General features: G+C 72.5%; 440 protein-coding genes, 2 tRNA genes and 2 riboswitches (1 of these 444 cut by a window edge). Of the genes, 195 read left to right on the top strand and 247 right to left on the bottom strand.

Going from position 1 to position 445,714, the window contains the following annotated elements; all coding sequences use genetic code 11:
• Positions 1-122: 122 nt before the first annotated feature.
• Positions 123-1,724 carry a class I adenylate-forming enzyme family protein gene (locus tag ACA511_RS10790; protein WP_375023966.1) on the top strand — a complete coding sequence of 534 codons (1,602 nt, stop codon included), beginning with the start codon at positions 123-125 and terminating at the stop codon, positions 1,722-1,724.
• A gap of 113 nt (positions 1,725-1,837) precedes the next feature.
• On the top strand, positions 1,838-2,338 hold the full coding sequence (locus ACA511_RS10785; RefSeq protein ID WP_375023965.1) for a DUF6624 domain-containing protein: 501 nt from the start codon (positions 1,838-1,840) through the stop codon (positions 2,336-2,338).
• Here ACA511_RS10785 and ACA511_RS10780 read toward each other — a convergent pair.
• On the bottom strand, positions 2,327-3,250 hold the full coding sequence (locus ACA511_RS10780) for a LysR family transcriptional regulator (RefSeq protein ID WP_375023964.1): 924 nt from the start codon (positions 3,248-3,250) through the stop codon (positions 2,327-2,329). The two genes, ACA511_RS10785 and ACA511_RS10780, sit on opposite strands and share 12 nt — an antisense overlap.
• 71 nt (positions 3,251-3,321) lie before the next feature.
• Between ACA511_RS10780 and ACA511_RS10775 the strand changes: the two genes are divergently transcribed.
• On the top strand, positions 3,322-4,341 hold the full coding sequence (locus ACA511_RS10775; RefSeq protein WP_375023963.1) for a YeiH family protein: 1,020 nt from the start codon (positions 3,322-3,324) through the stop codon (positions 4,339-4,341).
• A 122-nt stretch (positions 4,342-4,463) separates the two neighbouring features.
• On the opposite strand, the gene ACA511_RS10770 is transcribed toward ACA511_RS10775, so the two are convergent.
• Positions 4,464-5,414, bottom strand: a complete 951-nt coding sequence (locus ACA511_RS10770; protein WP_375023962.1) for an ArsR/SmtB family transcription factor — start codon at positions 5,412-5,414, stop codon at positions 4,464-4,466.
• A gap of 79 nt (positions 5,415-5,493) precedes the next feature.
• Here ACA511_RS10770 and ACA511_RS10765 point away from each other — a divergent pair, with 79 nt between their 5' ends.
• Both ACA511_RS10765 and ACA511_RS10760 read left to right on the top strand, forming a co-directional pair.
• Complete coding sequence (locus ACA511_RS10765; RefSeq protein ID WP_375023960.1) at positions 5,494-6,240, top strand: class I SAM-dependent DNA methyltransferase; 747 nt, start codon at positions 5,494-5,496, stop codon at positions 6,238-6,240.
• A gap of 29 nt (positions 6,241-6,269) precedes the next feature.
• On the top strand, positions 6,270-7,010 hold the full coding sequence (locus ACA511_RS10760; RefSeq protein WP_375023959.1) for a TioE family transcriptional regulator: 741 nt from the start codon (positions 6,270-6,272) through the stop codon (positions 7,008-7,010).
• 179 nt (positions 7,011-7,189) lie between these two features.
• Here the strand turns inward: ACA511_RS10760 and ACA511_RS10755 are convergent, their stop codons facing one another.
• On the bottom strand, positions 7,190-7,378 hold the full coding sequence (locus ACA511_RS10755) for a DUF397 domain-containing protein (protein WP_375023958.1): 189 nt from the start codon (positions 7,376-7,378) through the stop codon (positions 7,190-7,192).
• Positions 7,375-8,184, bottom strand: coding sequence for a Scr1 family TA system antitoxin-like transcriptional regulator (locus ACA511_RS10750; RefSeq protein WP_375023957.1), 810 nt, complete (start codon positions 8,182-8,184; stop codon positions 7,375-7,377). Before ACA511_RS10750 ends, ACA511_RS10755 begins: the two co-directional genes overlap by 4 nt.
• A gap of 182 nt (positions 8,185-8,366) precedes the next feature.
• Between ACA511_RS10750 and ACA511_RS10745 the strand changes: the two genes are divergently transcribed.
• Both ACA511_RS10745 and ACA511_RS10740 read left to right on the top strand, forming a co-directional pair.
• Positions 8,367-8,732 (top strand): ATP-binding protein, encoded by a 366-nt coding sequence (locus tag ACA511_RS10745; protein WP_375023955.1) that lies wholly within the window; start codon positions 8,367-8,369, stop codon positions 8,730-8,732.
• Positions 8,733-8,836: 104 nt separating this feature from the next.
• A complete protein-coding gene (locus ACA511_RS10740) occupies positions 8,837-9,079 on the top strand; it encodes a hypothetical protein (RefSeq protein WP_375023954.1) in 243 nt (80 codons plus the stop codon).
• 65 nt (positions 9,080-9,144) lie between these two features.
• Here the strand turns inward: ACA511_RS10740 and ACA511_RS10735 are convergent, their stop codons facing one another.
• From ACA511_RS10735 to ACA511_RS10720, 4 genes are read right to left on the bottom strand one after another with little or no spacing between them, the layout of a single operon-like run.
• Positions 9,145-9,756: a PaaI family thioesterase gene (locus ACA511_RS10735; protein WP_375023953.1), complete on the bottom strand. Its 612-nt coding sequence runs from the start codon at positions 9,754-9,756 to the stop codon at positions 9,145-9,147.
• Positions 9,756-11,918, bottom strand: coding sequence for an acyl-CoA dehydrogenase (locus tag ACA511_RS10730; RefSeq protein ID WP_375023952.1), 2,163 nt, complete (start codon positions 11,916-11,918; stop codon positions 9,756-9,758). Before ACA511_RS10730 ends, ACA511_RS10735 begins: the two co-directional genes overlap by 1 nt.
• 2 nt (positions 11,919-11,920) lie before the next feature.
• Positions 11,921-13,081, bottom strand: coding sequence for a steroid 3-ketoacyl-CoA thiolase (locus ACA511_RS10725; protein WP_375023951.1), 1,161 nt, complete (start codon positions 13,079-13,081; stop codon positions 11,921-11,923).
• 11 nt (positions 13,082-13,092) lie between these two features.
• On the bottom strand, positions 13,093-14,694 hold the full coding sequence (locus ACA511_RS10720; RefSeq protein ID WP_375023949.1) for an acyl-CoA synthetase: 1,602 nt from the start codon (positions 14,692-14,694) through the stop codon (positions 13,093-13,095).
• A gap of 171 nt (positions 14,695-14,865) precedes the next feature.
• Between ACA511_RS10720 and ACA511_RS10715 the strand changes: the two genes are divergently transcribed.
• On the top strand, positions 14,866-15,786 hold the full coding sequence (locus ACA511_RS10715) for an SDR family NAD(P)-dependent oxidoreductase (RefSeq protein ID WP_375023948.1): 921 nt from the start codon (positions 14,866-14,868) through the stop codon (positions 15,784-15,786).
• A gap of 54 nt (positions 15,787-15,840) precedes the next feature.
• Here ACA511_RS10715 and ACA511_RS10710 read toward each other — a convergent pair whose 3' ends face one another.
• From ACA511_RS10710 to ACA511_RS10700, 3 genes are read right to left on the bottom strand one after another with little or no spacing between them, the layout of a single operon-like run.
• Positions 15,841-16,617: an SDR family oxidoreductase gene (locus ACA511_RS10710; RefSeq protein ID WP_375023947.1), complete on the bottom strand. Its 777-nt coding sequence runs from the start codon at positions 16,615-16,617 to the stop codon at positions 15,841-15,843.
• A 12-nt stretch (positions 16,618-16,629) separates the two neighbouring features.
• Positions 16,630-17,379, bottom strand: a complete 750-nt coding sequence (locus tag ACA511_RS10705) for an SDR family NAD(P)-dependent oxidoreductase (RefSeq protein ID WP_375023946.1) — start codon at positions 17,377-17,379, stop codon at positions 16,630-16,632.
• A gap of 48 nt (positions 17,380-17,427) precedes the next feature.
• A complete protein-coding gene (locus tag ACA511_RS10700) occupies positions 17,428-18,051 on the bottom strand; it encodes a TetR family transcriptional regulator (RefSeq protein ID WP_375023945.1) in 624 nt (207 codons plus the stop codon).
• Positions 18,052-18,210: 159 nt separating this feature from the next.
• On the opposite strand from ACA511_RS10700, the gene ACA511_RS10695 reads away from it, so the two are divergent.
• The gene (locus ACA511_RS10695) at positions 18,211-19,719 is read left to right on the top strand and encodes an FAD-dependent oxidoreductase (protein ID WP_375023944.1); all 1,509 of its coding nucleotides are present in this window, start codon (positions 18,211-18,213) and stop codon (positions 19,717-19,719) included.
• A gap of 5 nt (positions 19,720-19,724) precedes the next feature.
• Complete coding sequence (locus ACA511_RS10690) at positions 19,725-20,891, top strand: alpha/beta hydrolase family protein (RefSeq protein WP_375024726.1); 1,167 nt, start codon at positions 19,725-19,727, stop codon at positions 20,889-20,891.
• 19 nt (positions 20,892-20,910) lie between these two features.
• Here the strand turns inward: ACA511_RS10690 and ACA511_RS10685 are convergent, their stop codons facing one another.
• Positions 20,911-21,783, bottom strand: a complete 873-nt coding sequence (locus ACA511_RS10685; protein WP_375023943.1) for a helix-turn-helix transcriptional regulator — start codon at positions 21,781-21,783, stop codon at positions 20,911-20,913.
• Between the two features lie 149 nt (positions 21,784-21,932).
• Between ACA511_RS10685 and ACA511_RS10680 the strand changes: the two genes are divergently transcribed.
• Complete coding sequence (locus tag ACA511_RS10680) at positions 21,933-22,694, top strand: SDR family oxidoreductase (protein ID WP_375023942.1); 762 nt, start codon at positions 21,933-21,935, stop codon at positions 22,692-22,694.
• 13 nt (positions 22,695-22,707) lie between these two features.
• On the opposite strand, the gene hsaA is transcribed toward ACA511_RS10680, so the two are convergent.
• Positions 22,708-23,874, bottom strand: coding sequence for a 3-hydroxy-9,10-secoandrosta-1,3,5(10)-triene-9,17-dione monooxygenase oxygenase subunit (gene hsaA / locus ACA511_RS10675; RefSeq protein WP_375023941.1), 1,167 nt, complete (start codon positions 23,872-23,874; stop codon positions 22,708-22,710).
• A 148-nt stretch (positions 23,875-24,022) separates the two neighbouring features.
• Between hsaA and ACA511_RS10670 the strand changes: the two genes are divergently transcribed.
• The 5 genes from ACA511_RS10670 to ACA511_RS10650 all read left to right on the top strand — a co-directional run bounded on the left by ACA511_RS10670 (position 24,023) and on the right by ACA511_RS10650 (position 28,012).
• The gene (locus ACA511_RS10670) at positions 24,023-25,192 is read left to right on the top strand and encodes a Rieske 2Fe-2S domain-containing protein (RefSeq protein WP_375023940.1); all 1,170 of its coding nucleotides are present in this window, start codon (positions 24,023-24,025) and stop codon (positions 25,190-25,192) included.
• Complete coding sequence (locus tag ACA511_RS10665; RefSeq protein ID WP_375023938.1) at positions 25,189-25,425, top strand: ferredoxin; 237 nt, start codon at positions 25,189-25,191, stop codon at positions 25,423-25,425. Before ACA511_RS10670 ends, ACA511_RS10665 begins: the two co-directional genes overlap by 4 nt.
• Complete coding sequence (locus tag ACA511_RS10660; protein WP_375023937.1) at positions 25,422-26,210, top strand: SDR family NAD(P)-dependent oxidoreductase; 789 nt, start codon at positions 25,422-25,424, stop codon at positions 26,208-26,210. The genes ACA511_RS10665 and ACA511_RS10660 overlap by 4 nt, the downstream gene beginning before the upstream one ends.
• Complete coding sequence (locus ACA511_RS10655; RefSeq protein WP_375023936.1) at positions 26,207-26,995, top strand: SDR family NAD(P)-dependent oxidoreductase; 789 nt, start codon at positions 26,207-26,209, stop codon at positions 26,993-26,995. The genes ACA511_RS10660 and ACA511_RS10655 overlap by 4 nt, the downstream gene beginning before the upstream one ends.
• 108 nt (positions 26,996-27,103) lie before the next feature.
• Entirely contained in the window at positions 27,104-28,012 is a 909-nt protein-coding gene (locus ACA511_RS10650; protein ID WP_375023935.1) for an NADP-dependent oxidoreductase, read from the top strand.
• A gap of 10 nt (positions 28,013-28,022) precedes the next feature.
• Here ACA511_RS10650 and ACA511_RS10645 read toward each other — a convergent pair whose 3' ends face one another.
• Complete coding sequence (locus ACA511_RS10645) at positions 28,023-29,615, bottom strand: serine/threonine-protein kinase (protein WP_375023933.1); 1,593 nt, start codon at positions 29,613-29,615, stop codon at positions 28,023-28,025.
• A gap of 203 nt (positions 29,616-29,818) precedes the next feature.
• On the opposite strand from ACA511_RS10645, the gene ACA511_RS10640 reads away from it, so the two are divergent.
• Both ACA511_RS10640 and ACA511_RS10635 read left to right on the top strand, forming a co-directional pair.
• Positions 29,819-30,361, top strand: a complete 543-nt coding sequence (locus tag ACA511_RS10640) for a DUF4365 domain-containing protein (RefSeq protein ID WP_375023932.1) — start codon at positions 29,819-29,821, stop codon at positions 30,359-30,361.
• Positions 30,358-31,557: a hypothetical protein gene (locus ACA511_RS10635; RefSeq protein ID WP_375023931.1), complete on the top strand. Its 1,200-nt coding sequence runs from the start codon at positions 30,358-30,360 to the stop codon at positions 31,555-31,557. The genes ACA511_RS10640 and ACA511_RS10635 overlap by 4 nt, the downstream gene beginning before the upstream one ends.
• Positions 31,558-31,591: 34 nt before the next feature.
• Here ACA511_RS10635 and ACA511_RS10630 read toward each other — a convergent pair whose 3' ends face one another.
• On the bottom strand, positions 31,592-33,181 hold the full coding sequence (locus ACA511_RS10630) for an AMP-binding protein (RefSeq protein WP_375023930.1): 1,590 nt from the start codon (positions 33,179-33,181) through the stop codon (positions 31,592-31,594).
• A gap of 251 nt (positions 33,182-33,432) precedes the next feature.
• On the opposite strand from ACA511_RS10630, the gene ACA511_RS10625 reads away from it, so the two are divergent.
• Positions 33,433-33,603, top strand: a complete 171-nt coding sequence (locus ACA511_RS10625; RefSeq protein WP_375023929.1) for a hypothetical protein — start codon at positions 33,433-33,435, stop codon at positions 33,601-33,603.
• A gap of 9 nt (positions 33,604-33,612) precedes the next feature.
• On the opposite strand, the gene ACA511_RS10620 is transcribed toward ACA511_RS10625, so the two are convergent.
• From ACA511_RS10620 to ACA511_RS10600, 5 genes are read right to left on the bottom strand one after another with little or no spacing between them, the layout of a single operon-like run.
• A complete protein-coding gene (locus ACA511_RS10620) occupies positions 33,613-34,419 on the bottom strand; it encodes an SDR family NAD(P)-dependent oxidoreductase (RefSeq protein ID WP_375023928.1) in 807 nt (268 codons plus the stop codon).
• The gene (locus tag ACA511_RS10615) at positions 34,412-34,876 is read right to left on the bottom strand and encodes a nuclear transport factor 2 family protein (protein WP_375023927.1); all 465 of its coding nucleotides are present in this window, start codon (positions 34,874-34,876) and stop codon (positions 34,412-34,414) included. Before ACA511_RS10615 ends, ACA511_RS10620 begins: the two co-directional genes overlap by 8 nt.
• A complete protein-coding gene (locus ACA511_RS10610) occupies positions 34,873-35,754 on the bottom strand; it encodes an LLM class F420-dependent oxidoreductase (protein ID WP_375023926.1) in 882 nt (293 codons plus the stop codon). The genes ACA511_RS10615 and ACA511_RS10610 overlap by 4 nt, the downstream gene beginning before the upstream one ends.
• Before the next feature lie 11 nt (positions 35,755-35,765).
• The gene (locus ACA511_RS10605; protein ID WP_375023925.1) at positions 35,766-37,238 is read right to left on the bottom strand and encodes an FAD-dependent oxidoreductase; all 1,473 of its coding nucleotides are present in this window, start codon (positions 37,236-37,238) and stop codon (positions 35,766-35,768) included.
• Between the two features lie 5 nt (positions 37,239-37,243).
• Entirely contained in the window at positions 37,244-38,155 is a 912-nt protein-coding gene (locus tag ACA511_RS10600) for a VOC family protein (protein WP_375023923.1), read from the bottom strand.
• 142 nt (positions 38,156-38,297) lie between these two features.
• On the opposite strand from ACA511_RS10600, the gene ACA511_RS10595 reads away from it, so the two are divergent.
• Entirely contained in the window at positions 38,298-39,134 is an 837-nt protein-coding gene (locus ACA511_RS10595) for an SDR family NAD(P)-dependent oxidoreductase (RefSeq protein ID WP_375023922.1), read from the top strand.
• Between the two features lie 69 nt (positions 39,135-39,203).
• Here ACA511_RS10595 and ACA511_RS10590 read toward each other — a convergent pair whose 3' ends face one another.
• Genes ACA511_RS10590 through ACA511_RS10575 form a run of 4 tightly spaced genes read right to left on the bottom strand, consistent with a single transcriptional unit; the run spans position 39,204 to position 43,960 of the window.
• Positions 39,204-40,388 (bottom strand): acyl-CoA dehydrogenase family protein, encoded by a 1,185-nt coding sequence (locus ACA511_RS10590; protein ID WP_375023921.1) that lies wholly within the window; start codon positions 40,386-40,388, stop codon positions 39,204-39,206.
• A gap of 22 nt (positions 40,389-40,410) precedes the next feature.
• On the bottom strand, positions 40,411-41,421 hold the full coding sequence (locus ACA511_RS10585) for a 2Fe-2S iron-sulfur cluster-binding protein (RefSeq protein WP_375023920.1): 1,011 nt from the start codon (positions 41,419-41,421) through the stop codon (positions 40,411-40,413).
• Positions 41,418-43,094: an FAD-binding protein gene (locus ACA511_RS10580; RefSeq protein ID WP_375023919.1), complete on the bottom strand. Its 1,677-nt coding sequence runs from the start codon at positions 43,092-43,094 to the stop codon at positions 41,418-41,420. Before ACA511_RS10580 ends, ACA511_RS10585 begins: the two co-directional genes overlap by 4 nt.
• Positions 43,091-43,960: an alpha/beta fold hydrolase gene (locus ACA511_RS10575; protein WP_375023918.1), complete on the bottom strand. Its 870-nt coding sequence runs from the start codon at positions 43,958-43,960 to the stop codon at positions 43,091-43,093. The genes ACA511_RS10580 and ACA511_RS10575 overlap by 4 nt, the downstream gene beginning before the upstream one ends.
• Before the next feature lie 325 nt (positions 43,961-44,285).
• Here ACA511_RS10575 and ACA511_RS10570 point away from each other — a divergent pair, with 325 nt between their 5' ends.
• A complete protein-coding gene (locus tag ACA511_RS10570; protein ID WP_375023917.1) occupies positions 44,286-44,882 on the top strand; it encodes a flavin reductase family protein in 597 nt (198 codons plus the stop codon).
• A gap of 26 nt (positions 44,883-44,908) precedes the next feature.
• Here ACA511_RS10570 and ACA511_RS10565 read toward each other — a convergent pair whose 3' ends face one another.
• Positions 44,909-45,829, bottom strand: coding sequence for an IclR family transcriptional regulator (locus tag ACA511_RS10565; RefSeq protein WP_375023916.1), 921 nt, complete (start codon positions 45,827-45,829; stop codon positions 44,909-44,911).
• A gap of 179 nt (positions 45,830-46,008) precedes the next feature.
• Between ACA511_RS10565 and ACA511_RS10560 the strand changes: the two genes are divergently transcribed.
• Complete coding sequence (locus ACA511_RS10560; RefSeq protein ID WP_375023915.1) at positions 46,009-46,884, top strand: TIGR03619 family F420-dependent LLM class oxidoreductase; 876 nt, start codon at positions 46,009-46,011, stop codon at positions 46,882-46,884.
• Complete coding sequence (locus ACA511_RS10555; RefSeq protein WP_375023914.1) at positions 46,881-47,369, top strand: nuclear transport factor 2 family protein; 489 nt, start codon at positions 46,881-46,883, stop codon at positions 47,367-47,369. The genes ACA511_RS10560 and ACA511_RS10555 overlap by 4 nt, the downstream gene beginning before the upstream one ends.
• Positions 47,370-47,465: 96 nt before the next feature.
• Here ACA511_RS10555 and ACA511_RS10550 read toward each other — a convergent pair whose 3' ends face one another.
• The 3 genes from ACA511_RS10550 to ACA511_RS10540 form a co-directional block, all read right to left on the bottom strand.
• Complete coding sequence (locus ACA511_RS10550) at positions 47,466-48,335, bottom strand: MHYT domain-containing protein (RefSeq protein ID WP_375023912.1); 870 nt, start codon at positions 48,333-48,335, stop codon at positions 47,466-47,468.
• A gap of 136 nt (positions 48,336-48,471) precedes the next feature.
• Entirely contained in the window at positions 48,472-49,269 is a 798-nt protein-coding gene (locus ACA511_RS10545; RefSeq protein ID WP_375023911.1) for a maleylpyruvate isomerase family mycothiol-dependent enzyme, read from the bottom strand.
• Positions 49,270-49,279: 10 nt separating this feature from the next.
• Positions 49,280-50,140 (bottom strand): SGNH/GDSL hydrolase family protein, encoded by an 861-nt coding sequence (locus ACA511_RS10540; protein ID WP_375023910.1) that lies wholly within the window; start codon positions 50,138-50,140, stop codon positions 49,280-49,282.
• 234 nt (positions 50,141-50,374) lie between these two features.
• Between ACA511_RS10540 and ACA511_RS10535 the strand changes: the two genes are divergently transcribed.
• Entirely contained in the window at positions 50,375-51,526 is a 1,152-nt protein-coding gene (locus tag ACA511_RS10535) for a PucR family transcriptional regulator (protein WP_375023909.1), read from the top strand.
• A 2-nt stretch (positions 51,527-51,528) separates the two neighbouring features.
• Here the strand turns inward: ACA511_RS10535 and ACA511_RS10530 are convergent, their stop codons facing one another.
• From ACA511_RS10530 to ACA511_RS10515, 4 genes are all read right to left on the bottom strand, one after another.
• Complete coding sequence (locus ACA511_RS10530) at positions 51,529-53,226, bottom strand: FAD-dependent oxidoreductase (protein WP_375023908.1); 1,698 nt, start codon at positions 53,224-53,226, stop codon at positions 51,529-51,531.
• A 284-nt stretch (positions 53,227-53,510) separates the two neighbouring features.
• Positions 53,511-53,711, bottom strand: coding sequence for a hypothetical protein (locus ACA511_RS10525; protein ID WP_375023907.1), 201 nt, complete (start codon positions 53,709-53,711; stop codon positions 53,511-53,513).
• A 79-nt stretch (positions 53,712-53,790) separates the two neighbouring features.
• A complete protein-coding gene (locus tag ACA511_RS10520) occupies positions 53,791-54,582 on the bottom strand; it encodes an acetate uptake transporter family protein (protein WP_375023906.1) in 792 nt (263 codons plus the stop codon).
• A 239-nt stretch (positions 54,583-54,821) separates the two neighbouring features.
• A complete protein-coding gene (locus ACA511_RS10515) occupies positions 54,822-55,235 on the bottom strand; it encodes an STAS domain-containing protein (protein ID WP_375023905.1) in 414 nt (137 codons plus the stop codon).
• A gap of 105 nt (positions 55,236-55,340) precedes the next feature.
• Here ACA511_RS10515 and ACA511_RS10510 point away from each other — a divergent pair, with 105 nt between their 5' ends.
• Positions 55,341-55,586 carry a DUF2630 family protein gene (locus tag ACA511_RS10510; RefSeq protein ID WP_375023904.1) on the top strand — a complete coding sequence of 82 codons (246 nt, stop codon included), beginning with the start codon at positions 55,341-55,343 and terminating at the stop codon, positions 55,584-55,586.
• Positions 55,587-55,613: 27 nt separating this feature from the next.
• On the opposite strand, the gene ACA511_RS10505 is transcribed toward ACA511_RS10510, so the two are convergent.
• The 6 genes from ACA511_RS10505 to ACA511_RS10480 all read right to left on the bottom strand — a co-directional run bounded on the left by ACA511_RS10505 (position 55,614) and on the right by ACA511_RS10480 (position 62,311).
• The gene (locus tag ACA511_RS10505; protein ID WP_375023903.1) at positions 55,614-57,260 is read right to left on the bottom strand and encodes an L-lactate permease; all 1,647 of its coding nucleotides are present in this window, start codon (positions 57,258-57,260) and stop codon (positions 55,614-55,616) included.
• Between the two features lie 103 nt (positions 57,261-57,363).
• Positions 57,364-59,469 (bottom strand): xanthine dehydrogenase family protein molybdopterin-binding subunit, encoded by a 2,106-nt coding sequence (locus ACA511_RS10500; protein WP_375023902.1) that lies wholly within the window; start codon positions 59,467-59,469, stop codon positions 57,364-57,366.
• Positions 59,466-60,446 carry an FAD binding domain-containing protein gene (locus ACA511_RS10495; protein ID WP_375023901.1) on the bottom strand — a complete coding sequence of 327 codons (981 nt, stop codon included), beginning with the start codon at positions 60,444-60,446 and terminating at the stop codon, positions 59,466-59,468. The genes ACA511_RS10500 and ACA511_RS10495 overlap by 4 nt, the downstream gene beginning before the upstream one ends.
• Positions 60,443-60,979, bottom strand: a complete 537-nt coding sequence (locus ACA511_RS10490; protein WP_375023900.1) for a 2Fe-2S iron-sulfur cluster-binding protein — start codon at positions 60,977-60,979, stop codon at positions 60,443-60,445. Before ACA511_RS10490 ends, ACA511_RS10495 begins: the two co-directional genes overlap by 4 nt.
• A 47-nt stretch (positions 60,980-61,026) precedes the next feature.
• Positions 61,027-61,902, bottom strand: coding sequence for an aldolase (locus tag ACA511_RS10485; RefSeq protein ID WP_375023899.1), 876 nt, complete (start codon positions 61,900-61,902; stop codon positions 61,027-61,029).
• Positions 61,903-61,939: 37 nt separating this feature from the next.
• Positions 61,940-62,311, bottom strand: a complete 372-nt coding sequence (locus tag ACA511_RS10480) for a phage holin family protein (RefSeq protein WP_375023898.1) — start codon at positions 62,309-62,311, stop codon at positions 61,940-61,942.
• Between the two features lie 129 nt (positions 62,312-62,440).
• On the opposite strand from ACA511_RS10480, the gene ACA511_RS10475 reads away from it, so the two are divergent.
• Positions 62,441-64,600 carry a germacradienol/geosmin synthase gene (locus ACA511_RS10475; RefSeq protein ID WP_375023897.1) on the top strand — a complete coding sequence of 720 codons (2,160 nt, stop codon included), beginning with the start codon at positions 62,441-62,443 and terminating at the stop codon, positions 64,598-64,600.
• Between the two features lie 57 nt (positions 64,601-64,657).
• Here ACA511_RS10475 and ACA511_RS10470 read toward each other — a convergent pair whose 3' ends face one another.
• Positions 64,658-68,191 carry an AAA family ATPase gene (locus ACA511_RS10470; protein ID WP_375023896.1) on the bottom strand — a complete coding sequence of 1,178 codons (3,534 nt, stop codon included), beginning with the start codon at positions 68,189-68,191 and terminating at the stop codon, positions 64,658-64,660.
• A gap of 173 nt (positions 68,192-68,364) precedes the next feature.
• On the opposite strand from ACA511_RS10470, the gene ACA511_RS10465 reads away from it, so the two are divergent.
• Both ACA511_RS10465 and ACA511_RS10460 read left to right on the top strand, forming a co-directional pair.
• Positions 68,365-68,928 (top strand): RNA polymerase sigma factor, encoded by a 564-nt coding sequence (locus tag ACA511_RS10465; protein WP_375023895.1) that lies wholly within the window; start codon positions 68,365-68,367, stop codon positions 68,926-68,928.
• A complete protein-coding gene (locus ACA511_RS10460; protein WP_375023894.1) occupies positions 68,925-69,869 on the top strand; it encodes a hypothetical protein in 945 nt (314 codons plus the stop codon). The genes ACA511_RS10465 and ACA511_RS10460 overlap by 4 nt, the downstream gene beginning before the upstream one ends.
• A gap of 36 nt (positions 69,870-69,905) precedes the next feature.
• On the opposite strand, the gene ACA511_RS10455 is transcribed toward ACA511_RS10460, so the two are convergent.
• Positions 69,906-70,268, bottom strand: coding sequence for a hypothetical protein (locus ACA511_RS10455; protein WP_375023893.1), 363 nt, complete (start codon positions 70,266-70,268; stop codon positions 69,906-69,908).
• A gap of 56 nt (positions 70,269-70,324) precedes the next feature.
• Entirely contained in the window at positions 70,325-70,852 is a 528-nt protein-coding gene (locus tag ACA511_RS10450) for an NADAR family protein (RefSeq protein WP_375023892.1), read from the bottom strand.
• 200 nt (positions 70,853-71,052) lie between these two features.
• On the opposite strand from ACA511_RS10450, the gene ACA511_RS10445 reads away from it, so the two are divergent.
• Positions 71,053-71,178 (top strand): hypothetical protein, encoded by a 126-nt coding sequence (locus tag ACA511_RS10445; protein WP_375023891.1) that lies wholly within the window; start codon positions 71,053-71,055, stop codon positions 71,176-71,178.
• 55 nt (positions 71,179-71,233) lie between these two features.
• On the opposite strand, the gene ACA511_RS10440 is transcribed toward ACA511_RS10445, so the two are convergent.
• The gene (locus ACA511_RS10440; protein WP_375023890.1) at positions 71,234-72,292 is read right to left on the bottom strand and encodes a LacI family DNA-binding transcriptional regulator; all 1,059 of its coding nucleotides are present in this window, start codon (positions 72,290-72,292) and stop codon (positions 71,234-71,236) included.
• 143 nt (positions 72,293-72,435) lie between these two features.
• Here ACA511_RS10440 and ACA511_RS10435 point away from each other — a divergent pair, with 143 nt between their 5' ends.
• The 9 genes from ACA511_RS10435 (at position 72,436) to ACA511_RS10395 (ending at position 82,882) form a co-directional block, all read left to right on the top strand.
• Entirely contained in the window at positions 72,436-73,305 is an 870-nt protein-coding gene (locus ACA511_RS10435; RefSeq protein WP_375023888.1) for an ABC transporter permease, read from the top strand.
• Between the two features lie 85 nt (positions 73,306-73,390).
• On the top strand, positions 73,391-74,413 hold the full coding sequence (locus ACA511_RS10430) for an ABC transporter substrate-binding protein (RefSeq protein WP_375023887.1): 1,023 nt from the start codon (positions 73,391-73,393) through the stop codon (positions 74,411-74,413).
• Between the two features lie 20 nt (positions 74,414-74,433).
• Complete coding sequence (locus ACA511_RS10425; RefSeq protein ID WP_375023886.1) at positions 74,434-75,240, top strand: ABC transporter ATP-binding protein; 807 nt, start codon at positions 74,434-74,436, stop codon at positions 75,238-75,240.
• 30 nt (positions 75,241-75,270) lie between these two features.
• A complete protein-coding gene (locus tag ACA511_RS10420) occupies positions 75,271-76,416 on the top strand; it encodes a Gfo/Idh/MocA family protein (RefSeq protein WP_375023885.1) in 1,146 nt (381 codons plus the stop codon).
• Between the two features lie 35 nt (positions 76,417-76,451).
• Positions 76,452-77,537 (top strand): dihydrodipicolinate synthase family protein, encoded by a 1,086-nt coding sequence (locus ACA511_RS10415; RefSeq protein ID WP_375024725.1) that lies wholly within the window; start codon positions 76,452-76,454, stop codon positions 77,535-77,537.
• Positions 77,534-78,337 carry a sugar phosphate isomerase/epimerase family protein gene (locus tag ACA511_RS10410; protein WP_375023884.1) on the top strand — a complete coding sequence of 268 codons (804 nt, stop codon included), beginning with the start codon at positions 77,534-77,536 and terminating at the stop codon, positions 78,335-78,337. Before ACA511_RS10415 ends, ACA511_RS10410 begins: the two co-directional genes overlap by 4 nt.
• Positions 78,334-79,668: a hypothetical protein gene (locus ACA511_RS10405; RefSeq protein ID WP_375023882.1), complete on the top strand. Its 1,335-nt coding sequence runs from the start codon at positions 78,334-78,336 to the stop codon at positions 79,666-79,668. Before ACA511_RS10410 ends, ACA511_RS10405 begins: the two co-directional genes overlap by 4 nt.
• Before the next feature lie 125 nt (positions 79,669-79,793).
• Positions 79,794-81,887 carry a PQQ-dependent sugar dehydrogenase gene (locus ACA511_RS10400; protein ID WP_375023881.1) on the top strand — a complete coding sequence of 698 codons (2,094 nt, stop codon included), beginning with the start codon at positions 79,794-79,796 and terminating at the stop codon, positions 81,885-81,887.
• Positions 81,888-81,949: 62 nt separating this feature from the next.
• Positions 81,950-82,882, top strand: a complete 933-nt coding sequence (locus tag ACA511_RS10395; RefSeq protein WP_375023880.1) for a LamG-like jellyroll fold domain-containing protein — start codon at positions 81,950-81,952, stop codon at positions 82,880-82,882.
• An 85-nt stretch (positions 82,883-82,967) separates the two neighbouring features.
• Here the strand turns inward: ACA511_RS10395 and ACA511_RS10390 are convergent, their stop codons facing one another.
• Positions 82,968-83,867: a helix-turn-helix transcriptional regulator gene (locus ACA511_RS10390; RefSeq protein ID WP_375023879.1), complete on the bottom strand. Its 900-nt coding sequence runs from the start codon at positions 83,865-83,867 to the stop codon at positions 82,968-82,970.
• A gap of 103 nt (positions 83,868-83,970) precedes the next feature.
• Here ACA511_RS10390 and ACA511_RS10385 point away from each other — a divergent pair, with 103 nt between their 5' ends.
• On the top strand, positions 83,971-84,867 hold the full coding sequence (locus ACA511_RS10385; protein WP_375023878.1) for an aldo/keto reductase: 897 nt from the start codon (positions 83,971-83,973) through the stop codon (positions 84,865-84,867).
• Between the two features lie 31 nt (positions 84,868-84,898).
• On the opposite strand, the gene ACA511_RS10380 is transcribed toward ACA511_RS10385, so the two are convergent.
• The 5 genes from ACA511_RS10380 to ACA511_RS10360 form a co-directional block, all read right to left on the bottom strand.
• Positions 84,899-85,807: a hypothetical protein gene (locus tag ACA511_RS10380; RefSeq protein WP_375023877.1), complete on the bottom strand. Its 909-nt coding sequence runs from the start codon at positions 85,805-85,807 to the stop codon at positions 84,899-84,901.
• A gap of 97 nt (positions 85,808-85,904) precedes the next feature.
• A complete protein-coding gene (gene galT / locus ACA511_RS10375) occupies positions 85,905-86,945 on the bottom strand; it encodes a galactose-1-phosphate uridylyltransferase (RefSeq protein ID WP_375023876.1) in 1,041 nt (346 codons plus the stop codon).
• 28 nt (positions 86,946-86,973) lie between these two features.
• Positions 86,974-87,615 carry an ATP/GTP-binding protein gene (locus ACA511_RS10370; protein WP_375023875.1) on the bottom strand — a complete coding sequence of 214 codons (642 nt, stop codon included), beginning with the start codon at positions 87,613-87,615 and terminating at the stop codon, positions 86,974-86,976.
• Positions 87,596-87,973 carry a DUF742 domain-containing protein gene (locus tag ACA511_RS10365; protein ID WP_371947923.1) on the bottom strand — a complete coding sequence of 126 codons (378 nt, stop codon included), beginning with the start codon at positions 87,971-87,973 and terminating at the stop codon, positions 87,596-87,598. Before ACA511_RS10365 ends, ACA511_RS10370 begins: the two co-directional genes overlap by 20 nt.
• Positions 87,974-87,979: 6 nt before the next feature.
• Complete coding sequence (locus ACA511_RS10360) at positions 87,980-90,508, bottom strand: nitrate- and nitrite sensing domain-containing protein (RefSeq protein ID WP_375023874.1); 2,529 nt, start codon at positions 90,506-90,508, stop codon at positions 87,980-87,982.
• Between the two features lie 280 nt (positions 90,509-90,788).
• Here ACA511_RS10360 and ACA511_RS10355 point away from each other — a divergent pair, with 280 nt between their 5' ends.
• Positions 90,789-92,015 carry an ABC transporter substrate-binding protein gene (locus tag ACA511_RS10355; RefSeq protein WP_375024724.1) on the top strand — a complete coding sequence of 409 codons (1,227 nt, stop codon included), beginning with the start codon at positions 90,789-90,791 and terminating at the stop codon, positions 92,013-92,015.
• 24 nt (positions 92,016-92,039) lie between these two features.
• On the opposite strand, the gene ACA511_RS10350 is transcribed toward ACA511_RS10355, so the two are convergent.
• The 4 genes from ACA511_RS10350 to ACA511_RS10335 are packed head-to-tail and all read right to left on the bottom strand — an operon-like array spanning position 92,040 to position 97,747.
• Entirely contained in the window at positions 92,040-93,812 is a 1,773-nt protein-coding gene (locus ACA511_RS10350) for a serine/threonine-protein kinase (protein WP_375023873.1), read from the bottom strand.
• A gap of 18 nt (positions 93,813-93,830) precedes the next feature.
• Complete coding sequence (locus ACA511_RS10345; protein ID WP_375023872.1) at positions 93,831-94,898, bottom strand: family 2 encapsulin nanocompartment cargo protein polyprenyl transferase; 1,068 nt, start codon at positions 94,896-94,898, stop codon at positions 93,831-93,833.
• Positions 94,899-94,925: 27 nt separating this feature from the next.
• Entirely contained in the window at positions 94,926-96,308 is a 1,383-nt protein-coding gene (locus tag ACA511_RS10340) for a family 2B encapsulin nanocompartment shell protein (RefSeq protein ID WP_375023871.1), read from the bottom strand.
• Complete coding sequence (locus ACA511_RS10335) at positions 96,305-97,747, bottom strand: family 2B encapsulin nanocompartment shell protein (RefSeq protein ID WP_375023869.1); 1,443 nt, start codon at positions 97,745-97,747, stop codon at positions 96,305-96,307. Before ACA511_RS10335 ends, ACA511_RS10340 begins: the two co-directional genes overlap by 4 nt.
• 352 nt (positions 97,748-98,099) lie before the next feature.
• On the opposite strand from ACA511_RS10335, the gene ACA511_RS10330 reads away from it, so the two are divergent.
• Entirely contained in the window at positions 98,100-98,303 is a 204-nt protein-coding gene (locus ACA511_RS10330; protein ID WP_375023868.1) for a hypothetical protein, read from the top strand.
• 10 nt (positions 98,304-98,313) lie between these two features.
• On the opposite strand, the gene ACA511_RS10325 is transcribed toward ACA511_RS10330, so the two are convergent.
• Both ACA511_RS10325 and ACA511_RS10320 read right to left on the bottom strand, forming a co-directional pair.
• Positions 98,314-99,690 (bottom strand): MFS transporter, encoded by a 1,377-nt coding sequence (locus tag ACA511_RS10325; RefSeq protein WP_375023867.1) that lies wholly within the window; start codon positions 99,688-99,690, stop codon positions 98,314-98,316.
• Between the two features lie 73 nt (positions 99,691-99,763).
• Positions 99,764-100,381 (bottom strand): hypothetical protein, encoded by a 618-nt coding sequence (locus tag ACA511_RS10320; protein WP_375023866.1) that lies wholly within the window; start codon positions 100,379-100,381, stop codon positions 99,764-99,766.
• Positions 100,382-100,671: 290 nt separating this feature from the next.
• On the opposite strand from ACA511_RS10320, the gene lpdA reads away from it, so the two are divergent.
• Positions 100,672-102,075 (top strand): dihydrolipoyl dehydrogenase, encoded by a 1,404-nt coding sequence (lpdA, locus tag ACA511_RS10315; RefSeq protein WP_375023865.1) that lies wholly within the window; start codon positions 100,672-100,674, stop codon positions 102,073-102,075.
• Positions 102,076-102,093: 18 nt separating this feature from the next.
• On the opposite strand, the gene ACA511_RS10310 is transcribed toward lpdA, so the two are convergent.
• Positions 102,094-102,702 (bottom strand): hemerythrin domain-containing protein, encoded by a 609-nt coding sequence (locus tag ACA511_RS10310; RefSeq protein ID WP_375023864.1) that lies wholly within the window; start codon positions 102,700-102,702, stop codon positions 102,094-102,096.
• A gap of 84 nt (positions 102,703-102,786) precedes the next feature.
• A complete protein-coding gene (locus ACA511_RS10305) occupies positions 102,787-104,118 on the bottom strand; it encodes an NAD(P)/FAD-dependent oxidoreductase (RefSeq protein WP_375023863.1) in 1,332 nt (443 codons plus the stop codon).
• 39 nt (positions 104,119-104,157) lie between these two features.
• On the opposite strand from ACA511_RS10305, the gene ACA511_RS10300 reads away from it, so the two are divergent.
• Complete coding sequence (locus ACA511_RS10300) at positions 104,158-105,666, top strand: helix-turn-helix domain-containing protein (RefSeq protein ID WP_375023862.1); 1,509 nt, start codon at positions 104,158-104,160, stop codon at positions 105,664-105,666.
• A 7-nt stretch (positions 105,667-105,673) separates the two neighbouring features.
• On the opposite strand, the gene ACA511_RS10295 is transcribed toward ACA511_RS10300, so the two are convergent.
• Positions 105,674-106,120 carry a VOC family protein gene (locus ACA511_RS10295; RefSeq protein WP_375023861.1) on the bottom strand — a complete coding sequence of 149 codons (447 nt, stop codon included), beginning with the start codon at positions 106,118-106,120 and terminating at the stop codon, positions 105,674-105,676.
• Between the two features lie 92 nt (positions 106,121-106,212).
• Here ACA511_RS10295 and ACA511_RS10290 point away from each other — a divergent pair, with 92 nt between their 5' ends.
• The gene (locus tag ACA511_RS10290; protein WP_375023860.1) at positions 106,213-106,806 is read left to right on the top strand and encodes a TetR/AcrR family transcriptional regulator; all 594 of its coding nucleotides are present in this window, start codon (positions 106,213-106,215) and stop codon (positions 106,804-106,806) included.
• A 135-nt stretch (positions 106,807-106,941) separates the two neighbouring features.
• Here ACA511_RS10290 and ACA511_RS10285 read toward each other — a convergent pair whose 3' ends face one another.
• From ACA511_RS10285 to ACA511_RS10275, 3 genes are all read right to left on the bottom strand, one after another.
• Positions 106,942-107,601, bottom strand: coding sequence for a DedA family protein (locus ACA511_RS10285; RefSeq protein WP_375023859.1), 660 nt, complete (start codon positions 107,599-107,601; stop codon positions 106,942-106,944).
• Positions 107,602-107,869: 268 nt separating this feature from the next.
• Complete coding sequence (locus ACA511_RS10280) at positions 107,870-108,571, bottom strand: hypothetical protein (protein ID WP_375023858.1); 702 nt, start codon at positions 108,569-108,571, stop codon at positions 107,870-107,872.
• Positions 108,572-108,809: 238 nt separating this feature from the next.
• Positions 108,810-109,532, bottom strand: a complete 723-nt coding sequence (locus tag ACA511_RS10275; protein ID WP_375023857.1) for a hypothetical protein — start codon at positions 109,530-109,532, stop codon at positions 108,810-108,812.
• A gap of 329 nt (positions 109,533-109,861) precedes the next feature.
• On the opposite strand from ACA511_RS10275, the gene ddaH reads away from it, so the two are divergent.
• Entirely contained in the window at positions 109,862-110,701 is an 840-nt protein-coding gene (ddaH, locus tag ACA511_RS10270; RefSeq protein WP_375023855.1) for a dimethylargininase, read from the top strand.
• A 10-nt stretch (positions 110,702-110,711) separates the two neighbouring features.
• Here ddaH and ACA511_RS10265 read toward each other — a convergent pair whose 3' ends face one another.
• Together ACA511_RS10265 and ACA511_RS10260 are read right to left on the bottom strand one after the other, a co-directional pair.
• Positions 110,712-111,950 (bottom strand): nitrate/nitrite transporter, encoded by a 1,239-nt coding sequence (locus tag ACA511_RS10265; protein WP_375023854.1) that lies wholly within the window; start codon positions 111,948-111,950, stop codon positions 110,712-110,714.
• 70 nt (positions 111,951-112,020) lie between these two features.
• Positions 112,021-112,593 (bottom strand): helix-turn-helix domain-containing protein, encoded by a 573-nt coding sequence (locus ACA511_RS10260; RefSeq protein WP_375023853.1) that lies wholly within the window; start codon positions 112,591-112,593, stop codon positions 112,021-112,023.
• Between the two features lie 64 nt (positions 112,594-112,657).
• Here ACA511_RS10260 and ACA511_RS10255 point away from each other — a divergent pair, with 64 nt between their 5' ends.
• On the top strand, positions 112,658-113,578 hold the full coding sequence (locus ACA511_RS10255; protein WP_375023852.1) for an NAD(P)/FAD-dependent oxidoreductase: 921 nt from the start codon (positions 112,658-112,660) through the stop codon (positions 113,576-113,578).
• Between the two features lie 84 nt (positions 113,579-113,662).
• Positions 113,663-114,652 carry a hypothetical protein gene (locus ACA511_RS10250; protein ID WP_375023851.1) on the top strand — a complete coding sequence of 330 codons (990 nt, stop codon included), beginning with the start codon at positions 113,663-113,665 and terminating at the stop codon, positions 114,650-114,652.
• On the opposite strand, the gene ACA511_RS10245 is transcribed toward ACA511_RS10250, so the two are convergent.
• Complete coding sequence (locus ACA511_RS10245; RefSeq protein WP_375023850.1) at positions 114,639-116,084, bottom strand: wax ester/triacylglycerol synthase family O-acyltransferase; 1,446 nt, start codon at positions 116,082-116,084, stop codon at positions 114,639-114,641. The two genes, ACA511_RS10250 and ACA511_RS10245, sit on opposite strands and share 14 nt — an antisense overlap.
• Before the next feature lie 290 nt (positions 116,085-116,374).
• Here ACA511_RS10245 and ACA511_RS10240 point away from each other — a divergent pair, with 290 nt between their 5' ends.
• Positions 116,375-117,052 (top strand): uracil-DNA glycosylase, encoded by a 678-nt coding sequence (locus ACA511_RS10240; RefSeq protein WP_375023849.1) that lies wholly within the window; start codon positions 116,375-116,377, stop codon positions 117,050-117,052.
• Here the strand turns inward: ACA511_RS10240 and ACA511_RS10235 are convergent.
• Positions 117,049-117,909 carry a hypothetical protein gene (locus ACA511_RS10235; protein WP_375023848.1) on the bottom strand — a complete coding sequence of 287 codons (861 nt, stop codon included), beginning with the start codon at positions 117,907-117,909 and terminating at the stop codon, positions 117,049-117,051. The two genes, ACA511_RS10240 and ACA511_RS10235, sit on opposite strands and share 4 nt — an antisense overlap.
• 135 nt (positions 117,910-118,044) lie before the next feature.
• Between ACA511_RS10235 and ACA511_RS10230 the strand changes: the two genes are divergently transcribed.
• On the top strand, positions 118,045-118,833 hold the full coding sequence (locus ACA511_RS10230; protein WP_375023847.1) for a lysophospholipid acyltransferase family protein: 789 nt from the start codon (positions 118,045-118,047) through the stop codon (positions 118,831-118,833).
• A gap of 75 nt (positions 118,834-118,908) precedes the next feature.
• Positions 118,909-120,072, top strand: coding sequence for a DUF5925 domain-containing protein (locus ACA511_RS10225; protein ID WP_375023846.1), 1,164 nt, complete (start codon positions 118,909-118,911; stop codon positions 120,070-120,072).
• Between the two features lie 93 nt (positions 120,073-120,165).
• Here the strand turns inward: ACA511_RS10225 and ACA511_RS10220 are convergent, their stop codons facing one another.
• Both ACA511_RS10220 and ACA511_RS10215 read right to left on the bottom strand, forming a co-directional pair.
• The gene (locus ACA511_RS10220) at positions 120,166-121,347 is read right to left on the bottom strand and encodes a trans-sulfuration enzyme family protein (RefSeq protein WP_375023845.1); all 1,182 of its coding nucleotides are present in this window, start codon (positions 121,345-121,347) and stop codon (positions 120,166-120,168) included.
• 328 nt (positions 121,348-121,675) lie between these two features.
• Positions 121,676-122,446, bottom strand: a complete 771-nt coding sequence (locus ACA511_RS10215) for a DUF2470 domain-containing protein (protein WP_375023844.1) — start codon at positions 122,444-122,446, stop codon at positions 121,676-121,678.
• Between the two features lie 66 nt (positions 122,447-122,512).
• On the opposite strand from ACA511_RS10215, the gene rpsD reads away from it, so the two are divergent.
• Positions 122,513-123,118, top strand: a complete 606-nt coding sequence (rpsD, locus tag ACA511_RS10210; RefSeq protein ID WP_375023843.1) for a 30S ribosomal protein S4 — start codon at positions 122,513-122,515, stop codon at positions 123,116-123,118.
• 157 nt (positions 123,119-123,275) lie between these two features.
• Here the strand turns inward: rpsD and ACA511_RS10205 are convergent, their stop codons facing one another.
• The 9 genes from ACA511_RS10205 to ACA511_RS10165 form a co-directional block, all read right to left on the bottom strand.
• A complete protein-coding gene (locus ACA511_RS10205) occupies positions 123,276-124,289 on the bottom strand; it encodes a hypothetical protein (protein ID WP_375023842.1) in 1,014 nt (337 codons plus the stop codon).
• Positions 124,290-124,363: 74 nt separating this feature from the next.
• On the bottom strand, positions 124,364-125,659 hold the full coding sequence (locus ACA511_RS10200; protein WP_375023841.1) for an MCE family protein: 1,296 nt from the start codon (positions 125,657-125,659) through the stop codon (positions 124,364-124,366).
• Complete coding sequence (locus tag ACA511_RS10195; RefSeq protein ID WP_375023840.1) at positions 125,656-126,714, bottom strand: MCE family protein; 1,059 nt, start codon at positions 126,712-126,714, stop codon at positions 125,656-125,658. Before ACA511_RS10195 ends, ACA511_RS10200 begins: the two co-directional genes overlap by 4 nt.
• Positions 126,714-127,799 carry an MCE family protein gene (locus ACA511_RS10190; protein WP_375023839.1) on the bottom strand — a complete coding sequence of 362 codons (1,086 nt, stop codon included), beginning with the start codon at positions 127,797-127,799 and terminating at the stop codon, positions 126,714-126,716. Before ACA511_RS10190 ends, ACA511_RS10195 begins: the two co-directional genes overlap by 1 nt.
• The gene (locus ACA511_RS10185) at positions 127,799-128,821 is read right to left on the bottom strand and encodes an MCE family protein (RefSeq protein ID WP_375023838.1); all 1,023 of its coding nucleotides are present in this window, start codon (positions 128,819-128,821) and stop codon (positions 127,799-127,801) included. The genes ACA511_RS10190 and ACA511_RS10185 overlap by 1 nt, the downstream gene beginning before the upstream one ends.
• Complete coding sequence (locus ACA511_RS10180) at positions 128,821-129,900, bottom strand: MlaD family protein (RefSeq protein WP_375023837.1); 1,080 nt, start codon at positions 129,898-129,900, stop codon at positions 128,821-128,823. Before ACA511_RS10180 ends, ACA511_RS10185 begins: the two co-directional genes overlap by 1 nt.
• Positions 129,897-130,973, bottom strand: a complete 1,077-nt coding sequence (locus ACA511_RS10175) for an MlaD family protein (RefSeq protein ID WP_375023836.1) — start codon at positions 130,971-130,973, stop codon at positions 129,897-129,899. The genes ACA511_RS10180 and ACA511_RS10175 overlap by 4 nt, the downstream gene beginning before the upstream one ends.
• On the bottom strand, positions 130,970-131,824 hold the full coding sequence (locus ACA511_RS10170) for an ABC transporter permease (protein WP_375023835.1): 855 nt from the start codon (positions 131,822-131,824) through the stop codon (positions 130,970-130,972). Before ACA511_RS10170 ends, ACA511_RS10175 begins: the two co-directional genes overlap by 4 nt.
• Entirely contained in the window at positions 131,824-132,627 is an 804-nt protein-coding gene (locus ACA511_RS10165; RefSeq protein WP_375023834.1) for an MlaE family ABC transporter permease, read from the bottom strand. The genes ACA511_RS10170 and ACA511_RS10165 overlap by 1 nt, the downstream gene beginning before the upstream one ends.
• A gap of 305 nt (positions 132,628-132,932) precedes the next feature.
• On the opposite strand from ACA511_RS10165, the gene ACA511_RS10160 reads away from it, so the two are divergent.
• The 3 genes from ACA511_RS10160 to ACA511_RS10150 all read left to right on the top strand — a co-directional run bounded on the left by ACA511_RS10160 (position 132,933) and on the right by ACA511_RS10150 (position 135,179).
• A complete protein-coding gene (locus tag ACA511_RS10160) occupies positions 132,933-133,487 on the top strand; it encodes a MarR family winged helix-turn-helix transcriptional regulator (RefSeq protein ID WP_375023832.1) in 555 nt (184 codons plus the stop codon).
• A gap of 108 nt (positions 133,488-133,595) precedes the next feature.
• The gene (locus tag ACA511_RS10155) at positions 133,596-134,423 is read left to right on the top strand and encodes a lytic transglycosylase domain-containing protein (RefSeq protein WP_375023831.1); all 828 of its coding nucleotides are present in this window, start codon (positions 133,596-133,598) and stop codon (positions 134,421-134,423) included.
• A 60-nt stretch (positions 134,424-134,483) separates the two neighbouring features.
• Complete coding sequence (locus tag ACA511_RS10150; protein WP_375023830.1) at positions 134,484-135,179, top strand: TetR/AcrR family transcriptional regulator; 696 nt, start codon at positions 134,484-134,486, stop codon at positions 135,177-135,179.
• Here ACA511_RS10150 and ACA511_RS10145 read toward each other — a convergent pair.
• The 4 genes from ACA511_RS10145 to ACA511_RS10130 form a co-directional block, all read right to left on the bottom strand.
• On the bottom strand, positions 135,136-136,032 hold the full coding sequence (locus ACA511_RS10145) for a hypothetical protein (RefSeq protein ID WP_375023829.1): 897 nt from the start codon (positions 136,030-136,032) through the stop codon (positions 135,136-135,138). The two genes, ACA511_RS10150 and ACA511_RS10145, sit on opposite strands and share 44 nt — an antisense overlap.
• Before the next feature lie 180 nt (positions 136,033-136,212).
• Positions 136,213-137,391, bottom strand: a complete 1,179-nt coding sequence (locus ACA511_RS10140) for a hypothetical protein (RefSeq protein WP_375023828.1) — start codon at positions 137,389-137,391, stop codon at positions 136,213-136,215.
• Between the two features lie 95 nt (positions 137,392-137,486).
• The gene (locus ACA511_RS10135; RefSeq protein ID WP_375023827.1) at positions 137,487-138,788 is read right to left on the bottom strand and encodes a helix-turn-helix domain-containing protein; all 1,302 of its coding nucleotides are present in this window, start codon (positions 138,786-138,788) and stop codon (positions 137,487-137,489) included.
• 248 nt (positions 138,789-139,036) lie between these two features.
• Positions 139,037-140,236, bottom strand: coding sequence for a helix-turn-helix domain-containing protein (locus ACA511_RS10130; RefSeq protein ID WP_375023826.1), 1,200 nt, complete (start codon positions 140,234-140,236; stop codon positions 139,037-139,039).
• A 586-nt stretch (positions 140,237-140,822) separates the two neighbouring features.
• Here ACA511_RS10130 and ACA511_RS10125 point away from each other — a divergent pair.
• From ACA511_RS10125 to ACA511_RS10115, 3 genes are all read left to right on the top strand, one after another.
• Complete coding sequence (locus tag ACA511_RS10125) at positions 140,823-141,143, top strand: hypothetical protein (protein WP_375023825.1); 321 nt, start codon at positions 140,823-140,825, stop codon at positions 141,141-141,143.
• A 432-nt stretch (positions 141,144-141,575) separates the two neighbouring features.
• Positions 141,576-141,767 carry a hypothetical protein gene (locus ACA511_RS10120; protein WP_375023824.1) on the top strand — a complete coding sequence of 64 codons (192 nt, stop codon included), beginning with the start codon at positions 141,576-141,578 and terminating at the stop codon, positions 141,765-141,767.
• 678 nt (positions 141,768-142,445) lie between these two features.
• The gene (locus tag ACA511_RS10115) at positions 142,446-143,273 is read left to right on the top strand and encodes a hypothetical protein (RefSeq protein ID WP_375023822.1); all 828 of its coding nucleotides are present in this window, start codon (positions 142,446-142,448) and stop codon (positions 143,271-143,273) included.
• 82 nt (positions 143,274-143,355) lie between these two features.
• Here the strand turns inward: ACA511_RS10115 and ACA511_RS10110 are convergent, their stop codons facing one another.
• From ACA511_RS10110 to ACA511_RS10090, 5 genes are all read right to left on the bottom strand, one after another.
• Positions 143,356-143,634 carry a DUF397 domain-containing protein gene (locus ACA511_RS10110; protein ID WP_375023821.1) on the bottom strand — a complete coding sequence of 93 codons (279 nt, stop codon included), beginning with the start codon at positions 143,632-143,634 and terminating at the stop codon, positions 143,356-143,358.
• 131 nt (positions 143,635-143,765) lie between these two features.
• Positions 143,766-145,007: a hypothetical protein gene (locus ACA511_RS10105; protein ID WP_375023820.1), complete on the bottom strand. Its 1,242-nt coding sequence runs from the start codon at positions 145,005-145,007 to the stop codon at positions 143,766-143,768.
• A 1,498-nt stretch (positions 145,008-146,505) separates the two neighbouring features.
• A complete protein-coding gene (locus ACA511_RS10100) occupies positions 146,506-146,619 on the bottom strand; it encodes a DUF397 domain-containing protein (protein WP_375023819.1) in 114 nt (37 codons plus the stop codon).
• 104 nt (positions 146,620-146,723) lie between these two features.
• Positions 146,724-147,080, bottom strand: a complete 357-nt coding sequence (locus tag ACA511_RS10095) for a DUF397 domain-containing protein (RefSeq protein WP_375023818.1) — start codon at positions 147,078-147,080, stop codon at positions 146,724-146,726.
• A 26-nt stretch (positions 147,081-147,106) separates the two neighbouring features.
• Positions 147,107-147,964 carry a helix-turn-helix domain-containing protein gene (locus ACA511_RS10090; protein ID WP_375023817.1) on the bottom strand — a complete coding sequence of 286 codons (858 nt, stop codon included), beginning with the start codon at positions 147,962-147,964 and terminating at the stop codon, positions 147,107-147,109.
• A gap of 288 nt (positions 147,965-148,252) precedes the next feature.
• Here ACA511_RS10090 and ACA511_RS10085 point away from each other — a divergent pair, with 288 nt between their 5' ends.
• Together ACA511_RS10085 and ACA511_RS10080 are read left to right on the top strand one after the other, a co-directional pair.
• Entirely contained in the window at positions 148,253-148,444 is a 192-nt protein-coding gene (locus ACA511_RS10085; protein WP_375023816.1) for a hypothetical protein, read from the top strand.
• Positions 148,441-148,947: an ATP-binding protein gene (locus ACA511_RS10080; protein ID WP_375023815.1), complete on the top strand. Its 507-nt coding sequence runs from the start codon at positions 148,441-148,443 to the stop codon at positions 148,945-148,947. The genes ACA511_RS10085 and ACA511_RS10080 overlap by 4 nt, the downstream gene beginning before the upstream one ends.
• Here ACA511_RS10080 and ACA511_RS10075 read toward each other — a convergent pair.
• The 21 genes from ACA511_RS10075 to ACA511_RS09975 form a co-directional block, all read right to left on the bottom strand.
• Positions 148,933-150,321, bottom strand: coding sequence for a hypothetical protein (locus ACA511_RS10075; RefSeq protein WP_375023814.1), 1,389 nt, complete (start codon positions 150,319-150,321; stop codon positions 148,933-148,935). The two genes, ACA511_RS10080 and ACA511_RS10075, sit on opposite strands and share 15 nt — an antisense overlap.
• 61 nt (positions 150,322-150,382) lie before the next feature.
• On the bottom strand, positions 150,383-150,883 hold the full coding sequence (locus ACA511_RS10070) for a hypothetical protein (RefSeq protein WP_375023813.1): 501 nt from the start codon (positions 150,881-150,883) through the stop codon (positions 150,383-150,385).
• A gap of 515 nt (positions 150,884-151,398) precedes the next feature.
• A complete protein-coding gene (locus tag ACA511_RS10065) occupies positions 151,399-152,151 on the bottom strand; it encodes a hypothetical protein (protein WP_375023812.1) in 753 nt (250 codons plus the stop codon).
• A 161-nt stretch (positions 152,152-152,312) separates the two neighbouring features.
• Positions 152,313-153,116 (bottom strand): hypothetical protein, encoded by an 804-nt coding sequence (locus ACA511_RS10060; protein ID WP_375023811.1) that lies wholly within the window; start codon positions 153,114-153,116, stop codon positions 152,313-152,315.
• A 478-nt stretch (positions 153,117-153,594) separates the two neighbouring features.
• Positions 153,595-155,739, bottom strand: a complete 2,145-nt coding sequence (locus ACA511_RS10055; RefSeq protein ID WP_375023810.1) for a hypothetical protein — start codon at positions 155,737-155,739, stop codon at positions 153,595-153,597.
• Positions 155,740-155,828: 89 nt separating this feature from the next.
• Positions 155,829-156,530: a hypothetical protein gene (locus ACA511_RS10050; protein ID WP_375023809.1), complete on the bottom strand. Its 702-nt coding sequence runs from the start codon at positions 156,528-156,530 to the stop codon at positions 155,829-155,831.
• 354 nt (positions 156,531-156,884) lie between these two features.
• Complete coding sequence (locus tag ACA511_RS10045) at positions 156,885-157,436, bottom strand: hypothetical protein (RefSeq protein WP_375023807.1); 552 nt, start codon at positions 157,434-157,436, stop codon at positions 156,885-156,887.
• 31 nt (positions 157,437-157,467) lie between these two features.
• Complete coding sequence (locus ACA511_RS10040) at positions 157,468-158,241, bottom strand: hypothetical protein (protein ID WP_375023805.1); 774 nt, start codon at positions 158,239-158,241, stop codon at positions 157,468-157,470.
• Between the two features lie 28 nt (positions 158,242-158,269).
• Positions 158,270-158,821, bottom strand: coding sequence for a hypothetical protein (locus ACA511_RS10035; RefSeq protein WP_375023804.1), 552 nt, complete (start codon positions 158,819-158,821; stop codon positions 158,270-158,272).
• Positions 158,822-158,841: 20 nt separating this feature from the next.
• A complete protein-coding gene (locus ACA511_RS10030; RefSeq protein WP_375023803.1) occupies positions 158,842-159,600 on the bottom strand; it encodes a hypothetical protein in 759 nt (252 codons plus the stop codon).
• A gap of 20 nt (positions 159,601-159,620) precedes the next feature.
• On the bottom strand, positions 159,621-160,220 hold the full coding sequence (locus tag ACA511_RS10025; RefSeq protein WP_375023802.1) for a hypothetical protein: 600 nt from the start codon (positions 160,218-160,220) through the stop codon (positions 159,621-159,623).
• A complete protein-coding gene (locus ACA511_RS10020) occupies positions 160,217-160,774 on the bottom strand; it encodes a hypothetical protein (RefSeq protein ID WP_375023801.1) in 558 nt (185 codons plus the stop codon). The genes ACA511_RS10025 and ACA511_RS10020 overlap by 4 nt, the downstream gene beginning before the upstream one ends.
• Positions 160,771-162,021 (bottom strand): MCE family protein, encoded by a 1,251-nt coding sequence (locus ACA511_RS10015; RefSeq protein WP_375023800.1) that lies wholly within the window; start codon positions 162,019-162,021, stop codon positions 160,771-160,773. Before ACA511_RS10015 ends, ACA511_RS10020 begins: the two co-directional genes overlap by 4 nt.
• Before the next feature lies 1 nt (position 162,022).
• Positions 162,023-163,324, bottom strand: coding sequence for an MCE family protein (locus tag ACA511_RS10010; RefSeq protein ID WP_375023799.1), 1,302 nt, complete (start codon positions 163,322-163,324; stop codon positions 162,023-162,025).
• A 5-nt stretch (positions 163,325-163,329) separates the two neighbouring features.
• Positions 163,330-164,568, bottom strand: a complete 1,239-nt coding sequence (locus tag ACA511_RS10005; RefSeq protein ID WP_375023798.1) for an MCE family protein — start codon at positions 164,566-164,568, stop codon at positions 163,330-163,332.
• Position 164,569: 1 nt separating this feature from the next.
• Positions 164,570-165,733, bottom strand: a complete 1,164-nt coding sequence (locus ACA511_RS10000; RefSeq protein ID WP_375023797.1) for an MCE family protein — start codon at positions 165,731-165,733, stop codon at positions 164,570-164,572.
• Positions 165,730-166,788, bottom strand: coding sequence for an MCE family protein (locus tag ACA511_RS09995; RefSeq protein ID WP_375023796.1), 1,059 nt, complete (start codon positions 166,786-166,788; stop codon positions 165,730-165,732). Before ACA511_RS09995 ends, ACA511_RS10000 begins: the two co-directional genes overlap by 4 nt.
• Positions 166,785-168,062, bottom strand: a complete 1,278-nt coding sequence (locus ACA511_RS09990) for an MCE family protein (RefSeq protein ID WP_375023795.1) — start codon at positions 168,060-168,062, stop codon at positions 166,785-166,787. Before ACA511_RS09990 ends, ACA511_RS09995 begins: the two co-directional genes overlap by 4 nt.
• A gap of 1 nt (position 168,063) precedes the next feature.
• Positions 168,064-168,900: an MlaE family ABC transporter permease gene (locus tag ACA511_RS09985; protein ID WP_375023794.1), complete on the bottom strand. Its 837-nt coding sequence runs from the start codon at positions 168,898-168,900 to the stop codon at positions 168,064-168,066.
• A 1-nt stretch (position 168,901) separates the two neighbouring features.
• The gene (locus ACA511_RS09980) at positions 168,902-169,690 is read right to left on the bottom strand and encodes an MlaE family ABC transporter permease (protein WP_375023793.1); all 789 of its coding nucleotides are present in this window, start codon (positions 169,688-169,690) and stop codon (positions 168,902-168,904) included.
• A 119-nt stretch (positions 169,691-169,809) separates the two neighbouring features.
• A complete protein-coding gene (locus ACA511_RS09975; protein ID WP_375023792.1) occupies positions 169,810-170,799 on the bottom strand; it encodes an ABC transporter ATP-binding protein in 990 nt (329 codons plus the stop codon).
• Between the two features lie 460 nt (positions 170,800-171,259).
• Between ACA511_RS09975 and ACA511_RS09970 the strand changes: the two genes are divergently transcribed.
• Positions 171,260-172,489 (top strand): helix-turn-helix domain-containing protein, encoded by a 1,230-nt coding sequence (locus ACA511_RS09970; RefSeq protein WP_375023791.1) that lies wholly within the window; start codon positions 171,260-171,262, stop codon positions 172,487-172,489.
• 107 nt (positions 172,490-172,596) lie between these two features.
• Positions 172,597-173,244 carry a TetR/AcrR family transcriptional regulator gene (locus tag ACA511_RS09965; RefSeq protein ID WP_375023790.1) on the top strand — a complete coding sequence of 216 codons (648 nt, stop codon included), beginning with the start codon at positions 172,597-172,599 and terminating at the stop codon, positions 173,242-173,244.
• Between the two features lie 11 nt (positions 173,245-173,255).
• Here the strand turns inward: ACA511_RS09965 and ACA511_RS09960 are convergent, their stop codons facing one another.
• Both ACA511_RS09960 and ACA511_RS09955 read right to left on the bottom strand, forming a co-directional pair.
• On the bottom strand, positions 173,256-173,636 hold the full coding sequence (locus ACA511_RS09960) for a nitroreductase family deazaflavin-dependent oxidoreductase (protein WP_375023789.1): 381 nt from the start codon (positions 173,634-173,636) through the stop codon (positions 173,256-173,258).
• A gap of 63 nt (positions 173,637-173,699) precedes the next feature.
• A complete protein-coding gene (locus tag ACA511_RS09955; RefSeq protein ID WP_375023788.1) occupies positions 173,700-175,163 on the bottom strand; it encodes a flavin-containing monooxygenase in 1,464 nt (487 codons plus the stop codon).
• A gap of 83 nt (positions 175,164-175,246) precedes the next feature.
• Here ACA511_RS09955 and ACA511_RS09950 point away from each other — a divergent pair, with 83 nt between their 5' ends.
• Positions 175,247-175,918: a TetR/AcrR family transcriptional regulator gene (locus ACA511_RS09950; RefSeq protein ID WP_375023787.1), complete on the top strand. Its 672-nt coding sequence runs from the start codon at positions 175,247-175,249 to the stop codon at positions 175,916-175,918.
• On the opposite strand, the gene ACA511_RS09945 is transcribed toward ACA511_RS09950, so the two are convergent.
• Positions 175,845-176,531: a TetR/AcrR family transcriptional regulator gene (locus ACA511_RS09945; RefSeq protein ID WP_375023785.1), complete on the bottom strand. Its 687-nt coding sequence runs from the start codon at positions 176,529-176,531 to the stop codon at positions 175,845-175,847. The two genes, ACA511_RS09950 and ACA511_RS09945, sit on opposite strands and share 74 nt — an antisense overlap.
• A 105-nt stretch (positions 176,532-176,636) precedes the next feature.
• Between ACA511_RS09945 and ACA511_RS09940 the strand changes: the two genes are divergently transcribed.
• From ACA511_RS09940 to ACA511_RS09930, 3 genes are read left to right on the top strand one after another with little or no spacing between them, the layout of a single operon-like run.
• Positions 176,637-177,743: a ferritin-like domain-containing protein gene (locus ACA511_RS09940; protein WP_375023784.1), complete on the top strand. Its 1,107-nt coding sequence runs from the start codon at positions 176,637-176,639 to the stop codon at positions 177,741-177,743.
• A 41-nt stretch (positions 177,744-177,784) separates the two neighbouring features.
• Complete coding sequence (locus ACA511_RS09935; RefSeq protein WP_375023783.1) at positions 177,785-178,648, top strand: SDR family NAD(P)-dependent oxidoreductase; 864 nt, start codon at positions 177,785-177,787, stop codon at positions 178,646-178,648.
• 52 nt (positions 178,649-178,700) lie between these two features.
• Complete coding sequence (locus ACA511_RS09930) at positions 178,701-179,672, top strand: diiron oxygenase (RefSeq protein ID WP_375023782.1); 972 nt, start codon at positions 178,701-178,703, stop codon at positions 179,670-179,672.
• 338 nt (positions 179,673-180,010) lie between these two features.
• Here the strand turns inward: ACA511_RS09930 and ACA511_RS09925 are convergent, their stop codons facing one another.
• Complete coding sequence (locus ACA511_RS09925) at positions 180,011-180,799, bottom strand: hypothetical protein (protein WP_375023781.1); 789 nt, start codon at positions 180,797-180,799, stop codon at positions 180,011-180,013.
• Between the two features lie 92 nt (positions 180,800-180,891).
• Between ACA511_RS09925 and ACA511_RS09920 the strand changes: the two genes are divergently transcribed.
• The gene (locus ACA511_RS09920) at positions 180,892-182,454 is read left to right on the top strand and encodes an ATP-dependent DNA ligase (protein WP_375023780.1); all 1,563 of its coding nucleotides are present in this window, start codon (positions 180,892-180,894) and stop codon (positions 182,452-182,454) included.
• 3 nt (positions 182,455-182,457) lie between these two features.
• Here ACA511_RS09920 and ACA511_RS09915 read toward each other — a convergent pair whose 3' ends face one another.
• A complete protein-coding gene (locus ACA511_RS09915) occupies positions 182,458-183,609 on the bottom strand; it encodes a hypothetical protein (protein WP_375023779.1) in 1,152 nt (383 codons plus the stop codon).
• Positions 183,610-183,693: 84 nt separating this feature from the next.
• Here ACA511_RS09915 and ACA511_RS09910 point away from each other — a divergent pair, with 84 nt between their 5' ends.
• The gene (locus ACA511_RS09910) at positions 183,694-184,791 is read left to right on the top strand and encodes a PLP-dependent cysteine synthase family protein (RefSeq protein ID WP_375023777.1); all 1,098 of its coding nucleotides are present in this window, start codon (positions 183,694-183,696) and stop codon (positions 184,789-184,791) included.
• Here the strand turns inward: ACA511_RS09910 and ACA511_RS09905 are convergent.
• Complete coding sequence (locus tag ACA511_RS09905; protein WP_375023776.1) at positions 184,781-186,079, bottom strand: RIP metalloprotease; 1,299 nt, start codon at positions 186,077-186,079, stop codon at positions 184,781-184,783. The two genes, ACA511_RS09910 and ACA511_RS09905, sit on opposite strands and share 11 nt — an antisense overlap.
• Positions 186,080-186,327: 248 nt before the next feature.
• Between ACA511_RS09905 and ACA511_RS09900 the strand changes: the two genes are divergently transcribed.
• The 5 genes from ACA511_RS09900 (at position 186,328) to ACA511_RS09880 (ending at position 191,219) form a co-directional block, all read left to right on the top strand.
• Positions 186,328-186,654 (top strand): hypothetical protein, encoded by a 327-nt coding sequence (locus tag ACA511_RS09900; protein WP_375023775.1) that lies wholly within the window; start codon positions 186,328-186,330, stop codon positions 186,652-186,654.
• Positions 186,655-186,704: 50 nt separating this feature from the next.
• A riboswitch (glycine riboswitch) is annotated at positions 186,705-186,800 on the top strand.
• Positions 186,801-186,964: 164 nt separating this feature from the next.
• The gene (gene gcvT, locus ACA511_RS09895; RefSeq protein ID WP_375023774.1) at positions 186,965-188,053 is read left to right on the top strand and encodes a glycine cleavage system aminomethyltransferase GcvT; all 1,089 of its coding nucleotides are present in this window, start codon (positions 186,965-186,967) and stop codon (positions 188,051-188,053) included.
• A gap of 97 nt (positions 188,054-188,150) precedes the next feature.
• Positions 188,151-188,540: a glycine cleavage system protein GcvH gene (gene gcvH, locus ACA511_RS09890; RefSeq protein ID WP_375023773.1), complete on the top strand. Its 390-nt coding sequence runs from the start codon at positions 188,151-188,153 to the stop codon at positions 188,538-188,540.
• Entirely contained in the window at positions 188,537-189,793 is a 1,257-nt protein-coding gene (gene glyA, locus ACA511_RS09885) for a serine hydroxymethyltransferase (protein ID WP_375023772.1), read from the top strand. Before gcvH ends, glyA begins: the two co-directional genes overlap by 4 nt.
• A gap of 55 nt (positions 189,794-189,848) precedes the next feature.
• Positions 189,849-191,219, top strand: coding sequence for an L-serine ammonia-lyase (locus tag ACA511_RS09880; RefSeq protein ID WP_375023771.1), 1,371 nt, complete (start codon positions 189,849-189,851; stop codon positions 191,217-191,219).
• A 7-nt stretch (positions 191,220-191,226) separates the two neighbouring features.
• Here the strand turns inward: ACA511_RS09880 and ACA511_RS09875 are convergent, their stop codons facing one another.
• Positions 191,227-192,186 carry a helix-turn-helix transcriptional regulator gene (locus ACA511_RS09875; RefSeq protein ID WP_375023770.1) on the bottom strand — a complete coding sequence of 320 codons (960 nt, stop codon included), beginning with the start codon at positions 192,184-192,186 and terminating at the stop codon, positions 191,227-191,229.
• Between the two features lie 62 nt (positions 192,187-192,248).
• Between ACA511_RS09875 and ACA511_RS09870 the strand changes: the two genes are divergently transcribed.
• Both ACA511_RS09870 and ACA511_RS09865 read left to right on the top strand, forming a co-directional pair.
• A complete protein-coding gene (locus ACA511_RS09870) occupies positions 192,249-192,812 on the top strand; it encodes a DinB family protein (protein ID WP_375023769.1) in 564 nt (187 codons plus the stop codon).
• Position 192,813: 1 nt separating this feature from the next.
• Positions 192,814-193,251 carry a VOC family protein gene (locus ACA511_RS09865; protein WP_375023768.1) on the top strand — a complete coding sequence of 146 codons (438 nt, stop codon included), beginning with the start codon at positions 192,814-192,816 and terminating at the stop codon, positions 193,249-193,251.
• Positions 193,252-193,272: 21 nt separating this feature from the next.
• Here the strand turns inward: ACA511_RS09865 and ACA511_RS09860 are convergent, their stop codons facing one another.
• Positions 193,273-193,734, bottom strand: a complete 462-nt coding sequence (locus ACA511_RS09860; RefSeq protein WP_375023767.1) for a nuclear transport factor 2 family protein — start codon at positions 193,732-193,734, stop codon at positions 193,273-193,275.
• An 88-nt stretch (positions 193,735-193,822) separates the two neighbouring features.
• Here ACA511_RS09860 and ACA511_RS09855 point away from each other — a divergent pair, with 88 nt between their 5' ends.
• On the top strand, positions 193,823-194,416 hold the full coding sequence (locus tag ACA511_RS09855; protein ID WP_375023765.1) for a TetR/AcrR family transcriptional regulator: 594 nt from the start codon (positions 193,823-193,825) through the stop codon (positions 194,414-194,416).
• Here ACA511_RS09855 and ACA511_RS09850 read toward each other — a convergent pair.
• The 8 genes from ACA511_RS09850 to purU form a co-directional block, all read right to left on the bottom strand.
• Complete coding sequence (locus ACA511_RS09850) at positions 194,384-194,830, bottom strand: winged helix-turn-helix transcriptional regulator (RefSeq protein ID WP_375023764.1); 447 nt, start codon at positions 194,828-194,830, stop codon at positions 194,384-194,386. The genes ACA511_RS09855 and ACA511_RS09850 overlap by 33 nt on opposite strands.
• Positions 194,831-194,851: 21 nt before the next feature.
• A complete protein-coding gene (locus ACA511_RS09845) occupies positions 194,852-196,015 on the bottom strand; it encodes a thiolase family protein (protein WP_375024723.1) in 1,164 nt (387 codons plus the stop codon).
• A gap of 409 nt (positions 196,016-196,424) precedes the next feature.
• Complete coding sequence (locus ACA511_RS09840; RefSeq protein WP_375023763.1) at positions 196,425-196,589, bottom strand: hypothetical protein; 165 nt, start codon at positions 196,587-196,589, stop codon at positions 196,425-196,427.
• Between the two features lie 47 nt (positions 196,590-196,636).
• On the bottom strand, positions 196,637-197,308 hold the full coding sequence (locus ACA511_RS09835) for a response regulator (RefSeq protein WP_375023762.1): 672 nt from the start codon (positions 197,306-197,308) through the stop codon (positions 196,637-196,639).
• On the bottom strand, positions 197,305-198,909 hold the full coding sequence (locus ACA511_RS09830; protein WP_375023761.1) for an ATP-binding protein: 1,605 nt from the start codon (positions 198,907-198,909) through the stop codon (positions 197,305-197,307). The genes ACA511_RS09835 and ACA511_RS09830 overlap by 4 nt, the downstream gene beginning before the upstream one ends.
• 324 nt (positions 198,910-199,233) lie before the next feature.
• Entirely contained in the window at positions 199,234-199,797 is a 564-nt protein-coding gene (locus ACA511_RS09825; protein ID WP_375023760.1) for a hypothetical protein, read from the bottom strand.
• Positions 199,798-199,799: 2 nt separating this feature from the next.
• The gene (locus ACA511_RS09820; protein WP_375023759.1) at positions 199,800-200,414 is read right to left on the bottom strand and encodes a DUF6286 domain-containing protein; all 615 of its coding nucleotides are present in this window, start codon (positions 200,412-200,414) and stop codon (positions 199,800-199,802) included.
• Positions 200,415-200,549: 135 nt separating this feature from the next.
• Entirely contained in the window at positions 200,550-201,398 is an 849-nt protein-coding gene (purU, locus tag ACA511_RS09815; RefSeq protein ID WP_375023758.1) for a formyltetrahydrofolate deformylase, read from the bottom strand.
• A gap of 161 nt (positions 201,399-201,559) precedes the next feature.
• Here purU and ACA511_RS09810 point away from each other — a divergent pair, with 161 nt between their 5' ends.
• From ACA511_RS09810 to ACA511_RS09790, 5 genes are read left to right on the top strand one after another with little or no spacing between them, the layout of a single operon-like run.
• On the top strand, positions 201,560-202,492 hold the full coding sequence (locus ACA511_RS09810) for an alpha/beta hydrolase family esterase (protein WP_375023757.1): 933 nt from the start codon (positions 201,560-201,562) through the stop codon (positions 202,490-202,492).
• Between the two features lie 41 nt (positions 202,493-202,533).
• Positions 202,534-203,718: an amino acid deaminase/aldolase gene (locus tag ACA511_RS09805; protein ID WP_375024722.1), complete on the top strand. Its 1,185-nt coding sequence runs from the start codon at positions 202,534-202,536 to the stop codon at positions 203,716-203,718.
• 17 nt (positions 203,719-203,735) lie between these two features.
• Positions 203,736-204,404, top strand: coding sequence for an SIMPL domain-containing protein (locus ACA511_RS09800; protein ID WP_375023756.1), 669 nt, complete (start codon positions 203,736-203,738; stop codon positions 204,402-204,404).
• Positions 204,401-205,672, top strand: a complete 1,272-nt coding sequence (locus ACA511_RS09795) for a glycoside hydrolase family 4 (RefSeq protein ID WP_375023755.1) — start codon at positions 204,401-204,403, stop codon at positions 205,670-205,672. The genes ACA511_RS09800 and ACA511_RS09795 overlap by 4 nt, the downstream gene beginning before the upstream one ends.
• A gap of 32 nt (positions 205,673-205,704) precedes the next feature.
• Entirely contained in the window at positions 205,705-205,980 is a 276-nt protein-coding gene (locus ACA511_RS09790) for an anti-sigma factor family protein (protein WP_375023754.1), read from the top strand.
• Here the strand turns inward: ACA511_RS09790 and ACA511_RS09785 are convergent.
• Positions 205,931-206,242, bottom strand: a complete 312-nt coding sequence (locus ACA511_RS09785) for a DUF3618 domain-containing protein (protein WP_375023753.1) — start codon at positions 206,240-206,242, stop codon at positions 205,931-205,933. The genes ACA511_RS09790 and ACA511_RS09785 overlap by 50 nt on opposite strands.
• A gap of 154 nt (positions 206,243-206,396) precedes the next feature.
• On the opposite strand from ACA511_RS09785, the gene bcp reads away from it, so the two are divergent.
• Positions 206,397-206,864: a thioredoxin-dependent thiol peroxidase gene (gene bcp, locus ACA511_RS09780; protein WP_375023751.1), complete on the top strand. Its 468-nt coding sequence runs from the start codon at positions 206,397-206,399 to the stop codon at positions 206,862-206,864.
• 44 nt (positions 206,865-206,908) lie between these two features.
• On the opposite strand, the gene ACA511_RS09775 is transcribed toward bcp, so the two are convergent.
• A tRNA-Leu gene (locus ACA511_RS09775) sits at positions 206,909-206,993 on the bottom strand.
• On the bottom strand, positions 206,956-208,548 hold the full coding sequence (locus ACA511_RS09770; protein WP_375023750.1) for an MFS transporter: 1,593 nt from the start codon (positions 208,546-208,548) through the stop codon (positions 206,956-206,958). The genes ACA511_RS09775 and ACA511_RS09770 overlap by 38 nt, the downstream gene beginning before the upstream one ends.
• Positions 208,549-208,586: 38 nt before the next feature.
• On the opposite strand from ACA511_RS09770, the gene ACA511_RS09765 reads away from it, so the two are divergent.
• From ACA511_RS09765 to ACA511_RS09750, 4 genes are all read left to right on the top strand, one after another.
• Complete coding sequence (locus tag ACA511_RS09765; RefSeq protein ID WP_375023749.1) at positions 208,587-209,228, top strand: TetR family transcriptional regulator; 642 nt, start codon at positions 208,587-208,589, stop codon at positions 209,226-209,228.
• A 182-nt stretch (positions 209,229-209,410) separates the two neighbouring features.
• Positions 209,411-210,382 carry an anti-sigma factor RsbA family regulatory protein gene (locus ACA511_RS09760; protein WP_375023748.1) on the top strand — a complete coding sequence of 324 codons (972 nt, stop codon included), beginning with the start codon at positions 209,411-209,413 and terminating at the stop codon, positions 210,380-210,382.
• An 80-nt stretch (positions 210,383-210,462) separates the two neighbouring features.
• Positions 210,463-211,368, top strand: coding sequence for an MEDS domain-containing protein (locus ACA511_RS09755; RefSeq protein ID WP_375023747.1), 906 nt, complete (start codon positions 210,463-210,465; stop codon positions 211,366-211,368).
• Positions 211,368-212,279 carry an anti-sigma factor RsbA family regulatory protein gene (locus ACA511_RS09750; RefSeq protein ID WP_375023746.1) on the top strand — a complete coding sequence of 304 codons (912 nt, stop codon included), beginning with the start codon at positions 211,368-211,370 and terminating at the stop codon, positions 212,277-212,279. Before ACA511_RS09755 ends, ACA511_RS09750 begins: the two co-directional genes overlap by 1 nt.
• Before the next feature lie 206 nt (positions 212,280-212,485).
• On the opposite strand, the gene rdgB is transcribed toward ACA511_RS09750, so the two are convergent.
• Together rdgB and rph are read right to left on the bottom strand one after the other, a co-directional pair.
• A complete protein-coding gene (rdgB, locus tag ACA511_RS09745; RefSeq protein WP_375023745.1) occupies positions 212,486-213,106 on the bottom strand; it encodes an RdgB/HAM1 family non-canonical purine NTP pyrophosphatase in 621 nt (206 codons plus the stop codon).
• A complete protein-coding gene (rph, locus tag ACA511_RS09740; RefSeq protein ID WP_375023744.1) occupies positions 213,103-213,822 on the bottom strand; it encodes a ribonuclease PH in 720 nt (239 codons plus the stop codon). Before rph ends, rdgB begins: the two co-directional genes overlap by 4 nt.
• Before the next feature lie 116 nt (positions 213,823-213,938).
• Here rph and ACA511_RS09735 point away from each other — a divergent pair, with 116 nt between their 5' ends.
• The gene (locus ACA511_RS09735; RefSeq protein WP_375023743.1) at positions 213,939-214,427 is read left to right on the top strand and encodes a hypothetical protein; all 489 of its coding nucleotides are present in this window, start codon (positions 213,939-213,941) and stop codon (positions 214,425-214,427) included.
• Between the two features lie 29 nt (positions 214,428-214,456).
• Positions 214,457-215,173, top strand: coding sequence for a hypothetical protein (locus tag ACA511_RS09730; protein ID WP_375023742.1), 717 nt, complete (start codon positions 214,457-214,459; stop codon positions 215,171-215,173).
• A gap of 9 nt (positions 215,174-215,182) precedes the next feature.
• On the opposite strand, the gene ACA511_RS09725 is transcribed toward ACA511_RS09730, so the two are convergent.
• The 10 genes from ACA511_RS09725 to clpS form a co-directional block, all read right to left on the bottom strand.
• Positions 215,183-216,010: an inositol monophosphatase family protein gene (locus tag ACA511_RS09725; RefSeq protein WP_375023741.1), complete on the bottom strand. Its 828-nt coding sequence runs from the start codon at positions 216,008-216,010 to the stop codon at positions 215,183-215,185.
• Between the two features lie 2 nt (positions 216,011-216,012).
• A complete protein-coding gene (locus ACA511_RS09720) occupies positions 216,013-217,794 on the bottom strand; it encodes a prenyltransferase/squalene oxidase repeat-containing protein (protein ID WP_375023740.1) in 1,782 nt (593 codons plus the stop codon).
• 117 nt (positions 217,795-217,911) lie between these two features.
• Positions 217,912-218,661 (bottom strand): MBL fold metallo-hydrolase, encoded by a 750-nt coding sequence (locus ACA511_RS09715; protein WP_375023739.1) that lies wholly within the window; start codon positions 218,659-218,661, stop codon positions 217,912-217,914.
• 31 nt (positions 218,662-218,692) lie between these two features.
• A complete protein-coding gene (gene murI, locus ACA511_RS09710; protein ID WP_375023738.1) occupies positions 218,693-219,547 on the bottom strand; it encodes a glutamate racemase in 855 nt (284 codons plus the stop codon).
• A gap of 333 nt (positions 219,548-219,880) precedes the next feature.
• Positions 219,881-220,675, bottom strand: coding sequence for a thioesterase family protein (locus ACA511_RS09705; RefSeq protein ID WP_375023737.1), 795 nt, complete (start codon positions 220,673-220,675; stop codon positions 219,881-219,883).
• 180 nt (positions 220,676-220,855) lie between these two features.
• The gene (locus ACA511_RS09700; protein ID WP_375023736.1) at positions 220,856-221,803 is read right to left on the bottom strand and encodes a PLP-dependent cysteine synthase family protein; all 948 of its coding nucleotides are present in this window, start codon (positions 221,801-221,803) and stop codon (positions 220,856-220,858) included.
• Between the two features lie 21 nt (positions 221,804-221,824).
• The gene (locus tag ACA511_RS09695) at positions 221,825-222,097 is read right to left on the bottom strand and encodes a MoaD/ThiS family protein (RefSeq protein ID WP_375023735.1); all 273 of its coding nucleotides are present in this window, start codon (positions 222,095-222,097) and stop codon (positions 221,825-221,827) included.
• 259 nt (positions 222,098-222,356) lie between these two features.
• Positions 222,357-222,776: a Mov34/MPN/PAD-1 family protein gene (locus ACA511_RS09690; protein WP_375023734.1), complete on the bottom strand. Its 420-nt coding sequence runs from the start codon at positions 222,774-222,776 to the stop codon at positions 222,357-222,359.
• Between the two features lie 47 nt (positions 222,777-222,823).
• The gene (locus ACA511_RS09685; RefSeq protein WP_375023733.1) at positions 222,824-223,351 is read right to left on the bottom strand and encodes a DUF2017 domain-containing protein; all 528 of its coding nucleotides are present in this window, start codon (positions 223,349-223,351) and stop codon (positions 222,824-222,826) included.
• A 4-nt stretch (positions 223,352-223,355) separates the two neighbouring features.
• Entirely contained in the window at positions 223,356-223,652 is a 297-nt protein-coding gene (gene clpS, locus ACA511_RS09680; RefSeq protein ID WP_375023732.1) for an ATP-dependent Clp protease adapter ClpS, read from the bottom strand.
• A gap of 109 nt (positions 223,653-223,761) precedes the next feature.
• Between clpS and ACA511_RS09675 the strand changes: the two genes are divergently transcribed.
• The 4 genes from ACA511_RS09675 to ACA511_RS09660 all read left to right on the top strand — a co-directional run bounded on the left by ACA511_RS09675 (position 223,762) and on the right by ACA511_RS09660 (position 227,060).
• A complete protein-coding gene (locus tag ACA511_RS09675) occupies positions 223,762-225,114 on the top strand; it encodes a nicotinate phosphoribosyltransferase (protein ID WP_375023731.1) in 1,353 nt (450 codons plus the stop codon).
• A gap of 70 nt (positions 225,115-225,184) precedes the next feature.
• Positions 225,185-225,766 carry an isochorismatase family protein gene (locus tag ACA511_RS09670; RefSeq protein WP_375023730.1) on the top strand — a complete coding sequence of 194 codons (582 nt, stop codon included), beginning with the start codon at positions 225,185-225,187 and terminating at the stop codon, positions 225,764-225,766.
• 2 nt (positions 225,767-225,768) lie between these two features.
• Positions 225,769-226,293, top strand: a complete 525-nt coding sequence (locus ACA511_RS09665) for a gluconokinase (RefSeq protein ID WP_375023729.1) — start codon at positions 225,769-225,771, stop codon at positions 226,291-226,293.
• 194 nt (positions 226,294-226,487) lie between these two features.
• A complete protein-coding gene (locus tag ACA511_RS09660) occupies positions 226,488-227,060 on the top strand; it encodes a DUF1707 domain-containing protein (RefSeq protein ID WP_375023728.1) in 573 nt (190 codons plus the stop codon).
• On the opposite strand, the gene ACA511_RS09655 is transcribed toward ACA511_RS09660, so the two are convergent.
• Positions 227,023-227,796 carry a hypothetical protein gene (locus tag ACA511_RS09655; protein ID WP_375023727.1) on the bottom strand — a complete coding sequence of 258 codons (774 nt, stop codon included), beginning with the start codon at positions 227,794-227,796 and terminating at the stop codon, positions 227,023-227,025. The genes ACA511_RS09660 and ACA511_RS09655 overlap by 38 nt on opposite strands.
• A 456-nt stretch (positions 227,797-228,252) precedes the next feature.
• Here ACA511_RS09655 and ACA511_RS09650 point away from each other — a divergent pair, with 456 nt between their 5' ends.
• The gene (locus tag ACA511_RS09650) at positions 228,253-229,251 is read left to right on the top strand and encodes a hypothetical protein (protein WP_375023726.1); all 999 of its coding nucleotides are present in this window, start codon (positions 228,253-228,255) and stop codon (positions 229,249-229,251) included.
• A gap of 4 nt (positions 229,252-229,255) precedes the next feature.
• On the opposite strand, the gene ACA511_RS09645 is transcribed toward ACA511_RS09650, so the two are convergent.
• Both ACA511_RS09645 and ACA511_RS09640 read right to left on the bottom strand, forming a co-directional pair.
• Complete coding sequence (locus ACA511_RS09645) at positions 229,256-229,618, bottom strand: SEC-C metal-binding domain-containing protein (protein WP_375024721.1); 363 nt, start codon at positions 229,616-229,618, stop codon at positions 229,256-229,258.
• Positions 229,619-230,003: 385 nt separating this feature from the next.
• Positions 230,004-230,969, bottom strand: a complete 966-nt coding sequence (locus tag ACA511_RS09640; protein ID WP_375023725.1) for a helix-turn-helix transcriptional regulator — start codon at positions 230,967-230,969, stop codon at positions 230,004-230,006.
• A gap of 52 nt (positions 230,970-231,021) precedes the next feature.
• On the opposite strand from ACA511_RS09640, the gene ACA511_RS09635 reads away from it, so the two are divergent.
• Positions 231,022-232,170, top strand: a complete 1,149-nt coding sequence (locus ACA511_RS09635) for an epoxide hydrolase family protein (protein ID WP_375023724.1) — start codon at positions 231,022-231,024, stop codon at positions 232,168-232,170.
• A gap of 157 nt (positions 232,171-232,327) precedes the next feature.
• Here ACA511_RS09635 and ACA511_RS09630 read toward each other — a convergent pair whose 3' ends face one another.
• Together ACA511_RS09630 and ACA511_RS09625 are read right to left on the bottom strand one after the other, a co-directional pair.
• Entirely contained in the window at positions 232,328-232,513 is a 186-nt protein-coding gene (locus tag ACA511_RS09630; protein ID WP_375023723.1) for a DUF397 domain-containing protein, read from the bottom strand.
• Positions 232,504-233,316, bottom strand: a complete 813-nt coding sequence (locus ACA511_RS09625) for a helix-turn-helix domain-containing protein (RefSeq protein WP_375023722.1) — start codon at positions 233,314-233,316, stop codon at positions 232,504-232,506. The genes ACA511_RS09630 and ACA511_RS09625 overlap by 10 nt, the downstream gene beginning before the upstream one ends.
• A gap of 174 nt (positions 233,317-233,490) precedes the next feature.
• Between ACA511_RS09625 and ACA511_RS09620 the strand changes: the two genes are divergently transcribed.
• Both ACA511_RS09620 and ACA511_RS09615 read left to right on the top strand, forming a co-directional pair.
• The gene (locus ACA511_RS09620) at positions 233,491-233,883 is read left to right on the top strand and encodes an ATP-binding protein (RefSeq protein ID WP_375023721.1); all 393 of its coding nucleotides are present in this window, start codon (positions 233,491-233,493) and stop codon (positions 233,881-233,883) included.
• A gap of 32 nt (positions 233,884-233,915) precedes the next feature.
• On the top strand, positions 233,916-234,221 hold the full coding sequence (locus ACA511_RS09615) for a hypothetical protein (protein WP_375023720.1): 306 nt from the start codon (positions 233,916-233,918) through the stop codon (positions 234,219-234,221).
• Positions 234,222-234,230: 9 nt separating this feature from the next.
• On the opposite strand, the gene ACA511_RS09610 is transcribed toward ACA511_RS09615, so the two are convergent.
• Positions 234,231-235,973, bottom strand: a complete 1,743-nt coding sequence (locus ACA511_RS09610) for a DEAD/DEAH box helicase (RefSeq protein ID WP_375024720.1) — start codon at positions 235,971-235,973, stop codon at positions 234,231-234,233.
• A gap of 176 nt (positions 235,974-236,149) precedes the next feature.
• On the opposite strand from ACA511_RS09610, the gene ACA511_RS09605 reads away from it, so the two are divergent.
• Positions 236,150-237,334: an RNA-guided endonuclease InsQ/TnpB family protein gene (locus ACA511_RS09605; protein ID WP_375023719.1), complete on the top strand. Its 1,185-nt coding sequence runs from the start codon at positions 236,150-236,152 to the stop codon at positions 237,332-237,334.
• Between the two features lie 41 nt (positions 237,335-237,375).
• Here ACA511_RS09605 and ACA511_RS09600 read toward each other — a convergent pair whose 3' ends face one another.
• The 3 genes from ACA511_RS09600 to ACA511_RS09590 all read right to left on the bottom strand — a co-directional run bounded on the left by ACA511_RS09600 (position 237,376) and on the right by ACA511_RS09590 (position 239,407).
• A complete protein-coding gene (locus ACA511_RS09600; RefSeq protein WP_375023718.1) occupies positions 237,376-238,317 on the bottom strand; it encodes a zinc metalloprotease in 942 nt (313 codons plus the stop codon).
• A 237-nt stretch (positions 238,318-238,554) separates the two neighbouring features.
• On the bottom strand, positions 238,555-238,821 hold the full coding sequence (locus ACA511_RS09595; protein WP_375023717.1) for a DUF3039 domain-containing protein: 267 nt from the start codon (positions 238,819-238,821) through the stop codon (positions 238,555-238,557).
• A 10-nt stretch (positions 238,822-238,831) separates the two neighbouring features.
• Positions 238,832-239,407, bottom strand: a complete 576-nt coding sequence (locus tag ACA511_RS09590) for a YqgE/AlgH family protein (protein ID WP_375023715.1) — start codon at positions 239,405-239,407, stop codon at positions 238,832-238,834.
• A 160-nt stretch (positions 239,408-239,567) separates the two neighbouring features.
• Here ACA511_RS09590 and ACA511_RS09585 point away from each other — a divergent pair, with 160 nt between their 5' ends.
• On the top strand, positions 239,568-240,203 hold the full coding sequence (locus ACA511_RS09585) for a hypothetical protein (protein WP_375023713.1): 636 nt from the start codon (positions 239,568-239,570) through the stop codon (positions 240,201-240,203).
• Between the two features lie 54 nt (positions 240,204-240,257).
• Here ACA511_RS09585 and ACA511_RS09580 read toward each other — a convergent pair whose 3' ends face one another.
• The 3 genes from ACA511_RS09580 to ACA511_RS09570 are packed head-to-tail and all read right to left on the bottom strand — an operon-like array spanning position 240,258 to position 242,834.
• Entirely contained in the window at positions 240,258-241,661 is a 1,404-nt protein-coding gene (locus ACA511_RS09580) for an NAD-dependent malic enzyme (protein ID WP_375023712.1), read from the bottom strand.
• A gap of 13 nt (positions 241,662-241,674) precedes the next feature.
• Complete coding sequence (locus ACA511_RS09575; RefSeq protein WP_375023711.1) at positions 241,675-241,839, bottom strand: hypothetical protein; 165 nt, start codon at positions 241,837-241,839, stop codon at positions 241,675-241,677.
• 59 nt (positions 241,840-241,898) lie between these two features.
• Positions 241,899-242,834 (bottom strand): tetratricopeptide repeat protein, encoded by a 936-nt coding sequence (locus tag ACA511_RS09570; protein ID WP_375023710.1) that lies wholly within the window; start codon positions 242,832-242,834, stop codon positions 241,899-241,901.
• Positions 242,835-243,282: 448 nt separating this feature from the next.
• On the opposite strand from ACA511_RS09570, the gene ACA511_RS09565 reads away from it, so the two are divergent.
• Together ACA511_RS09565 and ACA511_RS09560 are read left to right on the top strand one after the other, a co-directional pair.
• Positions 243,283-244,212 carry an ATP-binding cassette domain-containing protein gene (locus ACA511_RS09565; RefSeq protein ID WP_375023708.1) on the top strand — a complete coding sequence of 310 codons (930 nt, stop codon included), beginning with the start codon at positions 243,283-243,285 and terminating at the stop codon, positions 244,210-244,212.
• Positions 244,205-245,578, top strand: coding sequence for a hypothetical protein (locus tag ACA511_RS09560; RefSeq protein ID WP_375023707.1), 1,374 nt, complete (start codon positions 244,205-244,207; stop codon positions 245,576-245,578). Before ACA511_RS09565 ends, ACA511_RS09560 begins: the two co-directional genes overlap by 8 nt.
• 4 nt (positions 245,579-245,582) lie before the next feature.
• Here ACA511_RS09560 and ACA511_RS09555 read toward each other — a convergent pair whose 3' ends face one another.
• Positions 245,583-245,897 (bottom strand): DUF3817 domain-containing protein, encoded by a 315-nt coding sequence (locus ACA511_RS09555; protein ID WP_375023706.1) that lies wholly within the window; start codon positions 245,895-245,897, stop codon positions 245,583-245,585.
• Between the two features lie 130 nt (positions 245,898-246,027).
• Here ACA511_RS09555 and ACA511_RS09550 point away from each other — a divergent pair, with 130 nt between their 5' ends.
• On the top strand, positions 246,028-246,723 hold the full coding sequence (locus tag ACA511_RS09550; RefSeq protein ID WP_375023705.1) for a DUF4230 domain-containing protein: 696 nt from the start codon (positions 246,028-246,030) through the stop codon (positions 246,721-246,723).
• 158 nt (positions 246,724-246,881) lie between these two features.
• Here the strand turns inward: ACA511_RS09550 and ACA511_RS09545 are convergent, their stop codons facing one another.
• Complete coding sequence (locus tag ACA511_RS09545; protein ID WP_375023704.1) at positions 246,882-248,081, bottom strand: acetyl-CoA C-acetyltransferase; 1,200 nt, start codon at positions 248,079-248,081, stop codon at positions 246,882-246,884.
• Between the two features lie 108 nt (positions 248,082-248,189).
• Between ACA511_RS09545 and mce the strand changes: the two genes are divergently transcribed.
• From mce to ACA511_RS09530, 3 genes are all read left to right on the top strand, one after another.
• Positions 248,190-248,624 (top strand): methylmalonyl-CoA epimerase, encoded by a 435-nt coding sequence (mce, locus tag ACA511_RS09540; RefSeq protein WP_375023703.1) that lies wholly within the window; start codon positions 248,190-248,192, stop codon positions 248,622-248,624.
• 329 nt (positions 248,625-248,953) lie between these two features.
• Positions 248,954-250,276, top strand: a complete 1,323-nt coding sequence (locus tag ACA511_RS09535) for a DivIVA domain-containing protein (RefSeq protein ID WP_375023702.1) — start codon at positions 248,954-248,956, stop codon at positions 250,274-250,276.
• Between the two features lie 92 nt (positions 250,277-250,368).
• Positions 250,369-251,790, top strand: a complete 1,422-nt coding sequence (locus ACA511_RS09530; RefSeq protein ID WP_375023701.1) for an AI-2E family transporter — start codon at positions 250,369-250,371, stop codon at positions 251,788-251,790.
• A gap of 40 nt (positions 251,791-251,830) precedes the next feature.
• On the opposite strand, the gene ACA511_RS09525 is transcribed toward ACA511_RS09530, so the two are convergent.
• The 4 genes from ACA511_RS09525 to ACA511_RS09510 form a co-directional block, all read right to left on the bottom strand.
• Complete coding sequence (locus ACA511_RS09525; RefSeq protein ID WP_375023700.1) at positions 251,831-252,622, bottom strand: alpha/beta fold hydrolase; 792 nt, start codon at positions 252,620-252,622, stop codon at positions 251,831-251,833.
• 64 nt (positions 252,623-252,686) lie between these two features.
• Complete coding sequence (locus tag ACA511_RS09520) at positions 252,687-253,409, bottom strand: alpha/beta hydrolase (RefSeq protein WP_375023699.1); 723 nt, start codon at positions 253,407-253,409, stop codon at positions 252,687-252,689.
• A gap of 8 nt (positions 253,410-253,417) precedes the next feature.
• A complete protein-coding gene (locus ACA511_RS09515; RefSeq protein WP_375023698.1) occupies positions 253,418-253,729 on the bottom strand; it encodes an ATP/GTP-binding protein in 312 nt (103 codons plus the stop codon).
• Positions 253,730-253,786: 57 nt separating this feature from the next.
• Entirely contained in the window at positions 253,787-255,361 is a 1,575-nt protein-coding gene (locus ACA511_RS09510; protein ID WP_375023697.1) for a 3-hydroxybutyryl-CoA dehydrogenase, read from the bottom strand.
• A gap of 55 nt (positions 255,362-255,416) precedes the next feature.
• Between ACA511_RS09510 and ACA511_RS09505 the strand changes: the two genes are divergently transcribed.
• On the top strand, positions 255,417-256,400 hold the full coding sequence (locus tag ACA511_RS09505) for an LLM class flavin-dependent oxidoreductase (RefSeq protein WP_375023696.1): 984 nt from the start codon (positions 255,417-255,419) through the stop codon (positions 256,398-256,400).
• Between the two features lie 61 nt (positions 256,401-256,461).
• Here ACA511_RS09505 and ACA511_RS09500 read toward each other — a convergent pair whose 3' ends face one another.
• Both ACA511_RS09500 and ACA511_RS09495 read right to left on the bottom strand, forming a co-directional pair.
• Positions 256,462-256,848: an SCO5389 family protein gene (locus ACA511_RS09500; RefSeq protein ID WP_375023695.1), complete on the bottom strand. Its 387-nt coding sequence runs from the start codon at positions 256,846-256,848 to the stop codon at positions 256,462-256,464.
• Between the two features lie 133 nt (positions 256,849-256,981).
• Complete coding sequence (locus ACA511_RS09495) at positions 256,982-257,173, bottom strand: hypothetical protein (RefSeq protein WP_375023694.1); 192 nt, start codon at positions 257,171-257,173, stop codon at positions 256,982-256,984.
• Between the two features lie 153 nt (positions 257,174-257,326).
• Between ACA511_RS09495 and ACA511_RS09490 the strand changes: the two genes are divergently transcribed.
• Genes ACA511_RS09490 through ACA511_RS09470 form a run of 5 tightly spaced genes read left to right on the top strand, consistent with a single transcriptional unit; the run spans position 257,327 to position 261,198 of the window.
• Entirely contained in the window at positions 257,327-258,529 is a 1,203-nt protein-coding gene (locus tag ACA511_RS09490) for a HEAT repeat domain-containing protein (RefSeq protein ID WP_375023693.1), read from the top strand.
• Positions 258,530-258,562: 33 nt separating this feature from the next.
• Entirely contained in the window at positions 258,563-259,243 is a 681-nt protein-coding gene (gene nucS / locus ACA511_RS09485; protein WP_375023692.1) for an endonuclease NucS, read from the top strand.
• Between the two features lie 54 nt (positions 259,244-259,297).
• A complete protein-coding gene (locus ACA511_RS09480; RefSeq protein WP_375023691.1) occupies positions 259,298-259,705 on the top strand; it encodes a DUF3224 domain-containing protein in 408 nt (135 codons plus the stop codon).
• 30 nt (positions 259,706-259,735) lie between these two features.
• On the top strand, positions 259,736-260,320 hold the full coding sequence (locus ACA511_RS09475; protein WP_375023690.1) for a TetR/AcrR family transcriptional regulator: 585 nt from the start codon (positions 259,736-259,738) through the stop codon (positions 260,318-260,320).
• Between the two features lie 56 nt (positions 260,321-260,376).
• Positions 260,377-261,198, top strand: coding sequence for a site-2 protease family protein (locus ACA511_RS09470; RefSeq protein WP_375023689.1), 822 nt, complete (start codon positions 260,377-260,379; stop codon positions 261,196-261,198).
• 3 nt (positions 261,199-261,201) lie between these two features.
• Here ACA511_RS09470 and ACA511_RS09465 read toward each other — a convergent pair whose 3' ends face one another.
• Entirely contained in the window at positions 261,202-261,771 is a 570-nt protein-coding gene (locus ACA511_RS09465; protein ID WP_375023688.1) for a PadR family transcriptional regulator, read from the bottom strand.
• Positions 261,772-261,868: 97 nt separating this feature from the next.
• Between ACA511_RS09465 and ACA511_RS09460 the strand changes: the two genes are divergently transcribed.
• From ACA511_RS09460 to ACA511_RS09445, 4 genes are all read left to right on the top strand, one after another.
• The gene (locus tag ACA511_RS09460; protein ID WP_375023687.1) at positions 261,869-262,513 is read left to right on the top strand and encodes a hypothetical protein; all 645 of its coding nucleotides are present in this window, start codon (positions 261,869-261,871) and stop codon (positions 262,511-262,513) included.
• Between the two features lie 38 nt (positions 262,514-262,551).
• The gene (locus ACA511_RS09455) at positions 262,552-263,907 is read left to right on the top strand and encodes a carotenoid oxygenase family protein (RefSeq protein WP_375023686.1); all 1,356 of its coding nucleotides are present in this window, start codon (positions 262,552-262,554) and stop codon (positions 263,905-263,907) included.
• A gap of 65 nt (positions 263,908-263,972) precedes the next feature.
• Complete coding sequence (locus ACA511_RS09450) at positions 263,973-265,472, top strand: aldehyde dehydrogenase family protein (protein WP_375023685.1); 1,500 nt, start codon at positions 263,973-263,975, stop codon at positions 265,470-265,472.
• A 54-nt stretch (positions 265,473-265,526) separates the two neighbouring features.
• Entirely contained in the window at positions 265,527-266,021 is a 495-nt protein-coding gene (locus tag ACA511_RS09445) for a GNAT family N-acetyltransferase (RefSeq protein WP_375023684.1), read from the top strand.
• Positions 266,022-266,028: 7 nt separating this feature from the next.
• On the opposite strand, the gene ACA511_RS09440 is transcribed toward ACA511_RS09445, so the two are convergent.
• The 4 genes from ACA511_RS09440 to ACA511_RS09425 form a co-directional block, all read right to left on the bottom strand.
• Entirely contained in the window at positions 266,029-266,490 is a 462-nt protein-coding gene (locus ACA511_RS09440) for a hemerythrin domain-containing protein (protein WP_375023683.1), read from the bottom strand.
• Positions 266,491-266,594: 104 nt separating this feature from the next.
• On the bottom strand, positions 266,595-267,038 hold the full coding sequence (locus tag ACA511_RS09435) for a hypothetical protein (RefSeq protein WP_375023682.1): 444 nt from the start codon (positions 267,036-267,038) through the stop codon (positions 266,595-266,597).
• Positions 267,039-267,049: 11 nt separating this feature from the next.
• Positions 267,050-268,129 carry a DUF6745 domain-containing protein gene (locus ACA511_RS09430; RefSeq protein ID WP_375023681.1) on the bottom strand — a complete coding sequence of 360 codons (1,080 nt, stop codon included), beginning with the start codon at positions 268,127-268,129 and terminating at the stop codon, positions 267,050-267,052.
• Between the two features lie 401 nt (positions 268,130-268,530).
• Positions 268,531-270,123: a GMC family oxidoreductase gene (locus ACA511_RS09425; RefSeq protein ID WP_375023680.1), complete on the bottom strand. Its 1,593-nt coding sequence runs from the start codon at positions 270,121-270,123 to the stop codon at positions 268,531-268,533.
• A gap of 70 nt (positions 270,124-270,193) precedes the next feature.
• On the opposite strand from ACA511_RS09425, the gene ACA511_RS09420 reads away from it, so the two are divergent.
• A complete protein-coding gene (locus ACA511_RS09420; protein WP_375023679.1) occupies positions 270,194-270,808 on the top strand; it encodes a cob(I)yrinic acid a,c-diamide adenosyltransferase in 615 nt (204 codons plus the stop codon).
• 119 nt (positions 270,809-270,927) lie between these two features.
• On the top strand, positions 270,928-271,857 hold the full coding sequence (locus ACA511_RS09415; protein ID WP_375023678.1) for a DUF4097 family beta strand repeat-containing protein: 930 nt from the start codon (positions 270,928-270,930) through the stop codon (positions 271,855-271,857).
• On the opposite strand, the gene ACA511_RS09410 is transcribed toward ACA511_RS09415, so the two are convergent.
• From ACA511_RS09410 to ACA511_RS09345, 14 genes are all read right to left on the bottom strand, one after another.
• Positions 271,854-273,410: a M28 family peptidase gene (locus ACA511_RS09410; protein ID WP_375023677.1), complete on the bottom strand. Its 1,557-nt coding sequence runs from the start codon at positions 273,408-273,410 to the stop codon at positions 271,854-271,856. The two genes, ACA511_RS09415 and ACA511_RS09410, sit on opposite strands and share 4 nt — an antisense overlap.
• 143 nt (positions 273,411-273,553) lie before the next feature.
• Entirely contained in the window at positions 273,554-274,018 is a 465-nt protein-coding gene (locus tag ACA511_RS09405) for a DUF2550 domain-containing protein (RefSeq protein ID WP_375023676.1), read from the bottom strand.
• Positions 274,019-274,053: 35 nt separating this feature from the next.
• A complete protein-coding gene (locus ACA511_RS09400; protein WP_375023675.1) occupies positions 274,054-274,440 on the bottom strand; it encodes a F0F1 ATP synthase subunit epsilon in 387 nt (128 codons plus the stop codon).
• 79 nt (positions 274,441-274,519) lie between these two features.
• The gene (atpD, locus tag ACA511_RS09395; protein WP_375023674.1) at positions 274,520-275,950 is read right to left on the bottom strand and encodes a F0F1 ATP synthase subunit beta; all 1,431 of its coding nucleotides are present in this window, start codon (positions 275,948-275,950) and stop codon (positions 274,520-274,522) included.
• A gap of 2 nt (positions 275,951-275,952) precedes the next feature.
• Positions 275,953-276,849: a F0F1 ATP synthase subunit gamma gene (locus ACA511_RS09390; RefSeq protein WP_375023673.1), complete on the bottom strand. Its 897-nt coding sequence runs from the start codon at positions 276,847-276,849 to the stop codon at positions 275,953-275,955.
• A 5-nt stretch (positions 276,850-276,854) separates the two neighbouring features.
• Complete coding sequence (gene atpA / locus ACA511_RS09385) at positions 276,855-278,489, bottom strand: F0F1 ATP synthase subunit alpha (protein WP_375023672.1); 1,635 nt, start codon at positions 278,487-278,489, stop codon at positions 276,855-276,857.
• 52 nt (positions 278,490-278,541) lie between these two features.
• Complete coding sequence (locus tag ACA511_RS09380) at positions 278,542-279,363, bottom strand: F0F1 ATP synthase subunit delta (protein WP_375023671.1); 822 nt, start codon at positions 279,361-279,363, stop codon at positions 278,542-278,544.
• Positions 279,360-279,917 carry a F0F1 ATP synthase subunit B gene (locus ACA511_RS09375; RefSeq protein ID WP_375023670.1) on the bottom strand — a complete coding sequence of 186 codons (558 nt, stop codon included), beginning with the start codon at positions 279,915-279,917 and terminating at the stop codon, positions 279,360-279,362. The genes ACA511_RS09380 and ACA511_RS09375 overlap by 4 nt, the downstream gene beginning before the upstream one ends.
• 32 nt (positions 279,918-279,949) lie before the next feature.
• Entirely contained in the window at positions 279,950-280,189 is a 240-nt protein-coding gene (gene atpE, locus ACA511_RS09370) for an ATP synthase F0 subunit C (RefSeq protein ID WP_371949887.1), read from the bottom strand.
• A 100-nt stretch (positions 280,190-280,289) separates the two neighbouring features.
• Entirely contained in the window at positions 280,290-281,084 is a 795-nt protein-coding gene (gene atpB, locus ACA511_RS09365; RefSeq protein ID WP_375023669.1) for a F0F1 ATP synthase subunit A, read from the bottom strand.
• A 61-nt stretch (positions 281,085-281,145) separates the two neighbouring features.
• On the bottom strand, positions 281,146-281,370 hold the full coding sequence (locus tag ACA511_RS09360; protein ID WP_375023668.1) for a hypothetical protein: 225 nt from the start codon (positions 281,368-281,370) through the stop codon (positions 281,146-281,148).
• 84 nt (positions 281,371-281,454) lie between these two features.
• Positions 281,455-281,871 carry a hypothetical protein gene (locus ACA511_RS09355; RefSeq protein WP_375023667.1) on the bottom strand — a complete coding sequence of 139 codons (417 nt, stop codon included), beginning with the start codon at positions 281,869-281,871 and terminating at the stop codon, positions 281,455-281,457.
• A 229-nt stretch (positions 281,872-282,100) separates the two neighbouring features.
• The gene (locus tag ACA511_RS09350) at positions 282,101-283,255 is read right to left on the bottom strand and encodes an MraY family glycosyltransferase (protein WP_375023666.1); all 1,155 of its coding nucleotides are present in this window, start codon (positions 283,253-283,255) and stop codon (positions 282,101-282,103) included.
• 199 nt (positions 283,256-283,454) lie between these two features.
• A complete protein-coding gene (locus tag ACA511_RS09345) occupies positions 283,455-284,525 on the bottom strand; it encodes a DUF2207 domain-containing protein (RefSeq protein ID WP_375023665.1) in 1,071 nt (356 codons plus the stop codon).
• A gap of 227 nt (positions 284,526-284,752) precedes the next feature.
• Here ACA511_RS09345 and ACA511_RS09340 point away from each other — a divergent pair, with 227 nt between their 5' ends.
• Entirely contained in the window at positions 284,753-285,178 is a 426-nt protein-coding gene (locus tag ACA511_RS09340; RefSeq protein WP_375023664.1) for a hypothetical protein, read from the top strand.
• An 84-nt stretch (positions 285,179-285,262) separates the two neighbouring features.
• On the opposite strand, the gene ACA511_RS09335 is transcribed toward ACA511_RS09340, so the two are convergent.
• The 3 genes from ACA511_RS09335 to ACA511_RS09325 form a co-directional block, all read right to left on the bottom strand.
• Positions 285,263-286,459 carry a hypothetical protein gene (locus ACA511_RS09335; protein WP_375023663.1) on the bottom strand — a complete coding sequence of 399 codons (1,197 nt, stop codon included), beginning with the start codon at positions 286,457-286,459 and terminating at the stop codon, positions 285,263-285,265.
• Complete coding sequence (locus ACA511_RS09330; protein ID WP_375023662.1) at positions 286,456-286,956, bottom strand: RNA polymerase sigma factor; 501 nt, start codon at positions 286,954-286,956, stop codon at positions 286,456-286,458. The genes ACA511_RS09335 and ACA511_RS09330 overlap by 4 nt, the downstream gene beginning before the upstream one ends.
• Before the next feature lie 90 nt (positions 286,957-287,046).
• A complete protein-coding gene (locus ACA511_RS09325; RefSeq protein ID WP_375023661.1) occupies positions 287,047-287,679 on the bottom strand; it encodes a BTAD domain-containing putative transcriptional regulator in 633 nt (210 codons plus the stop codon).
• Positions 287,680-288,021: 342 nt separating this feature from the next.
• On the opposite strand from ACA511_RS09325, the gene ACA511_RS09320 reads away from it, so the two are divergent.
• A complete protein-coding gene (locus ACA511_RS09320) occupies positions 288,022-288,486 on the top strand; it encodes a hypothetical protein (RefSeq protein ID WP_375023660.1) in 465 nt (154 codons plus the stop codon).
• A gap of 59 nt (positions 288,487-288,545) precedes the next feature.
• Here ACA511_RS09320 and ACA511_RS09315 read toward each other — a convergent pair whose 3' ends face one another.
• The 13 genes from ACA511_RS09315 to ACA511_RS09255 form a co-directional block, all read right to left on the bottom strand.
• Positions 288,546-289,460: an L-threonylcarbamoyladenylate synthase gene (locus tag ACA511_RS09315; RefSeq protein WP_375023659.1), complete on the bottom strand. Its 915-nt coding sequence runs from the start codon at positions 289,458-289,460 to the stop codon at positions 288,546-288,548.
• Between the two features lie 25 nt (positions 289,461-289,485).
• The gene (prmC, locus tag ACA511_RS09310; protein WP_375023658.1) at positions 289,486-290,346 is read right to left on the bottom strand and encodes a peptide chain release factor N(5)-glutamine methyltransferase; all 861 of its coding nucleotides are present in this window, start codon (positions 290,344-290,346) and stop codon (positions 289,486-289,488) included.
• Between the two features lie 166 nt (positions 290,347-290,512).
• On the bottom strand, positions 290,513-291,577 hold the full coding sequence (prfA, locus tag ACA511_RS09305; protein ID WP_375023657.1) for a peptide chain release factor 1: 1,065 nt from the start codon (positions 291,575-291,577) through the stop codon (positions 290,513-290,515).
• A gap of 112 nt (positions 291,578-291,689) precedes the next feature.
• Positions 291,690-291,908, bottom strand: a complete 219-nt coding sequence (gene rpmE / locus ACA511_RS09300) for a 50S ribosomal protein L31 (protein ID WP_375023656.1) — start codon at positions 291,906-291,908, stop codon at positions 291,690-291,692.
• 172 nt (positions 291,909-292,080) lie between these two features.
• A complete protein-coding gene (locus ACA511_RS09295; protein ID WP_375023655.1) occupies positions 292,081-292,734 on the bottom strand; it encodes a response regulator in 654 nt (217 codons plus the stop codon).
• An 80-nt stretch (positions 292,735-292,814) separates the two neighbouring features.
• On the bottom strand, positions 292,815-294,197 hold the full coding sequence (locus tag ACA511_RS09290; protein ID WP_375023654.1) for a sensor histidine kinase: 1,383 nt from the start codon (positions 294,195-294,197) through the stop codon (positions 292,815-292,817).
• Between the two features lie 224 nt (positions 294,198-294,421).
• Positions 294,422-296,539: a transcription termination factor Rho gene (gene rho / locus ACA511_RS09285; RefSeq protein ID WP_375023653.1), complete on the bottom strand. Its 2,118-nt coding sequence runs from the start codon at positions 296,537-296,539 to the stop codon at positions 294,422-294,424.
• Between the two features lie 456 nt (positions 296,540-296,995).
• The gene (thrB, locus tag ACA511_RS09280) at positions 296,996-297,949 is read right to left on the bottom strand and encodes a homoserine kinase (RefSeq protein ID WP_375023652.1); all 954 of its coding nucleotides are present in this window, start codon (positions 297,947-297,949) and stop codon (positions 296,996-296,998) included.
• Between the two features lie 2 nt (positions 297,950-297,951).
• Positions 297,952-299,019 carry a threonine synthase gene (thrC, locus tag ACA511_RS09275; protein ID WP_375023651.1) on the bottom strand — a complete coding sequence of 356 codons (1,068 nt, stop codon included), beginning with the start codon at positions 299,017-299,019 and terminating at the stop codon, positions 297,952-297,954.
• 89 nt (positions 299,020-299,108) lie between these two features.
• Positions 299,109-300,413 (bottom strand): homoserine dehydrogenase, encoded by a 1,305-nt coding sequence (locus tag ACA511_RS09270; protein ID WP_375023650.1) that lies wholly within the window; start codon positions 300,411-300,413, stop codon positions 299,109-299,111.
• The gene (gene lysA / locus ACA511_RS09265) at positions 300,410-301,801 is read right to left on the bottom strand and encodes a diaminopimelate decarboxylase (protein WP_375023649.1); all 1,392 of its coding nucleotides are present in this window, start codon (positions 301,799-301,801) and stop codon (positions 300,410-300,412) included. Before lysA ends, ACA511_RS09270 begins: the two co-directional genes overlap by 4 nt.
• Positions 301,798-302,466: a DALR anticodon-binding domain-containing protein gene (locus tag ACA511_RS09260; protein ID WP_375023648.1), complete on the bottom strand. Its 669-nt coding sequence runs from the start codon at positions 302,464-302,466 to the stop codon at positions 301,798-301,800. Before ACA511_RS09260 ends, lysA begins: the two co-directional genes overlap by 4 nt.
• Positions 302,467-302,502: 36 nt before the next feature.
• Positions 302,503-302,865: a response regulator transcription factor gene (locus ACA511_RS09255; RefSeq protein ID WP_375024719.1), complete on the bottom strand. Its 363-nt coding sequence runs from the start codon at positions 302,863-302,865 to the stop codon at positions 302,503-302,505.
• A gap of 128 nt (positions 302,866-302,993) precedes the next feature.
• Here ACA511_RS09255 and ACA511_RS09250 point away from each other — a divergent pair.
• A tRNA-Arg gene (locus tag ACA511_RS09250) sits at positions 302,994-303,065 on the top strand.
• 406 nt (positions 303,066-303,471) lie between these two features.
• Here ACA511_RS09250 and ACA511_RS09245 read toward each other — a convergent pair.
• A complete protein-coding gene (locus ACA511_RS09245; RefSeq protein WP_375023647.1) occupies positions 303,472-303,771 on the bottom strand; it encodes a hypothetical protein in 300 nt (99 codons plus the stop codon).
• Positions 303,772-304,710: 939 nt separating this feature from the next.
• Between ACA511_RS09245 and ACA511_RS09240 the strand changes: the two genes are divergently transcribed.
• The 11 genes from ACA511_RS09240 to urtE all read left to right on the top strand — a co-directional run bounded on the left by ACA511_RS09240 (position 304,711) and on the right by urtE (position 314,049).
• Positions 304,711-305,013 carry an urease subunit gamma gene (locus ACA511_RS09240; RefSeq protein ID WP_375023646.1) on the top strand — a complete coding sequence of 101 codons (303 nt, stop codon included), beginning with the start codon at positions 304,711-304,713 and terminating at the stop codon, positions 305,011-305,013.
• 11 nt (positions 305,014-305,024) lie between these two features.
• The gene (locus tag ACA511_RS09235; RefSeq protein ID WP_375024718.1) at positions 305,025-305,339 is read left to right on the top strand and encodes an urease subunit beta; all 315 of its coding nucleotides are present in this window, start codon (positions 305,025-305,027) and stop codon (positions 305,337-305,339) included.
• Entirely contained in the window at positions 305,332-307,050 is a 1,719-nt protein-coding gene (locus ACA511_RS09230) for an urease subunit alpha (RefSeq protein ID WP_375023645.1), read from the top strand. Before ACA511_RS09235 ends, ACA511_RS09230 begins: the two co-directional genes overlap by 8 nt.
• Positions 307,050-307,730, top strand: coding sequence for an urease accessory protein UreF (locus tag ACA511_RS09225; RefSeq protein WP_375023644.1), 681 nt, complete (start codon positions 307,050-307,052; stop codon positions 307,728-307,730). Before ACA511_RS09230 ends, ACA511_RS09225 begins: the two co-directional genes overlap by 1 nt.
• 15 nt (positions 307,731-307,745) lie before the next feature.
• Complete coding sequence (gene ureG, locus ACA511_RS09220) at positions 307,746-308,438, top strand: urease accessory protein UreG (protein WP_375023643.1); 693 nt, start codon at positions 307,746-307,748, stop codon at positions 308,436-308,438.
• Positions 308,435-309,154 carry an urease accessory protein UreD gene (locus ACA511_RS09215; protein ID WP_375023642.1) on the top strand — a complete coding sequence of 240 codons (720 nt, stop codon included), beginning with the start codon at positions 308,435-308,437 and terminating at the stop codon, positions 309,152-309,154. Before ureG ends, ACA511_RS09215 begins: the two co-directional genes overlap by 4 nt.
• A 202-nt stretch (positions 309,155-309,356) precedes the next feature.
• Entirely contained in the window at positions 309,357-310,550 is a 1,194-nt protein-coding gene (gene urtA / locus ACA511_RS09210; RefSeq protein ID WP_375024717.1) for an urea ABC transporter substrate-binding protein, read from the top strand.
• 79 nt (positions 310,551-310,629) lie between these two features.
• The gene (urtB, locus tag ACA511_RS09205; protein WP_375023641.1) at positions 310,630-311,508 is read left to right on the top strand and encodes an urea ABC transporter permease subunit UrtB; all 879 of its coding nucleotides are present in this window, start codon (positions 310,630-310,632) and stop codon (positions 311,506-311,508) included.
• The gene (gene urtC, locus ACA511_RS09200; RefSeq protein WP_375023640.1) at positions 311,505-312,605 is read left to right on the top strand and encodes an urea ABC transporter permease subunit UrtC; all 1,101 of its coding nucleotides are present in this window, start codon (positions 311,505-311,507) and stop codon (positions 312,603-312,605) included. The genes urtB and urtC overlap by 4 nt, the downstream gene beginning before the upstream one ends.
• Entirely contained in the window at positions 312,602-313,351 is a 750-nt protein-coding gene (gene urtD / locus ACA511_RS09195; RefSeq protein ID WP_375023639.1) for an urea ABC transporter ATP-binding protein UrtD, read from the top strand. Before urtC ends, urtD begins: the two co-directional genes overlap by 4 nt.
• A 2-nt stretch (positions 313,352-313,353) precedes the next feature.
• The gene (gene urtE / locus ACA511_RS09190; protein ID WP_375024716.1) at positions 313,354-314,049 is read left to right on the top strand and encodes an urea ABC transporter ATP-binding subunit UrtE; all 696 of its coding nucleotides are present in this window, start codon (positions 313,354-313,356) and stop codon (positions 314,047-314,049) included.
• 42 nt (positions 314,050-314,091) lie between these two features.
• Here the strand turns inward: urtE and ACA511_RS09185 are convergent, their stop codons facing one another.
• Both ACA511_RS09185 and ACA511_RS09180 read right to left on the bottom strand, forming a co-directional pair.
• Positions 314,092-314,739 carry a response regulator gene (locus ACA511_RS09185; RefSeq protein WP_375023638.1) on the bottom strand — a complete coding sequence of 216 codons (648 nt, stop codon included), beginning with the start codon at positions 314,737-314,739 and terminating at the stop codon, positions 314,092-314,094.
• A complete protein-coding gene (locus tag ACA511_RS09180; protein ID WP_375023637.1) occupies positions 314,736-316,856 on the bottom strand; it encodes a sensor histidine kinase in 2,121 nt (706 codons plus the stop codon). Before ACA511_RS09180 ends, ACA511_RS09185 begins: the two co-directional genes overlap by 4 nt.
• Before the next feature lie 192 nt (positions 316,857-317,048).
• Between ACA511_RS09180 and ACA511_RS09175 the strand changes: the two genes are divergently transcribed.
• Positions 317,049-317,681, top strand: coding sequence for a hypothetical protein (locus ACA511_RS09175; RefSeq protein ID WP_375023636.1), 633 nt, complete (start codon positions 317,049-317,051; stop codon positions 317,679-317,681).
• 37 nt (positions 317,682-317,718) lie between these two features.
• On the opposite strand, the gene ACA511_RS09170 is transcribed toward ACA511_RS09175, so the two are convergent.
• Positions 317,719-318,828 (bottom strand): hypothetical protein, encoded by a 1,110-nt coding sequence (locus ACA511_RS09170; RefSeq protein ID WP_375023635.1) that lies wholly within the window; start codon positions 318,826-318,828, stop codon positions 317,719-317,721.
• A 97-nt stretch (positions 318,829-318,925) separates the two neighbouring features.
• On the opposite strand from ACA511_RS09170, the gene ACA511_RS09165 reads away from it, so the two are divergent.
• The 3 genes from ACA511_RS09165 (at position 318,926) to ACA511_RS09155 (ending at position 321,991) form a co-directional block, all read left to right on the top strand.
• On the top strand, positions 318,926-320,248 hold the full coding sequence (locus ACA511_RS09165; protein ID WP_375023634.1) for a sensor histidine kinase: 1,323 nt from the start codon (positions 318,926-318,928) through the stop codon (positions 320,246-320,248).
• Positions 320,245-320,916, top strand: a complete 672-nt coding sequence (locus ACA511_RS09160) for a response regulator (protein WP_375023633.1) — start codon at positions 320,245-320,247, stop codon at positions 320,914-320,916. The genes ACA511_RS09165 and ACA511_RS09160 overlap by 4 nt, the downstream gene beginning before the upstream one ends.
• A 157-nt stretch (positions 320,917-321,073) precedes the next feature.
• The gene (locus tag ACA511_RS09155) at positions 321,074-321,991 is read left to right on the top strand and encodes a glycoside hydrolase family 16 protein (protein WP_375023632.1); all 918 of its coding nucleotides are present in this window, start codon (positions 321,074-321,076) and stop codon (positions 321,989-321,991) included.
• 105 nt (positions 321,992-322,096) lie between these two features.
• On the opposite strand, the gene ACA511_RS09150 is transcribed toward ACA511_RS09155, so the two are convergent.
• Positions 322,097-322,627 carry a hypothetical protein gene (locus tag ACA511_RS09150; protein WP_375023631.1) on the bottom strand — a complete coding sequence of 177 codons (531 nt, stop codon included), beginning with the start codon at positions 322,625-322,627 and terminating at the stop codon, positions 322,097-322,099.
• Positions 322,628-323,249: 622 nt separating this feature from the next.
• Positions 323,250-323,395: riboswitch (cyclic di-AMP (ydaO/yuaA leader) on the top strand.
• Between the two features lie 7 nt (positions 323,396-323,402).
• Between ACA511_RS09150 and ACA511_RS09145 the strand changes: the two genes are divergently transcribed.
• Positions 323,403-324,044, top strand: a complete 642-nt coding sequence (locus tag ACA511_RS09145) for a hypothetical protein (protein ID WP_375023629.1) — start codon at positions 323,403-323,405, stop codon at positions 324,042-324,044.
• A 49-nt stretch (positions 324,045-324,093) separates the two neighbouring features.
• Here the strand turns inward: ACA511_RS09145 and hpnH are convergent, their stop codons facing one another.
• The 10 genes from hpnH to ACA511_RS09095 all read right to left on the bottom strand — a co-directional run bounded on the left by hpnH (position 324,094) and on the right by ACA511_RS09095 (position 335,363).
• Positions 324,094-325,098, bottom strand: coding sequence for an adenosyl-hopene transferase HpnH (gene hpnH, locus ACA511_RS09140; protein ID WP_375023628.1), 1,005 nt, complete (start codon positions 325,096-325,098; stop codon positions 324,094-324,096).
• A complete protein-coding gene (locus ACA511_RS09135; RefSeq protein WP_375023627.1) occupies positions 325,095-325,421 on the bottom strand; it encodes a hypothetical protein in 327 nt (108 codons plus the stop codon). Before ACA511_RS09135 ends, hpnH begins: the two co-directional genes overlap by 4 nt.
• Positions 325,418-327,283: a squalene--hopene cyclase gene (gene shc / locus ACA511_RS09130; protein WP_375023626.1), complete on the bottom strand. Its 1,866-nt coding sequence runs from the start codon at positions 327,281-327,283 to the stop codon at positions 325,418-325,420. The genes ACA511_RS09135 and shc overlap by 4 nt, the downstream gene beginning before the upstream one ends.
• A 34-nt stretch (positions 327,284-327,317) precedes the next feature.
• On the bottom strand, positions 327,318-328,328 hold the full coding sequence (locus tag ACA511_RS09125; protein WP_375023625.1) for a polyprenyl synthetase family protein: 1,011 nt from the start codon (positions 328,326-328,328) through the stop codon (positions 327,318-327,320).
• The gene (gene hpnE, locus ACA511_RS09120) at positions 328,325-329,701 is read right to left on the bottom strand and encodes a hydroxysqualene dehydroxylase HpnE (protein WP_375023624.1); all 1,377 of its coding nucleotides are present in this window, start codon (positions 329,699-329,701) and stop codon (positions 328,325-328,327) included. The genes ACA511_RS09125 and hpnE overlap by 4 nt, the downstream gene beginning before the upstream one ends.
• A complete protein-coding gene (gene hpnD, locus ACA511_RS09115) occupies positions 329,698-330,558 on the bottom strand; it encodes a presqualene diphosphate synthase HpnD (RefSeq protein ID WP_375023623.1) in 861 nt (286 codons plus the stop codon). Before hpnD ends, hpnE begins: the two co-directional genes overlap by 4 nt.
• Positions 330,559-330,561: 3 nt before the next feature.
• On the bottom strand, positions 330,562-331,419 hold the full coding sequence (hpnC, locus tag ACA511_RS09110) for a squalene synthase HpnC (RefSeq protein WP_375023622.1): 858 nt from the start codon (positions 331,417-331,419) through the stop codon (positions 330,562-330,564).
• Positions 331,420-331,794: 375 nt separating this feature from the next.
• Positions 331,795-332,694: a helix-turn-helix domain-containing protein gene (locus ACA511_RS09105; RefSeq protein WP_375023621.1), complete on the bottom strand. Its 900-nt coding sequence runs from the start codon at positions 332,692-332,694 to the stop codon at positions 331,795-331,797.
• Between the two features lie 99 nt (positions 332,695-332,793).
• Complete coding sequence (locus tag ACA511_RS09100) at positions 332,794-333,609, bottom strand: SAM-dependent methyltransferase (protein ID WP_375023620.1); 816 nt, start codon at positions 333,607-333,609, stop codon at positions 332,794-332,796.
• A gap of 710 nt (positions 333,610-334,319) precedes the next feature.
• Positions 334,320-335,363, bottom strand: a complete 1,044-nt coding sequence (locus tag ACA511_RS09095) for a PucR family transcriptional regulator (protein WP_375023619.1) — start codon at positions 335,361-335,363, stop codon at positions 334,320-334,322.
• Between the two features lie 191 nt (positions 335,364-335,554).
• On the opposite strand from ACA511_RS09095, the gene ACA511_RS09090 reads away from it, so the two are divergent.
• Both ACA511_RS09090 and ACA511_RS09085 read left to right on the top strand, forming a co-directional pair.
• Complete coding sequence (locus ACA511_RS09090) at positions 335,555-336,250, top strand: SDR family NAD(P)-dependent oxidoreductase (protein WP_375023618.1); 696 nt, start codon at positions 335,555-335,557, stop codon at positions 336,248-336,250.
• Entirely contained in the window at positions 336,250-336,996 is a 747-nt protein-coding gene (locus ACA511_RS09085) for an SDR family NAD(P)-dependent oxidoreductase (protein ID WP_375023617.1), read from the top strand. The genes ACA511_RS09090 and ACA511_RS09085 overlap by 1 nt, the downstream gene beginning before the upstream one ends.
• Before the next feature lie 2 nt (positions 336,997-336,998).
• Here the strand turns inward: ACA511_RS09085 and ACA511_RS09080 are convergent, their stop codons facing one another.
• On the bottom strand, positions 336,999-339,440 hold the full coding sequence (locus ACA511_RS09080; protein WP_375023616.1) for an ABC transporter permease: 2,442 nt from the start codon (positions 339,438-339,440) through the stop codon (positions 336,999-337,001).
• Positions 339,440-340,186 carry an ABC transporter ATP-binding protein gene (locus tag ACA511_RS09075; protein ID WP_375023615.1) on the bottom strand — a complete coding sequence of 249 codons (747 nt, stop codon included), beginning with the start codon at positions 340,184-340,186 and terminating at the stop codon, positions 339,440-339,442. Before ACA511_RS09075 ends, ACA511_RS09080 begins: the two co-directional genes overlap by 1 nt.
• A gap of 108 nt (positions 340,187-340,294) precedes the next feature.
• On the opposite strand from ACA511_RS09075, the gene ACA511_RS09070 reads away from it, so the two are divergent.
• Complete coding sequence (locus ACA511_RS09070; protein ID WP_375023614.1) at positions 340,295-340,900, top strand: response regulator; 606 nt, start codon at positions 340,295-340,297, stop codon at positions 340,898-340,900.
• Here ACA511_RS09070 and ACA511_RS09065 read toward each other — a convergent pair.
• Genes ACA511_RS09065 through ACA511_RS09055 form a run of 3 tightly spaced genes read right to left on the bottom strand, consistent with a single transcriptional unit; the run spans position 340,897 to position 344,440 of the window.
• The gene (locus ACA511_RS09065) at positions 340,897-343,008 is read right to left on the bottom strand and encodes a sensor histidine kinase (protein WP_375023613.1); all 2,112 of its coding nucleotides are present in this window, start codon (positions 343,006-343,008) and stop codon (positions 340,897-340,899) included. The genes ACA511_RS09070 and ACA511_RS09065 overlap by 4 nt on opposite strands.
• Before the next feature lie 38 nt (positions 343,009-343,046).
• Complete coding sequence (locus ACA511_RS09060; protein WP_375023612.1) at positions 343,047-343,823, bottom strand: VTC domain-containing protein; 777 nt, start codon at positions 343,821-343,823, stop codon at positions 343,047-343,049.
• Positions 343,820-344,440: a DUF4956 domain-containing protein gene (locus tag ACA511_RS09055; RefSeq protein WP_375023611.1), complete on the bottom strand. Its 621-nt coding sequence runs from the start codon at positions 344,438-344,440 to the stop codon at positions 343,820-343,822. Before ACA511_RS09055 ends, ACA511_RS09060 begins: the two co-directional genes overlap by 4 nt.
• A gap of 147 nt (positions 344,441-344,587) precedes the next feature.
• On the opposite strand from ACA511_RS09055, the gene ACA511_RS09050 reads away from it, so the two are divergent.
• The 3 genes from ACA511_RS09050 to ACA511_RS09040 are packed head-to-tail and all read left to right on the top strand — an operon-like array spanning position 344,588 to position 347,038.
• Positions 344,588-344,884, top strand: coding sequence for a hypothetical protein (locus tag ACA511_RS09050; RefSeq protein WP_375023610.1), 297 nt, complete (start codon positions 344,588-344,590; stop codon positions 344,882-344,884).
• Entirely contained in the window at positions 344,865-346,382 is a 1,518-nt protein-coding gene (locus tag ACA511_RS09045; protein ID WP_375023609.1) for a sensor histidine kinase, read from the top strand. The genes ACA511_RS09050 and ACA511_RS09045 overlap by 20 nt, the downstream gene beginning before the upstream one ends.
• Positions 346,379-347,038 (top strand): response regulator transcription factor, encoded by a 660-nt coding sequence (locus ACA511_RS09040; RefSeq protein WP_375023608.1) that lies wholly within the window; start codon positions 346,379-346,381, stop codon positions 347,036-347,038. Before ACA511_RS09045 ends, ACA511_RS09040 begins: the two co-directional genes overlap by 4 nt.
• Positions 347,039-347,051: 13 nt before the next feature.
• Here the strand turns inward: ACA511_RS09040 and ACA511_RS09035 are convergent, their stop codons facing one another.
• Both ACA511_RS09035 and ACA511_RS09030 read right to left on the bottom strand, forming a co-directional pair.
• Complete coding sequence (locus ACA511_RS09035; protein WP_375023607.1) at positions 347,052-348,737, bottom strand: bis-aminopropyl spermidine synthase family protein; 1,686 nt, start codon at positions 348,735-348,737, stop codon at positions 347,052-347,054.
• A gap of 89 nt (positions 348,738-348,826) precedes the next feature.
• On the bottom strand, positions 348,827-350,263 hold the full coding sequence (locus ACA511_RS09030; protein ID WP_375023606.1) for an FAD-dependent monooxygenase: 1,437 nt from the start codon (positions 350,261-350,263) through the stop codon (positions 348,827-348,829).
• A gap of 300 nt (positions 350,264-350,563) precedes the next feature.
• On the opposite strand from ACA511_RS09030, the gene ACA511_RS09025 reads away from it, so the two are divergent.
• A complete protein-coding gene (locus ACA511_RS09025) occupies positions 350,564-351,433 on the top strand; it encodes an alpha/beta hydrolase family protein (RefSeq protein WP_375024715.1) in 870 nt (289 codons plus the stop codon).
• 10 nt (positions 351,434-351,443) lie between these two features.
• Here the strand turns inward: ACA511_RS09025 and ACA511_RS09020 are convergent, their stop codons facing one another.
• Entirely contained in the window at positions 351,444-352,763 is a 1,320-nt protein-coding gene (locus tag ACA511_RS09020) for a PucR family transcriptional regulator (protein WP_375023605.1), read from the bottom strand.
• Positions 352,764-353,025: 262 nt separating this feature from the next.
• Between ACA511_RS09020 and ACA511_RS09015 the strand changes: the two genes are divergently transcribed.
• Positions 353,026-355,929: an AAA family ATPase gene (locus ACA511_RS09015; protein WP_375023604.1), complete on the top strand. Its 2,904-nt coding sequence runs from the start codon at positions 353,026-353,028 to the stop codon at positions 355,927-355,929.
• A gap of 18 nt (positions 355,930-355,947) precedes the next feature.
• Here ACA511_RS09015 and ACA511_RS09010 read toward each other — a convergent pair whose 3' ends face one another.
• Both ACA511_RS09010 and ACA511_RS09005 read right to left on the bottom strand, forming a co-directional pair.
• Entirely contained in the window at positions 355,948-357,027 is a 1,080-nt protein-coding gene (locus ACA511_RS09010; protein ID WP_375023603.1) for an SRPBCC family protein, read from the bottom strand.
• 30 nt (positions 357,028-357,057) lie between these two features.
• On the bottom strand, positions 357,058-357,861 hold the full coding sequence (locus ACA511_RS09005; protein ID WP_375023602.1) for an SRPBCC family protein: 804 nt from the start codon (positions 357,859-357,861) through the stop codon (positions 357,058-357,060).
• A gap of 367 nt (positions 357,862-358,228) precedes the next feature.
• Between ACA511_RS09005 and ACA511_RS09000 the strand changes: the two genes are divergently transcribed.
• From ACA511_RS09000 to ACA511_RS08985, 4 genes are read left to right on the top strand one after another with little or no spacing between them, the layout of a single operon-like run.
• Positions 358,229-359,476, top strand: coding sequence for an extracellular solute-binding protein (locus ACA511_RS09000; RefSeq protein ID WP_375023601.1), 1,248 nt, complete (start codon positions 358,229-358,231; stop codon positions 359,474-359,476).
• Positions 359,477-360,421: a carbohydrate ABC transporter permease gene (locus ACA511_RS08995; RefSeq protein WP_375023600.1), complete on the top strand. Its 945-nt coding sequence runs from the start codon at positions 359,477-359,479 to the stop codon at positions 360,419-360,421.
• Positions 360,418-361,233: a carbohydrate ABC transporter permease gene (locus ACA511_RS08990; RefSeq protein ID WP_375023599.1), complete on the top strand. Its 816-nt coding sequence runs from the start codon at positions 360,418-360,420 to the stop codon at positions 361,231-361,233. Before ACA511_RS08995 ends, ACA511_RS08990 begins: the two co-directional genes overlap by 4 nt.
• Positions 361,230-362,108: an ROK family protein gene (locus ACA511_RS08985; RefSeq protein ID WP_375023598.1), complete on the top strand. Its 879-nt coding sequence runs from the start codon at positions 361,230-361,232 to the stop codon at positions 362,106-362,108. The genes ACA511_RS08990 and ACA511_RS08985 overlap by 4 nt, the downstream gene beginning before the upstream one ends.
• Here the strand turns inward: ACA511_RS08985 and ACA511_RS08980 are convergent.
• Positions 362,105-362,323, bottom strand: coding sequence for a hypothetical protein (locus ACA511_RS08980; protein WP_375023597.1), 219 nt, complete (start codon positions 362,321-362,323; stop codon positions 362,105-362,107). The two genes, ACA511_RS08985 and ACA511_RS08980, sit on opposite strands and share 4 nt — an antisense overlap.
• Positions 362,320-362,706, bottom strand: coding sequence for an ATP-binding protein (locus ACA511_RS08975; protein ID WP_375023596.1), 387 nt, complete (start codon positions 362,704-362,706; stop codon positions 362,320-362,322). The genes ACA511_RS08980 and ACA511_RS08975 overlap by 4 nt, the downstream gene beginning before the upstream one ends.
• A gap of 134 nt (positions 362,707-362,840) precedes the next feature.
• Here ACA511_RS08975 and ACA511_RS08970 point away from each other — a divergent pair, with 134 nt between their 5' ends.
• Positions 362,841-363,620 carry a helix-turn-helix domain-containing protein gene (locus ACA511_RS08970; RefSeq protein WP_375023595.1) on the top strand — a complete coding sequence of 260 codons (780 nt, stop codon included), beginning with the start codon at positions 362,841-362,843 and terminating at the stop codon, positions 363,618-363,620.
• Positions 363,617-363,787, top strand: a complete 171-nt coding sequence (locus tag ACA511_RS08965; protein ID WP_375024714.1) for a DUF397 domain-containing protein — start codon at positions 363,617-363,619, stop codon at positions 363,785-363,787. Before ACA511_RS08970 ends, ACA511_RS08965 begins: the two co-directional genes overlap by 4 nt.
• A gap of 183 nt (positions 363,788-363,970) precedes the next feature.
• On the opposite strand, the gene ACA511_RS08960 is transcribed toward ACA511_RS08965, so the two are convergent.
• The 5 genes from ACA511_RS08960 to ACA511_RS08940 form a co-directional block, all read right to left on the bottom strand.
• Positions 363,971-364,306: a cupin domain-containing protein gene (locus ACA511_RS08960; RefSeq protein ID WP_375023594.1), complete on the bottom strand. Its 336-nt coding sequence runs from the start codon at positions 364,304-364,306 to the stop codon at positions 363,971-363,973.
• A gap of 186 nt (positions 364,307-364,492) precedes the next feature.
• Entirely contained in the window at positions 364,493-364,795 is a 303-nt protein-coding gene (locus ACA511_RS08955) for a cytochrome C oxidase subunit IV family protein (RefSeq protein ID WP_375023592.1), read from the bottom strand.
• Positions 364,796-364,797: 2 nt separating this feature from the next.
• Positions 364,798-365,400 carry a heme-copper oxidase subunit III gene (locus tag ACA511_RS08950; RefSeq protein ID WP_375023591.1) on the bottom strand — a complete coding sequence of 201 codons (603 nt, stop codon included), beginning with the start codon at positions 365,398-365,400 and terminating at the stop codon, positions 364,798-364,800.
• On the bottom strand, positions 365,397-366,161 hold the full coding sequence (locus ACA511_RS08945; RefSeq protein WP_375023589.1) for a hypothetical protein: 765 nt from the start codon (positions 366,159-366,161) through the stop codon (positions 365,397-365,399). Before ACA511_RS08945 ends, ACA511_RS08950 begins: the two co-directional genes overlap by 4 nt.
• Positions 366,158-366,898 carry a hypothetical protein gene (locus ACA511_RS08940; RefSeq protein ID WP_375023588.1) on the bottom strand — a complete coding sequence of 247 codons (741 nt, stop codon included), beginning with the start codon at positions 366,896-366,898 and terminating at the stop codon, positions 366,158-366,160. The genes ACA511_RS08945 and ACA511_RS08940 overlap by 4 nt, the downstream gene beginning before the upstream one ends.
• A 122-nt stretch (positions 366,899-367,020) precedes the next feature.
• Here ACA511_RS08940 and ACA511_RS08935 point away from each other — a divergent pair, with 122 nt between their 5' ends.
• From ACA511_RS08935 to ACA511_RS08835, 21 genes are all read left to right on the top strand, one after another.
• Positions 367,021-367,665, top strand: coding sequence for a TetR/AcrR family transcriptional regulator (locus tag ACA511_RS08935; RefSeq protein WP_375023587.1), 645 nt, complete (start codon positions 367,021-367,023; stop codon positions 367,663-367,665).
• Between the two features lie 209 nt (positions 367,666-367,874).
• Entirely contained in the window at positions 367,875-368,651 is a 777-nt protein-coding gene (locus ACA511_RS08930) for a hypothetical protein (RefSeq protein WP_375023586.1), read from the top strand.
• A gap of 24 nt (positions 368,652-368,675) precedes the next feature.
• On the top strand, positions 368,676-369,698 hold the full coding sequence (locus tag ACA511_RS08925; protein WP_375023585.1) for a hypothetical protein: 1,023 nt from the start codon (positions 368,676-368,678) through the stop codon (positions 369,696-369,698).
• 122 nt (positions 369,699-369,820) lie between these two features.
• Positions 369,821-372,502, top strand: coding sequence for an AAA family ATPase (locus ACA511_RS08920; RefSeq protein WP_375024713.1), 2,682 nt, complete (start codon positions 369,821-369,823; stop codon positions 372,500-372,502).
• Between the two features lie 163 nt (positions 372,503-372,665).
• A complete protein-coding gene (locus ACA511_RS08915) occupies positions 372,666-373,445 on the top strand; it encodes an SDR family NAD(P)-dependent oxidoreductase (protein ID WP_375023584.1) in 780 nt (259 codons plus the stop codon).
• A 308-nt stretch (positions 373,446-373,753) separates the two neighbouring features.
• On the top strand, positions 373,754-374,620 hold the full coding sequence (locus ACA511_RS08910; protein WP_375023583.1) for a Gfo/Idh/MocA family protein: 867 nt from the start codon (positions 373,754-373,756) through the stop codon (positions 374,618-374,620).
• Positions 374,617-375,306, top strand: a complete 690-nt coding sequence (locus ACA511_RS08905; protein ID WP_375023582.1) for a hypothetical protein — start codon at positions 374,617-374,619, stop codon at positions 375,304-375,306. Before ACA511_RS08910 ends, ACA511_RS08905 begins: the two co-directional genes overlap by 4 nt.
• On the top strand, positions 375,297-376,139 hold the full coding sequence (locus tag ACA511_RS08900; protein ID WP_375023581.1) for a sugar phosphate isomerase/epimerase family protein: 843 nt from the start codon (positions 375,297-375,299) through the stop codon (positions 376,137-376,139). Before ACA511_RS08905 ends, ACA511_RS08900 begins: the two co-directional genes overlap by 10 nt.
• Positions 376,136-376,915 (top strand): sulfotransferase, encoded by a 780-nt coding sequence (locus tag ACA511_RS08895; protein ID WP_375023580.1) that lies wholly within the window; start codon positions 376,136-376,138, stop codon positions 376,913-376,915. Before ACA511_RS08900 ends, ACA511_RS08895 begins: the two co-directional genes overlap by 4 nt.
• Positions 376,912-377,343 (top strand): VOC family protein, encoded by a 432-nt coding sequence (locus tag ACA511_RS08890; RefSeq protein ID WP_375023579.1) that lies wholly within the window; start codon positions 376,912-376,914, stop codon positions 377,341-377,343. Before ACA511_RS08895 ends, ACA511_RS08890 begins: the two co-directional genes overlap by 4 nt.
• 2 nt (positions 377,344-377,345) lie before the next feature.
• Positions 377,346-378,635: an MFS transporter gene (locus ACA511_RS08885; protein WP_375023578.1), complete on the top strand. Its 1,290-nt coding sequence runs from the start codon at positions 377,346-377,348 to the stop codon at positions 378,633-378,635.
• On the top strand, positions 378,632-379,879 hold the full coding sequence (locus ACA511_RS08880; RefSeq protein ID WP_375023577.1) for a condensation domain-containing protein: 1,248 nt from the start codon (positions 378,632-378,634) through the stop codon (positions 379,877-379,879). Before ACA511_RS08885 ends, ACA511_RS08880 begins: the two co-directional genes overlap by 4 nt.
• Positions 379,873-381,300: an Ldh family oxidoreductase gene (locus ACA511_RS08875; protein WP_375023576.1), complete on the top strand. Its 1,428-nt coding sequence runs from the start codon at positions 379,873-379,875 to the stop codon at positions 381,298-381,300. The genes ACA511_RS08880 and ACA511_RS08875 overlap by 7 nt, the downstream gene beginning before the upstream one ends.
• A 2-nt stretch (positions 381,301-381,302) precedes the next feature.
• Complete coding sequence (locus tag ACA511_RS08870) at positions 381,303-382,055, top strand: polysaccharide deacetylase family protein (RefSeq protein WP_375023575.1); 753 nt, start codon at positions 381,303-381,305, stop codon at positions 382,053-382,055.
• Positions 382,034-382,837 (top strand): glycosyltransferase family 2 protein, encoded by an 804-nt coding sequence (locus ACA511_RS08865; RefSeq protein WP_375023574.1) that lies wholly within the window; start codon positions 382,034-382,036, stop codon positions 382,835-382,837. The genes ACA511_RS08870 and ACA511_RS08865 overlap by 22 nt, the downstream gene beginning before the upstream one ends.
• 32 nt (positions 382,838-382,869) lie before the next feature.
• On the top strand, positions 382,870-383,103 hold the full coding sequence (locus ACA511_RS08860; protein ID WP_375023573.1) for a phosphopantetheine-binding protein: 234 nt from the start codon (positions 382,870-382,872) through the stop codon (positions 383,101-383,103).
• Positions 383,104-383,105: 2 nt separating this feature from the next.
• Positions 383,106-386,045, top strand: a complete 2,940-nt coding sequence (locus ACA511_RS08855; protein WP_375023572.1) for an AMP-binding protein — start codon at positions 383,106-383,108, stop codon at positions 386,043-386,045.
• Positions 386,042-388,804 (top strand): amino acid adenylation domain-containing protein, encoded by a 2,763-nt coding sequence (locus tag ACA511_RS08850; RefSeq protein ID WP_375023571.1) that lies wholly within the window; start codon positions 386,042-386,044, stop codon positions 388,802-388,804. The genes ACA511_RS08855 and ACA511_RS08850 overlap by 4 nt, the downstream gene beginning before the upstream one ends.
• Before the next feature lie 11 nt (positions 388,805-388,815).
• Entirely contained in the window at positions 388,816-389,829 is a 1,014-nt protein-coding gene (gene gntD, locus ACA511_RS08845) for a guanitoxin biosynthesis L-enduracididine beta-hydroxylase GntD (RefSeq protein ID WP_375023570.1), read from the top strand.
• Positions 389,830-389,843: 14 nt separating this feature from the next.
• Complete coding sequence (locus tag ACA511_RS08840) at positions 389,844-391,103, top strand: nucleotide sugar dehydrogenase (RefSeq protein ID WP_375023569.1); 1,260 nt, start codon at positions 389,844-389,846, stop codon at positions 391,101-391,103.
• Entirely contained in the window at positions 391,100-393,226 is a 2,127-nt protein-coding gene (locus ACA511_RS08835; protein WP_375023568.1) for an iron-containing redox enzyme family protein, read from the top strand. Before ACA511_RS08840 ends, ACA511_RS08835 begins: the two co-directional genes overlap by 4 nt.
• Here ACA511_RS08835 and ACA511_RS08830 read toward each other — a convergent pair.
• From ACA511_RS08830 to ACA511_RS08820, 3 genes are all read right to left on the bottom strand, one after another.
• A complete protein-coding gene (locus tag ACA511_RS08830; protein WP_375023567.1) occupies positions 393,223-393,942 on the bottom strand; it encodes a response regulator in 720 nt (239 codons plus the stop codon). The genes ACA511_RS08835 and ACA511_RS08830 overlap by 4 nt on opposite strands.
• Before the next feature lie 343 nt (positions 393,943-394,285).
• Positions 394,286-394,408, bottom strand: a complete 123-nt coding sequence (locus ACA511_RS08825; RefSeq protein WP_375023566.1) for a hypothetical protein — start codon at positions 394,406-394,408, stop codon at positions 394,286-394,288.
• 200 nt (positions 394,409-394,608) lie between these two features.
• Positions 394,609-395,529 carry an NADP-dependent oxidoreductase gene (locus ACA511_RS08820; protein WP_375023565.1) on the bottom strand — a complete coding sequence of 307 codons (921 nt, stop codon included), beginning with the start codon at positions 395,527-395,529 and terminating at the stop codon, positions 394,609-394,611.
• A gap of 98 nt (positions 395,530-395,627) precedes the next feature.
• Here ACA511_RS08820 and ACA511_RS08815 point away from each other — a divergent pair, with 98 nt between their 5' ends.
• From ACA511_RS08815 to ACA511_RS08805, 3 genes are all read left to right on the top strand, one after another.
• Positions 395,628-395,990, top strand: a complete 363-nt coding sequence (locus ACA511_RS08815) for a VOC family protein (RefSeq protein ID WP_375023564.1) — start codon at positions 395,628-395,630, stop codon at positions 395,988-395,990.
• A complete protein-coding gene (locus tag ACA511_RS08810; RefSeq protein WP_375023563.1) occupies positions 395,987-396,298 on the top strand; it encodes an ArsR/SmtB family transcription factor in 312 nt (103 codons plus the stop codon). Before ACA511_RS08815 ends, ACA511_RS08810 begins: the two co-directional genes overlap by 4 nt.
• 136 nt (positions 396,299-396,434) lie before the next feature.
• A complete protein-coding gene (locus tag ACA511_RS08805) occupies positions 396,435-396,869 on the top strand; it encodes an SRPBCC domain-containing protein (RefSeq protein ID WP_375023562.1) in 435 nt (144 codons plus the stop codon).
• 118 nt (positions 396,870-396,987) lie between these two features.
• Here ACA511_RS08805 and ACA511_RS08800 read toward each other — a convergent pair whose 3' ends face one another.
• Positions 396,988-397,446, bottom strand: coding sequence for a VOC family protein (locus ACA511_RS08800; RefSeq protein ID WP_375023561.1), 459 nt, complete (start codon positions 397,444-397,446; stop codon positions 396,988-396,990).
• Positions 397,447-397,651: 205 nt separating this feature from the next.
• Complete coding sequence (locus ACA511_RS08795) at positions 397,652-399,532, bottom strand: ABC transporter ATP-binding protein (RefSeq protein ID WP_375023560.1); 1,881 nt, start codon at positions 399,530-399,532, stop codon at positions 397,652-397,654.
• Positions 399,533-399,656: 124 nt separating this feature from the next.
• Between ACA511_RS08795 and ACA511_RS08790 the strand changes: the two genes are divergently transcribed.
• On the top strand, positions 399,657-400,820 hold the full coding sequence (locus ACA511_RS08790) for an aminotransferase class V-fold PLP-dependent enzyme (RefSeq protein ID WP_375023559.1): 1,164 nt from the start codon (positions 399,657-399,659) through the stop codon (positions 400,818-400,820).
• Positions 400,821-400,910: 90 nt separating this feature from the next.
• Here the strand turns inward: ACA511_RS08790 and ACA511_RS08785 are convergent, their stop codons facing one another.
• Together ACA511_RS08785 and ACA511_RS08780 are read right to left on the bottom strand one after the other, a co-directional pair.
• A complete protein-coding gene (locus ACA511_RS08785) occupies positions 400,911-401,330 on the bottom strand; it encodes a CBS domain-containing protein (RefSeq protein ID WP_375023558.1) in 420 nt (139 codons plus the stop codon).
• A gap of 178 nt (positions 401,331-401,508) precedes the next feature.
• Positions 401,509-401,700, bottom strand: coding sequence for a hypothetical protein (locus tag ACA511_RS08780; protein WP_375023556.1), 192 nt, complete (start codon positions 401,698-401,700; stop codon positions 401,509-401,511).
• A 1,565-nt stretch (positions 401,701-403,265) separates the two neighbouring features.
• On the opposite strand from ACA511_RS08780, the gene ACA511_RS08775 reads away from it, so the two are divergent.
• The gene (locus ACA511_RS08775) at positions 403,266-404,540 is read left to right on the top strand and encodes a D-alanyl-D-alanine carboxypeptidase family protein (protein WP_375023555.1); all 1,275 of its coding nucleotides are present in this window, start codon (positions 403,266-403,268) and stop codon (positions 404,538-404,540) included.
• Here the strand turns inward: ACA511_RS08775 and ACA511_RS08770 are convergent.
• From ACA511_RS08770 to ACA511_RS08750, 5 genes are all read right to left on the bottom strand, one after another.
• Positions 404,537-405,961: a pyridoxal phosphate-dependent decarboxylase family protein gene (locus ACA511_RS08770; protein WP_375023554.1), complete on the bottom strand. Its 1,425-nt coding sequence runs from the start codon at positions 405,959-405,961 to the stop codon at positions 404,537-404,539. The genes ACA511_RS08775 and ACA511_RS08770 overlap by 4 nt on opposite strands.
• Positions 405,951-407,291 carry an MFS transporter gene (locus ACA511_RS08765; RefSeq protein WP_375023553.1) on the bottom strand — a complete coding sequence of 447 codons (1,341 nt, stop codon included), beginning with the start codon at positions 407,289-407,291 and terminating at the stop codon, positions 405,951-405,953. Before ACA511_RS08765 ends, ACA511_RS08770 begins: the two co-directional genes overlap by 11 nt.
• Positions 407,288-407,899, bottom strand: coding sequence for a TetR/AcrR family transcriptional regulator (locus ACA511_RS08760; RefSeq protein WP_375023552.1), 612 nt, complete (start codon positions 407,897-407,899; stop codon positions 407,288-407,290). The genes ACA511_RS08765 and ACA511_RS08760 overlap by 4 nt, the downstream gene beginning before the upstream one ends.
• A 32-nt stretch (positions 407,900-407,931) precedes the next feature.
• Entirely contained in the window at positions 407,932-409,155 is a 1,224-nt protein-coding gene (locus ACA511_RS08755) for a PucR family transcriptional regulator (RefSeq protein WP_375023551.1), read from the bottom strand.
• A 291-nt stretch (positions 409,156-409,446) separates the two neighbouring features.
• On the bottom strand, positions 409,447-410,058 hold the full coding sequence (locus tag ACA511_RS08750) for a TetR/AcrR family transcriptional regulator (RefSeq protein ID WP_375023550.1): 612 nt from the start codon (positions 410,056-410,058) through the stop codon (positions 409,447-409,449).
• A 212-nt stretch (positions 410,059-410,270) separates the two neighbouring features.
• Here ACA511_RS08750 and ACA511_RS08745 point away from each other — a divergent pair, with 212 nt between their 5' ends.
• Complete coding sequence (locus tag ACA511_RS08745) at positions 410,271-411,434, top strand: cytochrome P450 (RefSeq protein ID WP_375023549.1); 1,164 nt, start codon at positions 410,271-410,273, stop codon at positions 411,432-411,434.
• A 15-nt stretch (positions 411,435-411,449) separates the two neighbouring features.
• Here the strand turns inward: ACA511_RS08745 and ACA511_RS08740 are convergent, their stop codons facing one another.
• On the bottom strand, positions 411,450-411,923 hold the full coding sequence (locus ACA511_RS08740; RefSeq protein WP_375023548.1) for a carboxymuconolactone decarboxylase family protein: 474 nt from the start codon (positions 411,921-411,923) through the stop codon (positions 411,450-411,452).
• Between the two features lie 165 nt (positions 411,924-412,088).
• Between ACA511_RS08740 and ACA511_RS08735 the strand changes: the two genes are divergently transcribed.
• Positions 412,089-413,033: an NAD-dependent epimerase/dehydratase family protein gene (locus tag ACA511_RS08735; RefSeq protein WP_375023547.1), complete on the top strand. Its 945-nt coding sequence runs from the start codon at positions 412,089-412,091 to the stop codon at positions 413,031-413,033.
• Here ACA511_RS08735 and ACA511_RS08730 read toward each other — a convergent pair.
• The 3 genes from ACA511_RS08730 to ACA511_RS08720 form a co-directional block, all read right to left on the bottom strand.
• Positions 413,026-413,604: a dienelactone hydrolase family protein gene (locus tag ACA511_RS08730; protein ID WP_375023546.1), complete on the bottom strand. Its 579-nt coding sequence runs from the start codon at positions 413,602-413,604 to the stop codon at positions 413,026-413,028. The genes ACA511_RS08735 and ACA511_RS08730 overlap by 8 nt on opposite strands.
• Before the next feature lie 144 nt (positions 413,605-413,748).
• Positions 413,749-414,009: a hypothetical protein gene (locus ACA511_RS08725; protein WP_375023545.1), complete on the bottom strand. Its 261-nt coding sequence runs from the start codon at positions 414,007-414,009 to the stop codon at positions 413,749-413,751.
• A 14-nt stretch (positions 414,010-414,023) separates the two neighbouring features.
• Positions 414,024-415,508: a flavin-containing monooxygenase gene (locus ACA511_RS08720; RefSeq protein ID WP_375023544.1), complete on the bottom strand. Its 1,485-nt coding sequence runs from the start codon at positions 415,506-415,508 to the stop codon at positions 414,024-414,026.
• A 134-nt stretch (positions 415,509-415,642) separates the two neighbouring features.
• Here ACA511_RS08720 and ACA511_RS08715 point away from each other — a divergent pair, with 134 nt between their 5' ends.
• On the top strand, positions 415,643-416,239 hold the full coding sequence (locus ACA511_RS08715; RefSeq protein ID WP_375023543.1) for a TetR/AcrR family transcriptional regulator: 597 nt from the start codon (positions 415,643-415,645) through the stop codon (positions 416,237-416,239).
• Between the two features lie 31 nt (positions 416,240-416,270).
• On the opposite strand, the gene ACA511_RS08710 is transcribed toward ACA511_RS08715, so the two are convergent.
• Positions 416,271-416,840: a TetR/AcrR family transcriptional regulator gene (locus ACA511_RS08710; RefSeq protein WP_375023542.1), complete on the bottom strand. Its 570-nt coding sequence runs from the start codon at positions 416,838-416,840 to the stop codon at positions 416,271-416,273.
• Between the two features lie 102 nt (positions 416,841-416,942).
• On the opposite strand from ACA511_RS08710, the gene ACA511_RS08705 reads away from it, so the two are divergent.
• Positions 416,943-417,557, top strand: a complete 615-nt coding sequence (locus tag ACA511_RS08705) for a dihydrofolate reductase family protein (protein WP_375023541.1) — start codon at positions 416,943-416,945, stop codon at positions 417,555-417,557.
• Between the two features lie 187 nt (positions 417,558-417,744).
• Here ACA511_RS08705 and ACA511_RS08700 read toward each other — a convergent pair whose 3' ends face one another.
• On the bottom strand, positions 417,745-418,746 hold the full coding sequence (locus ACA511_RS08700; protein WP_375023540.1) for a hypothetical protein: 1,002 nt from the start codon (positions 418,744-418,746) through the stop codon (positions 417,745-417,747).
• A gap of 1,453 nt (positions 418,747-420,199) precedes the next feature.
• Positions 420,200-421,204, bottom strand: a complete 1,005-nt coding sequence (galE, locus tag ACA511_RS08695; RefSeq protein WP_375023539.1) for a UDP-glucose 4-epimerase GalE — start codon at positions 421,202-421,204, stop codon at positions 420,200-420,202.
• 245 nt (positions 421,205-421,449) lie between these two features.
• Here galE and ACA511_RS08690 point away from each other — a divergent pair, with 245 nt between their 5' ends.
• The 9 genes from ACA511_RS08690 to ACA511_RS08650 all read left to right on the top strand — a co-directional run bounded on the left by ACA511_RS08690 (position 421,450) and on the right by ACA511_RS08650 (position 431,458).
• Positions 421,450-422,109, top strand: a complete 660-nt coding sequence (locus ACA511_RS08690) for a response regulator (protein WP_375023538.1) — start codon at positions 421,450-421,452, stop codon at positions 422,107-422,109.
• A gap of 97 nt (positions 422,110-422,206) precedes the next feature.
• Positions 422,207-423,622 (top strand): hypothetical protein, encoded by a 1,416-nt coding sequence (locus ACA511_RS08685; RefSeq protein ID WP_375023537.1) that lies wholly within the window; start codon positions 422,207-422,209, stop codon positions 423,620-423,622.
• Between the two features lie 4 nt (positions 423,623-423,626).
• The gene (locus ACA511_RS08680) at positions 423,627-424,772 is read left to right on the top strand and encodes a DegT/DnrJ/EryC1/StrS family aminotransferase (RefSeq protein WP_375023536.1); all 1,146 of its coding nucleotides are present in this window, start codon (positions 423,627-423,629) and stop codon (positions 424,770-424,772) included.
• A gap of 2 nt (positions 424,773-424,774) precedes the next feature.
• Complete coding sequence (locus ACA511_RS08675) at positions 424,775-425,956, top strand: SDR family NAD(P)-dependent oxidoreductase (protein ID WP_375023535.1); 1,182 nt, start codon at positions 424,775-424,777, stop codon at positions 425,954-425,956.
• A gap of 7 nt (positions 425,957-425,963) precedes the next feature.
• Complete coding sequence (locus tag ACA511_RS08670) at positions 425,964-427,184, top strand: glycosyltransferase (protein WP_375023534.1); 1,221 nt, start codon at positions 425,964-425,966, stop codon at positions 427,182-427,184.
• Positions 427,181-428,476 carry an O-antigen ligase family protein gene (locus ACA511_RS08665; protein WP_375023533.1) on the top strand — a complete coding sequence of 432 codons (1,296 nt, stop codon included), beginning with the start codon at positions 427,181-427,183 and terminating at the stop codon, positions 428,474-428,476. Before ACA511_RS08670 ends, ACA511_RS08665 begins: the two co-directional genes overlap by 4 nt.
• Positions 428,473-429,801, top strand: a complete 1,329-nt coding sequence (locus ACA511_RS08660) for a lipopolysaccharide biosynthesis protein (protein WP_375023532.1) — start codon at positions 428,473-428,475, stop codon at positions 429,799-429,801. Before ACA511_RS08665 ends, ACA511_RS08660 begins: the two co-directional genes overlap by 4 nt.
• Before the next feature lie 2 nt (positions 429,802-429,803).
• Complete coding sequence (locus ACA511_RS08655; protein ID WP_375023531.1) at positions 429,804-430,523, top strand: sugar transferase; 720 nt, start codon at positions 429,804-429,806, stop codon at positions 430,521-430,523.
• A gap of 14 nt (positions 430,524-430,537) precedes the next feature.
• Positions 430,538-431,458 carry a hypothetical protein gene (locus tag ACA511_RS08650; RefSeq protein WP_375023529.1) on the top strand — a complete coding sequence of 307 codons (921 nt, stop codon included), beginning with the start codon at positions 430,538-430,540 and terminating at the stop codon, positions 431,456-431,458.
• Here ACA511_RS08650 and ACA511_RS08645 read toward each other — a convergent pair.
• Together ACA511_RS08645 and ACA511_RS08640 are read right to left on the bottom strand one after the other, a co-directional pair.
• Positions 431,455-431,607: a hypothetical protein gene (locus ACA511_RS08645; protein WP_375023528.1), complete on the bottom strand. Its 153-nt coding sequence runs from the start codon at positions 431,605-431,607 to the stop codon at positions 431,455-431,457. The two genes, ACA511_RS08650 and ACA511_RS08645, sit on opposite strands and share 4 nt — an antisense overlap.
• A gap of 171 nt (positions 431,608-431,778) precedes the next feature.
• Entirely contained in the window at positions 431,779-433,344 is a 1,566-nt protein-coding gene (locus ACA511_RS08640) for a Rieske 2Fe-2S domain-containing protein (protein WP_375023527.1), read from the bottom strand.
• 303 nt (positions 433,345-433,647) lie between these two features.
• Between ACA511_RS08640 and ACA511_RS08635 the strand changes: the two genes are divergently transcribed.
• From ACA511_RS08635 to ACA511_RS08600, 8 genes are all read left to right on the top strand, one after another.
• Complete coding sequence (locus tag ACA511_RS08635; protein ID WP_375023526.1) at positions 433,648-434,451, top strand: sensor histidine kinase; 804 nt, start codon at positions 433,648-433,650, stop codon at positions 434,449-434,451.
• The gene (locus tag ACA511_RS08630) at positions 434,448-435,095 is read left to right on the top strand and encodes a response regulator (RefSeq protein ID WP_375023525.1); all 648 of its coding nucleotides are present in this window, start codon (positions 434,448-434,450) and stop codon (positions 435,093-435,095) included. The genes ACA511_RS08635 and ACA511_RS08630 overlap by 4 nt, the downstream gene beginning before the upstream one ends.
• A gap of 130 nt (positions 435,096-435,225) precedes the next feature.
• Entirely contained in the window at positions 435,226-436,113 is an 888-nt protein-coding gene (locus tag ACA511_RS08625; RefSeq protein WP_375023524.1) for a cytochrome P450, read from the top strand.
• Positions 436,114-436,212: 99 nt separating this feature from the next.
• Entirely contained in the window at positions 436,213-437,544 is a 1,332-nt protein-coding gene (locus ACA511_RS08620; RefSeq protein ID WP_375023523.1) for a sensor histidine kinase, read from the top strand.
• A complete protein-coding gene (locus ACA511_RS08615) occupies positions 437,541-438,206 on the top strand; it encodes a response regulator (protein WP_375023522.1) in 666 nt (221 codons plus the stop codon). The genes ACA511_RS08620 and ACA511_RS08615 overlap by 4 nt, the downstream gene beginning before the upstream one ends.
• A gap of 86 nt (positions 438,207-438,292) precedes the next feature.
• On the top strand, positions 438,293-438,901 hold the full coding sequence (locus tag ACA511_RS08610) for a two-component system response regulator (RefSeq protein WP_375023521.1): 609 nt from the start codon (positions 438,293-438,295) through the stop codon (positions 438,899-438,901).
• A gap of 389 nt (positions 438,902-439,290) precedes the next feature.
• Complete coding sequence (locus ACA511_RS08605; RefSeq protein ID WP_375023520.1) at positions 439,291-439,881, top strand: DUF6230 family protein; 591 nt, start codon at positions 439,291-439,293, stop codon at positions 439,879-439,881.
• Positions 439,882-439,885: 4 nt separating this feature from the next.
• Positions 439,886-441,064: a DUF6114 domain-containing protein gene (locus tag ACA511_RS08600; protein ID WP_375023519.1), complete on the top strand. Its 1,179-nt coding sequence runs from the start codon at positions 439,886-439,888 to the stop codon at positions 441,062-441,064.
• Here the strand turns inward: ACA511_RS08600 and ACA511_RS08595 are convergent.
• The 3 genes in view from ACA511_RS08595 to ACA511_RS08585 are tightly spaced (at most 22 nt apart) and all read right to left on the bottom strand, a layout consistent with a single transcriptional unit that may run on beyond the window.
• Complete coding sequence (locus ACA511_RS08595) at positions 440,974-442,443, bottom strand: serine/threonine-protein kinase (RefSeq protein ID WP_375023518.1); 1,470 nt, start codon at positions 442,441-442,443, stop codon at positions 440,974-440,976. The genes ACA511_RS08600 and ACA511_RS08595 overlap by 91 nt on opposite strands.
• Before the next feature lie 22 nt (positions 442,444-442,465).
• Positions 442,466-444,151: a serine/threonine-protein kinase gene (locus ACA511_RS08590; RefSeq protein WP_375023517.1), complete on the bottom strand. Its 1,686-nt coding sequence runs from the start codon at positions 444,149-444,151 to the stop codon at positions 442,466-442,468.
• Positions 444,151-445,714 carry the 3' portion of a protein kinase gene (locus ACA511_RS08585; RefSeq protein WP_375023516.1) on the bottom strand. 425 nt of this gene lie beyond the right edge of the window, so 1,564 of the gene's 1,989 nt are visible here — the last part of the coding sequence; its start codon lies off the right edge, out of view; its stop codon occupies positions 444,151-444,153. The genes ACA511_RS08590 and ACA511_RS08585 overlap by 1 nt, the downstream gene beginning before the upstream one ends.

Here is a 445,714-nt window from a genome sequence, read left to right as displayed (position 1 = left end):
TCCCACTCAGCGGGAACGACTTCGGTGAGCGGCGGCCGTTCCCGTCCCGCTGAGCGGAATGCCCTGGTGGAGCCCGGGTGGCGCGGCCGAGAATGGGCCTCCCGGCGAGGAGAAGGGGTCCGATGGAGATCATCGCGAAGCTGACCGGTCCCGGCGGCGAGTTCGAGCTGCGCGAGGAGGACGTGCTCGGGGCACGCGTGCCCGTGTTCGCCAACCGCGCCCGCAGTCTCGGGCAGGTGCTCGCCGATTCGGCGCGTTACGGCGACCGCGACTACCTCGTCACCGCGTCCCGCCGGATCACGTTCGCCGAGCACGCCGCCGCCGTCGCGTCGATGGCGAAGGCGCTGCGCGACGACCTCGGCGTCCGGCCCGGCGACCGCATCGCGATCAACGCGGCGAACTCCCCCGAGTGGATCGTGTCGTTCTGGGCGGCGATCGCCGCCGGCGCGGTCGCGGTCGGCTACAACGCCTGGTGGGCGCCGGGAGAGGTCGAGTACGCGCTCGGCCACACCGACCCGAAGATCGTGATCGCGGACGAGAAGCGGGCCGCGCTGATCTCCGAGGACGTGCTGACGATCGAGAAGGACGTCCCGTCGCTGATGGCGCGCTACCCCGGCGCCGAGCTGGACATCCCGGACGTCGCCGAGGACGACCCGGCGGTCATCCTCTACACGAGCGGGACGTCGGGCCGCCCGAAGGGCGCCGTCCACTCGCACCGCAACCTGACCTCGGTGATCGAGTACCACCGGTACAACGACGCCATGATGGGCGCGTTCGGCATCGACGCCTCGTCCCGCCGCTACCTGCTGGTGCTGCCGCTGTTCCACATCGCGTCGCTGCACAACCTGGCCGTCCCGCGGCTCGCCACCGGCACCGCCGTGGTCCTGCACACGGGCGGCTTCGACGTGGACAAGGTGCTGACCCTGGTCGAGAAGGAGAAGATCACCAACTGGGGCGCCGTCCCCACGATGGCGCACCGCCTGATGGAGCACGGCGACCTGTCGAAGTACGACCTGTCGTCGCTCACCGCGTTCGCGCTGGCCTCCGCGCCGTCCTCGCCCGCGTTCAAGGAGCGGCTCCAGTCGGTGTTCCCGCCTGCGCGCGGCGCCCTGGTCGACAGCTACGGGCTCACCGAGTCGTGCACCGCGATCTCCCTCGCCACGCCCATGGACCTCGCCGAGGCGCCGGGGACGCTCGGCGCACCGAACCTCGGCGTCCAGATGGAGATCCGCGACGCCGAGGGCGAGCGGGTCCCGGACGGCGCGGAGGGCGAGGTGTGCGCCCGCAGCGCCTACAACATGATCGGCTACTGGCGGGACCCGGCGGCCACCGCCGCCGCCGTCGACGCCGACCGCTGGCTGCACACCGGTGACTTCGGCAGGATCGAGGACGGCCGGCTGCGGCTCACCACCCGCCGCTCCGACCTGATCATCCGCGGCGGCGAGAACGTCTACCCGACCGAGATCGAGAACGTCCTCGCCGAGTACCCGGGCGTGTCCGAGTGCATCGTCATCGGCGTCCCGCACCCGGACCTCGGGCAGGAGGTCACGGCGGTCGTCGTCTTCGCCGGCGACCCGCCCACGGCGGAGGAGCTGACCGCGTTCACGAAGGAGCGCGTCGCCTACTTCAAGGTCCCGTCGCGCTGGCACCTCACGTCCGACCCGCTGCCCCGCAACGCGACCGGGAAGGTCCTGCGCAAGCAGGTCGAGGACACGGTGTCCTGACTCCCGCGGCGGTCCGGGTGTTCGCCCGGTACCGGGCGACGAGGCGGGAGCCAGCCGTGGACGAAGAGCGTAGGAGTCTTTCTCGAACCCCGCCGGCTGGAGAGACTGATGGGGTGCCGAGAGACGAGTTACTGAGGCGGGCCGAGCGGGACCAGCGGGTCAGGGAGGCCGCTCCGGCGACGGGACGGGTCACGATCTGGCAGGGGCTGCGCGGTCTCTGGACCGACCGGCGCAACACGATGTGGCTCGCGCGCCTCGTCCGGCGGGACGGATGGCCCGGCATCGCGGCGGCCGGCGCGGACGGCGCGCACGCGGCATGGCTGCTCGCCCAGCACGCCGACCGGAAGCCGGGCGTCCAGCGCATGTTCCTTGAGGCGATGCGGGACGCGGTCGGGCGCGGAGACGCCGCGCGCAAGGACCTCGCCTACCTGGAGGATCGTGTGCGCGTCAACGACGGGCGCCCGCAGATCTACGGCACCCAGTACGGGATGACCGGGACGGTCTTCGGCCCACTGCCCATCGAGGCCCCTGAGAGCCTCGATGAACGCCGCGCCGCCGCGGGCCTCCAGCCGATGGCCGAGTACGACGCCGAGATGCGCCGCCTAGCCACCTGACCCGGCGGCCGCCGGGGACGGGCGGCGGGCGTGGGCGAGGAGGGCGGCGGCCGGGCCCGACGGGGTGGTGCCGGTCCGCCAGACGGCGCGCAGGGAGCGCTCCAGCGTCACGCCCTCGATCGGCACCGCGGCGAGGGCGCCGGAGGCCAGGTCGGCGGCCACGACGAGGTCGCTGATCAGCGCGGGCCCCGCCCCGGCGACGACCGCGTTCCGCACGGCCGTGCTGGAGCCGAGCTCCAGCAGCGGCGGGACGAGGTCCACGCCGTGGGCGGCCATCGCGTGCCGGGCCGCCTGCCGGGTGCCCGAGCCCTCCTCCCGGCTGATCAGGGGCGTGCCGGCGACCTCGGCGGGCGGGACGGGGCGGCCCCGGCGCGCCCAGCGGTGGCCGGGCGGCGCGACGAGGACGAGCCGGTCCCGCGCGACGGTCCGGGACCGCAGCCCCGCCGGGCGGCCCGGCGACTCGATGAAGCCGATGTCGACCTCGCCCTGCCGCGCCAGCTCGCACACGTGCGCCGAGTTCGTCACCTGCATGCCCACGTGCAGGTCGGGGTCGGCGCGGCGCAGCTCCCCGATCCAGGCGGGCAGCAGGTGCTCGGCGATGGTGAGGCTGGCGGCGACGGTGAGGTTGCCGGTGTGCTCGCGGCGCAGCGCCTCGACGCCGTCCGCGAGCGCGGCCAGGGCGTCCAGGACGCGCTGCGCCCAGCCGGTCACCAGCGTCCCGGCGGGGGTGAGGGACGAGCCGCGGCGGGTCCGGTCGACGAGGCGGACCCCGAGCCGGCGTTCCAGCCGGGACAGCCGCTTGCTCGCGGACGGCTGGCTGATCCGCAGCTCCCCGGCGGCGGCCGTCAGGCTGCCCCGCTCGGCGACCAGGACCAGCAGCCGCAGCGACTCGACGTCGGGCTCGGCTGTCATGCCCTCAGGCTATGACGTGAGGCCGGAATGCCCGGTACCGGGACCGCGGGGCGGACGGCAGTCTCGCAGGCATGAGCACTCTGGAGGCCGTCCGCCGGGACCGGGCGAGGCCGCGGTGGGCGCGGACGGCTCCCGGCGCCGCGGTGGCGGCGGGCGGCGCGGGCGTGGCGCTGGCCGTCAACCTGCTCGTCCCGGCGCTGAGCGCGCTGACCGTCGCGGTGCTCGCCGGCGTGCTGATCGGCGGCGCGCTGCCCGCGGTGCTGTCGGACGGCCTGCGCTGGGCGACCCGCGCCTTCCTGCGGGCCGGCGTGGTCGTCCTCGGGCTCCAGCTCAGCCTGACCGAGGTGCTGCGGCTCGGACCCGGCATGCTCGCGGTGGTCGTGGTCACCGTCGCGCTCGCGTTCACCGGGACGCTCGCGCTGGCACGGCTGACCGGCGTGCCCGGCGGCCTCGGGCTGATGGTCGCCACCGGGTTCTCGATCTGCGGGGCCTCGGCGATCGTGGCCATGGACAGCGTCGCCCGCAGCCGGAAGGAGGACGTCGCCACGGCGGTCACGCTGGTGACGGTCTACGGGAGCGCCGCCATCGCCGTCGTCCCGTTCCTCGGCACCCGCGTGCTGGGGCTGGAGCCGGAGACGGTCGGCATGTGGGCGGGGCTGAGCGTCCACGAGGTCGCGCAGGTGGTGGCGGCCGCGTCCCCCGCGGGCGCGGCGGCCGTCGGCACCGCCGTGGTCGTGAAGCTGACCCGCGTGGTGCTGCTGGCGCCCATGGTGGCCGGGATGGGCGTCCTCGAACGCAGGGCCGGCGGGGACGCCGGCGGGAAGCGCCCGCCGGTCGTCCCGCTGTTCGTCGCCGGCTTCCTGGTGATGCTGCTGCTGCGCAGCGCGGGCGTCGTGCCCGGCCCGGTGGTGGACGGCGCGAAGCAGCTCTCGACGGTGCTGCTGGCGGCGGCGATGTTCGGGCTGGGCACGTCCGTCCGGGTGGGGGCGCTGCTGCGGACGGGACGGCGCGGACTCCTCCTCGGCCTCCTGTCGACCGTGCTGGTCGGCGCCGTCTCCCTCGCCGCCCTCAGCGTGCTGGGGCACCGGTGACGAGTTCCCCGGCCCGTCCGGGCAGCCGGTCCAGGAACTCCTCCCAGGTGCGGGTGCCCCGGCCTGCGCCGTCGAGGGTCGGGTTGTCGCCGGCGGACGGTGCGGGGCTCGGCGTTCCGTCCTCAGCCCCGGAGGAGCCGGTCGCCGAGGGGGCTGCGGCGGTACAGGACGTGCCGTCCGTCGCGCGCCCGGGTGAGCAGGCCCGCCGCGTGCAGCACCCGCAGGTGCTGGGAGACGGCGCTGGGCGTCACGTTCAGGCGGCGGGCGAGTTCCACCGTCGGCAGCGGTTCGCCGAGGACGTCGATCAGCGCGGCGCGGCGCGCGCCGAGCAGCGACGTCAGGGCGGTGGTGTCCGGGGCCGGCGGCGGCGTCCACAGGGTGGCCACGCCGCGGCTGGGATAGGACAGGCTGGGCGGCTCGTCCGGGTGGACGGGCGGCGCGGGCTTGTGCGCGAACACCGCCGGCATGAGCAGCAGCCCGCGCCCGGACGCGGGCACGTGGTGGTGCCCGATCATCTTGTCGATGTAGAGCACGCCGTCCCGCCACCTCAGGTTCGGGTGCATGTCGGCGAACAGCAGCCGCGCGCCGCCCACGGCCAGCTGCCGCGCCCGGTAGGTCATGTCGGCCTCCAGCACCAGCCGCATCTGCGGCCAGACCGGTTCGAGCGCCGTCCGCCAGTAGCGTCGCAGCACGTCGCACGCCTCATCGCGGAGCCGGGCGGCAGCGTCGTCGTCCGGCGGAGCGTTCCGCACGAGGGCGGCGTCCATGTCCCGGCGGACGCGTCCCGGAGGCGTCCGCCGGACGAGTGACAGCTGCTCCTCGAACACCGGCGCGAACACCTCGGGCCGCGGCGCGAGGAAGTCCGGGACGGCCAGCCGCGTCCCGACCAGCGACGTCAGCAGCCGCACGTCGCGCGGGTCGAGCCGGGCGAGCGCGGACCTGCGCCACGGCAGATGCAGCGTCTGCAGCCCGGGTTCGCGCAGGACGCGCAGGCTCAGCACCGTCTCGTCCAGCGGCGACAGGGCGAACCGCGTGTCCGCGAGGTCCTCGACGCCGAGCCCGAAGCTGATCATTAAGCGCCAGGCTACATCTCTTGGCCTCGGCGCCCGCCCGGCGTGGACTTGCCTGCACCACCTACGGAAGGACGGGCGCATGAAGGGCTTCGACCCGCGGACCAGCTTCGGCAAGGAGGTGTCCGAGCGCTACGACGCCGAGGACACCCGGGGCGACGAGGAGCAGACGGTCGCGTTCCTCGCCGGCCTCGCGGACGGCCGCCCCGCACTGGAGTTCGCGATCGGCACCGGCCGCGTCGCCCTGCCCCTGGCGAGGACCGGCGTGCGGGTGGACGGCATCGAGCAGTCGCCCGACATGGTCGCCCGGATGCGCGAGAAGCCGGACGGCGACAGGATCGACGTGACCATGGGCGACATGTCCCGCGTCTCCGCCGGACGCGTTTACGGGCTCGTGTACCTGGTGTTCAACACGATCGGCAACCTCCTCACCCAGGACGACCAGGTCCGCTGCTTCGAGAACGCCGCGCGGCACCTGGCCGGCGACGGGGTGTTCGTCCTCGAATGCCGCGTCCCCGACGCCCCGTCCCGTCCCGGCCACCGGTTCGTCGACCCCGAGCGGATCGACGCCGACGCCGTCGGCCTGGACATCTGCCGCTACGACCCGGTGACGCAGATCCTCGACAAGAACCACGTCCGGATCGGCGCGGACGGCATCGCCTTCGACCCCATCAGGCTCCGCCTGGCGCACCCGCCGGAGTTCGACCTGATGGCCCGCGTCGCGGGGCTCCGCCTGCGCGACCGGTGGGGCGGCTGGGAGGGCGAGCCGTTCACGGCCGCGAGCGGGCGCCACGTCAGCGTCTACGAACCGCGGCGGCCGGTCGGCTGAGGCGGGCGACGGCAGTAGAGTCTCCGATGGTGACGACCCTGCGACCCGCTGATCTCGCGCGCGAGCACGGCATCTCGACGCAGGCCGTCCGCAACTACGAGCGGGACGGGTTCCTCCCGGCCGCGGAACGCGCGCCCAGCGGCTACCGGATCTACACCGAGGCGCACGCGGCGGCGCTCCGCGCCTACCTCGCGCTGATCCCCGCGTACGGGCACGCGACCGCCGGCCAGATCATGAACGCGCTCCACCGCGGCGAGATCGACGAGGTCCTCGTGGCCGTCGACCGCGGCCACGGGCGGCTGGCCCGCGACCGGGACACCCTCGCCTCGGTGCGGAGTGCGGTGGACCACCTGACGGCGGAGACCGGCGACGCCCGCTCGGCGGACGCCGCCGCCCGCACCATCGGCGAACTCGCGCACCATCTCGACGTCACCCCGGCGACCCTGCGCAACTGGGAGGGCGCCGGGATCCTCGCCCCCGCGCGCGACCCGGCCACCGGCTACCGCGTCTTCCGCGCGGCCGACGTCCGGGACGCCGAACTCGCCCACCTGCTCAGGCGCGGCGGCTACCCGCTCGACCACATCTCCACCGTCGTCCAGCAGGTCCGGACGGCCGGCGGCACCGGCGAACTGGCCCGCGCCCTGGACGACTGGCAGCGGAAGCTGACCGCCCAGGGCCTGGCCATGTTCCACGCGGCCGCCCAGGTCGACCACTACCTGACCCTGCTCGATCAAGCAGGTCCCGGGTCCGCGGACCGGCCGCGAAGGTAGGCCAGGACGGCGAGGACCCTGCACCCCTGACCGCCCTGGCCGCGACCCGGCCGTCCCCGGCAGCCCTCATCGCCGCCCGCGAGTGACCTCCCGGCCCGACCGCCGACATCGCGCTGCGGCCGGACATGCGGATGAGCCCCGGCGCAACCGGGGCTCATCGGCGAAATCGATCGGCCGAATCAGGGGGTCGGCTCGTCCCGCTTCACGTGGGCGAGCAGCGCGGCGAACGCTTCGGGGACCATCGTGAGGTGACCGGCCTCGGGAGCCTTGCTGTCTCGAAGACCGACGCGGCCCTCCAGAAGGGCCACCTCAACGCACTCATCGCCCTGGGTGTTACTCCGGCTCGACTTGCGCCATACCAGGCTCACGTCATTGCCTCCATAATCCGCTCAATGAGAGCCCTGCTGTCAGTCCGAGACATCGCATCTGCCCCGATTCGGTCGAACCGTACCGCAAACTTGGCCACATCTGCGGACTCCTGCGCCAGCCTGCCGCCGCCCAACGCTTCCAAGTAAGCAACGTTCTCACCCTTGGTTGAGATGACCGTGAATGAGCCGTCCAGTCCCATATGCGCCCCTACCCGCCGAGGGACGGCCCGCAACACGACGTTAGGCAGGCGGCTCGCCTCCAGGAGGTGAGCCAGTTGGCGGCGCATCACCTCCGGCCCTCCGACCGGCTGGTCAAGAGCGCTCTCGTTGATGAGAGCCCACACGTCGGGCGGCTGCGGGCGCGCCAGGACTTCTTGGCGCGACATACGAGCCGCAAAAGCGGCGTCAACGTCGTCCACATACCCGGCGACGAGCAGAGCTCTGGCGTATTCCGGTGTCTGCAGCAACCCGTGGATGACCGATGAGGTGTAGGTCCTGATGCTGCGCGCCCGCGCCTCATAAAGGACAAACGCCCTGAACCAGTTCAGGTCGTGCCCCTCCTCTGCGTACTTGCGCAGCCGCGAGAAGTGGCCGCCAGTCCCCCAGGCAGCGTCCAAAGTTCTGGTCTGCGTCTTACTCGGCTTTCGGATGCCACTTTCGAGGTTGTGTACCTGCTGCTTCGTTACTCCGATGATCTTGCCGACCTCGGCTTGCGTCAACCCTCGCGCTTCGCGATAGAAGCGTAGATCGAACGCCAGCCACGACCACAGGGACTCGTCCGGATTAATGCCCGGCAGCGGCGTCATCTGCGATCCCCCAAGTACACAGCGTCAACGAATACTCCACACCCTAGACACGGCCAGGCCACTCTTGCCCTGAAACGAGACAAGAAAGGGCGGTCAGCATGGGAACCAAAGCCGTGAAGTCGGGCGAGTTGGACATAACGTTTCGGGCTTCACGAACTGGGCCCGGGACCGTGCGGGGTCTGGTGGAGTTGCGGCTTCTGGAATGGGGGCTCGCACCGATTTCCGGGGACGTTCTTCTGGTCGTCGGGGAATTGGTCACGAATGCCGTGAAGAACGCGCCGGATGGCGTGGTGCAGGTCAGGTTCGTTCGGGAGTCGGGGGGTGTGCTGTTCGAGGTGTGGGACGCCTCGGACGAGATGCCGGTGGTGCGGCCGATCATCGAGATGACGTTGGACGACATCGTCCCCGATCCGCTGGCACTGGAGGACGGGCACGAAGACGGGACCGGTGGACGCGGGCTGCCCGTTGTGCGGGCCCTCTCGTCCGAGTGCGGGGTGCGTCCGACCGAACCCTGCGGCAAGTGGGTATGGGCGAGGGTCGCGTTCTGATGGACCGATGGTCTCTACAGCGGCGTACTCGCCGGGGGCGTCGGACGGCCATTCGGCTGCTGGAGGTGCTCGCCGTCGCGGCCGAAGCACGCGGGTGGCGGTGCGTGAAGCTGTACGAGCCCGAGCAGTTCCCCCTGCCGGTGCCGCTGCTCTGGGTCTACGCGAGCGGGGTCGCCGAGGACGTCGGGGTGCTGGTGAGCGTGCGGGCCGTCCCCGGAGGACGCTGGGCCTACCACCGCGCGCAGCGGGGGCGGTTCGGCTACCTGTGCCCCTGCGGGGACGTCAAGGCCGCCGCCGAGCAGGTCGATCTGCTGCTCAAGCACATGATGTTCCCGTCCACCTGGTGATCACGGGCGCCGGGTGAGAAGCCCCGAACTACGCAGACGGCGTCTACCCGGTTCGGGGCGTCCGGTCAGCGGGGGCGGGGCGGGTGCTTCGCGATGAAGAGGCCCTCCGCCGATACGCAGGTCTCGCCGTTCGCCGCGATCTCGCCCGTCGTGCGGATCTTGCGGCCGTCCACCGACACCTGGCGGGCGGTCACGGTGAGGGGCTCGAAGAGCGGGGTCGTGCGGTGGTAGCGGAGGGTCAGCTCCGCCGTCATTCCCGACACGCCCGCCCAGCCGTTCGCCACGCCCAGCGTGTGGTCGAGGAGGAGTGCCGACACGCCGCCGTGGACGCACGACGGCGGCCCCTGGTACGGCAGGCCCAGCGTCGTCACCGCCTCGATGGTGCGGGAGTCCACGGCCGAGTACGCGAGCGGCGGCGCGAGCGGGTTCTCCGGGCCCGCGACGGGATCGTGGCGGGTGATGCCGTCGCCGCGCCACATGTCGACCAGCCGGTCCGGCACGGGCGGCGCGGTCGCTTCGAGGTCGTCGGCGACGGCGTTGAGGCGGTCGGCGATCGCGGACATGTCGGCGTCGGTCATGCCGCCGGACCGGACGAGGGCGTCGATCACCCGGCGGGCGGCGTCGGCGGCCTCGTCCACGGCGGGGGTCTGGAACTCGGAGCTCAGGTCGATGCTCATCACGCCACCGGGTCCCGGGGCAGGCCGAGGATGCGCTCCCCGATGATGTTCAGCTGCACATCCGTCGTGCCGCCCGCGATCGACATGTTCCGCGAGTTCAGGAACATCCAGGTCGGGTCCTTCATGCCGCCTTCGCCCCGTCCGGAGAGCGCGTCGGAACCGATCCAGTCCATGGCCGTCTCCCAGACCTGCTGGATGTGCTCGACGCCGATCAGCTTGCCGATGCTCGACTCGGCGCCCGGCTGGCCGCCCGCGAGCGTCCGCAGCGTGGTGCGCAGGCCGAACAGGCTGCTCGACTGGGCGTCGCACAGGATCCCGCCGAGGGTGGTGAGCCGCTCGTCGTCGGCGTCCGAGGCCAGCTTGAGCAGGGCCTCGCCGCCGCTGCCGAGGGACGAGTCGTTCGACAGCGAGACGCGTTCGTTGGCGAGCGTCGTCCGGGCGAGCCTCCAGCCGTCGCCGGGGGCGGAGACGAGGAGCTCGTCCGGGACGAACACGCCGTCCAGGAACACCTCGTTGAACAGGGTGTCGCCGGTCAGCTCGCGCAGGGGGCGGATGTCGATGCCCTCGGACCCCATGTCCAGCAGGAAGTACGACAGGCCCTTGTGCTTCGGGACGGACGGGTCGGTGCGCGCCAGCAGGATGCCCCAGCCGGCCTCGCGGGCCATGGACGTCCACACCTTCTGGCCGGTGATCTTCCAGCCGCCCTCGACCTTCTCCGCGCGGGTGGACAGCGCGGCGAGGTCGGAGCCCGCGCCCGGCTCGGAGAACAGCTGGCACCAGCGGATGTCGCCGCGCAGGGAGCCCGGCAGGAACCGCTCGTGCTGGGCGGGCGAGCCGTGCGCGATCAGCGTCGGCACCACCCAGTTGCCGATGATCATGTCGTGCGCGCGCAGCCCGGCGGCGCGCATCTCCTCGGCGATGACGAGCTGCGCGACGGCGTCCGCGCCCTTGCCCCAGGGTTCGGGGAGGTGCGGGGACGTGTAGCCGCGGTCCGCGAGGTAGCCGGCGCGCTCCTTGCCGGTCAGGGCCTTGGCCGGCTCCAGCTCGGCGCGGACCTCGGCGCGGACCTCCTCGGCCTCCGGCGGCAGCTCGACGCTCAGCTCGCGGCGGACGCCGTCCAGGGTGAGGCGCGCGACCCGGCGGCGCCACGACGCGGTGGAGCCGAGCAGGATGCGCAGGGTCTGCGTGCGGCGCAGGTAGAGGCTCGCGTCGTGCTCCCAGGTGAAGCCGATGCCGCCGAGCGTCTGGATGCAGTCCTTGGCGGTCTGGAACGCGGCCTGGACGCTGGTCGCCCCGGCGACGGCGGCGGCGAGGGACGCCTCGTCCGAGCCGGGCTCGTCCTGGGCGCGGGCGGCGTCCCAGGCGCAGGCGCGGGCCTGCTCGGCGTGCGCGAGCATCCGGGCGCAGCGGTGCTTGACGCCCTGGAACTGCCCGATCGGGCGGCCGAACTGCTCGCGGACCTTGGCGTACTCGGCGGCGGTCGCCGTCGCCCAGTCGGCCAGGCCGGACGCCTCGGCGGCGAACAGCACCGCCGCGAGGTCGCGGACGGTCCGCGTCCCGACGTCCAGGACGGCGGCGGGCGCGGCCGCGGCCTCGGCCGTGGCCAGGCGGCGGGTCAGGTCGTGGCTCGGCAGCTCGTCGATGACGGCGGCGTCGCGGGGCAGGACGACCCAGGCCGTCCCGTCGCCGTCCTTCGCGGGGACGACGAGGACGTCCGCGAGCGGCGCGCCCAGGACGGGGCCGGACGTGCCGGTCACCGTGACCCCGCCGCTGGAACGGTCCAGCGTGAGGGTGCCCGCGTCCAGGCCCACGGCGCCGACCGCGCTGCCGTCCGCGAGGGACGGCAGGTGCTCGGCGTGCCCGGCGCGGTGCAGCACGGCGCTCGCCAGGACGGTCGGCAGGAACGGCCCCGGTGTGATGGCGCGCCCCAGCTCCTCCAGGACGACGGCCAGTTCGACGAGCCCGTAGCCCGCGCCGCCCGCGTCCTCCGGGAGGTGCAGGCCGAGCAGTCCCTGCGCGGCCAGCTCGTCCCAGAACGCGGGGGCCTTCTCCCGGCCCGCGTCCACGGCGGATCGCACCGCCGCCGCCGTCACCTGCCGGGACGTGAAGGCCCGCACGGCGTCGCGCAGGTCGCGGTGCTCCTCGGTCAGCCCGATGGTCATGCTCAGATCCGTTCGATGATGGTGGCCGTGGAGTGCGCGCCGCCCGCGCACATCGTGACGAGCGCGGTCGACTGGTCGGCGCGCTCCAGCTCGTTCACGGCCTGCGTGATGAGGCGGGCGCCGGTCGAGCCGACCGCGTGGCCGAGCGCGATGGCGCCGCCGTTGACGTTGACCTTGTCCATGTCCGCGTCCAGCACGGACGCCCACGACAGGACGACCGACGCGAACGCCTCGTTGATCTCGACGAGGTCGATGTCGGACAGCTTCATGCCCGCCCGCCCCAGGACGTGCCGCGTCGACTCGATCGGCCCGTCCAGGTGGTAGTACGGGTCGGAGCCGACCATCCCGGACGCGACGATCCGGGCGCGGGGGCGGAGCCCCAGCTCGGCGGCCCGCTCGGCGGACATGAGCAGCACCGCGGCGGCCCCGTCGCTGATCTGCGACGAGTTCCCGGCGGTGTGGACGCCGTCCGGGATGACCGGCTTGAGCCCGGCGAGCGCCTCGGCGGTCGTGTCGCGCAGCCCCTGGTCGCGGGTGACGACGGCGGTCTCGCCGGTCGGCCCCTCCTTGGTCATGACGGGCGCCTCGACCGGCAGGACCTGCCCGGCGAACCGGTCGTCCGCCCACGCCGCCTTGGCCTTCACCTGCGACGACAGCCCGAACGCGTCGGCGGCGGCGCGGGTGACGCCGCGCTTCTTCGCGATGCGCTCGGCGGCGGTGAACTGGTCGGGGTAGTCGATCTCCCAGCCCTCGGGGGCGGGGCTGCCGGTCTCCGGGGTGAGCGCCTGGCCGAGGAACACCCGGCTCATCGCCTCGACGCCGCAGCCGATGCCGGTGTCGATCGCCCCGGCCGCGATCAGCCCGGCGACCATGTGCACGGCCTGCTGCGACGACCCGCAGGCGCAGTCGATCGTGGTGCAGGCCGTCGTGTAGGGCAGGCCCGCGTACAGCCAGGCGTTGCGGGTCACGTTGTTGGACTGCTCCCCCGCCTGCGTGACGCAGCCGCCGACGACCTGCCCGACCGTCGCCGCGTCGACGCCGGCGCGGTCGAGCAGCCCGCGCTGCGCGAGTCCGAGCAGCTGCGCGGGGTGCAGTCCCGACAGGGCGCCGTAGCGCTTGCCGACCGGGGTCCGGACGGCGTCGACGATGACGGCCTCAGGCATGGAATGTCTCCTTAGTTCTTCTCGGTGAGGACGCGCTTGGCCCAGCGGTAGTCGGCCTTGCCCGACGGCGAGCGGACGACCTCGTCCGCGAAGGCGACCGCGGCGGGGACCTTGTATCCGGCGAGGTGCTCGCGGCAGTGCGCCCGCAGCTCCTCGACCGTCGCGGACGCGCCGGGCCGCAGCTCGACGACGGCGGCGACGCGCTCGCCGAACCGCTCGTCCGGGACGCCGGCGACGAGCACGTCCATGACGGCCGGGTGCGACTTGAGGGCCTGCTCGACCTCCTCGGGGAAGACCTTCTCCCCGCCGGTGTTGACGCAGCCGGAGCCGCGGCCGAGGACGACGACCGTGCCGTCCGCCTCGACCCGCGCCATGTCGCCGAGGACCGACCAGCGCGTCCCGTCCACGACGGGGAACGTCCGCGCCGTCTTCTCCGGGTCGTTGTGGTAGCCGAGCGGGACGTGCCCGGACCGCGCGACGTACCCGACCTCGTCCGAGCCGGGCGCGACCGGCTTCATGTCCGCGTCGACGACGGTGACGCGCGGGTCGGCGGCGAGCCGCATCAGCCCGTCGTCGCCGACGCTGATGTCGCCGTCGACGCCCGACTCGGACGCGCCGAACCCGTTGTTGATGTGGATGTCCGGGATCAGCTCGGCGAACTCGTCCTGCACGCTGCGGGACAGGATCGCGCCGCCCGACCCGAGCACCTTGAACGACGACAGGTCGTACCCGGCGCCGTGCGCGCGGATCGCGTCGGCGAGCGGGCGCGCGATCGCGTCCCCGACCACCGCGACGATCATCGGCTTCTCGCGGTCGATGGTGCGGAGCGCGTCCAGCGCGTCGAAGCGCCGCATGAGGATCGTCTTGGACCCGGTGAACAGCGCCATGAGCAGCGTGTAGGACGCGGCGCCGTGCATCAGCGGCATCGTCAGCAGGAAGCTGAGCTCGAACCCGTTCTCGGCCGCGTCCGCCAGCTCTTCCGCGCTGAGGCGCGGGTCGCCGTAGGGGTTGCCGCCCTTCACGGCGGCCATGTAGAAGTCCTCGTGCCGCCAGACGACGCCCTTGGGCAGCCCGGTGGTGCCGCCCGTGTAGAGCACGTAGTGGTCGTCGGCGCTGCGGCCCTCGCGGAGGGACGGGCCGGCCTCGCCCGGCTCCGAGGTGTAGTCCGCGACGCTGACGCGGGACGGCCAGGACGGCTCCTCGGCTGTCGCCTCCCCCGTCCGCAGGACGACGGCGTGCCGCAGCGCGGGGCAGTCGGCCGCGACCCGCGCGGCGGCGGGGGCGAACTCCTCGTCCACGACGAGGGCCGCGAGCCCGGCGTCGGTGTAGAGGTGGAGCAGCTCCCGGTCGGTGTACCGGTAGTTGATGTTGACCGGGACGGCGCGCGCCTTCAGGCAGCCGAGCAGCGTCTCGGCGTACTCGAGGCCGTTCAGCATGTGGAGGCCCACGTGCTCGCCGGGCGCGACGCCCGCCGACCGCAGCCGGTGCGCGACCGCGTCCGCCCGGACGTCGAGGCCGGCGAAGGTCAGCGCGCGGTCGCCGCAGACGAGGGCGGTGCGGTCCGGAACGGCCGCCGCCACCGCCTCGTAGAGCGTCGCCAGATTCAACGTCATGGCGGCAAGACTAGAATTCGTTCTGATGCTGGGGCAACGGCCGTCCCACTGAGCGGTCTACGCCGCTCGCTCCCAGTACCGGGACCCGCTCAGCGGGACAGAACCACGGGCAGAAGTAGAATTCGTACTAGTCTCCGAGCCGCAACCGAACACACCGACCCGGAGGTTCCGATGAACGCCGACCTCTCCCTGGCGGGCCGCACCGCCATCGTCACCGGCGCGGGCGCCGGGCTCGGCCGCGCCGAGGCCCTCGCGCTGGCCGCGCAGGGCGCCAACGTCGTCGTGAACGACATGGGCCCGGCCGCCGACGACGTCGTCGCCGAGATCAAGAAGGCCGGCGGCGGGGCCGTCGCCGTGAAGGGCGACGTCGGCGACTGGTCGCTGGGCGACACGCTCGTGTCGGCGGCCGTCGACACGTTCGGCTCGCTGGACGTCCTCGTGAACAACGCGGGCGTGCTGCGCGACAAGATGCTGTTCAACCTGTCCGAATCGGACTGGGACGACGTCATCCACGTCCACCTGAAGGGGCACGCGTCGGTGTCCCGCGCCGCCGCCGTGCACTGGCGCGCCGCGAGCAAGGCCGCCGGCGGACCCGTCTACGGACGCGTGATCAACACCTCGTCGGAGGCGTTCCTGTTCGGGTCGGCGGGCCAGCCGAACTACTCCGCCGCCAAGGCCGGCATCGTGGCGCTGACGCTGTCGACGTCCGCCGGGCTCGGCCGCTACGGGGTGCGCGCCAACGCGATCTGCCCCCGCGCCCGCACCGCGATGACCGAGGCGACGTTCAACGAGGGCACCGCCCCCGGCGGGCTCGACGTCATGGCGCCCGAGCGGGTCGGGACGTTCGTCGGCTACCTGGCCGCCCCCGCCGCCGAGAAGATCTCCGGGCAGGTGTTCGTCGTCTACGGCGACATGGTCGCGCTGATGGCCGCGCCGACCGTCGAGCAGAAGTTCACCGCGGCCGAGGGCGTGTTCTCCGTCGAGGAGTTCGGCGCGCAGGTCACCCCGTACTTCGCGGACCGCGACGCCCACAAGACCTACGCCGCCTACAGCGTCGCCGCGCTCGACGACACCGGCACCAGCAAGTACTGACCCGAGACCCGCCGATGGCCGCCCGCGGCGCGAGGGGCGGCCATCGGCGTTCCATCAGAAGTCGGCCGGGCCGCGCAGGGTGGCCTCGGCGCCGCCGTCGAGGTAGATGACCTGGCCGGTCATGTGGGTGTTGGCCGGGGAGACCAGCCAGCGCAGCGCGTCCGCGATCACCTCGGGGCCGGCGAAGCCGTTCAGCGGCATCGGGACGGCCTCCTTCATGATCTGCAGCATCCCCTCGTCCTCGAACAGCGGGGCGCTCATCGGGGTCTTGACGACGCCCGGCGCGATCGCGTTCAGCGGGATGCCGGCGCCCGCCCACTCGGGGGTGACGCAGACGCGGCGCATCCACTGGGCGAGCGCCGACTTCGAGGACGGGTACAGCCGGCCGCCGGCGCCGCTCTCCTCCACCTTCGTCGCCGCCGCGATCGCCGCGGGCTCGTCGCCGTCCAGGCAGGCGCGGACGGTGTCGTCGTCCACCGGGTGGGTGCCGGAGATCGAGCCGACCACGGCGGCGCGCGGCGCCTCGGCCGCGGCGAGGGCGGGACGCAGGCCCTCCAGCAGGCCGACGACGCCGAAGAAGTTCACCTTGACCGGCATGATCGTGAAGTCGGAGACGCCGGCGCAGGCCACGACGGCGTCCAGCCGGCCGCCCGCCTCCTCCAGCGTCGCCGCGACCGCGCTCGCCCGGCCCTCGGGGACGCTGAGGTCGGCGCGGACGTCGGCGTCGCGCAGGTCGATCCCGATGACCCGGTCGCCCTGCTCGCGGAGCTGCCCGGCGAGGGCCGCGCCGATGCCGGACGCGCTGCCGGTGACGGCGATGGTGCGTGCCATGTGCTCTCTCTCCTAGGTGTGGGCGCCGCCGTCGACGCGGAGGTCGGCGCCGGTGAAGTAGGCGCCGTCGGACGACGCGGCGAACGCGATCGCCGCGGCGATCATCTCCGGATCGGCCGCGCCGTAGTACGACCGGATCTTGGAGAAGTAGTTCAGGTCGAGGCCGGCCGGGAACATGTCGGCCTTCCTGGTCAGCGGGGTGTCGACGGCGCCCGGCGAGATCGGCACGACGCGGATGCGGCGGGCCGCCAGCTCGGCGGCGAGGCTGAGCGAGAACGCCAGGACCGCGCCCTTGGACGCCGAGTACGCCGTCATGTACGGGTTGCCCTGCGTCGCCGACAGCGAGGCCGTGTTGACGATCACGCCGGTGCGGTCGGGCAGGTGCTTGAGCGACTCGCGGCAGAACAGGGCGGTCCCGACGAGGTTGACGGAGAACAGCCGGTTCAGGTCGTCCACGGTCAGGGTCTCGATCGGGGTGGTCTTGTGGACGCCCGCCACGTTCACCAGGACGTCGATGCCGCCGAGCGTGTCGGCCGCGTCCGCCGTGGCGGCGATCACGGCGGCCTCGTCGGTCACGTCGACCGGCCGGGTCGCGACGGTGCCGGGCCCGGTGACCGCCGCGGCCGTCTCGGCGAGGCCCTGCTCGGAGATGTCCACCGCGTAGACCGCGGCGCCCTCGGTGGCCAGGCGGATCGCGGTGGCCCGCCCGATACCGGACGCCGCCCCCGTGAGCAGCACCTTCACGCCGTCAAAGCGATTCATGGGCGCACGCTAGCCGCGGCCCCGGGTCGTCCGCCGAGGCCGTCCCGATCACTGGGAGGCCCGCTCCGCGTTCGAGCGGGGCGCCAGCAGGAGGCGGCAGGCCAGCCGGATGTCGCTCTCCACGTCCGCCATGGACGCGCGGCCGTTCAGGCTCGACTGGAGCACCCCGTACCAGCACTGCATCAGCAGCCGGACGAGCGTCACGTCCTGCGCGGTCGGGACGTCGATGCCCACGGCGCGCAGCAGGATCTCGCGGAAGGTGTTGTCGATGTGGACCGTGTCGGCGACCGTCGCGACGTGCGCGGTGTTGGACGCGTGCAGCATGGACGCCGACAGGACGGGCTGCGACATCAGGTTGCGGCTGGCCCGCACCAGCAGGTCGGCGACGGCGTCCTCCGGCTCGATGCCGGGCGCGGGCTCGCTGACCTGCTCGCGGAGCCGGTCGACCTGCGCCGCCATGACCGCGGTGAACAGGTGCACCTTCGACGGGAAGTACCGGTACAGGGTGCCGATCGCGACCCCGGCCGCCTTCGCCACCTCGTGCATCTGGACGCGTTCGAGGGACTTCTCCGTGCCGATGCGCGCCGCGGCCCGGAGAATGCGCTGCCGCCGGTCGTGCTGCTCGGGTGAGCTGGGCTCGGCGGACATCCTCGCCGCTGCGATCCTCGCCACGGTCCTCCCTCCGGGTGCGCCGGTGTGCTGACTAGGAACAATATCCGGGGTCGCGGCCGTGCCCGCGATCGGCGATACCGGTCAGTGGGACGGGGGGTCCCGCCGCCGCCCGGCCCGCGCTTACGGTGTGCGCGCGCTGAGATCGGGAGGGGATGTCACGTGGGAAATGCCCGGTGGGACGACGAATACGACGTGATCGTGGCCGGCTCGGGGGCCGGCGCCATGGCGGGCGCGCTCGCCGCGGCGGCGGACGGGCTGCGGACCGTCGTCCTGGAGAAGACGCCGGTGCTCGGCGGGACGTCGGCCTACTCGGGGTCGGCGATCTGGCTGCCGGGCACGCGGGTGCAGGAGCGGGCCGGGCTCGGCGACTCGGCCGAGGCGGCGCGCACCTACCTGCGGGCGCTGCTCGGCGACGAGAACGAGGCGCACCGGGAGGCGTTCCTGGCGACCGCGCCCGAACTGGTGGACTTCCTGGAGAACGACCCGGCGCTCGACTTCACGTTCCAGGCGTTCCCCGACTACTTCGACGCCCCCGGCCGCATGGACATGGGGCGTTCGTTCGTCCCGCTGGAGCTGCCGGTCGAGCAGCTCGGGGACCTGGCCGGGCTGGTGCGCCCGCCGGTCGACCGCGACCGGGCGGGGCGCGGGCACTCGGCGTCCAAGCCGATGGCGCAGGGGCGGGCGCTGATCGGGCGGCTGCTGCTGGCGTTCACCGCGACCGGCCGCGGCTCCGTCCGCACCGAGACCCCGCTGACCGGCCTGATCGTCGAGGACGGCCGGGTCGTGGGCGTCGAGGCCGGCGGGCTGCGGCTGCGGGCGCGGCGCGGTGTGCTGCTGGCCGCCGGCGGGTTCGAGGCGTCGGCCGAGCTGCGCGCCGCGCGCGGCGTGCCGGGCGGCGCGGACTGGACGATGGCCCCGGACGGCGCGAACACCGGCGACGCGATCGAGGCGGCCGTGAAGATCGGCGCGTCCACCGGCCTGCTCGACCAGGCGTGGTTCTGCCCCGGCCTGCGCACCGCCGACGGGCGCCCCGCGTTCACGCTCGGCTTCCGGGGCGGCCTCATCGTGGACGGCTCCGGGCGCCGCTTCGCCAACGAGTCGCTCCCCTACGACCAGATGGGCCGGAAGATGGCCGCGGCCGAGGGCCCCTTCCACCTGGTCTTCGACGCCCGCTCCGGCGGGCTCCCGGCGATCTCCGTCCCGCCGCTGGCGCCGGACGAGCAGCTGGCGTCCGGCCAGTGGGTCCAGGCCGGAACGCTGGAGGAACTGGCCGGGAGGATCGGCCTCCCCTCCGACGTCCTGACCGAGACGGTCGAACGCTTCAACGGGTTCGCCGAGAAGGGCGCGGACGGCGACTTCCACCGCGGCGAGGACCCCTACGACCGGTACTTCTCCGGCGGCAGGGCGTGCGTCGTCGCGCTCGACCGGGCCCCGTACTTCGCGGCGGAGGTCGTCCTCAGCGACCTCGGGACGAAGGGCGGGCTGCGCACCGACCCCGACGGCCGCGTCCTCGACGGCTCCGGCGGCCCCATCCCCGGCCTCTACGCCGCGGGCAACACCAGTGCCTCGTTCACCGGGCCCGTCTACCCGGGTCCGGGCGTTCCGATCGGGTCGGCGATGGCGTTCGCCTACCGCGCCGTCCAGGACATCAAGAGGAGCAGCACGTGAGATCGATGGGAAGGGTCGCCGTCGCGGCCGTCACCTGCGCGGCGGCGGCCGGGCTCGCCGCCGTCCCGGCGCAGGCCGCCCCGGCGCACCCCGGCGAGGCGCAGCGCGGCAGGCTGATCGACAGCCGTCCGCTGACGAACCTGGCGGCGCTGCCGAGCGCGTCCGCCAACAGGTTCGTCACCTACGCGTCCGAGGGCGTCGGCGGAAAGCCGATCACCGTGACCGGGACCGTCGCCGTCCCGGAGGGCAAGGCCCCGCGCGGCGGCTGGCCCGTGCTGAGCTGGGCGCACGGGACGACCGGGACCGCCGACAGGTGCGCCCCGTCCGCCGACGCCGCCGGAGGCCCGGTCCGCGACTACCTGTCGATCACCGAGGCGTACCTGGACAAGTGGGTGTCGAACGGCTTCGCCGTCGTCCAGACCGACTACGAGGGCCTCGGCACGCCCGGCGGGCATCCGTACATGAACGGGGCCAGCGAGGCGAACACCCTCGTCGACATCGTCCGCGCCGCCCGCAAGGCCGACCACCGCATCGGGCGCGACTGGTTCGTCGCGGGCCACAGCCAGGGCGGCCAGGCGACGCTGTACACGGCGGCGGCGAACCAGAAGCCCCGCGACCTCCGCCTGAAGGGCGCCGTGGCGATCGCGCCCGGCTCGAACATGAGCCAGACCGCGCAGTACGTCAAGGCGCAGTACCCGGGTGCCGAGATCGCGCTGCCGTTCCTGTTCGTCCTGCTCAACGGCGCGCACGCCGCCGACCCGACGTTCCTGCCCGAGGACCTCCTGACCGACGACGCCGCCGCAGTCGCCAAGGCCGGCCGGACGGACGCCTGCCTCCTCCAGCTCAAGCGGCTCAGCGCGAACCTGCCGCTGACCAACGTGTTCCGCCCCGGCGCCGACCTGACCCGCTTCGAGAACTACTACGACTCGCAGGAGGCGCTCGGCCTGGACATCAAGGTCCCGACGCTGGTCGCCCAGGGCACCGCCGACCGCGAGGTCTCCCCCGCCGCGACGCAGAACATCGTGAACGACCTCTGCAAGCGCTACGGCGCCATCGCCTACCGCACGTTCGACGGCGCCGACCACCGAGGCAGCATCAACGCCTCCTTCGAGGCCGGCCTGCAATTCGCCCAGTCCCTCCGCGACAACGAGACCCCGCCCACCACCTGCTGATCCGCCGGAACCGCGTTCGTCAGGGGGTCTTCGGATGCGGGACGTCCGCCGGCCTGTCGGGTGCCGTACCAGCGGGTTCGGTGTGTGAGAGTGCGGCGAGGAGTTGCAGCTTCTCGTCGGTGTCGCTGCCCTTGTCGGGGTAGTAGACGACGAGGATGACGTCGTCGATGGGGAGTTTGTCGCGGTGGAGCCGTAGTTCACCGACGACGGGGTGGTCGACGGCGCTGGTACCCCCGTCGAGGTCGCGGACGTCGTGCCGGGCCCACAGTGTGCGGAACCGCTGACTGGACAGCGCGAGTTCTCCGACCAGTTCGACGAACCGGGGGTTGTCGACGTCGTCCCCGATGGTGGTGCGGAGAGCGGCGACGAAGTCGGCGGCGGAGTTCGCCCAGTCCTGTTGGAAGGCTTGTTCCTCGGGGTCGAGGAAGAAGGAACGGAGCCGGTTCTGGCCGGGCCGCAGGCGCGGGGAGAACGCGACGGCCATCGGGTTGGAGGCCAGGACGTCGAAGGCGCGGCCTTCGACGAACGCGGGGATCGGAAGGTGGGCGAGGAGCTGGTGCGCCCGTGCCGGTACGCGCTCGGGGCGCTTGCGGCGCGGCGCCCTCGCGCGGACCGCCGCGAGGCCGAGCAGATACGTCCGTTCGACGTCGTCGAGCCGCAGGACGCGCGCGAGTGATTCGAGCACCTGGAGTGAGGGGTTCCGGTCGCGGCCCCGTTCCAGGCGCAGGTAGTAGTCGGGGCTGATCCCCGCGAGCAGCGCGACCTCCTCACGGCGCAGGCCGGGGACGCGGCGGTGGCCGCCGGGCGGGAGCCCCGCCTGCGCCGGGGAGATCAGCTCGCGTCGCGCGCGCAGGTAGCCGCCGAGCCGGTTGCCGGATTCCTCGTCCTTCATGACAACACCGTAAGCCGGTGCGCGCGCCTCAGCGGGGGCCCTGGCAGGACCAGGGAACAGGAGGGCTCTGCCACCCGCGGCGAACGCCGTCAAGACTTGCGGCAGCACTGTTCGAGAAGGACAGCGAGCCCCGCAGAAGGGAAGACGTCATGGATCTCTCCAACCGCACCGTCCTCGTCGTCGGCGGAACCTCCGGCATCGGACGGGAGCTGGCCCGCCGGTTCGCCGCGGCGGGCAGCACCGTGGCCGTCGGCGGCCGCAGCGCGGAGGCACTCGCGGAACTCGCCGGAGAAGGCTTCGGCACCTTCGGCATCGACGTCACCGACGGCGCCTCCGTCGCACGTGCCCGCGACGCCGTCCTCGCCCGGTATCCCGAGCTGGACACCGTGGTGACGATGCCGGGCGTCATGCTCCTGGAGGACCTGCGCGATCCCGCGCACTTCGAGGCGGCGGAGACGACGATCGACACCAACCTGGTCGGCACCATCCGCGTCATCGACGCCTTCACCCCGCACCTGGTCCGGCGCGGCGCCGGCACCTTCATCACCGTCACCTCCGGCATCGCCTTCCTGCCGTTCCCGCCCATGCCCGCCTACGCCGCCTCGAAGGCCGCGGTGCACGCCTACTCCGAGGCCCTGCGCGCACAACTCGACGGGACCGGCGTCGGCGTCGCCGAACTCGTCCCCCCGGCCGTCGCCACGGCGGGCCAGGAGAAGGTGAACCCGCACGCGCTGCCGCTCGACGACTTCGCCACCGAGGTCATGCGGCTGCTGTCAGCGGACCCCACTCCCCGCGAGATCCTCGTGAAGGGGGTCCTCATGCACCGCTGGGCCGAGCGCGACGGCACCTACGACGACCTCGTCGCACAGCGCACCAAGGCCCTGACCATGCTCCCCGGCCGCGAAGGCTGACCCGCGCGGCGGGTCAGACGAGGTTGTCCTCGACCTTGAGGCCGAAGATGCCGCGTCCCCACATGGACAGGGCGTGTTCGACGTCGTTGGCCACGTGGACGCTGCCGGCGTGGGCGTCGCGCCAGGCGCGCTCGATGACGTTGCCGCGGTGGAGGGAGTTGCCGCCCGCGGTCTTGAAGAGGATGTCGATCGCCTCGATGGCGCGCTCGGTGCCGCGGACCTGGTCGCGGCGGGCGCGCAGGCGCAGCTCCATCGGGATCTTCTCGTTGCGGGCCGCGAACTCGTGGATCTCCCGGACGTTCCGATCCGTCTGCAGGATCGCGGCGTCGATCTCGGACGCGGCGCGGGCGACGGCGACCTGGGCGTGCGGGTCCTCGACGAAGCGGCCGCCGCCGAGGCTGAGGCGGATGCGGTCGCGCATCCTCGTCACGTACCGCTCGTGGCAGCCGGCGGCCATGCCGATGACGCTGGCCGTGACGGTGCCCGTGAAGATCGTGCCGAACGGCATGCGGTAGAGGGGGCCGGTGTTGACCTTGCGGCCCGGGTTGCGGAGCTGGGCCTGCTCGAAGTTGCGCATGGCCCGGTGGGACGGGACGAACGCCCCGTCCACGACGATGTCGTCGCTGGCGGTGCCGCGCAGGCCCATCGAGTCCCAGACCCGGCGGATCTCGTAGTCCTCGGCGGGGACGAGCACCGTCATGAAGTCGACCGGGCGGCCCTCCGCGCCGACGACCAGCGCGCCCAGCAGGGCCCACGACGCGAACTCGACGCCGGACGAGAACGACCAGTGGCCGCTGAGCTCGTAGCCGCCCTCGACCGGGGTGAGCCGGCCGATGGGCGAGTAGGACGAGGAGATCAGCGTGTCGGGGCCGGCGCCCCACACCTCCTGCTGCGCCTCGTCCGCGAACAGGCCGAGGTGCCAGGAGTGGACGCCGAGGATCGCGGCGACCCAGCCGGTCGAGCCGCAGGCGCCGGAGACCGCCCGGACGACCTCGTAGAAGGCGACCGGGTCGTCCTCGGCGCCGCCGTACCGGGCGGGCTGCAGCATCCGGAACACGCCGGCGGCGGTCAGCTCGCGGATCGTCTCCGCGGGGATGGCCCCCTTCTCGTCGACGGACCGGGCCCGCTCGGCGATGCCCGGCAGCAGCCCGCGCACGGCTTCCAGGACCTCGTTGCTCATCCCTGCTCCCGTCTTCCCTGATACGGCACTTGCAGGAGACCATGCTGCCGTGTCGCCGCGGGACCGCGCGTCCCGGCCACCGGGACTCGCCGGTCGGGACGGTGACCTGCGACCTAACGTTTGAATCACGCCATCCGTCTCCGAAGGGATGATCTACGTGACCGCAACCGAGTCGGACGCCGTCCGCGCCATCGAGGCGGAGGCGATCGCCCGCCGTTTCGCCCGGGGATGGCACTGCCTCGGCCTGGCCGAGAAGTACCGGGACGGCAAGCCCCACACGATCCACGCGTTCGGGCAGAAGCTCGTGGTCTTCACCGGTGCGGACGGGAAGACGAACGTCCTGGACGGCTACTGCCGGCACATGGGCGGCGACCTCTCCCAGGGCACCGTCAAGGGCAACGAGATCGCCTGCCCGTTCCACGACTGGCGCTGGGGCGGCGACGGGCGCTGCAAGCAGATCCCGTACTCGCGCCGCGTCCCGCTGCGCGCCCGGACCGCCTCGTGGCCGACGATGGAGCAGGACAAGCTGCTGTTCGTCTGGAACGACCCGGAGGGCAAGCAGCCCCCCGCGGACGTGACGATCCCGGTGATCGAGGGCGCGACCCGCGACGACTGGACCGACTGGCGCTGGACGGAGCAGGTGGTCCACACCAACGCCCGCGAGGTCATCGACAACGTCGTCGACATGGCGCACTTCTTCTACATCCACCAGTCGTTCCCGACGTTCTTCAAGAACATCTTCGAGAAGCAGACCGCCACGCAGATCATGAAGGGCGTGACCCGCGAGGACTCCCGCCGGCAGCGCGAGGGGAGCGGCGGCGGGGGCGGGCCGCGGATGCTGGGCAACACCTCCGTCGCGTCCTACCACGGCCCCTCGTTCATGATCGACGAGCTGACGTACCACTACGACGGGTACGACCTGAACTCGGTGCTGATCAACTGCCACTACCCGATCGACGAGAACTCGTTCTCGCTGCACTCGGGGATCATCGTGCAGCACAGCGACAAGCTGCCGGCGGAGGCGGCCGAGGCGACGGCGCAGAAGCTGTCGCAGTTCATCCTGCTCGGCTTCCAGCAGGACGTCGAGATCTGGAAGAACAAGACCCGCATCGACAACCCGCTGCTGTGCGAGGAGGACGGGCCCGTCTACCAGCTGCGCCGCTGGTACCAGCAGTTCTACGTGGACGTCGCCGACGTGCAGCCGGAGATGACCGACCGGTTCGAGTTCGAGATCGACACGACGCGTCCGGTGGAGTCGTGGAAGAAGGAGGTCGAGGAGAACCTCGCCCGCCTGGACGCCGCGGAGACCCCGGCGTGACGTCCCGTCAGGACGAACGCCTCCTGGACGGCCCGCTGCTCCCGGTCGCCTGCCGCCGCTGCGCCGCCCGGGTGCTGGTGCGCAAGTCGAGCTGGGAGCAGACGAGCATCCAGTGGAACGCCGAGGCCAGGGCCGCGTGCGTGGGCATCGAGCACCCGCACGACACCTGCCCGGCGCTGCGCTCGGCGATCCAGGAGGCGGCGCTGACCGGCGCCATCAAGGTGGTCGAGTGAGCGGGCGGCTGGCGGGGCGGGTCGCGGTCGTGACCGGCGCGGGCGACGGCATCGGACGCGGCGTCGCCCGCCGCTTCGCCGCCGAGGGCGCCCGCGTCCTGGTGGCGGAGCTGAACGAGGAGACCGGCGCGAAGACCGCCGCCGAGATCGGGGAGAGCGCCCGGTTCGTCCAGGTGGACGTGACGGACCGGGCCCAGGTCCGCGCCATGGTCGCGACGGCCGTGGAGACGTGGGGCTCGGTGGACGTCCTGGTCAACAACGCCTGGGGCGCCGGGACGGTCGGCCGCGTCGAGACGAAGACCGACGAGCAGCTCGCCCGCGGGTTCGCCATGGGCTACTACGGCCCGCTGTGGGCGATGCAGGCGGCGTTCCCCCACATGAAGGCGGCGGGGTGGGGGCGCGTCATCAACATGTGCTCGCTGAACGGGGTCAACGCCCACATGGGGACCCTGGAGTACAACTCGGCCAAGGAGGCGCTGCGGACGCTGACCCGCACGGCCGCCCGCGAATGGGCGCCGACCGGGGTCGTCGTCAACGCGATCTGCCCCGGCGCCAAGAGCGCGGCGTTCCGGCGGATGGCGGCGGAGCATCCGGAGATCGAGGCCGCCGCCGACCGCGCCAACCCGATGGGCCGCCTCGGCGACCCGGAGACCGACATCGCGCCGGTGGCGGTGTTCCTCGCTTCCGAGGACGCCCGCTACCTGACCGGCAACACCCTGTTCGCGGACGGCGGCTCGCACATCAACGGCGTCGCCTGGACCCCGGACCTGGACGGAGAACAATGATCGACGAGTACGGCCCGTGGGCCGTCATCGCGGGCGGCTCGGAAGGGGTCGGCGCCGCGTTCGCGCACCGCCTCGCCGACGCGGGCCTCAACCTGGTGCTGATCGCCCGCAAGCCCGGCCCGCTGGCGGAGACGGCGGAGGCCGTCCGGGCGAAGGGCGTGGAGGTCCGGACGGTGGAGCTGGACCTCATCTCCCCCGACCCGCTGAAGAAGGTCCGCGAGGTCACCGACGGCCTGGACGTCGGGCTGCTGATCTTCAACGCGGGCGCGAACAGCTACGGCCACGAGTTCGTCTCCGGCGACCTGGACCGCTTCCAGGGCGTCATCGACCTCAACATCACCGCGCAGCTCGCGTTCACGCACCACTTCGGCGCGCTGATGAAGGAGCGCGGCCGGGGCGGCCTGCTGCTGGTCGGGTCGCTCGCCGGGTACATGGGGCAGGCGCAGATCAGCATCTACTCGGCGGTGAAGGCGTTCGGCCGCGTGTTCGCCGAGGGCCTGTGGCTGGAGATGCGCGAGCACGGGGTGGACGTCCTCGAACTCGTCCTCGGCGTGACGCGGACCCCGGCGATGGAACGTGCCGGCCTCAACATGGACATGCCTGGCCTGAACGTCGCCGAACCGGACGACATCGCCCGCGAGGGGCTGGAGCATCTGAAGGACGGCCCGGTCTGGGTCGCGGGCGGCAACTACGAGGCGGCGCAGAAGCGGGCCGGCTTCCCCCGCGACCGGAAGGTCCTGGGCGCCCATCAGGCCATGAAGCGGATGCTCCCGGACCCGTCCTGACCCCGCCCGCGTGCCCGGCTCGGCTCCGTCCTCCTCCCGCGCGGCTTGACCTCAAGCAAAGTCGAGGTCTTAGCGTCTCCCTTGATCGACGATGAAGGGGGAACCACCATGCGTGTTGCGGGATTCACTGAGCCGGGCGGGCCCGAGGTGCTGCGGATCCTGGACGTCCCGAAGCCGGAGACCGGCCCCGGCGACGTCAGGGTCCGGGTCGTGGCGGCCGGGGTGCAGCCGTTCGACCTGGCCGTCCGGGAGGGATGGTCGCCGCCGGGGACGCCGGAGGGCTTTCCGCGCGTCCCCGGCAACGAGTTCGCGGGCGTCGTGGACGAGGTGGGCGCGGGCGTCACCGCCGTCCGGCCGGGAGACGAGGTGCTGGGCAACTGCCGCCTCAACGCCTACGCCGAGTACGTCGTCGTCCCGGCGGAGGCGCTCGCCGCCAAGCCCGCGGGCATGCCGTGGGACGTGGCGGGCGGCTTCCCGGCCGCCGTCATGACCCCGCACATCGCCCTGGCGGAGATGGGCGTCGGGCCGGGCGACACGCTGCTCGTCCACGCCGCGGCGGGCGCGGTCGGGACGGTGGCCGTGCAGCTCGCCCGCATCGCCGGCGCGGCGGTCATCGGCACCGCGAGCGAGGCCAACCACGACTACCTGCGCTCGATCGGCGCGGAGCCCGTCGCCTACGGGGACGGCCTGGAGGACCGCGTGCGGGCCCTCGCCCCGGACGGCGTCGACGCCGCGCTCGACGGCGCCGGCGGCCACGCCCTGGACGTGTCGCTCGCCCTCGTCAAGGACCGCGACCGCGTCATCACACTGGTCGACCACCACCGCGCCGCCGCGCTCGGCGTCCGCACCACCCCGGACAAGCGCTCGGCGTCCAGGGTCGCCGAGGCCGCCCGCTTCTACGGCGAGGGCCGCCTGCGCGTCCACGTCCGTGCCGCGTTCCCGCTGGAACGCGCGGCCGACGCCCACCGCGAGGTCGCCACCGGCCACGGCCGGGGCAAGGTGGTCCTCCTGACCTGAGCGGGACGGGTCAGACGATGCGGGTGCAGAGGGTGCGGCTGCCGAGGTCCCAGGAGACCCTCCGGCCGCCGGACGGGCAGGCGCCGCTGGTGTACGCGGTGACCCGGAGGACGACGTCGTGGCCGCCCGGAGCGGCGTCCCCGCACGGCCACGAGGTCATCAGGTCGCCGTTGCTGACGGAGACCGTGTTCTCCTCCTCGTCCTCCGTGGCCAGGAAGCACTCGCCCGGACGGAACTGCCTGCGCACGCAGAGGACGATCTCGTTCCCCTCCTCGCCATGGCTCCACCACAGTTCCCCGTCCAGGTCGCCGGGGCTCCCGTTCCTGCAGTCGGCGGTGTCGTCGGCCACCTTGTAGACCTTCAGGTAGGCGTCCGAGCGCCCGCAGCCGACCGCGCGCGGCTTGCCCCTGCTCCAGTCGCCGGACTCGTCCTGGTGGGCGTCCAGGCAGTCGCCGGCGGAGATCCTCTGGAACGCCTTGCGCGTGGGGTCGGGGGTGGGAGTGGGGCTGGCGGTGTCGGACTCCTGCGGCACGGGCGTCGGGGTGGGGGGCGTCGTCCGGGGAGTGGTGACCTGGGCTGCGGCGTCGGGGGCGGACGGCGGCTCCCCGCCGTTCCCGATGGCCCAGACGGCGAAGGCGACCAGCAGGACGCCCGCCACCGCGGCGGCGGCCGCGATCATCGGGGCCTTCGGCCGTCCCGGCGGGGCGCCCCGCGGGGCCAGCACCTCGGTCTCCGCCACCCGGGTGGCGATCATCGTGGTGACGGAGTCCGGCAGCGGGGCGCCCTCGACCAGCGCGGAGCAGCGTTCGAGGAACACCTCGGGGCCCGGACGGTCGTCCGGGTCCTTCGCCAGGCCGGACTCGATCAGCGGGAGCAGCGACTCCGGCACGCCGGTCAGGTCGGGCTCCTCGTTGACGACGCGGTAGCCGAGGGCCTCGATCGGGCCCTCCCCGAACGGCCGCCGGCCCGTCGCGGCGAAGGCCAGCACGGCGGCCAGGCAGAACACGTCGCTCGCCGGCCCGACCTCGCGGCCCCGGAGCTGCTCGGGCGACATGAACCCGGGCGTGCCGACCACGGTGGCGCGGGTGGTCTGCGAGGTGGCGTCGAGCGCGCGGGCGATGCCGAAGTCGATGATGCGGGGCCCGTCCTGCGCGAGCAGCACGTTGCCCGGCTTGAGGTCGCGGTGGACGACGCCCCGCTCGTGGATCGCCATCAGCCCCTCGGCCAGCCCGGCGCCGAGCCCCGCGACCGCCTCCTCGGAGAACGCGCCGTGCTCGGCGACGGCCTCGTGCAGCGACGGCCCCGCGATGTACTCGGTCACGAGCCAGGGCGGATCGGCGTCGGCGCGGGCGTCCACCACCTGCACGGTGTGGATGCCCCCGACGCGCCGCACCGCCGCGACCTCCAGCTCGAACCGCCGCCGGAACTGCGCGTCCTCGGCGAGGTACGGGTGGATCACCTTGACCGCGACGGGCCGTCCGCCCTTCGAGCGCCCCAGGTAGACGCGCCCCATCCCGCCCGCCCCGAGCCGCGCCAGCAGCCGGTACCCGCCGACCCGCCTCGGATCGCCCGCCTGCAGCGGCCTCAGTTTCTCCCTGGACACCCGCACGCCCTCCCTTGATCAGAAACGACCTTTCCACAGGAACGGGCCAGGTGTCTGCGGCACCAGACGCCTGCCCGCGCCCCAGGAACGTCCGCCGAGCAACCACCCGGCCCGGCCGCGTGCGTCCCCGGCGAGATCTGCGGCCACGAGCAGAGTGCCCGAACCGCCACACTCCGTTACAGGATGCGGCACAATCAACACCCGTGCGGGACCGAGACCAGAACACTCTGCAAGGCGACTTCGGCGAAGCCTGGCTGGAAGCGGTCGCCGCCGGGTGCGGTCTCCTCCATGGCCGGCCGACCACGGTCGACCTCCAGAAGGCGGATGTGCAACTCGTGTATCCGGGGACTGATCTGGGGACCTACTATCCGACGGTGAACGTGCAGGTCAAGACCACTATCGGACTGAGACAGCTGACGTCCGGCGACTTCGGTCACGATCTAGATCTTGAAACGTACGATGCGCTCCGGCGTACCGACCATGCCGTTGGTAGGGTCCTTGCCGTAATCGGCGTTCCCGGGGAAGGTGAGAACGTGCGCCTTCACGGCGAAGGAACGCTCCTATGCGGTCGCGGAGCATGGATCTCACTTGAGGGCATGGCCCCCTCAAAGAATACGACAAGTCAGGCGATTCGCCTTCCCGCCGCGAATACCCTGGATCGACCAGGGTTGCACAGAATGCTCAAAACACACGGAATTCGGCGCTCGACTCCCGTTCCTTCCATCAATGTCTGGGAGCAGCCGTGAGCCGTTCGAACCCTGCCGCCGGACGAGGGGTCGCCAGAATTCCGGACCTTGCGGCGCTCACGTCCTACCTTACGAACTCCGGTTGGACTGTGGAAGATACCGACGGTCGGACCACCATGTGGCGGCCGCGACGCACAGGTTCACATGACCCGGGTGCACATGACCCGATCCGCGTCGTACTGCCGACAAGCCAGCATGTCCAGGGCTACGACGATCGCATATCCGAAGCCCTTGACGCGCTCTCCTTCGTCGAGCAGCGGCTCCCGAAAGAGATAGCCGATGACATCAGCTTCGGCGGCGCGGACAACGTCGCCGTGCGGCTGACTCCGGATGCTCCTGCGGGCGAGGCACCACTGCTGCTGGCCTATTCCGCGATTTCCGCGCTCAAGAACTTCGTCGTCGCCTCTGCGGCCGCCCTGGACTCCCCCTCACTGGTCCTCCCTCCGAGACGGCCGCAGCGTGCTGAGGCGTATTCCTCCCAGGCGAGGCTGTCCACCCAGTCCGGGAGCTTCATACTGTCGCTGGCCCTGCCTCTGGCGGACATATATTCGGACGAGTCAGGTGACTCGACGCCGCCCGGGCAGGACGCACTGGTCGAGGTTCCGCCACAACCTTTCGGACGGAAGGTGACGAACCGGATGCTGACGGCCACCCGTAAGGCCCGGCAGTTGGCGGAGGAAGTCGGCGAGGGAATCCGGCCGCTCTCCTCCTTCGGCGATTTCACCCCGGACGCCCCCAACGCCACGGAACTCGCGGCATTGAGCTCCTTGGGCGGCCCGGAACATGACATCTATCAGATACGTTTCGCTAAGACTCCATTGTCCGGCGGAGCCGCAGAGCCCGCGCTCCTACGGGTCACCCCCGGGCAGCAGCGAATTCTCGGCGAGGCCGCGGATTATCTACGGACCAGGCAGCCCAGGGCCGGAGTCACGGTCACCGGCCTGATCGTCCGGCTGTTCCGCGAAGGCGGCTTCGGGCAGGGAGAGGCGGTCATCCAGGGCGTGGCCGACGATTCTGGTGAAGCCCGTAGATACCGGGTCGAGCTTGGTGAAATCGACTACAACGAAGCCGTAAGGGCGCACGCACACGGGCTCCATGCCACCGCCACAGGAGACCTGGACATCAGAGGCACTAGGCGGTCTCTTCGAAGGTTGACGTCCTTCGCCGTCATCCCGGGTCTTGACGACGAATCCTGACGTTCGCGCCGTGATCCGGGCGACGCGGGGGTGCTCAGGTGGGTTCGTAGGTGCCGTTGCGGTGTTCGTAGACGGGGTCGGCGGTGTCGCGGGCCGTTTCGCGGAGGGCGCGTTTGACGACCTTGTTGGTGGGGGTGCGGGGCAGGGCGTCCACTATGCGGACGTAGCGGGGCGTCCACTTCGTGCCCAGGTCGGGCTGGGCCTTCAGGAACGCCGCGAAGGACGCCGGGTCGAACGTGCCGCCCTCGGCCAGGGTCACGGCCGCCATCACCTGGTCGCCCACGTGTTCGTCGGGGACGGCGTAGACGGCGACGTCCGTGAAGGGCTCGTAGCGGGACAGGAGGCGTTCCACCGGGGCGGTGGCGAAGTTCTCGCCGTCCACGCGCAGCCAGTCGTCGTCGCGGCCGGCGAAGTACCAGAAGCCGTCGGCGTCGCGGTAGGCGAGGTCGCCCGACCACGTCCAGCCGTTGCGGACGCGTTTCGCCGTCGCCTCGGGGTTGTTGTAGTAGCCCTCGAACTTTCCGGCGCCCTTCGTGTCCACGATCTCGCCGATGGCCTCCTCCGCGTTGAGGAGCGTGCCGTTCTCGTCGAACTCGGCGCGGGGGCATTCCTTGAGCGTGTCCGGGTCGATGACCAGGGTGCCCGCTTCGGCGACGCCGAGGGAACCCGACGGCGTTCCGGGGACGCGGTTCAGCCGGATCTCGCCCTCGCTGGAGCCGTAGGAGTCGATGACCGTGCAGCCGAAGCGGCGGGCGAACTCGGCGATGTCGCGCTCGTTCGCCTCGTTGCCGAAGGCGATGCGGAGGGTGTTGTCGGCGTCGTCCCGCTCCTCCGGGGTGGCGAGGATGTAGTTGAGGGGCTTGCCGACGTAGTTGAAGAACGTGACGCCGTGGCGGCGGACGTCGGGCAGGAAGCCCGAGGCCGAGAACTTCCGGCGGAGGACGATGCGGCCGCCCGTCGCGACGGCGGGTGCGATCCCCGCCATCAGGGCGTTCGAGTGGAACATCGGCATGACGACGTAGAACACGTCGTCGCGGGTGAGGCCGCGCCGGTCGCGCTGCTGGACGGCGATGCGCCCCAGCCTGCCCTGCGTGCAGACGACCGCCTTCGGGGCCGAGGTCGTGCCCGAGGTGAAGACCAGGGAGAAGACCGTGTCCGGGCCGACGGGGGCGGCGGGCGGGGCCGCGGCGGCGGCCAGCCGGTCGCGGTACCCGGGGGTGTCGGCGGTCAGGACCGGGACGTCCGCCAGCCCGTCGAGCAGCGGGGCGCGGGACGTCTCGGTGACCAGCAGCGCGCAGTCGGTGTGGGCGATGTCGCGGGCGAGTTCGGCGCCCCGGCGGGTCGGGTTCAGCTCGACGGCGGGGATCCCGGCGAGCGCGAGGCCCAGCAGCCAGAACAGGTGCTCGGGGCCGTTCTCCAGGAACAGGCCGACGTGGCCGCGCGGGTCGCCGGCGAGCCCGGCGCGGCGCCGGGACTCCGCGACCACCTGGCGCCAGGTCCAGGACGCGTCCTCGAAGTTCAGGCCCGTGCGGTCGTCGTCGGCGCGGGCCGCGACCAGCTCCGCGAAGGCGGCCTCATGGGCCGGACGGTCGTCGCCCAGCACGGCGGTCCTCTCCTGTTCCACGGTCACCACGGTGGTCACCGCGAGCCCGGACCATGATCCACAATCCCACTGAGCGGGACCGGTGACCTCGGATCCGGACCGCACTGTTTACCTCATTCCGGCCCGACATAAAGGCGGAGGGGGATCGTGAGGACGTTTGCGAAGAGCCGCCGTGCCGCCGGGCTCCTCACCGTCGCGGTGCTGGCGACGGCGTGCGCGTGGCCGGGCGACGGCGGCCGGGAGAGGCGCGGGCCTGGCGGTCGCTTGCGGAGATGGAGGACGCGCGGTCCCGGGTCTGGGCGCGGCAGGGGCGAGTGCGGGACGCGGGCCTGTCCGCCGGACGGGCGCAGGCGTACCGGGCGGCGGCCGGCCTGCTTGAGGACGTGCTGATCGACTCGCTCGGCCCGTGGGACGAGTACGAGCGCCAGGTGGGCGGGGGGTGACCTCGCCGGCTAGGCGCGGTGGGGGCGGTTCGTCCAGCCCTGGTCGTCGGCGCGGACGAACCAGCCGGACGCGGCGAGGGTGCCGCCGTCCACCGGGATGGTGTGGCCGGTGACGAAGCGGGCGTCGTCGGACGCCAGGAACGCGACGACGGCGGCGTAGTCGTCGGGTTCGCCGAAGCGGGCCAGCGGGACCCAGGTGTGCTCCAGGCCCTCGTCGTAGCCGCGCCGCATCCACTCGACGGGGGTCTGCTCGGTGTTGGCGAGGTCGGGGGCGATCGCGTTGACGCGGACGCCGTGCCGGCCCACCGCGACGGCGAGGCTGCGGGTGAACGCCGACACGCCCGCGTTGAACGCCGCGTACACCGGGTGCTGCGGGATGCCGCGGAACGCCTCGACCGTCGAGTTGTTGACGATGCTTCCGGAGCGCCGCTCGACCATGCCGGGGAGCAGCGCGTGGGTGAGCTTGAAGACGTGCAGCAGGTTCAGCTCGTAGAGGCGCTGCCACTGGGCGGGCGTGCTGTCCTGGAAGGACGGGGCGGCGGGGCGGAAGTCGCCGACGTTGTTCACCAGGACGTCCACGCGGCCCGGTACCGCCGCCGCCACGTTCGCGATCGTCTCGTCCTCGACGATGTCGCCGACGACGGTGACGCAGCGGCCTCCGGCCTTCTCGATGCCGGCGCGTGCGCGGTCGGCGGCGTCCGCGTCGATGTCGTTGAGGATCACCAGGTCTCCGGCGGCGGCCAGGCGGCGGGAGACCGCCCCGCCGATGCCGAGCGCGCCGCCCGTGACGACGCTGACCCGCGGGGTCTCACTCACCGCGCCACCGCCGGACGGGACGGGTCTCGATCGAGTCGATGCGCTGCTCGCGCCGGGCGATCCGCCACGTCCGGCCGTCCAGGCGGTAGGTGTCGGTGTAGCGGCAGTGCCAGACCAGGTCGGACACCGTGCCGTCCTCGCGCGAGGTCAGGTGGTGCGCCACGCAGGCGATCTCGCCGGTGGCCGTGCCGGGCTCGGGCCCGGCGTCGAACACCTGGCCCGCGAGGGCGTGGAACGTTTCGGGGATGTCGTTCAGCACCGACAGCGTCGCGGTGATCTCCGCACGTCCGGTGAAGGTGCGCACCGGGTCGAGGTCGGCGGGGGCGTCGGGCAGGACGAGCGCCGCGTCCCCGGTGAACAGGGCCGCCATCGCGTCGATCTCGCGGCGGTCCGCGTGGAGCGCGTACCGGGCGACCAGATCGCCGAGGGCGATCTGGTCCGCGACTTCCAGCGTCATGAAAGGCCCAGGCGCTCGGCGCAGGCCGACAGCTCGTCCCGGGCCTCGTTCAGGTCCGTGGTCGGGTTGCCGCGCAGGACGAGGCGGCCCGCGCCGAGCGCGCCGAGCTTCCCGGCCTTCTCCGGCGTGACGGCCGCCAGCGAGTGGCCGAGCGTCAGTTCGAGGGCGTCCGGGTCGCGGTCGCTCTTCTCGGCCTCTTCCCGCATCAGCGCGACGAGCGCCTTGAGCTCGTCGCCGGCGACGCCGAGCGGCTGGAGGCCGTCGCCGTAGCGGCCGGCGCGGCGCGCGGCGGCCTTGGTGTGCCCGCCGACGTGGATCGGCACGCCGCCCGCCTGGACGGGCTTCGGGTAGCTCATCGCACCCTTGAACTGGAAGAACTCACCGTCGTGGGTCGCGCCCTCGGGGGCGGTGTCGGCCCACAGCTCGCGGAGCACCTGGAGCTGCTCGTCGGCGCGGCGGCCGCGCGAGTCGAAGTCGGCGCCGCACGCCTCGACCTCCTCGCGCATCCAGCCCATGCCGACGACCAGCCGCAGCCGTCCGCCGGACAGCGCGTCGATCGTGGCGAGCCGCTTGGCGAGCACGACCGGGTGGTGGTTCGGGAGGACGAGCACGCCGGTGGCGAGCCCGATCCGGGACGTCTGCCCGGCGAGGAAGGCGAGCAGGTCCAGCGGGTCGGGGATGTCCAGGTCGTCGGCCAGCTCCATCTTCCCGGACGTGTCGTACGGGTAGACGCTGGAGTAGGCGCTCGCCACCACCGCGTGCTCCACCGCGCCGACCGACTCGAAGCCGCAGGCTTCGGCGTGCCGGACGTACGCGCCGATCCATGACGGATCGGCGGTGACGCCCGCTGCGACGGGGAGCAGGACGGCGTACTTCATTCAGATACCTCTCAGTTCGAAGATGCGGCGGCGGCCCGTCCGGCGCGGCGGCCGAAGAAGGTGCCGTCGCCGAGGGACGTTCCGCTGATGTAGCCCTCGCCGTGGATGCCGGCGGCCGTGCGTCCCGCGGCGTACAGGCCGGGGATCGGCTCGCCGGAGTGGTTGCGGACCTCGCCGTCCACGGTGGTGTCCAGGCCGCCGAGGGTGAATCCGGCGGCGCCCGTCCCGGCGCCGTGCCTGCCCGCGTCGAAGAACCCGTGGGCCGGGTCGATCGCCGCGAACGGCCCCTTCAGGGGGCGCAGCCACTTGGGGTCCTTGTGGAAGTAGGGGTCCTCGCCCCGCTCCGCGAACCGGTTGTAGGTCTCGACGGTCGCCTCCAGCGAGCCGGGCGGCAGGCCGAGGGACTCCTCCAGCTCGCTGAGGGTCTCCGCCGCGTGCTTCGGGCGGACGCCCCACATGTCGGCCTCGGCGATCTCGTCGTGCCCGGTCTCGTCGATGATCGCCCAGTAGGGGCCGGGCTGGTGCTGGACGGCCTGGTGGCTGAACAGGCCCGGGTAGACGTCCTCGTTGATGAAGCGGCGGCCGAGGCCGTCCACGAGCATGCCCCGGCAGATGACGGCGGGGTTGGCGGTGAGCGCGATCTCCACCGCCGCCATGCGGCGCGTGGCGGCGCCGAGCGCGGTCGCCATCCGGATGCCGGACCCGTCGCTGGTGCCGTCGCTGACCTTGTCGTGCCCGAGCAGCACCGGGGCGTGGTCGGCGAGCATCTCCTCGTTGTCGACGAACCCGCCGGAGGCGAGGACGACGCCCTTGCGCGCCCGGTAGGTCACCGTGTCGGCGAACCTGCGCGCGACGACGCCCGCGACGCGGCCGGCGCCGTCCACGACGAGGTTCGTGGCGTAGGTGTCCTGGTGAGTGACGGCGCCCGCGTCGGCGACGGCCGCGATCAGCTTCTCCATGAGGATCCCGCCGGCGAACATCGGGGTCTCCGGGCGGTGCCCGCGCGGCGCGGGCCGGGCGATCGTGTTGTACGGCCAGGCGTTCTCGCCGAGCCACATCAGGCCGTCCTCGGTGTACGGCATCCAGCCCGGCGCGTCGAACAGGCTCTCCTTGAACGGGACGCCGCGCGCGCGGAACCACTCGAAGTGCTCCACGCTCCCGTCGCAGTACAGCCGCAGCTTCTCCGCGTCGGCGTGCGGGCCGAGCGCCGCCTTGAGGAAGGCGAACATGTCGTCCGGCGTGTCGTCGAAGCCGCACGCCTTCTGCACCCGCGTGCCGCCGCCGAGGTACAGCTCCCCGCCCGACTGGGCGGACGTCCCGCCGGGGCCGCTCGACCGCTCCAGGACGAGCACGTCGGCGCCCGCCGCCGCGGCCTCGTACGCCGCTGCGGCGCCGGCCGCGCCGAAGCCGACCACCAGCACGTCGCACTCGTGGTCGAACTCCACCTCCGCGGCGCCGGCCGGCTCCACCGAGGGCTTCGCCATCGCGGTCAGCCCTTCTCGCGCGGGGCGAACGCGGCCAGCGGCTCGGACCCGGACCAGTCGTGGCCCCAGTAGCTGTCCTTCGTGATCTCTTCGGCGGTGTAGTACGTCTCGTCCACGAGCATGCCCTCGCAGCCGTACTCGACGTCCCAGCCGCCGGGGGCGCGGACGTAGAACGACACCATCTTGTCGTTGGTGTGCCGGCCCAGCGTGGACGAGATGGAGAAGCCCTTCTCCTTGACGCTGTCGAGCGCGATGCCGACCGCGTCGAGGGTGTCGACCTCCACCATCAGGTGGACGAGGCCCGGGTCGCCGTCGTGCGGCGCCGGGCAGATCGCCGCGCTGTGGTGCCGCTGGTTGACGCCCATGAAGCGGATCCGGACCGCGCCGCCGCCGACCTTCATCGAGCCGCGCGGCAGGAACCCGAGGACCTCGTTGTAGAACGTGACCGTCTCGGCGAAGTTCGGGGTGGGCAGGACGACGTGGCCCATGCCCATCGCGCCGGTGACGAACTTCTGCGCGAAGCCGGTGCGGAGCGGGCTGTGGTCGAGCACCGGGCCGAAGAACACCTCGATGGGCGTGCCGCCCGGGTCGGTGAAGGAGATGACCTCCTCCGCGTCGCGCTCGGCGGCCTCCTTGGCGGTCAGCGCCGTCACGGCCGTCCCGGACTTCTCGACGGCCTCGCGGACGGCGGCCAGCGCGAACTGGTCGCGGACCTCCCAGCCGACGGCGAGCACCCGGTCGCTGTCGCCGGGCAGCAGCTGCAGGCGGGACCGGCGCTCGTCCATGCGCAGGTACAGGCCGTCGGGGTCCGGGCCGCTGCCCTCGGCGAAGCCGAGCCCGTCGAGGGCGAACTCGCGCCAGCGGTCGATGTGGCGGGTCTGGACCTTGAGATAACCCAGCCCTCGGATCTGCGTCACTGTCCTCGGTCCCTTCGATGTCGCGGTCCGCGCGGCGGCGGTCCATGCTCAACCTGCCAAACCGCGTCGTCCGCCGCCGGGGCCTTCCCGCTGAGTGAGAGTCGCGGGACGGGCCGGGCCCGGTGACCGGTGTCATCGTGGGATGACAGCAACGAGACCGGTCGCGCTGGTGACGGGGGCGAGCCGCGGCATCGGCCGGCGGACGGCCCTGGCGCTGGCCGCCGCCGGGTACGACGTCGCCTTCACCGCGCGCACCGTGGAGGAGGGCCGGGGCCGGATCCCGCCGCGGCACGGGACGGCGGCGGCGATCCCCGTCCCCGGAAGCCTGGACAGGACGCGGGCGGAGGTCGAGGCGCTCGGCGCGCGGGCGCTGCCCGTCCGGATGGACCTGCTCGACCGGGCGAGCGTGCGGGCCGCGGCGGCGACCGTGCTGGGCGCGTGGGGGCGTGTCGACGTCCTGGTCAACAACGCGGTCGCGCACATCGCGGGCGCCCACGAGCGGTTCCTCGACCTCGACGTGGACGTGGCCGAGCGGACGGTCACCGGCAACTACCTGAACCAGATCGTCCTGCTCCAGGCCGTCCTCCCCGCGATGCTGGAGCGGGGCGGCGGGACGATCGTGAACCTGTGCTCGGGGTCGGCGACCAGCGATCCGCCCGCGCCGCCCGGCGAGGGCGGCTGGGGGGTGGCGTACTCGGCGTCCAAGGCGGCGTTCGGACGGCTCGCGGGCGCGGTCAACGCCGAGTACCTGGGGCGCGGGATCCGGGCGTTCAACCTCGACCCCGGCTTCGTGGTCACGGACGCGGGCGCGGCGCGCGGCGGCGTCGGCGCCATCGCGGGCAAGGGCTTCGAGCCGACCCCCGAGGAGGCCCCCGCGGCAGCCGTGGCCTGGCTGGTCACCCACCCGGAAGCGGAGAAGTTCCTAGGCCGCGTGATCTGGACGCCCAAACTCGTCGAAGACCGCGACCTGCTCCGTTGAGTTGCGGCGTGTTGTTGTTATGGAGGCGCTCATAACAACAACACGCCGCAGGTCAACGAAGCCCGGGGGTTAGATCATGGAGCGCATCGGGCCCTGGGGGGGCTCTATGTCCAGGTCCGTTAGGGCGCTCACGTGGTAGACGGAGCCTGGGACGTGGATCGCGTGGGCCAGGCCGACGTGCGCGTCGCGCCAGAACCGCTGGATCGGGTTGTCGGTGCGCATCGCGTTGCCGCCGGAGCGGACCACGATCTCGTTCATCGCCTGCGCGGCCCGCCACGCGGCGCGCACCTGGGTGCGGCGGCCGGCGGCGCGCTCGGCGAACGTCGGGACGTGCCCGGCGGCGACCTGGTCGTACATGCGCGAGCAGTTGTCGAGCAGCGCCGTCCGGGACGCCTTGATCTCCTCGGCGGCCTCGCTGATCGCGTACAGCACGTACGGGTCGTCCTTGATCTTGGTGCCGGTGATCTGGACGCGGTTGCGCTGGTAGGCGAGGTGGTGGTGCAGCGCGCCCTCGGCGATGCCGATCACCGCGGCGGTGATGCCGAGCGGGAACACGCAGGAGAACGGCATCAGGTAGGACGGGTTGGTCAGCCCGGCCTCGCGCGGCGCGGAGCCGTCCACGACCTTGGAGTACTCCAGCGTCCGGTACGTGGGGACGAAGGCGTCCTTGACGATGACGTCCTTGCTGCCGGTGCCCTTGAGCCCGGCGACGTCCCACGAGTCCTGGACGATCTCGTAGTCGGAGCGGGGCAGGATCAGGTGCAGCGACTGCGGCGGCATCGCCATCTTGCCGTCGGCGTCGCCCAGCATCCCGCCGAGGAAGATCCAGTCGCAGTGGTCGGTGCCGGACGAGAACTGCCAGCGGCCGTTGAAGACGTAGCCGCCGTCGACCGGGCGGGCGATGCCCATCGGCGCGTACGGGGACGCGATCCACGTGTCGGGGTCCTCGCCCCAGATCTCCTCGCGCACCTTCGGGTCGGCGTAGGCCATCTCCCACGGGTGGACGCCGACGATGCCGGCGATCCAGCCGGTGGAGCCGTCCAGGGACGCGATCCCCATCACCGTCTCGGCGAACTCGCGGGGGTGGACCTCCAGGCCGCCGTACTCCTCCGGCTGGAGCAGCCGGATCGCGCCGGACTCCCGCAGGATCGACGCGGCCTTGTCGTCCAGCCGGCCGAGGGCCTCGTTGGCCGGGCCCAGCTCGCGGATCTGCTCCGCCCTCTCCATGATCGTGTCAAGCACGCGGTTCGCCATCGCCTGTCTCCCGTGATGTGGTTCAGCCGTCGTAGGTGATCTTCAGCCGGTCGGTGACCGGCCTCGCCTGACAGGCGAGGATGAGGCCGTCGGCGAGATCCTGCTCGTCGAGGACCGTGTTGGCGTCCAGGGTGACCTCGCCCTCCAGCCGGATGCAGGCGCAGGCGGAGCAGTTGCCCTCCCGGCAGGAGAACGGGGCGTCCACGCCGGCGCGCAGCAGCGCGTCGAGGAGCCGCTCGGACTTCGGCCAGGGGACGGTCTGCGTCTCGCCGTCCATCTCGACCTCGATCTCGCCGGCGTCCCCGGTGTCCTCGGCCGCCTCGGGCGTCTCGAACGGGTCGCCCTCCAGCGAGAAGAAGCGCTCGACGTGGACGCGCATGCCGAGGTCGGTGAACGCGCCCGTGACCATGTCCATGAAGACCTCGGGCCCGCACACGAACGCCTGCCGCCCGGTGTAGGGGCCGGCCAGGGACCGCAGGACGGCCGGCGTCGGCAGGCCCTGCACCGACTCCAGCAGGTGGACGACCGTGAGCCGGTCGGGGTGCCGCTCGGTCAGCGCGCGCAGCTCGTCCGCGAAGATCACCGACCGTTCGTCCCGGTTCGCGTAGAGCAGCGTCACCTTGCCGCTCCCGCCCGCCAGGCACGACTTCAGGATCGACATCACCGGGGTGACGCCGCTGCCGCCCGCGACGAGCAGGAGGTCGTCGTCCAGCGAGGACGGCGTGAACGTGCCCGCCGGGCGCAGCACCTCCAGCACGTCGCCGGCCGTGATGTTGTCGCAGATCCAGTTGGACCCGAGGCCGCCCGCGACCCGCTTGACCGTGACCTTCAGCCGGTCCTCGGTGAGCGGCGAGCTGCACAGCGAGTAGCAGCGCGCCGCCCAGCCGTCCCCTGCCGGGACCCGGACGGTGAGGAACTGCCCGGGGCGGTAGGCGAACCGGTCCCGGTCGCCCTCGGCGGGTTCGAGGACGAGGGAATGCGCGTCGGCCGTCTCGCGGACGACCTCCACGACCCGCGCCTTCAGTGCCGTCATGACCGTTCAGTGGCCTTTCCAGCCGCGTGCCGCGCGGCGATGTAGCCGAACACGATGGACGGGCCGATCGTGGCGCCCGGCCCCGCGTACTCGTTGCCCATGACCGAGGCCGACGAGTTGCCCGTCACGTAGAGGCCGTCGATGGCCGTGCCGTCCCCGCGCAGGACGCGGGCGTGCTCGTCCGCCGTGAGGCCGCCCTTGGTGCCGAGGTCGCCGACCTCCAGCCGGAACGCGTAGTAGGGCGCCGTCTCCAGCGGGTCGAGGTTCGGGTTCTTCAGGTTGGGGTCGCCGTAGTAGCGGTCGTAGGCGGAGTCGCCGCGGCCGAACTCGGGGTCCTTGCCCGCGCGGGCGTACCCGTTGAACGTCTGGACGGTCTCGGCCAGCGCGTCCGCCGGGACGCCGATCTTGCCCGCGAGCTCCGCGAGCGAGTCCGCCTTGAACGCGATGCCCGCGTCGTAGAACGCCTTCGGGATCGGCGCGCCCGGCAGGATCTGCGCGAACGGGTAGCGGGCGCGGGACTTCGCGTCCATCACGAACCAGGCCGGGACGTGCCCGCCCTCGATCTGGTCGTGGACGAAGTTGACGTAGGGGGCGGCCTCGTTGGTGAACCGCCTCCCGTCCTGGGACACGATGACCTGCCGCGGGATGGCGCGCTCGGAGACCAGCGGGATCACCGCGCCGGCCGGGTGCCGGACGGCGGGCATCCACCAGGCGTCGTCCATGAAGTCCAGCGCCGCGCCGAGGGCCTCGCCGGCGCGGATGCCGTCGCCGGTGTTCTCGCGGGCGCCCATCGCGAAGTCCTCCTGCCCTCCCTTGGGCAGGTACCTGTCGCGCATGTCCTGGTTGTGGTCGAAGCCGCCGGTCGCGAGGAGGACGCCCTTGCGGGCGCGGATGCGCATCGTCCCGCCGTCGCGCTGCGCCGCGACGACGCCGACGACGCGGCCGCTCTCGTCGGTGACCAGCTCGGTCATGGCGGTCTTCAGCCAGAGCGGGATCCCGGCGTCCTTCAGCGCCATCCGCAGCCGGGCGACGAGGGCCCGGCCGCCGGTCGACATGTGCCGGCGGCGGACCATGTTGGACGAGACCCGCCACGCCGCGACCAGCGACGCGCGCCGGCCGGCCCAGGTGCGCTTGGCCATCGCGAGGTCGTGGTAGTCCTTCGCGGTGATCCACAGGCCCAGCGGGCCCTTCATGTTGTTCGCCCGCTGGTACTGCTCGTCGTCGCCGAGCTTGCGGGTGTCGAACGGCACGGCCTCGATGGAGCGGCCGAGCGGGCGGCCGCCCTCCAGCTCGGGGTGGTAGTCGGCGTAGCCCTTCGTCCAGAAGAACTTCACCCACTTGCTCCTGCCGATGAGCTCCATCGCGGCGGGGCCGTTGTCGACGTAGGCGTCGAGCCGCGCGGCGGGGACGCGTCCCTCGGTGAGGAGGTCCAGGTAGCGGCGGACGGACTCGCGGCTGTCGTCGTGGCCGCGCGCCTTCAGCGTCGGGTTGTTCGGGATCCAGACGCCGCCCCCCGACAGCGCCGTGGACCCGCCGAACTTCTTGCCCTTCTCCACGATCAGCGCGGACAGCCCGGCGTCGTGGGCGGTCAGCGCCGCCGTCATCCCGCCGCCGCCGCTGCCGACGATGACGAGGTCGTACTCGTGGTCCCATGCGGGGGCGGCGTCGCTCATCCCTGCTCCTCGGTGGTCAGGAAGGCGAGGACGGCGCTCTCCCACGCGGCCTTCTGCTCGATCATCACCCAGTGCCCGCAGTTCGGGAAGATGTTCACCTGGACGTCGGGGATCGTCCGCATCGGGACGAGCGCCATGTCGACCGGGCTGACCCGGTCGTCCCGTCCCCAGGTGATCAGGGTCTTGGCCTTGAGCTTGTGGAGCATCGCCCAGTAGGGCGGCTCGTCGGACGCGGCCATCGCCTTGCCGCGGGCCGCCATCGCCTTCGACCCGTACATGCGGCGGGCGCTGGCGAGCGTGTCGGGGTCGGTGGCCTGCTGCCAGCGCTCCTCGATCAGCTCCTCCGTGACGACCTTCGGGTTGTAGACCATGGAGTTCAGCCACCGGATCAGGCCCTCGCGGGTCGGGTCGTCCGTGAACTCCGCGAGCAGCTTGATGCCCTCGCCGGGCGCCGGGCTGAAGATGTTCCGGCCGATGCCGCCGATCGTGACCAGGCGGCCGACGCGCTCGGGGTGCTTCAGCGCCACCTGGGTGGCGATGATGCCGCCCATCGAGTTCCCGATCACGTCGACCCGGTCGAGGCCGAGGCCGTCCAGGAAGCGGACGACGGCGCCGCCGGCGGCCGTCATCGGGTGCTCGTCGGTCGGGTCGCTGACCCCGAACCCGGGGAACTCCAGGACCAGGCACCGGAAGTGCTCGGCGAACCGGGCGAGGTTGCCGCGGTAGTTCCGCCAGCCCGTCACGCCGGGACCGGACCCGTGCAGCAGCAGCAGGGGCGGGCCTTCGCCCGCCTCGTGGTAGCGCAGGACGCCCTGGTCGGTGGCGAGCTCGCGCAACGTCGACTCGTAGGTCAGCTCCGCAGGCATGATCTCCCAGTCCTTCGACGGTGGCTTGACGGGAACGTAATTCTGGTCGGTGCAAGGTCACCCGGCTGATCCCGATCAGCGGGACGCGGGTCTCGGCGGGGCCGTCCGGGGCCGGTTCGCCGCGCGCTTCCACTCAACGGGATCGGTGCGCGCCGGCCTCGCGGGGCATGCCTACGTTTCAGGCACACCGGCCCCTTGACCGGCGAACGCCCACCCTGCTTATTGGACATTGCCGCTTATTGGGCATTGTTGTTGGACATGTTGGTGTTGAACAGGACGTCGTCGAACCGTGACCGCGTCCCGTACAGAGCCCCGAGGTGAACAGATGCCAGCCGAGCCAGCGCTCACCGCAGACACCGGCCGCACGCCCTCCGACGCGGCGCCCGACCCGGCGGACTTCCGGAAGGCCATGGCGGAGTTCGCCACGGGCGTGACCGTGGTCACCGCCCTGGACGGCGGCGAGCCCGTCGGCTTCGCCTGCCAGTCGTTCGCGTCGGTGTCCCTGGAGCCGCCGCTGATCCTCTTCTGCGCGGACAAGCGCGGCAAGTCCTGGCCGCGGATCCGCTCGGCCGGGCGGTTCTGCGTCAACGTGCTCGGCGAGGAGCAGCGCGAGCTGTGCGAGCGCTTCGGCTCCAGCCGGGGCGCGAAGTTCGACGAGCTGGACTGGGACGTCTCGCAGTGGGGCACCCCCCGGCTGCCGGACGTCCTGCTCGCCGTCCACGCGGTCGTGCACGACGTGCACGAGGCCGGCGACCACGAGATCGTGCTCGGCCGGGTCCTGGAGGTCGAGCGGCACGAGGTCCGGCACGGCGTCTGGCGGCGTCCGATGGTGTTCTTCCGCAGCCGGTTCGGGGTCGGCGAGCCGGACGCGCCGATCGCCCCGGACCCGTGGGGCCTGGGCGACCGCTGGGGCTGGGGCTGAACCCTCGCCCCCGTCCGGACGCCGGGTCACATCCAGTCGCCGCGGCCGTCGACGGCGAGCAGCCGGTTCATCGTCTCCGGCGACCACGACGACTCGTCGCCGTGGCGCGGGGCGACGCGCCGGCCGCGCGGCCGGCCGGTGCCGGGCGCCGAGCCGGGGAAGAGGATCTGCGCGGTCTCGCGGGCGGCGGTGACCACCAGCGGGGCGACGTTCTCCAGCGGCGTGCGGACGTCGCCGACCAGGGAGATGCCGGCGACCGGCCCCTCGGCACTGCGGATCGCGGCCGCCACGCAGGCGATGCCGGGGAACGACTCGCCGCGCTCGAACGCCAGGCCGCGGCGCTGCCGGATGCGGTGCAGCTCCTGGTGCAGCGTGCCCAGCTCGCCGATGGTGCGGCTGGTGAACCGGCTGATGTTCTCGCCGAGCAGCGCGTCCACCTGCTCGGGCTCCAGCCACGCCAGCATCGCCTTGCCGAGCGCGGTGCAGTGCGCCGGGGCGCGCCCGCCGACCCGCGACGGCACGGACGCGGCGAGCCGCCCGCCGAGCTTGTCCAGGTAGAAGACCTCGGCGCCGTCCAGCACGGCGAGGTGCGCGATGAGCCCGGTGGTGATCTGCAGCTCGTGCAGCAGCGGCGCCGCCGCCTCGCGGATCTTGCCGTGCCCGCCGTCCTGCCCGCCGAGGCCGAGGGCGCGCTGCCCGAGGCCGTAGCCGAACGAGTGGTGCGCGAGCCAGCGCTGCCGGACGAGCTGGTCCAGGATCCGGTGCGCGGTCGAGCGCGGCAGCCGGGTGCGGCGGGCCACGTCCTCCAGCGTCAGCCGGGCGGTGGGCCCGTTGAACGCGTCCAGGATCAGCGTCATCCGCTCGATCATCGACGGCGGCGACTCCCGCCGCACGCTCGCCGTCATGGCCTCCGGCGTCGCTGCCTCGCGCATCATCGCCTCGGTCATCGCACCTCCCAAGGGCCCGACTGAAATGAATTCTTGTTACCTGGAATGTAGCAACCGCTTGCTGGTAAGGGAAGAGGGGGCGTATGGCCAGGTCAGCGGAGTCTAGGATGCGAGAACCAGTAGCTGGGACGCCCCGGGCACCGTGATAGAACGTTTTCCTGCCGAGGAGGGGAGCAACGATGCGAGTCGGTATCGTCACACCGGTGGTGGCGCAGCCGCCGCCCGGCAACGCCGCGTGGGAGCGGGACGCGGGCATCGAGGAGATCGCGCGGATCGCCGAGACGGCCGACCGGCTCGGCTACCACCACGTCACCTGCAGCGAGCACGTCGCCGTCCCTACCGAGGCGGCCGAGCAGCGCGGCGGCGTCTACTGGGACCCGCTCGCCACCTTCGGCTACCTCGCCGCCCGGACGTCCCGCGTCCGGCTCGCCACGCAGGTCCTCGTGCTCGGCTACCACCACCCCCTCGCGATCGCCAAGCGGTACGGGACGCTCGACCGGATCAGCGGCGGCCGCCTCACGCTGGGGCTCGGCGTCGGCAGCCTGGCGGAGGAGTTCGACCTGCTCGGCGCCGAGTTCGCGGGCCGCGGCGCCCGCGCCGACGACGCCCTCGCCGCCCTCCGCGCCTCGCTGGGCCGCCGCGTCCCCGAGCACCACGGGCCGCACTACGACTTCTCGGGGCTGGTCGTGGAGCCGCACGCCGTCCAGGAGCGGGTCCCGCTGTGGATCGGCGGCCGCTCCGCCCGCTCCCTGCGGCGCGCCCTGACCGCCGACGGCTGGGTCCCGTTCGGCCTGCCGCTGCGCACGCTCGCCAAGATGCTCGCCGAGGCAGGCCCGCCGGCCGGCTTCGACGTGGTCCTGGCCCCGTCCCGTCCCCTGGACCCCCTGGCGGACCCGGAGGGCGCGGGCGCCGCGCTCACCAGACTCCGCGAGGCGGGCGCGACGATCGCGGGCGTCAAGTTCGCGTCATCGTCCCCCGCGCACTACTGCGACCAGCTCGCCGCCCTGCGCGACCTCGCCGACGACTACGCGCTGACCTTCGAGGAGAAGCTGTGACCGTCGAATCCCGCCTGGCCGCCCTGGAGGACCGGCTCCGCGCCCTGGAGGACGAGCGGGACATCACCCGGCTGATCCTCTCCTACGGCCCCCTCGTCGACAGCGGCTGCGCCGCCGACGTCGCCGCCCTCTGGGAGCCCGGCGGCGTGTACGACGTGGACGAGATCCTGATGACCGGGCGGCCGGAGATCGACGCCATGGTCCGCTCGGCGAACCACCAGCGGTGGATCGCCGGCGGCTGCGCCCACTTCGTCGGCCCGCCGCACGTCACCCTCGACGGCGACGAGGCCACCGCCGTCGGCTACACCCTCATGATCGTCAACAAGGACGGCTTCACGCTGCGCCGCGCCACCGCCAACCACTGGCGCCTGCGCCGCACGGAGTCCGGCTGGCGCGCCGTCGACCGCACCAACCGGGTCCTGGACGGCCGCGCGGAGTCCCCCGACCTGCTGGCCTCCCACTTCCCCGGCGCCGTCCGCCACTGACGCGTCCGCCGTAGAGAGGCGGATTCCGCGCCGGTCGGCGGCGCGGGCGAACCTTCCCGCGGCCGACCGACCGACCGAGCGGAGGCGCGGCAGGCGTCAGCGGGGAGGGCCGCCGCCGAACCACTCGCCCGCGGCGGGGCGCCGCTCGGCCGGGCCGGGGATGTCGGCGGGCCCGGACGGCGGGGCGTGGCGGTGGGCCTCCACGCGCTCCTGGAGCGCGGCCTCGATCCGCATCTCGTCCTCGCTCGGCGCCATCGCGATGATGATCAGCAGGAGGGTCGCGACCGCGCCGACCCCGCCGACGAGCGGCAGCAGGAAGTCGGCCGGCCGGACGCCGGACGGGGCCGCGTCGTGCGCGTCCCCGTGCAGGTGGATGCGCATGGCGGCCATGCCGACGTAGTGCATGCCGGTCACCGCGACGCCCATGATCAGCGCGGCGCCGGCGGTGGCCGGCAGGCCGCGCACCTTGAGCGCGAACCAGAGCGCCGCCGTGGCCGCCACCAGGGCGATCACCACCGACAGCGCCACGAGGCCGGGCTGGTAGCCGACGTCGGCGGACATGTTCATGGCCGTCATGCCCATGTAGTGCATGCTCGCCACGCCGATGCCGGTGAGCACGCCGCCCGTGACGACGGCCGGGGTGCCGGTCCCGGCGAAGCCGACGATGAACAGCCCGATCCCGACGACGACGACCGCGACGGCGCAGCTCAGCAGGGTGAGCGGCACGTCGTAGCGGATCTCGGCGTGCTGGACGCTGAAGCCGAGCATCGCGATGAAGTGCATGACCCAGATGCCGGTGCCGCCGATCGACAGCGCGGCGAGGCCCAGCCAGGACGCCCGGGAGCGGCCACTCGACGCCCGCGCCCGCGCCGTGCACAGCAGCCCGAGCAGCGAACCGACGAAGGACATGGCGTACGCGACCGTCGGCGTCAGCAGGCCGTAGGAGAAGTGGTGGACTTCGGTCATGCGGTTCCCCCGGAACGGTCCAAGTGAGACCGCCGCATCATCCCATGACGATCAGCGCAGATCGCACCAAACCACACAAAAGAACCGAGCGTGATTCTGTCCTCTACCGGACGAATCGCTCCCCGGAGGGTACGCCTCAGGGCGTGACGGCCATCGCGGCGAGGACCCTGGCGGCCAGATCCCGGTCGCCGGTGACGCGGACGGCGGCCTCACCCGGAGTGCAGCGACCGGCGGTCAGCCGGACGTAGTCCTCCCAGTCCATGGCCAGCTCGGCGGTCGGGGTTCCGCCGGACGCGCGGCGGCCCCGTCCGTCCTCCCCGACCTCGACGGCCGCGTGGAAGTCGGGCGGACCGGAGATCGCGAACGCGACGGACTCCCCCGGCGCGGCCTTCGCGCGGCGGGCGACCACGATGGGCAGCGCCCCGCCGAAGAGGTCCCAGAAGCAGTGCGCGGCCGGGGCGTCCAGGTTGCCGGGGCGGCCGACGGCGCGGCGGACGTCCTGCTCGTGCGTCCAGCAGTCCATGGCGCGGACCTTCATCAGGCGCGAGTAGGGGCCGTCCCGGCCGTCCGGCATCGTGACGACGCGGTCGGGGTCGAGGGTGGGGAGCTGCGCGAGGCGGCGCTCCAGGGCGTCCGCGAGCTCCGCCGCCACGGCCGGGCCCGGGACGGAGCGGCGCAGGTGCACCGCCGCCTCCAGGGCCCGGCCGAAGTCGTTGCGGAGGTGCGCGAAGTCGGGGACGTCGATGTCGGGCGAGGGATCGCCGAGGAGATCGAGCTCGATCCCCACCAGGTGGGACAGCTGGTCCTTGACCGTCCACCCCGGGCATTCGGTCGGCCGGTCCCAGTCGTCCGCGCCGAGCGTCCCGGCGAGCTGGAGGACCGACCGCACCGTCTGCTCATAGGCGCCGACATTGGCGCGCATCTCCTCGTTCATCCCCCGGAGCCTACGCTCCGAGCGCGCTGCCGATAATGGCGGCGTAGGCGGCCTCGCCGCGGGCGTTCGGGTGGAGGGGGGCGGCCGGGTTGAGGGGGACGTAGCCCTCGATCCAGCGCTTGGACGCGGACTGGCAGGCATCGTGGCCGGCGCTGGCCGGGACGAGGTCGATGTAGGTGGCGCCGTGGGCGGCGGCCTGGTCGCGGATGACGCCGTTCATGGCGTTGACGGCGCCCTGGAGGAAGTTGGCGTCGGTGGGCAGGACGGGCTGGACGGGCCAGCAGCCGTTCGGCTTGATGTAGAGGCCGTATCCGGTCAGGACGATGCGGGCCTTCGGGGAGCGGGCGCGGATGCCGTCCAGGACGGCGCTGAGGCTCGGGCCCAGGTCGCGGGTCTTCTGGGCGACCTCGGCCTCGAACTCGCCCTTGCAGGGGGTGGCGGTGGGGTCGAGGTTGATGCAGTCCTCGGCGATGCCGACGAGGCCGACGTCGTTGCCGCCGATGGTGAGGGTGACGAGGTCGGTCGAGGCGGTGAGGGCGTTGAACTGGGGCGGGACGGTGCCGGTGTCGACGCCGGCGACGCTGGTGCTCTGCGACTCCGTCATGTGCTTCGTCCTGGCGCCGCTGCAGGTCACGTCGTGGAGGTCGGCGTCCAGCGCGCCGGCGAGCTCGTGCGCGTAGTTGTGGGTCGAGCGGCCGCACCCGATCGGGCCGGTGATGTCCGGGATGAGCGGCCCGGAGGCCATCGAGTCGCCGAGGGCGACGTACTCCGCCCCGGCCTCCACGAGCGGGGCCGCGTGGGCCGGGGTGGCGGCCAGGGCCGTCCCCGCGATCACCAGCGCGCCGACCATGCCGTGCAACAGACGCTTCATGCCAACTCCCGGCGTCATGGACGATGTCGCCGTGATCGTCCAGAATTTGGACAGACCGTTCAATTGGCGTGAAAACAGACTCTTGCGGGAGCGGTTGTGGCGCGGGACAACAACTTGCCGGCACCGGGGACGCGGGCACACGAGACACGGACACCAAAGACGGGGACACGAGAGGCGGGGGTAAACGAGACCCGGGCACGCGAGGCGCGTGCGCTGTGCGTCGCCGGACGGCCGATGGCGGCGCACCTGCGGGCCGGCGCGCCGGGGCTGACCCGGCGCGTCGTCGCGCGGCTGCTGGCGGAGCTGCCCGTGTACGCCGACCTGCCGCAGGAGGAGGTCGCCGGGGACGTGGCCGAGATCGTCCAGCACAGCCTGCGGCAGTTCGCGGACGTCCTGGAGCGGCGCCGCCCCGCGCTGCCGGACGAGTTCGGCCGGCAGCGCGACTCGGCGGCGCTGCGGGCCGAGGAGGGCGTGCCGCTGGACGCGATCCTCGCCGCGTACCAGATCGGCGCGGCGATGGCGTGGGACGAGCTGGCGGCGGGGGCCGAGCCGTCCGACCTGCCCGCGTTCCAGGAGGCCCTCGGCTACTTCCTGGACTTCCAGCGGCTGCTGATCTCGGCGGTCAGCGCCGCCTACCTGGAGGTGCGGCAGATCCTCGACAGCCAGGAGCACGGCGGGCGGCACGCGCTGATGACCGCGCTGCTGGCCGGGGAGATCGGCGGGCACCGCCCGGCGCCCCGCTACGCCGTCCTGACGCTGGCGTTCGCCCCGCATCCGGACGAGGCGGGCGGGGGGCGGCGGGCCCGGATCGCGACCCGGCGCAAGATCCGCCGGGTGCGGACCGTCCTGGACGAGATCGCCGACGAGCCCGCGCTCACCGCCCTGGACGCCTCCGGCGGGACGGCCCTGCTGCCCTTCTCCGCCGGCTGGGACGTCCTGCACGACCTGGTGGCGCGGGCGGCGAAGGGCGCCGACACGCAGGTCACGGCAGCGGCGGAGATCACCGGCCCGGCCGGGATCCCCGCCGCCGCCGCGCGCACCGCCGAGATCATGGACCTGGTCCGCCGGGCGGGCCGCCCGGCCGGGCTGTACCGGCTCGCGGACGTGCTGCTCGACTACCAGCTCAGCCGGCCGAGCGGCGCGCTCGCCGGGCTCGCCGCCCTGCTGGCGCCGCTCGACCGCAAGCCGGAGCTGCTCCGCACGCTGGAGCGGTACCTGGACGCCGGCCTGGACCGGCGGACGACGGGCGCGGCGCTGCACGTCCACCCGAACACGGTGGCCTACCGCGTCCGCCGGATCAGCGCGCTGACCGGGCTCGACCCCGCCCGGCCGCGCGACCTCCAGCTACTGCACGCGGCGCTGGTGGCGCGCCGCACGCTGCCCTAGCGTCACCGCCCGGGCCACCGCGTGTCGAGGATGTCGAACTCGTGCGGCAGCCGCAGCGAGTAGCGGATCTTGTCGTTGACCTTGAACGGCGTCCACAGCGGCTGCTCGTACAGCTCGTGGACGTCGCACCGGCCGGTGTTCGAGCCGGCGGCGTCCAGCAGCGCGTTGACCGCCTGCCGGCCGCCCTGGTTGGCGCCCTCCATCGTGGTGACGTTGATCGGCGTCTTCACCCAGTCCCCGGCCAGGAACAGGTTTGGGATCTTGGTCTTGGACGTCGGCCGCAGCCGCCACGAGCCGGGCTGCTGGATGAACAGCGGGGTGTCGTTGGTGACGCCGCCGCCGCCGTTCGGGACGATCGCCGGGTCGAGGAACCAGGAGTGCAGGTCGGCGTCGGTGACCTGCACCTGCCCGTTGTCGTTGAGGTGGGCCTTGATCTGCTTCCACGCCTCGGCGGCGATCTCGGCGGGCAGGCAGTCCGCCGCCCGCTTGTTGTTGAACGTGCCGGGGGTGAACCAGTCGGAGATGATCGACGACAGGCAGTCCTGGACGGTGCCGTCGCCGTAGGTGGAGAAGTCGCGCTTCCAGAACTGCTCCTGGCTGATGGATGTGACCGCCCACGTCGAGTCGCCGTAGTTCACGTGGCCGGCGGCGAGCGGCAGCTTCTTCTTGAGGAAGAACTGGAGCCCGGTCATCCAGTCGGTGCGCAGGGCCTTGATCCCCGCGAGCGACGGGTCAGCGTTCAGGACGGCGGTGCTGAGCAGCCCCGCGACCCGCTCGCACGGCATCGCGACGACGAACCAGTCGGCGGAGACGGCCGATCTGCCCTTGATCCCGGCGGAGGTGATCTTCCCGCCCGAGACGGTGAGCGAGTCGACCTCGTATCCCACGTTGAACTTGACGCCGAGGTCGCGCAGGTGCGCGATCCACGGGTCGAGCCACATCTCGGACGTGGAGCCGTTCAGCACCCGGTCGACCGACCCGCCGGGCTCGTTGCCCAGCCCGATGATGCTCCAGACGGTGGCCTCGCCGACCATCGCGATGGAGTGGGTGCTCGCGTCCTTGGACTTGGTGGCGGCGAGGTTGCGGATCGTCCCGTCGGCGATGAACTTGTTGTACTCGTCGGAGAACCGGTCGGCGCGGATGTAGTCCGCCCAGGTGATGTTGTCCCACTGGCCGAGCTTGCGCTCGTCGCAGCTGGTGACGTACACGAGCAGCTTCTGCGCGGCGAACGCGGCCTCGGTCACCGACAGCTTGGCGACCGTCTGGAGGCCCGAGGTGATCGTGGCGAGGAAGCTGTTGACGTCGTAGATCCGCGAGGACGGCGGCAGCGGGAAGGGGAACGGGATGGTGAGGTCGGGGCGCCCCTGCCTCGACATCATGTACGCGTCGGCGCGGACGAGGTTGTCCCAGGTGCCCTTGGCGTTGCCGGGGAACGGCGTGCGCCGCATGTTGTCGGTGAGGTTGAAGTAGAAGCCGGGGAAGAAGCGGAATCCGTGCTCGCCGGGCAGGTCGAGCCGTCCGCCCGTTCCCGTGCCGGGCGGGAAGATGCTGCGCGCCTTGCCGCCGAGCGCGGTGCGCTCGTAGACCTCGACCTCGAATCCGCGCTCGATCAACTCGTGCGCGGCGGTGAGGCCGGCCACGCCGGCGCCGAGGACGGCGACCCGCCGTCCGCTCGCGGCGTGCGCGGGGACCGGCCCCACGGCCAGCGCTCCTGCGGTGGCTGCGCCCACCACGCCCGCGTCTCGTAGGAATCTTCTGCGTGTCGTCACGGCGACCCTCCCGGTGCCAGGCCCCCGACCCATAAGTGGTGAGTTACTTGTAACACGCTATTAGCACACTGCCAATAAGATGGCGCGTGCCGGGTCCGGCCACGGCGGGGAACCGCCGGAATGGGACGGGCCGATACAGCAGAAGACACCGGACGCGCATGCGTCCGGTGTGACTCCGCGCTCAGCGCGGAACGCTCAGGCGGCCCGGCCGGGCCTCAGCCTGTGGCCGCGCCGGGGTGCTCCATGCGGAGATGGCGCTGGAGCGTCGACAACTCGAGATGCGGCTCGTGGCAGCGCATGCACGCCCAGACCCCGCTCGGAATGGTGACGCCGTGCTTCGCGGCGTCGTCGCGCGCGCAGAGCGTGGTGTAGGTCTGGACGAGGCGCCGCCACGTCCCGCGAACCGCCGATGACATTCCCGCTCCCTTCCCGAGCCGGACTCCATGGACCGGCCCAGGATATGGCAACGGGAATGTCAAGGCGAAACGCCGGAGATCACTGTCCGATCTTCACCCCCGGCTCACCGTGCCGGTACTCCAGCGGCCGGACTCCCCGGCCGCCCGGGATGTTGCCCGCCACGCGGTACTTGCCGGTGGGCAGGATCGTCCGCCCGAAGGTGTTCTCCATCATCATCGCGGCGGCCGCGTACAGCGCGATCACCGCCGACGCGACGAGCAGCCAGCCGCCGACGTCCAGCGGCCAGGTCGACCCCGCCCAGAAGCCGGCCGCGGTGAAGCCCGAGCCGACGGCGAGGCAGCCCAGCAGCAGCGCCAGCACCATGTTCTCGCCCAGCGCCGCCAGCGCGCACAACCCGGTGATCACCGCCAGGGCGATGAACCAGAATGCGAAGCCCTCCCGGACGGTGCCGAGCACCGGTGCCAGTGCGACCGGTACGGCGCCCGCGCTGACCAGCATGAAGAGCAGGCCCCAGGCCAGCCAGAACGCGCCCCACGTGCCGTGGAACGCGGTGGCGAGGCCGTCCCGGGCCCGGTAGGCCCACATGCCCGCCAGGAACTGCGCCAGGCCGCCGAAGAACAGCACGAACGGCCAGAGGATCAGCGGGGTCGCGGCATTGCCGAACCAGCCGGCCTGCCACGCGCCGACCATCATGGTCGCGCCCGCGAACCCGAACAGCCCGAGGATGGACGGTGCCGCGATGGGCTGCAGGAAGACGCGGGTCCGCTCTTCCCACAGGGCGTGTTCGCCGGCCGCGTCCGCGCCCCGGCGCGGCGCGGCCGTCGCGGCTCCCTCGGCGGGCGTCGCGGCTGCGGCGCGCTCGCCGGCCATCGGCGGTTCCGCTCGCTCTCTTCGCCTTGCCATGAGATCCCCCTCTGGAATCGGAGAGCTGTAAAACCCCCCTAACCGTGGTTTGAGGGGTCAAACAGCCCCAACCCCCGATGCTTTCGAAAGTCTCCGGCATATAGCCCATCGTTTGCTGTGCGGGGACGATCCCGTGGCAAGCCGATGACCTTCCCGGCCGCCCGAGCCGGTTCGAGCCGGGCCGGGCCGGGCCGTCGCGGGAGGGATCAGCGGTTCGGGCGGCAGTGGATCGCCATGCCGGGGGTGGTGTGCCAGCCGATCAGCCGGAACAGCCGGTCGATGTGCGGCGAGACCGCGTGCAGGACGAGCAGGCGGCCGTGCTCGTCGAGGTCGCGGGCGGCGGCGGTGAAGGCGCGCAGGCCGGCGACGTCCATGAAGGCGAGCGCGGCGAGGTCGACGTGGACGTCCCCCGCCACGCGGGCGCGGGCGGCGTGCAGGGCGGCGGCGACGCCGGGGGCGTTGGAGACGTCGATCTCGCCGCTCATCCGGAGCCAGGGCGCGGACGCCGCCGCGGCGATGTGCAGCAGGGCCGTGTCGTGCTCGACGACGTCGAAGCGGGGAGCGGCCCGCTCCCCGGCCCCGGGGCCGCCATCGCCCCCGGTGATCCGCCAGATCGTCATGTCACGCGCACCTCGCCCTTGGACGGGGCGCCGCTACCGTGCGCGGCCCCGTATGTGCCAGGCTCTCACCTGTCGGCATCTTATGAACCCCACGAGGCGGATTTCATGGACGAGAAGGCGATTCTGGACCGCATCAACGAGTTCATCGAGGAGGAGCACGGCCTCCGGCAGGCCCACGAGCGCGCCGAGACGTCCGACGCCGACGCGCAGGACCGGCTGCGCCGCCTGGAGGTGGCGCTCGACCAGTGCTGGGACCTGCTGCGCCAGCGCCGGGCCCGGCTGGCGGCGGGACAGAACCCGGACGACGCCGAGATCCGTCCCGCCGGCGAGGTCGAGAACTACTGGCAGTAGCCGCCGGCGGGACGGGCCCGCGTCAGGTCACGGGACCATCCAGCCGAGGACGCCGGTCGACTGGAGGCCGGAGAGCAGGCACATCCCGGCGAGGAACAGCAGGCTCCAGAGGACGACGCGGCGGAAGATGTCGCCCTCGCGCCCGTCCAGGCCCACGGCCGCGGCCGCGATGGCGAGGTTCTGCGGCGACACCATCTTGCCGAGGACGCCGCCGGAGCTGTTGGTCGCCGCCATCAGCACCGTCGAGAGGTCCGCCTTGTTCGCGGCGGTGACCTGAAGGGCGCCGAACAGCGAGTTGGACGAGGTGTCCGACCCGGTGACGGCGGTGCCGAGCCACCCGAGGATGGGCGACAGCAGGGCGAACGCGCCGCCCGCCCCGGCCATCCAGGTGCCGAGCGTGACCGTCTGCCCGGACGCGTTCATCACGAACGCCAGGGCGAGGACGGCCATGACGGTGATGATCGCCCACTTGAGCTGGACGAGGGTCGTCCAGTAGGCGCGCAGGGCCTTGCCGAGGCCGACGCCGAGCACGGCCATGGTGATCAGCCCGGCGACGAGCATCTGCGTGCCGGGCGTGGTCAGGTAGTTGAAGTTGAAGGTGGGCAGGCTGAGCGGCTTGCCGGTCGGGCCGGTGAGGTCGAGGCCGGGCCAGGAGAACGTCCGGGTGGCGCGGTCCAGCTGGTCCTTGACCTGGTCGATCTGGCAGACGACGAAGACCGCGATGATGATCGCGTAGGGCGCGTAGGCGCGGGCGACCTCGGCGCGCGGGTCGCGCTCGCCGCCGGACTCGACGCGCGCGGCGAACTCGGGCGTGGGCTCGTCGGCGGCCCCGCCCGCGACCGGCGCGGGCCGGGCGGGCGCCCGCCGCGGGCGCAGCCGGACGACGAGGACGACGGCGGCGGCCGAGACCAGCGACGCGACGACGTCGGCGAGCGGCACCGAGATGAAGTTCGCGGTGACGTACTGGGCGGCGCCGAACGCGGCGCCGCAGAACAGCGCGGTCGGCCACGTCTCGCGGAAGCCGCGGGCGCCGTCCACGATGTAGACGAGGACGAGCGGGACGAACAGCGCGAGGATCGGGGTCTGCCGCCCGACCATGGCGCCGAGCGTGTCGCTGGACTCGCCGGTGACCTTGCCGAGGGTGAGGATGGGCGTCGCCATCGCGCCGAACGCGACCGGCGCGGTGTTGGCGGTGAGCGCGAGGACGGCGGCCTTGATCGGCTGGAAGCCGAGCGCGATGAGCATGACGGAGGTGACGGCGACGGGCGTGCCGAAGCCCGCGAGGGCCTCCAGCAGCGCGCCGAAGGAGAACGCGATCAGCACGGCCTGGAGCCGCCGGTCGTCGCTGACCTGCGCGAACGACCGGCGCAGGACGTCGAAGTGGCCGGTCGTGACGGTGATGTTGTAGACCCAGAGCGCGTTGATGACGATCCACAGGATCGGGTAGAAGCCGAACGCGGCGCCTTCGGTGCCGGCCAGGAACGCCTGGCCGGCGGGCATGCCGTAGACCCAGATCGCGACGGCGAGGGACACCGCCAGCGCGATCAGGGACGCCACCCACGCGCGCATGCGGACGCCCCCGAGCAGGACGAACAGCACGGCGAGCGGCAGCGCGGCGACGAGCGAACTCCAGCCGAGCGAGTCGGCGACGGGATCGAGGACCTGCTGGTACACGAGATCACCTCGCGGGTAGGGAGCGCCCCCGAGCACGTGACCGATACCCACCTCCGTGACGCAGATCACCTTGATAGTGAACTTTTCAATCAGTCAGGGCGTGTCAGAGCCGCTGGAGCAGTTTCGCCGGGGTGATGGGCAGGTCGCGGACGCGGATCCTGGTCGCGTGGTGGACGGCGTTGCCGATCGCCGCGGCGGCGCCCACGATGCCGATCTCGCCGATGCCCTTGGAGCCCATCGGGTTCAGGTGCGGGTCGGACTCCTCCACCCAGGCCGCGTCGATGCCGCGGACGTCGGCGCAGGCCGGGACGTGGTACTGGGCCAGGTCGCGGTTGAGGTGGTCGCCGAACTCGGCGTCCATGACGCTCTCCTCCATCAGCGCCATGCCGATGCCCATCGTCATCCCGCCGATGAACTGGGAGCGGGCCGTCTTGGGGTTGATGATCCGCCCGGCGGCGAACACGCCGAGCATCCGGCGGACGCGGACCTCGCCGGTGTCGGCGTCCACCTCGACCTCGGCGAACTGCGCGCCGAACGCGTGCCGGGCGTACTCGTCCCGCGCCTTGAGCTCGTCCGTGGTGTCCGCGGACGCCTCCAGCCCCTCGGGAGGGACCTCCCCGTTTCCCGTGTGGGGGGACGACCCCCCACTCCCCCCGGCGACCGCACCGTTCAGCCTGCCCCGCAGGGCCTCGCAGGCGCGGACGACGGCCGTCCCCCAACTCGCCGTCCCGGCGGAGCCGCCCGCGACGGTCGCCTGCGGCAGGGAGCTGTCGCCTATCTCGACGCTGACCCGGCCGAGGTCGGTCTTGAGCGTCTCGGCGGCGATCAGGCCGAGGGCGGTGCGGGCGCCGGTGCCGATGTCGGCGGCGGCGATCCGGACGGTGAACGTCCCGTCCGGCTCGGCGCGTGCCGTCGCCTGGTTGGGCCGCATGTACGCGGGATAGGTGGACGCGGCGACGCCCATGCCGATCATCTTGCGGCCCTCCCAGCGGACGCCCGGCGCGGGGTCCCGCCCCTCCCAGCCGAACCGGTCGGCGCCCTCGCGCAGACACGCAACCAGGTTGCGGGAGCTGAACGGCAGGCCGCTCTCCGGTTCGCGGTCAGTGTCGTTGCGGATGCGCAGCTCGACGGGGTCGACGCCGGCGGCGACGGCCAGCTCGTCCATCGCGGATTCGAGCGCGTACATGCCGGGCGTCTCACCTGGGGCCCGCATCCAGGACGGTGTGGGAACGTCCAGGCGCACCACACGGTGGGACGTATGCCGGTGCGGGGCCTGGTACATGACGCGGGTGGGCGTCGCGGTCTGCTCGGCGAACTCCTTGACGGTGGACGTCTGCTCGAACACCTCGTGCAAGACGGCGTTGAGCCGTCCGTCCTCGCCGGCGCCGAGCCTCATCCGCTGGATCGTCGGCGTCCGGTAGCCGGTCGTGGCGAACATCTGCTGCCTGGGCACGGCGAACTTGACGGGACGTCCCACCGCCCGCGCGGCCATCGCCGCCAGGACGACGCTCGGCCTGGGCGTCCCCTTGGAACCGAACCCGCCGCCGACGTGCGGGGCCACGACGCGCACCCGCGACGGGTCGAGGCCGAAGACTCCGGCGATCGTGGCCTGGACGGGCGACGCGCCCTGGGTGGAGTCGTAGAGCGTCAGGGAGCCGTCGTCGTTCCACTGGGCGAGCGTGGTGTGCGGCTCCATCGGGTTGTTGTGCTCGGCGGGGGTCGTGTAGGTGACGTCCACGCGGACGGCCGAATTCCTGAACGCCTCCTCCGGTTCGCCCTGCTCGGTGTCGGTGGGGAAGGCGGGATTCACCGCGTCCGGCTTGTAGAGGCCGGGATGGTCGGCGCGGAGGAGGACGTCCGGCCGCTCTGCCGCGTACTCGACCCGGACGAGGCGGGCCGCCTCCCGCGCGGTTTCGAGGGTCTCGCCCACCACGGCGGCGACGAACTGGCCGCGGTAGGAGACCGTCCGCGACTGGAACAGGGCCAGTTCACCGTCCGAGGTGTCGCTGAGCCTGGGCGCGTTCTCGCAGGACAGGACGGCGAGCACCCCGGGAAGCCTCAGCGCGGCCTCCGTGTCGACGGACCTGACCTCCCCCTTCGCCACGCTCGCCTGGACGGCCGACGCGTAGGCGACGTTCTCGGCCGGGTACTCGAACGCGTACCGCGCCTGCCCGGTGACCTTGTCGCGGCTCTCCAACCGGTCGGTCATGATTCCCGCACTCCCCCCAGCTCCATCAGCGTCCGGACGATCAGGTTGCGCGCCAGCGGCACCTTGTAGGCGTTGTCCCGCAGCGGCTCCGCGGCCTCCAGTTCGGCCTCGGCCGCGCGCAGGAACGACTCCCCGGCCGCCTCGGCGCCGCGCAGCGCGCCCTCGGCGCGCCAGGCCCGCCACGGCTTGTGCGCGACGCCGCCCAGGGCCAGCCGGACGTCCCGGACCACGCCGTCCTCCACGTCCAGGGCCGCCGCGACGGAGACGAGCGCGAAGGCGAACGACGCGCGTTCCCGGACCTTGCGGTAGCGGGACGGCATGCCCAGTGGAGGGACCTCCACCGCGGTGATGAGGTCCCCCGCCTCAAGCGTGGTGTCGCGTTCAGGCTCGTCGCCGGGCAGCCTGTGCAACTCGTCGATGGGGATGGTCCGCTCCCCCGCGCCCCCCTGGATCCGCACGGTCGCGCCCAGCGCCGCCAACGCCACCGCCATGTCGGACGGATGCGTCGCCACGCACGCCTGCGAATGCCCCAGGATCGCCAGGTTGTGGTGCTCGCCCTCCCTGGCCGGGCATCCGCTTCCCGGGTTCCGCTTGTTGCACGGCTTGGCGGTGTCCTGGAAGTAGGAGCAGCGCGTGCGCTGGAGGAGATTGCCGCCGACCGTCGCCAGGTTGCGGATCTGACCGGACGCACCGGCCAGCACGGCCTGCGCCAGCATGGGATGGCCTTCGCGCACCGAGGGGTCCGCCGCGAGAGCGCTGTTGCTCACCGCCGCGCCGATGACCAGGCCCCCGTCCGGGAGCAGTTCGATCTCGTCGTACGGGAGATGCGCGACGTCCACCAGCCTGGACGGCACTTCCACGCCGAGACGCATCAGGTCCACGAGGTTGGTTCCGCCGCCAAGGTAGACGGCTCCGTCGTTGTGGCGTTCTAGGGCGTCCTCAGCGCTCGTGGCGCGTTCGTATGCGAAGGGCCTCATGCTTCCGCCGCCTCCCTCTTCCGGGCGGCCTGCCGTACAGCGGCCACGATCCCGGCATAGGCACCGCACCGGCACAGGTTGCCGCTCATGCGTTCGCGTATCTCGTCGTCGTCCAGGCTGGGGTCGGACCCCAGGTCGTCGGTCACGGCACTGGGCCAGCCACGTTCGGCCTCGTCCAGCACTCCTGTGGCGGAGCAGAGCTGCCCGGGAGTGCAGTACCCGCATTGGAAGGCGTCCTGCTCGATGAACGCCTCCTGGACGGGGCTCAGCCGTCCGTCCTGGGCGAGCCCCTCGACCGTGACGACGTCGGCGCCGTCATGGGCGACGGCCAGCGCGAGGCATCCGTTCGCGCGGCGGCCGTCGAGCAGGACGGTGCAGGCGCCGCACTGGCCGTGGTCGCAGCCCTTCTTCGAGCCGGTCAACCCGAGGTCCTCCCGCAGGACGTCCAGCAGAGACGCGCGGGTGTCGATCCTCAGCCGGTGCTCCGTGCCGTTCACGACAAGGGCGATGTCGGCGTACTCAGGCGTGTCCATCTCAGGCGTGTCCATGCCTGCGCCCTACCCCGGAGCACCGAGGTGAGTCAGAGGACGCCGACGGCGGCGTCCACGGCGGCGCCCACGTCGCCGTCCGGCGGATACAGCAGCGAGCGTCCGGCCACGAGGCCCTTCACGCCGGGGATCCGCAGCGCGCGCCGCCAGCCGTCCAGCACCGCGTCCGGCTCGCCCGGCCCGCCCGCCCCGCTCTCTACGTCGCCGCCGAGCAGCAGCGCGGGCAGCGTGGTCGCCGCCATCACCCGCTCCATCTCCGGCACGACCGGCAGCTTCAGCCACGTGTACGCCGACGTGACGCCCAGCCCGGACGCGACCGACACCGCCCGGATCATCGCCTCCGGCGTCAGCAGGTTCCGCACGCGGCCCTCGATCCGGTGCGCGACGAACGGCTCCACCACGGCCATCAGCCCGTGCCGGGCCAGCCCCGACACCGCACGGGCGCAGCCCTCCAGCGTGCCCGCCGTCGCCGGGTCGGCGTCGTCGACGCGCAGCAGCATCTTGCCGCCGTCCAGCCGCGCCGCCGCGATCGCGTCCGCGTCGTAGGCGGTGAACCGGTCGTCGATCTCGAACGACGTCCCGGCGAGGCCGCCCCGGTTCATCGACCCGAGCGCGATCCGGTCGTCCAGGACGCCGAGCAGGAGCAGGTCCTCCAGGACGTCGGGGGTGCCGAGGACGCCGTCCACGCCGGGGCGGCCGAGCGCGGTGCAGAGCCGGTCGAGCAGGTCGGCGCGGCCGGCCATGGCCACCGGGTCGCCGCCCGCCCCGAGCGCGCCGCGCGCCGGATGGTCGGCCGCGACGATCATCAGCCGGCCGGGCGGGCCGTCGCGGCGCGTCCGCGCGGCCGCCGCCTCGGCGATCGCGCCGGGCCGCGCGGCCCGCACGTCGGTCAGCTCGCTGATGCGCACTCCGCCGAGTCTGCTGACGCCCGCCACCGGGTGTCAATCAGTCCGAGTCGGAGAGTATTTCGACGACCTGGCGGGCCGTCTCGGTCGGCAGCGGCGCCGGCAGGCCCTTCCACTTGCGGGACGCGGCCACCGCCGCGGCGCCCGCCCCGCCGCCGTACACGGCCGCCGCCACGAACGACGCCAGCTCCGGCGGCAGCTTCTTCTCCAGCAGCAGGACGTTCATCCGGTAGGCGGCGGCCGTCGCGAGCATGCCGAACGCCCCGGCGACCGCGCCCAGCCGCAACGCCGGGACGCGCTGCCGCGCCTTGTCCAGCATCTCCTGCTGCGCGGCGTCGACCACCCGCCGCGCGAGCAGGAGGTTCTGCTCCAGCGGGCCGTCGACCTCCGCGGGTTCGCTCGACTCCGTCATGGCCACCGGTTTACCCGAGGGAGGGCGCGGGAATCCGGAGAGCAAAGTGTCACTGTAGGTAACTTTGCGAATGCTGTAAGTTGCCGAGCGGATCCCGTCCCGTCCCGGAGCCGACTGAGAGGCCGGTCGATGCAACCGTTCGAGCTGCCCGACTTCTACGTGCCGTACCCCGCCCGGCTGAACCCGCATCTGGAGGGCGCCCGGACGCACACCATGGCGTGGGCCCGCGAGATGAAGATGCTCGACGACGACCGCGACCCCGGCACCCCCGACATCTGGGACGAGCCCGCCCTCGCCGCGATGGACTACGCGCTCCTGTGCGCCTACACCCACCCCGACTGCGACGGGCCCGAACTCGACCTCGTCACCGACTGGTACGTCTGGGTGTTCTACTTCGACGACCACTTCCTCGAAGTCTTCAAGAAACCCCGCGACCAGGACGGCGCCCGCGCCTACCTCGACCGGCTGCCGCTGTTCATGTCGCTCGACCCGCCCGAACCGGTGAACGCCGTCGAACGCGGCCTCGCCGACCTGTGGGCGCGGACCGTCCCGGCGAAGTCGGACGCCTGGCGCGAGCGCTTCTCCGTGAGCACCCTGAACCTGCTGCGCGAATCGCTGTGGGAGCTGTCCAACATCAGCGCCGGGCGCCTGCCGAACCCGGTCGAGTACATCGAGATGCGGCGCAAGGTCGGCGGCGCGCCCTGGTCGGCCGACCTGGCCGAGCACGCCGCGGGCGTCGAGCTCCCCGGACGCGTCGTCGGGACGCGTCCGCTGCGCGTCCTCAAGGACACCTTCTCCGACGGCGTCCACCTGCGGAACGACATCTTCTCCTACCAGCGGGAGACCGAGTCCGAGGGCGAGGTGAACAACTGCGTCCTCGTGATGGAGCACTTCCTGAAGGCGGCGCCGCAGGCCGCCGCCGACACGGTCAACGACCTGCTGACCTCGCGGCTCCGGCAGTTCGAGAACACCGCCCTCACCGAACTGCCGCACATCGTCGCCGACCACGGGCTCGACCCGGCCGAGCAGGCCGCCGTGGCCGCCTACGTGAAGGCCCTCCAGGACTGGCAGTCCGGCGGCCACGAATGGCACATGCGCTCCAGCCGCTACATGAACAAGAAGTCGCTCGGGATGTCGGCCGTCCGCATCCCCGCCCTGCTGAAGTCGGCGCGGATCAGCCGCCCGCACATCCCGTTCCAGAAGGTCGGCCCGACGCCGCTGCCCGAGTTCGACATCCCGTACCCGCCGCGCGTGAACCCGCACCGCGACCGCGCCGGCCGCAACACCGTCGCCTGGGCGCGCGAGATGGGCATGTTCTCGCCGCACCCCCGGCTGCCCGTCCCGGTGTGGAGCGCCGAGCTGCTCACCGGGATGGCGCTGGAGATCTGCGCCGCGTCCCTCGACCCGGACGCCGGTCCCGAGGCCCTCGACCTCGCCACCCAGTGGCTGGCCTTCGGCACCTACGGCGACGACTTCTTCCCCGCCGTCTTCAACCGCGACCGCGACATGGCCGGCGCGAAGCTCTTCAACGCCCGCGCCGCCTCCTTCATGCCGCTGGACTGCGGCGCCACACCCCCGCCGGAGAACGCCTTCGAGGCCGCCCTGGCCGACCTGTGGCCCCGCACCGCCCTGCCCATGGACGACGCGGGCCGCCGCGAATTCCGCGCGGCCGTCGAGCACATGGTCGAGAGCTGGCTCTGGGAGCTGAACAACCACCTCCAGTCGCGCGTCCCCGACCCCGTCGACTACATCGAGATGCGCCGGCACACGTTCGGCTCCGAGCTGACGATGAGCCTGTCCCGGATCGAGCACTCGCACGAGATCCCGGCCCCCGTGTTCGAGACCCGCGCCCTCCGCGAGCTCGACGTCTCCGCGATGGACGTCGCCTGCCTGCTGAACGACTGCTTCTCCTACCAGAAGGAGATCGAGTACGAGGGCGAGCTCAACAACGGCGTCCTCGCCATCGAGAACTTCTTCGGCTGCGGCCGCGACGAGGCGCTGCCCATCGTCAACGACCTCATCGCGTCCCGCCGCCACCAGTTCGAGCACCTCGCCGCCACCGAGATCCCCGCGCTGGCCGACGAGTTCGACCTGGACGACACCGCCCGCGCGTCCCTCGTCGCCTACGTCGACGAGCTCCGCGACTGGATGGCGGGCATCCTCAAATGGCACCGCGAATGCGACCGCTACGACGAACGCGCCCCGGTCCTCCGCAAACCCACCGGCATCGGCACCTCGGCGTTCTACCGCTTCACCCGGTCCGGCCCGCGGAACCCGGTCGCGCCCTGACCGCCTCCGCCCGCCCCGGGCACCCGAGACCGGGGCGGGCGGTCAGGGGCCGGGCGGTCAGGGGCCGGCGGGCTCCGGTTCGGGATCGGCGGCCGGACGCGGCGACGGGATCATGAGGGTGTGCCGCTCGTCGGGGGTGAGGCGCCGGAACACGCGCGTCCGGGCCCGTTCGACGAGCACCGCGCCGTCGGTGACGACGTCCCAGACCCGGACCGTCCGGTCGCCGGACGCGGTCGCGACGCGCGCACCGTCCGGCGACCACGCCACGTCCCAGATCTCGTCGTCGTGGACGGCCGCGACCGACAGCTCCCGGCCGGTCGCCGCGTCCCACAGGCGGACGGTCCGGTCGCCGGACGCGGTCGCGAGGACCCGGCCGTCCGGCGACCACGCCACCGACCACAGCCAGCCGTCGTGCCCGGACAGCACCGACACCTCCGTCCCCTCCGCGGCGTTCCACACCCGCACCGCGCGGTCGCCGGAGAGCGCCGCGATGTGCGCGCCGTCCGGCGACCAGGCCACGGCCCGGACGGCGCCCTCCGGCACGGCCAGCTCCGTGACCCGCAGGCCGGTCCGCGCCTCCCAGATCAGGACGGCCCCGTCCTGCGCACCGGAGGCGATCCGCTCGCCGTCGGGCGACCACGACAAGGCGCGCACGGTGTCCTCGTGCCCGCGCAGCACGACGGGCGCGGAGCCGTCCGGCCCCTGCACCCGGATGGTGCGGTCGTCGGATCCGCTCGCCAGCCGGGCGCCGTCCGGCGACCACGCCACGGCCCGCACCCAGTCGCCGTGCTCGGCGAGCACGCTCTCCTGCGCGCCGTCCGCCGCCCAGACCCGCACGGTGCGGTCGCGGGACGCGGTCGCGAGGCGGGCCCCGTCCGGCGACCAGGCCACGTCCCAGATCTCGTCGGCGTGCCCGCGCAGCACCCGCGCGCCGCCGTCCGCCCACACGCGGACGGTGCCGTCGTGCGAGGCCGACGCGATCCCGCCCGCCGACCAGTCGACCGACGACACCGCGCGCTCGTGCCCGCGCAGCACCGCGACCTCGGCGGCGCGCTCGGCGTCCCAGAACCGGACGGTGCGGTCGTTGGAGCCGCTCGCGAGGCGGGCGCCGTCCGGCGACCACGCCACCGCGCGCAGCGCCTCGCCGTGCCCGCGGAACACCGCCAGCTCGGTGCCCTCCGCGGCGGACCACAGCCGGATCGTCCGGTCGTGGGACCCGGAGGCGATCCGCGCGCCGTCCGGCGACCACGCGACGGCCCAGACGATGTCGGCGTGCCCGGTCAGCACCGGTCCGGCCGCACCGGTCGCCACGTCCCACACGCGCACCGTCCGGTCGTAGGAGCCGCTGGCGAGGCGGGCGCCGTCGGGCGACCAGACGGCCGTGCGGACGGTGTCGTCGTGGCCGGCCAGCACGGCGACCGTCCGGCCGTCCGCCGCGTCCCAGACCCGGACGGTGCGGTCGTCGGACGCGCTGGCCAGCCGCGTCCCGTCCGGCGACCACGCCACGTCGCGGACCCACCCGTCGTGGCCGCTCAGCGTCGCCGCGGCGGCGCCGTCCGCCGCGTCCCAGATCCGGACGTCGCCGTCGCGGGACGCGGAGGCGAGCCGGGCGCCGTCCGGCGACCACGCCACGCTCCACACCATGTCGCCGTGGCCGCGCAGCAGCGCGACCCGGGTGCGGGCGGCCACGTCCCACACCCGCACGGTCCGGTCGTTGGACGCGGACGCGAGCCGCAGGCCGTCCGGCGACCAGGCGATGTCGACGACCGGGCCCTCGTGCCCGCGCAGCACCGCGACCTCGCCGCCGGCCGCGTCCCACACGCGGACCGTCCGGTCGCCGGAGGCGGTCGCGAGGAGCGCGCCGTCCGGCGACCACGCCACCGCCCAGACGCGGTCGTCGTGGCCGCGCAGGACGCCGCGCACCCGCGACACCGCGAGCGCCGCCGACAGCGCGCGGCGGGCCAGCGGCGTCGGCGCGCACTCCTCGTGCGCGGCCAGCGCGAGCAGCAGGCTGTGCTCGGGATCGGTGCGGAAGCCGGTGAGCGCCTGCCGGGCGATGGAGTCGGCGAGCCGCTGCATCGCGACGCCGTCCGAGCGGTGCGAGATCTCCACGAACTCGGCGGCCAGCGGCTCGGCGGCGGCGAGCCCGTCGGCCTCGGCGAGCCATTTGCGCGCCGCGGCGAGCCGCTCGCCGCGCAGCAGGTACGCCTCCCGGCGGCCGTAGCGGTCCCATTCGGCGGCCCACTGCGCCAGGTCGGCGAGGCGGCGCAGCGACTCGGCGTGCAGCGCGATCGTCTGCCGCAGCGGCGCCCAGGCGGAGAACAGCGCCTCGTGCGAGACGTCGAACACCGCCTCCTCGCCGTCCCGGCCGCTGGTGCACAGCCGTTCGCGGACGAACGCGTCCACGACCACGCGGCCCGCGCCGTCCAGCTCGCTCGCGGGCACCCGCCGCCGCGTCGGCCGCCCGCCGGTGAACTTGACGAACCTGAGCAGCGTCTCCAGGACGGGCGGCGCCGGCTCGCGCGCCTCCAGCTCGCGCAGCAGCCGGTCGGCGCGGCGGGTGAGCGCGCCGTCGACGCCTCCGGTGCGGCGGTAGTCCTCGGCGGTGATGGTGCCGTCCCGGCCGACGTGCAGGTACAGCTCGTGCAGCAGGTAGGCGAGCAGCGGCAGCGCCGTCCCGTCCCCGGTGTCGTCGGCCATCTGCGCGACCAGCTCCGGCGGCTCGAACGCGATGCCCGCGCGTGCCGCCGGTTCCCGGACGACCGTCCTGAGCGCGGCCCGGTCGAGCGCCGTGACCGCGAACGGATGCCGGAACATGCCGGCGAACCCGCCGCTCAGGAACTCGGTGAGGAACTCGGCCCGGAACACGAACACGACCCACAGCTTGGGGTCGGCGTCCAGCGCGTCCCGGAGCATGGCGAGGAAGGCGTCGCGCTCGCCGGCGGACGTGAGCGTCAGCAGCTCCTCGGCCTGGTCGACGGTGATCAGCACCGAGCGGTTCCGCCGTCCGCGCCGCAGCGCGTCGATCCGCCGCCCGAGCGCGGCGGGGTCGTCCCGCAGCTCCGCCGCGATCCGCGCGGCGTCGCCCTCGCCCTGGGCGTCGGCGAGGGCGTAGGCGAGGCAGCCGAACGGATCGTCCTCCGGCGCCATGGGCGGCACGACGACCCAGCGCCGCTGCTGGTGGAGGCGCGGCAGCAGCCCGGCGTACAGCAGCGACGACTTCCCGACCCCGGACGGCCCGGTCACCGCGATCGACCGCGGCTCGCAGCCCGGCCGGAGCCGCTCGATCAGCTCCTGGAGCTCCTCGTCGCGGCCGAAGAAGACCCCGTCGTCCTCTTCGGCGAAGGCGTCCAGGCCCGGGTACGGCGACCGGTCGGGCATCCACACGGGCCGCGCCAGGCTCCGCCGCTCCTGCCCCTTCTCCCAGGCGAGGACGAGGGGGATCAGCAGCATGCACAGGATGATGACGGGCAGCGCCCACGCCTGGACGACATGGGTCGTCTGCGGCGAAACCTGCAACGCCAGCCCGAGAAGCGCCACCAGCAGGATCATCAGATACCCGGGGAACACCGGCCCCTGCCGACGACGCATGCACCATCCTCCGGAACACGACCGAAAACCCCGCCCATGCTACGTGCGCCGTCCCCCGCCGACCATGTCCGGCTCCCTTCGACCAGGACGGTGAAATGCGGGAGCCCATGCGGACATGTGACCTCCATCTGGTCAATTCGCCGCGCCTCGGGCGCGCGACGAGAGGAGAGGGCTTGCCATCCCCTTTGGACGATCCGCCGGACGACCGGCGGCGCCGGTTCGAGGAGGTCTACGCCGCGAACCGCGCGCGGATCCTCGGGTACGCGCTACGCCGCACCAGTGACCCGCAGGACGCCGCCGACGTCCTCGCCGAGACGTTCCTGACGGCATGGCGGCGGCTCGACGACGTCCCGCCGGGCGAGCAGGCGCGGCTGTGGCTGTACGGGGTGGCGCGCCGGGTGCTCGCCAACCACCACCGCGGCGAGCGCCGCCGGTCCGCGCTGGCCGCCGACCTAGGGTCCCGGCTCCGCGCCGAGGCTGCCGTCCAAGACGCGCCCGACCCGCCCGCCGCCGGCAGCGTGTTCCGCAGCCTGCCGGACGCCGACCGGGAGCTGCTGTCCCTGGTCGGCTGGGAGGGCCTGGACCACGGCGAGATCGCGGCCGTCCTCGGCTGCTCCCGCAACGCCGTGCGGATCCGCCTGCACCGCGCCCGCCGCCGGTTCGCCCACGCGCTGGACCACGCGGACGCGCCCGCCCTGCCCGCCGCCGCGCGGGTTCCGAACGGAGAACACGCATGAACCGCGACATCGACACCACGCTCGCCCGGCTCGCCACCGTCACCGACGCCCAGGCCGCGCGCCTGCTGCCGGACGACGCCGCCGCCGACCTCGCCTACCGCATCACCGCCACCACCACGGCTCAGGCGGCGCCTCGGAAGCGGCGGTCGCCACTGCTGACCTTCGGCCTCCCCCTCGCGACCGCGGGCGTGGCCTGCGCCGCCGTCACGGTGGCCATCCTCACCTCGGACGGCGAACCGGCGCGTCCGCCGTCCGCCGTCTCCACTCAGCCGAGCCCGAACGTCTCGCTAGTGGCGGCCCTGTCGTTCACGCGCAAGGGCGACCACATCGACGTGAAGGTCCGCGACCCCCTCGCGGACCCGAAGCGCTACCGGGCGGAGTTCGCCCAGCACGGACTCAAGGTCAAGCTGTCCTTCGTGCCCGGGTCGCCGTCCATCGTCGGCACCGTCGTCATGATGGACACGAGCGGCGCCACGAAGCCCCGCGACGTCACGACCATCACCGCCAAGGGCGAGTGCGAGACCGGCGGCGGAGGCGATGTCTGCCCGGTCGGCGTCCGCATCCGCACCGACTACAAGGGCACCGCCGAGATCGTGTTCGCCCGCGCCGCCCGTCCGGGTGAGCAGTACTCCAGCAGCGCCCCGGCCACCGCACCGGGCGAGGCGATGCACGGCATGACCTACCGGGGACACCGCGTGGGCGAGGTACTGGCCGCCCTGAAGAAGCGCCACGTCTCCGTGCCCGAGTACCGATACGAGGTCGGCAACGAGAGCAAGGTCCTGTACCCCGGTCAGGTCCCGGACACCTGGTACGTCCACGACGCGACTCCCTGGGCCAAGAACCAGGTCCTCCTCTTTGTGGGCAAGACCCCGAGGAGTGAGAGTGCCCCCACCGACCCGGGCCCCGGTCGTCCGACGCCGACCGCCCGGCCCTCGGCCTGAGCGGACGCAGCGTCCCGCGCGCGTGGCGCCGACGGCTCAGGTCTCCGCGCGGAGGGCGAGGGCGTCGAGGGCCGCGTACGCGCCGGTGATCGTCACCAGACCGGCCATCGGGCCGCGCGGGACGTCGCCGCGGGCGAGGTGGGCGAGGCCGGCGGCGGTGTCGCAGGCGTCCACCATGAGGCAGAGCCGCCGCCAGCGCCGCCGCGCCGCCGGGTCGCTCAGCAGGTAGCCGAGCCCGAGGGCGACGGCCCGGCTCCCGAAGACGCGGATCAGGTAGCGGAGTTCGGGGGCGTCCCGGCCGCCCATGCCCGCCAGCTTCACGTTGAGGCCCGGCGCGGCCAGCGCCAGTGCGCCCCAGGCGACGCGGCCGCCCGCCGCCAGTTCCATTGCGCGTTTCATGGCGCCGACCATTCCAGCCGCGCCGCCGCGAATCGATTACCTCGCGGGTAACCGCGTCAGGAGGCGAGGGCGGCGCGGGCGGTCATGAGGGCGAAACCGAGGAGGTTCTGGCCGCGCCACGTCGACGCCTGTTCGGCCCGGGGGTCGTCGGCGGCGAGGCCGATGCCCCAGACGCGGTCGAGGGGGCTCGCCTCCACGAGGACGCGGTCGCCGGTGCCGAGGAGGTAGTCGCGGAGGTCCTCGTTCTGGCCGAACTTGGCTTCGCCGCCTCGTGTGACTATGGCCACACGATTGTCCCGCCACGTCTGCTCGTCGAAGTTCCGGACGCGGCGGCCGAGGTCTTTCGCGAGACGGGGATGGGGCGCGGCGATCACGGCTGCGGCCGTTTCCTCGTCGCCGAAGAGGCGGGCTTTCCCGGCCATCATGAAGTGCTCGGCGGTCGCGTAGGAGATGCCGTCGACGGTGAAGGGGGACGGCCACCACTGGCTCAGGTAGCCGGGACCCGGCGTCCGATGTCCCCAGAAGAACAGGAACTTCAGGCGGGCGCCCGCGTTCTGGAGGCGGGTCAGTTCGGCTACGTCCATGGGCAAGAAGGGTGCCAGGCGGGCCGGCCGGAGGCCACCCGGTTTCCGCACGGGAATGGATGATCGATTAGCGGTGTTAAGTATCGCGTCGCGTCCTACCGGGGGAGGGACGCGGTCTAGACCATTTTGCGAAAGCGGGCCGGTCGCCGGGAACATCGGGTAATTGGACCCCGGCTCGAACTGGGAGGACTGCAGCACCAATGGACAATGCCCTGGCGAACCCTCGTCGCACAAAGATCGACTCGTGGCCGGAGCGGCGCCCGATGGACGCCGACGCCGAGCGTCCCGCGGAACCCGACGCCACGGACGATCTCGCCGCGCGCTGAACCGCGGCCGATAGATCGGAACCCGTCCGGATGATCCGGGCGGGTTCTCGGCGTCTCAGGGGGGCGGGGCGGTGCTGGCGCGCAGCACCACCTCGCCCGCGACGCGCTCGATGCGGCTGCGGCGGGCGGCGGGCTCGCGCAGGGCGAGGCCCATGACGCGCTCCCCCATCGCGTCCAGCGGCAGCGCGACGGTGGTGAGCGGCGGGGTCAGGTCGCGGACGATCGGGACGTCGTCGAAACCGGCGAGCGAGACCTCGCCCGGCACGGAGACGCCGTGGTCGCGGAAGGCGGCCAGCGCGCCGATCGCCATCACGTCGGTGACGGCGAACACGCAGGTCGGACGGGGTGCGCGCCGCAGCAGCTCGGTCGCCGCCGCGTAGCCTCCGTCGCGGGTGAACGCGGCCTCGACGATGTGCTCGGACGGGACGCGGACGCCCGCGCCGGCGAGCGCCTCGGTGAAGCCGCCGAGCCGGTCGGCGACCGTGGTCAGGGCGTGCGGGCCGGTCAGCACGGCGAAGTCGCGGTGGCCGAGGTCGAGCAGCGCGCGGGCGAGGGCGGCGGCGCCCTCCCGGTTCTGCGGCAGGACGGCGTCCACCTTGAGGCTGCGGTGCCGGCTGAGGACGGCGACGCGGCCGCCGGTGCGCTGGTAGGGGTCGAGTTCGGCGGCCATCGAGCGCTCCCAGTCGCGGTCCTCGAAGCCGGAGCCGATCAGCAGGATCGCGCGGGCCCGCTGGGCGCGCAGCATCGCCACGTACTCGATCTCGCGGGACGGATCGCGGAACGTGCTGGCGAGCATCACGAGCATCCCGTGCTCGGCGGCGGTGCGCATCACGCCGCGGGCGACGCCGGCGAAGTACGGGTCGCTGACGTCGTGGCAGACCACGCCGACCGACATGCTGGACGAGCTGGCGAGCGCCTGCGCGTGCGCGTTCGGCGTGTAGCTGAGCCTGCCCGCCGACGCGAGGACGCGTTCTCGCAGGTCGGCGCGGACCTGCGAGGTCCCGTTCAGGACGCGGGACGCGGTGGCGAGCGAGACGCCGGCGTCGCGGGCGACGTCCTGCAGCGTGACGTACGCCCGAGCGCCGGCGCGCTCCTCCTCCGCGGCCTCCGTCATCACCGCCCGCCCCCTCGGTCGACGCGGGCCACGCGGCGGGTTTCTGGCCGACACCCTCTTGACCGCGGTGCGCGTCGCTTCCTACGGTACATCAGAAAGCGCTTTCTGAACGCGCTTTCCCAGCCACCCGTCCGGAGGAATCCATGGTGAGTCAGGGCACGACGACCGCGACGCCCCCGGCGGACGCTGCGGGCGTCGTCGAACGCGACCGGCCCGGCGCGGGCGAGCGGATCCGCGACGGACTCGAACGGACATGGCGGCCCGCCGCCCTGCTGGTGGCGTGCTTCGCGGCCTGGTGGGCCGTGAGCGCCTTCAAGCTCGTCGAGGCGTACCTCGTCCCCTCGCCCGGCGCGACGCTGCGGCTGATGGGCGACAAGTGGGGCTACATCTGGGAGCACACCTGGGTCACCACGTACGAGACGCTGATCGGCTTCGCGCTCGCGGTCCTCATCGGGGTCGGCGCCGCGGTGATCATGGTGTACTCGGCGACGGTCGAGCGCACCCTCTACCCGATCCTGCTGTTCGCGCAGGTCATCCCCAAGATCGCGATCGCCCCGCTGTTCGTGGTGTGGCTCGGCTTCGGCATCGGTCCCAAGATCGTCGTCGCGGTGCTGATCGCCTTCTTCCCGGTGGTGATCTCGATGGTCGCCGGACTGAAGGCGGTGGACCCGGAGATGCTGGAGCTGTCGGCCACGATGGGCGCGAGCCCGCTGGCCACGTTCACCAAGATCCGGCTGCCCGCCTCGCTCCCGCACCTGTTCTCCGGCCTCAAGGTCGCGGTCACCCTCGCCGTCACCGGCGCCGTCGTCGGCGAGTTCGTCGGCGCGAACAAGGGGCTCGGCTACGTGATCCTGCAGGCCAACGGCAACCTCGACACCCCGATGCTGTTCGCCGGGCTGCTGGTCATGTCGGCCATCGGCGTCGTGCTGTTCGTCGTCGTCGAGGTCGCCGAGAAGCTGCTGCTGCCGTGGCACGCGAGCCGCCGCGGCGAAACCGTCACCACCGCCTACTGACCCCGCACCGCCTGCTGACCCGGCACCGCCTCCCGACTTCCACTGACCCCCCGCCGCAACCCATCCCTACGGAGGGCCGTCCGAAATGAAACTCCGCACTCTCGCCATCGCCGTCCTCGCACCGGTCATGGCGTTCACCGGCGCCGCGTGCGGCGGGGACTCCGACCAGACCACGAGCGCGTCGGGCAAGAAGCTGACCAAGGTCACGCTGACGCTGAACTGGTACCCCTACGGCGAGCACGCGCCCTTCTACTACGGCAAGAAGAAGGGCATCTACGAAAAGCACGGCATCGACCTGGAGATCAAGGCCGGGCAGGGGTCGCAGAAGACCGTCCAGGCCGCCGCCGCCGGGCAGACCGACTTCGGCTGGGCCGACACGCCCGCGCTGCTCGGCGCCGTCGACAAGGGGATGCCGGTCAAGAGCATCGGCGTGTTCCTGCAGACCACGCCCGCGTCGGTGCAGTCGTTCACCTCGGCCGGGATCAAGAAGCCCGCCGACCTGAAGGGCAAGAAGATCGCCGGGACGGCCGGGGACGCGCTCGCCCGCACCTTCCCGGTGTTCCTGCAGAAGAACGGGATCGAGGCGGGCGAGGTGCCCGTCCAGAACACCGACCCGGCCGGGAAGATGGCCGCGGTGCTGTCCGGCAAGACCGCCGGGCTGATGGGCTTCGCCAACGACCAGGGCCCGACGATGGCCGACAAGTCCGGCAAGGACGTGTCGTACCTGCGGTACTCCGACTTCGGGCTGAACTTCTTCTCCAACGGCCTGATCATCGGCGAGCGGAAGCTGAAGAGCGACGCCGACCTCGTCAAGGAGATGGTCGCGGCCACGAGCGAGTCGTGGACGGCCGCGGAGGGCGACCAGGCGGGCGCCGTCGCGTCGATGGCCGGCGCGTCCGAGCAGCTCCCGCCCGAGAAGGTCCTCACCGAGCAGTTCACGACGACGCTGACGCTGCTGCACACCCCCGCGACACAGGGCAAGGCCCCCGGCGTCAACTCCGAGGACGACTGGAAGACGACGATCACCACCTTCCAGCAGGCCGGGGTCATCGAGAAGGCACAGCCGCCGTCGGCGTACTGGCAGGCGTCGGCCGCTCCGCAGGCATGACGGGACGAGCGATGAGGACCATGAGCAAATCGGCCGCCGAACCGCAGACCGGGCGGGAGACCGCCGTCAGCCTCGACGGGGTCGCGGTCAAGTTCCGCACCCGCAAGCGCGACGTCACGGCGCTCCGGGAGGTGTCGCTGGACGTCGCGATGGGCGAGTTCGTCGCGATCGTCGGCCCGTCCGGCTGCGGCAAGTCCACGATGCTGAAGCTGGTCGCGGGGCTGCTGAAGCCGTCGTCCGGGAACGTGCTGCTGCGCGGCGACAAGGTCGCGGGGCCGCGGCACGACATCGGCTACGTGTTCCAGCGCGCCGCGCTGCTGGAATGGCGCAGCGCACGCAAGAACATCCTGCTCCAGGCGGAGATGCGCAAGATGCCGGGCGAGCAGGCCCGCAGGCGCACCGCCGAGCTGATCGAGATGACCGGCCTGACCGGGTTCGAGGACGCGCTGCCGCACGAGCTGTCCGGCGGCATGCAGCAGCGGGTCGCGCTGTGCCGGGCGCTGCTGCACGAGCCGCCCGTCCTGCTGATGGACGAGCCGTTCGGCGCCCTCGACGCGCTCACCCGCGAGCAGCTCAACGTCGAGATGAACCGGATCTGGCGGGAGACGGGCACGACGGTCCTGCTCGTCACGCACTCGATCGCGGAGGCCGCGTACCTGGCCGACCGGGTCGTGGTGATGACCGACCGGCCCGGCACGATCCAGGAGGTCATCGACGTCGGCCTGCCGGCCGAGCGCGACTACTCCGCGACCATGGCCCGCCCCGAATTCGCCCGCGTCACGAGCCGCGTCCGGGGCCTCCTCGGCGCGGGTGCCGCGGCCGACTGACACCCACACGACAGGTTGGAAAGGAACGGGATGGCACGCAGGTCCATCGGGATCGTCATGAACGGCGTCACCGGCCGGATGGGGTACCGCCAGCACCTCCTCCGCTCGATCCTCGCGATCCGCGAGGAGGGCGGGGTGCGCACGGGCGACGGCGACGTGCTGTGGCCGGAGCCCGTGCTCGTCGGGCGCAGCGAGGCCAAGCTGCGCGACCTGGCGGAACGGCACGGGCTGACCGCCTGGACGACGGACCTGGCCGAGGCGCTGGCGCGTCCGGGCGTCGACGTCTACTTCGACGCGCAGGTCACCGGCGCGCGGGTGGACGCGATCCGCGCGGCCGTCGCGGCGGGCAAGCACGTCTACACCGAGAAGCCCCTCGCCGAGGATCTGGCGGGCGCGCTGGCGCTGGCCCGGCTCGCGGACGAGGCGGGCGTCAAGCACGGCGTCGTCCAGGACAAGCTGTTCCTGCCGGGCCTGCTCAAGCTGAAGCGGCTGGTGGACGGCGGCTTCTTCGGCCGGATCCTGTCGGTGCGCGGCGAGTTCGGCTACTGGGTGTTCGAGGGCGACTGGCAGGAGGCGCAGCGGCCGAGCTGGAACTACCGGGCCGAGGACGGCGGCGGGATCATCCTCGACATGTTCTGCCACTGGCGGTACGTCCTGGACGGGGTGATCGCGCCGGTCCGGTCCGTGCAGGCGCTCGGGGCGACGCACGTCCCCGAGCGCGCGGACGAGGACGGCAAGCCCTACGAGGCGACCGCCGACGACGCCGCGTACGGGATCTTCGAGCTGGACGGCGGCATCGTCGCGCAGATCAACTCGTCCTGGACGACCCGCGTGTTCCGCGACGAGCTGGTGGAGTTCCAGGTGGACGGGACGGAGGGGTCGGCGGTCGCCGGGCTGCGGCGCTGCCGCGTCCAGCACCGGTCGATGACGCCGAAGCCGGTGTGGAACCCCGACCTGCCCGCCACCGAGGACTTCCGCGCGCAGTGGCAGGAGGTCCCGGACAACACCGAGTTCGACAACGGCTTCAAGACGCAGTGGGAGATGTTCCTGCGGCACGTCGCCGACGACGGGCCCTTCCCCTGGGACTTCTACGCGGGGGCGCGCGGCGTCCAGCTCGCCGAGCTGGGCCTGCGGGCCTGGCGGGAGGGCCGCCGCCTGGAGGTTCCGGAGCTGTGAGGATCGAACTGCCCGGCCTGGCGGCGCCGCACGTCATGGGAGAGCCGCGCACGTACCCGCCGCCGCCGGGGCCGAGCACGTCGCGGGTCGCGTACGCCGCCGCGCACGTGGTGCCCGACCCGGCCGGCGACTCGCTCGACTGGGACGCGACGCTGGCGTTCCGCCGGCACCTGTGGTCGTACGGGCTGGGCGTCGCGGAGGCGATGGACACCGCGCAGCGCGGCATGGGCCTGGACTGGGCGACGACCCGCGAGCTCATCGTGCGGAGCGGTCGGGAAGCGCTTTCAGTCGGCGGCCGCATCGTCTGCGGCGCGGGCGCCGACCAGCTCCCGCCCGGCCCCGCGACGCTGGACGACATCGTCGCCGCCTACACCGAGCAGCTCGCGGTGATCGAGTCGGTCGACGCGGTGCCGGTGCTGATGGCGAGCCGCCACCTGGCCGCCGCGGCGCGCGGGCCGGACGACTACGCGGCGGTCTACGGGCGGCTGCTGGCGCAGGTCGAGCGGCCGGCCGTCCTGCACTGGCTGGGGCCGATGTTCGACCCGGCGCTCGACGGCTATTGGGGCTCCGCCGACCTGGACGCCGCCACCGGCGCCCTGCTCGCGCTGATCGGCGAGCACGCTTCCCGGATCGACGGGGTGAAGATCTCGCTGCTGGACGCGGACCGGGAGATCGCGTTCCGGCGGCGGCTCCCGTCCGGCGTGCGCCTCTACACCGGGGACGACTTCAACTACCCGGACCTGATCAAGGGCGACGCCGAAGGGCACAGCGACGCGCTGCTCGGCGTCTTCGACCCCATCGCGCCCGCCGCCGCCGCGGCCCTGCACGCGCTCGACGGCGGCGACCTCACGTCCTACGAGGAGGTATTCGCCCCGACCGTGCCGCTGTCCCGCCACCTCTTCGAGGCCCCCACCTACTACTACAAGACCGGTGTGGTGTTCCTGGCCTGGCTGACCGGCCACCAGCGGCACTTCCGCATGGTCGGCGGCCTGGAGAGCGCCCGTTCCGTACCGCACATGGTCCGCCTCTTCCAGCTCGCCGACGCCGCCGGCCTCTTCCCGGACCCCGCCCTCGCGGCGCACCGGATGCGCGCGTGGCTGACCGTCCAAGGAGCCGCATGACGAGGTTCAGCCTGAACCAATGGACGACCCGGCACTGGCCCATGCCGGACCTCGCGAAAGGCTGCGCGTCGGCCGGCGTGGCAGGCGTCGGCCTGTGGCGGGAGCCCGTCGCCGAGTACGGCCTGGCCCGCACCGGCGAGCTCATGCGCGCCCACGGGCTGGCGGTCACGTCGCTGTGCCGGGGCGGCTTCTTCCAGGAGCCGGACGCGCTGGAGAGCAACCGCCGCGCCGTCGAGGAGGCCGCCGAGCTGGGCGCGCCCGTCCTGTGCCTGGTGAGCGGCGGCCTGCCGGACGGGTCCCGCGACCTGGACGGCGCGCGCGCACGGGTCGCGGACGTCCTCGCCGAGATCGCGCCCTACGCGGGCGAGCACGGCGTGCAGCTCGCGCTGGAACCGCTGCACCCGATGTACTGCTCGGACCGCTGCGTGGTCTCCACCCTCGCCCAGGCGCTCGACATGGCCGCGCCCTTCCCGGCCGCCCAGGTCGGCGTGATGATCGACACCTACCACCTGTGGTGGGACCCGGACGTCTGGGCCGGCATCGCCCGCGCGGGCGCCGAGGGCCGGGTGGCGCTGTTCCAGGTCGCCGACTGGGTGACGCCGCTGCCCGCGGGCGTCCTCACCGGACGCGGCATGCTCGGCGACGGCCGCGTCGAGCTGCGCCGCTTCCGCGAGGCCGTCGACGCCACCGGCTACACCGGGCCGATCGAGGCGGAGATCTTCAACGACGCGCTGTGGGCCATGCCGGGCCCCGAGGCCCTCGCCCTCACCCTGTCGCGCTTCGCGGAACACGTCGCGTGACGTCCGCGCCGGCCCGTCCGCGCGCGTTCGGGGACGGGGGACGGACGTGGCGCGCGGCGGCCGGCGCGTGGCTCGGGATCGGCACGGCGCCCGGCGCGCTCGTCCTCGGGGCGCAGGTCGGCGGGCGGCACGACGGCGCGCTGCCCGTCCTGGTCCTGCTGGTCGGCGGCGCCGTCATGACGGCGCTGCTGGCCGCGCAGGGGCGGCTCGGCCTGCGCCCGCCCGCCGGGGAGAACGCGGGCATGGCCGAGCTGGCGCCGCGCTACCTGCCGCCGGTCGCCGAGCGCGCGTTCACCGCGCTGCTCGCGGTCGCGATGGTGGGCTGGTTCGGGTTCAACCTCGGCCTGGGCGGCGCGGCCGCCGCGGCGCTCGGCGGCGTCCCGGACGCGGTGGGCGTCGCCGCGCTGACCGTCCCGCTGGTCGCGCTGCTGATCACGGGCGGCGGGCGGTGGAACGCGGTCGCGGTCGTGACCACGCTCACCGCGATCGCGCTGATCGGCATCGTCGCCGTGAAGCTCGCGCCGCCCGCGTCGCCGGTCTCGCTCGCGCGGGACGGCCCGCCGGGCGTCCTCGCCGCGGACCTCGCCGGCTACATCGGGTACGTGTCGGTGTTCGCCGTGCGCTCCCCCGACTTCACGGTCGGGCTGCGCGGGCGCGGCGACCTCGCCGCCTGCGTCGCGCTGCTCGTCGTCCCGGCGCTCGCGGCGTCCGTCGTGGGCGCCGGGGTGGCGGCGGCGAGCGGCTCCACGGACGTGGTCGCCGTCCTCGCCGGGCCGGACGGGCTGCCGGCCGCGAACTTGTTCGTCGCCGCGTCGGTCATCGCCCCGACGCTGGCCGCCGTCCACTCCGGGGCCCTCGCCGTCCGCCGCTTCCTGCCCCCCGGACGCGCGCGGCCCGGTACCGGCGCGGGTCTTGGTACCCGCGCGCGTCTCGGTATCCGCGCGCGGCCCGGTGCCGACGCAAGTCTCGGTACCGGCGCGCGGCCCGGTGCCCGCGCGTCGCGGGTGGACGGGCGGCAGGCGGCGGCCGTGCTGGCGATCGCCGTGCCGGGCGCGGTGCTCGCCGCGCTGCGGGTCGACCGGATGCTGCTCGACTGGCTGACGGTGCTGGCGGCGGCGCTGCCCGCGCTCGTCCCGCCGATGGCGGCGGAGGCGGCGCGCCGGCGGCGGGGGCGGCCGGGACGGCCCGTGGCCACGTGGATCTGGGCGCCCGGGGCCGTCGTGGCCGTGGCGCTGACCGTGGCCGGGCACGCGGCGGCGGCGCCCGCCGGTCTCGCCGTCTCGGCGGCCGGGACGCTCGTCCACGCGTGGCCGCGCCGGACGCGGTCATGACCCGATGCGGACATGCGGCAGTCCGATATTCGTCCTTGACGCCGGGCCGGGCCGGTCGTACGTTCGTGAAAGCGCTTCCAGAAAGCGCTTTCCAGCCATCGCCTACCCCCCTTTGGACGGCCGGAATGCGAAGAAAGCTCAGCTGGTGTCTTCTCGCGCTCGCGGCGCTGCTGCTGCCGCTGCTCGCCGTACCGCCGGCGGCGCAGGCGCGGGACGACGCGCCGATCCTCGACCCGATCCCCGACGACCCCGCCCCCTCCGGCCTCGGCCTCGTCCTCCAGGAGGTCGCGCAGCTGCCGCAGTCGAAGCCGACCGGAACCCCCACCGACCCCCGGCTGCTGCGGTGGAACCGCATCAACTACGTCGGCGAGGTCCCCGACCGCTCGGGCCGGCTCTACGTGCCCGACCTGAACGGCAACCTTTACCTGCTCGACAAGAAGACCCGCACCCCGCACGTCTACCTGGACGTCGCCGCCGCCTTCGCGCCCGACTTCTTCTCCCAGGCCGGGCTCGGGCAGGGCTTCGGGTTCGTCGCGTTCCACCCCGACTTCCGCAGGAACGGCAAGTTCTACACCGCGCACGTCGAGGCCGGGGACGCGCTGAAGACCAAGACGCCCGACCTCACGCCGCAGCCGAACACCGGCTTCCACGGCGTCGTCGACGAGTGGACCGCGTCCGACCCGAAGGCTGACACGTTCTCCGGGACGCACCGCGAGATCCTGCGCATCGGGTTCTCGGGACGCATCCACAACCTCCAGCAGCTCGACTTCAACCCCAACGCCCGCCCCGGCGGCGCCGACTACGGCAAGCTCTACCTGACGGTCGGCGACGGCGGCAACGGCAACGTCGGCGACAACGGGGGCGACCCGCAGAACCTCGCCGTCCCGCAGGGCAAGATCCTGCGGATCGACCCGTCCGGGAACGACAGCGCCAACGGCAGGTACGGCGTGCCCGCCGACAACCCGTTCGCCGGGCAGTCCGGCAAGCTCGGCGAGATCTACGCCTACGGGATGCGCGACCCGCACCGGTTCAGCTGGGACACCGGCGGCGCGCACCGGATGTTCCTCGCCCACATCGGCGAGCACGAGATCGAGTCGATCCACGAGATCTACGCCGGCGCCAACATCGGCTGGAGCGAGCGGGAGGGCGCCTTCACCTTCCGCAAGGACGACCGCTGCCACCTGTACCCGCTGCCGGCGGACGACGACCAGTACGACTACGAGTACCCGCTCGCGGCCTACGACCACGACCCGCCGCCGGACTGGGACTGCCGCAGCGACGTCGGCCACGCCATCTCCGGCGGCTACGTCTACCGGGGCGCGAAGCTGCCCGCGCTGCGCGGCAAGTACCTGTTCACCGACATCGTGGACGGCCGGCTCATGTACACCGAAGAGTCGGAGATGAAGCACGACGCGTCCGGCACGAACCGCGCGCAGATCTACGAGATGACGGCGTACGACACGTCCGGCAAGCCCGTCACGATGCGGGAGCTGGCCGGCGACGAGCGCGTCGACCTGCGCTACGGCATGGACGCCAAGGGCGAGCCGTACCTCCTCGCCAAGGCCAACGGCAAGATCTGGAAGGTCGTCGGGACGAAGCACGTCGCGTCCTGCAAGGCGGGACCGGTCCAGGTCAAGCACGCGATGGGCGCCCAGAACTGGGCGCCGGTGACGCCGTCCAAGTGGACGTTCACCGGTGACCAGGTCGTCCTCGCGGAGGCGGGCGAGCAGCGTCCCGGCCCGCGCCGCCCGTTCGAGTACGCGGTGCTCACCAAGGGGCCCGCACTCGGCTCGACACGCATCGAGGCGAAGGTCCGGCTCGACACGCCCGTGTCGGTCGGCAACCGGGACGTCATCGTCGTCTTCGGCTACCAGGACGACACGCACTTCTATTACGCGCACCTGTCCAGCGACAACACCATCTACCCGCACAACGGGATCTTCCTGGTGAACGGCGCCGACCGGCAGCGCATCGACCAGCAGTGGAACGCCAACCGGTCGCACGGCGCGCCGCCGTCCATCACGGACGAGGCGTGGCACGGCGTCCGGGTGGACCGCTGCGCGGACACCGGGGAGACCGCCGTCTACGTGGACGGCTCGTCCCGCCCGGTGTTCACCGCCCGCGACACGACCCTCGGCTCCGGCCGGGTGGGCTTCGGCTCGTTCGACAACATCGGCCGGCTCCGCGACCTGACCGTCCGCGGAACCCCAGCGAAGTAACGGCCTCCTCCGGGCGGGCGGCGGTCGGCCGCCGCCCGCCCGGAGGACTCCAAGGAGTCCACATGCTGATTCGCCGCGGCCCCGCAGCCCTCGTCACCGTGCTGCTGGGCGCCTCCCTGTCCGTCGCCGTCCCGGCCCAAGCGTCGACCGGCGGCGTCTTCCCGCCCCTGAAGAAGAACCTCATCTCCTACTACGACTTCGAGCATCCGGTGCCCGGCGACCCGTCCCGCGAGTCCGACCGCGGCCGGTCCGGCACCACGATCGACCTGGTCAACGGCGGCGCCGGCATGCGGGTCAGGGACGGCGCGCGGCGGCACGCCGTCCAGCTCAAGCAGGTGGACCCCTCCGCGAACGGCAACGACGACTGGAAGGCGGGGACCTACTCGGCGACCGGCGTCCCGTCCCTCCGCGCGTTCAACTCCGCCAAGGGCGCGACGCTCATGGGCTGGTTCAAGATGACCGGAGCCAACCCGAGCCCCAACACCGTCACCGCGAACCCGTCCGACATGTACAACGCGATCGGGCTGTCCGGCCTGCTCACCGGCGACTCCGACGGGCACGGCGTGCGCGCCCTGCTGGAGATCATCGAGGTCTCCGGAACCCTGCACGTCGTCGCGCTGGGCCGCCGCGTGGACGGGTCGCAGTCGCAGACGTTCGCCGCGAGCGAGGACTGGCGGAGCGTCCTCCCGCAGAACACCTGGGTGCACCTCGCCGCGACGTTCGACTACGACACCGGGCAGATGGCGCTCTACAAGGACGGCGCGCCGCTGCCCGGCTTCTACACCGTCGCCGGGGACCCGTGGGGCGTCGAGGGCGACCCCGAGCCCGACGTCACGTCCGCCACCGACCCGCGCGGCATCAAGATCGGCGGCAGCTTCCCGCAGAACAACGTCGAACGGAACCCCTGCAACTGCCGCATGGACGGCCTGATGTTCCTCGACCGCGCCCTCACCCCCAAGGAGGCCGCCATCCAGTACAAGTTCGCGAAGCACTGACCCGCACGCCGCCGGCGCCCGCCTCGCACGGGCGCCGGCGGTTCTCTTCCCCGGCTCCACGAGGCGGACGACCGGCGGACTGCAACTACTCGCTGGGCGCGTTCTGGGTGGAGCGCACGACTCCCGCCGGGCCGGCCGCCTCCTCGGCGTCCTGTGTCGCGGCCCAGGTGCCGAGCAAGCGGATCGCCTCCTCGGACGGTGATCCGGGTTCCGGCGCGTAGGCGTACATCCAGCGTTCGCCGTCGGGCAGTTGGAGCGCCTCTACCTGCATGGTCAGCTCGCCGACGACGGGATGGCGGAACCGTTTGGGCCCCCGGCACGGCACCTCGACGTCGTGCTCGGCCCACCACGTCCGGAACTCGGGGCTGGCGACGGACAGTTCGCCGACCAGCGCATGCAGCCGCCTGTCGTTCGGGTAGCGGCCCGCGGCCTCCCGCAGGACGCCGACGCTCACGCGCGCGTTCATCTCCCAGTCGACGAGGAGGTCGCGCGTCGACGGCCGCAGGAACAGCCAGCGCGGGTGGCCGGCCGCCTCGGACGGCATCGGTTCGAGCCCCGCGAGCAGCGCCCGGCCCATCCGGTTCATCGCGTGGACGTCCCCGCGCGAGTCGATGATGATCGCGGGGAACGTGAGGCTGTCGAGCATCATCCGCATGCCCGCGTCGAGGGGCGCGAGCCGCAGTTCGCCGCCGGGCTCGGGCGGGGCGGCGGCCGCCCGGACGAGGTTGTGCAGGTGCAGCCGCTCGACCCCGGTCAGCCGCAGCGCGCGGGCGATCGCGTCGAGCACCTGGTCGGACGGCTGGAGCGGCCGTCCCTGCTCCAAGCGGGCGTAGTAGTCGAGGCTCACGGCGGCCAGCATCGCGACCTCTTCGCGCCGCAGGCCCGGGACGCGGCGCCGGCCGCCCGCCGGGATGCCGACGTCCTCGGGCCGGACGCGCGCCCGCCGGGTCCGCAGGAACTCTCGCAGCTCACCGTTCTTGGCCATGCTCCAACGGTATGCGGCGAATGCGCCGCCAAGGGTGGGTCTGTGCGTCCGAGGTTGCCGCCGCCACTGGTGGGGGCGGTGCACGGGGCCGCATGGTGGACGCATGACCACCATCACTCAGACCGCGCCGCTCGGCGACAGGACCGTGCGGCGCATCGGCTTCGGTGCCATGCAGCTCGCAGGCCCCGGGGTGTTCGGACCGCCCGAGGACCCGGACGCGGCCCGCGCCGTGCTGCGCCGCGCCGTCGAACTCGGCGTCGACCACATCGACACCGCGCAGGTCTACGGTCCCGATGTCGTCAACGAACTCATCGCCGAGGCGCTGCACCCCTACCCGGACGGCCTCGTCCTCGCCACGAAGGTCGGCGGCGCCCGCGACGAGCGGGGCGAATGGGTGCGGGCGTCCCGTCCGGAACAGCTGCGGGCGACCGTCGAGCAGGACCTGCGCACCCTGCGGACCGAGCGGATCGGCCTCGTGAACCTGCGTCGCCAGGTCGGGGGCCCCGAACCGGACGCCGTCCCGCTCGCCGAGCAGCTCGGCGCCCTGACCGATATGCGCGACGAGGGCAAGCTCGGCCTCATCGGCCTCTCGACCGTCTCGGCCGGCATCGTCGAGGCCGCCCTGGAGATCACCCCGATCGCCGAGGTGCAGAACGCCTACGGCATCGCGAACCGCACGGACGAGCCGGTCGTCGATCTCTGCCGGGAGCACGGCATCGCCTACGTCCCCTACTACCCTCTCGGCTCCGCGTTCACCGGCGGCCCGCGGGCGCTCGCCGCCGACCCGGCGATCGCGTCAGTGGCGGCCGGGCACGGCGTCTCGGCGTCGCAGATCGCGCTCGCCTGGCTGCTCGCCCACTACGACCGCATGCTGCTGATCCCCGGCACGAGCTCGGTCGCCCACCTCGAAGAGAACCTCGCCGTCGACGGCATCGGGCTGGACGACGAGGACATGGCCGCGCTCGACCGCGTCGCCCACCTCGGCGCCCCGAGTTTCTGACGGAACGGAAGGCCCGGCGCCGGATCGTCGCCTAGGTGCACAGGCGGGCGGTGTAGAGGCCGTCGTCGGTGGCCGCGACGAGGGTGCCGTCCGGGGCGAGCGCCAGGTCGTTGGGCGGGGCCGGGAACTCGATGCGGTGCGACGGGGACATGGCGGCCGCGTCCCAGGCGAGGACGGTGCCGGGCTCGTCCCGGAGGGCCGCGGCGGCGAGGAGGCGCTCGCCGACCAGGGACGCGGCCGGCCGGTCGCAGGGGGCGGGGGTCTCCAGAGTCGCGAGGAGGTCCCCGTCGAGGCCGCGGACGCGCAGGTCGGACGGGGTCGCCTGGACGAGGACGAGGCCGCCCGGGGACGGGGCGAGCACCGCGTCGGCGGCCGGCAGGACGGCGACCTCCTCGCCCCGCTCGACGTCGAGGAGGCTGACCGCGGAGTCGCCGGGCAGGCCGATGAGGGAGCCGGTGGCGGGCGTGGCGTGCAGCGTCCAGCGTTCGAAGGCCGTCCGGTGGCCGAGCCAGAGGGTGAACTCGGCGAGCCGCTCGCCGGTGAGGGCGTCCCACACGACCGCCTCGGCGTCGTTCGCGGGGCCGAAGACGGCGACGACCGCGGCGCGGCCGTGGTGGACGGCCAGGCCGAGGAGGTCGGGCCGCCCGTCGAGCACCGGCTCCTCGCCGGTGGACAGGTCGTGGACGTGGACGCGGTCGCGGTACGTCCACGCGACGGTCGGCGATCCGGCGGGGAGGCCGAACGCCCATTCGGCGCGGTCGGTGGGGAAGCCGGGGATCGGGGCGCCGAGGGCGGCGCCCGCCGCCAGGTCCCAGAGCTGACCGGCGTTCGCGCCCCGGGCCGCCTGGGAGGTGAACGCCAACGGCGGCCCCTCGGCGGTGACGGCGGCACCGTCGAACGTCCCTTGCGCCAGCGGTTCCGCCAGCACGCTTTCCGGCATGCGAGGGACAGTAGGGCACCCGGCCGCGGTCGTTCCACGGACTCGCGGAAACTGGGTCGCGCTGTGACGTTTCCGCGTCCCGCGAAGCTGTAACGGGTCAGCCGGCGGCGCGGAGGCGCGCGGCGGTCTCCTCCGGGGAGACGTCGTTGATCCAGGCGCCCATGCCGGACTCCGACCCCGCCAGGTACTTGATCTTGTCGGGGGCGCGGCGGACGGAGAAGAGTTCGAGGTGCAGGCGGAGCAGGTCGGTGCCCACGGGGGCCTGGTGCCAGCCGGCGACGTACGGGAGCGGCGCGCCGTACAGGGCGTCGCAGCGGCGCAGGAGGTCCCGGTAGAGGACGGCCAGCTCGTCGCGTTCGGCGGCGTCCAGCGCGGTGAGGTCGGGGACGTGGCGGTGCGGCATCAGGTGCGCCTCGACCGGCCAGCGGGCGGCGGCCGGGACGTAGGCCGTCCAGTGCTCGCCCGCGAGGACGACCCGGCCGCCCGCGCGCTCGGCCTTCAGGACGTCCTCGAACAGGCCCGGCCGGGCGGCGGCCGTCGCGAGCATGCGCTCGGTGCGGGGCGTGACGAACGGGTACCCGTAGATCTGGCCGTGCGGGTGGTGCAGCGTCACGCCGATCTCCACGCCGCGGTTCTCGAACGCGTACACCTGCCGGACGCCGGGGACCGCGGACAGGTCGGCGGTGCGGTCGGCCCACGCGTCGACGATCGTCCGGACGCGGGAGACGGGCAGCCGCGACATCGCGCCGGAGTGGTCGTCGGTGAAGCACACGACCTCGCAGCGCCCGGCGCCGCGGGCGCGGGCGACGCCGTCGATCTCCGGCGGGACGGGCGGCGTGCGGACGTCGAAGGACGGGAACCGGTTCTCGAACGCCACGACGTCGTAGGACGGGTCCGGGATCTCCGACGCGGGCCCGCCAGGGCACAGCGGGCACTGGTCGGCGGGCGGCAGGAACGTGCGCGTGTTGCGGTGCGCGGTGATCGTGACGTGGTCGCCGGTCAGCGGGTCGCGGCGCGTCTCGCACAGCGGCTCGACCGGCCGCAGCCCGCGCGGGTCGGGGACGGGCGCCCGGCCCGGCCGCTCGTCGTAGTAGACGATCTCGCGGCCGTCGGAGAGGCGTGCGCGTGTCCGGTTCATCTCGGCGGCAGCCTACCGCGACCGATGATCACCCGGTCGGCGCGCCCGCCGGGTTCCGCGCCCCGTTGACGGCCAGCAGATGCCGCACCAGCGTCGTCAGCACCTCCTTGCCGGAGGCCCGTTCGCGCACGTCGCAGAGGACGACCGGGGTCTCCGCGCGGAGGTCGAGCGCCTCGCGGATCTCCTCGGCGGCGTAGTCGTAGCCGTCGGCGAAGCAGTTCACGGCGACGACGAACGGCAGGCCGCGGTTCTCGAAGTAGTCGACGGCGGGGAAGCAGTCGGCGAGGCGGCGGGTGTCGGCGAGGACGACGGCGCCGAGCGCGCCGAACGACAGCTCGTCCCACATGAACCAGAAGCGGTCCTGGCCGGGCGTGCCGAACAGGTAGAGGACGAGGCCCTCGCGGATCGTGATGCGGCCGAAGTCCATCGCGACCGTGGTGGTCGTCTTCTGCTCGACGCCCTCGGTGTCGTCGACGCCTAGGCTCCGGTCGGTGAGCAGCTCCTCGGTCTGCAGGGGCCGGATCTCGCTGACCGCGCCGACGAGCGTGGTCTTGCCGACTCCGAATCCCCCGGCGACGAGGATCTTCACCGCGACCGGGACCGCCGCGGCGGACCCCGCGGACCTCGTGGACCCCTCGGTTTCCGCGGGCTCAGAGGGCTTGGAGACCATGGAGCACTTCCCTCAGCAGACGTTCCTGGGAGAGCGGGCTCTCCTGTTGGGGGCGGGTTGCGGTGATGAGCCGGTGGTGCAGCAGGTCGCCGAGCAGGACGCGCACGACGACCAGGGGGAGCCGCATCCGCGCCGCGATCTCGGCCACCGGCTGCGGCTGCACGCACATCTCCAGGATGTCGAGATGCTCGGGGCCGATGCCGGGCGAGCCCGACCGGGGCCGCGCCGCGGTGGAGACTATCGTGATCATGTCGAAGCCCTCGCCCGCGGCGGGTCTCGCGCGCCCGCGCGTCAGCGCGTACGACCGTACGATCGGGCCGGCCTCGTCATCGAGCCATTCGCTGCCAGGACCGGTCATGGTCCGTCACGATTCCTCGGTGTCGCGGACCTCGGCGCGCCCGCGCCGGGTGCCCTGCTGGATGGACGACATCATCGACCGCAGCTCCTCGGGCGACCGGCTCGGGCGCGGCGCGGCGGTCGGCGGGGGCGCGGCGGAGCGGTCCTCGCGCAGCTGGGCCGCCATGTTCTCCTGGCGGACGCGTTTCGGCAGCGCCGGCCGGCCGGCCCCGCCCGGCTCGCCGGCGGGCCGGCGGCGGACCTCGCGCGGCGACCTCGGGATGCCGGGGGCGGGGGGCGCCGGCGGCTCGGCCTCGGCTTCGGCGGCCGGCGGCGGGGGCGGGTCGCCCCACGGAGAGGGCGCCGATCGCGGCGCGGACGCCGACCGGCGCACCGGCTCCTCGAACACCGGGATGGGGCCCGTCCTCGCGCCCGGCTCCTCGAACACCGGGATCGGCCCGGTGCCCGGACCCGGCTCCGGGGCGGGCGGGCCGTCACCGGGCCCGGCGCCCCGCGCGGACAGGCCGAGCGGATCCGCCGTGCCGGACACGGCGGCGGCGTGCCGTCCCGACGGGAGCCGCAGCACCGAACCGCCCTGCTCCGGACGCCGCTCGTGGTGCCCGCCGCCGACGACCGAGCCGACCGGGACGAGCGCGTCCTCCGCGCGGCGGGTGGTGAGCGCGGGCGCGCCCCGCGCCGGCTCGCCCTCGTCCGCGACGACGAGGCCCTCCGGCAGCAGGACGATCGCGGTCATGCCGCCGTACGGGGACGTCCGCAGCGTGACCTTGATGCCGTGCCGGTGCGCGAGCCGCCCGACGACGAACAGGCCGAGCTGGGCGCTGTCGGACAGGTCGAACTCGGCGGCGGTGGCGAGCCGCTCGTTGGCGGCGGCGAGGCTCGGCTCGTCCATGCTGAGGCCGCGGTCCTCGACCTCCAGCGTGAAGCCGTGCGAGACGGCCTGCCCCTGCACCTGGACGGTCGTGTGCGGCGGCGAGAACACGGCCGCGTTCTCGATCAGCTCGGCGAGCAGGTGGATGACGTCGGCGACGGCGGGGCCGACGATCGCGGCGCGGGTCATCGGGGCGACGTTGACCCGGGTGTAGTCCTCGACCTCGGACGCGGCGGCGCGGGCGACGTCGACGATCGCGACGGGGCTGCGCCAGCCGCGGCCGGGCGCCTGCCCGGACAGGATGATCAGGCCCTCGGCGTGCCGCCGCATGCGGGTGGCGAGGTGGTCGACCCGGAACAGGTCCTCCAGGTCGTCGGGGGTCTCGATGCGCCGCTCCATCGCGTCCAGCAGCTTCAGCTGGCGGTGCAGCAGCGTCTGGCTGCGGCGCGCGAGGTTGACGAACACGTCGCTGACGTTGCGGCGGAGCGTCGCCTCCTCCACCGCGCCCTGGATGGCGGTGCGCCGGGCGGCGTTGAACGCGTCCCCGACCTGGTCGATCTCGCGGGTGCCGAATGCCAGCGGCGGCGCCTCGGCGGCCACGTCGACCTCCTCGCCGCGGCGCAGCCGGCGGATCACGCCGGGCAGCCGGACGTCGGCCAGGTCGATCGCCTCGCGGCGCAGCCGGGCCAGCTCGCGGATGACGGACCGGGCGACCCAGACCGCGAGGACGAGGGACGCGGCGACGGCGACGAGCCCCAGCGCGCCCGCGAGGACGACGCGGGTGATGATGCCGTCCGCGATCGGCGCGGCGCGCTTCTCGGCGCTCTCGGACACGGCGAGTTCGAGGCCGCGCAGCCGGGTGAGGTTGGAGTCGGCGGTGGTCTTCCACAGCACCCCGGAGTTGCCGCCGCTCTTCACGAGCCGGGCGGACCCGACGAACCGGTCCTCCAGCGTGCGCAGCCGGCCGTACTCGGGCATCCCGGCGACGCGCTGGTAGTAGGACTGGTCGGCGGTGCGCAGCTCGGCCGCCGCGTACCCGTACAGGGCGCGCTGCGTCCCGACGAGCTTGACGAACCGGCTGTGCTCGGCGGGCGTCATCCGGCCGGCGGCGAGCGCGCCGGCGAGCAGCGCGTCCTCCTGGGCGAGGACCTCGCGGGCCCGGGTCAGCGACGCCTCGTTGCGGGCGTCCTTGGCGACCTCGGAGTTGTCCAGCGTGGCGAGGGAGCCCTGCAGCGCGCCGACGTCGCCGAGCAGGGCGGTGTAGTCGGCGAAGGCGCGGCCGCGGTCGACGGCGCCGGTGTCGATGGTGCGGCGCCGGGCGTCCAGCCCATCCAGCTCGGTGAGGATCTTGTCGGCGAGCCGGCGGGTGTGCGCCGGCGCGGCGTCGCGGGCGGCCTGGTTCCGCGCGAGCCGGCGGAACAGGTCGGCCTGCCGGTCGGTGACCAGCCGGCCGGACTCCAGCGAGGCGCGGTCGCCCTCCGCGCGGCCGCCGAGGTACACCGTCGACAGCCGCCGCTCCGCCTGCAGCGCGCTGCCGAGCGCGCCGGACGGGTACCCGTAGTGGTCCTGGACGGTCTTGACGTGCCGGAGGTTGAGCCCCTCGCCGAGCGCGATGCTCGCGGCGAACGCCCACAGGACGCCGAGCGAGACCACCGAGACGGTGACCATCAGGACGACCTTGAAGCGGATGGAGCGGAATCGCGCTGCCTTGGGAGCCCGCCGGTGACCGGCGGCAGAGTCCGTGGTGGTGCGGCCTCGATTTGGCACTGCGGCTGAACTTTCACTCGGGCGGACGGCTGGCGGGACGGACGGGAGCGCCGTGCGGGACGGGGCGCCGGGGAACGGTAGGAGAGCCTAAGACCGCATGCGGCCATGTGTCGACAGTTTCCGGATCATCACGTTTTGTGTGCACAGGCAGCCTGAAATACCCCTACGATGCCTGAGCGTGATGGATCGTTCTCGCCACGCGACGGAAATCGCCAGGTCGTCCGTCCGCCCACGCCGGTCCCGGGCCGTGCTCTCCGCGGGCGCGCTGGCCGCGGCGGCGGCCCTGGCGGGCGGCTGCAGCGGCGACTCCGCCGCCGCCTCGGCACCGCCCGAGATCCCGATGATGCAGGAACTCGGCACCCCCGAAGGGCGGCTCGACCTCGTCGCCTGGGCGGGCTATGCCGAGAACGGCTCCAGCGACAAGACCGTCGACTGGGTCACCCCGTTCACGAAGGCGACCGGCTGCCGGGTCCACACGAAGGTCGCCGACACGTCCGACTCGATGGTCGCGCTGATGAGGACGGGCCGGTACGACGGCGTGTCCGCGTCCGGCGACGCGTCCCTGCGGCTCATCTACGGCGGGCTCGTCGCGCCGGTCAACACGGGCCTGCTCGGCAACTACAACGACATCGCCAAGTACCTGAAGGACCAGCCGTACAACTCCGCCGGCGGCCGGATGTACGGCGCCCCGCACGGCTACGGCGCGAACATGCTGATGTACCGGACGGACAAGATCCCGCAGCGTCCCACGTCGTGGAGCGTCGTGTGGGACAAGGACTCCCCCGCCGCCGGGCACGTCGTCGCCTACGACTCCCCCATCTACATCGCGGACGCGGCCCTCTACCTGAAGGCGCACCGCCCCGACCTGAAGATCGACGACGTCTACGAGCTGGACGAGAAGCAGTTCCAGGCGGCGGTCGACCTGCTCAAGCAGCAGCGTCCCAACGTCAACCAGTACTGGGCGAACTACCTGGACGAGCTCCAGTCGTTCAAGAGCGGCTACAACTACGCGGGCACCGCGTGGCAGGTCACCGCGAACCTGGCCCTGGCGGAGAAGGCGCCCGTCGCGACCACCATCCCGACCGAGGGCGCCACCGGCTGGTCGGACACCTGGATGATCTCGTCCAAGGCCCAGCACCCGACGTGCATGTACAAGTGGATGAACTGGATCACCACGCCGAAGGTGCAGGCGGAGGTCGCGCAGTGGTTCGGCGAGGCGCCCGCCAACCCGAAGGCGTGCCGGTACACCGCCAAGGGCTTCTGCTCGACCTACCACGTCGGCGACCCCGAGTTCTACAAGCGCCTCGCGTTCTGGAAGACGCCCGTGCGGGACTGCGGCGACGACCGCGGCAGCACCTGCGTCGACTACGACCGCTGGGCCCAGGCGTGGACGCAGATCAAGGGATAGGGGCCCGCGCCCCGGCGGAGCCGCTCAGGAGGCGGGCTTCATCGTGTAGCAGTAGTTCGACTTGCCCTTGAAGAAGTGCCGGGCCCGGCTGTCGCCGTACCGCCACCGGCATCCGGCGTCGAGCTGAGCGGCCGACAGCTTCATCGTGTCGCCCTTGCGCATGATGCAGTACGCGCCGGGGCTCGGCGTCTCCCGGTACTCGACCCACTCCCAGCCGAGCTTCACGCAGTAGTCGGTGAAGTGCCCGGGGCCGAGTTCCGCCCGGACGAGCTTGACGGGGCGCGTCGGCGCGGCGGACGGCGACCGCGAGGGCGCCGCCGACTGCGACGGCGACCGCGACGCGGCCGACCGCGACGGGCTCGCGCTCGCGCCGGGCGACCGGGTCCCGGCGCCGGCCCCCGCCTGGGCCGTGGTTCCGGCCCCGGGGGTGGCCGGGCCGGACGAGTCGTCCGCGACCGCGCCCCCGTCGCGGCCCGCGGGCTCGTCACCGGAGAACCAGGCCACCGCGAAGACGGCGGCGGCCACGGCCGCCACCGCCGCGGCCGCGCCGGCCAGGACCTTCGTGCGCCGGCCGCCCGACCGCTGCGGCGCGGTGACCGCGTCCACCCGTCCGAAGGCCGGGGGTGGCGGCGGCGCACCGTGCCCCGCCGGATTGGGAGGCGCGGACGCCGGGCCCGGCGGGTCCGGAGGCGCGGAGCCCTGCGGAGGCGGAGGCGCGGAGGCTAACGCCGGAGGCTCGGGCGCGGAGCCCTGCGCGGACGCTGACGCCGATGCGGGGGCGGGGGTGGCCGCGGGCGGCGGGGTGAGCGCGGTGTCGTCCGCTCCGCCCGTGTCGTCACCGGCCGGCGGCGTTCCGGCCGGGGCCGGGGGCAGGAGGGCGGAGGCCGGCAGGGGCGGAAGCATGGAACCGGGCGGCGGCGGCGCGGACGGGTCGGACAGAGTGGACGCGGCAGACGCAGCAGACGGGGCGGACGGGGCGGACGGGGTGCGGCCCGGCCGGACGAGGCGGTCGAGGACGTCCTGCGCGGACGGACGGCGCGCCGGGTCCTTCGCGAAGCACTCGGCGAGGAGGCCGCGCAGCGGCTCCTCCACGCCGGTGAGGTCCGGCTGGTGGTTCGCGATGCGGTTGAACACGACGGGGACGGTCTCGTTGCCGAACGGGGCGCGCCCGGTCGCGGCGAACACCATCGTGGACGCCCACGCGAAGACGTCGGCGGCGGGGCCGAGCTCACCGGGTTCGAGCTGCTCGGGCGCCATGTAGGCGGGCGTGCCGATGGCGCGGCTGACCATCGTCTGCGCGCCGGACAGCGCGCGCGAGATGCCGAAGTCGATGACGCGCGGACCGTCCGCGCCGATCAGCACGTTGTGCGGTTTGAAGTCGCGGTGGACGATGCCGGCGTCGTGCAGGGCGACGAGGGCCGTGGCGGTCGCGATGGCGAGCCGGTCGAGGGCGCTGCCCGCGCGGGGCCCCTGCTCGGCGACGACCCGGCTGAGCGGCGGCCCGTCGATGTACTCGCTGACGATGTAGTGGCGGCTCCCGGACGTGCCGGAGTCGAGCACCTGCGCGGTGCAGAACCGCGCGACCTGCTTGGCCGCCTCCAGTTCGCGGGCGAACATGTCGGCCATGTTCAGCGTGCCGGGGTCGCCGGTCAGCTGGGCGTGGAACAGCTTCACCGCCACCTGCGCGCCGGCGTCGCCGGTGCCGAGATAGACGACGCCCTGGCCGCCTTCACCGATCCGCGCGGTCAGCCGGTAGGCGCCGAGTTGCCGGGGATCGGTGGGTTCGAGGGGCTGCACGCAAGCAGTGTAGAGCGGTCAATGATCGTGTTGGGTCATAAGCCGGGCGAGGGTGTGGAGTTCCGCGGCGGGGGCGGGAACCGCGCCGTTCAGGTGGGTGCGGGCCTCGGTCAGGAGCACGCGGGCGTGGGCGGCGGCCCAGTCCCGGGCGCCGGCGGTCTCGATGAGGGCGGCGGCGCGCGCGGTCTCGCCGCCCGTCAGCGGCTCGTCGCGGAAGTACAGGCCGGCGAGTTCGGCGGCGGCCGGCGAGCCGGAGGTTAGCGCGGCGACGACCGGCAGGGACTTCTTGCGGTTGTGCAGGTCGGAGTGGACGGGTTTGCCGGTGGCGGCCGGGTCGCCCCAGATGCCGAGGAGGTCGTCGGCCAGCTGGAAGGCCAGGCCGAAGCGCTCGCCGAAGGTGCGCAGGCGGGCGGTCTCGTCGGCGGACGCGCCGCCGTAGCAGGCGCCGAGGGCGCAGGCCGCGCCCATCAGCGCGCCGGTCTTGCGGCCCGCCATGGCGAGGCACTCGTCGAGCGTCACGTCGGTGCGGTCCTCGAACGCGAGGTCGGCGGACTGGCCTTCGACCAGGTCGAGGACCGCGCGGGCGAGGATGCGGACCCCCTGCGCGGCGGCCGGGGAGCCGCCCTCGGCCAGCGCCTCGTAGGCGGCGGCGAGGAGGGCGTCCCCGGCGAGGACGGCGGCGTTCGTCCCGAAGACGGCCCAGGCGGTCGGGCGGTGCCTGCGGGTGGGGTCGCCGTCCATGACGTCGTCGTGCAGGAGGGAGAAGTTGTGCGCCAGCTCGACCGCGACGGCGGCCGGCAGGGCGGCCGCGGCCGTCCCGCCGACCGCCTGCGCGGCCAGCAGCGCGAGGGCGGGGCGGATCGCCTTGCCCGCCGGGCCCGCGGCGGGACGGCCCAGCTCGTCCCGCCAGCCGAAGTGGTACGCGGCGATGCGGCGGGCCGCGTCCGGCATCGACTCGACCGCGTCCCGCAGGGCGGGGTCGAGCAGGCTCCGGCTCCAGCGCAGGATGTCGGCCGCCGACCGGGCGCGCTGGTCCGGGCGGTGGTCGCAGGCGACGACGGCGGGGTCGTCCTTCCAGGCGGGCATGGCGTTCCCTTCTCGGCAGCGGGCTCGTCAGCGGGCGATCTCGACGTCCTCCAGGACGCCGAGCGCGTCCGGGACCAGCACGGCGGCCGAGTAGTAGGCGCTGACCAGGTAGGTCAGCAGCGCCCGGTCGTCGACGCCGGTGAACCGGACCGACAGCCCCGGCCGCACCTCGCCGGGCAGCCCGGTCCGGTGCAGCCCGATGACGCCCTGGTCGTCCTCGCCGGTGCGCAGCACGAGGATCGAGCTGGTCCCGGACGGGGTGATGGGGATCTTGTCGCACGGGTACATGGGGACGCCGCGCCACGCTTGGACGCGGCGTCCCTCGATCTCCGCGCCGGGCGGGTACACCCCGCGCCGGGTGCACTCGCGGCCGAACGCGGCGATCGTCTTCGGGTGGGCCAGGAAGAACCGGGACCCGCGGCGCCGCGACAGCAGCTCGTCCAGGTCGTCGGGGGTCGGCGGGCCGCCCCGGGTCTGGACGCGCTGCCGCAGGTCGGCGTTGTGCAGCAGCCCGAAGTCCCGGTTGTTGATCAGTTCGTGCTCCTGGCGTTCGCGCAGTTCCTCGATGGTGAGCCGCAGTTGCTGCTCGACCTGGTCCATGGGGCCGTTGTAGAGGTCGGCGACGCGGGAATGGACGCGCAGGAGCGTCTGGGCGACGCTCAGTTCGTACTCGCGCGGCGACGCCTCGTAGTCGACGAACGTGCCCGGCAGCGCCGCCTCGCCAGCGTGCCCGGACGCCACCTCGATCGGCGCCTCGCCGTGCCGGGTGCGCGGCGGGGCGGGCGCGTCCCGGTACCGCTCCAGGTGGGCGCGGAGGGCCTCGGACCGGCCGGTCAGCTCCTCGATCGCCTCCCGGGGCAGCGTCAGGACGATGGCCGGGGTGAGCGCGCGGAACGTGTGCGGCCAGACCTCGGCGGCGCCGAGGAGGGCGCGGTCGCCGAAGAACCGCCCGCCGGCGAGGATGCCGACCTGCGCTTCGGCGCCGTACTCCCCCGGCGCGGCCTCCGCGACCTTGCCGTGCGCGACCAGGTGGACGCCGTCGAGCGGGCGGCCCGCCGCGGCGATCGTCTCGCCCGGCCCGTACTCGCGCTGCTCGAACCGCGCGGCGAGGCCGTCCAGGACCGCGGGGTCGGCCAGGTCGCGCAGCGGGGGCAGCTCGGCCAGCTCGGGCGGGACGACCCGGACGTCGGCGCCGTCGTTCAGGAACGACACCAGCCCGTCGCCGAGCCGGTAGGTGAGCCGCCGGTTCACCCGGTAGGCGCCCGCGTCCGCCCGCACCCACGGCAGCTGCCGCAGCAGCCACCGCGGGGTGATGCCCCGCATCTGCGGGACGGACTTGGTCGTCGTCGCGAGATTGCGCGCCGCCTCGGTGCCGAGGGCGAGCCGCCCCCGCTCGTCCGCCTGCGTCACGCGCCGGTACCGCCGTGCGCGATCTCGACGGACTCCAGCATGCCGAGCGCGTCGGGGACGAGGACGGCGGCCGAGTAGTAGGCGCTGACCAGGTAGGAGATGAGCGCCTTCTCGTCGATCCCCATGTACCGGACCGACAGGCCCGGCTGGTACTCGTCCGGCAGCCCGATCTGGTGCAGGCCGATGACGCCCTGCGCCTGCTCGCCGGTCCGCATCAGCAGGATCGAGCTGGTCTTGGTCTTGCTGACGGGGATCTTGTTGCACGGGAAGATCGGCACGCCGCGCCAGCCGGGGACCTTGTGGCCGCCCACGTCGACGCTGTCGGGGTAGACGCCGCGGGCGCTGCACTCGCGGCCGAACGCGGCGATCGCCTTCGGGTGGGCGAGGAAGAACGCGGGGTCCTTCCAGACGAGGGTGAGCAGGTCGTCCATGTCGTCGGGGGTGGGCGGGCCGGAGCGGGTGTGGATGCGCTGGGACAGGTCGGCGTTGTGCAGGAGCCCGAAGTCGCGGTTGTTGACGAGCTCGTTCTCCTGGCGTTCGCGCAGCGCCTCGATGGTCAGCCTGAGCTGCTGCTCGACCTGGTCCATGGGCTCGTTGTAGAGGTCGGCGACGCGGGTGTGGACGCGCAGGACGGTCTGCGCCACGCTCAGCTCGTACTCGCGCGGGGAGCCCTCGTAGTCGACGAACGTGCCCGGCAGCACCGGCTCGCCCGCGTGCCCGGACGCCACCTCGATGGCCGCCTCGCCGTGCGCGTTGTGCGCGCGCGCCGGGCTCGCGCGGTACTCGTCGAGGTGGGCCTGGAGGGACGTGGACTGGCCCAGCGTCTCCTGGAAGTCGGCTTGGCTCATGCTGAGGATCGTGCAGGCGGTGACGGCCTTGACCGTGTTCTCCCACTGCTCGGGCTCCTCGCCCTCCTGCGTCCCGAGGAGGGCCTGCTCGCCGAAGAAGTCGCCGTTGGCGAGCGTCCCGAGGACGGCCTCGGTGCCGTACTCGCCGGCGCCGATCCGGCTGAGCTTGCCGTGCGCGACGAGGACGACCCGGTCGACGGGGCGTCCGCGCTCCACCACCACGTCGCCGGGCTCGTACTCCTGCTGGGTGAACCGCCCGGCGATCGCGTCGAGGGTGAGGTCGTCGTCGTAGCCGCGCAGCGGGGGCAGCTCGCCCAGCTCGCGCGGGATCACCCGGACGTCGGCGCCGGTCGTCACGAACGTCACCCGGCCGTCGCCGAGCGTGTAGGCGAGCCGGCGGTTGACGCGGTAGGCGCCGCCGGCGGCCTGGACCCAGGGCAGGAGCTTCAGCAGCCACCGGGAGGTGATCCCCTGCATCTGCGGGACGGACTTGGTCGTCGTCGCCAGATTCCGTGCCGCCGCGGTACCGAGGCTCAGTTGCTGCTGCTGTTCCGTCACGTCCACACCACCGTTTCGTCGAGGGTCCGCCATGAGCAAGCCGTCTCCGGCCAACGGTGACGCTACATACGGTAACCGACTCATTGCAACGAGCCATCGACTTTCCATGAGGCCACACAAGTCGCACCGGAACGCCAGGCGCCGGGATCGACGGCTGGACCGCCCGCGAGGGCGTCCACGAGGGCGTCCACGCCCGGCCCGCCGGCGAGTGGGCGCGGCCTTTACCGCCGCGGAAGGTTTCGCCCCAGGTCAGACAGGTGCGACGTGAGGCATATCACCCGTCCCGCGGGCTTCGGCAAGGAAAGACCTCCCGCATTCTGGTGTTGCACGTGACGGACATCGGGGCCCGCCGAGGGCCCCGGCGAAACCGGAGGGGAGGCTCCCAGTGACCACGGTTTGGACAGCACTGGCGATCGAGACCGGAACCGCACTGGTGATCGCGGGTTCGCTGGCGGGCTGGGCCCGCCGGCACTTCGGCCGCCCCGCCGACGCGGCGCCCGCCGACCCCCTGACGCCCGACACCCTGTCGGCCGACACCCTGCCCGCCGACACCCTGCCCGCCGACACCCTGACGCCCGACGCCGTCTGAGGCGGCGAGGTCATCCCGCCCCGGAACCCGCCGGCTCCGGGGCGCGCTCGGTCCCGGCCTGCTCGATCGGCACCCCGGCCGTCTCCGGGATCTTGATGATCGGCAGCAGCGCCACCAGCCCGGCGAGCATCAGGTAGTACGCCGGGACGTAGTTGGAGCCGGTCACGTCGATCAGCGACCCGATCAGCACGGCGGCCGTCCCGCCGAACAGCGACGTCGAGATGTTGTAGCCGATCGCGAACGCCCCGTACCGCACCTTGGTCGGGAACATCGCCGGGAACGTCGCCCCGATCACCGCCAGCATCAGCACCAGCAGCCCGCCGACGATCGCGTAGCCGGCCGCGACGCCGAGCCAGTCGTCGGTCTGCATGAGCGCGAACGCCGGCCAGGCCAGGAGGACGTAGCCGATCGCCGCCGTCAGCAGCAGCGGCTTCCGGCCGATCAGGTCCGACAGGTGGCCGAGCGGCAGGATCACCATGATCATCACCAGTTCCACGCCGATGGTGATGAGCTGCGCCGTCTCGTCCTTCATGTCCAGGAAGTCGACGAGGTAGGACGGCATGAACGTGAGCAGCGTGTAGTCCGCGACGTTCAGCAGGAACACGATGCCGATCAGCATCAGGATGACGCGCCAGTAGTGCTGGAGCGTCTCCTTCAGCGGCGACTTGGCCTTCTTGCCCTGCTCCTCCATGGCCTGGAAGGTGGGCGTGTCCTCGATCCGCGTCCGGACGTAGAGGCCGACGAGGCCGAGCGGCAGCGCCACCATGAACGGGATGCGCCAGCCCCAGGAGTGCATCTCGCTCTCGCTGAGCGCCAGGTCGATGGCGAGGACGAGGCCCGCGCCCAGGATGTAGCCGGTCAGCGTCCCGAGCTCCAGGAAACTGCCGAAGAACCCGCGCCGGTGCGTGGGCGCGTACTCGGCGATCATCGTGGCGGCGCCGCCGTACTCGCCGCCCGTCGAGAAGCCCTGGACCAGCCGGACGGCGAGCAGCAGCAGCGGCGCGGCGACCCCGATCTCGTTGTAGCCGGGCAGGATCCCGATCACGAACGTCGAGCCCGACATCAGGATAATCGTGGCGGCCAGCACCCGCTTGCGGCCGAGCTTGTCGCCCATCGGCCCGAAGAACAGCCCGCCGAACGGGCGGGCGAGGAAGGCCGCCGCGATCAGCGCGAACGAGCGCAGCGACGCGCTGCCCGCCGCGCCCTCCGGGAAGAACACCGTGCCGATGATCGCGGTCATCACCCCGGCGCTGAACACGCCGAAGTCGAACCACTCGATGCAGTTGCCCATCGCGGACGCGATCACGGCCTTGTGGACGGCGCCGGTGCCGCCCCGGTCCTCCGGCAGGGTCGCGCCCGCGTCCACGCGCTCGGGGTCGTCTTTCACGCGCTACATCTGCCCGATGATCGGCAAAGCTAACGCCGGGTCACCGCCCGTGCTCACCCGGCGAGGGGCGCGGTCACGCCTTCCTGGCCTTCTTCGCCGCCGCGCCCTTGGACTTCGCGGTCCGGGGCGTCCTGGCGGTGTCCGCGTCGTCGTCCGCGAGGTCGTCCGGAAGCTCGGGGAGGACGGTGGTGCGCTGCGGGTCGTCGCCGGCCGGGGCCTCGGAGGGGTCGGACGCCTGCCCATCAGCCGACTGCTCGCCCGGCAGTTCGTCGGTGCGCTGCGGGTCGCCGCCGAGGAGCTCGTCCAGGGTGGCGGTGCGCTGCGGGTCGGCGCGCAGCTCGTCCTCCAGGAGGTCGTCCTCGGGGATCGACACGAGGGCCTGCGTCTCCTGCGACTCGCGGGTGATCACGCCGCTGGCGAGGACGTTGTTGCGGTGCCGCAGCGCGCCGTTCTCGCGCAGCAGGTTGTCGACGTCGGCGCGGGCGCGGGCGATGCGGCGGCTCAGCCGCAGGTGCACGAGGAAGCCCCCCAGCGCCGTGCCGAGGACGAAGCCCGCGACGGGGAGGCCGACCGCGGCGGGCGCGAACGTGGCCACCACCGCGACCACGACCAGCGCGACGACTGCGGCAAGCGCGACAAAGTGCTGTTCCATCCAGTCCAGGACGGTGTTGACGCGCTTGGGGATCCTCACTCGCGACTCCTCCACTCGGCTCGGGTGGGCGACGGCCGGCGCGCGAATCGAAGTTCCCGTCCCCGCGACGCCGCTGCTCGGGTGCACCGCCGGGCTCAGCGGGCCGGGGCGGTCCGGGCTCGCGCCGCACGGCGCGCCGCCCTCGTGCTCTCGACGTGCCTCCCGCACCTGGCATGCTCACCGCCGGAAGGCCGTCCGAAACCCTAACAGTACGTGACGCCCGCTCCTGCCGCGGCGCCCCGCCGGTCCGGGATGCGAACACGTGGCCGTGGCGAATATCGTCCATTGATATGAGCGAACACTTTGACGTCGTGGTCCTCGGCGCGGGCCCGGGTGGATATGTCGCCGCGATCCGGTCGGCACAGCTCGGGCTGAAGACCGCCATCATCGAGGAGAGGTACTGGGGCGGGGTGTGCCTCAACGTCGGCTGCATCCCGTCGAAGGCGCTGCTGCGCAACGCGGAGCTGGCGCACATCTTCACCAAGGAGCGGCAGACCTTCGGGATCAACGTCGAGGGGCAGGTGTCCTTCGACTACGGCGTCGCGTTCCAGCGCAGCCGGCAGGTGTCGGACAAGCTCGTCAAGGGCGTCCAGTTCCTGATGAAGAAGAACAAGATCACCACCTATGACGGGCGCGGCGCGTTCACCGACCCGAACACGCTGCAGGTCTCCCGGCAGGACGGCTCGTCCGAGACGGTGACGTTCGACAACTGCATCGTCGCGGCGGGCGCGCACACCAAGCTGCTGCCGGGGACGTCGCTGTCGGAGCGGGTCGTCACCTACGAGGAGCAGATCCTCAGCGCGGAGCTGCCGGAGAGCATCGTGATCGCCGGCGCGGGCGCGATCGGCGTCGAGTTCGCCTACGTCCTGCACAACTACGGGGTGAAGGTCACGATCGTCGAGTTCCTCGACCGGATGGTCCCGAACGAGGACGCCGACGTGTCGAAGGAGCTGGCGAAGCGCTACCGCAAGCTCGGCGTGGACGTCCTCACCTCCACCCGCGTGGACGCGATCGACGACTCGGGCGACAAGGTCAAGGTCACCGTCACCGGCAAGGACGGCGCCCAGCAGGTCATCGAGACCGACAAGGTGCTCCAGGCCATCGGCTTCCAGCCGAACGTGGAGGGCTACGGCCTGGACAAGGCCGGCGTGCAGCTCACCGAGCGGGGCGCGATCGACGTGGACGGCCGGTGCCGCACGTCCGTCCCGCACATCTACGCCATCGGCGACGTGACCGCCAAGCTGATGCTCGCGCACGCCGCCGAGGCCATGGGCATCGTCGCGGCGGAGACCATCGCGGACGCCGAGACGATGGAACTCGACTACATCATGATCCCGCGCGCCACCTACTGCCAGCCGCAGGTGGCCTCGTTCGGCTACACCGAGGCGCAGGCCAAGGAGCAGGGCTTCGACGTGAAGACGGCGAAGTTCCCCTACAGCGCCAACGGCAAGGCGCTCGGCATGGGCGAGGGCGACGGCTTCGTCAAGGTCATCAGCGACGCCAAGTACGGCGAGATCCTCGGCGCGCACATGATCGGCCCCGAGGTCACCGAGCTGCTGCCCGAGCTGACCCTGGCCCAGCAGTGGGACCTGACCGTCAACGAGGTGGCCCGCAACGTCCACGCCCACCCCACCCTGGGCGAGGCGATGAAGGAGGCCGTCCACGGCCTGGCCGGCCACATGATCAACCTCTGACCCGAGCGGCGGCGCGGGTCAGGCGGCCGGCCAGCGGTCGAGGGACGCGTAGGCGGGGAGCCACGCGGTCTCGTAGGCGTTGCGGGCCGGTTCGGGGAGGAGCGCCAGCATCGTGGCGGCCAGTTCCGGGTCGGCGCCGTCCAGGAGCCACGGGATGACGCGGGGGCCGTTCGGGCCCAGCTTCGCGCCGTGCACCTGCCCGAAGTGCGCGAACTGCTCGGGCGTCAGGGTCGCGTCGATCAGCGGCAGCGCCGACTCCTCCTCGTGCCGCAGGTGGGCGGTGAGCCCGGCGGCCAGCCGGTCGGCGAGCGGGCCGAGCGGTTCGGTTCCGGCGTCGATCGCCTCGATGGCCGGGTCGATGGCGGCGTGCTCGGCCTCCATCGCGTCCATGAGGGCGAGGCCGTCGGGACGCCCGGCGAGGGCCTCGCGCATCGGCGGCCACAGCGCCTCGTCCTCGGCGGTGTGGTGGATGTGCAGCGCCGTCTTGAACAGCTCCCAGCCGGGCGCCTCCGCGACGATGCGGCGCGCCTCCCCGTCCTCGCGGGCGGCGGCCTTGGCGAGGTGGTCGAGTTCTCTGCGGAGCGCGTCGTGCATCACGTACATCGCGGTCCAGTCGTACTTGGACATGGTCTCCCCTTCCGTTTCACCGCATTGACGGTTCGGAAGGGGAGAAGGTGACCGCGTCCAATGGCGCCGGCCCTGGCGCGGTCGTCAGCGGAGCGGGTCGAACGGGTCGAGTTCGCTCGGGCGCCGTCCGGTGACGATCTGCTCCGCGAGCAGGCGTCCGGTGGCGGGGCCGAGGGTGATCCCCCACATGCCGTGGCCGCCCGCGGCGAAGACGCGCGGCGACCGGGTCGCCCCGATCAGCGGGAGGCCGTCGCGGGTGCAGGGGCGCGAGCCGACCCACTCGTCCTCGCGGGCGTCGAGGTCGGCGCCGCGCAGCAGGGGGCGGGCCGCCGCGACGATCGCCTTGACGCGGCGCTGGTCGAGCGGGGCCTCGGGGCTGCGGAACTCCATCATCCCGGCGACGCGGAGCCGGTCCCCGAGCGGCGTGCAGGCGACGCGCTGGGCGGGGAAGTACACGGGGGCGTCGGGGACGCGGTCCATCGGCACGCTGAAGCTGTAGCCGCGGCCCGCCTGGACGAGGGAGCGGACGCCGAACGGCCGGGCGAGGCCGCCGAGCCACACGCCGCTCGCGAGCACGACCGTGTCGAACTTCTCGAAGTCGCTGCCCGTGGTGCGGACGGAGACGCTGCCGCGCTGGTGGCCGATGTCGGTGACCTCGGCGCCCGTCCGGATCTTGCCGCCCCGGTCGCGGACGGAGTCGGCGAGCGCGTGCACGAACGCGCCCGGATTCACGAACCGCTGGCCGCGCAGCACGATCGCGGCGCCGATCTCGTCCGAGAGGGCGGGCTCCAGCAGGCGGGCCTCGTCGCCGGTCAGGGCCTCGTACTCCAGGGTCTGGCCGGCCGCGCGGATGTGCTCGATCTCCTCCAGCAGGACGCGGCGCTCGGCGGCCGTCCGGTATGCGGCGAGGAAGGACCCGGCCTCGTTCGTCTCCGCCCGGACGCCGCCGTCCAGCAGCGCGTCGAAGCTCGGCAGCGCCCGGCCGTTGATCGGCACGAGCGACTCCATCGCGCGCCGCCAGCGGGCGGCGGTGCTGTTGCGGGCGAACCCGGCGAGGAACCGCAGCAGCCGGGGGTTCGCGCTCGGCGGGACGTACACCGGCGAGGACGGGCTGAGCACCGCCTTCACGCCGTAGGAGAGGACGGCCGGCTCGGGCAGCGGGGTCGCCAGGCCGGGGGTCAGCCAGCCGGCGTTGCCCCAGGACGCGCCCGCGGCGACGTCCCGGCGGTCGAACACGGTGACGTCGGCGCCGTGCTCCTGCAGGAACCATGCGGTGGACAGCCCGACCATGCCGGCGCCCACGACGGCGACCCGGCGCGGCGCTGCGTCGAGAGCCATGGCCACTCCTCTCCTCGAATGCGTACCACTTCGATGGTGCGGCGCTTCCCGGCCATCGTCTCTGTCGCGTTCGGCCAAATCGGCGGAGCCGCGTCATGCGGACGGCACAATGGACGGATGGTGAAGCTCGACGTGGCCGATCTCGTCGACTCGCTGGGGCTGCTCCGGCTGGTGACGCCGGGGCGCGGCGGGCAGGTCCACGACGTCGTGCTGGCCGAACCGGGCGAGCCGGCGGGGCAGCCGGGCGAGATCGTCCTCGCCGTCGGCGTGACCCGCCCGGCGGACGCCGTGGCGCTCCTCGAACGGGCCGACGCCGCCGGCGCGGAAGGCGTCGTCCTCAAGTCCCCCGTCGCGCCGGAGGTCGTCGAGGCCGCCGGCCGCCTCGGGCCCGCCCTCATCGAGCTGCAACCCGACACGTCCTGGACGCATGTGATCTGGCTGGTGCGCGGCGCCATCGACCGCGCCTACGCGCCGCAGCCGTCCGGCACGCCCGACGACCTGTTCGCGCTCGCCGACACCGCCGCCGAGATCGCCGACGCGCCCGTCACCCTGGAGGACGCCCGCTCCCGTGTCCTCGCCTACTCCGGCCGCCAGGACACCACCGACCCGGCCCGCGTCTCCACGATCGTCGGACGCCGCGTCCCGCCGCAGGTCATCGCCCACCTCCGCGCCTGCGGGGTGTTCCGGAAACTGGCCCGCTCCGCCGCCCCGATCCGCGTCCCCGCCGGGCCGGACGACATGCTCCCCCGCCTCGTCATCCCGGTGCGCGCGGGCGGCGAATGGCTCGGCTCGATCTGGATCGTGGCGCGGACGCCGATCCCGCAGGACCGCGTCCGGCGGCTGACCGACCTGGCGTCCGTCGTCGCCCTGCACCTGCTGCGCCTGCGCGCCGAGGCCGGCGTCGCGCGCCGCGTCTCCGCCGACCAGTTGCGCACCGCCCTGCGCGACGGCACCCCCGTCCCGGCGGACTTCCCGTACCGGGCCGTGATCCTCGGCGGCGGCGAGGACCTCCGCCGCCGCCTCGACCTGTGGGAGGCCGTCACGCACCGCTTCGGCTGGCACCGCCCCCTCCTGACCGACATGGACGGCGCCCTGTTCGCCCTCCTCACCGAGCGCTCACGAAGCGAAGCCGGGTCGACGCCATGGCTGCGCGACGTCCTCGCGGAGGTCCGCGCCCACGACCGCACCCTGTACGCGGCGGCGGGCGGCCTGGCCCACTCCCCCACCGACCTCCCCCGCTCCCGCGCGGAGGCGGTCGAGCTGGACGCCCTCATCGCGTCCGGCCGCCTCTCCCCCGGCCTGGCCGTCCTGGAGGACGTTTGGGACGCCGTCACCGTCGAACGCGCCCGCACGTCGATCCGCGCCGAAGCGGGCCTCCTGGGCGGCCCCCTTCCCGCCCTGAGAACCCACGACGAGACGCACGGGACGGCCTTCCTGCCGACCCTCGCCGCCTGGCTCGACCACTACGGCGACCCGAAGGGCACCGCCGAGGCGCTGTCGGTCCACCCCAACACCCTCCGCTACCGCCTGCGCCGCATGGCCGAGGTGACCCCGCTGGACCTGTCGTCCCCCCGGCGCCGCCTGGCCCTCCGCCTCCAACTCGCCGCCCTCGGCACAGGCCCGTGACCACGGCCTAGGTTCCCGTGGCGCCGTCCTGCACGTACTGCGCGGCGTACTCCCCGGTCGCCGGGACAACGGTGATCACATCGATCATGACGCCGTCCGGCGCCGCGACGATGAAGTGGCGCTGCCCGAAGTCCTCCGTGCGCAGGGACAGGAGTTCGGGGAGGCCCGCCCGTTCGACCAGCCTGCGGTGTTCGGCGTCGACGTCGTCGACCTCGAAGTTGAGCAGGAGGCCGCCTCGCAAGGCCGTGCGGTGCCCTTCGGGGATGGTCGGATGGGAGTGGTCGAGCAGGGCGAGTTCGTAGTGCGGGGCGTCCGGGCGGTGGAGGCTGACGTACCAGTCGGCCTCGAAGGTCACCTCGAACCCGAAGTGCCGGCCGTAGAAGCGCCGCGACGCCGCGACATCGCGGGTGGCGATCACGGGGTAGAAGCCTCTGAGCTGGACCTTCACTGGCACGTCTCCATCCGTTCGCAGTCCGATTTAACATACCCAGGGTATGTGAGATGCACGCTAACATACCCGGGGTACGCGAATGGGGGGGTGGGCCGATGCCTGTCACGAGGGCCGAGCAGCGGGCGGCGACACGGCGGGCGCTCCTGGCCGAGGGACGCCGGAGGTTCGCCGCCGACGGCTACCACGACGTGGTTCTCGCCGAGGTGGCACAGGCGGTCGGCGTCACCAAGGGGGCGGCGTACCACCATTTCGACAGCAAGGCGGGCCTCTTCCGGGCCGTGGTCGCCGAAGTGCAGCAGGAACTCGGCGAGCGCGTCGCGGCGGCCGCCGACCGGCACGGCGACCCCTGGGAGCGGCTGCGGGTCGGCTGCCGGGCTTTCCTCGCCGCCGGACGCGACCCGGTGGTGCGCCGCATCGTGCTGATGGACGCACCGGCCGTCCTCGGCTGGGACGAATGGCGCGCCATGGACGAAGACTCCTCAGCCCGCCACCTGGCCGAGGCCCTTGAGGACCTCGTCAAAGCCGGCATCATCACCGATCAGCCGGTGGAGCCGCTGGCCAGACTGCTGTCAGGCGCCATGAACGAGGCCGCCCTATGGCTGGCCCGCTCACCGGCCCCGAAGGCACTGACGCAAACAGAACAAGCATTGGACCGCCTACTGGACGGCCTACGCCCCCGAGGCGACTAACGCCCGCACCTGCGGTGGATCAGGTCCCGTCCTGCCGCCGTCCTCGACCTGGACGACGCTCCCCGCCCCGTCCCGCGTGGGGGAGATCCGCACGGCCGACTCAGAAGGGCGGCAGCAGGGGTTTCCCGGCCACGACTACGACCCGTTCCGGCGGCGCCTGGACATGGCATCGCGGCGCGGGTGAAGGGGACGCTGCGCGCGTCTGCGGCGCACGCGCCAGATGACGAGGGCGACAACGACCACGCAGGCGACGGCGATCGCGACGGCGCGTCCGGCGACATGCTCGATCCGGGAGTAGGCGTGCCCGCCGAAGTAACCGAGCAGGGTGAAGCCGATACCCCAGACCACGCCGCCGGCCACGTTGAAGGGCAGGAAGACATGGCGCGGCATGCGGGACATCCCCGCCAGCGCGGGCATGATCGCGCGGAAGAAGGCGATGAACCGGCCGAGGAAGACGGCGGCACCGCCCCTGCGCCGGATCAGCTCGCGGGCCTTGTCGACGTGGTCGCGGTGCGGACGGAGCACGCGGGAGTCGAGAATCGCGGGCCCCGCACGGCGGCCGATCAGATAGCCCACGAAGTCCCCGGCGGCCGCGGCGGCGACCACGGTCGCGCACAGCCAGACGATCGAGATCTTCTGTTGGCCGGCCAGGGCCCCGGCGAGGACGACGACGGTCTCACCGGGCAGCACGAAGCCGAAGAACAGGGCGTCCTCGCAGAACACCAGCCCGCCGACGACCCCGTACACGACCGGCCCGGACAGGCCCCCCAACCATGACGTGATCGAGTCGAACACCTCTCCGCGCCCCCAACCCGGAGCCCCCACGGCGCCGCGAACGCCTGCGGCCTGCCCAGCCCCGTGCCCTTCTCCCCCTACCCCGCGCACCCACGCCAATCGCTCATGCTGTCACCAATCGACCTCGCTGAGTAGTGACAGAAGAAGGAAGGCGACGGCCGACGGGACCGCCGACGCCCAGCTCGAGACCTGGCGCGTCCTGCACTGGCCGCGCTGCGGCTCGCACAGGGCCGACCGGCTCGCCGGGTTTCGTCTTCGGGTCGCCCGGTCAGTCGGTCGTCTGCGGGATGAGCTGAAGGCGGATGTCGCCGTCGTACGCGACGACGAACGTTGAGATCCGGGCCGTGCGGGCATCGGGTTTCCAGGTCAGCGGGACGAGAAAGAGGCGTCCGCCCGAGGCCAGAAGAAGTCGCAGTTTCTGGTAGCGGTGGCGGTAGGTGACCGATTCGCCGAAATCGGCGTGCAGTGTCTCGGGCGGAGCGTCGCTCAGCGGCTCCTTGGTGTAGAGGACGACCTCGGGAAGCTCGGCGAAGTCGCGGGCGTCGTTGTAGGCGCGGGCGACACCGACCTCGCCTGCGAGGCTGTTGGCCGCCCAGAACAGACCCATGGCGACCACCGCGAACGCCACGTAACGTCCGCCGCGCTCCACGTCGCTCAAAGCCGGACGTTCTCGCCAACCGCCGTCCCCGGCTTGGCGGAACAGCCAGAACGCGTAGACCAGCGAAGGTACGCCGGCCGTCAGGCAGAGCGGCGTCACGCCGGGTGTCTCGTTCGCGGCGACCTTCGCCGACAGGACTCCGACCAGCGCCCTGCCGGTCAGCGCGAGCCCGGCCAGCGCCATGGCCAGCGCGATCCGCCGGGCGGCGCGCAGCCGGTCCGGGAGCACCATGCCGCGCACGACCGCGTGTCCGCCGAGAGCCGCGAGCGCGATCAGGAGGAGCAGCACCGCCGCCGGGTACGCCACCTCCACGCCGTAGAGCAGGAGTGTCTGGTTCCCGAGGTCGGTGAGTTGCAGATCAACGCCGAAGTAGCGGAACCGCTGGAGCGTCGCGACATAGCCGTACCAGATCAGGACGGCCGCGACGAGCGACGTCGGCGGGCCGAAGGTGCCCAGTGCGGAGAGCCGCTGCGTCCAGTCCGGCGCCGGTCCGGGATCGGGCTCCGAGGGGAGGGGCCTGCGCGCCCTCGCCAGCCGTTCGGATCGGGTCCTAGCACTGGCTGAGATAGCTCCCGCCTCCGTTCGGCTCCCACTTGGTGCAGGCGTTCAGCTGTAGCCTCGTCGGCCAGATCGCGCGCACCGGACGGTCGGCGGCCGCCCCGAGACCACCGCACGGCCCGGAGGAGTCCGTGCACAGCTTCGAGAGCCGCCACGTGACCAGCACCGTGTAGCGGCCGGGCCTTGGAATCTCCGGCTGCGAGGTGTACGCGGGCGTGATCGCGCACGGGTCCGCGGGTCCGATCACCGTGTCCGGTGCACAGGGCTTGCGCGCCTGGAGGCCCACGCCACCGGAGCCCGTGCAGTTCGGAGCCGTCTGGTAGGTGACGGTCCCGAACCCGGACCGCGCCAGATCCTCGCTGGAGATGTTGCTGTCGGCGATCGGCACGGGCTCGTCCGACTGCGCGGCTGTGAAGCCCTCGATCCGAACTGGATAAGGGCTCCAGACCATCTGGCACAGGTCGTCCGGTGTCCGGTTCTGGAGGGACGCTCCACTGCCGGTGTTCACACGCGGCGTCGTCCAGGCGCGCGGCGACGGACCCACCGACGGCGGCCCGGACGTGCCGGCGGTCGGCTGACCGGTCGCCGTCCCGGTCGCCGAGGGGGCGAGCGTCACGGGGTCGGCCTCCGGCCCTTTGCGCGGTGAACCACCGCACGCCGTCGGCGCGGTCAGGCCGACCGCCAGCGAAACCACAGCGAGGGCACGCGATCGCATTTCCCCATTATCGGGAAGTTCCCTCTGCCGGAGGGGCCTTCGAGCAGACCGGACGCGGCCAGTGCCCGCACGCCGTGCCGCCGACGCGTCCGGTGGCCGTGACCTGAAGGTACGGGTGCGGGACCTGGGGCGGTGAGAGAACCCGGCGCGGAGGCGAGGTCGCGGCGGCCGGCGGTCCGGCGCGGTGACGCAACGAATAGCGTGTCCTGGGACGGAACACGCAACGAAGTGCCAGGTGGGAGCAAGGTTGGCGCATTGGATTGCGCGGCCTTCGTTCCTAGGCTTTCGATCAGTCGATCCCCCTTCTCGAATGTCCCCTGGAGACACGTATGACCGTCATGCCGGCAATGGAGCCGAGCACCGTCCGGACCGCGCTGCGGCGGCACTTCCTGATGTGCCGTCCCGAGCACTTCGCCGTGACCTACGCGATCAACCCCTGGATGGACCCGGCGGCCGGGGCCGACGCGGCCAAGGCCGTCGAGCAGTGGGAGGCGCTCCGGGCCGCGTACCTCGCGCTCGGGCACGAGGTCAGCCTCATCGACCCGATCGCGGGGCTGCCCGACATGGTGTTCGCGGCGAACGGGGCGCTGGTCGTCGGCGGACGGGTGTACGGGGCCAAGTTCACGCATCCGGAGCGGCACGCGGAGGGCCCCGCGTACTCCGCGTGGATGCGGGAGAACGGGTTCTCCGAGGTGCTGGAGGCGAAGCACACCAACGAGGGCGAGGGCGACTTCCTCACGCTCGACCACGTGATCCTCGCCGGAACGGGGTTCCGGACGGACATCGCCGCCCACCAGGAGGCGCAGGAGTTCCTCGGACGCCCCGTGGTGACGCTCCGGCTCGTCGACCCCCGCTTCTACCACCTGGACACGGCGCTGTTCGCGCTCGGCGGCGGCAACATCGCCTACTACCCGGGCGCGTTCTCGCCGGGCAGCCGGGCGGTGCTGGAGTGGCTGTTCCCGGACGCGATCATCGCCGGTGAGGACGACGCGGCCGTCCTGGGCCTCAACGCGGTGTGCGACGGGCGCGGCGTCGTCGTCAACGCCGAGGCGACCGGGCTGATCCGGACGCTGGAGACCCGCGGGTACGAGCCGGTGCCGGTGGACCTGTCCGAGCTGCGCAAGGCGGGCGGCGGGCCCAAGTGCTGCACCCTGGAGCTGCGCGCCTGAGCGGGCCTGATCAGCGGAGCCGGCGGCGCCCGGTGCCGAGGCCGAGGTGGCGGCGGGCCAGGGCGCGGCTCCGCAGGACGCCCGCGATGCCGATCGCCCAGATCCCGATCTGGACGGTCCACGCGGCCCGGAACGCTCCAGGCGTGAACTCCCCGTCCGGCGACAGGGCGTCCAGGACGAGCCCGATCAGCAGGATCGTGACGAGGGACGCGACGAAGCCGCCCACGTTGACGATGCCGGTCGCGGTGCCCTGCCGTCCGGGCGGGTTGAACGTCCGGGCGTAGTCGAAGCCGATCATCGAGCCGGGGCCGCCGGGCGCGACGCACAGGACGAGCAGCACCAGCAGCCAGGCGGGGGCGGGCGGCGGCCAGGCGAGGACGGCCGCCCAGGCCGCGACGTTCATCCCGACGATGCCGAGCACGAGCCACGACCGGCGCAGCGGGTAGCGGGCGACGAGCCGTCCGATGAACGGCCCGGACACGACGTTGACCAGCACGAACAGCGTCAGGAGGGTGGAGGCGGCGGCCGGTTTCATGCCCTGCCCCGACACCAGGTACGGGTAGCCCCACATCAGCGCGAACGTGTTGGACGAGAACTGCGTCACGAAGTGCGACCAGAGGCCGAGCCGCGTCCCGGGGTGGCGCCACGCCTCGACGAGGTTCGTGCCGGTCTCGCGCAGGGTGGGGACGTCGGCGCGGCCCGGCCCGTCCCGCAGCACCGCGATCGACAGCACCGCCACGAGGACGCCGAGCGCCGCCGCCGACCCGAACGCCGTGCTCCAGCCGGGGCCGTGCAGCAGCGCCACCAGCGGGATCGCGCTGAGCACCTGGCCGAGCTGCCCGAGCTGCCCGGTGAGCTGCGTCACGACGGGGACGTACCGTCCGGGGAACCGGGTCGCGACGATGCCGAGGACGCTGATGAACGTCATCGCGTCGCCGGCGCCGACCAGCACGCGGGCGGCGACGGCCGTCCCGACGCCGGTGGAGAACGCCATGAGCGCCTGCCCCGCGGCCATGACCAGCGCGCCGCCCGCGACCATCCGGCGCGGGCCGACGCGGTCGAGCAGCAGCCCGACCGGGATCTGCAGGCCCGCGTAGACGAGCAGTTGCAGGACGGTGAAGGACGCGAGGATCCCGGCGGACGCGTCGAACCGGTGGACGGCGTCCAGGCCGACGACGCCGAACGACGTCCGGTGCAGGACCGCGACCCCGTACGCGAGGACCCCGACGCCCCACAGCAGCCACGCCATGGGGGCGGCTTTAGGGCGTTCCGGGCATTCCTGGGGAGGTTGAGCGGTCTGCACGGATAACCAACTTATGTCACTTCTGTCGGGGCCTGGCCCGCAGATGCATCCGCTCCCCCTGCGGCCCGAACAGGCTGAGGACCTCGGCGGACCCGCCCGCGCCGCCGAACCAGTGCGGCAGCCGGGTGTCGAACTCGGCGGCCTCGCCCGGCTCCAGGATCAGCTCGCGGCCCGCCAGGTACAGGCGCAGCCGCCCGTTCAGCACGTACAGCCACTCGTAGCCCTCGTGGGTCTGCGGCTCGGTCGGCCGCCGCCCCTCCGGGACGATCATCTTGAACGCCTGCACCCCGCCGGGACGCCTGGTCAGCGGCAGCACGGTCATGTCGCCCATCTTCCGCGCCCGCGGCCTGATCCGCGGGTCGCCGACGGCCGGCGCGCCGACCAGCTCGTCCAGCGGGACCCCGTGGGCCTGCGCGAGCGGCAGCAGCAGTTCCAGGCTCGGCCGCCGCTTGCCCGACTCCAGCCGCGACAGCGTGCTCACCGAGATGCCGGTGGCCTCGGCGAGCGCGGTGAGGGTGGTCTCGCGTTCCTGCCGCAGCTGCCGCAGCCTCGGCCCCACTTGGGCGAGGACGTCCTCGGTCGTCTCCATGCCCTTATTGCAGGTTCGGCAAAGAAGTTTGTCAAATCGGCGAGCCATCGCGCATCCTCGCGGCATGACGGACAACAGTGAACGAGACGTACTGATCATCGGCGGCGGACCGGCCGGGCTGAGCGCCGCGCTCGTCCTGTCCCGGGCCCGGCGGAGCGTCACCGTGGTGGACGCGGGCGAGCCCCGCAACGCGACGGCCGAGCACATGCAGGGGTTCTTCACCCGCGACGGCATGCCGCCCGCGCACCTGCTGGAGATCGGCCGCACCGAGGTGCGCGGCTACGGCGGCGAGATCCTCTCCGGCAAGGTCGAGCGCACCGCCGGCGACGCGGCCGGGGGCTTCGCCCTCACCCTCGCCGACGGGAGCACCCTGCGGGGACGCCGGCTGCTGGTCACCACCGGGGTGACCGACGTCCTGCCGGACGTCCCCGGCCTCCGCGACCGGTGGGGACGAGAGGTGCAGATGTGCCCGTACTGCCACGGCTGGGAGGTCCGCGACCAGCGGATCGTCGTGCTGGCGTCGTCGCCGAACTCCGTCCACCAGGCGTCGCTGCTGCGGCAGTGGTCGCCGGACGTGACGTTCCTCGCGGCGGAGGCCCCGGCCGGCGACGACGCGGCCCGCCTCGACGCGCGCGGCGTCCGCGTCGTGGTGGGCGAGGCGCGGCGCCTCGCCGTCGAGAACGACCGCGTCACCGGCTTCGAGCTGGCGGACGGCTCCGTCCTCCCGTGCGACGCCGTGTTCGTCGCGCCGACGTGGGTGGCCAAGGACGGCCCGCTGACCGACCTCGGCTGCGAGATCGGCGACGACGGCTTCGCGACGGTGGACGCGACCGGCCGGACCAGCGTCCCCGGCGTCTGGGCGGCCGGCAACGTCACCTTCCCCGCGGGCCAGGTCATCATCGCGGCCTCGGCGGGCTCGATGGCCGCCGCGATGCTCAACGCCGACCTCATCGAGGCCGACGTCCAAACCAAGCTCGCCGCCTGACCCCGTTGACCTGCGGCGTGTTGTTGTTTTGAAGGGTCGAATAACAACAACACGCCGCAGATCAACAGTGCTTAGGGTGGGCGGGTGGACGAGCGGGAGTGGCGGGCGGGGCGGGCGGCGCTCAACCGCGGGCGGGCGCGGCTCGGGGAGATCGCGAGCGGGCTCTACCCGGACGCGCCGCGCGTCGCGGGGACGCCGCTGCTCTGCCGGGACGGCTGGGTGCCGGACGCGCCGATCCCGCTCGCCGGCCTCCGGATCGGCTGGGACGACCGTCCGGCGCCGCCCGCCGTCGCCGGTCCGGCCGACGGGCTGCCGGACGGGTACCGCACCTACGCCGAGGCCATGGCCGCGCTCGCGCCGCCGAAGGTGTTCGAGGACCGTCCGGCGTACCGGCTCCTCGACGCCGCTCCGCCCGTCCTGCGCTTCGGGCCCGCCCGCTACTTCGACGGCGTGAACGTGGGCGAGGCCGTCGCGCACGAGTTGGCGGCGGGCGCGGACGGCCTGCGGGCCCGCGTCGGCGACCCGTGCGACCTCACCCGCCGCGCCGCCCTCTGCGCCATCACGACCGTCACCGTGACGGCGTCCGGCTCCTACGTCCTGCACTGGCGCGATCCGTGGAAGGTCGCGCACGCCGGCGGGCTCCACCAGGTGATGCCGGTCGGGGTCTTCCAGCCGCTCCGCGACGAGAGGCCCGACCCCTGGGCCTGCATGGTCCGCGAGTACGCCGAGGAACTCCTCGGGGCGGACGAGGACTACGGCGCCGGCTTCGTCCAGGACGAGTGGCCCTTCCACCGGGCGATGACCGCCGCCCGCGAGGAGGGCCGGCTGCGGGCGCACCTCCTCGGGCTCGGCGTCGACCCGCTGACGTTCGCGCTCGACCTCCTCACGGTCGTCGCCGTCGACGACGACGTGTTCGCCGACCTCTTCGGCGGGCTGGTCGCCGTCAACGCCGAGGGCACGGTGTCGACGGCGCCGTTCGACGGGACCGTCCCGCGGCCCGCGCAGCCCGCCGGCGCCGCCGCGCTGCGCCTCGCGTGGCGGCACCGGGAGGCGCTCGGGCTCACTCCCGGCTGAGCGCCTTCATCTCGTCCAGGGCGTCCACCAGGTGGTCCACGATCTCGGACGGGTCGGGGACGAGGTCGCGGCAGGCGACGATGCCGACGTTCACCTTGCCGTCGTAGGAGAAGACGGTGATGTTCAGGCCGCCGCTCACGTCGGTCACGACGGAGATCGGGTAGTAGCCGAGCACCTTCGCCCCGCACAGGTACAGCGGGAACTGCGGGCCCGGCACGTTGGAGATCATCAGGTTGATCGGGCGCAGCGACAGCGCGGGCGCGGCCTGGAGCGCCAGCCGGGTCGCGGCGCCGGCGAGCGGCGCGGGCAGCAGCCCGCTCATCTCCCGCACCCAGCCGCCCGACGAGCGGGTGAAGCGCCGCTTGGCGACGCCCATGTCGTGCCGGACGGCGGTGTACCGCTCGGCCGGGTCGGGGACGTGCGTGGCCAGCGGCGCCGTCATGATCGAGACCTGGTTGCCCGGCCCGGCCGCCGCCCCGGCCCGCCGCAGCGACACCGGGACGGCCGCGACCAGCGGGCGGTCCGGCAGGTCGCCGCGCTTGTCGAGCCACTGCCGCAGCGCCGTCGCGCACAGCGCCATGACGACGTCGTTCACGCTGCCGCCGAGGCCGCGCCTGATCTCCTTGATCTCGGCGAGGGGCAGTTCCCCGCAGGCGACCGAGCGGCGGCGGCCGATCGGGCGGTTGAACGGGGTGGGCGGCGCGCTCATCCGGGGCGCCTTCGGCACCTCCGGGCGGCGCAGCGCGCCCTGCACGGCCGACGCCACCAGCCCCACGCCCGGGATGGACGAGAGGCCGGGGATCTCGTCCAGGTAGGGGGCGGTGCGCGCGACCGACACCGCCGACCGGACGGGATGCAGCGCGGCCCGCAGCAGCCCGGTGCCGAGCATGTCGACCCGGCCGGGGGCGCGGGCGGGCGCGGTCTCGTCGGCGGGCACGTCGCGCGGCTCGGGGGTCAGGTCGAGCAGCGCGGCGAGCGTCTCGGCGGCCATCACGCCGTCGATGGCGGCGTGGTGGACCTTCACGTAGACGGCGGTCAGCCCGCCCTGGAGGCCCTGGATCAGCACCATCTCCCAGAGCGGGCGGGTGCGGTCGAGCGGCTGCTCGTGCAGCATGCCGACGATGTCGGCGAGCTGCCGTTCGGTGCCGGGCGCCGGGAGCCCGATCTCGGTGATGTGCCGCTCGGGCGCGAAGTCGGGATCGTCCTCCCAGTAGGGGTTGTCCAGGCCGAGCGGCACCTGCGCGAGCCGCTGCCGGAACGGTCGGGCCGCGAGGTGCGCGCGGTCGCGGATCAGCTCGGCGACGAGCGGGACGCTGAGCCGCCCGCCGGGGCACGCCATGGCGTCGACGATGCCCAGGCCCGCGATGTGGGCGTGGGTGGTGTCGGTCTCGGCGTGGAGGAAGGTGGCGTCCACGGTGGTCAGCTGGCTCATACTTCTCGGTTCCGTCCGCTCGTCGTGCGCCTGCCCTGCCTCTCTAGGAGTTATGCGCTCCCAGGCGGCAGGTCAACGTGGGTCAGAAGGAAGCAACAGGGATTTAACGGGGCGTTTCACCCAGTTCATCCGGCATTTTTGCGGGCGGCTGGACAAGATTTTCACCGCACCCGGCCTCACTCGGTCAGAAAACTTCCCAAAGGCGACATTGGGCGAAATCCAGGGCCGGACGGGCGGCGCCGCGCCATTCCGGCGGCGGCCGCGTGATCACCGCACTAGGCTGATGCGCCATGACGGCACGACCACTTTCGGAGATCGTCGAAGCGGGCTGGGCGGCGGCGCTGGAACCCGTCGCCGGGACGATCGCCGCCGCGGGCGACTGGCTGCGCGCGGAGGTCGCCGCCGGCCGCCGCTACCTCCCCGCCGGGAACCTCGTCCTGCGCGCGTTCACCCAGCCGTTCGACGACGTCCGCGTCCTCATCGTCGGCCAGGACCCGTACCCGACGCCCGGCCACCCGGTCGGCCTCAGCTTCTCCGTCGCGCCCGACGTCCGGCCGCTGCCCGCGAGCCTGATCAACATCTACCGGGAGTACCGCGACGACCTCGGCCACCCCGAGCCGTCCACCGGCGACCTCACCCCGTGGACGGAGCAGGGCGTCTGCCTGCTCAACAGGTCGCTGACCGTCATGCCCGGCAAGTCCGGCTCGCACCGCGGCAAGGGCTGGGAGCAGGTCACCGAGCAGGCCATCCGCGCCCTCGCCGGGCGGGGCCGCCCCCTCGTCGCCGTCCTGTGGGGCCGCGACGCCCGCAACCTCAAGCCGATGCTCGGCGGCGTCCCGTGCGTCGAGTCGCCGCACCCGAGCCCCTACTCGGCCGACAGCGGCTTCTTCGGCTCCCGCCCCTTCTCCCGCGCCAACCAGCTCCTGGAGCAGCAGGGCGCCCCACCAGTCGACTGGAAGTTGCCCTAGCCCTCTTCGGGGAGGTGGCGGAGGAGGGTCGCGAACTCGCCGGTGCCCTCCGTGGGGGCGTCCGCGGCGAGGGGCGTCAGGCGGCGCTCGCCGTGGCTCCAGTAGACGCCCGGCGCGCACGGGTCGTCGGCGATGGCGTGCATCTCGCGGACCACGTCCGCGAACACCGGCAGCACGTCGCGGACCGCCGTCGACGTGATCGGGTACAGCAGCAGCGTGCTGTGGCACGGGACGCCGACGAGGGCGCCGTGCTCGTTCGGCCAGGGCAGGAACTGGTCGACCTCGCTGAGCAGCGCCGACACGTAGCGGCTGCCCGGCTTGGTGACGACGCGGACGTCGCGCCCCGGCAGGAGCGGCTGGTCGTGGACGGCGACGTCCGCCAGCTCGCGGTCATGGGTGTTCGTCATCACATAGCCGAGCTTGTGCAGGCCGAGGAGCCCGGCGCGGGCCTTGGTGAGCGGGCCGCCGTAGCGCGGGTGCTCTATCATCACCATCGCGTCGAAGTGGTCGCCGGCGGGGACGACGACGAGCCCCTCCCGGTCGTGCGGCGCGAGCTTCGGCACTATGCGCAGCCGCAGCAGTTCCCTGACGTCGCCGAACAGCTCCATCTCACCGATCGCGAGGAACGCGCGGTCGCCGACTTCGCGGACCCACTCGTCCACCACCTGGGGCCACGTCGCCCGCGGCTCGCGGACGCAGCGCTCCAGCACCGTCCAGCTGGAGGCCCGCGCCTCGGACCGGCCGACGGGCAGCACCACCTCCGAGGTGCCCGGATCGAACCAGGCGCTGGGCGCCAGGGCGGGCAGCACGTCGCGGATGAGCGCGTGCACGTCCGCCGCCGCGTCCAACGGTTCCATGAAAGCTCATCCTCCCTCAGCCGTCGGCGGATCACGTCACCCCCCAACCTTCTCAGAACTCGGCCTGCTTGTGTGATCCATCGCGATCCTCGCCGCACACTCGCTGATCATGAGCGGCTCAAGTACGGTGCCTACATGCGCGAACTCGTGTACCCACCGGTGATCAAGACGGCTGTCGGTGTGTTCAAGGCCCTGAACATCAAGTTCCGTCTGGAGGGGACCGACAACATCCCCAGCACCGGCGGCGCGGTGCTCGTCAGCAACCACGTGAGCTACCTCGACTTCATCTTCGCCGGTCTCGCCGCCCATCCCGCCAAGCGGCTGGTGCGGTTCATGGCGAAGAAGGAGATCTTCGACAACCGGGTCGGCGGGCCGCTCATGCGCGGGATGCACCACATCCCGGTCGACCGGAACGCGGGCGCCTCGTCCTACGCCGCCGCGCTGAAGGCGCTGAAGAGCGGCGAGATCGTCGGCGTCTTCGCGGAGGCGACGATCAGCCGGTCGTTCACGGTGAAGGAGATCAAGAGCGGCGCGGTGCGGATGGCGGTCGCGTCCAAGGTGCCGCTCGTCCCCGTCGCGCTCTGGGGTCCGCAGCGCATGTGGACGAAGGGCCGCAAGCGCCGGCTGCTGCAGCGCAACGTCCCGGTGACGATCCTCGTCGGCGAGCCGATGTACCCGAAGCGCGGCGACGACTACGAGGCCGTCACCCAGGAGCTGCACGCGCGCATGGCCGAGCTGCTGGAGAAGGCGCAGCGCGAGTACCCGGACGTCCCGCGCTCGGACGAGACCTGGTGGCAGCCCGCCTACCTCGGCGGCACGGCGCCGACGCCGGAGGAGGCCGAGAAGCTCGACCTCGAGGAGGCGGAGGCGCGCAAGGCCGCCCGCGCGGCCCGCGAGGCCGGGGAGTCCGGCGGGCAGGGCTGACGGGCGGGGCCGGTTGACGGGCCGGGCGGCTAATTCGTTGGACGCGGCGCACCGCCCGGCCAGATCATTCACTGCATGACCATGTCGCAGGAGAGGCCGCAGGAGGTCCTGCATCTGATCGAACCCCTGGAGAACCTCACCGGCCCGGGGCAGGACCCGTCCCTGCCCGTGGTCTTCAACCTCTCCGACAACAACTCGCCCGCCGACGTGATGGACGTGCTGTCGCTGCGCCCGTTCGCGTCCGGCGAGCAGCCCTGGTCGCGGTCGACGCGGCTCGAGCACGTCAAGGCGGACGCTCCGCTGCGCCCGGACGGCGCCCGGCTCGTCCGGGTCGCGCACGAGAAGGGCAAGGAGTCGGTGCTGGCCGAGGGCGACGGCTGGACGCTGCTGACGAACCGCTGGAAGAGCGGCGTCGCGTACCTGGCCGTGTCCGCCGTCACCGACGACCTGGCCGAGGAGGTCCTCGAAGCGTCCGTGAAGGACGCGACCGAGCCGCCGAAGACCGACGAGACCAGCGTCGAGATGGGCTTCTGGCACATGGGCTCGCACGGCCCGGTCCGCAGCGAGCGCGCGATCACCGCCGACGCGTGGGCGGACATCCGGCACAACTACACCGCGCCGGTCGCCGAGGCGCTCGACGACGTGATGCGCCTCACCCGCGACGAGGTCGCGGGCCGCCTGCTGCTCCTGCACGGCCCGCCCGGCACCGGCAAGACCACCGCGCTGCGCGCCCTCGCCCGCGCGTGGACCGGCTGGTGCCAGGCCGACTGCGTCCTCGACCCGGAGTCGCTGTTCGGCACCCCGAGCTACCTCATGGAGGTGGCCGTGGGCGACGACGAGGACGACAACCGCCGCTGGCGGCTGCTCATCCTGGAGGACTGCGACGAGCTGATCCGCGGCGAGGCCAAGCAGTCGACGGGCCAGGGCCTGTCGCGCCTGCTCAACCTCACCGACGGGATGCTCGGCCAGGGCCGGGACGTCCTCGTCGCCATCACCACCAACGAGGACCTCGCCATGCTGCACCCGGCGGTCGTCCGCCCCGGCCGCTGCCTCGCCCAGATCGACGTGGGCCGCCTCACCCGCACCGAGGCGGTGACCTGGCTGGGCGGCGCCGACGTCTCCGCCGCCGACGTCGGCGCGGACGGCGCGACCCTCGCCGAGCTGGCCGCCCTCCGCAAGGGCGAGAAGCGTCCCCACAACGAGAGCGCCCCGACCACGGCGACCGGCTTCTACCTCTAACCCCCGCCCCCGCTCCGTTCACCTGCGGCGTGTTGTTGTTATGGCTGGGCTGATAACAACGACACGCCGCAGATCAACAAGGCAGGGCTGGGGTCAGGTTGCTTTGGTCAGGGCTTGGGTGATGTCGGTCCAGAGGTCGTCGGGGTGTTCCAGGCCGACGGCCAGGCGGACGGTGCCCTCGCCTATGCCCGCCGCGGCCAGGGACGGTGCGTCCATCTGGCGGTGGGACGTGCTGGCCGGGTGCATCACGAGCGTGGCGATGTTGCCCAGGGACGGGCCCAGGGAGATCAGCTCGACCGCTTCGGAGAAGACGCGTCCCGCGTCCCGGCCGCCGGTCAGCTCGAAGGCGAGGACGCCGCCGGCGCCGTCCGGGAGGAGGCGGCGGGCCACGTCGTGCTGGGGGTGGCCGGGCAGCCCCGGGTAGTGCACGCGGGTGACGGACGGGTGCCCGGCGAGGCGGGTGGCGAGGTCCAGGGCGGAGGCGCTCTGCCGGGCCACGCGCATCGGCATCGTGGCGAGCCCGCGGATGGTCAGCCAGGCCGCGTGCGCGTCGGCGGTGGAGCCGATCTCGATGGCGTGGCTCCACACGCGCCGGTGGACGGACGGGTCCGCGAAGACGGCGACGCCGCCGATGATGTCGCCGTGCCCGCTCAGGTACTTGGTCGCCGAGTGGACGACGATGTCGGCGCCGTGCTCGATGGGCTTGCAGAGCAGCGGCGCGAACGTGTTGTCGACGACGGTCAGCACGTCCGTGCCCTGGACGGCGGCGGTGAAGGCGGGCAGGTCCGTGACGTGCGTGGTGGGGTTGGCGACCGTCTCCAGGTAGAGGAGCCGGGTGGTGGGACGCAGCGCGTCGCGCACCTCGGCCGGGTCGTCGCCGGGGACGAAGGTGACGTCGACGCCCCAGCGCTCGGCGAGGTCGTGGAGCAGCGCGTAGGTGCCGCCGTAGAGGGCGGTCTGGGCGATGACGTGGTCGCCGCTGCGCAGGAGGCCCATGAGCACCGCGTTGACCGCGCCCATGCCGGACGCGGTGGCGAGCGCCCCGGCGCCGCCTTCGAGTTCGGCGACGGCCCGCTCCAGGGAGCGGACGGTGGGGTTGCCCATCCGGGCGTAGAAGAACGCCTCGTCCGGACCGGCGAAGGCGGCGGCCAGGTCCCCCGCGGAGTCGAAGGAGAACAGGTGGCCCTGGTAGATCGGGACGGCGAGCGGACGGCTGCCCTCGGGGGCGATCACGGTCGGGTGGACGGCGCGGGTCTGCGGGTGGTGTCCGGTCATGTTCCCAGCCTGCGGCGGAATCCGGCGGCCCGGAACGGCCAATTGCGACCAGTGGCCCGGACCACGCCCCCCGAGTCGTGCGTCGCGGCGCCGGACCACCGGCCCGGCCAGGGACGCGGACGCCCCCGGCCGGTACGGTTCCCGCCGCCCGCCCACCCACCCCGCGAGGGCCGGCCGGCGATCGGGATCGTCCCGGTCGAACGGCGCCGTTCTCGGCGTCCCTCGGCCGGAGTCCTGAGCATCGCCCGGCGGACCCCTCCCGCGCCATCCGGGAGACCACCGCCAAAACGGGCGCGCCCATCCGGGACGGGACCGTGCGTACTACGGGTCAGCCCCGAGCCGCGCGGGCGAACAGCCGCCGGTAGACGCGGCGGAGACCGTGGAGATCACTCACAGGCTCGGTGAACGCGAGCCGCACGTCGAATGAGGACGGCGGCCCCGGCTCCGGCGAGAAGCAGCGCATCCACATGCCGTACCGGTCGAGCGCCAGCGGCCGGACGGGCCCGGACGGGACGGACTCCGGCAGCAGCGCGGTCAGCTCGTCCCGGTGGCCGGAGTCCAGGTGGGTGAGGATGCCGGCCTCGATGGCGACGAACGGGTCCGGCGCGGCGTCCGCGTACTCCTCGGGTTCGAGGACGGCGCTCCCCCACGCGTCGTCGATCTCGACCTGCGCGACGTCGAGGGCGAGGACCGTCCACTCGCCGCCGCGCCCGGCGCCGAGGTCGAGCAGCTCGGGACGCGGGTGGACGTGCGAGAGCCGCAGCGCGGCGGCGCGCAGTGCGGTGTCCGGCAGCGCGGTGAGCCAGCCGTGCAGCCGGGCCCGGCCGCGCACCCGGTCGGCGAACGGGACCGGCGCGACGTCGCAGATCCGCAGGGTGGCGGGCACGTCGTCCGGCTCGGCGGCGAGCGCGGCCACGATCGGCGCGGCGGACGGGACGAGCAGCAGCGGACCGCCGTCGCGGTCGGTGGTGTGCGCCGCGACGGGCGTGTCCGGGACCTGCGGGACGGCGAGCACGCCGTCCGCGATGCCGTACGCGAGGGTCCGGGCCCGTTCCGCCGGCGCCGGCCCCTCCAGGGTCGTGGTCTCCGCTCCCCGCACGCTGCCTCCTTGACGTATCAGGTTAGGGTTACCTAACTTAGGCTTACCTAACCACTAAGGAGAGTGATGAACAACCCCCGTCCCAAAGTGCGGCTGTCGCGGGCGCTCGGCATCCCGCTGACGCCGAAGTGCGTGAAGTACTTCGAGGCCAGGCCCTACCCGCCCGGCGTGCACGGCCGCGCCCGCAAGCAGGAGTCCGACTACAAGGTCCGGCTCCGCGAGAAGCAGCGGCTCCGCGCGCAGTACAACATCCGCGAGGCGCAGCTCCGCAACGCCTTCGCCGACGCCGCCAAGGCGGGCGGCAAGACCGGCGAGGCCCTCCTCGCCGGCCTGGAGCGCCGGCTGGACGCGCTCGTCCTGCGCGCCGGGTTCGCCCGCACCATCTACCAGGCGCGGCAGTTCGTCGTGCACCGGCACGTCCTCGTGAACGGCCGCCGCGTCGACCGCCCGTCCTACCGGCTCCGCCCCGGCGACGTCATCACGATCGCCGACCGCAGCCGCGGCATGGACGCGTTCCAGATCGCCGCCGCCGGCGGGCACGCCGAGACCGTCCCGCCCTACCTGGAGGTCCGGCACGAGGCGCTCGCCGCGCGGCTGACCAGGCTCCCCGAGCGCGGCGAGATCCCCGTCGTCTGCGACGAGCAGCTCGTCGTCGAGCACTACTCGCGCTAGCGCGGGTCGCCGGGTGCTGCGCGGGGCCGAGGCGCGGAGGGACGCGAGGGCGCGGCGCCGGTCCTCGGTGCGGGTTTTCGTCCCTGCGGCCCCGCTGTCGCCCACGTGACGTGCGAGCGCCCCGCACGCTTCCGTGCGGGGCGCTCGACGCGAGGGGTCAGTTCTTCGGCTTCGCGCTCTTCTCGGACTTGGGCGTCTGCGAGGCGCCGCCGCTCGGGACGGCCCCGGGCAGCTGCGACTGCTGCTGGCTCTGGTCGTTGGTCCCCGACGGGTAGTGCTTGGTGATCTTCCACTTGCCGTCGATCTTGGCGAGGGCGAGCCGGAGCAGCGTGGCGGGCGCGTCCGTGGCGCCCTCCTTGGTCTTGACGCTGATGTCGACCATGATGACGGCGGTCGCGAACCGTTCGTCGACGCTCCCGACGAAGACCTGGTTGGTCTTGGACGACAGCACCAGCTCGGGGTTGCTCTTGAACGTCTCGCCGAGGTTGGGGAGCGTGTTGGTCTTGAACGTCTCCAGAAGGTCGCCGCCCATGAGCTTCTGGGCCTTGTCCATCTGCGACTGGTAGTTCTGCGCGTTGTAGTTGAGCGCGACGTCCCCGTACGCGGAGGCGACCTTGCCGACCTCGGCCCGCGCGTCCTTGTCGGACGACATCGAACTCGCGCTCGTCCACTTCCAGATCGCGAGGCTCGCGAGGAGCGCGATGAGGACGACGAACACCACCGTCGGCACGAGGGGCAGCCCGAAGAGGCCCGGCCGGGCCGGGGCCGGGCCCGGCGCGTCCTCTCCGGCCGCGGCCTCGGACGTCTCGGCGGCGGCCGGAGCCGGCTTCACCATGGTCGGCGCGGGCTTCGCGGCGGCCTTCGGAGCGGCCTTGGCGGCGGCCTTCGGAGCGGGCTTGGCGGCGGGCTTCGGAGCGGCCTTGGCGGGCTCCTCCGCCGCGTCCTCCTCCTCGGCCGCGTCGTCCTCGGCGTCGAGGGCCTCCAGGACGTCGTCCAAGTCCTCGTCGTCGATGACTTCGATGACCCGCACTCGGCGCTTGCGCTTGGCGGCGGGCCGGGCGGGCCGCGCCGCGGTGTCCGCGGCGTCCTCGACCTCCTCGGTCTCCGCCCGCTCCTCGGCCGGGACCGCCTCGACCTCGTCGGCCTGGTCCTTGCCGGTCTTGGCTGTCACTTCGGTACTCCTCGGGATTGGGTCGGTCCTTGCGCCGGCGCGGCCGGCTCAGTCCTGGCGCCGGCGCGGCCGCCTCAGTCCTTGCGCCGGCGCAGCCGGCCAAGGCGGGACACCACGGGCACCGAGCCCATCATGACCCTGATCAGCACCAGCAGGGCGATGACCGGGGGAACGTAGATGAGCCAGATCGGCGGCCCGCCGGAAGAGTCGCTGTTGTTCGCGGCCTTCCTGGCCTCGACGTTCCGCTGGTCGAGAGCGGGATCGTGGGTCGGGATCGTCTCGCCCGGCTTCTTGGCCTTGTAAGGCTTCTGCTGGACCAGCCCCGGCGTCCGCCCACCCGGGCAGGTCGGCACCTTGCTCACCGCCGGCTGCCCCAGAGGGTATTTGTACTCCAGCGTCGCGGGCTTGTTCAACGTCACCTGGAAGACGACGTTCAGCACGGGCTTGCCCTGGTCTATCCCGATCACGTTGTCGAGGACGTACTTGAGCTGCGGCGCCCTCGACAGCGTCCGGTCGAGGTCGCCCAGGTAGCCCGGGTTGTAGGCGCCGACGCCCCAGTTGCCGAGCATGTCCACGGTGCAGCCGAAGTCGGGGCCGGTCTTGTCGAGCAGGCCGTTGACGGTGGCGAGCAGGTCGGGGCCCCGGTCGCGCAGTTCGGCGATCTGGCCGCGGACCTGGCTGAGCGCGGCGGTGAGCGCGGCCAGGTTGTCGATCCCGGCGCCGAGCTGCCCGCGGTTCTGGTTCAGCACGTGGGTGATCCGGCCGAGGTCCTTGGTCAGCCCGTCGAGCAGCTCGGTGTTCTCCGCGAACGTCTTGGTGAGGTCGTCGCTGCCGTTGATGATCTGCCGGAGCGAGTCCTCGCGTCCGGACCAGCCGGCGGCCAGCTCGCGGGTGAGCACCTGCGCGTCGTCGGGGTCGATGGCCTTCAGCGAGTCGATGACGGCGCCGAACAGGTCGCCGTACTTGGGCGGCACCTTGGTCTGCGACACCGGGATGACGGTGCCGGGCCGCATCGGCGCGGCGCCGGTCCGGCCGGCGCCGGGCGTCAGCTCGACGACCGGCTCGCCGACCGCGGACTTGCGGGCCGCGGCGGCGGTCACACCCTGCGGGATCTTGACGCCCCGGTCGATGTCCAGCCGGACGACGACCTTGTTCTTCTCCAGCTTCACCGAGTCGATCTTGCCGATCCGCAGCCCGAGGTAGTCGACCTCGAAGTTCGGGTGGAGGCCGGGCGAGGACTCGAACTCCACCGTGATGTGGTACGGCCGGTCGATGAAGTCGAACCGGATGACGTTGTTGAACGCCCACACCACCATGACCACGGCGAGGACGCCGAAGGCCAGCAGGTTGATCGTCAGACGCCGGGTCATCCGCGTCCCTCCAGGATCTTCTCAAGGTCCGGCAGGGCGCCTTCGAGCTGCTTCGGGATGTCGGTCGACGCGGACTTCTTCGGCTTCTCGCTGAGCCCCGGGAAGATCGGCTTCCCGTCCGGCCAGGTGATCCGGAGGATCGGATAGAGCAGCAGCTGGCCGTCGTAGGTGGCCAGCGGGATCTTGTGGGAGAACGCGACCAGCCCGTCCACGACGGCGGTGAGGCGCTTGCGGTTGTCGCCGAGCTGCTGCAGGACGGGGTCGAGGTCGTTCAGCAGCCGGCGGAACCGCAGGATGCGTCCCTCGAGGACCTTGTCGTTCAGCTCGCGGGCCATCCGGGTGAGCCGGTCGACCGCCTTGATGATCTTCTCTTTGTCGTCGTTCAGCAGCCGGGTGGTGCGTTCGAGCTGGCCGGGGGCCTCGCCCAGCGCGTCGCTGCCGTTCGCCAGCGACCGGCCGAGCTTGGCGAACCGGTCGACGGACTCGCCCAGCGCGATGCGCTGCGCGGCGAACACCCGCACCAGCTCGCCCGCCTGGGCGATCGTCTTGTTCAGCTTCTTCCCGTTGCCGTCCAGCGCGGTCGCGCCGGTGTTGACGACCGTCGCGAGGTCGTCCCCGGCGAGCGCCTGGATCAGCGGCCCGGCCTGCCCGACGACCTGCTCGAACGCGGGCTGGACGCTGGTGTCGGTGATCGCGGAGCCGGTGGCGTAGAAGGGGCCGCGGTTCATGCTGCCGCCGGGCGGCAGCTGGAGCTCCACGAAGTTCTCGCCGAGCAGCGACGTCACCTTGATCTCGGCCCTGGTGCCCCGGGGGACCTTGATGCCGTCCTCGATGGACAGCGTCGCCCGCGCCTTGTAGTCGACCAGCTCGACCTTGACGACGGTGCCGATCGTGATGTCGGACATCTGCACGCTGTGCCCGGCGACGAGACCCTGCGCGTCGTCGAACGTGGCGGTCAGCGTGAGGTCGCCCTTCGGCGCGCCCGCCGTCTTGTAGGAGCAACCCGAGACCGCGAGGACCGCGGCCACGATCGCCGCGAGGACCTTCCCGCCCATCAGTTGCCTCCGTTCTGCCAGGGACAGTTGGAGTTCGGCTTGGGCAGCGGGCAGTCGACGTCGTCGGTGTCCATCAGGCCCTTCAGCCACGTCCGCAGGAACGCGTCGGTGGCGAACCGGATCTGCAGCGACTTGTTCTTCGGGTTGAAGCCGCCGATGAGGGCGTCGCCGATGCCGGGCAGCACGTGCAGCAGCTGCGCGATCTGCTTGGCGTTGCCCTTGAGGACGAGCGCGGCCCTGGTGAGGACCGCCAGGTCGTAGGGCAGGTTGCCCTTGTACTTCTGGATCAGCTTGTCGCCGTTCTTCGCCAGGTCGAGGACGCCGGCGATGAGCTGCTGCAGTTCGCCGCGCTCGGCGCTGAGCACGCGGCTCGCCTCGCCGAAGTCGCGGATCATCGAGCCGAGGACCTGCTCGCGCCCGCGCACCACGCCGGCGAGCCGGTCCAGGTTCTTCGCGACCTCGATCAGGTCCTGGTCCTGCCCGGCGACGTTCTCGACGAGGCGGGCGCTCTGCTCCAGGGTGGCGTTGAACTCCTTGCCGTTGCCCTGCACCGTGTCGGCGGCGGTGCCGAGCGCCGTCTTCACCTTGGTCGGGTCGAGCGCGTTCGCCAGGTTGGTGAAGGAGCTGAGCGCGTCGTCCACCTCGACCGGCACGTGGGTGCGCTCGATCGGGATGACGTCCGCGGTCTCCTTCGCCTGACCCGGCCGCCACGCCGGGTGCAGGACGAGGTTGCGCTCGCCGATGAGGTTCAGCGGGACGATCGACGCCTGCACGCCCTGGGGCAGCGGGACGTCCTTGCTCAGGTGGAAGGTCACCTTGACCCTGTCGCCCTGCTTCTCGACCTTGTCGACGAGGCCGACGTCGGCGCCCATGACCTTGACCTTGGACTCCGGGTAGAAGGAGCGGGCCTTCGGGACGAAGACGACCATGCTGCGCTCGCCGCCCGCGGACGGGGCGAGCGAGCAGCCGCCGAGCGACGCCGTCAGGCTCAGCCCGAGCGCGATGGCGATCCCCCTGCCGCGTTTCCCGCCGGAGGGTGCGGGGGGTGCGGGGGTTCGTCCCCCCGCGATGACACGCCGCGCCATCAGTTGCCTCCCTGGCCGCGCCGGGTGGAGATCGGACCGGGCGGCTGCAGCGGTCCGAGGCCGGTGAGCACGCCCTCGATCCAGGGGCCGTTGCCCTTGAGGTTCGCGACCTGCTGGAACGTCGGCCCGAGCAGCGAGAAGTCGGTGTTCAGCGCGTCCATGTTGGGCGCGAGCCGGGTGGTCAGCAGGTGCAGGTTGTCCAGCAGCTTGTCGAGTTGCTTCTGGTTCCGGGAGATGACGTTGGACAGCGTCGTGACGGTGCGGTTGCCCTGCCCGATCGTCGCGGCCAGCTCGTTGCGGCGCCGCACCAGCGTCTGGAGCAGCACCTGGCTGGAGTTGATGATCTCGCGGAGCTGCTGGTCCTTGTCGGCCAGCGTGCCGGTGATCTTCTTGCTGTTCTCGATCAGCTGCTGGATCTGCGGGTAGGAGTCGTTGAGCATCCGCGAGACGTCCTGGACGTTGACGAGGATCCGGCGGAGCTTCTCCGCGCCCGGCGACTTGATCTGGTTGATCTCGGTGAGCAGCTTGTCGACGCTCTTCTGGTCGAGCTTGCCGACGATGTTCTGCGCGCCCTCCAGGGCGTCCGGGACGGTGAAGGGGACGCTGGTGCGGTCCAGCGGGATGCGGCGCCGCGACTCCGCGACGTCCGCCATGTAGGGCTTGGACACCGGGCCGGCGAGCCGCAGGTACCGGCCGCCGAGCAGCGTGGTCGTCTGGATCTCCGCGCGGGTCTTCGGCCCGAGGTCGATCCCGGCGTTCACGTGCCAGGTGACGATGATCTTGCCGTGCCGGAAGTCGGGCTCCACCGAGGTGATGCGGCCCGACTTCACGCCCGCGACCCGTACGTCCTGGCCCTTCTTCAGCCCGGCGGTGTCGCTGAACTCGCCGCTCATCGTGTAGCCGCGTTCGAGCAGGTGCAGCTGGCCGATGGCGAACGCGAACACGCAGGCGGCGCCGAGCGCGGCCAGGGTGACCAGCGCGACGGCCTTCTGGTTGACGTCGCGGAGGGACTTGAGCGCCATCAGCCGCCACCCCCCTGGAGCATCTTCTTCAGCTTGGCGAGGTCGGCCTTGGACGCCCCGTCCGTACCTGGCGCCTTCGGCAGTTCCATCGGGAACGGGCACGGCCCCTGCATCACGTTCAGGCAGAGCGCGTTCGTGCGGAGGAAGTGGCCGCCGTTCGCGGAGGCGAACAACTGCCGCAGCGTCAGCGGAAGCTGCTGCACCATCTTCTCCAGCTGGTCGACGTTCAGCCGGAACGTCTCGGCGAAGTTGCCGAGGTTGCCGATGATGCGGGAGAGCTGCGCGTCGTTGCCGCCGAGGACGTGGTTGAGGTTCGTGGTGACCCCGCCGATCTCGACGATCGCGTTCTCCAGCAGCGCGCGGTTGTTCGCGAACACCTTGGTGAGCGATTCGAGATTGTCGATGCTGGCGGCGATCTGCCGGTCGCGGGTGGCGACGGCGCCGCTCACCGTCCCGTAGTCGTCGATCATCTTCTCGATCGTCTTCTTGCGCGCCGCGAACGTCTGGAGCAGCAGGTCCAGGTTGTCGGTCAGCAGCGAGATGTTCTGCTCGTTGCCGTCCAGCGCCTGGGAGAAGGCGAAGAGGATCTTGTTGAGCTGGTTCGGGTCGAGGCTCCGGGTGATCGGGCCGAGGCCGTTGACGATCTCGCCGAGGTCGACCACCGACCGGGTGTGCGGGACGCGGTCGCCGTCGCCCAGCCTGCCCTGGCTCGTCCCCGGCTCCAGGTAGACGACCCGCTGGCCCATCACGTTCCGCCAGCGGATCGCGGCCGTGGAGTCGGAGGGGACCTTGACCTCCTTGTCGACGGCCAGCCGCACGACGGCCTTGCCGCGCACGACCTCGATGCCCTTGACCTGGCCGACGGGCGTCCCGGCGATCTTCACCTCGTCGCCCTCCAGCAGGCCGGTGACGTCGTCGAACGTCGCGGTCACCTGGTAGCGGGACTTGAAGCTCGCGCCGAGGATCATCTGGCCGATGTAGAAGGTGAGCAGCCCGGTCAGCACCACGAACACCAGGAACTTCAGCGTCGTGATGTAGTCGGGTCCGCGCGCGGCCTTGCCGCGCATCCGCGGGCTCATGGCCGCCCCCCGGTCTTGTTCTGCCCCGGGAGCTGCATCTCGAAGGCGGTCTTCTGCGGCGTGGTCTCGCACACGTCGATGAGGATCTGGCAGATGTCCAGCGGGAGGTCGTCGCGCGCCTGGGCGATCAGCGTGCCCTCCGGGCCGGGGATGCGGATGATCTGCGCCAGCAGGTTGAAGAACCCGTTCAGGCTGTCCAGCAGCACCGGGATGTTGCGGCGCTGCCGGTCGAACACCGTGACGACCTTCCCGCCGTTGTCGATGATCTTCGCGAGGCTGCCGCCGTGCCGCTGGAGGTTGGTGCCGAGGGTGTCGCCGAGCCGGCTCGACTCGTCCAGCAGCTGGGAGACCTTGTCGGGGCGCGCGGTGATGGTCTCCGACAGCCGGTTGAAGTCGCCGACGAGGCCGGTGATCGTGTCGCCGCGCGAGCCGAGCGTGCCCGACAGCCCGTTGATGTCGTTCAGCAGCCCGTTGATCGCCGCCCGGTCCTTGTAGGTCGCGTCGACGACGATCGCGGCGTTGTCGACGGTCCGGCGGAGCGCCGGCCCCTGGCCGGACAGCCCGGCGCCGAACGTGTGCAGGAGCGTCGCCACGTCGTCGGGGTTGATCGCCTTGGTGAGCTTGTAGGCGGGCCAGGCGGTGTCGGAGAGGTCCTGCGGGTCGTTCGTCTTGGCGACCGTCCCGCCGTCCTTCAGGTAGGGGCCGCTCAGCTCGTGCGCCCCGAGGTCGAGGTTGAGGTCCTTGGGGCCGAACACCGAGACGGGCTCGACCGTCGCGATCGTCGTGTCGGCGATGCGGACGCCCTTGTCGATCCGGAACCGCACCTTGACGCGGCCCTGGTCGTCGAGTGCGAGGTCGTCGACGGTGCCGACCGCGATCCCGCGGACCTTCACCTCGGACTTGCCGGGGTCGAGGCCCTGCCCGGCGCGGCCGAACGTCGCGTCGAAGTAGGTGGAGCCCCCGTGGGACGGCGTGGAGCCGATCGCGACGAGCACCGCGGCGGCGGCGATGACGCCCGCGCCGACCAGCCCGAAGATCGTCCGGGAGCGCTGGGAGAGTGTCTCCTCGCTCATCCGGTCAACTTCACTGTGCTGCCGTGGCCCCAGAAGATGTAGGACAGGACCAGGTTCATGAGGATCATCAGGATGGTCGACTCCCGGATCGCGCGGCCGGCGGCGACACCGACGCCCACCGGGCCGCCCGCCGCGTAGTAGCCGCGGTAGCAGTGAATGAACATGATGATGAAGGCGAAGACCGCCACCTTGATGACGCTGTAGAACACGTCGATGGGCGGCAGGTAGAGGTGAAAGTAGTAGTCGTAGATGCCGGGCGAAAGCCCGAAGTACTGGATCGTGATGAACCTGGTGGCGAAGAACGCCATGAACAGCGAGACCAGGTAGAGCGGCACCAGGGCGATGACGCCGGCGGCGACCCTGGTGCACACCAGGTAGGCCAGCGAGTTGATGCCCATGACCTCCAGCGCGTCGATCTCCTCGGAGATCCGCATCGCGCCGATCTCGGCGGTGAACCCGGTGCCGACCTGCGCGACCAGCGCGACGCCCGCGATGATCGGGGTGACCTCGCGGACGTTGGAGTAGCTCGCGACCAGCCCGGTGAACGCCTCCGCGCCGATGCGCTCCAGCCCGGGGTAGCCCTGCAGGCCGACCATCGCGCCGGTGGCGAGCGACATCGTCGCGATCACGAAGATCATGCCGCCGCCGATGACGAGCGCGCCGACGCCGACGGAGATGTCGCTGACCTGCTTGGCGAGCGTCTTGCCGTACTTGCGCCGGATGATGATGTCGAAGATCAGGTGGTAGAGGACCCGGCCGAGGAAGATCGGCAGGTTCGCCGAGGAGGCGAGGCCGGCCGTCCGGCCCCGGAAGGCCCGGCCCAGCTTGCGTACGGGGGATATGGCGACCATCAGAACCTCGGGGGGAAGAGAACCTGGTAGATCATGGTGAGGATGTAGTTCGTCGCGAACACCACGATCGAGGTGACCACCACTGCCTTGTTGACCGCGCGGCCGACGCCGACGGGTCCGTAGTCGCAGTTCATGCCCATGTAGCAGGCGACCGCCGCGGCGATGAAGCCGAAGATCCACGCCTTGAACAGGGTGATCAGCAGGTCCGAGAACTGCAGCAGGGTCGTGGCTCCGTCGAAGAACGCGCCGGGGCTGACGCCCTGCTGGATGACGTTGAAGTAGTAGCCGCCGACGACGCCCGCCAGGATCACCACCGAGCACAGCAGCCCGGACACCATGCTCGCCGCCCACAGCCTGGGGGTGACCAGGCGGTGGATCGGGTTGATGCCCATGACCTCCATGGCCGCGAGTTCGTCGCGGATGTTGCGGGCGCCCATGTCGGCGGTGATCGCCGAGCCGCCCACGCCGGACACCAGCAGCGCGGCGGCGAGCGGCGCGACCTGCTGGATCATCGCGGCGGTGAGCAGCGCGCCGGTGCCCGACTGCGCGCCGAGCTGCCGGGCGATGTCGCCCACCTGCAGGGAGATCGTCGCACCGAGCGGCACCGCGATGAGCATCACCGGGACGCTCGTGACGCGTGCCAGGAACCAGCACTGCTCGATGAACTCGCCCCACCACTGGCGCAGGTCCCAGGAGCGGCGCAGCCCTTCGAGGAGGGTCACGCACAGCAGTCCTGTCTCGTCGAGTGCTCGCCCGACGCGTCTGCGTGCCAGGTCAGGGGCCCTCGTAAGGCTCAGGGCCATCAGCCGGCGACCTCCCCCTGGGGGGCGGGGTGAAGGTACATACCAGCCTCCTTCGTTCTCGGACGTCGGCGCCCATCCGATACTCCGGCTCGCGCCGGACCACAGGCGGCGCCCACGTCCTTGCCATCGCTGCGCGCCACCGCGGTCTCAGCAGAGACCCGGAACACAGGCAGCCCAAGCAAGCACTCGGGCATCACCCCTGTGATCTGAGGCACTCTATTGGAAGAAGGTCTAAGAAGCGAGTACTTACATTGGGATTTGTCCGAAGCTACGATCAGCGGACGATGATCGAGGCGCGACGAGACATGGACGACGAGTTGGACAGCGGTCTGGACACTGGTCTGGACGACGGCGCGGACCCGCTGGTCATAGGCGTCCGGGACCGCTGGGAGATCCAGGGGCTCCAGGGCGAGCCGTGGCCGTTCCTCGCGATCTGCGCGGTCGGACGGCTCAACCAGCTGCTCAACAAGGCGCTGGACACCGAGCTGAAGCGGCTGGACCTCACCCGGACCGGCTACTTCCTGCTGACCACCCTCGCCCTCATCCCGCGCGGCAGCGCCCGGCTGAGCACGCTCGGCCGGTTCCTGATGATGCATCCGACGACGGTGAAGCTGACCGTCGACCAGCTGGAGGCCGCCGGGCTCGTCGGCCGCACCCGGCACCCCCGCGACCGGCGCGCCACCCTCGTCGAGATCACCCCCGCCGGACGGGACCGGGTCAACGAGGCCGGCATGGCGCTCGGGGCGCCCGGCGGCGCGCTGGCCCCGTTCGAGGGCACGCACCGCGAGGTGTTCGAGGCGCTCCAGCCCGCCCGTCTCGCGGCCGGCGACGTGGAGACGCTGAAGCCCGGCGCGAGCTGAACTTCCGCGCGGGCCGGATCCCCGCCGCGAACTGAACCGCGTACGATGCCGCCCGCGTACCATCCTTTCGACGACACGACACCCCGGGCGATAAGGCAGTCTTCTCCTATGCCACAGAGTCACGGCACTCGCAGACGTCCCCCAGGCGGCAGGCGCTCCCGTCCCGTCCCCGCGCCGCGCTCGGCGCCCGACGCGTCCGGCCCGTCCGGCCGCGACCCGCGCGACCCCTACGACCCGCACGGCGGGTTCGACGGGTTGCCGCCCGTCCCGCCGGAGAAGAAGCGGCGCGTGCGGCGGGTCCTCACCAGCAACGTGACCATCACCGCCGTCGCGATCGCCGCGCTCGGCACGGCGGTCACCGTGGTCGACCTCGGCGGCATGGTCGGCGACGACACCAAGCCGCCGAAGGCCGCCGCGGCGGGCGTGTCCACCAACGACATGCTCGCGAAGCTGACGTCGGCGTCCGACATGGACGCGGTCGCGGCCGACGCGGTCGCCCACGCCAAGGAGCGCGCGTACAAGTTGCACCAGGCCGAGCTGAAGCGGCTCAAGGAGAAGGCCAAGCGGGACGCGGCGGCGCGGGCGAAGCTCAAGGCGCAGCAGGAGAAGGAGCGGCTCGCCAAGATGAACCCGAGCGCCGCGCAGAACAAGAAGTACGGCAAGAAGATGAACGCGCTCAAGGGCTGGGACCGCTGCTGGCCGTCCCTGCTGACGCTGTGGAACCACGAGAGCGGCTGGAACGAGCGGGCCGAGAACCCGTCCAGCGGCGCCTACGGCATCCCGCAGGCGCTGCCCGGCTCCAAGCTCGCCAGCTCCGGGGCCGACTGGCGCACCAGCTCCCCCACCCAGATCGCGTGGGGGCTCGGCTACATCAAGGCCCGCTACAAGGACCCGTGCGGCGCGTGGTCCTGGTGGCAGGCGCACAACTGGTACTAGCCGGACCGGCGGCCGCCGTTCCCGCCCGTCCGCGCGTCCGCGACCTGGCACCATGGTGGGATGCGGACGAGCAGGGCGCGGCAGGGAACCGACACCGCGAACGGCGACGGGCACGCGGGCGGCGGACACGGAAGCGGCGGGCAGGCGGGCGGCGGGAACGCGGGCGGGCGGCAGTGGGCCCGCGCCGACGCGACCCGGCAGGCGCTGCTGAGCGCCGCGCAGGGCGTCTTCGCCGACCGCGGCTACGCCGACGCGGGCATCGCCGAGATCGTCGAGCGGTCCGGGATCAGCGTCGGCAGCCTCTACCACCACTACGGCGGCAAGGCCGGGCTGTACGTGGCGCTGTGGGAGGAGCTGTCCGCCGAGCAGGAGGCGAGCGCCGCGCAGGCGGTGTCCGCCGCGCGCAGGGACGGCGAGTCCGACCCGATCGCGCTGTTCACCGCCGGGGCCCGCGCCTACCTGCGGGTGTGCTGGGAGCGGCGGGAGGCGGCCCGGCTGTTCCTCGGCGGGGAGGGCCCGTCCGGGTCGTCGCTGATGCGCCGCAGCCGCGCCCAGCACTGGATCGCGCAGAACACCAAGCTGCTGCGCGGCCCCGCGCCCGGCGAGCCCGCGGGCCGGGCCGAGCAGGTGCTGAGCCTCGTCCTCACCACGGTCATCGGCGAGGCCGGACGGGAGATCGCCACGGCCGAGGACGAGACCGAGGCCGCGGAGATCATCGATGAGGTGTGCCGCATTCTGATCCGACTGGCCCGCTGACCTCCCAGCGGATGATCTCCGAGAGCGCCACCACGGACTCCGGGTCCTCCCACCAGGGCGCGACGAGCCGGGGCGCGGGCGGCGGCTCCGGCACGTCCGCGCGCGGCGCCCCGGCGCGCGGCGGGGCCGTTCGCGGCTTCGGCGGCGCGGGGGCGGGCAGCGGCCGGACGGGCTCGGCCGGCACGAGCCGCACCCGGGCCGCCGCGCGCGTCCGCCCGGGGTGGAGGCGGCCGGCGCGCCGGGGCTCGACGGCCGCGCGGCGCGCCAGCCGCAGTCTGAGGAGGAGCAGCGCCACCGACGCCGCCATCGCGGCCAGCACCCCGGCCTGGAGCGCGCTCAGGTCCTCGACGGTGAGCACGTCCTCGGGGAGCGTGCGGATGCCCGCCGCCGGGACGGGAGCGATGTGCTCCGGCGCGACCTCCGGGGAGCTGATCGGCGGCAGCGCGACCTGCGGCCCGCGGATCACCGGGACGGGCCCGGCCGGGGGCGGAGCGCCGGGCAGGCTCCCGGCGATCGGCGGAAGCGCGGTGGACGGGCCGCCGCTTGCGGGCGCCGGGGCGGCCGCAGGTGGGCTCGGACGGGCCGGAGCGGTCGTCGGCCGAGGCGCCGGCGTGTTCGTGGGCGCCTCGGTCGGGGTCGGGGTCGGAGTGGGCGCGGGGGTGTCCGTCGGCTCCGGTGTGGGCGTCGGCGTCGGTGTCGGGGACTCCGTGGGGGTCTCCGTCGGCGTGGGGTCCGCCGTGGGCGTGGCGGACGGCGTGGGTTCGGCGATCACCGGTGCCGCGCCGGAGACGGCGATCGCCGCCACCGCGCCGACTCCCGCGAGGAACACGCCGCCCGCTGATCGTGAGCGCACCCTTCCGCACCTCCATCCGTTCCGCTGAATGCAGAACGAATGGGAACACGCGGCCAATAGGCCGCTCAAGGCCCTTCGAAAACCTTATTGGATGATGCTCCCCCAGCCACCAGCCGCGCATTTCCCTTAGCAAGGAGCGCGCAATTTTTCGCGGCTCGGCGGCTCGGCGGCTCGGCGGTTTCAGGGGCGGACGGTGCGGACCTGGCGGACGGCGACCCGGACCGGCGGGACCGGCTGGACGGGACGCGGCTGCCGGGCGAGGGCGGGCTGCGGCGGGAGCGTCCGGAGCCGGGCCGCGGTGGGGCGCTTGCCCGCGAACCGCGAGCCGCCGGCGCGCAGGCGGCGGCGCGCGACGATCGGGACGCGGACGTCGGTGCGGCGCAGCAGCCGCATCCTGAACAGCAGCAGCGTCACCCCGGCGCCCAGCGCGGCGAGGAAGCCCGCCTGGAGCGAGACGAGCTCCTCGGTGGTGAACGGCTCGGCGGGCAGCCTGCGCAGGTTCGACACGGGGACGAGCGGCCCGGAGGCGGGCGCGATCTGCGGGCTCTCGGCGGGCACGATCGGCGGCAGCGCCACCTGCGGCCCGGTCATGCCGGCGAGGGGGTTGAAGTCGGGCGGCGTCAGCGGCGGGACGCCGGGCGGCAGCGACGTCGGGCTGATCCCCGGCGGCAGCGCCCCGGACGCGGACGTGATGATCAGCTTGTAGCTGCGGGACACGCCCTTGGCGTTGCCCGCCGAGACGGCGGCGCGCAGGCTGATCACGCCGGGCTTGGCGCGGGACGGGGCCCGCACGGTCGCGATCGCGGACGCGCCGCCGGATCCAACGCTGCCGAGGGACTGCGTCCGGGGGCTGACCGTCGCGCCCGAGGCGGCCATCCGCAGCACGATCCCGGTCGCGGTGGCGTTCGCCGACGCCACCCGCACGGTCGCGGTGATCGACCCGCCGGGACGCATCGTCGCCGCCGACACCGTCAGCCCGAGGGACAGCACGGGCGTCTTGGGCTTGCCCGGCGGGTTCGTCGGCGGGTCCGTGGGGGGATCCGTGGGCGGGTCGGACGTCGGCGGGTCCGTGGGCGGGTCGGACGTGGGCGGGTCGGTCGGCGGGTCGGACGTCGGCGGGTCGGTCGGCGGGTCCGTGGGCGGGTCCGACGTCGGCGGATCGGTCGGCGGATCCGTGGGCGGGTCCGACGTCGGCGGGTCCGTGGGCGTCTCCGTCGCGGGATCGCCCGGCGTGTCGCTGACGCTGGCGGACGGTGTGGGGGTGGTCTCGTCCGCGAGGACCGGGTGGACGCCCACCATGCCGATGAGCGTCACCGCGCCGAATCCGGCCAGGACCGAGACAGCCCGCTGTGAGCGCACCCCGAACGCACCTCCACGATCCCGCCGAATTGCCACTGGATTGGATGGAAGCATGCGGCGATTCGGCGAATCAACCCCGCACGTCAAGGTCCGTGTCAGCTGCTCATATCGTGCCGATCCGGTATTGGGTGTTTGTCAATCGGTGCTTGTTTCCGCGCGGCGGCGTCGTCCCGTCCGGCGCCGGCGGCCGGCGGCTCCGGCGGCCCCGCGGCGCGTTCGCGCAGCCGCATCGCGCGCAGCACGGCCTCGATCGCGAAGCGCGCCTCGCGGTCGGTGAGCCGGTCGCCGAGGACGCCCTCGACCTGCCGCATCCGGTAGCGGACGGTCTGCGGGTGGATGCCGAGTTCCCTGGCGATGTCGTTGGCGGTGCCGCGGGTCACCAGCCAGGCGCGCAGGGTCTCCAGCAGGCGGTCGCGCTGCCGGGGGCTGAAGCCGTCCATCTCGCCGAGGTGGCGGTGCGCGAGCTGGTCGATGAGGGCCTGGTCGGACAGCAGCCAGAGGGTGATGAGGTGCTCTTCGCAGTCGGTCTCGGGGGCGTCCCCGAGCACGCCCGTCTCCACCAGGCCGAGGGCGCACCGCGCCCACCGCAGCGAGTCGCCGACGCCCGCGACCGGCACGGTGAGGCCGATGACGATCTGCCCGTCGGGCAGGACGCGGTGCAGGGACCGCCTCCGCTCCGGGGTCGGTTTACCCGGGACGACGAGGAACGGCTGCGTGGCGGTGAGGTCGGCGAGGACGTCCTCGTCCAGGGCGGCCCGGACGTACCGGGCGCCGGGCGGGGCCACGACGGCGGTCGCCTCGTCCGGGATCGTCCACCCGGCCCGTTCGGCGGCCTCGGCCAGCAGGCGGGGCGACCCGTCCCGGCGGAGCAGCAGTTCCAGCAGCCGGCGCCGGTGCGCCTCCACCTCGCCGTCCGGGCGGGCGGCCATGTAGCCCTCCAGGGCAAGGGCGGCGAGTTCGTCGATGTAGGCGAACAGCGCGTCGGCGAGCTGGGCCATCACCTCGGGCGACACCCGCCGGCGCGGCCCGACCTTCATGATGCGCCGCCACGCCACCTGGGCGCCGATGCGCAGCGCGGCCTGGAGGGTGTCGAGCGTCCGGCCCTCCTGCGCCTCGAAGCGGCCGAGCCTGCGGTAGGTCTCGTGATGGCGCTCGCTCGGTTCGAGCGGGTTGGCGACCCGGTCGACGAAGTCCTTCAGGGCGCGCTCGACGCCGATGCGCAGTGCCTCGACGTAGGGGCCCTTGAGCGGACGCCCGTACTCGGGGATCGACCGGCGCACCTCGTCGATGATCTCCTGCGCAAGGCTGGGCAGTTCCGGGCGCATCAGCAGGGCGAGCCGGCGCGGCAGCCGGGTCCGGCGCCTCGCCGTCCCCCGTGTCAACGTCTGCTGTGCCATGGGCACACCTCCAGGCGCCGCCATCGCGGACGGGGGCATGCCGGGCGGGGGCACCCGGCCGTCCGGACGATCGGCCATATGGCATCAACACCGAGGGCGCGCCGAGCGGGGGACCCCTGCGCACCCCCCGCATTCTGTGAGCTGAAGCACATTGAACGTAGATCAAATGGTGCGCGTCAAGGTAAAGAGAAGGTAAATTCACCAGGGTGTGGCGCAGTAGTTACATTAGGCGTCAATAACGGGCGGCCTCATTTCAATGCGGGTCTCCGTTCCCGCAGCCGGTACGCGCGCAGCACCGCGTCCAGCACGAAGCGCGCCGCCGGATCGGCGAGCTGCCGATCGAACGTCGCGCTGATCTGCCGCATCCGGTACCGGACGGTCTGCGGGTGCAGCCGGAGCCGATTCGCCGCCTCCACCGCGTTCCCCTGCGCGTCCAGCCACGCGACCAGGGTTTCGGTCATGCGCATACGCCGGGTGCGCGGCATCGCCACGAGCGCGCCCAGTTCCCGGCGGGCGAGCTGGTCGAGCAGCGGGCCGTCCGACAGCAGCCACAGCTCCAGCAGGTGCCGCTCGCACAGGGTCGGGCCGCCGTCCTCCAGGCAGCCCGCCTCCACCAGGGCCAGCGCCCGCCGCGCCCAGCGCAGCGAGTCGGCCGCCTCCCCCAGCGGGACGGTCAGCCCCACCGCGGACCGGCGTTCGGGCAGGGCGCGGTTCAGCATCGCCGCGCGCTCCGGCCCGTAGCCGCCGGGGATCAGCAGGTGGGGTTCGGCGTCCGCGAGGTTCACGAGGACGTCGCCGTCCATCGCCTCCCGGACGCACCGCGCGCCGGACGGCATCGCGACCATCGTCACCGTGTCGGGCACCGCCCAGCCGGCCGCCGCGGCGGCCTCGGCGAGCGCGCCGCTCGCCGCGCCCGGATTGAGCACCATGCGCAGCAGCCGCCGGTGGTCGCCGGGCAGCTCGTCGGCCGACGACCGGACCTCCAGGTAGCCCTCGACCGACAGGGAGGCCAGCTCGTCGATGTAGGCGAACAGCGCCTCGGCCAGCCGCGTCATGACCTCCGCGGGCAGCCGCCGCTCCCGCGCGACCGACGCGACCCGCCGCCACGCGACCTGTACCCCGACCCGGTAGGCCGCCTGAAGCGCGTCCAGCGTGCGGCCCTGGTACGCCTCGCTCCGGCCCAGTTCGCGGCACAGCTCGTCGCGCCGCGCGTAGCTGTCGCCGCCGCCGGAGAACTGGTCGAGGAAGGCCGCGATGGCCTGCTCGACGGTGACCTGGTACGCGGCCGGCGCGGACATCCCCGCCTGCCGCGCGTACTCGGGCACCGACCGCCGGACCTCCTCGACGATCTCCCCGGCGAGGGACGGCAGCTCGGCGGTCAGGATGGCGATGACCTGGGGCGGGAGAGTGCCGGGACGTCCTCCTCCCCCAACGAGGGTCCTCGTCATTCGCCCTCCCCTCGCAGCGGTCAAAGAATTGCCCCGATAAAATGTAACCCAGGCCAAGCCGACCGCACACCTTTAAAGCGGAGATCTCCGCGCCCATATTGCCGGGACACTCACTGAGCAACAAAAGTGGCCGGTTTATATGATCACCTGGAGACAATCGCCGAGAAGGACCGCGCCCGTTCCGTTACCGCCCCCCGCTCCGCGGGGCCCGGCAATCTCCCCCACCCCCGCCGGAACTATGGACACAATTCCGCCATAGCACCCCGTAGCGATTTTCTCGCACGGTAGTCACGCGAACACCGTTAGTGTCCGTCCAGGCCCTCCGTCGACCACGAGTTGCCGATCGCCCTGCTCAAGGACCGGCCCGCGCCGGCCCCGGAGCCCCTTCAGGCCGTATCTGGCATCAAACCCCCCGAATACGAACAAATCGGACTTGGATTGGACACCTTCCCCGACAACGACCCGACCGAGTACCGGGCCGACACGGTCGTCATCCTGGGCGAGCCGAAGCGCCCGGACCCCGCGATCGTCGTGGAGAACCAACCCCTGGGTACTGAACCTCGCCGAGGCACCCGCGGTCACCGACGTGGAGAAGGCGCGCGCGCTGCCGGAACTCGCGATCCTGTCCACCCCCGCCAACGCCGACGGCCCTCACCGTAAGGCCGTCCTGACCGCCTTCGCCGAGGCCCTGGAGGTCGCAGACGTCTACGAGTGGCAGAGCGACTTCGCCCATGAGCCCGAAGCCAGGGGTGAAGTCAACGGGCTTTTCAACGTGCTCGAAGCGCGGGGATTCACCGTCGACGACAGTCTGCGGCAGCGCATCACTAGCTGCACGGACGTCCGGCAGATCGGTACCTGGACCCGTCGCGCCGCAGTCACGCAAGCCCTCGACGGGATCTTCGACTGACAACCGCACGTCGCACTGCGGCTCGCCCCTCGGAGGGCGGGCCGCGGTTTTCGCATCCGGGGGCGGCTGGGAACAATTCCGTCATTAGACCATGTAGCGATTCGGTGGCGGAGCTGTTCCAGGAGGCGTCCGGGATCGAACTCCCCGAATACGACCTGATCTCCGTCCCGTGGACAGGGTTCGTCGACCAGATGGGAACCGTCCTCATCGGCGAGCCGGATCAGCCGGACCTCATGATTCACGTGGAGCTCCTCTCCGAGATCATCCCGCAGAGGCGTTACTCCTGGCCGTCCCACTTGGCGAGTCACCGGGCCTATCACAAGTGCCCGGTCACAATGGTGGGGGCGATGGAGGTCGTGGATCCCAGGGACGCCTGGCAGTACGAGTGGAATATGCGGTCAGAAGTCTCTGAGTCCGCGCGATCCCGCCTGGGTGAGATTCAGTACGCCATCGGTAAAAGCGCAGGGAGGTGCGGAGGCGCTCTCCGACATCCTGGACAGCTACGGGTTCGTCGTCGACGACACCCTCCAAAAGCGCATCACCGCCTGCCGAGACTTCGACCAGATCCTGGCCTGGATAGGCCGCACTCCCAAGGCCCAGCCCCTCGGCGAGATCTTCACCTGACAATCGCATGTGCGAACCGTGGCTCGCCCCTCGGCGTCGAGCCACGGTTTCCGCGTCCGGGAAACGGCCAACAGCCGAGGATCGGCGTGCGGGCGACTGTCGACCGCCTCCCAAGCCTTCGGGCCGCTCAACGACCCGCCCTCGTTCGACCCCCGCGCCAACACCCATGAACCGCCCCCGTTGACCTGCGGCGTGTTGTTGTTATGAAGGCGCCCATAACAACAACACGCCGCAGGTCAACGCAGGCGGCCCGTGGGCGGTTGACGTGTCGCGGTGGCGCGGTCTCGTGCGTGGCGGTGCGGTGGTCGGATGAGGCCCGGCTTGTTGCGTGATCCGAAGGCGCGGGGGAGGCGGTCACCGCGTCGCGGCATGCCGATCCACGGCTCCTTGGCCGCCTCCCAAACGCCGAACCGCGGCCTGGACCTCCCCTGGACGGGAACCTGGCGGCGTCCGGCGTGGTCGGCGCGTCCGGCGGGTCGTTGATCTGCGGCGTGTTGTTGTTATGGGGCGCTTGATAACAACAACACGCCGCAGATCAACGAGTGGGATACGGGGCTGTCACGGGACGTGCGGCGTGGCGTGGCGAGCGGTTATGACTTTAGCGTGAGAACTCCCCGTGACATTCCGCATACCCTCCGAAATCGTCCATTCCGGTCGGCGGAGGCGGTGAAGGCCGGCGTGACGGCTCAGCAACTCCGTTCCTCGCAATTCCGGCATGTCTTCTACGACGTGTACGTGCCCGCGAGCCTGGACGATTCCGTCCAGGTCCGATGTGACGCCGCCGCGCTGATACTCCCGCCGACCGCGGTCTTCTGTGGGGTGACCGCGGCTCGCCTGTACGACGTGCCGGTGCCGGACGGGGACCTGCGAGTCCACGCGGCCGTGCCCGCCACGGCGCCCACCGTGCCTCGCATCAAGCAGCTGAAGGTGCACGGCTACTCGATTCCGGCAGGGCAAGTGTGCAACCTGCGGGGCCGCCGCGTGATCGGCCCGGAGCGGCTCTTCCTCGAACTGGCGGCCTCGGTGCCCCGCATCGACCTCGTCATCGCGGGCGACCACATGCTGAGGCGGCAGGTCAGCACGCGAGAACTCCTCAACGCATTCCTGAAGGACTGCCACCGGCGCCGCGGCGTCAGCAAGGCCAGGCTCGCGATGCCACATCTGGAACCACGAAGCGATTCACCGCCGGAGACGCGGCTGCGGATGCTGATCGTCGACGCCGGCCTCCCCCGGCCCGTCGCCAACCAGGACGTGTTCAACGACTGGGGCGTCTGGCTGGCGCGTCCCGACCTCTCCTACCCCGCCGTGAAGATCGCCATCGAGTACGAGGGCCTCCACCACCAGCAGGACCACGGCCAGTACAGCCGCGACATCGAACGCGACGGCCGAATGATCGACGACGGCTGGATCGTCATGCGCGTGAACAAGGACGGACTGTTCCGCACCCCCCGGCAGGTGGTGAACCGCGTCCGCAAGGCCCTAAGCGCCCACCGCCCACCCCGTTGATCTGCGGCGTGTTGTTGTTATCCGACCTTCCAAAACAACAACACGCCGCAGGTCAACGAACGGCCGGACGCGCCGGTTGCCGTTAGGGGAGGTCTAGGCTGCCGCGCTTCACGGTGTTTCGGAAGATGCCCCAGGCACCGGCACCAAAGCCGAGCACCGGCCCGCCCGGATCCTTCGAGTCCCGCGCCAGCACCATCGCCTGGCTAGCGGCCACCTCCACGCACTCGCCCTCATCGGCACTGTGGCTGCTCTTCTGCCACGCACGTACTTCGACGCCCAGCACATATCGCCAGCCACCCCAGCGATCAGGGCGCGAGAGTCGTCCACCGCTGGCGGTGCTCGCGTGCGCCATCGTGGCCATCGGCGGATCGCTGATTCTCAAGGGGTGTACGTCTGGATGTAAGAGCCCGGCGGGGTGATGGTGCGATCGAACCAGGCCCCGCCGGAGTCTGGCGGGGCCTGGGCCGCCCGGTGCTCCCGGAGCGCCGATGGTCACTGGCCGGTGATCCGCAGGGGCTCGGGAGCGATCGTGCCACCGCCGATGACGTTGATCTGGGCGCCGTTGTAGACACCGCGAGCCGCGCATCCTGCGCCCACCAGGTCAGTGGAATGCGTGGCGGTCAAGTTGGCGGGGGCTAGAAACGGCCCGTACGACTCGACGTACCGGAAGAACCAGTCCTGCGGCAGGTAATTCGAATCAACCTCCAGTTTGAAGGAACAGTCCGGCAGCGTGACCCGCAACGCCATCCCGTCATATACGCCGTAGGTGTAGCCTGCGCTATCGTAGCGGTAGGGACGTAGATTCCAGGGTAGCCCGATCGGCTCGACGGACATTTCCTGATTGCATCCCCCCACGGCCAGTCCGGTGATGGAGGCGATGGTGCCACCGGCGCTGACCGCGCCACTCGCCACCGTTCCGGATTGTTCCATGCGGGTGCACATCCCGGAGAAGCCGTCGGTAGGCCCTTGGAATTGAAGGACGCTCGTGGAACCGCTGCCGAAGGCGCCGGAGGAAGGGGCCCCGGACACCGTGAAGACGGGAGTCGCCGCGACCATCTGGACGTTGGAGTTCAGGAGGTAGGAGGCGTTCATGGCCAGCGTGTCGGTGTACTCGAAGTACGTACGACAATCGTTGCCCACCGTTCTGCCGTTCTCAAGAGAGAGCGATCTGGTGGCGTTGGTGTAGGTGAAATTGAAGTACGCATGGACCGTGCAACCCGGCCCCGACAGCACCACCCTGGTCCAATCGCCGTCCATAACGGTTTTGCCCGTCGCGGGATCGTGCGATTCGGGGTAGAGGGTAGCGGGGCTCATGACGAACGTCATGCTGTAGGCGTCGCCACCCGGACCATGACAGTCGGTGGTGGCCGAGCCCGTTATCGTGCCGAGCGGGTAGTGTCGCCCCCCGATGACGTACGCTCCGACGGCATTGGGCACCGTACCGGCTAGCGTGCCCGACGCACAGCTGACGGTGAAGTCACCGGTGGAGTTCCGGAAGGTCAGATTGGTCGCCGTCCCGATGAACGATTCATCGGGAGCGGGGCTGGTCACCCGCAGCGACAGGGACGCGGGATCGGCCGCACGCGCTGCGACGCCAGGACGGTCGACGGGCTTCTGGCTCGGACCTTTCTCCAGGATCTGACCGTCGCGTCCGGTACGCAGTGGATCGAAAGGTCGCGGTTCGGCGGCGACGGCGTTCGTGCTGGTCGATCCCAGTACGGCGAGCAGCAGCACCGCCAATATCCGAATTACGACTCTTCGCATTCTGATACCTCCGTCCAGAGATGACGTCTGTGAACGTCACTCAGTGGGTGCGGGGTTCTGTCGCGGCATTGGCCGCTGCTCAGAAGCGGTGCCCTGTCCGGGCGGATCATACGTAGGCTACGTTCGCACCCGACCCCGGTCAAGGCTCCGCGATGGCTCCAGAAAGCGAACATCGAACTGTTTCGATTCTTATCACCCGTTGACAAAATAGCTCGACCGGAGGGTGGTTTATCGCGCACCGCAAACCGGAACGCCAGACCACCTTTGTTCGCCTATCCGGTGAGAACGCAGGTTGGTAAGGGTCGCCTTCGACGCCTTTACCGGGACGTCCCGGTAAAGCGTTGCAGGCGGTCACGGACCCTGCTCGCCCCTGCGGCCCACGCCCGCGTAGGACCACTGGCGGTCGGCCCCGGGCGGCATGGTCGCGCCCCGCTCGGGGCGCCATATCGACAGGGTGGTGAGGCGGGGCTCCACAAACTCGAAGCATCGAACAGCCGGGTGGCGTACGCGCGGCTGCGCAGCGTGATCTGGTAAGTGACGAGGACGATCCGCCTGGCATCGTCGCGCGGACCACCGCCAGGTTCCCATCAGGGGAGGTCCAGGCCGCCGCGGTCCCGCGTCTGGGAGACGGCCAAGGAGCCATGGACCGGCACGCGAGCGACCCGGTAACCGCTTCCCCACGCCTTCAGATCGCACAACGAGCCGACCTCGCCCAACCACCGCGCCAACCCCCAAAGAGGCCGCGCCACTGTGACACCTCAACCACCCACAGCCCGCCCCGTTCACCTGCGGCGTGTCGTTGTTATGGGCACCCTCAAAACAACAACACGCCGCAGATCAACGAACCGCCGACCCCGCCGCCGACACCGACCGCCGCCCAGGTTCCCGCCAGGGGAGGTCGAGGCCGCCGCGGTTCCGCGTTTGGGAGGCGGGCACGGAGCCGTGGATCGGCATGCGGGCGACCCGGTGACCGCCTCCCCCCGCGCCTTCGGATCACGCAACGAGCCGGCCTCATTCGACCACCGCGCCAACGCGCACGAGGCCGCGCCACTGTGACACGTCGACCGTCCACGGGCCCCCGCTGCGTTGACCTGCGGCGTGTCGTTGTTATGGACGCCACCAAAACAACAACACGCCGCAGATCAACGAACTGCCGGACGCGCCGACCACGCCGGACGCCGTCAGGTTCACCTCAGGGGAGGTCGAGGCTGCTGCGCTGCCGCTCTTCACGGGGTCGAGGAGGGTGCCCCAGGCGTCAGCGGCAAGCCTGCACCGGTCCGTCCGGATCGTTCTAATCCCGCGCCAACGCGCACGCGAAAACCGCGCCCACTGCGACACGTCGACCGTCCACGGCCCCCCGCTGCGTTGACCTGCGGCGTGTCGTTGTTATGGGTGCCTTCATAACAACGACACGCCGCAGCTCAACGAAGCGCTGGAGGTGCCCCGTGCCGGATGCGCCAGGTTCCGGTCAGGGGAGGTCGTGGCTGCCGCGTTTCACGGTGTTGAGGAAGGTGCCCCAGGCGGCGGCGCCGAAGCCGAGCACCGGCCCGTCCGGATCCTTGGAGTCCCGCGCCAGCACCACCGCCTCGCCCGCGCACGAGGGCGAGGGCGAGCAGATGTGACGCCTCGACGGTTAGCGGTCGCTGCGTTGAGCTGCCGGCCGCGCCGACCGCCGTCGGGTTCCCGTCAGGGGAGGTCGTGGCGGCCGCGTTTCACGGTGTTGAGGAAGGTGCCCCAGGCGCCGGCGCCAAAGCCGAGCACCGGCCCGTCCGGATCCTTGGAGTCCCGCGCCAGCACCATCGTTTCGTCTGGCGCCACCTCAACACACTCGCCGCCGTTGCCCGTGCTGTGGCTACTTGTTTTCCACGGGCGGGCCGAGGCACAGCGCCCTTCGCCGCTGGTGTCCGTCCGGCGAACACCAACCTCAATGCAATGCCCTTGGTCAGTGCTGCGGCTACTCCTCCGCCAAGCGCCGACCTCAACGCAATTGCCCTGCTGGGTACTGTGACTACTCGTGCGCCACTCGATGCGGGGGGACTCCATGACGGCCTCTACCTCTAGTCGTGCTGCTAGACCAGTTCTTCGGCTACTTGCTCCATCAAAGCACGCGACGCGTCCGGGCTGAGCCCGCAGGAACGCAGGTGATCGAATAGGTCGACGTAAGCGTCGACGTCCGCAGCGTCTTCCAGGTAGATGCTTCCCCGGCGGTACTGGATGTACACGACATCCGGATCAGCCGGTTCAGGGAACCTCAACACGTTACAAGGACCGTCCATGGATGGGTGCGCGCCAGCACTGTGCGGCAAGACCACAACGTTGATGTGGTTGAGCAGGGACACCGAAATAAGGTGGTCAAGCTGTTCCCGCATGGTCTCTGGCCCACCGACCTGCCTTCGGATCACCGCCTCGTTGAGTACTGCCCACATTTTCGGCGCGTCAACGCTGGTCATACGTTCCTGACGTTTCAGCCGAAGAGCAACCTGTCGGTCGATCTCCTCCTCTCGCGGGGTTCGGATATCTGCGAGAAGCATCGCCCGCATGTATCGCTCGGTTTGAAGTAGTCCGGGGACGGCTTCGGATTCATAAGTCAGAATCTCCGATGCCTCCTCTTCGAGGCCGACGTAGACCTCGAACCACTCGGGGATGGAGCCGGAATACTGGTGCCACCAGCCGCGTTGGCGGCTCTGGCGTGCGAGGGTGACGAGGACGTCGGTGCGCTCTTCGTCCAGGCCGTAGAACTTGCAGAGCGCCATGATGTCGGCGACCTTCGGCGCGTGGACGGCGGCCTCGATGCGGCTGACCGTGGCGGGGGCGATGTCCGCGAACCTGGCCGCCTCTTCGCGGGTCTTTCTCGACTCTCTGCGCAGTCTCCGCATTTCAGACGCGAGGCGCCGCCTGCGGACCGTGGGGCTCGTCCGACTTGCCACGTTCGTACCTCCACTAGGTATATGCCCATCAAGCGGACCATGATTCTTTGAGCGAGTTCACTCCTTTGGGTTTACAAATTCAGGCCGTCCGCTTCATGCTCTGACCGTAGCGAAAATCACGCACGGTAGATGGGCGATCACACAGGAAAGTCGGGTGAATCGTGGTCGTTCGCGTGCCTGGAGAAGGGGCGTCCGACGATGTCAGCGGATCAGCGACCGCACGTGGTGCGGTTCAGCCTCCTGGCTGATCTGTGTCTCAAGCTGGGGGAACGTCAGCAATGCGCGTCCATGCTCGTCCACCCGTCGCGCGGTGAGGCCGTGCTGTGGGTGCCGGAGCGGGCCTGGCCGCGCACGTGGCTCGGGGTCGCGGCGGTCGATCACCGGGGGCGGTGGCTCTACGCGTTCGGCGGGCAGTGGTGCATGGCCGGGGACGTCGCGGAGACGGCCGCGCGGGTGGCGTGGGCGGTGCGGGGCCGGTGAAGCATCTGGGGACGTGCGTCATCCCGTCCGCGCCGAGGAACGTGGTGAACGGGCGGCGGTGGCTGCTGGGACGGCTCGAACCGCTGCTCGGGGCGGAGCACAGCGCCTGCGATGACAGCGTCCTGCTGCTCTCGGAGACGCTCACCAACGCGATCGTCCACGGCACGGGCAACCTCGTGGAGGTGGACGCCTACGTGGACACGGCCAACGTCCGGATCGAGGTCACCGACGAGGGTGGCGGCACCGTCCCGCATCACCGGGACGACCCGCGCGGCGAGCACGGGCGCGGCCTTCCGATCCTGTCGATGCTCGCCAAGTCGTGGGGGTTCGAGCAGCTCGACGACGGCCGGCTGCGCGTCTGGTTCGAGGTCCCGCACACCGTCCCGCCCGACACTCGCGCCACGCCGCCCGAGGACGCTCCGACTCCGCCGCGTCCCCGGGACGGAACCCATGAAGCGTCCGGTCTCGCGGCGAACGCCTCGGCTCACTCAGTCGATCGGTGACTGCTCGTCTGTCGCGGGCCGTGTGCGCCAGTGGTCGAGGGCGATGAGGGCGAGGCCCGCCAGGAAGAGCAGGGCGGTGTAGAGCCAGAGGTGGCCGGGTTCGCGGAACAGTTCCGCGTTGGGCCCCCGTCTGCCGGTGCCCTGCCAGTCTGCGAGCAGGCTGCAGGCACCGATCACCGTCGCGAACATCAGTGGGCCCAGGACGGCCGGGGAAAGGCCGTCCTGGGTCAGCCATACACCGAGCGACGCGATCGCAACGGTGACGGTGGCGGCGAGAAGGGCGAGCATGAGGGGCGTCATGCCGTCCGGGCGGATCAGCATGGTCACGGCGAGAGCCAGGGCGCAGGCGGCACAACCGGCTAGGGCGGCCCAGCGGCGCCAGGACGGGAACGCGGCGGCGGCCCCCGCCACCACGCCGAGCGCCACAAGGAACCACATGCGGACGGGACGTCCGTCCTCCGACTGGATCAGCGCGCTGGTCGGGCCGGAGATCCCGACGACGATCGCCGACGCGACGACGGTGCCGGCCGCCGCGCGGAACCCGGCCACGAGCGCCGCCACCAGGCCCGCGCCCAGCAGAACCCCGCACGCGGCGACGCCGAATCCGCCCTTGACCGTCTCCATGGCCGCGGCCGGGACGAACGCCGCGGCCGCCACCGCACCCGCGATCGCCGTCCGGACGCCCATCGCGGGCTCGGCCCCGGACGGGGCGGCCAGCTCGGGCCGCCCGTCGTAGCGGCGGTACAGCATCATGACCAGCAGCGCCCCGCCGACGGCGGCGAGCAGCATCCCGTCATGCAGGAGGCTCTGTGCGGCGGACGCGGAGGCGCCGGGCCGGAGCAGCAGAACCTCCACGATCCACACGTCGGTGGACGCGCCGAAGACCTGGGCGCCCACCCCGGCTCCGATCAGCACCGCGCCCGCACCGGGCGCGCCGATGTGGACCAGCCGGAGCCCGGCGGCCAGCGTTCCCAGCAGCACCAACTGCGCCCCGGCGGTGACCGACCCGAAGTAGAACCAGGCCGCGTCGCCGTACAACTCGTTCCGGTCCACGGCGTACACGAACTCGGTGGGGAGCGTCAGCGCGACGCCCGCGACCAGCAGCCACGGCCAGCTCCGGCGCAGCGACCACCACAGCGCTACGAACCCGGCGGCCGTCACTCCGGCCACTACGGCCGCCTGCTCGGTCTGCACCACGCCCGGATTGATGCGCAGGACATCCGCGAACCCGGCCGCGCGCCCGACGTCCCCCCTGGGCCGCGCCGAGTTGGCGACCGCCCCGAGCGTGCCGACCACGCACAGCAGGACGGCCCCGATCACCCACGGACGGCTCGTCTCGAACGGCATCCGGTTCCTCGGGGCTTCGGCTGCCATGACACTCCTACGGGTTCGTAGTCGTCTCTGATCACGCCGCCGCGCCCTACGCGCGGCATCGTCACTGGTCGTCGTCGTTCTTGTGATCGTCCCGTTCAGCGAGTCGGTGGAGGTTCTCGCGGACCTGCCAGGCGGTGGCGGCGATGCCCGCGATGCCCGGATCGCGGCGGGTGGGCCGACGCACGATGGGCGTGTCTGGCGCGTAACGCATGACCGCTTCGGCCAGGCTTCGCGCGTCCAGTCGCCAGCCCCCGATCTTTCGCGATACGAGCGACGGCTCGCCGAGCATGTGGGGTAGCCAGGGCATCAGGGCGGCCTCGGTGAACTCCTGCACCTCAGCGGTCAGCGGCGGCGCGTCCGATGGCCAGGGGCGGCGGTCCGCCTGACCTTTGATGCCCGTCGCGTTGAGCTCGACCCCCACGTAGTGTTCGCGCCGCTTTTGACTGCCGCCGCTGTGCACGATCCGGTCGAAGGTCACGATGCGGTCGACCCATGACCAGGGGATCAGCTCTGGTAGAGCGCCTTCGCCGGTCGGGCCGAAGTAGACGCCGCGGGCGTCCATCCGCGAAGGACACCTCCCCACGACTTATCGCCCTCGTGATGAGAACGGCGAAGAACCCGGTCACCGCGCTGAACGCTGCCAGCGCGAAGACGATGGCGGGCCCGGGATTCCGAATGGCCTGATAGAGCAGGAACGCGTCCACGGCGCTGAAGGCCACCAGGATCGGCCAATTGCCCCGCCAGCTCTGCCGGGCGATATACGCGCCCTCGGGGGACTCGTCGGGGATGTCGTCGGATCTCATGAGCAGCCCTCCTCCGCCGGTCGCGCGGGCGGCGGCGGCAGCGTCGAGGCTTAGCGGGGTGCTCCTGTCACCGCACTCCTCCAGACGTCCCCCGTCAAGGACTTGCGTCGGCTTGGCGCCGTCGTCGCCGCCGTCATCGGCAAGTTGCGCTTCCACCTGCCGCACGCCCGGCTACGGAAGGACCTCCGCGGCCGCGGTCATGACCGCCGCTGCGGGCGGGCCGGAGCCGTCCGTGCCCGCGGGGTCGCCGCGGGCACGGACCGGTCGGACGGGCTCAGGATCCGAGCTGGGTGTACGTCTTCTTGACGATGTACTCGTTCTGGATCATCGTGTTCTTGCCGGCCGCCGAGGGGAACCCGCCGACCTGGTTGATGAGCCAGTCCGCGACGCCGCCGCCGAACACGCAGCCCTTGGCGCCGGGCACCGCGAAATCGTTGCCGACGTGCTTGGCGCTCCGAACGATTTCGGGAGTCGTCTGGACGACCTGGAGGCCCTCACCGGTGATGGGCGTGTTGGGGGCGGGCGGGTTGGTGGTACCGGTGGTCAGCTTCAGCACGATCGGGTTGCTGTTGGTGCCGACCGTGCAGTTGCTGCCGAGAGCCGGGTTGATGAGCCGGACCTTCACCCCGAGATTGATCTCGAAGTCCGAGCTGACCGGCATCTCGAACGTGCCGGCGTACTCGACCTTCGCGTACACGGCCGTCAGCAGGGGGTCGCCGAACAGTCCGGGCTGGACGAGCATCTTCGGCGCCTCGAGGCCCCCGAAAATGATCTTGCTCTCGAAGGTGGAGGAGTCGAAGGTGTTCGCGTACGTGAACCTGATCGGCTCCTCGATCGCCTGATCGAAGTTGCCGATCTTGAAGGTGCCGCTCGTCACGACACCCACGTAGCAGTTCGAGAGGTTGGCGTTCGCGCCCTCGGGGAGGGGCGGGCAGTCGGAGAAGTCGAAGCTCGACGGGATCGGGTCCGTGTTGACCGCCGAAGCGGAGGACGCCATACCGGACACGAGCAGCGCAGCGGCGGCCACGGCGGAAAGCGCGAACCGGGAACTACGCCTCCGGAAACGAGTGGACTTCACAAGTCCGTCCTTTCATCTTGCCGGGGGGAGCGGGCACTGAGCGGCGGGGCGACCTGGGCCGTGGGGCCGTGCCCGCGGGATCGCCGCGGGCACGGACCGGTCGGCCAGGCTCAGGATCCGAGCTGGGCGTACGTCTTCTTGACGATGTACTCGTTCTGGATCATCGTGTTCTTGCCGGCCGCCGAGGGGAATCCACCGATCTGGTTGACCAGCCAGTCGGCGACGCCTCCACCGAACAGGCAGCCCTTCGCGCCGGGCACCGCGAACGAGTTGCCGACGTGCTTGGCGCTCCGAACGATTTCGGGAGTCGTCTGGACGACCTGGAGGCCCTCACCGGTGATGGGGGTGTTGGGGGCCGGCGGGCTGGTGGTGCCGGTGGTCAGCTTCAGCAGGATCGGGTTGCTGTTGGTGCCGACCGTGCAGTTGCTGCCGAGGACCGGGTTGATGAGCCGGACCTTCACCCCGAGGGTGATCTCGAAGTCCGAGCTGACCGGCATCTCGAAGACGCCGGCGTACTCGACCTTGGCGTACACGGCCGTGAGGAACGGGTCACCGAACAGCCCGTCCTGGACGAGCATCTTCGGCGCCTCGAGCCCCCCGAAAATGATCTTGCTTTCGAAGGTGCTGGAGTTGAAGGTGTTCGCGTACGTGAACCTGAGCGGCTCCTCGATCGCCTGATCGAACTTGCCGATCTTGAAGGTGCCGCTCGTGATGACGCCCACGTAGCAGTTCGAGAGGTTCGCGTTCGCCCCCGCCGGGAGGGGCGGGCAGTCGGAGAAGTCGAAACTCGACGGGATCGGGTCCGGATTGGTCGCCGAAGCGGGGGACGCCAAGCCGAAGGTGAGAGTTGCGGCTGCAGCGAGCGCGGCGGGAAGCGCGAACCGGGAACGCCTCCGGATACGGGTGAACTTCACCAGCCTGTCCTTTCTTTGTGCCGGGAGAAATGGACACAGGGCGTCGGACGGCCACACTGTGACCCGCCGACACGGAACCGTGAGGCGGATCCCCGATGAGAGGATCCTCGATTCCCAACTGGAGGCTAATACCGAAACAATGACAGCTCAATACGCCGCAACGCATGAATATGAAGATCTTTTCGCTTTGTTAGCGAATATCAAGAATGGGCCACCGAGCGGGCCTGGCATTGTCACCGACCACATACCGGCGGGCGGGAAGGGTTCGTCATCCCAGGCTCGCCCAGCTCTGGCCGGGGACATGGCGGGGGACTGGGACGGAACGGCCGTACTCGCCGCGGACCGGAATGGTCCGCGGCGAGCCGACCCGGCTGCACCGCGCCGGGGTGGTGCGGCAGATGCAGCCGGCTTCTGGCGCCGCCGGCGAGGAACGGCCAGGTCGACGGCAGGACACTGCGCACTAACGCATATTTACCGATCAGTGCTTCGTGTCCCAGGTAATCCGCTGCGCCGGAGAGAAGACGAACTTACTTTCCTCCAGGTCAGCAAAATTGAGGAGCTCTCGATTATCGGCCCGCGCGAATCCTGGAATGGCGCAAGTCGACCCAGGCGCGACCCCCAATTGGTTGTACTTCATGGAGAGAACGCCATTGTCGTAAGGGCCTTGAATTTGCCCTGGGGTTCCTGACAGCTGCGCATTGAGGGCACTTCCTTGCCGCGGCCGATTGATCTTGATGCTGCAGTCGGCAGTGCCATTGCCGTCAACGTCCACGCCCGCGTCCAGCATTATCCCAGTTACCTGTAGTTCCATCGGATCCGTCTGGAACAGAAAAACGCTCAGCCACACCGAGCCTTCCTGTGTGGTTTTGACCACGGGGTACTCAGTACCATCGGACGCCTTGACCTTGCAGCCTTCAAGGGACACTTCGCCCTTGGCCAGACCGAAGCGTGACTGCCAGTGAGCGCCGTCCATGTCAAACCGCATGGCTGCCGACTCGCACTTGAACTGAGCCGCCTCCGGGGAAGACGAATCCCTGGTGAGGACGAATGGACGCGCGGTCGCCGTCGTGTGCCCGCCTGGATCGACGGTGAAGGTCGGGGGCTGCGGGCCGGCACCATTTTCACAATTGGTTCCCGGGCCGACTGAACACCAATGCCCGGTCTCCAGACCCGCATAGTTTCCGGATCCGGAAACGCTCGCGGTAAGGATCGGGCTCAGATCTTCCGTCACCCCGCAGCCAGAGAACGAAGGAATTCTGAGATCGTTCACGACAAGCGTTTGCCCCTGGTCCCAGGCCATCATCCCGGTTCGCCAATTGCCCAAGAACGCCTTCCCCGTGAAGGCGGTCGGGCTCGTCATGCACTGGTTGCCGAGGTCAAGCGATACCCCATTGACCTGGGCCTTGGTTGCCTTGACGCGAACGTATGAACTGGCACCGATTTGATCGGGCCCGATGCCGGGCAACGTGTGATCCGGGAACAACTTTTGGATCAGCCGAAGATTTGCTGTTATCGGGTCGCCCTCTCCACTTCCAGGAGGACCGACCTGCACAGCCTCCGCCACCGCACGTGTCGGCATGAACCCGAAACCCAGCACCGTAGCCGGAGTGGGATAGGTGCGGTTGACGGCATACCCGCGAAACTCGCGGTAGTTTGGCCCAAGGACTGGATTGCCCTGGTAAGTTTCAGTTACGAATTGCGCGCTACTTTCGACGGCAACTGGAACAGCATTTCCAACCTTCTTAGTGTTGATGAATCCCACGCCTTTAATGCAGTAAGGCACTCCTTCCCTAAACGTCGGCCTTAGGTTTGTTGGGACGGCCGGAGATTTATAGATCTTCTCAAGTTCGGGATCTTCGTGGTTGATGGCGTATCGCGGATCGACCCCCGGCTTCGGGAGGCTTTCGCACAGGTTTGCCTGGGCCGCTGTCGACTGCCGAGGTGGTTCGCCCAACGAACTCGGAGTCGGGGCCTCGTTCGCGGGGCCTACCCGCACGGTTCCGAGAACGGCCTCTTTCTCTGCCACGCAATGCAACGCGCTTTCTGTCCCGCCCTTGCCCGTAGTCGTTCCGGCCGACACCAACGAGAGGCCCAGCTCGCCGGCCGACCACGACAGTTCACCCACCGAATTCGGGGTCACCGGTGGCGCGACCCCGCTACCGGTCAGATGCACGATTGCGTCACCGTTTGGCGGTGCGGCCGCCAGAGCGAAAGCCGGCCATCCACTGTCCTGGATCCGATCAGGCGTACGGACAGCAACCTGCATCTCCGCGACTCCGCTTAGCGCGGGGGGAGCTATGGAGGAGGGCATGACACTCGTCACCGGTGATGCCGAGGGCCCGCCCGGGGAACCCGCTTGAACCTTCGTCACCAGCTCGGCAGGAACACCAACGTCGATCTTGACAGTGCCCAGTTGAATCGGCTGCCCGACGGTTCCGGACGAGGGCGCCGTCGTTTCGATTCGCAGCCCGAGCTTGTAAGTCCCGGACTCACCGGAGCATACGAGCCGCATGTCAGCACCGATGTCGGCGATCGCCGGCGGGACGGCGGCTACTGTTCCACCGCCCACGATCACGACCGTGAGCGCCGCGATCCGCGCGGCGCTTCTGAACAATCGGTGCATTGTCACATCCTTTAATCGATGGTGAACCGCACCCGGGCGGCGAGCACCCGGGTGCGGTTCGAGCTACGGCTGTCGCCGCATCCGCTGCACTAGTTGTTGATCGTCGGGCTGATCCCGCTGCTGTTGACCACCTTGTACGAGCCGGCCAGCGAGACCGTCTCACCCAGCGAGATCAGTCCGGCGCAGTCGGTCGCCGACGAGACGCTGAGCACCTCTAGGGTGTTGGGGCTCCCGAATGGCAGCCCGATCGATCCGTTGTTGCCCGTGGGCGTCGAGGGGTTGGTGTACGCACCGTCGATCGTGCCGCCCCCGCCGCCTGCACCACCGACAGTTGCGTCACACGGGACGCTGGGCGCGTGCAGGGTGACCTTGACGCCCTTCAACTGACCGGGCGAAACCCCTCCCGAGGTCCCGCCAGGCGTCTTGTCGAAGGTCCAGCCCAGCCCCGGGGTGGAGGGGGTCGGGTCGACAGCCGTCACCTGGGTCGGGATGGAGCCGTTGGCCACGCACCAGTTGTTGACCTGTCCGGGCGAGGAGAAGGCCACGCTGTTCAGCGTGGCGATGTCGGTGTCGGGCACGCTACCGGAAGGAAGGGAGCCGGAGGCCGTCGAGGACGTGCACTCCAGGGTGGACCCGTTGATGTCGCCGAAGCCGATGATGGAGCCCACGTTGGTCCCGGTGATGTTGCCACCGTTCGTGACGGTGGCGGCCGAGGCCGGCACCGCGGTGAGGGCGATGGCGGTGGCCGCGACCGCACCGGCGGTCATAGCCCTTCTGGCGATCTTTCGCATGTCAGTTCGTTTCCCTTCAGGGGGGGTGGTTTCTTCTACTCGTAGGGACACTGACCGCGTTTTACAGGTGGAACTCCTCCGGATTGATGGGAGCAGAACCCCGGAAGCCGAACTCTTCCAACTTCACCGCAAGACCACCCAGTCCTGCCGTACTCATATCGGAATATACCCGCCAGTAGTGCACTTCTCAAGGGCTCGTCCAAGCATTTTTCTTGCCCCATAGAAGTTGCCACTGCCGATTGTCACTCACTTAGCATTCGATCATTATCCATTTATCATCGACTTACAGTCATCTCGGTCGGCCCGGCGGTCGCAGGCGGCCAGGCCATTCGCCAGCCTCCCCATGAGCCCAACCTAGGAAATCTCATACTGAGCCACGAACCGGAAATCGTCGCCCTGGGCGAACAGGAAGGGGCAGGAGCTGTTCGACACCTCAAGGTCGTCGTCATTCAGGTTCAGGATGTTCGGAGGGCCGCTCGTGTAGGTACCCGAGACATCTCCGGGTGAGGTGATCGTTGCGGTGCACGGTACGGAGGGCATGTGCAGCGTGAGGCTGACACCTGCCAGTTCGCCCAGGGGGCTTCCCGCAGTGAAGACCCAAGGCAGGTTCGTGGCAACCACCTGCGTGGGAATCGACCCGTTGGCCAGACACCAGTCGTTGACCTCGCCGGGCGAGGAGAAAGACGCGGCGTCGATCACAAAGAGTGGACCAGGAGCGCTCGGCGCGTCACCGGCAAGTGTCGACGACGTGCAGAACAGCGCGGACCCAGTGGAGATGTCGTACGCCACAACATCCTCGACATTTTGCCCTGCGATGGGGCTAGCGAATGCCGAGACGGCGCTGAGTGCGACGGCGGCGGTCGTGGCAGCGGCAGCGGTCAAAACCCTTTGTGTGAGCCGTCCCATCTCGATATTCCTTCGTTCCGTGTCTACTGCACTAGAAGTTGATCGTCGGGCTGATTCCGGCCGCTGGCGGAACGGGACCGGTCCGGTTGACCTGGATGTCGCCGGCGAGCGTGAACGGTTCACCGAACGAGATCAGTCCGGCGCAGTCCGTAACCGACGAGACGCTGAGCACCTCTAGGTTGTTGGTGCTCCCGAATGGCAGCGAGATCGTTCCGTCGTTGCCCGTGAGCGTCGAGGGGTTCGTGTACATGCCCTCGACGTAACCGCCCGCACCACCCGGCCCACCGACAGTGGCGTCACACGGAACGCTGGGCGCGTGCAGCGTGACCTTGACGTTGTTCAGTCGGCCGTCCATCGTCCCTCCTGGGCCCGAGCCCGTGTGCCCACCCGCGAGGTCGAAGGACCACGGGACACCCATGGCCGTTACCTGGGTCGGGATGAAACCGTTGGCCAGGCACCAGTCATTGACCTGGCCGGGCGAGGAGAGGGCCACGTTGTCGAATGTGAAGGGAGCGCCGAGCAGGGGGCCGTCCACGATGGGTTCACCGGTCGCCGGGTCCTTCGGGGTGTAGCCGGTGGCCTCCAAGGATGCGCACTGCACAGCGCTTCCGCTTGTGTTGTTCAGGAACAGAAAGTCACCCACGTTGGTTCCCTCGATGTAGCCGCCGTTCTGGATGGTGACCGAGTCGGCCGAAGCCGGAGCTGCCGTGAGGGCGACGGCTGTGGCCGCGACCGCCGTAGCGATCAGTGTCTTTCTGGTTATGATTCGCATGTCGGCCCGCTTCCCTTCGCCGAGGGTTGACATCTGTTCAGCTCGAGTGCGCTTTCACAGGTCAGGCCCCGAGGGTGTCGATGGCGGAGATCTTCCATTTGCCGTCGGTGTGGATCGCGTCGACGGCGAAGACGGCCGCGGAGTAGCTCGTCTTGTTCTTGTCGGTGCGGGTGTTGCGCTGGTCGGCGAAGACGAGGAGGCGGGCGCGGTCACCGGTCAGGGACTTCACCGCCGAGTCGGTGACGCTCGTGGTGAGGACCTGCTTCTGCAGGGGCGCCTGCTTGCGCACCAGGGCGAAAAGCTGGTTGTACTGCTGGACGGCCTTTCCGGTGAGCAGTTCCTGCGCCGCCCTCTCAGTTTTTGCCGTGTCCGCATAGTTATAAGAGAAGACCGTGTTCACGACCGTGGTCACCTGGCCTTTGACCTCGGCGGTGCGGCCATTGTCGCTGAGTGCGTCGTTCTGCGCGGAGGCCGCGCCCGTGAGGTCTCTTTCCTGGGCGTTCGACCAAGCGGCGACGCCGCCGAGCGCTATCGTCAGCGCGCCGAGGAGGACGACCAGGCGGGTGCGCGCGGAGCCGGGGACGAACCGTCCGGCCGAAGTGATCGCTGCCATTTCGCTTTTCTCCTCCCCGCTCAGGGCGTTCCGGTCGGGGCCTGGCCGAGCGCCGACAGTTTCCAGCCGTCCGAAGTCCGGGTGAGCTGGCCGGCGAACCGGCGGGTGTTGTCGAGCGGCTTGCCATCGGCACCGGTGATCGTGATGCGGACGGCGGCGATGACGGCCGCCTTGCCCGCGCGGGAGTCGAGTTCGGTCAGCCCGGATTCGAGGATCTTCGCGGTGCTGGTCGTCTTCGCGTTCTGCACCTCGGTCTTCAGCCGGGCCTGGCCCTGCACGATCTGGTCGTAGAGCTGCGCGGTCGCCGAGTCCTGCCACACCTTCAGGCCCGCGTCGACCTGGCGGTAGTCGAGGGTGTTGAGGTTGACGATCTCCTGGCCGGCGACGGCGAGCACCCGGTCCCGTTCGGCGGCGTAGCCGAGCGAGTCGTCGCCGGACGCCGCGTTGTACGACCAGCCGAACCAGGCGGCGGCACCGGCGGCGATCAGCGTCACGAGAGACGCGATCCGGATGAGCGGGTCCTTGGAGAGGCGTCGCCGGGGCCGTTCGTCCGCGTCCTTCGCGGGCGGCTTCGCGTCCGGTGACTCACCGGTCTCCTTCTCGGACGGCGGCGCCGGGTCCTCGGCGGCCTTCTCCCCCGCCGGTTCCGGAGTCCCGTCGGCCTCCTCGGCGGACGGTTCCGGCTCGGACGTCTCGTCGGCCGGGGTCTCGGGCTCGTCCGCCCGCGCCTCGGGCTCGTCGGCCGCCGGGCCGGCGGTCTTCGTCCTGGTCTTGGTCACCTGAAATCCACCCTTTCTTTTCAGGCGGCCCGGAGGTCGCTGATGCGCCAGCCGTGGTCGTCGCGGGCCGTGACGATGAGCTGGGCCGCGACCGGCGAACCGGTCGGCTTCCCTGCCCGGGTGGTCGTCTGGTCGAGCAGGACCAGCAGGACCGCCGTCCCGTCACGGGAGAGTTTGATCAGCCCCGCCTTCGTCACCTTCGTGGTGAGGGCGAGCTTCATGACCGGTGCGTTCTGCTTCACCAGGCCGAACAGCTTGCGGTAGTCGCCGACCGCGCGGCCGGTGAGGACGTCGTTCGCGGCCCGTTCGGTAGCGGCCGGGTCGGTGTAGGTGAAGGTGAAGATCCGCGCGACCTTCGCCGAGACGTCGGTGACGACCTTGCCGGTCGCGGTCTTGTCGACGAGTGCGCGGTTGGCGGCCGGTGACCGCTCGCTTCTCCTGTCGGCCCAGCCGTGTACGGCGAAGGCGGACAGGCACAGTGCCAGGGCGAGGGCCACCGGCCACCCCTGCCCGGCCGCCCGCTTGAGTCCGGGGACCAGCGAGCGCCGGGCGGTCTTCTTCTTTTTCTTCTTCCGCGGGGCGGGGTCGCGGCGCGCGGGGCGCTCCTCGGTGATGCTCACGGCCCGCTCCCCCCGGGTGCCAGCGGTCTCAGCGAACTGATCTTCCACACGTCGCCGACCCGCTGCATGCCCACCTCGTAGCGCTTGCGCTGCTCGGTGCCCTGGGCGGCGTCGCCGACGGGGTCGGTGAAGATCCGGACGGAGGCGAGGACGGTCGCCTCGCCCGCCGACCGGTCGAGCGCGGTGACGGCGAGCGCGGTGACCCGCCCGTGCGAGGGGGCCTTCTGCCCGGCGAACTTCGCGCGCGCGTTGGGCATGTCGCGTTTCAGCGCGTCCGCGAACGGACCGGTGGCGACGTCCAGCCAGTGCGTCATGTCCAGCTCCGCCACCTTGGGGTCGATGCTGTTGATCAGCGCCAGGTCGCGGACGGCGGTCCGGGTCACGTCGTCGCGCGCGGTGGCGAGGTCGTGGTCGGCGCCCCGTCCGGACTGGAACAGCGACCAGAACGACAGGAGGAGCAACACCGCGGCGACGGCCGTGAGGGCGTAGCCGCCCGGTTTGATCCACCGGATCATCCAGGTCGGCTTGCGCAGCACGGCCGCCACCATCGTCACGGCGTCCCTCCGAGCCCGAGCAGGGCGGCGAGGTCGCCGGACGGCGCCTGCTGCTGCGTCAGCCCCGCCAGGCCCAGCGAGGCGAGCAGACCGGTCGCCTCCGGGCCGCTCAGTCTGCCGGGCCTCGCGGGCGCCGGGACGCCCTTGCGCGGCGCGTTGGCGGTGCCGCGCACGTTGATGCCGCTGCTCGGGCTCTCCGCGCAGTGCGCGTCGGTGTTGAACGGGGCGGGCGACAGGGTGAGGCCGTCGCGGTACTTGGTCTTGCCGTAGCCGCGCGTGCAGGGCTGCGGGTTGAAGAACGTGGTGACCAGGCCCATCCGGAGTTTGTCCCCGTCCACGATGCTGGGGCCGATCCCCGCGACCTTCGGGAGGTTGTCCAGCATCTCCTCGATGGCCGCCTGGCGCGGCTCGGCCACGCGGGCGGTCGTGAGGAGGTTCGCCAGCAGGACGCTGAGGCTCGGGTCCAGGTCGTGGAGGAGGCCGGACAGCTCGGCCGCCGCGCCGGGCCCGGCCGTGATGAGCTCGCGCAGATCGGCGTCCGAGTCGCGGAGCTGAGCCGCGAGGAGGCTGGAGTTGGTCGCGAACGACTTGAACGCCCCCGACATCTCGTTCTGCGTCCGCAGCACCGCCTGTCCGTTGTGGATCAGTGCGCGGGAGTCGGGGAACGCCGCGTCGGACGCCGAGATGAACCGGGTGCTCGTGTCGAGGAGCTGCTGGAGGTGCGGGCCCTGCCCGGCGAACGCCAGCCCCAGCTCGTCGATGAGGATCTTGGTGTCGTCCAGCGGCAGCGAGGCGGTGAAGTCGTTGACGCTCTTGAGCGTCTCGTCGACCGGCGCCGGGACGGCGGTGGCGCTGCGCGGGATGGTGGTGCCCTGCGCCAGGTAGGGCCCTGAGCCGGCGCGGGGCCGCAGGTCGACGTACTGCTCGCCCACGGCGGAGCGGTTCGCGACGATCGCCTGGAGGTCACGCGGGATGTCCGGCGCGGAGTTGTCGATCCGGAGTTCGGCGGTGACGCCGTCCCGCGTGAGGTCGAGCTTGCCGACCTTGCCGACGGTGACGCCCCGGTACGACACCGCGGACCCCTCGAAGAGGCCGCCGGTGCTGGGCAGGTCGAGCCGGACGGTGTAGTAGCCGCGCAGCCCGACGTAGCGGCCGACGTCGGCGTAGGTGACGCCGATGTAGGAGACCACGACGATCGCGATGACGACGAACACGGCGATCTTGATGCGGGTGACCAGGGTCAGCATGTCAGTTCCCCTCCCCGAGCGTCGGCAGCGGAAGGGCGGGCTCGCTGCTGGGGCTTTCGTTCCGGGGCGCCTGGCTCGGCGCCACCGGCTGCTGCGTCGTGGGAGTCCGCGTGGTGGGGGTCCCCGCGCCGGGCGCCGTGGCCCCGGAGCCGAGGCCGGCCGCGGTGTCCGGGCACGGCTTCGGCAGCGGGCCGACGTCGCCGGGTGTCTCGGCAAGCGGGTCCGGCTTCGCGTCCGTCCCCTCGGAGTCCTTCTTCTCCGTCTTCCGCAGGGTCTCGTTCTCGTCGGCGTGCTCGAAGGGGTCCACTTCCTCGATCGGCGGGACGACGCAGTTGAAGCCGTCGGCGGCGATGACGGTGACGTAGCCGTTGAGGTAGTCGCCCTTGATCGCCTTGAGCGCCTCGTCGGTGAACGGATACGTCAGCAGGATCTCCAGCGACTTCGGCAGGTCGCGGCCGGAGTCGGCGAGCTTGCGCAGGACGACCGCCAGCGAGCGCAGGTTCGCGGCCGTGTCGTCCCTGCTCGCGTTGATCGTCTTGACGGCGACGTCCGACAGCTTCTCCAGCCGGCGCAGCATCGTGAGGAGCTGGCCGCGCTGCTCGTCCAGCACCTTCAGGCCGGGCGAGAGATCGTCCAGGACGGTCGCGACCTGCCCGTTGCGGGCCCTGACCGTGGACGACAGCCGGTTCAGCCCGTCGAGCGCGTTCACGATCGACTGCCGGTTCCGGTTGAGCGTCGTGGTGAGGGTGTTGAGGTTGCGCAGCGCGGACCGGACCTTGTCCTCCCGGCCGTTGAGCGCCTGGTTCAGCTCCCGGTTGATCGTCCGGATCTGCGGGAGCCCGCCGCCCGACAGCAGCAGCGACAGCGCGCCGAACACCTCCTCGGTGTCGGCGTTGCGCGTCGTCCGGGACGCCGGGATGACGGCGCCGTCGGTGAGCCGCTGCGGGGCCGGCGCCGTCGCGGGCGCGGCGAGCTTGACGTACTTCTCGCCCAGCAGGCTCGACTGCTCCAGGTTCGCGGTCGCGTTCGCGGGCAGGTGCACGTCGCCGTTCACGATGAGCGTCACCTCGGCCTGCCACGCCCCCTTCGGCAGCGACACCTTCTTCACCCGGCCGACCGGGACGTCGTTGACGCGGACGGCGGCCTGCGGGACGAGGTTCAGCACGTCCTCGAACTGCACCCGCACCGTGTAGGGGTGGTCGCCGAGGTCGGCGCCGCCGGGCAGCGGGACGTCCTCCAGCTGCACCGAGCAGCCCGCCGCCAGCACTGCGCCGGCGGTGAGGGCCGCAACGAGCTTGGGCACGCGCATCAGCGGACCGCCTTCCCGCCGGTGCCGGCGTAGATCTTGCCCGCGGGCGGCAGCGGCAGCGCCGGCAGCCCGGTCTCCTGGGTGGGCGCCACCGCGACCAGCCCGCCCTTCTCCAGCCGGTCGCACTGCTCGCGGAGCGTCCGCGTGGCGGACGCCGCCGCGGCGCACAGCGGCCGCTGGTCGGCGGCGACCGGGTCGACGCCCGGCTGGTCCAGGCTGCCGAACGCCTTGGTGATCTCCAGGAGGTTGCCGCGCGCCATCAGCGTGCGGGTCTTCGGGTCGTAGGCGCTCAGCGCGTTCTGCGTCACCAGCGGCGCGGTGTCGATGAGCTCGGCGAGGGACGCCCGCTGGTCGACCAGGACCTGGGTGACGTCCGACAGCTTGCCGACGTTGCGTTTCAGCGCCGCGCGGTTGTCCTGGATGAACCCCTTCACCTCGGCGAGCGCCTTCGCGAGGTTGCGCAGGGCCGCGCCGAGCTCGTCGCGGTCGGCGGCGAGGAACCCGCTCACCTCGGCGAGCTGGCTCTCCGCCATCCTGATCTGGCCGTCGTTGGCGCGGAGCATCTCGCTGAACTTGTTGAGGTTGGCGACGGTCGCGTACAGGTCGCCGCTGTTGTCGGCGAGCGTCTGCGACGCCTTGCCGAGGTCGGAGATCATGGTGTTGAGCGCCTGGCCGTTGCCGCCGAGGTTGGCGGCGCCGACCCGGATGACGTCCGACAGGGCGCCCTGCGCGTTCAGCCCCTGCGGGCCGAGGTCGCCCGAGATCTTCCGGACGGCGGTGTAGAGCTGGTCGAGTTCCAGCGGCGTCGCGGTGCGGCTCACGTCGATCGACGCGCCGTCGGCCATCTTCGGTCCGCCGCTGTAGGCGGGGTCGAGCTGGACGTACCGGTCCGACACCAGGTTCGGCGCGATGACGATGGCGCGGGCGGCGGCGGGGACGTCGACGTCGTCGTTCACCCGCATCTCGACCTTGACCTTGTCGCCGAGCGGTTCGATGGAGTCGATCGACCCGACCTTCACGCCGAGGACGCGGATGTCGGAGCCGGGGTAGACGCCGATCGCGGTGGCGAAGTACGCGGTGATCCGGTGCGTCGGCCCGCCGCTCAGGAAGGGGACCACGGCGATCGCGACCAGCAGGACGAAGACCGCGACGAGCGCTTGCACCACCCGCGTCCGGTGGTCGCGGATCGGCGAGCCGAGCTTCGGCAGCTTCACCGGGCGCGCCTGGGGGGACGCCATGTCACCGTCCTCCCGTCAGGTGCGGCGGCTTGCAGCGGTCCGGGTCCTCCGGTTGCCAGCGGCCGTTCTCCAGGTACTCGTTGGGGACGGTCCCGCACAGGTAGCCGTCCACCCAGCGGCCGTTGCCCGTCGCGTTGCCGAGGACGCGGATGTAGGGGGTCGCCGTCGTCAGCACGCGCTCCAGGTTCTTCTGGTTGCGCTGCAGGACGCCGACGACCTTCTCCAGGGACGCGAGCGTCGGGCCGAGCGTGCGGCGGTTGTCGTCGACGAGGCCGGCCAGCTCGATGCCGAGCCGCTGCGTGCCGACGAGCAGCGCGTGGATGGCGTCGCGCCGCCGGCGCAGCTCGCCGAGCAGCAGGTTGCCGTCCTTGAAGAGCGTCTCGAACTGGCCGTTCTGCGCCGCGATCGTGCCCGTCAGCTGCTTGGTCCCGGCGAGCAGCCGGGACAGCTCCGCGTCCCGCGACGCGATCGTGGTGGACAGCGACGACAGGCCCTTCAGCGCCACCCGGACGCTCGCCGGGGTGTCCTCGAACGTCGTGGAGATCGTCTCCAGGCTCTGCGCGAGCCTGGCGGTGTCGAGGTCCTCGAACGTCCGGCCGAGGTCCTGGAACGCCGTCGTGACGTCGTAGGGGGCCACGGTCCGGTCGAGCGGGATCGTCTGGTCCGGGTTCTGCTTCCGGTAGCCGAGCGGGTCGAGCTGGAGGTACTTCGACCCCAGCAGCGTCTTGATCATGATGGTGGCGCGGGTGGCGTTCCCGACCCAGGTGTCCTTGACCCGGAACGTCACCTTGACCTTGTTGCCCTTGAGCGCGACGCCGGTGACCTTGCCGACCTTCACCCCGGCGACGCGGACCTCCTGGCCGCTGTTCAGCCCGGCGGCCTCGGAGAAGTACGCGCTGTAGGTCGTCCCGCCGCCGATGACGGGCAGCCGGTCGGCGCGGTAGGCGAGCGTGCCGAGGACGAGCAGGATCACGATGCCGACGGCGGCGACGCCGATCGGATTGCGTTCGCGCAGCGGCTTCAGCCGGGGCCGGCCCCTCTTCGGGCTCGGCAGGGCGCGCGGCAGCGGCGCCGTCGGCCCGCCGGGCGGCGGGCCGCCCGGTGGCGGCCCGCCCGCCGGGGGGAGGGGGGGCGGGCCGCCGGGGGGCGGGGTCGGGGGTGTCATCCGCGGCACCTCGCGTCCTCGATGGGGATGCCGGTCGGCGGCGGCTGGTTCGACAGGTCCGAGCCCGCGTAGCTGACGCCGATCAACTTCACCTCGCACTGGTAGAAGTTCACCCACGACCCGTAGGACGCCAGGCGGCCGAAGGTCGCCATCTTCCCGGGCGACCGCTGCAGGAAGCGCTCCAGCAGCGGCTGGTCGCGGTTGAGGTTGTCGCTGAGCCGGCCGAGCTGGACGATGTCGTCCTTCAGCGGGTCCCGCGTGACCTGGAGCAGCCCGGCCGTGGCGGTGGTCAGGTCGGCGATCGACCCGAGCGCCTCGCCGAGCGGCTTGCGGTCGGTGGCGAGGCCGGAGGTGAACCGGCGCAGCGTGGTGACCAGGTCGACGAGCTGCCGGTCCCGGCCGTTGATGGTCTGGACGACGCTGTCGAGGTTCGTGATGACCTGCCCGATCACCTCGTCCTTGGCGGCCAGCGTGCTCGTGAGCTGCCCGACGGTGCGCAGCAGGCTCTCGACGGTGCCGCTCTCGCCCTGGAGCACCTTGACGATCGACTCCGAGAGCTTGTTGGCGTCCCCGGGCGACAGCGCCTGCATGAGCGGCTGGAAGCCCTGGAAGAGCTGGGTGAGGTTCAGCGTCCCGGCCGTGTGCTCGACGGGGATCGTCCCGCCGGGCTTCAGCACCTGGCCCGGGGAGCCGGTGCCCTGGCCGAGCGCGACGTACCGCCCGCCGACCAGGTTCAGGTACTTGACGGCGGCGGTCGCCGAGGTGGGGATCTGCCGGTCGCGGTCGACGGAGATCTTCACGCGGGCGAGCCGCCGGTCGCTGACCTTGATCTCCTCGACCTGGCCGACCTGGACGCCCGCGATCCGCACGCCGTGCCCCGGGTGCAGCCCGGCCACGTCGGTGAACTTGACGTAGTAGGCGACGCGGTCGCCGCTGGTGGCGCCGGTGATGCTGGACGCCAGCAGCGCCGTCGCCAGCACCGTCACCGCGATGAAGATCAGCGAGCTGACGAGCGGGAACCCCATGCCCTTGATTCCCTGTCCGGTGAGCCTCACTTGACCGTCACCTCCGTGCCCCGGTAGATCGGCCCGACCAGGACGCTGGACCAGTCCGGCAGTTCCTCGGGGACCTCGTCGAGCGGCGGTCCGGCGAGCTCGTTGACCAGGTCGTTCTCGGACGCCGAGTTCGCGGGGCCGAGGCCGCTGCCGGCCGCGCCGCCCCTGCCGGGGGCGCCGCCGGCGGGCAGCACCCGCACGCCGTTCCCCGTCGCGAGGTACGGGACGCTCGGGCAGCGCGGACCGCCGCCGCCGTCGTAGCGCGGCGCGTCCCTGCCCGGGACGTAGCGGCCCTTGCTCTTCAGCGGCACGACGATGCCGTGGACGCCGTGCTCGTCGGTGCCCTTCCCGAGGACCTTGTTCATCGTCGGGATGAAGCCCGCGAGCGTGCGGAACGTGCAGGGCGCGGCCGGGGCGTAGCGGCGCATGATGTCCAGGCTCCCCCGGCTCTCGGTCGCCAGCGCGATGATGTTGCCGGAGTTGGCGCGCAGGAAGTCCTCCAGGTCGGCGGACGATCCGGACACCGCGTCGTACAGGGTCGCGAGCGCGGTGCGCTGCTCGGCGATCGTCCGGCTGGTGACCGTGAAGTCGGTGAGCGCCTGGAGCAGGTCGGGCGCCGCGTCGGACGCGTGCTGGGTGAACTCCGCCAGCTCCTGGAGGTTGCGGGTGAGCGCCGGGACCTCCGGGTTGAGCTTGGTCAGGAACGCGTCGAGCTGCTCGAAGTTGCGGCCGATCTGGTCGCCGCGCCCCTCCAGCGCCCGGGACATGGCGTTCAGCGTCGCCGACAGCTTCGCGGGCTGGAGCGTGTTGAGCAGGTCCATCGTGTGGTTGAGGACCTCCGACAGCTCCACCGCGTTCTGGCTGCGGTCCTCGGAGATGACGTCGCCGTCGGCGATCGGCGTGCCCGCCGACCCGGTCGGCGGGACGAGCGAGACGAACCGGGCGCCGAACACCGTCGTCGGCAGCAGCCGCGCCTGGACGTCCGCCGGGATCCGGTCCGTCATCCCCGGTTTCAGCGCCAGTCGCAGCTTCGCGCCCGCCCCGTCCGCCGTGATGGAGCGGACCTCGCCGACGACGACGCCGCGGACCTTCACGTCCGCCATCTGGTGCATCTCGTGCCCGGCCGTCGAGGTGCGCAGCGTCACCATCGTCGCGTCGGTGAACTGCTTGTCGTAGATCGCGATCGACAGCCAGATCAGCAGCGCCGGGACGAGCAGGAACGCCACCCCGGTGAGGCGCTGCCCGACCACGTGCCGGGTGGTTCGTCTCGCCATGTCAGCCCGTCACCTTCACGGTCGTCGTGGCGCCCCAGATGGCGAGGCTGGCGAAGAAGTCCGTCACGCTGATCAGCACGATCGCGGTGCGGACCGCGCGGCCGACGGCGACGCCCACGCCGGCGGGGCCGCCGACCGCGCGGTAGCCGTAGTAGCAGTGCGCGAGCACCACCATCACACTGAAGATCAGCACCTTCGCGAACGAGAGCAGCACGTCCTCGGGGGCGAGGAAGATGTTGAAGTAGTGGTCGTAGGTGCCGGCCGACTGCCCGTTGAACCAGAGCGTCACCTGTCTGGACGCCAGATAGGAGCTGAGCAGCCCGATGCCGTACAGCGGGATGATCGCGACGGTGCCCGCGATGATCCGGGTGGTGACGAGGTAGGGCACCGACTGGATGCCCATGCCCTCCAGCGCGTCGATCTCCTCGTTGATCCGCATCGCGCCGAGCTGCGCGGTGAACCCCGCGCCGACCGTCGCCGACAGCGCCAGCCCGGACACCAGCGGCGCGATCTCGCGGGTGTTGAAGTACGCCGACACGAAGCCGGTGAACGCCGCCGACCCGATCTGGTCGAGCGCCGCGTAGCCGGACAGGCCGACGACGACGCCGGTGAACACCGTCATGCCGATCATCACGCCGACGGTGCCGCCGATGACGGCGAGCGCGCCGCTGCCGAACGCCACCTCGCCGAGCAGCCGCAGCGCCTCGCGCAGGTAGCGGCGCAGCGCGCGCGGCGTCCACAGCAGCGCCCGGACGTAGAAGCCGAGCTGGTCACCGGGCTGGTCGAGCCAGGAGACGAGCTTCACCGGCCGGAGGCGGCGAGCCCCGGGGACCGCCATGTCACGCTCCCTTCGGGGGGACGACCTGCAAGTAGATGGCGGTCAGCACGAGGTTGACGAAGAACAGCATCAGGAACGTGATGACGACCGACTGGTTGACCGCGTCCCCGACGCCCTTCGGGCCGGGGCTCGGATTCAGGCCCCGGTAGGCGGCCACCACGCCGGCGATGAACCCGAAGATCAGCGCCTTGAACTCGCCGATGTACAGGTCGGGGAGCTGCGCGAGCGCCGAGAACGAGGCGAGGTAGGCGCCGGGCGTCCCGTCCTGGAGCAGCACGTTGAAGAAGTAGCCGCCCGCGACGCCGACGACGGACACCAGGCCGTTCAGCAGCACCGCGACCGCCATGCACGCCAGGACGCGGGGGACGACGAGGCGCTGGATGGGCGAGACGCCCATCACCTCCATCGCGTCCATCTCCTCGCGGATCGTCCGGGAGCCGAGGTCGGCGCAGATCGCCGACCCCGCCGCGCCGGAGATCAGCAGCGCCACGATCAGCGGGCTCGCCTGCTGCACGACCGCGAGGACGCTCGCGCCGCCGGTCAGCGACTGCGCGCCGAGCTGCTTGGCCAGCGACCCGACCTGGAGCGAGATGACCGCGCCGAACGGGATGGACACCAGCGCGGTCGGCAGGATCGCCACCGACGCGATGAACCAGAACTGCTGGATCAGCTCGCGGAGCTGGAACGGGCGCCGGAACGACAGCGCCAGCACCGTCCCGGCGAGCGCGAACAACCGCCCGGTCTGGCGCAGCGCGCCGGCGCCGGGAACGGCGGTGTCAGATGCCGCCACGCGCGTCTCCTTCCACGGATGTCGCCGGGGGCCCGGCCGGATCGTCGGTTCGCGCTCTGTCGGTTCGCGCCGTGTCAGTGCGCGTTGTGTCGGTTCGCGCTCTGTCGGTTCGCGCTGTGTCAGTTGGCGCCATGGACGCCGCCTTCCTGCGGATGGCTGCGGTTGGCGTAGATCGCCTGCTGCGCCCGGTAGGAGAGCCGCGGCATCATCTCGTCGACGCGCAGCGCGTGCCGCCGCTCGCCCTGCCGGGGCGGCATCCCCGGAGTGGGCCGCAGCTGCGGCGGGATCTCCAGGGTGCGGTGGGTGCGCACCGGGCCGGCGGCCTCGGCGGCGAGCAGCGCGGCGTCCTTCTCCTCCGACATGCCGATGGGGCCGCGCGTGTCGCCGTGCAGGAACTGCAGGACGGCCGGCTCCTCACTGGTCAGCAGCGCCTCGCGGGGGCCGAACGCGATGAGGTCGCGGCGGTACAGCATGCCGATGTTGTCCGGGACGGTCGCCGCGATGTCGATGTTGTGCGTGACGATCAGCATCGTCGCGTCGATCCGCGCGTTGACGTCGATCAGCAGCTGGGAGATGTGCGCGGTGCGGACGGGGTCCAGGCCGGAGTCCGGCTCGTCGCACAGGATGATCTCCGGGTCGAGGACGAGCGCGCGGGCGAGGCCGGCGCGCTTGCGCATGCCGCCGGAGATCTGGCCGGGCAGCTTGCGCTCCTGGCCGCCGAGGCCGACCATCTCCATGCGCTCCAGCACGATCTGCCGGATCTCCGACTCCTTCTTGCGGGTGTGCTCGCGGAGCGGGAACGCGATGTTGTCGAACAGCGGCAGCGACCCGAACAGGGCGCCGTCCTGGAACATCAGGCCGAACCGCTTGCGGGCCTCGAACACCTCGCGGTCGCGGTCGTTGACCATGTCGACGCCGTCGATGAGGACCCGGCCCTCCTCGGGCTTGAGCAGCCCGACGAGCGACTTGAGGAAGACGGTCTTGCCGGTGCCGGAGGGGCCCAGCAGCACGCTCACCTCCCCGGGCGGAAGGTTGAGCGTGACGTCACGCCAGATCGTCTGCCGGCCGAACACTTTCGTCAGCCCCTCGACGACCACTTCGATTCCCACGACACCACCACTCGCGCTAGGAAGGAGGTTTCGAGGACATTACGGCGCACTAGACGCAGTATTCAATAGAGGTTCGGGAGCTCATCGGCACAATTCGGTAAATGGCCGCCGGAATTTGTCAGCGGCTTAGTCTTCGATCTCGCGGAACCCGTCGCCGGTGACTACCAGCCAGTAACATGGCGGGGGACGGCGCCGCGCCGGCCCGGCCGCGCCCGCCAGGTTTGTCATCGACCCTGTAACCGAACGTCGTTCTTGTCACATCGTGCGCAAAGCGGCCCCGCCGCGCGGCCGATCGAGGCGAAAGCCCTTGCCAGCCGGGACTGGCGACTTTATGTTCACGGTGTTCTCGATCTCGTCCAGGGTGTTCGCTTCCCGCCCGGCACACCCCCATCCGGCGCCGCCGCCTCAGCCGGGACGGCGGCGCGGTGCCCGGCCGGCTCGATGCGGAGGTTTCCTTTCCATGGCGCAGGCATTGGAATTGTCCGAACACGACCGGAGTCAGACTGACTTCCAGGATTTCCTCGACCTGCTGCACGCGGGACTGTCCGATGTGACCAACGAGATCGTCGCCGAGATCAAGCAGAGCATTCCGGAGTACGACCGGCCCGACCCCGCCTACGACCAGGTCCTGCGGCTCTGCACCGACATCCTGCTGCCGACGTTCCTGGACCGGGTCGCCGATCCGCACGCCTCCACCGCCCAGCGCGACGAGACCTGCCGCGCCCTCGGCCGCTTCGAGGCCATCGAGGGGCGCACCCTCGACCACCTCCAGGCCGGAGCCCGGATCGCCTTCCACGTCGCGTGGCGCCGGACGGCCATCCTCGCCGAGCGGGAGCGGGTCCCCACCTCCGTCGTGTCCGCCGCCGTCGACGCCATGCTCGTCTACCTGGAGGAGTGCGTCGCGCAGGCCCGCCTCGGCTACCAGCAGGCCACCGGGCACGCCGACCTGCGCCGCCGCGAGGAGCGGCGCCGGCTGCTGCACCTGATCCTGCAGCGGCCCGCCGTCGTCCCCGAGGCCATCGAAGACCTCGCCAAGTCCACCGGCTGGTGGCCGCTGCCGGCCGAGGCGACCCTCGTCGCCGTCCACCCCGAGGCGCCCTGCACCCGCTCCGCGCTCGACACCGACGTCCTCACCGACTTCGACTCGGCGGAGCCGTGCCTGCTCGTCCCCGGGCCGCTCACCCCGGACCGGCAGAACATGCTGCGCGCCGCCCTGTCGGACGCCAGCTGCGTCCTCGGCCTCACCCTCCCGCTGGAACGGGCCACGCACTCGCTGCGCTGGGCCCGCCGCGTCCTCGCCCTCGCCGAGGAGGGCGTCATCCCGGACGGCTCCCTCATCCCCTGCCAGAACCACCTGATGACCATGTGGCTGCTCTCGGACCCGCCGCTGATCGAGGAGCTCACCCGGCGTCACCTGGAGCCGCTGCGGGACGTGTCGGACGGGCAGCGCAAGCGCCTCGTCGAGACGCTCGCCGAATCCGTCACCACCCGGGCGACCGCCGTCGACATCGGGGAGCGGCTCAAGATCCACCCGCAGACCGTCCGGTACCGGCTCCGCCAGCTGGAGGGCTACCTCGGCGACAGCCTCGAGAACGCCGACACCCGGTTCTCCCTCGACGCCACCCTGCGCGCCGCGAGCCTGTACCGGCGCCGCGGGCGCGGCCGCCGGAGCGCGCCCGGCGCCAGGTGACCGGTACCCGCCAGGGGCGCGGGTGACGTTTCGGGTCACACGGGACGGCACGGAGCGTTATCCTGACCTTCTGGTCACCGGTTCCTGACGGGAAGTCGAAGAGGTCCATGCCGACGTCCACCTGGTTCCGCCTCAACGTCGCCAAGCGCGAACGGGTGCTCGAGGTGGCGATGCGCGAGTTCGGGGAGCACGGGTACTCGACCGGCAGCCTGAACACCATCGCGCGCGAGGCCGGCATCGCCAAGGGCTCGCTGTTCCAGTACTTCAGCGACAAGCTGGAGTTCTTCGCGTTCGTGTGCGACGAGACGTCCCGCCGCATCCGCGAGGAGATGGAGCGGCGCATCGAGCGCGTCGACTTCGACCAGAGCTTCGACGAGTGGCTGTTCGACGTCCTGTGCGACTGGACCGAGTACATGGCCGACCATCCGCTGGAGCGCGGCGTCACCGCGGCGACCAACTTCGAGCTCGACAACAGCGTCCGGTCCGTGGTCCGCGACACCGCGAACCAGCACTACCTGCAGGTCATCCACCCGACGCTGGAGCTGTGGAAGGCGGAGGGCGCCATCCGCGACGACGCCGACCTCGCCGTCCTCGCCACCTGGCTGATGACCCTGCTGCCGTTCCTCGCGCTCGCCCCCTACTACGACGGCCTCGACCCGATCCACGAGCTGCGCGGCCGGACCCCCGCCGAGCAGCGGCCCGTGATCCGGCAGATCATCGCGGGCTTCCGCCCCATGTTCGCGCCCGAGAAGTAGCGAGCGGTCTCTCAGTCTTCTACTTCGGCGACCAGGACGTCCATGTAGCGGGCGGCGATGCGGCCGGGCAGCGGGAGTTCGCCGGTCTCGGCGGCGGTCAGCACGCGCGGTTCGGTGATGCGCCGGACGCGGCCGAGCCGCTCCACGCCGCCGCGCCCCTCGACCAGCAGGTTGCGGACCCAGTCGGTGTCCCGCCCGTACGGCAGCCCGACGATGAGCCGCCCGCCGCTGCGGAACGCGGTGACGGGCGTCCGGTACTCGCGGCCCGACCGGCGCCCCCGGTGGACGATCATCGCGAGCGGCGGCAGGTAGGGCGCGTACACGCCCTGGACCCGGTTGGTGACCTTCTTGTTGAAGCTGGGGAGCCAGCTCGGCATCAGGGGCTTCGGCATGCCCCATGAGTAACACGTCCGGGACGCGCGCGCACGGCGTCCCGGACGTTCCGCTCCCGCCGCTCAGGGAGTGAGGAGGTACTCGTCCGGGTCGGCCTTGCGGGAACCGGCCCAGAACTCGAAGGTGTGACCGGGCCAGAGGGTGCGGTTGACGCCCTTGCCGTCCAGGTACCAGCTGCTGCAGCCGCCCTCGTTCCAGACGGCGCGGCGCAGCCGCTTCTGCATGCGGTGGTTGAAGCGGCGCGCGGCCTGCGGCTTCGGCTCGATCGCGGCGGCGCCCCGCTCCTGGAGGAGGCGCAGGCAGTTCAGCACGTGCTGGATCTGCACCTCGATCATGAAGACGACGGAGTTGTGGCCGAGGCCGGTGTTCGGGCCGAGGAGCATGAAGAAGTTCGGCATGCCGGGGATCGTGGTGCCGCGGTGCGCCTCGATGCCGTCCGCCCAGATCTCCTGGAGCTTGGCGCCGTCCCGCCCGGTGACGCGCAGGTCGGTGAGGGCGTCGGTCACCTTGAACCCGGTGCCGTAGATGATGCAGTCGACCTCGTACTCGCGTCCGTCCGCGGTGACGATCGAGTTCTCCCGGACCTCGGCGACGCCGGAGGTCTCCACGTGCACGTTCGGACGGGTGAGCGCCGGATAGTAGTCGTTGGACAGCAGGATCCGCTTGCAGCCGATCGTGTAGTCGGGCGTCACCTTGGCGCGCAGTTCCGGGTCGGGGATCTGCTTCGACAGGTGCCTGCGCGCGATCTTCTCCTGCGGGGCCGACAGCCGCGGGTCGATGGTGAAGCCGACCGCGCGGGCCTCCAGCGCCCAGTAGATGCCGCCCCGGAAGGCGCGGGCCGCGCCCGGCACCTTCTCGAACGCCTTGCGCACCGGCGCGGGGATCGGCACGTCGGGCTTCGGCTGGATCCACGGCGGCGTCCGCTGGAAGACGACGAGGTCGGCGGCCTGCTTGGCCACCTTGGGGACGAACTGGATCGCGGACGCGCCCGTCCCGACGACGGCGACGCGCTTGCCGGCGAGGTCGTAGGAGTGGTCCCACTCGGCGGAGTGGAACGCGGCGCCCTGGAAGCGCTCGATGCCGGGCAGGTCCGGGAAGGACGGGACGTGCAGGGCGCCGATGCCGGACACGATCGCCCTCGGGGTGAGGGCCGTCCCGTCCGCGAGGGTGACGTTCCAGCGGCGCGCGTCGTCGTCGTACTCCATGGAGTCGACGGCCGCGCCGAACCGGATGTGGTCGCGGACCCGGTACTTGTCGGCGGTGCGCTCCATGTAGGCGCGGATCTCGGGCTGCGGCGCGAACATCCGCGTCCAGCCGGGGTTCAGCTCGAAGGAGAAGGAGTACATGTGGGAGGGGACGTCGCAGGCGCACCCGGGATAGGTGTTGTCGTGCCACGTCCCGCCGAGCGCGTCGCTCTTCTCCAGGACGACGAAGTCGTGGAAGCCGGACTGCTTGAGCCGGATCGCCATGCCGAGGCCGGCGAAGCCGGAGCCGATGATGACGATCGCCGGGGTCCGCTCGCTCATAACCCATCCTCTCGCGGTAACCTACTCGGGGTAAGTTACCTGGAGTAGGTTACTGACGGTAGGTCCAAGAGAGAGGATCTCGTGTGAGTGGCGCCACACCGCAGCCCCCGCCCCGCCGCAAGCGGATGTCCCGGGCCGCCCGCGAGCGGCAGATGCTGGACGTGGCGGAGGAGGTGTTCGGCGAGCGCGGCTACCAGGCCACCTCCATGGACGAGATCGCCGAGCGCTGCGGGGTCTCCAAGCCGATGCTCTACGAGTACTTCGGCTCCAAGGACGGGCTGCTCGTCGCGTGCGTGGGCCGCTCCAAGGCCGAGCTGCTCGACGTCACCCAGAAGGCGATGGCGGGCGCCACCGACCCGGCCGACATCCTGTGGCGCGGCATGGTCGCCTACTTCGCCTTCATCGACTCGCACAGCAAGTCGTTCACGATGCTGCTGCGCGAGCCGACGGCCGCGACGCCGCAGACCGCCGAGGCCGTCGAGGCGACGCGGCGGCAGCAGAGCACGCTGATCGCCGGGGTGCTGGCGACGTTCGCGCCGTCCGCGCCCGCCGCCGTGGTCGAGGCGTACACGCAGATCATCATGGGCGCGAGCGAGCGGATGGCGCTGTGGCAGACGAGCCGTCCCGACGTGTCGGCGGAGGACGCGGCCCGCTACATGACCGACTTCTGCCGGCAGGGCCTCAGCCCGTACCTGGCCCCGCCGCCTCCGCCGCCTCCGCCGGCCGGCGCGGAAGCGCCTCCAGAGCCGCGATGAGCAGGTCGAGGCCGAACTCGAAGTCGGTCTCGGGATCGTGCCCGGCCAGCTCGGGGCCGTAGGCGATGACGTGCCGGAACTCCTCCGGGTGGAGGTGCTCCCACGACTTGGCGCCGTTCTCGGCCAGATGCCCGAGCATCTTCTCCATGCCGAACTCGCGCATCTGCGCGCCGATCGCGTAGGCGAGCAGCGCCCGCATGATCCGCACGGCGGTGCCGCCGTCGAAGCCGGCCGCGTCCGCGAGCGCGAGGGCGCGCTCCATCGGCCGCAGCCCCGCCGCCGTGTCGATCTTGTGGGTGAACACGATCGTCATGCAGCGCGGGTTGTCGTGCGCGACCTTGCGGAACGCCCGGACGAGGGCGCGCGCGCCCTCCTGCCAGGGCGCGGCCGGGTCGTCCACCAGTTGCAGGCCGGCGACGATGTGCTCCGCCACGCCCTCCAGCAGCGCGGTCTTGTTCGGGACGTGGTTGTAGAGCGACATCACGGCGACGTCGAGCTCGGCCGCGACCCTGCGCATCGACAGCGCGTCCGCGCCCTCCCGCTCGATCAGCGCGACCGCCGCGTGCACGATGCGGTCGCGGGTCAGCGCGGGACGCGGGGTGTCGGAGGTCACTCGCCGCTCCTCTCCTGGCCGTTGACACGGTAAGTGTCCCATGACACCGTACGTACATTGTACGTGAGACGTACAGCGTACGTCCGCGCTTGGGGGAGGATGCCCTTGTCGACCCACGATCTCTACACCGGCCCCGTGCCCGCCGAGACCTGGAACGTACCGATGGCCGGCGACGCCAGGTTCACCTGGGAGTACGACGACGGCCGCGACCGCCTCCTCGCCCTCTACCAGAAGGGCAAGGACAAGCAGTGGGACTCCGCCAAGCGCATCGACTGGGACCTTGAGGTCGACCCGCACGACGTCCTCGGCGTCCCCGACCAGTCCCTCGCCGTCTACGGGACGAAGTACTGGGACAGGATGTCGGAGAGGGAGCGCGGCGAGCTGCGGCAGCACTCCACCTCCTGGCAGTTCTCCCAGTTCGTGCACGGCGAGCAGGGCGCGATGGTCACCGCCGCCCGCATCGTGGAGTCGGTCCCCGACCTCGACGCCAAGTTCTACTCCGCCACCCAGACGATGGACGAGGCCCGCCACGTCGAGCTGTTCAGCCGCTTCCTGCACGAGAAGATCGGGATGGTCTACCCGGTCAACACCAAGCTCCAGGACCTGCTGAACGAGACCCTCTCCGACTCCCGCTGGGACATGCCCTACCTCGGCATGCAGGTGCTCATCGAGGGCCTCGCGCTCGCCGCGTTCGGCGTCATGCGCGACATCACCACCAAGCCGCTGCCGAAGCAGCTCCTCGCCTACGTCATGCAGGACGAGGCGCGCCACGTCGCGTTCGGCCGCCTCGCGCTGCGCGACTACTACAAGCACCTCTCCCCCGCCGAGCTCCGCGAGCGCGAGGACTTCGTCATCGAGGGCTGCTACCTCATGCGCGACCGCATCCGCGGCCGGGAGATCTGGACGAACTTCGGCATCGACCCGGCCGAGGTCGACGAGCTGATCGAGAACTCGCCGTACATGCGGATGTTCCAGAGCCTGCTGTTCAGCCGCATCGTCCCCTGCGTCAAGGACATCGGGCTGTGGAGCGACCGCATCCGGCAGGTCTACGACGACATGGGCGTCCTCGACATGTCCAAGGCCGACCTCGACGCCCTCATGAACCAGGACGAGGAGATCGCCGAGAAGCTCGACGCCGAGCGCTTCGCCGCCGAGGAGGCCGCGCGCAAGGCCGAGGTCGACACCGTCATCGCCGACGCGGGGGCGGGCTGAGTACGTTTGGATCACTCGATCCGCACACCTCGGAGGTCTTGATGCCCCTCGCGCATTTCGATGGAGCGCTCGCCGTCGTCACCGGAGCCGGCAGCGGGATCGGCCGGGCCATCGCCGTCACGCTGGCCGGCAACGGCGCGACCGTCATCGCGGCCGACATCGACCTGCCCGCCGCCGAGCGGACCGTCGCCCGCGCCAAGGCGGTCGGCACGGGCGGCGCCGCCTACCGGGTGGACGTGGCCGACGCCGCCGCGATGGAGGCGTTCGCCGCCGAGGTGAAGGAGGCGCACCGCGTCCCCGACATCGTCGTCAACAACGCGGGCATCGCGGTCGCGGGCTCGTTCCTCGACACCGAGCTGGACGACTGGCAGCGCATCATGGGCGTCAACCTGTGGGGCGTCGTCCACGGCTGCCGGCTGTTCGGCAAGCAGATGCGCGACCGCGTCGCCGCCCTGCCCAACAAGCCCGACAAGCCGAACTTCGGCGGCCACATCGTCAACATCGCGTCGGCCTCCGCGTTCGCGCCGTGGCGCGCGATGCCCGCCTACTGCACGACGAAGGCCGGCGTCCTGATGCTCAGCGAATGCCTGCGCGCCGAACTGGCCGGCTCCCGCATCGGCGTCACCGCCGTCTGCCCCGGCTTCGTCAGCACCGACCTCGTCAAGAACGGAAGCTTCGCCGAGGGGGGCTCCGCGTCCCCCGGGAAACTGCGGCAGCGCGGCCAGCAGGCCATCCAGCTGCGCAACTACCCGCCGGAGAAGGTCGCCGAGCGGGTCGTCCACGCCATCATCAAGAACAAGGCCGTGGTCCCGGTCAACTTCGAGGGCCACCTCCTGCACGCCCTCTCCAGGATCTCCCCCGCCTCCGTGCGCCTCCTGGCCAGAATCCCCACCCCCCAGGGCTGACCCCCGCGCGGGCGCGGCCCCCGACTCTCCCGTACTGAGAGGTGAAGGATCGATGCCCCCCGAGTTGCTGCTGAGCGACGGCCGTCCGCGGAACTGGACGGCCCTGATCCGGTGCAAGGACGGTGACCACGCACTGGAGCTGACGCACCGGGAGGTGGTCGCCGAACGGCTCCTGCGGACGTCCCGCAAGCACTCGTTCGACCCGGACGCCGACGTCGAATGGGACGCGCCGCAGGACCCGGACGTGCTCTACATGCCGCCGCCGCTCGTGTCGATCTACGAGACGCCCCTGTGGGACGGGCTGACGCACCGGCAGCGGGTGGAGCTGACCAAGCGGGAGATGTGCAGCATCGCCTCGTTCGGCATCTGGGCGGAGATGCTGCTGATGCAGTCGCTGGTGATGCACGCCTACCGGCACCGCTACGACAGCGACCACGTGGCGTACGCGCTGACGGAGATCGCGGACGAGTGCCGGCACTCGAAGATGTTCGCCCGGATGGTGCGGACGTGCGGGCTGCGCACGCACCGGCCGCGGGCGCTGGAGTACAACTCCGCGAAGCTGTTCGGCGCCGTGTACGACCCGATGCCGATGTTCGCCGGGACGCTGGTCGTGGAGGAGTTCACCGACGCGTTCCAGCGGCTCACGTTCCCGGACGAGGACGTGCAGCCGATGATCCGGCAGGTCACCCGGATCCATGTGATCGAGGAGGCGCGGCACATCAAGTACGCGCGCGAGGAGCTGAAGCGGCTGGTCGCGGAGATCCCGGCGGTCCGGCGGCGGGCGGCGGCCTACGGCCTCGCGCAGGCGACGCGGGTGATGGCCGCGCAGGTGATCCACCCGTCCTGCTACACGGCGGTCGGGCTGGACCCGAAGCTCGCACGGCGGGTGGCGGCGCGCAGCCCGCACCGCCGCGCGACGCTGGCATGGGCGTTCCGGAAGTGCACCGCGTTCTTCGACGAGGTCGGATTCCTGGACGGCCGGGCCCGTGACGTGTGGGTTCGCGGGGGGCTGCTGGAACGGTAACGGGTTCCACTCCGCCGCCATTGTCTTGATGTCGAAACGCTTATTAGAAATCAGTTCTTGAATGCCGGGCCGCCGTGGTACTGGCGGCGGCGACCAAAAGGGCCGCGGAGTGGGGTCCACTCCGCGGCCCATCGACGAACACGGGCGCCAGCCTGGGGTTATCTCACCCAGGACACTCCAACCGATTGCACGGTCACGTCGTCGACCTCCTCCTCCCGGCGTTCCCAGCACGCCGATCACATGCCTGGCGCGGGAGCATGATCGACATACCGCCTCCCCTTTACGGCATCACCTTAGAAGGTGTTGACAGAAAATATGCCGCGATCGGCCGAATCAGGTCAGAAATCATTAAGGGCGGTGAACACTTCGCGGGCGGCGGCGGTCGCCCTGGCGAGGCACACCCGCTCCCGCTCCGCCCGCTCGCCCTTGCCCGGGGCCTGCTCGCTGTAGCTGACCGTGAAGACCGCGTTGCGGACCCGGACCGTGACCTCCCCGACCACGGTCGGCTGCCCCGCGTCGGCCTTGAGCCAGCGGTACGCCTCGTCGCCGACGCCGCGCTCGCGCTCCAGCGAGATCGTCCGGAAGAGGGGGGCGTCGTGCGCCTGCGTCCACCGCGCGTCGTAGTAGCTCTCGGCGTCCCGCACCGGGGCCGCGCTGTGGGAAGGCGCGTACAGCCGCGTCTCGACCCGCATCCAGCGGAACCCCGACTCCGTCGAGGTGTACGTGCACGAGGTGAGCGTCGAGTTCTTCCGCTCCTCCTCGCGCGCCTCCGGGACCGCCTTCGCGACGGTGCCCGCCGACACCGTCCCGCACGGCGGCGGCAGCGCCTTGACGATCCGCTGCGCCGGCTCGGACGACGGGGTCTCCGGCGGGGTCTGCGAAGGGGTCTGCGGGGCGCTCCGGCGCGGCGCCACGGCCGCCCGGTCGGTGCCGTTCTCCTCGCCGGGGGCGACCAGGAAGACCGCGACCGCCGCCGCGGCGAACGCGGCGGCCGCCACCAGCACCGCCAGCAGCCGCCTCGGCCGCCGCGCCGGAGACGGCGGCTCCGGCCCGGCGTACGGCCGGTGGAACGGTTCGACCGGACGCTGCAGCCCCACGTCCCGCTCCTCACTCCCCCGTCGCGTCATGGCCCGCCTCCCGTCAACGTAGCCAGGCGCGCCGCCCCTGACCAGGCCCCCCGACGGTGCTGCTTGTCAGACCCCGAGGCCACACTGGAGGGGTGCTGATAGCGGACATCGCGCGGACGTCGGGGGCCGTGGCGGGCACCTCGGGCCGGAAGGCCAAGGTAACCGCGCTCGCCGAGTGCCTGCGCCGGGCCGACGCCGGCGAGGCCGCCACCGTGGTCGCCTACCTGTCGGGTGAGCTGCCGCAACGCCAGATCGGCGTCGGGTACGCCGCGCTGCGGGACGTCCCGCCGCCCGCCGCCGAGCCGTCCCTGACCGTCCCCGAGGTCGACGCGGCTTTCACCGGGATCGGCGCGGTGTCCGGCCCCGGCTCGGTCGCCCGGCGGCGTGAGCTCGTCGCGGCGCTCATGAGCCGCGCCACCCGTCCCGAGCAGGACTTCCTCATCCGGCTGCTGGCGGGCGAGCTGCGCCAGGGCGCACTGGACGGCGTGATGGCCGAGGCGATCGCGGCGGCCGCCGGGGTGAAGCCCGCCGAGGTGCGCCGCGCGTTCATGCTGCGCGGCTCGCTGGGCCCGGTCGCCACGGCCGCCCTCGCCGACGGCGTCGCCGGCCTGCGCGCCTTCACCCTGGAGGTCGGCCGCCCGGTCAAGCCGATGCTGGCCGCCGCGGCGCCGTCCATCGACGAGGCGTTCGGCAAGCTCAAGGCGGAGGCGGCGGTCGAGTGGAAGCTCGACGGCATCCGCGCCCAGGTGCACGTGTCCGGCGGCGGGGTCCGCGTCTTCACCCGCACCCTCGACGAGATCACCGCCCGCCTGCCCGAGGTCGTCGAGGCGGTCCGCGGCCTGCCCGTCCGGGCCGCGGTCTTCGACGGCGAGCTGATCGCCCTGCGCCCCGACGGCCGCCCCCACCCCTTCCAGGTCACCGCCGCCCGCACCGCCACCCGCACGGCGAAGACCACGGAACCGGTCCCGCTGAGCGTCTTCCTCTTCGACGTCCTCTACCTGGACGAAGGCCCGGCCGGCGCCGGAGGTTCGCGGGGCGGTCCCGGGGATCTGCTCGACGCGCCGGGCGCGGAGCGGAACGCGGCGTTGGCGCGGGTCGTGCCCGAAGAGCTGCGCATGCCGCGCGTGGTGACGGACGACCCGGTCCGGGCCAAGGAGGTCTTCGACGAGGCCGTCGCGCGCGGGCACGAAGGGGTCGTGGTCAAGTCGCTCGACACGCCCTACACCGCCGGGCGGCGCGGCGCCGGGTGGATCAAGGTCAAGCCGCGGCACACCCTCGACCTCGTCGTCCTCGCCGTGGAATGGGGGCACGGGCGCCGCCGGGGGCTGCTGTCCAACCTGCACCTCGGCGCCCGCGACCCCGAGACCGGCGGGTTCGTCATGCTCGGCAAGACGTTCAAGGGGCTCACCGACGAGCTGCTCGCCTGGCAGACGGAACGGCTCCGCGAACTGGCCGTGCGGGAGGACGACTGGACGGTGCACGTCCGTCCCGAACTGGTCGTCGAGATCGCGTTCGACGGCGTCCAGCACAGCACCCGCTACCCCGGCGGGATCGCGCTGCGGTTCGCGCGCGTGCTGCGCTACCGGCCCGACAAGTCCGCCGCCGAGGCCGACACGATCGGCACCGTCCGCGCGGTGGCCCCCGTCATGGACTGACGGTCAGGACGGGTCGTCGGTCTTCGGCGCCCGCTCCCGGGCGCGCTCGGCCGTCTCGCCCGGGGGCTTGCGGCCCGCGGGCGGGAGCCGTCCGCCGGGGCGGAAACCGGGCGGGAACTCGCCCCGCGGGCGGCGCGCCCGCCCCGCGGCCGCGCGGGCCCGCATCCGGGACGCCGCCCGGCCCGACACCCGCGGCGGGATGGCGATCCCGTGCTGGCTCCCGCCCTCGGCGCGGGCCGCGGCCCGGCGGGCCGCCCTGCGTTCGGCGCGCCGCTCGGCCCGGCGCTCCGCGCGGGCGGCGGCGTGCCGCTCGGTGCGGGCGGCGGCCCGGCGCTCGGCGCGCTCGACCCGGCGGCGGCGGGCGCGGTCGGCGACCTCGGCGCGGCGCTGCAGCAGCTCCGGCGGGATGAGGTCGTGCCGTCCCGCGATGAACTCCTGCACCCAGATCTTGCCGCGGATCAGCGGCCGCCGGAACTGCCGCTCCCGCCGGACGGCCCGCTGGTACCGGCGCGAGTCCGGGTCGTAGCGCCAGCGCGACCACGGCGAGCCGGGCCGCGCCACCCGGATCGCGCCGACGATCAGCAGCGCGGGCATGAACAGCCCGATGAGGCCCGTCCAGATCTTGCCCTTGAGCAGCGTCACCACCGCGAAGACGAGGTTGACGACCAGGGACACCACGTAGACGCGGGTCAGGATGCCGGTGCCCGGATCGGGCGCGAGGCCCTCGTAGCCGAGCGGGCGGATGCCGAGCAGCAGCAGACCCGTCACCGCGATCGCGACGAACACCGCGTCGACGGACGCGCGGCCCTTCTCCGTCCAGTAAACGTCGCTGAGGTGCAGGATCAGCGCGAACTCGTCCAGGACGAGGGCGGAGCCCATGCCGAACACCACCGCCGCCGCCACGCTGAGACCGGTGTAGGCGTCCGGGACGGCGAGGCTCCCGATCCCGCCCGCCAGCATCAGCACCACCCCGAACACGACATGGTGGATGTGCAGGTCACCGGCGGTCACGTTGCGGAACCACCAGCGCGCGTCCGCCCGGATCAGCCGGACGTTCACCCGCGTCAGCACAAAAGTGATCAGGAACGCGACGAAGAAGCCGAACAGCGGAAGCCGCCCGGTCGCCGTGATCCGCTCGTCGAACATCTCGATCATCTGCCCCCCGCAGCCTCCATGATGCACCGTGACATGCGTGGATATCGTGGGACCCGGCCGATCAACGACGATCCAGGAGAACATGTGACCCGCACGGTGGACCGCTGCGACCCCGGGTACCGGGCCTGGATCGCCGAGGCGATCCGGCTGGTCGACGCCGACGCCAACCGCAGCGCCGACACGCACCTGCACGTGTTCCCGCTGCCGCCGGACTGGGGCATCGACCTGTACCTGAAGGACGAGTCCGTCCACCCGACGGGTTCGCTGAAGCACCGGCTCGCCCGGTCGCTGTTCCTGTACGGGCTCGCGAACGGCTGGATCCGGCAGGACACCACGATCATCGAGGCGTCCAGCGGGTCGACGGCGGTGTCGGAGGCGTACTTCGCGCGGCTGCTCGGCCTCCCGTTCGTCGCGGTCATGCCCGCCTCGACCAGCCCGGAGAAGATCCAGCTGATCGAGTTCCACGGGGGCCGCTGCCACCTGGTGGACGAGCCGTCCGCGATCTACGACGAGTCGCGGCGGCTCGCGGCCGAGTGCGGCGGGCACTTCATGGACCAGTTCACCTACGCCGAACGCGCCACGGACTGGCGCGGCAACAACAACATCGCCGAGTCGATCTTCGAGCAGATGCGGCTGGAGCGGTTCCCGGAGCCGTCCTGGATCGTCGTCGGCGCGGGCACCGGCGGGACGTCCGCGACGATCGGCCGGTACGCGCGCTACCAGCGGTTCCAGACGCGGCTCGCGGTCGTCGACCCGGAGGGCTCGGCGTTCCACGGCTCGTTCGCCGACGGCGACCCGGAGCGGACCGCGGCGGGCTCGCGGATCGAGGGCATCGGCCGCCCCCGCGTCGAGCCGTCGTTCCTGCCGACCGTCATCGACCGGATGATCCAGGTGCCGGACGCGGCGTCCGTCGCCGCGATGCGCTGGACGAGCGAGGTCAGCGGCCGCAGCGTCGGCGGCTCGACCGGCACCAACATGTGGGGCGCGGCGGAGCTGATCGCGCAGATGCGGGCGAACGGCGAGCGCGGCAGCGTCGTCACGCTGATCTGCGACGGCGCCGAACGGTACGCGGGCACCTACGGGTCGGACGCGTGGCTCGCCGGCCAGGGCCTCGACATCGCGCCCTACCTGGCCGCCCTGAACGGCTTCCTGAAGACGGGCGAGATGCCCGCTATCCCGTGACCTTCACCGGGTTCACGAGGTCGGCGTAGATCAGCAGGCCGCCCATGACGATCAGCACGACCGCCATCACGTACGTCACCGGCAGCGCCTTGGCGACGTCCACGTAGCCGGGGTCGGGGCGGCGGAAGACCTTGGCGAACGCCTTCTTGACCGCCTCCAGCAGCGCGCCCGCGATGTGGCCGCCGTCCAGCGGCAGCAGCGGGACGAGGTTGAACAGCCCGACCGCGAGGTTCAGCGAGCCGAGCAGCATCACGAAGAACGACACCTTCTCGGCGCCGCTGTAGTCGGCGGAGGCGGCGACCTCGCCGCCGATCCGGCTGACGCCGACGACGCCGACCGGGCCGTTCGGGTCGCGCGCCTCGTCGCCGAACGCCGCGTTCCAGACGCCGACCATCTTCTGCGGCATCCGGACGAGCGCCTCGGCGGTCCGCGCGGTCAGGTCGCCCATGGTGCTCGCGACCGCGCCCGGCCCCTGCCGCTCCATCGCCTGGATCGGCGTGATGCCGAGGAACCCGACGTTGACGACCTTGTCGGTGTCCTTCAGGTCGTGCATCTGGTTGCGGGTGATCGGGACGTCCAGCCGCACCTCGCGGCCGTCCCGCTCGACGGTCATCGGCACGGTCTTGCCGCCGTCGTCGCGGATCATCACGCGCAGCTTCTCGTAGTCGTCGATCTTCTTGCCGTCGAACGCGATGATCCGGTCGCCCGCCTTGAGCCCGGCCTGCGCGGCCGGCGTCGGCGTGGCGTTCGCGGGGCACTCCGTCACCTGCGACTGGCTCGCGGGCACCATGCAGGCGAGGACCTCGCCGATGACCGGCTGCGGCTGCTTGGTGCCGATGCCCATCAGCAGGATCGCGAAGAACATCACCGAGAGCAGCAGGTTCATCGCGGGCCCGCCGAACATGATGAGCAGCTTCTGCCACCACTTCTTGGCGTAGAACACGCGGTCCTCGTCGCCGGGCCTGATCTCCTCCAGCGCGGCGCCGCGCGCCGACTCGATGAGGCCCTGCCACGGCCCGGTGCTGACCTGCCGCACCTGCCCCGGCGCGTCGCCCTTGCGCGGCGGCAGCATCCCGATCATGCGGATGTACCCGCCGAGCGGGATCCACTTGACGCCGTACTCGGTCTCGCCCTTGTGCCGGGACCACATCGTCGGCCCGAACCCGACCATGAACTGGGTCGTCCGCACCTTGAAGAGCTTGGCGAACGAGAAGTGCCCGAGCTCGTGCAGCGCGATGGACACCAGCAGGCCGAAGAACAGGATCAGCATTCCTGCCAGGTAGACCATCCGGCGCGCCCTTCACCTCGTACGCCCGCGCTCACCGCGGGTGATCTCGACAACCAACTCAGAGTACGTGATCGGCCCTGATCCGGTTGAAGTCATTCGAGGAAGAACCTGCGGGTTTGAGGGGAGGTGCTAAGTCGGGGCGGGTGCATTGGCACGCGGCTTGCTAGTCGCGGGGGGCTTCGGGGCCGCATCATGGGCGGTCCACCCCGGTCGACGGAGGTTTCACCTTGAAGCGCGGTCATGTAGCGATGCTGGCGTTGGTGCTGGCGCTCGGCGGGTGCGGCGGCTCCGGCGACGGCGGCCCGGACGCGGGGGCGGCGTCCTCGCCGGCGGCCTCGGCACCGGCTTCGGCGCCGTCCGGGACGGCGACCGGGGGCGGCACGCCCGCGCCGGTGCCGTCCCAGGTGTCGAGGGCGACCGAGCGGTTCAACGACTGCATGCACAAGCAGGGCGTGGAGCTGCCGACCCCGAATCCGACGTCCACGCCCGCCAAGAAGGACCTTGAGAAGATCAAGGCGGCGCTGCAGACGTGCGTGAAGTCGATGTCGGCGTCGCCGCCGCCGAGCCCGAACTGACGGCGGGTGGTCGGCGGGCATGGCCGCTGCTAGATTGGCGGTTCAGCCGTTGATCCCGTGCGGGAGAGTCCCACGCAGCCGGTGTGGGACGCCGAAGGAGCAACTCCTCCCCGGAACCTCTCAGGCCCACGGACCGCACGGACCAGGCGACCTCTGGAAAGCGGGGACTCCGTTCCCCCGCCGAAGGTGAAAGCCCGCGGGCAGGCGGGTGAAGCTCTCAGGCGCCGATGACAGAGGGGGAGGCACCGAGACGCCCGGTGCGCGAGTGGGACGATGGACCACGTGCGCCCGTGACGAAGGAGCCGAACCCATGCCCGCCGATCCGAAGACCACCCCGCTGCACGACGTCCACCGGGACCTCGGCGCGAACATCGTCGACTTCGCCGGCTACCTGATGCCGCTGCGCTACCGGAGCGAGACCGCCGAGCACGAGGCCGTCCGGACGGGCGCCGGGCTGTTCGACCTGTCGCACATGGGAGAGGTCTTCCTCTCCGGGCCGGGCGCGGGCGCCGCGCTCGACCACGCGCTGGTCGGGAACCTGGCCGCCATGCCGGTCGGCAAGGCCCGCTACACGATGATCTGCGCGGCGGACGGCGGCGTCCTCGACGACCTGATCGTGTACCGGCTCGCCGACGAGACGTGGATGGTCGTGGCGAACGCCGCCAACGCGGCCGTCGTCCGGGACGCGCTGGTCGAGCGCGCCGCGGGCTTCGAGGCGGCCGTCGACGACCGCTCCGACGCGTACGCGCTGGTCGCGCTGCAGGGCCCGCGCTCGCAGAAGATCCTCGAAGGGTTCACCGACGCCCCGGTGGGCGACCTCAAGTACTACGCGATCCTCGCCGGGCGGGTCGCGGGCCTGGACGCGCTGGTCGCCCGCACCGGCTACACCGGCGAGGACGGCTTCGAGCTGTTCGTGGACGCGTCCGACGCCGTCCCGCTGTGGCGGGCGCTCGCCGCGGTGGACGGGGTCGTCCCGGCGGGGCTCGCGGCGCGCGACTCGCTGCGCCTCGAAGCGGGCATGCCGCTGTACGGCAACGAGCTGACCGCCGAGACGACGCCGTTCGAGGCGGGCCTCGGCCGGGTCGTGAAGCTGGACAAGCAGGTCGACTTCGTGGGCAGGAGCGCCCTGGCGGCGCAGGCGCAGACCCCGCCGGGCCGTAGGCTCGTGGGGCTGGTCGCCCGCGGGCGTCGCGCACCGCGGAAGGGGTACCAGGTCGTCACGTCCGGCGGCGCGCCGTGCGGGGTCGTGACGAGCGGGGCCCCTTCGCCCACACTGGGCAGGCCGATCGCCCTGGCCTACCTCGACAGCGGCGTCGAGGAGACGGGCCTGGCCGTGGACGTGCGCGGCCGGCCCGAGCCGGTGGACGTCGTGCCCCTGCCGTTCTACAAGCGTTCTTAAAGCAGTTGTCCGGGGGTGTGGGGTCGGCCCCCACCATGAAAAGCCGTTGTCCGGGGGTGTGGGGGTCGGCCCCCACCACGAACAGAGAGAAGAGACAGTGAGCGTTCCGGAGCAGCTCCGCTACAGCGAAGAGCACGAGTGGGTGTCCGGCCTCGGGGGTGAGGACGGCATCGTCACCGTCGGCATCACCGCGCACGCCGCCGACGCCCTGGGCGAGATCGTCTACCTCGAGCTCCAGCCGTCCGAGGGCGACGCCGTCGAGGCGGGCGAGCCCTGCGGCGAGGTCGAGTCCACCAAGTCGGTCAGCGACCTCTACTCCCCGGTCAGCGGCGAGATCACCGCGATCAACGCCTCCGTGGTGGACGAGCCGAAGGTCATCAACGACGACCCGTACGGCGAGGGCTGGATCTTCAAGGTGCGGATCTCCGACGAGCCGGGCGACCTGCTCGACTCCGCCGCGTACGCGAAGCTGATCGAGGAGTCATGAGCCTCTACGACTCCCTCGCGACGGCCGATCCGGAGGTCGCCGAGGCCGTCGCCGCGGAGCTCCACCGGCAGCAGTCCACGCTGGAGATGATCGCGTCGGAGAACTTCGCGCCGGTCTCGGTGCTGGAGGCGCAGGGCTCCGTCCTGACCAACAAGTACGCCGAGGGCTACCCGGGCAAGCGGTACTACGGCGGCTGCGAGTACGTCGACGTCGCCGAGCAGCTCGCGATCGACCGGGCCAAGGAGCTGTTCGGCGCCGAGCACGCGAACGTCCAGCCGCACAGCGGCGCGCAGGCCAACACGGCGGTGTACTTCGCGCTGCTCCAGCACGGCGACACGATCCTCGGGCTCGACCTCGCGCACGGCGGCCACCTCACCCACGGGATGCGGCTGAACTACTCGGGCAAGACGCTGAACGTGGTGCCGTACCACGTCCGCGCCGAGGACGGCCTGGTCGACATGGACGAGGTCGCCTCGCTGGCGGCCGAGCACCGGCCCAAGATGATCGTGGCGGGCTGGTCGGCGTACCCGCGGCAGCTCGACTTCCCGGCGTTCCGCGAGATCGCCGACTCGGTCGGGGCGCTGCTCATGGTCGACATGGCGCACTTCGCGGGCCTCGTGGCGGCGGGGCTGCACCCGTCGCCCGTCCCGCACGCCGACATCGTCACCACGACCACGCACAAGACGCTCGGCGGGCCGCGCGGCGGGCTGATCCTCGCCCGCGAGGAGTTCGGCAAGAAGATCAACTCGGCGGTGTTCCCCGGCATGCAGGGCGGCCCGCTGGAGCACGTGATCGCCGCCAAGGCGGTCGCGCTCAAGATCGCCGCGTCGGAGGAGTTCAAGGCGCGGCAGGTGCTCACCGTCGAGGGCGCGAGGCTGCTCGCCGACCGCCTCCTCGCCGACGACTCGGCCAAGGCCGGCGTGAAGGTCCTCACCGGCGGGACGGACGTCCACCTCGTCCTGGTCGACCTCGTCGACTCCGAGCTCACCGGGCGCGACGCCGAGGACCGCCTGCACGACATCGGCATCACGGTGAACCGGAACGCGGTGCCGAACGACCCGCGTCCGCCGATGGTGACGTCGGGTCTGCGGATCGGCACCCCGGCGCTCGCCACCCGCGGCTTCACCGCCGCGGACTTCGCCGAGGTCGCCGACGTGATCGCGCTGGCGCTCCAGCCGTCCTTCGACCGGGACGCCCTGGCCGCCCGGGTGCGGGCCCTCGCCGACGCGCATCCGCTGTATCCGAACCTTTGACGTCTCCGCGCCCCCTCCCGTCGCCGGGAGGGGGCGCAGCTACAACGAGGTAGCAATGGCCATCAGCGTTTTCGACCTGTTCAAGATCGGCATCGGGCCGTCCTCCTCCCACACCGGCGGCCCCATGGCGGCGGCCCACCGCTTCGCCCGCGGGCTGGAACGCGACGGCCTGCTGGAGAAGACGGCGTCGGTGCAGGTCGTCCTCTACGGCTCCCTCGGCCTCACCGGAAAGGGCCACGGCAGCGACAAGGCCGTCATCCTCGGCCTGGAGGGCGACAAGCCGGAGCAGGTCGACGTTGACCGGGTGGACGAGCGCCTGGCGTCCATCCGCGAACGCGGGGCGCTGCGCCTCTTCGGCGACCACGACATCCCGTTCGCGGTCGGCGAGCATCTGCATTTCGAGCGCAGGAAGTCGCTGCCCGGCCACCCGAACGGCATGCGCTTCACGGCCTTGGGCTCCTCCGGCGACGAACTGCGCGCCAAGGTGTACTACTCGGTCGGCGGCGGCTTCATCCTGGACGAGAACGCCACCGGCGCCGACCGCATCAAGCCGGACGACACCGTCCTCCCGCACCCCTTCGACACGGCCGCCGACCTCCTCGACCGCTGCCGGGAGACGGGCCTGTCCATCTCCGCCCTGATGCTGGAGAACGAGACGGCGTTCGGCCGCGCCCCCGCGGACGTCCGCGCGGACCTCCTGGCCCTGTGGCAGGTGATGCGGGCGTGCGTGAGCCGCGGCTGCACCCGCGAGGGCCTGCTCCCCGGCGGACTGAAGGTGCGCCGCCGCGCGCCCCAGCTGCACCGCCAGCTCGCGTCCGAGAAGCCCTCGGACCCGCTGCACGCGATGGACTGGGTCACCCTCTTCGCCCTCGCCGTGAACGAGGAGAACGCCGCCGGCGGCCGCATCGTCACCGCTCCCACCAACGGCGCGGCGGGCATCGTCCCGGCCGTCCTGCACTACTACGACCGGTTCCTGCCCGGCGACGACGACGGGATCGTGCGCTTCCTGCTGACCGCGGGCGCGATCGGCGTCCTGTTCAAGCAGAACGCGTCGATCTCCGGCGCCGAGGTCGGCTGCCAGGGCGAGGTCGGCGCCGCCTGCTCCATGGCCGCCGCCGGGCTCGCCGACGTCCTCGGCGGCACCCCGGAGCAGGTCGAGAACGCCGCCGAGATCGGCATCGAGCACAACCTGGGCCTGACCTGCGATCCGGTCGGCGGCCTCGTCCAGGTCCCCTGCATCGAGCGCAACGCCGTGGGCGCGATCAAGGCCATCAGCGCGGCCCGCATCTCGCTGCGCGGCGACGGCCGCCATTTCGTGACCCTCGACAAGGCCATCAAGACGATGCGCGACACCGGCCGCGACATGCTCGACAAGTACAAGGAGACCTCGCGCGGCGGCCTAGCCGTGAACGTCATCGAGTGCTGACGCGCGCTCAGGGGGCCGCGGACATCCCGGCGAGGCGGCGGGCCAGGACGCCGACGGCCGCGCGCAGTTCGGGCGGTTCCAGGATCTGCGCCTCGAAGCCGAGGCGGGCGACGTGGACGGCCAGCCAGTCGAGGTCGTCGCCGCCGGCGACGAGCAGGCACCATCCGTCGCCGTCGTCCTCGACGCGGGCCACCTGGGGCGGCACCAGCTCCCGCACCTGGGCGGGGGTGGCGCGCAGCCGCACCCGGGCGAGGTACCGGTACGGCGCCTCGGTCACGGAGCGCTGCACGTGGGCGACCGGGTCCGGGTGCTCCCGCGGCTTGAAATGCCAGGTCGTGGCGGCCGCCCCGCGCATCCGGTCCAGCCGGAAGACGCGCCAGTCGGCGCGGTCGACGTCCCAGGCCATCAGGTACCAGCGGCGGGAGGTCGCGACCATCCGCACCGGCTCGACGGTGCGCTCGCGCTCGGCGCCGGCGCGTGCCGCGTAGCGGAACCGGACGCGCACGGCGTCGCGGCAGGCCCGCGCGAGCGTCACCAGCAGTTCGGCGTCGACCTCGGCCCCGGGGCCGACGAGGGTGTCGGTGGCGCCGTGCACCGCCCGCACCTCGGCGCGCAGCCGCGGCGGCATGACCTGGTCGAGCTTCGCGAGCGCCCGCAGCGCCGCCTCGCCCGTCCCGGCGACCGTGCCGCCGGACGCCATCCGCAGGGACACCGCCGTCGCGATGGCCTCCTCGTCGTCCAGGAGCAGCGGCGGCAGCCGGGCGCCCGCGCCGAGCCGGTAGCCGCCGCCGACGCCCGCGGTCGCGCGGACGGGGTAGCCGAGCGTGCGCAGGCGTTCCACGTCGCGGCGCACCGAGCGGTCGGTGACGCCCAGTTCGGCGGCGAGGCCGGCGGCCGTCCAGGACGTCCGGCGCTGCAGCAGGGCCAGCAGCCGCAGCACCCGCTCGGTCGTCCCCTCGACGGTCATGCCTCCATCGTTCCATGGATCGCGGAACGATCCTGTCCGCTATTGGGGGAAGGGTGGACACCATGAACTGGAACTCACAACTGCTGGAGCAGCTCACTTGGCACTGGGACCACCAGTTGCGCGACCGCCTCGACGGCCTCACCGACGAGGAGTACTTCTGGGAGCCGGTGCCCGGCTGCTGGAACGTGCGGCCGCGCGGCACCGGCGGCGCGCCCATCCAGGGCGGCACCGGCCCGGTGACGATCGACTTCGCGTTCCCGCCGCCGGACCCGCCGCCGTTCACGACGATCTCCTGGCGGCTCGGGCACGTCATCGTCGGTGTGCTCGCGATGCGCAACGCGACGCACTTCGGCGGTGCGCCCGCCGACTACGAGTCGTTCGAGTACGCCCCGACCGCCGCCGGGGCCCTGGCCCAGCTGGACGCGGAGTACGCCGCGTGGACGGCCGGTGTCGAGTCCCTCGGCGAGGCCGGGCTCGCCCGCCCGTGCGGCGAGGCGGAAGGGCCGTTCGCCGAGCATCCGATGGCGGCGCTCGTCCTGCACATCAACCGGGAGCTGATCCACCACCTCTCCGAGGTGTGCCTGCTCCGCGACCTCTACCTGCACACAAACCGGGAGGCGAGCTGACATGGCCCGCGACGTGCAGATCACCTTCGACTGCGCCGACCCGGCGGCCCTCGCGGCGTTCTGGGCCGAGGCCCTCGGCTACCGGCTCCAGGACCCGCCCGGCGGCTTCGCCTCGTGGGACGAGGCCCTGGACGCGATGGGCGTCCCGCCCGAGAGGCGCAACGACGCCTCGGCGGTGATCGACCCCGGCGGCGCCGGGCCGCGGCTGTTCTTCCAGCGCGTCCCGGAGGGCAAGCAGGCCAAGAACCGCGTCCACCTCGACGTGCGGGCCGCGCCCGGCCTGGAGGGGGACGCGCGGATGGCGGCCCTGGAGGCGGAGGCGGAGCGGCTCGCCTCCCACGGCGCCGCCCGCCTCCAGCGCCACGAGCCCGCTCCCCCGCTCGGCGCCGGCCACATCATCATGGCCGACCCGGAGGGCAACGAGTTCTGCCTCGACTGACCCGCGCCGCGGGCGGACGGGCTACTGGATCGGGATGTCGATCCCGTGCTCGTCCGCCGGGCGGGGGCCGCGGATGCGCCGGTCGGCCTCGCCGATCGGCACGTCGTTGATGCTCGCCTCGCGGCGCCGCATCAGGCCGCGCTCGTCGAACTCCCACAGTTCGTTGCCGTAGCTGCGCCACCACTGCCCGGCGCCGTCGTGCCATTCGTACTGGAAGCGGACGGCGATCCGGTTCTGGCGGAACCCCCACAGGCTCTTGCGGAGCGCGTAGTCGTGCTCCCGCTCCCACTTCTCCGTCAGGAAGGCGACGATCTCGTCCCGGCCGGTGACGAACCTGTCCCGGTTCCGCCAGACCGAGTCGGGCGTGTAGGCGGACGCCACCTTGCGCGGGTCGCGGGTGTTCCACGCGTCCTCGGCGGCTTGGACCTTCTGCCGGGCGGTCTCCTCGGTGAACGGCGGGTAGGGCGGGCGGTCTTCCGGCATCACGGCCTCCTCATGTTGAGAACGTACGTTCTCTACGATGTCGGCTACATTAGGGAACGACCGTTCTCAACGTCAAGCAGGAGCGTCGATGCCGGCCGCGATCACCGAGGAGCAGCACGCCCGGCACCGCCGGACGCTGCTGGACGTCGCGGAGGACCTCTTCTACCGGCAGGGCATCCAAGCCGTCGGCATGGACGAGCTGCGCGCCGCGGCCGGGCTGCCCCTCAAGCGCATCTACCGCCTGTACCCCACCAAGGAAGCCCTGATCGTCGCCATGCTGGAACGCCGCGACCGGCGCTGGCGCGGAAGCCTCGCCGCCCACCTGGACGCGGTGGCCGACCCCCGGGAGCGCGTCCTCGCGCTGTTCGACTGGCTCGGCGCCTGGTTCGCCGAACCCGGGTTCCGCGGCTGCGCCTGGGTCAACGCGCACGGGGAGCTCGGCCCGTCCGCGCCCGCGATCGCGGAGGCGGCCCGCTCGCACAAGCGCGCGTTCCACGCCCAGGTCGTCGAGCTGGTCGCCGCCGTCGACGCGTCCGCCGCCGAACCGGTCTACCTGCTCGCCGAAGGGGCCATCGTGGTGGCCGGCGTCCACGGCGACCCCGCCGCCGCCGCGCGGGCGCGGGACGGCGCCCGCGCCCTGCTCGCCGCGTCAGGAGGCGCGGACGCCCCGGCCGGTCGGTGAGTGGGCGCCGACCCGGGCCTCGCCGCCGCAGTGCGCGCAGACGACCACGGGGCTGACGGCCTCGCCGCACGAGTGCCGCCACCTGACCGGCGGGTCGTCCGGATGCAGGTGCCGGTCGCCCCACCGCATCAGCACGAGCAGCACGTCGCACAGCTCCAGGCCCGCCGGCGTCAGGTGGTACTCGTGGCGCACCGGGTGGTCGCTGTAGCGCGTCCGCCGGACGATGCCGTTCGCCTCCAGCTTGCGGAGCCGGGACGTGAGGATGTCGCGGGACGCGCCCGTGTTGCGGACGATCTGGTCGAACCGCCGCACGCCGTAGCTCAGCTCGCGGATCGCGAGCAGGCTCCAGCGCTCGCCGACGAGGTCCAGGGTGTCGGCGACCGAGCACTCGCGCGGATCGGCGTCCTTCGGCATGCCACGCAGCCTAGCCGCCGGTCAGAGCCGCTCGATGACGGTGGCGTTGGCCAGCCCGCCGGCCTCGCACATGGTCTGGAGCCCGAACCGTCCGCCGCGGTCCTCCAGCGCGTGCAGCAGCGTCGTCATGAGGCGGGCGCCGCTCGCGCCGAGCGGGTGGCCGATCGCGATCGCGCCGCCGCGCACGTTGACGCGCGCCAGGTCGGCGCCCGTCTCCCGCTGCCAGGCCAGGACGACCGGGGAGAACGCCTCGTTCACCTCGAACAGGTCGATGTCGTCGAGCGCGAGGCCGCCCCGCCTGAGCACCTTCCCGGTCGCCGGGATGATCGCGGTGAGCATCAGCAGCGGGTCGTCGCCGGTCACGGCGAACGCGTGGAACCGCGCCCGGGGCCGGAGCCCGAGCCGCTCGGCGACGTCCGCGCCCATGACCAGGACGGCCGCGGCGCCGTCGTTGACCGGGGACGCGTTGCCCGCGGTGATCTTCCATTCGATCTCGGGGAACCGCTCGGCCGTCCGCTCGTCGTAGTACGCGGGCCCGAGCCCGGCCAGGGCCTCCGGCGACGTCCCCGGACGGACGGTCTCGTCCCGCTGCCCCGGCCAGGCGACCTCCCGGTCGAACTCGCCGTTCTTCCACGCCTCGGCGGCGCGCCGGTGCGACTCGTAGGCGTAGGCGTCGAGCTCCTCGCGCGCGAGGCCCCAGCGCGCGGCGATCAGCTCGGCGCTGACGCCCTGCCCGATCAGCCCGTCCGGATACCGCTCGGGCAGCATCGCCCCGAACGGATCGCTCCCCGGCAGGACGCTCGACCCCATCGGCACCCGCGACATCGACTCGACGCCGCACGCGATCGCGACGTCGTAGGCGCCGCTCTGCACGCCCTGCGCCGCGATGTGCAGCGCCTGCTGCGACGAGCCGCACTGCCGGTCGACCGTCATCGCGGGCACGCTCTCGGGGAACCCGGCGGCGAGGACGGCCGTCCGGGTGATGTTGAGCGCCTGGTCGCCGACCTGCGTGACGACCCCGCCGATCACGTCGTCGACCTCGGCCGCGTCGATCCCGGCCCGCGCGACGAGCGTCCGCAACGTCCGCGCCAGCAGGTCGACCGGGTGCTCCTCATGGAGCATCCCGTTCGCCTTCCCCTTCCCCAGCGGAGTCCGCACCGCCTCCACGATCACCGCGTCCCGCACGCCGACCACCTCCATTGTGTTTTCCAACTAACTCGCAGCATCCCCCATAAAGTTGGAAAACACAACCCACTCCTCGAACCGGTACGAAAGGCGGGCATAAGCGGGCCCGGGGGCCTGGCGTCAGTGCCGTGGCCCCCGGGCCGTCGGGCCGCTCAGCGGGAGGGGCCCATGCCGTGGTCCGTTCGTTCCCTCCATGCGTCGAAGGGCCCCTCGGTGGAGCCGCCCGGATGTGCTAGGTCGGACAAGCGTGCCTCCTCATTCCCCTCGACGTCAGGTTCACTACGGACGTTAGCCCCGTAAGCGGATATTGCCGACAAATCGGGCACAAACTCTCGTCAAAGGTCCCGGCATCCCGCGGCGAAAGGGAAACGCCCGGACTCGCGTCCGGGCGCTCGGGTGCGATCGGCCGCTAGCCGCCCTTGAACATCGCGCGCATCTTGCGGGCCGCGTCGCCCGGTTTCTTCTTCTGCGGGGGCGCGCCCGTGGCGGTCTCGGCGCGAGGCGGAGGTGGCGGATCCTCGCGCTCCGGTTCGGTGTTCGCCCTGCCCTCGGGCTTGCCAGGCTTCTCGGTCACGGCAACTCCCCGATGTCGCTGCACTGTCGTTCCCCTAGGTACCCCGTCTAGCCGGGATAGAAGCGCACTTCCGGACGGCCGACCTGTCCGTAGTGGGGCCTGCGCTGCGCCAGGCCGTTGTTCGCCAGGTACTCCAGGTAGCGGCGGGCGGTGACGCGGGAGACGCCGGTGAGGTCGGCGGCGGCGGCGGCCGACAGCCCGTCCGACGCCCTGGCCAGCACGTCCGTGACGGCCTGGAGCGTCTCGCCGCTCATGCCCTTCGGCAGCGCGGGGTGGTCCGGGGTGCGGAGCGTGGCGAGCATGCCGTCCACGTCGGCCTGGCCGCTGACCTCGCCGGTGCCGACCGTCTGCTCCCGGAAGCGGGCATAGCGGTCGAGCTTGTCGCGCAGGGACGCGAACGTGAACGGCTTGAGGAGGTACTGCACGACGCCGACGGAGACCGCGGAGCGGATCACCGCGAGGTCGCGGGCGGAGGTGACGGCGATGACGTCCACGTCGCGGCCCCCGGCGCGGAGGGCGCGGCAGACCGTGAGGCCGTGCGTGTCGGGCAGGTAGAAGTCGAGGAGGACGACGTCGACCGGGGTGCGCACGCAGAAGCGCAGGGCCTCCGCCCCCGAGTGGACGACCCCGGCGACGGTGAAGCCGGAGACGCGCTCGACGTAGGTGCGGTGCGCCTCGGCGGCGACCGGGTCGTCCTCGACGACGAGCACTTCGATCATCGGCGGTCCAGGGGGAGTCGGACGGTGAACACGGCGCCGGCGTCGTGCCCGACGCGGACGTCGCCGCCGTGCCGCCGGACGGTCTGCCCGACCAGCGCGAGGCCGAGCCCGTGCCCGACCGGCCAGCCGCCGGACGTCTTCGTCGTCCAGCCGCGCCGGAACATGTCCGGCAGGTCGGACGGGTCGACGCCCCGGCCGCTGTCGGACACCTCCAGCAGGAGCGTACCGGCGTCCTCCCGGGCGGTGACGACGACCCGCGGCGGCCGGACGGACGCGTTCCCGATGGCCGCCTCCACCGCGTTGTCGATCAGGTTGCCGAGGATGGTGACGAGGTCGCGGGCCTCGACCGCCCCCTCGATCGCGGTGTCCTCGGTGATGACCAGTTCGACGCCGCGCTCGGCGGCCTCCGCCGACTTGCCGAGCAGCAGCGCCGCGAGGACGGGTTCGGTGACCGATCCCACGACCCGGTCGGTGAGGCGCTGCGCCGCCGCGAGGTCGGCGGTGGCGAACGCCACGGCCTGGTCGGGACGGCCCAGCTCGACCAGCGACACCACCGTGTGCAGGCGGTTCGCCGCCTCGTGGGCCTGCGAGCGCAGCGACTCGGCGAAGCCGCGGACGGTGTCCAGCTCGCCGGTCAGGCTCTGCAGCTCGGTGTGGTCGCGGAACGTGACGACGTTGCCCATCGCCCGGTCGCGGGACCGGACGGGCGAGGTGTTCACGACGAGGACGCGGGTGTCGCCGACGTGGATCTCGTCCGAGCGCGGCACCCGGGACACGAGCGTCGTGACCAGCTCGTCCGGCAGGCCGAGGGCGGCGGCGGGCCGGCCGCGCGGGTGCTCGCGCAGGCCGAGCAGTTCGAGGGCGGCGTCGTTGCACAGGACGACGCGGCCCGCCCGGTCCAGGATGAGGAGGCCCTCGCGGACGGCGTGCAGGATCGCCTCGTAGTACTCGAACATCTCGCGCAGCTCGCCGGGCGCGACGCCGCGCGTCTGCCGGCGCAGCCGGGCGGACACGAGGTAGCTGCCGGCCATCCCGGCGGCGAGCACGACGCCGGCGACGACGCCGAGGGCCAGCAGCCGCTGCCGCAGCCGACCGGTGATCACCTGGACCGTGATGCCGACCGCGACGAGCGCGACGACCCGGCGCCGGTCGTCGAAGACGGGGGCGACGGTCCGGACGGACGGGCCGAGCGTGCCGGTGTAGGTCTCGGTGAACGGCCGCCCGGCGACCGCGGGCGCGGTGTTGCCGACGAAGTGCCCGCCGATCCTGGACGGGTTCGGGTGCGTGTAGCGGATCCCGTCCGGGCTCATGATCGTGATGAAGTCGACGCCGGTGTCGCGGCGGACGCGCTCGGCGTACGGCTGGAGCTGCCGGCTCGGCTCCCGGCTCGCGAGCGCGTCCCGGACGTTCCGCCCGTCCGCGATGCTCACCGCGAGCGCCGAGACGGTCTGCGTGGCGCCGTCGTCGGCGGCGCGCCCGGCGTCCAGGTAGGCGAGGACGGCGCCGGCCGCGACGAGCAGCCCGACGATCGCGGTCTGCAGCACGAGCAGCTGCCGGGCCACGCTCCAGTTGCCGGGCACCGCCCAGCGGGGACGCCCCATCGGGCCGCCCACCTCCTTCCGAGCTTCCGGTCTCCCAGACTCCCGGACTTCCGGGTTTTCGGCCGCACGCCGTGAACGAAATGTACACAAGCGTGACCGTCACCACAGATCACCGCATAGTGGCGGTGCGAAGACCTCGGCCGCCGGCCCGAGCCCGAACCCGCGCGGCCTCCCCCAACGCGGTGCGCCCACCGTGTGCATGCGCCGACCGTCCCGGCGCATGGGCGCCCGCCGGGGAGCGGGCGCCCGTCCCGGACAGAGCCGGGACGGGCGCCGCTCCTCCCGTATGCGGCGGAGCCGCCGTCAGACGCGGCGGAGCCGCCGTCAGGCGGTCTCGGGCTGCCGGCGACGCCGGCGCGGGGGCGCGAACACCGGGCGGAAGCGGACCACCGCCGGGAGATCGGGCATCCCGATCGCGCGCCGGTAGCGCTCGACCGGCCCCGCGCCCAGTTCCCCGTAAACCTCACCCACCAGCGTCTCGCCCGTGCAGGTGACGTTCAGCAGGAGCCGCGGCTTGTCGGCCGTGCCGGTGAGGCGGACACGCGCGTCCTCGACGCCGGGCAGCGAGCGCACGTCCCGGACGAGGTCGTCCCCGGCGGTCCGCGCCCGGACGCGGGTCTCGGCGTCCAGGTCGGGCCACCACCGGTGGAAGAGGGCACGCCCCTGGAGGACGAGCCACAGCTGCCCGGCGAGGGCCAGCAGTTCGGCGGCCCCGGCCGCGGACGGCAGGAACCATCCGGCGCCGCCCGCGAAGCGCACCAGCTCCGGGTCGAGCAGGGGCCGCGCCGACACGGCGCCGAACGCGTCGAACGCGCCCAGCCCGGCGGCGACGGCGGACGCGCCGGCCAGCAGCAGCACCGCCCCGGTCATCGCGATGGCGATCCGCATGATCAGTCCTTCCGCCAGCCGAGCCGGACGTCGACCGGCGGCCGGTGCATCGGCTCGATCCGGTCCAGGCGCGCGTCGACGGACGCCCGCACCAGCTCCGCCAGGTTCGACGGGTTGCGGTAGTACGTGCCGGCCCGGACGACGAGGCCCCGCCGGAAGACCCCGAGCCCCCGGACCCGGACCCGCTCGATGCCGGGCACCTCCAGCGCGGCGGCGGCGATCATGCGGCGCAGCGCGGCGCGTCCGATGACGCCGGCCTGGCGCGGGTCGGCGCCGCCCAGCGGCACCCCGCGCAGCCGTCCGGGCAGCGCGGCGGCGAGGAACGCGACCCCGAGCACCGCGACCGCCCCCATCACGACCAGGGAGTTCGGGTCGCGCCACGCGTACCGGCGCAGGACGTCCAGCAGCGCGGCGACGCCCGGCACCGGATGGACGGCCGACCCGAGCGCGGCGGCCAGCAGCTCGATCGCGGCCGTCCCGCCCACCGCCGTCGCCAGCAGCGCGGCGGCGAACCCCGCGAACGCGCGCGGCGGCCGGAACGCGCGGACGGCCAGCCGCCGCGCCTGCCGCCTGCCGCGCTCCTCCTCGATCAGGTCCTGGACCAACGCCTCGGCCATCGCCACCCCCGTGAGCCACCGGCACGTCCGACCTCGGCACGCCGGACATCAGCACGTCGGACATCGTCACCCATGGTGCGTCAATATCACGCGGAGTGACACACGCCATGCCGACATCTCACGGAAATCCGCAGGTCAGCGGAAGACGACCGTCCGGTCGCCGTTGAGCAGCACGCGGTGCTCGGCATGCCAGCGGACCGCGCGGGCCAGCGCGAGGCACTCGACGTCGCGGCCCACCGCGACCAGCTCCTCCGCGCTGTGGGTGTGGTCGACGCGCGCGACCTCCTGCTCGATGATCGGCCCCTCGTCCAGGTCGGCGGTGACGTAGTGCGCGGTGGCGCCGATCAGCTTGACGCCGCGCGCGTGCGCCTGGTGGTAGGGGCGGGCGCCCTTGAAGCTCGGCAGGAACGAGTGGTGGATGTTGATGATCGCGCCGGGCAGCTTGGCGCAGAAGTCGTCGGAGAGGATCTGCATGTACCGGGCGAGGACGACGAGGTCGGCGCGGTAGTGCTCGACCAGCGTCAGGATCTCCGCCTCCTGCGCGGCCTTGCCGCCGGACCCGGCGGGCAGGTGGTGGTAGTCGATCCCGTACGACTGGGTGAGGGGCCGCAGGTCGGGATGGTTGGACGCGACGGCGACGATGTCGATGTCGAGCAGCCCCGACCGCGTCCGGTACAGCAGGTCGTTCAGGCAGTGCCCGCCCTTCGACACCATGATCAGCACGCGCGGGCGCTCGGCGAGCGCGTGCAGCCGCCACTCCAGCCCCAGCTCGGGCGCGAGCGAGGCGACCGCGCCGCGCAGCTCGTCGGGGTCGGCGCCGTCCGGGGCCGCGAACTGGACCCGCATGAAGAACGTGCCGGACTCGCCGTCCCCGAACTGCTGGCTCTCCACGATGTTGCACCCGCGCTCGGCCAGCAGCCCCGAGACGGCGGCGACGATGCCGGGCCGGTCCGGGCAGGACAGGGTCAGGACGAATTCGTTCAACGGTCTCACTCTTACTCATCGCGACGCGGCAGGTCAGAACGGGTCGCTACGAGCTTACGCGGGCCCGGCGCCGCGCGCCGCCGCCGTTTCGCGAGGCCGCCGGCCGCCTTCGTTTACTCGTGAGTAGTTTGAGAGGTTCCGTTGAGGTTAGTTTTGCCTTCATGCGGCGAATCCTGCTCGTGGTACTGGCGGCCACCCTCGTTCTCGCGGGGTGCACCGAGGAGCCCGGCACGAAGGACCGGGGCGGCAAGCGCCCGGCCGAGGTGGACGGCATCCCCACCTCGGCGGGCACGCACAAGCAGAAGATGGACGTGGGGACGTTCGGTCACCGCGAGTTCCTGCTGCACGTGCCGTCCAAGGTGTCCGGCGGCAAGTGGGAGGGCGGCGAGCCCGCCGACCCGCCCGCGCTGGTCATCGCCCTGCACGGCGGGCTCGCGAACATGGGCGAGATGCGGGACCTCACCGGCTTCGACAAGCTGTCGGACGAGCACGGCTTCCTCGTCGCCTACCCCGACGGCTTCATGACCACGTGGAACGCGGGCGACTGCTGCGGCGCCGCGAAGGTCGGCGACATCGACGACGTCGGCTTCCTGACCAAGCTGATCGACAAGGTCACCCGCGCGGGGCTGGCCGATCCGAAGCGCGTCTACGTCACCGGGTTCTCCAACGGCGCGGGCATGGCGTACCGGATGGCCTGCGAGAAGCCCGGCAAGGTCGCCGCGATCGGCGTCGTCGAGGGGGCGCTGGTGACCCCCTGCGACCCGGACCGCCCGGTCTCGGCGATGATCTTTCACGGGACGGCGGACGGGAACGTGCCGTTCAACGGCGGCGGCGACCGCGACTTCAACGACAAGCGCCCGTTCCCGCCCGTGTCCGAGGCGGTCGAGTTCTGGCGCAAGCGCGCCGGCCTGCCCGAACCGCGCCGGCGGGTGGAGGCGCGCGGCGCCGCCACGGACTGCCGGAGCACCGGCGAGGGCGAGCGGGACGTCGCGGTGACCTTCTGCAAGATCCAGGGCGGCAGGCACCAGTGGCCGGCCGAGGCCGCCCCCATGCTCTGGGACTTCTTCGCCGCGCACCCGCGCGGTGGTACGTGAAGGCTTTTCACATTAGTCGGTAGTATGGCAATGTGACGGACATGAACCTCCGGGACCGCTACGACGCCGCGACCACCGGGATCGAGGCGCCGTTCGCGGTCGTCGACCTGGCGGCCTTCCGCGCCAACGCCGACGGGCTCGTGCGCCGCGCGGGCGGCAAGCCGATCCGCGTCGCGAGCAAGTCGGTGCGCTGCCGCGCCCTGCTGGAGGACGTCCTCGCGCTGGACGGCTTCGCCGGGATCATGGCGTTCACGCTGCCCGAGGCGCTGTGGCTGGCCGAGCAGGGCCTCAGCGACGACATCCTCGTCGCCTACCCGACCGCGGACCGGACGGCCGTCGCCGCGCTCGCCGAGAACGCCGAGGCCGCCCGCGCCATCACGCTCATGGTCGACTCCCCCGGGCACCTCGCGCTGATCGAGAGCGCCGCCGGCGACCGGAGGATCCGGGTCTGCATCGACATCGACGCCTCCTACCGCCCCCTCGGCGGACGGGTCCGGATCGGCGCGCTGCGCTCCCCGCTGCGCACCGCCGCCGAGGTGTGCGCGTTCGCCGAGCGGATCCTCAAGCGGCCCTCGCTCGCCCTCGTCGGGCTGATGGCCTACGAGTCGCAGATCGCCGGAGTCGGGGACGTCCCGCCCGGACGCCCCGCGCGGGGCCGCGTCATCCGCGCCATGCAGCGGCAGTCGCGGCTGGAGCTGGCCCGGCGGCGCGCCGCGATCGTGCGGGCCGTCCGCGAGCTGACCGACCTGGAGTTCGTCAACGGCGGCGGCACCGGCAGCGTCGAGAAGACCGCCGCCGAGCGCGCCGTCACCGAGGTCGCGGCGGGCTCCGGGCTGTACCAGCCGCACCTGTTCGACCAGTACTCCAACTTCACCGGGCGCCCCGCCGCGCTGTTCGCGCTGCCCGTCGTCCGGCGGCCCGCGCCCGGCGTCGCGACCTGCCTCGGCGGCGGCTACCTGGCCTCCGGCCCGGCCGACGCCGTCCGGCTCCCCCAGCCGTACCTGCCGACCGGGCTGTCCTACGACCCCAACGAGGGCGCCGGCGAGGTGCAGACGCCGCTGCTCGGACGCGCCGCCGACCTGCTGTCCATCGGCGACCGCGTCTGGTTCCGGCACACCAAGGCCGGCGAGCTGTGCGAGCGCTTCGACGCCCTGCACCTGGTCGAGGACGGCCGCTGCGTCCGCACCGTCCCGACCTACCGGGGCGAGGGAAAAACGTTCCTGTAGGGCGTAGGTTGGGCCTCATGAGCGAGGCGCCCCTGATCTGTGTCCGCGGCGAGGCGGTGCTGGAGGCCGAGCCGGAGGTCGCGCGGCTGTCGGTGCACGTCCAGTCGCAGGAGTCCGACCGGCGCACCGCGCTGGACCGGCTCACCGAGCGCAACCGGCGCTGCCTCGACCTGGTCGCGTCCTACGGCGACGCGGTCGAGAAGGTCGAGACGGGCGGGCTGTCGATCATGCCGGTGCTGAAGTACAAGCGGCGCGAGGGCGACGTCCGCGGCTACCGCGGCACCGTCTGGATCAAGATCGCGATCACCGACTTCGGCGTGCTCGGCGAGCTGGTCGCCCGGCTCGGCGACCTGGAGCGGACCTACGTCAACGGGCCCGATTGGGAGCTCCGGCGCGACAGCGAGGTGTACGGGCGGGCCGCGCGGCAGGCGGCGCACGAGGCCGTGGCCCGCGCCCGCAGCTACGCCGAGGCGCTCGGGGCCCGGCTCACCGGCCTGGTCGAGCTGTCGGACGAGGGGCTCGGCCGGGGGCAGGACGCGCCCGTCGCGCTCGCCGCCGCCTACGGGGGCGGCATGGCCGACGCCGGGGAGCCGGAGCCGATCGACCTGGAGCCGGAGACGCAGGTCGTCCGCGCCACGGTGCTGGCCCGCTTCACCGCGACGCCGCCCGACCTGGAGCCGCGGTGAGGATCGCGATCGTCGGGGCGGGCAGCGGCTACATGCCGGGGATCGTCCGCGGGCTGCTGCACCGCGCCGACGACCTGGCGGGCACGGAGCTGGCCTGCTACGACATCGACGCCGCGCACCTGGACGTCATGACGCGGCTCGCGCGCCGCATGTTCGCCGCGCGGGGCGCCGCGCTCACCGTGTCGTCGCACACCGCCCTCAAGGCCGCGCTGGACGGCGCGTCCTACGTGTTCACGACGTTCCGCCCAGGCGGGCTGGCCGCGCGGCACCTGGACGAGTCGATCCCGCTGAAGCACGGCGTCGTCGGGCAGGAGACGGCGGGTCCGGGCGGGTTCCTGATGGCGCTGCGGTCGGTGCCCGTCCTGCTGGACATCGCGGCCAAGGCCGACCCGGGCGCGTGGATCGTCAACTACACCAATCCGACCAACGTGGTCACCGACGCCGTGGCCCGGCATACGAACGCGCGGATCATCGGGCTGTGCGACCAGTTCGCCGGCGACACCGAGATGTGGGCCGACCTGCTGGGGCTGCCGTCCGACGGGCTGGAGGCCGACTGGATCGGCCTCAACCACGCCACCTGGGCTCAGCGGCTCCGCCTCGACGGCCGCGAACTCGACGTCCCGCTCCTGCTGGACGACCTGGAGGTCCCCGGCGGCGGCGCGACACCGTGGCGCGACCCGTCCCGCATGGCGGAACTCGCCAGGGCGCTCGGGTTCCTGCCCAACTCGTACTCGAAGTACTACTTCTTCCACGACGAGGTCGTGGCGGAGCTGCGCGCGAAGGGCACGACCCGCGCGCAGGACATCCTCGCCATGCTGCCGGGCTACTACGCGCAGGTCGCCGCCGAGGCGGGGAAGGCCGACCCCGACCCGTCGCGGGAGCGCGGCGGCGGTGAGCACGGCGAGTTCGCCGTCGACGTCATCTGCGCGCTGGCCCGCGACGAGGGCCGCCGCATGATCGTCAACACGCGGAACGACGGGGCGGTCGCGTCGCTGGACGCCGACGCGATCGTGGAGGTCCCGTCCCTGGTCGGACGGTCCGGGCCCGTCCCGCTGACCATGGGGCCTCTGCCCGGCCAGGTGCGCGGCCTCACCCAGGCGATCCACGCCTACGAGCGGCTCGCGTCCGACGCCGCGGTCACCGGCGACCGCCGCACCGCGCTCCAGGCCCTGATGGCGCACCCGTTCGTGCGGAGCAAGCACACCGCGGAGAAGATCCTGGACGAGGGGCTCGCCGCCCACCGCGACCATCTGCCCCAGTTCGCCTGAACGGTGCGGGCCGCCGTCCCGTACTCCATGACGTGGGAGGAACGGACTGCGGGGCGTACCGTGCCGGTCTCGGCGTCTACGCCATCGGGCGGCTGGCCGGAGCCGAGGCGGCCGAGCTCTTCGCGCACCTGCGCGGCTGCCCGCCCTGCCGCGCCGAGCTCGCCGAGCTGCGCCGCGTCGCCGAACTGCTGGCGCACTGCGTCCCGGCGCGCGAAGGCGCCGGCCGCGGACCGCGGACCGGCGCCTCCAGGACGGGCCTCAGCGGCGCCTGCGCCTACGGCTCCAGAGGACCAGGGCGGTCACGGTGACCGCGGCGCCGACGCCCGCGAGCAGCACCCGCTTGTCGACCCCGCCGCCCTGACCGTCGTCATCGGCGTCGGACGGGCGCACCATCGCGCCGATGGCCTTGGCGACGTTGTCCGCCTCCTCCTTCAGCCGCTCGACGCCCCGGTGCGCGACGTTCCTCGGGTTGACCCGGTCCGCGAGTTCGTCGACGTTGCGCGCCAGGTCCTTGCGGGTGCGCTCTATATAGCGTTCCAGCTCCTCCGGGTCGCTGAACCTGTCAGCCATGCCGTGTCCTTATCGTGTGGGCGAACTCGCGGCGGGGCGGGACGGACCGCGAGCGAAGCATGATCCGAACAGTGTTGCAGGTCTGGCCCGGGGACGCCCGTCCAACCCCGGCCGGTACGGTTGGTCCCACCATCCGAGCGAAAGGCGGGTCAGGGTGTCCGAACGGCTGCAGCCGGGCGACGTCGCCCCCGATTTCGAGCTTCCCGACGCGGACGGGGCCGCGGTGTCGCTGGCCTCGCTGCGCGGCAGGCGCGTGATCCTCTACTTCTACCCCGCGGCCATGACCCCCGGGTGCACCAAGGAGTCCGTCGACTTCGAGGGCAGCCTGGCCGAGCTGGAGGCCGCGGGCGTCACCGTCGTCGGCGTCTCCCCCGACAAGCCGGCGAAGCTCGCGAAGTTCCGGGAGAAGGAGGGGCTGACGTTCCCGCTCCTGTCCGACCCGGACGCCGAGGTCCTGAAGGCGTACGGCGCGTACGGGGAGAAGAAGCTGTACGGGAAGGTCGTCGTCGGCGTCATCAGGTCGACGTTCCTCATCGACGCCGAGGGCGGGATCGAGAAGGCGTACTACAACGTGAAGGCGACGGGGCACGTGGAGCGCCTCCGCCGCGACCTGGGGGTCTGAGGGGCTCCGGCCGACGCGTCGGCCCGCGCGTCGCGCGGGCCGGGTGCGGGCGGGGGGATTCGAACCCCCACGGTGTCGCCACCAACAGGACCTAAACCTGCCGCGTATACCTGATTTCGCCACGCCCGCCGGTTTCTCCCTCGGGGAGCGCGTCCAGCTTATCGGCTTGATCCCCGGGCGCGGCACCGGAATTCGCGGCCGCCGGGCGGGGCGCGCGGTACAGGACGGCGACGACGACGGCCGTGACGGCGAGCGCGGCGGACGCGGTGAGGAACGCCGACTGGACGCCGTCGCTGAACGCCGTCCGCGCCTGCTCGGCGACCTGCGGGCCGAGCCGCGCCGCCAGCGCGAGGGACTCCTTCGCCTGCTCGGCGGCCGGGCCGGGCAGCCCCTGCGGGTCCAGGTTCGCGCGGTAGGACGATTGCAGCAGGCTGCCGAGGACGGCGATGCCGAGCGCGCCGCCCAACTCGCGGGCCAGGTCGTTCACCGCCGACCCGACGCCCTGCTTCTCCGGCGGCAGCGCGTCGGTGACGGCCGCGGTCGCGGGCGTCATGGCGAGGCCCATGCCCGCGCCGAGCGGGATCAGCCCGGCGAGCAGCAGCCAGTAGGAGCTGTCCTCGTCCAGCAGGGAGAAGACCAGCATCGCGACGCTGACCAGCAGGAGGCCCGCCGTGATGACGCGGCGCGGGCCCAGCTTGGCGGCCAGCCTGGGCGCGATGCCGCGGGCGGTCGGCATCATCGCGAGCGCCATGGGCACCAGGCTGAGCGCCCCGACGAGCGCGCTGTCGCCCTTCACCAGCTGCAGGTACTGCAGGATGATGAAGACGAAGCCGAAGAAGGCGAAGAACTGCAGGGTGAGCGAGAACGCGCCGGTGGAGAACGCGCGGATGCGGAACAGCCGCGGGTCGAGCAGCGGGTGCGGCCGCTTCAGCTCCCAGACGGCGAACCCGGCGAGGAGGGCGAGCGACGCGGCGAGCCCGAGCAGGGTGCGGGCGCTGCCCCAGCCCGCGGTCGGCGCCTCGATGATCGAGTAGACGCCCGCGCCGAGCCCGGCGACGGTGATCGCGGCGCCGGTCAGGTCGAGCCTCGGGGCGTCCGGGTCGGCGGACTCGGGGACCACCGCGAGCGTCGCGACGAGCGCGACCACGGCGAGGACGACGTTCATCCAGAACACCGACCGCCACGACCACACCTCCAGCAGGCTGCCGGACACCAGCAGCCCGAAGATCGCGGAGGCGCCGGCCACGCCCGCCCAGGCGCCGACCGCCCGGGTGCGCTGCGCCGCCGGGAACGTGGACGTGATCGTCGACAGCGTCGCCGGCATCACCAGCGCGGCGCCGACGCCGAGCACGCCGCGCATCGCGATCAGCCAGCCCGGATCGCTGGCGAGCGCGGCGGCGGCCGACCCCGCGCCGAAGATCACCAGCCCGGCGGTCAGCGCGCGGCGGCGCCCGTACCGGTCGCCGACGGCGCCGCCGAGCAGCAGCAGCGCGGCGAAGACGAGCGCGTACGCGTCGATGATCCAGGCCAGCTCGGTGAGGCCCGCGCGGGTGTCGCGGGCGATGGACGGGACCGCCGTGTTGAGGGACGCGACGGCCGACACGACCGTGGCGAGGGAGAGCATCACGACCGGGAGCACCGCGCGGTGGACGGTGCCCGGACCCTCCGGAGCAGTGGGCTTCATGCCTCGAATGTCGCTCCCGGCCGGACTATATTTCAATCATGATGAATAAATCCGGGCCGGGGGCCGAGGCCGGGTCGGGCACCGGGCCGCGGGGCCGGCGGCGCGGCAGCCCCGACACCCGCGCGGCGATCCTCGCGGTGGCGCGGCGCCGCTTCCTCGCCGACGGCTACGGACCGGTCACGATGCGGTCCGTCGCCGCCGAGGCGGGCGTGGACGCCGCGCTGATCAGCTACTTCTTCGGCTCGAAGAAGGGACTGTTCGGCGCGGTGCTGGGCCTGGTCGCCAACCCGCCCGAGGTGCTCGCCGGCGCGCTGCCGGGCGACCCGGCCACGCTGCCCGAACGCGTCCTGCGGGCGCTGCTGGCCGCGTGGGACGACCCGGCGGGCGGCGCGCGGCTGGCGCTGCTCGTGCGGGCCGCGGTGCAGGACCCCGAGATCGCCCGGCTGCTGCGCGACCTCCTCGAACGGGAGATCATCGGCCGCATCGCCGAGCATGCGGGAGGCCCCGGGGCGACCGCGCGGGCCGGGGCGTTCGGCACCCAGCTCGCCGGGCTCATCTTCGCCCGCTACATCATCGGCGTGGAACCCGTCGCGTCGATGACGCACGATGAATTAATCCGGCACCTCGCGCCGGGGCTCCGCGCCGTCCTGTACCGGGCGCCGGGCCCGCGCGCCCGGTAAGGGACAGGACGCCGCCGCGGTTCCGGACAGGACGTCCGGCGAAGGGCCGGCGATTGTTGCGCGCGGGCCCTCGGCAGGGCGGGGACGGGCGGCCTAGGCTGGTCGCGTCCGTCCGGCACAGTCGGTGACATCATGATCACGAAATCGGCGGGACCGCCGTGAGCCACGACTTCACTCATCGCGTGCTGCCCTACGACAGGGTGGACGACTTCCTCGGCGGCGCCGTGCCGTTCCTGCGCGACGGCGTCGACGCGGGCGACCGCGTCCTCGCCGTGTGCGGCCCCGCACGGGAGGCGCTGCTGCGCGACGCCCTCGGCGGCGCCGCCGGCGCGGTGCGGTTCACCGACGCCGCCGCCTGGTACGGCCACCCCTCCCGCACCCTCGCCGACTGCCTGGCCGACGCCGACGAGTGCGTCCGGCAGGGCCGCCGGCTGCGCCTGCTCGGCGAGCCGGCGTGGGCGTCCCGGTCGCCGCTGGAGGTCGTCGAATGGCAGCGGGCCGAGGCGCTGCTGAACGTCGCGTTCCGGGGCACCGGCGCGGCCGTCCTGTGCTCGTACGCGACCTCGCTGCCCGCCGCCGTCGTCGCGGCGGGCCGCAAGACCCACCCCGAGACCGTGCGCGGCACCCGGGCCGTCGCCAACCCCGGCTTCGTCGACCCGTGGACGTTCTGCGCCCGCTGCGACGCCGAGCCGCTGCCCCCGCCGCCGCCCGGCGCCGCCGCGCTGCCGCTCGACGAACGCGCCGACCTGTACTGGCTGCGCGCCTGGGTCGCCGACTGCGCCCGGCGGACGCCGCTGCCCGAGGAGGGCCTGCAGCGCCTGCTGGTCGCGGCCACCGAGGTCGTCACCAACGCGCTCCGGCACGGCGAGCCGCCCGTCGCGCTGCGGATGTGGACGGACGCCCCGGACGGCGTCCCGTCCCTCGTCTGCGAGGTCACCGACGGGGGGCGGTGGCCGCCCGGCACCGGCTACGGGCTGCTCCCGCCGCGCCCGCCGGACGGCGCCTCGTCCGGCGGACGGTTCGGGCTGTGGGCCGTGCGGCTGCTGTGCAGCACCGTCCAGATCCGGACGGGCGGGACGGGCGGCAAGGGCACCACCGTCCGGCTGCGGCTCGCCCTGCCCGGCCCCGACCGGGCCCGCATCGACGGAGGGTGAGGAAGTACACGCGTCGGGCTTCCAAAACCTCGCGGGCGGCGTACCCTGAACGAATCCGCCTAGAACCCGATGGGCAGGCCATGGAAGCACCCTGGTTCGCCAAGCGCCCCGTCAGCGCCGTCCGGCCCGGAGACCACGGCTGGCTGGCCTACAACAGTCCGGAGGAGCGCGACCGGGTCATCGGGCCCTTCGTCCGGGAGGGCCTGGAGACCGAAGAGAAGGTCGTGTACGTCACCGACCTCCCCGCCGAGCGCCTGCCCGGCCTCGGCCCCGGGATCGACCTCGACGAGTGCCTCAGATCGGGCCACCTGCGGGTCATCAGCCGGCTGGACGCCTGCCTCGACCGCAGCGGCGCCTTCGTCCCGGCCATGATGCTCGACACGATCGGGCGCGAGGTCGGCGAGGCGTTCGGCCAGGGGTTCCGCGCGGTCCGCATCACCACCGACTACAGCTGGCTGCTGCGGGAGCCCGGCACCGACCTCGGCCGGATGCTGGGCTGCGAGCACCGGGTCGACGACGCCGTCTCGCCGAGCACCATGGCGATGGCGATCTGCCAGATCGACCGGCGCGCGTGCCCGCCCGACCAGCTCATCGCACTCCGCGACACACACGAGGTCCTGGTGGAAGTGAACCCCGAATTCGACGACGGGATCCTGAAGATCGTGCGCACGTTCGAGCCGGCCGGCCTGCGGATCGAGGGCGAGCTGGACGCCGCCCGGCACACCGTGGTCGCCGAGACGCTCGCGCGGGTGGTCGCGCAGCGCGGCAGCGTCCACCTCGACCTGTCCCGGCTCGGCTTCATCGACCTCGGCGGGCTCAACCTGCTGGCGCGGCACGCCACCCGGCTGCCCGCCGAAGGCTCGCTCGTCCTCGACCATCTCCGGCCCAGCGTGCAGAGCGTCATCGACACGGTCGGCTGGCACCGGCTGCCGGGCCTCGCCCCCGGCGCGGAACTGGGCTTCCAGGAGAGGGGAGGCATGGCCTGATGGCACTGGAGCACAAGGCGTTCATGTACGCCGGCGCCGACGACTTCCTGTCGGTCGCGGCGCCGTTCCTGAGGTCCGGCCTCGAACGGGGCCAGACCGTCATCGCGGTGGCGTGCGAAACCAACCTGGCCGCGCTGCGCGACACGCTCGGCGAAGCGGGGATCCGCTACGTCGACTCCGCGACCTTCTACGAGCATCCCGTCCGTACCCTGCGCGACTACCAGCAGATCGTGAAGGACAGCGCCCCGCGCACGGTGTGCGCGCTCGCCGAACCGGTCTGGCAGGGGTGGGACGAGCGGCAGGTCCTGGAGTGGGTCCGGTACGAGTCCCTCATCAACGTCGTGTTCCGGGACTCCGAGGCCCGCGCGCTGTGCCCGTACGACACCGCGACGCTGCCGCCCCGCGTCCTCGCGGAGGCCCGGCGCACCCATCCGCTGCTCCTCGCCCCCGGCCACGACGGCGCGAACGACGAGTACATCGACCCGGTGACCTTCGGCTCCGGCTGCGACCGCGGGCTGCGCTTCGACCGTCCGGGCGACGCCGGCTACCTCCCCATCGACGGCGCCGACCTGCACTCCCTGCGCGGCTTCGTCGCCGAGCGGGCGCACCGGCACGGCCTCGCCGAGCAGCCCGCGCAGAACCTCGTCACCGCCGTGAACGAGGTCGCGGCGAACGCGCTGCAGCACGGCACCCCGCCGATCGGCCTCTGGACCTGGCAGGACGGCGCCGACCTCGTCTGCGAGGTCGGCGACCACGGGTTCTGGCGGCCCGGCCCGCTGACCGGCTTCATCCCACCGGACTCGGCCCTGCAGAGCGGCTTCGGCCTCTGGACCGTCCGCCTCCTGGTCGACCTCATGGAACTGCGCGCCGGCTGGGACGGCACCTTCGTCCGCCTCCGCAAGAGCCGCTAGCCCGAAGCGCCGGACGGCGCCGCCGTGGGAATGCTCGTGGGGATCGGCGGTGAATACTCCGGGGGACGCGACCAGGGCGGGCGTCGCGATGCCCGGCACCGGCACCGGCACCGGCACCGGCGCGACGGGCGTCGCGGGGCGGCGCCAGGGGCCGGGGGCGGCTCCCGGTCCCGCAACCCCGGCCAGACGAGGACTCTCGCGGGACGTCAGGAGCGGCCGGCCGCCGCCAGCGCGTCCGGGATGAGGGCGGCGAGATCGCGGAAGGCCTTGCCGCGGTGGCTGATCGCGTCCTTCTCGGCGGCGGACAGCTCCGCGGTCGTGCGGGTCTCCCCGTCCGGGACGAAGACCGGGTCGTAGCCGAAGCCGCCCGTGCCGCGCGGCTCGCGGATCACGGTGCCGCGCATGCGGCCCTCGACCGCGTGCTCGGGGCCGTCCGGGGTGCTGAGGACGGCGGCGCACACGAAGGCTCCGGCGCGGTCGGGGCCGGCGACGTCGGAGAGCTGGTCGAGGAGGAGCTGGAGGTTCGCGGCGTCGCGGTCGCCGGTGGCGGCGCCGAAGCGGCCCGACCAGCGGGCGGACAGCACGCCCGGCATGCCGTTCAGCGCGTCCACGCACAGGCCGGAGTCGTCGGCGACGGCGGGCAGGCCGGTGAACGCGGCGATCGCGCGGGCCTTCAGGAACGCGTTGCCCTCGAAGGTCAGCTCGGTCTCGGCGACGTCGGGCGCGCCCGGGAACTCGTCCAGGCCCACGACGTCGAGGCCGCCGAGGATGCGGCGGAGTTCGGCGACCTTGCCCTGGTTGTGGGTGGCGAGGACGATCCGTGTCATCGGCCGAGGGCCTCCTGCTGGAGGCGGGTGAGGTCGGCGCAGCCGCCGGCGGCGAGGTCGAGCAGCTCGTCCAGCTCGGCGCGGTCGAAGGGGGCGCCCTCGGCGGTGCCCTGCACCTCGACGAACCGGCCGTCGCCGGTGCAGACGACGTTCATGTCGGTGCCGGCGGCGGAGTCCTCCTCGTAGCAGAGGTCGAGGCGGGCCTCGCCGTCCACGACGCCGACGCTGACCGCCGACACCGTGGTGATCAGCGGGTCGCCCCTGAGCAGCTTGCGCTCCCCCATCCAGCCCACCGCGTCGGCGAGCGCGACGTACGCGCCGGTGATCGCGGCGGTGCGGGTGCCGCCGTCGGCCTGCAGCACGTCGCAGTCGAGCTGGACGGTGTTCTCGCCGAGCGCCTTGAGGTCGAGGCACGCCCGGATCGAGCGTCCGATGAGCCGGGAGATCTCGTGGGTGCGCCCGCCGACGCGGCCCTTGACGGCCTCGCGGTCGTTGCGGGTGTTGGTGGCGCGGGGCAGCATCGCGTACTCGGCGGTGACCCAGCCGAGGCCGCTGTCGCGGCGCCAGCGGGGCACCGAGGTCTGCACGGACGCCGCGCACAGCACGCGGGTCCGGCCGAACTCGACGAGCACCGAGCCCTCGGCGTGGTCGAGCCATCCGCGCTGGATCCGGACGGGGCGGAGCTGGTCTGAAGCGCGATCATCGGGGCGGGCCATGCGTCCAACCCTAGCGGCCGGGCACCGTGAGACCCGACTTACCCGCGGTTGACACCCGGCCCCCGATGGGGTGCTCTGGGACGAGACCTCCCCACGCTGATGGAGCGGCCGCGAGCATGCCAGTAGAGATCGAACGCAAATTCCTCCTCGGCAAAGCGCCCGACTGGTCGCACCCCGCGCTGCGCGACGCCGACGTGATCGACTACGAGCAGGTGTACCTGAAGGTCGAGGGGCCCGAGCAGGTCCGGATCCGCCGCGGTTCCCGGGCGGGCCGCACCGCCTACCATCTGGCCCGGCTGCACCGGCTGGCCGACGGCGTGCGCGAGGTCGAGGAACGCGAACTGGGCAGGGACGAGTACGAGACGCTCCGCCGCGACCGCGACACGCGCCGCGAGATCATCGCCAAGGTGCGGTACTGCTTCGACTGGCAGGGCCAGTTCTTCGAGCTGGACGATATCCACCGGCCCGCCACCCGCGCCTGCCACCTGCTGGAACTCCAGGTGGAGAGCCTGGAGCAGAGCTTCACCCTGCCGGACTTCCTCGTCATCGACCGCGAGGTCACCACGGACCGGGCCTTCTCCAACGCGATGATCGCGCTCGGCTGACACCGCGGCCTCGTCCCCCTGGAGGCTTCATGACCCGCGACGAGCTGTCGGCACGGCTCGCGGAGAGTCTCGGCCCGCCCGCCGCGCGCACCGGGGACCGGCTGCACGCCACGCTGCTGCCGTTCACCGCCCCGGTGGCCGCCCGCGACCTGCTGTGCGGGACGCTGCGGGACGAGCGGTGGCTCGACGCCGTGCAGGCCGGGTCCTACCGGCACCCGAACGGCTTCGACAAGATCGTCCTGATGGCGTCCTCCGGGTACCAGCTCCGCCTGCACGTCTGGCGCGAGAACGCGCCGGAGGGCGCGGTGGAGAACATCCACAACCACCGCTGGGACTTCTCGTCCGCGGTCGTCCTCGGCGGTTACCGGTTCCAGGAGTTCACCCCGGCGCCGGCCGGGCGCACCTTCCACGCCTACCGCTACGCGTCCGAGCGCGGCGCCGCCGCGTACTCGCTGGAGGCGCTCGGCAGGCGGAGCCTCGCCCGGTCCTTCGACGTGCATCTGTCGACGGGCACGTCCTACACGCTCACCGCCGACGTCCTGCACCGCGTGTCGAACCCGCCCGGGCGGCTCACCATGAGCCTGGTCCTCCAGGGGCCGCACCGCCCGGACGCCGCCGTTCTGGTCTTCGCGGAGGAGCGGCTGGCGTCCGACCGGCAGCTGGCCCGCGCCGGGTATTCGCGGTCGACCCTGCGGCTGCTGCTGGAGGCTCTCGTCGACGAGCTGGCGGCCCCGCCGCCGTCCTAGCCGGCCGGGCTAGGACGCGCCCAGCGGCGCCCTGGCGAAGCCCAGCAGTTCGTGCGCCAGGTCCGCGCTGCGCGCGGCGACGAACGACACCGGCCTGCCGTACATCGAGCCGTGCGCCGTGAGCGGGGCGCCCGAGAGGTCCAGGACGAGCCCGCCCGCCGCGCTGACCAGCAGCATCCCGCCTCCGACGTCGAGCAGCCCGCCCTCGTGGCAGATCATGCCGTCCAACTGCCCCGTCGAGATCAGCGCGAGGTCCAGCGCCGGCGCCCACATCGACAGGATCCGCTTGCACCTGCCGCCGAGTGTGTGCTGCATCCGCTCGGCCCAGACCCGTCCGGCGCTCGAGTAGTTCGTCACCAGCGAGACCGTGGACCGGCGCAGCGGGACAGGGGGTGGGGCGGGAGCGGGGGCGGGGACGGGCGCCTCCGCCGCGACGAACTCGCGGCCGAGCAGCGGATCGACGACGAGCGCCAGGACCGGGCGCTCCCACTGGAAGAGCGTGATCGCCACCGCGCAGTGGGCGACGCCGTAGCCGAAGTTGTTGGTCCCGTCCAGCGGGTCGACCACCCAGACGAACTCGGTGCCCGGCCATTCCCGGGCGGGCCCCTCCTCCGCGAGGATGCCGTGGCCGGGGAACTCCGCGCCGAGCGTGGCGACGATCCGCCGCTGCGCCTCGACGTCCGCCGGCAGCTGGACGTCGTGGTCCCCCCGGTAGCGCTTCTCCGCCGGGCAGCCGAACTGCGCCCGGAGGTGCTCCGCCGCGGCGCGCGCGGAGCCGAGCGCGATCGCCGCCTCACGTCCCCAGTCGCTCGTCCGGAACCGTTCGCCCTCGGACACGATCACCCATCCCCTGTACGCCGTTCGGTGCGTCTGCTCCGCCAGACCCGATACTCCTCCCCGACGACGTTCGGCGCCACGGCCACGAGCAGCGTGACCGCGAGTGTCGCGAGCCATGCCCACGCCCGGTCGGCCTTCGAAGAGGTCAGCAGGTCGTCGAAGACGTCCAGCCGGTCCAGCGTGATGAGCGCCACGACGACGGTCAGCGCCGACAGCCACGCCGTCTGCGCCGCGCTCCGCCGGTTCCGGGCGGGCGCCCGGCCCGGCCCGGTCAACGCCCCTTCCGCGCAGCTCTCCAGGGCGGCGCGCTCCATGGACCGGTACGACTCCATGACGGCCGGCTCGACGTCGCGCCCCGCGGTGTCCATGACCGAGCGGAGTGCGTAGAGCGCGTCGTGCGTCGCCCACATGACCCGCGAGCCGGGGGTCAGCGAGCACCGCCAGGCGCCCTCGGGGTCCTGCAGCCGGAGGAGCTTGTCCGTCCCGGTGAGGAGGACGGGATCGCTGAGGTCCGCGCCGGCCGCCGCAAGCGCCGCCAGCGCCCAGGGCGTGGCGAAGTGCCGGAAGTCCAGCCGGGCGGACGTCCGCGGATCGATCAGCGAGTTGTGCGCCGTGCCCTCCCACGGCTCGTCCTTGCCCGGCTCGAACGACGCGCGCAGGTAGGCGACCGCCCGCTGGACGGCCGGGTCGTTCCGCGCGACGCCGGCGGTGAGGAGCGCGACGACCGTGTAGGCGGTGTAGGCGGCCGACGACTGCTGCGTGCGGCCGGCGGCCGGCGGCACCGCGCCCCAGCCGCCGTCATCGTGCTGCGCGGCCCGCAGCCAGGCGACGCCCTTCGCCGCGTCGCTGCGCCCGAAGCGGGCGAGCACGCGGACGGCGCACGTGGTCGGGAACACCTGGAGGTCGGGCGCGCCGCCGTCCACCGGCGCCGCCGACGGCCACCCGCCGTCCTGCTGGAGTGCCCCGAGCCAGCCGAGGCCCGCGGCGACGACCGTGTCGGACTCGGATCTCCCGATGCTGTGCAGGGCCCACAGGACGGCGCAGGTGCTCTCGGTGATGGACCGGTCGGAGTGGGAGCCGATGAGGGATTTGCGGACCTGCCATCCGCCGTCGGCGTTCTGCATGCCCTCCAGGGACTGCACCGGCTTGCTCAGCTGGTCGCCGGTGACGCCGGCGTGGACGTGCGCGAGGATTCCCTCGGCGGTGGAGAGCAGCCCGAGGGAATGCCCGTCCATGTACAGGTTCCAGCCCCAGCGGCCGTCCTCGATCGAGCGGTGGTTCTCCAGGTAGAGCAGCGACTTGTCGACGGCCTCCCGCATCCGCCGCGGCAGTTCCCGCGCGACGATGGACGCGCGATACCAGCTGAGCGCGGTCGTGAACAGCTCGGCGCGCTCGACGTCGCCGCTGCGGGCGGCGAGATCGGCCATCGAGAGGATGCGGCTCCGCGTGCCCGCGCCCGCGAACTCCTGCGGGCCGCGCGCCACCGCGCAGACCGTCAGGCGCGGGGGGCGCGCTCCCGGTTCGGCTCTGAGCAGCCCGAGGTAGTCGACGTCGAGGCCGAACCGGTCCCGCGCGGCCCGCTCGATCAGCGGCCCGAGTCCCGCCCCGCCGGCGTCGCCGCGGGCGGCCCGGTCCACCGGCAGCCGAAGCGGCGTGATGGCCGCGCCGTCCGCCCGGACGACGAAACCGTCCCTGCTCTCGGCGTAGAGGACCAGTTCCAGAGACGTGCCCCGGTCCGTCGGACGCCTGGACCGATCCTCTGTGCGGTATGCCCCGTCCTCCACGCCCACTCCCGCGCTCCGGCCCGCGCGCACGAAGGGCGTGCGCCTGACTTGTCCGCAGTCATGCTTTCACGCGACGAAATACCGGACTGCGTGATCCTGCACAGTCAGGGCAAATGGTCAGAGGTCGTAGACGGCGCCGACCTCGGCGAGTTCGATGGGGCCGCGGAAGCCGCTGCCCTTCGCCTCGGCGAGCGTCTGGGATGGGTCGTTCCAAGGCAGCAGATGGGTGAGGACGAGCCGGCCGACCTCCGCACGCTCCGCGTGCTCGCCCGCCTCGCGGCCCGTCAGGTGCATGTCCGGCGGCAGTTCGGGCCGGTCGGCGAACGCCGCCTCGCACAGGAACAGGTCGGAGCCCCTGGCCAGCCGCACCAGGGCGTCGCTGTGCCCGGTGTCGCCGGAATAGGTGAGGACGCCGCCGCCGTGCTCGACGCGCAGCGCGTACGCCTCGACCGGGTGGTTCACCAACGTCGTGGTCACCGTGAACGGGCCGATGCTCATCGGCCCCGGCTCCAGCGTCCGGAAGTCGAAGGTGTCGGCCATCTCCGGATTCGGGGCCAGCTCGTACGCCTTGACCATGTGTTCGGCGGTGCCGTGGGGGCCGTACACCGGGATGCGGGGCGCCGGCCCCCCGGGACAGTACGTCCGCGCGATCCAGTAGACCGTGAGGTCGAGGCAGTGGTCGGGATGGAGGTGCGAGATGCAGATGGCGTCGATGTCGAGCACGCCGTGGAAGCGCTGGAGGCTGCCGATCGCGCCGTTGCCGATGTCGAGCAGCATGGAGAAGCCGTCCGCCTCGACCAGATAGCTGGACGCGGGGCTGTCCGGCCCTGGAAAGCTGCCGGCGCAGCCGATCACTGTGACCCGCACGCTCACTCCTCCTCTTTGAATCCCCGAGGAATCAGGTGGTCAATGCTTTGTCCGACACGACCTCGGCCGGCGTGGTCTCCACCGCGCCGATCTCCGGGCCGAGGAAGCGGCGGCCCAGCTCGGCGAACACGGCGGGGTCCCCGGTGGCGCGGAACCGGTGCCGCGGCCGGGGCGTCGCCTCGGCGCGGGCCAGCCCCCGATCGTGCAGCACTCGGTACATGTCCTTGGCGGTCTCGTCGGCACTTGACACCAGTGTGACCCCGTCTCCCACGACATACGAGATGACGCCCGTCAAAAGGGGGTAGTGGGTGCAGCCGAGGATGAGGGTGTCGCAGCCGGCGTCCACGATCGGGCGCAGGTAGCGGCGGGCCTCGTCCAGCAGGTCCGCGCCCGCCGTCACGCCCGCCTCGACGAACTCGACGAAGCGCGGGCAGGCGGCGCTGACGAGTTCGATGTGCGGGGCCGCGGCGAACGCGTCCTCGTAGGCGCGGCTGGTCACGGTCGCCTGCGTGGCGATCAGCCCGACCCGCCCGTTGGACGTGGCGCGGGCGGCCCGCCGGGTGGCGGGGTTGATGACCTCGACGACGGGGACGTCGTAGCGTTCGCGGGCGTCGCGCAGCATCGCCGAGCTGGCGCTGTTGCAGGCGATCACCAGCATCTTCACGCCCTCGTCGACGAGCCGGTCCAGCATGTCGAGGGCGAAGGCGCGGACCTCGGCGATCGGACGCGGCCCGTACGGCTGGCGGGCGGAGTCGCCGAGGTAGACGATCGGCTCGTTCGGGAGCTGGTCGAGGATGGCGCGGGCCACCGTCAGCCCACCGAATCCGCTGTCGAAGATCCCGATGGGAGCGTCTGGGAGGCCGTCCCCCCGGGATGGATCTGACATGGTGCACAAGGCTAAGCGACAGGGCCCCGCGCGGGCGCGTCATGCGTCGGACATCACACCGTAACGCGCCGGAAAATCGGCCTGGTCACACGCCCGGCGCGCGATCCTCTAGTCCGGTGTCAAGAAACGCCGAGGTTCTTCTGGGGGTGTGGGGGTCATCCCCCACAATGAGGCGCCGAGGTTCTTTTGGGGGTGTGGGGGTCATCCCCCACAATGAGGCGCCGAGGTTCTTTTGGGGGTGTGGGGGTCATCCCCCACAATGAGGCGCCGAGGTTCTTTTGGGGGTGTGGGGGTCATCCCCCACCATGAGACGCCGAGGTTCTTTTGGGGCGTTCAGCGGGTGAGGGGGACTCGGGCTATCTGGCGGCTCTGGGCGACGAGCCGGCCGGTGGTGTCCCACACCTCGACCTCCTCGTCGAACCAGCCGTCCGAGAGGAGCCGCCCGGTGCCGTGGACGGCGAGCCAGCCGGGCGCGGGGAGGGCCCGCAGGTGCCAGGTCAGCTCGACGGTGGGCGCCCAGCCCTGCGCGCCGAGGTTCAGCGCGACGGGCGGCAGCGCGTCCACGGCGAGGGCGAGGGAGTAGGCGTCGATCGCGTAGCCGTCGGCGTGCCGGAACCAGGCGCGGATCTCGGGGCTGCCGCTCGGCTGCCCGTCGAGCCAGCCCATCGTGGTGCGGTCGAAGCGCATGTCGACCGTTTCGGCGAAGCCGCCGCCGCCCGTCGGCGGCCGGAAGTCGGTGCACTCCGCCAGCGGCGGGACGGGGACGGGCGGCTCCGCCCCGGCGTAGGCGGGCTCGGCGGCGGCGTCGAGCGTGCCGGTGGTGATCAGCGCGTCCACGACGGTCCGGCCGTCCTGGACGAGGGAGACGAGCGCCGAGGCGGCCGTGCGGCCCTCCTTGCGGGGCTCGACGATCACCTGGGCGGGGCCGGCCTTGGCGACGCGGTGGAAGTTGGTCGCGGTCGAGATCGGGTGCGCGTGCGGGGACGCGTCCACGGCGGCGCGGCCGAGCACGGCCATCGTGTAGCCGCCGTTGATCGCCTCGCCGATCGCGTAGCCCGCGTCCAGGACGGCCTCGTACCGCCCCTCGCCGACCCGCTCGACGGCGGTCGCCTCGCCGAACCCGCTCATCCGCACACTCCCACGTCGCCGACGTCCCCGGTTCTAGAATCACGTTCGAGAACAAACTCTACCGCGCCGGGCAGAACGCACCACCGCCCGCGCCGCCCCCTCGTTGACCTGCGGCGTGTTGTTGTTATGACGGGCCGGATAACAACAACACGCCGCAGGTCAACGCGGTGCGGGAGAGCGTCAGGCCCAGAGCTGGCCTTCGAGGCGGGCCTCGGCCTCCTCCAGCGTGCCGCCGTAGGCGCCGGTGGACAGGTACTTCCAGCCGCCGTCCGCGACGACGAACGCGATGTCGGCGCGCTCGCCGGCCTTCACCGCCTTCTTCGCCATGCCGATCGCCGCGTGCAGCGCGCCGCCGGTCGAGATGCCCGCGAAGATGCCCTCCTGCTCCAGCAGCTCGCGGGTGCGGCGCAGCGCGTCCCCCGAGGTGACGGAGAACCGGGTGGTCAGCACCGTGTCGTCGTACAGCTCGGGGATGAAGCCCTCGTCGATGTTGCGCAGCCCGTACACGAGGTCGCCGTACCGGGGCTCCGCCGCGACGATCTTCACGTCCGGCACCCGCTCGCGCAGGAACCGGCCGACGCCCATCAGCGTGCCCGTGGTGCCGAGCCCGGCGACGAAGTGCGTGACCGTCGGCAGGTCCGCCAGGATCTCCGGGCCGGTCGTCTCGTAGTGCGCGAGCGCGTTGGCCTCGTTGCCGTACTGGTAGAGCATCACCCAGTCGGGGTGCTCGGCCGCCAGCCCCTTCGCCACCCGGACGGCCTCGTTCGAGCCGCCCGCCGCCGGCGACGAGATGATCTCCGCGCCCCACATCTCCAGCAGCTGGCGGCGCTCGGCGGAGGTGTTCTCCGGCATCACGCACACCATCCGGTAGCCGCGCAGCTTGGCGACCATCGCGAGGGAGATGCCGGTGTTGCCGGACGTCGGCTCCAGGATCGTGCAGCCGGGCGTCAGCAGCCCCTCCTTCTCCGCCTTCTCGATCATGTAGAAGGCGGGACGGTCCTTCACCGAGCCGGTGGGGTTGCGGTCCTCCAGCTTGGCCCAGATCCGGACGTCCTCGCTCGGCGACAGCCGCGGCAGGCCGACCAGCGGCGTGCGGCCGAGCGAGTCCAGTAGCGAGTCGAATCGCATGCGATGCCCGTCCGGCCCGGCTCAGCCGCCGGCCACGGCGGGCAGGATGGTGACGTTGTCGCCGTCGGCGACCTGCGTCTCCAGCCCGGAGAGGAAGCGCACGTCCTCGTCGTTCAGGTAGACGTTGACGAACTTGCGCAGGCCCTTGTCGTCCACCAGCCGGTCGCGCAGACCGGCGTGGCGGGCGTCCAGGTCGGTGAACAGTTCGTCGAGCGTGCCGCCCTTGCCCTCGACGGCCTTCGCGCCGTCGGTCAGATTGCGCAGGATCGTCGGGATCCGGACCTCGATCGCCATCGCGGTGATCTCCTTCTACGTCGTACGGGTCTCCCCGCCCTCTGCGTCACAACCGGGCGGGCAGCGGGATGATTCCAGGCGTGATCAGCGCGTCAGCGACAGTCGTAGACGACCTCGGCGCGCGAGTGCCCGAACAGGAAGCTCTGCACGGGTGGCACGGCCGCGGACCCGGCACGGCGCCGAGCGCCGCCCGTCTCGTGCCCGCTCGTCCACATGTCGACCAGTTTACCGGCCGCGACCATCCCGATCCGCTCCGGTTCTAGGCGCTGTACGCGTCCACGACGGTGACCTCTTCTTCGGTCACTACACCGTCCACTATCCGGTAGGACCGGAACTCGGTGTCGTCGTCCTCGCGGGTCGACACCAGCACGTAGTGGGCGTTCGGCTCGGAGGCGTAGGAGATGTCCGTGCGGGACGGGTACGCCTCCGTCGCGGTGTGCGAGTGGTAGATCACCACCGGCTCCTCGTCCCGGTCGTCCATCTCCCGCCACACCTTCAACTGCTCATGGGAGTCGAACCGGTAGAAGGTCGGGGACCGCTCCGCGTTCTCCATCGCGACGTACCGGACGGGACGGTCCGAACCGATCCGGCCGGCGATGACGCCGCACGCCTCGTCCGGGTGGTCGGCGCGAGCGTGCGCGATGATCTTCTCCACGAGGGCGCGCTCGATCGTCAGCATGGCCCGAGCCTATGGCAACCGCCGCCGGCGCCCGCCGACCGCACCGGCTACCAGAGGACGCGGACGAGGTTCTCCTGGAGCATCGTCAGCCAGTCGTAGGCCGCGAACAGCGGGGCGCGGGGGTCGCGGGGGTCCATGGCCTCGGCCTCCTCGTACCACTCCTCGGTGATGTCGAGCCGGGTGCCGAGCGCCAGCCGGACGTCGTTCAGCGCCCGCAGCCACGCCTGCGCCTGCTTCTCGTCCAGGACGGCGTCGGTGCCGCGCTCGCCCAGCGCGCCGAGGACCGTCCCCGCGGCCTCGCGCTTGCCGTCGCGCAGGCCCATCTCGGTGTAGCGGCGGAACTCCCCGGCGGCCTCGCCGTCGTCGCGGTAGGCGTCCGGGAACAGCCGCGCGAGGACGGGGTCGTCCGGCGTCACGGCGTTCTCGGAGATGCCCATCGCGGCCAGCTCGCCGTCCCCGCCGGGCGCGTCGCCGATCAGCGCGAGCAGCTGCTCCATCAGGGCGCGCAGCAGCGCGGTCTCCTCGGACTCCAGGCGCACCCGGATGCCCTCGGCCGTCTTCTCCATGTCGGTCATCGGCTCAGTCGTCCCGTTTCACGGTCGCCCACAGCCCGTAGGAGTGCAGGATCTCCACGTCCCGTTCCATCTCCTCGCGGGTGCCGTTGGCCACGACCGCGCGTCCCTTGTGGTGCACGTCGAGCATCAGCTTCTCGGCCTTGGTCTTCGGGTAGCCGAACACGGCCTGGAACACGTACGTGACGTACGACATCAGGTTGATCGGGTCGTTCCAGACGATCGCCAGCCAGGGCCGGTCGGCGCTCACGTCCTCCTCGGCCTCCGGCCTTTCCAGCTCGACCGGTGCGGGCGCCGTGCTCATGGCGCTCATCTGCCCGGACCGCCCCCTCTCTCTGCGCGCGCTGTCGGTCCGCCCACCGCACCCGATGCTATGCGCCGCTCCCCCGCCGGGTGCGCGGGCCCGCACCTCCATGGTGCCCACAGTCGGGCTTAAGGTTCCACTTGTGGACCATGGTGACGGCACCGCCCTGCTGACCGACCAGTACGAGCTGACCATGCTGCAGGCCGCGCTGCGCAGCGGGACCGCCGACCGCCGCGCGGTCTTCGAGGTGTTCGCGCGGAGCCTGCCCGCCGGGCGCCGCTACGGGGTCGTCGCGGGGACCGGGCGGCTGCTGGACGCGATCGAGGCGTTCCGCTTCGAGCCCGCCGAGCTGGACTTCCTCGCGTCCAACGGCATCGTCGACGAACCCACGGTGCGCTGGCTGGAGAAGTACCGCTTCACCGGGGACGTCCGGGGCTACGCCGAGGGCGACTGCTACTTCCCGGAATCGCCGATCCTGGTGGTCGAGGGGACGTTCGGCGAGGCCGTCCTGCTGGAGACGCTGGCGCTGTCGATCCTGAACCACGACTGCGCGATCGCGTCCGCCGCGTCCCGGATGGTGCAGGCCGCGCAGGGCCGCCCGATCATCGAGATGGGGTCGCGGCGCACCCACGAGCGCGCCGCCGTCGCCGCCGCCCGCGCCGCCTACATCGCCGGGTTCACCACCACGTCCAACCTGGAGGCGGGGCGGCTGTACGGCGTCCCGACCGCCGGGACGAGCGCGCACTCCTTCACCCTCCTGCACGACGGCGAGCGGCACGCGTTCGAGGCGCAGCTCGCCTCGCTCGGCGACGGGACCACGCTCCTCGTCGACACCTACGACGTCGAGCGGGCCGTCCGGACGGCGGTGGAGCTCGCCGGGCCGTCCCTCGGCGCCGTCCGGATCGACAGCGGCGACCTCGGCGTCGTGGCCCGCCTCGTCCGCGAGCAGCTCGACTCCCTCGGCGCGCACGACACCCGCATCGTGGTGACCGGCGATCTCGACGAGTTCGGCATCGCCGCCCTGGCCGCCGCCCCCGTCGACGGCTACGGCGTCGGGACGTCCCTGGTCACCGGCTCGGGCGCGCCCACCGCGTCGCTCGTCTACAAGCTCGTCGCCCGCTCCGACGGCCCCGGCGACGACGCCCCCATGCGGCCGGTCGCGAAGCGCTCGACGGGCAAGCCGAGCCGGGGCGGGCGCAAGGCGGCCGTCCGCCGCATCGACGCCCACGGCACCGCCTACGCCGAGACGATCTCCACCGGCGAACCGGCGCCGGGCCGCCGGGACCGCCTCCTGCACGTGCCCCTCGTCCGGAACGGAGACGTCGTCGGGCGCGAAACCCTCCAGTCGGCCAGGGAGCGCCACGCGCGGTCCGTCGCCGAGCTGCCCGCGACGGCGATCCAGCTCTCCAAGGGCGAGCCCGCCGTGCCCACCGAACTCGTCGAAGGCGGCCCACGCCCATAACGCCGTATCCGCACGGGCCTGGGGTACGGTCAAGGGTGATCCGGCGGGGCAACCGGGACAGGGAGCGATCGTGGGCAAGAAGGCTCTGATCATCGTTGACGTGCAGAACGACTTCTGCGAGGGCGGCTCGCTCGCCGTCGGCGGCGGCGCCGACGTGGCCACCGCCATCTCCGCGCACGTCGCCGGGCACCGGCCCGAGTACGCGCACATCGTCGCGACCCGCGACTTCCACCTCGACCCCGGCGCCCACTTCTCCGCCGAACCCGACTTCGTCGACACGTGGCCGCCGCACTGCGTGATCGGCACCCCCGGCGCCGACTTCCACCCCAACCTCGCCCTCGCCCCCATCGAGGCCGTCTTCAGCAAGGGCCGCGAGACGGCCGCCTACAGCGGCTTCGAGGGCTTCTCCGACGACGAGACCCCGCTCGCCGACTGGCTCGCCGCCCGCGGCGTCGACACCGTGGACATCACCGGCATCGCCACCGACCACTGCGTCCGCGCCACCGCCGTGGACGCCGTCCGCGCGGGCCTGCGCACGACCGTCCTGCTCGGCCTCACCGCCGGCGTCGGCAAGGCGACGGTCGACCGCGCCCTCGACGAACTGCGCGCGGAGGGCGTCGCCCTGACCGGCGCCCCGGTGGTGAGCGCCTGACCATGACGCCTCCCCCCAAGGTCATCGTCATCGCCGGCGTGTCCGGCAGCGGCAAGACCACCATCGGCACCCTGCTCGCCGAACGGCTCGGCTGGGACTACGCCGAGGCCGACTCGTTCCACTCCGAGGCCAACATCGCGAAGATGCGCGCCGGGCACCCGCTGACCGACGCCGACCGCCTCCCCTGGCTCCGCGCCATCTCCGCCTGGATCGCCGAGCGCCTCGCCACCGGACGTCCCGGCGTCGTCACCTGCTCCGCCCTCAAGCGCAGGTACCGCGACCTGCTGGCCGGCGGCAACCCCGAGGTCGCGATGGTCCTCCTGGACGGCGACCACGACCTCATCGAGGCCCGCATAAAAGCCCGCAAGGGCCACTACTTCAAGGCGTCCCTCCTCGACACCCAGTTCGCCGACCTGGAGCTCCCGTCCCCTGACGAGGACGTCCTCCTCGCCCCGGTCAACGTCAGCCCCGAGGAAACCGTCGTCTACATCCTCACGGCCCTGAGCCCGGACGCCGCCGCCCGCTGACTGGGCCCCCTTCCATCCGGGCTCGGGCGGCGGGCGCGGCGGCGATCTCGGCACTGCCCGCACGCCTGTGGCCGCGCGGCCCTCCTCGCCCGCCTTCGCTCGGGGCCGGGCGCGCCCGGCAGTAGACTCGTCCCCCCACCGAATCCAACCGACGGTGCCGCGGCGCCGCCGCCGCACGCCGCCGAGGAGGCCGGATGCCGGCAGATCCGCCCAGCTCACCCGCGCTCCGCGCGTCCGACGCGGACCGTGACCGGACCATCGAACTGCTGCGCGCCGCCGTCGCCGACGGCCGGCTCGATCCGGACGAGTTCAACGAGCGGCTGGACGCGGCGCTGGCCTCCCGCACCATCGACGCGCTGAGCCGGCTCACCGCCGATCTGGCCGCGGCGGCGTCACCGGCGCCGGCCGCCGAACTGGTCACCCTCAAGGAGCGGCACGGCTCGGTGCGCCGCGAAGGCCGGTGGACGCTGCCGCACCGGCTGGCGGTGCGCACCGCGTGGTGCGCGGTGATGCTGGACCTGACCAGCGCGGTCCGCACCGGGCCCGAACTGGTCGTCGACCTGCGGGTGAACGGCGGCAACGTGGAACTGGTCCTCGCGCCGGGCATGACGGTGGACGCGAACGATCTCTCCGTGCGGCACAGCGTGCTGGCGATCGACCGGAACGCGGGCGACGACACGCCGGAGACGCTGCACGTCCGCCTCGTGGGCAAGATGCGGCACGGCCTGCTCAGCGCCCACTGGCAGACTCGCGCTCCCGCAGGGTGATCCCGGCGACGAGGCCGCGGAACGGGTCGCCCGCCGCGGGGACCCGGGCGGCGTCCGCTTCACCGGCCAGGCACAGGGCCGCCAGGCGGATCGCGGTGACCTTGCCGGGCGTGACCGGCTCCCGCCCGGTGAGCACCGGGATCGCGGTCTCCTCCAGGCGGCTCGCTGCTCGCCCCGCCCACGCGCTCGGCGCCGTGCCGCCGAGCGCCCTGCGTCCGTCCCGGACGTTGCGGGACAGGTCGCCGGTGGCCGCCGCGTTGCCGCGATCGAGCCTGACGCGTGCCGCGTCGATCAGGACACCGGCGACCCTGCGGCGCCACTCGCGTTCCGGTTCGCCACTGAACAGGTAATGGCGCGCCTGGTAGTACAGGCCCCGTTTGAAGACGCGGTCGAGGGCGCGGTCGAGCAGCAGCGACCCGGTTCTTCCGGTGCCCAGGTCGGTGGGCAATCCACGAAAGGCGTCGCGGACGTTGCCCCGCTCTTCGTCCCATTCGGTGCCCAGCCTGCCGACCCTTTCCTTGTCGATGGAGATGTCGGGGTCGGTGGCCATCGAATATCTCGCGTATGCGGCGTCCTCGCTGGTGACGACCGAACTCAACCGGCTGGTCCCGGCGATCGCGGGGGTGAGGTCGCGGCCCGCGTCGTGGTCCGGGACGAGAGCGCGGGCCAGTTCCCGTGTGGCCGCTCCGGCCGCCTCGATCTCCTCCCCGCAGTCGGCGGCCATGTCCTTCGCCACCCAGAGAGAATGGTCTCCTGAATGGTGGCGGATGTTCCAGACCGCGCGCACCAGCAATATCCGCGCAAGGAGCGGCGCCGCCCGGTCGACGTCGGCTGCGATATGACCGGCGAGCGTCCTGCGGTCGATTCCGTCCGGTCGATCCATCGCAAGCTCCCGTCCGCTGGACGAACTCAAGCATTACCGACCGCAACACCTATGACAATGCGCGGGACGCCATCAGACGGCAGGGCCCCGGCCGACGGCGGCAGGGTCCCCGGCCGATGGCGCCTTCACGCCGATGCCAGTAAGTCTCCCCGGCGGCGCAGTTCCCGCTCGGTGACGGTCAGCGGGAAAAGGTCGTCATGCCGTTGACGGTCGCAGCCGCCCGCGACAGCGTCCCGTCGCCCTTTCCCCGTGAACCGGTCCGCGCTTACTCATTGGCGCTGCCGGTGCCGGTCGGGCCATGATCGCGCCATGGAACTCGACTGGCGCTATTTCCGCCGGGTGAAAGAAGAGCTGGACGACCTCCGCGACGACGCCGCCGGACGCCGGACGTACCTGGCCGGTCAGCGAGGGACGGCGGCCGCCCATCTGGCCGAGTTGGCGCCCCTGCGCACACGGGAGCCGATATCCCCCGGCGGATACACCGGCGACGACGAGCAACGGTGGCGGATCATGAAGCTGTACGCGCTGAGCCGCATCAGCGACCAGCTCATCGAACTGTTCTGCCCCGAAGGAGACCCGCCGCCCGGATTCGGCACCACCGGAGGACGTCCCGTCATCGAGGGCAGCCTCACCCACCGGCGGGGGCCAGGCGGAGACAAAGCCGCTCCCGGCCGGATCGGTTCCCGCAGGCTGGAGCCCGGCGGGCTGGCCGAATACACCGGCTTCTTCACCGGCATCGGACTGACGCCATTCGAGCACGCCGAGGCTTTCTCCCCGTTCCACCACGAGATCTTCGCCGTGATACAGGACCCCTCAGCGACGCGCGTGACCCTCGAAGAGGTGCTGTGGCCCGGATTCTGGTTCGGTGACCTGCTGTTCAGCCGCGCCGGAGTCCGAGTGCGGGCACCACGGCACCTGATCGACGCCGAAGTGGCCACGACCTCGACCCTGTATTTCGCCTACAGCCGCGAGCCGCGTCCGACCAGTGACCTGTCGCACGGCTGGGGATCCAACTCGCAATGGCGGACGAGATTCCACCGGTTCTACTCCGACAAGGACGGCCTGCATTTCAACTGGGACGGCGAAATGGACATCGGCGCGGACCCTCCGACACCCCCGGCCGACCGACTCGGCGACCCGGACCCGCTAGACGAGCGCCGGGAACTGCTGCTGCACCGCTGCTTCGTCCGCAGCGCGCCGCCGCACGACGAGGACGACCGGTTCCCTTTCAATGACCGCCTCAGCCTCGCCACCGCCGAATGGCCGCTGCGACCAGACTCGATCATCCCCGTCCCCCGGATCCACTGAGCGGTCACGGACCGCGGCGGTGTCGTGCCGTCGATGCGGCCGAGTTCGCCGCAGCCGTCGGCAGATGACGGCTGCGGCGAGAACCATGAACGCCTCGCGGCTCCGAGCCCGGCCGCATTCTCGCTCGCATGACGCCCTGCGCCACGCTGCCCCGAACCCGCGGACACGCCGCCCCGAACCCGCAGTCGCGCTGCCCCAGGCCCGCGGACACGCTGACCGCGGCCCCAGCGTCCGGCCGCGCGCGCTTCAGTCGCGGACGTAGTAGTGGCCGAGGACGCCGTCGAAGCGTCCGGTGGGCCTGCAGCACCGGCGGAAAGCGCCGCCCGGACCCGCAGGGGCAGGGGTCGTTGCCGCCGAGCTTCTCGATCAGTTCGGTGTCGGTGCCGACCGTCCGGTCGCCGCGCTTGACCTTGGTCTCGCTAGAGGGAACCCCCTGCGGCGCTTACTGGTCCGCTCAAAAGGACGCCTCGGTGTCGCGGTACATGACGATCTCCTTCGTTCGGGATCGGACGTCCACGACCCTAGGCCCGCCTTCCGCGCCGAGCCAGCGAATAAACGCTGACCACCGTCCGCAATGCAGCGCCTGCAACGCCTCGGCCGGGGGCTCCGAAAGTCGACGTGTCCCGGCCCCCGACGCGGGGTCCGGCGGTCACGAACCCGGCCGGGTGCGTTGACCTGCGGCGTGTTGTTGTTTTGGCGAGGCCGATAACAACAACACGCCGCAGGTCAACGCAGGGGCGGCCTGTTCGCGGTCACTCGCGCTCGCGGGGTCGGGTCGCCTCGATGAGGCGGTCGCCGAGCGCACGGATGTGGTGGCGGAGTTCGGGCGGCTCGTCCACGTGGAACGGGACGCCGAGCTGTCCGACCCACATGGCGAGTTCGTCCAGCGAGTTGGACCCCGTGGTGAGGACGCACACGTCGTCGCCCACCGGGTCGACGACCGCCATGGTCGGTGGCATCCGGGCGGCGATGGCGTCCGCCGGGGCCTGCACCGTGAACCGGCCCCGGTAGCGGTACGGGGCCGCGGAGATCCGCTCGGAGATGTAGCGGACGAGGTCGCCGCTGGGCGGTTCGCGGGGCGTGAAGCGCGGCCCGTTGGGGGTGCGCAGGCGCAGCCGGTCGACGCGGAACGTCCGCCAGTCGTCCCGTCCGGGATCCCATGCCACGAGGTACCAGCGGCGGCCCGAGTTCACCAGCCGGTACGGCTCGGCGGTGCGGCGCTGCGCGGTGCCGTCGTGGGACCGGTAGTCGAACCGCAGGCTCTCCCGGTCGCGGACGGCCGCGGCGATCGCGGTGAGCACGGACGGGTCCACGCCCGCGGCGGCGCCCGTCAGCGGGACGGTGATCGACCGCAGCGCGCCGACCCTGCTGCGGAGCCGGGCCGGGAGGACCCGTTCGAGCTTGGCGAGGGCGCGGACGGACGTCTCCTGGATGCCCGCCACATCCGAGACGGCGGCGGTGCCCAGCCCGATGGCGACCGCGACCGCCTCGTCGTCGTCGAGCAGCAGCGGCGGGAGCCCGCTGCCGGCGCCGAGCCGGTAGCCGGGTGCGCCCGCGGTGGCGTGCACGGCGTATCCGAGTTCGCGCAGCCGATCGACGTCGCGGCGGATCGTGCGGGACGAGACTCCGAGCCGTTCGGCCAGCTCGGTGCCGGGCCAGTCCCTGGGGGTCTGCAGCAGCGACAGCAGCCGCAGCAGTCGTGCCGACGTTTCCAGCATGCCGGTCATCCTAGGACAGAAACCGTCCTAACCCCGATCTACCGTGGACGACATGAGCAACGACGACACGCGAATCCACCGCTTCGAGATCGACGTCCCGCAGGCGCAGTTGGACGACCTGCACAGCCGGCTGTCGGCGACCCGGTGGCCGGACGAGCTGCCCGGCGTCGGCTGGTCCTACGGGGTGCCCGCCGGATATGCGAAGAAGCTGGCCGAGCACTGGCGGACCGGGTTCGACTGGCGGGCCGCCGAGGCGCGGCTGAACGCCTTTCCGCAGTACACCACGCGGATCGACGGGCAGAACGTCCATTTCCTGCATGTCCGCTCTCCCGAGCCCGGCGCGCTGCCCCTGATCGTCACGCACGGCTGGCCCGGCTCCGTCGCGGAGTTCCTGGAGATCATCGGCCCGCTCACCGACCCGGTCGCGCACGGCGGCGACGCGTCCGACGCGTTCCACCTCGTCGTCCCGTCCATCCCCGGGTTCGGCTTCTCCGGGCCCACCACCGAGACCGGCTGGGACCTGGAGCGGGTCGCGCGGTGCTGGGCGACCCTGATGGACCGCCTCGGCTACGAGCGCTACGGCGCCCAGGGCGGCGACAGCGGATCGGTCATCTCGCCGATGCTCGGCCGCGCCGCCCCCGGCAGCGTCGCGGGCGTGCACGTGAACGGCGCGCTGGGTTTCCCGACGGGCGACCCGGCCGAGTTCGAGGGACTGACCTCTGCCGAACTCGCCCGGCTCGGCCAGTACCAGGACCAGGACAGGGCCGGTTACGCGATCATCCAGGCGACCCGGCCGCAGACCCTAGCGTTCGGGCTGCACGACTCCCCCGCGGCACAGCTGGCGTGGATCGCGGAGAAATTCAAAGAATGGACCGACCCGGCCCGCGAACTCCCCGAGGACGCGGTGGACCTCGACCAGTTGCTCACCAACATCAGCATCTACTGGTTCACCCAGACCGCCGCCTCGGCCGCGCGCCTCTACAAGGAGGGCCAGAAGGGCTGGGGCGCGGTGACCGAATACTCGTCCGTCCCGCACGGCGTCGCCGTCTTCCCCGGTGACGCCGGCGTCCGCCGCATCGCGGAACGCGAACACAACGTAGTGCACTGGTCAGAACACGACCGCGGCGGCCACTTCGCAGCCATGGAAGCCCCCGACCTGCTCGTCAACGACATCCAGACCTTCTTCCGCCCACTCCGCTGACCCAGGGCGTCAACGCGCGCCGGTACGAGACTTCTCACTCGTCCTGGCGACGCGCACGATCTCCGTATTCCAGATGGGGCGCAACCGAGAAGTGCAGCCAGGAGGGGCCAGTGGGTGAGGGACGCCCTCTCCGTGGGGGGAGGGCGTCCCGTGCTTGCTAGGCGTTCTTGAGGGCCTGGGTCAGGGCGTGGAGGGATTGGGGGGTGAGGAGCAGCTTGGGGCCCTCGGGGTCCTTGCTGTCACGGATCGCGACAGTGTCGGCGATGCGCGCGAGCTCGACGCAGTTGCCGCCGTTGTTGGAGCTACGGGACGCCTTGCGCCACGTGACGGTGCTCAGGTCCATTTCTCCTTTGCCACCTTTGCTATCAGGTCGAGGGACTGGTCCAGGGGGTACGCGACGGATTGAATGGACGCGAACAGCTCGGTGAGCCGTTTGATTTCCATGCGATCGGTGGTCGTGTCGCCGCTGAACGCGTTGTCTTTGTAGCCTACCTCGCTTCCGTCCGGAAGGGTTCCGATGGCGAAGGCGCCGCCTATGCCCTCGTGCAGGCTGAGCGGCGCGATTTGGATGCGGACCTGGCGGGAGGAGATCGCCAGAAGGTGCTGGAGTTGGTCGTGCATCACCACGGGGTCTATCGCGCCGCGGTACAGCACGCTTTCGTCCAGCACGTACATCAGGTGGGGTGGCGTGTTGCCGGCCAGGATGTCCTGGCGCGCCAGGCGGGCCTCGACGGCGGCCTCGTCGTTGTCGAGTAGGTGGGCGGCGTAGGCGGGGGTCTGGAGGAGGCCGGGGATGACCAGAGGCTCGTAGCCTCGGATCGCGTCGAACTTCGGTTCCTGGATGGCCCAGTCGGCGAACCAGACCGGGACGGCGTTGGTGCCCTTGAAGAGGCCGTCCCACAGGTGGGTCAGCGCCTCGCGGGTGTCGAGGACGCGGTCGCCGTGGACGGCCAGGAGCCGGTCGGGACGGGATTCGCCGCGCTCCACGGTGCCGACGGTGCTCTTCGAGTACGGGGCGGTGTCTTGGATCCGCTCACAGAAGGCCGCGATGCTCAGCCCGGCGGCCTCGCGGTAACGCCGGAGCTCGGAGCCGAAGAGCGCGTTCGGCGACTCCCAGGGGCGTAGATCGTTCGGACGTTGTCCCACTTCCCTCTCCTTGAACTTGGACGGCCGGGGATGACCGGCCATGTGCGGCTGCGGCCATGGGGATGCACGGAGCTTGAGTACTCCCCGCACTTTTCCCACTCCATAGCGTGACACAGACGCGATGATTCAGCCACCGGATTTTGCAAGAGAACGCCGTTCTGGAGGCTGTTTATCGTGATCGATTCGAATCTGGTCGCGGAGGCGGGCGCAATCGTGCTCAATTCCTCCGCGCGCGCGCCGGAGACCGCTCGAAAGTGGCTTGCAGACGTATTCCGTCAGTACGCCCTAGGGGACGACTACATCGCACGTACGGTCGTCACTGAATTGGTGACAAACGTCCACCGGCACACCGACACACCACTCATCCCTGTGCGTCTTCTCCTGAAAGACGGTCACGCCATAGTGGAGGTGGAGGACTGCTCCAACGAACACCCTGTCGTCCAAGGCGAAGACGACACCGCGGAGTCCGGACGGGGTCTGCTCGTGCTGTCCCTGCTCGTCCAAGACTGGGGTGTCCGCTCCCTAGAGGGAGGTGGAAAAATTATGTGGGCCCGGTTGGGCGAGTGAGGGTTCCGCGTAGCCGGTTCGGTGTCTGGTGGGTGCGCCTTAGGCATCGGCAGCACACGGCCGAGCGGCATCTCGATGTCCTCGCCGACGAGTTGCGGCCGCGAGGCTGGGCGCAACTCAAAATGTACGCCGAGTCGCCGCCGGTGCTCTGGGTCTACCCAGAGGGGGCCGAGGACGCGGCGGTGAGCGTCGCGGCGGTACGGGTCCGCGGGCTGTGGGTCTTCCAGGTCTCGCGCTTGATCGAGTACCCGTGCGAGGCGGCCGCCCAGGTGGCCGGCGTCCTTGATGACGTCCTGCGGGACCGCACGGGGCGGCGACGAACCACGAGCGCGCGGTGACCTTCGCCGTCAGTGGCGGCGTTTGGCGGCCCAGTCTCGGATCTTGGCTATGCGGTCGCGGATCTCGGCGGCGCTCGCCTGGGGGACGGGCGGCCCGCCGCACGCGCGGCGCAGTTCGTTGTGGATGACGCCCTGGGGCTGGCCCGTGCGGTGGTTCCAGGCGTTGACCAGGCCGTTCAACTCGCGGCGGAGGGCGGCGATGTCCTCGGCGGCGGTGCGGTCGGCGCGGGGGTCGCCGGTCTTGCGCTTGCGCTCGCTGGCGATCTGGTCGGCCTGGCGCTTGCGGAGCAGGGCCGACACCTGGTCGGGCTCCAGGAGGCCGGGGATGCCCAGGTACTCCTCCTCCTCGGCGGAGCCGGGCTCGGCGTTCATGCCGAACTCGCCGCCGTCGTAGAGGACGCGGTCGAACGTCGCGGACGCCTCGACGGTCTCGAAGGGGAGTTCTTCGCCGACGTCGGGATTGTCTTGCTTGCGGTTGGCCTCGGCGAGGAGGTCGTCGTCCAGGCCGTCCTCGCGGACGGGACGGTCGAGGACGTGGTCGCGCTCCTCCTCCATCTCGGAGGCGTGGCCCATGAGAGTCGGGACGGAGGGCAGGAAGACCGAGGCCGTCTCGCCGCGCTTGCGGGCGCGGACGAAGCGGCCGATCGCCTGCGCGAAGAACAGCGGCGTGCTGGTCGAGGTCGCGTACACGCCCACGCACAGGCGCGGGATGTCGACGCCCTCGGACACCATGCGGACCGCCACCATCCAGCGGTCGTCGGTCTCCGCGAACGCCTTGATCTTCTTGGACGCCGTCGGGTCGTCCGACAGGACGATCGTGGCGCTCTGGCCGGTGACCGCCTTGAGCATCCCGGCGTAGGCGCGGGCGGTCTCGTGGTCGGTGGCGATGACCAGGCCGCCCGCGTCCGGGATGACGCGGCGCAGCTCGGTCAGGCGGCGGTCGGCCGCGGCGAGCACCTGCCGGATCCAGTCGCCCTTGGGGTCGAGCGCGGCGCGCCACGCCTGGGCGGTCTGGTCCTGGGTGAGGGGCTCGCCGAGGGTGGCGGTGATCTCGTCGCCCGCGCGGGTGCGCCAGCGCATCTCGCCCGCGTACGCCAGGAAGATCACCGGACGGACGACGCCGTCGGCGAGGGCCGGGCCGTACCCGTAGGTGTAGTCGGCCCGGCTGCGGCGGACGCCGTCCGGCCCCTCCTCGTACTGGACGAACGGGATCGGGTTGATGTCGGTGCGGAACGGCGTGCCGGACAGGCCCACCCGGCGGGCCGCGGGCTCGAACGCCTCGCGCACCGCGTCGCCCCAGGACAGGCCGTCGCCCGTGTGGTGCACCTCGTCGAAGATGACGAGGGTCTTGCGGTCCTCGGTGCGGTTGCGGTGCAGCGCGGGCCGCGCCGCGACCGTCGCGTAGGTGACGGCGATGCCGTGGAAGTCCTTGCCGACGGGGCCCTGCCCGTTCTGGTACTCCGGGTCGATCCTGATGCCGACGCGGGCCGCCGACTCGGCCCACTGCCGCTTCAGGTGCTCGGTCGGGCAGATGATCGTGATCGCCGCGATGATGCGGCGCTCCATCAGCTCGCGGGCGAGGCGGAGCGCGAACGTCGTCTTGCCGGCGCCGGGCGTCGCGACGGCGAGGAAGTCGCGCGGGCCGGGCTCGGAGCCGTCCGTACCGAAGTACGCCTCCAGCGCCTGCTGCTGCCAGGCGCGCAGGGACGACGCCGTCCCCCAAGCGGCACGCTCGGGGAACGCGGGGGGCATGCTCGATGCGGCAAAGGTGCTCACGGAAGCCTCCTGAGGATGTCCGGCCCTTCATGTTGAGAAGGAACCCGGACTCCGCACATACCGGACCATCCGGAATGAACGGATCGGCGGCGACTTCCACGAACAGCTAGCTGCCTACAAGCAGGCCCCATACGTGAGTAAGCTCTTTCCTCGTGAGGACGGCATACAAGTGCCGGGCATACCCGGACCCCGAACAGGCGGCGGCACTGAACCGCACATTCGGCTGTGTGCGCAAGGTTTGGAATGAAATTCTGGACTGGCGCACCAAGCGTTTTCACGCCGAAGGCAGCAGGACATCCTACGCCGATTCGGACCGATATCTGACGCGTTTGAAGCGGAGCGAGGAACTGTCCTTCCTCAACGAGGTGTCGTCGGTGCCGTTGCAGCAGACGCTCCGACACCAGTCGACCGCATTTGCCAACTTCTTCGCCAAGCGCGCCCGCTACCCCCGCTTCAAATCTCGCAACGGCAGGCAGTCGGCTGCCTACACCCGCTCGGCGTTCCGCATGCGCGAAGGCGAACTGCATCTGGCGAAGATGGCCGGGCCGCTGCGATATGTATGGTCGTGGCCTGACGTGGACCGGGCGACGATCGATCCCACCACCGTGACGGTGAGCCGAGAGCCGGACGGCATGTGGTACGTGTCCTTCGCCGTCGATATCGACGCACCAGAGCCTCTGCCCCCCACCAACGATCAGGTCGGCATCGACCTTGGCATCATCGACCTTGCGGTGACCTCCGACGGTGACCGGATCGCCAATCCTCGGCACATGGAGCGCAAGCAGCGCAACCTCGCCCGCTACCAGCGGCGCATGGGGCGAAAATGCAAAGGCAGCGCGAACCGCAGGAAAGCGGCCCACAAGGTGGCGGTCGCCCACGGGAAGGTGCGCCGGGCCCACCGGGACTATCTGCACAAGACCACCACGGCTCTGGTGCGCCGCTACGACGTGATCGTCATCGAGGACCTCAACGTCTCGGGCATGGTCCGCAACCGCCGCCTCGCGCGAGCCATCTCTAGCTGCGGGTGGGGTGCCTTCCGCACCATGCTGGAGTGCAAGACGGCACGGTGGGGCAAACGACTCGTTGTCGTCAATCGCTGGTACCCCAGTTCCAAACTGTGCTCGGCGTGCGGGCATCTACTCGCCCGGCTTTCGCCGAAAACCCGGCGCTGGACATGCCCGGACTGCGGCACCCTGCACGACAGGGACACCAACGCCGCCAAGAACATATTGGCCGAAGGACTTTCGGTGTCGGCCTGTGGAGCTGATGTCAGACACTCCGGGACCTCTCGGGTGCAATCGGCGATGAAGCAGGAAGCCCCACGGCGTGAGCCGTAGGTGTCCCCTCACCAGAGGGGACAAGTCAAGGTCATTGAAGGCTACCGAGCCCCGCCGACAGTTCGGGCCGCGGCGGTCGCACGTGTGCGCGGATCCACACCGTGGCGGCCGTGCTCGCGGGACCGGTAGGCCGCCCAAGAAGCCCGGATGCGGCGGCCCTGACCTGCGGTGAAGGCGTTCATGCAGGCGTCGTGGGCGTAGTCCATGAAGTTGTGGACCGGATCGTCGCCGCGCTGCGGGCAGCTGTCGCGCGAGTACGGGCAGCCCTGCGCCGGCTCCGCCTCGTACGGGGTGTCGGCCACCCCGTCGCCCGGCGGGACGCAGCCGCCCTCGAAGGTGTGCAGCAGGCCGAGCCAGTGCCCGATCTCGTGGACGGCCGTGTACCCCCGGTCGAACGGCCCGGCCGACCCGCCCGGCAGGCTGCGGTAGTCGATGACGACGCCGTCCCTGCGCGGGTCGCCCCGGTACCACTGCGGGAACGTGGAGAAGCCCAGGACGTCCGACCCGACGGCGGCCGTGAAGACGTTCAGCGTGCCGGGCCCGCCCTTGCGCAGGCGCTTCTTCATCGGGCCCTCGTAGCGCTCGGGTTCGTGGAACCAGGCCCAGCTGTCCGCGCTGTCGAGGCCGGTCAGGCGGAACCGGACGCGGGTGTCGACGCCGCCCTTCCGGCCCCCGTACGCGGCGTTCAGGACGGAGATCTGCCGCTGGACGGCCCGCTTCGGCAGCCGCCCGCTCCGTCCGCTGTGGACGACGTGGAACCGCACCGGGACGACGAGGGGCCTGGCCCGGCGGCGGGCCGAGTCGAGGCGCTGCTCGTCGGACGTCCCGAACCGGTCGAGGAGCGTCCGGCGGAGGTCGGCGAGCATGCCGACGACCTGGTCGCGCCCGAGGTCGGCCCGGTCGCGCGGGCGCGCCGTCCGGGCGTTCGAGCGGTGCACGCACCCGCCGTCCCGCGCGGCGGCCGGGACGGCGCGCGGCCGCATCCGGTCACCCGCCGAAATCGGAACGGCGCACACCGTGACCATCAGTGCGCATAGCGAAACCCCGGCCAGCCGCCGCAAATCATCCCCCGTATGTCAGAGGCCCCCTGAGGCAGGGGGCCCGTGTGTCAGCAGGCCCGTGTCGTCACGAGCCGCAGGCCCCGCGGCACCCCCACCGCGGGACCCGGAAGCGCGCAGCACGAAACGGCGACGCGCCGGCCGCCGCGTCCCGGCGGCGGGTCACTCGCCCTTGTCGCCCTTGCCGCCCGACTGCATGGACTCGTAGATCTCCTTGCACTCCGGGCAGACCGGGTACTTCTTCGGGTCCCGGTTCGGCACCCAGACCTTGCCGCACAGCGCGATCACCGGCGTGCCGGTGACGGCGCTCTCGGTGATCTTCTGCTTCTTCACGTAGTGGGCGAACCGCTCGTGGTCGCCGTCACCGTGCGAGAGATCGGGCCGGACGTCCTGCTGGGTGTCGCTGTCAGGAAGGATCTTCGTACTCACGTCGTTCACCTTAGTTCAGCGTGGGGTCGTCGGGGAAAGTGGAGACGAACGCCAGATCGCCGCCCTGCCTGCGCAGAACGTCCTGCCACAGCCGGTCGGGGTCGCCGGCGAAGACGTCCCCCGCCTCGGCCGGCACCAGGTACCACGAGCCGCCCTCGATCTCGCCGCGCAGCTGCCCCGCCGACCAGCCCGCGTAGCCGGCGAACACGCGCAGCTGCAGCAGCTCGGCCGCCAGCAGCCCCGGCGGGGCCTCCAGGTCGACCACCCCGACCCGCGCGACCTCGGTGCCGCCGTCGAGGGCGCGCCAGCCGAGCGGCTCGTCCTCGCCGGGGAGGCGGGCCAGGGCGAGCGGATGCTCCAGCGCGACGGGGCCGCCCTGGAAGACCACGGCGGGCCCGGTGGCGAGTCCGGCCCAGGGCGGGAGGACGCGGTCCACCGGAACCTCGGTCGGCCGATTGAGGACAACTCCCAGTGTGCCGCCTCCGATGTCGTGCTCGACCAGCAGGACGACGCTCCTCCTGAAGTTCGGATCCTCCAGCTGAGGGGTCGCCACCAGCAGAAGCCCCACCCTGATGCCGTCTTCCATGGGTTCCATCATGCGTTGCGCGGTCCTCCGGCGGCACGTCTCCCCGCTCGTTAGCCTGTTACGCATTCCTATCGATGGGGATATCGGCACCACAAGGACCTAGGTTAAGAATGATCTAGGATCATCGGGCACCCGCTTGGTGCGCGCCGGGAGGACAGCGATGCAGTTGCCCAGGGTCGTCATCGCCGCCGTGTTCATCGTCATCGGGGCGCTGATCGCGATCCCGGCCCTCCTCAAGTCGGACGGGCGGGCCGAACCGACCGCGGGCACGTCGTCCACGAGCCCGAGCCCGTCCGGCACGCCGCCGTCCGGATCGGCGACGCCCACCCGCTCCAAGACGCCGAAGGCGCCCGCGCAGCCGGTGACCGCGAGCATCGGATCGGTCTCCTGCCCGGAGCGCACCGTGCACGTCAAGATCCGCAACACCGGGACGCAGACCGAGGACTTCTCCGTCGAGCGGGACGACGGCGCCGCCGCGGTCCCCGGCCAGATCCGCCCGAACAACACCCGGACGCTCTCGATCGAGCTGCGCGAGGACCGCCGCACCGGCCTCACCGTCACCTGGGCGAACAAGCGCATCGAGGCGAAGACGGTGAAGGCGAACTGCAAGAAGGCGGGCGCCGGGGCGCCGACCGAGACGCCGCCGAGCAGCCTGCCGCACACCGGCCCGGACACCGTCCTGTGGGCGCGTGCCGCGACCGGCGTCGGCATCATCCTCACCGGCGTGATCATCTTCTGGTACGGCGGCATCTGGCCCCGCCGCCGCGAGCACATGTTCGCCGGCGACAAGGACTGACCCGCGCCCCGAGCGGAGGACGGCCCGCGGGCGCCCGTCCCCCGCGAGGACGCGTCAGGCCTCGGTGCGCGGACGGCCGCCGGCGGCCTCGCGGACCGCGCCGGCGACGCGGGTGGCCACGTCCGGGTGGAAGACGCTCGGCACGATGTAGTTGGGGCCGATCTCCTCCGGCGTGACGACCTCGGACAGCGCCGTGGCGGCGGCGGCCAGCATGTCGAGGGTGACGCCGTCGGCCTGGGCGTCCAGCAGGCCGCGGAAGACGCCGGGGAACGCCAGCACGTTGTTGATCTGGTTGGGGTAGTCGCTGCGGCCGGTGGCGACGACGGCGGCGTGCTCGCGGGCCTCGTCCGGCGACACCTCGGGCTCGGGGTTGGCGAGCGCGAACACGATCGCGCCGTCGTTCATCGTCCCGATGTCGTCGCCGGTCAGGATGCCGGGGGCCGAGACGCCGATGAACACGTCGGCGTCCTTGACCGCGCCGCGCAGGTCGCCCGCGTAGCCGGACGCGTTGGTGTGCTCGGCGATCCAGCGGAGCGAGTCGTCCAGGTCGTCGCGGCCCTTGTGGACGGCGCCGCGGTAGTCGCACACGACGAGGTCGCGGGCGCCCGCGTGCATCAGCAGTTTCAGGATCGCGGTCCCGGCGGCGCCCGCGCCCGCCATCGTGATGCGGACGGCGCCGATGTCCTTGCCGACGACCCGCAGCGCGTTCGTCAGCGCGGCGAGCACGCAGATCGCCGTGCCGTGCTGGTCGTCGTGGAAGACGGGGATGTCGAGCAGCTCGCGCAGCCGCCGCTCGACCTCGAAGCAGCGCGGCGCGGAGATGTCCTCCAGGTTGATGCCGCCGAACGCGGGCGCGATGATCTGGACGGTCCGGACGATCTCGTCGGTGTCCTGCGTGTCGAGGCAGATCGGCCACGCGTCGATCCCGGCGAACCGCTTGAACAGCGCCGCCTTGCCCTCCATGACGGGCAGCGCGGCCTCCGGGCCGATGTTGCCGAGGCCGAGGACCGCCGAGCCGTCGGTGACGACGGCGACGCTGTTGCGCTTTATGGTCAGCCGCCGGACGTCCTCGGGGTTGCGGGCGATGGCGAGCGAGACGCGGGCGACGCCCGGCGTGTAGGCCATCGACAGCTCGTCGCGGTTGCGCAGCGGCACCTTCGACTGCATCTCGATCTTGCCGCCGAGGTGCATCAGGAAGGTCCGGTCGCTGACCTTGTGGATCTTGACGGACTCGATGCCCTCCAACGCCCCCGCGATCGCCTCGGCGTGCTGGGTGTCGCGGGTGGCGATCGTCACGTCGATGCGCAGCGTCTCGTGGCCGGCGGTGTTGACGTCGAGGGCCGTGACGATGCCGCCGGCGTTCTCGACGACGTGGGTGATCTGGCTGACGGCCCTGCCGCCGGCCGGAACCTCCAGCCGGACGGTGATGGAGTAGGACACGCTCGGCACGCTCGCCACGACGGATGCTCCCTTATCGCTCCGGGTTGTTCTCCTCCCGCGCGCGCCGGCCGTGAGCCGCGGGCACGGGCGACCCCATGACGCCGGTCATGAGGTTGTGGAGCCGCGGATCGGCGGGGTCGACCCCGTTGAAGTGCATCACGTAGGCCGTCCGGGCACGGTCATCGGCATCGAGCATACGCTCAACATCGCAGCGGGGCGTCCCGATCGCCCCAGCTCGTCCCGCGTAGGCGGCGGTCAGAACAGGGCGGACTGCAGCGCGCGGCGGGCCCTGCCGACGCGCGGGTCGTCCGGCGGCAGCAGCTCGAACAGCGACAGCAGGTGCTTGCGCGCCGCGTCGCGGTCGTCGCCCGCGCTGCCGCGCACGGCGGCCAGCAGCCGGTCGAACGCCGCGTCGATGCGGCCGGACACCATCTCCACGTCGGCCGCGGCGATCTGCGCCTGGACGTCGCCGGGCTTGGCGTCGGCGTCCTCGACGGCGCCGTCGTCCAGCGCCCCGACGCGCAGGCTCAGCCCGACCAGCGCGAGGCCCTGCTTGGCCTGGGCGTCCCTCGGGTCGTCGGCGAGGATCCGCTCGAACGCGGCCTTGGCGGCGGGCAGGTCGCCGCGCTGGAGGGCGTCCTCGGCCTCGGCGTAGACGGGGTCGGCGGCGGGCGCGGCCCCGGCCTCGGCGGCCGCGGGCTGCTCGCCCTCGGGGGCGTCCGGCAGGATGCCCTCCTTGCGCAGCGCGTCGAAGAGCTGGTCGACGGCCTGGCGCACCTGCGGCTCGGGGGCCGCGCCGTTCAGGAACGGCAGCAGCTGCCCGGCGACGACCGCCGCCACGAACGGGATGCCGCGCACGCCCATCTGCTGCATGTAGGCGGCGAGCTGCGGGTTCGCGTCGATGTCGACCTTCGCGAGGACCCACTTGCCCGCCGCCTCGGCGGCGAGCTTCTCCAGGATGGGGCCGAGCTGCTTGCAGGGCTCGCACCACTCGGCCCAGAAGTCCACGAGGACGGGGACGGACTGCGACCGCTCCACGACCTCGGCGTTGAAGGTCTCGTCGGTGACGTCGACGACGTACTGGCCGGCGGCCCCGGCCGCGTCGGCCGGCGCGCCGCCGCCCTGGGCGCGGCGTTCCTGCTGCTTCTTCGTGGCCGCCTGGCGCGCCCCCAGGTCGATGGCCCCGTGCAACGAAAAGTCCCGAGAAGACATGGGTCCATCCTGCCCCATGACCGCACCGGGCCGTGCGTCCGTACGCTCCCAGCGGAGCGCGCCGCCGGCGCCGGGCGCCCGGACCGCCCCGAACCGCCCCGCCACAGGGCACAAATCGGGAATTGTCGGCCTTTCTCGAATTCTCCCCTTCGGCGCGGTAGGCAAAGAATCCAGGTGTGCTGCCGTAAAGGCAAAAAGATTGCTGACAGCCATCACCAAGCCCGGTTATAGTCACGATGTCGATGCATCGCGGCTCGGCAAATAGCGACCGGTGCCCGCCGAACGGCGGCCCGGTCCGGCGGGCACCGCGTGGCGGGTTGGGGGACCCAGGGCCACCGGAGCGTCCGTGCCGGCGCCGCGACCGCATGACGAGCAACGGGGGGAAACACTTGTGATCGCGGAGCATTCCGTGATCGTGGCCCGAGGAATGGGTGTCCGCCGCGGGGGGCGGTGGCTCCTGCGCCCGGTGACCTTCGGCGTGCCCGAAGGCGTGGTCGGCCTGGCCGGTCCACCTGGTGCCGGTAAATCCACTCTGCTGGCCACGTTCGCGACCTTGCGCAGGCCGAATGCCGGCCTGCTGCGCATTCTCGGGCACGACATATCGAACGCCGCCGGGCTGCGGGCCGCGCGGGCCGGGATCGGCTACCTGCCGGCCCGGTTCTCCCGCGCCGAGAGCATGACGGCCGGCGAGTTCGTCGCCTACGCGGCGTACTACAAGCGGACGAGCGCGTCCGCGGCGCGCTCCATGCTGCGGCGGCTCGACGTCGCCGACGCCGCCGGGACGGAACTGGCGCTGCTGCCGCCGGACGTCCGGCTGCGCGCGGGCCTCGCCGCCGCCTGCGTCCACGAGCCGCGCGTGCTGCTCCTGGACGACCCGTTCGGCGAGCTGTGCGCCGCCGCCGAGCCGTGGCCCACCGGCGCGGCCGGTCCCGGCGCGCCCGCGCTGACCGGTGCGATGGCGGAGCTGATCCCGGTGCTGCGCGCGCTGGCGCCCGCGGTCGTCGTCACCGCCGACGCCACCGACACGCTGACCGGCTGGTGCGACCGCCTCGTCACGCTCGCCCGCGGGCGGCTGACCGAGCAGCCCACGCACTCGGCGGGCGCGCGGCGCGGCCGGTCCGCCGCCGACCGGCGCGGCGTGGGCGCCGGCGTGGGCGACCGCCGGGACGCGCCGCTGGACGCGGCCGCGCCGCCGCCGCGGCAGGCCGTCGACGCGAAGAGCCGCCCGCCCGCCAGGCCCGCGCTGCCGCGGCTGACGCTGCCGCGGCTGCCGCGGCTGCCGCAGCTGACGGGGCTGGCGGGGCCGGCCGGGCTGCGGGCGCGGCGGCCGCCCGCCGGGAGCGCCACCGGTGTCTGACCTCGGACGGGTGCTCCGGCTGGACGCCCGTCGCACGGCGCTGCTGGTCGCGGTGCCGGTCCTCACCGTGGTCGGGACGGCGGCGGCCCTCCCGGCCCTCTGCTTCTCGGTCGCGTACTGGGACAACACGGTCGTCGCGCTGGTCAACGCCGTCCGCTTCCTCGGGCCCGTCGCCGCCGCGCTGGCGGCGTGGGCGGCGGTCCGCGAGCGCCCGCTCGACTACCTGCGCGACCTCACCGCGCGCTCGCCCGCCACGGGCGTGCTGTTCGACCTCCTGCTGCTGTCCTCGGCGGCCCTGGCCTCCTATGCCGCGATCACGGCGCTCGTCGTCGCCGTCACGCTTGCGCAGGCGGAGTCGGGGCACCCGCACCCACTCGGCGTGATCGCGGGCGCGGGCGCGCTCGTCCTGCACATCGTCGTGGGCTACCTGACCGGACGCGTCGTCCCCCACCGCGCGACGGCGGCCCTGGCGTTCGGCGCGACGTCGATGTGGGCCGCCCTGCGCATCCCCGGCGTGTCGTGGTGGAGCCTGCTGCCCCCGGCCGCGTTCACCCGCATCGACCTGTTCACCGCCCTGCGCCCCCGGGTGTTCGCCGACCAGGTGCTCTGGACGGCCGGGCTGACGGCCGCGCTCATCCTCGGCTACGTGCTGTGGGCGACGCGCCGGTACCTGCTCGTCCTGCCGCTGGCCGCCGCGCTGGCCGCGACCGGCGGGGCCACAGTCGGCCTCCAGGGGTCGGGCAGCGGGACGGTCCGCGCCGCCCCCGCGCAGCCCGTGTGCCGGCAGTGGCCGGTGGTCATCTGCGTGCACCCCGCGCTGCGTGACGCGCTGCCCAGGCTGACCGCGGTGGTCGTCCCCCTCGCCGCACGGCTCAACGGCACGCCCGGCGCGTTCACGGAGGTGCGGCAGCGTCCGGCGTGGGCGCCGGTCTCGGTCGTGGACGGCGTCGCCTCCGTCCACCTCGACGAGAACCTCTCCCCCGGGTTCGCGGCGCAGGCGGCCCGGCAGATCGGCGACGCGCTCAAGGACTCCCGCACGTGCGCGGCGGACTCCTCGGACGGCTACCGGGCGCTGGTCGACGCGTGGCTGCTCGGCGACGATCCCCCGTCCATCGGCGACACCGGCGCGGCCCGCCGGTTCGCGTCCCTGACCGAGCAGCAGCGGCGCGCCTGGCTGCGGCGCCACTTCGTCGCGTACCGCACCTGCGGCCTCGGCCCCGGGGACTTCCGCCCGGCGCAGGCGAGGAGGCACCACGCGACGGACGAGGCGCGCCATTCCCGCGGCCGTACCGCGGGAGTCCCCTCGACGACGAGGGATTCCCTACGTGGCCGCGGCGGCCACCCCCAGCCTGCCGCGGCCACGTAGAGCTTCAGGCCCGTCCGGCCGGCTGCGGCTCGGCGGCGGGCGCGGCGGGCCGGGTCCAGTACCGCTCCACGAGGAACGGGGCCACCGGGAGGACGGCGGCGCCGAGGGCCAGGACCGTGCGCTTCAGGTCCCAGCCGAGCTGCTCGCGGACGAGGAGGACCAGGCCGACGTAGGCCATGAACAGGACTCCGTGCAGCGGCCCCATCACCTGGACGCCCACCGGCGCGTCGGCGCCGTACTTCAGCGGCATCGCGACCAGCAGCAGGAGCAGGAACGAGATCGCCTCCGCGACGGAGACGAGCCGGAAAACACGAATCATGTCCACGCCCCCGTCAACGGCCCGCCTTCACCGGGGGTTTCGGCGCGCCGTATGGCGTTGATCACATCGGCTCACGCCGACCTCACCGGCCCGCGAGGTACGAGCCCGGCATGCCGGGAATGTCATGGGCATGGCTCGCTCCGAACCGAAGACCGAAGCAGCACCCCCCAGGCCCCCCAGGCCCTCCCGGCGCGGTCTGCTCACCCCCGTCGTGCTGATCGTCGCGACCGTCGCGCTCGTCCTGGTGGCGCAGCAGGCACTGCGCGGGCTGCCGGGCTGGCTGAACCCGTTCGGCGTGGAGACCAAGGACCGCAGCGGGCCCGTCCTGCTGAAGTCCATCCGCGACCTGCACCGCTACGAGGCGGCGAGCGGCAACTTCCAGGTCGTCGTGGACCTGGAGAAGGACGCCAAGTTCCTGCCCGGCTCGCTGCGCGGCAAGCGCACGCTGTTCGTCGGCAACGGCAGCGTCGACGCCTACGTGGACTTCGCCGGGCTCGGCTCGGGCGCCGTCAAGGTCAACGAGGACCGCACGGCCGCGAGCATCACGCTCCCGCCCGCCCAGCTGGAGAAGACCAACCTCGACCCGAAGACGAGCTACGTCTACGCCACCGAGCGCGGCCTGCTCGACCGCTTCGGCGACTTCTTCAGCAGCAACCCCAACAACCAGCAGCAGCTCTACGTCCTGGCGTCCCAGAAGATCCAGACCGCCGCGCAGCAGAGCGGCCTGAAGGGACGCGCGGACGCGAACACGAAGTCGATGCTGGAGAACATGCTCAAGGCCCTCGGCTTCAAGACCGTCACCGTCCAGCAAGCCAACGCCCAGTAGGGCGCAGTGACCTCAGCCGCCGCCCCGGCCACGCGACGACCATCGCGATCGCGTCCGAAGGCAGTTTCGAGCCTGCGAGAAACTGATCGCGCAGCGAGCCGCTAGGCGGGTCGGATGCGATGCCAGCGATCGCCAGTGGTCCGACCGGTTCCGAGCCGCTAGGCGACGGTTCGGGGCGGAACACGCAGAATAAGCGCGTCGCCCTGCCCGCCGCCGCCGCAGAGGCCGGCGGCGCCGGTGCCGCCGCCGCGGCGCTTCAGCTCGTAGGCGAGGTGCAGCGCGATGCGGGCGCCGGACATGCCGACCGGGTGGCCGAGCGCGATGGCGCCGCCGTTGACGTTGACCTTCTCGGGGCCGACGCCGAGGTCGCGCATCGACTGGACGCCGACGGACGCGAACGCCTCGTTGATCTCGATGAGGTCGAGGTCGTCGACGGTCAGGCCCGCCTTGCCGAGGGCGTGCCGGATCGCGTTGGACGGCTGCGACTGGAGCGAGTTGTCGGGGCCGGCGACGTTGCCGTGCGCGCCGATCTCGGCGAGCCAGGCGAGGCCCAGCTCCTCGGCCTTGGCCTTGGACATCACGACGACCGCGGCGGCGCCGTCGGAGATCTGCGAGGACGAGCCGGCGGTGATCGTCCCGTCCTTGCTGAACGCGGGGCGCAGCCTGGCGAGGCTCTCGGCGGTGGTGTCGCCGCGGACGCCCTCGTCCTTGGCGAAGACGATCGGGTCGCCCTTGCGCTGCGGGATCTCGACCGGGGCGATCTCCTCGTCGAAGACGCCGTTCTTGATGGCGGCCGCGGCGCGCTGGTGGGAGCGGGCGGAGAACTCGTCCTGGTCTTCGCGGGAGATGCCGAGCCTGGCGTTGTGGTGCTCGGTCGACTCGCCCATGGCGATGCCGTCGAAGGCGTCGGTGAGGGCGTCGTAGGCCATGTGGTCGAGGACCTCGACCGAGCCGTACTTGTAGCCGCCGCGCGACTTCGGCAGCAGGTGCGGGGCCTGGGTCATCGACTCCATGCCGCCCGCCACGACGATCTCGAACTCGCCCGCCCGGATCAGCTGGTCGGCGAGCGCGATCGCGTCCAGCCCGGACAGGCACACCTTGTTGATCGTGATCGACGGGACGTCCATCGGGATGCCCGCCTTGACCGCCGCCTGCCGGGACGGGATCTGGCCCGCGCCCGCCTGGAGCACCTGGCCGAGGATCACGTACTGCACCTGGTCGCCGGCCACCCCGGCGCGCTCCAGCGCCGCCTTGATCGCGTGCGCTCCGAGCTCGGCCGCGGAGAAGTCCTTCAGCGAGCCCGTCAGGCGTCCGATGGGGGTGCGCGCACCTGCGACGATCACGGACGTAGCGGTCATGTTGGGGGCCCTCCAGATGGTGCTGCGGCGACGTTTGCCACCATACCCAGGGGAGCGCCGTCCGGTTCCGTTCGCCCCCGCCTGGCCGCCCTAGTAGGGAGAAAGCCCATGCTGACCCGTATCGACCACATCGGCATCGCCTGTCACGACCTGGAGGCGACGGTCGAGTTCTACAAGGCGACCTACGGCTTCACCGACGCGCACTTCGAGGTGAACGAGGAGCAGGGCGTGCGGGAGTGCATGCTCAAGATCAACGAGACGGGGGACGGCGCGGCGAGCTACCTGCAGCTGATCGAGCCGATCCGGGACGACTCGGCCGTCGCCAAGTGGCTGGCGAAGAACGGCGAGGGCGTCCACCACATCGCGTTCGGGACCGACGGGGACGTCGCGGGCGAGGCGGCCGGCATCGCGGGCAAGGGCGTGCGGGTGCTGTACGACGCGCCGCGGAACGGATCCATGGGATCCTTGATCAACTTTTTGCACCCGAAGGACTGCCACGGCGTGCTGACCGAGCTCGTGCAGAAGCGCCGCGACACGGAATGATCTTGTGGACCGCGCGCGGCACGGGCGCGATCGGATCGTGACGTGTTCGATATCACGATCACGGGCGGCGGCGCCTTGACCGCCGTCCTGTGACCGTTCAGACACATCTGGTGCATTTGCACCCCGGGCACCTGGGCACCCTTGACCCGTCCGAACACGGCAACAAACCGGACATTCCACGCAGCGCGTCAAGATGAGCCCCCAACACGGCAGTGTCCGGAGTACGCTTCATTCGCCGGAAGAGGTCCTGGGGCACTGCGCCGTTCATGCCAGGCGTTCAACCGGTCCCCGGAACCACCCGTAGCCCCGTCACATCAGGATTGAGCCACATGCAGTCCGACATCGACGCCCAGCTCAGCAACTTCTTTGAAGACACGCCCCCGCGCGAGTTCGACGTGGTGCTTCGCGGCTACGACCGGCACCAGGTCGACGAGCACATCAAGCAGCTCGACAACGAGGTGCGGCAGACCCGCGAGCAGACCCAGGCCCTGCAACGGGAGCTGTCGGACGCCCATCGTCAGCTGCAGGAGCAGGAACGTCCGACCTACTCCGGTCTCGGCGCCCGCATCGAGCAGCTGCTGCGGCTCGCCGAGGAGCAGGCGACCGAGCTGGTCCAGGCGGCCCGCTCCGAGGCCAACGAGATCAAGGCCGCGGCCAAGGTCGACGCCGCCGAGCAGCGCGCCACCGCCGAGAACGACGCCGCCGAACTGCGCGCCAACGCCCAGCGCGAGGGCGACGACATGCGCAACGCGGCCGAGCGCGAGGCCGAGGAGGTGCGCACCTCGGCCCACCGCGAGGCCGACGAGCTGACCTCGACGACCGAGCGCGAGGTCGCCAAGCTCCGCGCCACCGCCGACCACGAGGTCGCCGAGAAGCGGGCGAGCGCCGAGCGCGAGATCGCCAAGCTGCGCACCACGACCGAGCGCGAGGTCGCGCAGCTGCGCGCGTCCACCAAGCGCGAGCGCGACGAGATCCTCACCACGGCCAAGCGGCAGGCCGACGAGATGCGCGCGCAGGCCCAGCGCATCCTGGAGGAGAGCGAGGCCCAGCGCGCCCAGGCCGAGGCCGAGTTCGAGATCCAGCTGGCCGCCCGCCGCGAGGAGGCCGACCGGCAGGACGCCGAGCGGCACTCCGCCGCGCAGGCCGCCACCCAGAAGCTGGTCGCCGAGGCCGAGCAGCGCGCCGCGTCCGCCGAGCAGCGGGCCGGGAAGGCGACCCAGCAGGCCGAGCAGACGCGCCGCGAGGCCGACTCGCACGCCAAGCAGCTGATGGCCAACGCCCGCAAGAACTCCGACAACGTGATCGCCGAGGCGAAGTCGCAGGCCGAGCAGCTGCTCGCCGAGACCAAGTCCGAGGCCGACCGCGTCCGGACCAACGCGCAGCGCCAGGTCGACGAGCTCACCCGGCAGCGCGACAGCATCACCAGCCACCTCAACCAGCTGCGCCAGCTCATCGGCGGCGTCGCGCCGTCGATGGGCGGCGAGCCCGAGCTGGCCGCGCCCCCGGAGAAGGCCGCGATCCCGGCGGCGGAGCCGAAGCCGGCCCCGGCGCAGCCGAAGCAGCAGCAGCAGCCGGCCGCGAAGGCCGCGCCCGCCAAGCAGGCCCAGGCCCAGAAGTCCCAGGAGGACGACGAGGACTGGTGGCAGGAGTGAGTTCCTGAGATCGGCGTCGAGGAAAGCCTGGAGGCGGTGAACGCCTCTGGGCTTTCCTTCGTCTCAGCAGAGACATGAACGAGGAGAGCGGCGTGCCCGACGAGACCTCCCGCGAGGACGAGCCGGAGGCGGTACCCGGCCCGGAACGGCCCGCGGGCGACCCCGCGGTGCCCGCCCCCGCCCCCCCCCCCGACGACCACGAGCCCGCCAAGGACCGCGAGCCCGGCAAGGACCGCGAGCCGACCGACGACCGCGAGCCCGCGGACGACCGCGAGCCGGGCGGCGCGCGGGAGCCCGAGGAGGCGGACGAGCCCGTGGGCGAACGCGACCCGGCGACCGGCGCCCCGGTCACCCTTCCGGCGACGACGGCCGCCGAGCAGGCGCCGCCCGAGCCCGGCGCGCCCGACCCGGCGCACGACGTCGAGCAGCGCCGCCGCGAGGCGGGCGTCGACCAGCGGTTCCCGTTCGGCCGGCCGGGGCAGCCGCTCGGCCGCGCCCACCCGTTCGTCTTCGGGTTCACCGCCGCGCTCGGCGTCATCACCGCCTGGATGCTGGTGAAGACCGCCACGAACGCCAAGTCGGTGATCGTGATGATCGTCGTCGCGATGTTCCTCGCGGTCGGCCTCAACCCGGCGGTGGAGCGGCTGCGCAGGTTCGGGTTCCCGCGCGGCGCCGCGGTCGCCACGGTGTTCCTGCTGGTGATCCTGTTCTTCGCGGGATTCGTCGCGTCCCTCGTCCAGCCCGTGTCCGAGCAGGTCACCGAGCTGCGGCACAACATCCCCGAGTACGTCCAGCAGTTGCAGGAGAACAAGACCCTCGCCGAGTGGGACAAGCGCTACGGGCTGCTGGACCGCGCCCAGAAGGCGGTGTCCGGCGAGGACTTCCAGAAGACCCTCACCGACACCGCCACCGGCATCGGCAAGGTCGCGGTCAACGGCATCTTCCAGACGATCACGATCCTGATCCTGACGCTGTACTTCCTCAGCTCGCTGCCGCAGATCAAGACGTTCTTCTACCAGCTCGCGCCGCGCTCGCGGCGGGCCCGCGTCGCCCTGCTCGGCGACGAGATCCTCGACCGGATCGGCGGCTACGTCGCCGGGCAGTTCACGATCGCGTTCATCGCGGGCGTCACCTCGTACGTCTTCCTGTCGATCCTCGGGGTGAAGTACGCGCTCGCGCTGGCGCTGATCGTCGCGGTGACCGACCTGATACCGCTCATCGGCGCGACGATCGGCGCCGTGGTCGTGTGCCTGGTCGCGTTCCTCACCGGGACCACCACCGACCTCATCGTGTGCGTGATCTTCTATGTGGTCTACCAGCAGGTCGAGAACTACCTCGTCTACCCGCGCGTCATGAAGCGGACGGTCGACGTGCAGCCCGCGGTGACGATCGTCGCGGCGCTCGTCGGCGCGGCGCTGCTCGGCGTGGTCGGCGCGCTGCTCGCGATCCCGACGGCGGCGGCGATCTCGCTGCTCATCCGGGAGGTCGTCATGCCGCGCCAGGAAACGCTCTAGCCCAGCGGCCCAGCGGCCCAGCGGCCCAGCGCCTCGCGGCTCAGCGGCTGGTGCGGGCGAGGGCGGCGGCGAACTCCGCCACCGCCTGGTTGAACAGGTCCGGCTGCTCGACCGCGCACAGGTGCCCGGCGCGCGGGACGACCTGCAGTTCGGCGTTCGGCAGCGCGTCCGCCATGGCGCGGGCCTCGGCCTCGGTGGCGAGGGCGTCCTCGTCGCCGACCATGACGAGGGCGGGCGCCCGGAGGCCGCGGAGCGTGTCGAACGCGTCGGCGCGTCCGGCCATGGCGCGCTGCGCCCACGCGGCGGCGAGCGGCGGCGTCGCCTGGACGAGCCCGCGGACGCGTCCGTAGATCAGGGCACGCTGCCGGTAGGTGGTGGGCCCGACGAGGCCGGGCAGCACCTCGTCCACCAGGACCCGCGTGCTGCGGTCCTGTTCGAGCCGCTCGGCCTGCCGGAGCCGGTTCGCCCGGACGGGTTCGGTGTCGGCGGCGGCGCGGGTGGCGGCGAGGACGAGGCCGAGCACCAGGTCGGGGTGGCGGCGGCACAGCGCCATCGCCACGTATCCGCCCATGGACAGCCCGCCGACGACGGCGCGCCGGACGCCGAGGCGGCGGAACACGCGGGCGACGTCGTCGGCCATCGCCTCGACCGAGGGTTCGTCGTCGCCGAGCACCGAGCCGCCGAAGCCGCGCAGGTCGGGGGTGATGACGCGGAACCGGTTCGCGAGCCCCTCCCGCTGGGCCAGCCACATCGCCGAGGAGAGCGGGAACGCGTGCAGGAGGACGAGCGGCGTGCCGGAACCCACATCCCTGGCGTACAGCTGCACCGTCATTGGGCCATGGTCACCCGCGATCGGGTCCCGTGGGGCAGGAGTGGCCGCGATCGGCCGCGAGGGTTTATCTGTCCCGTTCGTCCCATTCAGTGGGCAGCGGGTAGGCGGCCGGCGCGACCCGCTTGACGATCTCGTTCAGGACGGTCCGGACGTACGGCTCGCCCACCCAGAGGTGCTTGGCGTTGTCCACCGCGACGACCTCGGCCTGCGGGACGCGTTTGAACCGCTCCCGCGCCTCCGCCGGACGCAGGTAGTCGTCGAACTCCGGCACGAGCGCCACGACGGGCCGCCCGTCGGCGGCCCACGCGTCCAGGTCGGCGTCCCCGGCCCGCTTCAGCGGCGGCGACAGCAGGATGGCGCCCTCGACCAGCGGGTCGCGGCCCCACTTCAGCGCCAGCTCGGTGCCGAACGACCAGCCGAGCAGCCACGGCCGCGGCAGGTCGTGGTACTCGGTGTACTCCAGCGCGGCGGCCACGTCGAACCGCTCGGTCTCGCCCTCGCCGAACTCGCCCTCGCTCGTGCCGCGCGCCGACGCCGTCCCGCGCGTGTTGAACCGCAGCACGGCCACGTCGGCGAGCGCGGGCAGCCGGTAGGACGCCTTGCGCAGGACGTGGCTGTCCATCATGCCCTCGGCCGTGGGCAGCGGGTGCAGGCAGACCAGCGTCGCGACCGGCGGCCGCTCCGGCGGCAGCGCCAGCTCCCCGACCAGCTCCAGGCCGTCCGAGGTGTGCAGCGTGATCTCCTCGCGCCGCGCCGGCAGCACCGAGGCCGCCCTGATCTCCGCCATGGGTCTCCTTAGTAACGGGGCGCGTTCCGGGACCGCTGGACGCGCGGGGTGCGGCGGGTGCGGGCCTGCCAGCACGGGCGGTGCCAGTGCCGCCGGCCGTCGCCGTCGTCGCCCGCCCGCCAGGCGACGACGTGCGGGACGCCGGGCGGGATCTCCTGGTCGCATCCGGGGCACCGGTACGCCTTGCCCGCGCCCGCCCCCGCGATCGACCGGACGATCCATTCGCCGTCCGGCCCCTCCTCGGTCTCCTGAGCCCACGACCCGCCCTCGCCCTTGGGGGGACGTCCGGAAACGGTACGGCGGTTCTTGCGGGGGCTCATGCTCCGAGGATATTCCTCGCTCGGAACTCGTTCTCCGAACGGTGGCGGGTGGGGACGTCAGCGCAGCGGGCTGCCCGCCGTCACATGCTCGACGAGCAGCGGGGTGGGGGCCAGGGCGGGTTCGCGCGTCTCGGCGTGCAGGGCGCGCAGGACGGCGACGGCGCGGGGCAGGCCGAGGCGGTCGAGGTCGGCGATCGGGCCGGTCGGGTAGCCGCAGCCGAGCGTCATCGCGGCGTCGATCGAGTCGGCGTCGGCGTATCCGGCGCCGAGCATGGCGGCGGCGTCGTTCAGGTACGGGAAGCGCAGGGCGTCCACGATGAACCCGGCGCGGTCGCGGCAGCGGACGGCGGTGAGGCCGAGGCGGGCGAGCAGCGCGGCGGCGCGGTCCGCGACGTCCGGGCCGGTCGCGACGGTGGCGGCGATCTCGGCGAGCGCGCCGGCCGGGTCGGGCAGGTGCAGCCCGACGACGTCGGCGGGACGTCCGGTGGCCATGGCCTGCTCGATCACCGAGCCGGCCACGGAGGTGACGGCGAGCACCGCGTCCGGCTTGGCGGCCTGCGCCGCGGCGGACAGCAGCGCGCGGGCGGCCTCGGCGTCCTCCGCGGCCTCGATCACCACGTCGCAGCCGGCGAGGTCGGCGGCGGAGTCGCGGACCGGGGCGCCCGCGCGGTCGCAGAGCGCGGCGAGCGCGTCGGCGAGCGGGCCGACGCCGACGATGCCGACGACGGGCGCCGGCCCGTCCTCCGCCGGCTCCGGCTCGGCGGTCCCGGACGCGTCGTAGGAGTAGAAGCCGCGGCCGGTCTTGCGGCCGAGCAGCCCGGCGGTGACGAGTTCGCGCAGCACCGGGGAGGCGGCGTGGCGGCGGTCGCGCGACTCGGCGTAGATCGCGTCCAGCACCTCCAGGCAGGTGTCGAGGCCGATCAGGTCCATGAGGGTGAACGGGCCCATCGGCAGGCCGGCGCCCGCCTTCATCGCGGCGTCGACGTCGTCGCGGGTGGCGTGCCCGGACTCCAGCATCCCGGCGGCCTGGTTCAGGTAGCCGAACAGCAGCCGGTTGGCGACGAACCCGGCGCGGTCGCCGATCGTGACGGGGGTCTTGCCGAGGCTCCGCACGAGACCGGCGACGCGCGCCACGGCGTCCGGCTCGGTCAGCACGGTCGCGATGACCTCGACCAGCTTCATCACCGGAGCCGGGTTGAAGAAGTGCACGCCGACGATCTTGGTGGGACGGCCGGTGGTGACCGCGATGTCGGTGACCGACAGCGACGAGGTGTTGGTGGCGAGGACGGCGTCGTCCCGGCAGACCCGGTCCAGCTCGGCGAACACGGTGCGCTTCAGGTCGAGGCGCTCGGGGACGGCCTCGACGACGAGGTCGCAGTCGCCGAGGTCGGCGAAGTCGGTCGACAGGGCGACCCGGCCGAGGATCTCGCGCCGCGCGTCCTCGGTGAGCCTGCCGCGCTTGACGGCCCGTCCGGTCGAGCCCTCCAGGTGCCCGCGGCCGCGCTCCAGCGCGTCCTCGTTCACCTCGATGCCGACGACCTGGAGGCCGCCGCGCGCCAGCACCTCGGCGATGCCCGCGCCCATCGTGCCCAGTCCGACGACCCCGACCCTGCTGAACGAACCCTCAGTCATGATTGGCAGTCTTGCAGAGGGCGCCGGTCCCCCCGATGGCGGGTACGACGGGGACGTGCGCCTAGGAATCTTCCTCCTCACGACCCAGTACCCGGGCCAGGACGCCGCGGCGGCGCTGTCCCGTACCGTCGAGGCCGCCGTCGCCGCCGAGCGCGCCGGGTTCGACGACGTCTGGCTGGCCGAGCACCACTTCATGTCGTACGGGGTCGTCCCGTCGGCGACGCTTCTGGCGGGGCACGTGCTGGCCGTCACCGAGCGGATCCGCGTCGGGACGGCGGTGAGCGTCCTCTCCACCCGCCATCCGGTGGCGCTGGCCGAGGAGGCGGCGATGCTGTCGCTCCTGTCCGGCGGCCGTTTCCAGCTGGGCGTGGGACGCGGCGGGCCGTGGCGCGACCTGGAGGTGTTCGGCACCGGTCTGCCCCGCTACGAGCACGGCTTCGCCGAGTCGCTGGACCTGCTCCTTACCTGGCTGGGCGCTGACCGTGTCTCCTGGGAGGGGGAACTCTTCCGGTTCCGTGAGGTGCCCGTCGTGCCGCGCGTGCCCGTCCCGCCGCCGGTGACGGTCGCGTGCACGTCCCCGGAGACCGAGGCGCTGGCCGCCGAGCGCGGCCTGCCGATGCTGCTCGGCATGCACGTGGACGCCGCCGAGAAGGCCGCCGCCGTCGCCCGGCACGGCCGACCCGGCCTTCCGCACGTCTCCGCCCACGTCGCCCAGGTCGCCGGCACGCGGGAAGAGGCCGTCGCGACCCTGATGGACGAGATGCCGCGCTGGCTCGGCCCCGGCCTGGACGGGTACGTCGCCGTGGACGACCGTCCGCGCCCGTCCCCCGACCCCGTCGGCTACACGCGCCGCATGTGCGACATCCATCCCGTCGGCTCACCGGACGACTGCGTCGAATCCCTCGCGACCACGGTCGAGCGCACGGGCATCAGGCATCTGATCCTGCTGGTGGAAGCCGCCGGCTCCCGCGAAGCCGCCCTGGAGAACATCGCCCGCCTGGGCGCCGACGTCCTGCCCAAGCTCCGCGCCGCCACTTGACCTCCGGACATGCGGGCGCGGCGCGCCGGAGGGACCGGCACGCCGCGCATGGGAAGGCGGGTCAGCAGTCGCGGAGTTCGGGAGACTGGTTGAGGATCTGTTCGCGGGGGGTCACGAACGTCCGGTGGGCCGCGGAGTCGCCGGCCGGGAAGACGGCGACGCGGTGGCAGTTCTGGAAGGCCAGCTTCACCCCGAAGTAGCGCTCCAGCGTGTCGCGCATGGCGTCGCTCGCGAGGACGCGGAGCAGCTGGCCGCGGGCCTGCTCGTCCGGCGGCGGGGTGAGGTTGTCGGCGAAGTCTCCGCCGTCCACCTGGAGCCGGGCCACCAGGCCGCTGATCATGTCCCACGCGTACGGGAGGGACGTCCTGATGCACTCGACGAAGGCCGCGTCGCCGACCTCGCCCTTCTGCGCCGTCTCGAGCAGTTCCGGAGTCACGTCGAGAGACATGTGCGGGGGTCCTTTCGCCGATGGAGGATGAACACCCACCCGCCGACGCTAATCACGGTGTCCGGAGAATTCCAGGGGTTGACAAAGGTTTTCATTTCGCTATGGGCCGGCCCCCGCGGGGCGGGGGCCGGCGTCATCGCGCCGGCTGCGCTCCGTGCCGGCGCGGGGTCCGGGCGACCCGCCGGGCGGCGTACCGCTCGGCGCGCTCGGCCCAGAACTCGCGGGCCCGGCGCGCCATCCGGGCGTCCCGCTCGGCCCCGGCGCGCGACCGCAGCTCGCGGCTCCGCTCGCTCATGATCGACTGCATGATGTCGTGGTGGTACACGGTTTCTCCCCCGGTGTTCCGGGCCGCTCGGCACGGCCCGACATAGAAGAGACTCGTCCTAAGGGGCCCGTCCCGGCATCGGCAGCACGCCTTATCTGTCCGGGCTCGGCGCCTTAGACGCGGCCGGCGCCGGACGTCCGGCATGATCGCCGCATGACCGATCCGCTGGCGGGGCTGGACGACGTCGACTGGGCGGGGCTCGACCACGCCTACGGCTCCGCGGCGGACGTGCCCGCGCTGCTCCGGTCGCTGCGCTCGGCCGGCGAGGACGAGCGGGAGGCGGCGCTCGGCGAGCTGTTCACCACCATCTACCACCAGGGCGGCCGGTACGGGGCGTCGGCGGCGGCCGTGCCGTTCCTGCTGGCGCTCGCGGCCGATCCCACCGCCCCCGAACGCACCTGGCCGCTCTACCTGGCGGTCGCGCTGGCGATCGGCTTCGAGGAGGCGCACCTGCCGTCCGGCGTCGAGGCCGCGTCCTGGCGGGACGAGGTGGCGCGGCTCCGCGCGACCGATCCCGAGGCGGAGGCGCGGCGGCTGGACGCGTGGGTCGCGGAGGCGGAGAGCGAGCGGCAGCGCCGCGACCGGGCGTTCGACCGGGACGGGTTCGACCTGGCACGGGTGCGGCGCCGCGCGACCGACGAACTGGCCGCCTACGACGCCGTCCGCGCCGGGCTGCCCGCCGTGCGGGCGCTCCTCGGCGACCGGGACGCCGGGCTGCGGGTCGCCGCCGCGTACGCGCTCGGCTGGTTCCCCGAGGAGGCCGGACCCTCGCTGGCCGCGCTGGGCGCGCTCCTCGACCGGGAGGCGGACCCGCCGGTCATCGCGCACGCGCTGATCTCCGCCGGGCTGCTGGACGGCCGGGCGCTGCTCCCCCGCCTGCGCGCGCACCTGGCCGGCGCGGAGCCGCTGCCGCGCTGGGCCGCCGCCGTCGCGCTCGCCCGGCTGGGCGCCGCCGACGCCCGGGTCGTCGCGGAACTCGCGGCCGGCGCCGCCTCACCGCCCGACGCGCACATCGCGTTCCTGGACGGCGGCCCGCGGCTCTACTCGGCGCTGGCGCTGGCGGCACTGGACGAGGTGCCGGAGGAGGCCGCCGACGCCGTCCTCGACGGGCTGTCCCGCACGTCCGGCGAGATGTCGTTTCCGGTCGCCGAGGCCGCGCTGCGGCTCGCGTTCCGCGCGCCCGTCCGGACGCTGCCGCCGTTCGCCGACCTCACCCGCCGGCAGCGGCGGACCGTCCGGACCATCGCCGGACTGCCGGCCGACAGCTGGAGGTGGGGGAACCTGCTGGAGATCCTCGGCGTCTGGGGCCTGCCCGCCGGCCACGACGAGTGCCGCCGGTACGCGGGGATCGCCTGAACCAGGCCCGGAGCCGCACTAAGGTGAGGCACCGTGCGTCTCGTTATCGCCCGCTGCAGCGTCGACTATGCCGGCAAGCTCACCGCCCACCTGCCGATGGCCCCGCGCCTGATCCTGATCAAGTCGGACGGGAGCGTGAGCATCCATGCCGACGACCGCGCCTACAAGCCCCTCAACTGGATGAACCCGCCCTGCTCGCTGCGCGAGGAGGCGTACGAGGAGAACGGCGCCGTCGCGCGCTGGACGGTCACGCACGGCAAGTCGGGCGAGCGGCTCATCCTCACCATCGAGGAGGTCCTGCACGACACCAGCCACGAGCTGGGCATCGACCCGGGCCTGCAGAAGGACGGCGTCGAAGCGCACCTCCAGGAGCTGCTCGCCGAGCACATCACCACCCTCGGGGACGGCTACACGCTGATCCGCCGCGAGTTCCCCACCGCGATCGGCCCGGTCGACATCCTGTGCCGGGACGCGGGCAGCGCCACGGTCGCCATCGAGATCAAGCGGCGCGGCGAGATCGACGGTGTCGAGCAGCTCACCAGGTACCTGGAGCTCCTCAACCGGGACCCGCACCTCGCGCCCGTCCGCGGCGTCTTCGCGGCCCAGGAGATCAAGCCGCAGGCCCGCGTCCTCGCCACCGACCGCGGCATCGACTGCGTCACCCTCGACTACGACGCCCTGCGCGGCATCGAGCACGAGGGCACCCTCTTCTGACCGTCCCCGCGCAGGCCGTTCCGTCCGTCGTAGGCGACGGGCATCATGGCGCGCATGACTTTCCAAGCGAGCGGCACCTTCGACATCGAGGCATGGGACGCCGAGAAGCCCTACGCGGAGCACGACGGCGCCAAGATGACCCGGGTGCACGTCGGCAAGCAGTTCCACGGCGACCTGGTGGGCGCCAGCAGCACCGAGCTGATCACCGTGGAGACGCCCGCCGGGCCCGCCGCGTACGTGGGGGTCGAGCGCGTCGAGGGGATCATGCACGGGCGCGAGGGCACGTTCGTCCTGCAGCACAGCGCGGGCAGCGAGGACGGGACGCCCGACACCCAGTGGCTGCGGTGGCTGATCGTCCCCACGTCCGGGACCGGTGAGCTGGCGGGCATCCGCGGCACCGGCCAGATCACCATCGCCGAGGACGGCACCCACACCTGGTCACTGGAGTACACACTGGACTGAGGGACGGCGGGCGGCCGGTAATGTTCGGTTATGCCTCCGGTCACCACCGACTCGACGCGCGAGCGCATCATCGACGCGGCCGAAGAGTGCTTCGGCCGGTTCGGCGTCGCCAAGACGACGGTCGAGGACATCGCGGCCGCCGCGAAGCTGTCCCGGGCCACGGTGTACCGGAGCATCACCGGCGGACGCGACGAGCTGATCCTCGCCGTCGTGATCCGCGACCTGCACCGCTTCCTGGACCGGCTCGCCGAGCGGCTGCGCAGCGAGCGGTCGGTGCCGGAGGCGATCGTCGAGGGCACCCTGGACGCGGTCGAGTACGTCCGCAGCGAGCCGACGATCGCGCATTTCCTCGTCCCGGAGGCGGCGGGCCACATGCAGGCGGCGGTGGCGGGGGCGGCCGAGCACGTGCTCGCGCTGTGCTGCGACTACGTCCGGCCCTACTTCGAGCAGGCGCAGCGGCAGCGGACGCTGCGCCCCGACATCGAGGTGGAGGGGACGGTCGAGTTCCTCTTCCGCATCATCACCTCGCTGATCGTGATGGACCGCGACCGGGACTCCGACGGGCTGCGCCGCTTCCTGCGCACCTACGTCGTTCCGGTCATCGCGGCGCCGTGAGCTCCGGCGAGCGGGTAGTTTCCTAGGAAGATCGTGCGGGAGAGAGGCCGGAAGCGATGAACGGGACTGCACACGAGGCGCGCGGGAGCGCGGCCGTCCGGCCGAGCCCGGTGTTCGTCGCGGTCGTGGCGGCGACCGTGCTGTGCGGCCTGGTCGCCTGGCGCTACGGGACGGTCCTGGAGACCGCCGGCCGGACCGCGCTGTTCGGGTTCGTGATCGCGGCGTGGATCCTGTCGCTGTCGCTGCACGAGTTCGGGCACGCGTACATGGCGTACCGGTCGGGCGACCACAGCGTCGTCGCCAAGGGCTACCTCACGCTGAACCCGCTGAAGTACTCCGACGTCGTGCTGAGCTTCCTCATCCCGGTGCTGTTCATCATCCTGGGCGGCATCGGCCTGCCCGGCGGCGCCGTCTGGATCGAGCGGCACCGGATCCAGGGCAGGCTGCGGCACAGCCTGATCTCGGCGGCGGGCCCGCTGTCGAACGCCCTGTTCGCCGTGATGCTCGCGGTGATCTTCAAGAACTTCGCCGACAAGGACCACGCGCTGTTCTGGTCCGGGCTCGCGTTCCTGGCGTTCCTCCAGGTCACGGCGGCGGTCCTGAACCTGCTGCCGATCCCCGGGCTGGACGGGTTCGGGATCATCGAGCCGTACCTGCCGCGCCGCCTCGTCCAGCAGGTGAGCCCGTACGGCGGCTACGTCTTCCTCATCCTGATCGCCCTGCTGTGGCTGGGCCCGATCAACGAGGGCTTCTTCAACGTCATCTACTACATCACCGACGCGCTCGGGCTGGGCGAGTTCCCGTTCCCGGTCAGCGCCGCGGTCGACAACTTCCCGATCGAGATGGGCCGCTATCTGTTCCTGCCCTGGCAGAACTGACGCTCAGCGCTCACCGTCCGGAGCGGGCTCGCGGGCCTCGCGGGACGCCTCGCGGGCGGCGATCTCCGCGGCGACCCAGCGCAGCCAGTCGCGGCGCATCTCGTAGAAGCGCCTGCCGTACTCCAGGACGAAGCGGCCGTTGTCCGCCATGCCGCCGTCCTCGTTCCAGTCGACGGCGTCCGCCACCTCCGCGAGCGCGGCGGCCCGGCGGCCGATGGCCTCGGCCTGGTCGTCGAGGTACCCGCGGGCCTCGGCGGGGGTCAGCTCGCCGAGGAAGAAGACGCGGAGCAGTGTCTCGTCCCGCCGGTTGGGCTTGGGAGGGACGTCCACCAGCCAGCGGTGCAGCTCCGTCGTGCCGGACGGGGTGATCCGGTACTCCCGGCGGCCGCGCGGGCCCTCGGCGGCGACCTCGATCAGCCCGGCCTCGGTGAGCTTGCCGAGTTCCCCGTAGAGCTGGCTCTGCGTGGCGGGCCACACGTTGTCGAGCGACAGCTCGAACAGTTTCAGCAGGTCGTAGCCGCTGCCGCCGCCCAGCTCGGCCAGCAGCCCGAGCACCGCGTGTCGCAAACTCATGGCACGGACCCTACCAGTCTGTATTGACATGTCGAATTAGGAAGGTCTACGTTCGACCTGTCAGAGTTGGAACGTCGCCGTCCGGGGGCCCGCCGCCATGCCGAAGTACTACGCCAGAACCTTCCTGCCCTGGATCCTGCTCGCCGTGGTGAGCGGCTTCGACACGCGGGCCGGCGCGGTCGCCGGCCTCGTCGCGGCACTGGCGCTGCTCGCCCAGGACGTGCGGCGCGGCCACCCCGCGGGCTCGCTGATCCTGGAGATCTCGTCCGCCGTGTACATGGCACTGCTGACCGCGCTGGCCTTCGCCGCGCCCGGCTCCCCGGCGCTGGACTACGGCGCCTCGCTCGCGATCGGCTGGCTCGCGGTCACCGCCTGGGGGACGCTCCTCGCCGGCCGCCCCTTCACGTCGGGCATCGCGCGCCGCACCGTCCCGGCCGAGATCGCCGCCACGGACCTCTTCCATCGCATCAACCGCGCGCTCACACTGGGCTGGGCGGCGGGGTTCACGGTGACGGCGGTCGCCCTGGGCTGCGTCCAGCACTGGGCGCCCGGCGCCACGGCGCTGCTGGTCGCGGTCAAGATCGCCGGATTCACGGCCCCGGCCGTGTTCACCGCCCGCTACCCGGAGGCCGCCCGCAGGCGCCGCCTCCCCGCGCCCGGCCCGGCGTCTCCCGAGGCGTCCGCCGCCGACCGCGCAGCGCGGCGCGACCCCGCGCCCGCCCCTGAGCCGACCGCCCGCTGACCCGCCCCGAGCCGACCCGCTCCGAAAGGAAGACAACGATGAGCGAGAACGTCGCCGACCGTCCCGCCGCCTGGCTGGACGGCCACCTCGCCCCCGTCCCCGACGAGACGGACGCCCGCGACCTGGGCGTCAGCGGCACGCTGCCGGCCGAGCTGACCGGCCGCTACTTCCGCAACGGCCCGAACCCGAGGCCCGGCGAGCCGAGCGGGCACTGGTTCACCGGCCACGGGATGATCCACGGCGTCCGGCTGCGGGACGGCCGCGCCGAGTGGTACCGCAACCGGTGGGTCCGGACCGACGCGTTCACCGAGGGCACGCCGTTCGTCCGCGACGACTACACGTTCGACCGGTGCGCGGTGCAGGCGAACACGCACGTCGTCCCGCACGCGGGCAAGATCTGGGCGCTGGTGGAGAACGGCTTCCCCTACGAGGTGACGCCGGAACTGGAGACCGCTGGCCCCTGCGACTTCGGCGGGCGGCTCACCACCGCGATGACGGCGCACCCCAAGGAGGACCCGGTCACCGGCGACCTGCTGTTCTTCGGCTACGGCGTGTTCCCGCCCTACCTCACCTTCCACCGGCTGTCCGCGGACGGGACGCTGGTCGAGAGCCGCGAGGTCGACGTGCCGGGACCGACGATGATGCACGACTTCGCGATCACCGAGAACCACGTCGTCTGGCTCGACCTCCCGGTGGTGTTCGACCTGGACATGGCGCTGTCCGGGACGTCCGGCCTGCCGTACCGGTGGGACGACGGGTACGGCGCGCGGCTCGGCGTGATGCGGCGGGACGGGTCCGGCGGCGTCACCTGGTTCGAGGTCGACCCCTGCTACGTGTTCCATGTGGGCAACGCGCACGAGGACGCCGCCGGACGGGTCGTCCTGGACGGGGCGCGCTACCGTCCCGAGACCTTCGTCGCCCTGTGGGGCGGGATCGGTGGCGCCGCCGACCCGGCGGCCGAGGCCGCGCGCTCGGAGAGCGCCCACCTGCACCGCTGGGTCCTCGACCCGGCCACCGGCAGGGCCGCCGAGGAGCAGCTCGACGACCGGAACGTGGAGTTCCCGACCCACGACGACGCCCGGACGGGCCTGGAGCACCGCTACCTCTACACGGTCGCCGGGAACTCGATCGTGAAGTACGACCTGCGCGGGGCGTCGTCCGCGCACGACCTCGGGGCGGGCTCGCACGTCGGCGAGGCGGTGTTCGTCCCCGCCGCGGGCGCCCGCGCGGAGGACGAGGGCTGGCTGCTGTCGGTCGTCTCCCGCGACGCCGGTTCCGAGCTGGTCGTGCTGGACGCGTCCGACCTGTCGCACACCGCGACCGTCCACCTGCCGCGGCGCGTCCCGGCCGGATTCCACGGGAGCTGGATCCCGGACTCCCCGGCGCGGGCTTAGGGTGGTTTACTAGCCGGTACATCGTGCAAGCAATCACTTACCAGGCTCCTCCCGGGAGGTTCCTCATGTCCGTGGCCACGGAGCACACCGAGACGTTCGCGTCCCTGAATCCGGCCACCGGCGAGGTCGTCGCCGAGCATCCCGTCCAGGACGGCGCCGCCGTGGCCGCGGCCGTCGAGCGCGCCCGGGAGGCCGCCGGCTGGTGGCGCGCCCTCGGCTGGAAGGAGCGCCGGCTCCGGCTGCTCAACGTCAAGGGCTCGCTCACCCGCAACATGAACCGGATGGCGGAGCTCATCCACCAGGAGACCGGCAAGCCGGTGCAGGACGCCCAGCTTGAGACGATCATGGCGATCACCCACCTGGACTGGGCCGCCCGCCACGCGCCGAAGGTCCTCGGGCCGCGCAGCGTCTACCCCGGCCTGATGGCGATGAACCAGAAGTGCGTGCTGGAGTACCAGCCGCTCGGCGTTGTCGGCGTCATCGGCCCGTGGAACTACCCGATCTTCACCCCGATGGGCTCGATCGCCTACGCGCTCGCGGCCGGCAACGCGGTCGTGTTCAAGCCGTCCGAGTACACCCCGGGCGTCGGCGTGCTGCTTGCCGAGCTGTTCGCCGCCGTGATCCCCGAGCACCCCGTCATGCAGACGATCACCGGGCTCGGCGAGACCGGCGGGGCGCTGGCCGCGTCGCCGCACGTCGACAAGATCGCCTTCACCGGATCGGCCCGCACCGCCAAGCGCGTGATGGCGGCCTGCGCCGAGAACCTCACCCCGATCGTCGTCGAGTGCGGCGGCAAGGACGCCTGCATCGTCGACTCCGACGCCGACCTCGACGCCGCCGCCGACGCCGCGCTGTGGGGCGCCATGTCGAACGCCGGCCAGACGTGCATCGGCGTCGAGCGCATCTACGTGGTGGACGAGGCGTACGACAAGTTCCTCGGCAAGCTCACCGAGAAGGCCAAGGACCTGCGCCCCGGCTTCGACCGCGAGGCCGCCTACGGGCCGATCACCATGCCGTCGCAGCTCGACATCATCGAGCGGCACATCAAGGACGCCCTCGACAAGGGCGGCAAGGCCGTCGTCGGCGGCGCCGAGTCGGTCCGCAAGCCGTACGTGGAGCCGGTCGTGCTGACCAACGTGCCGGACGACTCCGCCGCCGTCTGCGAGGAGACGTTCGGGCCGACGATCACCGTCCACCGCGTCAAGGACCTCGACGAGGCCGTGGAGAAGGCCAACCGCAGCAGCTACGGCCTCGCCGGGACGATCTTCTCCGGGGACAAGTCCCGCGCCCTCGACGTCGCCCGGCGGATGCGGTCCGGCATGACGTCCATCAACGCGTTCGCCGCGTTCGCCCAGGTCGCGGCCCTGCCGTTCGGCGGCGTCGGCGAGTCGGGGTTCGGCCGCATCCACGGCGCGGACGGGCTGCGCGAGTTCACCCGTCCGAAGGCCATCACCCGGCAGCGGTTCGCGACGATGAACCTCACCACGTTCGGCCGCACCGAGAAGGAGATGGCGCGCGTCCTCGGCCTGATCAACATGATCCACGGCCGCCGCTACAAGCGCTGACGCCGGTCGCGCCCCCGCCGGGCCCCGGCGGGGGCGCGACCTAGACTCGAAACCATGGCATCCGGGACGTTCGGCGCACCCGTGCGCAGCCGACTCCAGGTGACGCTGGGCGCCCCTCCGGCACCCCCGCCCGGCCTCCGGCCGTTCACCGGCGCCGACGTCGCCCCGCTCGCCGCCGCGATGTGGGCCGCCTACCGCGGCACCCCCGACGAGACCGACGTCGGCGACCTCCTGGGCGCGGCGCGCGAGATCCGGCTCACCCTGGACGGCGAGTACGGCGCGTTCCTCCCCGGCGCCTCGTTCGTCGCCGACCACGGGGACCGTCCGGTGGGCGCCGCGCTGGTCACCTTCTACAAGGAGGACCCGCTCCTCGCGTTCCTGTTCACCGCCCCGGCCCATGCCGGCCGGGGCCTCGGCCGGGCCCTGGTGAAGGCGAGCATGCACGCGCTCGCCGGCCAAGGCCACGCCACCCTCTCCCTGGCCGTGACCCGCCGCAACCGCCGTGCCCGCCGCCTCTACGACCGCCTCGGCTTCATCGAGATCGCCTGAGCGCCGGTCAGGTCCGCGCGCGTACGCACACCCAGCCGGCGGGCGTCTCCCCGGTGCGGAGGAAGTCCCGCAGCCGCTCGGCCTGCGGCTCCGGCACGACCCGGTCCAGCTCCGGGTAGAGGATCTTCTCCTCCTTCAGGTTGTGGTGCAGGAGCTGGACGGTCAGCCGCTTGCACAGGCGCAGCGCGGCATCGGCGTCCGGCTCCCCGGCGAGCGTGTCGAGCACCGCCCACATCTCGCCGTGCTCGCGCAGCATGACGAGCACCGGGGCCATCAGCCCCGCCTCGCGCAGGGCCGGGAACAGGAACTCCTCTTCGAGGTAGATGTGCCGGCGCAGCGCGCGGACGGCGCGTTCCAGCGGCGCCCGGTCCCGTCCCCCGGACGGCGCGTCCGCCGTGAACGCCTCGATTCCCCCGTCGATCTCGTGATGCTCGCGCTCAAGGGCCGCCGCCAGCGACTCGATCTCCATGCCCGCGATATTAATACATCACTGTCTTGTAAATAAGTACGACGTCATGAGAAACCGGACACTCGTCACCCCTGGCCGGAGGACGGCCAGGGGTGAGAACGGAGTCAGTCGGCGACCAGGCGGGAGCCCCAGCCGCCCACCGTGTACTCGCGCTGGCGGCGGACGGCGTAACGGCCCGGAGTGCAGCCGGACGCGCCGTGCTCGGGGTGCAGCAGGTAGACGGGGGCGGACGCCTCGAAGACGCCGATGGCGAGGCCGGTGGAGTCGGACACGTGCCTCGTCCAGCGGCAGGTGCCGGGGTCGGCGACGAGGGTGTGCGGGTTGCCGCCCGCCGCGCCGCGGAGCAGTTCGACGCCGTCGGCCGGAACGTCCGTCCAGTCGGCGTGCGAGGGGACCGAGAGGGACGCCGAGATCTCGGACACCGGGATGACGATCAGGTCGCCCTGGGCCTGGATTCCGTCGACGACGGGGATGCTCACCGACTGTTCGAGATGGTCGAGCACGGCGAGCCCGGTCTGCTGGGAAAGGGACGCGAGAGTCACGTTCATGGGGATCACCTTCAGGTTCGGCGGAGGAGTCGTGCGTACTGGTCGCCGGACAGCCCGTAGGTCCATCCGGCGGCGGCGACCGGGTCCGCGATGGCGCCCGGCACGGTCAGCCCGTACCGGCGGCGGCGCCCGTCGCGTTCGACCGAGCCGTTGACGGCGAGCAGCACCCTGGTCTGCTCGCGCAGGTCGTAGAGGCGCAGTTCCGAACCGGGGTTGCCGGGGTCGGGGGCCGTGGCGACGAGCCGCAGCCCGGCCCGGTCGATGTAGTCGCCCCAGCCGAGGTTCTCGATCGCGCACCGCCGGACCTCGACGTTGGCCTCCCGCGCGATGCGTTCGACGCTCGGATCGTCGATCACCCAGGGCGGCACCCTGGTCCCGTGCCAGGCGTGGACGTCCCAGCCGTCGCCGTACCGGAGCGCGGGCCCGTCCGGGCGGTGCAACCGCACCTGCCCCTCGTCGCCCCAGACCTCGGTGCGGATCTCGACGGGCCGCTCGGAGACGACGCAGACCCGCTCGCGCGGCCACCACCAGCCGCAGGACCGGGCCGCCGCCGCCCAGAGATCGAGCAGGCGGCTCTGCTCAGGAGTGAACACCACACCGGACGTCCGGCGGACCGCGTCGTAATGGGCGGGCCAGGACGGGCACATCGCCTCGTACCAGTTACTGCCCTGCTCGACCCGCTCGTTCGCGGACCGGAGCGCCGTGCGCAGAGTGCTCCGGGCCGACGTCGCGATCGGCCCCCGGACCAGTTGCCGCAGCATCAGGTCCAGAGGCCGGTAGCCGCGCATGACCCGGACGTCCAGATCCATGGACAGCCCGCTGATCAACCTGCGGAAACGCAACGGCAGGGGCCAGTCGTGGAGACGGTCGGCGGTCTCGGACGCCCGCAGGCGCATACCCGGCGGGACGGTTTCCAGCGCGGCCAGCGGCGAGGCGGCCCAATGGAAACGCGGTGGATCGAGCCCGATCAGCCGGTAGAGCTCGGAGATGGCCGCCTCGGCGGCAGGACGGTCGGCGGGCTCGGTGGACAGCAGATGCCCGAGCCATTCCGCGCGGATGCCGGCAGCTTCCCGCTGCGCGAACACGCTCACCGGACGAGGGCGCCAGCGCCCCTTTCAAAGATCATGGCCCGGATGATCGCAGACCCCACCCCCGCCCGTCCACCCCTTTCCACCGCCGCCCGCCGCCGCGGGTGAGGCGCCGAGGGGCCGTCTAAGGCGTCCTAGGGGGGTTAGATAAGGCGTCGTCCCCATGTGGGGGGCGGGGTCTTAGGGCGAACCTTGTACATGTCGGGCCGAGAGGGTCCGGCGGAAACAGGGAGACAGACATGATCCGCCCGGAGATCAGCAAGGTCATCATCAACGACCGCGTACGCGTGCTGCGGAGCGAGGCGAAGGACGCCCGCCGCGCCCGCATCGCGAAGGCGCTCAAGCGGTGACGCCCGCGGCCTGCTCGCACTGCGCGCCCCCGTCCGGAAGGACGGGGGCGTTCCTCATGTGCGGGCGTTGGCGGGGGCGAGCGGGGTGCGGCCGCGGATGAGGTCGGCGGCCCGTTCGGCGATGGCGATCGTCGGGGCGTTCGTGTTGCCCCGGGGGACGGCCGGCATGACGGAGGCGTCCACCACGCGGAGGCCCTCGACGCCCCGGACGCGCAGGGAGGCGTCGCAGACCGCGTCGTCGCCGCCCATCGCGCAGGTGCTCGTGGGGTGGAACAGCGTCGCGGCCTCACGGCGGACGAAGTCGGTGACGGCCTCGTCCGAGTCGGCCTGCTCGCCGGGCGCCCACTCGCCGCCGACCAGCGACGCCAGCGGGCCGGACGCGGCGATCTCGCGGGCCTGCCGGACGCCGGCGACCAGGATGTCCAGGTCGGCCTCCTCCGCGAGGTAGGCCGGGTCGATCAGCGGCTTGGCGCGGGGGTTGGCGGAGCGCAGCGTCAGCGCGCCCCGGCTCGCGATCGCGATCGCCGTGACCATGACCGACAGCAGCCGCTCGGACGAGTCGGTGAGGCCCTGGTTCACGAAGGGGGTCGGAAGGACGTGGTACTGCAGGTCGGGGGCGGGCAGGCCCTCCGCCGTCCGGACGAACCCGCCCGCCTCGGCGACGTTCGATGCGTAGGGGCCGCGCGCCAGGGCCTGGTAGAGGGCGAAGGTGCGCGCGTTCGCCTGCTCCCACAGCACCTTGGTGCGGGGCGTCGCGAACATGACGTTCACGAACGGGTGGTCCTGGAGCCGCTGCCCCACCGGGGAGTCGGCCACGACGTCGATGCCCAGGGAGCGCAGGTGGTCGGCCGGGCCGATACCCGACAGCATGAGCAGCTGCGGGCTGTTCACCGCGCCGCCGGACAGGATGACCTCCGCGTCGGCGCGGGCCGAGCGGGTCTCGCCGCGGGCATCGTAGCGGACGCCGGTGGCGCGGCCGTCCTCGATCGTGACGCGGGTGGCGAGCGCGTCGGTGACGACCGTGAGGTTCGGCCGGTTCTCGATCGGGTGCAGGTAGCCGTCGGCGGCCGACCAGCGCCTGCCGCGCTTGTGGGTGACCTGGTAGAAGCCCACGCCGTCCTGGTCGGCGCCGTTGAAGTCGGAGTTGGCGGCGAGGCCGTACGCCTTCGCCGACTGCACCCACGCCCGGGTCAGCGGGTGCTTGTAGCGCAGGTCCTCCACGCGGAGCGGGCCGCCGACGCCGTGGTAGGGGAGGTCGCCGCGCTGCTGGTCCTCGGCGCGGCGGAAGTAGGGCAGCAGGTCCTCGTAGCCCCAGCCGTCGCAGCCGTACGCGTCGCGCCAGGTGTCGTAGTCGTGCCGCGCGCCGCGGATGTAGATCATCGCGTTGGTGGACGAGCTGCCGCCGAGCGTCCGCCCCCGCGGCCAGTACACGCTGCGTCCGGCGGCGTGCTCCTGCGGGACGGTCGCGTAGTCCCAGTCGTAGGGGCCCTTGATCAGCGACGCCACGGCGGCCGGGATGTGGATCTCCGGCGCGTCGTCGGGCGGGCCCGCCTCCAGCAGCAGGACCTTCACGGAGGGGTCCTCGGTCAGCCGGGCGGCGAGGACGCAGCCCGCGCTGCCCGCTCCCACGATGATGTAGTCGTACACGGCGGCCTCCGGAGTCTTTCCGGAACCCTACCGAACGGGCTTCGAGCCAAGGCACGGCTAGGCTGCGGCCATGGCGAAGAACAGGGACAACCCCGTCGTGCTCTCGCGGATCTACACCCGGACGGGCGACGACGGCACCACCGCGCTGGGCGACGCGTCGCGGACCCGCAAGACCGATCCGCGCCTCGCCGCCTACGCCGACGTCGAGGAGGCCAACGCCGCGATCGGCGCGGCCGTCGCGCTCGGATCGCTGCCCGAGGACGTGGTGGCGCTGCTGACGCGCATCCAGAACGACCTCTTCGACGTGGGCGCCGACCTGTGCGCGCCGGTCGTCCCCGACCCGCAGTACCCGCCGCTGCGCGTCGAGACGTCCTATATCGACCGGCTTGAAGAGTCCTGCGACGAGTACAACGCCGCCCTCCCGGCGCTGCGCAGCTTCATCCTCCCCGGCGGGACGCCCGGCGCCGCGCTCCTGCACGTGGCCAGGACCGTCGCGCGGCGCGCCGAACGCACCGCCTGGGCGGCGGTCGAGGCGCACGGCAGCGCCGACGAGACGGCCGAGGGCGGCGTCAACCCGCTCACCGCCAAGTACCTCAACCGCCTGTCGGACCTGCTGTTCATCCTGTGCCGCGTCGCGAACGCCGGGCACGGCGACGTCCTGTGGAAGCCGGGCGGCGAACGCTGACGGACGCCGGGGGTGGGGTTAGCCCCACCCCCGGATGACCGGCTCCCCACCTGGTGACGCCGTCCCGTCCAGGACAGGCTGGTCTTGTACGGTGCACGACGACCAACGGGAGTGACCACGTGAGGACCTTGAGCAGGACGGCCGTTCTGGCGGTGGCGGGGGTGGCGCTGTCCGCCTGCGGCAATCTGAGCTTCGGTACCCACCATGAGGACCGCTCCTACACCGCGCCGGCCGGCGTCGCCAAGCTGGCGATCCAGACGAGCGGGAGCCGGGTCGAGGTGACCGCGTCCGACTCCCCCGGCATCAAGGTCGACGAGCGGCTGCGCTGGACCAACGACAAGAACAAGCCGCGGGCAAGGCATGTCACCGAGGGCGACACGCTGAAGCTCACGTCCAAGTGCGGCACGCAGGCGATCGGGATCAGCTCGTGCGGCGTGTCGTACCGCGTCCGGGTGCCGCGCTCCACCCCCGTGGAGATCTCCAACCGGGACGGGGCGATCGTCGCGTCCGGCCTCGCCGGAACGGTGAAGCTGCACAGCGACAACGGCTCGATCACCGCGACGGACCTGCGCGCGTCCACGGCGTCCCTCAGCTCGCGGGACGGGTCGCTGCGCGTCTCCGGCCGCGTCACGACCGCCGACCTGAGCAGCGAGAACGGTCACGTGGACGCGACCGGGCTCACGGCCGGGAAGCTGACCGCGCGCTCGCGGGACGGCCGCATCCAGGTCAGCGGGACGGCGTCCACCGCCGACCTCCGCACGGCCAACGGCGGCATCGAGGCCGCCGGGCTGGCCACCGACCGGATCACCGCGCACTCGTCCGACGGCGGCATACTGCTGCGCCTCACCACGCCGCCGACCAGCGTCGACGCCGGCACCCAGAACGGCTCCATCGAACTCCGCCTGCCGGCCGGCGCGGACTACGCCATCAAGGCGTCCGCCCACAACGGCGGCAGGCGGATCGACTCGGGCATCCACGAGGACTCCGCGTCCAAGCGGCGGATCAAGCTCGACACCACCGACGGCGGCATCCTCGTCACGCCGAACTAGCGGACCCGGTGGGGGCCCTGCCAGACCGGCTCGTAGGACGGGCCGAGCGGCAGGGCCACCCGGGCGCCGCCGTTGACGGCGACCGTCGTCCGGGCCAGGTGCTGGAGCACGTGCGCGACCCCGTCGGCGTTCGTGTCGAGGAGCTTGAGGTTCACGTTCTTCACCCGGTCGCACCTGGCGTGGTAGCAGGGGTCGTACGCCTTGCCCGCCCGGCCCCCGAACGCCTTCGCCTCGGCGGCGGTCTTCACGCCCTCGGCGCCGGTCGCCATCCCGCCGGACGGGATGCCCTTCTCCACGAACGGTCCGTAGTCGGAGCGTCCGTTGAACTCCTGCTCGCTCGTCGGCAGGCGGCGGCCCTTGAAGTAGTCGCGGAACATCTTCTCGATCGCCCCGGAACCGGCGGGCGCCCGCGTGCCGCCGCCGGCGGAGTGGTCGCCGTCGTACACGCCGCGGGTCCCGTTCGGCGAGCCGAGCATGTCGAGGTTGATGTTCAGGGCGATCTTCCGCCGCTCCGCCGCCGGCAGCGACGCCACATAGTGCGCGGAGCCGCGCAGCCCCTCCTCCTCGGCGCCCCACCAGGCGAAGCGCACCCGGTTGCGGAGGCCGTCCTTGCGCAACTCCTTGATCTTCCCGGCGATGGCGAGGAGCACCGCGGCGCCGGTGCCGTTGTCGTTGATCCCCGGCCCCGCCGGGACGCTGTCGAGGTGCGCGCCCGCCAGCACCACGTTGCCCGCGTCGCCGCGCCCGGTGTCGGCGATGACGTTCGAGGACGACTTCTTCCCGTGCGCCGTGTCGGTCTTCACGCGCAGCTTCAGGCCGCCCTTCCGCCGCGCGGCCTTCACCAGCGCGACGCCCAGCTCGTGCGTCGGGCCGACGACCGGGACCGCGGACGGCTTCGACACCGTCCCGTTCACCGGCCCCTTCTCCCCCGGCTTGTTGAAGATGACCACGGCGGACGCGCCCGCCGCCCGCGCCCGCGCCGCCTTCACCTGGAACGTGCACGAACCGCGCTGGACGAGGGCGATCGAGCCCTTCGCGAAGCCCTTGAAGTCGCCCTTCTCGCAGCCGCTCGTCCCCTCGCCCTTGGCCGGGACGTCCACGGCCGTCGCGGACGCGGTCACGTCGCCGGACCCCGAGTAGGCGAGGGTGACGAAGTCCTTCTCCCGCTTGAAGGACTTCCTGGACGGCGACGTCCGCGCGAACACCGCGTCGGACCGCTCCCGCCAGTAGGGGAACGTGAACTTCCGCACCTTCGGGGTGAGACCGGCCTTCCGGAGCCGTCCGACGACGTACTTCACCGACACGTCGTAGCCGGGGCTTCCCGCCGCGCGGTCGCCGCCGTTGTAGTCCGCGATCTCCTGGAACGCCGCCAGATGCGCCTTGACGTCCTGCAGCGTGACCAGCTTCGCGAGGTCGGGACGGGCCGCCGCGGAGCCCGCCGCGGGCAGGGCCCCCGGCAGCAGCACGGCGGGCAGGGCGACCGCGGGCAGCACCACCGCCGCGCCGAAGGCGAGCCTGCGGCCGGAGCGGAGCCGGCGACCGGTGAGAAGCATGCGCACGTGCACTCCAGCGGACGGAAGGCGAGCGGACCAGCAGTGATCATCGCCCCGCGTCCCGCCCGCCTCAAGCAGCGGCGGCACGGCCACGCCGATTCGATACCGGCGCCCTACCCGCTCATGACCGGCTCATGACCCGCTCATTCCGGTGGGTGCAGATCGACGGGGAGGCCGGGCGGCGCCGCCTCCAGCCACGCCAGGAACCCCGTCAGCGCCGACGCGCCCATCGCCAGCTCGACGGTCAGCGCACCGTCCCGCACCTCGATGACGCTCACGTCCGGGAGCAGGCCCTCCGCCTCCTCCGGGCCGGGACGGCGCCGATTGGACACGACGAGGCCCCGGCGGTGGATCACCTGCCGGGGCCTTCTGCGGAAACCGAACACGCGGTGCCAGTGCAGCTCATCGCCCTTGTAGCGGCCGATGCCGAGCCGCCACACCCCCGGAGCTCCGCCCTCCCGGGACAGTTCACGCAGGCTGCACTCCACGGTGCCGCCGCCGCGCGTGAACAGCCAGCGGCGCACCGCCATGCAGACGAACACCAGCGCCGCCACGAGGACGAGCGCGGCGAACGCACCGCCCACGTCCAGTGCCAGGTGCTCGGCCAAATCCCCCGCCGTCCGTCGAACTCCAGGCCTCGATGCTAAGCCTCGATGCCCGCCGCCCGCAGCCGGGCCCGCGCGCGCCGCTCCGGCGTGGCGTCCTCGGACTCGGCGCCGAGCGCCGCGTCCAGCGCCTGCCTGGCGTCGTCGACGTCGATCTCGCCGCCCAGCTCGGCCTGCTCGGCCAGCACCGACACCTCGTCGGCGGCGACCGAGAAGAACCCGCTGCCGACCGCCGCGCTGATCGGCTCGCCGCCGTCGGCCGGCTCGATCTTCACCACGCTGCCGTCCAGCAGGACGCCCAGCACCGGGGCGTGGCCCGGCAGGATGCCGAGCGAGCCCTCGATGGTCTGCGCGACCACCATCTTGGCCTCGCCGGACCAGATCTCGCGCTCCGGCGAGACCAGCCCGACCTTCAGGGTTGCCACGTTGGTTTTCCTCCGAATACTGGAGCGGTTCCGCCGGAGCGGCCCGGGCGAGCGCCGCGGGCCGCTCCGGCGGAGCGGACTACTTCTCCAGCTCCCTGGCCTTCTTCTCGACGTCCTCGATGCCACCGCACATGAAGAACGCCTGCTCGGGCAGGTGGTCGTACTTGCCCTCGGCGATCGCCTTGAACGAGGCGACCGTCTCGTCCTTCGGCACCGTGACACCGGGCTGGCCGGTGAACTGCTCGGCCACGTACATCGGGTGCGACAGGAAGCGCTCGATGCGCCGCGCCCGCTGGACGGTGACCTTGTCCTCCTCCGACAGCTCGTCGATGCCGAGGATCGCGATGATGTCCTGCAGCTCCTTGTACTTCTGCAGGATCCGCACGACCTCCTGCGCGACCTCGTAGTGCTCGGTCCCCAGGATCTGCGGGTCCATGATCCGCGAGGTGGAGTCGAGCGGGTCGACCGCCGGGAAGATGCCCTTCTCGGAGATGCTCCGGGACAGGGTCGTGGTGGCGTCCAGGTGCGCGAACGTGGTGTGCGGCGCCGGGTCGGTGATGTCGTCGGCGGGCACGTAGATCGCCTGCATCGAGGTGATCGAGTGACCGCGCGTCGAGGTGATCCGCTCCTGCAGCACACCCATCTCGTCGGCCAGGGTCGGCTGGTACCCCACCGCGGACGGCATGCGCCCGAGCAGCGTGGAGACCTCCGAACCGGCCTGGGTGAACCGGAAGATGTTGTCGATGAACAGCAGCACGTCCTGGCCCTGGACGTCGCGGAAGTACTCCGCCATCGTCAGGGCGCCCAGCGCCACCCGCAGCCGGGTGCCCGGCGGCTCGTCCATCTGGCCGAACACGAGGGCGGTGTCCTTGAGGACGTTCGCCTCTTCCATCTCCACCCAGAGGTCGTTGCCCTCACGGGTGCGCTCGCCGACGCCCGCGAACACCGAGGTGCCGCCGAAGTTGCGGGCGACACGGCGGATCATCTCCTGGATGAGGACCGTCTTGCCCACGCCCGCGCCGCCGAACAGGCCGATCTTCCCGCCCTTGACGTACGGGGCGAGCAGGTCGATGACCTTGATGCCGGTCTCCAGCATCTCCGTCCGGGACTCCAGCTGGTCGAACGCCGGAGCCTTGCGGTGGATGCCCCAGCGCTCGTTGATCTCCAGCGAGGCGGTCGGCGCGTCCAGCGCCTCGCCCAGCGCGTTCCACACGTGGCCCTTGGTGATGTCACCGACCGGGACCGCGATGGACTTGCCGCTGTCGAACACCGGAGCGCCGCGGACCAGGCCGTCCGTCGGCTGCATCGAGATGGCCCGGACCATGTTGTCGCCCAGGTGCTGGGCGACCTCGAAGGTCAGGGTCTTCTCCTCGCCGCCCAGGGTGACCTGGACGTTGAGCGCGTTGTAGATCTCCGGGAGGGCGTCGGCGGGGAACTCCACGTCGACGACCGGGCCGATGACGCGCGCGACGCGCCCGGTCGCGGTCGCCGTCTCTACCTGTGCAGTCATTATCACTCCCCGCCAGACTCGGCGAGCGCGTCAGCGCCACCGACGATCTCGCTGATTTCCTGGGTGATCGCGGCCTGCCGCGCCTGGTTCATCTGGCGCGTGTAGACCCCGAGCAGTTCGTTGGCATTGTCGGTCGCCGACTTCATCGCCCGCCGGACCGACGCCTGGAACGACGCCGCCGACTGCAGCAGCATGTGGAAGATGCGGCTCTCGATGTAGTTCGGCAGCAGCAGGTCGAGCGCCGCCGCGGCGGACGGCTCGAACTCGTACGCCGGCGGGACCTTGGCGGACTCGCTCTCCTCGATCTCCAGCGGCATGAGCCGCTTGACCTGGACGGCCTGGGTCAGCATCGAGACGAACTCGGTGTAGACCACGTGGATCTCGCCGACGCCGCCCTCGGCGTCGGTCTTGAGGAAGTCCTCGGTCAGCCGGCGGCCGATCTGCTCCGCGTTCGCGAAGTGCGGACGGTCGCTGAACCCGTTCCAGGTCTGGGCGACGTCCCGGCCCCGGAATTTGTACCAGGTGATGCCCTTGTTGCCGATGACGTACGGGACCGGCTCGCGGCCCTCGTCCCGCAGCGCCTTGATCAGCGACTCGGCCTCGCGGATGACGTTGGCGTTGTAGGCGCCGCAGAACCCGCGATCACTCGTGACGATCAGGACGGCGCTGCGGGTGTCGGCCGGCTGCTCCTGGAGGAGCGGGTGGTCGATCCCCACATGGTGGCTCACCAGCGCGGTCAGGGCCTGCGTGATCTGGTCGGCGTACGGCTTGGACGCCGCCACCGCCTGCTGGGCCTTGACGATCCGCGACGTGGCGATCATCTCCTGGGCGCGCGTGATCTTGGCGGTCGACTTGACCGTCTTGATCTGCTGCCGGAGTTGACGAAGCTGTGCGGCCATCGCCGTCAGCCCTTCTTGACGCGGGTGATCGTCTCCTGCTCGACGTCCTCGTCATCGATCGCCTCGACGGGCTCCTCGGCCAGCATCTCGCCCTCGCTGGTCTGGAAGCCCTTCTTGAACTCCGTGATGGCGTTCTTGAGGCTGGTGAGGCCGTCGTCGGAGAGCTTGCCGGTCTCGCGGATCGAGGTCAGCATGCCGCCTTCCTCGCGCTCCATGTAGTCGAGGAACTCGCGCTCGAAGCGGCGGACGTCGGCGACCGGGACGTCGTCCAGCTCGCCGGAGGTGCCCGCCCACACGGACACGACCTCCTGCTCGACCGGGAACGGGTTGCCCTGCGGCTGCTTCAGCAGCTCGACCAGGCGGGCGCCGCGCTCCAGCTGGGCACGGGACGCCGCGTCCAGGTCGGACGCGAAGGCGGCGAACGCCTCCAGGTCGCGGAACTGCGACAGCGCGAGGCGCAGCGTGCCGGCGACCGTCTTCATCGCCTTGATCTGCGCCGAGCCGCCGACCCGGGAGACCGAGATGCCGACGTTGATCGCCGGCCGGACGCCCTGGTTGAACAGGTCCGTCTCCAGGAAGCACTGGCCGTCGGTGATCGAGATGACGTTCGTCGGGATGTAGGCCGACACGTCGTTGCCCTTGGTCTCGATGATCGGCAGACCCGTCATCGAACCGGCGCCGAGGTCGTCCGACAGCTTCGCGCAGCGCTCCAGCAGACGCGAGTGCAGGTAGAAGACGTCACCCGGGTAGGCCTCGCGGCCCGGCGGGCGGCGCAGCAGCAGCGACACCGCGCGGTACGCCTCGGCCTGCTTCGACAGGTCGTCGAACACGATCAGGACGTGCTTGCCCTGGTACATCCAGTGCTGCCCGATCGCGGACCCGGTGTAGGGGGCGATGTACTTGTAGCCCGCCGGGTCGGACGCCGGAGCCGCCACGATCGTGGTGTACTCCAGCGCGCCGGCCTCCTCCAGGGAGCGGCGGACGTTCGCGATCGTGGAGCCCTTCTGGCCGACCGCGACGTAGATGCAGCGGACCTGCTTGCTCTCGTCGCCCGACTCCCAGGCTTCCTTCTGGTTGATGATGGTGTCCACGCAGACGGTCGTCTTGCCCGTCTGCCGGTCACCGATGATCAGCTGCCGCTGGCCGCGGCCGATCGGCGTCATCGCGTCGATCGCCTTGATGCCGGTCTGCAGCGGCTCACCGACCGACTGCCGCTGCACGACCGAGGGGGCCTGCAGTTCCAGCGCACGGCGCTCGGTCGTCTCGACCGGGCCGAGGCCGTCCAGCGGGTTGCCCAGGGCGTCCACAACACGGCCGAGGAAGGCGTCGCCGACCGGCGCCGACAGGACCTCGCCGGTCCGCCGGACCTTCTGGCCCTCCTCGATCTTGCTGAAGTCGCCGAGGACAACGGCGCCGATCTCACGCACGTCCAGGTTCAGAGCCAGGCCACGGGTACCGTCCTCGAACTCAAGGAGTTCGTTCGCCATCGCGGAGGGCAGGCCCTCGACGTGGGCGATACCGTCGCCGGAATCGACGACGGTGCCGACCTCTTCGCGCGCGGCGGCCTCGGGCTCGTACGACTGGACGAAGCGCTCCAGCGCGTTCCGGATCTCGTCCGGACGGATCGTCAGCTCCGCCATGATTCCTCTCTTGCTCCCTAAAAGGTCAGCTCGGCCGGCCCTCGACCGGCGTTCAGCCGGCGCCGAGCCGCCGGCGGACATCGTCCAGCCGTCCGGCGATCGTGCCGTCGATGATCTCGTCCCCGATCTCGATCGACAGTCCGCCGATCGCACCGGGGTCGATCTCGATGTTCAGGTGTACTTCGTGTCCGTACGCGGTGGCGAGCACCTCGGCGAGCCGCGTCCGCTGCCGCGCCGACAACTCGGTCGGCGTCCGCACCAGCGCGACCAGCCGCCGCCTGCGCTGCGCGACGAGCTTGCCGTACTCGGCGAGCCCGCCTTCCAGGCTACGTCCTCGCGGGCGCAGCACCAGCTCGGTGACCAGCGTCAGCGTCGCCGGAGTGACCTTGCCCTCCAGCAGCGCCGTGACCAGGCCGAGCTTGCGGTCGTCCGGCAGGCCGGGGCCGGCGAGCGCGCCGCGCAGGGCGGCCTCGCCCTCGACGACCCGGGAGAACCGGAACAGCTCGTCCTCCAGGTCGTCGATCTTCCCGTCCGCCTCGGCGCGGGCGGCCTCGGCGGTGACCGCGAGGGCCTCCACCGCGTCCGACAGCTCCGACGGCTTCGACCAGCGAAGCCGGACGACGTCGGCGACCAGCCCGAGAGCGGCCGGCGACACCTTGCCCTCCAGCAGGATCTGGACGAGCTGCGCCTTGTCGGCCCCGTCCCGCGCCGGGTCGGAGACCGCCCGCCGCAGGCCGTGCTCGCGGTCGATCAGGTGCAGCACCGCGAACAGGTCGCCGCCGAGCGCGGCCAGGTCGGCGGAGGGAATGACGGCCTCCAGCCGCTCCTTGGCCTCGGCCAGCGACGCCCTGCTCACCGCTCCCGTGATGGTCATGAGGTGACCTGCTCCTGCGTGCTGGCGCGGCTCTCCAGCTCCTCGAGGAACCGGTCGACGACCCGGCTCTGCCGCGCGCTGTCCTCAAGGGACTCGCCCACGACGCGCCCGGCCAGGTCGACCGACATGGCGCCGATCTCGGCCCGCAGCGACTGCAGCGCCTGCTGCCGCTCGGCCTCGATCTGCTTCTTGGCGTCCTCGACGATCTTGCGTGCCTCCGCCTGGGCCTTCTCCTTGGCCTCGGCGATGATCTGCGCGCCCTGCTCCTCGGCCTTGCGCCGCTCGTTGGACGCCTCGACCGCGGCCGCCTTCTGCTGGGACTTGTACTGATCGAGGACCTGCTGGGCCTCTTTCTGCGCCTGCTCCGCCCGCTCGAGGCCGCCCTCGATCGCCTGGGTCCGCTCCTCGAGCGTCTTCTGCAGACGCGGCACGAGGATGCGCCCCAGGACGATCATGACGACGAGGAACGAGAAGATGCCGACGACCAGCTCGTACGGGTGCGGGACGAGAGGGTTGTTCTCCTCCGCCGCTAGGACGGAAGCTGCTGTGATCATGTCTGCAGCCCTTCCTCAGGTACGGACGGCTACTACTTGATGCCCTGGAAGATGAACGGCGCGACCAGCCCGATGAGGGCGAGCGCCTCGGTGAGGACGAAGCCCAGCAGCATGTTGGTGCGGATCACGCCGGTCAGCTCGGGCTGGCGCGCGATGGCGTTCACACCCTGGCCGAAGATGATGCCGATGCCGATGCCCGGGCCGATGGCCGCGAGGCCGTACCCGATCGAGGTGACGTTACCGCTGACGGCGGCGAGCACTTCTCCCGTCATGGGGTTCATTCCTTTTCTGTCGGCCGGCGGACGCTCCGCCGGTCTGGGCTAACGAGGTTGTTCGGAGGGCCCGGCGCCGGACGCCGCCGCCCCGGGGGGCTTAGTGTTCGGCTTCCAAGCCGCTCTGGATGTACATGGCGGCGAGCATGGCGAACAGGAAGGCCTGCAGGAACTGGATCAGCAGTTCCAGGGCGGTCAGCAGGATCGTGACGATCACGCCCACGATGCCGACGCCGAAGCCGAGCGCGGTGGGCTTCTCGAACAGGAACCAGAAGCCGACGAGGCTGAAGAAGGCCAGGATCGTGTGGCCGGCGAACATGTTGGCGAAGAGCCGCACCGCGTGGGTGAAGGGGGCCAGGATGAACGTCGAGAGGTACTCGATCGGCACCAGCAGGAAGTAGACCGGCAGCGGCAGGCCCTTGGGGATCATGTTCGTGAAGTACTTCACCGGGCCCTGGTGCTTGAACCCCAGGTAGACCTTCACGACGTAGACGAAGACCGCCAGGACGATCGGGAACGCGATGTGCGAGGCGATCGGGAACTGGATGATCGGGATGACCGCGAAGATGTTCCAGAACCAGATGAGGAAGAACAGCGACATCAGCATCGGCATCCACCGGTCGGTGTTCTTGCCGAGGAACGGGCGGGCGATCTCGTCCCGCACGAACATGTAGCCGATCTCGCCGACGTTCTGCATGCCGCGCGGCACGAGCTTCGGCTTGGCGAACGCGATCCAGAACAGGAGGCAGGTCACCAGCGCGCCGACGACCGCGAAGACGACGGGTTTGGTAAGCCACTCCGGGCCGCCGGCGAACAGGGGCGGGAAGTCGAACAGCTCCGGGCCCGGGGCTTTGAACTCATCTCCCCCGGAGGCGAGGACCGTCTGCGCGTTCACGCGGCGTTCCCTTCATCAATGTGTTGATGTTTCACGAAGGCTTCCTCGGCGGCGGGGCCGCTCAGGAGGAGTCGCGACCGTACTTCAGGTAGACCAGGTAGACGGCGAGCCCGGCACCGATGACCAGGCCGATGGGCATCAGCCAGGTCTGGTGCGTCCACTTGGACAGCAGCCACCCGAGTCCGCCCCAGATGAGCATCCCGGAGAGAAGGTAGCTGGGCACGGACCAGGCGACGTCGGCGAATTCCCGCTGGCCGTCCTCCGGCCGGGGTTTCTGCTCGCTCATCGCGCTCCGGACGATAGCAGGCCACCCGTGCGGTGGTCATATTGGAGTAGTCCTCGGGGACAGGCGCCGTGTGCGGGGCCTGCATCACGGGCTCCGGTCCAGGACGTTCTCGGGTTCGTCAATGTAGGGCCTCCGCTGCAGGACGACGCGGAACTCGGCGGCGATCCAGATCAGCGCGAGGCCGATGACCGTCCAGCCGAAGACGGTGGTGTTCCAGAGGGAGACCCCGTCCATCGTCGTGACCAGCACCATCACCGCGAGGATCTTCACCATGTAGCTCGCCAGCGCGGCCAGCATCATCGTCTGCGCGGAGTACTTGGCGGCCCAGGAGACCACCAGCGCGCTGACGGAGAAGAAGGCGATCACCACGACGGCGGCCAGTGCCGCCGCCAGGGCGCCCTTGGCGCCGGCGGTCAGCAGGCCGATCAGAACGGCGCCCACCCCGACCACCGAGGTCGGGATCGCGGCGCCGCGGAACATCCGGGCGTCGGAGGTTTGCATGAGGGCTCCGGCTGGTCACGTTCAGTGGTCGTCTGTTGTTCGTGAAAGGTATCACAAGCGTCCGGTATGTCCACAATTACCCTAGAGGTAATGCGCGTTCAGGGCCCGGGAGGCGACCTCCGGTAACGCTCACCTGGACTTTAGCCCAGCTCACCCTGTGCATTGCCCGGATCGGCGCGTCCGCGCCGGCCGTCCGCGACCATTCCGGGCCCGGCGGGAGAAGTGCAGCTCAGACGCGCATCGGGGGACGCTGCGCGGGCTGGTCGCCGGCGCCCGGATCGGCGCCGGGCTGCTTGCGGCGGGGCTTGCGGATCATCAGCAGGACGCCGGCCGTCGCGATCAGCAGCGTGATCCCGAGGGTGATCCACGCGGCGTCGAACAGCGCCAGCCCGACCAGGCCGGAGGCCAGCAGCCCGACCCAGAAGTACATGATCAGCACGGCGCGGCGGGTGGAGTGGCCGAGTTGCAGCAGCCGGTGGTGCAGGTGCTGCTTGTCCGGCGAGAAGGGCGACCTGCCCTGGTTCGTCCGCCGCCACACGGCGAGCAGCATGTCCATGAACGGGACCGCCGCCACCGCCGGGATCAGCAGCACCGGGACGAAGAACGGGAACAGCCCGTTGGCGAGGATGGCCGGGTCGAACTGCCCGGTCAGCATGATCGTGGACGCGCTGAGCAGCAGCCCGATCAGCATCGAGCCGGTGTCGCCCATGAAGATCTTGGCCGGGCTGAAGTTGTGCGGCAGGAAGCCCGCGCACATCCCGAACAGGACGGCGGCGATCAGCGTCGCGCCGGTCAGCGTGGTCAGCCCGTTCGTCCGCGACAGCAGGTAGGCGTAGGAGAACAGCGCCAGCGCGGCGATCCCGACGACGCCTGCGGCGAGGCCGTCCAGGCCGTCGATGAAGTTCACCGCGTTGATCGTCGCGACGACGACGAAGACGGTCAGCGGCACCCCGTAGGCGGGCGGCAGCGACAGCGACTCGCCCGTCGGCAGCGGGATCACGTAGATCTGGATGCCCTGCATGATGAAGATCCCGGCGGCCGCGACCTGCCCGGCGAACTTGGTGAGCGCGTCCACCTCCCAGCGGTCGTCGGCGACGCCGATCAGGACGATCAGCCCGCCCGACAGCAGCAGCGCCTTCGCGACGCTGATGTCCCCGTCGTCGAGGACCTTGCGCATCTCCGGCAGCCCGGTCGCGACCACCAGCGCCGCCACCATCCCGCCGAACATCGCGAGACCGCCCAGCCGGGGCGTCGGGATGACGTGCACGTCGCGCTCGCGCGGGACGGCCTGCGCCCCGAACCAGACGGCGAACCGGCGCACCGACGGGGTCAGCAGGTAGGCGACGAGGGCGGCGACAAGGATCGTGAGCAGGTATTCCCGCACTCCCCGCGCCTCCCTTCACCGATCGCCGGTTCCGTGTTACCCGCCCGGCGCGCCGTCCACCCGCCCCGGCCGCTGGACCGGTCCTCATGGTTGGACGATCGGCCGGGGTCGAGTGTTCGCACCGCGACCGACCAACTGTAGACCGACCGGGCGCGCGCTCGCTCCCGATCCCGCCGCGCGGTTCATCGCGGAGCGCGGTTCATCGCGGAGCGCGGCCCTCGGCGCCGCCCGGGACGGGCGGGGCGCGGTGCGCGCACACGATCCCGGCGCCGGCGATCAGCAGCGCGAGGCCGGCCAGGCACCGGTCGCCCAGCGAGAACGCCCACGGCCCGCTGGCCGCGACCTCGCCCCCCGCGTCGGCGGCGACCAGCAGCGCACCGGCCGCGATCAGCGCCGCGCCGGCCCGCCGCCGCGGCGCCGGGCGCCGGGCGGCCAGCGCCACCGCGCCGAGGGCGGCGGCGAGCACTGCGGTGCCCGGCCAGCCGCCCGTCCAGCGCGGCGGGACGTACCGGGGCGGGGCGACGGCGATCGCGTGCTTGGGCAGCCGGACACCGATCTTCATGCCCTCGTGCGGGGCGAGCGCGTTCTGGATGAAGTCCACGGCGTACGGGCCGTCGCGGTCGCGCGGGCACCGGACCGTCGCGCCCGGCGCGCCCGCCCGGCAGGTCGCGTACCGCAGCGGGACCGGCGCCTCGACCCGCACCGCCGCGCTCCCGATCGGGACGCTCCAGGCCGTCCCGATCGCGTCCCACACCAGCTCGTCGTGGTCGGGGCGCGGGGTGAACGCCCGGCCCACCTCGTACTCGATCACGTACGCCTGCCGTCCGCGGACCTCGCGGCGCCGGTCGCCGACGCTGATCCGCACGTCGCGCAGGAACCGCGTCATCCGGGCCCGCGCCGGCGCGCCGGTGGACGAGCTGGCCCGCACGTTCCGCACCTCGAAGACCCGGTCGCCGCGGCGGAACGGCACGCGCCGGACGATCCCGTGCTCGCCGGACCGGTCGAAGTCGTAGGTGATCGTCTCCCGGACGTACAGGACGCCGTCGACGCCGATGGTCAGCACGACGTCGTAGGTCGCGATGCCCTCCCCGGCCGCCTGCGCGGGCGGCGGGACGGCCCCGGACACGCCCGGCGCCGGCCTGCCGGCCGGCGTGCCACCGGGGGCGGGCTCGGCGCCCGCGGCGGGGGCGGACGGCATGAGCACGAGGGTCAGCAGCAGGACGCCCGCGAAGATCGCGGGCCTCCGGTCACGGCCACGCACGTCAGGCATGGTTTCACCTGTTGCCATGATCGTGCCGGTGTAACGCGGCCGAGGGCCCGCCGCGCCCGGGGCGAACGGCTTCCTGGACCCTTGGACGCGGCCGGACTCCGCTCGGTTCGCGGGACCGCGAACATCGTCCGGCCCTGGTCAGCCTGTAAGCCCGCCATAAAGGTGACCTTGCGGACACTGCTAAGTTATCGCCTGCTAACCCCCAACACACGAGCCTGGAGGGACTAATGCGGCGAATCGCTGCAGTCGCCCTGACCGCCGGCACCCTGATGGCCGGGATGGCCGCCGTGGGCGCCCCCGCCGAGGCCGCCACGGGCTGGAAGCCCTACAACTCCTACAGCGGCATCGACGCCTGGGGCACCTACTCCCGCAGTGGCGGCAAGACCTACGTGAAGGGCTACCTTCGCGACACCAAGAAGAACGGCTGGACGGCCTGCGTCCGGTTCCTGTTCACCGAGGGGAACCAGAAGTACTGGTCCCGCTTCAAGATCATCGGCGTGACGTCCGGTGGCACGAAGTACAACTACGACGGCGTCGCCAAGGTCAAGATCAGCGTCAGCTCCAGCTACAGCAGCCACCTGTGGGTGCAGGAGTGCGGCCGGAACAAGAAGACCGGCAAGTACCTCTACGGCAAGGGCAAGAAGCTGTTCTAAGCCCGTCGTCACGCCTGTCGACACAGGCCCCGCCCGGCCCGGCGGGGCCTTCGTGCTCTTCCCCGGCCGTTTCGGTGAGCACCGTCACCAGTCCAGATCGTAGAACCCTGAAACGCTCTTGAATCGGACCGCCGGCCTGTTCCGCCCCAACTCGACCATGCCGTAGCCAGTAATCAGATACCGGCCGGACATGTCGCCCTTCATCAGCCTCTGCCCGGCGAAGCGGGTGGCCGGGCGCAGCACCGACCCCAGCGTGCGTCCATCGACGGCGGATATCTCCACCAGATCGAGCCCTCCGCCGCCGGGCGCGGGCGACGCCGTAGAGTCCTCCTCGGACGCCGTACCCGTAAGCTGTTCGGTTCCCTCGATCACCAGGGCCGATCGGCCGTCGGGCATGGCCACCGCGCCCTCGAAAACGTGCGGTGTGGAGAGGACGCGAAGACACGTGCTCGCCTTGACCGACCGCGTCTCTGTCGAACGCACCACTCGAAGCGCGCGCAACTCCTGGACCGTCGTCAAGTCTCCCTGGGATGTTTTCTTGTAGCGTGACCGCACAAAGAACAGAGAGTCACCCTTGCCCGACCAGGAGAGCATTTCATCCGCGGCGCTCTGCGACTCCCGCCACTCCGTACGCGCGCCGCTGCCGACATCGATTACGCCGATTCTCGACCCTACGCTCATCTGCAGGAAACCCGGATCCGGTGCGCATGACTCGACGCTGTAGGCCAGCCTGCGGCCGTCCGCGGTGACCGCGAGGGACCCGTCCCCGACCGGCGTGCCGGGCATCGCCGGACCGGGCACCCGCCACCGGCCCGCGAACCGCCCGGCCTCGGTCACGGTGAAGCGGCGGACGGTGCTCGCGCAGTGCCCGCGTTCCGTCACAAGGAGGAAGAGCGTGCGGCCGTCGCCAGAGGCGGCGAGGTCCAAATAGCTCGTGCCCTTCGGCGCGGCCTCGCTGTCGAGGAGGCGGCCGGTGCGCGAGTCGCGGACCTCCACGCGGGACGGGCGCCCATCCACGGCCAGGTAACTCGCGAAAACGAACCGGGGCATCGTGGGGATCTTCTGAAGGCGCCGATCGGGCTCGTCGACCATCTTCCGGATGCCCAGCAGGCCCGCGACCAGCGCGAGGACGGCCAAGACCGCGCAGACCGGGATTACCAACCGCCCCGGCCGAGCTGGCCGCCGCCCCCGGCGTACGGGGAAGGGCCTCGGCTTCTCCGCGTCCACCGTGTCCACCACTGCATACAGAGCGTCACGCAGGCGGTCCTCGATGCCGCTCATCGCGCCTCCTCCCCCAGCTCGCGAGCCAGCGCGGCGAGCGCCCTGGCCATCGTGGACCGCACCGTTCCCTGACGGATGCCCATGGCGGCCGAGACCTCGTCGTCGGTGAGATCGAGGTAGTAGCGCAGCACCACGGCCTCGCGCTGCCGGCGCGGCAGCCGGTCCAGGGCCCGCATGACCGCCCGGCGCTCCTCACTGAGCATGGCCGCGGACTCGGCCGACCAGACCGGCGGCTCATGCGGCTGCGAGTACCGCCAGATCGTCCTGCGCCGCCGGAGCGCCATGCGGCAACCATTCAGCACCGCGGCACGGACGTAGGCGAGCAGCTTGTCCTCGTCGTCCAGCCGCGGGCACCTCTCCTGCATGCGCAGGAAGACGTCCTGCACAACATCCTCGGCGGTGGCCTCGTCCCCGACCAACAGGACAGCCATCCGCACGAGACCGAGTTGATGCTCCATGTACAGCGCGACGAGGTCGCGGGTCTGGGGGACGACCACGGACCGCGATCCTAACCGGCCCCTCCGGCCGGGCCCGCAGGAAGCACCGAGTACCTGACGGCCAGTTAAGGACAAAGTCGCGGAGCGGCGTCACGAGGCCAGCGTTCTCCTTCTAGGTCGTTCCACGAGATCGCGGAAGCCGGGGCTGGGTTCGAGTCTCATCTCCTCGCCGAGCAGCCTCCGGTAGCGGGTGTAGACCCGCCAGGCACTCACGTGGTCCGCCCTTGCCAAATGGGCCGCGGCGGTGATCCGGTACGAGGTTTCGGCGAGGCCGTCGACCCGCGCGGCCGCCTCGGCCAACTCGATCGCGCCCATCGTGTCGCCAGACGCCAGCGCGTGCTCGGCTAGTCGCTCCAGGGCGAGCAACCGCAGCCGGTCCCAGCGGTCGCCCGCGGCGCGCACGTCGCCGTCTGGCCAGCACGGAAGCAGTACACCGCCCAGGAGCCCCACGTCCTTCGCATCCAGGGCGGGGCGTTCCGGCGGGACGTCGCGGGAGAGGACGCCGTCCGGACCTGCCGCCCCGGTGATCCGACGGGCGAGGCGTTCGCCCCGGTGGAGGTCGACCTCCACGTCGGCCGCCAGCCCGACATGTACCGGGGTCACGGTCAGGATCCGTGCGCCGGTCTCCCGGCGGACCCGCCATAACGCCTGCCTCAGCCGCTTGGCCGCCTCGGCCGGCGCCGCGTCCGGCCACAGCCTGCCTTGCAGGGAACCGCGTCCCACCCCCCCGGATTCCAGTGCCACCGTGACGACGAGCCGGCATAGCGCCCGGGATAGCGGGACGTCCCGCCCGTCCAGCCGACAGCGGAAGGACGTAAGCAGCCCGAGCCCGGCGGCGTCCGCCAGCTCGGCACTTTGATCACCATGCATGCCCTGTTGATGCGCGAGGACGGCCGTCTGCTGCTCGCCTCCGACCAGAATTTCGACAGATCTCGCGCGCCGTGGTCAGCGGTTCCTCGGAGACGGCGGTAACGACGTCCGGGAGGCGTCCGAGAGGCGGCCTTGAGACGGCCCGTTGATGGCATACAGCGGAAGAACCGAACCCTCCGGAAAGAGGTGGCATCGATGCGCAGCATCACCGTCCCGGTCGCAGCCGGGCTCCTGGGCGCGGCACTCACGGGCACCCTTGTGGCCGGCGTGCCCGCGGCCTCCGCCGGCACCACAACGACGACCGCCGCCAAGGCCGCGCCGGCGGCCTCGGCTCCTCTGGGGCAGAGCGCATGGCGCTGCCGCACCGCGACGAGCACGATCACCGGCGCCAAGGTCACCGGCAAGATCTGCTGGAGCGGCAAGAACATCAAGGTGTCGGGGATGATGTACGACACCAAGGGTGACAGCAGGCGCGCCGGCGTGAAGATCCACGTCGTCAACGTTCGCGGGGTGGCGCGCACGCCTTACCACGACTGGATTGACAACAGCAAACCCGGCAAAAAGGAGAGCTGGGGGGACAGCACGAAGGGCAGCAAGTACTGGTTCAAGGCCTGCGTGCGGAACTGGCGCAGCACCAAGTGCGCGAATCGCTGGAGCTGACACACCGACAAGGTCTGCCGTTCTCCCCGTGGAGGCGCCCGGCCTCCCTTCGGGGAGGACTACCGGCCGGCCGCCGGGTCTGGGGGCGGGTCGGTGGCGGGCTCAGCGGTGTCGGCAGGGCCCTCAGCAGGTGTGTCGCGCGTTCCCGCGGACTCGCCCTTGGTGAGGGAGGGCTTCGCCGGTGGCTCGTCGGAGACGGGCTCTGCGGGCGCGTCCGGCGCTCCGGGGTTCTGCTCCTTGGTGAGCGAGAGCACCGCCGACTCCGCGGCGGCGGTGGCCTTCGCGGACGCGTCCGGCTCGCCCGCCGCGTCGGGTTCGTCCGGCTCGTCCTCGTCGGTGAGGAGGACGCCCACCACGGAGCGGATCTTGTCCTCGGGGACGGCGCCGGCGCGCAGCAGGCGCGGGACGGGACCGGTCAGATCGATGATCGTCGACGGGTCGGCGTGCCCCGACACGCCGCCGTCCAGGTAGACCGCGACCGTGTCGCCGAGCATCTTCTCGGCCTCGTCGACGTTGCGGGCGGCCTGCTGCCCGCTCAGGTTCGCGCTGCTGACGGCCAGCGGACCCGTCTCCTTGAGGAGTTCGACCGCCAGCTCATGCATCGGCATCCGGACGGCGACGGTGCCCTTGGTCTCGCCCAAGTCCCACATGAGGTTCGGATTCGCGCGGCACACGAGCGTCAGCGCGCCCGGCCAGAACTCGTCGATGAGGTCCTGCCCGTAGGTGCCGAGATCCTCCACGAGGGCGGTCGCGGCGCGCACGGACCCGACCAGGACCGGCGGGGGCATCTCCCGGCCGCGTCCCTTCGCGTCCAGCAGCGCCGTCACGGCAGGCGGCGTGAACGCGTCCGCGCCCACCCCGTAGACGGTGTCGGTCGGCAGGACGATCAGCTCGCCGCGCCGTACTGCCGACACGGCCTCGGCGATCCCGCGGGTGCGCTCCATCGGCTCGGAGCAGTCATAACGTCGGCTCACGGACCCAGTTTCCCACGCGGCGGGACTACTCGGCAGCGAGGCGGGCGGTCACGAAGCGGTCGCGGTTCGTCAGATCGCGGCGGTTGCGGACGTCGCGCCAGCCGTTCTCCTCCGCGAAGATCCAGTAAACGCCGTTCCCTTGCAGGTCACTGTGCTCGACGGCCACGTAGCCGCCCGGACGCAGCAGCCGGCGCGCGGTGCGCTCGACGACGCGGATCGCGTCCAGGCCGTCGTCGCCGCCGCCCCACAGCGCGTCCGCCGGGTCGTGGTCGCGGACGTCCGGCGGCACGTACTCCCACTCGCTCATCGGGATGTAGGGCGGATTGCTGACGACCAGGTCGACGGTGCCGTCCAGCTCGGGCAGCGCGGCCCCGAAGTCGTCGAGGTGGAGCCGGACGCGGCCCCGCTCGTCCAGCTCCTCGATGTTGCGGGTCGCGTGCACGAACGCGGTCGGGTCCTTCTCGACGGCGTGCACGCGGGCGCGCGGGGCCTCCAGGGCGATGGACAGCGCGATCGCCGCCGAGCCGGTGCCGAGGTCGACGACCAGGGGATCGCGGACGTCCATGTCGCGGAGCGTCTCCAGCGCCCAGCCGGCCATGACCTCGGTCTCCGGGCGCGGGACGAACACGCCGGGCCCGACCTTCAGCTCCAGGTAGCGGAAGTACGCGCGGCCGGTGATGTGCTGCAGCGGCTCCCCCGCCTCGCGGCGCGCCACGAACTCCCAGAACCGGGCGTCGAACGCGCTGTCGGGGACGCCGTGCAGCTCCGAGCGCCGCACCTGGTGCACGGCCGCCGCGAGCTCCTCGGCGTCGGCGCGGGGCGAGGCCGCGCCCGCGTCGGCGAGGCGGGCGGTGGCCCTCGCGATCTCGTCGAGCAGCAGATTCATGATCGTGCCCTTCGAGGGGGGACGAGCCCCCGCGCCCCCCGATTCGCTCCGCTCATGGCCGCTGCCTTTCGAGGGGGGACGACCCCCCGCACCCCCCGATTCGCTCCGCTCATGGCCGCTGCCTTTCGAGGGGGGACGACCCCCCACACCCCCCGGTTCGCTCCGCTCATGATTTTTGAGCTTCAGCCAGGCGGCGTTCCATGTCGGCGTCGACGAGCGCCTGCGTGACGTTGTGGAGGTCTCCGTCCAGCACCTGGTCGAGGTTGTAGGCCTTGTAGCCGACGCGGTGGTCGGAGATCCGGTTCTCCGGATAGTTGTAGGTGCGCACCCGCTCGGAGCGGTCCACAGTGCGGACCTGGCTCTTGCGCTCGGCCGACGCCGCCGCGTCGGCCTCCTCCTGCGCCATCGCCAGCAGCCGCGACCGCAGGATGCGCAGCGCCTGCTCCTTGTTCTGGAGCTGGCTCTTCTCGTTCTGGCAGGAGACGACGACGCCGGTCGGCAGGTGCGTGATGCGGACCGCGGAGTCGGTCGTGTTGACGCTCTGCCCGCCCGGCCCCGACGACCGGTACACGTCGATGCGCAGGTCGTTCGGTTCGACCTGGACGTCGACGTCCTCGGCCTCGGGCGTCACGAGCACGCCGACCGCGCTGGTGTGGATGCGGCCCTGCGACTCGGTCGCGGGCACCCGCTGCACGCGGTGCACGCCGCCCTCGTACTTCAGGCGCGTCCAGGCGCCCTCTCCGGCGGAGCCCCTGGCCTTCACGGCGACGGTGACGTCCTTGTACCCGCCGAGATCGGACGGGTGGGAGTCGATGACCTCGGTCTTCCAGCCGACGCGCTCGGCGTACCGGAGGTACATCCGCAGCAGGTCGCCGGCGAAGAGCGCGGACTCCTCGCCGCCCTCCCCCGCCTTCACCTGGAGGATGACGTCCTTGGAGTCGCTCGGGTCGCGCGGGACGAGCAGCCGCCGCAGGCGCTCCTCAAGGCTCTCGCGGCGCTTCTCCAGCTCCTCGGCCTCGGCGGCGAACGCCGCGTCCTCGCCGGCGAGCTCGCGCGCGGCGGCGAGGTCGTCCTGCGTGGACGCCATCTCGCGGTGCGTCTCGACGATGGGGCGCAGCTCCGCGTAGCGCTTGCCGAGCTTGCGCGCCAGGACCTGGTCGGCATGGACGGACGGGTCGGCGAGGCGTTCCTCGATGCCCGCGTATTCGCTGATCAGATCGTCGAGATTCACGCTGTGTCCTGACCCGTCCCGGCCCGGAGACGGCCTCCGGTTCGCCGACTTCGAAAGGCCCGGGGACCTCGAGCGTCCCCGGGCCGTTCCTGGTATGTGTGCGGCGCCGTTCCTACTTGTCGGCCTTCTTCTTGCCGAAGCGCTGCTCGAAGCGCGCCACCCGGCCACCGGTGTCGAGGATCTTCTGCTTGCCCGTGTAGAACGGGTGGCAGTTCGAGCAGACGTCCGCGTGGATCACACCGTTCTCGGCGGTGCTGCGGGTCTCGAAGGTGTTGCCGCACGTGCACGTCACGGTCGTGACAGTGTAGTTCGGGTGAATGTCGGGCTTCATGGTTCTCCTCGCTTCGGGCGGTCGCCGGGCGTCCCCACGCGTCCATGGTGAAGCCCATGGTGGATGTGGGAAGCGTGAACCGGTACCGCAGCGGTTGCACCTCAAGTGTGCCAGATACCTGAACGTGGCGAGGTCACCGGTCATTCCCGATCTTGGACGGGGCGGCCGGCCGTCACCCGCCCGCGCGGCCCAGGTACGCCAGCACGGCCATGACGCGGCGGTGCCCGCCCTGCGCGGGCTGGAGGCCCAGCTTCATGAAGATGTTCGAGATGTGCTTCTCCACGGCGCCCTCGGTGACGACGAGGTCCTGGGCGATGGCCCCGTTCGAGCGCCCCTGCGCCATCAGCCCGAGCACCTCGCGCTCGCGCGGCGTCAGCGACTCCAGCGGGTCGCCGGTGCGGCGGCGGCCCAGCAGCTGGCCGATCACCTCCGGGTCGATGACCGTGCCGCCCGCCGCGATGCGGCGGACCGCGTCGATGAACTCGGCGACGTCCGCCACCCGCTCCTTCAGCAGGTAGCCGACGCCCTCGGCGCCGCCGCCGATGAGGTCGGTCGCGTACCGCTCCTCCACGTACTGCGACAGGACGAGGATCGGCGTCCCCGGCCTGCGCTCCCGCACGGCGAGCGCCGCGCGGAGCCCCTCGTCGGTGAACGACGGCGGCATCCGGACGTCCACGATCGCGAGGTCGGGGGCGTGCTCCTCGACGATGCCGAGCAGCCCCGGCCCGTCCCCCACGGTGGCGGCCGTCTCGATCCCGGCGTCGCCGAGCAGCCGGACGAGCCCTTCCCGCAGCAGTACCGAGTCCTCGGCGATCACAACACGCATCGGCCCATTATCGTGCCCGCGGCCCGGCCCGCGGACGCGCGGGCCGAGCCATGAGCGTGCGGTCGCCGCCGGTGGCGGGGTCACCAGGTGCAGGGGAGATCCGCGCGGACGATGGTGGGACCGCCGGGCGGGCTGTCCACGATGAGCATCCCGTCGATCGTCGCGGCCCGGTCGGCGAGGCCGGCGAGCCCGCCCCCGGGCCGGGCGACCGCGCCGCCGGCGCCGTTGTCGATGATCTCGACGACCACCCAGCGGTCCTCGCGGGCGACCCGGACCGACACCTGCGTCGCGCGGGCGTACTTCGCGACGTTCGCCAGCGACTCCGCGACGATGAAGTAGGCGATGCTCTCCACCGCGGCGGGCGGACGCTCCGGCAGGTCGACCTCCACCTCGACGGGCACCGGGGCGCGTCCGGCGAGGCCCGACAGCGCCGGGTCCAGGCCGCGGTCGGTGAGGATCGCCGGGTAGATCCCGCGGGCCAGGTCGCGCAGCTCGCTGATCGCCTCCTTGGTGCCGGTGTGGGCCTGCTCGATCAGCGCCCGCGCGCCCTCCGGGTCGTCGTCGAGCTTGGCGCGGGCGCGCCCGATGTCCATCGCCACGGCCAGCAGCCGCTGCTGCGCGCCGTCGTGCAGGTCGCGCTCGATGCGGCGGCGCTCGAACTCGGCCGCGTCCACCCCGCGGGCGCGGCTGGCCCGCAGGTGCTCGGTGCGCCTGCGCAGCTCGACGTTCTCGGCGTGCGCGGGGCTCGGGCCGAGCAGCAGCGCGGCGAACACCGCGTGCCCGACCGCCATCGCCCGCGTCACGTACATCGCCAGGGTGAGGAACACCAGCCCGAGGGCCATCACCGGGACGGCCTCCAGCGGGTTGCCCGCCCAGTACGAGACGACCCCGAAGCTGATCTCGACGCCGCCGCCGTTCGCCGCGACGAACACCGGCAGGAACAGCGTCGTCACCGTCGTGCCCCAGACCGCCGCCGACACGGCGAACTCGACCAGCGTGACCGGGAACAGGGCGAAGAGGTAGGCGAGGTCCTTCCAGGTGGCCGCGTCGGTCGCCATGCCCTTCAGCTTGGACAGCGGGTTGCGGCGCTCCGGCGGCGGCCGGTACGGGTCGGGGACGGCGACGCCGAACGCGAGCCGGACGAACCGCCGCTCCAGCATCGCGCCGAACCGCCACGCGACCATCAGCATCGCCAGCAGCGGCACCCCGACCCAGATGATCAGCAGTCCGAGGGACAGCGTCAGCCCGACGGCCAGCACGACGAACCAGCCGAGGCCGAACGCCGCGCTCACGGCGAGGTAGAGCGCGGAGCGCCAGGTGAGCGACGACCTCGCCATCGCGAGCGGCGCCCAGGAGCGGTTCAGGACGGACGGCGCGTCCCCGCCGCCGCGCGTCGCCGCGGCCCATCGCGTCGCGGCCCGTCCAACGGCGCCGCCACCGGTCTCTCTGCTCAGCTCGCCCACATCGCCCTCCGTGCCCGTTCCAGCCTACGAGTCCCAGCGTGCCGGGCCGGGGACGCCGCGACCATGACGCGCTCCGCCGGATCGGGGGTGGGGCTAACCCCACCATCGGCCTGGGTGCGGGCCTCGCGGGGACGCGCGACGCCCCCGCCCGGTCTCCCGGACGGGGGCGTCGCGCGGTGCTTCAGAGATCGCTCAACGGTCGTTCAGCGGCCGTTCCGCGGCCCTCAGCGGTCGTCGGAGACCGTGGTCTTCTGCACCTGGAGCAGGAACTCGGCGTTGGACTTGGTCTCCTTCATCTTCTCGATGAGGAGCTCCAGCGCCTGCTGCGTGTCGAGCGCGTGCAGCACCCGGCGCAGCTGCCAGACCACCCGCAGCTCCTCCGGAGCCATGAGGATCTCCTCCTTGCGGGTGGACGACTGGTCGACGTCCACCGCCGGGAAGATCCGCTTGTCGGCCAGGCTCCGGTTGAGCTTCAGCTCCATGTTGCCGGTGCCCTTGAACTCCTCGAAGATGACCTCGTCCATGCGGGACCCGGTCTCCACCAGCGCGGTGGCGAGGATCGTCAGCGAGCCGCCGTTCTCGATGTTGCGCGCCGCGCCGAAGAACCGCTTCGGCGGGTACAGCGCGGTCGAGTCGACGCCACCGGACAGGATCCGGCCGGACGCCGGCGCCGCCAGGTTGTAGGCCCGGCCCAGGCGGGTGATCGAGTCGAGCAGCACGACGACGTCGTGGCCCAGCTCGACGAGCCGCTTCGCCCGCTCGATCGCCAGCTCGGCGACCGTGGTGTGGTCCTCGGCGGGACGGTCGAAGGTCGAGTGGATGACCTCGCCCTTCACCGTCCGCTGCATGTCGGTGACCTCTTCCGGACGCTCGTCCACCAGGACGACCATCAGGTGGCACTCCGGGTTGTTCTTGGTGATCGCGTTCGCGATCGCCTGGAGCACCATGGTCTTGCCGGCCTTCGGCGGCGACACGATCAGGCCGCGCTGGCCCTTGCCGATCGGCGACACCAGGTCGATGATCCGCGTGGTCAGGATGCCCGGGTCGGTCTCCAGCCGCAGCCGCTCCTGCGGGTACAGCGGGGTCAGCTTGGAGAAGTCGACGCGGCCCTTGGCCTGGTCGGGCTCCATCCCGTTGACGGTGTCGAGGCGGACCAGCGCGTTGAACTTCTCGCGCCGCTCGCCCTCGCGCGCCTGCCGGACGGCGCCGGTGATGACGTCGCCCTTGCGGAGGCCGTTCTTGCGGACCTGCGCCAGCGACACGTACACGTCGTTCGGGCCCGGCAGGTAGCCGGTCGTCCGCACGAACGCGTAGTTGTCGAGGATGTCGAGGATGCCCGCGACCGGGATGAGGACGTCGTCCTCGCTGAGCACCGGCTCCTCGTAGCGCTCGCGGCCGCTGCCGCGGCCCCGGTTGCGCTCGCGGAACCGGCGCCCGCGCCGGCCCCGGCCGCTGCCGTCGTCATCGTCGTGCTGGCCGCCGCCGCCCTGGCTCTGGCCGCGCTGCCGGCCACCGCCCTGGTCGCCGCGGTCGCCGCGGTCGTTCCTGTCGCCGCGCTCACCCCGGTCGCCGCGCTCACCGCGCTCACCGCGCTCGCCCCGGTCGCGGCCCTCGCCGCGCTCCCGGCCGCCGCGCTGCCGCTGGCGTCCGCCGCCCTCGCGCCCGTCGCGGCCCTGCTCGCGTCCGCCGTCGCGTCCGCCCTGGGACTCGCCGTCCTCGGCGTTCTGGTCGCGGCCCTGCTCGCGGCCCTGCTCGCGGCCCTGCTCACGGCCCTGCTCGCGGCCCTGACGCTCGCCGCGTCCCTCGCCGGCCCCCCGGTCCTGCCTGTCACCGCGCTGGCGGCCGCCCTGCCGGTCCGCCCGCTCGGCCTTCTCCGGCTTGTCGGCCGGCTTCTCGGCGCTCTTGTCCGCGCCGGGGTCGGCCGTGTCGGCCGGCTTCTCGGCCTGCTTGCCGGACGGCGCGGCCTGCTCGGCGGCGGGCGCGGCGTCGGCGATGGCGACCTGGTCGTCGGAGACCTCGCGCTTGGCGGCCGCGGTGCGCGTCCGCCGGGGGCGCTCGGCCTTCGGGGCAGCGGCTCCCTGCTCGCCCCCCGCCGAGCCCTGCTCCTGCCCGCCGCCCTGCTTGTCCTGAATGGCGGCGATGAGCTGGCTCTTGCGCATCCCGGTCACGCCGGTGATGCCGAGGCTGGACGCGAGCGCCTTGAGTTCGGGCAGCACCATGGCCGACAGGCCGGTGCCCGAGCGGCGGCGCCGGGGGGAGGCGGGCTCCGCGCCGGCCGGAGCGGCGTCGGACACGGTTCCCGTGCTTGATGCGTCCGTAAGGAGTTCGCTGGATTCGCTCACTAAGGGTCCTTCCCAGGGAGCGGGCGTTGGCCGGCGTTCGGCCAGTCGACCCGGTGGTGCGGCCCGGCGGGGGCGCCGGGACGGGCTCCGCTGATCACGATGGAACCGGGATCTGCGTGTTCTGGGCACAGCCAGATGGTGGACGGGACGTTCCGCTCGTGCGTGTCCCCGGTACCGTCACGTCCGAAGTTGTTGCGCTGGAATGCCTGACAACGGGATGTCACGGTGTCGGGGAGCCTGGTACGCGGGACCGAGACGACCGGAGGGTCGAACAGGCGACGCGCGGCTGACGAGCACGCTGCCCCGAACGGGGCATCTGGTGCGGCATTCAGCCTAACATCACCAGGGCACACTGCTATTCCCCAGAGGTCGATGTCTTCGCATTTTACCTAGCGGGATCGGGCCGCGGCCGGCACCGGCCGGAGCGGCACGAGGGCCCCGCCCGTGACGCCGCGATCAGGCCCGGACCTCGGATTCTCCGGTCATGACGCGAGCGCCGCGGGTCGCGACGTCCAACGGGTGTATGTGCCACCCTTTACCCACTTCGGGAACCACTGAATCAACCCGTGATGCGTTTGTGAAGGCCAGGACAGTCGGCCCCGCCCCGGATATCACGGCCGGCACGCCCGCGTCCCGCAGCGCCTTGACCAGGGCGGCGGAATCGGGCATGGCGGGCGCGCGGTAGTCCTGGTGGAGGCGGTCCTCGGTCGCGTCCAGCAGGACGTCGTCCAGGCCCGCCGTGAGCGCCGCGACGAGCAGCGCGGCGCGTCCGGCGTTGGCCGCGGCGTCGCCGTGCGGGACGGTCGCGGGCAGCAGCCCGCGGGCCCGCTCGGTCGCCAGCCGCTGCTCCGGGACGATCGCGACGACCTGCGTGACCTGCGACTCCAGCCGGACGAGACGCGGGCCGCGCGGCGTCGTCCACGCGACGGTCAGGCCGCCCGCGAGGCACGGCGCGACGTTGTCGGGATGCCCCTCGATCTCGGTGGCGAGGCCCAGCGCGGCGCCGTCGCCGAGCAGTTCCCCGGCGGGGTGCAGCGCGCGCGCCGCGACGATCCCCGCGACGATCGCCGCGGACGACGAGCCGAGCCCGCGGCTGTGCGGGATCCTGTTGCGGCAGCGCAGCCGGACCCCCGGCGGCCGGGCAGGACCGGATCCGGCCAGGTCATCCAGGACGTCGAACGTGCGGTGCAGCACCTTCACGATGAGATGCCGCTCGCCCCGGTCGGCGACCTCGGCGCCCTCGCCGTCCACCTCGATGGACACCCCGTCGCCGGTCATCTCGACCTCGACGTCGTCGGCGAGGCCGAGCGCGAGGCCGAGCGAGTCGAAGCCGGGGCCGAGGTTGGCGCTGGTCGCGGGCGTCCGCACCAGCACCGGGCCCTCGGTCCAGGCGGTTCTTGTCGGCGCCACGCCTAGGTGAGGCCGAGTTCGGAGGCGGCGGAGTGCGCGTCGACCTTGATGGTGGTCGGCGCGGGCGCGCCGGAGATGGCCCAGTCGGGGTCCTTGAGGCCGTTGCCCGTCACCGTGCAGACGACCCGGGAGCCCTGCCCGACCACGCCCTGCTCGCTCGCCTGCAAGAGGCCGGCGACGCTCGCCGCGGAGGCGGGCTCGACGAAGACGCCCTCCTCCCTGGCGAGGAGCCGGTAGGCCGCGAGGATCTGCCGGTCGGTGACGGAGTCGATCGCGCCGCCGGAATCGTCCCGCGCCGCGACGGCCAGATCCCACGACGCGGGGTTGCCGATGCGGATCGCGGTCGCGATGGTCTGCGGCTTCAGGACGGGCTCGCCCTTCACGAACGGCGCCGCGCCACTGGCCTGGAAGCCCAGCATGCGCGGGGTCCGCGACGCCTCGCCGTCGGCGGCGTACTCCTTGTAGCCCATCCAGTACGCGGAGATGTTGCCGGCGTTGCCGACGGGCAGGCAGTGGACGTCGGGGGCGTCGCCGAGCGCGTCCACGATCTCGAACGCGGCCGTCTTCTGGCCCTGCAGCCGGTACTTGTTGACCGAGTTGACGAGCGCCACCGGATAGTCGACCGACAGTTTCCGCGCCAGTTCGAGGCAGTCGTCGAAGTTGCCGTCCACCTGGAGCAGGCGCGCGCCGTGCACCAGCGCCTGCGCCAGCTTGCCCATCGCGATCTTGCCGTTCGGGACGAGGACCGCGCAGGTCATCCCGGCCCGTACCGCGTAGGCGGCGGCGGACGCCGAGGTGTTGCCGGTGGACGCGCAGATCACCGCCTTCGCGCCGTCCTCGGCGGCCTTGCTGATCGCCATCGTCATGCCGCGGTCCTTGAACGAACCGGTCGGGTTGGCGCCCTCGACCTTGAGGTGCACCTCGCAGCCGGTCAGCTGGGACAGCCGGTGAGCGGGCACCAGCGGGGTGCCGCCCTCCAGAAGCGTGACGACCGGCGTCCGCTCCGTCACCGGAAGGCGGTCGCGGTACTCCTCGATGAGGCCACGCCACGCGCGGGCGTTGGGGTTCACGTCGGTCTCCCTGAATGACCTGGGATGTTGCCCGGAGTCTACCGGGGCCGGTCCCTCCGCTTCGCTCCCCGGTGGGCTTATCTACGGACTTATTCGTCGCCCTCGACGCGCATCACGCTCGTCACCGCCCGGACGATCTCCAGCCCGCGCAGACCTTCGACCGTCGCGGTCAAGGCGGCGTCCGGGGCCCGGTGCGTCACGACCACGAGCTGCGCCTCCTCGCCGAGCCCCACCTGCCGGACGGCCTGGATCGACACACCGTGCCTGGCGAACTCTTCGGCGACCGTGGCGAGGACGCCCGCCTCGTCCGTCACGTCCACCTGGATGTAGTAGCGCGTGACCGTCTCGCCCATCGGCAGGACGGGGAGCTTCGCATACGTGACCTCGACGGGGCCCGGCGTACCGCCGGCGACGTTCCGTGCCACCGCGACGAGGTCGCCGAGGATGGCGGACGCCGTCGGCGCGCCACCGGCGCCCGCGCCGTAGAACATCAGGGATCCGGCGGACTCGGCCTCGACGAACACCGCGTTGTACGCCTCGCGGACGCTCGCGAGCGGGTGCGACCTCGGAATCATCGCCGGATACACGCGAACGGACACGCCGCGGCCCTTTCGCCCGTCCTCCGAGGGGACGCGCTCGCAGATGGCGAGAAGCTTGACGACGCAGTCCATCCCCTTGGCGCCCGCCACATCGGCGGCACTCACGTCTGTGATGCCCTCACGATGGACGTCCGCGGCCGTGACGGGCGTGTGGAAGGCGAGCTGCGCCAGGATCGCCGCCTTGGCCGCCGCGTCGAAACCCTCCACGTCGGCCGTGGGATCGGCCTCCGCGTAGCCCAGCGCCTGCGCCTCTTCCAAGGCGTCGTTGAAACCGGCGCCGTGCGTGTCCATCTGGTCGAGGATGTAGTTCGTGGTGCCGTTCACTATGCCGAGCACCCGGTGCACGTGGTCGCCGACGAGCGAGTCCCTGAGGGGCCGGAGCAGCGGGATCGCGCCCGCCACGGACGCCTCGTAGTACAGGTCGGCGCCGTACTCCCGGGCCGCGGCGAACAGCGTCGCGCCGTCCTCGGCCAGCAGCGCCTTGTTCGCCGTGATCACCGACTTGCCGGACTTCATCGCCTCCAGCATCAGCGTCCTGGCCGGCTCGATGCCGCCGATGACCTCGATGACGATGTCGACGTCGTCCCTGGTCACGAGCGCCTGCGCGTCCGTCGTCAGCAGCTCCCGGGGGACGCCCTCGCGCACCCGGTCGGGCCTGCGGACGGCGATCCCGGCCAGCTCCAGCGGCGTCCCGACGCGCGCGGCCAGATCGTCCGCCTGCTCGATCAGCAGCCGGACGACCTCCGTGCCGACCACACCGCATCCGAGCAGCGCCACGCGCAGTCCGGGTTTCACGCTTCGACCTCCGCATCGAGCCGCAGCAGGTCCTCGGGGCTCTCCCGCCGGACGATCACGCGCGACCTGCCGTCCCGCACCGCCACCACGGCGGGCTTCGGGACGAAGTTGTAGTTGCTGGCCATCGACCGACAGTACGCACCGGTCGCCGCCACCGCCACCAGGTCGCCCGCCGCAATATCTTCGGGGAACCAGAGGTCCCGCACCACGATGTCGCCGCTTTCGCAGTGCTTGCCGACAAGCCTACTGAGCATGGGCGATGCGTCGGACGACCGGCTCGCGAGCACGCCGGTGTACTCGGCGCCGTACAGCGCGGTGCGCAGGTTGTCGCTCATGCCGCCGTCCACCGACACGTACGTGCGCAGGCCCTCGACGTCCTTCACCGTGCCGACCTCGTACACCGTGACGCCGCCCGGACCGATGATCGCCCGTCCCGGTTCCACGGTCAGCCGCGGCATCGCCAGGTCGTACGCCCGGCACTCGCGGGCCACGATGTCCCGGAGGCCGTCCGCGATCGACTTGGGGTCGTGCGGCTCCTCCCCCGGCAGGTAGGCGATCCCGTAGCCGCCCCCGAGGTCGAGCTCGGGAAGCTGCACCCCGTGCTCGTCGCGGATCGCGACCAGCAGCTCCGCCAGCCGGTGCGCGGCGACCTCGAACCCGTCCACCTCGAAGATCTGCGACCCGATGTGGCTGTGCAGCCCCACGAGTTCGAGCTGCTTGAGCTCCAGAACCCTCCGGACGGCCTCCAGCGCGGCGCCCGAACTCCGCGAGAACCCGAACTTCTGGTCGTCGTGGGCGGTCGCGATGAACTCGTGGGTGTGCGCCTCCACACCCGTGGTGACGCGCACCATCACCTTGGGCCGGACACCCATCTTCTGGGCGAGATACCCCAGTCGCGCTATCTCCTCGAACGAATCCAGCACGATCCGCCCGACGCCGACCTCGAGAGCCTTCTCCAGCTCCCAGGTCGCCTTGTTACTGCCGTGCAGGGTGATGCGCTCGGTAGGGAACTCGGCCGCCAGGGCAACAGCAAGCTCACCCCCGCTGCACACGTCCAGCCCGAGCCCTTCCTCCTTGAGCCACTTGGCGACGGCCGTACAGAGGAACGCCTTGCCCGCGTAATGGACGTCCCCGTCATGGAACGCCGCCACATACTCCCTGGCCCGGCTCCGCACGTCCTCCTCGTCATAGACGTACAGAGGCGTCCCGTACTCCTCGGCCAGGTCCCTGACGTCGACGCCGCCGACCGTCATGACACCGTCGTCCCGCCGCGCACCGCGCGGCCACACCGCGGGCTCCAGCGCGTTCAGATCGTCCGCCGGCCCGGCAGGATGGTCCTCCGGCAGCACATCGGCGTGCCTCGGCCCAGCAGGATGTACTCGACTCATATCCGCTCTCTAGGAATTTCACCGATCACGTTCAGCCCGTTGCCGAGGACGACCTTCACGGCCCGCGCCAAGCCCACCCGTCCCGCATGCACCGCCCCGGGCTCCTCATCGCCCATCGGCAGGGCGGGACAGCGCTCGTGCACGTCGTGGTACGCCCCGGCCACCTTCTCCAAACAGAACATCAGCGGCCTGGCATCCCGTTCCCGCTCCGCCTGCTCGGCCCGCCCCGGCACGTCCCCCAACGCCCACACGAGCTCGGACTCCAGCTCCCCCGCCTGGAGCGGTCCGGACGGAAGCCCGCACGCCCACCGCTCCACCCAGCACGCCCGCGCGTAGGCATAACGCACCGAGAACCCAGGATTCTCGAACGTCCGGGGCCACTCGCTCCACACGCCCCCGGGCACGCGCGCGACCCCGTAACGGGAATCACGCAGGATGCCGTCCACCAGCTCCTCCGCCGTCAGGACGACCCTGACGAACCCGCCGGCGACGACACCGCCGACCCGCCGCGCGATCACCCGCGGATCGACCCCGAGCCTCAGCGCCACCGGACTCTCGAAGACCCCGCGCCCCCGTCCGAAGACCACGACGCCCTCCGGCACGGCGACGTCGATCTCACCCTCGGCCACGGCGTCCCGCACCGCGCGCACGAGGGCGTCGCTCACACCGGCTGGAGTCACCCTGGTGAGACTATCCGACCACTATCTGGACACCGCAGCGAGTTTCCGCACCGTCTGGATCAGCTGATTCGGGTCGAACGGCTTGGTCACGTACGCGTCGACACCGATCTCGTGCCCCCGCCGCACATCATGCTCCTGCGCCCGCGCGGTGATCATCACGACCTTGATGTGCGCCGTCCCAGGGTCCTCCCTGAGCTTCACCGCGGTGACCCACCCGTCCAGCCGGGGCATCATCACGTCCAGCGTGATGACGTGCGGCCGGACCTCGCCGACCCGTTCCAGGCAGTCCTGCCCGTCCACCGCGGTCGACACCTCGAACCCCTCCAGTTGCAGGTTCACGGCGATGAGCTGGCGGATCACCTCGTCATCGTCGACGACCAGCACGCGTCCCAGTGGCTCGGTCACGGCTCGAAGTTAGCCCACTCCCACCCCCGGACGCACGGTGAAATCCCAGGTGCGCGTCACCCCCCCAACCCTGGTAGCCTTCTACCGCGCCGCCACAAGGGCGCAACGCCCCCTTAGCTCAGGGGATAGAGCAACGGCCTCCGGAGCCGTGTGCGCAGGTTCGAATCCTGCAGGGGGCACCTCGGATGATCTCGAAAAACCCCGGTTGACCAGGCACTTAGCCCGGCACCGGGGTTTGTTGCGTATGCAGCCATGTGCCAGCGAAGGCCGCCGATTGTCACGGTCTCCGGAACATACGCGGAACGGTATTGAGGCCATCAGCCCAGGTCACCCCCAACAAAAGAGCCCCGGCGCGGAACCGGGGCTCAGGCTAGCGGCGTAGCGCCGCATCCATCCGTGCGAACCACAACCCGTCTTCACCGTCAAGGGGCGGCGGCGCTCAGGCCGCTGCGCGGCCCCGCGCCAGGCCGCCCGGAGCGTGCGGCGTGGGCGCCGGTCACCGGACGGCCGCGCCGGGCCGCGCATCGCGACGCGTCCGCCGGCCCGCCCCGCCCGCTCGTCACGGGGGCGCGCCGCCGCCCCGACTCAGTCGCCGAAGAACCAGAGTTGGCTATGTCCGTTCTGGCTCGTGATCTCGCACAGCCGCTTTAGGTCGTCCCGCACCACGGGGACCAAGGGGCTACTCTCGGGCAGGCAGTCAAGCTCTACGAGCAGTGCACGCACCTGCGAGCTGTTGAACATCGTGTCGGCGTACGGCAACAGGTGCCAGAGCATCGGGATCAAGTCCCGGTCCAGCTCCCATATCCATGCGATGTCGATGCCGTGACGGCCCTGCGCTACTACCTCGTTGAACCGCAAGACACGGTAGTCAATCACGGTCGTCATCGTCCCACGGGGATCCTGGCTCAGCGAGCGCGAACCAGGGGGGCTGCGCCGCCCCCCTGGACCCCCGCGACCCGGAGGGCACTCCCGCGCGCATCTGTCTGTCACGTGGTGCGCGCCGTTCGCGCGGGAGCACCCACCGGACAGGTCTCGTCGGGGCCAGAGGAGGGGGGAGAACGGCCGTTACGCAGCACCCAGGGCTTTCGCTTTCAGCGACCCGCGCGGCATCTGGTGCATCGTGTGACTTGCATAATGCGCGTCACTGGGCTTTTTTTGAGGCTGCAGGTGCAAGAGCAGCCGCGCTGGTCGTCAGGCCGAGCAGCACGGTTAGGAAGCTTCGCATCGTGTCGCCATCGGCGTAACCGGCGAGCGTGGACAGAACCGCCAGGTAGCCCGCGAGGACGGCAGCGTATGTGCGCTGGCGGACTTGCCGACCGGGATGCATGTCAACTCCGACGTGCCGTCCAGTGCCTAAGTTCCTTCCATAGCCCGCACTAGGGCGTGCCCGTTGCGTGCCCGTTGGAGCGGACGATCATGGGGACGTGCGGTCGTCAGCGGGGTTGAGGGCACGTTAGGGCAGGTCAGCGGCGTTGCTGGTGATCGTTGATCTAGGGAAGTGACTTCCCGAGCTGACGGCACCGACCCGAGCGACCGTGATCCGGAACATTTCCGGAACGGTGGAGCAGGGAACGAGGGCGAGCGAGCGCCCGCATGCAGGTCAGAGGGGTTCCCCGGGTCGATCAGGTACGCGCCCTCCGGAGCCGTGTGCGCAGGTTCGAATCCTGCAGGGGGCACTTTTCTAGGTGGCGGGGGACGGCTTTGCCGTTGTCCGCTTTTTGCTTGGGTGCTGTCGGTGGGTGTGGGCGTTTTGCTCGTAAATTTGCTGTTAAATCCTTAATTCGTGCGGTGTCGCGTCCGTCTTCGGCCGTTAGGGTCCGGAGCGTGTTGATCAGTCCACATGAGCAGGAGCGGCTGCTGCTGCATGTCGCCGCGTCGGTCGCGCAGGGGCGGCGGGGCCGCGGCCTGCGGCTCAACCATCCGGAGGCGACCGCGGTCATCGCGGTCCATGTGCTGGAGGGCGCGCGGGACGGGTGCTCCGTCGCCGAGCTGATGGAGTCCGGCCGCGCGGTGCTGACCCGGGAGGACGTCATGGAAGGCATTCCGGAGATGCTCGACTCGGTGCAGATCGAGGCGACGTTCCCCGACGGCACCAAGCTCGTCACCGTCCACCGGCCGATCCCGTGAGCGGGCGCCCGCTGGTGCCCGGCGAGGTCGTCACGGCCGACGGGCCCCCGGTCGCTCTCAATCCCGGACGGCCCCGGGTCGCGGTCGCCGTCGTCAACACCGGCGACCGTCCCGTCCAGGTCGGCTCCCATTACCACTTCGCGGTGGCGAACCCCGCGCTGGAGTTCGACCGCTCCGCCGCCTGGGGGCATCGGCTCGATGTGCCGGCCGGTACGTCGGTGCGGTTCGAACCGGGGCTGACCAGGGAGGTCGGCCTGGTGCCGCTGGCCGGGAACCGGGTGGTGCCCGGACTGCGGCCCGAGCAGGCCGGAGCGCTGGATGACTGAGCTGTCCCGGGCCCGGTACGCGCAGTTGTACGGCCCCACCGCCGGGGACCGGATACGGCTGGCCGACACCGACCTGTTCATCGAGGTCACCGAGGACCGCAGCGGCGGCGGCGCGGCGGCGGGTGACGAGGTCGTGTTCGGCGGCGGGAAGGTGATCCGCGAGTCGATGGGCCAGGCGCGCACCACCCGCGCGGACGGGGCCCTCGACATGGTCGTCACGGGTGCCGTGGTGCTCGATCACTGGGGCGTCGTCAAGGCCGACGTCGGGATCCGCGGCGGCAGGATCGTGGCGCTCGGCAAGGCCGGCAACCCCGACACGATGGACGGCGTCCACCCGGACCTGGTGATCGGGCCGTCCACCGAGGTGCTCGCCGGAAACGGCCGCATCCTGACCGCCGGGGCCGTGGACTCCCACGTCCATCTCATCTGCCCCCAGCTGCTGGACGAGGCGCTCGGCGCCGGGGTCACCACCCTCATCGGCGGCGGAACCGGCCCGGCCGAGGGGACGAAGGCGACCACCGTGACCGGCGCCTGGTACCTGCCGCGGATGCTGGAGGCGCTCGACTCCTGGCCGGTGAACGTCGCGCTGCTCGGCAAGGGGAACACGGTCGGCGAGGAGGCGCTCTGGGAGCAGCTGCGCGCCGGGGCGTCCGGCTTCAAGCTGCACGAGGACTGGGGCTCCACCCCGGCGGCCATCGACGCCTGCCTGCGCGTCGCCGACGCGTCGGGCGTCCAGGTCGCGCTGCACTCCGACACCCTCAACGAGGCCGGGTACGTCGAGTCGACGCTCGGCGCCATCGCCGGGCGGTCGATCCACGCGTACCACACCGAGGGCGCGGGCGGCGGGCACGCGCCGGACATCATCACCGTCGCGGCGCACCCCAGCGTGCTGCCCTCGTCCACCAACCCGACCCGGCCGCACACCGTGAACACCCTCGACGAGCACCTCGACATGCTCATGGTCTGCCACCATCTCGACCCGTCGGTGCCCGAGGACCTGGCCTTCGCCGAGTCGCGCATCCGGCCCACGACCATGGCCGCCGAGGACGTCCTACACGACCTGGGCGCGATCTCGATGATCGGCTCGGACTCGCAGGCCATGGGGCGGATCGGCGAGACGGTGATCCGCACCTGGCAGACCGCCCACGTCATGAAGCTGCGCCGCGGCGACCTCGGCGGCCCCGAGCCGGCGGACAACCTGCGCGCCCGCCGCTACATCGCCAAGTACACGATCAACCCGGCCATCGCGCACGGTCTCGACGGCGAGGTCGGCTCGGTGGAGCCCGGGAAGCTCGCCGACCTGGTGCTGTGGCATCCGGCCTTCTTCGGCGTCCGCCCGCAGGCGGTCGTCAAGGGCGGGATGATCGCCTGGGCGGCGATGGGCGACGCCAACGCCTCGATCCCCACCCCGCAGCCGGTCCTGCCGCGCCCGATGTTCGGCGCCGTCCCGCGCGCCGCCGCCGCCACGTCGGTGCACTTCGTGGCGCCCGCCGCCGTGGAGGCGGGCCTCGCCGGCCGGCTGGCGGTGGACCGCGCGCTCGTGCCGGTCAAGGACACCCGCCGGCTCGGCAAGGCGGACATGCTCCTCAACGACGCGCTGCCGCGCATCGACGTCGACCCGGACACGTTCACGGTGTCGATCGACGGCGCCGAGGTCGAGCCCGCCCCCGCGGCCGAGCTGCCGATGGCGCAGCGCTACTTCTTGTTCTGATGTCCCTGCCGGCACTGCTGCTGCTCCTCGCCGACTCCCGTCTTCCGGCGGGCGGCCACGCCCATTCGGGCGGCCTGGAGCCGGCGGCGGCGTCGGGCGCGGTCGCCGACCTGTCGTCGCTGGCGGCCTTCCTGGACGGGCGCCTCGCCACCGCCGGGCTGGTCGCCGCCGCCCTGTCGGCAGCCGCGTGCGCCCTCGCCGGTGGCGCGGCGGAGCACCGCGACTGGACGGTCCTCGACGCGGAGGCCGATGCCAGGATGCCGTCGCCCGCCGGGCGCCGGGCGTCCCGGGCCCAGGGCAGGTCGCTGCTGCGCGCGGTGCGCGGCGCGTCGCCGCATCCGGTGCCGGACGCGCTCATGGCGTTCCCGGCGCCGCACCATCCGCTCGTCCTCGGGGCCGCCGTCGCCGTCGCGGGCGGCTCGCCCGCGGAGGCCGCCTCGATCTGCGCCTACGGGGCCGTCACCGGGCCGGCGGCCGCCGCCGTCCGGCTGCTCGGGCTGGACCCGCTGGCCGTGCACCGCGCGCTCGCGGACCTCGCCCCCCGGGTGGACGCGGTCGCCGCCGAGGCGGCCGGGTTCGCGGACGGCGATCCGGCCGCGCTGCCGGCCGCGTCGGCGCCCGCCCTCGACGTCTTCGCCGAACTGCACCTCCAGGCGGACCTGCGCCTGTTCGAATCCTGACAGAGAGGAAGCCCGATGGGCGCGAATCACGATCACGACCCCCACCCGGCGGCGCCCGCCCGGGGCCGGGCGCTGCGGCTCGGCGTCGGCGGGCCGGTCGGGAGCGGCAAGACCGCCCTGGTGGCAGCGCTGTGCCGGACGCTCCGCGACGACCTCCGCCTGGCGGTGGTCACCAACGACATCTACACGACCGAGGACGCCGACTTCCTGCGCCGCAACGCGGTGCTGTCGGACGACCGGATCGTCGCCGTCCGCACCGGATGCTGCCCGCACACGGCCATCCGCGACGACATCTCCGCCAATCTGGACGCCGTCGAGTCGCTGGAGCAGCGGCACGGGCCCCTCGACCTCGTCATCGTGGAGAGCGGCGGCGACAACCTGACCGCGACGTTCAGCCAGGGTCTCGTCGACCGGCAGATCTTCGTCCTGGACGTCTCCGGCGGCGACAAGGTCCCCCGCAAGGGCGGCCCCGGGGTGAGCGGCGCGGACCTGCTGGTCGTCAACAAGACCGACCTGGCCCCGCTCGTCGGCGCCGACCTGGAGGTCATGGACCGCGACGCGGCGCGGGTGCGCCGCGGCAAGCCGGTGATCTTCAGTTCGCTGCGCGAGCGGCCCGGTGCGCCGGAGGTCGCCGGCTGGGTCCGGGCCGTCCTCGCCGGGACCTCGCCGGCCCCGGCGGCGCGGGCTGCCGCGCCCGGGGCCCCGTGACCCGGCACTACACGGCGCACGCCGCCGTCCGCGCCGAGTGCGACGCCGCCGGGCGGACCCGGCTGGCGACGCTGCGTTCCGACGGGCCGTACGCGCTGCGCGCCACCCCGGACGCCGTCTATCTGGTCGGGGCCGCGGCGGGGCCGCTCGGAGGCGACGAACTGCACCTCGACCTGGACGTCGCGGAGGGCGCCGCCCTGACCGTGCGGTCCGTCGCGAGCGCTGTGCTGCTTCCGGGCGACGGCGAGTCCAGGACGTACGTGCGGGCGGCGGTCGGTCGAGGGGCGCTTCTGGACCTCGCCCCGGAGCCGGCGGTCGCGACGGCGGGCTGCCGCCACAGGTCGGCCGCGCGTTTCACGCTGGCGGGCGGCGCCACGCTCCGGTGGCGCGAGGAACTCGTCCTCGGCCGGCACGGCGAACCGCCGGGACGCTACACCGGGCGCGTCGACGTCACCCTCGACGGCGGGCCGCTGCTCCGCCACGAGCTGCGGCTGCCCGACCGCGTCCTGCACACCAGCGGCGCCGTGCTGGGCGACGCGCGCTGCACCGGGAGCGTGCTGCTCGTCGGTCCCGGCCTGGCGAAGGACGCCTACGCGGCCGACGGGCTGGCGGTGCTGCCCCTCGCCGGGCCGGGCGTGCTGGTCACCGCTCTCGCGTCCGACTCGGCGGCGCTCCGCCGCCGTCTCGAACACGGAGAGGAGCGGGCCCGCGGCTGAGCGCGATCCCACCGGGCGGGGCGGCCTCGGTGAGGTTCAGTTCACGCATCGGATACAGACCAGAATTGCCGCGGACATGGCATCGGGATTGCATTGACCCGACTCAAGTGGTCGCCGGCGTCGCCGGTGTCCGTCATCAGTTTCGGGGCTTGTCCGCAAGGAGTGGTACGTGCTCAGGAAATCTCTGCCGGTATTGGTCTCGATGGCGACCGCGTCGTTGCTGTGCCTCACCGCGTGCGGCACCGGATCGGACGCATCCGGCGGAACCGCGTCGGCGAGCGGGAACACCATCAAAGTCGGCGTCCTCCACTCCCTGAGCGGGACCATGGCCATCAGCGAGGTCACCGTCAAGAATTCCGAGCTGATGGCCATCGACGAGGTCAACGCCGCCGGAGGCGTCCTCGGCAAGAAACTCGAACCGGTCGTCGAGGACGGCGCCTCGGACTGGCCCACCTTCGCCGAGAAGGCGCAGAAGCTCATCCGCAAGGACAAGGTCGCCACCGTTTTCGGCGGCTGGACGTCGGCCAGCCGCAAGGCGATGCTGCCCGTCTTCGAACGCAACAAGGCACTGCTGTGGTATCCGGTGCAGTACGAGGGGCTGGAAAGCTCGCCGTACATCTATTACACCGGTGCGACCACCAATCAGCAGATCGTCCCGGCATTGGACTATCTCAAGGAGAAGGGCGAGAAGAAGATATTCCTCGTCGGGAGCGACTACGTCTTCCCGCGCACCGCGAACAAGGAGATCAAGGCGTATGCCGGCGCCAACGGCATGACCGTTCTCGGCGAGGAGTACACCCCGCTGGGGACGACGGAGTACAGCACCCTCGTCAACAAGATCATGCAGGCGAAACCCGACGCGGTGTTCAACACCCTGAACGGCGACAGCAATGTCGCGTTCTTCAAGCAGCTCAAGAGCGCAGGCGCCACCGCCGCGTCGCTTCCGGTGATGTCGGTGAGCATCGCCGAGGAGGAGGTCAAGGGCATCGGGGTGGACAACATCGAGGGGCAGCCCGTCGCCTGGAACTACTACATGACGACCCCGGGCAAGGCCAACGAGGCGTTCGTGAAGGCGTTCAAGGCCAAGTACGGCTCGGACAAGGTGACCTCGGACCCGATGGAGGCCGGGTACAACGCCGTGAAGCTGTGGGCGGCGGCGGTCCAGAAGGCCGGGACGACCGAGGTCGAGGCGGTGAAGAAGGCCGCCGGCGGCGTCTCCCTCGAACTGCCCGAGGGCAAGGTCACGATCGACGGCGGCAACCACCACGTGCACAAGACCGCCCGCATCGGGGTGATCCAGTCCGACGGCACGATCAAGCAAGTGTGGGACTCCGGCAAGCCCATCGCGCCGGACCCCTACCTCAAGAGCTACCCGTGGGCCGCCGGCCTGTCCTGACCCCCGCCAGGGGACGTCCCGGCCCGCCCGGGACGTCCCGGCGCGACGACCCCGACGACCAAGGGCACCGAGGAGTCGCATGGAAGCCCTGCTCAGCCAGCTGCCGATCGGCCTCAGCATCGCCGCCGTCCTGATGCTCGTCGCACTCGGCCTGACGTTCACCTTCGGCCAGATGGGCGTGATCAACATGGCCCACGGCGAATTCATGATGGCGGGCGCCTACACGGCGTACGTCCTGCAGGACTGGACCGGGCGGCAGGCGGTCCTCGTCGCGCTGCCCGTCGCGTTCGCCGTCGCGGGCACGATGGGCCTGGTCCTGGAACGGGCGGCGGTCCGCCACTTCTACGGACGGCCGCTCGACACCCTGCTCCTCACCTGGGGCGTCAGCCTGCTGCTCCAGCAGCTCGCACGGGACGTCTTCGGCGCGCCCAACGTCCAGGTGCGCGCCCCCGAGTGGCTCGGCGGGGGCGTGCGGATGTTCGGCTCGCAGCTGCCCTACACGCGGCTGTTCATCCTCGTCCTCGCGGCGGTGTCGGTGCTCGCGATCTGGGCGTACCAGAGCTGGACGCGGCAGGGCCGCCGGATGCGGTCGGTGATGCAGAACCGCCAGCTCGCCGCGGTCAGCGGCGTCGACACCGCCCGGGTCGACCAGCTCACGTTCTTCATCGGCTCCGGCGTCGCCGGGATCGCCGGCGTCGCGCTGACGCTGATCGGGCCCATCGGCCCCAACCTCGGCACCTACTACATCGTGGACGCGTTCCTGGTCGTGGTCGCGGGCGGCCTCGGCCGGCTGCGCGGCGCCGTCCTCGCGGCGCTGGCCCTCGGGCTGCTCAACTCCTACGCCGAGTTCTGGACGGACGCGAGCCTCGCCAAGGTGATCGCCTTCGGGGCGATCGTGGTGTTCCTGCAGGCACGCCCGCAGGGCCTGTTCGTGCTGCGCACCCGGGCGCTGACGTGACGGCCCGGTGGCGCGGGGTCGCGCTCTTCACCGGCGTGGCGCTGCTGGTCCTCGCGGTCGCGCCGGCCGTCCTGGACCCGTTCCGGCTCGGCCTGCTCGCCAAGTACCTGTGCTTCGCCATCGCCGCACTCGGCATCGGACTGGCCTGGGGCCAGGGCGGCATGCTCACGCTCGGCCAGGGCGTGTTCTTCGGGCTGGGCGGCTACTCGATGGCGATGTACCTGAAGCTCCACGACGCCGGGCCGGGCAGCCTGCCCGACTTCATGGTGTGGAGCGGGGTGGAGCGGCTGCCGCCGCTGTGGAAGCCGTTCTCCAGCCCGGTCTTCGCCATCGCCGCCGCGGTGGCCGTCCCGGCGGCGGCCGCCGCCGTCCTCGGCCTCCTGGTGTTCCGGCAGCGGGTGCGCGGCGCCTACTTCGCGATCCTCAGCCAGGCGCTCGCCGCGGCCTTCGTGATCTGGCTCGTCGGCCAGCAGGGCCTCACGGGCGGGACCAACGGGCTCACGCATTTCTACGACGTCTTCGGCCGCGACCCGGAGGAGGACGGCTCCAAGCGCGCCTTCTACTTCGTGGTGGCCCTCGTACTGGGCGCCCTCTACCTGCTGTGCCGCCAACTGGTGAAGAGCCGCTTCGGCCGGCTGCTCGTCGCGGTGCGCGACGGCGAGGACCGGGTCCGGTTCCTCGGCTACAACCCGGCCACCGTGAAGACCGCGGCGTTCGCGGCGTCGGCGGCGATGGCGGGCATCGCCGGGGCGCTGTACGTGCCGGTCGTCGGGATCATCTCGCCGTCGCTGCTCGGGGTCGTCCCGTCGATCGAGCTGGTGGTCGCGGTGGCCATCGGCGGACGGTTCTCGCTGGCCGGCGCGGCGCTCGGCGGCGTGCTGCTCAACTGGGCGCACACCACGTTCAGCGAGCAGTATCCGAGCGGCTGGGTCTACTTGCAGGGCCTGATGTTCGTCCTCGTGATCATGCTGGCGCCGGGGGGCGTCGCCGGCGCCGTGCGGTGGGCCGGCGGCGCCGTGGCGCGGCGCCGTCCGGCGGCCGGTCCGGCGCCCGCGGTCGCCGCCGCGGCGAGCGAGCGGGAGGTGGCCGCCCCGTGAGCGCGCTGCTGGAGATACGCGGGCTGGCGGTCGTCTTCGGCGGCTTCCGGGCCCTCGACGGCGTCGACCTCACCGTCGAGCAGGGCGAGCTGCGCTTCCTGATCGGCCCCAACGGGGCCGGGAAGACCACCCTGATCGACGTGATCACCGGCCTCGCCCGGCCGGCGAGCGGATCGGTGACCTACGCCGGCGCCTCCCTGGTGGGACGGCCGGAGCACCGGATCGTGCGGCTCGGGATCGGCCGGACGTTCCAGACCTCCGTGGTGTTCGAGGAACTCACCGTCCTGGAGAACATCGACCTCGCCGCCTGCTTCCGCCGCCCGCTGGCCGCGCTGCTCCGGCAGCGGCGCGGCACGCCCGAGGTGGTCGCGGCCACCCTGGAGCGGATCGGGCTCGCCGCCCTGGCGGACCGTCCCGCCGGGGTGCTGTCGCACGGCCAGCGGCAGTGGCTGGAGATCGGCATGCTGATCGCGCAGCGGCCGAGGCTGCTGCTGCTGGACGAGCCCGTGGCGGGGATGAGCCGGGACGAGCGCGAGCGGACGGGCGAGCTGCTCACCGAGGTCGCCAAGGACCACACCGTCATCGTCGTGGAGCACGACATGGAGTTCCTCCGGCGGTACGCGTCCCAGGTGACCGTCCTGCACGAGGGCAAGGTGCTCGTGGAGGGGGACGTCGCCGCGGTCCAGGCCGACCCTCGGGTCCAGGAGGTCTATCTCGGCCGGTCGCGAGAGGAGAAAGCGCTATGAGCATGCTTCAGGTGAGCGGGCTGCACGCCGCCTACGGCCGGTCGCGGGTGCTGTTCGGAGTGGACCTGACCGTCCGCGAGGGCGAGCTGGTCACCGTCATGGGCCGCAACGGCGTGGGGAAGACCACGCTGCTCAACTCGATCATGGGCTTGCTGGCCCCGGCCGCGGGCACGGTCACGCTCGACGGCGCCGACGTGACGCGGATGCGCACGTACCAGCGGGTCCGGCTCGGCATGGGCTACGTCCCGCAAGGGCATGAGACGTTCCCTCAGCTCACGGTCTGGGAGAACCTCCAGGTCACGCTGGAGGCCGCGGGGCGGCGCGACAAGAGCGCCATCGACGACGCCCTGGCCGTGTTCCCGCGGCTGACCGGCCTGCTGAAGCGCCCGGCCGGTTTCCTGTCGGGCGGGCAGCAGCAGCAACTGGCGATCGCCCGCGCCCTGGTGACCCGGCCGCGCATCCTCATCCTGGACGAGCCGACCGAGGGCATCCAGCCGTCGATCATCCGCGAGATCGAGGAGGCCGTCGAAAGGCTGCACAAGGAGCACGGCCTCGCCGTCCTGCTCGTGGAGCAGTACCTCGACCTGGCCCTCCGCCTGGCCGACGCGTTCGTGATCCTCGACGGCGGCGCCGTCCGGCACTCCGGAACGGCCGCCGATCTGCGCACCGACGAGGTCAAGCACCTCCTCGCCGTCTGAACCGGACCAGCGGGCCCTGCGCGCGGGTGGGCGGCGGCGGGGTCAGCGGCCCAGGCCGGCGTGGCGGGCCTGGGTTATCGCCTCGGCGCGGTCGGCCACCTGGAGTTTGGCGAAGATGTTCGAGACGTTGTTGCGGACGGTCTTCGGGGAGAGGCCCAGGCGTTCGGCGATCGCCGGGTTCGGCAGGCCGAGCGCGATCAGTTCCAGGACGTCGCGTTCGCGGGCGGTGAGCTGGGGGAAGGGCGCGTCGGCGGGACGGGCGACGGCGATCCGCGCGAAGTAGTCGGACACGCGGCCGGCGAGGGCCGGGCCGAAGATGACCTCGCGGGCGGCGACCGCCGACACCGCGCGCAGGATCTCGTTCTGGTCGGCGCCCTTCAGCAGGTAGCCGCGGGCGCCGGCGAGCATCGCGGCGAAGACGCTCTCGTCGTCCTCGTGCATGGTCAGGACGAGGACGCCGGTCTCCGGGCGGGCGGCCAGGATGCGGCGGGTCGCCTCCACGCCGCCCAGGCGGGGCATCTGCAGGTCCATCACGACGACGTCCGGACGTAACCGGGCCGCCATCTCGACCGCGACGGCGCCGTCCGGCGCGGTTCCGACGACTTCGACCTCGCCGGTGGAGTCCAGCATCAGTCTCAGGCCGTCCCGGTACACGGGATGGTCGTCGGTCAGCAGCACCCGGGGCGTCATGAGGCGCTCCCCGCGAACGCCAGCGGGTCGCGCGTCCCGGGGCGCGGGCCGAACGGGAGGACGGCGTGGACGCGGGTCCCGCCGCCCGGACGCGCCGAGACCGTGCAGTGCCCGCCGAGTTCCTCGGCCCGCTCCCGCATCCCGACGAGTCCGACGCCGACGAGGGCGCCCGGCGGCACGCCCCGCCCGTCGTCGGTGATCTCCACGTCGAGCGCGTCGCCGGCGGTGTCCAGCCGGACCTCGCAGCGCGCCGCCCCGGCGTGCCGGGACACGTTCGCCAGCGCCTCCCCCACGATCCGGTACGCGGCCTCCTCCGCGGCGGCCGGCAGCGGCGGCAGCTCGCCCGCGCAGCGCAGCCGCACCCGCAGCGTCCGGCCCTGGAACCGCTCGGTGAGCTGCTCCACCGCCCCGACCAGGCCGAACTGGTCCAGGGTCGGGGGACGCAGATCGTGCACCAGGCGGCGGACGTCCGACAGCACGCCCGACAGGTCGCCGCGCACCGAACGCAGCGTCGCGTCGGCGGCGCCCGCGTCGCGGGGCGCGAGGTTGCGGGCCGCCTCGATCTTCAGGGCGGCCGCCGCGAGCGACGGCCCCAGGCCGTCGTGCAGGTCGCGGCGCAGCCGCCGGCGTTCCTCGGCGATGCCCGTCACGAGCTGCTCCCGGCTGCGCTGCAGCTCCTCCGTCAGCGCCGTCGCGCGCGCCGCCGCGGCGGCCTGCCGGACGACGTCCGCGAGGAGCCGCTGGTCCGCGGCGGGCAGCCGCGACCCGGACCGCGGGACGAGCGCCAGCCGCCCGATCGCCGCGCCCCGGTACCCGAACGGCAGGACGAGGACGTCGTCGCGGGGCGCCCCGTGCTCCACCACGACCGTCCGGCCGTCGGCGCGGTCCAGTTCGACCCGCACGTACGGGGACCGGAACGACTCCGCCACCGCCCGCGCCACCTCCAGCAGCATCTCGTCCGGCCCCATCGACCGCTCCAGCCGCCGCGCCAGTGCCGACACCACGTCGTAGGGTTCCGCCCGTCCCGTCAGCACCCGGTTCACCCACCGCTGCAGCCGCAGCCGCAGCGGCGCGTACAGGACGGCGACCACTCCGGCGCCGGCCACCGCGGCGACCGGCTCGTCGATGAACGTCCCGGCGCCGACGAACACCGCGACGTCGATGCCGATCACGGCGGTCGCCAGGGCCGCGTACAGCAGCGTCCAGCCGAGCAGCAGGTCCACGTCGTACAGCCGGTACCGGGCGACCGCGACCAGGACCGCCACCGCGATCGCCGCGTGCATGAGGACGAGGGAGACGTCGCCGACCCACCAGTCCACCGACGGCGGCGTCACCTCCGTCAGCAGGATCCCGCCGGCGATGAGGACGACGTTGGCCGCCAGCGCCAGCAGCATCCACCGCAGCTGCGCCTTCCGCATCGCGTCCGAGCGGCGGAAGCGCACGGTGAACGCGGCGACCGACACCCCGAAGGAGGCGAGGAAGCCGATCCAGAACATCGCGCCCGACACCGGCCAGACCGCGTCGGGCAGCGGCGGCGTCAGCGGGTCCAGCGGAATGTCCCGCAGGCCCGGCGCGAGCGGCTCGCCCTGCGCGAACACCCGCCACGGCACCATCAGCAGCGCCACGACCCCGATGGCCTGCGCGGTGATCGCGGCCGCGACCGGCCACCGCCAGCGCGGCGACGGCAGCCGCCCGTCCGGGAAGAACATCAGCGTCAGCGGCACGATCATGTTGATCATCGGGCCGAACCGGGCGCCCGCGTACACGGCGAACGCCGTCAGCGGCAGGCCGCCGCCGTGCTCCAGGACCGACAGCGACGCGTACGCCGCGGTGATCCCGTCCAGGACGGCGATGGACCCGCCCGCCAGCATCAGCCACGTCAGCGGATGCCGCGGCAGCCGCGTCGCCAGGACGCCGCCCGCGACCGCGACCGGCAGCCCGGAGCCCGCCGAACCCCAGTGCGCCCAGTCGAGCGGATCCGGGGCGCGGCCCGCGCCCGACAGCAGGACGTCCAGCCAGACCGTCGCGACGGTCGCCGCCGCGCACAGCACGGCGATCACGATGGCGGCCGGCCTCAGGAGCCGCTCGGCCCGAGGCGCCGGAAGGGCGCTCCTCACTCGGCAAGCATGGTCTGCTCGGCGTCCCGCCGGCCTGGGAGCGGCGTCCCTGCTCGCCGGGGACAACGGTCACCCGCCGGTGAGGACGCGGCCCGGGGCGGGCCCGCCGCCGCTGTCACTGGGCGCCCGGGACATCGGGGACGGAACGTCTCCCTCGGCGGCGCGACCCGGCGCCGCCGAAGGGAGACGCAGATGACCGTTCACGTCCGTCCCAGCTCCGTCTACCCGGACGACCCGTCCGGCTCCGAACCCGGCGGGCTCCTGCTCCGCACCCGGCTCACCGGCGCCGCCCTCGCCGCCGGAACCACCGCCTGGATCATCGGCCTGCTCATCGCCGGGAACGAGGTCCAGGACGAGATCGTCCCGATCGAGATCTGGGGCAGCATGGCGTTCCTGCTCGGCGTCCTGCCCCTCGTCGCGCTCGTGCTTTCCACGAACGCCACCGGACGGCGCAAGGGCCGCTACATCGCGATGGTGGAAATGGCCCTGCTCGTCCCGGCCCTCGTGTGGTGCCCGCTGGCGGTCGCGTACGACGGTGAGACGCCCGGCTGGGTGATGCCGTTCGACCTGTGCTGGCCGCTGTCGATGCTCGGCATGCTCGTCATCGGTATATGCGTCGCCATAGTCGGCCGCTATCGCGGGCTGCTGCGCTGGCAGTTCCTGCTCTGCGGGCTGTGGCTGCTCGTCGCGGGCGTCGGGCAGGCCGCGCTCGGCGACGACGGCGGCACCTACCCGGGCACGGCCTGGCTCGGCCTCACCTACGGCGTCCTCGGCCTGCGCCTCGCCCTGACCCCTCGCATCGTCCTGCCCGCCCCAGCGCCCTGACCGCCGCGCCGCCACCCATTACCGAAAGAGCGGGTGGTCAGATTCCTTCGGGGGGTTGGGACGGGACGAGGCTGTAGCCCCAGATCGCCGTCTTCGCGCAGCCGGTGTGCACCGCGTGGACGGTGCCGGCCTTCGCGGGATCGATGCCCACGCACATCCCCCTCTCGCGGGTCTCCGCGGCCCGCAGGTCGAAGAGCGGGGCCGGCTCGGACGGTCCGGCGTCCGTGGCGTTCTCGATCTCGGCCGTCTCCAGGGTGAACTTCTGCCACTCGCTGCCCTTGTCGCACGCGGTCAGGTGCAGGCGGGCGCCGTCGTCGGGGCCGTCCAGGGTGAGGCACCAGAGCTGTTCCTTGACCGTCCGGGCCTGGATGACATACGTGCGGCCCGGGTGGGTCTCCAGCCAGAAGCGCTGCAGCGGATCCTCGTCGTCGCACTTGTCCTGCGAAAGGGTCGGCGCGAACCGGTCGTCGGGGAGGATCGTCAGGCAGTTCCCCACCGCCACGGCGGTCTCCGGCTGGATGGCGTACCAGCCGGTCTCCGGCGGGGCGGCGGCGGACGGTCCGCCCTTGGGCCCGGCCCCGCCCTTGCCGGAGTCGCCGTCCGTGCCGGTCAGCATGGCCACCGCGATGACCGCCACGGTGACGAACGCCGGCGCGGCGACCAGCGGGGACAGGGAGCGCCGCCGTCCGGACGCCTTGCGATGACGCGGACGCGGCCGTTTCCCCTGCTCCGGCTCCTCTGGCCGGGATTCCGTTTCCGCTACCGGTTCCGCTGCCGGTTCCGAAATGACGGCGGGTTTCGCCGAAGGGGCGGGAGTCTGCGGCGATGCGGTGACCCTCGCATACGCGTGCATCCATTCGGCCTGGACTTCCGGCGCGCATCCGCAAGCACTGATGAACGCCGATACGACGTCGCGGCGGGGCAGCGCGCTACCGCCCAGTAATCCGCTCAGCCCGCCCGGCAGCAGGACGGGCGCGGTCGCCATTCGGGCCTCGATCTCCGCGAGGCTCAGTCCGGACCAGCGCTGGAGTCGTCGCATCCGGGCAAGGAACTCGGCCGGGGAGGCGGCGTCGTTCGCATGCGGGACCGTCCTGCGACGCGGCACATTCGTCCCTTCTTGCGCCGAAATACTGTTGATCGTGGGCATCGTAGCGACCTCCACCAGAGATGTGGCTAGTGTTCTTTTCGCAGACGCCTGCGCCACCGGTTCCGGACCGACGGAATGAAATCGCGGAGGGCCGCCGATGTCCGACCTCGCAACGCACCCCTCCAGGTCTTTGCGCAGATCCGTCGAATCCCGCATCGGCACGACGTTCGTCCTGCTCATCCAGGTGCGGGTGCTGGTCGTCGGGGTGACGGTGCTGATCGACCGGCAGGTCCGCGGCGATTTCTGGGCGCTGGGCGTGCTCGCCCTGGTGGCGCTGCTGTCCGGGCTGATGCTGCTCGGCTGGGAGCAGGTGGTCTCCCGGCTGTACGCGCAGCCCGCGCTGCTGGCCTGCGACGTGCTCGTCGGCTACGCGGTGCTGGAGGCCGGCGGGATCCTCGGCCCGTACTTCCTGGTCACGGTGATCGCCGCCGGTCTGGCGGGGCTGCTGTACCGCTGGACCACGACGGCGGTGCTCTGCCTCCAGCAGTCCGCCCTGTACTACGTCGCGCTCTTCCAGGGGGACGGCGCGGACGACGTCCGGCACAGCGCGACCCTTCCGCTGCTGCTCGCGATGCCCGCGTTCTACGGGATCGGTGCCCTGGTCGGGTCCGTGATCCGGCGGCTGTTCGACGAGCAGGCGGCGGCCGAGGACGCGCTGTGGCGGTCGGAGGCGCTGACCCTCGCCGCCGAGGAGCGGGCGCGGCTGGCCCGCGAGATGCACGACTCGCTGAGCGGCACGCTGTCCGGGATGGCGCTGGCGGCGGCCAGCCTGCCCGCGTTCGTCCGCAGGTCGCCCGAGCGCGCGGAGAAGGAGGCCCGGCGCATCGCCGCCGCCGCGCAGATCGCCACCCGGCAGGCGCGGTCGCTCATCGCCGAGCTGCGGGCGGACGCCGTGCAGCGGCCCCTGGACGCCGCGGTCCGCGAACTCGCCGCGGAGTGGGGCCGGGCGACCGGCGTCCGGGTGCGGGACCGCGTCCAGGACGGCGCCGACCTGCCGCTGCACCCCCGGCACGAGACCGTGGCGATCGTCCGGGAGGCGCTGGAGAACGTCCGGCGGCACGCCGAGGCCGCGGTCGTGGAGATCGCCGTGTCCGACGGGCCGGACGGGGTGCGGGTGGTCGTCCGCGACGACGGGCGCGGGCTCCCCGGACGTCCCGGCGGGGACGGCTGGCTGGACGCGCTCGCGGGCGAGGGCCATTACGGCCTCCTCGGCATGCACGAGCGGGCGCGGCGGGGCGGAGGGGAGCTCACCGTGGACTCGACCCCGGGTGTCGGCACGGGCATCACCGTCCGATTCCCGCACGTCCGGTCCAGGACGGCCGCGTCCGTCCACGGGGCGCGCGGCGGGACGTCCGGGAGCCGGCCGGCGCGGGAGCCGGCCGGAGGCGAAGCGGTGCCGATGGAGGGAAGAGGCGAATGAACTCGGGTGTGCCGTGCCGGGTGCTGGTGGTGGACGACAATCCGTTCATCCGCTCCGGGCTCACGCTGGCGCTTGAGGCGTGCGACGAGATCGAGGTCGTCGGCGAGGCGGGCGACGGCCGGGCGGCCGTGGAGCGGGCGCGGGAACTGGCCCCGGACGTGATCCTGCTGGACGTCCGCATGCCGCACGTCGACGGGCTCTCCGCCGCGGCCGCGCTGAGCGGCATCGGCCGGGTCATCATGCTCACCCAGGTCGAGGATCCCGAGGTGGTGCTGGCCGCCGTCCGGAACGGCGCGGTGGGCTACCTGGTGCACAACACCTTCACGCCCGAGGAACTGTCCGCGGCGGTGCTGGAGACCGCTCGGCAACGGGCTCACCCCCTTTCCCAGGCGGCGTCGGCCGCCCTGATCGACGCCGCGCGGACGGACCCGGCCGCCGCCCCGGCGGCCGACCCGGACGAGCAGCGCCGGCGTTTCGGGCTCTCCGAACGCGAGGCCGAGGTCATGGACCTGATAACGCAGGGACATCCGAACTCGACGATCGCGGCCAAGCTATTTCTCACCGAGAAGACCGTCAAGAATTACATCAACCGGCTTTACGCCAAGCTCGGCGCCCCGAACCGTTCCACGGCCATCGTGACCTGGCTCGGAATGCCGCCGCGGGATTGACCGGAGGCGCGATTTTGAGGTCCCCCGGAGCCCCGCACAGGGCCCTAGGGCCCTAGGGCCCCGATACGCGCGCCGAGTAGGTTCCGGATGAATTAGTCGAGTGCGGGGCGGCTTGAATCGGCTGTCGGCACAATTCGTCCGGTGCGGAGGTTGGATCGTGTCCTTCTCTTTCCGAAGACGGGCCGTCGTCGTGGCGGTCACCGCGGTGACCGTCGGGGTCTCGGCGTTGGCCGCCCTGCATGAGAGCTCGGCCGATATCGGACGCACCAGTGCGGCGGCCGACTTCCACCCGGTCCCCACCGGCAGGACGGCGCCGCCCAAGGCCGGCGAGGCGAAGACCGGCGACGCCGCCGGCGCGGTGACGGCGGCGCGGAGCCGCGGGTGGGGGCGTCCGCTGGCGGCCGACGAGTTCGACGGCCCTCTCGACCCGGAGGCATGGGAGGTCTACGACGGGGACGGGCACGCCGGCAACGGGAGGCGCAGCCCGAGCGCCGTGACCGTCGTGGACGGGGCGCTGCGGATCACCGGCCTGCCCGACGGGACCACCGGCGGGCTCGGCTGGCGCGACGGCGACCAGGAGCTCGGCCGCTGGGAGACGCGGCTGAGGATGAACCGGGCCTGCGCCTGCTACAACGCGAACCTGCTGCTGTGGCCCGTCAACGGCGGCGGCGACACCGCCCCCAAGGACGGCGGCGGCGAGATCGACTACATGGAGACCTACGAGGACAGCGGGCTCCGGACGGGCGCGAACTTCTTCCTCCACTACGACCAGCGGAAGGGGTCGGAGCAGAAGGGGCGCGAAGGCAACTCGGGGCGCGTCGCCGACCACGTGGAGGTCGACCTCACCGCCTGGCACACGTTCGCGGTCGAGTGGACCGCGAAGGAGATCAACGGGTACGTGGACGGCCGGCGCTGGTTCCACACGTCGGATCCGGACGTGCGGCCGCCGGGCCCCATGGGCCAGGCGATCCAGCTCGACTGGATGCCCGAGTTGAAGAAGCTGACCGCGCCCGGCATCGACACCCGCGACAGCGCGGTCCTCGAAGTCGACTGGATCCGCATGTACGGCGCCTGACCGGAACCGTACGGAACCGCGCGGAACCGCGCGGAACCTGGACGGCGCGGGCGGAGGACGGGTCTCCCGGACACGGGGTCTCCGGGAGACCGGCTCACCGCGGCGTCAGCGGATGATCTGCCACATTCCCTTGGCGTCGCGGCGCAGCACGAACTGCGGCTGGAGGGCCTCCCGCGTCAGGTGCCCGTCCGTCCAGCGCAGGCCGGAGAACGGCACGACCGCCTCGCCCGGCTTGGTGATCTTCCCTCCGGTGGCCATGATCTGGCCGAGCGCGAGCCGTTCCTTCGGCCTGAGGAAATGCGGGGTGGCCTTCACTCCCTTGCGGCAGTCGCCTTTCAGCGCGGGGCTGTTGACGAAGTCGCTGTCCTCGCGGACGTAACGGCACACGGAGGCGTCGCCCGCCGCCTGCCCGTGCAGGAACGCCTCCAGCGCGGCGCGCGCCCCCGCGAGCCCCGGCGCGGCGCCCGGGTCGGTCTGCGGAGACTCGCTCGGCTCCGTCGGCGCGGCCGGGGGTGCGGACCGCTGCGCGGCGGGCGGCGGTGTGCCGCCGCCGTCGCCTTCCGCCCCTCCGCAGGCCGCGGCGCCCAGCACCGCGAGAAAGAGAAGGCCGCGGGCGGCCCTTTTCCCATGCGTCATTAAACGCCTCCCTGGGGGCCGGGATCCGGCGATGATCATACGTGGCCTATCACGTTCCGGCAATGGAGCGAGGAATGGCCTCCTGATCACGTGCGATGACCGTCCCCGACACCTCCGGCGAGCATCCCGGGCACTCTCCGGCGGACGGGCCGATACTCGGCCGCGCTCATCATTCCTGATCACCGAACTGCCGTTTTCGCGGTGCGCGAGAACTACCGGTCCCCGTCCCGGACGGGGTGCCGGGCCCGCGGGCGGCACCGCGCCGCGGCGCCCCCGCCGGGCCGGCGGGGCGCGGCCCTCCCGGCGGGCACGGCGGAGCCGGCCGGAGGCCCCACAGGGGACGGTCTGGGGCGCTGAGCTGGGGGTTGATGATTTTGTCGGGGTTTGCCATCCCTTGAGAGGTTCTGTAGCTTTGCGCTCACCAAGGCGCCAGCCAGGCGCTCTTGCCCCACCTGGCGCACATGCCACACCAGCGTGGGCGGGCGACGCGGTCCACGCGTCGCGCAGTGCCGTGCACGCTCAGCGCCGTGCAGGCAACGCCCGGAGGCGATCCGCCTCGGCAGGGCCTTTACAACATCAGCGCCGCTCTCTCCTTCATGGGGCCCATCGTGCCCCGGGGACCGCAGCGGCACCGCCGAGTCCGCCGTAGCGCGGAGCCGGGGACCCACCCTCCCTGCACTGGGGTGAATCGGCCTGCCCGCAGGCCGTAGGGCGACTTCCACGTCCGAACCCGTCAGCTAACCCGGTAGGCGGCACATGGAAGAAGGAGCCCCCCTTGAAAGGCAAGCACACCAGGAGCAAGGGCATTTTCGGCCTGAGCCCCCGCACCAATGGAGCGCTCGTCGGTCTCGCCGTGTTCGGCGTGGCCGCGACGACGGTGCAACTGGCGGAGCGTCCGTCCGATACCGGCACATCGGTCGCCGCCGTCAAATCCGTCCCCCAGCCGCGCAAGGCCGTGCCGGACACGTCCGACAGGTCCGAGAAGAAGAAGGCCGTGGACGAGCGGTCCGAGGTCATCGAGCGGGCTAGGACGTGGAACCCGCACAGCTCGGACCGGGTGTCCTACAGCCAGGTCAGGTCCCACGAGGGCTACCGGGCCGACTGCTCGGGATACGTGTCCATGGCGTTGGGCCTGCCCAAGCCGGGAGAGAACACGGTCGGCCTGACGTCGTCGCGCCACACCTCCCGCATCGCGATGTCGGAACTGAAGAAGGGCGACCTCGTCATGGACGCGGAGGGCACCAACACGACCCGCCACGTCGTCATCTTCGAGAAGTGGGCCGACGGAGACCACACGTCCTACTGGGCCTACGAGCAGCGCGGCCGCTACGGCACCGACTACCGGACGCGCGACTACGGCCTGGACTCGGGCAGCGAGTACAAGGCCTACCGGCCGACGAAGCTCAGCGACGCCTGACCGACGCCCGGAGGGCGGGAGCGAACCTCCCGCCCTCCGGGCGCTGCGGTCAGGTGGACCGCACCGCCCTGATGGACTCCTTCAGCGAGCCGACGGTGGCCATGACCGCCGTGGGCTCGTAGCCGCAGTGGGCCATGCAGTTGGCGCACCGCGGGTCGCGTCCGCGGCCGTAGGAGTCCCAGTCGGTCTCGTCCAGGAGTTCCTGGTAGGTCTGCGCGTAGCCGTCCGACATCAGGTAGCACGGACGCTGCCACCCGAAGAGCGAGTAGGACGGGATCGCCCAGGCCGTGCACGGGAAGTCGACCTTGCCCTCCAGGAAGTCCAGGAAGAGCGGCGAGTGGTTCAGCCGCCAGCGCTTGCGGTTCCCGTCGGCGAACGCCTTGCGGAACAGTTCCCGCGACTCCTGGACGCCGAGGAAGTGCTCCTGGTCGGGCGCCTTGTCGTAGGCGTACCCCGGCGAGATCATCATTTCGTCGACCTTCAGATCGTCGTTGAGGTAGTTCATGACCTCGATGACGTTCTGCGGGGTGTCGGTGTTGAAGACCGTCGTGTTGGTGGTGACGCGGAATCCGCGGCGCTGGCATTCCTTCACGGCGGCGACGGCGTCGTCGAAGACGCCCTCCTTGCAGACCGACTCGTCGTGCCGTTCCCGGAGGCCGTCGATGTGCACGGCCCAGGCGAAGTACGGCGACGGCTTGAACTTGTCGATCTTCCGGGGAATGAGCAGCGCGTTCGTGCACAGGAAGACGAACTTCTTGCGCTTCACGAGTTCGCTCACGAGCTCGTCGATCTGCGGGTGCATGAGCGGCTCGCCGCCCGCGATGGACACCATCGGCGCGCCGCACTCCTCGATGGCGGCGACGGCCTGCTCGACGGGCATCCGCCTTTTCAGCGTGTCGGCCGGATGCTGGATCTTCCCGCAGCCGGCGCAGGCCAGATTGCACGCGAACAGCGGTTCCAGTTCCGCGATGAGCGGGTACTTCTCCCTGCCGCGGATCTTGTTGCGGAGGATATAGGTTCCGATGCGAAGGCTCTGGCGTAGCGGCATGCTCATGGTGTTCGGACCTCCTTTGGCAGAGTGAATTCGGTCGTCTCCACCGTGACCGTGTGCTCCTCGGTCTCGACGGGCCCGAAACGGCACGGCACCGTCCCGGACGGCCCGCGGACCTCGGTCGCGACGAACAGGTCGCCGGGACGCAGCCGCGCGTCCAGCGCCCCGCCGCAGCCGGCGACGGCCAGCGCGCCGAACTCGGGCAGCCGCTCGGCGGCGGCCCGCGCCCTGGCGGGCCCCATCCCGGTCCGGACGACGCGCAGGCCGTCCCGCGAGACGGCCCGCGCCTCCATGCCGAGCGCCGCGCACACGACGAGCCGCGTCACGTGGCGCCCCCCAGGTAGCGGCCGAGGGCGCTGATCGGGAACACCAGCCGGTAGAGGTGGTAGTTGATGTAGAAGTCGCCGGGGAAGCCGGTGCCGGTGAACTGGTCCTCGTCCCAGTTCCCGTCCGGGCGCTGGTTCTCCACCAGCCACCGGACGCCCGCGTCCACGGCGGCGGAGCGCTCCCCGGCGGCGAACAGCGCCAGCAGCGCCCACGCCGTCTGGGACGCCGTGGACTCGCCCCGCCCGATCCACGCGGGGTCGTCGTAGGAGCGCAGGTCCTCGCCCCAGCCGCCGTCGGAGTTCTGGTGCTCCTCCAGCCACGCCACGGCGCGGCGGATCGCGGGCTTGCCCGGCCGGACCCCGGCGGCGATGAGCGCGGGCACGACGCCGCCCGTCCCGTACACGTGGTTGGCGCCCCAGCGCCCGAACCAGGAGCCGTCCTCCTCCTGCGCCTTCAGCAGCCACACCACGGCCCGCTTCACCACGGCCGTCTCCGCGAGGCCCTCGTGGGCGAGCGCCTCGACGACGTGCGCGGTGACGTCGGCGGACGGCGGGTCGATGACGGCGCCGAAGTCGCAGAACGGCAGCTTGGTGCACAGTTCGCGGGTGTTGTCGGCGTCGAACGCGCCGAACCCGCCGTCCCGCGACGCCATGCCGTTCAGCCACCGGACGGCCCGCTCGACCGGCTCGGACGCCTCCGGCAGCGCCACCTTGCGCAGCGCCAGGATCGCCTCGGCGGTGTCGTCGGTGTCGGGGTAGACGTCGTTGTCGAACTCGAACGCCCACCCGCCCGGCGGGGTGTCGGGCCGCCGCACCGCCCAGTCGCCCGGCCCACGGACCTCCTCGCCGACGATCCAGCGGCCCGCGCGCAGCAGCGCGGGATCGTCGCGGGCCGCGCCGGCGTCGCCGAGCGCGTTCATCGCGAGGACGGTGTCCCAGACCGGCGACTGGCACGCCTCCAGCCGGCGGCCCTTGTCGTCCCGGATCGTGAACCGCTCGAGCCCGTCCAGCCCCCGCTTGAGGACCGGGTGGTCGAGGTCGTAGCCGAGGACGTGCAGCGCCATCAGCGAGTACACCCAGGGCGGCTGGATCCCGCCCCAGCAGCCGTCGGCCTCCTGCCTGGCGATGATCCAGTCGGCGGCCCGGCGCAGCGCGGCGTTCCGCAGCGGCCGCACCGGCCGCTTCTCGTACACGTGCAGGACGCGGTCGAGCGCGTTGAACGCCCGCCCCCAGCCCTTCGCGTCCTGCGCCGGGACGGTGCCGGTCCGCAGCTCCGCGAGGTCGACCGGCAGGTCCCGGACGGGACGCAGCGACCCGAGGACCGTCAGCGGGACGATCGTCTGCCGCGCCCAGCACGCCCAGTCGTAGACGTTCAGCGGCACCCGGCTCGGCAGGAACATCAGCTCGGGCGGCATGACGGGCAGGTCGTCCCACGACCACTGCCCGAACAGCGCCAGCCAGATCCGGGTGAACACGCGGCTGCCCTCGATGCCGCCCGCGTCCCGCGCGAACTTTGCGGCGCGCCGCATGTGGTCGGCGTCCACCGGGTCGCCGGCGAGCCGCAGCGCGACGTACGCCTCGATCGTGGTGGACAGGTCGGCGGGGCCGCCGTGGAAGTTCGCCCACGTCCCGTCGGCGCGCTGCCGCGAGCGGATCCAGCGCGCCGCCTCCTTGGTGTCGGCGTCGGAGCGGATGCCGAGGAACTGGCGGAGCAGCAGGTCCTCGGCGTCCATCGTGACGTTGGTCTCCAGCTCGGCCTTCCACCAGCCCTCCGGCGACTGGAGGCCGAGCAGGTGGTCGCGGGCGGCTGCGACGGCGGCGGCCGCCGCGCCGGTGAGTTCCGGAGCTTCCGTCGTGGTCATTCAGCGGTCTCCTTCTCGCGCAGTGCGTGGCGGGTCAGTGGTCCCGGGCGGTGACGAAGAGCGCGATGTCCCGGAACTCGGCGGCGACGTGGTCGTCCACGCCGGCCTGGTCGAGGCACAGCTCGGCGGCGGCGATGCGGCGGTCCGCCTCGGCGGCGGCCCAGTCCCGGCCGCCGGCGGCCTCGACCAGCCGCGCCATCTCCCGCAGGACGTCCTCGGACGGCGGCTCCGCGCGCCCGTACAGCTCGGCGAGCCGCGCCGAGTCCGGCGTCCCGGCGTTCAGCGCGTACACCACGGGCAGCGACTTCTTCCGGGCCCGCAGGTCCGACAGGACGGGCTTGCCGGTCGTCTCCGGGCTCCCCCAGATGCCGAGCAGGTCGTCCACGAGCTGGAACGCGAGGCCCATCTCGGCGCCGAACCCGGTCAGCCCGGTGACGAGCCGCGTCGGCCCCTCGCCGAGCATCGCGCCGATCGAGCTGGCGCAGGCGAGCAGCGCGCCCGTCTTGTCGGCGGCCATCGTGACGCACTCGTCCAGCGACACGTCGGCGCGCTGCTCGAACCCGAGGTCGGACGCCTGCCCGGAGATGAGCCGCTGCGTGGCGGCGGCCAGGGCGCGCGCCGCCCAGTGCGCGCCCCGCGTCTGCTGGTCGAGCAGCAGCTCCTCCGACAAGGCGAGCAGCGCGTCGCCGCCGAGGATGGCGGCGGACGGGCCGAACACCGTCCACGCGGCGGGACGGTGCCGGCGGGTCCGGTCGCCGTCCATGATGTCGTCGTGCAGCAGCGAGAACGCGTGCACGAACTCGACGGCGACCGCGCCGGGCAGCGCCGTCTCCGGGGGCGCCCCGGCGGCCCGCGCGGACAGCAGCGCCAGCGCGGGGCGCAGCGCCTTCCCGCCCGCCGCGGCGGGCCGGCCGTCCGCGTCGGTCCAGCCGAGGTGGTAGGCGACGACGCGGCGGGTCCACGGGTCGAGCCGCTCCGCGGACGCGCGCATCGCCTGGTCGACGAGCGCGCGCCCGTCGGTGATCGAGGTCGGGACGGTGGTCATCGGCCGCTCACCCCGTCCGCGGTCATCCCCTGCAGATGCCGCCGGACGAGGCGGGCGGCGGTGAGGCCGCTTCGCACGGCTCCCTCCATCGTGTCGGGCCAGCCCGTGTCCGTCCACGCGCCGGCGAGGAACAGCCCCGGCAGCCGGGTCGCGGACGCGGGGCGCAGCGCGCCGCTGCCGGGGCTCTGGCGGAATGTGGCGTGCCGTTCCCGCGTCACGAAGAAGTCGGTGACGCGGGCCCGGCGGGCGGCCGGGAACAGCCGCTCCAGCGCGGCGAGGTAGACGTCGCGCAGCTCCGCGGTGGGGGTGTCGATCCAGCGGTCGGCGGCCGAGACCGAGACCGCGAGGTACTGGCCCCCGCCGGACAGGCCGCTCACCTCGGTCCGGTCGAACACCCACTGGACGGGTGAGCCGACCGCCGCGACGAACGGCCGGGCGGCGCCGTCCGCTTCCAGGACGGGCCGGTCGTAGACGACGTGGACGTTGACGATGGGGCTGGAGCCGAGGCCGTCCCAGCGCACCCGGTCCGGGGACGCCTCCTCGGGGACGAGCGACGCCGCCGCCCGGTGCGGCACCGCGATCACGACGGCGTCCGCGCTGACCGGGGAGCCGTCCACGACGAGCTTCGGCCCCGCCTCGACCGCCGTCACCTTCGCGCCCAGCTCGACCCGTCCGCCGCCGCGCCTGATCCGCGCCGCGGCGAGCGTGCCGTGCAGGTCGCCGAGCGGGATCGCCGGCACGCCGATGTCGGCGGCGTCCGAGCGGCCGAGGAGCGCGGTCTGGCACACCATCGCGGCCGGGCCGAGCGCGGCGTCGTCCACCCGGATGTTGAGCGACGCGGTGACGAACAGGTCCCAGAGCGCGTCGCGGGCCCGGGACCGCTGGCCGTGGCCGGCGAGCCAGCCGCCCATGGCGGACCGGTCGAGCGCCGGGTCGTCCGGGTCGAGCCGGTCGAGCGCGAGCGACGCGCGGACGGCGCGCAGCCGGTCGGCGGGCGACAGCAGCCGGTAGCCGGCGAGCGCGGGCAGCAGGTGCAGTGGGCCCGGTGCCTTGGCGCGGCGCAGCCGCCCGCCGGGGCCGTCCGGGGTGAGGACGCGGACGTCGAAGCGGTCCTGGACGCGGACGCGGTCCGCCGCGCCCAGCCGTCCGAGCAGCCCCCGGTACGCCGAGCAGCACTTCAGGAAGATGTGCTGCCCGTTGTCGACGGTCAGCCCGCCGCGGGTGAAGGAGTGGGTGGCGCCGCCGAGGCGGGGCCGCGCCTCGTAGACCGTCGCCCGGATCCCGGTCTCCTGGAGCGCCAGCGCCGCCGTGATCCCGGCGAGGCCGCCGCCGACGACGGCGACGTCTCCCGCGCCGCCGGCAGCGCCGCTCATCGGCGGACCCCCGACATCGCCATCGCCGACACGGCGGCCTTCTCCCAGGCCGGGAGGGACGTGCGGGTGCCGAGCGCCGTCAGCGGGTCGGCCTTGATGCGTTTCAGCAGGTGCCGGTAGATGCCGGCCATCGCCCCGGCGCACGCGGCGCTGCGCCGGTCGAGCATGGGCAGCAGCTGGAGGCCCGTCGCATACCACTCCTCCGCCCGGTTCACCTCGAACCGGACGAGGGCCGCCAGCCGCTCCGGGTCGTCGGTCAGCCGCCCCGAGCCGTCGCGGTCCAGCGTGACGCCGAACCGGGCGAGGTCCTTGGCGGGCAGGTAGACGCGGCCGCTCAGCCCGTCCTCGCGGACGTCCCGCAGGATGTTCGTCAGCTGGAGCGCGACGCCGAGCGCGTCCGCGCGGGGCACGGCCGCCTTCGGGTCGGACGTGCCGAACACGCCGAGCGACAGCCGGCCGACCGCCCCGGCGACGCACCGGCAGTACCAGCGCAGGTCGTCGAAGGTGTCGTAGGTCTCGCCGCGGACGTCGGCCTCGCAGCCGTCGATCAGCTCGCCGAACGCGTCCAGCGGGATCGGGTAGCGGTGCGCGGCGTCCGACAGCGCGACGAGCACCGGGTCGTCCGGGTGGGCGGCGGCGTCGGCGAGGCGCGCGCGCTCGTCGCCGAGCCTGGACAGCCGGGTCGCGGCGGGCGCGTCGTGGTCGTCGCCGATGTCGTCGATGCGGCGGGCGAACGCGTACACGGCGCTCAGCGCGCGGCGCTTCGGCGCGGGAAGCAGCCGGATCCCGTACGAGAAGTTGCGCGCCTGCGAGCGCACGACGTTCTCGCAGTGCCGGTAGGCGCTGGATGCGTCCATCTCCTATCCCCTCCCCAGTGTCCGCGACCACTCGGCCAGCAGCCGCGCTTTCCTCGGACGTGACGTGCTCCCCAGGACGTCGTAGGCGCCGCGCTCCAGGGCGGCGAGGGACGCGAGGCCGCCCGCGACGTACCCGGCGACGGCGACGCGGGCGAATCCGCGGAGCGTCGCGGTGAGGGCGGCGCCCTCGTCCAGCAGCCGCCCGGCCCGCTTGGCCTGGAGGGCCACCACGCCGCGCAGCCGGGTCGGCGTGATCGCGGCGGCCAGGTCGTCCTCGGCGCAGCCGAACCGCTTGAGGTCGTCACCGGGCAGGTAGACGCGGCCGTTGCGGTGGTCCTCGCCGACGTCCTGGCAGTGCTCGATGATCTGCAGGGCGGTGCACACCTTGTCCGAGAGCCGGATCCGGTCCGGGGTGGCGGCGCCGAACACGTGCAGGACGACGTGCCCGACCGGGTCGGCGGAGTACGCGCAGTAGCCGACGAGGTCGTCGAAGGTGGCGTACCGGGTGACCTCCTGGTCGCGGCGGTTGGCCTCCAGCAGGCGGCGGAACGGCTCCGCCGGGATCCGGCACGCGGTGATGGTGCGGGACAGGTCGCGCAGGACGGGCAGTTCCGGCGCGACGCTCGCGTAGACGCGGTCGAGATCGCGTTCCACGAGGTCGAGCAGGTCGGCCCGCTCGCCCGGCGGCGCCTCGTCGCCGATGTCGTCGACCAGCCGGGCGTAGCCGTAGACGTTCAGCAGGTGCTCGCGGTGGCGGGCGGGGAGCAGGCGGGTGGCGACCGGGAAGTTCTCCCGGGACTGGAGTTCGATCCTGGTGCGGCGTTCCTCGGTCTCGTTCCACAAACGCTCGCTGACGGACATGGCGTTCCTTCGAGGCGGCGGCGGCGCGGGGCCGTTCATCGATGCCCGATATCCGGGTGCACGCCCGGTAAACATGGCCATCGCGAGGCCCCTGTGCCGTACGTCCCCGAACCGCTCCGAGAAACCTCAAAAATGACCGGCTTTTGTCGAGATAGGCCGGAAGTGGTCAGCCGGGAATATGTGATCCAGGCGGTCGGCGATCACCGCTGGTCAGCAGTTTTTTCCATTCCGTTATGTTGGACCCGAGTGGAGACTTGCGTCTAACTCCAAGACTCGATTCGAGTCCCGCGGACGGATCGGCCGGCACGGGCCGGTACCGATCGGCACAGACCGGTACCGACCGGTACGGAGTGGATCGGTTCGGTACGAACCGGCTCAGATGGAGGCGAGCATCTCGGCGAGGATCTGCGGCGTGCGCTCCGGCGGCGCGGCCTCGGTCACCAGCGTGTTGAAGACGTGCCAGTGCCGCTCGATCTCCGCGCGCCGCACCGGGTAGCCGGCGCCGTCGGCGCGTTCGAGGTACACCATGTCGTGCAGGCCCTGCTGCGGGAACCGGACGAGGGTGAGCGGCTCGTCCCCGGCGACCCGGCCGCCGACGCCGAACGGCGCGATCTGGACGGTGACGTTCGGCCGCTTGCACAGCTCGATGATGTGCCGGATCTGGCCGCCCATCACCGCCCGGTCGCCGATGGGCCACCACAGCGCCTGCTGGTCGAGGACGACCCACAGGTTGAGCGGGCGGGGCCGGCGGCGCAGCACGCGCTGGCGCCGCATCCGGAACTCGACCCGCCGCTCGACCTCGGCCTCGGGGCAGGCGGGGCGGATCAGCGCGCGGGCGTACTCCTCGGTCTGGAGCAGGCCGGGCACGAACCGGGCCTCGAACGTGCGGACCAGCTTGGCCGCCTGCTCCGCGCTCAGGTACTGGCGCACCCAGCCCGGCAGGATGTCGCCGTCGCCGTGCCACCAGGCGTGCGCGGTCGTCTGCTCGGCGAGGGCGAGGAGGGTGTCCTGCTCGTCGCCGTCCGCGCCGTAGCGGGCGAGCAGCCGGGCGACCTCGCGCGGCCTGCTGCCGCTGCGGCCCAGCTCCAGCCGGGTGATCTTGGATTCGGAGCCGTGCACGACGGCGCCCGCGTCGAGGCGGGACAGCCCGGCCCGCTCCCGCAGCTCGCGGAGCCGCCTGCCTAACAGCATCCGGGGGACGAGCGGGTCCCCGTAGGGGCGGCCGGCGCGGGTGCGCGGCGACTGACTGCTGCCGGTGCTCGTGACGGAGGCCAAGGGGACTCCTCATCGGGGGGATCGGTTGCACGACCGGGCCCCCACTATAGCTTCACGCAGCGCACCGGGAAGGAAACGGTGCGCGACCTTTCCCCGGCGTCAGGGTTTCCGCGCCACCGCGCACAGCGTCGGAAGATCTCCGGCGTCGATGCCCGCCACCTCGGGCCGCCACGCGCCGCTCGGCACGAGTCCGGGCTCCTCGATCTCCAGGCCGTCGAAGTAGGCGCGGATGAAGTCCGGGCTGCGCAGCCGGAACGGGATGGCGCCGGTCTCGTCGTAGGCGTGCTGCGCCGCGTTGAACGCCGCGTTCTGGTCGGTGGAGTCGTGCAGGATGAGGTAGCTCCCGGGCGCCAGCGGCTCCAGCAGCCCGCGGACGACGCCGAACGCCTCGGCGGGGTCGACGATGTGCCCCATGACCCCGATCAGCAGCAGCCCCACGGGCCGGGACAGGTCGAGGATCTCCGACGCCCTCGCCATGATCGTCTTGGGATCGTGCAGGTCGCAGTCGATGTAGGACGTCCTGCCCGCGGCGGTGCCCGTCATCAGGGCGCGGGCGTGCGCGAGGACGAGCGGGTCGTTGTCGACGTAGACGACCCGCGCGTCGGGGGCGGCGCGCTGGGCCATCTCGTGGGTGTTGTCGACGGTCGGCAGCCCGGTCCCGCAGTCCATGAACTGGCGGATCCCGCGTTCGAGGGCGAGGAACCTGATCGCGCGGTCCATGAAGTAGCGGCCGGCGCGCGCGATGTCCACGATGCCGGGGTAGAGCGAGACGTACTCGTCGCCGGCGAGCCGGTCGATCTCGTAGTTGTCGGTGCCGCCGAGCCAGTAGTTCCAGATCCGGGCGGACTGCGGGACCGCAGTGTTGATCTTCGTCTCCGGGGCCTGCTGCTCCGGGCCGCTGGTGGCATCCGTCATCGGTCAGACGCTCCTTCGGGGGGCTCTCCGGCATCTCCTCTGCAAACCTAGACCCGGCACCCTCGGGCAGCCCGGGAACGCGAAATTCGGCCCTGTCCGCATTACCGTTCGGGACACGAATGCCGGGCATGCCGCTGCGGTCGGCGCGCCGCGCGTGCCCGGCGAGACCGGCGCGAACAGCGCGTGCCCGAAATGATCACTTACCGCGAGGCCACGGTTCTCTCCCCGTCCCGCACGAATCCCAAACCCCACCATCCCCTGTGATCCGCGAACGCCCGCCCCCCGGTAGCCCGCTCCCCGCCGCAAGCCCGAGCCTCCGAGAATTGCCCATACCGCCCAAATCGACCCCGCGCGCCTTTCTCGCCGCGACGCCTCACCGCAAAGCCGGACGCGGCGTCCGGGAGGGCGCCCGCACCCCGCTCCGGCACTCTCGCCGACATTTGCCCCATTTACGACACCCGGCCGTCCAGCGAAAGGCCGCGCTCAGCGAAACCGTGCGGGCAAGAAGGCAGACGACACCGAAAAGCACACGCCGCGGAAAACGCCCGCCGCCCCAACCGGGCACCGCACAAAGACGAGCACCGCACAAGACAGGCGCCGCGCGATACGAGCACCGCGCACAACAGGCGGCGCCCAAGACGAGCACCACACGGGACAGGCAGCGCCCAAGACGAGTACCGCGCGGGGTGGGGGTGCGTTGGTGGGCGGGGTCAGCGGGCGGCCCAGACGGCTATGGCGAGGGCCACGCGGTCGTCGAACTGGAGGGGGTCGCGGCCGGTCAGGGACTCGATGCGGGCCAGGCGGTGGCGGAGGGTGTTCGGGTGCAGGAAGAGGGCGCGGGACGTGGCGCCGACCGCGCCGCCCATGTCGAGGAAGGTGCGCAGGGTCTCGGTGAGGCGGGTGCCGTGCGCGTTGTCGTACTCGTTCAGCGGGCGGGCTATCTGGTCGACGAACGGGGCCAGCTGCTCCTGGTCGAGGCGGCCGAGCAGGGCCTGGAAGGTGGCCAGGTCGGAGGCGTGCACGACGCCGCCGGCGCGGCGCGCGGCGTCCAGCGCGGTGAGGCTCTCGGTGAGCGAGACCGGCAGGTGGTCGAGCGACCCGGCGCTGCCGACGCCCGCGGGCTCGGTCCAGGCGTGCGCGTCGTTGGTGATGAGCAGCGCGGTGTCGCCGTCCAGGCCGAAGACGCCGGGCAGCCCGTCCTCGACGCCGTCCATCGCGATCACGAGGAGCGCGGCCGGGTCGAGCCCGGCGTCGTCGATCCGCTCGCGGAGCACCTCCGCGGACGCGTGGCCCTGCTGGATCATGCGGAGCAGCCGCCCGGTCTCCTCCTGCTCGTGCCGCTCGTCGCGGGTGAACGCGAGCCGCTCGGCGAACCACTCGGTGAAGCTCAGGAACGGCACCTCGGCCGGCACCTCCGCCAGCGGCAGGCCGAGGCGGTCGCAGACGTCGCGCAGCGCCTCCGGCACCTCGTCGGTCACGTCGCCGACGCCGTAGCCGATCACGCTCGCCCGCCCGGCCTTCACCGACTCGGCGAACGCGGCGCAGGCGCCCGCGTCCCGCAGCGACGCGCCGACCGTCAGCACGATCTCGGCGCCGCGCAGGTAGGGGCCGGGGTCGAGCAGCTCGGTGGAGTGCGCCCAGCGGATCGGCCGGTCGAGGCCGGCGCCCTCGCCGGCGACGAGGCGCAGCCGGAACCGCGGCACCTCCAGGAGCTCCCGGACGGTGAGTTGCGGCACAACGGGATCGCTGGTCACGGTTTCACCTTCTCACCCGGACGGGGCGATGGCGGGCGCCCTGACCGTGTTTTGGGAGAACCGTGCTTTGGAGGAGGGCACGACGGTCCGGGCGCGCCGCGGTGCGTTCGGCCAAGAAATCTCCGGCACCCTTGCCACCTTGGGTTATGCCGGGTTTGCCTGGGAACTTCGGATGGAGTCGAGGTGATCGGATGCGCGAGCGGGTCGCACTCGTCACCGGCGGGGCCAGCGGGATCGGCGCCGCGGTGGTGCGCGAGCTGGCGGGGCGCGGCTGGCGGACGGCCGCTCTGGACCTCGTCCCGGCGGCGGACGCCGACCACACGGTGGGCGTGGACGTCGCCTTCCCGGAGCAGGTGAGCGCCGCCGTCAGGCGGATCGAGCGGGAGCTCGGGCCGATCGAGGCGGCGCTGTGCGCGGCCGGGCACTACGCGATCGTGCCGGCGTCGGACGTCGCCTGGACCGACTGGCTGCGGATGCTGCGGGTGCACCTGGGCGGGTTCGTGAACGTGTGCCGGGCCGTGACCCCGGGGATGGTCGAGCGGGGGCGGGGCACCGTGGTCGCGGTCTCGTCCGACCTGGCCATCGGCGGCGGGGACGGCGAGGCGCACTACGCGGCGGCCAAGGGCGCGGTGATCGGGCTCGTCCGGTCGCTGGCGGCGGAGCTGGCGCCGTCCGGGGTGCGGGTGAACGCGGTGGCGCCCGGCCCGACCGACACGCCGATGCTGCCGCCCGACTCGCCGTGGCGGCGGCCCGCGTTCCTGCAGACGCTGCCGACCGGGCGGCTCACGGCGCCGGAGGAGATCGCGTTCGCCGCCGCCTACCTGGTGGAGGACGCGACGTTCTGCGCCGGGGAGATCCTGTCCCCGAACTCCGGGGCGGTGATCTGATGGCGGTCGCGCTGGTGACCGGGGCGGCCGGCGGGCTCGGCGCGGCGGTGGCCCGGCGGCTGGCGGCGGACGGGCACCGCGTCGCCGCCAACGACCGCCCGGACCGGGACGTGAGCGGCCTCGTCCGCGAGCTGGACGGGATCGCCGCGCCCGCGGACGTCACCGACCCCGACGCCGTCTCCGCGATGGTCGCGGAGGTCGAGCGGCTGACGGACTCGCACGTGGGGATCCTCGTCGCCGGCGCGACCCGCCTGAAGGCGGCGCCGTTCGCCGAGCACGACCCGGACGACTGGTGGCGGGTCATCGACACCGACCTCGGCGGGACGTTCGCGTGCGCGCAGGCCGTCATGCCGGGGATGGTGGAGCGCGGCGGCGGCCGGATGGTGCTGGTCGCGTCCGAGGGCGGGCTGATCGGCCTGCCGGGGTCGACCGCCTGCTCGGCGGCCAAGGCCGGGATAGTCGCGCTCACCAAGTCGCTCGGCCGGGAACTGGCGCCGCTCGGCATCGCGGTGAACGCGATCGCGCCGAGCGTGATCGACACGCCGCGGCTGGCGGAGGAGGCGGCGGCCGCGGGGATGTCCGCGGAGGAGTTCCGCGCCCGGCAGGCGGAGCGGGTGCCGCTGGGCCGGGTCGCGACGCCCGAGGAGATCGCGGACGCGGTGGCGTTCCTGGCCGACGAGCGGCTGCCGACGCTCGTCGGCCAGATCCTGCACGCCAACGGCGGCAGCACCCGGGGCCGCGCCTGAGCTCACTCGCGGGTGGAGATCGTCTCGGCGGGACGGGTCGCCATGGCCAGCCGGGCGGGCAGCGCCGTCGCGATCCCGGCGAGGGCGGCGCCCCAGGCGAGGACGCCCAGGAGGGCGAGCGGCGGGACGTGCGGCGCGCCGCCGGTCATCCCGGCCCCGAACGCGGCGAGCGTCGCCAGGGCGATCGCGGTGCCGAGGACGGCGGCGACGGCGACGACGGCGAGGGTCTCCCAGCCGAGCATCCGCATGATCTGCCGTTTGGTCGCCCCGGCCAGGCGCAGCAGAGCGAACTCGCGGGCCCGGTCGGCGGTGGACATCGCGAGGGTGTTCACCACGGCGATCGCTGTGAACGCGATGATGAGGGCCATGGCGACGTAGTTGACCTCGGCGTTCGCGGACGCCGTGTCCGCGGCGAGCGTGCCGGGGTCCGCCGTGGGGATCCCGGCGGGGGCCGTGCCCGCGATCAGCACGGTGCCGCGCGGGTCGTCCACGTGCGCGGCGAGCAGGTCGCGGGCGACGGTCAGGTCGCCGAAGCCGAGGCCGCGCCCGTAGACGGCGATCACCGTGGGCTCGATCGGCGTGCCGTCGCCGAGCGTGAGGGCGAGCCGGTCGCCCGGCCGCACGTCCAGGCGGTCGGCGGCGGTGGCGCTCACGGCGATGGTGGACGCGTTCAGCCCGGCGAGCGAGCCGGCCCGGACGTCCAGGTCCATGGTGCGGTCCAGGCCGTCCGGTGTGACGCCCTGGACGCCGTAGTTCTCCAGATTCACCCGGACGGTGCTGTGCAGGACCTCGGTCACGGCGGTCACGCCGGGCGTCCGGCGGATCCTCTCGGCCGCGTCGTGCGGGATCTTCGGGCCGGCGACGTGCGCGGCGACGATGCCGTCGTCCGCCTGGCTCGTCGCCGCGCCGCCCATCGTCGTCTGGACGAAGAGGATCGTGGCGGTCAGGCCGATCATCAGGGTGAGCGGGGTGACGACGGACGCGAGCCGCCGGGCGCCGGCCCGCAGGTTCGCGGCGGCGAGGTGGCCGCCGACCGGGGAGAGCCGCAGCGGAACCGCCGCCACGGCGACCGCCGCGCGGGCGATGGCCGGGCCGAGGAGCGCGGCCGCGACCGTCCAGACGATCGCGGTCAGCACCGTGACCGGGCCGGCCGCCGCCTCCGTGCGCAGGTTCGACAGGACGATCGTCAGGACGACGGCGCCTGCGGTGGTCAGGAGGCCCGCCGACGTTCGGAGCACGCCGGAGCCGCCGCGGCTCAGGGCCGCGTCGCCGAGCGCCTCCACCGGGCGGATCCGGGCGGTGCGCCGCGCCGTGATCCGGGCGGCGGCGAAGGCCGCCGCGAGGGTGGCGAGGGCGGCGGCGAGCGGCGGGAACGGGCTCACCACGAGGTCGAGGTTGGGCGGCAGCGCGCCGAGGCCGCGGAACCGGTCCCGCAGCCAGAACGCGACCGGCAGCCCGGCGGCGGCGCCGAGCGGGCCCGCGGCGAGCCCGACCAGCAGCGCCTCGTGCCCGATCATCCGGCGGACCTGCCGCGGCGTCGCGGCCACGGCCCGCAGCAGCGCGATCTCGCGTTCGCGCTGCTGCACCGACAGCGCGAACGTGCCGCACACGACCAGGACGGCGACGAGCAGCGCGGTGCCGCCGAGCGCGCCGCCCATGCTGATCAGCTTGATCCGGGACTTCTCCGCGCCGAGGAACTCGGCCCTGCCCCGGTCCGTCCCGGTGTGGACGGTGGCGGCGGTGCCGCGCACGGCGTCCTCGACCGCCCTCGCGGAGCCGTGGGCGCCGATGGCGGTGACCTGGCCGGCGTGCCCGGACAGGCGGGCGGCCTCGGCGGTGGAGAAGAAGACCGCGGTCTGGTGTTCGAGCGACTGCCCGGTCACGCCGACGACCCGGTAGGCGCCCGGCAGGGCGGACGCGACGCGCACGCGGGAGCCGACCCGGAGCCCGTCGCGGCGGGCGGTGGCGGCGTCGACCACGATCTCGTCGTCCGCGCGGGGGGCGCGGCCGTCCCGCAGCGTGAACGGCGTGAGCGCGGCCGATTCCCACCCGTGCCCCCACGACTCCCCGGGGCCGGATCCGGCCCCGAGTTCGGCGGGGAAGGACACCTCGGTGACCACGTCCCGGACGCCCGGCGCCGTCCGGACCCGCTCCGCGACGGAGGCGGGCAGCCACGCGCGCTCGGCGATCGCCTTGGCCTTGTGCTTGACCTTGTCCTTCTTGCCCCCGCCCTTCTTCTTCACGATCGTCTTGTGGACGAACTGGTCCCCGGTGACGACGACCGGCGCACCCGCGTACCGTTCGGGCCGCACGGAGCCGCGCAGGCCGGTGTCGAGCAGGACGCCGCAGGCGCAGATGAGCGCGGCGGCGCACAGGAGGGCGGCGAACGCGCCGGCGAAGCCGGCCTTGCGGTGCCGCAGCGTGCTGAGAACGAGCCAGAGCATCACTTCCACGCCCCCAGACGCGTCATGCGGGCGGCGACCTTCTCGCTGGACGGCGCGTCCATCCGATCGACGATCCGCCCGTCGGCGAGGAACAGGACCGTGTCGGCGTAGGCGGCGGCCACCGGATCGTGGGTGACCATCACGACCGTCTGGCCCATGCCGTCCACGGTCTCCCTGAGCAGGGTGAGGACCTCCCGCGCGGTCATCGTGTCGAGTGCGCCCGTGGGCTCGTCTCCGAACACCACCTCCGGGCGGGTCACCAGCGCGCGGGCGATCGCGACCCGCTGCTGCTGCCCGCCGGAAAGCTGCGCGGGCCGGTGCCCGGTGCGGTCCGTGAGACCGACGCGGGCGACGACCTCCTTGAGCCATTCCTTGTCGGCGCCGGTCCGCGACAGGCGCAGCGGCAAGGTGATGTTCTGCTCCACCGTCAGGGACGAGACGAGGTTGAACGCCTGGAACACGAATCCGACCCGTGCCCTGCGCAGTTCGGTCAGCTTCGTCTCGTTCATCGCGGAGATCTCGGTGTCCCCGAGCCGGACCGTCCCGGACGTGGGGGTGTCCAGCCCCGCCGCGCAGTGCAGGAACGTGCTCTTGCCCGAGCCGGACGGCCCCATGACCGCCGTGAAACGGCCGCGCGGGAGCCCCGTGGTCACCTCGCGCAGCGCGGCGACGGCCCCCCTCCCCTTGCCGTAGACCTTGCTGACCATGTCCATGCGCACCGCGTCGACGTGTACCGCTTCATCCATGCCTCAAGTCTTCTGACCTGGGTGTTCACGGGCCAGAGACGTCGTCACCGGACACCCGTGACCTCGTCATGGGTCCGGGCGTGAAGCGGACGCTGGTAGACATAAGGCGTGATCAAGGTGTTGCTGGCCGATGACCACCACGTGGTGCGCGGCGCCCTCGCCGCGCTGCTGGCGCTGGAGCCCGACCTGACGGTGGTCGCGGAGGTCGAGCGCGGCGACGAGGTGCTGCCCGCCGCTCGCGCCGCCCGGCCGGACGTCGCCGTCCTCGACGTCGACATGCCCGGGCTGGACGGCCTCGCCGCGGCCGCCGCCCTCCGCGACGCGCTGCCGGAGACCGCGGCGCTGATCCTCACCGGGCACGGCAAGCCCGGCCACCTGCGCCGCGCGCTGACCGCCGGCGTGCGCGGGTTCCTGCTGAAGACCGCGCCCCCGGAGGAGCTGGCCGAGGCGATCCGCAAGGTGGCCGCGGGCGAGCGCGTCCTCGATCCCAAGCTCGCCCTCACCGCCTGGGACCTCGCCGACAATCCGCTGACCCCGCGCGAGACCGACGTCCTGCGGCTCGCCGCCGAGGGGGCCGAGGCGCCGGAGATCGCCGGACGGCTCCACCTGTCCGCCGGGACGGTCCGCAACTACCTGACGTCGGTCGTCACCAAGCTCAACGCCCGGAACCGGACCGACGCCGCGCGCATCGCCCGCGAAGCCGGCTGGCTCTAGCCGATCCTCGCCTCCACGCGGAAGCGCCCCTCTCCGTCGGCGCGCGCGCTGAGCGTCCCCCCGACGGAGGCCAGCCGAGTGGTGAGGTTCCCGATGCCCGAACCGGGCGGTTCGCGGGCCGCGCGCGGGTCGAGCCCGTCGTTCTCCACGACCAGCCGGACGGCGTCACCGTCCTGCGCGGTGACGATGACGCAGCGTTTCGCGGCGCTGTGCCGCAGCACGTTGGTCACGGCCTCGCGCAGGACCGTGCTGAGCACGGCCGACACCGGGGCGTCCAGGGCCGTGTGGCCCGTGTCGGTCTCGACCTCGACGCCGGCCGCCGCGAGCACCGACCGCGCCGACCGCAGCTCGCCGTCCAGCGACAGCCCGGCGCCGCCGCCGGTCGCCGCGCGCAGGTCCGCGCCCGCCTGCTCCGCCATGGCCGCGACGTCGGCCACCTCGGCGCGGGCGCGCGCGGCGTCGACCCCGGCGAGCCGCCGCGCCAGCTCGCACTTCAGCAGGATCGCGGCGAGGCTGTGGCCGAGCAGGTCGTGCAGGTCGCGGGCCGCCCGCAGCCGCTCCTGGACGGCCGCCGCCCGCGCCAGCTCCGCCCCCGCCGCGCGCAGTTCCCGTACGAGCCGGGCGAGCATGACCAGCCCGTAGACGACGAGGCCGGTCACCAGCGTGCTGATGACGTAGTTGACCACGGCCGCCGTGCTCAGCCCGAGCAGCCCGGCGCCGATCCCGACGCCCGCCATCGTCGCCGCGACGAGCGGGACGGCGGCCCGCCTCGGCAGCCCGACCAGCAGCGTCCCCGCGAGGAACCCGGCGAGGCCCAGCCACGCCTCCCCGAGCAGCGGGACGGGCCCGAAGCTCAGCACCGCCAGGATCGGCCACCAGCCCCTCGGCCGTCCCCGGCTCGCCCAGACGAGCTGCACGACGGAGACCAGCGCCAGCCCGGCCGCCGCCGCCGGCCACAGCGGGCCCCACTCGATCAGCAGCAGTCCCTTCACGGAGAAGCCCGCGAGGACCGCCGCCAGCAGCGTGAGCGAGAGCCGGTAGTCGCCCCGGTCGGGTACGCCGACGGCACGCTCCCCGGCCTCGGCGGTGGCCTCCACCATGAAACGGCCGTCGTCCTCCAGGCCCGTCGTGAAGGTGCCGCCCGCCTGGCGAACCCGCTCCGCGACCCGCAGCAGGCCCTCTTCGCCCTTCTCGGCCGTGCGGACGCCGTCGTTCACCACGCGAAGCCTCACGACGCCCGCGCTCTCGGACGTCTCGATCAGGCAAGCCCGCGCGGAGTCCGCGCGCACCACGTCGGTGACCGCCTCCCGAAGGACCGTCGCCAGCAGGGCGCCGGCGGGCCCGAGCGGCTCGCTGTGCCCGGTCCGCACCTCGACCTGGACGCCGGCCGCCTGCAGCAACGCGCGCGCCGCCGACGCCTCCGGCGCGAGGGACATGCTCCGGAAGTCCATCGCGGCGGCGCGGGCGTCGTTCAGCGACGTCCGGGCGACCTCCAGGACCTCGCCGATCTCCTCCGGACACTGGAGCGCGCGGCGGCTTCCCCGGACGATGGCCGCCAGGCCGTCCCCGAGCCCCCGGTTCAGCTCCGCCGCGATCCGCAGCCGCTCCCGCTCGGCCGCCGCCACGGTGAGCGGCAGCCGGGCCGCCGCCGCGTCGTCGACCCGGTCGGCCAGCCGCACCAGCCCGTACACGACGAGCCCGGTCAGCAGGCAGGTGATCGTGACGTCGGCGACGGCCCCGCCGCGCAGCGCCTCGATGACCGCGGCGCTCCCCACGACCAGCACCGCGACCGGCGGGGCGCCCGCCAGCAGCGCCGACCCCGCCGCGAAGCCGAGGATCCCGACCGACGTCCCGAACGCCAGGACGGCCGCGTAGGCGGCGAGCGCCTGCGCCGGCACGATCCAGCCGCCGCGCCGCCGCCGCGTCCAGGGCGCCGCCCAGACCAGGTGCAGCAGGAGGACCAGCACCGCCAGGGCGGCGGCGGCCCCGGCGCGTACGGCCCCGTCCGTCCGCGCGGGGGCCGCCAGCACGTAGATCCCGGCGAACGAGGCCAGCACCATGCCGACGACCGCCCGCGCGGCGCGCGGCCCCGGTATCGCCTCAGCCAACCACCCTCAACTCCCCGCAGAACGAACGTCGCCCCAGGTTAACCAGTGGGGGCGAAGCAGCGGCGGAGGGCCGGGCGCCAGGGGTTCGAGGCCGTGCCCGGGTAGAGCACGGCGACCGCGAGGCAGTACTTACTGATCTTGACGGGGTGGACGCGCATCCGGCGCAGCAGCCGGTCGGCCGGGGTGTCGGCGGCGGCCGACTTCGACTCGACCAGCACCCAGTCGTCGCGCGCCTCGACCCGCCTCCCCGGACGGGAGCACACCAGCCCCGCGTCGAGCGTGACCCGTCCCGTGCCGGACCGCTGGACGAGCGTGACGCGGCGGTAGCCGGTCGTCGCCGACGGGCCCAGCGGCTCGGGCGGGTTCATCCGGTACTCCGACAGGAGCGCCTCCGCCAGGAAGCGCTCGGCGGCCGCGGTGAGCTCCGCGCGGCGGGCGGCCTCGTACGGGGTGCGCCGCTTGTCGGTGGCGTCGCGCGTCCCGTTCAGCTTCACCTCGAACATGCAGGAGCCGCTGTCCAGGTACGTCCGCGTGCGGATCTTGAAGCGGCGGCGCCGGTCCTGGCGGTGCTGCCGGTAGGTGAGCAGGCCGGGGGTGTCGAAGTAGGTGGACGAGTAGCGGAACAGGCGCCGCCCGTCGATCTCCAGCGCCGCGTAGTCCCCGGCCAGCCCGCCGACCAGCGCGGGCAACAGCGGTACGGGGAGCAGGTACTTGCGGTCGAGGCGCAGTTGCAGCGCGGAGCGGGCGAGGACGTCCGGGAGCCCGATCGCCGGCGGTCCCGCCGCCGCGTCGCCGAGCACGGCCGCGGCCGTCACAGGAGGGCCCCGTTCCGGGCCGCCTGGCTGGGGACGAGGTCCGGGCGGCGGGCGGCGGGCACGTTGTAGCGGACGTCCACCACCATGACGTCCCGCACGTAGTCGACCTCGGTCACCTCCTGCCGCAGGACGGTCCCGCCGAGCCGGTTCTCCAGGTCGGCCCGCAGCGCCGCGTCGTCGCGGTGGACCACGTCCAGGGTGATCAGCCGGTGCCGGGTGCGGTCCGGCAGCCGCGGGTGGTCGGCCGCGAACATGACCGCGAGCAGCACCGCGTCCAGCGTGAGCGCGAGCGGCACGTCGTGCGCGGCGAGGCCGTTGACCAGGCCGAGCGCCAGAGCCACGAAGTAGTAGCCGACCTCCTCCTGGGTGAGCGCGCTGGACCGCAGCCGGATGATCGACAGCACCCCGAACAGGCCGAAGCCGATCGCGAGGTCGGCGCGCTGCGCGAGCAGCAGCGCGACGACGGTGAACACCCCGACGTTGACCGCGACGTAGGCGAGCCGCATGTCCCGGCGGCGGTGCCGGCGGAAGTAGATCAGTTGCGCGAGCACCGTGATCGCGACCAGGTCCACGGTCAGTCCGTAGACGACGTCCATCAGCACGGCGGTCCTCCTCATGGCGGCGGTTGCTTCCGGGACCGACCCTCGCGGCGGACGGTGAGGCCGCCATGAGACCGCGATGAGAGCCCTCTCACCGGCCGCCGATGAGAAGGTTCTCATCGGCGGTGCGTCGCGGAACGCGGTCCGCCGGGACATAGTGGCGGCATGGCCACCCGTGCGGCGATCGCCGGCGTCGGAGCGGCGGCCCTGGCAGCGCTCGGCCTCGCCGCCGGGTTCGCCCGTGCCCAGACCAGCGACCCGCCGGACCTCGGCGACGTCGTCCGGGTGTCCCCGCCCCCGGCGACGCGGAGCCCGGCGTCGCGGAGCCCGGCGTCGCCGAGCCCGGCGCCGCGCCCGGCGGCGACGCGCACGCCCCGCCAGGGCGGGCGGCCCGTCACGCCGCCGCGTCCGCCGGGCTCCGACGACGACGGCGAGATCGACGATGACGCAGACGACGACTGAACCGGCCGGGCCCGGACGGCCGCGGCGCGGGCCCACCGCGCGCGCCCGCATCGTCGGCTGGATGCTGCTCCTCGTCGCGCTCGCGCTGGGCGCCGCCGTCTCCCTGACCTGGACGGTGCAGTCGGCGCGGCTGGACGAGCGGATCAACGGCGAGCTGAGCCACGAGGCCGCCAAGTTCCGCGAGTTCGCCCGCGCCGGCGTCGACCCGGCGACCGGGCGGCCGGCGCCGGACGCCCGCGCGCTGCTCACCGCCTACCTCGGCCACAGCCTGCCGGACGGCCCCGAGACGTTCTTCAGCGTCGTCGACGGCCGCGCGGACCGGCGCAGCCCGTACCCGCCGCCGGCGCGGCTCGACCACGACGCCGCGTTCGTCGCCCGCGCCGCCCGGATCGCGGCGGCGGGGCGGCCCGCGTCCGGCTGGGCGGACGGCCCGGCGGGCCGCGTCCGGTACGCGGTGCTCCCGGTGCGGATGGCGGGCGACCGGGACCGCGCCGCCCTCGTCGTCGCCGAGTTCCGCGACCTGCAGCGCGACGAGGTGGAGGAGACGACCCGCGTCCTCGGGTTCACCGCGTTCGGCGCGCTCGCCGTCGCCGGGCTCGCCGGCTGGCTGGTCGCGGGCCGGGTGCTGGCGCCGATCCGGCTGGTGCGGCAGACCGCCGAGCGGATCGGCGCGTCCGACCTGACCCGGCGGCTGGAGGTGCGCGGCGGCGACGACGTCGCCGCGCTCGCCGCCACGTTCAACACGATGCTGGACCGGCTGGAGTCCGCGTTCGCGACGCAGCGCAGGTTCGTCGACGACGCCGGGCACGAGCTGCGCACGCCGCTGACGGTGATCCGCGGTCATCTGGAGCTGATGGGCGACGACCCCGCGGAGCGGGCCGAGACGCGGGAACTGCTCATCGACGAGCTGGACCGGATGAACCGCATCGTGGACGACCTGCTGGTGCTCGCCAAGGCGGAGCGCCCCGACTTCCTCGCGCCGGGCGAGACCGACCTCGCCGACCTCGCCGTGGAGACGGTCGCGAAGGCGCGCGGGATGGCGCCGCGCCGGTGGCGGGTGGGCGAGGTGGCGGAGGTCCGCGTGCTCGCCGACCGGCAGCGGCTCACGCAGGCGCTGATGCAGCTCGCCGCGAACGCCGTCCGGCACACCGGCGAGGACGACACCGTCGAGGTCGGGTCGGCGGTGCGCGGCGGCATGGTGGAGCTGTGGGTGCGCGACACCGGTCCGGGCGTCGCGGACGAGGACGCGTCGCGCATCTTCGACCGGTTCGTCCGCGCGGGGGCGGGCCCCCGGCCGACGGACGGCGCGGGGCTCGGGCTCGCCATCGTCGGCTCGATCGCCCGCGCGCACGGCGGGCTCGCCAGGGTGGAGAGCCCGGCCGGCGGCGGCGCGCGGTTCGTCCTGGAGCTGCCCCTGCGCCCGGCGCCCGCCGAGCCGTCCATCGTGCCCGCCTTGGACGGCGAGCCGGAGCCGTCGCACGGGGAGGCGGGGCGTTGAGCCGGATACTGATCGCCGAGGACGAGCCGCGGATCACCTCGTTCCTGGAGAAGGGCCTCGGCGCCGCCGGTTTCGGCACGGCGGTCGCCGCGGACGGCGTCGCCGCCTGCGAGCTGGCGCGCGGCGGCGCGTTCGACCTGATGATCCTCGACATCGGGCTGCCGCTGCGCGACGGGTTCACCGTGCTGCGCCGGCTGCGGGAGGAGCGGGTGACGCTGCCCGTCATCATCCTCACCGCGCGGGACGGGGTGGCCGACACGGTCGCGGGGCTGGAGGGCGGCGCCGACGACTACATCGCCAAGCCGTTCGCGTTCGAGGAGCTGCTGGCCCGGGTGCGGCTGCGGCTGCGCGCCGACCGGACCCCGGAGGCGACGCTGCTGCGCGTCGGCGACCTCGCGCTCGACCTGCGCACCCGGCGGGCCCGGGTACCGGGCCGGACCGTCGAGCTGACCGCCCGCGAGTTCGCGCTCGCCGAGATGTTCTGCCGCAACCCCGACCAGGTGCTGACGCGGGAGCAGCTGCTCGCGCACGTGTGGGGCTTCGACTTCGATCCCGGCTCGAACATCGTCGACGTGTACGTCCGGTACCTGCGCCGGAAGCTGGGCGCGGAGCGCTTCGAGACGGTGCGCGGCGCCGGCTACCGCATCCGCGTCTGAACGGGCCCGCCCGTCAGCCGGGGAGTGCGTCCACCGACCGCCGGACGTCCCCTTCGAGGACGGCGAAGAGATACAGGGGAAGCTCCATCAGCGAGCGTTCCAGCAGGTCGGGACGGCTGGCGGACGCCTCGATGGCGCGGCGGCCCTCGCTCTTGGTGAGGGTCGTCCCGGCGGCCTTCCGCGCCGCGATGAGCCCCTCGCGCCAGGCGTTGCCGAGTTTTCCGTGGGCGCGCGCGTACATGTATCCGAGGACGCGCTCGGCGTCGCCTTCCGGTTCGGCCCTCTCGGCGAGGACGAGGGCCTGGCCGGGGCCGGGGGTGTCGCGGAGCCGGCGGACGATCCGGAACTTGGGCGCGACGAGGCCGGCGAACTCCCGCTGCCCCTCGGCGTCCTTCAGGAGGGGCAGGTCGTTGCGGCAGACGAGGCCGACGCGGTGCGCGTTCGCGGCCAGCAGCGCCCGCACGGCCGACGCGCCGAACCCGGGATACAGGTTGACCAGGGCCGTGCCGTGGTCCTGGAGGTTGCGGGGCAGCGGCGCGCCGAGGAACGCGGGCAGCGCGATGCGGCGGCCGGGCGCGTCCGCGGGCCAGCCGTCGCCGACGAGCAGCGTCTTCTCCCCGGCGTCCGCGCCGAGTTCGAGGACGCGGGCGGCCGCTTGTGCGTCCAGCCCGCCGGACGCCTCCACCGACTGGGCGCCGTGGGTGTACATGGCGGTGCGGGTGTCGTCGGCGGCGGCCCTGGCGGCGCCGGCCGTCCGCCGGGTGGGGCGCAGCACGTACAGCGCCGCCGCGCCGCCGACGGCCTGCGCGCCCGCATACCGGTTGAATCCGGGCAGCATGGCCTCGTAGGCGAGGTGCAGCGGGTTGAGCGCCTTCTGGACGGCGAGCCCCAGCGCCGGCTGCCGCTCGCCGAACCCGTAGGCCAGCAGGACGCGCCCGTTGCGGTGGTCCCGCAGCCCCTGCAGGCCGCGGGCGACGAAGAGCTGGACGCCCTCGGGCGTGTACGGCGGGTCGGTGAACACCAGCTCGCACGACTCCCGCAGCGCGGCGGGCAGCCCCAGCCGCAGGTCGGCGAAGTGGCAGCGCACGTCCCAGCCGCGCCGCGCCGCCTCCGCGCCGACGAACTCCAGCAGCCGCTCGTCGACGTCCACCACGCTCGCCCGCAGGCCGGGCGCGCCGCCGGCGACGAAGAGGCCGAGGGACGTGAGGTCGTGGTCGCCGACGAAGAGCACGTGCGCGCCGGTCAGGTCGAACCCGTCGAGCATGAAACGGGCCCGCTTGACCACGGTCTCGGCGGTGGCGGGGACGTGGTCGAGGGCCTGCACGGGCGGCGGCGCCGCGCCGATCAGCCCGGCCATCGCGGCGACGGCCGCCGGGTCGCGGCGCGCGTCGTCCGTCCACGGGTCCCGGACGCCGAACGGCTCCCGCGCGCCGAACAGGCAGCGGTACTCGGCGGCGCGCCCCTCCTGGACGCGCCTCCCGTCCCCGGACGATTCGAGGTCCGGCTCCAGGGCCCGGAAGACCGCCTCGACCGTGCGCCGCGACGTCCCGGTCAGGGAGACGACCTCCTCGACCGTCCGGAAGTCCCCGCCGGTCAGCAGGCGGCCGATCTGGTCGACGCGCCCGGCGTCGATCCCGAACTCGGCCCGCAGTGCGCGGACGGCGTCCAGCGGCGTTTCCGGCTGCTCGGCATTCGTCATGTGCTGGTTCGGCTCCGCTCGGCTGGGACGCTCGGGCCCCCGATCCTATGGTCGCGCGCCGCGTGCCCCGCCGAGCGCGCCCCTCCGGGTCACGCCGGGGCGGACATGCGGTCCAGGGCGGCGCGGATATCGGCCGCGCCGCCCGTGCGGGCGATGTAGCCGTCCGGACGGATCAGGGCGAGGGCCGCGCCTTCGGGCGCGTAGGCGGCGCGGGCCGCGTCGCCCGGGTCCCGGTACTCGCCGCGCTCGCCGATGGTGACGACGCGGGCGGCCGGGTGCTCGAACCCGGTGCCGAAGGCCAGCACGGTGAAGTGCGGGCCTCGCAGCAGGTCGTGCACGCGGCGCGGGGCCCCGGCACCGTCGTGGAGGACGGCGTCCGGGGCGCGGGCGCCGCCGAGCGCGCCGCCGGACAGGGAGCTGTCGGGGTAGGCGAGCAGCAGCTGCTGGGTCTCCTCGCCGCGCTTGAGGGCGTCCGCCTGGCCTCGGGCGGCGCTCTCGTACAGCCGCGTGCTGATGCCGAGGACCGCGGCGGCGACGGGAAGGCGCTCCTCCTCGTAGGTGTCGAGAAGGGACGCGGGCGCGCCCGCGATGACGGCGGCCAGCTTCCAGCCGAGGTTGTAGGCGTCCTGGACGCCCGTGTTGAGGCCCTGGCCGCCGGCGGGCGAATGGACGTGGGCGGCGTCGCCCGCGAGGAGGACGCGGCCGTCCCGGAACCGTTCGGCCATCCGGATGTTGACCCGGTAGACCGAACTCCACGTCAGGTCGGTCAGGGCGATGTCGCCGCGTCCGGTGCCCTCCTCCAGCAGCTTCTGGTACGTGGCGAGGACGGGCTCCGGGTCCTCGGACGCCGGGAGCGGGGCCGTGAACTGGAAGTCGTCCGTCCCGGCGAGCGGGCAGAGGCCGAAGCGGACGGCGAGCGTCTCCATGTCCGCCCACGTGTGCCAGTGGTCCCGGTCGAGGTCGGCGGTCCGGACGTCGCCGATCAGCATGCGCTCCTCGTCGCGGGTCTCCCCCGCGAACGGGACGCCGAGCGTCCTGCGGACGATGCTCCGCCCGCCGTCGGCGCCGACCAGGTACGCGGCGCGGACGGTCGTGCCGTCCGCGAGGGTTGCGGTGACGCCCTCCGCGTCCTGCGTGAACGCGGCGAGTTCCGCCTGCTCGACCCGGCCGCCCAGGTCCTCCAGCCGCTCGCGGAGGATCTGCTCCGTGCGCCACTGCGGCACCATGAGGAGGTTCGGGTACGGAACGGCGGCGGACGGCTCCTTCGGCTCGCCCATCCGCCCCTCCCACACGACCTCCGTGCCCGAGTAGGCGCGGATCGGCGGGTACGGGGCGCCCGCTGCGAGGATCGCGCCGATCACCCCGAGGTCGTCGAAGACCTCCAGCGTGCGGGGCTGCAAACCCTTGCCGCGCGACCCGGTGCGCCCGCCGGGGTCGATGATCCGGTGCCGGATCCCGCGCCGGGCGAGGTCCACCGCGAGGCTGAGACCGGTCGGGCCGGCCCCGATGACGAGAACGTCGCACATGATGAACTCCTTTCGTCGGACCGAGCATGCGGCGGCGTCCTGGCAGATCGCTGACAGACACCTGACAGCGATGACGATCTCCACGGACACGGTCGCGGCGCACCGACGCCCTCCGCGCGTTCGACTGCTTCCGGCTGGTCAGGGGCCTCCTCGCGGGATGACCGGCGATTTCGCCGATGCCCGGGGCGCGGCCGCGTGCGGAGAATGTGCGCGTCCTGGAGCCGCCCCCGGCTCCGCCCCGTTCCGTGGAGCCGGCCCCCGGCTCTCCCCCCCGAACAGGAGCGACCCGACGTGCACCTCATCCCCAGAAGCGCGGCGAAAACGCTGCTCGCAGCGGCGCTGACCGCCGGCGCACTCGCCGTCCCGCAGGCCGCCGCGCAGGCGGCCGACAACCCCTACGAGCGCGGGCCCGCCCCGACCGAGCGGAGCATCGAGGCGCTGCGCGGCCCGTTCGCGACGTCCCAGACGAGCGTGTCGTCGCTGAGCGTCACCGGCTTCGGCGGCGGGACGATCTACTACCCGACCAGCACCGCCGAGGGGACGTTCGGCGCGGTCGCGGTCGCGCCGGGCTTCACCGCCGACCAGAGCAGCATGGCCTGGCTCGGGCCGCGGCTCGCCTCGCAGGGCTTCGTGATCTTCACGATCGACACCAACACCCGGCTCGACCAGCCCGACAGCCGCGCCCGGCAGCTGGAGGCGGCGCTCGACTACCTCACGCAGCGCAGCAGCGTCCGCAGCCGGATCGACACGTCCCGGCTCGGCGTGATGGGCCACTCGATGGGCGGCGGCGGCACGCTGGAGGCCGCCGAGGACCGCCCGCAGTTGCAGGCCGCGATCCCGCTCACCCCGTGGGACCTGCAGAAGAACTTCTCGGACGTGCGCGTCCCCACCATGATCATCGGGGCGCAGGCGGACACGGTCGCGCCGGTCGCCTCGCACTCCGAGCCGTTCTACACGAGCATCCCGGCGTCGTCGGAGAAGGCGTACCTGGAGCTGGCCGGCGCGAGCCACTTCGCGCCGAACACCTCGAACACGACGATCGCGAAGTACAGCATCTCCTGGCTCAAGCGGTACATCGACAACGACACCCGCTATGACCAGTTCCTGTGCCCGGGACCGGGCCTGGACCTGACCATCTCCGAGTACCGGGACACCTGCCCGAACTCGTAGCCGCCCCCCGTCACCGACCGGGCCGCCCGCCGCCTCCCCGCGCGGGCGGCCCCTCGGCGTCGGCCTCCTGGCCGTGCAGCCGCAGCGCGCTCAGCGCGAGGGCCAGCTCGACGAGGTCGCCGGGACGGGTGAGCGTCCGCCCGGTGAGCTGCTCGATCTTGCGGAGCCGGTTGAGGACGGTGTTGCGGTGGCAGAACAGCCGGTCCGCCGCGCGGGCCGCGGAGCCGTCGCACTCCAGCCACGTCTCCAGCGTCGTCAGCAGGACGTCGCGGAACCCTGGGTCGACGTCGCCGAGGCCGCCGAGCGCGACATGCCCGAGCCGGGCGGCGAGGCGGGGCTGGGACAGGACGAGCGCGTCGGGGAGGCGGCGGTCCAGCCGGGCGATCTGGTTGCCCGGGCCGCGGCACGTCCGCAGCGCCAGCTCGGCGAACCAGCGGGCGCCGCCCAGCTCGGCGAGCGAGCAGACGACCGGGCTGACCCCGGCGTGCGAGCGCGCGTAGGGGCGGACGGCCGCGACGAGGTCGTCGAGGTCGGCGCCGCCGAGCGCGACCAGCGCGACCTGGGCGTCGGTGCGCAGCCGCCAGATGAACCGCATGCCGCCGGTGTCGCCGGGCCGCCGGTCGACGCCGTCGCCGAACCCGCACTCGGCGCCCAGCATGACGACGGCGTACCGGCCGGTCACCGGCAGGCCGAGGACGGACGTGGCGGTCGCGAGCAGCCCGCCGTCGGCGCCCTGCCCGTCCAGCAGCGCGTCCACGATCGCCTGGACGCGCTCCTCGCTGCGGCGCGCCAGCTCCAGCTCGGTGCGGTGGTAGGCGGACGCGGCGGCGCCGGACTGCTGGTCGATCGTGTCCCAGGTGCGGGTCGCCTGCCGGATCAGCGCCGGGATGTTCTCCGGATCGTGCCGGCCGACGACCTCGACGACCGCCTCCCAGAACACCCGCCCGGCGAGCCTGTAGGACCGCAGCAGCTGGTCGAGCGGCTGCCCCTGGTGCGCCCGCCGCTGCCCGAGCCGCCGCGCCCAGTCCAGGTCGGCGCGCCCGCGGCGCGGGTCGAGGATCGTCTCGAAGCCGTGCCCGAGCCCCGTGTGGCACAACTCCCACAGGTCGTGGCGGAACGCGTCGTCGCGGTCGCCGCGGTCGTCGCCGGACAGGATCTCGGCGGCGAGCCGGTCGGCGAGGTCGGGCAGCCGGTCCGACAGCCGCAGCACCGCCTTGCGCATGATCGTCCGGTCGGCGTCCAGCTGGCCGGCCGGCTCGGCGCGCCCTCCCGGGCCGCCCGTCCGGTCGGCGTTCACCTGGTCGGCCAGGCCGGTCCGTCCTCCCGTCATCACGGGCCACCTCCAGCACAACGCGGGGGCCTCATCGTGCCATCACGGACGTGTACGGGCCATCGCGGGACGGCCAGACTGTGCGGGCTCACAATCGGGGCCGGTCCTGATTGCGCCACGGCCCCGCGACGGAAACCCGCTCTGGACCCGTGGCGGGTGCTCGTGTTGACCTATGGTCCCCTTCGCTTTCGAGACCCCGTCCAATAGAGGAGCCCCCTACGGCGCCAGGCCGAGGTCAGTTCCCCGCTGAGGAGGGACCGGCATGACCCACCCCCTGCACGGACGCGAGCGCGAACTACGGGCGGTCGAGGCGCTGCTCGACCGGGCCCGCGGCGGGCACGGCGGCGCGCTGACCATCGCCGGGGACGCCGGCGTCGGCCGGACGGCGCTGCTGGAGGCCGCCGTCCGCGCGGCGGCGCCCGCCTTCCGGACGATCGGCACCACCGGCGTGCCCGGCGAGACCGGCGTCCCCTACGCGGGACTGCACCGGCTGCTGCGGCCGCTCGCCGCGGAGACGGCGCGGCTGCCGCCCGCGCACCGGGGCGCCCTCGGCACGATCATGGACGGGGCGCCGAGCGCCGCCCCGTTCGTCCTGTACACGGCGGTGTGCGAGCTGCTGAGCATCGCCGCGCGCGGCGGCCCCGTGCTGTGCTGGGCGGACGACGTCCACTGGCTCGACCGCGGCTCGCTGGAGGTGCTGGCGTTCGCGGCGCGCCGCGTCCAGGACGAGCCGGTCGCGGTCCTGTTCGCCACCCGCGACGACCGGGCGGGCGGGGGCGGGCTCGCGGGCATCCCGCGGCTGCGGCTCGCGCCGCTCGGCGAGGAGGAGAGCCGGCGCGTGTTACAGGACGCGCTCGGCGGCGACCCCGACGACGTCGTGGACACCGGCACGGACGGCGGCGCGGACGACGGGCGCACGGCCGGGGCCGGCGCAGGCGACGGCGACCTCGCCGAGGAGATCGTCGACCTGGCGTGCGGGCGGCCCCTCGCGATCCGCGAGCTGGCCGCGGCGCTCACGTCCGGGCAGCTGTCCGGGGCCGCGCCGCCGCCGCGCGCGCTTCCGGCCGGTAGTTCCCTGCGCACCTGCTACTACCGCCGCTACCTGCGGCTCCCCGCCGGCGCGCGACGGCTCGTCCTGATGGCGGTGGCCGAGGAGTGGCTCGGCACGGCGACCATGGCGCGGGCCGCCCGCGCGGACGGCATCGGCGCGGCCGACCTCGACGCGGCCCGCGGGTCGGGGCTGCTGCGGTTCGAGGGCGAGGGCGTCGCGGCGCGCGACCGGCTCGTCCGGTCGTCGCTGTGGGCGGACGCGTCGCGCGCGGAGCGGCAGGACGCGCACGCGCTGCTCGCCGAGGTCCTCGTCCAGGAATGGCAGCGGCCGCGGCGGCTCTGGCACCGCGCGGCGGTCGCGGGCGAGCCCGACGACCGGCTCGCCGCGGAGCTGGCGGACGCGGCGGAGGCGGGCCGCAGAGCGGGCCGGTACGCCGACTCGTGGCGGCTCTGGCAGCGCGCCGCGACCCTCACCGTCGAGCACGGCGTCCGGACGGACCGGTTCCTGTCCGCCGCCGGGGACGCCTGGGCGAGCGGCCGGTCGAGGCGGGCCCGCGCGATGCTGCGGCAGGTCCGGCCCCCGGCCCCCGACGGGTCCCGGGCCGCCCGCGCCGCCCTCCTGCGCGGCCAGATCGAGGTGGCCGCCGGGTCCCCGGCGACCGCGATCCCCGCGCTGCGGGACGCGGCCGAGCACCTCGCGGGCACCGACGCGGAGGCGGCGCTGGACGCGCTGATGTGGGCGTCCGAGGCCGCCGACGCGTCCGGGGACACCCACGCCTACCTGGAGATCGCCGACCGGGCGGCGTCCCTGCCGCCCGCCGGGGGCGTGCGCGGCGAGCTGATGCTGGCCCAGCTCGGCGGCATGGCGGCCATGGTCCGCGGCCGGCACCGGGAGGCGGCGGACCGGCTCCGCGCCGCCGTCCGGCTCGGCGCCGGCACCGCCGACCCGGCCGCCCGGGTGTGGGCGGCGCTCGCCGCGTTCGCGCTCGGCGACGGGCCGCGCACCCGCGTCCTCGCGGCCGAGGCCGTCGCGGCCGCGCGGCGGCTCGGCAACGCGCCGATCGAGTCGTACGCGCTGCTGGTCGCCGGGCGGTGCGAGGCGCTCCTCGGGCATCCGCCCGCGCCCCTCGCCGCCTGCCGCGACGGCCTGCGCCTCGCCCGCGCGACCCGGCTGCACGGCCACGCCACCGAGCAGCTCGCCACGCTCGCGCTCACCGCCGCGTTCAACGGCGACGCGCGGGGCGCGGCCGCGCACCTGGAGCCGCTCACCGGCACCGCCGACCGGCGCGGCCTCACCCGCGCCGCCGCGTTCGGGTCGTGGGCGCCCGCGTGCCTGGACCTCGCCGCGGACCGTCCCGCCGACGCCGCCGCACGGCTCCGGCTGCCGGGCGGCGCCGGGCTCGCCCACCTCCCGGCGCGGCTGTTCGCCGTCCCGCACCTGGTCGAGGCGCTGGTCCGGGCCGGCGACCCCGACCGGGCCGCCGCCGCCTACGAGCGCTTCCGCGGCTGGACGGACGGGATCGGCGCCGCCGCGGGGCCCGGCGCCGCCCCCGGCCGGGAGGCGCTCAGCCGCCGCTGCCGCGCCCTGCTCGCCGAGTGCGACGCCGACGCGGAGGAGCACTTCACCGAGGCGCTCCGCCTGCACGAGGCGGCCGGCGCGGTGTTCGACCTCGCCCGCACGGAGCTGCTGTTCGGGCACCGGCTGCGGCGCGGCCGCCGGCCCCGCGCCGCCCGCGCGCACCTGCGCGCCGCGCTGCGGATCTTCGAGCGCTACGGCGCCGCCCCGTGGACCGCGCAGGCCCGCGCGGAGCTGCGCGCCGCCGGGGAGACCGTCGCGCCGCCGCCCCCGCCCGCGCCGCCCGTCCCCGAGCGGGGGACGGGCGGCGGGCGGGGTCCGGACGCCGCGCCGCCGCGCGCGGGGTCCGGGACGGGCGGGTTCGGCACGCTCACCGCGCAGCAGGCGCACATCGCCCGGATGGCCGCCGAGGGCGCCACCAACCGGGAGATCGCGGCGCGGCTGCTGCTCAGCCCGCGGACGATCGACCACCATCTCCGCAACGTCTTCACCCGGCTCGGGATCCGGTCGCGCGTCGAGCTGGCCCGCCTCATCCGCTGAGCCCCGGCCGCGCGGGGGTCAGACCTCCTCGTACTCCTCGTCGCGCTCCTTGGTGTTCTTGGACGCCGTCGCCTTGGTGCTCTTGGCGTTCTTGGCGGTGCCGGACGACTTGGAGTCCCCCGTCCTGCCGGACTTCTCCTCGTCCTCCATGGCCTCCTCGTGCGTCCGGACGACCTCGCTGTCGCGGATCTCGCCGCGCCAGCCCTCGATCTCGTCGGCGCGGGTGAGCGACTGCGTCATCACGTAGCGCCGGAAGTGCTTGAGTTCGAGGCGGGCCCGGCGGCCCTGCGCGCGCCACAGGTTGCCGGTGCGCTCCATGAGGCCCTGCGGGTGGTATTCGAGGACGGTCAGCACGCGGGTCAGGTTCGGGGACAGCTCATGGAAGCTGACCGTCCCGTCCACGTGTCCCTTCGGGCCCTTCGAGCGCCACACGACGTGCTCGTCCGGGACCTGCTCGACGATCGTCGACTCCCACGTCCGCGCGGACCAGAAGATCTTCGCCTTCCAGTTCAGCTTGGTCTCGTCGGCCTGGTCGACGCTGATGACCTTCTTCATGAAGGACGGGTAGTCCTGGAACCGCGTCCACTGGTCGTAGACGAGGCGGCGCGGCGCGCCCACGTCGATGTGCTCGACGATGTTGGTGACCTTCACCTTCTTGCCGCCGCCGCCCTTGCCGCCCTTCTTGCCGCCGCCGTCGTCCTTGTCCTTGCCGCCGGGGAGGGCGCCGGTGACGGTGTCCTTGAGCTGCCCGAACACGCCCTGGCCGTTGCTGTTCTCGTCGGCCTGCCCGTCCTGCCTCTTCGACTCGCCCTTCGCGGGGGCCTTCGCCTTCTCCTCTGCGCCGGACGCGTTCTTGCCGTTCATCTCGCTCTTCTCGTTCTTCTCGTTCTTCTCGTCCTGCCCGCCGCGCCCGGTGAGCGCCCTGCCCGCCGCGACGGCCGCGCCGGCGCCGAGCAGGACGCCGCCCGCGGTGCCGGCGGCCCGTCCGCCCGGCAGGCTCTTCGGGAGGCTCTTCGAGAGCCGGCCCAGGTCGGGGACGCGGCTGCGGCGCCCGCCCGGGAGACGCTTCGTTATCCGTCCGATGGGCGCACGGCCCAACAGGCTTCCTCGTGCCATGGTGTGCCTACCTCACTTGGGGGTTGTGACGGTCTCGCCGCCGCGGATCTCGCCGCGCCAGCCCTCCACCCCGTCGGGGCGGACGAGCGACTGCGTCATCACGTGACGGCGGAAGTGCTTCAGTTCGAGACGGGCCCGGCGGCCCTGCGCGCGCCAGAGGTTGCCGGTCCGCTCGAAGAGACCGGCCGGGTGGTATTCCAGGACGAGCAGGACGCGGGTCAGGTCCGGGGTCAGCTCGTGGAAGCTGACGGCCCCGTCCACGTGGCCCTTCGGCCCCTTGGACCCCCACACGATGTGCTCGTCGGGGACCTGCTCGCGGATCGTCGACTCCCACGTCCGGCTGGACCAGAAGATCTTCGCCTTCCAGCTCAGCTTCTCCTCGGACGTCTGGTCGACGCTGACGACCTTCTTCATGAAGGACGGGTAGTCCTGGAACCGCGTCCACTGGTCGTAGACGAGGCGGCGCGGCGCGCCCACGTCGATCTGCTCGACGATGTTGGTCGTCCGCCCCCTCCGGCCACGCCCGAAGATGCGGGCGAGGGTCTCCTTCAGGGCCGTCCAGCCGAAGCTCAGCAGCGCGCGGAACGGGGACCTGCCGTCCCGCAGCGCCTTGACCCCGGCCACCGCGGCCTTGCCGAGCGGGCCCGCCTGCTCGGCCTTCGCGACCAGGCCGCGGGTCTCGCGCTCCAGCCGCCGCTCGACGCGGTCCAGGACACGGCGGCCGAGGCGCCGGGCCGACAGGGCGGCCACGACGCCGCCGGCGCCCGCGGCCGTGCCGAGGGCCGCGCCGGCGGCCGTGCCGGTCCGGAATTTCATGTTCTGTCCATCTCGTCGTCCAGTCGGATACGGCGCCGGGTTACCCGGTCAAGAGGGGGCAAAACAGACCCCAGGCCAGCGGACGGGGGTTGGCGGCGGCGCCGGCCGGCTCGGGACGGCACGGCGGTCCGCTCACAGCGAACGTCTGGACGCTGCTGTCGGCCGACCAGACCAGCCCAGCGTGCGCACCGGACCACGACGGCGGCCCCGTACCGCCGGGTAACGGTTGCGACTCGTGCTCAATGGGCCTCTTGAACTGGTACGGACCAGTGTTTATCTTCGTCCCCACCACGCGCGATTGTGCTCAGTGAGCTTTCACACCGAGCACCATTTTGCACGCGCGAAACCCGGAGAGGCGGGGACACAAGTGAAACGGCACCTCATGGGCGTCGTCGCCGCGGGCATGACCGTGGCCCTCGGCGTCAGCGGATGCGGCAAGGGCAGTTCGTCGGACGGCGACTCCGACGGCAAGACCATCAAGTTCGTCGCCGCCATCTACGACGACAACACCAAGCCCTACTGGGACGCCCTGATCAAGGACTTCGAGGCCAAGAACTCGGGCTACAAGGTCAACCTGGAGATGGTCGACTGGACCCAGATGGACGCCAAGGTCAAGACCTACGTCCAGACCAAGCAGGTCCCCGACATCCTCAACTACAACGCGTTCTCCGACTTCGCCCGGGACGGGCTCATCTACCAGGCGTCCGAGGTCGTGTCGCCGTCCACGCTCAGCGACTTCACCCCGACCTTCGTCCAGCAGGCCCAGTACAACGGCAGCCAGTACGGCCTTCCGTTCATCTCCAGCGCCCGCCTCCTGTTCTACAACAAGGACCTGTTCGAGAAGGCCGGCATCAGCGACCCGCCCGCCACCTGGGCCGACGTGAAGACCGACGCGCAGAAGATCAAGAAGGCGGGCGCGACCGGATACGGGCTGCCGCTCGGCCCCGAGGAGTCGCAGGCCGAGTTCTACTCCTGGGCGATGAACAACGGCGGCGGCTGGGTCGACGCCACCGGGAAATGGGCGATCAACCAGAAGGCCAACATCGACACGATGGGCTTCCTCAAGGACCTCAACAAGTCCGGGCTGACCCAGCCGAACCCGGAGACCACCGACCGCAAGACGGTGTTCAACCAGTTCGCGCAGGGCAAGATCGGCATGGCGATCGGCGGCCCGTTCACCAAGGCCGGATTCATCGACCCCGTGGACAAGGACCTGAACTTCGACGTCGCGCCGCTGCCGAGCAAGAGCGGGGCCGAGCACAACACGCTCGGCGTCATGGACGTCCTCGCCGCGTTCAAGAAGGACGGCGGCAAGAACAAGGAGGCCGTCAAGAAGTTCCTCGACTTCTTCTACCAGAAGGAGAACACCTCCAAGTTCCTCACCACCGAGGGCTTCCTCCCGGTGACGAAGTCGGCCGGCGACGCGCTCAGCGCCGACCCGTACATGAAGCAGTTCGTGGACGCGCTCCCGACGTGCAAGTTCGCCCCCACGTCCAACCCGGCCTGGTCCGCGGTGGCCGGCGCGGTGAAGCAGGACCTCGGCAGCGCGGCCGCGAACGAGGACCCGAAGAAGGTCCTGGACAAGATCCAGGAAACCGCCGAGAAGGCCGGCTGAGTGCACGACCTCAAGGACGGGGAGCGGGGGACCGGCCCCTCCCGGGCCCCCCGCCCCTCCCTCCCCCGGCGGGCCGGGCGCGCGCTGACCCCGCTGCTGTGGCTCGGCCCGTCGCTCGTCCTCATCGCGGTCGTCGTGCTGTGGCCCGTGATCGAGATGGTCCGGACGTCGCTGCAGAAGATCAGCTCGACCGGCACCACGCTCGGCTACCGCGGCGGCGGCAACTACACCGACCTGTTCGGCGAGGACGACCTGATCCCCGTCGTGCTGCGGACGCTGCTGTGGGTCGGCGGCGTCGTCGTCGTCACGATGACGCTGTCGCTGGCCCTCGGCCAACTGCTCAACGCCCGCTTCCCCGGCCGCCGCGTCGTCCGCTGGGCCGTGATCGTCCCGTGGGCGGCGTCGGTGCTGATGACGGCGCTGATCTGGCGGTGGATGCTGGACAACTACTCCGGCATCGTCAACCGCCTGCTGCTCGACCTGCACGTGATCGACGAGCCGGTGAACTGGCTCGCCCACCCCACCCAGGCCATGTTCTGGATGATGTGGGTCGCGGTGTTCGTGTCGCTGCCGTTCACGTCGTTCGTCATCCTCGCCGGTCTCCAGACGATCCCCGCCGACGTGTACGAGGCCGCCCGGGTGGACGGCGCCGGCCCCTTCCGCACTTACGTCGGCATCACACTGCCGCTGCTGCGCCCGGCCGTGCTGATCGCCTCGATCGTCAACGTGATCAACGTCTTCAACTCGTTCCCGATCATCTGGGCGATGACGGGCGGCGGCCCCGGCAACAAGACCGACACGACCACGACGTTCATGTACAAACTCGCCTTCTACGACCAAGACGTCGGCGAATCCGGCGCGATGGCGGTCGTCAACTTCGTCCTGATCCTGGTGATGGTCCTGCTGTACCTGCGGGCCGCCCGCTGGCGCGAGGAGATCCGATGACACGCCGTATCGTCCTGGCGGGCGTGGGCTGGCTGGTCGCGCTCGCGTTCCTGGTCCCGTACCTGCAGATGTTCTTCACCGCGCTCAAACCCGAGCGCGAACTGACCGCGTCGCCCGGCACCTACCTGCCGTCCCATTGGACGTGGTCGAACTTCGCCGACGTCTGGTCGGCCGCCCCCGTGTGGACGTATCTGCGGGTCTCCCTCACGGTCGCCGCCGTCGCCACCCTCGTCACCCTCGCCTGCGCGCTGCCGGCCGCGTACTACACGGCCCGCAACCGCTTCCGGGGCCGCGGCGCATTCCTTCTCCTCGTCCTGGTCACGCAGATGTTCGCCCCGACGGCCCTGGTCATCGGCATCTACCGGGAAATGGTCGCGCTGAACCTGACCGACACCCTCATGTCGCTCATCCTGGTGAACGCCGCCTTCAACCTGCCGTTCTGCATCTGGATCCTGCACGGCTACTTCTCCAGCATCCCGAAGGAACTGGAAGAGGCCGCCTTCCTGGACGGCGCCGGCCGCATGGGCGCCCTGACCCGCGTCACCCTTCCCATTTCCATGCCGGGCGTCGTCACCGCGATCGTCTACACGTTCATCGCCGCGTGGAACGAGTACATCGTGGCTCTGACGGTCACCGCGTCCCCGAACCGCCGCCCCCTGACGGTGGGAATCCCGTCGTTCGTCACGCAGTACCAGGCGCACTGGCAGTACCTTTTCGCCGCGTCCCTGATCGCGATCGTCCCCGTCGTCATCCTGTTCATCTTCGTGGAGCGCTACCTGATCGGCGGCCTCACGGCGGGTTCGGTGAAATGAGCCTGATCGGCCTGGACGTCGGCGGCACCTCGATGAAGGCCGCCATTGTCGAAGGCCCGACAGTGCTCACGACCGAGTCATGGCCCACCGACCGGACGGACCCGGTGGGCGGCATCCTGGACTTCGCCGCCCACCTGACGTCCCGCGCGGCCTCGCTGAACTCCCCCGCCGAGGCGGTCGGCATAGCCCTGCCCGGCATAGTGGACGAGTCGACGGGCACGGCCGTCCATTCCGCGAACCTGGGCTGGCGGGACGTGCCCATGCTGCACCTGGCCCGCGAACGTCTGGGCATTCCTGTCGCGATAGGCCACGACGTACGCACAGGCGGCCTGGCGGAAGCCGTGTCGGGCGCGGGCCGCGACGCAGGCGACTTCGTCTTCATGGCAATTGGAACGGGTATAGCAGCCGCCCTGATCCTGAACGGAACGCCCTACCCCGGCACGCTCGGCTGGACCGGCGAAATAGGCCATGTCGTCGTCCGGCCGGACGGCGAAGACTGCGCCTGCGGCAACAAGGGCTGCCTGGAAACCTACGCCTCCGCCGCCGCCATCTCCCGCCGCTACGGCGACTCCGTCCCGGCGGAGGAGGTCATAGCCAGAGCCGGAAAGGACGACCACGCAACACAGGTCTGGTCGGACGCTTTGGACACGCTCGCGGACGGCCTGGCGGCCACGACCCTCCTCCTGGACCCAGAACTCCTGGTCATAGGCGGCGGACTGGCACGAGCAGGCGAAACACTACTGGCCCCGCTGCGCCCCCGCATCGCCTCCCGCCTGAAATTCCGCGCTCCACCCCGTCTGGTGCCGTCCGAGTTGGACGATCAGGCAGCCGTAAAGGGCGCGACAATCCTCGCCAAACGCCTTCTGCACGTTTAGCCAGCCCCCACTTGCACCGCCTCTTCCGCAAGGAAGCACCGCACCCGCTCCGCCGCATCGGGCACGACCAAGGCAAGCGCGTCCATGAACTCATCGGCGGACACCGCCCAGATACGCACACGCCCTCTGGCATTCCACGAGCCGTCCCCGTCCCGCGCGATCGACCACTCCGGAAAGATCTGCCGGAGGAACAGCAGCAGGATTCCGTCGCTCACGCGGGCACCGGCTCGATCTCCGCCCAGACGACCTTGCCGCCCTCGCTCAGCGGCCGGGTCCCCCACCGCCGGACGAGCGCCTCCATGAGGACCAGCCCGCGCCCGCTCTCGGCGGCATGGTCGACGGGCCGCATGACGGGCGCCGCGTCCGACCGGTCCCACGCCTCGACGACGGCGAACCCGTCGTCCCGCCGGTAGGCGCGCACGACCACCAGATCGCCTTCCCGGGACCCGTGCGTGACCGCGTTGGCCGCCAGCTCGCCGACCACCGTCCGCGCGACGTAGTCCTCGAGCCCCCAACTCCCGAAGACCATCCCGACGAACTCCCGAGCCTCCCTGACGGCCGCCACATCCGCCTTGATCATGATCACTGACGGCTCCATCCGCCCACCTCCGCGTGTCGCACTGTGACTTAACGCAAAGGATCGACCGCATGGAGTAATATCAAGGGCAAAGCGCGACAGCGCAACGAGACCACTTGCACCTGCTTGCAAGTGCTTTCGAGAGGTGGACGCCCATGCCGTCACGAAAGCCCACCCGGCAGACCATCGCCTTCGGCATCGCCTTGGGAAGCCTGCGCGAAGATACCGGACTATCCCGGCTCGAACTGGCAAAACGGATACCGGTCACCCGCAGCTACATCGGCCAGGTGGAGACAGGAACCACCCGCTGCACCAGGGAATTCGCGGCCGAACTCGACAAGGCCCTCGAATCCGGAACCGAAATGCAGGACGCCTGGGACGACGTCCTCAAGTCCACCCGGTACCCGCCCTGGTTCGCCGACTACCCCCTGGCCGAAGGCACCGCCTGCTTACTGCGCGCCTTCGAGACGATGTTCGTCTACGGCCTCTTCCAGACCCCGGCCTACGTCCGCGCCCTCCTGCAGGACGAGAGCGCCGTGGAGGCCCGACTCCGCCGCCAGGAGGTCCTGCAACGCGACAACCCGCCCATGCTCAGCATCGTCCTGCTCGAAAACGTCCTCTGGACGTGCATGGCCAGCGCGGAGATCATGCGCGAACAGTGCGAACACCTGCTCACCGTCTCCGAGTGGAGCAACGTCACCCTCCAAATCGCTCCCACGGGCTACTACAGGGGGCTGGAAGGACCCTTCAACCTCGCCACTCAGCGAGGCGGTGGCGAACTGCTCCATATGCCTGCCGCCAGGGGCGGACTCACAACCGACGACCAAGAGGATATCTTGCACATCGTCGGCGCTTTCTCGGCGCTCCAAGCCCGCGCTCTGAGCGTTGACGACTCCCGCGAGTTCCTACGGAAGGCGGTTGTGCGGTGGACATGATCAAGTGGCGCAAGGCGCGGCAGAGCGACGGCCAGGGTGGGGCCTGCGTGGAGGTGGCGCGGTTCCCCGACGCAGTGGCCGTCCGCGACTCCAAGAACCCCGACGGCCCCAACCTCCTCCTCACCCCCCACACCTTCCAAACCATCCTCAACAACCTCAAGCACTAGCCCCCCGGCCATCGAGGTTCACCGGGTGCGTTGACCTGCGGCGTGTTGTTGCTATGGCAAGGCCGATAACAACAACACGCCGCAGGTCAACGCAGGGGACGATCCGGCCGGGCCGGTCCGCTGAGGGCTCCTCCGGTCAGTGGCGTGGAAGTTGTGGCACTCGGTGTAGGACCTGGGGACCGCTCACCGCTCCAGCGCACGCGAGCCGTACGCCGGGCCGAACACCACCAGCAGGGCCAGATCCTCGGTCACCTCGTCGAAACGGTGCTCCTCGCCCGCCGGCACGAAGATCACTGAGCCGGGGCCCACCTCGGCCGTAGCCTCCGGGGTCACGATCCTGGCCCGCCCCGCGGTGACTACGTAGACCTCGTCCTCGGTGTGCGGACTCTGATCGTCGACCCCGCCGGCCGGGATGCAGTACGTTCCCACCGACAGGTCCGACGTCCTCAACTGCTCCACCCAGTCGTTGGCCGGTCCAGTGGGCGGCGTCCACCTCCCCGCACCTTCGATGATCTTCATGGCGGGGAATCCTATCCAGGTGATTCCGATGGAGCACGAGCACCACCAGGCTCGCCCGTCCCGCCGCCCGGATCAGGGCCATCTTGCGGCTGACGGAGGACGTTCACCGAAAGGACGAGCTGATCGCGTGGCTCGCGGCGGGGATCTGCTCGATGGAGCCGACCATTCGGGGCTGCCGCGTTGGGTTCAGATGAGGTAAATGGTGAGGAGGGTGAGCCAGAGGACGGCGAGCCAGGCGTCGGTGGTATGTCGCAGCCAGCGGGGGGCGTGGCGGACTTCCATGAAGTAGCGGAGGATCAGGCGGCATTTGACGAAGGCGATGATGACGATGGCGGCGACGAGTTCGTTGCCCAGGGTCGTCTCGGACTGGGATTCGCCGGGGGACAGAAGCCAGGCGAGGACGGTCGCGGCCGACAGCGCGGCCCAGGCGATGAGGACCGCTCGTTTGTCGCGGTGCAGGAGTGGCCTGCCGGCGGGGGACGGGGTCATGGTCACCTCATCAGGTAGAGGAGCGCGAAGATGACGACCCACAGCAGGTCGATCATGTGCCAGAAGACGGCGCTCTGCTCGACGATCGTGGTTCGCCGCCTGCCGCCGTCGCGCAGTTCGCGCAGGGCGACGCCGAGGATGAGCAGGCCGAGGGCCAGGTGGACGAGGTGGATGCCGGTGAAGACGTAGTAGAAGCTGAAGAACTCGTTGGAGATCGTGTGGCCCTGGCTGATCTCGCTGCGCCATTCGTAGACCTTGATGAGGATGAACAGCACGCCGCAGGAGCCGGTGGCCCAGAGCAGCCGCCGGGCCGTGCTGAACGCGCCGTCCCGGACGGCGATCACGGCGAGGGCGGCCAGGAGGGAACTGGTGAGCAGGACGATGGTGTTCGTGACGCCGATGCCGACGTGCAGGTGCCGCTGGGCCGTGGAGAAGTCGTCGGCGGCCATGGCGCGGAAGACCATGTAGGTGACGAAGTAGCAGCCGAAGAAGAACAGGTCGCCCAGGATCATGACCCACATGTCGATGTCGCCGGGCAGCCGTCCGTCCGGAGTCGGCCTGCGGTCGCGCGCGGCGGCGGGCAGTTCCTTGTCGGGGGCGGTCATCTGGCGTCCTCCAGCGCGTAGAGGGCCGGGGTGTCCGCGGTCTCACGACGTGCGGCCACGCGGAACAGCATCAGGAAGCAGACGATCCACAGGCCGAAGACGACGAGGGCGATGTAGAGGGTGATCATGCCGTTCCAGGCGAACGCGCCGGAGTGGTAGAGCCACATCTGGCTGGCCAGGAGCTCGGTGACGATCTGCCAGATGGTGACGTAGGCGAACCACTTGGGGAAGATGCGGTTCCGGTCGTAGAGGATGGCGACGGCCACGACGGCGTAGGCGGCGGTGAAGCAGCCCAGAGATCCGTTGTAGGACAGCATTCCCAGGTCGTAGAGCATGTAGAGGATCCGGGGTTCGCGGTCGGGGCGGAAGGTCGCGGTGAGCCAGCAGACCAGGATGATCTGGAATCCGGGGACGGCCCCGACGCCCATGGTGGCGATGTAGGCGTAGGCGAGCGTCTTGCCCGAGGACATGCGCTTGATGAAGTAGCCGATGATGCCGTTGGAGATCGCGGCGCCGCCGGCGATCACCAGCAGGAAGGTGAAGCCGATCTGGATGCCCAGCTGGTGCTGGTCGAACCAGGCGGCGGCCTGCGCCTGGGTGACGTCCGGGCGGGGCGGCGGGGTGGCCCGTCCCAGCAGGCATACCCCGACCGAAAGGGCGGTGTAGAAGACGGTGAAGGCCCAGTAGAAGATCCAGACTTCCCGCTTGCCCGCGCGGACGGGCCCGGCGGGCGGTCCGCCGGGCGCGGCGGTGTCCGTCATGCCCGCACCCCCTCCTGCCGGGCCTGGCGCCGCAGGGCCGTGCGCAGCACGAAGAACATCACCGCGACGAACAGCGCGAAGGCTCCGTTGCGCAGCCAGAACGACACCAGGCCGTCCCAGGCCAGCGGGCCGTGCCGGAAGACCGCCGCCCCCGCCGAGGGCGCCATGGCCAGCGCGGTCAGCACCGCGTAGTGCCCCACCCAGCGGGGGAAGACCGGCGCCCGGCGGTCGTCGGCGTAGACGGCCAGGGCCAGCAGGACGAACTGGGCGACCAGCATGCCGATCGGCGCGATGAAGATGATCCAGGCGAGGTCGTTGAGCACCTGGGTCAGGTCGTCTCCGCGGCCGGGCCGGAAGGCGGCGACGGCGAAGAAGATGTTCGACAGCGCGAACAGGGTCGCGCCGGCCACGACGGAGGTGAGGTAGGAGAAGGCGTAGATGTGGCTCTCGCTGCGCATCCGCTGCATCTGGGCCATGATCAGCACGAAGAACGGGACGATCAGGATCCCGAACAGGTTGAAGCCGACCTGGCTGAACTGGATCAGCGTCCTGTTGTCCCGGTAGAACTCCCCGACCTCGGCGGCGCTCATGTTCGGCGACATGGGCGGGAAGAAGCCGGGGAAGGCGGCGAACAGCACGAGCAGGACGAGCGCGAGCACGGGCGCGGACCACAGGACCACCTGCTGGGCCCGCAGGGCCGAAAAGGATGCCTCTTCCTCCTCGGTGAGGACCTGCATATCCGTACCCCTCTCCGCGCGAGAATCAGATTCTTCTCTTATGTGATGGGCATATCCGTAGATGGAGCATGCACGTCTTCCTGACGGTAGTCAATGAGGTGGCTGCGGTAGAATCCACTGTCATGCCGCAAGTTCGTCCGAGCTCGAAAAATGACCACGGTCAAGGAAGGGCGGTACCGGTCCGGGCTCGTTCGCAGGCCAGCCGGGACGCGATCGTCCAGGGGGCGCTGGCCCTGTGGCGCACCAAGGGCTTCGCCGAGACCACCGTCACCGACATCTGCAAGGCCGCCGGCGTCTCCAAGGCGCTGTTCTACGTGTACTTCGCCCGCCGGGAAGACGTGCTCATGGAGATCGAGATCTTCACCATGCGCGACGCCCACCTCGCCGCCCGGGCCGTCGCCTCGCACCCCTACGAACTGGTCGACCTGATCCGGGCCGTCATCGACGTGCTGGAGCGGGGCATGCGCCGCTACCCGCCGGAACTCGTCTTCGAAGCCGTCCTGGAGACCTATCGCCTCGAACAGCGCGCCCTGGCGGACGGCGACGCCGAAGGCGGCCTCACCTTCCTCTTCCGCGAACCCTTCGAGCAGGCGCGGCGCGACGGCAGACTCCCGCCGGACACCGACATCGAACGCACCGCCCGGCTCTCTCAGATCCTGGTCGGAGAAGGCATCAGGTCCTGGACCGCCCGCCAGTGCGAACAGCCCCTGGCCCAACCCTTGGCCCAGGAGATCAGCACGCTGATCGGCGGAGCCCCAGCGCGCTGAGCAGCCCGGTACGCCCGCGCCGGCGCGGCTCGGCCGAGTGGACGGTCTTTCTGTCACCGAGGGGGCATGGTCTGCTTACCGGTGGGTTCACTGTGCAGTTGTACCTACCGGATCGGCGTGCGGGCGGGTGTACTCGTCCGGGCGCTTCTTCGCTCCGTCGCGGGCCGGCCGGCCTGGGGGGCGAGGACGAGTGGGAGGCGGCGGATCCCATGGAGACCGAACTCATCGTGGGAATGATCGGGGCCGCCGCGACCGTCTCCGGCGCCGTCATCCAGAGGAGCTGGCACTGGCGCAGCGGGCGGGTTCCGCACGGGGGCGAGGCGACGGAGTTCGGGCGTTTCCGGGAGGACGCGTCCTTCAGCGTCGACGAGGTCGTCAAGGTCCTCGACCTGCGCCGGTCGCCCGGGGCGCCGGGGGTGACGGTCCTCACCGACACCTATCTCGTCCGCCGGCATGCCGAGAAGGGCAACGGGCTCGTCTCCTTCTACGGGACGAGCGGCACGCTCAAGGCGCGGTGCGTCTCCCACCCGGGCGCCGGGCACGAGTTCGGCCCGATCGAGTCGCGGCACATGCCGGTCAACTGCGCGATGGGCGTCGACCTGAGCGGGCTCGCGATGGACGCCGTGGTGCGCGTCGTCAACGAGGTGACCTTCACGGGGGCGTACGACCGGGTGCCCGTCGAGAACTTCGAGACCCACATCGACCGCCCGACCCGGGCGCTCGTCTTCGTCGTCCTGCTGCCCGAGCGGCACCCGGCCGTCGACATCGACGGGTTCATGCAGACCGGGCGGCGGACGGAGAAGAAGACCGACCGGGAGAACGGCCCGATCCTGGTGAGCGGCGGCACGGTCGCGCACTGGCGGATCGTCCCGGGCAAGGGCCGCTGGCTTCCCGCCGAGGCCCGGTACCGCGTCGAGTGGCGATGGCGGCCCGCGGCCGGCGGCGGCCACGAACTGCACAGGGCCGCCGCCGAGGACGGGACGTGAACGCCCGCGAATGCGAGGAGAGAGATGGCCGGCCCCATTGGACTGGACGCGATGCCCGGCGAAGTCGGCCACTGGAAACCCGCCAGGACCTTTCCCGACCACTATCCCGGCGACTGCCCCGACCACGACTACGTGCTCCTGAACGACCGGGTCCACCCATTGCGCCATGAGGGCGGCGCCGCATTCTCGATTCCCGGACACGGCACGGAACTGGACGCGCTCCTGACGGCGCGCGGGCTCCCCCGCCTGGAGGAACGCGTGGCGGTGCTCGCCTACGGCGCGAACCGGAACCCCGCCACCTTGCGCATCAAGCATGACAACTACGGATACCGCTCGCCGAACGGCGTCGACCTGTGCGTCCCGGTCCTTCGCGCCACGCTCGCGGACGCCGATGTGGCGGGCTGCGGAATCCACGGCCAGGGGTATCTGTACGGCGAGCTGCTCCTGCGCACCGAGTACTGCCGCGGCACGACGCTCGAGGCGCGCGTCTGCATGGTCGACCCCGACCAGTTGCGCGTCCTGAACGACAGCGAGGGGATCCGGAGGGGCGACTACAGGCTCGCCCGGATCCCCGGCGTGCGGCTGGCGGCCCTGGACGAGCCCATCACGGCGGTCGGCTACGTCGCCGGCGCCCGCACCTGGGTCTCGCCCGTCCTCGGCGCGCCCCTCGGGTTCGCGTCCGTACCGGCCTCGGGGCGCCGCTACCCGTCGATGACCGCGACCCAGAGCCTGGACCACGTCCTCGGGACGCTCGGGCTGCGCGCCGACGTCGCCCGCATCACCGGGCTGGACGACGACGACGGGCTCGCCGCGGACCTCGCGAAGTACCTGAACGGCCAATGGTGGTACTCCCTCAACACGGGGCGGCGGGCCATTCCGGGGTACGACCGGGTCCTCGCCCTCCTGCGCGGCCGGATGAGCGAGAGCCAACTGCCCGTCCGCACCCTGGACCACCTCGCCGAACTCGGGGACGTCCTCGACGCGGAGGCCGCCTACGCGCCCGGCCGCTCCCTGAACTGGGCGACCGTCCCTCCCGGTCCCGCGTAGCGCCGACGCCCCCTCCCTGGTGGACGGGCGAGGGCCGATCCGGGGTGGATCGGCCCTCCGGCGGTGGTCCGGTCAGGGACGGGCCTCGTGTCGGATGCGGCTTGTACTGTTTGCGCGTGCTCATGGGGCGGGATCGGGAGAGGGACCGGCTCGCCGGGCTGCTCGGAGACGCGCGCGCCGGCCGGAGCCGGACGGTGGTGATCCAGGGCGAGGCGGGGATCGGCAAGACCGCGCTGCTCGGCCGGCTCGCGGCGGACGCCGGGGACATGCGGGTCGTCCGCGGCGCCGGGGTCGAGGCCGAGACCGAGCTGCCGTTCAGCGGGCTGCACCTGATGCTGCATCCGTACGGCGACCGGCTCGACGCGCTGCCGGGGCAGCAGGCGGCGGCGCTGCGGTCGGCGCTCGGGCTCGGCCCGGGGCCGGCCGGCGACCGCTTCCTGATCGGCGCGGCCACGCTCACGCTGCTGTCCGAGCTGGCCGCCGACCGTCCGCTGGCCTGCCTGGTCGACGACGCGCAGTGGCTCGACAACGCCTCGCTGGACGCTTTGCTCTTCGCCGCCCGCCGGCTCGCCGCCGACCCGATCGCGATGGTCTTCACGGTGCGGGACGGCGCCCGTCCGTTCCCCGACCGCGGCCTGGACGTGGTGCGGCTCGCCGGCCTGGACCGCGCCGCCGCCCGGGAATTAGTGGCGGCGCACGCGCCGGGGCTGACCGTCCCGGTGCGGGACCGGCTGCTGGACGAGGCCGCCGGCAACCCGCTCGCGCTCATCGAGCTGGCGGACGCCCTCGGGTCCCGTCCCGTCCGCAACGCCGGGCCGCTGCCGGTCGGCGGCAGGGTCCAGGAGATGTTCCGCCGCCGGCTCGCCGACCTGCCGGACGCCACCCGCCGGCTGCTCCTGGTGGTCGCCGCCGACGGGACCGCCGACCTGGGCGTCGTCCTGCGCGCCGGGGCCGCGCTCGGGCTCGCCGCCGCCGACCTCGAACCCGCCGAGAAGTCGGGGCTCGTCCTCCTGGACGGCGAGGAGGTGCGGTTCCGGCATCCGCTCATCCGCGCGGTCACCTACCAGGACGCCGCCCATCACCGGCGGATCGCCGTCCACGGCGCGCTGGCGGGGGCGCTCGGCGGCGACGAGCACGCCGACCGCCGCGCCTGGCATCTGGCGGCGGCGGCGACCGGCCCCGACGAGGACGCCGCCGCCGAACTGGAGCGGGCCGCGCGCCGGGCCGTGCGGCGCGGCGGGCCGGCCGCGGTCGCCGCCGCCTACGAGCGCGCGGCGCGGCTCAGCACCGAACCGGAGGGCAAGGCGCGCCGGCTCGTGCACGCGGCGCGCGCCGCCTACGACGCGGGACGTCCCGACCAGGCCACCCGCCTCGCCGCCGAGGCCGAGCACCTCTCCGCGCGGGACGGGGTCGTCGCCGAGGCCACGTTCATCCGCGCGCAGGTCGCCTACGAACGCACGTCGCCGGCCGCCGACGCGACGCTCGCGCTGCGCGGTGCGGCGCTGATCGCCGGCAGCGACCCGGAGCAGGCGGTGTCCATGCTGACCGAGGCCGTCTGGTCCGCCCGGGACGCCGGCGCCCACGACCTGGTGCGGCAGAGCGTCGAGCTGCTCGGCCGGCTGCGGCTCCCCGCGGGCTCGGCGAAGGCGCGGGTGGCGGCGGGCCTGATCGCCTACGGGCGGCTGCCGGACGGCGCGGCCGAGGCGGTCCCCCCGATGCGGGCGCTGTTCGAGGCGGCGCGGACCGGCGAGGTCGCGGACACCGTCGACCGCGTCATCGCCGGTTTCCTGGGGCTCCTCGTGGCGGACGACCGGGCCGCGACCGGGCTGCTGGAGGGCATGGCCGCCGACGCCAGGGCCGAGGGCGCGCTCGGCTGGCTGCCGTACATCCTGGAGGCGCTCGCGATCGGCCGGGTGCTGCTCGGCGACCTGCGCGGCGCGGACGCGGCGACGGCGGAGGGCCTGTCACTGGCCGCCGACATCGGCATGGACACGCAGGTCACCGCCCTGAAGGGCATCGCGGTCCGGCTGGAGTCCGACGCGGAGCGCAGCCGCGCCATGGCGCCGGACGTCCTCGCGCACGCCGGCGTCCACCCGACCAACGCCGCGCTGGCGTCCTGGGGGCTCGGTCTGCACGACCTCGCCGGCGGGGAGGCCGGCGCGGCCCTGGAGCGGCTGGACGGGGTGTGCTCCGGTCCCGCCCGGCACGACGTGTTGATCCGCGCCGTCCCGGACCATGCCGAGGCCGCCGTGCGGGCCGGGCGCCCTGACCTCGCGCGCACCCACCTTCCGGCGTTCGAGGCTTGGGCGGCGGCGACGTCCAGCACGGCCCTCCTCGCCCGCTGCCGCGCCCTCCTCGCCGACGGCGACGCGGCGGAGGAGCACTACCGCGCCGCGCTCGGGCTGCACGGCGACCGCGCCTACGACGCCGCGCGGACCCGGCTGCTCTACGGCGAATGGCTGCGCAGGCGGCGGCGCCGCACCGAGGCCCGCGCCGAGCTGACCGCCGCCGGGGACGCGTTCGCCCGGCTCGGCGCCGCGGGCTGGGCCGAACGCGCCCGCGCCGAACTGGAGGTCCTCGGCGACCGCCCGGCGGCCAGCGCCGGAGACGCCGACCCGCTGAAGCGGCTCACCCCGCAGGAGTTGCAGGTCGTGCGGCTCGCCGCCGCCGGCCTCAGCAACCGCGAGATCGCCGCGCACCTGTACCTGAGCCCCCGCACGGTCGGGCACCACCTCTACAAGGCGTATCCGAAGATCGGCGTGACCCGGCGCATGGAACTGGCCCGCCTCGTATCGGACACATGACTTAGCCGCGTCCCCGTCACCTCCTGGCGGTGCCCGCGCGGAGTGCCGTCCGGAGGTCCGTTCCCCCTCTGGCCAGGGCCGTTCGGGACCGGTCCGGCGACCGATGCGGGCCGTCCGGCCGCGCGCCTAACGTCGAGGCCACCTCGAACGGACGGAGAACGACATGCTTCTCGAGAACAAGACCGCGGTCATCTACGGCGGCGGCGGATCGATCGGCGGCGCCATGGGGCGCGCATTCGCCGCCGAGGGCGCTCGCGTGTTCCTCGCCGGCCGCACCCCGGCCACGCTCGACGCCGTCGCCGCGGACATCCGGGACGCCGGCGGCCTCGCCGAGACGGCCCGCGTGGACGCCCTGGACGCCGACGCCGTCAACGGCTGGGTCGACTCCGTCGTGGAGACCGCCGGCAGCGTCGACATCTCGATCAACCTCATCTCCCACGACCCCCTGTTCGGCCCCCTGATCGAGGTGTCGGCCGACGACTTCGGCCGGTCCATGGAGAAGGTCGCCCGCTCGTTCCTGGTGACCACGCAGGCCGCCGCCCGCCACATGGTCAAGCAGGGCTCGGGCGTGATCCTGCACTTCGGCGGCGCCGACAGCGGGAACCGCATGCCGGGGCTCGGCAACGTGCAGATCGGCTGCGACATGGTCGAGGCGATGCGCCGGCAGTGGGCGTGCGAGCTGGGCCCGCACTCGGTCCGCGTCCTGACGATGAAGACCGGGGGCATCCCCGACTCCATGCCGGACGCGCCGCAGTTGGACGAGGTCAAGCAGCAGATGGTGGACGCCACCCTCACCAAGCGCGCCGCGACCCTGGCCGACGTCGGCCGCGTCGCCGCCTTCCTGGCGTCCGACCACGCCGCCAGCATGACCTCGACCCAGGTCAACAGAGCGGGGGCGGCGGGGGTGGGGTGGGTTGGGGGCGGTGTGCGCAGAATGCGCTAAAGGTCCTTAAAGCCCTTTAGCCGGAATAAGGCGCACAATATTGTTCGGCCATACTGCACCACTCTAAGGTCCACAATGGCATCGCCATCGGTCAGGGAGTGTTCGCGGATGTGTGCGTGATTTGGTCGTCACACCCTGCGATGAGAATTGGCCACCTCTTTTTTGCAGCCCTTTTCCGACAAAAACGATCGGCTTTTATGCTTGGCTTGCAGTGACCACATCGCGCCATTTCTTCGCTTGCGACCGCGGGAAACCGATCCGTAGGTTTCGGGATCGGAACAACCGGAGGCACGCGGATCGGAGGGGTCGTGCGCGTCGTGATCACGGGGTTCGGGAGAGCGGGACGGCAGCATGCCGCGGCGATCGAGAGAGCGCCCGGCGTGACCGTCCACTCCGTCCTGGAATCCGACGAAGGTGTCGCTACAGCACCGTTCACAAGGGCTCCCAGCTGGGACGACGTCCTGGACGACCCGACCGTCGACGCCGTCGCGCTGTGCGTGCCGCCCGGTGGACGCGCCCGGTGGGCCGCCGCGGCGGCCGCCGCCGGCAAGGACGTCCTGCTGGAGAAGCCGCCGTGCATGTCGGTCGCGGAACTCGACCGGCTGCCGGGACGGACCGGCGTCATGTTGCAGCACCGTTTCCGGCTCCCCCGGGAAATTGTCGACCGGCCCTTCAAAAGTGCGGCCGGGACGCTTCTGGTGAGCAGGCCGCGGGACGCGCTGACGCACTACACGGGATGGCGGGGCGATTCCGCGGAGGCGCTCGGCGGAATCACCGCGCATCTCGGCGTCCATTACCTGGATCTGGCGTGCCAGGTGCTGGGCGCCCCGGAGTCGGTCGAGGTCCACGACTACCGGGAATGCGCGCCCGGCATCGACGTGAACGTCAGCGGGCTGGTCAGGTTCGCCGGAGGGTCGACGCTGGTGTTCACCGTCGCGGCCGACGTCCCGGCGCGGGCCGAGCACCTGGTCGTCGCGGGCGACGGACGCTCGCTGAGCATCACGGACGGCGCGGTGGCCTTCCGGGACGGCGACGAGGTGACCGAACGTCCGGCGGAGCCGGCGGGCGTCCTGCGCGCGAAGGTCTACGCGGAGTTCGCGCGGGGCCCGGACCTGTGCTCGCTCGAACGGGCCCGCGCGGTCACCGCGGTGCTGGACGGGGTGCGCGCCCGATGAGCGTCCGCTTCGGCCTGTCGTCCGGCTCGGCCCCGCGGTTGGAGGCGCACGCGCTCGCCGCGCTGGTGCGCGGCGCGGGCGGGACGGTCGCGGACCTGCGGGCGGGCAAAGGCCACCGCTGGGAGGACGACGGCGTCGAGGCGCTGTGCGGCCTCGCGGTCGCGTTCGTCGGGATCTCGGTCGTGCTCGGCCGGCCCCGGCCGGAGACCGCAGCGTCCGGGGCGCTGTTCCCGGGGCTCGGCATCAAGGTGTTCGCCGCCCCCGGGTCGGTGGACGCGCCCTCGACCGCGGAGCAGATCCGGGCGCTGACCCTTGGCCGCGAGCCCGAGCAGGTGCTGGTCGAGACCCATCGGGGCGGCGCCGCGCCGGACGAGCTGGTGGAACTCTGCCGCCGGTACGGCTGCCGGCTGGTCGTCGACAACCTCGGCCTCACCGACATCACGGGCGAACGCGCCGGCGGTTTCGGCGACGCGCTCGGGAGGCTCGCCCCGTGGACGGCGGCGGTGCAGGTCAAGGGCTTCACTCCCGGCACGCGCGAGCACCGTCCGCTGCGCGAGGACGACCTCGGCTGGGTGCGGGACTTCGCGGGCGCGCGCGTCGACATCACCGTCGAGTCGCGCGCGGGCACGCCGCACCAGGACCTGACCACCCTGCGCACCGCCTGGAGGACGCTCGTATGCGCCTAGCCGTCATCAGCGACGAGATCGACCAGGATCTCGGCCGCGCCGCCGACGCGGCGGTGGCCTGCGGGTTCACCGGCATCGAGGTCAGGTCGGCCTGGAACGTCCCGCCGCACGAGCTGACCGGCGAGGACCTCGGCCGGATCACCGCCGAGCTGGACGCCCGCGGCCTCGCCGTCGCCGGGTTCTGCCCGCCCGCGCTGAAGACGCCGCGCCCGGAGACCGCGCGGGACGTCGCCGCGGCGCGCGAAGTGCTCGTGCGGGCGATCGCGCGGGCGCGGGTGCTGGGCGCGCCGCACGTGCGGATCTTCACGTTCTACCGGGACGGCGACCCGGACCCGGTCGGCGCCGCGAAGGCCGCCAAGGAGGTGCTCGACGGCGTCGAGACGGACGGCGTCAAACTGCTCGTCGAGACCGGAACCCGGACGAACACGCCGACGATGGAGCTCGTCCTCCGCTTCCTGGACGCCGCGGGCGTCCCCGGCCTGGGCGTCCTGTGGGACCCGGGCAACAGCGTCTTCAGCGGCATGGACCCCGACCCGTTCCCCGCCGAGTACGAGCTGGGCAAAGACCTGATCGGGCACGTCCACGTCAAGGACCCCGTCGGGACGACCGGGTACGTGCGGCTCGGCGACGGCGACCTGCCCTGGGCGGCGATCGTCGAGCGGCTGCGCGCCGACGGCTACACCGGCTGGCTGTCGCTGGAGACGCACTGGCGCATCGGCCGCGTCCTGGACCAGCGGCAGCGCGACACCCCGTGGGGCGACGCGTTCTCCGCCGGGGGCCGCGAGGCGAGCGTCGCGTGCATGCACCGGCTCAGGGAGCTGGTGGACGGATGAGGCCGCTCCTGCTGCTGGGCGCGCAGCGGTCCGGGACGACGGCGCTGGCGCACGCGCTGAGCCGGGCGTTCGCGGACGCGGGCGGCCTCTTCACCGTGAACGGCAAGCTGCCCTACCTGCTGCCGCGCTGGACCACCGCCGCCGACCTGGCGGGACGCCACTTCCGCGCGGACGAGATCGCCCACGCGCTGGCCCGCAGGCCGCCCGCGGGCGAGGGCGCCGGGCAGTGGCTGAAGGGCGTGGACGAGGTCCTGCGGGACACCGCCGCGCAGGTCGCCGCCGGCGCGCACGACGATCCGGAGGCGCTGGTCGCCGACGTCGTCGCGCGGGCGTACGCGCGGTGGCCGCGCTGGGGCGACAAGTACAACGAGTACCTGATCGACCTTCCCGCCGTGCTGGACGCCGTGCCCGGCGCCCGGATCGTCCTGCTCGTCCGGCATCCGCTGGAGGCGGCGGCGTCCCAGCTGGAGTGGACCGGCGACCGGCCGTGGCGACCGGCGACGGTCGCCGACGCCTGCGCGAAGTGGGCCTCGTGGCACGCCCCTTGGCTGGCGGCCGCCGCGCATCTCGATCCCGGCCGGTGGCTGGTGATCGGCTACCGGACGCTCTGCGCGGGACGTGCGACCGACCGGCTGTCCGCGTTCTGCGACCTGGCTCTGGAGCCGTACCTGACCGGCCTGCGGGCGACCCGGCCCGCGCCGCCGGACGATGATCCGCCGCCCGGCGCCGCCCGCGTCTGGCGGTCCCTCTGTGAAATGGAGTGCGCAACGGCATGAGCGACAACGAGATCTCGTCGCAGGGATACGGACCCGACCACGATTCCCTGTTCGGTTACGGGCTGCACCACGTGCAGATCGCGATCCCGGCGGGCAGCGAGGACGAGTGCCGCGCGTTCTACGTGGACGTCCTCGGCATGGCCGAGATCAAGAAGCCGCCGGTCCTGGCGGCGCGCGGCGGGCTGTGGATACGCGCGGACGCCCTGGAGATCCACCTGGGCGTCGAACAGGACTTCCGCCCCGCCCGCAAAGCACACCCCGGCATCCGCGTCCACGACCTGGACGGCCTGGCCGAACGCCTCACCACCAACGGAACCGAGGTCACCTGGGACGACAACTTCCCAGGCCACCGCAGGTGCTACGCCTTCGACAACCTGGGCAACCGCCTGGAGTTCCTCCAGCGCGACGGCTCGCAGCCGGAGTGGTGAGGGTGACCGGGCTGCTGGGCCGGCTGGTCGGCCTCCCCGACGTCCCCGCCGTCCGGCGCTGGGCCTGGGTCGCGATCGCCGACTCGCTCGGCACCGGGCTGATCACGCCGCTGGTCATCATCTACTTCACGCAGCAGATCGAGATGACGGCCGTCTCGGTCGGCCTGGCGATGAGCGTCGCCGGGATCGGCAGCGCGGTGCTCGTGCCGTTCGGCGGCGTCCTCGTCGACCGGTTCGGCGCGAAGCCGGTGGTGATCGCGGCGTTCGTGCTGGCCGGGGTCGGGACGACGGGCTACATGCTCGCCCGCGGGTTCGGGGTGCTGGTGCTGACCGTGCTGCTCGCCACCATGGCGGACGCGTCGGGCCGTCCCGCCAAGCACGCGTTCATGGCGCAGATCGCCGAGGGCGAGGCGCGCAACCGGCTGCTGGCGTTCAACCGGTCGGTGCGCAACGCCGGATACGGCCTCGGCGGCCTGCTCGCGGCCGTGGTGCTGGGGCTCGGCTCGGACGCCTGGTACATGGCCGCCTTCGGGCTCGACGCGCTCTCGTTCTTCGTCGCGGTGGCGCTGGTGCTGAGCATCACCCCGCCGCTGAAGCCCGCCGCGCAGCACGCGGAGGACGTGGCGGGCGCGGAGGGCGCGGCGGAGCCGGCGGGGCCCGGCGGCTACCGGGAGGTGCTCGCCGACTGGCGGTACTCGCTGCTGTCGCTGCTGAACATCCTCGTCCTGCTCGAAGCGACGATCTTCACGGTCGGCGTGCCGCTGTGGGTGGTGCGGTACACCGACGCGCCGAAGGCCGTGGTGGGCGTGCTGTTCACGGTCAACACGCTGGTGATCGTGTTCCTCCAGGTGCGGGCGACGAAGGGCCTGGAGGGGCCGTCGGACGTCCGCCCGTCCTACCAGCGCGCCGCGCTCGGCATGACGCTCGCGGTGGCGTGCTACCTGGCCGCCCAGTACGTCGGGGCGGTCGCCGCCGTCGCGATCCTGCTGGTGGCGGTGACGCTGCACTCGGTCGGCGAGCTGTCGGCGTCCGCCGCCGAGTGGACGGTCTCGATCGGGCTGGCCCGCGAGCGGCTGCGCGGCCGCTACCTGGCGGTCTTCGCGCTCGGCGACTCCATCGGCAAGGCGGCCGGGCCGGTCGCGGTCACGTTCCTGCTGACCCGCGGGGAGTCGGTGGGCTGGCTGGCGCTGCTCGCGCTGGTCGCCGGATCGTGCCTGGTCAGCGCCGAGCTGGCGGTACGGCATCCGCGCAACGGGGCGCCGCGAGGCGCGCTCACGGAGGTGGCGGCATGATGCGACTCCTGCCCACCCAGCGACGCTGGGTCCGCATGGGCTTCCAGGACTGGGAGCACTTCAACCTCGGCACGCTGTTCACCGTCCCGGCGGACCTGCCGGACGGCGCGCTGGCCCGCGCCGTCCAGCGCACGCTGGACCGCCATCCGGCGCTGCGCACCGCCTACCGCCCCGGCACGCCCGAGTGGACGGCCGAGGAGCGGGACGTCCGCGCGGCGACCGTGCTGCGGCGCGCCGAACTGCCCGACTACCGGGGCCGCCCGGACGAGCTGGACGCGGAGATCGCCCGGCTCCAGAGCACGCTGCGGCCGGCGGAGGGCGAGGTCTTCCGCGTCGTCCGCTTCCCGTTCGGGGACGAGCCGGGGCGGCTGCTGGTCACCGTCCACCACCTGACCCTCGACGGGTTCTCGATGGGCCTCGTCGGGACGGAGCTCGACCGCGCGCTGCGGGACCGTCCGGCCGGTCCGCCGCCCGCGACCCCGGCCCGGTACGCGGGCGCCGTGGCCGAGTGGGCGGCGTCCGCCGAGGCGCGCGCGGACGCCGGCCGCTGGCTCGACCGCCCCTGGGACCGGGTCGGCGATCCCCCGCCGGACCTGGACGGCGACGCCGCGCTCCCGACGATGCGGATCGACAGCGCCGCGCTGGACGCCGGCACGACCGGGGCGCTGACCGCCGCCTGCCGCGCCGGCGGGCTGCGGCCGGGCGACGTGCTGCTGGACGCGGCCGCGCAGGCGGTGGCGGCGCGCTGGGACCTGCCCGCGCTGGCCGTCGACGCCTACCACGTCGGGCGGCACCTGACCCCGATGAACGTCGACGTCATCGACGCGATCGGCTACCTGCAGAGCACCTTCCCGATCGTGTTCGCGCGGCGGGACGGCTTCGACCCGGCCGACGTGCGGGCCGTCCCGGAGCGCATGTTCGGGTTCGACGCGCTGCGGTTCTTCTCGGGGCGGCTGGACGACCTGCCCGCCGCCGCGGTGCGGTACAACTTCCGCGGCCACATGGGCCGGCTGAACCGCCGGCCGGGTTCGCTGCTGGGCGCGGCGGACGAGCCGATCCGGCGGCGGCGCGCGCAGCGGCAGACGGAGGCGTACCGGCTGATGCTGGAGGGCGACGTCATCGACGGGCGGCTCGTCCTGCACATCAAGTACAGCACCGGCCGGTACCGGCCGGAGACGATCGCCGACCTGCTCGGCGGCGCCCTGGACCGGGTCCGGGCCACGACGCTGGAGCCGGCATGCTGACCATTCGGGACCTGGTGGTCGCGGTCGGCTGCCCGGGGGACGAGCTGGTCCTGCTGCGCGGCGCCGACCTGCGCGTCCCGGACGGCAGCACGGTCGTGATCCGGGGCGGGCGGGGCGCGGGCAAGTCGACGCTCGCCGCGGTGCTCCGCCGCGAGCTGCGCCCCCGGTTCGGCCGCATCGACGGCCGTCCGCTCGTCATCGACGACGCCGACCGGCTGCCGCCGGACCGGCTGGCGGAGCTGCTGGAGTCCGGCCGGGTGCGCGGGGAGACGCCGGTGCTGCTGGCGGCCGACGACCGGTTCACCGTGGCGCCGCGGTCGGCGGGGCTGACGTTCCGGCTCGCCAAGGGCATGCTGATCCCCGAGCCGCCGGAGGAGCCCGAGCCTTCGGAAGAGTCGGGGGCCCGCGCGGACGAGCTGCGGATGCCGCCGGACGAGCTGGCCCGGAGGGCCGCGCAGGCGCTCGCGGAGGCGGGCGCCCCGCCCGGGCACGCCGCGCTGGTCGCGGACGTGCTCGTCGAGGCCGACGTCCGCGGGCACCACTCGCACGGCATCGGGCTGCTGCCGACCTACCTCGCCCGGGTCGCCGCGGGCGGCGTGGACCCGGCCGCCGAGCCGGCGCTCACCGCGGACGGCGGCACCGCCCGCGTCGACGCGCACGGCGGATTCGGCCAGCCCGCGGCGGCGGCGGCCGCCGAGTGGTGCGCGGCGACGGCGGCCCGGCTGGGAGTCGCGGCGGTCGGCGTCCACGGCAACAACCACGTCGGGATGATGGCGGCGTACCGGTGGCCGTTCCAGCGCCACGGCGTGGTGGGCCTGCTGCTCAACGTCTCCGGCCCGAGCCTGACGGCGCCGGGGGCGGTCAGGCCGACGCTCGGCAGCAGCGCGGTGTGCCTGGTCACGCCGACGGAGAACACCGAGCCGTTCGTCGTCGACTTCGCCACCGGCGTGGTCGCCATCGGCAAGATCCGGGCGGCGGCGCAGCGCGGCGAGCGCGTCCCGGACGGCTGGCTGCGGGACGCGGCGGGCCGCCCCAGCACCGACCCCGCCGACCTGGAGCGCGGCGGGTCGGTCCCGGTCTTCGGCGACTACAAGGGCCTCTGCGTCACGCTGATCACCGAGGTGCTCGCCGGGATGCTCGGCGGCGGGACGGTCAGCCCCCTGGTCGCCAAGCAGCGCGCCCAGCCGGACCGTCCGATGAACTGCGGGCAGTTCTTCATCGGGCTGTCGCCCGGGGCGTTCGGGCTGGAGCAGACCGGCAAGCTGCTCGGCGTCCTGCACGACGCGGTCGTGGACGGCCACACCGGCGACCCGCCGTCGCCGTACTTCCCCGACCAGCCGGAGGCCGCCGCCACCAGGGCGGCGCTGGAGCACGGCGTCCCGGTGCCCGCGCCCGTCGCCGCCGCGCTCGGATGGACGTGACCATGCGCGCACCCGACAGCGCCCGCACCGAGAGCGGGTGGGACGCGCCGCCCGACGTGCGCGCCGCGCTGCGGGGCGCGGCGCCGGGCTGGCCGCTGGTGCTGTACTTCCACCACGTCCACCCGGCGCTCGACCACTACACCTCGCTGACCCCGGCCGCGTTCGAGCGCGGGCTGGAGACCGTCCTCACCGAGTACGGCCCGGCCCTGGACCCGGCGGACGTGCGGGACGGCATGCGCCCGCCCGCCGGGCCCCGCGTCCTGATCACCTTCGACGACGGGCACCGCGACACCCTCCGGTACGCGGTGCCCGTCCTCGACCGGCTCGGCGTCAAGGCGCTGTTCTTCGTCATCACCGGGCTCGCGGACGGCGCCCCCGACCGCTCGCTGACCTGGGACGAGCTGGCGCACCTGGCGGCGGACGGGCACCGGGTCGGGTCGCACACGGTGACGCACCGCAAGCTCCCCGAGCTGAGCCCGCTCGCGCAGCGCGCCGAGATCGCCGCGTCGCTGGCGGCCGTCCGGGACCGGCTCGGCGACCCCGCGCCGCCGCTGGCCCACCCGTACGGGCTGCGGCCCGCGCCCGGCGCGGTCCCGGACGCCGTGCAGGCGTTCGGGACCGTCAAGGCGGCCCCGCGCCCCTGGACCGCGGCCCCGCACGACATCCGCCGCACCTACCTGCCGACCGGCCGGGAACCCCTGTGGGCCCGGCTGTGCCGCGAATGGAGACAGCAGTGGCCGCCCCCATCACCGTGATCATCCCCAGCCGGGACCGCTACCGCGACCTGCGCCGCTGCCTGCTCGCGCTCGCCGAGTGCGACACCGCGCCGCTGCACGAGGTCCTGGTGGTCGACGACGGCTCCCGGCCGCGCGTCGGCGACGCCGTCGCGGTCGGCGGCCTGCCCGTGCGGGTGCTGCGCAACGACCGGCCGCTCGGCGCGACCCCGGCCCGGTCGCTCGGCGCCGAGCACGCCCGCTCGGACATCGTGGCGTTCCTCGACGACGACGCGCTCCCCCGCGCCGACTGGCTGACCCGGATCGCCGCCGAGCTGACCCCCGGCCGGGGCGCGATCACCGGGCGGGTGCTGCCGTTCGACTCGGGGCTGCTGTCGGCGGCCCGCCAGTCCCGCTACCTGGAGCGCTACCGGGGCCTCGAACCCGGCCAGCGGGTGACGTTCTTCGCCGGCGGCAACGGCGCCGTCTGGCGCGCGGAGTTCCTGGCCGCGCGGGGCACGGCCCGCGACGTCCCCGGCGCCGACAACGACCTCGTCACCGGGCTCGCCGAACGCGGCCTCGGGGTGCACTTCGCGCCCGCGATGGTGATCGTCCACCGCAACGGCAAGGGGCTCGTCCGCGCGGTGCGGGACGCCTACGGGTCCGGGCACCACGCCCGGCCGCTGCCGGTGCGGGACGCGCTGCGGCACGCGGCCCGTCCCGTCCCCGGCCCGACCGCGCCGGTCCGCCTCACCAACCGGATGCTCAACATCGCCCACCTGGCCGGACGCAGCGTCCCGCGCGCCGCCGGGCCGGGCCGCTGACCCGCCGTCCCCCACGCAGTTAGGAGCCTGACATGTCCGTCTCGGAGGCCGAGCCGACGGTGCTGGACACCCTCGCGGCGATCTGGGAGGAGGTCCTGGACGTCGAGGGCATCACGCCCGAGGACGACTTCTTCGAGCTGGGCGGCGACAGCCTGCTCGGCGTCACCATGATCGGCAAGGCCCGGCACGCCGGGCTGACGTTCTCCTTCCAGGACCTGCGCGACAACCCGGTGCTCGGGCGGCTCGCGGGCACCGTGGCGGGCTGACCGTGGCCCGCACGCTGACGGAGCCGCTTGGGCGGCACGCGCGCGAGCACGGCGACCGGACGGCGGTCGTCGACGGCGGCCGCACGCTGACCTACGCCGAACTGGACGCCGCCGCGGACCGGGTGGCCGCCGGGCTCGCCGCGCGCGGCGTCGGCCGCGGCGACCGCGTCCCGCTGCGGCTGCCCCGGTCCGCGGACCTGGTCGTGGCGGCGCTGGGCGTCCTCAAGAGCGGCGCCGCGTACTCGCCGCTCGACCCGGCGTGGCCGGACGCGCGGATCGCCGCGATCGCCGAGCGGCTCGGCGCGCCGCTCGTGCTGACCGCCGCCGCCCTCCGCGACCTGGGCGAGACGGGCCGGGGCCTGGCGGCGCCCCGGACCGCGCCGGCTCCGGACGACCTCGCGGTGGTGCTGTGGACGTCGGGGTCGACCGGCGAGCCGAAGGGCGTGCTCTGCCCGCACCGCGCGCTCGGCCGGCTGGTCCCCCGCGCCGGGCACCTCGACTTCAGCACGCCCCCGGTGACGCCGCTGGCGGCGGCGGTGCCGTGGGACGCGATGTCGCTGGAGCTGTGGGGGACGCTCTGCGCGGGCGGCACCCTCGTCGTCGTCCGGGAGCTGTACCTGACGCCCGGCCGGCTCCGCGAGCTGGTGGCCGGGCACGGCGTCGACTCCCTGGTGCTCGCCACGTCCGTGTTCGACCTGCACGTCGAGGAGGACATCGGGGCGTTCGCCGGGCTGCGGCAGGTCGGGATCGGCGGCGAGGCGCTGTCCCCCGGCCACGTCGCCGCCTTCGTCGCCCGCCACCCCGGCATCGCGCTGGTCAACCTGTACGGGCCGGCGGAGAACGGCATCCTCACCACCACGCACCGCTTCACGGCGGCCGACGCGGCGGACGGGCGCGTCCCCATCGGCACGCCGGTTCCGGGGACGTCCGTCCATCTGGTGGACGGCGAGATCTGGGCGAGCGGCGACGGCCTCGCGCACGGCTACCTCGGCGACCCGGAGGGCACCCGGGAGCGGTTCGGCGAGCTGGCGGCCGACGGCCGCGCGGTGCGCGCCTACCGGACCGGGGACCGCGGCCACCGGTCCCCCGACGGCCTCTACCACTACACCGGACGCACCGACCGGCAGGTGCAGGTCCACGGCCACCGCGTGGAGCCCGCCGAGGTGGAGCACGCCGCCGAGCGGCTCGCCGGGGTGACCCGCGCCGCCGCCGTGCCGATCGGCGCGCCGGACGCCGGGACGACCGGGCTGGCGCTGTTCTACACCGGCGATCCGTCCCCCGGCGAGGTGCTCGCCGCGCTGCGGTCCCGCCTTCCCGGCTACCTCGCCCCGGCCGCCGCCGAACGCGTGCCGCGCTTCCCGCTCACCGGCAACGGCAAGCTCGACCACGCGGCGCTCGCCGAAGCCGCCTCCGCCTCGGCCGCCGCCGCCCGGCCGGTCCCCGTCGCCGCCGGACGCGGCCCCGGCGCCGCCTCTCCGGACGAGGAACGCGTCGCGGCCGTCTTCGCGGACGTGCTGGGCGTCCCGCACGTGCCGTCCGACGCGAGCTTCTTCGCCCTCGGCGGCGACTCGCTCGCGGCGGGGCGGCTCAGCGCGCGGCTGGCGTCCGTGCTGGGCGTCCCGGTGCCGCTGCCCACCGTGTTCGACACCCCCACGGTCACCGGACTCGCCGCTTGGGCCGCGAGCAGGGACAGAAGCAGCGACGCGGGCGGGGACGCGGAGGCCGGGCCGGGGCGGCGGACAGGGGCCGTCGCCCCCGGCTCCCCGGTCCCGCTCTCGCCCGCCCAGCTGCCCTTCTTCGTCGCCCACCAGATGGACCCGGACGGCCTGGCCGCCCTCTGCCCGATCGTCTGGGACTGCGCGGGCGACGTCGACGAACGGGCGATGCGCGCCGCGCTCGACGACGTGAACGCGCGCCACGACGCGCTGCACAGCCGGTACACGGTGCTGGACGCGCCGGTCGCCGTCCCCTCGTCCGAGCCGCCGCCCGTCGAGCTGACCGCGGTGGCGCGCCCGGCGGACGTCCTGCCCGCGCTCGTCCGGCCGCTCGACGTCGAGGGCGGGCGGCTCTGGCGCGCCGTCCTCGCGCCGGGGCGGTTCGGGATCGTCGTCCACCACATCGCGTTCGACGGGCGGGCGGCGGCGGTGCTGGCCTCGGACCTGTCCGCCGCCTACGCGGCACGGGCCGAGGGCCGGACCCCGGTGTTCGGGCGGCCCGCGCCGGGCCTCGCCGAGGTGGCGGCCCGGCGGCACGCGCCCGGCGACCTCGCCGTCCAGCGCGCGTACTGGAGGACCGCGCTGGACGGCGTGCCCGCCCTCGAACTGCCGCCCGGGACGGGCCCGGCGGGCGGGCTCTCCGCCGTCACCCGGCACGTGGACGAGGCGGCGCTCACCGCCGCCGCCCGGTCGCAAGGCGTCACCGCGACGATCGCGCTGCTCGCCGCGTACGCGCACGGCGTCGCCGCGCTCACCGGCCGCCGGGACGTCGTCGCCGGGCTGCCGGTCGCGCGGCGCGACGGCGGGCCGGCCGCGCACGCGGTCACCTGCCTGATCGAGATGACCTGCGTGCGGCTGCGCGAACCCGACCTCGGCGCGGCCCGCACCGCGCTCGTGGACGCGCTGCGCCGTCCGGGCGTCCCGGCGCACGAGATCGCCCGGCTGGCGCGGCGGCGGCCGCTGTACGAGACGGTGCTCTCCGTCCAGGACGATCCCGAACCGGTGCTCGACCTGCCCGGCGTCCGGACCCGGCGCGTGCAGGCCGACACCGCCGAACTCGACACCGCCCTCCTCGTCGAGCTGCTGCCCGGCGGGCGGCTGCGGGTGAGCCGGCGGCGGGACGCGGTGGCGGCCGGGTTCGCCGCGGCGCTCGCCGGCGCGATGGCCGGGTTCCTGTCCGGCCTCGCGGACGCGCCCGCGCGAGCGGACATGGAGGCGGCCCGATGAGCGCCCGGCAGAGACGGCTCTGGGAGCAGCGGGTGCTCGACCCGGACGGCCCCTGGCACGACGTGGCGTTCACCATCGGCGTGGACGGCCCCTACGGCGCGGACCGGCTGGCCGCGCTGCTGCGCGAGCTGGAGGCGGCGCCGGGCGAGGAGCCCGGCGGCGGATTCCGCGCCGTCCCGGCGGCCGGTCTGCGCGACGGCGTCATCACGGCGACCGTCCCCGCGCTGTGGGGGACGCCGGACGACTTCGTCCGGGCGGTCGCCTCCGGGGCGGCGCCCCGGCCCCGCGAGGCCGCGGACGCCGACCTCGACCACTGGGCCGGCATCCTGACCGGCGCGTCCGACCCGCGCTTCCCCGAGGACGGGACGGCGGGACGTTCCCCGGCCGGGGTCGTCCCGTTCGACGCCGGGGCCGCCGGACCCGATCTGCTCCTCGCCGCCCTCGCGGTCGTGGCCTGGCGCTGGACCCGGCGCACCGACCTGCCCGTCGGACTCCCCGGCGGCCTGGTCAGGCTCGAACTCGACGGCACGACCACGCTCGCCGCCCTGATCGAGAGCGTGCGCCGCGCCAGGGCGGAGGCCGAGCGCCACCACGGCACGGCCGAGCAGGCCATGGAGGAGCTGGGCATCCGGTTCCTGCCCGGCCTGCGGCTCATGGACGGAGCCCCGGCGACCACCGTGACCTCGGGCGGGCTGACGCTGACCCCGCACGTCCCGCCGCACGGGCCGGCCGGGGCCGTCCTCGCGGTCGGTCCCGCCCACGCCGCCTACGACGCCCGCCGCCTGTCGGCGGACACCGTCCGCCGCGTCCTGCGGCAGACGCGGATGGTCATCGGCCGGGGGGCGGCGGACGTCCCGCTGGCCGACCTGCCGCTGATGGACGACGCCGAGCGCGCGACGATCCTCGGCCCGTTCCGCCGGACCGCGCCGCCCGCGGGCTCCGGCCGCGCGCTGCACGAGATCATCGACGGCCCCGCGGACGCGACCGCCGTGGTGTGCGGCGGCGACCGGCTGACCTACCGCGAGCTGGACCGCCGCTCCGACCGGCTCGCCCGGCACCTGCTGGACTCCGGGGTCCGCCGGGAGGAGGCCGTCGGCGTCGGCATCGGCCGGTCGGCGGACCTCGTCACCGCGTTCCTCGGCGTCCTGAAGGCGGGCGCCGCCTACCTGCCGCTCGACCCCGGCCACCCGTCCGACCTGCTGGAGTTCATGCGGGCGGACGCGGGCGCGACCACGACCGTCACCGCCGAACTGCTCGCCGGACTGGACGCCGCCGGGGCCCCCGGCCTGGCCGGGCCCGTGCCGGTCGGCGAACGCGACCTCGCGTACGTCATCTACACGTCCGGCTCGACCGGGACGCCCAAGGGCGTGCAGGTGGAGCACCGGCAGATCGTGCACTCCACCGCGGCCCGGCACACGGTCTTCCCCGGCCCGTACGACTCCTACCTCGCGCTCGCCGGGCCCGCGTTCGACGCGCTGGGCGCCGGGATCTACCTGACGCTCAGCCGCGGCGGGACGCTGGTGCTGCCGGCCGACGACGAGGTGACCGACCCGTGGCTGCTGGCCAAGCTGATCGACCGGGAACGGGTGACGCACTTCGACGGGGTGCCCGCGCAGTACGCGGCGGCGCTGGACGCGGCCCCCGACGTGCTCGCCGGGATCCGCTGCGCCGTCGTCGCCGGTGAGGCGTGCCCGCCGGGCCTGCCCGCGCGGCACTTCGAGGTCACCGGGGACGCGGTGCTCGTCAACGAGTACGGGCCGACCGAGACCACCGTGTGGGCGCTGTGCCACCGCTTCGAGCGGCCGCCCGGCGCGGGCTCCGGGCCGGTCCCGATCGGACGCCCCGTCGCGGGCGCGCTCGCCTACGTCCTGGACGACGACCTGAACCCGCTGCCGATCGGGGTGCCCGGCGAGCTGTGCGTCGGCGGGGCGGGGGTCGCCGTGCGCGGCTACCTCGGCCGCCCGGACACGACCGCGCGGCGGTTCGTCCGCGACCCGTTCGGCCCCGGGCTCGTGTACCGCACCGGCGACCTCGTGCGGTGGCGGCCCGACGGCGCCGCCGAGTTCCTCGGCCGCATCGACCGGCAGGTGAAGATCCGCGGCCACCGGGTCGAGCCCGGCGAGGTCGAGGCCGCGCTGCGGCGGCACCCGCGGGTCCGCGAGGTCGCGGTCGTTCCCGCCCCGGCGGGCGGGCACACCCGGCTCGTCGCCTACATCGCCGTCGACGGCGCGTCTCCCGCGCCCACGGACGCGGAGCTGGCCGCGTTCGCCGGGGGCCTGCTGCCCGGCCACATGGTCCCCGGCCTGTGGGTGCGGCTCCCGGCCATGCCGCGCACGAGGAACGGCAAGCTCGACCGCGCGGCGCTGCCCCCGCCGCCGCCGCGCACGGGACGGGGCGGCGCGCCCGCCGAGCCCCGCACCCCCGCGCAGCGCGCCGTGTGCGACCTGCTCGCCTCCCTGCCGGACCCCGGACCGGCCGCAGACCCCGCCGCCGCCCCAGCGGCCGACCCGGCGGCCGACCCGGCGGCCACGCCCGCCGCACGACCGGCGGCCCGGCCCGCCGCCGACCTGACGGCCGAGGTCCCCGCGTGGGCGGGCCGGCTGTACGGGCCCGCCGTCGTCACGGCGCTGCTCCGGGACCGCTTCGGCGAGCCCGTCCCGCAGGTGACCGCCGGAACGTCCGCCCGCAGGATCGCGGCCGGCCTCCGCCGCGCCGGCGCGTCCCCCGCGGCGCCCGACCGGACTCAACCCGAAAGGTAGGGAACAGACCGATGGACACGCCCCTCTCGTACACGATGTCCCTCGCGGACGTCGGCGAGCTCGAAGCACTGGTCGACAAGCTCGACTCGATGGAGATCGACCCCGCCGACCCGCGGTTCTTCGACCAGGCATGGGAGCTGACCGCGATGGTCCCGACCGGTGTGCGCCGGTTCCTCGCGGAGTTCTGCCGGCACGAGCGCGCCGCCGCCTGCCTGGTGCACGGCTGGCCCGTCCGCGACGACGAGATCGGGCCGACCCCGGCCGGCTGGGCCGAGGCGGCGGCGCAGGGCCGCGGCCGCCGCGAGGAGTTCGTGCTGGGGCTGCTCGCGATGTGCCTGACCGGCGACACGTTCAGCTGGTCGACGCTCCAGGGCGGACGGCTCGTCCACAACGTGGTGCCGATCCAGGGCGACGAGACCGAGCAGAGCGGCCACGGGCAGGTGCTCCTGGAGTGGCACACCGAGGACGGCTTCCACCCGTACCGCTGCGACTACCTGCTGCTGTTCGGCATGCGGAACCGCGACCGGGTGCCGACGCTCGTCTCGTCGATCCGGTCCGTCCGGCTGGACGAGGCCGACATGGAGATCCTGCGGCGCCCCCTCTTCCACATCATGCCGGACAACGAGCACCTCCGGCAGATGGCCGCGATCCATCCCGACCACCCGAGCCTGGTGCGCGCCCGGAAGATGCGGGACGAGCCGGAGCCCGTCCCGGTGCTGTTCGGCGCGCCCGGCTCGCCGTACCTGCGGATCGACCCCTACTTCATGCGGTGCGCGGACGGCGGCCCGGCCGCGGAGGGGGCGCTGCGGCGGCTGGTCGGCGAGCTGAACCGGGTCCAGCAGAACATCGAGATCGAGCCGGGGACGCTGCTCGTCGTCGACAACTACCTGGCGGTGCACGGCCGGGCCGCGTTCGAGGCGCGCTTCGACGGCACCGACCGCTGGCTGAAGAAGACCCTGGTCACCCGCGACCTGCGGACGTCCCGCGACATGCGCGACTCCCCGTCCAGCCGGGTCATCGTGTGAAGGGGGCCGCTGCCGTGGACCTCGTGGTGGTGGGTCTCGGGTACGTCGGGCTGCCGCTCGCGCGGGAGGCGTGGCGGGCCGGGCTGACCGTGGGCGGCCTGGACCGCGACCCCGCCGTGGTGTCCGGCCTCACGGCGGGCCGGTCCCACGTCGACGACGTGCCGGACGCCGACGTCGCCGCGATGGCCGGCACGGGCTTCCGGGCGTCGGCGGACCCGGAGGTGCTGCGCACGGCGCAGACCATCGTGATCTGCGTGCCGACGCCGCTGGCCCCCGAAGGCGGCCCGGACCTCGCGGCCGTGTGCGGCGCGGCGCGGGACGTCGCCGGACGGCTGACGCCCGGCACCCTGGTCGTCCTGGAGTCCACCACGTACCCGGGGACGACCGAGGAGGTCGTGCGGCCGATCCTGGAGGAGTCCGGTCTCGCCGCCGGGCGGGACTTCCACCTGGCCTTCTCCCCCGAGCGCATCGACCCCGGCAACCCGCTGTACGGGGTCGCCAACACCCCCAAGATCGTCGGCGGCTGCACGCCGACCTGCGCCGCGGCGGCGGAGGCGTTCTACGGCAAGTTCGTCGAGCGGATCACCCTCGCCAAGGGCACCCGCGAGGCGGAGATGGCGAAGCTGCTGGAGAACACCTACCGGCACGTCAACATCGCGCTGGTCAACGAGATGAGCGTGCTCTGCCACGAACTCGGCGTCGACCTGTGGGACGCGATCTCCTGCGCGGCCACCAAGCCGTTCGGTTTCCAGTCGTTCTTCCCCGGGCCGGGCGTCGGCGGGCACTGCATCCCCATCGACCCGAACTACCTGGCGTACAAGGTGCGGACGATCGGCTACTCGTTCCGCTTCGTCGAGCTGGCCCAGGAGATCAACACCGGGATGCCGCGGTACGTGGTGCACCGGGCGCAGCAGCTGCTCAACAACCGGGGCATGCCGCTGCGCGGCGCGCGGGTCCTGCTGCTGGGCGTCACGTACAAGGCCGACATCGCCGACGAGCGCGAGTCCCCGGCGCGGCGGGTCGCCGAGCGGCTGGCCCGGCAGGGCGCGCGGCTGTCGTACCACGACCCGTACGTCGAGTCGTGGCAGGTCGGTGAATCCCGGCTGACCTGCGAGGACGACCTGCGCGGCGCGCTGGAGACGGCGGATCTGACGATCCTGCTCACCGACCACCGCGCCTACACCGACGAACTGCTGACCGGGAGCGCCCGGTTCCTCTTCGACACGCGCGGCCGCACCAGCGGGCGGCCCCGGACGAACGCCGAGCTGCTGTGAGGCCCCCGAGCATCGCGGACGGCGACCCGGCCGCCTTCCGCGACCTGTACCTGTGGGCGGACGACCCGGAGCAGGACTTCTGGCCGGGCCCGATCCTGGACGAGCTGACCGCGGAGATCCGTGCCGGCGACCCGGAACCGGGGGATCCGCGGCGGGCGGTCATCGCGTGGGCCGGCGCCGAGACCGCGCGCTTCCGGTCGGTGCTCGGTCCGCCTGCCGTCCGGCGGATCCTGCTGAACTGCGCGCCGCTGGCCCTGAAGGCCGGCGCGTGGCTGCAGTGGCTCGCGGGCTCCGGCAACACCGAGGACGAGCTGACCATGCACGTCCTCGGCCTGTACGCGGAGGACGTCGGGGCCGGTCGGCCGGGCGCCGACCGCGCGGCCCGGTACCGGCGGCTGCTGGAGGACGCCGGCCTGGGCGGACGCCTCGTCCCCGCCGAACGGCCGGCCGCGGACCGGCAGATCGCCGACCGGGCCTTCCGCCTGCCCGCGCTGCTGCTGGCGATGAGCCGGTACCCGGGCACGTTCACGCCCGAGCTCCTCGGCGCCGACCTGTGCCTGCGGTGGGCCGGGCTGCTCCCGCCGCTGCGCGCCGTCCGCGCCGTCCTCGGGGACGGCGCCGGGACGGCGGGGACATGGGCGGCCCTCGACCTCGGCGGCTCCCCCTCCGCCGGCGGGCCGGACCGGCCGGACGCCGCCGGCCGGTCGCTCGCGGCGGTCCGCTCGTACCTGCGCGACCACGGCGGCGACCGGCCGTGGCGCGGGCTGCGCTGGACGTTCCGGGAGCTGCGCGCGTGGACCGCCGAGCTGCACGCGCTCGCCGCCCGCGCGAACGACCCGGCGTACGAGATGGCGGAGCTGCTGCGGCTGCGGGCGCGCGAGGCGTCGGCGTACCACCACGACCTCCTGCTGGACGGCCGCCCGCTGTCGGCCTGGTTCGCCACCGACTGCGAGGGGCTCGTCGGCGCCCTGGCCGCCAGCCGGTTCGTCCGGCCGGGCCGCCCGGACGCGAGCCCGCTGGTGCGCGGCCTGCTCGCGGGCGACGGCCCGATGTTCCGCGTCTTCTCCCCCGACGACCTGGCCGTCCTCCGGCGCTGGATCACCTCCCTCGCCGCCCCGGCGACCGGCGAGCGCCCGGACCCGGAGCCCGCCGACGCCGCCCCACCCGTGCCCACCGGGCCGGGACCGGCCGAACTCACGAAGGCCACCGCCGCGATACACGTCCCGCCACCGCCCGGTTCCGAGAACGTGACGCCGAACGCGCCAGAGGGTGCGCCCGGGTCGTTGCGGGAGGCGTACCGGAGGCTGCTCCGCCGTGACGACTCGCCGGCCGTGAACCGGTACGCGCTCGACTACGTGGAGGGGTGGCTGCGGCGGTCGGGCGCCGGGATCGAGCGGGTGAAGAGCCCGCCCCGGGAGTGGCGGCCCGGCGCGCTGCGGTCCTGGCTGCGGGATCAGCACGACCGGCACGACGAGCAGTTCCGGGCCGGCGAGGAGCTGCCCGTCCCGCCGCGCGAGGAGGTCGTGGACGCCTTCGTCCAGCTCGCGCCGCTGAACCTCATCGACGGCGGATGGCTGAGCGGGTTCACCGACCACCGCCACGCGGTCTCCGACCTCGGCCGGTTCCTTTTCGCCACGTACTGGGACGAGCTGGGCAACGGCGAGCTGACGCTCAACCACCCGCTCATCTACCGCGCCCTGATGCGGGACATGGGCCTGGACCTTCCGCCGACCGCGTCCCGGGAGTTCGCCGAATGGCCCGGTTTCCGCGACGAGTCGTTCGAGCTGCCGGTGTACTGGCTGGCGCTCGGCAGGTTCCCGCGGACGTTCCTGCCGGAGACGCTCGGGCTGAACCTGGCGATGGAGATGTCGGGCGTCGGCGGCACGTACCGGCGCGACCGGGCCGCGCTGCGCGCCCACGGGTTCAGCAGCCGGTACGCCGACGTCCACAACACCATCGACAACGTGGCGACCGGCCACTCGGCGTGGGCGGCGGACGCGATCGACGCCTTCCTCTCCGGCCTCGCCGAACGGTCCGGGCGGGCGGCGGCGGGCGGCGCCTGGCACCGGATGCGGGTCGGGTTCCGCTCGCTGCGCCCGCCCGCGCGGCGCGCGGCGGCCTAGTCCGGATGGTGGACGTACTGGTGCTCGGGCCGCCCGGTGCTCCCGTACCGGAGCGTGACCTGCGCCTTCCCCGCCTGGGCGAGGGACGCCAGGTACCGCTGCGCGGTGGTGCGCGAGATGCCGATCTCCGCCCCGATCTCGGCGGCCGACCGCGGCCCGCCGGCGCGTTCGAGCGCCTCCAGCACCAGCCGGCTGGTGACCTGGACGCGGCCGCCGCCGTCCGGGTCGGTCTGCTGCTGCCCGCCGTGCAGCGTGCGCAGCGCGCCGTCGATGTCGGGCTGGCTCAGCTCCCGGCTCACGGCGAGCCGGCGGCGGAACCGCGCGTACGCGGTGAGGCGCTCGGCGAGGTCCGCGCCGGTGAACGGCTTGACCAGGTAGTGGTGGACGCCGCGGGACAGCGCGGTCCGCACCGACTCGGCGTCGGCGGCCGCGGTGGCGAGGATGACGTCCGCGTCGAGGCGGCCCAGCAGGCTGAGGCCCGACTCGTCGGGCAGGTAGATGTCGAGGAGGACCAGGTCCGGCCGGAGCTCCGCCGCCAGCGCGCGGGCCTCGGCCGCCGAACCCGCCTGCCCCGCCACCCGGAAACCGGGCACGCTCTTGACGTATCCGGCGTGCACTTCGGCCACCCGGAAGTCGTCGTCCACGACGAGCACCGAGAAACCCCGTCCGGCACCCCCGTTCATCCGCTCACCCCCGCCGGACCGGGCTTCGGTCATTGAATTATCATCAACTTGTCCGGAGCGCGGCCGAGGTCCTCCGCCGACCTCGAAGGACGCACGCCGAAGCACGCCGATGCCATCTCCGTCCCCTCGGTGGGTAGAGCAGCGCAGAAGCAGAAGGCGCGCACAAGGTACCAACTCGCTGATCAGCATGTCGGCCTATTCGCGAGATACGGCGGGCCGGAAACAGACAAAATGAGTGCCTGAAAAGACGATCACTGTGTGGCCGCATGCGGCCACACGTGCGCCGACGTCCGCGACCTCGGGATCAACGGGTGGCGGGGTGCTGCCGGTGGCCTGTTCCGGACACGGTCGAGCGGCGGGGCGGCGCGTGCCCGGTCTAGTCGCCCGCCGCTTGAGCGATGACGAAGCGGCTGTCGAGAAGCGCCGGTGCGCGGCGGCGGGGAATGCTCATATCCGGGGCCGGGATCGAATAGGTCATCCACTGGGTGAGGGCGGTCACCGACGTTTACAGGACGTCCTTGGTGATCCATTCTCCGGCGCATCGATGGCCTTCGCAATGGTCTCCGCTACCCTGCGGCATGAGGCTGTATACGTCCAGTTCACGCCCGATGAACCGTTCGAGGATGAACTCGCCCGGACGGCTCAAAAACCGCGGGTTGTGATCGGTTTCCGTGCAGGTCCAGAAGGACTCGCCGGGCCTCAAGGGGTGATGACGAGCTTGCCGCGCGTGTGCCCGCCACGGCTGGCGTCGAAGGCGGCGCCCGTCTCCTCCAGCGGGAACGTCTCGGCCACCTCGACCTTGAGCGCGCCGCGGTCGGCGAGGCGGGCGAGGTCGGCGAGCTTGCCGCCGTCCGGCCGGACCCAGATCCAGTGGCCGCCGTGCTCGTCCACGGTGTTGTCGGCGACGGACACGTGCCGCCCTCCGGCGGCCAGGACGGCGAGGGTGGTGTCCAGCCGGCCGCCCACGAAGTCGGCGACCGCGGTCACTCCGCCGGGCGCCATCTCGCGGACGCGCTCCACCAGCCCGTCCCCGTAGGCGACCGGTTCGGCGCCGAGTTCCCGCAGGTAGTCGTGGTTCTTCTCGGACGCGGTGCCGATGACGCGGACGCCGCGGTCGCGCCCTATCTGCACCGCGAAACTCCCGACCCCGCCGGACGCCGCGTGGACGAGCAGGACGTCGTCCTCGCCGACGTCCAGCCGGTCCAGGGCGCGCTGCGCGGTCATGCCCGCCAGCGGCAGCCCGCCCGCCTCGTTCCAGCCGAGCGACGGCGGCTTGCGCGCCACGTCGTCGGCGGAGACCGCGACGTACCGCGCGAACGTCCCGGCGCCCACGACGTCCTTGCGGGCGTAGGACATGACCTCGTCGCCGGGGGCGAACTCGGGCGTGTCGGGGCCGAGCGCGCGGACGACCCCGGCGACGTCCCAGCCGGGGACGACGGGGAACATCGCGTCCATCATCCCGTCGAGGCCGCCGGCCATGACCTTCCAGTCGACCGGGTTGACCCCGGCGGCGCGGACCTCGATCAGCACCTGGCCGGGGCCGACCTTCGGGTCCGGGACGTCCGCGACCTTCAGCCGCGAGTTGTCGGGGGCGTAGGAGTCATAGGTGACGGCTCGCATGACTCCACCCTGCCTCCGCGTCCACCCCCTAAACACGGGACGCGTAGGCAGATGCCTACGCTTGACACGTAGGAGATGCCCTACCTATTGTCGGACGCATGAACATCACACGTGTGCGGCTGCTGACCGTCCCCGTCCCCGTCTCCGACCTGGACGCGGCCAAGGACTTCTACTCGGGCGCGCTCGGCTTCGACGTCGTCATGGACCGCTCGACGGGCCCCGTCCGCTGGCTGCAACTCGCCCCCGAGGGCGCGGAGACGGGCGTCGTCCTCGCCGACCACGTCCCGGCGCCGCCGGGGAGCGTCCAGGGGCTGATGCTGGAGACGTCCGGCCTCGACGCCGACTGCGAGAGACTGCGCGGCGCCGGCGTCGAGGTCGACGGGCCGCACGACCTCCCGTGGGGCCGCCAGGCCACGCTCACCGACCCCGACGGCAACGGCATCGTGCTGGCCGAACGGTGAGCACCGACGTCTTCGCGGCGCTGGCCAGCCCCGTCCGCCGGGAGCTCACGGCCCTCCTGCTGGACGGCCCGCGGCCGGTCAACGACCTCGCCGCGCACTTCGCGATGAGCCGCCCGAGCGTGTCGGAGCACCTGAGGGTGCTGCGCGACGCGGGGCTCGTCACCGAGCAGCGGCACGGCCGGCGGCGCATCTACCGGCTGGAGCCCGCTCCCCTCCGTGAACTGTCGGAGTGGCTCACCCCGTACGAGCGGTTCTGGCGCGAGAAGCTCGCCGACCTGCGCCGGCTCCTCGACGAGGAGGACCTGTGACCCTTCCCGCCGAAACCGCCGCCCCGCTCAAGCGCGGCGGCCGTGTCAGAACCTCAGCACCGTCACCGACTCCCGCCGGACATGGCGCGGTGGCGGCGGCAACGCGTTTCGGAGAAGGCGCCAGAACGGAGGCGGCATGAGCGACGCACGCGCGTCGATCGAGGTGGACGAGTTCCTGCCGCATCCGCCGGCCAGTGTCTGGCGGGCGCTGACCGAGCCCGACCTGCTGGCCCGCTGGCTGATGCCGAACGACTTCAAGCCCGTCACCGGACACCGCTTCACGTTCGCCGCACGGCCGATCCCGAACGTCGCCTTCGACGGGACGATCGAGTGCCGGGTCCTCGACCTCGACGCGGAGCGCCTGCTGCGGATCAGCTGGAACGGCGGCGGTCTCGACACGACGGTGACCTGGCGGCTCGTCCCCGAAGGCCACGGCACGCGCCTGTTCATCGAGCACGCGGGCTTCGACCTGGACGACCCCGTCAACGCCTACGCCTTCCGCGGCATGGGGAGCGGCTGGCGCGGCGGCGTCCTCCGCTCCCTGCAAGCCCTCCTCACAGACCTCACCTGACCACCGGAAGGGGCACGATCTGACCCCAGGGCTCCAAGGCCCAGGTGAAGGAGGCGCTCAATCACCGGCGGTTACCAGGCACCGAGTCTGCCAGCGAGGCTCAACCCGGTGACCGCCATTAGGTGGAGCGGTCGGCGGGCGGGTCGGCGTAGACGCCTTCCAGCATTCCGGTGGCCTGGCCGACCTCGATGAGGTGGCCGTCCGGGTCGCGCATGTAGCAGCGGACCTCGGCCTTGCGGTCGATCGGCTCCGTCAGGAACTCGGCGCCCCGCGCGGTGGCCTCGGCATGGAACGCGGCGATGTCGGCCACGCGCACGTTCATGAAGGCCGAGACGGGGTCGCCGGGTTCCGGGGGCGTCAGCGTGATGTCGGGTTTGTCTGGGGTGGGGCCGCCGCCCGGGTTCATGATGATCCACGTGTTGGCGACCTTCACGATGGCCGGGTTCTCCTCCAGGACCACTTCGCCGCCGAAGACGTCCGCGTAGAACCGGCGGGAGCGCGCCACGTCCCGCACGGTGAGGAAATGCGTCAGCACCAGCCCCCGTTCGGGCGCCGGCAGTCGATCTCGATCCACCATCTCCGTGTCCCCCCAGCTCCGCGCCGAGCCGCTCGCGGCCCACCCCGAGGGCGCCCCGCAGCCCGCCGGGACGCCGACGATTCCTTCCACGCCACTAGTGCCCCTGCCCTCACCCCCAAACCCCGCCCCCGCACTCACCCCCAAGCCGCCACGCCCCCGACCCGGCGCGGGGACGTGGCGATGGGCGAGCCGCCCGGTCGGCGGGTCAGGCGACCGGCTCTAGGGGTGGGTTGTTGGCGAACTGGGTGTTGTAGAGGTCGGCGTAGCGGCCGTCCGCGGCGAGGAGGTCGTCGTGGGTGCCGCGTTCGATGATCCGGCCGTCTTCGATGACCAGGATGAGGTCGGCGGCGCGGACGGTGCTCAGGCGGTGGGCGATGATGACGGCGGTGCGGCCGTCGAGGGCCTCGGCGAGGGCCTCCTGGACGGCGGCCTCGGAGGTGGAGTCGAGGTGGGCGGTGGCCTCGTCCAGGATGACGACGCGCTGGCGGGCGAGGAGGAGGCGGGCGATGGTGAGGCGCTGGCGCTCGCCGCCGGAGAGTCGGTAGCCGCGTTCGCCGACGATGGTGTCGAGGCCGTCCGGCAGGCTCTCGATGAGGGCGTCGAGGCGGGCGCGGCGCAGGACGTCCCACAGTTCGTCGTCGGTGGCCTCGGGCCGGGCGAGGACGAGGTTCGCGCGGATCGACTCGTGGAACAGGTGGCCGTCCTGCGTGACCATGCCGAGCGTCGCGCGGATGGCCTCGAAGGAGAGGTCGCGGACGTCCACGCCGCCCAGGCGGACGGCGCCGGAGTCGACGTCGTAGAGGCGCGGCAGCAACTGGGCGATCGTCGACTTGCCCGCGCCGGACGAGCCGACCAGCGCGATCATCTGGCCGGGTTCGGCGCGGAACGAGAGGTCGTGCAGGACGTCGACGCCGCCGCGGGTGTCGAGGGTGGCGACCTCTTCGAGGGAGGCCAGGGAGACCTTGTCGGCGGACGGGTAGGCGAAGCGGACGTTGTCGAACTCGACCGAGATCGGGCCGTCCGGGACGGTGCGGGGCTCGGGGCGCTCGGCGACGAGCGGCTCCAGGTCGAGGATCTCGAAGACGCGCTCGAAGCTGACCAGGGCGCTCATCACCTCGACGCGGGAACTGGCGAGGGCGGTCAGCGGCGCGTAGAGGCGGGTGAGCAGGAGGGCGAGGGCGACGACGGCGCCGGCGTCGAGGTGGTCGCGCAGGGAGAGGAAGCCGCCGAGGCCGTAGACGAGGGCGAGCGCCAGGGCGGAGACCATGGTGAGCGCCGTGATGAAGACGTGCTGCACCATCGCGGTGCGGACGCCGATGTCGCGGACGCGGCGGGCGCGGGCGGCGAACTCCGCGGACTCGCGGGCCGGGCGCCCGAACAGCTTCACCAGCGTCGCACCGGGGGCGGAGAAGCGCTCGGTCATCTGCGTGCTCATCGCGGCGTCGTGCGCGGCGGCCTCGCGTTCGAGGCGGGCCAGGCGGGTGCCCATCCGGCGGGCCGGGAGGACGAAGACGGGCAGCAGGACCAGGGCGAGCAGGGTGATCTGCCAGGAGATGCGCACCATCACGGCGAACGTGAGCAGCACCGTGACCATGTTGCTGACCACGCCGGAGAGGGTGTCGCTGAAGGCGCGCTGGGCGCCGATCACGTCGTTGTTGAGACGGCTGACCAGGGCGCCGGTGCGGGTCCGGGTGAAGAACGCGACGGGCATGCGCTGGACGTGGTCGAACACGGAGGTGCGCAGGTCGAGGATGAGCCCCTCGCCGATGCGCGCGGACAGCCACCGGTTGGCGAGGCCCAGCCCGCCCTCGGCGACCGCGAGGACGGCGATGATCGCGGCCAGCCACACGACGGTGGACGTCGCGGCGCGGTCGACGATCGCGTTGACCACCCACCCGGCGAGGACGGGCGTCGCGACCGCGATGACCGCCATCACCACGCTGAGGAAGAGGAAGGCGGCCAGCGGCCGCCGGTGCGGGCGGGCGAACCGGCCGATGCGGCGCAGCGTCGCCTTGGAGAACGGCCTGCTGTCCCGTGCGTTCATGGCGTGGTGCAGCGACATCCACGCCGTGACTTCCATGTCCATGAGGTCCCCTGGTGATCGTTAGCCTGGAACAGCAAGCATGAGACCTCAAGAAAGGTTGAGGTCAAGTCATCGCCGCGTCCAGCATCGCGCGGGGGTACGACATTTCTCGGAGGAACGGGCACCTGTGGATATCGCGAGGCTCCGGACGGACACCCCCGGCTGCGCGGCGGTCGCGCATCTCAACAACGCCGGCGCCGCACTGCCCCCCAGCCCGGTCATCGAGGCCGTCAACCGGCATTTCGCACTGGAGTCGACGATCGGCGCGTACGAGGCGGCCGAGCGGAACGAGGCGGCCGTCCGGCACTTCTACGACGCGGTGGCCGGGCTCGTCGGCGCGAGCGCGGACGAGATCGCCTACGTGGAGAACGCCACCCGCGCATGGGACATGGCGTTCTACTCGGTCCCCTTCGCGGACGGCGACCGCATCCTGACGACGACCACCGAGTACTCCAGCAACGCGATCGCCTACCAGCAGATGGCGGCGGCCAAGGGCGCACGGGTGGACGTCGTCCCGGACGAGGCCGACGGCACCCTCTCACTGGACGCACTGGAGGCCGAACTCCGCAAGGGCGACGTCCGCCTCGTGTCGCTCAACCACATCCCCACGCACAACGGACTCGTGAACCCGGCCGCAGAGGTCGGACGGCTGTGCCGGGAGCACGGCGTCCTCTACCTCCTGGACGCATGCCAGTCGGTGGGCCAGCTCGCCATCGACGTGGACGAGATCGGCTGCGACATGCTGTCGGCGACCGGCCGCAAGTACCTGCGCGGTCCACGCGGTACCGGGTTCCTGTACGTGCGCCGCGACATCCTGCGGACCCTCGTCCCGCCGTTCCTCGACCTGCACGCCGCCACCTGGAAGGCGCCGGACGGCTTCGAGCTGCGCGACGACGCCCGGCGCTTCGAGACATGGGAGCGGTATGTCGCCGGGCAGATCGGGCTGGGCGTCGCCGCCGACTATGCGGCCGACCTAGGGATGACGGACATCGAGACCCATGTGACCCGGCTCGCAGCCGAGCTGCGTGAGGAACTGGCCGTCCGCCCTGGCGTCACCGTCCTCGACAAGGGGGCGCGGCCGTCCGGGATCGTCACGTTCAGTGTGGACGGCCACGACCCCGCCGCCATCAAGGCCGCCGCCAGGGAACACGACGTCAACATCACCGTCACGAACCCGCTCTCACACGGATATGACCCGGACGCCCGTCCGGCGGCCGTGCGGGCCTCCGTGCACTACTACAACACCGACGAGGAACTGGAGCGGCTACTGGCCGTCCTGCCGCGGAAGTGAGCGCGCCCGGGGCCGGAGGATGGGCACCGGTGGCGGCCTCCAGGCGCGCCCACTGGTCACGTGCCGGACCGTCTCACGTGCCGAAACGCATCAGATGTTGCCGCGAGCGGCGCTGATGTCCGCGAGCGCCGACGTGGAGTCCTCCTCCATCGCGAGGTCGCCGATGGACACGATGCCCACCGGACGGCCGTCCTCCATGACCGGGAGCCGCCGCACCGACCGCTCCCGCATGATCTGCGCGGCCTTGTCCACCGAGTCGTCCGGGCCGATGGTCGCGGTCACCCGGCTCGCGATGCCGCCGATCTTCGCCTCGGCCGGGTCGCCGCCGGCCGCGAGCCCGCGCACGACCAGGTCGCGGTCCGTGACGACGCCCTTGAGGTCGTCGCCGTCCGCCACCAGCACCGCGCCGATGTCCTCGTCGCGCATCGCCCGCGCCACCGTCACGAGGTCGAGCTCCGGGGACACCGAGGTCGGCGAACCGGTCATGATTTCGCGGATCTTCGTGGCCATTGACTGCTCACTCCTTAGCCTCGTGGATCGCTTCTGACGGCCCGGGGATGATTCGGCCCCTACCCGACAGAAACGGGATCACTCACCGCGTCCTGAACGGGGCGAACATCCGCTCGGCGCCCTCCTGCTCCCACTCCAGGCGGGTCGGCCTTCGCGTCGGCGACCGGGCGGGGCAGCGTCATCCGGACCCCGCCGAGGAGCAGCACGTCGATCGCCCGAGCCGGCGCGGGCGCGGTGCTCCGCGTCGCCGCCGGCCGCGCGTCCCGCCCGCGGAGTAGCGGTCGAACAGCGCGGCGAACGCCTCGGGATCGGCGAGCGACCCCTCGATGAGGGCGGCGTCGCTGTCCTGAGCCGTCGGAGGTACGGTCATCGCGGCCGCCATGGCATGCGCACCGGGCCTTCCGTGGGGGGACGTTGTCAGCGGTGTATCTCCGCAACGCCCCGTCCGGGTTCACGGACACGGCCGCCGCGCACGCGGATCGGCGCGAACCTTCCCGATAAACTGCGCATCCTTCAATATGCACGGGGTTGTCGGGGGGACCGCTCCGCCTGCCAGTCGAGGAGGGTCTGGACGTGGACGACGAGGCCGAGCGGGACCCGGACACGTCCGGCACGAAGGACGAACAAGACGCCTCCCGCGCGGCGACCGCCGAGTTCCGCGCCCCCGCGAAGGTCGACCTCACCCGCCCGGAGGCGGACAAGCCGCCCACCTGGTACGTCCAGTTCCCGTCCCAGGAGCCCGCCCAGGACGAGGAACCGCCCCAGGACGACGAACCCGCGCAGGACAAGGACGACCCTTCGGACACGGCCGAACCGCCTCAACCCGCCCGCCAAGACGCTCCGGAAGACGAGACGCCCGAACGGGACGAGGCGGCCGCCGACGAGAACCAGCCCGCGCCCGAACAGCCGACCTCAAGCACCGCACCGACACAACCCACACCCCGTCCAAGCACCCCCAAACCCGAGGGAAGCGCGCCCAAGCCCACGCCCGCGCCCCCACAGGAGACCGCCGCCACCTCGGACGCAGCGGCCGACCCGACCGAGCCGCCAGCTCGCCCAAGCACCCCGACCACCGACACGTCCGCCCCCACCCCTCCCCAAGACCGCCCCGACACGCCTCGGCCTGCGGCCCGACGTAACGAGCCGCAGAGTGCCCCGCCCGCAGGTGGCGCTCCCCAAGATGACGGCACCTCCAGCACACGGACCGATCTGGTTCGCCCCGGGGCGTCGCGGGACGAGGGGCAGGGCGCCTCGCGCGGAGAGGCTTCGCCGGAAGAGGGCCGGGACGATAGCGCGGGGCCGGAGACTCGGCCGGTGCGGCGTCCCTCGCGGGGCGGGCATGCCAGGCCGTCCGATGCGCAGGACGCGCGGAACGCCTCGGCGCAAGGGCCTCGGCGGCCCGAAGACCCCCTGGACACGGGACGCGAACCGGCTCAGCGCGCGGGCACCCGGAACGAGCCGCGGCACAGCGCACCGGCGGTCCCTCCGCAGAACCGGACCGACGACGACGCCTCGAAGACACGCACTGACACGGCTCGGCCCGGCGCCTCGCAAGACAGGCCGCAGCGTGCTTCGTCCGCTGAGGCCCCGCCGCAGAAGGGCCGCGACGAGACCGCGGGCACCCGGTGGCCACGGGACGAGCCGGTAAGGCGTCCGCAGTGGGGTGGTTCTCCCGAAGGCGTCGCGCAGGGGCCGTTGCCCGCTGACGCGCCGCCCAGGCGTCCGCCGCAGGGCGGGTCCTGGTTCGCCGGTCCGGCCGAGAACGGTCCGGCCGAGAACGGGCCGCCCAGGGGGGCGCGGGGCGCGGCGGCGGGGACGCCGGTCCGGGAGCGGCCCGGGGACGTCCCGGACGCCGCGGTCACACGCGTTGAGCGGTTGCCGGCCGTGCAGGGGTCCGGGGAGTACCCCGCGTCGCGGTCGTCGGGGCAGTGGAGCGTGCCCTGGGACGGAGGCGGGGGCGGCGACGGGGCGGCCCGCCCGGCGCCCCCGATGCCGGAGGAGGCGCCCGAGGCGAAGGGCAGGCGGGGGCGGCGCGGGCTCATCGTGCTCGTGGCGGCCCTGGTGCTGGTCGTGGGCGTCGTGGCCGGGCAGCTCATCAGGCCCGTGCCGGACCCCACCGTCAGCCTGGCCATCGCGTCCAGCCACGCGTTCCCGGGGCAGGCGCCGGTGCTGCCGTGGCCCGCGGCGGGGCAGTCGGTCGTCTACGTGGACGGCCTCGGGACGATGGGCGCCTCGGGCGGGGCGGCGCCGACGCCCACCGCGAGTGTCGCGAAGGTGATGACGGCGTACGTGTACCTGCGCGACCATCCGCTGAGGTCGGGCGAGCCGGGGCCGGTGCTGACGGTGTCGCCGGAGGCGGCCGCGCAGATCCCGATGCGCAGGAAGCGGGAGGAGTCGCTGCTCGGCGTCACCGCGAACCAGAGGCTGACGCAGCGCAAGGCCCTGGAGGCCCTGCTGATCATCTCGGCGAACGACGTCGCGCACGAGCTGGCGCGCTGGGACGCGGGGAACGAGCAGGCGTTCGTCGCGAAGATGAACGCGGCGGCGGCGGAGCTGGGGATGACCGCCACCCGCTACACCGATCCGAGCGGCTACGACTCCCGCACCGTGAGCACGGCGGAGGACCAGGTCAAGCTGCTCAGGGCGGCGATGCACGTCCCGGCGTTCACGGAGATCGTGAACAACCGGGCGTACGTGCCGGACGGCGGCGGCTCGGGGCGCGAGGGCGGCAACTTCCTGCTGGGGCAGTACGGCGTCGTCGGCGGCAAGACCGGGTACACGGACGCGGCCGGCGGCAACTTCGTGTTCGCGGCGCGCAAGAGCGTCGGCGGCGTGCGGACGCTGATCGTCGGCGCGGTGATGGGGCAGCGGTCGCCGAGCGCGGCGGGCGCCGTGAACGCGGCCGGACGGCTCGTCGTCGCGGCCGAGGGCGCGCTGACCGCGGTGGCGCTGGCGCCGAAGGGGGCGCGGGTCGCGCGGGTCGACGACGGCCTGGGCGGCACGACGCCGCTGCGGGCCGCGGCGCCGGTGACCGTGGTGGGCTGGTCCGGGCTGACCGTCGCGGTCGGCGTCACGGGCGACCCGCCCCGCTCGGGCGCGAGCGGGGAGCGGGTCGGCGCCGTGACGGCGGGGGCGGCCGCCGTCCCGCTGCTGCTCGGCGGGGCGCTGGACGAGCCGTCCTACCTGAGGCGCCTCATCAGGCTCGCCTAGGCGTAGAGGGCCGACAGGAAGCGGATCAGCAGGGCTTCGCGGGTCTCGGGCGGCAGCGCGTCCAGGATGGCGTTGACCACGGCCATCTCGGGTTCGCCGCCGTCCCCCAGGTCGACGCCGACGGAGGCGAGGAGCCCGGCGAAGCCGGCGTCGTCGAGGGTGTCGAGGTCGAGGCCGGCGAGGGCGTCGACGAGTTCGGCCGGGACGTCGGGCGGTCCGGCGGCGCGGGCGTCCCCGGCGGCGGCGGCGAGCGCGGCGAGGAGCGCGTCGACGTCGCTGACGCCGGTCAGCGTGAAGTGCAGGTTCGGCGGGATGCCCTGGTAGGAGAGCTGCGGCTGGAAGAACCAGCCGCGCCGCCTGGCCTCGTCGGCGATGACGAACACGTCCAGCGCGGGGTCGGACGACGCGACGGCGACGAGCGGCGCGACCGGCTCGCCGACGACGCGCAGCCCGGGGATGGCGGCGACGCCGGCGATCAGGCGTTCCGCCGATTTCATCGCGTTCTCGGCGAGGTCGCGGTAGCCCTGCGCGCCGACGGCGTTGAGGGTCGCCCAGGCGGCGCCGAGCGGCCCGGCGCTCTTGCTGCTCTGGACGGTCGCGTTGATGACGGTGTAGCCGGGCCATTCCGCGGACGCGAAGTAGGCGTGCCGGCGGTGCGACTCGTCGGCGAACAGGACGACCGAGGCGCCCTTCGGCGAGTACCCGTACTTGTGCAGGTCGCAGGAGATCGACGTCACGCCGGGCACGGACAGGTCGAACGGCGGGACGTCCCGTCCGGCGTCCCGCAGCCAGGGCAGGACCCAGCCGCCGACGCACGCGTCCACGTGGCAGGGGACGCCGGCGGAGGCCGCGATGGAGGCGATCTCCGGAATCGGGTCCATGACCCCGTGCGGGTAGGACGGGGCCGAGGCGACGACGAGCGCGGTGCGCGACGTCAGCGCGGCCGCGGTCGCGGCGGGGTCGGCGCGGTAGGCGGCGTCCACCGGGACGTGCACGACCTCCAGGCCCAGGTAGTGCGCGGCCTTGTGGAACGCGGGATGCGCGGTGGCGGGCAGGACGATCTGGGGCCGTCCCTCGACCGGGCGGGCGTCCCGCGCGGCCTTCACCGCCAGCATGATCGACTCGGTGCCGCCGCTGGTGAACACGCCGGAGCCGCCGCCGAGCTTGGCCGCGACGAACCCGACGATCCGGCGTTCCAGCGCGACGATGCTGGGGAACGCGGTCGGGTCGAGGCAGTTGACCTCCAGCATCTCGTGGAAGGCGGTGGCGGCGAGGTCGTGCACGGCCTCGCGTCCGGTGTCGTAGACGTAGGCGGTGACCTGGCCGCCGCGCACGGGCAGGTCGGCGTTCCGGAGCCGGGCGAGTTCGGCGAGCAGGTCGGCGGCGGGACGGCCCGTTTCGGGGAGGTGCTCAGACGGCATGTTCCTGTGTTTCCTCGGGGCGACGGTGGACGGCGGCGAGCCGGCGGTACGCCAGCAGCAGGGGGACGCTGAGCAGCAGGAGCAGCGCCGGGACGAGGGTGAATCCGGCGGTCATCCCGGTCAGCGCGGAGCCGGGCTGGACGACCGGGGTGTCGAAGTCGGACGAGTCGAACGACGAGACGGCGAGGATGAGCGCGAAGATCCCCGGCCCGAGGGCCAGCGCGCCGGTCTCGGCGGCCGTCCACAGTCCGGTGAAGGCCCCGGACTGCGCGTGCCCCGTCCGTCCGGCGTCGGCGTGGACGGTCTCCGGCAGCAGCGACAGCGGCAGCAGCTGGACGGCGGCGTAGCAGACGCCGATCAGGCCGCTGAACGCCAGCACCCCCGCGGTGGAGGTGATCACCGGGAACAGCGCGGCGGCCGCCGCCGCGAACAGCACCAGCGCCACGGCGTAGCAGCCGACCAGCCCGTACCTGCGGGACAGCCGCCGCCACAGCGGCACCGCGAACGCGCTCGGCCCGACCATGCAGACGAACATCGCCGAGGTGAGGCCGTAGTCGTCCAGCCGGTACGTCGCGACGTAGGGGGCGCCCGCCAGCATGATCGCGACGGCGAGGGTGTGCGAGACGTAGGCGCCGAGCAGCATGAAGAACGGCCGGTTGCCGCGCGCGGTGCGCAGCGCGGCGGCCAGCCCGAGCGGGCGGGGCCCGGGACGGGAGGGGATCCACCGGTTCGCCAGCGTGCTCGCGACCATCGCGGCGCCCATGGCGAGCCCGATGACGACGCCCATCAGCGCGTATCCGGCGCGTCCGCCGCCGGCGGCGTCGGTGAGGGCGGGCGCGACGCCGCCCGCGACGAGGATGCCGAGCGTCAGGCAGACGACGCGCCACGCCATCGCGCGGCCCCGCTCGGACGGCTCGGCGGAGATCTCGGCGGGCAGCGCCACGTACGGCACCTGGAAGCAGGCGAACGCGGTCGCGGCCAGCAGGAACGCGGCCCCGGCCCACGCGGCGGCGATGCCCGGGGAGTCGGCCGGCACGGCGAACATCACGGCGAACAGGACCGGCAGCGTGACGGCGCCGGCGAGCAGCAGCCGGGTGCGGCGTCCGGTCCGGACGGCCTCCCGGTCGCTGGCGGCGCCGATGATCGGGTTGAGCAGGACGTCCCACGCCTTGGGCACGACGAGGACGGCCCCGGCGACCGCCGCGGAGACGCCGAGGACGTCGGTGAGGTAGTAGAGGAGCAGCAGCCCGGGGACGGCGGAGAACACGCCCGTGCCGACCGAGCCGATGCCGTAGCCGAGGAGCCGCCGCCGGGGCAGCGCGGTCGTCATCCCCGGGCCTGCCCGGTGACCCCGATCGCCAGCGCGATGGTGCGGCGCATGTGGCGGCGGAACCGCGCGACGCTCTCCTGGTTGGCCAGGCCCTGGCGGTGCCCCTCGGCGTCCAGGACGCCGCCGCACACGAACCCGTGCGTGGCCCAGACGACCGTCCAGATGACGTACTCGATGTCGATGCCGTCGTCCGGCACGGCCGCGCGGGCCGCGCCGGTGACGAGCTGCATCAGCGGCCTGACGTACTGCTCCTCTAGGTGGACGACGTCCGTGGCGTCCGACAGCCAGCGGTGCATCCACAGCGCCGGGATCTCCGGGTGGGCCAGGCAGAACTCGACGTAGGCGTCGACGAGGTCGAGGAGGCCCTCCGGACCGGAGTCGATCTCGGCGATCGACTCCTCCAGCGCCCCGCGTTCGACCTCGTGGGCGCGTTCCATCACGGCGAGGTACAGGTCGCGCTTGCCGCCGACGTGGTAGGCGACGGTGGCGATGTTGAGCCCGGCCGCCTCGGCGATCATGCGGGTGGACGTCCCGTCGTAGCCGAGTGCGGAGAACAGCCGGGTGGCGGCGTCCAGGATCCGCTCTCGACCAGAGTCGCTGCTGGTCATAGGCTCAAGCTACGCGCCGGTCCGGGCCTCCGTCAATCGATTGATTGAGTGGCCGTGCGCAGGTCGGTGAGCCAGACGGTCAGCACCATCTCCATCTCCAGCCGCACCTCCGGGTCGTACAGCCGCTCGCCGAACAGCTCCTCCAGCTGGTGCAGCCGGTACCGGACGGTCTGCGGGTGCACGTGCAGCCGGTTCGCGACCTCGGTGGCGTTGAACCCGTTCTGCAGGCAGGACAGCAGCGTCCGCATGAGCCGCTCGCGGTGCCGGGGCCGGACAGTCCGCAGCGGCGCGAGCCGCAGGTCGGCGACCGCCCGCACCAGCTCCTCGTCCTTGAACACGACGAGCGCCGGCATGTGGTCGGCGCAGCGGATCAGCCCGTCGGCGGGCAGGATGCCGCGGCGGGCGAGCGGCAGCGCCTCGCGGGCCCAGCGCAGCGACTTGGCGGCGTCCTCGGTGCGGACGGTCGGGCCGAGCGCGGCGACCCAGTCGTGCAGCGCCGACTCCAGCATCCGGCCGCGTCCCGGGCCCTCCGGGTCGGGGACGAGCAGGCAGGGCTCGCGGCGGTTGACGTCGGCGAGCACGTCCGGCGGCAGCGACGGGTGCGAGAACGGATGCCGGCCCCGCTCGTACAGGACGACCACCGCGACCGTGCGCGGGACGCGCCACTGCGCGAGCCGGGCGAGGTCGGCGACGGCCTGCGCGGCGGCGGGCGGCTCGGCGAGCAGCATGTCCAGCAGCCTCCGCCGGCGGTGCTCCAGTTCACCGGCCTCCTGCTCGCGGGCCTTGGTGTAGCCCTCGGTGGCGGCGCGGGCGATCTCGTCCAGGAACGCGAAGATCGCCTCGGCGACGCCGGCGAGGGTGCGGCGGGAGATGTTGTACTGCTCGGACTCGGCCGCGAGCCGCCGCCACGCGACGCGGGCGCCGAGCCGCAGCGACGTCTGCAGGATGTCGAGGCTGCGGCCCTCGCGGGCCTCGGCCCAGCCGATCTCCCGGTAGACGGCGGCGACCGGCTCCCACGAGCTCTCCGGGTCCATGATCAGGTCGACGAACTGGCGGAGCGCGCCCTCGACGGCGAGCCGGACGAGCCGCGCGTACTCCTCGTCCTCCGGGCGGGAGTACTCGGGGATGCCCGCGAGGATCTCCTCGATCATCTCCTCGGCGAGGGCGTCGAGGTGGGGCCGGAACATGCCGGAGAGCTCGCTCGGCATACCGGCCCAGGGCTTCAGCGGCGAGCGCTCCCCCAAGGACGTTGTCACCGTTCGCACCTCCCGCCTGGGAAGTTACAGACGCCCGGTCGGGCGGGCTGCACGACCGGCTACGCATTGCGGGCCGGTGCTTATAAGCGAACTGACAACTCAGGCCCGCCGGACACTCGGCTCGGTGAGGACCGGCCTTCGGGGTGCGGACGTTCACGAGGGCGCCGTCCAGGTATACGCGGTGGAACGGCGGCGGCCGGAGGGGCGCCTCGCCCGGTCCGCGGCGGCTGCCAGGCGAGGCGGGCCGCGCCCGCGCAGCGCAGGGAACCGCGGAGGCGGAAGTGGGCCGGATCAGGTGGGCGAGGCGGCGGAGAGCGCCCCGGCCAGCACCAGGCGGCCCGACGTCCGGACCATGGTGGCGACGTCCTCGACCGGCTGGCGCAGCGAGGCCAGGCTGATCAGCGCGGCGAGCAGGATGTGCCCGAGGACGAGTTCGACGTCCTCACGCTCGGGCACCGGGTCGCCGATCGCGGCGGAGAGCCGGTCGCGCAGGAACTGGAACAGGATGGTGCGGGCGTCGTCCACGCTGGAGTCGTCCGAGGTCACCGCCTGGATGATCGCGGACGTCAGGGTGGGCTCCTGCGCCGCCACGAAGACGATGCGCTCCAGCAGCGCGGTGAGCCGCTCGAGCTGCGTGCCGCCGACCGCGAGCGCGTCGATGTCGTCGGTGACGTGGTGCGCCCAGGCCGCCGCGACCTCGGTGAGGAGGTGGTCCTTGGTGGCGAAGTAGCGGTAGACGGTCGCGCGGGCGACCCCGGCGCGGTCTGCCACGTCGTGCATGGTGACGGCCGCGTAGCCGCCCTCAAGCGCGAGCTCCCTCGCCGAGTCGATCAGCCGTTCCCGGCGCGCCTGCTGATCCTTGCTCAGCGTCCGCGTCACGGTGAACCGCACATCGCCGCTCAAAGCGCCTCCTCGCTGTGGCCGCCCCCATTCTCCCGCACATTGTTCCGCGCGCGTGCACCCAGGCCCCGCGCGCGTCAGTCAAGGGCTCCCCGCCCCTCTTTACCATCCACGTCCGCCAGGCCACGATGGACCTACCGCTTGCTTGGGTGAGACATTAGTCTAGATTTGCATCTCCTTGCAGTCCCCCCGGAGCGACCCCCGAGGAGCGAGCCTTGGACATCGACCTTCTCGACGGCGAGATGTACGCCACCGACCCCTGGTCCGTCTACGCGCGGCTGCGCGCCGAGGCCCCCGTCTACCACGACGAGGAGAACGGCCTCTGGGGCGTCTCCCGGCACGCCGACGTGTTCGCCGTCGAGCGGAACCCCCGGGTCTGGACCAATTCCGGCGGGTACCGTCCGCAGCTTCCGGCCGACCCGTCCATGATCGGGCAGGACGACCCGGAGCACGCCCACCGGCGCCGCATGGTCTACCAGCGCTTCACGCCCCGGGGCGTCTCCCGCTACGCCGACCGGATCCGCGCGACCGCCGTCGACTGCATCACCGCGGCGCTGGAGGCGGGCACCGTCGACGCCGTCCCCGCGCTGGCCGCGCCGCTGCCCGCCCGCGTCATCGGCTGGCTCCTCGGCTTCCCCGAGGACGCGTGGCCGCAGCTCGTCCACTGGTCCGCGACAGCCGTCTTCGCGGGCGGCGGGCTGCGCTACATCACCGACGACGCGACGATCGCCGCCGGGGAGTACGCGCTCGCCGTCCTGGAGATGGCCGCGGACCGGCGCGCCTGCCCCACCGACGACCTCCTCTCCGTCTGGTCGAACGCGGGCCCCGGCCAGCCCGCCTACGACGACGAGCACCTCGCCCACGAAGCCCTGCTCCTGCTCGTCGGCGGCGCCGAGACGACCCGCACCGTGATAGCGACCGCGCTGGACGCCCTGATCCGGAACCCGGGCGAATGGCGGAGACTGCGGGACGACCCGTCGCTCATCCCGGACGCCGTCGAGGAGTTCGTCCGCTGGACGACGCCGATCCTCAACATGTGCCGCGTCGCCGCGGCGGACGCCGAGATCGCCGGCGTGAAGATCCCGGCGGGCGACCAGATCCTCCTCATGTACGGCTCCGCCAACCGCGACGAGGCCGTCTTCGACGACCCGGACGTCTTCGACGTGACCCGCCGTCCCGGCGACCACATCGCGTTCGGCCTCGGCCCGCACTTCTGCCTGGGCGCGTCCCTGGCCCGGCTGGAACTCCAGATCTTCTTCGAGGAGTTCACCGCCCGCGTGGCGACCGCCGAATGGGCCGACGACGAGGGCCCGCGCATCCTCCGCAACGCCTTCGTCCGCGGCGTGACCGAGTTCCCGGTGACCCTGACGCCCCGCTGACGGCCGCGCGAGCCGCTATCCGAACTGGCCGGGCTGGTAGTCGCCCGCGGGCTGCCGCGTGATGACGTTCCCCCGGTTGTAGGCGTTGATCAGGGCGATGACGCATACGAGGGCGGCGAGCTGCTCCCCGTCGAAGTGCTTGGCGGCGTTCGCCCAGACCTCGTCCGGGACGCCGCCGGCCGCGTCGGCGATGCGGGTGCCCTGCTCTGCCAGTTCCAGGGCGGCGCGCTCGGCCTCGGTGAACACCGTCGCCTCCCGCCAGGTCGCGACCAGGTTGAGGCGGGTCGAGGTCTCCCCGGCGTGCGCGGCCTCCTTGGTGTGCATGTCGACGCAGAAGGCGCAGCCGTTGATCTGGCTGGCGCGGAGCCTCACCAGTTCCTGCGTCGCGAGCGGCAGCGTCGAGTCCGCGACCGCCTTGCCCGCCGCGGCGAGGTGCTTCATCACCTTCGCCATGACCTGGCTCTCGAAGAAGTCCATGCGCGCTTCCATCGTGCTCTCCTCACCGTTGTCGGCTGTTACACCACTTAGGACCGCGATGGAGCGGCGGGCTGTGACACCCCTGGCGTGTGAGCTGCGCCTCACGTCATTCCATGTCACACAGGGCCGACCGGTTCCGTCACGTGAAGACAGGCCCTGAACGGGAAGGTGAGTGACATGCGAGTGTTCGTGGCGGGCGGAACGGGCGTCCTCGGGCAGCGGCTGGTGCCGCTGCTGCTGGAACGCGGCCACCAGGTGACGGCCACGACGACGAGCGCCGCCAAGCTCGACCTGCTGGCCCGGTCGGGGGCCGAGGGCGTCGTGATGGACGGTCTCGACCCGGTGTCGGTCCGCACGGCGGTGGCGGCCGCCCGGCCGGACGTCATCGTGCACCAGATGACCGCGATCTCCGCGACGCACGCCGGCAAGGCCGACATGAAGCACATGGACCGCTGGTTCGCGGGCACCAACCGGCTGCGCACCGAGGGGACGGACCACCTGCTCGCCGCCGCCGAGGCGGCCCGCGTCCCCCATTTCGTCGCGCAGAGCTACGGCGCCTGGAACGGCGTCCGCGAGGGCGGCCGGGTGAAGACCGAAGAGGACCCGGTGGACCCGATGACCGGGACGCCGGCCGAGCCCGGCATGACGGCGATCCGCCACGTCGAGGACGCGGTCGGAAGGGCCGGCGGCGCGGTCCTGCGCTACGGCTGGTTCTACGGGCCGGGTGCGATGGACGACCTGGTCGAACCCGTGCGCAAACGGCAGTTCCCGGTCGTCGGGGGCGGCGCCGGATACTGCTCGTGGGTGCACCTGGACGACGCGGCGAGCGCCACCGCCCTCGCCGTCGAGCGGAAGGCCCGCGGCGTGTTCGACATCGTCGACGACGAACCGGCCCCGGCCGCCGAATGGCTCCCTTATCTGGCCGAGTGCGCGGGAGCAAAACGGCCGATGCGCGTCCCCGCCTGGCTCGCCCGGCCGCTGGCCGGCGACGTCGCGGTGCTGATGATGACCGAGGGACGCGGTTTCTCCAACGCCAAGGCCAAACGGGAACTCGGCTGGGAACCGCGCCACCCCTCCTGGCGCCAGGGCTTCAAGGAGGAATTGGCGGCAGGCCCTATTTAACGCCGTCGAGAAACGCCAGCACACGTTCCGTGAGCAGCGCGGCGGCCGAGGCATCGTAGGACGGCAGGCTCTTGTCGGCGAACAGGTGACACGCCCCCGGATAGAGGAAGAGTTCGGCGTCGTCGGTCACGTCGACGAGCGCGCGGGCGGCCTCCAGGTCGCCCTCCTCGACGAAGATCTCATCGGCGTCCATCGCGTGGACCTGGACGGGGACGCCCCGCGGCCACGACCCGCCGAACTCCGAGATCGGCACGCAGGAATGGAACAGCAGCGCGCCCACGGCCCCCGGCCGCGTCTGTGCCAGCATCTGCGCCGGGAGGACGCCGAGCGAGAATCCCGCGTAGACGATTTCCCGGGAGAGCCCTTCGGCGACGTCCTTCCCTCGCTCGATGATCGAGCCGAACCCGACCTCCTGCGCGTAGGCGACGCCGTCCGAGAGGCTCTCGAAGAGGCGTCCCTCGTACAGGTCCGGGACATGGACGGTGTGACCGGACTGCCGGAGCCCTTCGGCGAACGTCTCGACGCCGTCCGTCAGCCCGTGCCCGTGATGGAACAGCAGAACCTCGGCCATCCGATCCTCCCCGGCCGACCCGGACAGGGTGTCAGTGGGCGGCCGCCTGGAACGGTACCGATCTTCGTGGGGCAGTCGCCACCTGCGGGGGTCCGGCTTGAACGGCGGGTGAGGTTCAAGCCGGACCGGGGCGCCGGGGCCGGTTCAGGCGGAACGGCGGTTGTAGGCGGTGCGGGCGCCCAGCCAGGCGGCGTAGACGGCGGTGCCGACGAGAGCCGCCTTGCGGGTCTTGTCGACCGCCAGGGCCACGCCCAGCGCAAGCTCGGTGGCGCCGTTCCGCTTGATCCAGGTCTGAGTGTCCTGGGGGAACGCGAGTTGCGAGATCGGCTCGAACGCCTTGGGGGCCGCGAAATGCGCGGCTCCGGTGGCGGCGAGCGCTATGCCGACGGTGCGGAGAAGTGCCATGAGGGGATTTCCTTTCACACGGTGAACTCGTAGTCGTCGAGGTCGAACGTCCGGCTGCGGCGCTGGACGTAGAACCCCGACTGCGGGCGGACGTAAGGGGCGTCGCCGTGCCGGTCGAAGTAATAGGAATTGGACCGGGCACAGCTCGGCTGGGCGAGGATGGTGCCCTTCATGCGGTCGCGCATCCGGGCGGTGAAGTCGTCGTGCGGGCGGCGCCCGACCACGATGCGGGCCGCCCGGCGCCGGCGGGCCTCCGCGACGCAGCGGACGATGTGCGTGCTGCCCGCCTCGATGATCGAGAACCAGGACGCGCCGGTGACGGTGTACGGGCCGTTCATGAGCCAGAAATTGGGCGCGAGCGGCGAGGCGACGCCCTCGTAGGTCTGGTACCGGTGCTCGTCCCAGTGGGCCCCGAGTTCGACGCCGCCCAGGCCGACGACCGGGAACGCGGGCATCGCGCCGATCTCCAGGGTCTTGAAGCCCGTGGCCAGCACGAGGGTGTCGATCCGCCGCTCGCGTCCGTCCCGCGTCACGACGGCGTGCTCGGAGATGCGTTCGATCGGTTCGGTGACCAGGTCGACGTCCTCGCGCATGAACGTCGGGAAGTAGCGGTTGGAGAACGAGGGCCGCTTGCAGCCGAAGCCGTAGCGCGGCGTCAGGGCGCGGCGGAGGCGGCGGTCGGGCACCTGGCGGCGCAGATGGGCGCGGCAGAGCAACTCGGTCGCCCGCACCAGGAACGGCGCCTTGCGGTAATGCACGATGCCCAGCACCATGATCACCTCGGACGCGACCGTGGTGATCAGCCGGGCGAGCGTCTGGACGGGCGGCGCCGCCCGGAACAGCGCCCGCACGGCGCGCGGGACGGCGAAGTCGACCTTCGGGAACACCCAGATCGGCGTGCGCTGGTAGACGTCCAGGTGCGCGGCGACGGGCGCGATCTCGGGGATGACCTGAAGGCCGGACGCGCCGGTGCCGATCACCGCGACCCGCTCGCCGCGCAGGTCGTGGCCGTGGTCCCAGCGGGCGGTGTGGACCACCTTCCCGGCGAACGTCTCGATGCCGGGGATGTCCGGGTTCTTGGGCTGGTCCAGCGGCCCGACGGCGGCGATCAGGAAGCGCGCGGTGAGCTCGCCGCGGTCGGTGCGGACGTGCCAGACGTCGGCGTCCTCGTCGAAGACCGCCCGTTCGACCTTGGTGCCGAGCCGCAGGTGCGGCCGCAGCCGGTACTTGTCGGCGCAGTGCTCGGCGTAGGCGCGGACCTCGGCGCCGGGCGCGAACGACCGCGTCCAGGACGGGTTGGGCTCGAACGAGTAGCAGTACGTGGTGGACGGGATGTCGACCGCGACGCCCGGGTAGGTGTTGTGCCGCCACACGCCGCCGACGCCGGGCGCCGCGTCCAGGACGACGAAGTCGCGCACGCCCTCGCGCCGCAGCCGGATGCCGACGCAGAGCCCGGAGAATCCGGCTCCGACGACGACCACCTCATGGTCGGGCTTCACCCGCGGCTCCTCCCCGATTCGAGATACCGAAGGTATTTAGGAGTTGGACAAGGTGTCAATACATCCCGGCGGGCCGGGCGGCGACGTGCAGATACCGGCGGTATCCAGATACCGCCGTCCCCTACCATGGCGGGATGGCACGACTGACCAGGGCGGAGAGCCAGGCGCGCACCCGCGGACTGCTGATCGCCACCGCGCGCCGGCTGTTCCTGCGTGACGGGTATCACGCCACCTCGCTGGAGAAGGTCGCCGAGGCCGCGTCCTTCTCCAAGGGCGCCGTCTACTCCAACTTCGGCACCAAGGACGAGCTGTGCCGGACGGTCATCGAGGCCGTCCGCGCCGAGCAGGTGCAGGCCATCATGGACGCCTTCCTCGGCGAGGGCTCCGACGAGGACCGCCTCGCCGTCTTCGAGTCCTGGGCCGACCGCACGATCGGCGACCCCGGCTGGACGCTGCTGGAGGCCGAGTTCGCGATCCACGCCACCCGCCGCGACCCCGCGCTCCGCGCCGAGGTCGCCTCGGGGGGCCGCGGCTGGGCCGGAGCCCTCCGCCTCCTCCTGGAGGAAGAGGCCCGCCGCCGCGACCGCCCGCTGCCCCTCCCCGCCGCCGAACTGGCCGACGCCCTCCTCAGCCTCGGCATCGGCCTCGGCCTGCGCCGCGCGGTCGACCCGTCCCTCTCCCCCAACGCCCTCACCAACATGATCCGCCTGCTCCTCGCCCACCCCGCCTGAGCGCCTTCCTCCGCGCACCGGGGAGTGTTCGTCAGCGGAGGAGGCGGTTCACCAACTGCTCGATGAGGTCGTCGGTCGAGTGGGACCCCAGGATGGCGGGGGCGGTGAGGTCGTCCACGATCAGCCCGGACATGGCGAAGTAGAGCAGGGCGACGCCGGTGCGGTCGCCGGGCAGTCCGGCGTTCACGTGGTAGTCGACGATTTCCCGGTTCTCCTCGGTGAGGAAGCTGCTGAGCTCGGCGTGCAGGTCGGCGCGGCGGGTGGCCTCCAGGCGCAGTTCCAGCATGGCGAGGTTGCCGGCGCGGTCGTCGCGCATCCGGGTCAGCAGCTGGCGCATGAGTTCGGCGACCAGCTCGTGCGACGGCGCCTGCTTCAGGGTCTCGGCGAGCGCCTCGGGGTCGGGGGTGAGGCGCTCGCGGGTGCGGCGCATCACCTGGGCGAGCAGCTCGTCCCGGTTGGCGAAGTAGTTGGAGGCGGTGCCGGTCGGCACGCCCGCCTGCTTGTCGATCGCGCGCAGCGTCAGGCCGCGCGAGCCCTCGCCGGCCAGGACCTCGATGGCCGCGTCGAGGAGCGCGGTGCGCCGGGCCGGGTTCTGCCGCATGGGAAGCCTCCACGAAGAACGGTTGACACCACTGCAAGTGCAGTACTAAGTTCGAACCACTTCAGACAGAGTACTACGGTTGCAGTTACCGGGAGGCATTTCATGCGAAAGCTCGTGTACTACATCGCCACGACCCTCGACGGCTTCATCGCCGGCCCCGACGGCGCCGACCCCACGGGCCCGGACGGCTTCTGGCCCATCCCCGCCGACTACATCGAGCACCTCGTGGCCAACTACCCCGAGACCCTCCCCGGCCCGGCCCGCGCGGCACTGTCGGTCACCGCCGAGGGCACGTGCTTCGACACCGTCCTGGAAGGGCGCCGGTCCTACGAGATCGGCCTGAAGGCCGGGCTGACCGACGCGTACCCGCACCTGCGGCACCTGGTCTTCTCCCGGACTCTCGCCGAGAGCCCCGACCCCGCCGTCGAGGTCGTCTCCACCGATCCCGCCGAGAGGGTGCGGGAACTGAAGCACGAGGACGGCAAGGACATCTGGCTGGTCGGCGGCGGCGAACTCGCCGGCGCCCTCTACGGCGAGATCGACCGGCTCATCCTCAAGGTGGGCCCGCTGACCATCGGCACGGGGATCCCGCTCTTCTCCCGCACGGCCGCGTTCGACCCGCGCACCTGGGAACTGACCGACCACACCGTGCTCGGCAGCGGCGCCGCGTTCCTCACCTACGACCGACCCGCCGGCTCCGGCGACACCGGCGAGTGAGGTCGCCCGGGGCCGTCTCGCGGGGGGCGGACGGACCCGGTGCGAGCCGTGCGGTGTGAACAGCGTCATGCCCCGCTGATGTCCATCAGCGGGGCATGACCTGGGCTCTGGCGTTCGCCGCCGCATCATCGGCGGGATCAGCCGATCAGGGCGGTTCCTGCGGCCGCGGGAGCTCTCTTGTGCCGGACTACGGCTGGCTCTGCGGAGCGCCCTGCTCCTGCGGAGCACCCTGGTCCTGCGGAGCACCCTGGTCCTGGGGCACGCCCTGGTTCTGGGGCGCGGCCTGGTCCTGCGGAGCGGCCTGGTCCTGGGGCACGCCCTGATTCTGGGGCGCGGCCTGGTCCTGCGGAGCACCCTGCTCCTGGGGCGCGGCCTGCTCCTGCGGAGCACCCTCGTTCTGAGGCGCGGCCTGCTCCTGCGGCACGCCCTGGTCCTGCGGAGCACCCTGCTCCTGGGGCGCGGCCTGCTCCTGCGGAGCACCCTGGTCCTGCGGGGTGCCCTGGTTCTGGGGCGCGGCCTGCTCCTGCGGCACGCCCTGGTCCTGCGGAGCACCCTCGTTCTGAGGCGCGGCCTGCTCCTGCGGCACGCCCTGGTCCTGGGGCGCGGCCTGGTCCTGGGGCGCGGCCTGCTCCTGCGGAGCACCCTCGTTCTGAGGCGCGGCCTGGTCCTGGGGCGCGGCCTGCTCCTGCGGAGCGCCCTCGTCCTGCGTCGGGGCCGGGTCCTGGGGCGCGGCCTCGCTCTGCTCCGGCGCCTGCGGCTGGGCGGCCTCCTGCTGCCCGGGCCTGGCCGGCTGCTGCGCCTCCTCCTGCTCGGGCGCCTGCGGCTGGGCGGCCTCCTGCTGCTCGGCCTGCTCGGGCGCCTTGCCCTGCTCGGACGCCTCGGACTCGCCGGTCTCCTGCTCCGGGCCCTCGACCTCGATCGTCACGGGGCCGTTCTTCTTCCCGTGCACCTTCTGCTTGATGTCGCCGGTCGTGATGGGCTTGTTCCCGTTCTGCGGCGCGGCGCCGGGCGACTTCTCGACCTCGGCGTAGTTCTGGTCGCCGGGACCGGTCTCGATGATGTAGCGCGGCTTGATGTAGACGTGGACGACCTGCGGCGGCTTCGGGTCCGCCGAGGCCGCGGGAACGGCCAGCAGGCTTCCCCCGACAGCCGTGGCGACCACGACTGACGCGCGAGCTACGCGTTTCATTTCATTTCCCCCTTTTGGTGACTCCCGTTCGCACTGCGCGAACTTGTTGATCATAACAAGGCCGTTATCCGGACCCGAATACGGGCGGCCGTTACTTCCTCTCGATCGCGGCTCGCATAACCGGATTAGTGCCGGTTTGCAGATCGGCAGTAATGTCGGACTTCCAGGGCACCTGATCAGATGATCGGCCTGGGGGAAATCGCGGTAACCGGCGGAGTGTCCGGCAGGCTCCTCGTCGTCCGGCACGGCGCGGGCAGGACCCTCGCGTGGACCGGCGCGCTTCGCCGCCGCCGCTCCGCGGGGACGTGCGGAACGCGCCCTCCGGCCCGCCGCCGCGACTCCGGGGCCGCGGAGTGCCTTCGGCCGCGGCCGATCGGCGAGACCCGTCCAGTGTCCGGGTTTCCGCAGGTGGACGTCGGGGGCGCGCCTGGCCACGGCGCGATCGGGGGCTCGCAGGCAGCCGAGGAGGTCGACCGGCCGCGCGGGCGGGGCGCGGCCGGGGAGGCTGCCGAGGACGCTCTTCCAGACGCTGCGGAGACCTCCCCAGGGAATCCGCACCGTGTAGGCGGCGGCGACCTTGAATTCGGTGCCGAGGCTCCAGGACCTCCGGGTCACCGGCGACTCGGCATACTCCTGGGCTCCGCCGCCGCTCAGCGACACCGGCCTTGACCGGAAACGGGTACGGAAATTGCCGGTCTTGACGTCCATATAGGCCCGCACCATTCCATTCCGGGAAATCGTGAGGCCGAAGTCGGGCGGTCTGAGAAGGTACAGCCTGCCGCTCGTGGAGGCCCGCGCCTCGAAGGCGAGACCGGAGGTCGGACGTTCCGTGGCAGCCCCCACGGAAAACGAGCCGCCGACGCCGACTCCGCCTTCCAGTGTGAAGGCAAGACCGTCCCGTGTGAACGAAGTCGCCACGCCCCCGCCAAGGAGACGGTAAAGGCCCACCTTGAAGGCGAGGCCGTCACCGTCGACGGGTAATGAAATGGCGTGCCTTCGGCCGTGGCCGACGCCCTCGGAGTGGTGGCCGTGCACTGCGAGGCGTCCGCCGGAGAACGGAGCGCTCTCCGGCCGGGGCCCGGCGCCGCGCGGCGCCATCGAGGCGCAGAACGCGTCGGCGACGCAGCCGCAGGCGCGGCCGGGCCCCGTCCGCGCCGCCAGGACGATCGCCATCGCCGAAGCGGCCAGGACCACCGCGGACACCGTGATGATCCGGAGTTGCCCGCTCCGCCGCGCCTGCCCCATGATTCCTCAGCCCACACACCCGATTCGCCCGTTCAGAACATCAGCATCATAACGGCGTGTAGGCAAATGAACACATAAAGTCATCAACGCTGACTTTAAGCGCCATGGCGGCGCCCGCCGGGACATACCGGCGGGCACCGCCACGGACACCGGCCCCGCCGGGCCTCCCGGCGGAAGGAGGAAGGCCCGGCGGGGCGGGGCGAGCGGGTCAGGCGACGTCGAGTTCGCGGCGGCGTTCGGCCCACTGGAGGGAGTGGCGGATGGCGTCTTCGATGGTGTATTCGGGCTTCCAGGCCAGCAGGTCCCATGCCTTGGACGGGTTGACGAAGGCGCCCACGACGTCGCCGGGGCGGGCCGGGGCGTCCTCCGCGACGAAGGCGTCGCCGACGACCTCGCGGAAGGCGGCGACCAGTTCGCGGACGGTGGTGCCGTCGCCCGTGCCGAGGTTGATCACTTCGTGGCGGGCGTGGTCGCCGACCGGCGGGACGATCGAGTCGAAGCGGGCGGCGGCCTCGTAGAAGGCGCGGGCGATGTCCCAGACGTGGATGTAGTCGCGGATCGCGGTGCCGTCGCGGGTCTCCCAGTCCACGCCGGTGATCTTGAAGGGGGCGCCGAGGGTGTAGCACTCGATCATCTTGCCCAGGGCGTGCGTGGGCTTGCTGTTCTGCAGGCCGGTGCGCAGCCGCGGGTCGGCGCCGATCGGGTTGAGGTAGCGCAGCGAGATGACGCGGAGGTCGTAGGCCGCGCAGAAGTCCTGCAGCAGGAGCTCCGCCATCATCTTCGAGCGGGTGTACGGGTTCTGCGGTTCGAGGAACGACGTCTCCGAGACCGACAGGTCGGCTTCGGGACGGTACATCCCGGCGGTGGACGCGAAGATCATCCGGTGGCAGCCGTTGCGGACGAGATGACCGGCGAGGTCGAGGGTCTTCGACAGGTTGACCCGGTAGTAGCGCAGCGGGTCCGTCATCGAGTCGGGCACCACGATCAGCGCGGCGCAGTGGACGGTCGCGATGATGTCGCGGTGGTCGCGGAAGATCTCGTCGACCAGGTCGCCGTCCCCGATGTCGCCCTGGTAGAAGATCTTGCCGGCGGCGAACTCGGACCTGCCCGTGACCAGGCTGTCGAGCACGACGGGCGTCACGCCCCGCTCGGCGAAGGCGGAGGCGATCGTGCTGCCGATGAATCCGGCTCCCCCAGTGATCAGCACTTTCATTGGCATCCCCTGCCGGCCAGTGCGTCCCCTTGAATGACACGCACAGGATCCGCAGCCGGTCGCGGACGGTCAATGTGCGGCACGGAAAGTGACCGAGTTAGGACGCGGGTGAACCGGCGGGCCCCGCGTCGCGTCCGCGCCCGTGTCTCCCCCGGCGGCGGCGGCGCCCGCGGCGGGCGGACGTCCGGAACGGAGTACAGCGTTTGCGGGATCTGCCGGGGGCGCGCAGCCGTCATCGTCGGTGGATGGAACCGATCCGCGTCCTCATCGTGGACGATCACGCGCTGTTCGCCGAGGCCCTCGCGGCCCGGCTGGGACGCGAACCCGACCTGGTGATCCTGCCGATCGCCTCCGACGTGCGGCACGCGCTCGCGCTGACCGCCACCGAGCGCCCCCGGGTGCTCGTCCTCGACATGACGCTGGGCCGGGAGAACGGGCTGGACGTGCTGGACCGGGTCCGCGCGGACCATCCGGAGGTCCGCGTCGTCGTGCTGACCGCGATGAGCGACCTGGACGCGCTGGTGCGGGCCGTCCGGCGGGGCGCGGTGGGCTGGCTGGAGAAGACCGAGAACGCCGAGCTGGTCGCGCGGGTGATCCGCTCGGCGGCGCGGCGGGGCGGGTGGATCCCGCCGGACGTGCTGGGCGAGGTGCTGCGCAGGCTGACGCGGGACGGCGGGGAGCCGGGCGGCGCGCTGCCGGCCGAGCTGACGCCGCGGGAGCGCGAGGTCCTGCAGTGCATGGTGGACGGGCTCGGACGCGCGGAGATCGCCGAGCGGCTGGGATTGTCGGCGAACACCGTCCGCACGCACACGCAGAACCTGCTGGCGAAGCTCGGGCTGCACTCGGCGCTGGAGGCGATCACGCTCGCGATGCGGGCCGGGATGCGGCCGAGCACCGATCGCTGACCCCCCTGCAAACGGCGTAGTCCGGGGTCGTCTTTTGGGTGATTGCTCCGATGAAGCCCCTTCTTACGCTCGCCGTGACGAAGCCGGAGGGAAGATCGTGGAGATCGACGAGGTCGCGGCGCGGGTGGTGCGCAGCTACTGGGCGCTGCTGCTGGTCATGACGGTGGTCCCGCTGGTGCTGGTGGGCCTGGTGATGAGCGGGCAGGAGCCGCCCGCGGTCGCGAAGTCGCGGCTGCAGGCGAGCAGCCGGGCCACCGACGCGGCGCCCGGGGACGCCGGCGTGTCCATCGTGGTCAGCCAGGTGAAGGCGTTCGCGACCAGCGAGAACCTGCTGTCCGGGGTGCTGCGGCGGCAGCGGGTGGAGCGCTCGACGGTGAAGGTCGCGAAGGCGATCGAGGTGACCGGGCTCGGCACGTCCACGATCGTCGAGCTGGCGGTGAAGGACGCCGACCCGGAGGTGGCGCGGCGGCTGGCGGACGCGATCGGCGCCGCGGTCGTGCACGAGATCAACGCGTCCAACCAGGGTTCGATCAAGCAGCAGATGGACGAGATCGACGATCGCGTCCGGGACCTGGAGAAGAAGCTCGGGCCGCTGTCGCGGCGGGCGGGCGCGCAGCCGAACCCCGACATCGGCGCGGCGAACGAGCGGGAGCGGGTGCAGGCGGAGCTGACCGACCTGCGGTCGAACCGCTCGGACCTGCAGACGCAGCTGTCGACGGCCGGGACGGCGTCGGTGGTGCAGCCGGCGGTGCCGGCGCCGCGCACGAACCCGGTGGTCATGATGGCGTCGATCGCGGGCCTGGTCGGGCTGATCGGCGGGATCCTGATCGCGGTGGTGACGGAGACGGTGCGTCCCACGATCCCGGGGCAGCGCCGGGTCGCGCGCAGGCTCGGGGTGCCGCTGCTCGGCTGGGCCGACCAGGGTCCGGGCCGGCTCATCGACCTCGGCCGGCGGATCCGGCTGGCCGCGAAGAAGGAGGGCGTCGGGCGGGTCGCGCTGGTCGGCGCGCCCGGCCCGCTGCCGGCGGACCTGGTGTCGTCGGTCGCGTCCGCGGTGTACGGGGACGACACGAAGGTCGTCACGGCCCGGCCCGGACGGGACGAGCCCGGCGACGGCGGAACCGACGCCGGGACCGGCGGCGGAGCCGAGGGCGAGGGCGATGCCGGCCCGTCGCTCAACAGCAGCGGGCCGGGCGGCAGGACGAGCACGTCGGTCGTCCGCGCCGGCGGCGCCGCCGTCATGACGAAGAAGTCCGGGGTGTCCCCCTCGGAGGTCACCCAGCCGGTTCCGGTGCGCCGGCTCTGTCATGTGCACGCGTTCGAGGACGTCGATCCGGGTTCGGACGAGGTGGTCGGCGTGGTCGTGGTGGTCGGGCCGGTGACGCGGGTGGCGGGGCTGGAGACGGTCCGCGATCTGGTCGCCGCGTCCGGCTGGCCGCTGCTCGGCGTCGTCGCCACGTCCCGCAAGGTCTCCGCGTCCCGGAAGAACGCGTCCTCAAGGAGCAGGGGGTAGCCAGATGAGTTCGTCCGTTCCGTTCACGATTCCATCGCTGTCGGGTGAAGTGTCCGACGCGGTGGTCAAGGTGCTCGACTCGGGCTGGATCACGACGGGGCCGCAGACGGCCGCGTTCGAGCAGGAGTTCGCCGACTACCTGGGCGCCGCGCACGTCGTCGCGGTGGCCTCGTGCACGACCGCGCTGGAACTGTGCCTGCGCGCGCTCGACCTGCCGCCCGGCTCGGCGGTGCTGACGCCGAGCCTGACGTTCTGCGGCGCGATCAACGCGATCCTGCACGCGGGGCACCGGCCGGTGCTGGTGGACATCGACGAGGACACCCTCGTCCCCAGCCCGGCGACGGTCCGCGCGGCGGCCGACCGCGGCGACCCCGCGGCGATGATCGTGCAGAACCAGGGCGGGTACCCGGTGGACGTGGCGGCGCTCGCCGAGGCCGCGGGCCTCGACCGGACGCGGATCGTCGAGGACGCCGCGCACGGCCCCGGCGCGGCGCGCGACGGCCGCGACGTCGGCTCCGAGTCGTTCGCGGCGTGCTTCTCCTTCTACGCGACGAAGAACATGCCGATCGGCGAGGGCGGCGCGGTGGCGTCCAGCGACCAGGAGTTCGCCGACCGCGTCCGCGCGATGCGGATGCACGGGATGAGCAAGGACTCCTGGAAGCGGTACCTGCCCGGCGGCAGCTGGCGGTACGACGTGAAGACGGTCGGGCTGAAGGCCAACATGACCGACGTGCAGGCGGCGATCGGGCGGGCGCAGCTCGCGGCGCTGCCGGGCTGGCAGGAGCGGCGCGCCGAGATCGTCGCCCGCTACGACGCGGCGCTGGCGGGCCTGCCCGGTCTCGTCCTCCCGCAGCGGAACCTGGCCGGGATCCGGCACGCCTGGCACCTCTACCAGGTCCGCGTCCAGGACCGGGACGCCGTCAGCGCCGCCCTGGAGGCGGCGGGCGTCGCGACGTCCGTGCACTTCATCCCGGCGAACCAGATGACCGCCTACCAGGAGATCCTGGGCGCCGCGGAGTGCGCGCGGGTGCCGGTGACCGACCGGGTGGGCGAGGAACTGCTGTCGCTTCCGCTGTATCCGGGGCTGACGGACGACGGCCTCGAACGCGTCGTGTCCGCGCTCACCGAGGCACTGCGGACCCGGGGCTGACCGTGCGGAGGTTCCTGCCGCGCCGCACGATCGGGACCACCGCGCCGGTCCCGGTCAGCCCGCTCGCCCTGCTGATGGGGCGGGACGAGGTGGTCATGGCGCGGCATCGCGGGCGGCGGCTCGTCCGCGGCCGGCGGGTGCTGGTCACCGGGGCGTGCGGGACGGTCGGCCGGGCGCTCTGCCACCAGGTCCGGCGGCTCGAACCGGCCGCGCTGGCCCTGCTCGACCGGGACGGCGACGGCCTGGCGGGCCTCGCCCGCGAGCTGGACCGGCACGACCTGGACGGCGTCACGCTCGCCGAGGCCGACGTCCGGGACGCGCGGCGGGTCGACCGGATCATCGAGGAGGCGCGTCCCGACCTGCTGTTCCACACGGCCGGCCGGAACGAGCTGGCGGAGGTCGAGCGGGACCCGTGCCGGGGCGTCGCGCACAACGTCCTCGGCACCCGGCACCTGATCGACGCGGCGCTGCGGCACGGGGTGGAGCGGCTCGTGTTCGTCTCGTCCGACAAGGCCGCCGACCCGACGTCGGTGTTCGGCGCGACGATGCGGCTCGGGGAGCTGCTGCTGCGGACGGCGACGCCCGGCCCGACGTGCTTCGCCGCCGTCCGGGTCGGCAACGTGATCGGCGAGGCGGGCCCGCTGCTGAGCCTGCTCGCGCACCGGATCTCCTCCGGCGAGGTCGTCATCATCACCCATCCCGAGGTGGCCCGCCACTTCATGACGGTGGAGGAGGCGGCGGGCCTGCTGATCGAGGCGGCGGCGATGGCGGAGGAGGCGGAGACGTTCGTCCTCGACATGGGCCGTCCCGTCCCGGTCGTCGACCTCGTGCACCGGTACGCCGAGCAGCTGCGGCTGCCGGAGGTGACGATCCGGTTCAGCGGGCTCGGGTCCGGCGAGAAGCTCGCGGAGAAGGCGTTCGCCGACTCCGAGCGGCGGATCCGCACCGCGCACCCGAAGATCTGGGCGACCCGCCCCGCCGCGCCGCCCGCCGGGCTTCCGCAGCTGCTGGACGAGCTGGAGGCGGCGGCCGGGGCCCGCGACGACGGCGCGGTCCGGCTGCTGCTGCGCCGGCTTCTCCCCGAATACCACCCGGTCCGGCGGCCGGAGCCCGCCGAGGCGCCGCCGCCCGGACCGTCCTGCCTCTGCGGCGCGGGGTGCAGCCCCGACCCGCCCGGCCTGTGAGGTTGGCATGACCAGCACGAGGAAGCTCAGAGTCGCCACGGTGATCACCCGCTTCAACGGCGGGGCCGGCCAGGTCGCGCTGAACGGCGCGCTGGCCCTCCCGGACGGCGGCTACGAGCGCGCGATCGTCACCGGCGGCGTCGGCATGGACAGCACGGCGGCGTCCACCGGGAACAGCGTCCTCTACGGGGACGACGCCGTCGCCAACGCCGCCGCCGGTGACCTCACTCCCGCCGCCCACGCGGCCGGGATGGAGATCGTCCAGGTGGGGCCGCTGGTGCCGCAGATCTCGCCGCGCGACGACATGGCCGCGCTGCGCACGCTGACCCGGGTGCTGGCGGACGGGCGGTACGACGTCGTCCACACGCACAGCGCGAAGGGCGGCGTGATCGGGCGGGTCGCGGCGGCCCGCGCGGGCGTCCCCCGCATCGTGCACACCTGGCACGGGTTCCCGTTCAACGAGTTCCAGTCGTGGCCGCGGCGGCGCGTGTATATAGGTCTCGAGCGGATCGCGGCCAAGCGCACCGACGCGTTCCTGGCGATCGGGTCGGAGACGGTCACGACGGCGCTGCGGCTCGGGCTGACGACGCCGGAGCGGGTGCGGCTGTCGTGGCCGGCCGTGGACGTGGACGCGTACGCGGCCGCGCCCGGCTCCCGCGCGCAGGCCCGCCGCCGCCTCGACCTGCCGCTCGGCGTGAAGGTCGTCGGGTCGGTCGGGCGGCTGACGTTCCAGAAGGGCCCGGAGGTCTTCGCCCGCGCGATCGCGCGGCTGCCGGACGACGTGTTCGGGCTGTGGGTCGGCGGCGGCCCGATGGCGGACGAGCTGGAGCGGCTCACCGCGAAGCTCGGCGTCGAGGAGCGGATGCGCTGGCTCGGGCACCGGGGCGACGTCGCCGACGTGCTGCCCGCGTTCGACGTGATGGCGATGGCGAGCCGGTGGGAGGGGCTGCCCTGCGTCCTGGTCGAGGCGATCGGCGCGGGGGTCCCGCTGGTCGCGACGGCCGTCCCGTCCAACCAGGACCTCGTGCTCGCCGGAGAGACCGGCATGCTCGTCCGGCCGGAGGACCCGGAAGGGCTCGCGGCCGCCGTGTCGGCACTGCTGGACGACCCCGCCGCCGCCGCGCGGATGGCCGGGCGCGCCCGCGCCCGGGTCGGCGACTGGTTCTCGCCGGCGCACCTCGGGACCGTCCTCGACGAGACCTACCGAGGGAGCTCCACACGCCCATGACCGCGACGATCGAGGCCCCGCACGCGGGCGGGCCGCCCGCGCCGGCGCCCCTGAAGCGGGGCGCCCGGCTGCCGTCCGTGGTGATCGTCGCGGGCATCGCCTCGCTGCCGCTGCTGATGCCGGCCGGGCTGCCGCCGGGGCCGGGCAACACCGGCCTGCCCGACCTCGCGCTCGTCGGCGTCACCGCGACGATGCTGCTGTGGGCGGGCACGCGCGGGCTGCCGGTCCGGTGGCCGTTCCTCATCCCGACCCTGCTGACGATCATCGCGGGCGGCATCGCGGCCATCGTCAACGACGCGGGCGCGCTCACCATCGTGAAGGACCTGTTCGTGCTGCTGTGGGCGGTGAGCATCGCCAACTTCGGGCGCGACCCGGCCCTGCTGAGGCTCACGCTCCGCGCCTTCGTCCTGATCGGGACGTGCTACGCCGCCGTCATGATCGTCGGCTTCGTGCTGGGCGTCGACGCGCTGTCCGGCAAGCAGATCGACGGCGAACGCGCGATGTTCACGTTCGGCGACGCCAACTACGCGTCCAACTGGTTCATCTGCGTCTTCTTCATCGCGCGCGCGAGCCGCTTCCCCGGGACCGCCTGGAAACGCTGGGCGGTCTGCGGGGTGCTGCTCGCCGCCGAGGTCCTGACCGGCTCGAACGGCGGACTGCTCGCGCTCTGCGTCGCGGTCCTGCTCGGCTGCCTGTTCCGGCTGTTCCGCGAGGGCAAGGCGCACCACGCCGTCGCGGTCGGCGCGCTCGCGGTGTTCGTCGGCGGGGGCGGCGTCGCGCTCGTCTCGGCGGTGAACGTCCAGCCGTTCCTGGACCAGGCGAGCCAGGCGTCCCCGATCCTGCGCGACTCCATCGGGCGGACGACCGGGGAGAGCACCAACTCGCGCGGCACCGTCCTCGCCACCACCCTCCAGATGATCGACGACCAGACGCACCCGTGGGGCATCGGGCCCGGCCAGACCGAGAAGCAGATGCTGGTGCGGCAGGAGACGTACGTGCGGGAGGCGCACAACGACTATGTCGCGTCCGTCCTGGAACGCGGCTTCCTCGGCGGCGTCGCGCTCATCACCCTGGTGTTCGTCCTGCTGCTGGACTGCGTCCGCATCGCCCGCCGGGGCGCGCTGACCGGCGAATACGCGCGGCTCGTCCCCCGCCCCGAACTGTTCGGCGCGCTCGTCTCCGTCTTCCTCGTCTCCGGCCTCTTCTACGAGACCCTCCACTACCGCCACGGCTGGGCGTTCTTCGGGCTCATCGCCGCCCTCGACCTGTTCGGAAGGAGGCGGGCGGCATGACCGACACGCAGTCTCCGGCCGTCGTCGCGCCCGCCGGGGAGTCCCGGCTCCGGCGGCGGCTGCTCGCGCTCGTCGCCGGGAACATGGCGGGACGGATCGGGGCGCTCGGATCGCTCGGCATCGCGACGATCCTCGTCGCGCGGATCGGCGGGCCCAAGCTCGTCGGCGCGTTCACGCTCGTCCGCATCCTGCCGGGGCTGCTGTGCCAGCTGTCCAACGCCGGCCTCCCGGGCGCGGCGCCGTTCTTCCTTGCGCGGTCCGACTACGACCAGAGCCGGGTGCGGCCCACGCTCGCGTGGCTGACCGTGATCGGCGCGACGCTCGCCGGGATCGGCTGGCTGGCCCTCAGCCCCCTCATCTACCTGGTGTTCTTCAAGTCGTTCGGGCTCTGGGTCACGGTCGCCGCCGCCGCGCCGTCGTTCACGCAGGGCTTCGTGTCGGTCGGCAAGGGCCTCCTCCAGGGCACCGACGACCAGTCCGGCGCAAGCCTTGCCATCGCCGTCGAGGAGTTCGTGTTCCTGCCCATCTACCTGGTCATCCTCACCGGCTGGTACGGGCCCGGCGCGCTCATCACCGGGCTCGTGCTCGCCGACCTCGCCGCCGCCGCGTGGATCGCCCGGCGGCTCGCGCGGCGCGGGTTCTTCGCCGGCTGGGGGCGCCCCGACCGGCGGCTCGGCCGCACCATCGCCGGGTACGGGTTCCGCGGCTACCTCGGGCAGCTCATCGACCTGCTGCAACTGCGGTTCGACATGGCGCTGCTCGGCGCGCTCGCCGGGCCGAAGGTGCTCGGCGTGTACACGGTCGCCAGCAAGTTCGCCGAGCTGGTGCAGCTGCCGGGCCTCGCGGTCAACTACGTCCTGTACCCCGACTTCGCCAAGGAGGACCGGGAGACGGCGACCAGGCGGACGTCCCGCCTGATCCTGCCCGCGCTGGCGGTGTCGGTGCTGGCCGCGCTGCCGCTCGCGCTCCTCGCCGGGACCGCGCTGCCGTGGATCTTCGGGGACGTGTTCGACGACGCGGTCGTGCCCACCTACATCCGGCTCGGCGGCGTCGTCACGTTCGGCGTGACCGGGCTCGTCATGGCCTACCTGTACGGGGTCGGGCGGCCCGGCGCCGCGTCCACCGGGCAGGGCATCGGGCTCGTGGTCGTCGTGCTCCTCGGCGCCGTCCTGATCCCGGCGCACGGAGCGGTCGGCGCGGCCGTCGCCACGTCCGTCTCCTTCGTCGCCACCACGGCGGCGCTGCTGGTCTGGTTCCAGCGCGTGAAGAACTCCGCACCCGGGCCCGCCGCGCCCGAACCCCCCGCACCCGAGTCGAAGGGGTGACCATGTCCGAGCTCGCCAACCGTCCCGTGGACCCGTCCGACGGCGTCGCCCCGTCCAGGCCGCGCCGCGTGCTGGACGTCGTGGGCGCGGTCTCCGGGCTGCTGCTCCTCAGCGTCCCGCTGCTGCTCCTCTACGCGCTGGTGCGGCTGTCCAGCCCCGGTCCCGGCGTGTTCCGGCAGACGCGGGTCGGGCAGGGCGGGCGGCCGTTCACCATGTACAAGTTCCGGACGATGCGGCAGGGCGTCGGCGGCCTCACCGTCACCGCCAACTGCGACCCGCGGCTCACCAGGGTCGGCAAGCTGCTCCGGCAGTGGTCGCTGGACGAGCTGCCGCAGCTCGTCAACGTGCTGCGCGGCCAGATGACGCTCGTGGGGCCGCGTCCGGAGACCTACGACCTCGCCGAGCACTACGACGCCGGCTGCCGCTGGGTCTTCGACCACCGGCCCGGCCTGACCGGCGTGTCCGAGGTGCGGTTCCGCGACTTCGACGTCCTCGGGCCCGGCGAGGAGGTCGACCTCGTCAACTACATCGAGCGGATCGTCCCGGCCCGCGTCGCCGTCGACGCGGTCTACCTGCGCGACCCGTCGATGCGCGCCACGTTCGGCGCGCTGTGGGACACGGTGAAGCACATCCTCGGCATCCCCGTCCCGCCGCTGCGGCTGGACACGCCCGCAGCCGACAAGCCCGTCCGCCCCGCGGAGGAGCCCGGCTCCGCCGCCTGACCCCGGGAGCGCACATGGACATCCGGGACACCCGCGTCAAGTTCTCGGCCGTCGCCGCCGCGGTCGTGCTGGTGGCCGGATTCCTCTTCTACGTGCAGCACCGGACGTCCGGGCACGAGCCCTACCGGGGGCCGCTCGCCGCACCGGGCACGCCGGCCGCCGAACCCCACCGGACACGGCGGATCGCGCTGAACACCCAGCCCGCCGACTACCCGCGCCTCCGGGAACTCGGCTACGACCTCGTGGACGTCAAGGCGGACGCGTCGCTCATCGCCGGCGTCCCCGCCGGGATGCAGGCGCTGCTGTGGGTCGGCAACTTCACCTGCGACGACTTCGAACTCGACTGGGACGCGTTCAAGCGGGCCGTCCAGCGGTTCGGACGCGACCCCCGGGTCTACGGCTGGTACCTGTCGGACGAGCCGAACACCGGCGACTGCCCCGAGGTCGCGGGCGAGATCCGCCGCCGCGCCGCCTACGTCAGGGCCAACGCGCCCGGCCAGGTCTCGTTCATCTCGCTGACCGACTGGCCGATGAGGCCGCTCACTCCGGAACGCGTCGGCGTCGACCTGGTCGGCCTCGACCCGTACCCGTGCAAGGGCTCGCCGGAGACCCGCGAGCACTGCGACATCGGAGCGATCGACCGGATGGTCCGGATGGCGGACTCCGCCGGCATTCCGCGCGCCAAGGTCGCGCCCGTCCTGCAGACGTTCGGCCAGAGCTGCGCGAAGGGCGACCGGCAGTACTGGCTGCCGACGCAGGCCCAGTTCCGCAGGATCCTCGCCCGCTGGGACCGGGTGGCGCCCCGCCCGCCCCTGGAGATCTCCTACTCCTGGGGCCGCCAGGACGAGTGGGCGTGCCCCACTCTCGCCGACGCGACCGGCGGCGGCCATCCCGACCTGCAGACCCTGATGCGGGCCCGGAACCGGGCGGGCTAACGGCCGCCCGGCTGATCGGCGACGGCCGGTTGCGGCGATCTCCCCGGCACCGGGAAGTCGAGCGATCCGATTTTCAGGACCGCGACTTCCATCAGTCCGACGAGCAGAACGAACGCGACGGCCAGCAGGCCGAGCTTCTTGCGGTCCAAGACCCGCACCCCTTCAAACCCCCAGAAACGCAGGTCAAACCTAACATAAGATGATCGATCACCCAGGCGGAACGTCCGCCGCGGCACCAGACGTGATCGTCCCGTTACGGCGGGCACGGAGACGGGCGGGCCGGGCGACGCGAGGTCGCCCGGCCCCTCCGCGGGTGCCGGTCACCCCACCTTGCGGCTGGTGAGGTTGGCGGCTCGGGCGTTGAGGCATTCGCCGGTGGCGAGGTCGAAGGCGAAGTTGTGCGCCAGGCAGTGGATCCGGCCGGCGCGGACGACCGCGCCGACGGAGAGGTCCTCGCCGGCGTGCGGGCAGTAGCGGGGGATGTCGTAGCGGTCGCCGTCGCAGGCGACGGTGATGCGCTCGCTCTCGTCCCGTCCGGTCTCGTAGGTCTCGACGGCCTGGAGGGCGGGCGCGTTGGCGTGCTTGAGCAGGCCGACCAGGTGGTCGTTGTAGACGTCGGGGTCGCGGTAGAGGCTGAGTCGGAAGGAGATGAGGAGGTCCTCCCAGGCCATCCGGCCGGTGAGGACGCCGTCCAGCCAGCGGCCGGCGGTGGTGATCCGGTAGTGCGGGCGGACGGCGGCGGACGCGGCCGACACCGTGAGGCCGTCCGGGGAGAAGTCGACGTCCCAGACGCCGCCGTTCGGCCCGGTGATCTCGAACCGGACGATCATCGAGATCCGCCGCAGGAAGTAGTCGCTGAGGCCGCCGAGGTAGGTGAAGTGGGCCGTGAAGCGGTCGAACAGGTCGGGCCCCGGCTCCGGGTACTCCGCCATGACGCCCGCGATGGCGGACGCGCGGTCGGCGGCGTACCGCTTGAGGTAGTCCGCGCGGTCGGCGTCGGCGAAGGAGAACTCCGCCGAGACCGGGTCGCGGGTGACCTCGCCGGTGTCGAGGTCGACGGCGTCGCCGGGCTTGAAGCAGTCCCAGCGCTGCCCCGGGAGGTGCTCGCGCAGCCACTCGGCGGCGACCTCCGGGTCGCAGAACGCGCCGTCCGCCTGGCCGAGCACCCAGTTGAGGTGGTCGACCTCGGCGTCCAGGAAGCACGGCGGCCCCGCGAACGGGACGGCCAGCTCCGGCCCGGTCTGCCGGACGAGGCGCTGCGTCGCGCGGAGCTTGGAGATCCGCTTGGCCATGGAGACCTCGGCCATCTCCGCGTCCGGGTACTCGTAGCAGATCGGGTGCCAGGACGCCCCGGACGTCTGCAGGGCCATCAGGTCGAGCCGGCCGCCCGCGAGGTGCTTGGCGCGGCGGGCCTGCGCGGCGGTGAGCCGGGCGTCGTTGCAATGCAGGATCCCGCGCCCGTCCGCGACGATGAGAAAGGCGGCGTCGTGGCACATCGGTGACAGTTCCGGAATCACCGTGATCCAGGAGCCGCGATTGTCCAGAGGGAATTTACTCCAGGGTTCGATCTCGATTACCTGGCGGTAGCCCGCGGCAGCCGTGATGCGTTCCCGGAAGGCGGGTCCGGGATAACACGGAATGAGGATCCGGGTCCGCGCGGGCAGGCGCTCGATGACCCACGGGTCGAAATGATCTAGATGTTCGTGCGACACGGCGACCCAGTCCGCGTCGAGCACCGGGGCGAGATCCAGATGATCGTTTCTCGGATACTGGTGCCAGGCTCCGAGAAAGGCCCCCGCGGGGGCGAGCCACGGGTCCGCGAGCAGGTGGAACGCCTGGGCGTCCACCGCCACCCCCGCATGCCCGAGAAATGTGACCGTCGGCATGAGGAGACTGTCCCGCCGGACGCCCGGCGGCACACCCGCCGGAATGCGCAATGCGGCTACGCCACCGGCATGAAAGAATTGTCATGGGCAGAACTGACAATCCTGACTGAGACGCTCCGACAAAGCGCGGAGTTTACCTCCGCGTTCTGCATGTCCACTTCTGGACAAACAGCGATCTGTTGCGGCCAATTGACTGGACATACGCCGCACGACCGGGCGACGGTCTATAGGGTGCTGGAATAGCAGACGGGGGTCTACATGAACAACGGGCGGGCTCGGTCCTCCCCTGCGGACGCCGTGGGCGTGGGAGCGCTCGCAGGCGTGCGGGACGGGGGCCGCGCCGTCGAGCGGGACCGGCCGGCGGCGTCCGGGCACGGCGAGCAGGTGCTGTGGCGGCGCCGGCTCCGCCACGACATCCGGCACGAACTCGGCACGATCATCATGCTGGCCTCGGCCGTCGTCGTCGCGGAGGACGTCGGCGACACCAGCCGGGCCCGCATCGACCAGCTGCTCGGCGAGACCAGGTGGCTCGACCACCTGCTGCGCCGGCTCGACGAGGACGACGGCGACGACCGCCCGCCGCCCGGCCCGGAGCGGCTCCGGGTGGACGACCTGACCGCCGAGGTCGTCACCGGCATGCGGCTCGCCACCCCGCACGAGGTGTGCTTCACCGGCTCCGAGGCGTGGGCCCACATGGACCCGGTCGCGCTGTGGCGCGCGGTCCGCAACGTCCTCGACAACGCGTGCCGCGTCGCGGCGGGGCGCGTCGACGTGCGGGTCGAGGCCGACCAGGGCTGGATCGCCATCCAGGTCGACGACGACGGCCCCGGCTTCGGCGCGGCGGCCCGGCCCGGCCCTCCTGGGCACGGTTCTGCGGGGCGCGGTGCTCCGGGGCACGGACAGGCCAGGCCCGGCCTCGCGTCGCTCGGGCTCGGCATCGTGCACGACCTCATCTCCGGCTACGGCGGCAGCCTGGAGATCCGCACCTGCGAGATGGGCGGGGCGCGCGTCCGCATGCTGCTGCCGGCGGCGCCGCCTCCGGTCGCCGGCCCCGTCGGAGACGTCCGCGCCGACGCGGGCGCCGACGACTGGCGGCCGCATCCATGAGAATGATCATCTGCGACGACCACGCGGTCTTCGCCGATTCCCTGTCGCTCGTGCTGGCGGACGCCGGGCACAGCGTCGTCGGGGTGGCCTACTCCCCGGCCGACGCGCTGCCCGTGCTGCGCGCCAGGCAGCCCGACGCCTGCCTGATCGACCTGCAGTTCCCGTCCTGCACCGCGCTCGACTGGATGCCGCGGCTGCGCGCCGCGGCCCCCCGGACGAAGTTCGTCGTGCTCACCGGCTTCCTGGAGCAGCCGATCCTGGACGCCGGCGTCGCGGCCGGCGTGCGCGGGTTCGCGCACAAGGGCCAGCAGGCCGGCGACATCCTCACCGTGCTGCGCCGCGTCGCGGACGGCGAGGTCGTCGTCGACCAGGCGGCGCTGCGCGGCGGCGCCCGCCCGCGCAGCCGCGCGCAGAAGGTCGCGCAGTTCCTCACGCCGCGCGAGCGCGAGGTGCTGACCCGGCTGACGCGCGGCGAGTCGACGCAGGCGCTGGCCAAGGCGATGGGCGTGACGCGCAGCACGGCGCGCAGCCACGTGCAGAGCGTGCTGTCCAAGCTGGGCGTGCACTCGCAGCGGGAGGCCGTGATCGAGGCGGCCCGGCACGGCCTGGTGAGCGTCGAGACCGGGGAGTGGCTGGCGGGCTGACCCCCGAAACCGCCGGGGACGCGGGGGATCGCCCGCCGCAAGGCGCTCGATCCGGGTGCGGGACGGCCGAATCCGGCCCTTCAGGGTTCGGCCGGGACGCGTTAGCGTCTGCCTCGGAGAGGAGGTCCCCATGCCGCGACGGCGAGGCGCGTCCCCCGTCTCCGACGCCGGGGCCCTCGGCCGCGCCGACGCCTACGCCCGCGGCGTCCCCCACGGCCGCCTCGAACGGCTCCGCTCGCGGACGCCCGTGGTGTGGCTGGACGGGACCGCGGCGGAACGTCCCGGCGCCTGGGCGGTGCTGCGCTACGCCGACGTCCACCACGCGCTCACGCATCCCGAGCTGTTCAGCCCGCAGGTGGACGGCCCCCTGCACGGCCCGCTGACCGGCCAGGCCGCGCCGCCGGACGCGCCCGAGGACGCGGACCTCATCGACATGGACCCTCCGGCGCGGGCCATGCTCGCCCGCATCCCGTCCGGGGAGCCGGTCGACTTCGTCGGCGAGGTCGCGCGCGACCTGCCGGAGACGGTGCGCAACACCCTCGCCGGCGGCCTGTACGCGCTGCTGCGCCATCCCGCCGAGTACGCCCGGCTGCGGGAGGGGCAGGCCGACGAGACGCTCGTCGACAGCGCCGTCGAGGAGATGCTGCGCTGGTGGACGCCGGTGCTCCAGGTCTGGCGGACCGTCCAGCGCGGGACGGACGTCGGCGGCGTGCCGCTGCTCGCGGGCGAGCAGTTGACGCTGTGGCTCGTCTCGGCGAACCACGACGGCGACGTCTTCCCGGACCCGGGGCGGTTCGACCCGGAACGGTTCCTCCGGCCCGGCCGGCCGCACCTGTGCTTCGGGTTCGGGTACCGCGCCTGCATGGGCGCGCGGCTGGCGCGGGTCCACCTGCGCGCCATGCTCGTCGCGCTGCTGGAACGCCCCGGGCTGCCGCGGCTGGCGGGCGAGCCGGTGCCGCTGCGGTCCAGCACCCGCCGCGGCTTCGCCCACCTGCCCGTCCGCTGGACCCCCTGCTGAGGCGGCGCCGGCGGTTTCGCCGGATACCTCCCGGGGAGTAGGGACGCGCACTCCCCGCGGCCGACGTGGCGCCCGGCCCCGATGACTTAACGTGCATGCATGAGCAGCTCACCGGCGCAGGTCCGGGCGCACTGGCCGCGGCCCGGGACGTGGCCGGTGTGGGTCGTCCCGGTCCTCGTCGCGTTCTTCCAGCTCGGCGGGTCGCTGGGCGCGCAGGGCGGGGGGCCGGGCGGCGAGGCGTCCGGCGGGCCGCCGTGGGAGCACGGCGGCGGCGGGCCCGAGCCGGGGCACACCGACCTCGACGCGCTCGGGTTCGCGCTGCTGCTCGGCGGGCCCGCACTGCTGCTGCTGCGGCGCCGGCATCCGGTGTTCACGGTGTGCGCCACCGCGGCGGTCACCGCGCTGTACTTCCTGCGCGCCTACACCTACGGGCCCGCGCCGCTCGCGCTGGCCGTCGCGATGATGGCCGCGATCGTCGCCGGGCACCGGCTGCTGACCTGGGCCGGGACGGGCATCGGGCTCGCGGCGTTCTTCGGCCTCACCGCGCTGATCGGCGTGCCGGCCGCCGAGCGGGGGCAGGACGGGCCGTTCCCCGTGGAGGAGCCGACGCTCGGCGGGTCGAGCTTCGTCGTCGGCTGGGCGCTGGTGGTGCTGGTCAGCGCGGAGCTGATCCGGATGCGGGCGCAGCGGGCCGCCGAGACCGCGCGGATCCGCGCCGAGGAGGAGCGCCGGCAGGCCAGCGAGGAGCGGCTGCGGATGGCGCGCGAGCTGCACGACGTGCTCGCCCACAACATCTCGATGATCAACGTCCAGGCCGGGGTCGCGCTGCACCTGATCGACCAGAACCCCGAGCAGGCGCGGACGGCGCTCGCCGCGATCAAGGACGCGAGCAAGGAGGCGCTCACCGAGATGCGCGGAGTGATCGGCGCGCTGCGGGCGCAGGGCGAGACCGCGCCGCGCGCCCCCACCGCCGGCCTCGACCGGCTGGACGACCTGCTCGACCGGGCGCGCTCCGCCGGGCTGGCGGTCGACGCCGAGATCACCGGGGACCGGCGGCCGCTGCACGCGGGCACCGACCTCGCCGCGTTCCGGATCGTCCAGGAGTCGCTGACGAACGTGACCCGCCATGCCGGGCCCGGGCCGGTGACGGCGCGGGTCCGGATCGCCTACGGTGAGCACGAGATCGTGGTCCGGGTCGAGGACGACGGGCGGGGGGCGCCCCTGCTGGACGACCGGCCGGGCGGCAGCGGCCTGCGCGGGATGCGCGAGCGGGCCGCCGCGCTCGGCGGGACGTTCGACGCCGGGCCGCGTCCGGGCGGCGGGTTCCGGGTGCGGGCCGCGCTGCCGCTGGACGCCGAACCGGCCACGGAGCCGGCCGCCCAGGCCGCCGAGGAGACCGGGCCGGCCGGGCCCGGAGGGGATGCGCAGTGATCAAGGTCATGCTGGCGGACGACCAGGTCCTCGTCCGGGCCGGGTTCCGGGCGCTGCTGGACGCGCAGTCCGACATCGAGGTCGTCGGCGAGGCGAGCGACGGCGAGGAGGCGGTGGCGCGGGCGCGCGGCCTGCGGCCGGACGTCATCCTGATGGACATCCGCATGCCGGGCCTGGACGGCCTCGCCGCCACCCGCAGGATCGCCTCGGACGAGCGCCTCGACGGCGTGAAGATCGTGATCTTGACGACGTTCGAGCTGGACGAGTACGTCTTCGAGGCGCTGCGCGGCGGCGCGAGCGGGTTCCTGGTGAAGGACACCGAGCCGGTGGAGCTGATCCACGCCGTCCGCGCGGTCGCGGACGGGGACGCGCTGCTGTCGCCGAGCGTGACCCGGCGGCTGATCGCCGAGTTCGCCGCGCGGGCCAAGGAGCCCGCGCCGTCGCCGCGGCTGAACGCGCTGACCGACCGGGAGCGGGAGGTCATGGCGCTGGTCGGCGAGGGCCTGTCGAACGAGGAGATCGCGGCCCGCCTCGTGGTGAGCCCCGCCACCGCGAAGACGCACGTCAGCCGGACGATGGTGAAGCTCGGCGCCCGCGACCGCGCGCAGCTGGTGGTGTACGCCTACGAGTCGGGACTGGTCAAACCCGGCTGGCTGCCTTAGTAATTTACTCTGCAGCGATTCGCTGTTGCCGTCCGCAGGGACATGACAGGCTGGACGGACACGCCCCACCGACGCTGAGGAGTCCGGTGCCGAACGACACGAGGATCCTGGCCGTCGACGACCGCGAGGAGAACCTGACCGCGCTTGCGGCCGTCCTCGACGCGCTGCCCGTGGACGTCGTGCCCGTCACGTCCGGGCAGGCCGCGCTGAAGGAACTCCTGACCGACGACTTCGCGCTGATCCTGCTGGACGTCGTCATGCCGGAGATGGACGGCTTCGAGACCGCCGAGCACATCAAGGCCCGGCCGCGGACCCGGGACGTCCCGATCATCTTCCTCACCGCCGGGGGCGGCGCCGGCGAGCAGGCGTACCGGGGCTATGCCACGGGCGCCGTCGACTACCTCACCAAGCCGTTCGACCCGTGGCTGCTGCGCGCGAAGGTGTCGGTGTTCGTCGACCTGCACCGGCGCAACGTGCAGCTCAGGCAGCAGGCCCAGCTGCTGCGCCGCACGCTCGGCGGCGACGACGCCGGCGCCCTCGCGGGCTGCGAGCGGCTGCTGGCGGCGCTCGACGAGCGGCTCGCCAAGGTCGAGGACGACGTCGCCCGGCTGGGGTCCGGCGAGCCTGCCGCCGAGCTCGGCGAGCACGTCGGCGAACTGCGCCTCGCCCTGGACGCCTTCGCCGCCGGCACCTGACCCGGCGGCCCGTTACCGCACCTGGGCCCGCCCCCGCATTTGAGCCCGGCGGCCCGTTACCGCACCTGATCCCGGCGCCCGGCTCGGCCGTCGGCCGCTGCGCCGCGCCCGGCCCGGTTCGGGACCTTTCCGGGACCTTCGGCCCGCCCGGACGGGGATCAACGGCCCGTGACGATCACACTTGGTAGTTGATAGAAGTTGATCCTCGCCGGCCCTATTGACAGTGCGTTCAAAAGACTCCGCAGGTCAGCCCCTGAATCCTTTACTCGGCGATCCCATGATCGGGTTTGCCGCAAGTAAGTACTTAGGAGTAACTTGCACTCACTGTCACGAGATCGACCGGTGTCACCGGGTCCCTCGCGGCCCTAGACCCCCCAGGAGCAACCTCCATGACCGACTCCCCCGAGGCCGTCGGCCGCGTCCGCTGGAAGCGGTTCGCAGCCATCGCCGCCCCCGCCGCGATCGGCGCCGGCGCGCTGGCCTTCATGACCGCGCAGGGCGCGATCGCCTCCTCGTTCGCCGTGTCCGGCGGCAGCTTCAAGGTCAGCGCCGACTCCCTCACCGGGCAGGGCTTCGTCCAGTACGGCGGGGTCGACGCGGGCAAGGACGGCGCGAAGCACCCCGTGCAGATCTCCGGCATCAAGTCCGCGGAGATCCGCAACATGTGCCAGTCGGTGAAGGTCGGGCCGTTCACGCTGCGGCTGACCGCCGGGACGGGCTCCGAGCCGGTCCAGGCCACCGACCTCGTCCTCGACGTCGAGCAGCTCAACGCCGACGCCAAGTTCACCGGCATGGAGATCGGCCGGGACGCCAGCACCCTGGACAAGGGGCCGAACGGCGCGCGGGGCCCGGCCGGGATGTTCGGCCAGCAGGCGACCAGGATCGAGCTGACCGACGTCAAGCAGGTCGCCTGGGCCACCACCGCCGGGACGTTCAAGCTGAAGGACCTCAGCATGAAGCTCGGCGACGAGTGCTTCTAAGGCCATGAATCCCGCCGAAACGCACGGAGCCGCACCGCACGGGGCCGCACCGCACGGGGCCGCACCGCACGGGGCCGCACCGCACGGAGCACCGCACGGGGCCGCACCGCACGGGTTCCGCCGCTGGCGGCGGACGCGCCCCTTCTGGGGAGGCGTGTTCGCCGTCCTCGGCGGACTGGAGCTGATCGCGATCCCGCTCGCGCCGATGCCGATCGTCGTCCACCAGGGCATGGCCGGGGTGGCGAGCTGGCTGATCGGCGCGCTGCTCGTCACCGCCGGCGTGCTGATGTGGGTCCAGCCCGCGCAGCGCAGCTTCTACGGCGTCCTCGCGGTGCTGCTGTCGCTGGCGTCGTTCCTCACGTCCAACTTCGGCGGGTTCGTCGTGGGCCTGCTGCTCGGCCTGCTCGGCGGCGCCCTCGGCTTCGCCTGGTCGCCCGCCCCGGCCGCGCCCGCGGCGCAGGAGCGGGACGGCGGGAGGCCGGGCGCGCACGCGGCGCCGCGCGGCGGACGCCTGACCGCCGTCGCGCTGCCCGCCCTGCTGGGCGTCCACCTGCTCAGCCCCTCGCCGGCGCCCTCCCCGGCCGCCGCCCCCACGGCCTCCCCCAGCGCCGCGCCCGCGCCGACGTCCACCCCCACGACATCGGCGTCGGCGTCGGCGGCGTGCCCGGACGTCCCCGCGAACGGCTCCGGTCTGTCCCAGGACGCGGTTCGCAAACTCCTCCAGCAGACGCAGGCGAGCAAGGATCCGGCCTGCGTCACGAAGGGCAAGGCCGCCGCCCCCGGACCGCGCGTCTACAGCGACGCCGGGACGCTGCGGGCCGACTCGCTCACGATGTCGGGCCTCAGCTACGACGGCGTCTCGTCGCTGCCCTCGGCGGGCGGGACGGTCAAGGCGCTGAAGTTCAGCATGTCGAAGGCCGTCCTGAAGAACGTGAACCAGACGTCCGCGCACGGTGGGGCCGCCGTGCGGATCCGGACCCCCGGCCTCACGCTGACCGGCGACGTCGTCATGTACACGACGAAGATGTCGTCGAAGCTGCTGGGGATTCCGCTGACGTTCACGCCGGAGCAGCCACCGCCGCTGACGCTGCCCTACATGGTGATGACGGACGTCGTGTCCGAACAGCCGTCCGTCACCGCGAACGGGGCGCAGCTCACCGGGCTCGCCATCGCCGGGGCCTGAGCGCCGCCCGGCCCCCGGGCGTCCGAGCGCAGCTTGCCGCGCAGGATGAACGCGCCCAGCAGCACCGCCGCCACGACGAGGACCACCGCGATCGTGACGACCAGCACCGTCCGGCTGCGCTCCCCGCCCGGACCCGCCGCCGGCGTGTGCGGACGCTGCCAGTCGGAGTACTGCCGCGGCTGCTCCCACGGCGGGCCCGTCGGCGGGGCCCCCGGCGGCGAGGCGTCCGGCCGGACGGGCGAGGACGTCGGCGGAGGCGCCCACTCGGTCTGCAGCAGCGTCCGCGCCTCCTGGTCACGGCCGGGACGCTCCGGCGGCGGGCGATACGAGCCGTTGCGCTCCGGGACACCGCCGGAGTCGCGCCTGGTCACCGGGCCGGAATCAGCGGGGTCGCGGCGCGTCACCCCCTCGCGGTCGCGGCGGGTCACCGGGCCGAAGTCGGACGGGTCCATGACGGTCTCGGCCGCGTCGTCGGTGCGGCCGGGCGGCGGGCGGCGTACGGACGGCTCGTCCAGCACCGTCTCGCTCGCCCGCGGCCGCGGGGACGGCCGCGGGGGCTGCGGCGGCGGCATCGCGGCGACCTGGGTGAGCAGCGGCTGCGCCTGCGCCGCGGTCATCCGGCGCACCGGCTCGCGCGCCAGCAGCCCGTCCAGCACCCGGGCGAGCGGGCCCGCGTTCCGCGGCGGCGGGACCGGCTCGGTCAGCGCGGCCTGCAGCGACGACATCGCGTCCGACCGCTCGTAGGGCGACCGGCCCTCGACCGCCGCGTACAGGGTCGCGCCGAGCGCCCACAGGTCGGACGCGGGCACCGCCCGCTCGCCCTGCGCCCGCTCCGGCGGGATGTAGGCGGGCGACCCCATGACCAGGCCCGTCTGCGTGAGCGTCGCGTCGCCCTCCACCTGCGCGATGCCGAAGTCGGTGAGCACCACCCGGCCGGAGTCGGTGATCAGCACGTTGCTGGGCTTGACGTCGCGGTGCAGGATGCCCTTCTCGTGGGCGTGCCGGAGGGCGCCGAGCATCTGCACGCCGATGTCGGCGACGCGGCGGTGGTCGAGCGGGCCGCGTTCGATGATGTCCTGCAAGGAGGGGGCGAGGACCAGCTCCATCACGATCCAGGGCCGGTCGGCCTCCTGCACCACGTCGTGGACGGTCACCACACCGGAGTGGTTCAGCCGCGCCGACGCCCGCGCCTCCCGGAACGTCCGCTCGTACAGGACGGCGCGCTCGTCGTCGTTCAGGCCCGGCGGGAACACGACCTCCTTGACCGCGACCTCGCGGTCGAGCATGACGTCGCGGGCGCGCCACACGGTGCCCATGCCGCCCCGCCCGACCACCGAGTCGAGCCGGTAGCGGTTACCGAGCAGACGTGCCTGTCCCATGTCGGAAGTGTCCCCCCATCGCTCATCCCACCCCGGCGGGACGGAACGTGTCGAGCACATTCTTCACAAGCGGCTCTCTGCCGTTCCACTGGGACTCGGGAATCGCCACCACGACGGCGTACGGCCGGCCGTCGACCAGCACGCCCCGGTCGCGGGCGCGGGTGGCGCCCGCCGTGCGGTTCCAGGTGAACTCGATGTCGGCTGCGGGACGCCCGGCGACCTGCGTGCGGGTGATCTCCCCGACCCGCTGGAAGCCTTTCAGCTTACCGTCCGCGATGGCCTCCCGCTCCCAGGCGACCCAGTGGTCGTAGGGATCGCCGGACCAGGTCGTCTGGTCGACCTGCACGTAGGCGCTGGACGTGGGGTCGGTCCAGATGACGCTGTTCCCCTGCTCAGAGCGCCGCCACCCGCGCGGAACGCCGATCGAGTAGCCGGGACCGGTCTGCAGGACGAGGCCGGGCGGGAGGGGCGTCGCGCCGGTGGACGGCGAGGACGGGGACGCGCTGGGCGACGTGGAGTGCGTCGTCGGCGCGGACTGCTGCACGGCGGTCGTCGGCGTCTGCGGGGTGACCGGTTCGCCCGAGGACGGACGGTTCATCCAGAGGACGACCCCGGCGACCGTCAAGATCACCGCTGCCGCGGCGACGCCCCCGAGGACCGGCAGGATCGGCGACCGCCTCCGCCGCGGCGGAGGCGGGGTGTGCGCGGGCGTCCACTGTTGGCCAGGCCCCGGCGGGAACGGCGCGGTCATGCCCGCGTCCGGGGGCGGGACGGGGACGGAGACGGATGGCTGGAAGGGCGCGGACCGCGCGGCCGCACCGCCCATCGCGGTCGCACCGCCGTCCACGGCCGTCGCCCCGCCGGAGGCGGGCATGCCGGCGGCCACGCTCGCGGCACGGCCGGACGCGACCGCCTTGAGCGCCTCCTCCGCCTGGTCCCCGCTCAGCCGCCGGACCGGGTCGCGCTCCAGCAGCGCGGTGAGGACGGGCGCGAGCGGCCCCGCGTTCCGCGGCGGCGGGACGTCCTGCGTCATCACGGCCGCGAGGACGGCCATCGCGTCGCTGCGGTGGTGCGGCGCCCTGCCCTCGGTCGCCGCGTACAGGGTGGCGCCGAGCGCCCACAGGTCGGACGCGGGGATCGCCGGGTCGCCGTTCACCCGCTCCGGCGACATGTACGCGGGCGAGCCCATGATCAGGCCGGTGCCGGTGAGGGTCGCGTCCCCGGCCAGCTGCGCGATGCCGAAGTCGGTGAGGACGGCCCGGTCCTCCGCCGCGACCAGCACGTTCGCCGGCTTGACGTCGCGGTGCAGGATGCCGATCGCGTGCGCCGCCCGCAGCGCGCCCGCGATCTGCCGCCCGATCTCCGCGACGCGGCCGGGCGGGAGCGGCCCGTCCTCGTCCACGATCTCCTGGAGGGAACGGGCCCGCACCAGCTCCATGACGATCCACGGCCGGTCGTCCTCGTCCACGACGTCGTGTACGGTCACGACGCCCGGATGGTTCAGCCGCGCCGACGCGCGGGCCTCGCGGAGCGTGCGGCGGTGCCGGTTCTCCCGCTCGTCGTCGCCGAGGCCGGCGGGCAGCACGACCTCCTTGACCGCGACCTCGCGGTCGAGGGTCTCGTCGCGGGCACGCCACACCGTGCCCATCCCGCCGCGTCCGACGACGGATTCGAGCCGGTACCGACCGGCGAGAAGGCGGCCGTCCATCAGTCGTCCGCGGGCTTGAAGTGCTCGTAGACCGGCTGGAGGTCGGCGAACACCTTGTCCCACTCCTTGTCGGGGGCGCGCAGCAGGATGGCGTAGCCGTGCCCCTTCGCCACGAACCCCCGGTTGAGGATGCGCATCCGCTCTCCCCCGTCGCCCTTGTAGGTGAACTCCCAGTCGGCGGAGTCGTCGCCGCCGCGGGTGTCGGGGACGGGCGGGTGGTCGCCGGTCGGCGCGATCCTGATCTTCTTGTAGCCGGGCCAGCCGGCGCCGCCGCGCTCCTGGCGCCGCCAGTCGCCGATCGCGCTCTCGTTCGGATCGTCGGTCTGGTCGATCTGGAAGTAGACCTTGCGGTCGGACGAGTAGAAGTAGTCGCCGCCGTGCTTGCGCTCGGGCCCGCTCCAGCCCTTCGGGACGGGCACGTGGTAGCCGCTGCGGTCCTTGTGCAGGGTGAAGCCGGCGGGCAGCGCGCCGCTGCCCGGCGGAGTGCTCGGCGAGGTGCTCGGCGTCGCCGACGCGGCCGGGGCGGACGGCGTCGCGGCGCCGCTCGGCGGCGCGGTGGCGCCGGCCTTCCGGCCCTTCTGCTCGTCGCCGCCGCCGGCGAACGCGATGCCCGCGACGACCATGATCACGACCAGCACGATCGCGGCGACGATCAGCACGTTGCGGTTGGCGGCCAGCGCGGGGCGCGCGGCCGGGTGCGTCGTCGGCGGGAAGTGCGTGTCCGGCCCCGGCTCGGGCGGGCCCTGCCCGGCGGCGACGGCGCCGGCGGGCTCGGTGGGCGGCCCGGGACGCCACGAACTCGCCCGGCCCGGGTCGGGCGCGGTCTCGCCGGGGTTCGCCGCCGCGGCGCGCGGCCTGCGCCGGCGCGCGATGCCGGCCGGCAGGTCGAGGCTGGTCAGCTGGTCCGGGCGGGCGTCGGGGACCGCCTCGGGGGACGCCGCGGTCGCGTCGGCGACGTCCGGCCGGTCGTCGGCGGGGTCGATCTCGTCCGGCAGCGGCTGGTCGGGGGCGTACGTCTCCGGATAGGGCTCGGCGTACGACTCCGCGTACGGATGCGACCGGTAGGCGGAGTCGGTGGCGGTGGTCTGGGGGCCGGGCAGCTCGTCCATGGAGAACTCGACGGCCATCGTGCGCTGGGTGTCGACGGTCTCCTGCCGGACGATGTCGTCCAGCACCGCGCCGGCCTCGATCGCGTCCATCCGCTGGTCGGGGTTCTTGCGCAGCAGGCCCTCGATGACGGGGACGAGCCGGCCGCCCTTGTCCGGCGGGTCGGGCTCCTCGGAGATCACCGCGACGAGCGCGGCCATCGGCTCCGGCCGCTCGAACGGGGACCGGCCGTGCAGCATCGCGTACAGGGTGACGCCGAGCGACCACAGGTCGGACGCCGGGCCGGCGACGCGGCCCCGGGCGCGTTCGGGCGCGATGTAGGCGGGCGAGCCCATGACGAGACCGGTCTGGGTGAGGGTCGCGTCGCCCGCCGCGGTCGCGATGCCGAAGTCGGTGAGCACGGCGCGCTCGCCCATCCGGCCGGTGCCGGTGATCAGCACGTTGCTCGGCTTGACG

Source organism: Actinomadura sp. GTD37, from assembly GCF_041951365.1.
GTDB lineage: Bacteria > Actinomycetota > Actinomycetes > Streptosporangiales > Streptosporangiaceae > Spirillospora.
This window is presented reverse-complemented; position numbering and strand designations above follow the sequence as displayed.

What these genes read in the sequence shown, in the direction of transcription:
- ACA511_RS10535 (WP_375023909.1), top strand. Translation starts at nt 50,375, where the DNA reads ATGGCGGCGCACCTGCGGGCCGGCGCGCCGGGGCTGACCCGGCGCGTC.
- ACA511_RS10055 (WP_375023810.1), bottom strand. Translation starts at nt 155,739, where the DNA reads ATGCACCGATTGTTCAGAAGCGCCGCGCGGATCGCGGCGCTCACGGTC.
- ACA511_RS10790 (WP_375023966.1), top strand. Translation starts at nt 123, where the DNA reads ATGGAGATCATCGCGAAGCTGACCGGTCCCGGCGGCGAGTTCGAGCTG.
- urtE (WP_375024716.1), top strand. Translation starts at nt 313,354, where the DNA reads ATGCTTCAGGTGAGCGGGCTGCACGCCGCCTACGGCCGGTCGCGGGTG.
- ACA511_RS08945 (WP_375023589.1), bottom strand. Translation starts at nt 366,161, where the DNA reads ATGACGGACACCGCCGCGCCCGGCGGACCGCCCGCCGGGCCCGTCCGC.
- ACA511_RS09345 (WP_375023665.1), bottom strand. Translation starts at nt 284,525, where the DNA reads ATGCCTGACGTGCGTGGCCGTGACCGGAGGCCCGCGATCTTCGCGGGC.
- ACA511_RS10195 (WP_375023840.1), bottom strand. Translation starts at nt 126,714, where the DNA reads ATGGGCGGGAAGGTCCTCGCGGCGATCGTGGCCGCGGTCCTCGCGGTC.
- ACA511_RS10345 (WP_375023872.1), bottom strand. Translation starts at nt 94,898, where the DNA reads ATGCCCGCCTGGAAGGACGACCCCGCCGTCGTCGCCTGCGACCACCGC.
- ACA511_RS10705 (WP_375023946.1), bottom strand. Translation starts at nt 17,379, where the DNA reads ATGAATCGCTTTGACGGCGTGAAGGTGCTGCTCACGGGGGCGGCGTCC.
- ACA511_RS09755 (WP_375023747.1), top strand. Translation starts at nt 210,463, where the DNA reads ATGGAAGCACCCTGGTTCGCCAAGCGCCCCGTCAGCGCCGTCCGGCCC.
- ACA511_RS08725 (WP_375023545.1), bottom strand. Translation starts at nt 414,009, where the DNA reads ATGGCACTTCTCCGCACCGTCGGCATAGCGCTCGCCGCCACCGGAGCC.
- ACA511_RS09460 (WP_375023687.1), top strand. Translation starts at nt 261,869, where the DNA reads ATGCCGAAGTACTACGCCAGAACCTTCCTGCCCTGGATCCTGCTCGCC.
- ACA511_RS08785 (WP_375023558.1), bottom strand. Translation starts at nt 401,330, where the DNA reads ATGGCCACGAAGATCCGCGAAATCATGACCGGTTCGCCGACCTCGGTG.
- ACA511_RS09915 (WP_375023779.1), bottom strand. Translation starts at nt 183,609, where the DNA reads ATGATCGAGATGTTCGACGAGCGGATCACGGCGACCGGGCGGCTTCCG.
- ACA511_RS08860 (WP_375023573.1), top strand. Translation starts at nt 382,870, where the DNA reads ATGTCCGTCTCGGAGGCCGAGCCGACGGTGCTGGACACCCTCGCGGCG.
- ACA511_RS10580 (WP_375023919.1), bottom strand. Translation starts at nt 43,094, where the DNA reads ATGAGCGACGCCGCCCCCGCATGGGACCACGAGTACGACCTCGTCATC.
- ACA511_RS09175 (WP_375023636.1), top strand. Translation starts at nt 317,049, where the DNA reads ATGACCGTTCACGTCCGTCCCAGCTCCGTCTACCCGGACGACCCGTCC.
- ACA511_RS09735 (WP_375023743.1), top strand. Translation starts at nt 213,939, where the DNA reads ATGCCAGTAGAGATCGAACGCAAATTCCTCCTCGGCAAAGCGCCCGAC.
- ACA511_RS09390 (WP_375023673.1), bottom strand. Translation starts at nt 276,849, where the DNA reads ATGGCCGCACAGCTTCGTCAACTCCGGCAGCAGATCAAGACGGTCAAG.
- ACA511_RS10265 (WP_375023854.1), bottom strand. Translation starts at nt 111,950, where the DNA reads ATGGCGTGGCTGCTGTGGGGCGTCGGGGTCCTCGCGTACGGGGTCGCG.
- ACA511_RS08735 (WP_375023547.1), top strand. Translation starts at nt 412,089, where the DNA reads ATGCGAGTGTTCGTGGCGGGCGGAACGGGCGTCCTCGGGCAGCGGCTG.
- ACA511_RS10500 (WP_375023902.1), bottom strand. Translation starts at nt 59,469, where the DNA reads ATGACCGACCGGTTGGAGAGCCGCGACAAGGTCACCGGGCAGGCGCGG.
- mce (WP_375023703.1), top strand. Translation starts at nt 248,190, where the DNA reads ATGCTGACCCGTATCGACCACATCGGCATCGCCTGTCACGACCTGGAG.
- ACA511_RS09640 (WP_375023725.1), bottom strand. Translation starts at nt 230,969, where the DNA reads ATGCTGGAAACGTCGGCACGACTGCTGCGGCTGCTGTCGCTGCTGCAG.
- ACA511_RS09985 (WP_375023794.1), bottom strand. Translation starts at nt 168,900, where the DNA reads ATGGCGGTCCCCGGGGCTCGCCGCCTCCGGCCGGTGAAGCTCGTCTCC.
- ACA511_RS10045 (WP_375023807.1), bottom strand. Translation starts at nt 157,436, where the DNA reads ATGGGACGGCTCACACAAAGGGTTTTGACCGCTGCCGCTGCCACGACC.
- ACA511_RS10525 (WP_375023907.1), bottom strand. Translation starts at nt 53,711, where the DNA reads ATGTCATCGGCGGTTCGCGGGACGTGGCGGCGCCTCGTCCAGACCTAC.
- ACA511_RS09100 (WP_375023620.1), bottom strand. Translation starts at nt 333,609, where the DNA reads ATGACGGATGCCACCAGCGGCCCGGAGCAGCAGGCCCCGGAGACGAAG.
- ACA511_RS10380 (WP_375023877.1), bottom strand. Translation starts at nt 85,807, where the DNA reads ATGCCGGAAAGCGTGCTGGCGGAACCGCTGGCGCAAGGGACGTTCGAC.
- ACA511_RS09875 (WP_375023770.1), bottom strand. Translation starts at nt 192,186, where the DNA reads ATGACCGTCGAGGGGACGACCGAGCGGGTGCTGCGGCTGCTGGCCCTG.
- ACA511_RS10395 (WP_375023880.1), top strand. Translation starts at nt 81,950, where the DNA reads ATGCTGATTCGCCGCGGCCCCGCAGCCCTCGTCACCGTGCTGCTGGGC.
- ACA511_RS09230 (WP_375023645.1), top strand. Translation starts at nt 305,332, where the DNA reads ATGACTGAGCTGTCCCGGGCCCGGTACGCGCAGTTGTACGGCCCCACC.
- ACA511_RS09660 (WP_375023728.1), top strand. Translation starts at nt 226,488, where the DNA reads ATGCCGGCAGATCCGCCCAGCTCACCCGCGCTCCGCGCGTCCGACGCG.
- ACA511_RS09785 (WP_375023753.1), bottom strand. Translation starts at nt 206,242, where the DNA reads ATGGCTGACAGGTTCAGCGACCCGGAGGAGCTGGAACGCTATATAGAG.
- ACA511_RS09965 (WP_375023790.1), top strand. Translation starts at nt 172,597, where the DNA reads ATGCCGACGTCCACCTGGTTCCGCCTCAACGTCGCCAAGCGCGAACGG.
- ACA511_RS09445 (WP_375023684.1), top strand. Translation starts at nt 265,527, where the DNA reads ATGGCATCCGGGACGTTCGGCGCACCCGTGCGCAGCCGACTCCAGGTG.
- ACA511_RS10750 (WP_375023957.1), bottom strand. Translation starts at nt 8,184, where the DNA reads ATGACGCCGCTGCCGGGCATTAATCCGGACGAGTCCCTGTGGTCGTGG.
- ACA511_RS10615 (WP_375023927.1), bottom strand. Translation starts at nt 34,876, where the DNA reads ATGACGCTGGAAGTCGCGGACCAGATCGCCCTCGGCGATCTGGTCGCC.
- ACA511_RS10180 (WP_375023837.1), bottom strand. Translation starts at nt 129,900, where the DNA reads ATGAGCCCGCGGATGCGCGGCAAGGCCGCGCGCGGACCCGACTACATC.
- ACA511_RS09955 (WP_375023788.1), bottom strand. Translation starts at nt 175,163, where the DNA reads ATGAGCGAGCGGACCCCGGCGATCGTCATCATCGGCTCCGGCTTCGCC.
- ACA511_RS08605 (WP_375023520.1), top strand. Translation starts at nt 439,291, where the DNA reads ATGACCGACTCCCCCGAGGCCGTCGGCCGCGTCCGCTGGAAGCGGTTC.
- hpnD (WP_375023623.1), bottom strand. Translation starts at nt 330,558, where the DNA reads ATGGACGCATCCAGCGCCTACCGGCACTGCGAGAACGTCGTGCGCTCG.
- ACA511_RS09420 (WP_375023679.1), top strand. Translation starts at nt 270,194, where the DNA reads ATGGCGAAGAACAGGGACAACCCCGTCGTGCTCTCGCGGATCTACACC.
- ACA511_RS09020 (WP_375023605.1), bottom strand. Translation starts at nt 352,763, where the DNA reads ATGACGGGAGGACGGACCGGCCTGGCCGACCAGGTGAACGCCGACCGG.
- ACA511_RS09510 (WP_375023697.1), bottom strand. Translation starts at nt 255,361, where the DNA reads ATGACTGAGGGTTCGTTCAGCAGGGTCGGGGTCGTCGGACTGGGCACG.
- ACA511_RS09900 (WP_375023775.1), top strand. Translation starts at nt 186,328, where the DNA reads ATGCTGGCGTTGGTGCTGGCGCTCGGCGGGTGCGGCGGCTCCGGCGAC.
- ACA511_RS09575 (WP_375023711.1), bottom strand. Translation starts at nt 241,839, where the DNA reads ATGCTCGATGCCGATGACCGTGCCCGGACGGCCTACGTGATGCACTTC.
- ACA511_RS10425 (WP_375023886.1), top strand. Translation starts at nt 74,434, where the DNA reads ATGAGCAAATCGGCCGCCGAACCGCAGACCGGGCGGGAGACCGCCGTC.
- ACA511_RS10770 (WP_375023962.1), bottom strand. Translation starts at nt 5,414, where the DNA reads ATGATCAGCTTCGGGCTCGGCGTCGAGGACCTCGCGGACACGCGGTTC.
- atpD (WP_375023674.1), bottom strand. Translation starts at nt 275,950, where the DNA reads ATGACTGCACAGGTAGAGACGGCGACCGCGACCGGGCGCGTCGCGCGC.
- ACA511_RS08705 (WP_375023541.1), top strand. Translation starts at nt 416,943, where the DNA reads ATGCGAAAGCTCGTGTACTACATCGCCACGACCCTCGACGGCTTCATC.
- ACA511_RS08975 (WP_375023596.1), bottom strand. Translation starts at nt 362,706, where the DNA reads ATGGAGCCGTCAGTGATCATGATCAAGGCGGATGTGGCGGCCGTCAGG.
- ACA511_RS08700 (WP_375023540.1), bottom strand. Translation starts at nt 418,746, where the DNA reads ATGAAACGCGTAGCTCGCGCGTCAGTCGTGGTCGCCACGGCTGTCGGG.
- ACA511_RS10490 (WP_375023900.1), bottom strand. Translation starts at nt 60,979, where the DNA reads ATGGACACGCCTGAGTACGCCGACATCGCCCTTGTCGTGAACGGCACG.
- ACA511_RS08935 (WP_375023587.1), top strand. Translation starts at nt 367,021, where the DNA reads ATGCCGCAAGTTCGTCCGAGCTCGAAAAATGACCACGGTCAAGGAAGG.
- ACA511_RS10000 (WP_375023797.1), bottom strand. Translation starts at nt 165,733, where the DNA reads ATGACACCCCCGACCCCGCCCCCCGGCGGCCCGCCCCCCCTCCCCCCG.
- clpS (WP_375023732.1), bottom strand. Translation starts at nt 223,652, where the DNA reads ATGAGCACGGCGCCCGCACCGGTCGAGCTGGAAAGGCCGGAGGCCGAG.
- ACA511_RS08595 (WP_375023518.1), bottom strand. Translation starts at nt 442,443, where the DNA reads ATGGGACAGGCACGTCTGCTCGGTAACCGCTACCGGCTCGACTCGGTG.
- ACA511_RS09555 (WP_375023706.1), bottom strand. Translation starts at nt 245,897, where the DNA reads ATGATTCGTGTTTTCCGGCTCGTCTCCGTCGCGGAGGCGATCTCGTTC.
- ACA511_RS10150 (WP_375023830.1), top strand. Translation starts at nt 134,484, where the DNA reads ATGCGGACGAGCAGGGCGCGGCAGGGAACCGACACCGCGAACGGCGAC.
- ACA511_RS10050 (WP_375023809.1), bottom strand. Translation starts at nt 156,530, where the DNA reads ATGCGAAAGATCGCCAGAAGGGCTATGACCGCCGGTGCGGTCGCGGCC.
- ACA511_RS10780 (WP_375023964.1), bottom strand. Translation starts at nt 3,250, where the DNA reads ATGACAGCCGAGCCCGACGTCGAGTCGCTGCGGCTGCTGGTCCTGGTC.
- ACA511_RS10360 (WP_375023874.1), bottom strand. Translation starts at nt 90,508, where the DNA reads ATGGTCACCGTCTCGGTGGTCTCGCTCGGCGTCCTGTGGGCGTTCGCC.
- ACA511_RS09075 (WP_375023615.1), bottom strand. Translation starts at nt 340,186, where the DNA reads ATGGATGAAGCGGTACACGTCGACGCGGTGCGCATGGACATGGTCAGC.
- ACA511_RS09185 (WP_375023638.1), bottom strand. Translation starts at nt 314,739, where the DNA reads ATGACGCCCCGGGTGCTGCTGACCGACGACCATCCCGTGTACCGGGAC.
- ACA511_RS09055 (WP_375023611.1), bottom strand. Translation starts at nt 344,440, where the DNA reads ATGAGGAGGACCGCCGTGCTGATGGACGTCGTCTACGGACTGACCGTG.
- ACA511_RS09750 (WP_375023746.1), top strand. Translation starts at nt 211,368, where the DNA reads ATGGCACTGGAGCACAAGGCGTTCATGTACGCCGGCGCCGACGACTTC.
- ACA511_RS10415 (WP_375024725.1), top strand. Translation starts at nt 76,452, where the DNA reads ATGGGAGAGCCGCGCACGTACCCGCCGCCGCCGGGGCCGAGCACGTCG.
- urtA (WP_375024717.1), top strand. Translation starts at nt 309,357, where the DNA reads ATGGCGACCGCGTCGTTGCTGTGCCTCACCGCGTGCGGCACCGGATCG.
- ACA511_RS10275 (WP_375023857.1), bottom strand. Translation starts at nt 109,532, where the DNA reads ATGCGATCGCGTGCCCTCGCTGTGGTTTCGCTGGCGGTCGGCCTGACC.
- ACA511_RS08920 (WP_375024713.1), top strand. Translation starts at nt 369,821, where the DNA reads ATGGGGCGGGATCGGGAGAGGGACCGGCTCGCCGGGCTGCTCGGAGAC.
- atpA (WP_375023672.1), bottom strand. Translation starts at nt 278,489, where the DNA reads ATGGCGGAGCTGACGATCCGTCCGGACGAGATCCGGAACGCGCTGGAG.
- galE (WP_375023539.1), bottom strand. Translation starts at nt 421,204, where the DNA reads ATGAAAGTGCTGATCACTGGGGGAGCCGGATTCATCGGCAGCACGATC.
- ACA511_RS10420 (WP_375023885.1), top strand. Translation starts at nt 75,271, where the DNA reads ATGGCACGCAGGTCCATCGGGATCGTCATGAACGGCGTCACCGGCCGG.
- ACA511_RS09090 (WP_375023618.1), top strand. Translation starts at nt 335,555, where the DNA reads ATGCGCGAGCGGGTCGCACTCGTCACCGGCGGGGCCAGCGGGATCGGC.
- ACA511_RS08955 (WP_375023592.1), bottom strand. Translation starts at nt 364,795, where the DNA reads ATGACCCCGTCCCCCGCCGGCAGGCCACTCCTGCACCGCGACAAACGA.
- ACA511_RS09535 (WP_375023702.1), top strand. Translation starts at nt 248,954, where the DNA reads ATGCAGTCCGACATCGACGCCCAGCTCAGCAACTTCTTTGAAGACACG.
- ACA511_RS09585 (WP_375023713.1), top strand. Translation starts at nt 239,568, where the DNA reads ATGCAGTTGCCCAGGGTCGTCATCGCCGCCGTGTTCATCGTCATCGGG.
- atpE (WP_371949887.1), bottom strand. Translation starts at nt 280,189, where the DNA reads ATGACGGGAGAAGTGCTCGCCGCCGTCAGCGGTAACGTCACCTCGATC.
- ACA511_RS09490 (WP_375023693.1), top strand. Translation starts at nt 257,327, where the DNA reads ATGACCGATCCGCTGGCGGGGCTGGACGACGTCGACTGGGCGGGGCTC.
- ACA511_RS10040 (WP_375023805.1), bottom strand. Translation starts at nt 158,241, where the DNA reads ATGTCAACCCTCGGCGAAGGGAAGCGGGCCGACATGCGAATCATAACC.
- ACA511_RS10735 (WP_375023953.1), bottom strand. Translation starts at nt 9,756, where the DNA reads ATGAGCATCGACCTGAGCTCCGAGTTCCAGACCCCCGCCGTGGACGAG.
- ACA511_RS08740 (WP_375023548.1), bottom strand. Translation starts at nt 411,923, where the DNA reads ATGGAAGCGCGCATGGACTTCTTCGAGAGCCAGGTCATGGCGAAGGTG.
- ACA511_RS10095 (WP_375023818.1), bottom strand. Translation starts at nt 147,080, where the DNA reads ATGGAGTCCCCCCGCATCGAGTGGCGCACGAGTAGTCACAGTACCCAG.
- ACA511_RS10175 (WP_375023836.1), bottom strand. Translation starts at nt 130,973, where the DNA reads ATGAGCGAGGAGACACTCTCCCAGCGCTCCCGGACGATCTTCGGGCTG.
- ACA511_RS10550 (WP_375023912.1), bottom strand. Translation starts at nt 48,335, where the DNA reads ATGACCGAAGTCCACCACTTCTCCTACGGCCTGCTGACGCCGACGGTC.
- ACA511_RS09440 (WP_375023683.1), bottom strand. Translation starts at nt 266,490, where the DNA reads ATGGAGATCGAGTCGCTGGCGGCGGCCCTTGAGCGCGAGCATCACGAG.
- ACA511_RS09085 (WP_375023617.1), top strand. Translation starts at nt 336,250, where the DNA reads ATGGCGGTCGCGCTGGTGACCGGGGCGGCCGGCGGGCTCGGCGCGGCG.
- ACA511_RS08655 (WP_375023531.1), top strand. Translation starts at nt 429,804, where the DNA reads ATGTCCGAGCTCGCCAACCGTCCCGTGGACCCGTCCGACGGCGTCGCC.
- ACA511_RS09855 (WP_375023765.1), top strand. Translation starts at nt 193,823, where the DNA reads ATGCCGGCCGCGATCACCGAGGAGCAGCACGCCCGGCACCGCCGGACG.
- ACA511_RS09610 (WP_375024720.1), bottom strand. Translation starts at nt 235,973, where the DNA reads ATGCCCCCCGCGTTCCCCGAGCGTGCCGCTTGGGGGACGGCGTCGTCC.
- ACA511_RS08820 (WP_375023565.1), bottom strand. Translation starts at nt 395,529, where the DNA reads ATGCGAGCCGTCACCTATGACTCCTACGCCCCCGACAACTCGCGGCTG.
- ACA511_RS08915 (WP_375023584.1), top strand. Translation starts at nt 372,666, where the DNA reads ATGCTTCTCGAGAACAAGACCGCGGTCATCTACGGCGGCGGCGGATCG.
- ACA511_RS09035 (WP_375023607.1), bottom strand. Translation starts at nt 348,737, where the DNA reads ATGACGAATGCCGAGCAGCCGGAAACGCCGCTGGACGCCGTCCGCGCA.
- ACA511_RS10370 (WP_375023875.1), bottom strand. Translation starts at nt 87,615, where the DNA reads ATGGTCTCCAAGCCCTCTGAGCCCGCGGAAACCGAGGGGTCCACGAGG.
- hpnC (WP_375023622.1), bottom strand. Translation starts at nt 331,419, where the DNA reads ATGTCCGTCAGCGAGCGTTTGTGGAACGAGACCGAGGAACGCCGCACC.
- hpnE (WP_375023624.1), bottom strand. Translation starts at nt 329,701, where the DNA reads ATGAGCGGCGCTGCCGGCGGCGCGGGAGACGTCGCCGTCGTCGGCGGC.
- ACA511_RS09865 (WP_375023768.1), top strand. Translation starts at nt 192,814, where the DNA reads ATGGCCCGCGACGTGCAGATCACCTTCGACTGCGCCGACCCGGCGGCC.
- ACA511_RS10220 (WP_375023845.1), bottom strand. Translation starts at nt 121,347, where the DNA reads ATGACCGGACACCACCCGCAGACCCGCGCCGTCCACCCGACCGTGATC.
- ACA511_RS10015 (WP_375023800.1), bottom strand. Translation starts at nt 162,021, where the DNA reads ATGCTGACCCTGGTCACCCGCATCAAGATCGCCGTGTTCGTCGTCATC.
- ACA511_RS09515 (WP_375023698.1), bottom strand. Translation starts at nt 253,729, where the DNA reads ATGAGCCCCCGCAAGAACCGCCGTACCGTTTCCGGACGTCCCCCCAAG.
- murI (WP_375023738.1), bottom strand. Translation starts at nt 219,547, where the DNA reads ATGTCAGATCCATCCCGGGGGGACGGCCTCCCAGACGCTCCCATCGGG.
- ACA511_RS10255 (WP_375023852.1), top strand. Translation starts at nt 112,658, where the DNA reads ATGACGGACAACAGTGAACGAGACGTACTGATCATCGGCGGCGGACCG.
- ACA511_RS10310 (WP_375023864.1), bottom strand. Translation starts at nt 102,702, where the DNA reads ATGTCCAAGTACGACTGGACCGCGATGTACGTGATGCACGACGCGCTC.
- ACA511_RS09030 (WP_375023606.1), bottom strand. Translation starts at nt 350,263, where the DNA reads ATGTGCGACGTTCTCGTCATCGGGGCCGGCCCGACCGGTCTCAGCCTC.
- ACA511_RS10260 (WP_375023853.1), bottom strand. Translation starts at nt 112,593, where the DNA reads ATGGAGACGACCGAGGACGTCCTCGCCCAAGTGGGGCCGAGGCTGCGG.
- ACA511_RS09360 (WP_375023668.1), bottom strand. Translation starts at nt 281,370, where the DNA reads ATGAGCGAGCAGAAACCCCGGCCGGAGGACGGCCAGCGGGAATTCGCC.
- ACA511_RS09125 (WP_375023625.1), bottom strand. Translation starts at nt 328,328, where the DNA reads ATGACCACCGTCCCGACCTCGATCACCGACGGGCGCGCGCTCGTCGAC.
- ACA511_RS09170 (WP_375023635.1), bottom strand. Translation starts at nt 318,828, where the DNA reads ATGCCCACGATCAACAGTATTTCGGCGCAAGAAGGGACGAATGTGCCG.
- ACA511_RS08940 (WP_375023588.1), bottom strand. Translation starts at nt 366,898, where the DNA reads ATGCAGGTCCTCACCGAGGAGGAAGAGGCATCCTTTTCGGCCCTGCGG.
- ddaH (WP_375023855.1), top strand. Translation starts at nt 109,862, where the DNA reads ATGACCGTCATGCCGGCAATGGAGCCGAGCACCGTCCGGACCGCGCTG.
- ACA511_RS09925 (WP_375023781.1), bottom strand. Translation starts at nt 180,799, where the DNA reads ATGACGCGACGGGGGAGTGAGGAGCGGGACGTGGGGCTGCAGCGTCCG.
- ACA511_RS10355 (WP_375024724.1), top strand. Translation starts at nt 90,789, where the DNA reads ATGGATCGTTCTCGCCACGCGACGGAAATCGCCAGGTCGTCCGTCCGC.
- ACA511_RS10335 (WP_375023869.1), bottom strand. Translation starts at nt 97,747, where the DNA reads ATGGCGGACCCTCGACGAAACGGTGGTGTGGACGTGACGGAACAGCAG.
- ACA511_RS08875 (WP_375023576.1), top strand. Translation starts at nt 379,873, where the DNA reads ATGCTGACCATTCGGGACCTGGTGGTCGCGGTCGGCTGCCCGGGGGAC.
- ACA511_RS08930 (WP_375023586.1), top strand. Translation starts at nt 367,875, where the DNA reads ATGGAGACCGAACTCATCGTGGGAATGATCGGGGCCGCCGCGACCGTC.
- ACA511_RS10165 (WP_375023834.1), bottom strand. Translation starts at nt 132,627, where the DNA reads ATGGCCCTGAGCCTTACGAGGGCCCCTGACCTGGCACGCAGACGCGTC.
- ACA511_RS09545 (WP_375023704.1), bottom strand. Translation starts at nt 248,081, where the DNA reads ATGACCGCTACGTCCGTGATCGTCGCAGGTGCGCGCACCCCCATCGGA.
- ACA511_RS09690 (WP_375023734.1), bottom strand. Translation starts at nt 222,776, where the DNA reads ATGCTGACGATCGAGCGCGCCCTCGTGGAGAAGATCATCGCGCACGCT.
- ACA511_RS08880 (WP_375023577.1), top strand. Translation starts at nt 378,632, where the DNA reads ATGATGCGACTCCTGCCCACCCAGCGACGCTGGGTCCGCATGGGCTTC.
- ACA511_RS10710 (WP_375023947.1), bottom strand. Translation starts at nt 16,617, where the DNA reads ATGGCACGCACCATCGCCGTCACCGGCAGCGCGTCCGGCATCGGCGCG.
- ACA511_RS09450 (WP_375023685.1), top strand. Translation starts at nt 263,973, where the DNA reads ATGTCCGTGGCCACGGAGCACACCGAGACGTTCGCGTCCCTGAATCCG.
- ACA511_RS09335 (WP_375023663.1), bottom strand. Translation starts at nt 286,459, where the DNA reads ATGAGCGGCATCGAGGACCGCCTGCGTGACGCTCTGTATGCAGTGGTG.
- ACA511_RS10595 (WP_375023922.1), top strand. Translation starts at nt 38,298, where the DNA reads ATGACAGCAACGAGACCGGTCGCGCTGGTGACGGGGGCGAGCCGCGGC.
- ACA511_RS08870 (WP_375023575.1), top strand. Translation starts at nt 381,303, where the DNA reads ATGCGCGCACCCGACAGCGCCCGCACCGAGAGCGGGTGGGACGCGCCG.
- ACA511_RS09675 (WP_375023731.1), top strand. Translation starts at nt 223,762, where the DNA reads ATGGTGCCCACAGTCGGGCTTAAGGTTCCACTTGTGGACCATGGTGAC.
- ACA511_RS09050 (WP_375023610.1), top strand. Translation starts at nt 344,588, where the DNA reads ATGGCCACCCGTGCGGCGATCGCCGGCGTCGGAGCGGCGGCCCTGGCA.
- ACA511_RS10545 (WP_375023911.1), bottom strand. Translation starts at nt 49,269, where the DNA reads ATGAACGAGGAGATGCGCGCCAATGTCGGCGCCTATGAGCAGACGGTG.
- ACA511_RS08900 (WP_375023581.1), top strand. Translation starts at nt 375,297, where the DNA reads ATGCGCCTAGCCGTCATCAGCGACGAGATCGACCAGGATCTCGGCCGC.
- urtB (WP_375023641.1), top strand. Translation starts at nt 310,630, where the DNA reads ATGGAAGCCCTGCTCAGCCAGCTGCCGATCGGCCTCAGCATCGCCGCC.
- ACA511_RS10130 (WP_375023826.1), bottom strand. Translation starts at nt 140,236, where the DNA reads ATGACGAGGACCCTCGTTGGGGGAGGAGGACGTCCCGGCACTCTCCCG.
- ACA511_RS10155 (WP_375023831.1), top strand. Translation starts at nt 133,596, where the DNA reads ATGCCACAGAGTCACGGCACTCGCAGACGTCCCCCAGGCGGCAGGCGC.
- ACA511_RS09340 (WP_375023664.1), top strand. Translation starts at nt 284,753, where the DNA reads ATGCGGCGAATCGCTGCAGTCGCCCTGACCGCCGGCACCCTGATGGCC.
- ACA511_RS09765 (WP_375023749.1), top strand. Translation starts at nt 208,587, where the DNA reads ATGATGAATAAATCCGGGCCGGGGGCCGAGGCCGGGTCGGGCACCGGG.
- ACA511_RS10035 (WP_375023804.1), bottom strand. Translation starts at nt 158,821, where the DNA reads ATGGCAGCGATCACTTCGGCCGGACGGTTCGTCCCCGGCTCCGCGCGC.
- ACA511_RS08630 (WP_375023525.1), top strand. Translation starts at nt 434,448, where the DNA reads ATGAGAATGATCATCTGCGACGACCACGCGGTCTTCGCCGATTCCCTG.
- ACA511_RS10670 (WP_375023940.1), top strand. Translation starts at nt 24,023, where the DNA reads ATGATCTACGTGACCGCAACCGAGTCGGACGCCGTCCGCGCCATCGAG.
- ACA511_RS09600 (WP_375023718.1), bottom strand. Translation starts at nt 238,317, where the DNA reads ATGCGGCCGCGCGCCGTCCCGGCCGCCGCGCGGGACGGCGGGTGCGTG.
- ACA511_RS08660 (WP_375023532.1), top strand. Translation starts at nt 428,473, where the DNA reads ATGACCGACACGCAGTCTCCGGCCGTCGTCGCGCCCGCCGGGGAGTCC.
- ACA511_RS08905 (WP_375023582.1), top strand. Translation starts at nt 374,617, where the DNA reads ATGAGCGTCCGCTTCGGCCTGTCGTCCGGCTCGGCCCCGCGGTTGGAG.
- ACA511_RS09700 (WP_375023736.1), bottom strand. Translation starts at nt 221,803, where the DNA reads ATGCGATTCGACTCGCTACTGGACTCGCTCGGCCGCACGCCGCTGGTC.
- ACA511_RS10455 (WP_375023893.1), bottom strand. Translation starts at nt 70,268, where the DNA reads ATGAAACGCGCAATGGAACTGGCGGCGGGCGGCCGCGTCGCCTGGGGC.
- ACA511_RS09930 (WP_375023782.1), top strand. Translation starts at nt 178,701, where the DNA reads ATGCCCCCCGAGTTGCTGCTGAGCGACGGCCGTCCGCGGAACTGGACG.
- ACA511_RS08590 (WP_375023517.1), bottom strand. Translation starts at nt 444,151, where the DNA reads ATGGACGGCCGCCTTCTCGCCGGTCGGTACCGGCTCGAATCCGTCGTC.
- ACA511_RS10560 (WP_375023915.1), top strand. Translation starts at nt 46,009, where the DNA reads ATGCGAGTCGGTATCGTCACACCGGTGGTGGCGCAGCCGCCGCCCGGC.
- ACA511_RS10625 (WP_375023929.1), top strand. Translation starts at nt 33,433, where the DNA reads ATGGAGGACGCGCGGTCCCGGGTCTGGGCGCGGCAGGGGCGAGTGCGG.
- ACA511_RS09475 (WP_375023690.1), top strand. Translation starts at nt 259,736, where the DNA reads ATGCCTCCGGTCACCACCGACTCGACGCGCGAGCGCATCATCGACGCG.
- ACA511_RS10190 (WP_375023839.1), bottom strand. Translation starts at nt 127,799, where the DNA reads ATGGCGCGGCGTGTCATCGCGGGGGGACGAACCCCCGCACCCCCCGCA.
- ACA511_RS10495 (WP_375023901.1), bottom strand. Translation starts at nt 60,446, where the DNA reads ATGAGGCCCTTCGCATACGAACGCGCCACGAGCGCTGAGGACGCCCTA.
- ACA511_RS10690 (WP_375024726.1), top strand. Translation starts at nt 19,725, where the DNA reads ATGGGAAGGGTCGCCGTCGCGGCCGTCACCTGCGCGGCGGCGGCCGGG.
- ACA511_RS10075 (WP_375023814.1), bottom strand. Translation starts at nt 150,321, where the DNA reads ATGGCAGCCGAAGCCCCGAGGAACCGGATGCCGTTCGAGACGAGCCGT.
- ACA511_RS08805 (WP_375023562.1), top strand. Translation starts at nt 396,435, where the DNA reads ATGAGCGACGCACGCGCGTCGATCGAGGTGGACGAGTTCCTGCCGCAT.
- ACA511_RS09650 (WP_375023726.1), top strand. Translation starts at nt 228,253, where the DNA reads ATGGAACTCGACTGGCGCTATTTCCGCCGGGTGAAAGAAGAGCTGGAC.
- ACA511_RS10390 (WP_375023879.1), bottom strand. Translation starts at nt 83,867, where the DNA reads ATGGCCAAGAACGGTGAGCTGCGAGAGTTCCTGCGGACCCGGCGGGCG.
- ACA511_RS10185 (WP_375023838.1), bottom strand. Translation starts at nt 128,821, where the DNA reads ATGGCGCTCAAGTCCCTCCGCGACGTCAACCAGAAGGCCGTCGCGCTG.
- ACA511_RS10590 (WP_375023921.1), bottom strand. Translation starts at nt 40,388, where the DNA reads ATGGCGAACCGCGTGCTTGACACGATCATGGAGAGGGCGGAGCAGATC.
- ACA511_RS10430 (WP_375023887.1), top strand. Translation starts at nt 73,391, where the DNA reads ATGAAACTCCGCACTCTCGCCATCGCCGTCCTCGCACCGGTCATGGCG.
- ACA511_RS10410 (WP_375023884.1), top strand. Translation starts at nt 77,534, where the DNA reads ATGACGAGGTTCAGCCTGAACCAATGGACGACCCGGCACTGGCCCATG.
- ACA511_RS09810 (WP_375023757.1), top strand. Translation starts at nt 201,560, where the DNA reads ATGCGGCGAATCCTGCTCGTGGTACTGGCGGCCACCCTCGTTCTCGCG.
- ACA511_RS10610 (WP_375023926.1), bottom strand. Translation starts at nt 35,754, where the DNA reads ATGAAGTACGCCGTCCTGCTCCCCGTCGCAGCGGGCGTCACCGCCGAT.
- ACA511_RS09565 (WP_375023708.1), top strand. Translation starts at nt 243,283, where the DNA reads ATGGGTGTCCGCCGCGGGGGGCGGTGGCTCCTGCGCCCGGTGACCTTC.
- ACA511_RS10565 (WP_375023916.1), bottom strand. Translation starts at nt 45,829, where the DNA reads ATGACCGAGGCGATGATGCGCGAGGCAGCGACGCCGGAGGCCATGACG.
- ACA511_RS09165 (WP_375023634.1), top strand. Translation starts at nt 318,926, where the DNA reads ATGTCCGACCTCGCAACGCACCCCTCCAGGTCTTTGCGCAGATCCGTC.
- ACA511_RS09320 (WP_375023660.1), top strand. Translation starts at nt 288,022, where the DNA reads ATGCGCAGCATCACCGTCCCGGTCGCAGCCGGGCTCCTGGGCGCGGCA.
- ACA511_RS09435 (WP_375023682.1), bottom strand. Translation starts at nt 267,038, where the DNA reads ATGAACGTGACTCTCGCGTCCCTTTCCCAGCAGACCGGGCTCGCCGTG.
- ACA511_RS09525 (WP_375023700.1), bottom strand. Translation starts at nt 252,622, where the DNA reads ATGACGGTGCAGCTGTACGCCAGGGATGTGGGTTCCGGCACGCCGCTC.
- ACA511_RS10540 (WP_375023910.1), bottom strand. Translation starts at nt 50,140, where the DNA reads ATGAAGCGTCTGTTGCACGGCATGGTCGGCGCGCTGGTGATCGCGGGG.
- hsaA (WP_375023941.1), bottom strand. Translation starts at nt 23,874, where the DNA reads ATGAGCAACGAGGTCCTGGAAGCCGTGCGCGGGCTGCTGCCGGGCATC.
- ACA511_RS09635 (WP_375023724.1), top strand. Translation starts at nt 231,022, where the DNA reads ATGAGCAACGACGACACGCGAATCCACCGCTTCGAGATCGACGTCCCG.
- ACA511_RS08890 (WP_375023579.1), top strand. Translation starts at nt 376,912, where the DNA reads ATGAGCGACAACGAGATCTCGTCGCAGGGATACGGACCCGACCACGAT.
- ACA511_RS09550 (WP_375023705.1), top strand. Translation starts at nt 246,028, where the DNA reads ATGGCTCGCTCCGAACCGAAGACCGAAGCAGCACCCCCCAGGCCCCCC.
- ACA511_RS09480 (WP_375023691.1), top strand. Translation starts at nt 259,298, where the DNA reads ATGACTTTCCAAGCGAGCGGCACCTTCGACATCGAGGCATGGGACGCC.
- ACA511_RS08620 (WP_375023523.1), top strand. Translation starts at nt 436,213, where the DNA reads ATGAGCAGCTCACCGGCGCAGGTCCGGGCGCACTGGCCGCGGCCCGGG.
- ACA511_RS09630 (WP_375023723.1), bottom strand. Translation starts at nt 232,513, where the DNA reads ATGGACCTGAGCACCGTCACGTGGCGCAAGGCGTCCCGTAGCTCCAAC.
- ACA511_RS10225 (WP_375023846.1), top strand. Translation starts at nt 118,909, where the DNA reads ATGACCATGTCGCAGGAGAGGCCGCAGGAGGTCCTGCATCTGATCGAA.
- ACA511_RS09880 (WP_375023771.1), top strand. Translation starts at nt 189,849, where the DNA reads ATGGCCATCAGCGTTTTCGACCTGTTCAAGATCGGCATCGGGCCGTCC.
- ACA511_RS09695 (WP_375023735.1), bottom strand. Translation starts at nt 222,097, where the DNA reads ATGGCGATCGAGGTCCGGATCCCGACGATCCTGCGCAATCTGACCGAC.
- ACA511_RS10575 (WP_375023918.1), bottom strand. Translation starts at nt 43,960, where the DNA reads ATGCCTGCGGAGCTGACCTACGAGTCGACGTTGCGCGAGCTCGCCACC.
- ACA511_RS10765 (WP_375023960.1), top strand. Translation starts at nt 5,494, where the DNA reads ATGAAGGGCTTCGACCCGCGGACCAGCTTCGGCAAGGAGGTGTCCGAG.
- rpsD (WP_375023843.1), top strand. Translation starts at nt 122,513, where the DNA reads ATGAACAACCCCCGTCCCAAAGTGCGGCTGTCGCGGGCGCTCGGCATC.
- ACA511_RS09470 (WP_375023689.1), top strand. Translation starts at nt 260,377, where the DNA reads ATGAACGGGACTGCACACGAGGCGCGCGGGAGCGCGGCCGTCCGGCCG.
- ACA511_RS10200 (WP_375023841.1), bottom strand. Translation starts at nt 125,659, where the DNA reads ATGACCCGGCGTCTGACGATCAACCTGCTGGCCTTCGGCGTCCTCGCC.
- ACA511_RS09245 (WP_375023647.1), bottom strand. Translation starts at nt 303,771, where the DNA reads ATGACGACCGTGATTGACTACCGTGTCTTGCGGTTCAACGAGGTAGTA.
- ACA511_RS10445 (WP_375023891.1), top strand. Translation starts at nt 71,053, where the DNA reads ATGGACAATGCCCTGGCGAACCCTCGTCGCACAAAGATCGACTCGTGG.
- ACA511_RS09960 (WP_375023789.1), bottom strand. Translation starts at nt 173,636, where the DNA reads ATGCCGAAGCCCCTGATGCCGAGCTGGCTCCCCAGCTTCAACAAGAAG.
- ACA511_RS08760 (WP_375023552.1), bottom strand. Translation starts at nt 407,899, where the DNA reads ATGACCAGCAGCGACTCTGGTCGAGAGCGGATCCTGGACGCCGCCACC.
- ACA511_RS09990 (WP_375023795.1), bottom strand. Translation starts at nt 168,062, where the DNA reads ATGGCGAGACGAACCACCCGGCACGTGGTCGGGCAGCGCCTCACCGGG.
- glyA (WP_375023772.1), top strand. Translation starts at nt 188,537, where the DNA reads ATGAGCCTCTACGACTCCCTCGCGACGGCCGATCCGGAGGTCGCCGAG.
- ACA511_RS08780 (WP_375023556.1), bottom strand. Translation starts at nt 401,700, where the DNA reads ATGACCGTACCTCCGACGGCTCAGGACAGCGACGCCGCCCTCATCGAG.
- ACA511_RS10070 (WP_375023813.1), bottom strand. Translation starts at nt 150,883, where the DNA reads ATGGACGCCCGCGGCGTCTACTTCGGCCCGACCGGCGAAGGCGCTCTA.
- galT (WP_375023876.1), bottom strand. Translation starts at nt 86,945, where the DNA reads ATGAACCGGACACGCGCACGCCTCTCCGACGGCCGCGAGATCGTCTAC.
- ACA511_RS08965 (WP_375024714.1), top strand. Translation starts at nt 363,617, where the DNA reads ATGATCAAGTGGCGCAAGGCGCGGCAGAGCGACGGCCAGGGTGGGGCC.
- ACA511_RS08715 (WP_375023543.1), top strand. Translation starts at nt 415,643, where the DNA reads ATGGCACGACTGACCAGGGCGGAGAGCCAGGCGCGCACCCGCGGACTG.
- ACA511_RS10240 (WP_375023849.1), top strand. Translation starts at nt 116,375, where the DNA reads ATGACGGCACGACCACTTTCGGAGATCGTCGAAGCGGGCTGGGCGGCG.
- ACA511_RS09005 (WP_375023602.1), bottom strand. Translation starts at nt 357,861, where the DNA reads ATGAAATTCCGGACCGGCACGGCCGCCGGCGCGGCCCTCGGCACGGCC.
- ACA511_RS08960 (WP_375023594.1), bottom strand. Translation starts at nt 364,306, where the DNA reads ATGAAGATCATCGAAGGTGCGGGGAGGTGGACGCCGCCCACTGGACCG.
- ACA511_RS09800 (WP_375023756.1), top strand. Translation starts at nt 203,736, where the DNA reads ATGAGCGAGGCGCCCCTGATCTGTGTCCGCGGCGAGGCGGTGCTGGAG.
- ACA511_RS09160 (WP_375023633.1), top strand. Translation starts at nt 320,245, where the DNA reads ATGAACTCGGGTGTGCCGTGCCGGGTGCTGGTGGTGGACGACAATCCG.
- ACA511_RS09410 (WP_375023677.1), bottom strand. Translation starts at nt 273,410, where the DNA reads ATGCTTCTCACCGGTCGCCGGCTCCGCTCCGGCCGCAGGCTCGCCTTC.
- ACA511_RS09685 (WP_375023733.1), bottom strand. Translation starts at nt 223,351, where the DNA reads ATGACCGACATGGAGAAGACGGCCGAGGGCATCCGGGTGCGCCTGGAG.
- ACA511_RS10605 (WP_375023925.1), bottom strand. Translation starts at nt 37,238, where the DNA reads ATGGCGAAGCCCTCGGTGGAGCCGGCCGGCGCCGCGGAGGTGGAGTTC.
- ACA511_RS10300 (WP_375023862.1), top strand. Translation starts at nt 104,158, where the DNA reads ATGGTGAAGCTCGACGTGGCCGATCTCGTCGACTCGCTGGGGCTGCTC.
- ACA511_RS10520 (WP_375023906.1), bottom strand. Translation starts at nt 54,582, where the DNA reads ATGGCCGGCGAGCGCGCCGCAGCCGCGACGCCCGCCGAGGGAGCCGCG.
- ACA511_RS09730 (WP_375023742.1), top strand. Translation starts at nt 214,457, where the DNA reads ATGACCCGCGACGAGCTGTCGGCACGGCTCGCGGAGAGTCTCGGCCCG.
- ACA511_RS09820 (WP_375023759.1), bottom strand. Translation starts at nt 200,414, where the DNA reads ATGGCCGAGGCGTTGGTCCAGGACCTGATCGAGGAGGAGCGCGGCAGG.
- ACA511_RS09355 (WP_375023667.1), bottom strand. Translation starts at nt 281,871, where the DNA reads ATGCAAACCTCCGACGCCCGGATGTTCCGCGGCGCCGCGATCCCGACC.
- ACA511_RS10475 (WP_375023897.1), top strand. Translation starts at nt 62,441, where the DNA reads ATGCAACCGTTCGAGCTGCCCGACTTCTACGTGCCGTACCCCGCCCGG.
- ACA511_RS09225 (WP_375023644.1), top strand. Translation starts at nt 307,050, where the DNA reads ATGTCCCTGCCGGCACTGCTGCTGCTCCTCGCCGACTCCCGTCTTCCG.
- gcvT (WP_375023774.1), top strand. Translation starts at nt 186,965, where the DNA reads ATGCCCGCCGATCCGAAGACCACCCCGCTGCACGACGTCCACCGGGAC.
- ACA511_RS08815 (WP_375023564.1), top strand. Translation starts at nt 395,628, where the DNA reads ATGAACATCACACGTGTGCGGCTGCTGACCGTCCCCGTCCCCGTCTCC.
- ACA511_RS08795 (WP_375023560.1), bottom strand. Translation starts at nt 399,532, where the DNA reads ATGGACATGGAAGTCACGGCGTGGATGTCGCTGCACCACGCCATGAAC.
- ACA511_RS09935 (WP_375023783.1), top strand. Translation starts at nt 177,785, where the DNA reads ATGCCCCTCGCGCATTTCGATGGAGCGCTCGCCGTCGTCACCGGAGCC.
- ACA511_RS09375 (WP_375023670.1), bottom strand. Translation starts at nt 279,917, where the DNA reads ATGATCACAGCAGCTTCCGTCCTAGCGGCGGAGGAGAACAACCCTCTC.
- ACA511_RS09860 (WP_375023767.1), bottom strand. Translation starts at nt 193,734, where the DNA reads ATGCCGGAAGACCGCCCGCCCTACCCGCCGTTCACCGAGGAGACCGCC.
- ACA511_RS10510 (WP_375023904.1), top strand. Translation starts at nt 55,341, where the DNA reads ATGGACGAGAAGGCGATTCTGGACCGCATCAACGAGTTCATCGAGGAG.
- ACA511_RS09665 (WP_375023729.1), top strand. Translation starts at nt 225,769, where the DNA reads ATGACGCCTCCCCCCAAGGTCATCGTCATCGCCGGCGTGTCCGGCAGC.
- ACA511_RS09830 (WP_375023761.1), bottom strand. Translation starts at nt 198,909, where the DNA reads ATGGGGCGTCCCCGCTGGGCGGTGCCCGGCAACTGGAGCGTGGCCCGG.
- ACA511_RS09080 (WP_375023616.1), bottom strand. Translation starts at nt 339,440, where the DNA reads ATGCTCTGGCTCGTTCTCAGCACGCTGCGGCACCGCAAGGCCGGCTTC.
- ACA511_RS10385 (WP_375023878.1), top strand. Translation starts at nt 83,971, where the DNA reads ATGACCACCATCACTCAGACCGCGCCGCTCGGCGACAGGACCGTGCGG.
- ACA511_RS09870 (WP_375023769.1), top strand. Translation starts at nt 192,249, where the DNA reads ATGAACTGGAACTCACAACTGCTGGAGCAGCTCACTTGGCACTGGGAC.
- shc (WP_375023626.1), bottom strand. Translation starts at nt 327,283, where the DNA reads ATGACCACGACGGAAGCTCCGGAACTCACCGGCGCGGCGGCCGCCGCC.
- ACA511_RS09905 (WP_375023776.1), bottom strand. Translation starts at nt 186,079, where the DNA reads ATGGTCTACCTGGCAGGAATGCTGATCCTGTTCTTCGGCCTGCTGGTG.
- ACA511_RS08970 (WP_375023595.1), top strand. Translation starts at nt 362,841, where the DNA reads ATGCCGTCACGAAAGCCCACCCGGCAGACCATCGCCTTCGGCATCGCC.
- ACA511_RS10170 (WP_375023835.1), bottom strand. Translation starts at nt 131,824, where the DNA reads ATGGTCGCCATATCCCCCGTACGCAAGCTGGGCCGGGCCTTCCGGGGC.
- ACA511_RS09295 (WP_375023655.1), bottom strand. Translation starts at nt 292,734, where the DNA reads ATGCGTGTTGTGATCGCCGAGGACTCGGTACTGCTGCGGGAAGGGCTC.
- ACA511_RS09590 (WP_375023715.1), bottom strand. Translation starts at nt 239,407, where the DNA reads ATGGAAGACGGCATCAGGGTGGGGCTTCTGCTGGTGGCGACCCCTCAG.
- ACA511_RS10515 (WP_375023905.1), bottom strand. Translation starts at nt 55,235, where the DNA reads ATGACGATCTGGCGGATCACCGGGGGCGATGGCGGCCCCGGGGCCGGG.
- ACA511_RS08990 (WP_375023599.1), top strand. Translation starts at nt 360,418, where the DNA reads ATGACACGCCGTATCGTCCTGGCGGGCGTGGGCTGGCTGGTCGCGCTC.
- ACA511_RS09770 (WP_375023750.1), bottom strand. Translation starts at nt 208,548, where the DNA reads ATGAAGCCCACTGCTCCGGAGGGTCCGGGCACCGTCCACCGCGCGGTG.
- ACA511_RS10715 (WP_375023948.1), top strand. Translation starts at nt 14,866, where the DNA reads ATGAACGCCGACCTCTCCCTGGCGGGCCGCACCGCCATCGTCACCGGC.
- ACA511_RS10680 (WP_375023942.1), top strand. Translation starts at nt 21,933, where the DNA reads ATGGATCTCTCCAACCGCACCGTCCTCGTCGTCGGCGGAACCTCCGGC.
- ACA511_RS09825 (WP_375023760.1), bottom strand. Translation starts at nt 199,797, where the DNA reads ATGCGGATCGCCATCGCGATGACCGGGGCGGTGCTGCTGCTGGCCGGC.
- ACA511_RS10005 (WP_375023798.1), bottom strand. Translation starts at nt 164,568, where the DNA reads ATGGCGTCCCCCCAGGCGCGCCCGGTGAAGCTGCCGAAGCTCGGCTCG.
- ACA511_RS10085 (WP_375023816.1), top strand. Translation starts at nt 148,253, where the DNA reads ATGCTCGTCCACCCGTCGCGCGGTGAGGCCGTGCTGTGGGTGCCGGAG.
- ACA511_RS10135 (WP_375023827.1), bottom strand. Translation starts at nt 138,788, where the DNA reads ATGGCACAGCAGACGTTGACACGGGGGACGGCGAGGCGCCGGACCCGG.
- ACA511_RS08625 (WP_375023524.1), top strand. Translation starts at nt 435,226, where the DNA reads ATGCCGCGACGGCGAGGCGCGTCCCCCGTCTCCGACGCCGGGGCCCTC.
- ACA511_RS08665 (WP_375023533.1), top strand. Translation starts at nt 427,181, where the DNA reads ATGACCGCGACGATCGAGGCCCCGCACGCGGGCGGGCCGCCCGCGCCG.
- ureG (WP_375023643.1), top strand. Translation starts at nt 307,746, where the DNA reads ATGGGCGCGAATCACGATCACGACCCCCACCCGGCGGCGCCCGCCCGG.
- ACA511_RS09150 (WP_375023631.1), bottom strand. Translation starts at nt 322,627, where the DNA reads ATGACGCATGGGAAAAGGGCCGCCCGCGGCCTTCTCTTTCTCGCGGTG.
- ACA511_RS08850 (WP_375023571.1), top strand. Translation starts at nt 386,042, where the DNA reads ATGAGCGCCCGGCAGAGACGGCTCTGGGAGCAGCGGGTGCTCGACCCG.
- ACA511_RS10235 (WP_375023848.1), bottom strand. Translation starts at nt 117,909, where the DNA reads ATGGAACCGTTGGACGCGGCGGCGGACGTGCACGCGCTCATCCGCGAC.
- ACA511_RS08710 (WP_375023542.1), bottom strand. Translation starts at nt 416,840, where the DNA reads ATGCGGCAGAACCCGGCCCGGCGCACCGCGCTCCTCGACGCGGCCATC.
- ACA511_RS08950 (WP_375023591.1), bottom strand. Translation starts at nt 365,400, where the DNA reads ATGACCGCCCCCGACAAGGAACTGCCCGCCGCCGCGCGCGACCGCAGG.
- ACA511_RS08830 (WP_375023567.1), bottom strand. Translation starts at nt 393,942, where the DNA reads ATGACCGAAGCCCGGTCCGGCGGGGGTGAGCGGATGAACGGGGGTGCC.
- ACA511_RS09835 (WP_375023762.1), bottom strand. Translation starts at nt 197,308, where the DNA reads ATGATCGAAGTGCTCGTCGTCGAGGACGACCCGGTCGCCGCCGAGGCG.
- ACA511_RS10110 (WP_375023821.1), bottom strand. Translation starts at nt 143,634, where the DNA reads ATGGCCACGATGGCGCACGCGAGCACCGCCAGCGGTGGACGACTCTCG.
- ACA511_RS08650 (WP_375023529.1), top strand. Translation starts at nt 430,538, where the DNA reads ATGGACATCCGGGACACCCGCGTCAAGTTCTCGGCCGTCGCCGCCGCG.
- ACA511_RS10450 (WP_375023892.1), bottom strand. Translation starts at nt 70,852, where the DNA reads ATGGACGTAGCCGAACTGACCCGCCTCCAGAACGCGGGCGCCCGCCTG.
- ACA511_RS10160 (WP_375023832.1), top strand. Translation starts at nt 132,933, where the DNA reads ATGGACGACGAGTTGGACAGCGGTCTGGACACTGGTCTGGACGACGGC.
- ACA511_RS09705 (WP_375023737.1), bottom strand. Translation starts at nt 220,675, where the DNA reads ATGAGCGGGTTCGGCGAGGCGACCGCCGTCGAGCGGGTCGGCGAGGGG.
- hpnH (WP_375023628.1), bottom strand. Translation starts at nt 325,098, where the DNA reads ATGAGCATGCCGCTACGCCAGAGCCTTCGCATCGGAACCTATATCCTC.
- ACA511_RS08765 (WP_375023553.1), bottom strand. Translation starts at nt 407,291, where the DNA reads ATGACGACCGCGCTGCCCCGGCGGCGGCTCCTCGGCTACGGCATCGGC.
- ACA511_RS10720 (WP_375023949.1), bottom strand. Translation starts at nt 14,694, where the DNA reads ATGACGTTGAATCTGGCGACGCTCTACGAGGCGGTGGCGGCGGCCGTT.
- ACA511_RS10585 (WP_375023920.1), bottom strand. Translation starts at nt 41,421, where the DNA reads ATGACGGCACTGAAGGCGCGGGTCGTGGAGGTCGTCCGCGAGACGGCC.
- ACA511_RS10435 (WP_375023888.1), top strand. Translation starts at nt 72,436, where the DNA reads ATGGTGAGTCAGGGCACGACGACCGCGACGCCCCCGGCGGACGCTGCG.
- ACA511_RS08680 (WP_375023536.1), top strand. Translation starts at nt 423,627, where the DNA reads ATGAGTTCGTCCGTTCCGTTCACGATTCCATCGCTGTCGGGTGAAGTG.
- lpdA (WP_375023865.1), top strand. Translation starts at nt 100,672, where the DNA reads ATGAGCGAACACTTTGACGTCGTGGTCCTCGGCGCGGGCCCGGGTGGA.
- ACA511_RS08800 (WP_375023561.1), bottom strand. Translation starts at nt 397,446, where the DNA reads ATGGTGGATCGAGATCGACTGCCGGCGCCCGAACGGGGGCTGGTGCTG.
- ACA511_RS10655 (WP_375023936.1), top strand. Translation starts at nt 26,207, where the DNA reads ATGATCGACGAGTACGGCCCGTGGGCCGTCATCGCGGGCGGCTCGGAA.
- ACA511_RS10730 (WP_375023952.1), bottom strand. Translation starts at nt 11,918, where the DNA reads ATGACCATCGGGCTGACCGAGGAGCACCGCGACCTGCGCGACGCCGTG.
- ACA511_RS10440 (WP_375023890.1), bottom strand. Translation starts at nt 72,292, where the DNA reads ATGACGGAGGCCGCGGAGGAGGAGCGCGCCGGCGCTCGGGCGTACGTC.
- ACA511_RS10470 (WP_375023896.1), bottom strand. Translation starts at nt 68,191, where the DNA reads ATGCGTCGTCGGCAGGGGCCGGTGTTCCCCGGGTATCTGATGATCCTG.
- ACA511_RS10725 (WP_375023951.1), bottom strand. Translation starts at nt 13,081, where the DNA reads ATGCCTGAGGCCGTCATCGTCGACGCCGTCCGGACCCCGGTCGGCAAG.
- ACA511_RS10775 (WP_375023963.1), top strand. Translation starts at nt 3,322, where the DNA reads ATGAGCACTCTGGAGGCCGTCCGCCGGGACCGGGCGAGGCCGCGGTGG.
- ACA511_RS08770 (WP_375023554.1), bottom strand. Translation starts at nt 405,961, where the DNA reads ATGCCGTCTGAGCACCTCCCCGAAACGGGCCGTCCCGCCGCCGACCTG.
- rpmE (WP_375023656.1), bottom strand. Translation starts at nt 291,908, where the DNA reads ATGAAGCCCGACATTCACCCGAACTACACTGTCACGACCGTGACGTGC.
- ACA511_RS09850 (WP_375023764.1), bottom strand. Translation starts at nt 194,830, where the DNA reads ATGCCGAAGGACGCCGATCCGCGCGAGTGCTCGGTCGCCGACACCCTG.
- ACA511_RS10650 (WP_375023935.1), top strand. Translation starts at nt 27,104, where the DNA reads ATGCGTGTTGCGGGATTCACTGAGCCGGGCGGGCCCGAGGTGCTGCGG.
- lysA (WP_375023649.1), bottom strand. Translation starts at nt 301,801, where the DNA reads ATGAGTCGAGTACATCCTGCTGGGCCGAGGCACGCCGATGTGCTGCCG.
- ACA511_RS08895 (WP_375023580.1), top strand. Translation starts at nt 376,136, where the DNA reads ATGAGGCCGCTCCTGCTGCTGGGCGCGCAGCGGTCCGGGACGACGGCG.
- ACA511_RS10480 (WP_375023898.1), bottom strand. Translation starts at nt 62,311, where the DNA reads ATGACGGAGTCGAGCGAACCCGCGGAGGTCGACGGCCCGCTGGAGCAG.
- ACA511_RS09455 (WP_375023686.1), top strand. Translation starts at nt 262,552, where the DNA reads ATGAGCGAGAACGTCGCCGACCGTCCCGCCGCCTGGCTGGACGGCCAC.
- ACA511_RS09015 (WP_375023604.1), top strand. Translation starts at nt 353,026, where the DNA reads ATGACCCACCCCCTGCACGGACGCGAGCGCGAACTACGGGCGGTCGAG.
- ACA511_RS09045 (WP_375023609.1), top strand. Translation starts at nt 344,865, where the DNA reads ATGACGCAGACGACGACTGAACCGGCCGGGCCCGGACGGCCGCGGCGC.
- rdgB (WP_375023745.1), bottom strand. Translation starts at nt 213,106, where the DNA reads ATGACACGGATCGTCCTCGCCACCCACAACCAGGGCAAGGTCGCCGAA.
- ACA511_RS08925 (WP_375023585.1), top strand. Translation starts at nt 368,676, where the DNA reads ATGGCCGGCCCCATTGGACTGGACGCGATGCCCGGCGAAGTCGGCCAC.
- ACA511_RS09500 (WP_375023695.1), bottom strand. Translation starts at nt 256,848, where the DNA reads ATGTCTCTCGACGTGACTCCGGAACTGCTCGAGACGGCGCAGAAGGGC.
- ACA511_RS08690 (WP_375023538.1), top strand. Translation starts at nt 421,450, where the DNA reads ATGGAACCGATCCGCGTCCTCATCGTGGACGATCACGCGCTGTTCGCC.
- ACA511_RS08670 (WP_375023534.1), top strand. Translation starts at nt 425,964, where the DNA reads ATGACCAGCACGAGGAAGCTCAGAGTCGCCACGGTGATCACCCGCTTC.
- ACA511_RS08640 (WP_375023527.1), bottom strand. Translation starts at nt 433,344, where the DNA reads ATGCCGACGGTCACATTTCTCGGGCATGCGGGGGTGGCGGTGGACGCC.
- ACA511_RS09805 (WP_375024722.1), top strand. Translation starts at nt 202,534, where the DNA reads ATGAACCTCCGGGACCGCTACGACGCCGCGACCACCGGGATCGAGGCG.
- ACA511_RS08600 (WP_375023519.1), top strand. Translation starts at nt 439,886, where the DNA reads ATGAATCCCGCCGAAACGCACGGAGCCGCACCGCACGGGGCCGCACCG.
- ACA511_RS10365 (WP_371947923.1), bottom strand. Translation starts at nt 87,973, where the DNA reads ATGACCGGTCCTGGCAGCGAATGGCTCGATGACGAGGCCGGCCCGATC.
- ACA511_RS10230 (WP_375023847.1), top strand. Translation starts at nt 118,045, where the DNA reads ATGCGCGAACTCGTGTACCCACCGGTGATCAAGACGGCTGTCGGTGTG.
- ACA511_RS09970 (WP_375023791.1), top strand. Translation starts at nt 171,260, where the DNA reads ATGGCGCAGGCATTGGAATTGTCCGAACACGACCGGAGTCAGACTGAC.
- ACA511_RS09465 (WP_375023688.1), bottom strand. Translation starts at nt 261,771, where the DNA reads ATGAGTTTGCGACACGCGGTGCTCGGGCTGCTGGCCGAGCTGGGCGGC.
- ACA511_RS10460 (WP_375023894.1), top strand. Translation starts at nt 68,925, where the DNA reads ATGAACCGCGACATCGACACCACGCTCGCCCGGCTCGCCACCGTCACC.
- ACA511_RS10245 (WP_375023850.1), bottom strand. Translation starts at nt 116,084, where the DNA reads ATGAGCCAGCTGACCACCGTGGACGCCACCTTCCTCCACGCCGAGACC.
- ACA511_RS10685 (WP_375023943.1), bottom strand. Translation starts at nt 21,783, where the DNA reads ATGAAGGACGAGGAATCCGGCAACCGGCTCGGCGGCTACCTGCGCGCG.
- ACA511_RS10400 (WP_375023881.1), top strand. Translation starts at nt 79,794, where the DNA reads ATGCGAAGAAAGCTCAGCTGGTGTCTTCTCGCGCTCGCGGCGCTGCTG.
- rph (WP_375023744.1), bottom strand. Translation starts at nt 213,822, where the DNA reads ATGGCCCGCCCCGATGATCGCGCTTCAGACCAGCTCCGCCCCGTCCGG.
- gntD (WP_375023570.1), top strand. Translation starts at nt 388,816, where the DNA reads ATGGACACGCCCCTCTCGTACACGATGTCCCTCGCGGACGTCGGCGAG.
- ACA511_RS09520 (WP_375023699.1), bottom strand. Translation starts at nt 253,409, where the DNA reads ATGGCGGAGATCAGGGCGGCCTCGGTGCTGCCGGCGCGGCGCGAGGAG.
- ACA511_RS10570 (WP_375023917.1), top strand. Translation starts at nt 44,286, where the DNA reads ATGCCAGCCGAGCCAGCGCTCACCGCAGACACCGGCCGCACGCCCTCC.
- prmC (WP_375023658.1), bottom strand. Translation starts at nt 290,346, where the DNA reads ATGAATCTGCTGCTCGACGAGATCGCGAGGGCCACCGCCCGCCTCGCC.
- ACA511_RS10290 (WP_375023860.1), top strand. Translation starts at nt 106,213, where the DNA reads ATGCCTGTCACGAGGGCCGAGCAGCGGGCGGCGACACGGCGGGCGCTC.
- ACA511_RS08985 (WP_375023598.1), top strand. Translation starts at nt 361,230, where the DNA reads ATGAGCCTGATCGGCCTGGACGTCGGCGGCACCTCGATGAAGGCCGCC.
- ACA511_RS08730 (WP_375023546.1), bottom strand. Translation starts at nt 413,604, where the DNA reads ATGGCCGAGGTTCTGCTGTTCCATCACGGGCACGGGCTGACGGACGGC.
- ACA511_RS09380 (WP_375023671.1), bottom strand. Translation starts at nt 279,363, where the DNA reads ATGACCATCACGGGAGCGGTGAGCAGGGCGTCGCTGGCCGAGGCCAAG.